The sequence below is a fragment of the Streptomyces flavofungini genome (assembly GCF_030388665.1).
GTDB lineage: Bacteria > Actinomycetota > Actinomycetes > Streptomycetales > Streptomycetaceae > Streptomyces > Streptomyces flavofungini_A.
In genome coordinates, this window is the sequence record NZ_CP128846.1 from 1842304 (window position 1) to 2303676 (window position 461373).

A 461373-nucleotide genomic window follows, 5' to 3' on the forward strand; every position below is an offset into this window, starting at 1 on the left:
GGTACACCACCGTCATCGCCTTCCTCGGCAACCTGGCGGGCGACCCCGAGGTGATGGCCGCGGGCGAGCGGACCCGGGTGGAGTTCGCCGAGTACATGTTCCCGGTCATCGCCGAACGCCGGAAGAACCCGGGGAGCGACCTGCTCTCGGCGCTGTGCGCCGCCGAGGTCGACGGGGTGCGGATGAGCGACGAGGACATCAAGGCGTTCTGCAGCCTGCTGCTCGCCGCGGGCGGCGAGACCACCGACAAGGCCATCGCCGGGATCTTCGCGAACCTGCTCGCGCACCCCGACCAGCTCGCCGCCGTGCGCGCGGACCGCACCCTGGTCGACCGGGCGTTCGCAGAGACCCTGCGCCACTCCCCGCCGGTCCACATGATCATGCGGCAGAGCGCGGTCGACGTCGAGGTGGCCGGGGGCACCATTCCCGCCGGTGCCACCGTGACCTGCCTCATCGGCTCCGCCAACCGGGACGGCGAGCGCTACCGCGACCCGGACCGCTTCGACATCTTCCGGGACGACCTGACGGCCACCACCGCGTTCTCCGCGGCGGCCGACCACCTCGCGTTCGCCCTCGGCCGGCACTTCTGCGTGGGCGCGCTGCTCGCCCGCGCCGAGGTGGAGACGGGTGTCAACCAACTCCTCGACGCCATGCCGGACATGCGGCTCGCCGACGGCTTCGTACCGTCGGAGCAGGGCGTGTTCACGCGGGGCCCGGCCGCCCTGCCCGTGGTGTTCACGCCCGTGCCGCGCTGAGCGCCGCTTCCCCGCGTGCGGCGCGGAGCGTCTCCGCGCCGCCGCCGTCACTGCGCCACGGGCGTGAACTGGACCGGCAGCGCCGTGAGTCCGCGCATCCAGATGGAGGGGCGCCAGGTCAGCTCCGCCGGGTCGACGGCGAGCACCAGGTCCGGCAGCCGCTCCAGGAGCGTCTCGACCGCGGTGCGGGCGATGACGTCGGCGAGCAGCGGCGCCGGGTAGGGGCAGCGGTGTTCGCCGTTGCTGAAGGACAGGTGCGCGGAGTTCTCGGAGCCCACCTGCGCGCCCGGCCAGATCTGCGGGTCGGCGTTGGCGGCGGCGAGGCCGAGGACCAGGCAGTCGCCGGCGCGGATGCGGCGCCCGCCGAGCTGGGTGTCGCGGACCGCCCAGCGGCCGATGAAGTTCTGGGTGGGGGTGTCGAGCCACAGCACCTCGTTGAGCGCCTGGCTGACGCTGAGGCGGCCGCCGGAGACGTTCAGGGCGAAGCGCTCGTCGGTCAGGAGCAGCCGCAGGGCGTTGCAGATCCAGTTCGCGGTGGGCTGCTGGGCGGCGGCGATCACGGAGATCAGGTCCTGGACGATCTCCTCGTCGGAGAGGCCCGCGGGGTGCTCCAGCATGCGCGAGGTGACATCGGCTCCGGGGCTCTGCCGCCGCTCCTTGACCAGGTGGTGGACGCGCTCGCCGACCCGGACGTACGCGGCCACCGGGTCGTCGCCCTCGGCGGCGTCGAGGGACATCCGCAGGTCCTCGACGAGGGCCTCGGTGTCGGCGGCGCCGGGCGGCATGCCGACCATGTGGACGGCGGCGCGCATGGCGAGGGGGTGGGTGTAGGCGCTCATCAGCTCGGCGCTGCCGCGGCCGGAGAAGGACGCGATGAGCTGGTCGGCGATGTAGGCGCACTCACGGCCGAGTTCGAACTGGTCGACGCCTTCCAGGGCCTCGGTGATGACGCCCGCGCGGCGGCGGTGTTCGGCGCCCTCGGTGAAGAGCACGGAGGGCTGGTAGCCCACGAACGGCATCAGGGGCCAGTCGGCGGGGATGTTGTCCCACTGGTTCCAGCGCCGTGAGTCGCGGGCGAACAGCTCGTCGTGCGCGGTGACGTAGGAGACCTCGGAGTAGCCGAGGACGAGCCAGGCGGGCACGCCGCCGTCGAGCAGGACGGGCGCGACGGAGCCGTGCTTGGAGCGCAGGCTGCGGTACAGGTCGAAGGGCGTCTGCTGGTACTCCAGGCCGCTCAGGGGCACCGCGTCGGGGTGGGCGGTGTGGGCGGGGCAGCCGGGCGGCGGGGTGTTCGGCGCGGCCGCGGGTCCACTCGCTTCGGTCATGCTGTCAGTTCCCGTTCCCGTGCCAGGTGGTGGAGGTGGTCGACGAGCGTGATCAGCACGTCCTTGCCGGACGAGCGGACCCGGGCGTCGCAGTCGATGAGGGGGACGTGGTCGGGCAGCGCGAGCGCGGTGCGGATCTCCGCGAGGGAGTGGCGCGCGGCGTCGTCGTCGAAGCGGTTCACGGCGACGACGAAGGGCGTGCCGTGGTGTTCGAGCCGGTCGATGGCGTACCAGGACTCGTCCATCCTGCGGGTGTCCACGAGGACGACCGCGCCGAGCGTCCCGGAGAAGAGCCGGTCCCACAGGAACCAGAAGCGCTTCTGGCCGGGGGCGCCGAACAGGTAGAGCACCAGGCGGTCGTTGAGGCTGATGCGGCCGAAGTCGAAGGCGACGGTGGTGGTGTTCTTGCCACTGGACTCGGGTATCCGGTCGACTCCGGCGCCCGCCTGCGTCATCACCTCCTCGGTGTTGAGGGGGCGGATCTCGCTGACGGAGCGGACGAGGGTGGTCTTGCCGACGCCGAAGCCGCCCACCACGACGATCTTCAGGCCGTTCTCTGCCGTGTCGCGCAGCGGTGTCCGGGACGACGGCAGCTCAGAGGTTGCGGAGCCCATGGAGCACCTCCGTGAGAAGAGCGGAATCGGGCAGCGCGGCGGAGGCCGCCACGCGGGGGTGACGAGGGGTGATGCGGCCGGTCGCCAGCAGGTCCTCCAGGAGGATGCGGACGACGGTGACGGGCAGGGACAGCTCCGCGGCGATCTCGACGACGGCCGTGGGGTGGCGGCACAGTTCGAGGATGCGCGCGTGCTCCGACTGCTGGCCGACGGACGGCTCGCACTCGGCGACGATGAGCGTGACCAGGTCGAAGGAGCTGCCGTCGGAGCGGCTGCGGCCCCCGGTGACCGTGTAGAGCCGGTCGGGGTCGCCCACATCGACGGGCCTGCGCATCACGAGGCGGGGCGCGCGGGGTCCCCGGGGGTGCCGGGGTTCCCGTGCCCTTGGCCGCGGGGCTCGGCCCGCAGGTGCTCGCCTATCTGGGCCACGAGCTGGCTCATCTGGTGGCCCACCACACCGGGGTCGGCGTCCTCGTCGGCGATGACGGCGAGGTGTGCGCCCTGTCCGGCCTCCACGACGAAGAGCAGTCCGCCGTGGAACTCGGTCATGGAGTGCCGTACGCCCCCGGATCCGTCGCCGAACTCCATGGAGGCGCCCTGGGCGAGCGCCTGGATGCCGGAGCAGATCGCGGAGAGCTGGTCGGCCTGGTCGAGACTGAGGCCGGGACTCCAGCAGAGCTTGAGGCCGTCCCGGGACAGCACGAGGGCGTGCCGCGTTCCGGGGGTGCCGTCGAGGAGGGTGTCCAGAAGCCAGTTCAGGCTGTTGTCGGTGGTCTGCATGTCGGTTCGGGGCGATCACCGGGTGCGCGAACGCCCGTGCCTCCCTTTCGGTGCGGGGCGGGGGTGGGGAAGGTGAGAACGGTGGGGTGCTTCGTTGCGGCCCCGTGGGGCGGTGCGGGGCGCCGGGTGCGCCGGGCGGCGCGCCGGGGAGGCGGTCCGGGCGGACCGGTCCCGGCGGCCGCGGGGGCCGGTCACTCGGCCCGCGGCGGCTCGCTCTCGCGGGCGGTGGGTGGTGCGCTCTCCCCCGTGGCCTCCCCGGCGGCCCGCCGGGCGCGGTGGAAGGCGCCGAACCGGGCGCCGAGGTCGCGGGGCGGGCGCGGGGCGTCGGCCGGGTCCCCGGCGTCCGGGCCGGTGTGCCGGTGGGCGTCGGGGGTGCCACGGCCTCCCGGGGTGGTGTCCGGGCCGCTCCGAGAGGCTTCCCGGGCGGCGGAGTCGGCGGCCTGGCGCTGCTGGAGTTCGGCGTGCGCGGCGGCCATGGTGCGGCCGGGGCGCCGCATCGGAAGACCGCCGAGGGTGGCGCCCCTGCCGTCGGTGCCCTCGGCGCTGATCCCCCGGCCGTGGGTGCCGCCCTGGCCGCCCCGGCTCTCGGTGCCGCCCGGGCCGTCGGCGCGGATCCCGCGGCCGTCGGTGCCGCCGCCGAGGCCACCGGCGCCGGACCCTCGGCCGTCGGCGCCGATCCCGCGGCCGTCCGTGCCGTGGCCCGACGCCCACCCGTACGCGTCGGCCCCGTCGGCGGCACGCTCGCGCACGGCGGTGTGCTCGGGTGTGTCGGCCCGCTCGCCGGGGGCGTCGCCGAAGCCCGCGTCGGCGGGGGCCGGCCAGGGTGCGGCGGGGGCTCCGACGGGGCCTTCGGCGGCGGGGCGGGGCGCGGGCACGGCCTGGGCTCCGGCCGCGGCGCCGGTGCCGCCGCCGTCGGCCCCGGCGCCCGGCAGCGCGGACGTGCCCGCGTCGACCGCGGGGGCGCGCTCCGGCTGCGGCTGCTGGGCGATCAGCTGCGGGGGCAGCAGGACGACGACGCCGGTGCCGCCGCGCGCCGAGGGGCGGAAGCTGACGTTGACGCCGTACTTCACGGCGAGCCCGCCGACGACGGCGAGGCCGAGCCGGGTGCCCTGAAGGAGCGCGAGGTCGGTCATCCGCCCGGACACCGCCTCCTCGGCCCGGCGCAGGGCCGCCTCGGACATCCTGAGGCCGCTGTCCTCGATGGTGATGACGATGCCGGTGCGGGACTCCTCCACGTACACGTGGACCTCGTCGGTGGGCGGGGAGAAGTTCGCGGCGTTGTCGGCGAGTTCGGCGAGCAGGTGCATCACGCCCTCGGCGGCGAAGCCGACGACGGCGACCCTGGTGGAGCAGTGCAGCCGCACCCGCTGGTAGGCGGCGATGCGGCCGACGGCGCCGCGCAGGATGGACTCCATCACGATGGGCTTGTTCCAGGCGCGGCTGGAGCGGCCGCCCATGAGCAGGGCGAGGCGGTCGGTCATGAGGCCGAGCTGCGAGGTGCTGTGGTCGAGCCGGAGCAGGTCGCCGAAGACCTCCTCGCCGTGCCGGTCCTGCATGTCGCGCAGGTCGGCGAGCATGCTCACGGACTTGGCCTGGACGCGGCTGAGGGCCTTGGCGCTCGCGGCCTGCGCGGCGGCCGCGCGCCGCTCGCTCAGGGCGAGTTCCCGGATGACGGCCTCGGTCAGGGCGCGCAGCGCGGCGTCGGCGGGCCACTGGGCGCCCGCGAGGGCGCGGTCCACGGAGGCGCCGCCGCGCAGGGTGGCGACCACGCCGGGGAGGGTCTCCTCGGCGAGGAGGCGGACGTCCGCGGTGACGCGGGCCAGGTCGTCGGCGGTGCGGCGCTGGGTCGCGGCGGCGGTGGCGGCGCGCTGCTCGGCGTCGGCCAGGGCGCTCACGCACACGCGCAGCAGTTCGCGCTGGGAGGGCAGGGCGGGCTGCCGGGTCTGCCGCAGCGCCTCGTCCGGGGCGGCGCCCTCGCGCACGAGCCGCGCCACGCCCGGCAGGGTCACCTGCGCCAGACCCATGTCCTCGGCGGTTCGGTTGTCCAACTGGCTTCGTACGGCGAGCAGTTCGCCCTCGGCGTCGGCGGCCCGGGTGCGGAGCCGGTTCGCCGTCGTGAGGCCGACGAGGACGGCGACGGTGAGCAGGATCCAGCCTCCGGCAGCGGCGGCGCCCACCCAGGCGCGGGCCCCGTCCGGAGCGAGGGCGGCGACGGCCGCACCCGCCGCCGCGGCGGCTATGAGGAGACACACGGGCAGCGTGTATGCCGTTCGCCGGCTGCTCGGGGTGCGGTCCGGACGACGATCGGCGGGCTGTGTCATTCCGTGGTCCCTCGGTGTCGGCACGGGTGCGCGGGCTGTCGGCCCGCCCTCGACTGCGTGCCGCCGCGAGGGAAGTCCGCCTGGTGGCGCTGTCTTCCGACGGCACTTGTGGTGGTCATGCTAGTCACAAGATCGCACAGTGGAAGCGGGCATTCAGCTCCGGGGGGCTCGGTCCGGAAGGTTCGTCGCGAAAGGACTCATCGGGGCGGCACGCGTGCTATTCCCCAACGGAACCCGACACCCCAGGCCGGACGGTGACGCACCGTCGGACACGCACATACGTACGGTGCATGGGTCAGCCATCTATCGCGGACAGGGACCTTCCAGCGGCTGAAATCGCACCCCCATGATGGCGATTTCAAGCCAACCTTGTCTCCCGCGCGGCGCGTCCCGTGGCACGAGCGGCCCCGACCCGACTCACCCACGCCCCCGTCCCGACTGCCCCACTCCCCCGTCCCGGCTCATCCCCCGGCGCCGTCGGGCGCGTACTTCTTCCAGGCCGTCGTCCCGATGCGGCCGGTGCTGCCGAGGTCGATGCCCCCGTCCGGCGTGAGGATCCGCGCCGGGGCGCCGGGCGCGGGCACGACCCGCAGATGGGGCGCCTGCACGGCGGGACGCGTGGTGTCGGTGTAGGTGTTGCGCCACACCACGACCGCCGTCGCCGACTCGCCCCGCCGCAGCGCCACCGGGTGCGGCCCGGGGTCGGGCACGCCGGTGGTGATCCGCCCGGTGCCCCGCAGGGTGCGCACGTCGAGGGGCGCCCGGTCGTCGCCGAGCGCGCGCAGGCCGGGGTAGCCGTCGAGCCGGTGGGTGCCGGTGCCGCAGTACGTCAGAGTGATCCGCATCGCGCGCAGGCCCATCGCGGCGTCGACGGGGCCCGGTTCGACGAGGGTGCCGCGCTTCCTGGAGCAGTCCCTGCTCTCCTGCCGGGGCTCGGGCGGCAGCGCGCCGTACCGGGGCGAGCGCTCGGCGCCGGAGGGGAGTTCGTCGGGGGTGACGCCGAAGGAGGGGGCGGGCCCGGTGCGGGACGGGGCGGGCCCGGCCGCGGACGGGGGCTGACCGCCCTGGCCCGCCACGCGGGTCGCGGCATCCTTCGCGCTGTGCGGCGGGTGCGGTCCTGATGCCTTCGACTGCCCGCACCCGGCGACGACTATCGCGAGGGCGCAGAGGGCGCTGGCGTGGCGGGGCGAGAGAAGAGTCACGCCGGGATCATGCCACGCGTCCGGCGCCGCCCCCCGCCCGGCCGGACCACCACCCCGCGCCCCCGCCGCTCGCCCCTGCCCCTGCCCCTGCCCCTGCCCCTGCCCCTGCCCCTGCCCCTGCCCCGACACCACTACGACACCCCCGCACCCCCGCCGTCCGCGCCCACGCCCGCGCCCCCGTCCCCCTCGGCGTCCCCCTCGACCCGGGCCCGCACGAGCCCCGACTCGTAGGCGAACACCACGAGTTGGGCCCGATCACGGGCTCCCAGCTTCGTCATCGCCCGGCTCACATGCGTCTTGGCCGTGAACGGGCTGATGACCATGTGCGCGGCGATCTCCTCGTTGCTGAGGCCGCGGGCCGCGAGGGCCGTCACCTCCCGTTCGCGGCGCGTGAGCCCCTCCAGGCCGGGCGGGGTCGCGCGGTCCGGCGGCCGGGCCACGAACTCCCCTATCAGGCGCCGCGTCACGGCGGGCGAGAGCAGTGCGTCGCCGCGGGCCACGACCTCGATGGCCTGCAACAGGTCGGCGGGCTCGGTGTCCTTGAGCAGGAAGCCGCTGGCCCCCGCGCGCAGCGCGTCGAAGACGTACTCGTCCAGGCCGTAGTTGGTGAGGATGACGACGCGCACGTCCGCGAGGCGCGGGTCGGCGGCGATGCGGCGGGTCGCCTCGATGCCCGTCATGACCGGCATCTGGACGTCGATGAGCGCGACATCGGGCACGAGTTCCCCGACCAGCGCCACGCCCTGGGCCCCGTCGGCGGCCTCGCCCACCACCTCGATCCCGTCCTCGGCGTCCATCAGCGCACGGAACCCGGCCCGCATCAGGGCCTGGTCGTCGACGAGCACGACCCTGACGACCCCGCTCACCCGGTTCACCCCGCCGTCCCCAGCGGCAGCTCGGCCCGCACCGAGAAGCCGCCCTCGTCCCGCGCCCCGGCGCGCAGCGCGCCGCCGAGCGCCTCGACCCGCTCGCGCATCCCGGTGAGCCCGACGCCGGGTTCCACGGGCAGGTCAGGGCGCGCGGCCCCGTCGTCGTCCACACGGACCACCACCTGCCGCTCCCCGTAGTCGAGATGGACGCCGACCGACGCGGGTCCGCCCGCGTGCCGGGCGGCGTTGGTGAGGCACTCCTGGACGATGCGGTACACACCCTGCTCCAAGGCCGTCGGCAGGGTCCGCTCGCGCCCGGTCACCGTCAGCTCGACGGGCAGGCCCGCCGACCGCGCGCGCTCGACGAGCAGGGCGGGGCTGCCGGTGGGCCCGTCCGTGCGCAGCACTTCGAGCGTGGCGCGCAGTTCGCGCATCGCCTCGCCGCTGGCCTCCTGGATGGCGAGCAGCGCGGGCGGCACGTCCTCGCCGCGCTTGCGCGCCAGATGCACGGCCACGCCCGCCTGGAGCTTGACGATGGAGATCTGGTGGGTGAGGGAGTCGTGCAGTTCGCGGGCGATGCGCAGGCGTTCCTCCCCGGCCCGGCGCAGCGCCACCTCCTCCCGGGTGCGCTCCGCCTCCAGGGCGCGCTCCTCGGTCTGGCGCAGATACGCCTGCCAGGTCGTGGCCGCGATGCCGGTGGCGACGGCGCACACGAACCACCCGGTGAGCAGCAGGGTCCGTTCGACGGCGCCGTCGCGGCCCGGGTCGGCGCCGAGGAACGCGGCGAGGAAGGCGAGTCCGGTGCCCGTGGCGAGCAGCCGGTGGCCGCTGTGCGCGGCGGCGTGCACGGCGCCGAGGACGGGGAAGGCGGCCGCGGTGGCCGGTTCGGCGTGCAGCACGAAGGCGGCCATGGCGACCGCGCTGACGACGAGGACGACGCGCGGGGCGCGGCGGTGCTCCGCCAGGGCGAGCGAGCCGACGCACACCAGGGCGTAGTCGACGGCGTCGGCGCCGCCCTCGTACGCCGTGGCGCCCGCCACGACCGCGGCCATGACCACGGCGAACACCGCCGCCATCGCCCTGATCCTGCGCTCGTCGAGGCGGCCGAAGCCACCGGATCCTCCGCGTTCCCCCGTCATGTCCCGCACCTTAGCCGGGGCCCCGGCCCCGGACGTCCCCCGTGCGGACCGCTCCCGCGCTACTCCCCGTGCAGTAGTCGCGCGGCCGACCGGCCCCGGCGCCGTAGGTCCAACTGCCTTCGCCGGTACGACGACCGGGGGGCACCGGCGCGGCCACGATCGACGGCACCAGGAGCGCACAGCGGCACCGCGCAGCCGCACCGCGCGGCGACATCCCTGGACGACCCCCGAGGCGAAGGAGACGCCATGACGACGCACGCCCGCCCCGAAGCCCGCCCCAACGCCCGCCAGGAGGAGCTGTGGAACGGCCCCATCGGCCGGCACTGGGCCGAACAGCAGGACCGCTACGACGCCATGAGCGGCGACCTCAACGGCCGTCTCTTCGCGGCCGCGCGGATCAGCGGCGGGGCCAGGGTCCTCGACATCGGCTGCGGCGCGGGGACCGTGACACGGATCGCGGCGCGGCTCGCCGGGCCGGGCGGGCACGCGGTCGGCGTGGACATCTCCGCGCCGCTCCTGGAGCGCGCGCGGGCCCGCACCGCGGCCGAGGAGGTCACGAACGTCTCGTACGAGCGGGGGGACGCGCAGACGCACCGCTTTCCCGAGGGCGGCTACGACGTGGCGATCAGCAGAGGCGGAGTGATGTTCTTCGCCGACCACGCGGCGGCGTTCCGCAACGTGGCGCGCGCGCTGCGTCCGGGCGGGCGCCTGGTGTTCGTCTGCCCGCAGCCCGCGAGCCCCGACATCGAGGAGTCCCGCACGCTCGGCCTGATCGCGTGCCTGCTCGGCGCCGAAGGGGCCGCTCCCTCCGCCGACCACACCGACGCGCGCGCCGCGATGGCCTCGCTCAGCGACCCCGCGCACATCCGGCGCTCCCTCGCCGCCTACACGGACGTGAGCGTGACGTCGCTGACCGTCGAGACGTACTGGGGCCGTGACCCGGCGGACGCCGTCGACTTCCTCCTGTCGCGCACGCCCGGCCGCGCGGTGCCGAGGGTCACCCGCAAGGCCCTGGAGGACGCGCTCACCCCGTACGCGGGCGGGCGCGGGGTGCGGATGAAGGCGCGGGTGTGGCTGGTGACAGCGACCCGCCCGAGCTGACCCGCCGCCCCGGGCCCCTGCTGGAGCCCCGGGCTCGTCCGCCGCCCCCGGGTCCCTCCTTAGGGGGCCGCGCGGAGGCCCGCATGATCCCCGAACGTCGTCCTCGGCGGTACCGCTTGCGACCTGTCGATCCGGCGGCGGGCAGGCGCCCGTGCACCCGGCCCGACCCCGGCCGGACCCCCGTGCCCCGCTTCCCCACCGCCCGCTCAGCTGCGAAAACAACGTGACATTGTACGCTGGTGATCCGCTCGGCCACGAAGGCACGGGGCGCAGGCACGAAGGGATCACCACCGCCATGGGTCATCTGACGCAGCGCGACCTCATCACCACCCGCGAGCGCCTGCGCGACCAGGTGGCGAACGCGCTGCGCGCGGCCCTGATCTCCGGCGAGCTCAAGCCCGGCGAGGTCTACTCCGCGCCCGCGCTCGCCGAGGACTTCGGGGTCTCGGCGACTCCGGTGCGCGAGGCGATGCTCGACCTGGCCAGGGAGGGCATGGTCGAGCCGGTCCGCAACAAGGGCTTCCGCGTCACCGAGGTCAACGAAGAGGACCTCGACCAGTACACGGAGATCCGCACCCTGATCGAGGTCCCCACGGTCGGCCGCATCACGCGCACCGCCGCCCGCGAGGACCTGGAGGCGCTGCGGGAGGTGGCCGAGGAGATCGTGCGCGCCGCCCGCGTCCACGACCTCATCGGCTATCTGGAGGCGGACCGCCGCTTCCACCTGTCACTGCTCGCCCTCTCGGGCAACGACCGGCTGGTGGAGGCCGTCGGCGATCTGCGCAAGCGCTCCCGCCTGTACGGCCTGACGGGCCTGGACGAGCGCGGCGAACTGCTCCCGTCGGCCGAGGAGCACATCGAACTGCTCGACCTGATGCTGGCCGGTGACGCCAAGGGCGCCGAGAAGTGCATGACGCGCCACCTCGGCCACGTCCGGACCCTGTGGGCGAAGGGGCGCCAGCCCCAGGAGCCGGCCAAGCGCCCCCGCAGGGGCGGCCTCGGCACCGCCCGCTGACCTCGCCGCACCCCGCACCCCGCCGCACCCCGCCGCGCCCAGCGAGCGCCGCCACCGCCGCCTCGCGCTGAACAGCACTCCTTCCGCACCCCGGACATGACGCTGCGTCAATCTCTGCCCATGCCCACAGAGGCCTTCTCTGACCATGTGATGTGTGCAATATTACATGTCACGCATTCTTCGTGGGCATGACAGCTCAAGGGTTTCCGCAGTTCAGCGCCTCACACCCTTTGTCGCCACGGGTCGCGCACCCCCACGGCCGTGCTCGGGCACGGCCGCCGACCGCCCGGAGGGCACTTTGAAACGCACCTCACGACCACAGAAGTCACGCGCACCGAGAACTCCCCTGGCCCGGCTCCTGATATCGGCCCTCGTCATGTGCCTGGGCCTGACCCTGGTCGCCTTCACCGGTCAGGGAGCCGCCGCGGACGCCACGGCCAAGGCGCCCGCGCCACGCCCCGGCACCGCCCCCTCCCCCGCCACCCCCACCTCGACCGAGGACCTGCGGGCCACCGAGGCCGAGCACGCGGCCAAGCCGACCAAGGACCCCTCCAAGCGCCCGCCGACACACACCGTCAAGCAGGCGCCCAAGGCGTACCGCGGCGCCCCCAAGGCGGCCTGCAACGTCTCGGACTTCACGTCGAAGACCGGCAGCGCCCTGGTCAGGCAGATCAAGTCCGCGGAGACCGCCTGCGTCAACACGCTGTTCGGCGTGACCGGTTCGGACTCCCGGGCCCTGTTCCGCGAGGAGCAGATGGTGACGGTGTCCCGCGCGCTGCGCGACACGTCCGTCAACTACCCGGGGAACAACAGCGGTTCGATCACGCAGCTGGTGCTCTACCTGCGCGCGGGCTACTACGTGCAGTGGGGCCAGCCGGACACCGTCGGCCCCTACGGCCCGGCGCTGAAGCGCGCGATCCAGGGCGGCCTCGACGCGTTCTTCGGCTCGGCGCGCGCCTTCGACGTCAGCGCGGCCAACGGCGAGACCCTCGCCGAGACGGTCACCCTGATCGACAGCTCGGGCGAGAACGCCCGCTTCCTGAACGTCGTCAAGCGGCTCCTCAACGACTACGACTCTTCCTACGACGCCCACTGGTGGATGGTCGCGGCGGTCAACAACACCTACACGGTGCTGTTCCGAGGCCACCAGGTGCCGGAGTTCGTGGCCGCCGTGCAGGCCGACCGGAGCGTCCTGACCGGGCTGCGGGACTTCGCCGTCACCCACGACGGCCTGCTCGGCACCGACAAGTCGTACCTCACCGCCAACGCCGGCCGCGAGCTGGGCCGCTTCCTGCGGCACGAGCAGTTCGGCGGTGTGGTGCCGCAGTTGGTCAAGCAGCTCCTCGACCGCAGCCGGATCACCGGCCGCACCGCGCCGCTGTGGGTCGGCCTCGCCGAGATGACGGACGCGTACGACAAGGACAACTGCGCGTACTACAACACCTGCGACCTGCAGAAGCGCGTGCGTGACGCCGTCCTCACCGTCAAGCACACCTGCGCCCCGAGCCTGCGCATCGTCGCCCAGCAGATGACGTCCACCGAGCTGAGCTCGGCCTGCTCCAGCCTGCTCGCCCAGGACTCCTACTTCCACGGCGTGGCCAAGGACAACGGCCCGGTCGCCAACGACAACAACACCACGCTCGAAGTGGTCGCCTTCGACTCCAGCAGCGACTACAAGACGTACGCGGGCCTCGTCTTCGGCATCGACACCGACAACGGCGGCATGTACCTGGAGGGCAATCCGGCCCAGGCGGGCAACCTGCCCCGGTTCATCGCGTACGAGGCGGAGTGGCTGCGCCCCGACTTCCAGATCTGGAACCTCAACCACGAGTACACGCACTACCTCGACGGCCGCTTCAACATGTACGGCGACTTCGCGGAGGGCATGAAGACGCCGACCGTGATGTGGGTGGAGGGCTTCGCCGAGTACATCTCGTACTCCTACCGCGGTGTCACCTACGACGACGCGATCGAGCAGGCGGGCAAGAAGACGTACCGGCTCAGCACCCTCTTCGACACCACCTACGACAACGCCGACTCCACGCGCATCTACAACTGGGGCTATCTGGCGGTCCGTTACCTGATCCAGTCGCACCCCCAGGACGTGACGGCCCTGCTCGGCCACTACCGCAAGGGTGACTGGGCCGCTGCCCGGACTCTGCTCAAGAAGACCATCGGCACCCGCTACGACGCGGACTTCGCCACCTGGCTGGACAAGTGCTCCGCGGGCGACTGCGGAACCCGTCCGGGCACCCGGGGCTGACGCTCCATCAGCCCCCACGGGGCGGCGCGCAGGCGGACGACGGCGTCCGTCTGCGCGCCGGTCTCCTCCGCGCGGCTACGCCCCGAGGGCGGGAATCACCGTCTCGCCGTAGCCGTCGATGACCTTCTCGCGGGCGTCGTGCATCGCGTACACCGCGAACTGGTCGACGCCGAGGTCCCGCAACTGCTCCAGCTTCCGCCGGTGCCGGCCGGCGGTGCCGATGACGCAGAAGCGGTCCACGATCTCGTCGGGCACGAAGGCGGTGTCGGGGTTGCCCGCACGGCCGTGGTGGGCGTAGTCGTACCCCTCGCGGGCCTTGATGTAGTCGGTCAGCGCCTCGGGCACCAGGCCCGAGTGCTCCCCGTACTTCGACACCAGGTCGGCCACGTGGTTGCCGACCATGCCGCCGAACCACCGGCACTCGTCCCGGGCGTGCGCGAGCGCCTCGGGCGAGTCGTCGTCCGTGAGGTAGGCGGGCGCCGCCACACAGATCTTCACCGCCGCCGGATCGCGTCCCGCCGCCTCGGCCGCGGCCCGCACCGCCTTGACCATCCACTCGGTCAGGAACGGGTCGGCGAGCTGGAGGATGAACCCGTCGGCCTTCTGCCCGGCGAGGGCGAGCGCCTTGGGGCCGTACGCGGCCATCCAGACCGGCAGCCGGCCGTCGCGCACCCACGGGATGCGCAGGGTCTGACCGCCGACGTCGGCCTCGCGGCCCTCGGCGAGGTCACGGACGACGTCGATGCACTCGCCGAGGCGGGCCAGGGTGTTGGGCTTGCGGCCCGCGACCCGCATCGCCGAGTCGCCGCGGCCGATGCCGCACACGGTGCGGTTGCCGTACATGTCGTTGAGCGTGGCGAACGTGGAGGCGGTGACCTCCCAGGTCCTGGTGCCCGGGTTGGTCACCATGGGGCCGACCGTCAGGTGTTCGGTGTGCTCCAGGATCCGGCTGTAGATCACGAACGGCTCCTGCCACAGGACCGCCGAGTCGAACGTCCAGCCGTAGCGGAAGCCGCACCCCTCGGCGCGGCGCATCAGGTCGACCACGGCGGACGCGGGCGGGTCGGTCTGCAGGACGAGTCCGAAATCCACGAGGGACCTCCTTGCTGGTTCAGGTGAGTGACCGGCGCGGGCCGCAGCTCAGCCCAGGTACTGGCAGGTGGCGCGCGGGGTGTACAGGCCGTGTCCGGCGCGACCGGTGAACTCCCGCTGGTCGATGACGAGTTCACCGCGCGACAGGACGGTCTCGACGCGGCCGGTGACCTGCCTTCCCTCGTACGCGGAGTAGTCGACGTTCATGTGGTGGGTCTCGGCGGAGATCACCTGGGTCGCGGCGGGGTCGTAGACGACGACGTCGGCGTCCGCGCCGGGGGCGATGGTGCCCTTCTTCGGGTAGAGCCCGAACATGCGGGCCGGCGTCGCGCAGGCGATCTCGATCCAGCGGCGGCGGGTGAGGTGCCCGTCGACAACGGCCTGGTGCAGCAGGTCCATGCGGTTCTCGACGCCGGGAAGGCCGTTGGGGATCTTCGAGAAGTCGCCGCGGCCCAGCTCCTTCTGGCCGGTGAAGCAGAACGGGCAGTGGTCGGTGGAGACCACCTGGAGGTCGTTGGTCCTGAGGCCCCGCCACAGCGCCGCCTGGTGCTCGCGAGGCCGAAGGGGCGTCGAGCAGACGTACTTGGCGCCCTCGAAGTCCGGCTCGGCGAGGTTGTCGGTGGACAGGAACAGATACTGTGGGCAGGTCTCGCCGAAGACGTCGAGCCCCTTGTCCCGCGCGGCCGCCAGCTCCGCGACGGCCTCCTCGGCGGAGACGTGCACGACGTACAGCGGGGCGCCCGCGACCCGGGCGAGCTGGATGGCGCGGTGGGTGGCCTCGGCCTCCAGGAGGACCTTCCTGACCTCGCCGTGGTAGCGGGGGTCGGTCTCGCCGCGCTGGAGAGCCTGCTCCACCAGGACGTCGATGGCGATGCCGTTCTCGGCGTGCATCATGATCAGCCCGCCGTTGGCGGCGGAGCGCTGCATGGCGCGCAGGATCTGCCCGTCGTCGCTGTAGAACACGCCGGGGTAGGCCATGAAGAGCTTGAAGGAGGTGATGCCCTCCTCCACGAGCAGGTCCATCTCCTTCAGCGTCCGGTCGTTGACGTCGGACAGGATCATGTGGAAGGCGTAGTCGATGGCGCACTTGCCGTCGGCCTTCGCGTACCAGGCGTCCAGGCCCTCGCGCAGTGCCCGGCCGACGGTCTGGACGGCGAAGTCGACGATGGTGGTGGTACCGCCCCAGGCGGCCGCGCGGGTGCCGGTCTCGAAGGAGTCCGACGCGAAGGTGCCGCCGAACGGCAGCTCCATGTGGGTGTGCGCGTCGACGCCGCCCGGGATGACGTACTTCTCGCTCGCGTCGATGACGCGGTCCGCGCTCCAGGCCGCTGCGGCCTGCGTGCCGCGCGCGGCGAGCGCCGCGATCCGGCCGTCCTCGATCAGGACGTCGGCGTGCAGCTCCTCGGCGGCGGTGATGACCAGACCGCCGCGGATCAGGGTGCGGGTGCTCATGGTGGTGCGCTCCCTTTCGTACGTACGGGGTACGCGAGTGCGGTGCGCGGACACGGGGCGTGCCCGCGCACGGGGCGGGGCGCTAGACGCTCCGCAGGGCCCGCTCCAGGATCGCGGCGCCCTCCTCGGCCTCGGCGACGGTCAGCGACAGGGGCGGGGCGACGCGCAGCACGCTGGTGCTGTGCCCGCCGCCCTTGCCGATGAGCAGGCCGCCCTCGCGGGCCGCCTCCAGGACGGCCGCGGCCGCCTGCGGGTACGCCTCGTCGGTGCCGGGCCTGACCAGCTCGATGCCGATCATCAGGCCCCGGCCGCGCACCTCACGGACCACGGGGAGCTGGGCGCAGATGGCCCGCAGCCGTTCGATGAGCAGGCCGCCGACCCGGCGCGCGTTGCCCTGGAGGTCGTGTTCCAGGAGGTAGGAGAGGTTGGCGAGGCCCGCGGCCATGGTGACGGGCGAGCCGCCGAAGGTGGAGATGGAGTTGGCGTCCAGGGAGTTCATGATCTCCGCGCGTCCGACGACGCCGCCGATGGACATGCCGTTGCCGATGCCCTTGGCGAACGTGAGCAGGTCCGGCGGCCCGGCGGCGGCGTGCGCCTGCCAGCCCCAGAAGTGGTCGCCGGTGCGGCCCCAGCCGGTCTGCACCTCGTCGGCGATCCACAGGATGCCGTGCTCGGCGAGGACCTCGCGGAAGGCGGCGTAGAGGCCGTCGGGCGGCGAGGTGAAGCCGCCGACGCCCTGCACCGGCTCGGCGATGAGCGCGGCGACGCCGCCGCGGGACTGGCCGAGCATGTCCCGCAGGTCCGCGACGCACGCCGCGGTGAACTCGGCGTCGTCGAGGGCGGCGTAGGGTCCGCGGGAGCGGACTCCTCCGTGGACGTACAGCGTCTGCAACGGCGACAGGCTCGTGGGCGACCAGGACTGGTTGCCGGTGATGCCGACCGTGGTGAAGGAGCGGCCGTGGTAGCTGTTGCGCATCGCCAGGATCTGGTTGGAGCGGCGGTGCGCGGTGGCCAGGAGCAGCGCCGTGTCGTTGGCCTCGGTGCCCGACGTCGTGAAGAACACGCGGGCGTCGGGGATGCCGGACAGGGCCGCGATCCGCTCGGCGAGGTCGACCATCGGGCGGTTCAGGTAGAGCGTGGAGCTGTGGATGATCCGGCCGGCCTGCTCGGCGACGGCCTTGGTGACGTCGGGCAGCGCGTGCGCGGTCATGGTGGTGAGGATGCCGCCGAAGAAGTCGAGGTAGCGCCGTCCGGCGGCGTCCCAGACGTGGCGGCCCTCGCCGTGGGTCAGCTCGATCGGCTCGTCGTAGTAGAGCGCGAGCCAGTCCGGCAGGACGGCCCGGTGCCTGGCGTAGAGGTCCTTCACGGCGTGACCAGCCCTTCGTACGCGTCCGGGCGGCGGTCCCGGTAGAACGCCCACTGTTCGCGGACCTCGTCGATCAGGCCGAAGTCGAGGTCGCGCACGACGAGTTCCTCCGCCTTGTCGCTCGCCGTCTCGCCGACGAACTGCCCGCGCGGGTCGACGAAGTAACTCGTGCCGTAGAAGTCGTTGTCGCCGTACTCCTCCTGGCCGACGCGGTTGATGGCGGCGATGAAGTACTCGTTGGCGACGGCCGCCGCGGGCTGCTCCAGCTGCCACAAGTACGCGGACAGACCGCGGGAGGTGGCCGACGGGTTGTAGACGAGCTGGGCGCCGTTGAGGCCCAACTGGCGCCAGCCCTCCGGGAAGTGGCGGTCGTAGCAGATGTAGACGCCGACGCGGCCGACGGCGGTGTCGAAGACGGGCCAGCCGATGTTGCCCGGCCTGAAGTAGAACTTCTCCCAGAATCCCTTGACTTGGGGGATGTGGTGCTTGCGGTACTTGCCCAGGTAGCTGCCGTCGGCGTCGATCACCGCGGCGGTGTTGTAGTAGAAGCCGGCCTGCTCGACCTCGAAGACCGGCACGACGATCACCATGCCGGTCTCGCGCGCCAGGTCCTGCATGCGGCGCACGGTGGGCCCGTCCGGCACCGGCTCGGCCCAGCGGTAGTGCTCCTTCTCCTGGACCTGGCAGAAGTATGGAGCGTTGAAGACCTCTTGGAAACCGATGACCTTCGCGCCCTGCCGAGCGGCTTCGCGGGCGTGCTCCTCATGCTTGGCGATCATGGATTCGGTGTCGCCTGTCCAGGTCGCCTGGACCAGTGCGGCGCGTACGACATTGGCCATGAGCTGCTCCTTCGACGGGACGTCAGAGAGCCTCTACGCCCGTAGACTTCTTGCGTAGACAGACGAACGTAAGCCCCATCGACGGCCTTGCCAAGACCATCGTCGTAACGCGGCGGAGTCGATCATGTTTCGCACCCGGGCGGGTGACGGACCGGGTGGCTCAGGTCGCGAAGCCCGCGACGCGCAAGGCGTGCACGAGGTCCCAGTGGCGCTCGTCCGACGCCGCCTTCGCGGCCTCCAGGAGCTGCGGGATGAGCCGGGGCGGGTCGGTGTGCGCGCAGGCCGCGACGTCCTCGGCGCTGCGGACCCGGACGAACGCGTCGAGCAGCGCCCGGGCCTCACGGGTGCGCCCCGCGTCGGCGAGCGCGATCAGGGACTCGGCGATCTCCGGGGCGGGCCGGGCCACGCCCTGGCGCAGCAACTTGCGGCAGTCCTCGGCGCGCCCCGCGCCCGCGAGCGCGTCCGCGACGGCCACGAGCCGGTCGGGCGGCAGCGACGCGGCCTCCCACAGCAGCGTCGCCCAGTCGGCGGCGAGGCCCGCGTGGTGCAGCTCCTCCGCGAACAGCGGGAGCCTGACCGCGGGCCACCCCGCCGCCTCGACGAGGACGCCGTGCGCCTCGCCGCTGCGGCCCTCGCCCCGCAGCCGGAGCAGGGCCTGCACGGCGTCGACGGTGACGCGCTCGTGGACGAGGTGCTCGTCCGCGAGGTGCGTGTCGGCGGCGCGCGCCTCGGCCGCCGCGCGGTCGGCGGCGGCCCGGTCCGCGGACCTGGACCGCCTCGGGGCGCGCGGCGCGGCGTCCATGGCCTGGGCGTAGCGCGCGCCGCGGGGCGTCCCGGCGTCGGCGGGCGCGGCGTTTGCCGTGGGGACGGCGACGGGACCCACCCCGTCCGCCTCGTCGGCGTCGAGCCCGCCGAACCCGGCGAAGCGGGCGCCCCGGGGGCGGCGGGGGCCGGCCTGCTGGGGGACGCGCGCGGCGGGGCCGGGCGGGTCGGCCTGGCCGTGCTCGTCCGGGGCGGGGGCGACCTCGTGGGGGCGGCCGTCGGGGCGGGGGTGCTCTTCAGCGGCGGAGGGCGGGGCGGGCAGCGGGGCGCCGGGGTCGTACTCGGCGGGGCCGGGGTCGTACTCGGCGGGGCCGGAGTCGTACTCGGTGGCGCCGGAGTCGTACTCGGCGGGGCGGGGGTCGGATCCGGTGGATTGAGGTCCCCCGAAGTCCACCCACTGCGGTGCGTTCACCCGGTCGAGGCGGTCGAGGCGCGCACGCAGCTCCCCGCAGCGCGCGGCGGCGCGTTCGTGGTCGTCGCGCACCCAGGCCAGGTCCAGGTGGATGCGGTCCACTTCGTCGGCCGTGGGGGCGACGGCGAGGGCGCGCGCGAGTTCCTGCTGCCGTTCCTGGGCGAACCGCTGCTCCTGGAGCATCAGGTCGAGCCGGTCGCTGAGGAGTTCGCGCGCCCCGGGCCGGCCGTCGTGCGCGGCCACCGACGCCGCGTGCAGGGCCCGCGCCCGTGCCGTCTCGGCGTGCGCGACGCCCACCCCGAAGTCGGCCGCGAGGTCGTGGAGCAGCGCCTGCACCACGTCCCAGGGCGGCACCTCGGCGCCCTCCAGGCAGGCCCGCATGCCGTCGGGGTCGCGGGCCAGGAACACCCCGCACCACCCGCCGTCCCGGTCGATCCGGGCCAGAAGGTCGTTCAAGTACTTTGCGAACTCCCGGATCTCGTCCGGGAGTTGTCCCACTGCCATGGTCGGGCACCGCCCCCTGGGAGACTGGAGTCTGCCGGTCCGGAAGATAACACCAGTTGGGTTACGGGACGGCTACACGCGGTTTTCCGAAGGCTTCATTAATTACTTGGACGTGCGGCGACAGACGTGGTTAGTCTGCGCACATGTCCAGTCCCGAGGCCAGCAGACGCTAGCCACCGGCGTTCCGGTGGCTGCTCCACGGACTCCCTGAGTTCCTGAGCCCGCGAGTTCCTCGCTGCCGCGTGGCAGCGACACCGACGCCGTGCCGTTCTCCGGTACGACGCCCCGTGTCGCTCCGCGGCCCCTTCGCCACGGGATCGCCGCAGTGCCGTCGTCACGGACTGCTTCCCCACCTCTTTCCCGCCCGCGCGGCAACCGCGCGGCGTCGGCGCCGCCCTCGGCGTGCCGCGCCGCGCCGTCGAGGGCTGCCCGCGGGCCTCGTCGATCCTCTCAGTGGTTGCGGAGTCTCGCTGTGCCATTCGTCCTCCATCTGCTCGGTCTCGCCGTGTTCGCCCAGGGCACGTCCGAGTTCATGCTGTCCGGCCTGGTGTCGGACATCGCCGCCGACATGGCGGTGTCGGTCCCGGCCGCCGGTGCGCTGACCTCGGCGTTCGCCGTCGGAATGATCGTGGGAGCACCCCTGATGGCGGTGTTGAGCCTGCGCTGGCCGCGCCGCCGCGCGCTCCTCGGCTCCCTGGTCACGTTTCTGCTCGTGCACGTGGTGGGCGCCCTGACCACCAGCTACGGCGTGCTGCTCGCCACCCGCTTCGTCGGCGCGCTGGCGAACGCCGGTTTCCTCGCCGTGGCGCTCACCACCGCGACGAGCCTGGTCGCGCCGGACGCCAAGGGCCGCGCCACCTCGATCCTGCTCGGCGGCACCACGCTCGCCTGCGTGGTGGGCGTGCCGGGCGGCGCGCTCCTCGGCCAACTGTGCGGCTGGCGCGCCGCGTTCTGGGCGGTGGCGCTGATCTCGGTGCCCGCCGTCGTCGCCGTCGCCCGGGCCGTGCCGCCGTCCGAGCCGGGAGCCACGCCCCGCACCGCATCCTCAGCGGCACCCACCGGAGCCCGCACCGCATCCTCCGCGGCACCCACCGGAGCCCGCGCCGAGCTGCGCGCCCTGCGCTCCCCCGGGCTCCTGGTGACACTGCTGCTCGGCGCGCTCGTCAACGGCGCCACGTTCTGCGTCTTCACGTACCTAGAACCGCTGGCCACGCACGTGTCCGGCATCGACGACGCGTGGGTGCCCGGGCTGCTCGCCCTGTTCGGGCTCGGCTCGTCGGTCGGGGTCGCGCTCGGCGGGCGGCTCGCCGACACGCGTCCGCTGCCGCTCCTGACGGGCGGCGCGGTGGCGCTGCTCGCGGGCTGGGTGGTGTTCGCGCTCACGGCGGGCAACCCGGTGGCGGCGGTCGCCCTCGCCTTCACCCAGGGGATGTTGTCGTTCGCGGTCGGCTCCACCCTGATCTCGCAGGCGCTGTACGCGGCGACGGGGGCGCCGACGCTCGCGGGCGGCTTCGCCACGGCGGCCTTCAACTTGGGTGCGGCGGTGGGCCCTTGGGCGGGCGGAAGGGCCATCGCCGCGGGCTTCGGCTACCGCTCCCCCGTGTGGGTCGGCGCCCTGCTCGTGGCGTCGGCGCTCGTGACGGCGGGGGCGGCGCTGCTGGTGCGACCGCGCGGACAAGGCCGGAAGGCCTCCCTGGACGCGTAGGTGTGGATTTAGTTGTGTCGTTGTAATGATTATAGCGACACAACTACTTCTTGGGGGTGTTCGTGACCCGCCTCACCCCGCGCGGACGCTGGTCGGTCCTAGCCGTCTGCTGCCCGAGCCTGTTGATCGTCAGCCTCGACGTCACCGCTCTGAACGTCGCCCTTCCGTCCCTCCAGGAAGACCTGGACAGCCCCCTGACCGGGCTGCAGTGGACGGTCGACGGCTACACCCTCGTCCTGGCGAGCCTGCTGATGTTCTCGGGCTCGCTCGCCGACAGGGTGGGCCGCAGGCGGGTCTTCCGGGTCGGCCTGACGGTCTTCACCACGGCCTCGCTGCTGTGCAGCGCGGCCCCGAGCCTCGGCTGGCTGGTCGCGGCGCGCGTGCTCCAGGCGGTCGGCGGCTCGATGCTCAACCCCGTGGCCCTGTCGATCATCAGCGACGCCTTCCCCGACTCCCGCGAGCGGGCCCGCGCGATCGGCGTGTGGAGCGGCGTCGTCGGGATCAGCATGGCCGCGGGGCCGATCATCGGCGGCGCGCTCGTGGAGGCGGCCGGCTGGCGGGCGATCTTCTGGATCAACGTGCCCATCGGCCTGGCCGCGCTCCTCCTGACCCGGCGGTACGTGCCGGAGTCCCGCGCCGAGCGCCCCCGCCGCGCCGACCCGGTCGGACAGGCCCTGGTCGTCGTCCTGCTCGCCACGGTGACGTACGCGATCATCGAGTCGCCGGTCAGGGGCTGGACGTCACCGCTCGTCGCCGGGTGCGCGGGCGCGGCGCTGTGCGCGCTGCTCGGCTTGCTGCGGTACGAGCCCCGGCGCGCCGACCCCCTCATCGACCTGCGGTTCTTCCGTTCCGTTCCGTTCGCGGGCGCCACCGTCATCGCGGTCGCCGCGTTCTTCGCGCTGGGCGGCTTCCTCTTCCTCAGCTCCCTGTACCTGCAGAACGCACGGGGGCTCGACCCGCTGCACGCCGGTCTGTTCATGCTGCCCATGGCCCTCGCGGCGCTGGTCGCCGCGCCGCTGTCCGGGCGGATCCTCGCGGCCCGGGGCTCCCGCGTGCCCCTGGTGACGGCCGGGACCGCACTGTGCGCGAGCGCCGTCGTGCAGGCGCTGAGCTCTTCGGGACACCTCTCGGCGGTGCCGCTGTTCTGCGCCTACGCGCTGTTCGGCGTCGGCTTCGGGATGGTCACCGCCCCGATCTCCCACACCGCCGTCTCCGCGATGCCGCGCGCGCAGTCCGGCGTGGCCGCCGCGGTGGCCTCGGCCTGCCGCCAGTTCGGCCAGTCGCTCGGCGTGGCGGTCGTCGGCGCGCTCATGGCGGCCGGGGGGCACCCGGGCACGGCGGACTTCCTCCGGGCGAGCCGGACGGCCTGGTGGATCATCGCCGGGTGCGGCGGGGCGATCCTGCTGCTGGGTACGCTCACCTCTGGCCGCTGGGCTCAGTCCACGGCCCGGCTCGCCGCGGAGCGGTTGGCCGCCGAGGAGACCAGAGCGACGGTGAGGACTTGACGGAACGCCCGGGCGACGACACGGACCGGCGGGCGGACGACGCCGGCGCCCCGGTGGACGACGCCACCATGCAGGCGGCCACACGAGCCTGGCAGGGCCTCAACACCCTCCTGATGGACCGCCACAACCGCCGCAAGGAGGTCGCCGACGCGCTCGGCATGAGCTTCAGCCGCATCCGCGCCCTGCGCCGGATCGCCCCCGGCCCGCTCACGCTGCGGGAGTTGGCGCAGCGGCTCGGCGCCGACCCGCCGTACACCACCGTGATCGTCGACGACCTCGTGCGGCGCGGCTTCGCCGAGCGCGTCCCGCACCCGGTCGACCGGCGCGCCAAGCTCGTCCGCCTGACCGCCGAGGGCGAGGCGGCCGCCGCCCGCGCCGCCACGATCCTCTCCGCGCCGCCGGCCGACCTGCTCGCCCTGGACCGCGCGGAGATCGAGGCCCTCGACCGCGTGGTGACGAAACTGCTCGGCTGACCTCGACCGCGCAGCATCGGGACACCGCGGCGCCGCGGCACCCTCAGCCTCGACCGAACCGCGCCCGAGCGACCTCAGGCGGGAATCAGCGCGCAGCTCCGGGCCACGTCGTCCATCGAGAGCTCCAGGGCCACCGCGAGGGCCGCGACGGTGAAGAAGGCGGGTGTCGGCGCCCGCCCGGTCTCGATCTTGCGGAGGGTCTCCGCCGAGATCCCGGCGCACGCGGCCACCTCCGCCATGCTCCGCTCACCGCGCGCCGCGCGCAGCAGGTGACCGAGCCGCTCGCCGCGTTCGCGCTCTTCGGGGGTCAGTGGGGTGCGCACCATGGACTCAGCATACCCCGGACCCCATTCAAATACCGGTATAGTAATTGGCATGGTCGAACTCAAGACAGACACGTCCATCGCGGCGATGCGGGAGGCGGGGCGCGTGGTCGCGCGCGCCCTGACGGCGGTGCGCGAGGCGGCGGCCGTCGGCGTGGTGCTCCGGGACCTGGACGACGTGGCGCACCAGGTCCTGAAGGACGCGGGCGCCACGTCACCGTTCCTGAACTACCACCCGGCGTTCGCTCCGGTCCCCTTCCCCGCCACGCTCATCACGTCGGTGAACGACGCGATCGTGCACGGCATCCCGGACGGCTATCGCCTGCGGGACGGCGACCTGGTCTCCGCGGACTTCGGCGCCAGCCTCGACGGCTGGGTGGGCGATTCGGCCATCAGCTTCATCGTCGGCGCCCCGCGCCCCGAGGACGTGATGCTCATCGGGACCGCCGAGCGGGCCCTGGAGGCGGGCATCGCCGCGGCCGTCGTGGGCAACCGCATCGGCGACATCGCGCACGCGGTCGGCACGGTCTGCCGCGCGGGTGGGTACGGCATCCCGGACGGCTTCGGCGGCCACGGCGTGGGACGGAGCATGCACGAGGACCCCGGGGTGCCGAACGAAGGGCGGCCGGGCCGCGGCATGCCGCTGCGGCACGGCATGGTGCTCGCCATCGAGCCGATGCTGATCGCCGGCGGCACGGACGGCTACCACGCCGCGCCGGACGGCTGGACCCTGCGGACGAACGACGGCAGCCGCGCGGCCCACGTGGAGCACACGGTGGCGATCACGGACGCGGGCCCGCGCATCCTGACGGCCCTGTGAGTACGAAGAGGTCGCTACCGCCCGGGAACCGGAGCGGTACCGACCTCTTCGCACCTCGGACGTCACACGGACGGAACTACCGCCGCGGCTTCACCACCATCGCCGACCCGCCGCCCCTGCGCTCCTTCTCGGCCGCCGCGAGCCACCGCCCGCCCGCGAGCCGCTGCACGCCGGTCGCGGCGCCGATCTCCGGGTTCCGCCGGAAGGCATGGCCGATCGCCTCCAGCTCGCGCCGGGTCTCGCTGTTCCACAGGCCCGGTTCGAGCTCCGTCGTGGCGGCGTTGCGCTGGCTGGCGCGCGGCGCCGCGATGGCGTCGACCAGGGGCAGGCCCCGGTCGAGGAAACCGGTCAGGGTCTGCAGGACGGTCGTGATGATGGTCGCGCCGCCGGGCGAGCCGAGCGCGACGACCGGCCGGTCGTGGCGGTCCAGGACGATGGTCGGCGAGAGCGACGAGCGCGGGCGCTTGCCGGGCCCGGGCAGGTTCGGGTCGTGCACGGCCGGGTTGGCGGGCGCGAAGGAGAAGTCGGTCAGCTCGTTGTTGAGCAGGAAGCCGCGTCCGGGCACGGTGATCCCGCTGCCGCCGGTCTGCTCGATGGTCAGGGTGTACGCGACGACGTTGCCCCACTTGTCGGCCGCCGTCAGATGCGTGGTGTTCTCCCCCTCGTACGTCGTCGGAGCCGCCTTGTCCCCGGCGCGGCAGGGCACGGGGTTGCGCGGGTCGCCGGGCGCGAGCGGGCTCTTGAGGACGGCGTCGTCCTTGATCAGGCAGGCACGGGAGTCCGCGTACTTCTGCGAGAGGAGTTCCTTCTTCGGTACGTCCTCGAAGGCCGGGTCGCCGACCCAGCGCCCCCGGTCGGCGAACGCGATGCGGCTCGCCTCGATGAAGCGGTGCAGATAGCGCGTGCGGGTGGCCTTGGAGAGGTCGGTGCGCTCCAGGATGTTCAGGGCCTCGCCGACGGTGGTGCCGCCGGATGAGGACGGCGCCATGGAGTAGACGCCGAGGCCGCGGTAGGACGTCCTGGTGGGGGTGCGGCGCTTGACCTCGTAGTCGCGCAGGTCCTTCATGGACAGGTCGCCGGGGCGGGCGTTGCGCCCGGATTCCGGGTCCACGGGCGGCTTGTTGACGGTGCGGACCAGGTCACGGCCGAGCCTGCCGCGGTACAGCGTTCCCAGGCCCTTGTCCGCCAGCTCCGCGTACGTCCGCGCGAGGTCGGGGTTCTTGAAGGTCGAGCCGACGACGGGCAGCTTCCCGCCGGGCAGGAAGAGGCGCGCGGTGTCGGGGAAGTCCGCGAACCGCGCCTGGTTCGAGGCGGTCTGGGAGCGGAAGGTCTCATCGACGGTGAAGCCGTGCCGGGCCAGGCGCTCGGCGGGCTTCAGGACCGTGCCCAGCGACTTGCTGCCCCAGGAGTCGAGCGCCTCCTGCCAGGTGGCGGGCGTGCCGGGGGTACCCACGGCCAGACCGCTGGTGACGGCGTCGGCGAACGGCAGCGGCTTGCCGTTCTCCAGGAACAGCTCGGAGTCCGCTGTGCGCGGCGCGGTCTCGCGGCCGTCCAGGGAGCGCACCGTGCGGGACTTCGCGTCGTAGTACACGAAGTATCCGCCGCCGCCGATGCCCGCGGAGTACGGCTCGCTGACGCCGAGGGCCGCGGCCGTGGCGACCGCCGCGTCCACGGCGTTGCCGCCCTTCTTCAGGACCTCGATGCCGGCGGCGGACGCGTCCTGGTCGACGCTCGCGACCGCGCCGCCGTGGCCGACGGCCACGGGGGTCTTCTCCGGGGTGGTGGCACCCGAAGGGCCCGTTCGGGCCGTAGTGACCGATACCGGTCTTGCGCCGGGTTCGGCCGCGGTGGCCGATTCGGCGCTCGTGCCCGGTTGCGCTGAGCGCGAAGGCGAAGGGGGCGCCGCCGCACCGACCGTCACCAATACCCCGCCGACCGCACATAGGGTCAGATTCCGTACGAGACCGCGCCGCATTCGTACCTCCAGTCAACAGCCGTCTGCGCAGCGTAACTTCGGTCTTCCCGCCCCGCCATGGGCTCTTCGAACGAGGCTCCGAATGGCCGCTAGCATGCGCCCCCATGACTCAAGACGTGCGCTATCTCGTCCTCGGCCTGCTCGCGGCCGCGCTCGGTGCCACCTTGGGCTGGCTGCTGCGTTCACAGCTGTGGAAGCGCAGGCTCCGCCGCAAGCAGGCGTTCTTCGGGCTGCCCGCGAACGCCGAGTCGCTGCTCGTGGTCAACCGTGAGGTGAGCGGCCCGGAGCTGCTCGTGACGCGGCACGACGTGTTCTCGCTGCTCGAACTGGCCGCGCTGATCAAGGAGTGCGGCGGGCACGCCCAGATCGTCGCGCACGACGCCGCCCAGCAGGGCTTCGGCGAGCGCACCGAGTTCTGCGTCGGCAACCCGGCGGTCCACCGCCGCATGGCCGCGCACATGCACTCGCTGCTGCCCGGCGTGCGCGTCAACACCGACCCGGAGCCGGGCCCGGACCGGGGCGCCTTCCAGATCGGCTCCGAGCGCTACCGCATGGAGGGCGGCAGGACCGAGTACGTCATCCTGGCCCGCCTGACCGCGGGGCAGGCGCCGGCGGCGCGGCCCGTCTTCCTCTTCTGCGGCCAGCGCGCCATCACCAACCAGGCCGCGACCCGCTATCTGGCCCGCCACCACGAACGCCTCGCCCGCAAGCACGGCAACCACTCCTTCGCGCTGCTCCTGAAGGTCGTGAACTCGCAGGCGTACGGACCGGACGTGGTCGAGCTCGTCGCGGACGTGACCCGCCCCGCCCAGGAGCCCATCCCGGCCCCCGCCCCGGCCCCGCGCAACTCCCACCGCGCCAAGTGACCGGCGCGCCGGCGACGCGCGGACGGGCCCCCGCATGAGCGGCATGTGAGCGCGCCCCCACAGAACGTATGCCGCGAATAACGCCTCTATGACGTAGTCGGCAATTTCCGGGCAACGGGCAACCAGAGCGGACCTCGCGCACTCTCACTCCGGGCAGGCAGTCAACATCCGCACGGAGGTACGTTCCCTTGAGGTCCCGGTCCCTGAGCCCGGCGCAGCGCCGACGCTCCATACGCCCCCGCCACGCCGCCGTCGCGGGCGTCGCGGCCCTGGCGGCCACCCTGTCCGCCTGCTCGGACGGCGGCTCCGGCTCCGACGACGCCGAGGCCGTCAAGCCGAAGGTCTCCGTGAACCTCACCGGCGGCCAGGCCAAGGCGGGCGCCCCCGTGACCGTGAAGCTGGCCACCGAGGACGTCAAGCTGAAGGACGTCGCCGTCGCCGACGCCGAGGGCACGAAGCTCGCGGGCAAGGTCGCCGCCGACGGCCGCAGCTGGACCTCGGCGCGCAACGCCGCGCCCGGCACCAGCTACACCCTGCGGGCCACCACCGACCAGGGCGGTCGGACGACGAGGTCCTTCAAGACGGCCCCGCCCGAGAAGGTCAACAAGGTCACGATCACGCCGGGCAGCAGCCTCAAGACCGTCGGCGTGGCGCAGCCCCTGTCGATCGTCTTCGACAACCCCGTCAGGAACAAGGCCGAGGTGGAGAAGCACCTCAAGGTCAGCACGTCGAACGACACCACCGGGTCCTGGGGCTGGATCAAGAACTACGACGGCAAGGACCGCGTCGACTGGCGCCCGAAGGAGTACTGGAAGTCCGGCACGAAGGTGGAGCTGGACGCCCAGCTCAACGGCGTCGACTCGGGTGCGGACGGCGGCTGGTTCGTGCGGGACTACGACACCGCGGTGACCGTCGGCAGGAACCAGGTCGTCAAGGTGGACCTGGACAGCAAGACGGCGACGCTGACGCGGGACGGCAAGGCCGTCAAGCGGGTTCCGATGTCGGCGGGCACCCCCGGCGGCGAGAAGGCGTCCTGGGGCGGCACGTCGGTCCTGATGGCCAAGGAGGGCACGATCAACATGCGCTCCGAGACCGTCGGCCTCGGTGACGCCTACGACAAGATGGTCGACTACTCGATGCGGCTGACCTGGTCGGGCATGTACGCGCACGCCGCGCCCTGGAACGCCGCGTACTTCGGCAACACCAACCACAGCTCCGGCTGCGTCGGCATGAGCACCTCCGACGCCTCCTGGCTGTACGGCCAGGTCCAGGTCGGCGACCCGTTCGAGGTCACGGGCTCCGGCTCCAAGGGCACGCCGGACCCGGGCAACGGCTACGGCGAGTGGAACCTCTCCTGGGCCGACTGGCAGGCCAAGAGCGCGCTGAAGTCCGCCTCTTGAGGTGACATCCACGTCAACAATCGTTACCCGGGCGTAACTTACCGACGGGTTACCCCGGGTAAAGAACCACGGTTACCGTTCGGTCACTTTGCACTTTCAACAAGTGAGGAGTGACCCGTGCGAGACCCCCACCAGTCCCTGCGGTCCACGACCGCGGGGGCCGTCTCCGCCGCCCTGATCGCGGGCGCCGCCTTCGGGCTTGCGCCCGCGGCCCAGGCCGCACCCGCCGAACGCCCCGCCGCGGCGGCCACCGCGAGCGTGCGCTTCGTCGACATCCCCGGCGACGGCGGCACCGTCCTCAAGGCCAACGTCGTCACGCCCGCGGGCGCGACGGCGGACAGCTCGTACCCCGCGATCGTGCTGCCCACCAGCTGGGCCATGCCGCAGATCGAATACATCGCCCAGGCCAAGAAGCTCGCCGCCGCCGGGTACGTCGTCGTCAGCTACAACTCCCGCGGCTTCTGGCAGTCCGGCGGCGAGATCGAGGTCGGCGGCCCCGAGGACATCGCCGACGCCTCCAAGGTCATCGACTGGACGCTGAGGAACACCCCCACCGACCCCGGCAAGGTCGGCATGGCGGGCGTCAGTTACGGCGCGGGCATCAGCCTCCTCGCCGCTGCCCACGACAAGCGCGTCAAGGCGGTCGGCGCGCTCAGCGGCTGGGGCGATCTGGTCGAGTCCATCTACAGCGGCCGCACCCAGCACGCCCAGGCGGGCGCCCTGCTCGGCGGCGCGGGCCACCTCACCGGACGCCCCAGCGCCGAACTGAAGCGCATCCTCAAGGACTTCCTCGGCTCGAACCTCGACAGCGAGGACGAGATGATCGCGTGGGGCAGCAAGCGCTCCCCCGCGACCTACCTGGACCGCCTCAACAAGAACGGCGCCGCGATCCTCCTCGCCAACGCCTGGGGCGACACCATCTTCCCGCCCAACCAGTACGCGAGCTTCTACGAGAAGCTGACGGGCCCCAAGCGCCTGGAGTTCCGCCCCGGCGACCACGCCACCGCCGAGGCCACCGGCCTGCTCGGCCTGCCCAACGACACCTGGACGACCACCGAGCGCTGGTTCGACCACTACCTCAAGGGCGAGAAGAACGGCATCGACCGGGAGCAGCCGGTCCAGCTCAAGTCGCGGTCCACGGGCGGCTACGAGGGCTACCCGGACTGGAAGTCGGTCGGCGCGACCAGCAAGAAGATCGCCCTCTCGGGCTCCACCACGATCCGCGCGAACGTCGACTCCGGCGCCAACGGCGGCATCGTGATGCTGTCCAACACCCTCGACCAGTTCCTGAAGCTGCCGCCGGTGGCGTCGATGCCGCTGCTGCCGCGCCGGTACGCGGCGGTCTGGCAGTCCGAGCGGGCACCGCGGGAACAGCGGGTGCGCGGCACCGCGAAGCTGCACACGACGGTGACCAGCACCAAGGAGAGCGGAACCCTCGTCGCGTACCTCTACGACGTGGGCCCGCTCGGCCTCGGCAAGCTGGTCAGCAACGCGCCGTACACCTTCCACGGCAAGACCCCGGGCAAGCCGTTCGCCGTCGACCTGGAGCTGTTCTCCACGGCCTACGACGTCCCGGCGGGGCACCGGCTCGCCCTGGTCGTCGACACGGTCGACCCGCTCTATGTCGAGCACAACCCGTCCGGCGCGCAGCTGACCTTCTCCTCGCCCGGAACCGACCCGTCGTACGTGTCGGTCCCCCTGCGCGAGCAGTGATCTCCGGCTGCTGCCGGGCGGGCCTGGCCCTCCAGCTGCTGCTCCCGTCAGGGGCCGGGGGCCCTGGGGGGACCCCCGCCCGGCAGCAGCGTCCCTGGTTCAGCCGGGGCGACATCCACGGCCTCTGTCTTGGGACTGCGCTGCTGACGCTTGGACACCCAGTAGGCGAACCACGAAAGCAGCATGCACATCCCGATGTAGATCGGTGAGATCACCATGACCACGGGGATGAAAGGCAAATCGTAGTCGAGATTCGACGCGATCAGCTTCCCGGCGTGGAGGAACTCCTCATAGGTGATCAGATAGCCGAGTGAGGTGTCCTTCAGGGCCACGACCAACTGGCTGATGATGGCGGGCAACATGGCCCGCACCGCCTGCGGCACCAGGACGTACGACATGACCTGGGTCTTTCTCATCCCCAGCGCGTAGGCTGCCTCCCTCTGGCCGCGCTCGACCGAGTTGACGCCGGAGCGGAACACCTCGGCGAGCACGGAACCGTTGTAGAGCGTGAGCCCGGCGACCAGCGCCGGCAGCGGCTGGACCTTCAGCGCCACGAAGACGAAGAAGATCATCACGAGCACGGGCATGGCCCGGAAGAACTCCACCAGGAGCGTGGCGACCCAGCGCACAGGGCGGTGGTCCGAGAGCCGTCCGGTGGCGAGCAGCCCACCGAGGGCGAGCGAGAGCACGGCGGCGATCGCGAAGGCCTTCAGCGTGTTGCCGAGCCCGCGCAGCAGCAGTTCCTGGATGCCCTTGTACTCGAACGGCGTCCACTTGGTGGCGGTGAACTGGTCGGTGTCGAACAGCAGATACAGGATCCAGCCGACGAGCGCGACGATCACGGCGGTGGAGACGACGCCGTAGACGAGGTGTCTGCGGCGGGTCCGCGGGCCCGGGATGTCGTAGAGCGCGGTGGCTTCGGGAGCGTGGGCGGTGGTGGTCATCGGGCGACTCCCCAGCGCTTCTCGAGGACGTTGAAGACGGCGCTGATGGCGAGGGTGATGATCAGGTAGCCGAGGGCGATCCAGACGAAGGTCCAGATGATGCTGTAGCCGAGTTCGCTGAGGGTCTTGTAGCTGCCGAGCAGTTCGGTGACGCTGAACGCCCCGGCGATGGCGGAGTTCTTGGCGAGCGCGATGAGCGTGGAGCCGACCGGCGGGATGACCGAGCGGAACGCCTGCGGGAGCACCACCGCGGACAGCGTCTGACTGAAGGTCATGCCGAGGCTGCGGGCCGCCTCGCCCTGCCCCTTGGGCACGGTGTTGATGCCCGAGCGCAGCGCCTCGCAGATGAACGCCGAGGTGTAGCAGCCGAGCGCGAGCACCGCGAACACCTTGAAGGGCAGCACGAGTCCGAACCGCGGCAGGCCCAGCAGCACCGCGAAGAACAGCAGCGTCAGCGGCGTGTTCCGCAGGACGGCCACCCACACGGCCCCGAACACCCGGAACGACCCGACGGGGGCGACCCGGAACGAGGCCATCACGAACCCGAGCGCGAGCGCGAGCAGCGAGGCGTACACGGTGAGTTCCACGGTGCCGAGGAAGCCGTCCCCGAACGTGGAGAAGTTGTCTGTCAGTACGTCCACGACGCCTCCTCAGCTCGCCGGGTAGCGGTCGATGGCGGGCGGCTTCGGCGCCGGGACGCCGGAGAGCCCGAGGGTCGCGTCGTACGCCTTCTTCCAGTCGCCGTCCTTCTCCCGGGCGGCGAGGGCGTCGTCGACGGCGAACCGCAGCGTGGTGTCGCCGCGCGGCACCCCGATGCCGTAGGGCTCCTTCGAGAACGGCTTGCCGACCAGCTTGAGTTCGTCGGGCACCTTGGCCGCGTACCCGATGAGGATCGCGTCGTCGGTGGTGACGGCGTCGACCTGATAGGTCAGCAGATTGTCGACACACACGGAGTACGTGTCGTACGCGACGAGCGTCGCCTTCGGGTAGTCCTGCTTGATGCGCTGGTACGGCGTGGAGCCCGCGGCGGAGCACACGCGCTTGCCGTTCAGGTCCTCGGGGCCCTTGATGTCGTCCTCGTCGTGCCGCACGAGCAGGCCCTGCCCGGCCATGTAGTAGGGGCCCGCGAAGCCGACGAGCTTCTTGCGGAGGTCGTTGATGGTGTAGGTGCCGACGTAGTAGTCGATCTGCCCGTTCTGCAGGGCGGTCTCGCGGTTGGCGGAGGCGATCGTCTTGAAGGAGATCCTCGCGGGGTCGAGGCCGAGGGAGGCCGAGACCATCTTGGCGATCTCGATGTCGAAGCCCGAGTACCTGCCGGTCGCCGGGTCCTTCTCGCCGAGGTAGGGCTGGTCCTCCTTGGCGCCCACGACGAAGCGGCCGCGGCTCTTGGCCTTGCGCCAGGTGCCGGACTTCGTCAGCTCGAAGCCCTTGGCCACCTGGTACTTCGGCAGCTCACCGGCCGCGGGGCCCTTGGTCGGGGGGCTGCCCTCCTTGCCGCAGGCGGCGGTGGCCAGGGCGGTGAGGACGAGCGCGGCGAACAGACGTGTCGTACGGAGCATGCTCAGCCCCCCGTCAGTGCTTGAGGATCTTGGAGAGGAAGTCCTTGGCGCGTTCGCTCTCCGGGTGGGTGAAGAAGTCCTCGGGGGCCCGGTCCTCGACGATGCGGCCGTCGGCCATGAAGACCACGCGGTTGGCGGCCGAGCGGGCGAAGCCCATCTCGTGGGTGACGACGACCATGGTCATGCCGTCCCTGGCGAGCTGCTGCATGACTTCGAGGACCTCGTTGATCATCTCCGGGTCGAGGGCCGACGTCGGCTCGTCGAAGAGCATGACCTTGGGGTCCATGGCCAGCGCGCGGGCGATGGCCACGCGCTGCTGCTGGCCGCCGGAGAGCTGCGCCGGGTACTTGTCGGCGTGCGCGCTGAGGCCGACGCGTTCGAGCAGCTCACGGGAGCGCTGGTCCGCCTCGTCCTTCTTGCGGCCCCTGACCTTCACCTGGCCCATGGAGACGTTCTGCAGCACGGTCTTGTGCGCGAAGAGGTTGAACGACTGAAAGACCATGCCCACTTCGGAGCGCAGCCGCGCCAGCTCCTTGCCCTCCTCGGGCAGCGGCTGTCCGTCGAGGCTGATCCGGCCCGACTGAATGGTCTCGAGACGGTTGATCGTCCGGCAGAGCGTTGATTTTCCCGACCCCGAAGGGCCGATGACCACGACCACCTCCCCCTTGCCGACGGTGAGGTCGATGTCCTGGAGGACATGCAGCTCTCCGTAGTACTTGTTCACATCACGCAGCTCGATCAACGGATCGACGGCCATGCCCAGACCTGCCCACTCATCGCGGTGTCGGTCAGCGCAAACTATCCACGCGAAAACGGGACTTACTGGACGACACGCACTTATGGGCATTAACCGTATTTGAGGCTATGTTTCCTGGCGGCTACGTCTCGGACGCCTCCGCGTACACCTGAGACAACTCGGGGGTCCCCTGGACCGCCCAGTCGAGCCCCGCGGCGACCACGTCGATCTCCCGCCCGGACACCAGGCGCACCACCGGGGTGCCCCCCGGAAGGACCTGCCAGACCGCGCCCGGCACGGTCCGCACGATCACCGTGCCCAGATACAGGCCCGCGTCGTTGCCGAGCCAGGGCAGCGTCTCCGCGTCGTCGCGCCAGCGCGGCGGCAGCTGGTCCAGGGCGGCCAGGGACGCCGGGGAGTCATCGAGTTCGAGGCCGGCTCCGCCCGCCTGCGAGCGCAGCAGCTCGCACTCGGCCAGCAGTTCGCCCACACCGACCGGGTCGTCCTCGAAGGCGGCCGCGAGCCGCAGCCCCGGCTCGCCCGGATGCCGCTTGCGCCATTTGTCCAAGAACGGAATGTTCATGACCGGCCTCTCCGTGGGGTGCCCGGGGCGGCCTCCCCGGACGGGCCGGGGCGGCCGGACGGCGGATCTGCGCTTCAAAGGAATGTATCTTGCGGCAGTTGATCACGGAATGAGTGGAATCGACGGAACCAGGAGCGTCAGCGACGGGTGAAGGCCAGGATCGTGGCCAGGTTCATCGGGCGGCGGGTGGAGAGGTAGAGGTAGGGCGCGGTGTGGTGCGGGCCCCGCAGCTCGACGCGCAGCGCCGTGGGGACGTAGGCGCGCAGCAGGAGCAGGGCGTAGGCGTTCGCCTTGTACGTGCGCCACTCGAAGGCCTCGCCCGCGTCGAGGATCTCCGTGCCGCCGAGGTCGTCGATCGGGATGACCCGGTCGCCCACGACGAGCGTGCCGGGCGTCACGACGATGCGGGCCGAGCCGTAGCGGTGGACCAGCGGGCCGAGGACGCCGACGACGAGGAGCACGCCGAACACGGCGGCCACGGGCCCGAACGGCAGCAGCAGCCCGCCGAGGAGACAGCCCGCGAGCACGACGAGGAACCACCACACGGCCGGGACGCTCAGGCGCTCATCGTAAAGGTGCATGCGGCCATCCTGGCACTGGCGTACGGGCCGGGGTGAGGGGGCCGCCCCATGGACGGGGCGCGCGACCCCGGCCCGCGGTCGGGACGTCGGGAGGGGCGCCGCCCGGCCCGGGTGGGCGACCTTGGCCGGATCGTGTGCCGGTGGCCATGCCGCGTTCATTGACGGGCATCTGACTGCTCCTTAGTTTCATCACGCACCATCAGCTTCATCACGCACCGCCGGATTCATCACGCACCGTCTGTCGTCAGCAGCCGCATGAGGCGCCATCAGTTCGTGGTGTGCGCGTCGTGCGCGTCGTGTCCGCCGTGCACCACGTCGTAGGAGGGATCCGTCGTGCGAAGACGCATCTGGGGAGCCGCCGCCGTACTCGCCCTGCTCACGGGTCTCGCGCCGGTGGCCGCCGCCGAGGCGGCGCCGGGGCAGGCGGCGCAGCGCTCGCCCTCGCCGAAGAACTCCCGGCCGCTGCCCCTGGAGCGGCTGTTCGACAACCGGGCCGTCAGTGACGACGCGCGGCCCGGCGGGGCCGACTTCGACGGGGCCGGAGCGTCGTTGTCCGCGCGGGACCTGGCCGCCGCCGGCTGGACCCCCGGCCGGGCGCTCGGCGTCGACGGCGCCCGGGTCACCTGGCCGGACACGGCGGCGGGCGAGCCGGACAACGTACGGGCCGACGGGCAGTCGGTGCGGGTGCGCGGGCGCGGGGACGCGCTCGCGTTCCTGGTCGCGGGCACGGGCGGCAGCGCGACCGGGACGGGCAGCGTGCGCTACCGGGACGGCTCGCGCACCCCCTACCGCCTGACGGCCCCGGACTGGCGCGGCGGCCCCCTCGCCACCAAGTCCGTCGCCCTGCCCCACATCAACACGCCCGGCGGCCAACTCACCGAGCGCGCCCGGCTGTACGTGGTCACGGTGCCGGTCGTCCGAGGGCGCGAGGTGGCCTCCGTGGTCCTGCCCCGCGACCCCGGCGCCGGCACCGACCTGCATGTCTTCGCCGTGTCGGTGCGGGGCGAGACCAAGGGGTGGACGGGCACCTGGGCGGCCTCGACCGCCGGGCAGACGGCGGTGGGGCCCTGGCAGGACCGGACCGTCCGTCTCGTGGTGCACACCAGCGCCGGGGGGCCGCGGGTCCGGATCCGGCTCGACAACACCTTCGCGGCCGCGCCGGTACGGATCGGGAGCGCCACGGTCGCCGTGCGGGCGGCGGGCGCCGGGGCCCGGGGGGAGCCGGTGGCGCTGCGGTTCGGCGGGCGTACCGGTGCCGAGATTCCCGCCGGGGCGCAGGTGTTCAGCGATCCGCTGCGGTTCGCGGTGCCCTCGGACGCGCATCTCCTCGTCAGCTTCCACCTGCCGGGCCCGGTGGCCTCCGCGCCCGTGCACAGCCAGGCCCTCCAGACCTCGTACGTCAGCGGGCCCGGCGACCACACGGCCGACGGCTCCGGCGCCCCGTACACCTCGACGCTGCGGACCTGGCCGCTGCTCACCGGCGTCGACGTCGGCGGCGGGCCCGGGTCCGTGGTGCTGCTCGGCGACTCCATCACCGACGGCGTCGGCTCCACGCCCGACACCGACCGGCGCTGGCCCGACGAGCTGGCCCGGCGCCTTCTCGACCAGGGCCCCGGTTCCGGGGTGCCGCGCTACGGCGTCCTGAACCAGGGCATCTCCGCGAACCGCGTCCTCACCGACCGCTACCCCGGCGACGGCGTGTCCACCGACACCGGTGGCGTCAGCGCCCTGCACCGCCTCGACCGGGACGTCTTCGCCCAGACCTCCGCGCGGACCCTCGTTGTCTTCGAAGGCGTCAACGACGTGCGGGCCGGGGCGGCCGCCTCGGACGTCGTCGCCGGGCTGCGTGAGATCGCCCTGCGGGCGCGGGAGCGGGGGATGCGGGTGGTCGCTGCGACCGTCGTGCCCTGTGAGGGGGAGGCCCGGTGCACTGCCGCGGTGGACGCGGAGCGGGTGAAGGTCAACTCCTACCTGCGGGGCGGCGGCGACTTCGACGCCGTCCTCGACTTCGACGCCGTGCTGCGTGATCCCGCCCGTCCGGCGCGGATGCTGCCCGCCTACGACAGCGGGGACCATCTCCATCCGGGCGATGCGGGGCTCGCTGCGCTGGCCGGGTCGGTGCCGTTGGGGGTGCTGGTGCCGTAGGCCTGCCGGGGGCTCCCCTGCCCCGCCCCTTCCCGAAACCGGGGCTCCGCCCCGGACCCCGGATCGGCGCTGCGCGCCTCGTCCTCAATCGCCGGGCGGGCTGGAAAATCCAGCCCGCCCGGCGATTGAGGAGCGGAGTGCCAGGGCGGAGCCCCAGGAGGGGCGGGCGGGTGGGGAAAAGCCCCTCCGGCGATGGGGGACGAGCGCGCAGCGCGATCGGCAGCGGACCGTCCCGCCCGCACGGGACACCCGACCGGCTGGGTGGGGGAAGGCTCACAGGTCCAGGTCGACCACCACGGGCGCGTGGTCCGACGCGCCCTTGCCCTTGCGTTCCTCGCGGTCGACGTAGGAGTCGGACACCGCCTTGGCGAAGGGCTCGTTGCCGTAGACGAGGTCGATGCGCATGCCGTTGTTCTTGGGGAAGGCGAGCTGGCGGTAGTCCCAGTAGGTGTAGGGGCGGTCGTACTTGAGGGGCCGGGGGACGATGTCCGTGAGGCCGGTCTCGCGGAGCGCGGCGAGCGCGCCCCGTTCGGCGGGGGTGACGTGCGTGGCGCCTTCGAAGAGGGCCGGGTCCCAGACGTCGTCGTCGGTCGGCGCGACGTTGAAGTCACCGAGGACGGCGAAGGGGCGGGGCCCGGCCGCGTCCTCGGCGACGGCGGCCTTGAGGGCCTCGAACCAGGCGAGCTTGTAGACGTAGTGGGCGTGGTCGACCTCGCGGCCGTTGGGCACGTACACCGACCAGACCCGGGCCGGGCCGCAGGTGGCGGAGACGGCGCGGGGCTCCTGCGCGCTGTCGTAGTCGGGACCGCCGGGCAGGCCCGTGGTGACGTCGGCGAGGCCGACGCGGGAGATCAGCGCGACGCCGTTCCACCTACCCGTGGCGTTCACCGCGGACTCGTACCCCAGCTCGCTCAGGGCCTCGGTGGGGAACTGCTCCGCGGTGCACTTGGTCTCCTGGACGCACAGCACGTCCGTGCCCGTCTTCTCCAGCCAGCCCAGGAGCCGGGGGAGACGAGCGGTGATCGAGTTCACGTTCCAGGTCGCAATCCGCATGGGAGACAACCTACCCGCCGCCACTGACACTCCCGGCTCCCCCGCCTCGGCACCGCCCCGGCCGGCCCCGGACCGTCACACCTCGGCGGACTCCCCCGGCGCGAGCCGCGCGTGGTCCGTGCCGCCGAGCCGCCCGATGTGCCCGCCGTAGATCGGCAGCGCCAGGTCGGTGAGGAGGGCGTCGTGGATGTCGTAGGCGCGCCGCGGCTTGACCTCGCGTACGTAGTCGATGACTTCGGAGATCTTGTTCCAGGGGGCCATCACCGGGACCATCAGGGTGTCCACGGGGTGCTCGGGCACCGTGAACGCGTCACCGGGGTGGAAGACGGTGCCGTCGACCAGGTAGCCGACGTTGGTGACGCGGGGCAGGTCGGGGTGGATCACGGCGTGCAGTTCGCCGTGGACCTGGACGTCGAACCCGGCGGCCGTGAACGTGTCGCCGTGGCCGACGGTGTGCACGCGCCCCGGGAAGGCCGCCGCGAGCTGGTCCGCGACGGACGCGAGGGTCCACAGCTCCGTGGCGGGGTCGGCCTCGAGGGCGGCGCGCAGATGCCCCTCGTGGAAGTGGTCGGGGTGCTCGTGCGTGACCAGGAGGGCGTCGGCCCCGGTGGCCGCGTCGTCCTCGCTGAAGCCCCCCGGGTCGATGACGAGGAGGCGGCCGTCCTTCTCCAGGCGCACGCACGCGTGGGACTTCTTGGTGAGCTTGATGGGAGAGGTCGTCATGCCCTCCATCCTGCTCCTCCTCCCGTCCCTCGGGGCCGACCGGGGCGGCCCCGAGGGGTGTCCCGGGAGCGAGGCGGGGCCCGCAGGGGCCCGGAGGGGTGTGCCCGGCGCCTACTCCTGCGGGGTGGTCTCCTCGCGGATCACCGTCTGGGCGACCCGGAACGCGCTGTTGGCCGCCGGGACCCCGCAGTACACCGCGGCCTGCAGCAGCACTTCCTTGATCTCGGCCGGGGTGAGGCCGTTGCGGAGGGCGGCGCGGGTGTGGAACGCCAGCTCGTCCAGGTGGCCGCCCGCGACGAGGGCCGTGAGGGTGACGCAGCTGCGGGTGCGGCGGTCCAGGCCCTGGCGGTTCCAGATCTCGCCCCAGGCGTAGCGGGTGACGAGGTCCTGGAAGTCCGCGGAGAACTCGTCGGCGGCGGCCATGGCCCGGTCGACGTGCGCGTCGCCGAGCACCTCGCGGCGGACCTTCATGCCCTGGGCGTACGCGTCCGGGCGGGCGTCCGTCGCGACGGGCTGCTCGACCGCGGCGATCTCGGCGAGCGGTGCGGCCGGGGGCGGCGCCAGCACGGGCTTGACGGGGGGCGCGGCGATGGCGTGCTGGCCGGTGGCGTGGGCGTCGGGGGCGGCCTGCCAGGCGCTGGTGAAGTGGCGTACGAGCAGATCGGTGACCGCGCCGGGCTGCTCCACGGGGGCCAGGTGGGAGGCGCCGGGCACCACGGCGAGGCGGGCGTCGGGGATGCCCGCGACGAGGGTGCGGGCCTCGCCCTGTCCGGTCACCTGGTCCTCGGAGCCGACCAGGACGAGGGTGGGCACTCCTATGCTGGCGAGCTCCGCGCGGATGTCGAAGGCCGCGAGCGCCTCGCAGGCGGCGATGTAGCAGCCGGGGTCGGTGGTGCGCACCATCTGCACGGCCCAGTCGGTGATGGCGGGCTGGGCGGCGGCGAAGCCGGGGGTGAACCAGCGTTCCGGGGAGCTGCGGGCGATGGGGTCGAGGCCGTTGGTGCGGACGATCACCCCGCGCTGGCGGAACTCGTCGGCGGTGCCGAACCGCGGCGAGGTGGCGATGAGCGCGAGCGAGGCGACGCGGTGCGGGTTGCGCAGCGCCAGTTCGGCGCCGATGGCGCCGCCGAGCGCGCAGCCCGCGAACCCGAAGCGCTGCACGCCGAGCTCGTCGAGCGTGGCGAGCACGCGGCGGGCCAGTTCACCGACGGAGTCCACGGGGTGGGCGGGGGCGCCGCCGTGTCCGGGCATGTCGAAGCGGATGACCCGCCAGTTCTTGCTGAGTTCGGGCACCTGCCGGTCCCACATGTGCCATGTGGTACCCAGTGAGGGACCCAGGACCAGGACCGGGGCGTCTTCTGGCCCGTCAAAGCGGTATTGCAGGGTGTTCTTCGGTGTCTCACTCACCCGCCCGACCCTCTCATCTGTCACGAGATGTCACATCGTCGGGGTGAACCTACCGGGTCTTGGCCCTCTCTCGACGCCAGGTCCGAGCACTGTCGGATCTGGCGTCGAACACGGCTTCCAGGTGACTCGGGTGACCTGGCCGACAACACGTTCACCTCGGTCGGCGGGCTTCAAGGACCCCGGCCTCCTGGAGACTTCGTCGTCGGTGCTGCTGCCACCCGCGCAGGATCACAAGGTCATGGTTCTCGGCGGAGACGGCGTGGGCGAGTCGCCGAAGGCGACTGCCCGTACCGCGATCGTCGATCCCGCATGACGCCCGCCCCGCCTTCGAGGCCGGGCCCGACCTCCCGGAGAAGACCCGTTACTCGAACAGTGCGCTGGTGCCGGACGACGCCGTGTTCACGACCGGTGGCAGCCGCGGCTACCGCGGCCGCGACGCCAGCGACACCGTCCGCTCCCAGATCCACGACCCGGAGAAGAACTGCGCCGCGTACCGCGGACGCCGGACGCATCCGGCACGTGCGTCTCACGCGGCCCGGCTCCGCCACCCACGTCACCGACTTCGACCAGCGGCCCATCGCTCTCCGCGTCGTCCGCCGGGACAAGGATGCCCTGACCGTGAGCGTGCCTGGCGGCAGCTCCCTCATCCCGCCCGGCTGGTACATGGTCTTCGCCACCGACCGGGACGGCATTCCCTCGCGGGCAGCCTGGGTCCACGTACGGTAGGCCTCTGGCCGGGGTGGTTCAGGCTCCGCCCGACGTCGCCTCCAGCCGGAACGAGCGCACCACCGCCACCGTGCATCCGCCGACGAACAGGGCCGAGAGAGCCGCCAGCCGAAGCTCCGCCCCGCGCAGCTCTCCCGGTGTGGCGACGCCCCGCGTGGGCGCCCGCCCCCCGCGGGTCGTACACCACGGGCAGGGTGTCCCCCACCGTGGTCGACTCGGCGCAGCCGCGCCACACTTCAGCGCCCGCCGGAACGGCGTCGATGTCCGTGACCGAACAGACGGAACGCCCGTGTCCGGCCGCCTGAACCGAGGCCACCCGGGCCGGCTCCACACGGCCGCGCTGCTGCAGCGCTACCCCGGCCGCGACATCCGGTGCCGTGAAAGCCAGGCACGCGCCCAGCATCGCGACCAGACCGATCAGCACACGTCCGGCTCGCAGCACCACCAGGTACAGCACCAGGACGGCGACCACCGTCAGGCCGAGTTCGCCGGTCACCAGACCTCGAGGGCCGCCCCACATCCCGGCAAAGGCCGACCCGACGATCACCACTGCTGTGGCGCCCCCGACCGCGAGCCCCTCGGCCAGCAGCCGCCCAGGAATCCCTATGAACTCTGCGGGCCCCCACAGGACGCTCCGCAGGTGCTCGGCGAGACCGGACGCAGCCCAGCGGCGAACCGCCGTGCCCTGACATGTCGCTCGCATACCGAACCCCCTCCCTCATCGGACCCGACGATGTCGCGACCACCTTGCACGCTGCCCCGCCTTGGGCGCGCCGTTCCCGACCGGACGGGACCCGGGCGTCACGCTGCCGGGCCCCGGCAGCCCACCGCTCAGGACACATACGGGCCCTGCCGTGCCGTGACGCGCCCACCACATGTCACACGCACCGCCACGCCACCTGGTCAGCAGTGGCGCGACTTCCTCGACGTCCAGGTCGACGCCGGCCAAGCGCAGGATCTCGACGACATCAGCCATGGAGCGGGCGACCCCGGCGCGCTTGCCGCGGAAGCCTGACCATCGGCCGCTCCCGGCACGCAGGACGTGCGCCACGACGGGAGACGGCGCGGTCCTGTCGCCACCGGGGGCCGCGACCACGCGGTGGCGACGGACGCTGGTTCGCGGCCGTACGGAACAGCGGGCCGTACGTGTCGAGCGGCCATGCCGTCCGACTCTCCCGCCCTTCGACGATGCGGGCAGGAGATCCTGAATGCCGCTGGTCAGCCTGCCGTCGGTGATTCCCCCCAGCCCAGCGGATACGGGTCCGTGCCCGCGCCCCGAGACGGTGCCGGTGGTTCGCCGCCCGCCTGGTTGAAGTCCGTCAGCACGTCGATGAGCGCCATTCGCTGCTGCGGGGCGAGCCGCTCGACGATCGACGCGATCTCCTGGCGGCGCCGCGCGGTGACATCCTCCACCGTGCGGTGCCCTTCGTCGGTGAGCCGCAGCAGGGTCTCGCGGCGGTTGTCGGGATTGGTCTGCCGGGCCGCGAGCCCGGCCGCGATCAGCCGGTCGACCATGCGCATCGCCGTCGACGGGGCCACGCCCAACAGCTCGGCCAGCGCGACGAGTTTGGTCTCCCCCCGCGAAGAGAGCACCACCAGCATGCGGAACTGCGGCAGCGTCACCCGGTCCTCGACCTCGGCGAGGGAACGCGCGGACACCGCTACCAACACCCGCGACGCCGTCAGCACGGCACGGGTCACCGCATCCACATCGTCCATGCGCTCCACCGGAGTCGCTTTCCTGGCCATGGCACTTTTCTCCCCTGTCCGCCCTGCTCACAGCGCAGCGCGCCCTCCGCCTCTCGATGTGCATCGTGCACCGTCACCGTCACCGGTAGCGCAGCAGCAGCATGGCCGCGTCGTCGTGCAAGGGGCCCCTCGCGTGCCGTACCACGTCCTCGCGCAGCGCCTCGATCGCGGCCTCGGCCTCGGGGCTCTTGAGCAGGCCGGCGCGCTCTTCCAGGGGGAAGAACGTGCCGTCCGCGTCGCGGGCCTCGGTCACGCCGTCGGTGTAGAACAGGAGTTGATCGCCCGGGGCGAAGTCGACGCGGTAGGAGCGGGGTGGCTCGCCTCCGTGCGTTCCCAGGCCGAGCGGAAGAGCGTAGGCGGGCGGGCGGAGGAAGTCGACACAGCCGTCGGAGCGTACGAGCATCGGGGCCGGATGCCCGCAGTTCAGCAACACCGCGGCCCGCTCCTCGACCCGCACCTCGGCGAGGACCACGGTCACGAACTTCTCACCGTTCGCCTCCCGGGCCACACTGCGCTCCAGGCGGGCGGCGAGAGCGACCAGGTCCGGCTCGTCGTGCGCCGCCTCACGAAAGGCGCCCAGCACCAGCGCCGCCGTCTCCACCGCGGCAAGTCCCTTGCCCTGCACATCTCCGACGATCACCCGCACACCGTGGGGGGAGGCCACGACCTCGTACAGGTCGCCGCCGATCCGCGCCTCCGCGACCGCTGAGGTGTAGGAGACAGCGACCTGCAGCGGTCCCGCGCTTCGCGGCACCGGGCGCAACAGCACCCGCTGCGCCGCTTCGGCAATCGAGCGCATACTGGCCAGTTCCGCCTCGCGCCGCCCGCGCATCACCGCGGCCGTGACACCCGCAGCGGTCACTCCCACCACGGACGCCATCGCCGTGTAGCCGCGCCGGGTGCCGAAGAGACCGTCGTAGGCACCCAGCCCCACGCACAACAGCAGTGCCACGACTCCGATCAGCGCGGTGCGCCGCCAGGTACCGATCAGCCCGGCGAAGGCAGGCCCGAGCGACACCAGCGGGAGGAACCCCACCTCAGGACCTGCCGTGAGGTCCACAACGGTCACGACGGCCATCATCACGACCGGCAAGCAGGAAAGGACGACGCGCCCCTCCTCCCGCTCTCCAGTGGTCATGATGCTCCCGGCCGTTTCGTCACAAGCTGCGAGCCGCCCTCACCAAGCGACCCTCCCCCACATTTAGACTATGCAAAGATTGCATCCATTAAGAGATACGGCGGGACGCTCGTTACTCAATCGATTCCGACAGACCGACAGCCCCTCCCCCTGCGGCGCCCCCTCCGGACCACAGCACCCCACAGGTATACGAGTCGCCGCCCACCCGCGACCGTGCCGGGGATCGTCACAGCGCGGCGCCTCGGGCCCGCCCCGACCCTCAGCGCACCCGCCCCAACCCTCAGTGCAGCGGCGCGACAACGCCGAACCGGCTGTTGTGTTGTCACCGCGCGGACAAGGCCTCGTGAACCACACGACCGGCCGGACGGGGGCCATCACCCGCGTCCTGGAAGCGACGAGCAGGGCGACAAGGAGCACGACGGCCGCCGCAGTCATCAGTGAGACCCCGCCTCTGCCGCGCCCCTCCTGACCGAGGAACCCCCTGCCGCGCATGGCCGTCGGATGCCCCGCTTCCGCCCTCGCCTTCCCGGACGGACCCGGGCGAAGCAGGATCGGCGCGGCGAAGCGGTCCGGCTGCACGGCGAGAGCGGGGACACTCGCCTGATCATCACGCACGCAGCACGGCACACGCCAAGGCCGCCCCGGCCGACAACCTGCCGGGAGCGGGCAACATCCAGGCCGCCTTCGCGCGCGTCAAGGACCTGTCAGCGCTGCGTAAAGAACGTGTATGGTTCCCCACGGTGTGCCGGGAAGCCTGGTCGGCGTGTTGCGGAAAGTCTTATTGCTGAACGGGGAATTCCGGCCATGGTGCTCATCGTCGTCTTCGGGGTCGCACTGCTGATCGCCGTGTTGTTGTCAGGCCTCGCGGCTCGCACAGTACTCTCCACCTCCTTCCTCTTCCTCGTCGGCGGCGCGCTGGTCAGCGACGGTTTCCTCGGTCTGATCCACATCACGCCGGACAGCGAGATCGTGTCCGTGACGGCAGATCTCGCTCTGTTCGCGGTGCTGTTCACCGACGGCATGCACGTCTCCTTCCCCAAGCTGCGCGCCAACTGGAAGAACCCGGCGCGCGCCCTGGGGCTCGGCATGCCGCTCGCCTTCGTGGGCATGGCGCTGATCACGCATTACCTGGTGGGCCTGGACTGGACGACGTCCTTCCTGGTCGGTGCGGTCCTCGCGCCCACCGACCCGGTGTTCGCCTCGGCCATCGTGGGGCGCAAGGAAGTGCCGTCCAAGCTGCGGCAGTTGCTGAACGTGGAGAGCGGCATCAACGACGGCCTCGCGCTGCCCGTCGTTCTCATCCTCATCGCCGCGGCCGGCCCCACCTCAGGACATGCCGAGTCCTCCCTGGGGAAGATCGGTCTGGAGCTGCTGCTCGGCCTGGTCTTCGGCGTGGTTCTGCCGATGGCCGTCATCGCCCTGGTCCGCTTCCGTCACCTCGGCGCGGAGCCCAAGCTGCAGCCGCTGCTGCCGCTGGCGATCGGTGTGATCCTGTACGCGCTGTGCCACCTCACGCACGCCAACCCCTACCTGGCGGCATTCTCGGCGGGCGCAGTTCTCACTGCCCGCTCGATCGAGGCCAAGGAGTCCTTCGAACCGCTGGGCGAGGCACTGGCCGAACTGGCCAAGTTCGCTGCCCTGCTGGTGTTCGGCGCACTGCTCACTCCGAGCCTCTTCGGCGACCTGTCGTTCGGCGGGTACGTGGCCGTGGTCCTGGCCATCGTGCTGATCCGGCCCGCCTCGCTGCTGCTCTCGTTGATGGGGACCCGCTTCACCCGCCAGGAGAAGCTGGTGGCCGCCTGGTTCGGCCCGAAGGGTTTCGCCTCCGTCGTCTACGGGCTGCTCGTGCTCCAGGCCGGGATCCCCCAGGGCGGGGAGGCGTTCACGCTCATCGCGGTGTGCATCGCCTTCTCGATCGTGGCCCACAGCAGCACCGATGTCCCCATCGCCCGCCTCTTCCACGTCGACGAGCTCACCGACACCGAAGTGCCCGCCGCCCGGACCAGCGACGCCACGAGCGCGGAGGAGCCGAGCCGCGTAGGGCCGTGAGCCCGCCCGTACGCCGACGGGACCGTCCGCGTACCCGGCCGAGCTTCCGGCGAGGCCGTCAAGCCTCCGATCGCGGGCCCCGACGACACGGTCCTGGAAGTCGCCGCGCTGATGGCACAGGTCCGCGGCCCCTTGGTCGCCGTCGTGGTGAAGACCGAGGACAGCAGGCGTCCGCTCGACATCATCACGGCGTCGCGTCTGCTCCACGACCTCCTGGGCGCGTCGGGGAAGTCGGATCCCACGCCCCGATCCTGCAGGCCGAGGAGAGAACGACGAGGCCGCAGGGGAGGATCGTGCCGCGTGCGGTGCTGACCGCGTGTCCCGTCTCCTCGTCGCGGCATCCACCCGAGCCGTCAGGCGCCGCCGTGGTTTTCGAGCCGTCAGGCGCCGCCCTGGTTCCCGAGCCGTCAGGCGCCGCCCTGGTTCCCGAGCCGTCAGGCGCCGCCCTGGTTCCCGAGCCGTCAGGCGCCGCCCTGGTTCCCGAGCCGTCAGGCGCCGCCCTGGTTCCCGAGCCGTCAGGCGCCGCCCTGGTTCCCGAGCCGTCAGGCGCCGCCGTGGTTTTCGAACGGCAGGTGAATACGCTCGATGACCTCCTAGGTGTCTGTGACGACTGTCTTGAGCTTGTCGCGCTGTTCCCCGCTGGCGAGCGCCGTCAACCTGTTCTCGACGTGTGGGGGCAGGTCATTGAGGTTGAGTTCGACTCCGGCGTTGCGCGAATGGTCGATGAAGGTCAGCAGGGCCTTCGCCCCGGACAAGTCGATGTAGCTCACGCCCTCCAGGCTCAGCGACAGGTTCGAGCGGTCACCGGGCAGGGCGGAGAAGACCCGGTCCACGGAGAGGAACGACAGAGGCCCTTCGATGCGGTAGGCATCGGCGTCGTCGCGGATGACCCTGGCTCTGCCCCGGCGTCCCGGTACGGCGTGCACGACGAATGCCAGGAGGACGCCGGCGGCGACCGCCACGGTCAGGTCGAAGAGGACCGTGACGATCATCGTCACGAACATCACGGCGACGTCGCCGCGCGGGGTGACGTGCGCCTTGCTCAGGCCGTCCCAGTCGAACATGCCCACCGCGGTCAGGATCAGGATGCCCGACAGAACGGCGAGGGGTATGTACTGCACGACGGTCCCGAGGCCGACCACGAGGGCGAGGAGGATGACGCTGTGCGCGGCCGCCGACAGGGCGGTGCGGCCGCCGCTTCTGATGTTGACCACGGACCGGACGGTCGCGCCGGCGCTGGCGAGGCCGCCGAGGAGACCGCTGGCGGCGTTGCCGATGCCCTGGCCGATCAGTTCCTTGTTGCTCCGGTGCCGGGTGCCGGTGATGTTGTCCATGACGACCGAGGTCAGCAACGAGTCGATGGAGCCGAGCAGCGCGATGCTGAGCGCGGGCAGCAAGAGGGTGAGGACCAGGGAGCCGCTGAGGTCGGGAACGGTGAGCGAGGGTACGGACTCCGGGATCTTGCCGATGTAGTCGATCGCGCTGTTGAGCGCGACCGGCCCGACGTGTACGTCCCGCAGGGGCCGCTCCGCGACCCGCAGGAGCAGGGTCATGAGGACGAGCGCGATCAGGCTGGCCGGGACCGACTTGATCACGCGCGTCGACAGGAGCATCAGCACTATCGTTCCTGCAACCACCAGGAAACTGCTCCGCGCCTGGTCCAGTTCGCCCAGGATGATGATGAGCGCGATCCCGCCCATGAAGCCCGAGACCACGGGGTGGGGGATGAAGCGGATGAGCGACCCGAGTTTGCACAGGCCGAACAGGACCTGAAACGCACCGGCCATGATGAACGCCAGGAACGCGCCCTCCAGCCCGTGCTCGGATATCACCCCGGTGGCGACGACGGTGATGGGGCCCGTGGGGCCGGTGACCTGGCCGGGCGTACCGCCGAAGACCGCCGCGAAGAATCCGGCGAAGATCGCGCCGTACAGCCCGACGAGTGCGCCTTCCGACGTACCGGTCGCGGTGATGCCGAAGGCTATGGCCAGCGGCAGAGCTACGACGGCGACGGTCAGGCCGGCCAGGACTTCCTTGGTAACGCGCTGGAGCATCGGCCCTCGTTCCGGGTCGGCAGAAAAGGTGAACTCGGCGCACGGTGGGCCGAGTTGCCGACCAGACTTCCCGGCACTCCAGACCGTAAAGATGCCGTATGGATTGAATCAAGGCAAGACCAAGGATCACACTGTGAGATCCGCTTCGCGCTAGGCGCGGTCAGGCTCGGCTCCTCCGGGCGCCGCCATCCCTGCGACCTGCAAAGGCGCCACGGTCAACGGCGCTTCCCACCGGCTACCGGAAACAAGTTCGACGCCGTGGCGCCCCTTTTGCACCCTTGCCGAAGGAGGATCGAGCGGGTTTTGATTCAAAGGAAGGTAAACCAGCACGGAAAGATCAAGCGCCGCGAGGACGCGGCCGTGACCATCTGCCACCGGAAACCGGAAGAGGGCCATGACCGCCATCGATGAACTGCTGCAGCGAAACTCCGACTCGCCGCTGCGGGGTACGCCGACCATCAACACGCCGGTGCCGAGCCTGCACTTGACGATTGTCACCTGCATGGACGCCCGGATCAAAGTGTTCGACGTATTCGGCCTGAAGCACGGTGAAGCACACATCCTGCGCAATGCCGGCGGTGTCGTGACCGACGACACCATCCGCTCCCTCGCCATCAGCCAGCGCAAGCTGCACACCCGCGAGATCATCGTCATGCAGCACACCCAGTGCGGCATGGCGACCTTCACCGAAGACGAGTTCAAGGACGAACTGGAGCACGACACCGGCCTGAGGCCCACCTGGTCGGTGGAGAGCTTCCGGGACGTCGAGGCCAGCGTGCGAACCTCGGTGGCCCGCGTGCGGCATGCCCCGTTCCTCCCGCACACCGACCGGGTCCGCGGATTCGTCTACGACGTGCGCGACGGGTCGCTGTCCGAGGCCGACGCCGCCGCACGCACCGTCTCCGCCTGACCCGCCCCCTGAGGTCTGCCGGGACACGGAAGCCGGCGCCTCTCGCCCGATGCCGTCCGACGTCGTTGTATGCCGTTCCGGGGCCGATGGATGATGGCGCGCGGGAGGTGGGCGGTGACAGCACACGCGCGGGCGACGGCGCGCGACGCGCACGGGATGCCGAACGGGAAGGGCGCCGGCCTGCGGTCGCCGGGCCGGGTGCGGTTCATGGGCGTCCTGCTGATCCTGCTGTCCCTGATACCGGCGGTAGCCTCCTACACGGTGTTCAGCTGGTGGCTGCCCTCCGACGCACAACGCTACCGGGACTACCGGGCGGCCGAGCCGTGCTCCGCCCGGGACAGCGGTCTGGAGCAGACGGAATGCCTGAGCAGCTGGCGCCTCACCGTCGAGAAGACGGTGAACGGGGGGAAGGCCTACAAGGCGACCCTGACGGACCAGGACTCCTGGCGGGGAACCGTGTCCTTCGGAGACCCGGGGCCGCTCCTGGAGCGGCTCAAGTCCGGCGACCAGGTCACCGCCACCGCCTGGCGGCGCGGCATCGTGGCGCTCCGCAAGGACGGCGTACGGCAGGACACCTCCGAGGCGCCCCGTGACGAGGTCCAGATGAACGCCGCTGTCGGCATGATCGCCGCGCTCGTCGCAGCGCAACTCTTCATATTCGGCGCGGTACGTCTGGCCAGGCCACGTGACCACGGGCCCTTCACGTGGAACCCGTACGGCAGGCGGCTGCTCATCACCATCGCAGCGGTCTGTTTCGGGGTGGGACTGTCGGCGGTGTGGACCGGCATGCCGTGGTGGAGCGTGTCCGCCGCCTCGGTATCCATCGTGGTGTGCGCGGCGGTCGTGACGCATCACCGCTTGCATCGCGCGGCGGCTTCGCCGTAGGTACGGCCGAGCTGCCGCCCGTACCGTGCCGTACGCCGCACCGGGCTGTCCGCACCCTCAGCCGGCAGGGCGCGCGCCGCCTCCGGCAGCCGCCTCCTTCCCTCCGGTGGGACGCGATCCGTGCGGGCGCTGCCTGTTCTGCCCGGGTTCCGAGAGGTAACGTGGAGAACAAGTCCCCCTAGGGAGGCTGATGCGATGCCATGGTTGGTGTGGCTGCTCGCCGCCGGGGTGCTCGGTGTGGCGGAGTTCTTCACCCTGACGCTGGTCTTCGGGCTGCTGGCGGGTGCCGCCCTGGTCGCAGCCGTGGTCGCCGGTGTGGGTGTCGGTGTCTTCGGTCAGCTTGTGGTGTTCGCAGCGGCAGCGGCAGCGGGCCTCGTCGTCATTCGCCCCGTCGCGCTGCGGCACATGGCGCAGGGCCCCCTCACGCGCGAGGGCAGCGATGCGCTGATCGGCAAGCAGGCCGAGGTCATGCAGGAGGTCACCGCGACCCACGGCCTGATCAAACTCTCCGGCGAGGAATGGTCCGCACGTTCCCTTGACGAAAGTCACGTGATCCCGGTGGGGGCGCTGGTGGATGTCATGGAGATCGAGGGCGCCACAGCCGTCGTGTACCCACGGGAACTCCTTCCGTGAACGGCTGAACACACAGCAACGGAGGAAGCATGGATCCGGTTGTCATCCCGATTCTCGTGGCGGCGATCGTCGTCGTCTTCCTCGTGGCCTCCACGGTGCGGGTCGTCCCACAGGCGCGCCGCTACAACATCGAGCGGTTCGGCCGGTATCGCCGGACGCTGCAACCGGGTCTGAACTTCGTCCTGCCGGTGGCGGACCGCGTCAACACCAAACTCGACGTGCGCGAGCAGGTCTATTCGTCCGACCCCAAGCCCGTGATCACCGAGGACAACCTCGTGGTCAACATCGACACCGTGCTCTACTACCACATCACCGACCCACGGGCGGCGGCCTACGAGGTCGCCGACTACCTGCAGGCGATCGACCAGCTCACCGTGACCACGCTGCGGAACGTCATCGGCAGCATGGATCTGGAGGGGACCCTCACCTCACGCGAGGAGATCAACACCAGGCTCCGCACCGTGCTCGACGATGCCACCGGCAAGTGGGGCATCCGGGTCAACCGCGTCGAGATCAAGGCCATCGATCCGCCGAACACCATCAAAGAAGCGATGGAGAAGCAGATGCGGGCCGAGCGTGACAAGCGCGCGGCCATCCTGCACGCCGAAGGTGAGCGGCAGGCCAAGATCCTCACCGCGGAGGGCACGAAGCAGAAGGACATCCTGGAGGCACAGGGCACGCAGCAAGCCATGATCCTGCGGGCGGACGGCGAGGCCAAGGCGGTGGAGCGCGTCTTCCAGGCCGTCCATCGCAACAACGCCGACCCGAAGGTCCTTGCCTACAAGTACCTCGAGACGCTCCCGCACCTGGCTCAGAGCGACAACAACACGTTCTGGGTCATCCCGGGAGAGCTGACGGAGGCGGTTCGCACCGTCAGCGGCGCGTTCAGCGATCGGTCAGCGATGGGTCTTCGCACACCCCCACCGTCCGAAGAGCCAACCGTCGCGGGCTCTGATCGCGCCTCGGGCGGAAGCGGGAGTCCGGAGCCCAAGGCGGAATCGACGCTTTCGCTCGACGCCGCCGCGGCTATCGACGAGGCCGCGAAGCAGGCAGCCGCCGCGGTGAACGACGCCAAGGCCGAGGCCGAGGCCGCGAGGACGCCCACCGTGCCGAGCCGAGGTCAGCCGTCCGGCGATTGAGGCAGCCCTCGATCCGGCTACCAGGCAGCCGGGAGAACCGCGCCTCCGGCGTGCTCGACGGTGGCCGCGAGGGCATGACCGTGCCGAACGCGTCTGACGTGATGCTGACGCCGCCGGAGAAGTCCGGGTCCTTGCGGGCCTCGGCCCAGCTGGCGGGGTCGGCGATGACGATGGTCAGCGCGGTCATCGTGCGGATGACGACGGTGTCGATGAACGGCTCCAGCAGGGCGACCAGGCCCTTCTCGCCGGCGGGGGCGGTCTTGACCGCGGAATGGGCGATCGGCGCGGAGCCCAGGCCGGCCTCGTTGGAGAATGCGGCTTGCCTGAACCCGATGATCAGCGCACCGAGGACTCCACCGGCGACGCCCTCGGGGTTGAAGGCGCCCTCGATGATCGTGGCGACCGCGGCCGGGGCCAACCGCTCAGGCGCAGCTCACGGCCGCCGGGCCGGAGGTGCCACGGGCCCGGCGAGCCCCGGTGTTTCGGTCCGGCGTCGGCGGTGAGGATCACCGAATGACCCCGCACCTCGAATCCCCCGCGCCACAGGAACCCCTTCCGCCCGTCCCGCCCGCCCCGCCCGTCGCGCCTGATCCGGGCCTCCCCCACCTCGACGCCGCCACGCTGGCCCGCCTCGTCCCGATGGACGCCGCCGTCGACGCCGTCGAGGACGCGCTCGTGAGCGGCGGGCTCGACCCCGAGGCGGAACCCGCGCGGTCCGTCGTCGGCGTGACGGGCGGTCAGCTGCTGCTGATGCCGTCGTCGACGGCGTCGTACGCGGGCGTGAAGGTGGCGTCCGTGACCCCCGGCAACCCGGAGCGCGGCCTGCCCCGCGTCCAGGGCCTCTACCTCCTGCTCGACGGCGTGACCCACCAGCCCCTCGCCCTGCTCGACGGCATCGCCCTCACCTCGCTGCGGACGCCGGCCGTGTCCGGCGCCGCGATCCGGCGCCTGGCCGCGCCGGAGGTCCGGCGGCTGCTCGTGTTCGGGACCGGGCCGCAGGCGTGGGGGCATGTGGAGGCGGTACGGGCGGTGCGTCCCGGCCTCGCCCATGTCGACGTGGTCGGGCGTGACCAGGGGCGGGTGGCCGCGTTCGTGGAGCGGTGCCGGGCGGCGGGGCTCGCGGCGGCGGCCGCGGTGCCGAAGGACGTCGCCCACGCCGACGTGGTCTGCTGCTGCACCACGGCGCGCGAGCCGCTGTTCGACAGCGCGCTGCTCGCCCCGCACGCGACCGTCGCCGCGGTCGGCTCGCACGAGCCCGACGCCCGCGAGGTCGACGAGCGCCTCCTCGGCCGGGCCACGGTCGTCGCCGAGTCCCGGTCGGTGGCGATGCGCGAGTGCGGCGACATCGTGCAGGCCGTCGCCACCGCCGCGTTCGACCTGCGACGCCTGGGCACCCTGCGCGAGCTGGCCCGCGGCGAGGTGCCCGTCGACGCTGCCCGCCCGCGCCTGTTCAAGTCGGCGGGCATGGCGTGGGAGGACCTGGCGGTGGCGGTGGCGGCGTACGAGAAGTGGCGGGCGTAAGGGGCGCGCCCGCCTCCTGCTCCACCGTCACCGGGTGCCGCACCACCGCGTCGAACAGGTGCCCCTGGGTGGGCGTCATGAGGGCAGCCTTCCGCGGCGGGCGTGCGGGGGTGTGCGCGTGCGCGAAGTGCCGTACGCCGTCGGGGAAGCGAGCGGCGCACGGGACGAGGAGCGACGTACCGAGAAGAACGAGAGAGGATCAACAACAGTCGCGCGACGGCAGTGCGCGGGCCCGGAGGGCTCCGGTGGCATCAGGTGCTGCGGCTGAGGATCATGGCGACATGGTACGAGGCCGTGACGTGCCCCGTCACGGCCTCGGCCCGTTCGTGCGCGGTACGGCTACGGCGTCGTCGTCGACACGACGTACACCATGGGGTGCTTCGGGTCGGAGCGGTTCACGACGATGTCCTGGGTCGGGGTGGGGTTCTTCATCTCGTGGGTGAGGCCCCACCAGGGCCCGGGGCCGGTGAACTCCCAGCCGACGACCCCGCGGTCGCGCTTGCTGATGGTGATGTCGTTCTTCTTCAGCGCGCTGACGCCCTCGCCGGTGCCTGTGGCCCTGAGGAACTTGTCGAGGCCTTCGTTGCTGGTGAGGAACTGGACGTACAGGCGGCTTGTGCGCCAGTTGTTGGTCTCGTAGTAGGCGACCTCGGCGGAGTACGGCGGGATCGGCACGTCGTAGAGACGGCGCTGGACCTTGGAGGGCCAGCCCGCGGTGAGGCCGGTCGCGGAGTACTTCTTCTCCTTGTCGCGGCCGCTGTCGCGGCTCTGGTTCGCGGAGATCAGCAGATACACGGCGGGTACGCCGATGAGCAGCACGATGATCGTCGCGGTGAGCCAGCGGCGGCGGATCATGTGGCCGCGGTTTTCCGGAGGGCGCTGCTCCGCGTCACCCGGCCCGGGCGGGCCCGGCAGGTCCGGGGACGAGGGCTGGCGGGGCACGGTCATCTACTGGGATCCCTGGGCGGTGCGGTCGTTGGAGCGGCGGGCCGCGGCGTAGCGCTCGTACCGCTCGTAGCGCTCGACGCGGCGGCGGTTGGCGCGCCGGAAGCGGCGGGCGACGAGGCGGGCCAGGTCGGCGGCGCCCACCATGCCCGCCTCGGGGCCGAGCTGGGCGCGGGCGATGCGGGCCTCGGGGCGGTAGCCGCGGCCGGTGAGGTGGCGGCGGAAGGCGTCCCTGGCCGGGCCGATGAGCAGGTCGTCGGCCGCGCTGACGCCGCCGCCGACGACGAAGCAGGACGGGTCGAGCGCGGCGGCGAGGTTGGCGATGCCGACGCCGAGCCACTGGCCGATGTCCTGGAGCAGCTCGACGCACATGGCGTCGCCCTCGCGGGCCAGCTCGGTGATGAGGGGCCCGGTGATGTCGGGGACGTTGCCCTTGACGCGCTCGATGATGCCGTACGCCACCGGGGAGTCCGCGGCCGCCAGCTCGCGGGCCTCGCGGACCAGGGCGTTGCCGGAGCTGTACTGCTCCCAGCAGCCGCGGTTGCCGCACGGGCAGCGGTGGCCGCCGGGCACGACCTGCATATGGCCGAACTCGCCCGCGACCCCGAACTTGCCTCGCTTGACCTGGCCGTCCTCCAGGATCGCGCCGCCGATGCCGGTGCCGAGCGTGATCATGACCAGGTGGTCCTCGCCGCGAGCCGCGCCGAAGCGCCACTCGGCCCACGCGGCGGTGTTCGCGTCGTTGTCGACGAGCACGGGGACCGCGAGGCGGCCGGAGATGCGGTCGCGCAGGGGTTCGTTGCGCCAGGACAGGTGCGGGGCGAACAGGACGCGGTTGCGGTCCGCGTCCACCCAGCCCGCGGCGCCGATGCCGACGGCGTGCACGTCGTGCCGGTCGGACAGGTCCAGGACCAGCTCGACGATGGTGTCCTCGACCACCTTCGGGCTCTTGGACTTGTCCGGCGTCTCGGTGCGCAGGGTCTCCAGGATGTTGCCGTCGGCGTCCACGACGCCCGCCATCACCTTGGTGCCGCCGATGTCGATGCCGACGGTGGGGACGCGGGGCGCCGTCAGATGGGATCGGCGCTCACGCGTGCCCACGGTCCGCAGAACGGTGGCTCGGGCGGAGCCGCGGTGCGTGAGGTCGCGGTAGGTGCTCATCGGGCCGATTCTGCCTCACGCTCGCGGGGGCGCGCACAACGGGACCGGGGTGCCGGGGTCACCCCGGTCGGCCCCCGGGAGGTGGGGCGCCCCGCACCTTCGGGGTACGGGCGCCCCGGATCCCTCAGGGGCGCGGGGAACTGCGCGCTCAGCCACGACGAAGCCGCAGACGCGTCTGCTCGGTGCTCGGCAGATGCGTCTGCGGCTTTTCTCGGGCCGGTCGCGCGGTTCCCCGCGCCCCTTGCGGGCCCCGGCTGGGCCTATGGGGCGCCGCCCCCGAGGTCGGGCTCCGGAGCCCGTTCCAGTTCGTGGCGGAGGTCGTCCAGCTCGGAGCCGCCCGCCATCTGGCGGGTCAGTTCGTCGAGGGTGATCTCGGCGCGGGTGTGGCTGCCGGACATGGCACCGCGCTTGAGGAGGACGAAGCGGTTGCCGACCAGGTAGGCGTGGTGCGGGTTGTGGGTGATCAGGACCACACCGAGGCCGGCGTCACGGGCGGCGGCGACGTACTTGAGGACGACGCCGGACTGCTTCACGCCGAGGGCCGCGGTGGGCTCGTCCAGGACGAGCACCTTCGCGCCGAAGTACACGGCGCGGGCGATCGCCACGCACTGGCGCTCACCGCCGGACAGCGTGCCGATCGGCTGGTCCACGTCGCGCAGGTCGATGCCCATGCGCAGCAGCTCCGCGTGCGTCGTCCGGCGCATGAAGTCGACGTCCAGGCGCTTGAACGGCCCCGTGCCCTTCGTCGGCTCGGAGCCGAGGAAGAAGTTCCGCCAGACCGGCATCAGCGGGACGACGGCCAGGTCCTGGTAGACGGTCGCGATGCCGCGGTCCAGGGCCTCGCGGGGGCTGGCGAGCTTGGTCTCCTCGCCCTCGATGGTGAGGGTGCCCGCGTCGTGCTGGTGCAGACCGGCGATGATCTTGATGAGGGTGGACTTGCCCGCGCCGTTGTCGCCGAGCACGCAGGAGATCTCCCCGGCGTGCACTTCGAGGGAGACTCCTTCGAGGGCGCGGATGTTGCCGTAGTACTTGCTGACGGCGTCCAGCTCGACCAGCGGCGTGCGGTCGGCGGGGGCCGTGTCTTGCTTGGATACGGCCTCAGTGGTCATTTCGTCGCCTCCGCGCGCTTGCGGACCCAGGCGTTGAGCAGGGTCGCGAGGAGCAGCATCGCCCCGAGGAAGAACTTGAACCAGTCCGGGTTCCACTCGGCGTAGACGATGCCCTTGCTGGTCATGCCGAAGATCAGGGCGCCGACCGCGGCGCCGACCGCCGAGCCGTAGCCGCCGGTGATCAGGCAGCCGCCGATGACGGCCGCGATGATGTAGATCAGTTCGTTGCCGACGCCCTCGCCGGACTGCACGACGTCGTAGTTGAAGAGCAGGTGCTGGCCGGAGACCCAGGCGCCGAAGGCGACGCCCATGTACAGGCCGATCTTGGTCCTGCCGACGGGCACGCCGACCGCGCGGGCGGCCTGCTCGCCGCCGCCGACCGCGAAGATCCAGTTTCCGGCACGGGTGCGCAGGAGGATCCAGGTGGCGACCGCGACCATCGCGAGCCACCACACGATGGTGATCTTGAAGTCGACGTCGCCGATGGTGATCGTGGAGGCGAACACCTCCTTCGCGGACGAGAAGCCCTCCATGTCGGAGATCGACTTGGTGGAGACGGTCTCGCTGATCAGCTTGGTGAAGCCCAGGTTCGCGCCGGTGAGCATCAGGAACGTACCGAGCGTGATGATGAAGCTCGGCGGGTCCGTGCGGATCAGCATCACGCCGTTGAAGACGCCGATGGCGAGGGTGGCGAGCAGGGACACGCCCACGCCGACCCAGACGTTCGCCGTCATCTGGTAGCTGAACATCGACGAGATCAGCGCGGACGTCGTCACCATGACGCCCGCCGACAGGTCGAACTCACCGCCGATCATGAGCAGCGCCACCGGCACCGCCATGATGCCGATCGTGGACGCCGCGTACAGGACGGTGGCGAGGCTCGACGCGCGCAGGAAGCTGTCGGCGACGATCGCGAAGAACAGGAACACCGCCACGGCGCCCACGACGGAGCCGAGCTCGGGACGGCCCAGGAACTTCTTCAGCGGCGAGGTCTTCAGAAGCCGCTCGTCGGCCGCCTTCTCGGGCCGCTGCGGCGACGGTGCGGGTGCAGGTGCGGTCGCGCTCATCGGGTCCCCCGCTTCGCGTATTCCTCCAGCTCGGCGGCCTGGTCCTTGGTGATGATCTGCGGTCCGGTGAGGACCGGCTTGCCGCCGCCGAGCACATCGGCGTTGTACTTGTAGAGCCACAGCAGGTCCACGGCCTCGTACCCCTGGAGGTAGGGCTGCTGGTCCACGGCGAAGCCCAGGGTGCCGGACTTCAGGCCGCCCGCGACCTTCTCGTTGAGGTCGAAGGTGGCGATCTCGGCCTTGCTGCCCGCGCCGTCCTTGGCCTTCACGGCCGTGTCGGCGAAGGGCGCGCCGAGGGTGACCACGGCGTCGATGTCCTTGTCGGACTGGAGCTTGGCCTCGATGGAGGACTGCACGTCGGGCATGTTGGTGCCCTCGACGTACAGGTTCTGCATGTCGCCGTCGAACGTCTTCTCGGCGCCCTCGCAGCGCTGCTCGTGGCCGACGTTGCCCTGCTCGTGCAGGACGCACAGGGCCTTCTTCCTGCCGCGCTTGTTCAGCTCCTCGCCGACGGCCTCGCCCGCGATCGTCTCGTCCTGGCCGATGTGGGTCAGGGCGCCGAACTTCTTGGACTCCGCCGAGCCCGAGTTCACCGTGATCACCGGGATGCCGGCCTTCGTCGCGCGGGCCACGGCGGCCTTCATCGCGTCCGGCTTGGCCAGCGTGACGATGATGCCGTCGACCTTCTTGTCGATGGCGGCGTCCACGAGCTGTGCCTGCTGCTGCGCCTCGTCGTGGTGCGAGTACAGGAACTTGATGTTGTCCTTCACGGCGGCCTGCTTGGCGCCGCTCTGCACGATGTCCCAGAAGGTGTCGCCGTCGCCCGAGTGCGTGATCATGGCGAACGTCCAGCGCGGCGTGTTCACCGCGGCCCTGCCCTGTGCCTGCTGCGCCTTGCGGGCGTCCTCGGCGCGCTTGCCGCCGGTGCTGCTGCATCCCGCCAGGGACACCCCGAGCACCGCCACAAGCACGGCACCCACCGCACGTACTCCAGTCCGAACCCTTGCCACGACGTCGTGCCCTTCTTGCTGTCCAGTGTCTGCTGCGCCTGCGGTGCGCACGGAGCCGCCCGCGTTTGCGTTCGCGGCGCCGATTTGGTTTGCAGTGCTTGCTGTGTTCCTCGGTGCGGCCGGGCCCGCTGCCCGGACCCGGCCGCCCAAGTATCGGTCACACGGATCAGCCGTGTGGTCATCGGGTACCGCGGGCGGTGTACTTCTCCAGCCTCGGTACGTCCTTCTTGGTCACCACCGCCGGACCGGTCAGGACGGGTTTGCCGCCGCCGAGCACGTTCGCGTTGGTGCGGTACAGCCACAGCTCGTCGATCGCGAGGTAGCCCTGGAGGTAGGGCTGCTGATCGACGGCGAAGCCGACCTCGCCCGCCTTGAGCCGCTTGACCACCTCGGCGTTGAGGTCGAAGGTGTCGATCTCCGCGTCGCTGTCCGCGTCCTGCTTCGCCTTCACGGACACGGCCGCGATCGGCGCGCCCAGGGTGACGACCGCGTCGATGTCCTTGGCGGCCTGGAGCTTGGCGCTCACCGACGACTGGGCGCCGGGCGCGTTGGTGCCGTCGACGTTCAGGTTCGTCACCGTGCCGCCGAAGGTCTTCTTCACACCCGCACAGCGCTGCTCCAGGGAGACGTTGCCCTGTTCGTGGATCACGCACAGGACCTTCTTCCGCCCCCGCCGGTCCAGTTCGTCGCCGACGGCCTCACCCGCCACGGACTCGTCCTGCCCGATGTGGCTCAGCGCGCCGAAGCGGGTGGAGAACTCCCCGCCCGAGTTGATGGTGACGACCGGTATCCCGGCCTCGCGGGCCTTGCCGAGGACGGCCTTCATCGCCTCCGGCTTGGCCAGCGTCACCACGATCCCGTCGACCTTCTTGTCGATCGCGGCCTGGACGAGCTCCGCCTGGCCCTTGCCCTCCTTGTCGTTGGAGTACAGGAACTCGACGTTGTCCTTCTTGGCCGCCTCCTTGGCGCCGTTCTGGACGATGTCCCAGAAGGTGTCGCCCTCACCGGAGTGCGTCACCATCGCGATCTTCAGGCGCGGGGTGCCGGCCGCCTTCCCGCCGCCACCGCCGTTCCCTTCGTCCTCGGAGTCCTTGCCCCCGGAGCCGCTGCACCCTGCCGCGAGTGCGACGACCACTAGGAGCGCTGCTGCCGTGCGGGCTGTACGCATGAGGGGTCCGCCCTTCTCCCGGCCGCGGATCGCGGCTTCGGCCGCGCCGATGCGGCTTGAGGAGTTCTAACGGCGGGAGCGGGCCAACGTCAATGACTTTGTCAGAACATTCTTACGGCCGCACCAGAAGTTGGAACTCGAAGGAGTACCGCGAGGCCCGGTAGATGTGCGAGCCGAACTCGACCGCGCGTCCGGTGTCGTCGAAGGTCGTACGGCGCATCGTGAGCAGCGGCGCGCCCTCGGGCTCGGCCAGCAGGCCGGCCTCCTCGGCCCCGGCGGCACGGGCGCCGACGGACTGGCGGGCGCTGTGCAGCGTGATGCCCGCCGCGCGCATCAGGCGGTAGAGCCCGGTGGCCTCCAGACGCTCCGTGTCGAGCGGGAGCAGCCCGGCCGGGATGTGGTTCCGCAGGTGCGCCATCGGCTCGCCGTGGGCGAGCCGCAGGCGCTCCACCAGGTGGACGTCGCTACCCTCGGCCACCCCGAGGGCGGCGGCGGTCTCGGCGGTCGCGGGCTCGACGACGTTGCGCAGGACCCGGGTCTCGGGCCGCTGTCCGGCGGCCTCCAGGTCGTCGTAGAGGCTGCTGAGCTCCAGCGGGCGCTTGACCTGGCTGTGCACGACCTGGGTACCGACGCCGCGGCGGCGCACCAGGAGGCCCTTGTCGACGAGCGACTGGATGGCCTGGCGGACGGTGGGCCGGGACAGGCCGAGGCGCCCCGCCAGGTCGATCTCGTTGCCGAGGAGGCTGCCGGGCGTCAGGGCGCCGCGCTCGATCGCCGCCTCCAGCTGCTGCGACAGCTGGAAGTACAGCGGGACCGGGCTGCTGCGGTCGACGCCGAGGTGCAGGGCCACCGTGGGGTCCACGGCCGGTTTGGCGGCTTTGGCCGCGGCTGGATCGGTCACGGGGCGAGCGTAGTCCCGCGAGATGATGACGGGAAGTTCGGAAGTTCTGTTGTCAGGACAAAACCTTGGCAAGGGCGGGTGACACGCTGGCTCCCGACCAGCCCTGGAGCATCGCGAGACGGCTGCGGGCCAGCGGGGGGAGCGTGTCCACGAAGGCGGGCGACGCTACCGCCCCGTTCGGCCAGGAGAATCCAGCGCACTGGCAAGCGGCCTACCTGGGTGCCCTCTTTGACCGACACGATGACCCCAGAGCGCTCCCACTCGGCGATCCGGCGCTTGCGGCCCGTGCCCGTTCCCGCTCACCGCCCGGGGGCGGGCCCCCCACCATCAGCGTGCGCAAAAGTGGAGCGATGGACCGGCTGACGATCCATGAGACCTCTTCCGGTGGCAGCCCTGCGTTTCTCACGCTCACGCTTTCGGGGAACTGGACGAACTGGACGTCATGAACGTCGGCCAACTCAGTGATGCCGTGGTGCGCGAGCTGGAGGCGGGCCACCGGCATCTGCTGCTCGACCTGAACGAGATCACGAGCCGGTCCTTCCCGGGCCCCGCTCTTGGCACGAGCGAACCGGCGAGCCGCCACGTATGCAACTCCGCACTGCTGCACCGACGTTGAGGCCGCGGTGATGTTGACTGGATTCGCAACTCATGGGGATAGTGTGCCTGTTCTGTGAACGGGTTGTTCGAAACTCCAGGGAGAGGGCACATGAGAGCACGTACTACGTTCCGAGGCGTCATCGTCGGCACCGCGGCCATGGCCGCGGTGTTCAGCGGGACGACGGCACAAGCGGCGCCCTCCGAGACTGAACCGACCTGCTCTTACCCCTCGGTCTGCTTCATCCACGGCGGAGAAGTCGTCGACGAGTACTACCACGTGTCCGACTGGCAGTACCTGCCGATCCCGCTGCGCGCTCCGCTCCGGGTCGTCAACACACGCCATGAGACGGTCTGGATCGGCGACAGCAAGGGGGGCGCCAGCTGCATTCAGCCCGAGTCGGCCCTCGACGTCCCGTACGGCACCATCGAAGCCGTGCGGATCGACGACTCGGTCGAGTGCGATCTCACCTGACGCGTCCCGGCCCTGCTCATGCTCGCCGGGGCGATCAGGATCACCACCCTGGTCAGCAGGCAACCCCCTCGGGTTGCCCCCAGCCTGGCAGCGAGCCAATGGACGCAGATGCCTCAAGACGCCCCGCTGTCCGAACGTGACTCCCGGCCGCCCTCTTCAGCAGGCGCCTTCGGCTGCGCGGCCGGGCGCCCGGGATCTGGGCAGCGGTTCCGGTAACGACTCCACAACACCTCTCTGCTCTCCACAACTGTCTCTTTCCGCCACTGGTCTCCCCTGCGTCGAGATACGGACCGACAGACACACAAAATCAAGATCAATATCTGGCGAACTCGTTCGCCCGGCGCCACCAGGAGAGACCACTTCATGCCCCACCCGGAGCACAGCATCACCCCGCACAGACGCGGCCGCCCCCACCTCGCCGCCGCCACCACCGTGGCCGCCGCGCTGACCGGCGGACTGCTCATAGCCGCCGCACCGGCGGCGACGGCGGCGCCGAGAGCGGAACTTCCGGCCACGAACGCCGACTTCAACGGCGACGGCTACGCCGACGTGGCCGCGTCCGCGCCCACCGCCTACGTGAACGGCAAGAAGCACGCGGGCACCGTCTCCGTGATCTACGGGAAGGCGACCGGCGTCGGCCGCACCACGACGTACTCCCAGAACAGCCCGGGGGTGCCCGGAACCGCCGAGGCCGGTGACTTCTTCGGGGGCGAGACCGCGTACGGGGACTTCGACCGCGACGGCTACGACGACCTGGTCGTCGGCACGCCGGGCGAGGACGTCGGCGGCGACAAGGACGGCGGCACCGCGCAGATCCTGTGGGGTTCGAAGAGCGGCCTCAAGGGCGGCACCACCGTGAAGGACCCGCGCCCCACGAAGCACGACGCCTTCGGCAGTGCCCTTGAGGCCGGTGACTTCAACGGCGACGGCAGGGACGACCTGGCGCTCGGCACGTACTCGGCGGCGACCATCGACGTCTACCGCGGCGGCCTCTCCTCGGGCGGCACCAGCCGCTACACGGTCAAGCCCCCCATCCACGGCGGCAACGGCGACGGAGTGCGCAACCTGCACTCCGGCGACGCCAACGGCGACGGCGTCGACGACCTGATCGTCAACGGCTACGAGAAGGACACCCCCAACGGCTACAACGCCAACTTCTGGCTGCCGGGCTCCTCGGCGGGCCTCAAGGCCGTCGGCGCCCAGAAGCTGCTGCCCGGCATCATCACGGACCTGGGTGACACCGACAAGGACGGCTACGACGACATCGTCATCGGCAACTACTGGGACGATCACATCACAGGCTCCGCGCGCGGCGGCGCCGTCCACGTGGTGCACGGCGGCGTGAACGGGCCGGACAGCGGCGACCGGCAGAAGTTCACCCAGGACACCCCCGGTGTGCCCGGCGCTGGCGAGAAGGGCGACTCCTTCGGCACCGAGATCGACCTCGGCGACATCAACGGCGACGGCAACCTCGACCTCGTGGTCGGCGCGCCCGGCGAGACCGTGAACGGCCTCACGGACACGGGCGCGGCGACCGTCCTGTACGGCGCGGCGAACGGCTCCGGCATCACCGGCAAGGGCGCGAAGTTCCTCACCCAGAACACGCCGGGCGTGCCGAACTCCGACGAGAAGGCCGACTTCCTCGGCTCTGACGTGCACATCGACGACCTGAACGGCGACGGCCGCGGCGACGTCGTCCTCGGCGCGTCCGGTGAGAACGGCGGCAACGGCGCGGTGTACCCGCTGATCTCCCGCGCCGACGGCTCCCTCAAGGGCTCCTCCGGCGTCTACACCTCCACGGCCGGCATCTCCGCGACGGGCAGCCCGCAGTTCGGCTTCCGCTTCGCCGACTGACCCGCGGCGCGGCTCACGGGGCGCGGCTCACGGGGCGCCCGCTCCGTGAGCCGCGGACGGGAAGACCCCGCAGACAGCCGGGCCCGCTCTGGACGCGCACGGATCCGGCCCGCGACGCCGCGCCTCCTACCGCACCACGACGTTGTCCGCGGCCGAAGTCGACGGGCCGGTGGTGGTGTTGCCGTAGTACGCCCAGCGCCACGCGCCCGTCCTGGACGCCTTCACGGTCGTCCTGAGAGCACCCGAGCCGTTGGCGCGCACCTTCTTCACCGTGGTGTAGGAGGTGGCTCCGCTGGGCTTGAACTGCAGGCTCACCAGGCGGCTTCCGTAGGAGGCGTACTTCTTCGTCTCCCAGTTGGCCCGCCTGACCTTGCCGGTCACGGTGATGGTCCTGCCCTTGGCCACCGGTTCGGGCGCGGCGTTCACGCTCAGGCGGGAGTTGCGCTTGACGTAGGCGGTCAGGCGCTTGTCGTCCGTGTCACCGCCGCCGCCCTTGAAGGACACCTCGGCCGCGACCTTCCAGGCTCCGGCCTCGCTGTTGCGCATGTCCCACACCGTGGGATCGAAGTACATCGTCTCGTTGAAGTCGCAGGCGCGCGAGCTCACCTCGTGGCAGTCGCTCGTCTCGACGGCGTGCCACAGTCGGTCACCCGTAGTGCCGCGGTACAGGAACACCGCCGGCCACTTCCACTTGCGGGTGGTCGTCATCCGGAAGGAGGCGGGCACCGCGACCTCCTTGGACACCCCGATCACGATCGGCTTGCCGCCGTTCACCTGGACGCGGGTGAAGGAGACCCCGCCCTCGGCCGCCCCGGCCGGCACCGCGGCCACGCCCGTGAACACCGCCGCCGCGCCACCGGCCACGACAGCTCTCCAGACCTTCTTGCCCACCTGATCCACGATCTTTCCCTCTGCATGTCTCTGCGTCTCTGTACCGAAAGGACCCGGAGAGCCCTCCTCCGGCGCCTTTCAGACAGCCAGGGTCTCTACGCGGTTGTGCACCCGTAGATCACGATCGGGTATCAGAGGTCGTTCTCATGAGCAAAGTCCAGGTACCGTCCGCCGACCAGCGGCGATGGCGTTCACGGAACGGACTCCCCGATGCGGGAGAGAGCATCCGCACCGTTTGTCACGGTTACGTGCTGTCCTGCGTCTGCGGCTGGGAGCGAGCGGCCGGTGAGTTCTGCTCCCAGCGGGCGTCCAGCGCGGCGGCGAAGTCCTCGGCGCGGGTCAGTTGGACGCGCAGCTTGTCCACCTGACCGGCGGCTGCCTGCCCGTAGGTGCGGACGCGCTTCAGCAGCGTCTCGCGTTCGCTGTCGTCGAGCGCATCGCCGCTGTCCAGGCAATCGGTGGCGTCCAGGTCGTCTTCGGACCGGTCGTCTCCGACATCCCCATGGCCGCACTCGTCGCCGTCATGGTGATGGTGTCCTTCGCGACCTTCGACTGGCACTCCATCGCCCTCAAGACGCTCAAGCGCGTGCCGGCGGGGGAGAGCGCCGTCATGGCCGTCGTGGTCGCCACCCACAACCTCGCCATCGGCGTCGTCGTCGGCACCGTGACAGCCATGGTGATCTTCGCCGAGGTCACCGCCGTCACCGACCCCGACGGCGGCACGGTCGTCTACCAGGTCACCGGTGAGCTGTTCTTCGCCTCCTCCAACGACCTGGTCACACAGTTCGACTACACCAACGACCCGGACAAGGTCGTCATCGACCTGTCCGCCGCCCACATCTGGGACGCCTCCTCCGTCGCCGCCCTCGACGCGATCGAGACCAAGTACGCCCGGCGTGGCAAGGAAGTCGAGATCATCGGCCTGAACCGGCCCAGTGCCCAGATCCACCAGAAGCTCAGCGGCGAACTCACCGGCAGCCACTGACCGCCGGCGCCGCGATCAACGAGCGGGACCCCGGCCAACCGGCCGGGCTGGGCGTCCGGCCCCCCTCCTGGTGTTCACCGCGACGGTGGGCGCCCAGCTGTGAGCCTTCTGCCTGTGCTCGCTGCTCGCTGTCGCCTCCTTCGGCTTCCTCTTCCCCTTGACTCGACGGGCGCCGTCGCCGCGGCGTGAGCGCGTTCGCCGCGGCGGACGGAGGCGGAAGTTCTGTTGTCAGGACAAACTATTGACAGGAGCGCGGGTGCCTCGCGAAGGTGTGCCCATGCGCATCGGACTGATCGGAACGGGACGTATCGGCACCTTCCACTCGGCGGCCCTGGTCGGCCATCCGGGGGTGGACTCGCTCGTCGTCGCGGACGTGGACGCCACGCGGGCGGCGGACCTCGCGGCCCGGGTGGGAGCGGAGGCGGCGCCCTCGGTGGACGCGCTCCTCACGGCGGGGACGACGGGCTCCGGCGCGGACGCCCTGGTGATCACGGCGGCGACCTCGGCGCACGCGGAGCTGATCGGCAGGGCGGCGCGGGCCGGTCTGCCGGTGTTCTGCGAGAAGCCGATCGCCCTCGACCTGCCCGGCACCCTCGCCGCGCTCGCGGAGGTCGAGGCGGCCGGCACGGTGCTCCAGCTCGGCTTCCAGCGGCGCTTCGACGCCGGGTACGCGGCGGCCCGCGAGGCGGTGCGGTCCGGACGGCTCGGGCGGCTGCACACGGTGCGGGCCATGACGTCCGACCCGGCGCCGCCGCCCGCCGCGTACCTGCCGCTCTCCGGCGGCCTGTACCGCGACTGCCTGGTGCACGACTTCGACATCCTGCGGTGGGTGACGGGCCGTGAGGTGGTGGAGGTGTACGCCGTCGGGTCCGACGCGGGACCGGCGATGTTCCGCGAGGCGGGCGACGTCGACACGGCCGCGGTGCTGCTCACCCTCGACGACGGCACGCTGGCCACGGCCACCGCGACGCGCTGCAACGGCGCGGGCTACGACGTCCGCATGGAGCTCGCGGGCGAGGCGGACCAGCTCGCGGTCGGCGTGACCGACCGCACCCCGCTGACCTCGGCGGAGCCGGACGGCCCTGCCGCGCCCGACAAGCCGTGGCCCGGCTTCCTGGAGCGGTTCGCGCCCGCGTACGAGGCGGAGCTCGCCGCGTTCGTGGAGGTCGTGCGCGGCGAGCGGGACAACCCCTGCGACGGCCGTGAGGCGCTGCACGCGCTGCGGATCGCGGAGGCGTGCGAGCGGTCGCGGGCCGAGCGGCGGCCGGTGCGGCTCGCGGAGATCGACGGGGGCTGAGGCCGCCGGGCCCGGCGACGCCCGACGGCGGGCCGGGCCCTCGGGGCGGGCGCTCAGGACGGCGTGGCGCGGACCGTGCCCTGGGCCAGCGCGCACAGCGACTGCGTGCCGTCGTCGGCCACGGCGAACAGGTCGCAGCGGACGACGGCCTGACGGCGGGTCGCCTCCGCCACCGTCGCGCGGGCCACCAGGCGGGCACCGGTCGCGGGGCGTACGTACTGAATGGTGAAGCCGGACGTCAGGACGGCGGCGCCGAGCACGGTCCCGGCCGCGAACGTGATGCTGTTGTCGGCCGCGTACGCGAGCACACCGCCGTGCACGAAGCCGTTCTGCTGGCGCAGTTCGTCACGTACGGGGATCTCCAGCGTGGCCGCGCCGTCCCCGAAGGCGCTGACCTCGGCGCGCACGAGGCGGCTGAAGGGCTGGGCGTCCAGGGTCTTGCGGGCCAGGCGGAGGTCGAGGGCGGCGGCGGGGCCGGGGGCAGTGGAGTCGAGGGCACCGGTGGAGTCGAAGTCTCCTGCTGTGCCGTGTTCTTGGTCGTGTTCCGTCATGAGGCGACTTCTACCATCGCCCGCCCAGGTGACGTCTGCCCCGCATGAGCATGCCCGGCTTCCACTCCCCCGGCGCGCCGTCCAGGGCGAGGTCCGGGCGTCGGCGAGGGCCGCCCTCGCCTCTCGTACCCCACGATCAGGGACAGGTCCGCGCCGTCGTCCCGGTGTGGGATGCGGACGCGGTGGACCGGCCCGCGGGCGCGGAGGTCGGCGTGGACGCTGTGGGGGTCGGTGGTGAATCGGGCGCCGTACGCCGCGAGGTCGACGCTCTCCGCCACGCAGGCCCCCTTCGGTCTCCGTACCCCCTCAACGCACGGGCGGACCGGTCGGGTTCCCCCGGCTCACTCCTCGTTCAGCAGCCCCGCGTCATGGACGAGCAGCGCGATCTGCACGCGGTTGTTGAGGTCGAGCTTGGTCAGGACGCGGGAGACGTGGGCCTTCACGGTGGCCACGCTCAGGTACAGCTCGGCGGCGATGTCCGCGTTGGACGCCCCCTTGCCCACGGCGACGGCGACCTCCCGCTCCCGGTCGCCGAGCACGTCGAGCCGGTCGAGGGCGCGCCGCCGCCGGTCGAGCTCGGGCCCGCCCCCGGCCACCTGGGAGATCAACTGCTGCGTCACGCTGGGCGAGAGCACCGGCTCACCCGCGGCCACCGCCCGTACCGCCGCCACGATCTCGGCGGGCGCGGTGTCCTTCAGGACGAACCCGGCGGCCCCGGCCCGCAGCGCCCGCAGCACCTGTTCGTCGGCGTGGAAGGTGGTGAGCACGACGACCTCGGGGGCGTCGGGCCGCTTGCGCAGGGCCTCGGTGGCGGCGAGCCCGTCCATCGTCGGCATCCGGATGTCCATCAGGACGACGTCGGGCCTGACCTCCGCGACGAGGGCCGCGACCTCGCTGCCGTCGCCCGCCTGCCCCACGATCTCGATGTCGTCGGCGCCGCCGAGCATGAAGGAAAGACCGGCGCGGACCAGCGGGTCGTCGTCGACGAGCAGCAGCCTGATCGGATTCATGCGCCTACCGTAACCAGCATCGCGTGCCCGCTCGGCACGTCCGGGCCCGGTCACGACGGGAGCCTCAGGCGCAGCGGGCCGCAGCCGATGCGCTCCGCCTCCAGGGCGACGTACCGCGGCAGCAGCCTGCGGATGTCCGCGGCCCTGCGCCCGTCGTCCGCCCGGATCAGGAAGGTGACCTCGCCGGTCTGGCAGGAGGCCTGGTAGAGCCCCATGTCCTCGCGCAGGAAGCCGTGCCCGCGGGACTCCTTCTTGGTGTCCCCGACGGCGCTGACCTCGCGGCCGCCGTCGAACGACAGGCCCTTGTAGAGCACCGCGAGCCGAGGGTCCTCGACCGTCATCAGGCGCAGCGAAGGGTGGCCGAAGAGGACGTCCCGGTCGCAGGTGCGCACGGGGGCGTCCTTCGAGGCCGTGGTGACCAGCGGCCGGTAGTAGCGGCTGACCACGTTCTTGCCCGGCGCCGAGAGGCCCTTGACGCCGCAGACCGCGTCCCGCTTCTCCGTCGTGAACCGCGCGGGCTCGGCGAGCCGGTCCGTGGGGTCGCCGATGGGACTGTCGCACCCCCGGTCGGCCATGTGGCCGTTGACGAGCTTGACGACGGCGCGCGCAAGCCGGGCGCGTTCGTCGGTGTCGACGTCGCCGCGGTAGTCCGTCCAGCCCGCCTCCACGTCGACGACGAGCGGGCCGTCGTCCTTGCTGGGCCGCCCGATGCAGCCCTCCGGTATCGCGAGCCACGCGCGCGTGTCCGACACCATGCCGAGCAGACCGCCGCCGAGCGGTGTCATCCGCGCGGACAGGTACTCGTCGGCCCACTTGTCGCGCGCGCCGCCGAACCGGTCGTCGAGCCGGTGCAGTTGCGCGCGCACGCGCTTCCCGCGTGGCGACTTCAGCTCGCACAGGCCGGACGGGCCGTCCGAGGAGATGCTGTCGTAGCTGACGCCCACTTCGGAGGACTCGATGTCCCGCTTGCCGTGGAAGAGGTCCGCGACGTCGTCCTCGTCGAGCGCGCCCCAGCAGGCCCGCTCCTCGTGGAAGGGGCCCGCGTCGGCCTGCCAGGCCACGACGGTCCCGCCGAGCAGCGCGCCCGCGAGCGCCGCGGCGACGGCGGGCGTCCAACGGGCGCGGGCGAGGCGCCGCAGGCGGCGCCAGTGCCACCAGGGGGGCGGGGCGGCGGCGATGGCGGCGGCGACCACGCCGAGGGGCTTGCCCGCCGGGGCGGGGCTCGGGGCGGCGTCGGATTCCGCGACGGTTCCGGAAGTTTTCGGAGGCGATGCGGGGGGTTCGGCGGGCGTCGCAGCGGTTTTCGGAGGCGACGCGGGGGATTCCGCAGGCGTCGCAGCGGCTTTCGGAGGCGACGCGAGGGATTCCGCAGGCGACGCGGGGGTGTCCGCAGGCGTCGCGGGAGGCTCCGCGGAAGTCGAGGCCCCCTCGCCCGCGCCCTGAGCCCGCTCGCCCTGAGCCTGCTCCTCCAGACCCCGCTCGCCCTGAGCCCCCGCGTCCACGGTCCCCTCCCCCTTGTCCACGTCACTCATCGACCGCTCCCCTCCGTGTCGGCGGCCGGCGCGACGGGCGCGCAGCCGAGGCGCCGCGCCACCGCGTTGGTGAACGTGGCGAAGTAGTCGGACGTGGTTTTGGTGGGCGCGCCGAGCAGCAGGAAGGACGTGGGCCTGCCCGCGCAGTCGGCGCGTACGACGCCGTGGTCGGAGGTGAAGGTTCCGGTGCCTCGCCAGCCCTTCTCGGGTGCCCGGGTCCCGGTCGCGCCGTCGAGGAGTGCCGAGATGCGGGGTTCGCGCACCATGACGGCGTCGAAGAGCGGCTGGTCCACGCGCTCCCCGAGCCGCACGGAGCGCCCGATCCGCGCCGAGCAGGACTGCAGGTCGTCGTCGACCGCGCCGACCTGGTAGCGCAGCCGCATCGCGGCCTCCTTGCCGAGGTCGGACTTGATGTCGAGGCCGGGGATGCGGCAGACGGCTCCGTCGGGGAAGCTCTCCTCGCGTTCCGGCAGCGTGGGCACGGGACCGGAGACCCGCAGCGGTTCGCCGTCGGCACAACCGGCGGCCTCCATCCCCTTGTTGGCGGCGGCCACGAGGAGTTCGGCGACGTCCCGGGAGCCGCCGAGCTTGGGGACGGCGGCCAGCACGTCGTCCGGCTCCGCGGCCTCGCGCGCGTCGAGGGTGACGGCGGTGGGCCGCCCGTCGCGGGTGTCGCACCGCTTCGGCAGCACGAGAAGCCCGTGGCTGCCGTCGGCGACGCCGGGCAGCCCGTCGGGCAGGGGCATCGCGCGGTCGCCGAGGTAGCCGCCGAGCCAGGTGACGCGGCGGCCCGCGGACCGGGGCGCGGGACCGTACGTCACCGTGACGGTCGTCTCCTGCCGATCCTTGTCGCCGTTGTACGTGTCGCTGGACGTGACCGACAGACGGCACTCGCCGCGCGGCTCGCGGGACGTCGGCGCGGTCCCCGTGGACGTACGGCTGCGGTCGTCGTCGCCCTCGAAGCCCTCGTCTCCGAGGATGCCGGGCCCGCTGTCCTCCTGCCACGCGCCCCAGCAGTAGCGGTCGCGACCGTCGAAGGGCCAGGTGTCCGTGGCCCAGGTGCCGACGCCGCCCGCGAGCAGCGCGAGCACGAGACCGGTGGCCGCTGCCCCTCGCCGTGTTCTGACGAACCGCCGTACGCGTACCAGCCGTTGGGCCCGGGTATCCACCGGTATGTCCCCCGGCGCGCCGCCGGACGCGCCCCCTGGGCTCTCCCCCGTCACGATCTCCGCCTCTCTCGGTAAGGCGGCTGATCGTACAGAAGGTGTGCGGACGCGAAGTCAGCAGGCCCCTGAGGTCATGCCCATGGCAGCCAGGCCTCGACGGTGAAGCTCCCGTCGCAACCGCTGCCGTGGCTGAGCCTGCCGCCCGCGAGGGAGGCGCGTTCGGTGAGCCCGATGAGGCCCTGCCCCGAACCGGGCACCTGCGGCACCTCGCCGGGCGGCGGCGGATTGCGCACGGACAGGGTGAGGCCCTCGCCGGGCGCGCCCGCGACGACGACGGTGACCTCGGCGCCGGGCGCGTGCTTGCGGGCGTTGGTGAGGCCTTCCTGGGCGATGCGGTAGGCGGTGCGGCCGATCGCGGCGGGCACCGCGTCCGGGTCGGGGACGCGCAGGTCGAGGACGACCTTCATGCCTGCTTCGCGGGACTCGGCGACGAGCGTGTCGAGGGCGGCGAGGGTGGGCTGGGGCCGCCCCGACGCGTCCGCGTCGCCGCCGCGCAGGACGCCGATGACCTGCCGCAGGTCCTGCAGGGCCTCGTGCGCGCTCTCCCGGATGACCCCGGCGGCCCTCGCGACCTCCTCGCGGGGCGCGTCGGGCCGGAACTCCAGGGCGCCCGCGTGCACGCTGAGCAGGGTGAGCCGGTGGGCGAGGACGTCGTGCATCTCGCGGGCGATGGCCTCGCGGGCGAGCTGCTGGGCCTTCTCGGCGCGCAGCGCGGCCTCGTTCTCGGCGCGCCGGGCGCGGTCGCGCAGGGCGAGCAGGAGCTGGCGCCGGGAGCGGACGAGCATGCCCCAGGCGACGGTGGTCGCGGCGAACAGCGAGGTGAGGACGATCGAGAGGACGTAGGGCAGGTCGGGGTCGGGCCGCCACCAGTAGAAGGGCACCATCAGGACCACGGACGCGCCGACGACCCACGCGGAGTACTTCCAGGGCCGGTGCACGGCGAGCGTGAAGTAGGCGACGACGGCCGCGCCGCCCGAGGTGTTCGACAGCACCCCGACGGCGACCATCGCCACCGCGAGCCCCACCGGCCAGCGCCTGCGCAGCCACACGGCGGCGCAGGCGAGCGCGCCGCAGAGATGGTCGAGGGCGGACCAGCCCTCGGAGACGGCGGGGTTGGCCTGCACCTCGCTGCTGATGACGAGGCCGAGGAAGACGGCGAAGAGGAAGCAGACGAAGTCGACCAGCCAGTCACGCACGGTCCGCTTGTACCGCCCGGTCCTGCCGGTGGCCCGGTCGGGATCGAGCTCGGCGGCCACTGCCGAGGGCAGGAACCACTGCCTGCGGGCCACGGGCTCCGCCCCGGTCCCGACGTCCGCCGTGTCCGCGGGCTCCGTACGACTCTTCACACCGCACAAATCTACGCACCGGGCGGTGCCCCACCCCGTCCCGGCAGGTGATCATCGACGAAAGTCGGAGCGCGCGAGACTTTGGGCGCTCGGGGCGGGCGCCGGGGGCGCCTTGCGACGGGTACGGCCTCGCCCCGCGGCCGATGTGCGCGCGGGGCCGCGGGGCGAGGCTGTCGTGCCATGAAGCAACTGCTGGAGTTTCTCGGTGTGATCCTGCTGATCCAGGGCGCGGTGGGCCTGCTGAACGAGCTCACCGGCTGGCTGGGCGGGTGGGGCGCGGTGCAGCACCTGACCTTCGTCGACGGCTACGAGCTGTATCTGAGCATCGCGATGATCGTGCTCGCGTGCGCGCTCTTCGCCGCGGCCGAGAGCCGCAGGTTCGGCTGAGCGGGCGCGCCCCCGGCCCGGCCGGACCTCGCCCGCGCGCGGTCAGCAGCCGTGGTCGACGAGGTCGAACGAACGGTAGTGGTCGGCGGTGTAGTAGTCCTCCTGCTGGGACTCACCGGTGACGATGCGGCGGGCGCCCCGGTTCGGGGAGCCGGGGGTCTTGACGGTGTACTCGTGGTAGTAGCCGTTGTTCTGCTTGGGCAGGATGCCTTCCCTGTTCTGGAAGACGGTGCCGTCCTGCGGGTAGGGGAACGGGCCGCCCCGCTCGATCAGGTCGAGCGTGTCGTGCGCCTGGGACGGCAGGTCGGAGTAGCAGATCTCGCCGACGGCGGCGGCCGAGAACCCGGCGGGCGCGACGGCGGCGACCGGCTGGGGGGCCGCGGCGTTCGCGGTGCCGGTGACGGAGCCGCCGACGAGCAGGGCGGCGGCGAGGGCAGTGACACTGAGGATCCGTGGGGGGATTCGCATGCACCCAGCATGACGCGCGTAGAGGTTGATGTGTCAACGTCAAGTGCATCGAATTTTCCGGAAGTTAACTTCCTCCCCGGGGCTCTCACACCCGCCGCGCGGTCTCAGTAACTCCCGTACTCCGGGCGGCCGTCGCGGTCGTAGCTGCTGATGACGACACCCTTGGACGTCGTCCGCGTGCCGGTGTGCCGGAACGCCGTGGGCAGGGCCCCGTCCGCGAACAGCCGCTTGCCGGTGCCGAGGACCACGGGGAACGTCAGCAGGTGGAGCGTGTCGATCAGTTCGTGCTCCAGGAGGGACTGCGCGAGGCCCGCGCTGCCGTGCGTTTGCAGTTCGCGGCCCGGCCGCTCCTTGAGCGCGGTGACGTCCTTGACCAGGTCCTCGCGGCCGATGATCTCGGTGCCCTGCCAGTCCGCGCCGGTCAGCGTGGTGCTCGCGACGTACTTCGGCAGGGAGTTCAGGCGGGAGGCGATGGGGTCGGCGGGGTCGGTCATCTTCGGCCAGTACGAGGCGAAGATCTCGTACGTCCCGCGCCCGAGCAGGAAGGCGTCCGCCCGGTCGAAGACTTCGGTGACGAACCCGATGAAGTCCTCGTCCCCGTAGGGGAACGACCAGCCGCCGTGCGGGAAGCCGCCGCTGGTGTCCTCCTCCGGGCCGCCCGGAGCCTGGATGACGCCGTCGAGGGTGAGGAACTGGGTGAGCGTGATCTTCATGGTGTGACCTCTCGGGGATGGTCGCGGCGCCCGCGGCGTGGTCTTCCCTGTCTCACCCACTCAGACCGCGGCCCGCGCCGAAAGTCATCGGCGCGCCCGGCGTCGCCGTCCGTTTGCCGCCAGCCGTCGCCCGCCCCCGCGGCTTTGATGGAACCCGTCGAAGAAATTGAACCCTCAAGCACTCTCACTCTCTACGGAAACGGGCAGAAGAATGTCTTCTCTGAACGGCAGGACGGCTCTGGTCACCGGCGGCAGCCGCGGCATCGGCGCGGCGACGGCCCTGCGGCTCGCCCAGGAGGGCGCCGACGTGGCCCTCACCTATGTCCAGGGCGAGGACGCCGCCCGCGAGGTCGTCGCCAAGATCGAGTCGATGGGGCGGCGCGGGTTCGCGATCCGCGCGGACGCGGCCGACGCCGGGGACGCCGCGGGCGCCGTGGAGCGGGCCGCCGACGACCTCGGGGGCCTGGACGTCCTCGTCAACAACGCGGGGGCGGGCGTGCTCAAGCCCCTCGGGGACCTCACCCTCGCCGATGTCGACCGGGTGCTCGCCGTGAACGTGCGCGGTGTCTTCCTCGCCTCCCGGGCCGCGGCCGGGCGGATGCGGCGGGGTGGGCGCATCGTGTCCATCGGCTCCTGCATGGTGCAGCGCGTGCCCGGGGCCGGGGGCACCTTGTACGCCACCAGCAAGGCCGCGCTCGTCGGGCTCACCAAGGCGCTCGCCCGCGAGCTCGGTGAGCACGGCATCACCGTGAACCTCGTCCACCCCGGGCCCATCGACACCGACATGAACCCCGCCGACGGGCCCTACGCCCCGGCGCAGGCCGCCGGGACGGCGCTCGGCCGCTACGGCTCCACCGGGGAGGTCGCGTCCGTCGTGGCCTACCTGGCCGGGGAGGAGGCGTCTTACGTGACGGGGGCGGAGTGGGCGGTGGACGGGGGGCACGCGGCGTAGCCGGCCTCGCGGCGCGCCCCGTTCCCGCCCCTGCTCCGAGACCGGGGGCTGCCGCCCCCTGGACCCCCGCTTGTCGGCGCTCCGCGCCTCGTCCACCATCGCCGGACGGGCTGAAATCAGCCCCTCCGGCGATCGAGGAGCGGGGCCCGGGGCGGAACCGCGGGATCGGGAAGGGGTGGGATGGGGGAAGCCCCCGGCAAGGCCCCGCCTCAGCCCCCGAGCTCCCGATGCCGCGCGGCCAGCGCGTCCGCCCCGGCCGCCGTGGGCGCCCCGTACAGACGGAGCCGCGAGATCCCCCCGTCGGGGAAGATGTCGACGCGGGCGTGCGTGCCGACGGCCGCCACGGGCAGCGCGAAGCGATGGTTCGTGTCGGGCTGGAGCCGCGTACGCGGAAGGACCTCGACCCAGTTCCCGGACTCCCCGTCCCGGACGGAGACGGAGGCCCACCCGGCGGAGTTGCCCTTGAGGTAGGCGGTGTCGATCTCGAGGGCGCGGATCTCGGACTGCGCGGCGAGGCGGTAGCGGATCCAGTCATGGCCCTGGTCGCGCCGCCGCCGCGTCTCCCACCCGTCGTCCATCTTCCGGGACCGCCCGGGCTGGATGGTGTTGGTGGCGGGCGAGTAGAACCGGTCCGAGGCGTCCTCGACCTGGCCGCCGTTCTCCAGGGCGACGACGTCGAAGGTGCCGAGGGCGGCGAGCCAGGCGGGGTCGGCGACGACTTCGCCGTACACGCGCAGGCGGGCGATGCCCCCGTCGGGGTGCTGGTTGACGCGCAGGTGGGTGAAGCGCTGGGGGACGTCGACGGCGAAGCCGTTGGCGGCGTGCCCGCCGACGGGCGTGCGCGGCACGAGAGTCGTCCACTTCACGTCGTCGGCGAGGAGTTCGTCGGGCGTGGGCGAGCCCTCGACATGGGCGCCCTCGACGGACACGGCCTGCGGGTAGTTGCCGCGGAAGTGGGCGGTGTCGATGACGATGCCGTGCACGACGCCGGGCGCGCCGAGCCGGACGAGGGCCCAGTCGTGGTCGTCGGCGGTGGGCCAGGGGTGCTCGGCGGAGACGCCGCGCCGCCGCCGGGTCTCCCAGCCGTCCATGATCTTGCCCTTGTGGCCGAAGTGCTCGGGGTCGAACTCGGCGTCGTTCGGCAGCAGCAGGTTCTCGCGCATGGCGAAGAACTCGTCGTTGGCGGCGATGACACCGGCCCCGAGCTGGCGGTCCGCGAGGTTGGCGTACTGGGTGAAGGGGAAGTCGGCGGTGCGGTAGTCGGCGTAGGGCTCGCCGCCGCCGTAGGGGTTCGCGTCGCCGGTGAAGCGGGGTATCGGTGTCGCCGTCACGGTGATCAGTTCTTCCTTTCCAGAAGGCGGCCCGACGGCGCGCTGAACTCGCCGTCGGACACGATGCGTTGGCCGCGCAGCCAGGTGGACTTCACCACGCCGCTGAGGGTCTTGCCCGCGTAGGCGGTGACCCGGTTGCGGTGCTGGAGGCGCGCGGGGTCCACGGTGAAGGTCTCGTCGGGCGCGAGGACCGTGAAGTCGGCGTCGCGGCCGGCTTCGATGGCGCCCTTGCGGTCCAGGCCGACCAGTTCGGCCGTGCGCGTCGACATCCAGCGCACGACGTCCTCAAGGCCGTACCCGCGCGCCCGGGCCGCCGTCCACACGGCGGGCAGGCTGAGCTGAAGGCCGGAGATGCCGCCCCAGGCGGTGGCGAAGTCGGACGTCTTGAGGTCGGCGGTGGACGGGGAGTGGTCGGTCACGACGCAGTCGATGGTGCCGTCGGCGAGCGCCTGCCACAGCAGGTCCTGGTTGGCGGCCTCGCGGATCGGCGGGCAGCACTTGAACTCGCTGGCGCCGTCGGGGACTTCCTCGGCCGTCAGGGTGAGGTAGTGCGGGCAGGTCTCGACGGTCAGGCGCACCCCCTCGCGCTTGGCGGCCGCGATCATCGGCAGCGCGTCGGAGGACGACAGGTGCAGGATGTGGACGCGGGCGCCGACGCGCTTGGCGACGGCGATGAGCCCCTCGATCGCGGTGTCCTCACTGACGCGCGGGCGGGAGTGCAGGAAGTCCGCGTAGCGCGGGCCCGCCTTGGCGGGGGCCGCGGCCAGCTCGTGCGGGTCCTCGGCGTGCACGATGAGCAGGCCGCCGAAACCGGCGATCTCTCCCATGGACACGGCCAGTTGATCCTGCGTCAGCTCCGGGAACTCGTCGACGCCGGAGGGCGAGAGGAAGCACTTGAAGCCGAAGACACCCGCGTCGTGCAGGGGCCGCAGGTCCTTGACGTTGTCGGGCAGCGCGCCGCCCCAGAAGCCGACGTCGATGTGCGCCTTGGCCGCCGCCACCTCCTTCTTCGCACGGAGGTTCGCGACGGTGGTCGTCGGCGGCAGCGAGTTCAGGGGCATGTCGACGAGGGTGGTGATGCCACCGGCGGCCGCGGCGCGCGTGGCCGTCCAGAAGCCCTCCCACTCGGTGCGGCCCGGGTCGTTGACGTGGACGTGGGTGTCGACGAGGCCGGGCAGCAGCGCGTCGTCGCCGAAGTCCTCCACGCGGGCGCGCGTCGGCACGGCGGCGTCATGGGCGCGCACCGCCACGATCGTGCCGTCCGAGACGACGACGGACGCGGCACGCGTCCCTTCCGGGGTGATGACGCGCGTCGAGCGCAGCACCAGTTCCTCGCCGGACACCGCGGCCCCTCTCTGTTCGTCGGCCTTCCGGCCAGCGGAATTCAACGTTCTGTTGAAGAAGTCTTCGCCTCGGCCCCTGATCCGTCAAGGGCCTATACGTTTCCACAAAGTGGAATTAGAATTCCGCAGACCAGAACGTAGCTATCTACAACGCGCACCGTCAAGGGTGGTCCCCGCGCGCCTCGAAGACCGGACAAACGCCCACTGACCGGCACTGACGTGACGGCCGCACCGGGGCCGTCCAGGAAAGCGCCCGGTAGGCTGCTGCCTTGCCTGCCCTCCCGTAAGGCCCCGAAAGGAACGCGCCGTGCCGACGTCTAGCGCCAGCACCACCGACGCCGCGAAGTCCCCCGCGAGCGGAGGCGTGCAGTCCCTCGAGCGCGCCTTCGACCTGCTCGAGCGCATGGCGGACGCGGGTGGCGAGGTCGGCCTGAGCGAGTTGTCCGCCAGCAGCGGGCTGCCGCTGCCCACCATCCACCGGCTCATGCGCACGCTCGTCGCCTGCGGATACGTCCGTCAGCAGCCCAACCGCAGGTACGCGCTCGGGCCGCGGCTCATCCGCCTCGGCGAGTCCGCGTCCCGGCTGCTGGGGACCTGGGCCCGGCCCTATCTCGCCCGTCTCGTCGAGGAGACCGGCGAGACCGCGAACATGGCGCTGCTCGACGGGGACGAGGTCGTGTACGTCGCGCAGGTGCCGTCCAAGCACTCCATGCGCATGTTCACGGAGGTGGGGCGGCGGGTCCTGCCGCACTCCACCGGGGTCGGCAAGGCACTGCTCGCGCACACGCCCGCGGAGGAGGTGCGCGCGCTCCTCGCCCGTACGGGCATGCCGGCCGCCACCGAGAAGACCATCACGACGCCCGACGGGTTCCTCGACGCCCTCGAAGAGGTGCGTCGCGCGGGGTACGCCGTCGACGACAACGAGCAGGAGATCGGGGTGCGGTGTCTCGCCGTGTCCGTGCCCGACTCCCCCACGGCGGCGGCCATCTCGATCTCCGGTCCCGCGGGGCGGGTCACCGAGGAGGCGACGGGGAAGATCGTCCCCGTCCTGCAGCAGGTCGCGGCGGAGCTCTCCGAAGCGCTGGCGACGTCGGCGCCCACGTCCTGACCCGGAGCCCCGCACGGCCGGGACAGCCCCCGCCGACCTCTCCCACCCACCCGCCCCAACCATCCGTGCGCCCCGAGCAGTCGGCGCCACCTGCCAGGCCGACACCTCTCAGCCCGTCCGGCGCTCGAGGACAAGGCGCGAAGCGCCGACATCGGAGGGCCGGTCCGACGCGGCGCCCGCGGCGGCACCCGGCTGGGGGAACGAAGCACCGCCGCGCAAAACGCACAAGAGCCACCGCATCACCTCGGATGCGGCGGCTCCCCGAACAACTCAACGGCGCCCCTGACGCCCGTGAGCGCACCGGTCAGCGCACTGACCGAGCCGATCGAACTCGCGACGAGCAGCAGCGAACGACGCAGCCTGCGCGCCTCGGGCGCGCCCGTCGCGGCCATGGCGGCAAGGGCCGCTAACTCGTCCTCCGCTATCGCCCGGTCCGGGAACTCACCGGGGTACGCGGCCAGTTCACGGCGCAGCCGGGACACGGCCGCCCGCAACTCCGTCACCCGCGGATCCTCGAAGTCTCCCCTCACGGTTCTCTGCCCAACGCTCCGCAACACAGCTCTCCCCCTCGCACGTCGTTGTGCGCCTGTACGCGCGCGGGCCCGGGCGGACCCGCCGCGGCGGCCGGACACCGAGGGAGCGCGGGCGGGTGGGACCACACCGCGACACAGGCGTCACTTTCAGCCACGCCCCCCGGCCGGAACAGGGTGCCCAGAACCCATGCGGTAAGCAAGAGTCATGACCGAATCACTGTCACCTTCCGCCACCGCCGAGGTCGCCGGCCTGCTCCTCGCGGCGGGCGGCGGACGGCGCCTCGGCGGCTGCCCGAAGGCCCTTCTCGAGCACCGTGGCGAGCTGTTCGTGGAGCGTGCGGCGCGGGCGCTGCGGGACGGCGGCTGCACCCGCGTGCACGTGGTGCTCGGCGCCACCGCCGATGTCGTGCGGGAGCGTGCGACCCTGCCCGGGTGCGTCCTGGTGGACAACCCGGACTGGCGCGAGGGCATGGGGTCCTCGCTGCGGGCGGGCCTCGCCTCGCTGCGCGCGACCGGCGCGGGGGCGGCGCTGGTGTGCCTGGTGGACCAGCCGGGCGTCGGCGCGGCGGCGGTGGCCCGGGTGCGGGCGGTGTACCGCTCCCCGGCGACCCTCGCGGCGGCGGCGTACGCGGGCGAGCGCGGCCACCCCGTGCTGTTCGGCGCCGACCACTGGGACGGCATCGCGGCGAGCGCGACGGGCGACCGGGGCGCCCGCGCCTATCTGAAGGAGCACGCCGGGATCGTCACGGCCGTCGAGTGCGGGGACGTGGCCGAGCCGGCCGACGTCGACACGTTCTCCGACCTGGAGCGCCTGGAGTGAGCCCGCCGTCCGCTTGGAGCCCCCGGGCCGAACTGTTCCACTTGGAGTGACGTGCGTGGCACTCAGCGCCACGTTCTGTCGACGAGAAGAATCTCGACATCAACAATCCATTGAACTTCCACTATGAGGAAACTAGTATCCACTGCTCAGAAGCGCCCGACCCGGTGGACGGCGCCCGCAGCCGTATCTCGGCACCGCGGCACTGAGTGCCGTGGCGACTGGCCCGGCGTCCGCGGCGTACCGAACCGCCCGTGAAGCAAGCTCGCTGAAGGAAGTGACAGCTCATGTCCGCACCAGCGCCGTCCCCGCTGGCCATCGTCGACGCCGAGCCCCTGCCCCGGCAGGAAGAGGTCCTCACCCCCGCGGCCCTCGCCTTCGTGGCCGAGCTGCACCGGAGGTTCACGCCCCGGCGTGATGCGCTCCTCGCCCGCCGCGCGGAGCGCCGCGCCGAGATCGCCCGCACCTCGACCCTGGACTTCCTCCCGGAGACCGCCGCGATCCGCGCGGACGACTCCTGGAAGGTGGCTCCCGCCCCGGCCGCCCTGAACGACCGCCGGGTGGAGATCACCGGCCCCACCGACCGCAAGATGACCATCAACGCGCTCAACTCCGGCGCGAGGGTCTGGCTCGCCGACTTCGAGGACGCCTCCGCTCCCACCTGGGAGAACGTGATCCTCGGCCAGCTGAACATGAGCGACGCCTATGAGCGCCGCATCGACTTCACGGACGAGCGCACCGGCAAGTCGTACTCCCTCAAGGACGCGGACGAACTCGCCACCGTCGTGATGCGCCCGCGCGGCTGGCACCTGAACGAGCGGCACCTCACGGACGCGGACGGCACGCCGGTCCCGGGCGCCCTCGTCGACTTCGGCCTGTACTTCTTCCACAACGCCCAGCGCCTCATCGACCTCGGCAAGGGCCCGTACTTCTACCTCCCGAAGACGGAGTCGCACCTGGAGGCCCGCCTCTGGAACGAGATCTTCGTCTTCGCGCAGGACTACGTCGGCATCCCGCAGGGCACCGTCCGCGCCACCGTCCTCATCGAGACGATCACGGCCGCGTACGAGATGGAGGAGATCCTCTACGAGCTGCGCGACCACGCCTCCGGGCTGAACGCGGGGCGCTGGGACTACCTCTTCTCCATCGTCAAGAACTTCCGTGACGGCGGCCAGAAGTTCGTCCTGCCGGACCGCAACCTGGTCACGATGACGGCCCCGTTCATGCGCGCCTACACCGAACTCCTCGTGCGCACCTGCCACAAGCGCGGCGCGCACGCCATCGGCGGCATGGCGGCCTTCATCCCCTCCCGCAAGGACGCCGAGGTCAACAAGGTCGCCTTCGAGAAGGTCCGCGCCGACAAGGACCGCGAGGCGGGCGACGGCTTCGACGGCTCCTGGGTGGCCCACCCCGACCTGGTCCCGATCGCCCTGGAGTCCTTCGACAAGGTCCTCGGCGACAAGCCGAACCAGAAGGACCGCCTCCGCGAGGACGTCTCCGTGGCCGCGGGCGACCTGATCGCCATCGACTCCCTCGACGCCAAGCCCACCTACGACGGACTGGTCAACGCCGTCCAGGTCGGCATCCGCTACATCGAGGCCTGGCTGCGCGGCCTCGGCGCCGTCGCCATCTTCAACCTCATGGAGGACGCGGCGACCGCCGAGATCTCCCGCTCCCAGATCTGGCAGTGGATCAACGCGGGTGTCGTCTTCGCGGACGGTACGCCCGCGACGGCCGACCTGGCCCGTGAGGTCGCGGCCGCCGAACTGGCCGCGATCCGCGCCGAGATCGGCGAGGAGGCCTTCGCGGCCGGCAAGTGGCAGCAGGCCCACGACCTTCTGCTCCAGGTCTCCCTGGACGCCGACTACGCGGACTTCCTGACGCTGCCCGCGTACGAGCAACTCCGCTGACCCCACGCCCCCGCACGGCACACGACGGCCGCCCCGGTGCCTCTCGGTACCGGGGCGGCCGTCCGCGCGTCCGCTGTCCCGTCGACGGGCAGATCTTCGCCACCGCCCGCTCCCGTGGCATAACATCCCGGCCCAGCACGGCAGTTGACGGGACGTACGGCACGGGTGCGACGGAGGACGGGCATGAACCTGCGCAGACGACTGACGGCCGCGGCGATATCGGCGGTGGTGGTGGCGACGGTGACCGCCACCACCGCCACCGCCGCACCCCGCCAGGACCAGCAGCCCCGCCAGGACCAGCGCCCCGGCCACGAGGCGACCCGCAAGGCCATGGACGCGGTCGTCGCGGGCGGCGCCCCCGGCGTGACCGCGCGGGTCACGGACGCCGACGGCGTCTGGAAGGCCGCGGCGGGTCTCGGCGACATCGAGCGCGGGACGCCGCGCGGCGAGCGGGACCACTACCGCGTCGGCAGCATCACCAAGACCTTCGTGGCCACCGTCGTGCTCCAGTTGGAGGCCGAGGGCAAGCTGGACCTGGACGACACGGTGGGCTCCTGGCTGCCGGGCGTGGTCGAGGGCAACGGCCACGACGGCGACCGCGTCACCATCCGCCGGCTCCTCAACCACTCCAGCGGGATCTACGACGTCAACGCGGACCCGGAGTACGCCCGCAAGATCTTCTCCACGGACTTCCTCCAGCACCGCTACGACACCTGGACCCCGGCGCAGATGATCGCCATGGCGATGCGCCACGCGCCGCACAACCAGCCCGGCGAGGGCGTGCTCTACTCCAAGACCAACTACCTGCTCGCGGGCCTCATCATCGAGAAGGCCACGGGCCGCCCCTACGGCGACGAGATCCGCCGCCGCGTCATCAACCCCCTGCGCCTGCGCGGCACCCGCGTCCCCGGCACCTCACCGACCCTCCCCCGCCCCAGCAGCCGCGCCTACGACTTGCTGTCCGGCGCCCCCGGCGGCACCCTCCACGACACGACGGAGCTGAACCCGTCCTACGCCGGAGCCGCGGGCGAGATGATCTCAAACGGCGCGGACCTGAACCGCTTCTACACCGCCCTCCTGACCGGCAAGCTCCTCCCGAAGCGCCAGCTGGACGCGATGAAGACCACCATCCCGGTCCACCCCGACGTCCCCCGGATCCGCTTCGGCCTGGGCCTCGTCTCCTACCGCCTCTCCTGCGGCGTCACCGTCTGGGGCCACACCGGCAGCGCGCCCGGCTCCTCGTCGGTGGCGGTCACGTCGGCGGACGGCCGCCACACGCTGGCCGCGAACGCGAACGGCGACCGACTGACGTCGACGATGGCGCTGGTGGACGCGGAGTACTGCGGGACCTGACGTTCCGCGAGCGGCCGGGGCGCCGCCCTGACGGGCCTCAGCGCTCCGCGTGCCCGAGGCTCCGCCCCGGCGCCACCACGTCCCGGACCAGGCGCTTCACGGCGGTCGGCTCGGGGAAGCCCTGTTCGCGGCGGTCCCAGACCACCGCGTCGTCGACGCGTACGACGAAGACGCCGCCCGTGCCCGGCTTCAGGGTCAGCTCGGTCAGGTCGGACTCGAAGGTCGTGAGGAGTTCCTGGGCGAGCCAGGCCGCGCGGGGGAGCCAGCGGCACTGGGTGCAGTACTCGATCTGGACGTGGTGGGTCTCGGCGGCGTCGGTCATGGGTACCTCTTCGCGGGGCGCGGGTCGGGCTTGCCGTGCAGGTTCGGGACGCGCTTGAGCCAGGTGGGGCGGGACGCCTCGGTGGCGCGGGCGCGCCGCGCGTCCTCGGCGGCGAGTTCGGCGCGGGAGGGGAAGTCGGAGGGGAGCCAGGCGGCGGAGGCGCGGGCGCGGGCCGTGAGGTAGGTGACGTACGCGTCGCGCAGGGCGTCGGTCGTGGCGAAGCCCGGCTCGTCGGCGAGCCACGCTTCCGGGACGTCGGCCACGATGTCGCGGAGGAGTTCCTCGGTGACGCGCGGCGCGAGCTCCGCGTCGGCGGCCGCGGTGTCCGGGCCGTAGCGGCCCAGGGCGTGCTGGCGGAAGTCGTAGGCCTTCTCGGCGGTGGCGAGGACGGTGGCCGCGTCCCAGCGGTGGTGGAAGACGAGGGCCGCGCCGTGGTCGATGAGCCACAGGCGCGGCTCGCGGGTGGCGAAGGTCGGCCAGACCATGAGGTTCGAGCTGTGCACGGTGCGGTCGACGTTCGCGGTGAGGGCGTCCAGCCACACGACCTTGCCCGCCTCGAGGGGGTCGACGTCCAGGTCGGTGTCGGGGGTGAAGTCGCGGGCCCCCGGCAGGTAGTCCATGCCCAGGTTCAGGCCCGCGCTGGCGCGCAGCAGGTCCCGCACCTCCTGGTGCGGTTCGTCCGCGGCGACGGCCGGGTCGAAGTGGGCGAGGACGAGTTCGGGAACGCGCAGGCCGAGGCGGCGCGCCAGTTCACCCACGACGATCTCGGCGACCAGCGCCTTGCGGCCCTGCGCGGAGCCGGTGAACTTCAGGACGTAGGTCCCGAGGTCGTCGGCCTCGACGATCCCGGGCACGGAGCCGCCGGCCCGCAGGGGTTCCAGATACCGGACAGCCGTCACTTCTCGCAGCACACCAGCCACCCTAACCGGCGGCCGCAAGCCATTTTTGGAGCGGGCGGTCCTTGATCCATAAGATCCTCCGATGATCACTGGAAAGCGGTTCGCGGCGGGCTTCTGCGCCCTGTTCGCGGCCTTGAGCATGGGGCTCGCGCCCACGTCCGCGTTCGCGGACGACGAACCCGACGGCGCGGACGGCGGGTCGGGGCCCGTCCCGAAGGTCGAGCTGCTGCTCGACGCGAGCGGGTCGATGCGGGCCCGCGACATCGACGGCAAGAGCCGCATGGCCGCGGCGAAGCAGGCGTTCAACGAGGTGCTCGACGCCACCCCCGAGGACGTCGAGCTCGGCATCCGCACCCTCGGCGCCAACTACCGCGGCGACGACCGCAAGACGGGCTGCAAGGACACCGAGCAGCTCTACCCGGTGGGCCCGCTGGACCGCAGGGACGCCAAGGCGGCGGTCGCCACGCTCGCGCCCACCGGCTGGACCCCGATCGGCCCGGCCCTCCTGAAGGCCGCCGACGACCTGAAGGGCGGCGAGGGTTCGCGCCGCATCGTCCTCATCAGCGACGGCGAGGACACCTGCCAGCCCCTGGATCCGTGCGAGGTGGCGCGGGACATCGCCGCCAAGGGCATCCACCTCACCATCGACACGCTCGGCCTGGTCCCGAACACCAAGATGCGCGCGCAGCTGAGCTGCATCGCCGAGGCCACCGGCGGTACGTACACCTCCATCCGGCACACCGACGAACTCACCGACCGCGTCGGCCAGTTGGTGGACCGCGCGGCCGACCCCGTGGTCACGCCCGTGGCGGTCGAGGGCGCCGACCGGTGCGCTGCGGCGCCGGAGCTGAGGCCCGGCCTGTACACCGACCGCACGGGGTTCGGCGAGCACCGCTGGTACCGCGTGGACGTCGAGCCGGGGCAGGAGCTGCGCGCCTCGGTGAGCGTGGCGGCCGACCGGGCCGTGGCCGACGACTACGGCGTGCTGATGCGGGCCGTCACCAAGCACGGCCGTGAGATCGTACGCGGCTCGGAGGCGGGCGACGGGCGCACGGACGTGATCTCGACGGGCCTGCGCTACCCGAAGCCGGACCAGGACTCCGACGACTCCGACGAGGCCGATACCGAGGCGGTCTGCCTCCAGGTCTCCCACTCCTACGCGCCCGCCGCCGCCGGCGGTGCGGCGGCCGCCAAGGGCAAGCCGGGTCTGCCCGTGGAGCTGGCCGTGGACATCGTGGACGCGCCGGACGACGCCTCCGACGTGGCGGCCTTCGGGCTCGGCCGCGGCTGGTGGCTGCTGGGCGCGCTGGTCCTGACCGGCTTCGTCGGCGGACTGCTGTGGGGCTGGGTGGCGCGGTGGCGCGTCGCCGTCTGGAGGACGAGCTGATGCGTACGACACGTCTGTTGAAGACCCGCCTGGTGGCGGCCGCGGGCCTCGCCGGTCTGGCCGCGCTCCTCACCGCCGCCCCGGCGCTCGCCGCCTCCGGCGACGACGACAAGGGCAAGGCCGACGCGGGCACGTCCTTCCGCACGGCCACGGAGATCCAGCAGGGCCACCGGGCCACGGCGAGCGCGTCGACCGGCGACTACCTGTACTGGTCCTTCCCCGCGGACGCGGGCCTGCGCCCCACCGTCAAGGCGACGGTCAAGCTCCCCGACGCCGCCCGCAATGCCGACACCCGGTGGCGCGTCGACGTGTACGACGGTCTGAGGCGCCGTCAGCCCTGCATGTACGGCATGCAGTCGCGCCCCGCGGACGCGGCCACGGTCGACCTGACCTGCGTCCTGCGCCCGGTCCGCGCCTGGTCGGACCCCTGGTCCAACGACCCGCTCCCCGGCACGTACTACATCCGCCTGACGGCGACGGGCCTGAGGACGGCCGACCTGGGCGCCCCCGTCACCGCGGAGGTCGAGGCGACCTCGAAGGACATCGGCGGCTCGGCGGCGGTCGACGGCACCCTGGCGAAGCCCTTGGTGCCCGGCGCCTCCGTGGACACCGACGACTCGGACGGCTCCCCCACCCGGGCGGCCCTGTCGACGGCGGAACCGGAGGACGGCTGGGCGTCGGGCTGGTGGACGGACCGCTGGATCTGGACGGGCGCGGGCGGAGTGCTCGCGGCACTGGCGGGAATCGGCGGCTACGCGTTGACGCGCGGCACCGGAAGGCCCCCGTCGGGCGCCTGACGGCACACGAAGCGGCGGAGGCCCGTCCCGCACACCCGGGGGCCTCCGCCGCCTCAGCCCACCCCCCTTGGCCGTCCCAGCCCACCCCGGCGAGATTCTCAGCCCGTCGCGGGGGCACCCCACCTCACCCCGCCCGCAACACCTTCGCCAGCACCCCCTCCCCCACCACCACAGCATCCCCGCTCCGCACCGCGTCCGCCCAGGCCGTCTCCCCGCGCGCCAGCGCGACACACACATCCGCCCCCAGCACGATCCGCGCGTCGGGCTCGGCCTCCCCGCCCCCGTCGGCGTACACGGCCTGCCCCTCGGCCGCGTCCCCGAGCCGCAGCAGGAACTCCCCCTCGTCGAGCCGGACTTGCACGACCCCGTGCCCGCCGAGCGCCTCCAACCGCCCCCGCAGCGGCAAGGCGAACCAGTGCGCGCGCACCGCGTCGGTAGGGGCACGCTCACCGAGGTCGAAGGCCCCCCACTCCCCGAGCGCCTCCAGGACGGGCAGCAACGCCCGCCCGCGCGGGGTGAGTTCGTAGACGTACGCGGAGACGGGAGCGGACATCCGACGCCGCGATGCGATCCCGCCCTGCTCCATGTCCTTGAGCCGTGAGGCGAGCACGTCCGTGCTGACGCCGGGCAGATCGGCGTGCAGGTCGGTGTAGCGCCGGGGCCCGGCGAGGAGTTCACGGACGATCAGCAGGGTCCAGCGGTCGCCGACGGCGTCGAGGGCGCGGGCGGCGGCGCAGTACTGGTCGTAGCTTCGGCGTGAGCGAGGTGGCATGCGTCGCAGTCTAGACAAGTTGTTGGACTTTCCAAGCGCCAGCTTGGTAAAACCAAGTAACGCACGCCACGGGAGGCACAGCACATGGAGTTCCGGCAGTCGAGCAAGCTCAGCGAGGTCTGTTACGAGATCCGGGGCCCGGTCATCGAGCACGCCAACGCCCTGGAGGAGGCGGGCCACAGCGTCCTGCGCCTCAACACCGGCAACCCCGCGCTCTTCGGCTTCGAGGCACCCGAGGAGATCGTCCAGGACATGATCCGGATGCTGCCGGGCGCGCACGGCTACACGGACTCGCGCGGCGTCCTGTCCGCGCGCCGCGCCGTGGTCCAGCGCTACCAGGCGCTCGGCCTCGACGACATCGACGTGGACGACGTCTTCCTCGGCAACGGCGTGTCCGAACTGGTGACGATGGCCGTACAGGCACTCCTGGAGGACGGCGACGAAGTCCTCGTCCCCGCCCCGGACTTCCCGCTGTGGACGGCCGTGACGACCCTCTCCGGGGGCAAGGCCGTGCACTACCTGTGCGACGAGCAGGCGGACTGGTATCCGGACCTCGACGACCTGGCGTCGAAGATCACCGACCGCACCAAGGCCCTGGTGATCATCAACCCGAACAACCCGACGGGCGCGGTCTACCCGCGCGAGATCCTCGAAGGCATGCTCGACCTGGCCCGCCGCCACGGCCTGATGGTCTTCGCCGACGAGATCTACGACCGGATCCTGTACGACGACGCGGTGCACCACAGCGTCGCCTCGCTGGCCCCGGACCTGGTGGTCCTGACCTTCTGCGGCCTGTCGAAGACGTACCGCGTCGCGGGCTTCCGCTCCGGCTGGCTGGTCGTGACGGGCCCCAAGCAGCATGCGCGGAACTACCTGGAGGGCCTGACGATGCTGGCCTCCATGCGCCTGTGCCCCAACGCCCCCGCGCAGTACGCGATCCAGGCCGCGCTCGGCGGCCGCCAGTCGATCCGCGAACTGACCGCGCCGGGCGGCCGCCTGTACGAACAGCGCGACCGGGCCTGGCAGAAGCTGAACGAGATCCCAGGCGTCTCCTGCGTGAAGCCGCGCGGCGCGCTGTACGCCTTCGCGCGCCTGGACCCGAAGGTGCACGCGATCCACGACGACGAGAAGTTCGTCCTGGACCTGCTGCTCCAGGAGAAGATCCAAGTGGTCCAGGGCACCGGCTTCAACTGGCCGCGCCCCGACCACTTCCGCATCCTCACCCTCCCGTACGCTGACGATCTGGACGCGGCGATCAGCCGCATCGGCCGTTTCCTGAGCGGATATCGCCAGTAGCGAGCAGCCCCGGGAGGAGCCCGCCGATGACCCTCTGCACCACCTGCCGCACCCCGTCGCTGACCCAGTTCGCCTCGCCGGACCTGGTCGAGAAGATCGTCTACGAGGGTCACGACGCCACGGACGACCCGGCCTGGCGGGTGTCGGGCGCCGCGACCCTCGAGGACTACGGCCGCTGGTGCAAGCACCTGTGCGGCATCACCTGCCTGCGGATGGCGCTCGGCCCGGACGCGCCGTCGCTGTTCGAGCTGCGCGACGGCGCGGTGAAGTACGGCGGGTACACGGAGGACGCCGAGGGCACGATCCGGGGGCTGATCTACGCGCCGTTCGCCGAGTACGTACGCGACGTGCACGGCGTGGACGCGACCGTGCACCGCCATCTCGCGCTGGACGAGATCCCCGCGCTCCTGGACGCGGGGCGCACGGTGATCGTGTCCGCGCACTTCGAGATCCGCCGGCCGGAGCGGCCCGCGCCGGGGCGGGGCGGGCACCTGGTCCTGATCACGGGGCGCACGGCGGACGGCGCACTGCACTTCCACAACCCCTCGGGCATCGACGCGCGCACCCGCACGGCCGAACTGCCCGTGTCCCAATTCGAGCCCTTCTTCGCAGGCCGGGGCGTATCGCTCGGCCCGCACGCGGACGGGGCGGCCACGCACTGACACGCGCTCATGACAGAACGTCATCTTCCCTGCCAGGATGGCGCGATGATGCATTCAGGCAGGGTCGCCGTCGTCGGCGGCAGCGTCGCGGGCTGCGCCATGGCGCTGGCGGCACACCGTGGCGGGGCGGACGAGATCACGGTGTACGAGCGGGCGGGCGGCCGCCTCGCGGAGCGGGGCGTGGGTCTCGCCGTGCACAACTCCCGGTACGCGGAGCTGGAGTCGGCCGGGTATATGGACGCCGACATGCCCTGGGTGCAGTTGGTCAGACGCCGCTGGTACGTACGGGACGAGCGGGCGTCCGGCCCGCTGGGGCACCCGATCGGCACGATGCCGTTCCCGTTCCGGACCTACAACTGGGGCCCGCTGTGGGGCGAGTTGCGGCGCCGGGTGCCGGAGTCGGTGGAGTTCCGCACCGCCACGTCGGTTGAGGCCGTGCGCACCGGCGCGGTCGGCGCGGAGGTGGACACCGCCGAAGGAACGGAGCGGTTCGACGTCGTGGTCGGCGCGGACGGCTACCGCTCCGTGGTGCGCGCCGCCGCCCACCCGGGTTTGCGCGCCGAGTACGCGGGCTATCTGGCCTGGCGCGGCGCCTACCCCGCCGACCGCCTCGCCGATCCGCACCTGTGGGACGAGGAGGACTGCGTGTACGCGGTCTTCGACGGCGGGCACGTGATCATCTACCGGATCCCGGACGGCGTCGGGGGCCACCGTGTCAACTGGGTCCTGTACACCGCCGCGCCCCCGGGCCTGGACGCCGACCTCGGCTTCACCAGCCCCACGAGCCTGCCGCCCGGCGGCCTCACCGACGCGCTCGGCGCCCGTCTCGCGCACGTCGCCGACGCGCTGCTGCCGCCGTACTGGGGCGCCGTGGTCCGCGCGACCCGCCCCGAGGAGCTGTTCCTCCAGCCCATGTACGACTTCACAGCGCCCCGCTACGCCCTGGACCGGGTGCTCCTCGCGGGCGACGCGGCCACGGTCGCGCGGCCGCACACCGGCGCGGGCGCGGTGAAGGCGCTGCAGGACGCCACGGTCCTGGAGTCCGCCATCGCCACGGCGACGACGTGGCCGGAGGCCCTGGAGTCCTACGACACCGACCGCACCGTGGCGGGCCGCACGATGGTCGACCTGGGGCGGCGGCTCGGCCGGGCCCTGGTCGAGCGGACCCCGCGGTGGCGGGAGCTGGACCAGGCGGGCCTGGAGTCGTGGTGGAAGCAGGCGGACGGGACGGGGGCGTTCGGCGGGCGTGAGCTGCGGCCCCGGTGAGGGCGGGCGGGCCGGAGCATCGAGGCCCGTCGGCGCTGTCCCGCTGCTCCGGCCCTGCCCCGCCCCTGTCACCCGGGACCGCGGTCGCCGGGAACTACGCGCCGTTCCTGAAATGCAGGATGCCCCAGGTGATGTGCCCGTCGCGGCCCGCGGCGACCCAGCGGGCGAGACCGATCTTCATCTGGGTGAGGTAGTCGTGGCTGACCTGCCCGGCCAGTCCTTCCGCCTCCTGGCGCTCGGTCTCCTCCAGCACGCGGGCGTAGTGCGTGATCAGTTGCTCGCGGTGCTCCTCGAATCCGCCCGTCGGGGCGACGAACCCGAGCCGGGCCAGCTCGCGCGCGTAGAAGCCGGGTGAGCCCATGTCGTCGAGGTGGATGCGGTCGAGGATCGGCTGCAGCACCCCGGGCGGACAGGCGTCGTCGGCCATCGGGTCGGTGAAGATCAGCTGTCCGCCGGGCCGCAGGACCCGGGAGATCTCCTCCAGGACACGGACGCGGTTGCCGCTGTGCAGGAAGGCGTCCTGCGACCACACCACGTCGACCTGGTCGTCGGGGTAGGGGATGTCCTCGAAGGACCCGTCGACGACCTCGATGAGGCCGGAGAGGCCACGGGCTCGGTTGAGCTCCTTGTGGCGCTGGTTCTCCACCTCGCTGAGGTTGAGGGCGAGCACGCGGCAGCCGTACGTCGACGCCAGGTACCGCGCGGAGCCGCCGTAGCCGGAGCCCAGGTCGAGGACCACGGACTCCTCGGTGAGGCCGAGTCTGCCGGCCATCCGCTCGACGGTGCGGCGGCTGGCGTCGGCGATGGGCTCGCCGGAGTGGTCGTACAGGCCGATGTGGATGTCCTCGCCGCCCCAGACCCTGGCGTAGAAGGTGTCCGCGTCGGCGGAGTTGTAGTAGCTGCGGGCGACGCCGACCGCGCCGCTGTAGCGCTCGTCCTGCTCGTCGTCCGCGCGGTACTCCTTCTCCGCGACGTGCACGAAGAAGTCGGGCTGCTCGCCCCGGTAGGTGTGCTGGAAGTCGCCGTACGTCTCGATGTTCTGGAACCCGACCTCCGACATGAGCCGCCGGGTGTAGTCCTTGCGCAGCGGGAACATGTTGAGGTGGTAGAAGGAGTCGTCCGGGAAGCTGTACCGCATCCGCACGAGGCCCTCGTCCACGTACTCGGGCTCCACGGAGACGTCTTCGCCGCAGTAGTAGTACTTGTGCTTGCTGGTGTAGCCGTCGTCGAGGATCGCGTCGTAGTTGCGCTGGTCCAGGACGAGGATGCCGTCGTGCTTGAGCATCGCGTAGAACTCGGCGAGCGCCCTGCGGCGGTCGCGCTCCGAGAACAGGTGGGTGAAGGAGTTGCCGAGGCACACGATGGCGTCGTACTCCCCGTGTACGTCGCGATTGAGCCACCGCCAGTCCGCCTGGACGACCCGCATCACATGGCCGTCCTTCATGCCGTTGGCGAAGGCCGCCGACAGCATCTCGGCGCTGCCGTCCGCGCTGACCGTCTCGAACCCGGCGGCCAGCAGCTGCACGGAGTGGAAGCCCGTGCCGGTCGCGACGTCGAGCACGCTCTTCACGCCGCGTTTGCGCAGCAGGTCGATGAAGAAGTCTCCTTCGCTCTGCGCCCTCCTCTCCCAATCTATGAGCGAGTCCCATTTCTCCACGAAGCTGGGTACGTACTCCTCGGTGTAGTGGCCGGTTTCTCGTACTTCGACGGGGTTTTCGCCGAACTTCTGAGCCGGATGCACGATGAATACCCTTCGACTTCAATGGGGGATGGCCTGGGCACATCGCTATCCCAAGGCGGGTACCCCCATGCGTCCGCGCTTCGTATACATACGCTGGGCTGACGATTCGCCGACCAGAACAGGACCCGCAACGCCATGGGTGATCTTCTCCTCGTACGTCACGGCGAGACCGCATGGTCCCTGTCGGGGCAGCACACCAGCTGGTCGGATGTCCCCCTCACCGAGAACGGGCGCGCCCAGGCGCGGTCCGTGGCGCCGCTCCTCGGGAAGTACCGCGTCGACGCGGCCTTCACCAGTCCGCGGGTGCGGGCGCGGGAGACGGCCGAGCTGGCGGGCTTCGCCGAGGCCCGGGTGGATCCCGATCTCTCCGAGTGGGACTACGGCGCGTACGAGGGCGTCACCACCGTCGAGATCCACCGCACCCGGCCCAACTGGTTCCTCTTCACGGACGGGGTCGCCCCCGGGCCCGCCGAGCACCCCGGTGAGACCCCCGAGCAGGTCGGCGAGCGGGCCGACCGCATGCTCGCCAAGGTCGACGCCGCCCTCGCCAACACCGAGGGCAGCGTCGTCCTCTTCGCCCACGGCCACTTCCTCCGCGTCCTCACCGCCCGCCGCCTGGGCCTCCCCCCTGCGGCGGGCGCCCACTTCCAGCTCGCCACCGGCACCGTGAGCCGCCTCAGCTACGAACACGGCCGCCCGGTCCTGGCCACGTGGAACGTCCGGCCGTGAGGGCGGGGCCCACGGGGCCGATGTCAGTGGCACGAGGCACCATCGGGAGCATGGCCAAGCCGACCACAGCCGCACAGCGCCGCGTCATCGCGGCGGCCGACCCGGTGACGGGCCGCCTGACCGGCACGGAGGCCCAGCTCACAGCCCTCGTCCGGCTGCGGCTGGCCTTCCGCCACCCCCGCCCCCCGCACGCGTACTTCCTGACCCCGGCGGGCCACCGCGTCCGGGAGGAGCCGGAGCAGGCCGTCCCGGAGACGGCCCCGGTGGAGCCGGCCCCCGGCGTCTTCGCGGCCCGCACGGGCACGGAGGACGGCACCCACGCCGTGACGGACGGCCCGGCGCGGCAGCGCGAGGTGCGTGCCGCCTGGCTCGGCCTCGTCGAGATGCGCCGCATGACGAACCCGGACGCGGACAGGGACCGACCGTGCGCCTGGGAGCGCGGGCACCTGGTGCAGGCGGCCGCGATAGCCCTGGAGGCGGCGGGCCGCACCCCGGCGACCCCGGACCGTGAGGGGTACCGCGTGACGGCGACCCCCCAGCCGGAAGCGGTGGCGGTGCGCGAACCGACGCCGGAGGGCGTCCGGGCCTGCGCTGAGGCCCTGGAGCGGGCGGGGTGGCAGGTCAGCGAACACAGCGAACGGGCGGCGGGAGCGGGGCGGTATGTCCTGGTGTCGCCCCGGCGGGGATGAGTTTCGGTGGTGGCTGGAATGCCGCAGGTCGAGAGGGTGTTGGTGGTCAACCGGATGACATCCGTCGCAGTCGAAGGGGAAGCCGTGTCACAGCAATCGCCGCCCGAGCCGTTCTCCGTGGGCATCAGCGTCCGCGGGTACGAGACGGACTCGCAGGGGCACCTCAATCAGTCCGTGTACCTGCAGTACGCGGAGCACGCGCGCTGGTCGGCGCTGCGGGCGGCCGGCATCGAGCAGCGCGACCTCATCGGGAAGGGCGTGGGACCCGTCGCCCTGGAGAACACACTGCGCTATCGGAGCGAGCTGCGCGCGGGCGACGAGGTCCAGGTGACCTGCCAGTTCGTATGGGGTGAGCGCAAGACGTTCCGGATCGAGCAGTCCGTCGTCCGGGCGGACGGCCAGGTCGCCGCGACGGTCTCCGCCCTCGGCGGCCTCCTCGACCTGAAGGAGCGCAGGATGGTGGCGGACCCGAAGGAGTACTTCAGGGCGCTGGCGTCGGACCCGCGCGTGCTCGGCCTCTGACCTCGCCGGTCCGGCCGGGCCCGACCGGACCGGCCGACCGGTCCCGCGCGCGGCCGGGCCCCTCGCCGTTCAGCGGAACGGCAGCCGCGCCCACACCGTCTTCCCCGGCGCCCGCTCCCCCACCCCCCACTCCGCCGCCAGCGCCGCCACCAGGACCAGGCCCCGCCCCGACTCGGCCTCCGCGCCCGGCAGTTCGGGGCGCTCCGGCGGGCGGCGCTCCGCGCGCGTGTCCGTGACCTCGACGCGTACGCCGTCCGCCGCGAGCAGCAGCCGCAGCTCGAAGTCCCGCCCCGGTACGCGGCCGTGCGTCGCCGCGTTCGCCGCCAGTTCCGCGGTCACCTGGGCCACCGCGTCGGACAGTTCGCTGTCGTACGGGATGCCCCAGCCGTCGAGGTGGTACCGCGCGAGCCTGCGCGCCAGGCGGGCCCCTCGCGGGGTGGCGCTGATGCGCTGCGTGAACACATGTGCTGGTGTGGGGGTTTGCACCTGGAGTGGCATGGCACCCACCGTGACCTGCACTGTCGTCCGACGGGAGCCCCAGAACTCGTACGCTGCGTAAGTGTACGGGTGCGAAGTGTGGACAGTACGGGTAACTGTCCGTGAGCATGGGCGCGTTGGCGGGGAACGGTACGCAAGCGTCTGGGGAGACCCGTGATGTCGTCAAGCACGCCTGGAACGAACGAGCCCGAGCCGACCGACGGGCTCAAGGCCTTCGGTGCGGCCCTGAAGAGCTTTCGCAAGCGGGCCGGTTACACGCAGGAGGCCCTGGCCCCGGAGATCGGATACTCGACGCACTTCGTGGCGTCGATCGAGCAGGGGCGGCGGTTCCCGCCCCCGAGGTTCGTCGACCAGGCAGAGGCCGCGCTGGACGCCTTCGGGACGTTGCGGCTGGTGGCCAATCAGCTGTCGCGCCAGCGCGGGCTGGCGTCCTGGTTCCGCCAGTGGGCCCAGTTGGAGCAGGAGGCGATCACCCTCTACACGTACGAATGCCGGTTGATTCCGGGGCTGTTGCAGACGCCCGCGTATGCGGAGCGCCTGTTCGCCAACCAGGTGCCCGTGATGAGCGACGAGCAGATCGCGGCCAACATGGCGGCGCGCGCCGAGCGCCAGAAGTTGCTCATGGAGCGGCCGAACACGGCCTACAGCTTCATCCTCGAAGAGCACCTGTTCCTGCGGAACATGGGCGGGGCGGCCATCACGCGGGAGGCCATCGACCACATCCTCAAGCTCGCCGAGCGACGGAACATCGAGTTGCAGGTCATGCCGGTCGCGCGCGAGTCGCACGCCGGGCTGGGCGGGCCCATCAGGCTCCTGGAGACGCCGGACAACCGGTGGTTCGCCTACTCCGAGGGGCAGGAGAGCGGCCAACTCATCTCTGACCCAAAGGTGGTCAGCATGCTCCAGATGCGGTATGCCAGGATGCGCTCACAGGCTCGCTCGTTCGAGGACTCGGTGAGCCTGTTGGAGCGGATGCGAGGAGCATGATGAGCACGCCCGAACTGGCCTGGTTCAAGAGCAGTTACAGCAGCGGGTCCGGCGACGACTGCGTCGAAGTGGCTCTCCGCCCCGACGCCATACACGTACGCGACTCCAAGAACCCCCAAGGCCCCCAACTCGCCCTCGATTCGGCCGCCTGGGCCGACTTCCTCACGTACGCGCGTAGCCGACCCGGAGGCCGTGCGCGCTGAGGATCGGCGGCAGCGGCTGGAAGAACGTCGTACCGCCGGACGCGCAGTTGCCGCTGCCGCCCACGGCGACGCCGAGCGCCGCGTCACCGGCGAAGCCGGGGCCGCCCGAGTCGCCGGGCTCGGCGCAGACGTTGGTGCGGATGAGGCCGTGCACGGTGCCTTCGGGGAAGGTGACCGAGGAGTTCAGGGACTGGATGGTCCCGCAGTGCAGGCCGGTCGTGGGCCCCGTACGGCAGATCTGCTGGCCGACGACGGGCTGCGGGGCGCGATTGATGCGGATGATCTGGCTTCCGGCCCTGATCTCACTGGGGTAGGTCAGCGTGGTGTTGGTGTAGCGCACGAGGGCGTAGCTGCTGCGGGGGAAGACGACGGTCTCGGTCACACCGACCGGGACGGTGAGGCGCGGGTCGGCGTACCACTGGGTGCCGACGGTGCCGCAGTGGCCACCCATGATCCCGTAGAAGCGCGTGCCGTTGCTGACGTTGAAGGCGACCGGGCAGCGGCCGCTCGCGGAGTAGAGGACGTCGCCGCCGCGGACCGCCGTCGCGGTGGGGGCGGCGGGCGCGGCAGTGGCCGAGGGAGCGGCGAGCAGGCCGAGGGCCGCGAGGGTGGCGCACAGCAACTGGGCGATGATCAGCCGGAGTCTCATGGGTTCTCCTGTGGGGGTGGCGATGTGCGCTTGGCCGAGCGTGGGCATTGTTGCGAAGTCCGGCGGGCTCGTCACGGGGCGACACATGCCCCGTTCGTCGATTCCGAAGGCGGGCATACTGGTGCCATGGGCACTGACCCGCTGGGCGGACCTTCCCCGACGAGCACCGGCGCACAGCCCGAAACGAAGCGCGGGCAGAGCACCGCTGGACGACGGCAGGTGGCCGACGACCGCGAAGCCACTGCCGACCAGCGTGAAGCAACCGCCGACCAGCGCGAAACCGCTGCCGACAGGCGGGATGCCATCGCCGACCAGCGCGAAGCCGCCCTGGACGCGTGGCAGAAGAGGCTCACCGCCAAGGAGTTGCGCCTGGACCAACGGCGTCGCACTGCGGGGGAGCCGGCTCCCAGCGCCCGGAAGCGCTCGTACGAGCAGATCGGGCGGGGCCAGAGCCTGCTGGAGACCAGCCAGGAGCGCCTGAGCCGCAGCGAGGCGGCACTGCGTCGCGCGGATGCGGCGGACCAGCGCGAGCAGGACGCCGTCAACCGGGAGGTGGCGGCCGCCACCGAACAGATGGCGGAGCAGAGCCCGGTGCTGCTTGAGGTCCTGTGGGCCCGGACGGACCTGCTGCGGGAGCGGGCCGTAGCGGCGGCCGAGTCGCTGGCCACGGCCGAGGCCGCCCTGGCCCGCGACCACAGACGCTGCGGCCGGGCCCAGGAAGCGGCCGAACACCGCCACCGCGCCACCGAGGCCCGCTCCGCCGCCGCCGCACTGCGCGCCACCACCGCCGAACCGCCCGAGGACGAGGGCGAGGGCTAGCGGGCCCCCGCCCACGAAGCCGCATGCGACGACAGCGCATCCCGGCGTCGACCTGAGGCCGCGCTGACACCGCGCTGACACCGCGCCGTCTCCGCACCGACTCCGCACCGACTCCGCACCGACTCCGCACCGACATCAACCTCCCAGCACCCTTGACTTGTTTTGAAGCACTCGCTTCAGAACGTGCTAGGGTCCACCGGGGTTCTGAAGCGACCGATTCAAAACGAGTCGCGCCCCCGTCGCAACCACCAGCCACAACCAGGGAGGGACCTCCATGCCGCTCGCGGTCTACGTGTTGGCGCTCGGCATCTTCACCCAGGGAACGTCGGAGTTCATGCTGTCGGGACTGCTCCCCGGCATGGCCGATGACCTGGGCGTCTCCATACCCGACGCCGGGCTGCTCATCTCGGCGTTCGCGATCGGCATGGTCGTCGGCGCGCCGCTGCTCGCGGTGGCGACACTGCGCCGGCCGCGCCGCACGGCGCTCGTGCTGCTCCAGGCCGTGTTCATCGCGGGGCACGTCGTGGGCGCGCTCGCGCCGGGGTACGGCGTCCTGTTCGCGACCCGGATCGTCAGCGCGCTCGCGTACGCCGGGTTCTGGGGCGTGGCCGTCGCCACGGCCGTGGCGCTCGTGCCGAGCGAGGCCAAGAGCAAGGCGGTCGGGCTCGTCGCGGGCGGCCTGACGCTCGCGACCATCGTCGGCGTCCCGGCAGGGACCGTCCTCAGCCAGTCCGCGAGCTGGCGCGCCGCCTTCTGGGCGGTGGCCGCGGCGACCGCCGTCAGCCTGGCCGCGACGGTGTTCGCCGTGCCGGGCGGCCGGGGCTCGCGCGAGGCGCCGTCCGTGCGCGCCGAGCTGCGCGGCATGAGGCGGCCGCAGCTGTGGCTGTCGTACGCCGTCACCGGCTTCGCCTTCGGCGCGGTCATCGTCACCTTCTCCTACCTCGCCGCCCTCCTCACCGACGTGAGCGGCCTGAGCGAGGGCTGGGTGCCCGCCGTGCTCGCGCTGTTCGGGGCGGGCGGCATGCTCGGCCTGCTCATCGGCAGCCGCACCGCGCAGGCACACGCCGTCGGCACGCTCGGGTGGGGGCTCGGCGGGCTCGCCGTGATCTCGGCGGCCCTCGCGCTCACCGCCGACACCGCCCTCGCCGTCGTACTCGTCCTGATCTTCCTGCTCGGCCTGGCGGGATACGTCACCAACCCGCCCCTCCAGTCCCGGGTGTTCGCCCTCGCCCCCGACGCGCCCACCCTCGTCGGCGCGACGAACACCGCCGCGTTCAACGTCGGCAACACCCTCGCCCCGATGCTCGGCGGCCTCACCATCGACGCCGGGTACGGGTACACGTCGGTGGCCTGGGTCGGGGCGGGGCTCGCGGTGCTCGGGTGCGCGGGGGCGCTGTGGGCGGGACACCTGGAGCGGGCGACGCAGCGAGCCGCGCGGGGTCCGGCACCGGTGGCCGAATCCCCCGCGCCCGCCGCCCCCGCCGGTTTTGAAAAGGTATTCCAAAACCGGTAGGCTCCCGCCCATGGCCAGGCCACGACAGTTCGACGAGGACCGCGTCATCACCGCCGCCATGGAGACCTTCTGGCGCCACGGGTACGAGGGCACGTCCACCCGCGACCTGTGCGACAGCACGGGCCTCGGCCCGTCCAGCCTCTACAACACCTTCGGCGGCAAGCGCGAGCTGTATCTGCGCGCCCTCGACCGCTACTACGAGACGGTCACCGGCGCGCAGATCGAGCGGCTTCAGGAGCCCGGCACCGCCAAGGACCGGCTGCGCGCGATGATGCTGCATTCCGTCGACAGCGACCTCGACGCCGACGACGGGCGCGGCTGCTTCGCCATCAACGCGGCGATCGAGCTGGCCGGGCTCGACGCGGACGTCAAGCGGGTCGTGCGGCGCAACTTCACGCGCGTGGAGGACGAGGTGCGCGCGGTCGTCGAGGAGGGCCAGCGCGCGGGCGAGATCCCGGCGGACCGCGACGCCCGCGCCCTGGCCCGGCTGGTCCAGAGCACTTACTACGGCCTGCGCGTCCTCGGCCGCGTACAGGACGACCGCGATGTTCTGCTCGCCACCGTCGACAACACCCTGGAGCGGCTGTGACCCACGTGGACGCAGAAGAGGGCGCCGGGTCCCGGTAGCGGGAGCCGCGCCCTCCTCACCGCCATGGAGCAGAACTCGCCGCGCACGTCGGCCATCTGCACCAGCACCGGCACCTGCCCGACGCCACCATCACCGTCACCGCCGCCGCCCCGCGACGCCGGAGCCACCACGGCGGTCCAGGCGTCACCCGAGGGCGAGCCCGTCTACCGCAAGCCCGGCTTCGCCGCACTCGGCCGCTTCACCGCGTACGCAGTTGCGTCGACGGCACGATCTGCTGCGGCTGGTCAGGGCTCGACCACAGCAGCTTCATGTGCGCCTCACCGGTGTTCTCCGCGTAGTCGACGCGGATGCTGTGGCGCTCGCCCGCCGTCAGCGGCACCTGCGCCTTGTCGACCTTCGGCTCGTGCGGGTTCCAGGAGTCGATGACGAGCCTGCCGTCGATCCAGACCCGCACCACGTCGCCGGAGACCGTCGTCAGCGTGTACGTCTCCGTGCGGCGCGGCTCGATCGACCCCGTCCAGCGGACGCTGAAGCGGTCCGACGGGATCGACGCGTGCGGTGAACCACCGAACTTCCAGGCGTGGTTGACCGTGGGGTCGGTGCGGGTGACCTTCGGGGCGCCGGCGAGATCCGCGTTGTCGAAGATCTCCTGCTCGGGGGTGCCGTAGTCGCCGTCGGTGACGCGACGCTTGCCGACCCGGTTGTTGATGACGAGGTCCGGGTTCAGACCGCGCAGGTAGGACTCCAGGCGCTCGCCGTCCCTCGCGGTCCACGGGTTGTGCGGGTCCTCGGTGTCCCACTCCCCGTCGAACCAGAGCAGCGCCGGGTCGTAGGTGTCCACCAGCTCCTTGAGCTGGGCGTACATGCGCTTCTCGTACTTCGGCCTCCAGGTTCGCGTACGCGCCGAAGTGGATGAACATGCCGAAGCGGTCCTGGCGGAACCAGTCGGTGCGATCGGCGGTGAAGGGGTCGTCGGCGGCGTGGTCGGTTCCGGGGCCCCCGTCGGGGCCGGCGCACCCGGACTAATCCCAGGAACATGCTTGGCGTCTCTGGATCTCGCGATCGCGCGTGTGGCAGGCTCCTCCAAGCCCCCTACAAGCCCCGCGCCAGCGCCCCCGCCGTGCCCCAGAAGAAGACCACCCGCCCCGACGCCGCCGGGCCGCAGTCCGTGCAGGGCACCTGCTACCACGTGCGGCGCGGCAGCGGCGGACGCCTGATCGTCCTCACCGTCAACGGCACCTCGATGAACATGACCTCCGGCGGCAACCTCCGGCCCGAGGGTTACGGAACGGGGTCGGGCCGGGCAGGAGTCACCTCGGTACTCGCCGCCCGCCCCGACCCCGGGAGCCCCGTATGCCGCACCCGCCCCGCCGCCGTACCGTCCTGACCGCGTTCGCCGGCACCGCCGGTGCCGCCGTGGCCTGTTCGCCCGCCGCCTCACAGGGCTCGGGCGGCCCGGCACCCGGCACGTCGGTCCGCACGCGCGGCGGGTCCGGGCCCACCGCCGCGGCCACCGCGGCCGCGCGAAGACTGCTCCCCGACCACTGGGAACAGGTCACGTTCAAGACGGTCCCGAGCGACGACGACGTCTTCAGGGTGTCCGGAAAACGCGGTCACATCGTCGTCTCAGGTCCCACCGCCGCCGTCCAACTCACCGGACTGCGGCACTACTTGCAGCACACCGCGCACGCCACGATCACCTGGGCGGGCGACCAGCTCGACCTGCCCGCGACGCTCCCCGCCCCGGGCGCCCCCGTCACCCGGCGCGCCGACGTCCCGCACCGCTTCGTCCTCAACGACACCAACGACGGCTATGTGAACGCCTACGCCGACTGGACCTACTGGGAGCACGAACTCGACGTACTCGCACTGCACGGCTACAACGAAGTCCTCGTGTACGCCGGGGCCGACGCGGTCTATCACCGGATGTTTCAGGAGTTCGGATACGACGACGAGGAGCTGCGGGCCTGGGTGCCGGGGCCCGCGCACCAGCCGTGGTGGCTGTTGCAGAACATGTCGTCGTTCCCGCACCCCGTGTCCCGGCAGTTGCTCGCCAAGCGCGCCCGCCTCGGCCGCCGCATCGCCGACCGGGCCCGCGAGCTGGGCATGACGCCCGTGCTCCCGGGCTACTTCGGCACCGTCCCGCCCGGCTTCGCCGACCGCAACCCGGGAGCGAGGACCGTGCCGCAGGGCGACTGGGTGGGCTTCGCGCGGCCCGACTGGCTGGACCCGCGCACCGACGGGTTCGCGCGCGTGGCCGCCGCGTTCTACCGGGTGCAGGACGAGTTGTTCGGCCCGTCGACGATGTACAAGATGGATCTCCTGCACGAGGGCGGCAAGCCCGGTGACGTGCCGGTCGGCGAGGCCGCGAAGGGCGTCGAGAAGGCGCTGCGGACGGCGCACCGGGACGCGGTCTGGGTGATCCTCGGCTGGCAGCACAATCCGCCGAAGGAGATCACGGACGCCGTCGACAAGTCCCGGATGCTCGTCGTCGACGGGCTCAGCGACCGCTTCCCCACGGTCACCGACCGCGAGTCCGACTGGGGCTCCACGCCGTACGCCTTCGGCTCGATCTGGAACTTCGGCGGGCACACGGTCCTCGGCGCGAACACGCCGGACTGGGCGGACCTCTACGGGAAGTGGCGCACCAAGGACGGCAGCACCCTGCGCGGCATCGCGCTCATGCCCGAGGCGGCCGACAACAACCCGGCGGCGTTCGCCCTCTTCTCCGAACTCCCTTGGCTGGATCGCGACGTGGACCTCAAGGCGTGGTTCGACGCCTGGTCGGTGGCGCGCTACGGAGCGGCCGATCCGCACGCGCGGGCCGCCTGGGACGTGCTGCGCCGCACCGTCTACGGCACCACGCGCGCCGACAAGTGGTCCGAGGGCGCCGACGGCCTGTTCGGCGCGCGGCCCGGTCTCGCGGTGACGTCGGCGGCTTCCTGGTCGCCGAAGGCGCTGCGGTACGAGGCGGCGGAGTTCGAGCCCGCGCTCGGCGAACTGCTGCTCGTGCGCCGGGAGTTGCGGAGGTCGTCCGGGTACCGCCGCGATCTGCTCGACGTCGCCCGGCAGGCCCTGTCCAACCGCAGCCGGGTGCTGCTTGTGCGCATCAAGGACGCCTACGACCAGCGGGACACCGCGCGCTTCGAGGAGCTGACCCGGACCTGGCTCGGCCTGATCGACCTCCTCGACCGGCTGGTCGCCACCGACGCCCGGCATCTGCTCGGCCGGGCGCTCGCCGACGCCCGGGGCTGGGGCGCCGACGCCCGCGAGCGCGACCGGCTGGCCTACGACCAGCTGTCGTTGCTGACCGTGTGGGGCACCCGCGCCGGGGCCGACGCGGGCCTGAGGGACTACGCCAACCGGGAGTGGGCGGGCCTGGTCGGCGGGTTGTACCGGCTGCGCTGGAAGACGTACTTCGACGAGCTGCGTGCCGCGCTCAAGGAGGGCCGCGCGCCCAAGGACATCGACTGGTTCGCCCTGGAGGACCGCTGGACCCGGCAGCCGGGCCGGCTCGCGGTCCGTCCCACCGGGGACACGTACGCGATCGCGAAGCAGGTGCGCGCCGCGCTCGCCGGGTCCGACTGACGGCGGGCCGGGGTCGAGTCGCCGCGCCCGCGGACGGACAGAACACGATTCCGCCGCGGGCGCGACACCCTCACCAGGAACTCGTCAGTGCCTCACCGGGGGACGATCAGGGGCACTCCTTCCACTTCACGCGGTAGATGGTGCTGATGTCTCCGTCGGTGGAGTCCATCGTCATGAAGCTGGTCTTGGTGCGGTCCGAGGTGCCGAGGTCGACGCGCAGCTCGGTGTTGATGTTGAAGTTGCGCTGTTTGCCGCAGGGCGCCCAGACCAGCTGGGTGACCTCGGTCTCGTCGGTGGCCTGCCAGTTGTCGGCGATCGGGCCGTTGAAGGAGTGCGCCTTGCTTCCCGTGTCCGGGGAGCCCTGGAAGTAGTACGACGCCTTCTCGGTGCCCTTGGCACCCCTCTCCAGTGACGCGAAGCCTCGGTAGTCGGCGCTCGCGATCGCGTAGGTGAAGCCGTGGGGGACGTGGACGACCAGGCTGAGCTGGCAGTTCTTCCTGAACGCCGTGGGAGCGGAGTTCCCGCCCGCCTGGGCGAGGTAGTCGCTGTAGGTGACGGTGAAGGCCGTGTTGTCCTCGGAGACGGCGACGGCGGCCGTCCCTCTCGGGCAACCGGAACCGTTCACGGTCGCGACGTCGATCACGATCTTGTCCGGCGGCGGGTCGGAGAAACCCGTCGGATCCTGCGCGGGCAGGCCCGCGCCGATCAGGGCGGCCAGTGCGCCCCCGGCGAGCAGTGCAACGGACATGGTTCTCCCATTCTTGCTTCGGCCCACGGCGGCACGCGCGCAGGGCGCGGTCCGCCGCGAGGTGGGGGATGTAGCGGTACTGGGAGGAACTGACCCAGCCCTCGCACGGGGGCCACGAGCGGCCCGCGGGCGATGAGCGGAGGCTGAGGGTGTTGGGATAGTACGGACCAGCGTGAGCAGCGACTAGGGCGATGTCCGGCCATGTACGGGCGAAGCCGCGCGGCGCGTGGGGTGCGTGAGCGCGACACATCCGATGACTCTTGTTTGACGGGTATACGTCACAAGCGAACTCTGGTAGGAAACCTTCCTAACAGAACAGCGGAACGCTGAACTCCCCCACCTGGAGGACCCGTTGCACGCTCACCGCACCCCCCACGGGCGCACCACGCGACGTGCCGTGATCGGCCTGGTCGGCGCCACCCTTCTCGCCGGTTCGCTGGCCCTGACCCAGACCGCGGGCGCCGCCCCGGCCCCGGCGCCCGCGAGCGGCACCCCCTCGCTCTCCGCCGCCGCCGGGCTCGACGACCCGGCGAAGAAGGAGATCGCGATGAAACTGGTCTCCAGCGCGGAGAACTCCTCGCTCGACTGGAAGGCGCAGTACGGCTACATCGAGGACATCGACGACGGCCGCGGCTACACGGCGGGCATCATCGGATTCTGTTCCGGCACCGGCGACATGCTCGACCTGGTCGAGCTGTACACCCAGCGCAAGCCCGGCAACGTCCTCGCGAAGTACCTGCCCGCGCTGCGCGAGGTCGACGGCAGCGACTCGCACGAGGGCCTGGACCCGAACTTCACCAGGGACTGGAAGAAGGCCGCCCAGGACTCGGCGTTCCGGAAGGCCCAGAACGACGAGCGCGACCGCGTCTACTTCAACCCGGCGGTCAAGCGGGGCAAGGCCGACGGCATCGGCACGCTCGGGCAGTTCGCCTACTACGACGCGATCGTCATGCACGGGGACGGCGGCGACAGCACCAGCTTCAGCAACATACGCAAGCGCGCCCTGACCAAGGCCAAGCCCCCGGCGCAGGGCGGCGACGAGGTGAAGTACCTGCACGCGTTCCTGGACGCCCGCGTCTGGGCGATGAAGCAGGAGGCGGCCCACGAGGACACCAGCCGCGTGGACACCGCCCAGCGCGTGTTCCTCAACAAGAAGAATCTGAACCTGGACCCGCCGCTGGACTGGAAGGTCTACGGCGACTCCTTCCACATCGGCAGGTAGCCGCCACGGGGCGCGGGCGCGGGCGTCCGGGGCACCGGCGGGTGCCCCGGACGCCCGCGCCCGGCTCAGCGCGTCAGTGCACCCCGGCAGCGGAAGGCCCCGCGGGCGCGGAGTGGGTGCGCTGTTCGGCGATCTCCCCGCCGGGTTCCATCGGCGCCGTGACCTCGTCGTCCTCGCCGCCCCTTCCGGTGTGGTTGAACAGCAGGTTCAGGACGACCGCGGCTACGCAGCCGGTGGAGATGCCGGAGTCCAGGATGATCTTCGCGGTCTCCGGGAACGCGTGGTAGAACTCCGGCGCGGAGATGGGGATCAGGCCCACCGCGAGGGAGACGGCGACGATCAGGACGTTGTTGTCCTTCTCCAGGCCCGCCTTGACGAGGGTCTGGATGCCGCTCGCGGCGACCGAGCCGAACAGGACGACGCCCGCGCCGCCGAGCACGGGCCGGGGCACGACCGCGATGAGCGAGGCGGCCATCGGGCACAGGCCCATCAGGACGAGGAAGCCGCCGCCGGTCGCGACGACGTACCGGCTGCGGATCCTCGTCATCGCGACCAGGCCGATGTTCTGCGCGAACGCGCTGCACATGAAGCCGTTGAAGAGCGGGCTCACGGCGGATCCGAGGGTGTCGGCGCGCAGGCCCGCGGCGATGGTCTTCTCGTCGGCGGGGCGGTCCACGATCTCACCGAGGGCGAGCATGTCGGCCGTCGACTCGGTCATGGAGACGACCATGACGACACAGAGCGAGACGATCGCGGCGGCGGCGAACTGCGGGGCGCCGAAGTGGAACGGCGTCGGGAAGCCGACCACGTCCGCGTCGGCGACCGGACCGAAGTCCGTGACGTCGAAGGGGATCGCGACCAGCGTGCCGATGACCAGGCCGAGGAGCACCGCGATCTGCTTCACGAAGCCGCGCGTGAAGCGCCGCAGGAGGAGCACGATCACGAGGGTGATCCCCGCGAGCGAGAGGTACTTGGTCGAGCCGTAGTCGTCGGCCGCCGGGTTCGGTCCCTGCATCCAGCCGAAGGCGACCGGCATCAGCGAGATGCCGATGAGGGTGATGACCGTGCCGGTCACCACGGGCGGGAAGAAGCGGACCATCTTGGAGAAGAACGGCGCCGCGACGAAGCCGAGCAGGCCCGCGACGATCACCGCGCCGAAGATGATCGGCAGCGCGTCGTCCTTGTCCTTGGTGGAGTCCACGACCGCGAGCATGGGCGCGACACCGGCGAAGGTGACCCCGTTGACGAACGGCAGCCGGGCGCCGATGTTCCAGATGCCGAGCGTCTGCAGGAAGGTCGCGAGACCGGCCGTGAACAGACACGCGCCGGTGAGGAAGGTGAGCTCCTTCGCCGAGAGGCCGACGGCGGCGCCCACGATGAGCGGCGGCGCGACGACGCCCGCGTACATGGCGGCGACGTGCTGCAGGCCGGTGGTGGCCATCTTCAGCGCGGGGAGCTTCTCGTCGACGGGGTGCGGAGCGCCTTCGGGGGGCGTGGAGCCTTCGGGGGGCGAGGACCCTTCGGGGTCCCGTGCGCCTTCGGGATGTGGGGTCCCGTCGGACTGTGGGGTGGTGCCTTGCTTGGTGAACCTGGGCTCGGTCGCCACTGCGGCTCCTCCGTTTGTTTTCCTGTGCCGGCTGCGGACCGGCACGCGCTTCTGGGAGGTGGTGCGTGATGCAAGGACTTGCTCGTTATGCGGTTGTGAAGCGCCCAGGCAGTACTGACCGCCCCGGGAACGTGAAGCTTTGGGCCACGTTCCGGGGCGGCACTCGAACAGCCCGCTCGGCTGCTCGAGTCCGGTCGGGGGCCGTCCCCCCCGACCGGAGATCCAGGGGTCAGCTCCCGGCGGCGACGCGCGCCAGTCGCTGCGCCTCGGCCCGCGTGACACGGGCGATGGCGTCCTCGTCGACGTGCAGCAGACGGCCGTTCTCGACGACCGGCCGGCCGCCCACGAGGGAGAGCGTCACCGGCGCTGCCGCGCCGAAGACGATGGCGGTGACCGGGTCGGCGATCGAGGAGTGCCCGATGCCGTCGATCTTCCACAGGACCAGGTCGGCGAGCTTGCCCGCCTCCAGGGAGCCGATCTGGCTCGCCCGGCCGAGGACCTGGGCACCGCCGTACGTCCCCAGGCGCAAGGCCTGACGGGCGTTCAGGGCGGCTTCCTTGTGGGCGCCCAGGCGGTTGATGAGGAGCGCGTTGCGCAGTTCGGTGTGCAGCTCGCCGGACTCGTTGGAGGCGGTGCCGTCCACGCCGAGGCCGACGGGGACGCCCGCGGCGAGCATGTCGGGTACGCGGGCGATGCCGGCGGCGAGGCGGGCGTTGGAGGAGGGGCAGTGGGCGACGCCGGTGCCGGTGCGCGCGAACGCCTCGATGTCGGAGTCGTTCATGTGGACGCAGTGCGCCATCCACACGTCCTCTCCGAGCCAGCCGGTGGACGCGAAGTAGTCGGTCGGGCCGAGGCCGAACAGCTCGTGGCAGAACTTCTCCTCCTCCACCGTCTCGCTGCCGTGGGTGTGCAGGCGCACCCCGAGGCGGCGCGCCAACTCGGCGCCCTGCTTCATGAGTTCGGTGGAGACGGAGAACGGCGAGCAGGGCGCGACGGCCACCTGCGTCATGGCGCCGAAGGAGGCGTCGTGGTGCTTCTTGACCGTCTCCTCGGTGGCGGCGAGCGCGCCGTCCAGGGTCTCGACGGCGAAGTCCGGCGGCAGGCCGCCGTCCTTCTCGCTGCGGTCCATGGAGCCGCGCGCCAGGGTGAAGCGCACGCCCGTCTCGCGGGCCGCCCCGATGATGGCGCCGGACAGGTCGCCGGAGCCCTTGGGGTAGACGTAGTGGTGGTCCATGGCGGTGGTGACGCCGCCGCGCGCCATCATGGCGAGGGAGCCCTGCGCGGCGGCGCGGACCATGTCCTCGTCGATGCGCGCCCACGTCGGATACAGCGCCACCAGCCAGTTGAACAGGTTGTGGTCGGTGGCGAGGCCCCGGGTGATCCACTGGTAGAAGTGGTGGTGCGTGTTCACCAGGCCGGGCGTGACCAGGTGGCCGGTGCCGTCCACGCGGCGCACGACGTTCTCCAGGCCCTCGGGGGCCTTCCCCGCGCCGATCGACTCGATCGTGCGGCCGGCGACGACCACGTACCCCGACGCGTACTCGGTGTCGTCGGCGTCCACGGTCGCGATGGCGCAGTTCTCGATGACGATGCGCTCGAGAGCGCCTTCGGGGGTTGCCGATGCTGCCATGGTGCTTCCTTCTTGGGTGAGTGGCGAGATGCTGGGCACGGCATGACCCTAGGAAGATTTGAGTGCCGCGGCGGCGTTCTGCGCGCTGCCGCGGGTGCCGAGGTGGTGGAAGAACAGGTTGAGCGAGACCGCGGTGAGCGCGCCCGCGCTGATGCCGGAGCCGAGCACGGTCTGCGCCCAGGCGGGGAAGTCGGCGTAGAAGGCGGGCGCGGCGAGCGGGATGATGCCCGCCCCGAGCGACACGGCCACCAGGATGATGTTGGAGCTGTCGTCCAGGCCCGCCTCGGAGAGCGTACGGATGCCGCTGACCGCGATGGAGCCGAAGAGCACGATGCCCGCGCCGCCGAGGACCGGCATGGGGACGAGGCTGACGACCGCGCCGAGCGCCGGGAAGGCGCCGAGCACGATGAGCGCACCGCCCGCGACGGCGACGACATAGCGGCTGCGCACCCGGGTCAGGGAGACGACGCCCACGTTCTGCGCGAAGGCGGAGGTCGGGAAGCCGCCGAAGACCGGACCCACGAGAGTGGCGATGCCGTCGGTGCGCAGGCCGCGGGTGATGGTCCTCCCGTCCGTCCTGCGCTCGCAGATCTCGCCGAGCGCGAGCATCCCGGCGCTGGACTCCGTCATCAGGACCAGCATCACGATGCACAGGGACAGGATCGCGGCGGGCTGGAACTCGGGGGCGCCGAAGGCGAACGGCTCGGGCACGGCGGCGACGGGCGCGGACTCCAGGGCGGCGAAGTCGGCCATCCCGAACGGGATCGCGGCGAGCGTGCCGATGAACAGGCCCATGAGCAGGGCGACTTGCTTGAGGAAGCCGCGGGCGAAGCGCTGGCAGAGCAGGATCACCACGAGCGTGAAGGCGGCGAGCGCGAGGAAGCGCATGTCGCCGAAGTCGGCGGCCTCCTTGTCGCCGCCCTGCGCCCAGGTGACGGGCACGGGCATCAGCGTCACGCCGATGAGCGTGATGACGACGCCGGTGACCAGCGGCGGGAAGAAGCGCAGCAGTCGGCCGAAGAAGGGTCCGACGGCCAGGCAGAACACGCCCGCGACCATCACCGCGCCGTAGATCGCCGGGAGTTGGTGTCCCGTCGCGCTGTTCTCGGCGATGGCGAGGATGGGTGCGATGCCCGCCGAGGACGCGGCGTTCACGAACGGCAGGCGGTTGCCCACGACCCCTTTGACGCCGAGGGTCTGGAGCAGGGTGGCGAGGCCGGCGATGAGCAGGCTCGCCGCGATCAGCCGGGTCTGGGCGGCGGTGTCGAGTCCGACGGCCTGGCCGATGATGAGCGGAGGGGTGACGACGCCCGCGTACATGGCGGCGATGTGCTGGAGCGCGGCGGGGACGAGCCGCGAGGTCTTGAGCTTCTCGTCCACCGGGTGGCACTCGTCCACCGGGGGACAGGGGAGAGTCGACTCCCCTTCAGGTATTGCGGGCTGTGCCATGCCTTTCGTTCCCTCCGGTGTGGCGCGCCCCGGACGTCAGGTTCCGGGGCGCGCGTCCCGCGTCAGAGGTTGGTCATGTCGACCGGGATCCTCGCCTCGGTGCCGTCGCGCAGGATGGTGGCCTCGATGAGGCCGTAGGGGCGGTCGGCGGCGTAGTAGACCGCGCCGTCCTTGGCGTCGTTGTCCAGGCCGCAGAAGGACAGGTCCTGACGGAAGTGGTGCTTGTTGGGCGCGGAGAAGCGGATCTCGTCTATCTCGCCGCGGTTGTTCAGGACCCGGGCACCCATTTGGTAGAGCGTCTGCTGGAGCGAGAGGGAGTAGGTCTCCACGAAGGCCTGCAGGATGTGCTTCTTGGCCTGCTCGTAGGACTTCTCCCAGTTCGGCATGCGCTGCTCGTCATTGGTCCAGTTGTGCCGCCACCACGTCGAGAGGGACGTGGCGAGGATGCGGTCGTAGTCCTCCTTGAGCGTCGTGTACTTGTCCTTGATGTAGCCCCAGAACTCGGAGTTCGTGGAGTTCATCACGGTCAGGTCCTTCAGACCGCTCAGGATCTCGAACTCCGTGCCGTCATAGGTGATCTGGGCGACCCGGATCTCCTGGCCCTTGCGCACGAAGGAGTGCTTGACCTCGTCGGCGCCGATGAACTGCGAGTTGGCGTCGGAGGCGGTGATGCGCTCCCAGGCGTACTCCTCGATGCGGATGCGCGCCCGGTGGATGGAGGGCTGGCTGTCCACGAAGTGCCGCGCGAGGTGGATGCCGTACTGCTCGGCGGACTCGATGCCGTATTCCTTGGCGAACGCGAAGCAGGTGTTCTTCGTGGTGTCCGTGGGCAGGCAGTTGGCGTTCGAGCCGCTGTAGTGGACGTCGTCCAGGTCGCCGGAGAGGGCGACGGAGACGTTGAGGTCCTTGATGTGGTGGGTGTCGCCGTCCCGCGTGATCTTGACGACCCGGTTCTCGGCCTTGCCGTACTGGTTCTGGCCCAGGATCACAGGGCGGGACCGGCGGGAATCGTCTGTCATGTCTGCTAGCTCCCTCGGTAAACGGAGTAGCCGAACGGGTTGAGCAGCAGCGGTACGTGGTAGTGCTCGCCCGGTACGACGGCGAACGTGATCGCCACCTCGGGGAAGAACACACCGCTCGCACCGCTGTCCCGATTCGCGGGGGCGTCCTGCTGCGCCTCGGCTTGCGTTGCTTGCTTGCTCAGGAAGTACGCCTCGACGGCGAAGTCGAGCCGTACGTGGGTGGTGCCCTCCGGCAGGGCCGGCAGGTCCTTGCAGCGCCCGTCCGCGTCGGTGGCCGAGCCGCCGAGCAGGGCCCAGTCCGCGCCGCCGCCGCGGGCGGCGAGCGTGACGGCGACGCCCTCGGCGGGGCGGCCGACGCTGGTGTCCAGGATGTGCGTGGACACGGAGGCCGTGGTGTCGGTGCTCATGCGCTCTCTTCCTCCAGGATGCGGGCCAGCCGGATGCGGTTGATCTTGCCGAGTTCGGTGCGGACGATCTCCCGCTCGCGCTCGGGCGAGTTGCCGATCCGGTCCCGGACCGCGTCCCGCATCTGCTCGCCGGTCCTGCCGGTGGCGCAGATGAGGAAGACGTGGCCGAACTTGTCCTGGTAGGCCAGGTTCAGGTCGAGCATCTCGGCCTTGAGTTCCGCCGACGCCCCGGCCATGCCCGCCTGTTCGCGGGACGAGGTCGGGTCTCCCGGCTTGGGGCGCCCGATGGGGGGGTGCCCCGCCATCGCCTCGGCCAGGTCGTCGGTGGTCAGCTCGGCCATGGCGGCGTCGCTGGCCGCGTAGAGCGCGTCGGCGGTGGTGAAGGGGCGCTGGGCGAGCAGCTTGCTCCCCCAGGCCGAGGAGGCGCAGGCCTCGTGGAGCTCGGCGGTGGCCGCCGGCTCCGGCAGGGCGTTGAACCGGGCCAGGCCCGGTGTCGTACGGGAAGTCACGGGGTGCCTCCGTGGCCATGTGCTGGACGGGCTGCGGAACAGCTAAGACCTTCGACAACATCCCGTCAACAGTTTGTTGAAATCATTTGAACAAAGAAGCCGCCACCCTGCGATCCGGGTGACGGCTCGACCGCGCAGCGTGACGACACGGTCGCCCCGCGCTGGGGAACTACTTGTCCTTCGCGGCGTTTTCCCTGTTCAGGTAGTTGTAGACGGTGAAGCGGCTGACCCCGAGCGCCCCCGCCACGGTTTCCACGCCATGGCGCACGGAGAACGCGCCCCGGGCTTCGAGTATCCGTACGACCTCCTGTTTGGCCTTGCGGTCCAGCTCTGCGAGGGGCATGCCGCGCTTGCGCTCCAGGGCGAGCAGGATGTGGTCGAGGGAGTCGGCGAGCTGCGGCAGGCGCACCGCGAGCACGTCCTCGCCCTCCCAGGACAGGACGACGTCGTCGGGGCCCGCGTCGCCGGGCGGCAGCATCTCGCCGCCCATCGCGTCCACCAGCGGCTTGACCGCGGTCGCGAAGGGGTCGTCCCCGAAGGCGGTCACCGGGCTACCTCCCCCGGCGCGGTCCGCTCGCCCGGCTCCGCGATCACGTTGACCTGGAGCGAGACACGGGTGGCGCCGGCGCCCAGGGACCGGCGCAGCATCGCGTCGACGGCCGTGAGGACCGCGTCGACGTCGCCCTCGGCGGTGTTGCCGAAGGGGCCGACGTCCACGGCGTCCAGGTCGGCGCCCTGGATCACGTCGCGGGCCGCCAGGGCGTGGGGCGGCGCCTCGTCGAGGTCGAAGGGCTCGGTCGTGAACTCCACTCTCAATCGCACGGCGCCAACTTAACGCGGCATCCCGCCCACGAGGCGATCCCGCCCGGCTTCTTCGGTGCGTGCGGCCCGGATTTCCGACGGAGCCCCTTGACAGCCTCCGCAGATCGGATGCAGTCTTCCATCAAGCAGAAATGAACTTCCGCAATACGGAAGGAGCGCGGAAGCCCCATGGGATACTCCGACCAGCGCTTCAATGTGAACCTGTCGATCCTCTTCACCGAGCTCCCGCTCCTGGAGCGCCCCGCGGCCGCCGCGAAGGCCGGTTTCGGCGCGGTCGAGCTGTGGTGGCCCTGGGTCGACGCCCCCACCCCGGAGCAGTCCGAACTCGACGCCCTGAAGAAGGCGATCGAGGACGCGGGCGTGCGCCTTGTGGGCCTGAACTTCTACGCCGGACAGCTTCCGGGCCCCGACCGCGGCGCCCTGTCGATCCCCGGCGAGGAGAGCGACAGGTTCCGCGCGAACCTCGCGGTGGCGGCGGACTTCGCGCAATCGCTCGGCTGCAAGGCCCTCAACGCCCTGTACGGCAACCGCGTCGACGGCGTGGACCCGGCCGTCCAGGACGAACTCGCCCTGGAGAACCTGGTGTTGGCGGCCCGCGAGGCCGACCGCGTCGGCGCGGTCCTGCTGATCGAGGCGCTCAACGCCCCCGAGTCGCCCCGGTGCCCCCTCGTGAGCGCGCCCAAGGCGATCGAGATCGTCGACAAGGTGAACGCCGCGACCGGCCTCGGCAACGCGAAGTTCCTCATGGACCTCTACCACCTGTCCATGAACGGCGAGGACCTGCCGTCGGTCATCGAGCAGTACGCGGCCAAGACGGGCCACGTGCAGATCGCCGACAACCCCGGCCGGGGCGCCCCCGGCACCGGCTCACTCCCCCTCGAAGGCCTCCTCGACCAGCTGCGGAAGGCGGGTTACGAGGGCTGGGTCGGCCTGGAGTACAAGGCCGCCGACGCCGCCGCTTCCTTCGAGTGGCTTCCCGCCGGGGCCCGCGCCGCGCGCTGAGCGCCAACTGATCGACGCAGCACACGTTTCAGAGCCGTAGGAGAAGCACTCATGAGCAGCAACCTCGCTGATTCCCCCCACCCCGCCCGCCCGGCGGTCGCATGGATCGGCCTCGGCATCATGGGCTCCCCCATGTCCGAGAACCTGATCAAGGCGGGTTACTCCGTCACCGGCTTCACCCTGGAGCAGGACAAGCTGGACCGCCTCGCCGCGGCGGGCGGCACCGCCGCCAAGTCGATCGCCGAGGCCGTCGGGAACGCCGACGTCATCGTGACGATGGTGCCCGCGTCCCCGCAGGTCGAGGCCATCGCGTACGGCCCCGACGGCATCCTGGAGAACGCACGGCCCGGCGCCCTGCTCATCGACATGTCGTCGATCACCCCGCAGACCTCGGTGGACCTGGCCAAGGCCGCCCAGGACAAGGGCATCCGGGTCCTGGACGCCCCGGTGTCCGGCGGCGAGGCCGGTGCCATCGAGGCCGTGCTCTCCATCATGGTCGGCGGTGAGCAGGCCGACTTCGACGCGGCCAAGCCGCTGCTCGACGCGCTCGGCAAGACCATCGTGCTGTGCGGCCCGCACGGTTCGGGCCAGACGGTGAAGGCCGCGAACCAGCTGATCGTCGCCGTGAACATCCAGGCGTGCGCCGAGGCCGTGGTCTTCCTGGAGAAGTCGGGCGTGGACCTGTCCGCGGCCCTGGACGTCCTCAACGGCGGCCTCGCCGGTTCGACCGTCCTGACCCGCAAGAAGGACAACTTCCTGAACCGCGACTTCAAGCCGGGCTTCCGCATCGACCTGCACCACAAGGACATGGGCATCGTCACGGACGCCGCCCGCAACGTCGGCGCGGCCCTGCCCGTCGGCGCCGTGGTCGCCCAGCTCGTCGCCAGCCTGCGCGCGCAGGGCGACGGCGGCCTCGACCACTCCGCGCTGCTCCGCTCCGTCGAGCGCCTCTCCGGCACCCAGGCCTGAGCCCGGCCGCCAGGGCCCGTCCGGCAGATCCGCGCGGGCCCCGGGCCTCGGCGCACCCAGACTTCCGGGCCGCGGCGGCGTTGACACCTGTCCTGTCGCGCCCAGACGCCGCCGCGGCCCGGAACCCTCCCCCTTCATCAACTTCAACAAACTGTTGACGCAGCAGCTCAGGGGTCCTTACGCTCCCCATCACGTCAGCAGCCACAGCACGGAAGGCCGACCCACCACCATGTCGCAGCGTGTGCTCACGACCGAGTCCGGCGCTCCTGTCGCCGACAACCAGAACTCCGCCTCCGCCGGCGTCGGCGGCCCGCTGCTCCTCCAGGACCAGCACCTGCTGGAGAAGCTCGCCCGCTTCAACCGCGAGCGGATCCCGGAGCGCGTCGTGCACGCCCGCGGCTCGGGCGCCTACGGCTATTTCGAGGTGACCGACGACGTCACCGCGTACACCTCCGCCGCCTTCCTCGGCGAGGTGGGCAAGCGCACGGAGACCTTCCTGCGCTTCTCCACCGTGGCCGACAGCCTCGGCGGCGCGGACGCCGTCCGTGACCCGCGCGGATTCGCGGTGAAGTTCTACACCGAGGAGGGCAACTACGACCTCGTCGGCAACAACACCCCGGTGTTCTTCATCAAGGACCCGCTGAAGTTCCCCGACTTCATCCACTCGCAGAAGCGCGACCCGTTCACGGGCAAGCAGGAGCCGGACAACGTCTGGGACTTCTGGGCGCACGCCCCCGAGGCCACGCACCAGGTGACCTGGCTGATGGGCGACCGCGGCATCCCCGCCTCGTACCGTCACATGAACGGCTACGGCTCGCACACCTACCAGTGGACGAACGCCCAGGGAGAGGCCTTCTTCGTCAAGTACCACTTCAAGACGAACCAGGGCATCCGCTGCCTCTCCGCCGAGCAGGGCGCCGAGCTCGCGGGCAAGGACCCCAACTCCCACCAGACGGACCTGCTCCAGGCCATCGAGCGGGGCGTGAACCCGTCCTGGACCCTGCACGTGCAGATCATGCCGGCGGCCGACGCGGCGAACTACCGCTTCAACCCGTTCGACCTGACCAAGGTGTGGCCGCACAGCGACTACCCGCTGCGGCGCGTGGGCCGCCTGGTCCTCGACCGCAACCCGGACAACGTCTTCGCCGAGGTCGAGCAGGCCGCCTTCTCGCCGAACAACTTCGTGCCCGGCATCGGCCCCTCCCCCGACAAGATGCTCCAGGGCCGCCTGTTCGCGTACGCCGACGCGCACCGCTACCGCCTCGGCGTCAACCACACCCAGCTCGCCGTGAACGCGCCGAAGGCCGTGCCCGGAGGCGCGGACAACTACGGCCGCGACGGCCTGATGGCCACGAACGCCTATGGCCGCGACCGCAGGAACTACGAGCCGAACTCCTACGACGGCCCCACCGAGACCGGCAAGCCGCTGTCGGCCCCGCTGGCGGTCAACGGCCACACCGGCACGCACGAGGCCCCGGCCCACAGCAAGGACGACGACTTCTTCCAGGCGGGCGAGCTGTACCGGCTGATGTCGGCCGAGGAGAAGTCGCGCCTGGTGGCGAACATCGCGGGCGGTCTCTCGCAGGTCTCCCGCGACGACGTCATCGAGAAGAACCTCGCCCACTTCCACGCCGCCGACGCCGACTACGGCAAGCGCGTCGAGGAAGCGGTCCGCGCCCTGCGCGACGACTGAGGCCGGCTCCCCACCCAAGGCTGCGCGGGGGACTTGACGGGAGGTCGGTCCCCTCGCGCGGAGACCCGCACCGCCGTGGACCCGGATGAGGGGTGGTACCACGGCGGGCGGGACGACGAGGACCGCGGCGGCTCGTGCGAGCCAGTGCGGTGGTGAAGGTCCACCGGCACGCCTTCGACCTGAGAAGGCGCCGCCCGGGGGCTGTCGCCCGCGCCGCCGCGGTCCCGGCACACTCGCGGGGAGCCGCGGCGCACGCTTGCCCCCCCGGCGCCCTGGCGCCCTTGAGGCCCGGCCCGCTTGAGGCCCGGCCCGCTTGAGCCCCGGTCCGCTTGAGCCCCGGTGCCCCTGATACCTGGTGCCCTTGCGCTCACCGGTCCCTCGGCTTCCCACGGCCCCCCTCGGGGCTCTCCCTGATTCCGCCCGGCGGCGCGTATGCATGTTCCGCCAGTCGCACGCCGTCGGGCGGCAGCAATTCCCGGTCCCCGGGGCGCGGAGGCGCTCCGGGGACCTTGGCTTGCCCGGGGCGGCGGTCAGCGGACCTTCTCTCCCGCCGCCAGCTTCGCGACCATCCGTTCCAGGCGCGCGGCCCGGGTGCGCTCCGTCCGCGCCGTCTGCAGCCGCAGGATCACCAGGAACCGGTCCGTCCTGCCGAGCCCTTCGTACGTCCGGGCGGCCCGGGGCTCGGCGGCCAGCGCGGCCGCGAGGTCGTCGGGCACGCTCGCCTCCGCCTGCGCGTCGTACGCGGCGTCCCAGCGGCCGTCCGCCTTCGCCGCCTCGATCTCGGCGAGGCCGCGCGCCCGCACCCGGCCCGCGGCCAGCAGCGCCTCCACCCGGTCGATGTTCCGCTTCGACCAGGTGCCGCGCGGGCGGCGCGGGGTGATCTTCTGCAGGAAGTACGTGTCGTCGTGGCGGCGCCGCTGGCCGTCGATCCACCCGAAGCACAGCTCCAGGTCGATCACCTCGTCGATCGTCACGGACGGGACGCCCGAGGCCTTCTTGGCCAGCTTCAGCCAGATGCCGGGGCTGTCCTCGTGATGCGCGTCCAGCCACTCCTCCAGCGCGCTCCGGTCGGCGAACGTGCGGACCGGAAGCCCGTCCAACGTCTCCATGACAGGACTCCCTCTGTGCGCGCGTACGTGTGTACGCACCTCACGCCACGGTATACGGGCCCCTCCCCCGTGTGGCGGAGACGGTCCGGCGTACGGGGTGACGATCTCCGTTCGCTCGGGCGGAAGAGTAACTGTCATGACGACGACAGCAGTTCACGAGGACGAGATCCGTATCGGCACGGGCCGTGACCAGGGCACGGACACGGGGTGGGGCCTCGCCGCCGACGCCGACGCCGACGCCGGCACCGGCACCGGCACCGGCACGGAGCGTCCCGTTCCCCGGTGGGCCGAGCGCGTCGCCCACGCCATCCCCCTCGTGCTGCTCGCCCAGTGCGTGTGGCGGCTTCCCTTCGCCTTCGGGTTCGACATGGGCACCGGCACCGGGTCCATCGGCAGCCTGTGGATCTCGGTGCCGTACATCTTCGCCCTGAGCCTGCTCACGGAGGCGCTCGCCCTGCTGAGCTTCGGGCTCGTGCGGGGGTGGGGGGAGGTGGTGCCGGGCTGGGTGCCGCTGGTCGGCGGGCGGCGTCTGAACCGCTGGGTGGCGGTGGTGCCCGCGACGCTCGGGGGCCTCGGGGCGACGGCTCTGTTCGGGCCGTTCACGCTGGGGGCGCTTGGACTCGGCGCCTCCTTCAGCGAGTTCGACAGCGGCTTCTGGGAGTTTCTGTTCCGGGCCTGCGTGCTGCCTGTCGGTCTCTGGGGCCCGCTGGTCCTCGCCCTGACGGTCCACTACTTCATCCGCCGCCGCCCGTCGGCCTGACCGCCCGAGCCCTCGCGGCGCGCCCCGGGCATGGGGAGGCCCCGGCCCCGGAGTCGGACTCCGGGACCGGGGCCGCGCCCTGGGAGGGGAACGCCGCGCCGTACTAAGCCTTCAGCGTTCTGATGGAGCTGGGCGCGTGCCACGGCTCCGTGGCGATCTCCTCGAACTCGGTCACATCACTGATGTCCGCCGTACGGCTCATGGAGATGTTGGTGATCCGCTCAAGGATCGCCTCCACGACGACCGGGACCCGGTACTCCTGAGCCAGCTTCTTGGCCTGCTCGAAGGCGGCACCGAGCTCGGCGGGGTCGGTGACCCGGATGGCCTTGCAGCCGAGCCCCTCGGCGACCTTGACGTGGTCGACGCCGTAGACACCGAGCTCAGGGGAGTTGATGTTCTCGAACTCCAGGTTGACCTGGAAGTTGATGTCCAGGCCGATCTGGGCCTGGCGGATCAGGCCCAGGTAGGAGTTGTTGACGAGGACGTGGACGTAGGGGATGCGGTGCTGGGCCCCGACGGCCAGCTCCTCGATCATGAACTGGAAGTCGTAGTCGCCTGAGAGGGCGACGACCTGCGCGTCCGGGTCGGCCGTGGCGACACCGAGCGCGGCCGGGATGGTCCACCCGAGCGGCCCCGCCTGGCCGCAGTTGATCCAGTGCCGCGGCTTGTAGACGTGCAGCATCTGGGCACCGGCGATCTGGGAGAGCCCGATCGTGGAGACGTACCGCGTCTGCGGCCCGAAGGCCTTGTTCATCTCCTCGTACACGCGCTGCGGCTTGATCGGGATGTCGTCGAAGTGCGTACGGCGCAGGAGCGTGGACTTGTGCTCCTGCCCCCGGGCGATCCAGGCGCCCCGGTCGGGCAGCTCGCCCGCGGCCTTCAGCTCCTTGGCGACCTCGACGAAGAGCTCCAGGGCCGCCTTGGCGTCGGACGCGATGCCGTAGTCGGGCGCGAAGATCTTGCCGATCTGGGTCGGTTCGATGTCGACGTGCACGAACGTGCGGCCCTCGCGGTACACGTCCAGCTTGTAGCCGGTGTGGCGGTTGGCCCAGCGGTTGCCGATGCCGAGGACGAAGTCGGACTCCAGGAACGTCGCGTTGCCGTAGCGGTGCGAGGTCTGCAGGCCGACCATGCCCGCGTTCAGCTCGTGGTCGTCGGCGATGGCACCCCAGCCCATCAGGGTGGGGATGACCGGAGTGCCCGTCAGTTCGGCGAACTCGACGAGGAGTTCGGAGGCGTCGGCGTTGATGATGCCGCCGCCCGCGACGATCAGGGGCCGCTCGGAGTTCACGAGCATGCCGATGGCCTTCTCGATCTGGGCGCGGCTCGCGGCCGGCTTGTAGACCGGCAGTGGCTGGTACGTCTCCGGGTCGAACTCGATCTCGGTGAGCTGGACGTCGATGGGCAGGTCGATGAGGACCGGGCCGGGACGGCCGGAGCGCATCAGATGGAAGGCCTGCTGGAAGACGCCGGGGACCTGCGCGGCCTCCAGGACCGTGACGGCCATCTTGGTGACCGGCTTGGCGATGGAGGCGATGTCGACGGCCTGGAAGTCCTCCTTGTGGATCACGCTCGTGGGCGCCTGGCCCGTGATGCACAGGATCGGGATCGAGTCACCGATCGCGGAGTAGAGGCCGGTGATCATGTCGGTGCCCGCGGGGCCCGACGTGCCGATGCAGACACCGATGTTGCCCGGGTGGGTGCGCGTGTACCCCTCGGCCATGTGCGAGGCGCCCTCGACGTGGCGGGCCAGCGTGTGATCGACGCCGCCGCCTTCCTTGAGCGCCTTGTAGAAGGGGTTGATCGCGGCCCCCGGCACACCGAACGCGTGGGTGACGCCCTCGCGCTTGAGGATCTCGACTGCCGCGCGGGCAGCGGTCATACGAGCCATTGAGTTCTCCTGCTTCGGCTGACGAAGCCACGGCCACCGTCGCGCCCCGCGATGAGCCATGCCTTCCGGTGCTGCTTCCGCGCCGTGACCCACCTCGCGGTGACTTCCACATTGCGGAAATTATGTTCTGCTATATGGAAGCAATGTAAGGGGGTGCGCCAGGGCCGTCAAGGGATTCCGGTATCGGCGCAGTGGCGGACCGGGCAGGGGAGAGCCCGCGTCCAGCTCAAAATCGCGTATCGGTGCGGTCACCTTCCGTACGACGATGAGCTCCGTACGACGATGGGGCTCCATACGACGACGGGCTCCGTAGGATGGGGAGCTTCGTACGGCGGGCAGCTTCTTGCGATGGGCAGCTTCGGCAGCGGACGGGCGGCGGAGCGGACGGGCGGCGGTGAGGGCATGGCGAAGGACGGCGTTCTGGTGCGGTGCCCGGTGTGTCGCCACGAACAGGCCTACGCTCCCCCGGCGTTCCCCTGCGTCTGCGGCAAACCCGTCGCACCCCCCGTCCGGCACGGCCCGGCCGTCCCGCTCACCCATCGGACCGGCGCGGACGCCTGGGTGACGGTGCGATGCGCGGCCTGCGGGCGCACGGCGGACTGGCCGCGCCCGGAGCTGGGGTGCGCGTGCGGGACGGTGCTGCGGGTGGCGGTGGAACCGCACGCGGCGGACGAGGGTCCTGTGACGCGCGAGGGCGTCGAGACGGATGAGGGTGCCGCGACCGACGAGGGTGTCGCAACCGACGAGGGCGGTGTGGCCGACGAGGGCAGTGGGGCCGACCAAGCCGCCGCGACCGACGAGGGCACTGCGGCCGACAAGACCGCCGCACCAACCGACGACCACCAGAGCGCCGACAGCGACGCGGGCCACCCCTCCCTCACCCCGTCCCACATCCCCCTGCCGCGGACCGCCCCCACGCCCCGGCCCGCCTTCCGCCCCCTGCCCGTCTGCAGCGCCGGGGACGCGGTGACCACGGCGGCGCTGTATCTGCGCTGGCTCGGCTACGAGGACGTGCGCGAGGCGGGGCCCGAAGAGGAGCGCCCGCCGTCGGGCACGCGGCTCGCGGCGCTCGGTGTGCTCGCCCAGGTCGAGCACACCGTACGGGAGACGTCGCTGCGGGATGTCGAGTGCGCCTGGCTGACCGCCATGGCGCACTCGGCGACGTGCGTGTGCTTCGCGCTGTGCGACTTCACGCCCGCGGCCCGCGACCGCGCCGACGAGTTGGACGTGGCCCTGTTCCGCATCGACCTGTCGGGCACACCGGAGCCCCTGAACGGCGCGGCGGACGAACTGGCGGCGACGGGCGCCTGACCGCCGGGACCGGGACGCACCCGGCACCCGGCGCGCGCCCGCCCCGCGCCCGCGCCCCCACCCGCGACGGACTCAGCCGAACCGCTCCCGCAGCTCCACCTTCCGCACCTTCCCCGACACCGTCATCGGGAAGCTCTCCAGGATCCGCAGCCCCGCCGGGACCTTGTAGTGGGCGAGCCTGCCCGCGCAGAAGCCGCGCAGCTCCTCCAGCGTCAGGGGCTCCTCGGGGTCGCGCAGGATGACGCAGGCCAGCGGCACCTCTCCGTAGCGCTCGTCCGGCACGCCGACCACCTGGACATCGGCGATCTTCGGGTGGGCGTACAGGAACTCCTCGATCTCGCGCGGGTAGATGTTCTCGCCACCGCGGATGATCATGTCCTTGATGCGCCCGACGATCTGGACGTACCCGTCGTCGCGCATCACCGCGAGGTCGCCCGTGTGCATCCAGCGCCCGGAGTCGATGACCTCGGCGGTGCGCTCCGGCTCCCGCCAGTAGCCCAGCATGACGCTGTACCCGCGCGTGCACAGCTCACCGGACCGACCGCGCGGCAGCGTCACCCCGCTCACCGGGTCGACGACCTTCACCTCGATGTGCGGCAGGACCCGGCCGACCGTGCCGGTGCGGCGCTCCAGGTCGTCGTCCATGCGGGTCTGCAGGGAGACGGGCGAGGTCTCGGTCATGCCGTAGCAGATGGAGACCTCCGCCATGTGCATCTCGGCGACGACCCGCTTCATGACCTCGACGGGACACGGCGACCCGGCCATGATGCCGGTGCGCAGCGACGACAGGTCGTACGTGGCGAAGTCGGCGAGGTTGAGCTCGGCGATGAACATCGTCGGCACGCCGTACAGCGAGGTGCAGCGCTCGCGCTCGACCGCGTGCAGGGTGGCCACGGGGTCGAACGACGGCGCCGGGATGACGACGCAGGCGCCGTGCGAGGTGGCGCCCAGGTTCCCCATGACCATGCCGAAGCAATGGTAGAACGGCACGGGCAGGCACACCCGGTCCCGCTCGTCGTAGCCGATCGTGCGCCCCACCCAGTACCCGTTGTTGAGGATGTTGTGGTGGGAGAGCGTGGCCCCCTTCGGGAAGCCCGTGGTGCCCGAGGTGTACTGGATGTTGACCGGGTCGTCGCAGCTCAAATCGGCCTCACGGGCCGCGAGTTCGGCCGGGCCGACGGACCGGCCCGCGGCCAGGAGCGCGTCCCACGACGGGTCGGCGATGTAGTGCGCGGCCCGCAGGTCCGGACACTCGCCCCTGACCTCCTCGACCATCGCCCGGTAGTCGATGGTCTTGTGCTCCCGGGAGGCGACGAGCAGGGAGACGCCCGACTGCTTGAGCACGTAGGCGAGTTCGTGCGCGCGGTACGCCGGGTTGATGGTCACCATGATCGCGCCGACGCGCGCGGTGGCGTACTGCACGAGCACCCACTCGGCGCAGTTGACCGCCCAGATGCCGACCCGGTCGCCCTTGCCGACCCCGGAGCCGATCAGGCCCAGCGCCAACTCCTCGACGGCGGCGCCGAACTCGGCGTACGTCCAGCGCGCGCCTGCCCCGACGTCGACGAGCGCGTCGCGGTCCGGCCAGGCGGCGACGGCACGGGCGAGGTTCTGCCCGATGGTGTCGCCGAGGAGGGGCGTCTTGCTGGTGCCGTGCGCGTACGAAAGCCCCGCGGAGCCGCCCTGCACACCACCCGGGGCACCACCCTGGACACCACCCGGGGCACCGTCCGGTGCGCCGCCCGTGCCCGTCGTGGTCACCGTCGTGCTCACCGGAAGTCCTCCTCGCGGTACTCGGCGCCGGACCCCTTGGCCGTCGCCTCCCGCAGCTCGATGCGGCGGATCTTGCCCGACACGGTCTTGGGCAGCGCGCCGAACTCCAGACGGCGCACCCGCTTGTACGGAGCGAGCACCGACCGGGAGTGCTCGAACAGCAACTTGGCCGTGTCCGGACCTGGTTGATATCCCTCGGCGAGCACCACGTACGCCTTCGGCACGGCCAGGCGGACCGGGTCGGGGGCGGGCACGACGGCCGCCTCGGCCACCGCCTCGTGCTCCAGGAGCGCGCTCTCCAGCTCGAACGGCGAGATCTTGTAGTCGGACGCCTTGAAGACGTCGTCGCTCCTGCCGACGTAGGTCAGACAGCCGTCGGCGCCGCGCGCGCCGATGTCGCCGGTGCGGTAGTAGCCGTCCGCCATGGCCTCGGCGGTGCGCTCCGGGTCGCCGTGGTAGCCCGTCATCAGGCCGACCGGGCGCGCCGACAGGTCGAGGGCGATCTCACCCTCGGCGGCGCCCGGCGCCCCGGTGACCGGGTCGAGCAGTTCGACGGCGAAGCCGGGCGTGGGGCGTCCCATCGAGCCGGGGCGCAGCTCCTGACCGGGGGTGTTGGCGACCTGCACGGCCGTCTCGGTCTGCCCGAAGCCGTCCCGGATGGTCACCCCCCAGTCGCGCCGGACCTGCTCGATGACCTCGGGGTTCAGCGGCTCCCCGGCCGCGACGACCTCGCGCGGCGGCGTCCGCAGCTGGGTGAGGTCGGCCTGGATGAGCATCCGCCACACGGTGGGCGGCGCGCAGAAGCTGGTGACGCCCGCCCGGTCCATCTCCCGCATGAGGCGGCCCGCGTCGAAGCGCGTGTAGTTGTGGATGAAGACGGTCGCCTCCGCGTTCCAGGGCGCGAAGAGGTTCGACCAGGCGTGCTTGGCCCAGCCGGGCGAGGAGATGTTCAGATGCACGTCCCCGGGCTTCAGGCCGATCCAGTACATCGTCGCCAAGTGGCCCACGGGGTACGACACATGGGTGTGCTCGACGAGCTTGGGCCGGGCCGTCGTACCGGAGGTGAAGTACAGCATCAGGGGGTCGTCGGCGCGGGTGACGCCGTCGGGGGTGAAGTCGGCGGGGGCGGTGTCGACGCCGTCGTAGGGGATCCAGTCGCCGGCGTCCGCGGGGGCCTCCCCGGCTGCGGCTCGTCCGGCTCCTCCCGCTTCCCGGGCTCCTCCCGCTTCCGGGACCCCGACCACGATCCGGGTGTACTCCCCCGGCACGTCCGCGAACTTCGCGACGTCCTCGCCCCGCACCACCACGTGCCGGGCCCGGCCGCGCTCGATGCGGTCGCGCAGGTCGGCGGCGCCGAGCAGCGGTGTCGCCGGGATCACCACGGCCCGCAGCTTCATCGCGGCGAGCGCGACCTCCCACAGCTCGGCCTGGTTGCCCAGCATCACCACGACGCGGTCCCCGGCGCGGACGCCCAGCCCGCGCAGCCAGTTGGCGGCCCGCGCGGAGCGCCGCGCGAGGTCCGCGAACGAGCGCCGGGTCTCCTCGCCGTCCTCCTCGACGATGTGCAGCGCCGTGCGGTCGTTGCCGTCGGCGATCACGTCGAACCAGTCGAGGGCCCAGTTGAAGTGGGCGGGCCGGGGCCAGACGAACCCCTCGTACGCGGCCCGGTAGTCCTCCCGGTGGCGCAGCAGGAAGTCCCGCGCCGCACGGAACTCCTCCGTGCCGCCACCCGCTCCGGTCGCCGTCATCCGCACCCCTCGCATTCCGCTCGCATTCCACTTACCGCCGCTCGTCCGTACCATCGTGTAATTCGTGACGCAGGTCTCACTACCCCCGAACGGGGGTGGTGCCCCGCGCGGGCGGTCGACGTCACAGTGGATAGTCAGGGGCCATCCGGAGTCATCAGGTGCACGGGGCCGGAAGCTGAGGGAGCGGGCGCGTGAGTGCTGCGGACGGCGGCGAGGCGGCGGACGTACGGGCCGCGCTGCTGCGACTGCGTCGCGGGACGGGCCTTCCTGTGGCCTTCGGCGGCCTCGTGACCGGCGCGGACGGCACCGCGCGGGTGCGGATCGCCGAACTCAGCGGCACCGCCACACACTCCCTGAACGGCCTCGCGATCCACGTGGGCAACGGCCTCGGCGGCAAGGCGGTCGCCCTGGCCCGCCCCTGCGCCGTCACGGACTACAGCACGTCCCGGCAGATCAGCCACGAGTACGACACCGCCGTCGCCCTGGAGGGCCTGCGGGCGGTGCTCGCGGTGCCGTTGGTGGTACGACGCCGGGTGCGCGGACTGCTGTACGGCGCCCTGCGCACCGCGCAGCCCCTCGGCGACCGCGCGCTCGCAGCGGCCGTGGCGGCGGCCAGGGACCTCGAACAGGCCCTCGTCGTACGGGACGAGGCGGCGGCGATGCTCGCGGCGGCCCGGGAAGCGGCCCGGGAAGCGGTCACGGAAAGGTCCGCGCGGGGGTACGGCTCCGGGGACGCGGCATGGGAGCGCGTACGGGAGGCGCACGGGGCGCTGCGCGCGCTGGCTCCGCGCATCGGTGATCCCGCGCTGCGCGAGGAACTGCTCGCGGTGTGCGGGACGCTGACGGACGCGGCCCCCGGCTCCCCCGGCCCGGCCCCGGACCCCGGCGTCCGGCTCGCCCCGCGCGAACTGGACGTACTGGCCTGCGTGGCCGGGGGCGTCACCAACGCGGCCGCCGCCGAACGCCTGGGCCTGCGCCCGGAGACGGTGAAGGGCTATCTGCGGTCGGCGATGCGGAAGCTCGGCGCGCACACGCGGTGGGAGGCCGTGGTGGCGGCGCGGCGGGCGGGGGTGCTGCCGTAGGCGCCGAGGGCGATGCGCCCGCTGGCCGGATCGCCCCCCTCTGCCCCCTATCCTCCCCCTCCTCCCTGTCCCCCCTGTCCTCGGCACCCTCTGAGCCGATTCCGCTGCCGGATCCGGGCGACACGCGGTTCAATGACGCGTACACGACCGTACGTGACCGTGCAGGACCGGCACGGTCCGCCGCGGGCCGCCCGAGGCGGACGACCAAGGGCACCCGCGCGCCCGCAGGCGCACAGCAAGGAGGATGGGGCCCGCGATGGTGTCCACCGACAGATTCCTGGCCTTCACCGCGATGTCGGCGCTGGTGATCGTGATCCCGGGGCCGAGCGTCCTGTTCGTGGTGGGTCGCGCCCTCGCGCACGGCCGCCGCACCGCCGTGGCGACGGTCATCGGCAACGTGGCGGGCTCGTACCTCATGATCGTGGCGGTCTCCTTCGGCCTCGGCTCGGTCCTGGAGCGCTCGGCGGCGGTGTTCCTCGCGGTGAAGCTCGCGGGCGCCGCGTATCTCGTCTTCCTCGGCGTCCAGGCGTTCCGGCACCGCAAGGCGATGAAGGCGGCGGCGATCGGCGCGGCGGGCGCGAGCGGGCGGCCCGCGCGCGGCGACGTCCGCACCGTCCTCGACGGCGTCCTCGTGGGCCTGACCAACCCCAAGGGCATCGTGTTCGCGGCGGCGGTGCTGCCCCAGTTCGTCGACCACGCGGCGGGCCACGTACCCGCGCAGATGCTGCTGCTCGGCCTGGTCCCGATCAGCATCGGCCTGGTCACGGACACCCTGTGGGGCCTGACGGCGTCGGCGGCGCGCACCTGGTTCGCCCGGTCGGACCGCAGGATGGCGATGATCGGCGGGGCGGGCGGCTGCACGATGATCGGCCTCGGAGTCTCGGTGGCCCTGACGGGCCGAGCGGACTGAGCCTCCCCACGCCCTCCTCCCCTGGCTTCCTCGGGCCGCCCCTGGCCCCCTGATCTCCCCGGTCTCCCCGGTCTCCCCGGTTCATTTCTCCACGACGGCCCCGAACCCGATGTCGTACGAAGGCGCGTCCGCCGCGAGGATCCGGGCCGTCAGCTCCGCCTCCGCCGCGACCTCGACGCGCTGGGCCTTGGTGAGCCGCCCGAACGGCTCGACAGTGATCCGCACGGCGCCGTCCTTGGCCTCCTCCAGGCGCCAGAGCCCGGCGAGATACCCGTCCACCAGGAAGGTGCAGTGGGCCTGGTTGCCCGTCCAGGTGCGGTCCTTGTACGCGAGCGCCACGACGCGGGTGCGGTCGGCGTGGGACAGCAGGAGGTTGTCGTACTCGGGCAGGAAGCGGGGCGGGGCCGGGGTCTCGGGGTCGGGGCGGGGCGCGTCGGGCAGGTCGAACAGCTCGACACCGTGCTCGTCGCGGAAGGTGCGCAGGCCGGGGCGCAGCCGCTCGAAGGCGTCGCGGAGCCGGGTCAGACCGGCCCAGGTCTGCATGTCCTTGACGGAGGCGGGACCGAAGGCGGCGAGGTAACGCAGGACGGTGTCGTCGGGTGCGGGCTCTTTCGCGAGCGGGCGGCCGAGCCAGTGCTCGGCGGTGGTGAGGGCGACCTGTCCGCTGCGGCGCCACAGCCCGCGCGGGGTGACCTGGACGAGCGGAAGGCGGGCGCGGGCGGCGATGCCGAGGGACTGCGGGTCGGCGTCCGGCCAGTGGCGCAGCAGCTCGGCGCGGATCTGAGCGAGGGTGCGGGGCTCCTCCTCGACGTACGCGCGGGTGAGCGCGGCGAGCCGGTCGAGGTCCACGCCGGTCAGACCGCCCCGGAACATCCGCAGTTCACGGTCGATGGCGGCCTGGGTGAGGGGCCGCAGGGTGAGGAGGTCGTCGGCGGTGAGGGTGTGCACGGTGGAGCGCATGGTGACGGCGCGGACCGCGGCGCGCTCCGCCATCAGCCCCGAGAGCTCCATCGGGTCGAACTGAGCGAGGCGGGCGGCGAGGGCGTAATAGGGCGGTTTCACGTTCTGGGCCTGCAGCCCGACGAGGTGGGCGAGCGCCGCGTCGGCGGCCATCGGGGCCCGCTCAAGGAGGAGCTGGCGGGCGAGGGTGGCGCGGTTGAGGGCCTGGCGGGTGAGGAGGGGAGCGGCGCCCTGAGTCTTCGTCATGCTCCGCACGCTAGCGCCGCTTGCGGACAGATACGGTCCTCAAGGAACGCCCCGCCCCCGGTCACCTCCGGTCCAACCGCGCCGCACGCGTGCCACGCGCCCCCGCCGCCCGCCCGGCCCCCGCCCCTGCCGCCTCCGGCCCACCTCGACCACCCCCCTCCCGACGCCCGTCGCCCCCGCGTCATCTGCCGCATATATCCTGCTCCGGGCATGTCCGGGGCAGGACCCTCGCGCGCCGGACCGAAGTCGGACGACCACGGGAAGGGCCACCGGTGACTCCGGAGCGACGACCACACCGCCCGCAGCAGCCGCGCAAGCACGCGTGGCGGCGGGCGTCGTCCCCGTCCGCGCAGGGCGCGCAACCGCCCGCCGACACGTCGAACCCCCACCCGGAACGGGACCCTGCTCCGACAGCGCCGGCCGACCCGAGCGTCGTGGAGGCGGCGCTGTACCGCGACGGCGTCCGCGTCTCCTCCCCCGACTCCCTGGCCGACACCTTCCGCGCACTGCGCGCGCAGCCCGACGGCATGGCGTGGATCGGCCTCGCCCGCCCGACCGAGCAGGAACTCCTCTCCCTGGCGGCCGAGTTCGACCTGCACGAGCTGGCGGTCGAGGACGCGATGGAGGCCCACCAGCGCCCCAAGCTGGAGCGGTACGGCGAGACGCTGTTCGTGGTCCTGCGGGCGGCCCGCTACCTGGACGCCCCCGAGGAGGTCGACTTCGGCGAGCTGCACGTGTTCGTGGGCGCGGACTTCGTGATCACGGTCCGGCACGGCGCGGCCCCCGACCTGTCGGCCGTACGCCGCCGCTTGGAGAAGACCCCGGACCTGCTGCGCCTCGGCCCGGAGGCGGTTCTCTACGCCATCCTGGACGCGGTCGTCGACGGCTACGCCCCCGTCGTGTCCGGCGTCCAGAACGACATCGACGAGATCGAGACGGAGGTCTTCGGCGGCGACCCGACGGTCTCCCGCCGCATCTACGAACTCTCCCGCGAGGTCGTCGAGTTCCAGCGCGCCACCCGCCCCCTGGTGGGCATGTTGCACGCCCTGATGGCGGGCTTCACGAAGTACGGCACGGACGAGGAACTCCAGCGCTACCTCCGCGACGTCGCCGACCACGTCACGCACACCAGCGAACGCGTAGACGGCTTCCGCCAGGCCCTCACCGACATCCTCACCGTCAACGCCACGCTGGTCACCCAACAGCAGAACGCGGAGATGCGGGCCCTGGCGGAGGCGGGCTTCGAACAGAATGAGGAGATCAAGAAGATCTCGTCGTGGGCGGCGATCCTGTTCGCACCGACGCTGGTGGGAACGATCTACGGCATGAACTTCGAGAACATGCCCGAGCTGGGGTGGGGGTTCGGGTACCCGTTCGCGATTCTGCTGATGGCGGTGGTGTGCGTGAGCTTGTACTTCATCTTCAAGCGGCGGGACTGGCTGTGACCGCCGCAACCGGCTGAACGGTCACAAGGAGCCGCGTACACCCGCCCCGCCCTCCTGACGTGTCGCGTCCGACCGCCACCGCGCGTCAGTCGACGTCCAGGAAGCCCCGCGCGAACTCGACGCATAGAGTCGGCGCCATGGCACTGCGACCTGTTCAGGTGAACCTCAAGGCGCTCGACGACTCGAAGGTCGGGCGGTTCTGGGCGGACGCGCTCGGCTGGGGCGTCTCCAGCCAGGCTCACGGGGTGACCGGCGTCGCGCCCGGCGGGGACTTCGTGTGGCCGGACGCGAGTGCCGTCCGCGTCGAGGTCGTGAGCGTGCCGGAGGCGAAGACAGCGACGAAGAACCGGCTCCACATCGATCTCGCCAGCGCCTCGGCGGCCCATCAGGGAGAGTTGGTCGCGCGGCTGAGGGCGCTCGGTGCGACGCCCGTCGACGTGGGCCAGGGCGAGGTGCCGTGGACGGTCCTCGCCGACCCGGAGGGCAATGAGTTCTGCGTCCTGGAGCCCCGGGAGATCTACCGGGACACCGGGCCGATCGCCGCGATCGTGGTCGACTGCGCGGATCCGCGGGACATGGCCCGGTTCTGGGGCGAGGCGATCGACTGGACCGTGCACGAGGTGACCGACGAGCACGCCTCGCTGCGCTCCGCCCAGGGGGTCGGCCCGTATCTGGAATTCCTGCGCTCCGCCGACGGGCACACCGTGCCGGACCGCCTCCGGCTCGACCTGCTGCCGTACTCCGGCGACGACCAGGAGGCGGAGGCCGCCCGGCTGCGGGCCCTCGGCGCCACCGACACCGGCCCCGGCCAGGGCGACGTCCCATGGCGGGGCATGGCCGACCCGGAGGGCCACGAGTTCCGCGTCCTTCGGGCCCGCTGACCGCGACGAGAGGAGCACGGCATGCCAGAAAGCGGGATCGCTGGAGGCCGGGGCGTCGCCATGACCCCGGTGGGCGGCGGCCGGTGGCGCGTGACCCGGCCCTGGCCGCCCGCCCTGCGCCCCTTTCTGCACAGCTACGCCGGGTACTGGGAGGCGACGGTCTCGCCCTTCAGGGTCCGGCTCGTCCCCACGGGCCGCGCCGCCCTGGTGATCAGCCTGGGGGCGCCGTTCGCCCAGGTCCGCCGCCTGCACTCGGCGGGCTCTGCCGAGCACGTGGTGGGCTCTCTGATAGCGGGGCTCGAAGACGGGCCCCGGGTCCTCGACCACCCCGGCGGCCAGGAGGCGATCCGGATCGAGCTGACCCCGCTCGGCGCCTACCGGCTGTTCGCCATGCCGATGCGGGAGTTGACCAACCAGGTGGTCGAGCTCCCCCACGTCCTCGGCCCCCGGTCCGCGGAACTGGTGGAGCGCCTGGCGGCGACCGGCGACTGGGGGGCCAGGTTCGACCTCCTCGACACCGCGTTGCTGGCCCGCCTCGATCGCGGCCCGGACCCCGCGCCCGAGGTGAGCCACGCCTGGCGTCTCCTCTCCCGGTCGGGCGGGGCCATGCCGATCGCCGGCATCACCGCCGAAGTGGGCTGGAGCCACAGCTACTTGGTCCGCCGCTTCACCCAGCAGATAGGCCTGACACCGAAGACAGCCGCCCGCGTGCTGCGCTTCCACCGCGCCGTGGGGCTGCTCGCCCGCGCGCAAGGCGACCTCGATGACGTGGCCGCCACCTGCGGTTTCTACGACCAGGCCCATCTGAACCGCGAGTTCCGCGCCCTCGCCGACGTCACCCCCGGCGCGATGGCCGCCGCACGCCCGGCGGAGGGCGCCGTTCCGCTTTAGCGCCGGTGCCGCGCAGGTCATATTTGTCCAAGCCAGCGCGCCCGTACGTCGCTAAGGTCCCCGACTGTGATCTTCAGGCCGCCGGCCTGGGTCCAGCACTTCGCGTACGTCGAGCACGTCGCGTACGCCGACGCACCGCGCCATCACCTCAGGGGGACCCCGATGCCGAATCCGAACCAGCCCGCGCGCCGCGGGCGCTGGGAGCGCTACAAGGTCACGGGCCCGTTCTCGCCCCAGGACCTGGCCGGTCTGTGGGGAGCGATCGCCGGTGTCGTGCTCCTCGCCGTGCTCCTCGGCTGGGCGCTCGACATGAAGGGCGGTGTGGTGATCGTCGCCGCGATCCCGTTCATTTCGTCCTGGTTCGACTCCAAGCGCGTCCTGTTCCAGTTCGACGCCGCCGGAGTACGCGTCGGCACTGTGCTGCTGCCCTGGAACGACGTCACCCAGTTCGTCGTGGCCACGCCCCCGAACAGCGAGCACGCCCTGATCGGCGTCCGGCTGCGCGAGGGCGCGCGGCTGCCCGCCGGGGCCGAGGTCCCGCCGGCCCACCCGGCCATGCCGGCGCCGACGTACGTGGCCGTCCAGCGGCAGAAGCTCGACCTGGCCAAGATGGTCGCCAAGTCCCGCAAGTACGCACCGAGCCACATCCAGATCGTGGTCACCGAGCCGTCGGGGGAACGGGTCGCCTCCTGAAGCCGAGTACCCGGGCTTCCCACACACCTTTTCCGATACGGGGCCCTGCCCGGACGAGGCGACCTAGGTCGGCTCGTCCGGGTCGTGGGTGATCAGGTCCCCCGGCTGGCACCGCAGGACCTCGCAGATCCGCGACAGGGTCGAGAAGCGGATGGCCTTGGCCCGGCCGTTCTTGAGCACGGACAGGTTCACGACGGTGATGCCGACCTGCGCGGACAGCTCGGTCAGGGTCATGCCCCGCTCGGCCAGGATCCGGTCCAGGTGGATGCGGATCGCGTGGAGTTCCTCCTCGGGCATCAGATGGTCCCTTCGAGGTCCTCTCGCATGCGTACGCCTTCCCGCATGATCTTGCCCATCACGACCGCGGCGAGACCGGCGAGGACCAGTTCGAGGGACCCGGACATCTCGGGCCCGGAACCCGCGACCGGCGCCATGCTCCCGACGAGCCAGGAGCGCGACGAGCCGACCACGAGACTGGCCAGCGGGGCGCCCGCGGTGACGACCCAGCCGAGCGTGGAGAGCCGTCGCGCGACCGTTTCGGTGAACGGCCCCTTGTCCACGACGGCGTCCAGGAGCCGGGAGAAGAGCAGCAGCACGACGGAGCCGAAGAGCAGCCAGGGCAGCTCGCCCCCGAGGTCGGCGGCGCGCTGGCCCACGGAGGGGTCGTCCTGGCAGAGCCGGGTGCCGCTGCCGGTCGCCTCGACGCCCTTCTCGATCGGGAGGGAGTCCGGCGCCACCTCGGTGTTCGCCCAGAAGCCCGTCTTGACGCAGACCGCCCCGTCGTCGGCCATGTGCGTGATCGCCGTGCCGATGAAGACGAGCCCACTCAGCACCGCGAGCAGCAGGGTCACCGAGGCCAGGGTCTTCGTGAGTCGCGTGTTCATCCCATCCCTACCTATCGATTTTCGATATGACCACGGTAGCGGGCCATATCGATAATCGACAAGTCGCGGCTGCGCGCCGCCCGCGATCAGCGCATCCAGCTCCCGGATCGGCCTCCGGCGGGGCTGGTCGCGGGGGCGAGGTGATCGTCCGCGAAGCGCGGCACCTCGTCGTTCTCGTCGCGGTTGCCGTTCTTCTCGTGGATCCACTTGCCTGCGAGGGCCGGTATCCACGCCGAGTACTCGCTCTGGGTGAGGTCCTTGGCCACCTGGGCGCCGCGCCGGTTGAGGTCGCCGGCGGGGAGAGGGAGCGTCGGGTCGATGCGCTCGGCCGGGGCGTCGGCCATCGTGGTGTCCCACACCTGGAGGGCGAAGGTCGTGCAGTTGCGGGCGGGCGTGCCGGCCCAGCCGCCGGTCAGCAGGTACTTCCAGCTCGGCAGGAGCGTGTACTTCTCGTCGGCCCGCTCACGCCGCGCGATCTCGCGGTCGAACGCGGCCTGCTGGGTGGCGCTGAGCGTCTTGCAGCGGGCCGCCCGGGGCGCGTACGCGCCGTCGCGGTCCTGCTTGCGGCTGGGCCGGTCCCACTCGACCAGGGGCTTGCCGGGCGCGTTGATGTCGTAGCCGGTGTAGTTGACGGACATGCCGTCCACCGGGCTGCCGTCGCCGTTGCGGCCGTCGGGGTCCTGCGGCTGGAAGGAGTACGTGTCGTAGCGGGCCGTGCCGCCCCCGGCGAGCCGCCGCTGGAACGCGCCGTCGGAGTTGAAGTGCACCAGCCAGCTGTGGCCGAAGACGTGCTGGCTCACGTTGAGTTCGTACAGGAGCTTGTTCGTCTGCTCGCCGTAGGAAAGCTTGCCGTACTTGCTCTGGAAGTCATCGGACTTCCAGAGCGCGTGGGCGCGGGTGCCCACGTCCCAGACGTAGCCGCCGGTGGTCTTGTCGGTGATCTCTGTGCTGTAGACGCACAGCGTGTTCTCGGCGGGCGCGGCGCCGCGGTCGGCCGCGCGGGGAGTCGGCGCCGACGGCTCCGCGGCGGCGGCCGGGGAGGCGCAGAGCGCTGCGGCCAAGGCGGTCGCGGCGCAGGTCAGGGGGAGGAAATCGCGTAAAGTCACGGCAAAGGTATACATCTGACAGGCCGTTGATGATCATTTCATGATCGATTTCGAGCCAGTGCCGACGGCGCTCCCCCCGCGCCGTGGGTTCAGCTCGCGCGGCGGGTGAGCGCGCGGCGCACCACCTTGGTGAGCACGGCCGGGTGGAACAGCAGCGTGGGCGGCGCGGACATGTTCAGTACGCGGACGAACCTGGCCCATACGTCCGGGTCGGCCACGGCGAGCGCGAAGACGTGCTCGTTGTACCAGTGGGCGAAGCGGGCGGGAAGTGGCTGGTTACCGGGGGCCCACATCAGGTCGGAGCTGCTGGCCATGGTCCACGGGACCTTGATGAGGCGGGCCGCGCCGCGCTGGTAGGCGCGGCTGAGGCCGTCGAGGCCGGGCGGGCCGCCCCGGCGGCGGCGCAGCAGGCGGCCGAGCAGTTCGGCTTCGAGCGCGCCGACGGTGAGGCCCTGTCCGTACACGGGGTTGAACACGCAGACCGCGTCACCGAGCGCGATCAGGCGCTCCGGCCAGCGGGGGTTCTTGTGGTGCAGGCGCCACTCGTTGCCGGGGTTGGTGTAGCGGTGGATCTCGCCCCGCCGGGTGCCGCGCTTGATCTGCTCGGCGAGGCGCGGATTGTCGAGGCTCTGCGCGAAGTCGAGGTAGCCCTCGTCGTCGGTGGGCGGCACGTGCTGGTCGAAGCCGAACAGCGAGCACATCCAGCGGTGGTGCTCCACGGCGAGGACCACCCCGCCGCGCGGCACGCCGGGCGCGAAGGCCATCTGGTACGCGACGTCGAAGTCAGGGCCGTCCTCGCGGTCCTGCCGCGGACGTTCGTAGCACGCGGACGTGTAGGTGATCTTCGCCTTGATGACGGTCTTGGCGGACACCGGCAGCTTCGCGTCCGTGAGCCAGCGGTCGACGGAGGTGGCGCGGCCGGACGCGTCCACGACGAGGTCGGCGGTGACCTCGACGGAGCCCTCGGCGCCCGCCGTGCGGTAGCGCACCCGGTCCAGGCGGCCGGGGGCGCTCCCGGTGACGGTCTCGCAGTGCGTGGCCCCGAGCAGACGCACCGGCGTGAGCGCCGACACCCGCTGGCGCAGGCACCGTTCGAGCTCGTCGCGGGTGAAGGTCTGGATGGACACCCCGACCCGGTGGCGCGGCGCGAAGCCGGTCGGCAGCAGGAAGCTGATCCGCTCGCCGTAGTCGAAGACGGGCGCGCCGAGGTCCGCGAGTTCGGCCCGCAGCCCGGGGAAGAGACCCTCCAGGACCTCGCCGCCCTTCGCGAGCATCGCGTGCGCGTGGTAGCCCTGCGGGATGTGCGGGTGCACGCCCGTGTCCGCCTGCACCGGGTCGCGCTCCAGGACGAGCACGTCGGCGAAGTGGTCGGCGAGGACGCGCGCGGCGACGAGCCCGGCGTACCCACCACCGACGACGACGGCCCGCTCCCAGCGGGGTCCTGCCTGTGGGCTGCGCTTGTTCGTGGCCATGGCCCGTCCCGTCTCTCTCGGCTCAGCGCGACGGGGCTGAGCGCGGCTCGGTGTGTGCGGCTCGGCGTGCGGGGCTCGGTGTGCGGGGCTCGGCGTGTGCGGCTCAACTCGGGTCGCACGCCTCAGAACTGATGACACTTCACCGCGTGCCACGGAGGCGATCAAGACCGCCCGGGGAGCGCACGGGAGCACACGGCGTCGCAGCGCGACCGCCTCCCCGCAGGCACCCGCCGGCACCCCGTCGGCACCCCTGGGGCCGCCCGGCCGTGAGGACGCCCCGCGAGACGCCCTGGACCACTGGCCGCACGGCCTCGACGACCGGCTGGCCCGGACGGCCGCCCGGACGGCCGCCCGGACGGGGCTGTCCGAGCTGGACACCGCCGTCGTCCTCATCGCCCTCGCCCCCGACCTCGACCGCACCTTCGAGCCGCTCTACGGCTATCTGAACGACGACGGGAGCCGCCGCCGCGCCACCGTGGGCCTCGCGCTCGACCTGTGCGGGGTGCACGCGCACCTGGCGGCGGCTCGCGCCCGCTTCCACCCCTCGGCGCCGCTGCGCGCCCACGGCCTGCTGAGTGTCGAGGACGCCGACCGGCCGCTGCTGTCCCGGGCGTTGCGGGTTCCGGACCGGCTCGTCGCGCACCTGTTGGGCGACGACACCCCGGACGCCTCGCTCCTCGGCGGTCTCGTCCCGATGCCGGAGCCGCCGCCCGCCGCCGGGCACGACGAGGACTTCGCCAAGAGGCTCGCCGCCAGGCTCGGCGGAGGGCCCCTCGCCGTCTACCTGCGGGAGCACCGCGAGGGCGAGACCCTCGCGTCCGCCCTGCGCACGGCGGGCGTCGACGCGCTGCGCCACTCCGGCCCCGCGGACCACGTCCCGGACCTGCTGCGCGAGGCACGGCTGAGCGGCCGGGCGGTCGTGGTGTGCGGCCTGCCCGACCGACCGGGCGATGGTCGAGGAGTTGACCGCTGCCACCGACGTGACCGTTCTGCTCGCCGATCCCCGCCCGCGTCCGCACGGCGCCCGGGGACCTGCCGTGGTGGCGCCGGCTGTTCGGGCCCGGCCGGGAGGAGGCGCCCTGGGCCGGTGAGCGGCCCCGGCTGCGCCGTGTGTTCGACCGGGTCGGCACCTGGGTCACCGTCGTCGTGGTCGTGACGCTGCTCATCCTCGGCGTGGTGTTCATCCCCGACGGCTACAACGCGACGCGTGACCACTTCGCCAAGCGCGCCCCGGTCGAGCCGGACCGGATCAAGGCGTCCCGGGCGTACGAGGGTCACCCCGCGAAGCTGGCGTTCGACAAGCTGAACAACACCTGGTGGGGGCCGGGGGTGGCACAGTCGGGCCAGGGCGAGTGGATCGAGGTGGGGTTCGCGCGGCCGACCCGGCTGCTCGACCTCATCATCACGCCGGGTACGTCGACGCGCGCCGACCGGCTCGACAAGTCCGCGCTGCCGCGTCGGGTGAAGGCGACGATCACCAAGCAGGACGGCAGCACGACGACCCGCGATCTGACCCTGGACCCGGGGGCGGGCGGCCGGCGCCGCGCCTTCCGCGTCGGCGAGGTCACCAAGGTCCGCTTCACGATCGAGTCGGCCCACGCCGCGACCGCGAAGAAGCAGGTGGCCATCGCGGAGATCGAGATGTTCGGCCGCTCCGACGGAAGCAGGACCTGATCCGGCGGGAGCCGGGCCCGACGCGGTCGCGGGGTCCCGGGCGCCACCGGGGCCCCGGGCTTCCGCCCACGTCAGCCCCTGCGCGGCCCCTTCTATACACTGCATGTATAGTTCCCGCATGCCTGCTATACACAAGATGCGGAAGCCCGCGATCAGGTTGCGTCCGCGCACCGCCTTTCTCGGGCTCGCCACGCTCGCCGCGAGCGTGGCCCTGTCCGGCTGCACCAAGCTGGACACCGTGTCCCCGAGCACCGTCCGCAAGGACGCGGTGGACGCGAAAGCCGCTGACCAGGGCACGTTCGGCACCGTGGACTGCCGCAAGGCGAAGTGCATCGCGCTGACCTTCGACGCCGGGCCCAGCGAGAACACGCCACGGCTGCTGAAGATCCTCAAGGAGAAGGCCGTGCCCGCGACCTTCTTCACGCTCGGCAAGAACCACATCGTGAAGTACCCCGAGCTGGTCAAGCAGATGGACGCCGAGGGGCACGAGGTCGCGAGCCACACGTGGTCGCACAAGATCCTCACCAAGATCGACCCCGAGGAGGCGCGCGCCGAGCTGGAGCGCCCCAACAAGGCGATCGAGAAGCTCATCGGCAAGAAGCCGACGCTCATGCGCCCGCCGCAGGGCCGCACCAACGACACCGTCAACAAGATCTCCCGCGAGCTCGGGCTCTCCGAGATCCTGTGGACGGTGACGGCCAAGGACTACACGACGAACGACTCCGCCCTCATCGAGAAGCGGGTCCTGGAACAGTCGAGCCGGGACGGAATCATCCTGCTGCACGACATCTACAAGGGGACCGTGCCCGCGGTGCCGGGCATCATCGACGCCCTGAAGGAGCGCGGGTACGTCTTCGTGACCGTGCCGCAGCTGCTCGCGCCGGGCAAGGCGGAGCCGGGGAAGGTGTACCGCTAGTCGGCGGTCACCACTCCACGTACAGGGCCTCCGGTGACCGGTGGATCAGCGTCGGGCGCATCTTCACCGGCGGCCCGTCCGCAGCGAGCCTGAGGCCGGGGAAGCGCCGCGTGAACAGCTCCAGCGTCACCCGCAGCTGCTCGCGGGCGAGCTGGGCGCCGGGGCAGCCGTGCGCGCCCAGGCCGAAGGCGACGTGCCGGGCGACCGGGGTGCGGGTGATGTCGAAGACGTCGGGGCGTTCGTACCGCCCGGCGTCGCGCCCCGCCGAGCCGAAGCCGACCAGGACCTCGGCGCCCGCCGGGAGTTCGGTGCCCGCGAGGGTGACGGCGCGGGTGGTGACGCGGCGGAAGCCCTGGAGCGCGGTGTCGTAGCGGGCCGCCTCCTCGATGGCCGCGGGGATCCGCTCCGGCTCCTCGCAGAGCAGCTTCCACTGCGCGGGGTGGCGCAGCAGGTGCAGCAGGGTCGTGCCGATCAGCGCCGTGGTGGTCAGGTGCCCGGCGAGCAGGAAGTTGTGCAGGTGCGCGACCAGTTCGGCGCGCTGCCCGAGGGTCAGCGCGGGGCCGGCGCCGTCGGCCTCGGGTTCGCTGTCGTCGGGATCGCTGTCGTCGGGGGCGAGCGAGCCGACCATCTCGCTGCACAGATCGTCCCGGGGCGCGGCGTGCCGGTCCTGTACGTAGCCCTCCAGGAGCCGTCGCAGCGCCACCGTGTCGTGGGCCGCCGCGACCTGCTCGTCCTCCGGGAGCGGCCGGAACAGCAGCTGCTCCGAGCTGTGGCCGCCGCGCACGACCACCGGCACGTCCGCCGGGTCGAGGCCGAGGATCCTGCCGATCACCTGCCCCGGCAGCCGTAGCGCGTAAGCCTCCATCACGTCCACGCGCGGCCCGCCCCGCCTGCCGGGTCCCGCCGCGGCGAGGGCGTCGACCAGGGCCGTCGCCCGCTCGATCACGTACGGCAGGACGGCGGCGACCCGGGCCGGGGAGAGGCCGCGCACGATGGGTGCGCGCAGGCGCTGGTGGGCCGGGCCGTCGGCGGTGACGACGACGCGGCGGCGCGGTCCGCCGCCCTGGTCCTGGCCGAGGACGGCGAGGGCCGCGGGCGCGGGGACGGTGTCCGGGCGCACCGCGTTGGCCGAGGAGAACACGTCGGGCCTGCGCAGCACCTCACGGACGTCGGCGTCCCTGGCGACCAGCCAGGCCTGCAGCTCGGGCACGAAGGTGAGCCCTTCGGCACGCCGGGCGCGCGCGTACAGCGGGTAGGGGTCGCGCATCAACTCGTCGAGCCTGGCGTGCTGTTGCCGCTCCATCCTCCTCATGGTGCCCGAGCCGCCGAGGCCCACGGAAGGGCGCGCGCCCGCCCACGGGGACCGTGCGCCGGCGCGGTCCCCCCGCGGTCCCCTTCAGCCCCGCAGGACCCCCGCGTCAAGGGCCGGGGCGATCACGGTGAACGCCTGGTCCGTCAGGCCCGCCGGGTCCTCCTTGCCCTCGCTGCCGCTCCACCGGTGCAGCACCGTGTCGAAGGCGTTCAGCGCCATCCCGGCGGCCAGGCGCGGGTACATCTCGGCCGCGGCGTCGCGGCCTTCCCGGCGGGCCAGCTCCGCCGCCAGGTCGTCGCGCCACTGCGCCTGCCGCTCCAGGAAGCGGGCGAGCAGCGCGGGCGTCCCGAGGATCAGCCGGACCACGCGCAGCGCCCGCTCGGAGTGGTCGGCGCACTCGCCGAGCGGGACCCAGACGGCGTGCCGCAGCGCCTCGGACGGCCGCTCCCCGGCAGGCCGGGCGGCCAGCTCCGCGCACATGCCGGTGCCCATGTCGGCGAGGAACTGGACGACGACGTCCTCCTTGGACGCGAAGTACCGGAAGAACGTCCGCTTGGAGACGCCCGCCGCGCCCACGATCTCGTCGACGGTGACGGCGTCGAACCCCTTCAGGGCGAGCAACTGCAGCGCCGCTTCGGTCAATTCGTCCGCGACGAGCTGACGCTTGCGCTCGGCCAGGCTGATTTCACGGCGAGAACTCACCCCGCCATGCTACATGCGATGCCCCGCATGGCACTTGGTAGCGCATTGACACTCGGTGTCACGCGAGGCAGCATGTGCCGCATGACGCAGCAGAGCCAGCAGCACGCGCAGCGCGGGCAGCAGCAGCCACGGAAGGGCGGCTGGGACGCCGCCTCCATACCGGACCTGACCGGCCGGGTGTACGTCGTCACGGGGGCCAACAGCGGCCTCGGCCTCGCGACCACCCGCGCCCTCGCCCGCCGGGGCGCGCACGTGGTCCTCGCGGTACGGGACGAGGCGAAGGGCCGCCGGGCCGTGGCGGGGATCACCGCCGACCAGCCGGACGCGAGCCTGGAGGTGCGCCGCCTCGACCTGGCCGACCTCGACTCGGTGCGCGCCTTCGCCGCCGGTCTGCACGCGGACCGCACCGGCTCGAACGGCCCCGGCGGCCTGGACGGCCTCATCAACAACGCGGGCGTGATGGCCCCGCCCCGGACGCTCGGCGCGCAGGGCCACGAGCTCCAGTTCGCCGCCAACCACCTGGGCCACTTCGCGCTCACGGGGCTGCTGCTCGACCTGCTGACGGCGACGCCGGACTCCCGTGTGGTCACGGTGACGTCGACCAACCACCGCCAGGGCCGCCTCGCCTTCGACGACCTCTCCGGGGAGCGGACGTACTCCCCGATGGCGTTCTACAACCAGTCCAAGCTGGCCAACGCCGTCTTCGGCCACGAGCTGCACCGCCGCCTGACCGAGGCGTCGAGCCCCGTCCGCAGCGTCCTCGCCCACCCCGGCTACACCGCCACCAACCTCCAGACGGCCGCCCCGACCGGCATGGTCAAGCTCCTGTTCGGCCGCCTCCTCAAGCCCCTGGCCCAGTCCCCCGACCGGGGCGCCCTCCCCCAGCTCTACGCGGCGACGGCACCGGAGGCACAGGGCGGCGACTTCATCGGCCCCGACGGCCCGGCGGAACTGCGCGGCGCCCCCAAGCGGGTACGCCTCTCCCCCGAAGCGACGAACCCCGAGACCGCGACCCGCCTCTGGACCTTGTCGGAGGACCTGACGGGGGTGCACTTCACGTTCCGGGGAAGGGACTTGAGCCCCTCCACCGGCCACTCGACGTCCCGGGAGGAGGATCTGCCCCCGTCCGGCGATCGAGACGAGGGCGATTGAGGCGAACGCGCAGCGCGATGCCTTCTCAGCCCGTCCGGCGTTCGAGGACGAGCGCGCAGCGCGATGAACAGCAACCCCGTCCGGGGGCGCCGACCGGCCCGACCTCAGGCGACCGACCCGATCCGCCCACCCGTCTTCCGCGTTCCGTCATGGTGGATGGGCGTGTGCGCCCCGGTGAGCGAGACCCCGCTCCCGCCCCGCCGCGAGGCGACGATCTCCGCCGCGATGGACAACGCCGTCTCCTCCGGCGTACGCGCCCCGAGGTCGAGCCCGATGGGCGACCGCAGGCGCGCCAACTCCAGCTCGCTGACGCCGACTTCACGCAGCCGGCGGTTGCGGTCCTGATGGGTGCGGCGCGACCCCATGGCGCCCACGTAGGCCACCGGAAGCCGCAGCGCGAGCCGCAGCAGCGGCACGTCGAACTTGGCGTCGTGCGTGAGGACGCACAGGACGGTGCGGCCGTCGACCTCGGTGCGCTCCAGGTACTCGTGGGGCCACTCGACGACGATCTCGTCGGCGTCGGGGAAGCGGACGGACGTGGCGAAGACGGGCCGGGCGTCGCACACGGTGACGTGGTAGCCGAGGAACTTGCCGACGCGGACGAGGGCCGAGGCGAAGTCGATGGCCCCGAAGACGATCATCCGGGGCGGGGGTACGGAGGACTCGACCAGGACGGTCAGGGGCTGCCCGCAGCGGGAGCCGTCCGCGCCGATCCCGACGGTCGCGGTGCGGCCCGCGTCCAGCAGGGCACGCGCCTCGCCCGCCACGGTCCGGTCCAGCTCGGGATGTCCGCCGAGCCCGCCCTCGTACGGGACGGCGACATCCCGGGCGACCTCCTCCGGGGGCCCGTCCCCGTGCGCGGCCCCCGCGGCCCCGGCCCCGGCGTCCGCGCGGACGAGCAGCACCTGGCCCATCAGCTCGGCCGGGCCTTCGGTGACCCGGGCGACCGCGGCCGCATCGCCCCGGGCCGCGGCGGCGAGGGCGGCGGCGTACACCGGCCGCGCGGGCGAGTCCGCGCGGACCGGCGTCACCATGATGTCGATGACTCCGCCGCAGGTCAGGCCTACGGCGAAGGCGTCGTCGTCGCTGTAGCCGAAGCGTTCGACGACGGTGTCGCCGTCGTCGAGCGCCTGCCGGCACAGCTCGTACACCGCGCCCTCCACACAGCCCCCGGAGACCGACCCGATCGCCGTGCCGTCGCTGTCGACGGCGAGGGCGGCGCCGGGCTGCCGGGGCGCGCTGCCGCCGACGGCCACGACGGTGGCGACGGCGAAGTCACGCCCCTGCTCGACCCACCGGTTCAGCTCTTCGGCGATGTCCAGCATGTCGGCCTCCTCAAGGGCTCTGCGGAGCCTCCCCGAGAGACTCCCCATGTGCGTGTGCGGGGCGGGCGGCGCCTCAGTGGACGCCCATCCAGCTTTCGATGGGGCTGAGGGCGAAGTACACGATGAAGATCACGGTCAGGCCCCACATGAAGGCCCCGATCTCGCGTGCCTTGCCCTGAGCGATCTTGATGGCGACCCAGGCGATGACGCCCGCCGCGACACCGGTGGTGATGGTGTACGTGAAGGGCATCAGGACCACGGTCAGGAAGACCGGGATCGCGGTGGCGCGGTCGGCCCAGTCGACGTGCCGGGCGTTCATCATCATCATGGCTCCGATGACGACGAGCGCGGCGGACGCGACCTCCTGCGGGACGATCGCGGTGACGGGCGTGAAGAACAGGCAGGCCGCGAAGAACAGGCCGGTCACGACGGAGGCGAGACCCGTACGCGCGCCCTCGCCGACGCCGGTCGCGGACTCCACGAAGACGGTCTGCCCCGAGCCGCCCGCGACGCCGCCGATCGCGCCGCCCGCGCCGTCGATGAACAGGGCCTTGGACAGGCCGGGCATGCGGCCCTTGTCGTCGGCCAGGTTGGCCTCGGTGCCGACGCCGATGATCGTCGCCATGGCGTCGAAGAAGCCCGCGAGCACCAGAGTGAAGACGATCATGCCGACCGTCATCGCGCCGACCTCGCCCCAGCCGCCGAACTCGACGTCCCCGAAGAGCGAGAAGTCGGGTGTGGAGACCGCGCTGCCGTGCAGTTCGGGGGCGCCGTTGGCCCACTGCTTGGGGTTGATGACGTCCATCGCGTTCAGGGCGACGGCGACGATCGTGCCGGTGATGATGCCGATCAGGATGGCGCCGGGGGTGTTGCGGGCCTGCAGCATGAAGATCAGGAGCAGGGTGCCGGCGAAGAGCAGGACGGGCCAGCCCTGGAGCTCGCCGGCCGGGCCGAGGGTCAGCGGGGTGGCCTTGCCCTGGTGGACGAAGCCGCCCTTGACCAGGCCGATGATGGCGATGAACAGGCCGATGCCCATCGTGATGCCGTGCTTGAGCGCGAGCGGGATCGCGTTCATGATCATCTCGCGGAGCCCGGTGACGACCAGGAGCATGATCACCACGCCGTACATCACACACATGCCCATGGCCTGCGGCCAGGTCATCTCGGGCGCGACCTGCGAGGCGATGACGCCGGACACGGAGAGCCCGGCGGCCAGGGCCAGCGGCACCTTGCCGACGAAGCCCATGAGCAGGGTGGTGACGGCCGCGGCGAAGGCCGTCGCGGTGATGAGGGCCTTCTGCCCCATCGTGTCGCCCGCGGCGTCCTTGCCGGACAGGATCAGCGGGTTGAGCAGGACGATGTACGCCATCGCCATGAAGGTGGTGATGCCGCCGCGCACCTCACGCGCGACCGTCGATCCTCTGCGGGATATGTGAAAGTACCGGTCGAGCCAAGACCGTCCGGCGGGGACGCGTGAGCCGGAGCCCGCGTCCTCCGCGGTGGTCTTCGGCTCCAGTGACTGCTGGGTCATGGTGCCTACTCCCAAGGTTCAAAGGGGCACCCGCATCAGACGCGTCGCTGACGGGTCTGTGACGACTGCGGGATTTGGGATGGTGCGTTGGCTGCACGACCCGGGGGACGGCCCGAGACGAACGAAAGGTCCCCCTGCGAAGGGGAGTTGGACTCCGGGCGGCGCGGGCATCGGAAGTGTGACGTTCCGCGTCCATCAGGGGACGCTCGCGCCGCCCGGAGAACTCACGTGCCGGTGAGGTGCTCCGGACGTACCGGCGTCTTGTTGAGCTCCAGGCCCGTGGCCGCGCGGATCGCCGCGAGGACCGCGGGGGTCGAGGAGAGGGTGGGGGCCTCGCCGATGCCGCGTACGCCGTAGGGCGCGTGCGGGTCGGCGAGCTCCAGGTAGTCGACCGGGATCGTCGGGGTGTCGAGGATGGTCGGGAGCAGGTAGTCCGTGAAGGAGGGGTTCTTCACCTTCGCGGTCTTCGGGTCGACGATGATCTCCTCCATCACCGCGACGCCCAGGCCCTGCGTGGTCCCGCCCTGGATCTGGCCGATGACGGAGAGCGGGTTGACCGCCTTGCCGACGTCCTGGGCGCAGGCCAGCTCGATGACCTTCACGAGGCCCAGCTCGGTGTCGACCTCGACGACCGCGCGGTGCGCGGCGAAGGCGTACTGGACGTGGCCGTTGCCCTGTCCGGTGCGCAGGTCGAAGGCCTGGGTGGGGCGGTGGCGGAACTCCTCCTCCACCTCCACGGCCTCGTCCTCCAGGACGTCCACGAGGCTCGCGAGGGCCTCGCCGCCGTCCGTGACGACCTTGCCGCCCTCCAGGAGGAGTTCGGCGCTCGCCCAGGCCGGGTGGTACGAGCCGAACTTGCGCCGGCCGATCTCCAGGACCTTCTCACGGACGATCTCGCAGGAGTTCTTGATGGCGCCGCCGGTCATGTACGTCTGGCGGCCCGCGGAGGTCGAGCCCGCCGAGCCGACCTGGGTGTCGGCGGGGGCGATGGTGACCTGCTGGACGCCGAGCTCGGTGCGGGCGATCTGCGCGTGGATGGTGACGCCGCCCTGGCCGACCTCGGCCGCCGCGGTGTGGACGGTGGCCACGGCCTCGCCGTTGATGACCTCGATGCGGATCTTCGCGGTCGAGTAGTCGTCGAAGCCCTCGGAGAAGCCGACGTTCTTGATGCCGACGGCGTAGCCGACGCCGCGGACGACGCCCTCGCCATGCGTGGTGTTGGACAGGCCGCCCGGCAGCGCGCGGACGTCGGCGCCCTCGCTGGACTCCCACTGGCGCTCCGGCGGCATGGGGCGGGCCTTGACCCGGCGCAGCAGTTCGGCGACGGGGGCGGGCGAGTCGACCGGCTGCCCGGTCGGCATGATCGTGCCCTGCTCCATCGCGTTCTTCTGCCGGAACTCCACCGGGTCCATGCCCAGCTCCGCCGCCACCTTGTCCATCTGCGCCTCGTAGGCGAAGCACGCCTGGACCGCGCCGAAGCCGCGCATGGCGCCGCAGGGCGGGTTGTTGGTGTAGAGGCCGATCGCCTCGATCTCCACGTCGTCGATGACGTACGGGCCGACCGAGAGGGACGAGGCGTTGCCGACGACCGAGGGGGTCGAGGACATGTAGGCGCCGCCGTCCAGGACGATCTTGCACTTCATGTGCGTGAGCTTGCCGTCCCTGGTGGCGCCGTGCTCGTAGTAGAGCTTCGCGGGGTGCCGGTGGACGTGGCCGAAGAAGGACTCGTAGCGGTTGTAGACCATCTTCACCGGCTTGCCGGTGCGCAGGGCGAGCACGGAGGCGAGGATCTGCATCGAGATGTCCTCGCGGCCGCCGAACGCGCCGCCGACGCCCGCCATCGTCATGCGGACCTTCTCCTCGGGCAGGCCGAGGCAGGGGGCGATCTGCTTGAGGTCCGAGTGCAGCCACTGGGTGGCCACGTACAGGTCGACGCCGCCGTCCTCGGCGGGCACCGCGAGGCCGGACTCCGGGCCGAGGAAGGCCTGGTCCTGCATGCCGAAGGTGTACTCGCCCTTGACGATCACGTCGGCCTTCTTGGCGGCCTCGGCGGCGTCGCCGCGGATGATCGGCTGGCGGTGCACGATGTTCGGGTGCGGGACGTGCCCGGCGTGGTGGTCACCGCGGTTCTCGTGGACCAGGACCGCGTCGGGCGCGGTCGCGGACGCCTCGTCCGTGATGACCGGCAGCTCGCGGTACTCGATCTTGATCTTCGCGGCGGCGCGGCGCGCGGTCTCCGGGTGGTCCGCGGCCACGAGGGCGATCGGCTCGCCGTGGTGGCGGACCTTGCCGTAGGCGAGGACGGGGGTGTCCTGGTACTCCATGCCGTAGTTCTTGGCGGCAGGCAGGTCGTCGGCCGTCAGGACGGCGTAGACGCCCGACATCGCCAGGGCCTCGGAGGTGTCGATGGACACGATCTCGGCGTGGGCGACCGTGGAGCGCAGGGCCTGGCCCCAGAGCATCTCCTCGTGCCACATGTCCGAGGAGTAGGCGAACTCGCCGGTCACCTTCAGGGTGCCGTCGGGGCGCAGCATCGACTCGCCGACGCCGCCCTTCGTCTTCGAGCCCTGGGTGACGTTGGCGGGGATTCCCGTGGTGGTGCCAGCCATGGTCAGACCGCCTCTCCCTGGCGGGCCGCAGCCAGGCGGACCGCGTCGAGGATCTTCTCGTAACCGGTGCAGCGGCAGAGGTTGCCGGACAGCGCCTCGCGGATGTCCGCGTCGGACGGCTGGTCGTTGCGCTCCAGGAGTTCGTCGGCCGCGACGAGCAGACCGGGGGTGCAGAAGCCGCACTGGACGGCGCCCGCGTCGATGAACGCCTGCTGGATCGGGGAGAGTTCGGTGCCCTCGCCCGTCTGGCCGTCCTGGCCCTTGGCCGTCCATTGCTGGGCGTCCTGGAGCGAGGTGCCGCAGGCGCCGGAGGCACAGCCGCCGCCGGGGTGGGCGCTCTGCCGGTGCTTGGCGTAGTCGGCGAGGCCCTCGACGGTGGTGACCTCGCGGCCCTCCACCTGTCCGGCCGCGACCAGGCACGAACACACCGGCACGCCGTCGAGCCGGACGGTGCAGGAACCGCACTCGCCCTGCTCGCAGGCGTTCTTGGAGCCCGGCAGGCCCATGCGCTCGCGCAGCACGTACAGCAGGGACTCGCCCTCCCACACGTCGTCGGCTTCCTGGGGACGGCCGTTGACCGTGAAGTTGACACGCATTACGCGACTCCCTCCGTGCTGCGGCCCGTGCCGCGGTAGGACTCCCACGTCCAGCCGAGCGTGCGGCGGGCCATGATGCCGACGGCGTGGCGGCGGTAGTTCGCGGTGCCGCGGACGTCGTCGATGGGGTTGGCGGCGCCGGAGGCGAGCTCCGCGAACTGCTTGGCGACCGACGGGGTGATGATCTTCTTGCTGTCCCAGAAGCCGCCCTCTTCGAGCGCCGCGTTCAGGAACTCCTCGGCCGCCTTGGCCCGGATCGGGGTCGGGGCGGCGGAGCCGATGCCGGTGCGCACCGTGCGGGTCTCGGGGTGCAGCGCGATGCCGAAGGCGCACACGGCGATGACCATGGCGTTGCGCGTACCCACCTTGGAGTACTGCTGCGGCCCGTCGGCCTTCTTGATGTGCACGGCCCGGATCAGCTCGTCCGGCGCGAGGGCGTTGCGCTTCACGCCGGTGTAGAACTCGTCGATCGGGATCAGACGGGAGCCGCGCACGGACTCCGCCTCGACCTCGCAGTCGGCGGCGAGCAGCGCCGGGTGGGCGTCACCGGCGGGGGACGCGGTGCCGAGGTTGCCGCCGACGCCGCCGCGGTTGCGGATCTGGGGCGAGGCGACCGTGTGCGAGGCGAGCGCGAGGCCGGGAAGCTCCGCGCGCAGGTTCTCCATGATGTCCGTGTACGGGACCGACGCGCCGAGCCGGACGGTGTCCGCACCGACCTCCCACTCCCGCAGCTCACCGATGCGGTTGAGGTCCAGCAGATACTCCGGACGACGGTGGTCGAAGTTGATCTCGACCATGACATCGGTGCCACCCGCAATCGGCACAGCGGTGGGGTGCTCGGCCTTCGCGGCGAGCGCCTCCTCCCAGCTGGCGGGGCGAAGGAAGTCCATGAGTGGCTCTCTCTTCGTGATCGTGCCGTGCGGCCGGGTCCCGTGAGGGATCCGACCGGGGCTTACTAGGCTGACGAGCCGGGGCGATCGTTTTGGCCAAGGTGGCCCTTCGCCTCTCGACTACTCGTTCATGTGCTGTTAACGCGGAGTGGGGCAAGTACACCGCCCGGTGCTCCGATGGGGTCAGTCACCGAAACCATGAAGGAGTTGGCTGGCCAAGGCGCGAGTCTTGTAGATTCATATGAAGAACGGTCCCCGGTAACCTCGCGGATTCCCTCCAGAAACCGCGGCGCCTTCGGGACCCCGCGGGCCCGGGTTCGCCCGGACTCCGGCCGGACATGAAATCGAGACAGATCGGCGGCGACGACACCATGCGGCTGCGCGCACTCCTTGACACCGACGCGCTGGGCCTCAGGCTGCTCGGCGGCGAGGACGAGCTGGACCGCACCGTGCGTGGCGTGATGACCACGGACCTGCGCGACCCCAGCCGCTATCTCGCGGGCGGCGAACTGGTGCTCACCGGTCTCGCCTGGCGCAGGGACGCTTCGGACACCGAGCCTTTTGTCCGTATTCTCGCAGCCGCCGGGGTCGCCGCGCTGGCCGCGGGCGAGGCGGAGCTTGGCTCCGTCCCCGACGACCTGGTGGAGGCGTGCGCCCGCCACCGCCTGCCGCTGTTCGCGGTCAACGAGTCGGTGGCGTTCGCGACGATCACCGAGCACGTCGTACGCCAGGTGTCCGGCGAGCGCGCCGGGGACCTGGCGGCCGTGGTGGACCGCCACCGCCGCCTGATGACCTCGGGCCCCGCGGGCGGCGGCCCCGACGTGGTCCTCGACCTGCTCGGCACCGACCTGGACCTGCGGGCCTGGGTCCTCTCCCCCGCCGGACGGCCCATCGCCGGGGCGGGCACGGCGGGACCTGCCCTGCCCGCGGCCGTGTGCGCGCGGCTCGCCGGGGAGCAGCTTGCCGCCGCGAGGACGGGGCGCAGGGGGCCGCACCGGGTGACGATCGAAGGGGGCGGCGCGGAGCGCCTCGATGAGGGGCGGCGGTCGGGTGGCGGGCCGGGAGTCACGTACTCGCTGTTCCCCATTCGGTCCAGTGGCCGGGGCGCGGTGAGCGCGTCGCGGGACGTGCGCGAGACGGTCCTCTCCGACTGGCTGCTCGCCGTCGAGGCGGACGCGGGCGACTGGCCCGAGGAACGGCTCGATCTGCTCCAGGGCGTCACCCAGCTGATCGCGGTGGAGCGGGACCGCAGGGACGCGGCGCGCACGGTGCGCCGCCGCCTGGCCCAGGAGGTCCTCGAACTGGTCCAGACGGGGGCGGCGCCCGCCGAGATCGCGGCCCGGCTGCGGGTCGCGGCGCCCGTGCTGCTCCCCGGCCTCGGGGCGGCGCCGCACTGGCAGGTCGTGGTGGCGCGGGTGGAGTGGGACCCCGCGGACGGCGCCGACGGCGCGGCGATCGAGGGCGGCCCGGTGGCCCAGTCGCTCCTGGAGGAGATCCTGGTCGACCCGGCGGCGGCCGGGCCCGACCCGTCCGACCGGATCGCGGTGGCCCACACCGGCGACGAGGCCATCGCGCTCGTGCCGCTGCCCGCGCTGTCCGCCGAGGTGGACGGCGCCGAGCCGGGGCTGCTCGCGGACACGCTGCTCGCGGCCGTGCGGGAGCCGCTCTCGGCGGGCCTCGCGGACGACGGGCGGCTCACGATCGGCGTCAGCGCGTCCGTGCACTCGGCGGAGGGGCTGCGGGGCGCCCTCGAGGAGGCCAGGCACGCCCGCAGGGTCGCCGCGGCGCGGCCGGGGCGGGTGTGCGCGGCGGGCCACCAGGAGCTGGCTTCGCACGTGCTGCTGCTGCCGTTCGTGCCCGACGACGTGCGCCGCGCGTTCACCGCGCGGCTGCTCGACCCGCTGCGCGAGTACGACCGCAGGCACCGCGCCGAGCTCATCCCGACCCTGGAGGCGTTCCTCGACTGCGACGGCTCCTGGACGCGCTGCGCGACCCGGCTGCACCTGCACGTCAACACGCTGCGCTACCGGGTCGGGCGTATCGAGCAGTTGACGGGCCGTGACCTTTCCCGACTTGAGGACAAGCTGGACTTCTTCCTGGCCCTGCGCATGAGTTGAGGCCCGCGGGCCTGATCTCAGGGGTGTCTCAGGGGCCGCGGGCGTCTCCCCCGCCCCGCGGTGTCCGCCCGCCCCTCGGCTCTCGTTCCCCCTCGTTTGTGAAATCTTTCACCCATCCCCTTGGCCGAGCGCGCCGATCCGTGCTGAGATTCGCCCACGACTCAACAGCTCGATGGCGCGCTAGGGGAGGGCAACGTGGCGCATACCGCCATGTCTGGTACCGGAACGAACGCTTCGAACGATCCACTCCAGACCGCGGTATGGCGGCTGCGCTCGCGCGGCTGCTGGACCGACGCGGCGGCGCTGCTCGCCACCCGTGAGGGCGCGGACGTCGCCGTCCAGAGAACCTCGCTCCTCATCGAGCGCTGCCTGTTCACCGGCGAGGGATGGGACGAGGCCGAGGACAGCCTGCGGACGGCGGAGGCCGTCGCCGACGATGACAACGCCCGCGGCGCCGCGGCCTGCGAGCGCGGCCAACTCGCCTACGCCGCCACGGTGCTGGGCGTACGGGACCGGGCCGACGAGGCCCGCACCGCGCTCGGCCGGGCCGCCGCGCTGCTCGCCCCCGGCTCCTCCGGACGCCCCCTCCTGGACTTCCGCCGCGGCCTGATCGCCGAGCACATCGCGGACTCCCCGCAGGCCGCCCGCGCCGCCTACCGCCGCGCCCACGCCGGGGCCACCGCCCACGACGACCCGCTCCTGCTCTCCTTCACCTGGCGCCATCTCGCCGGACTCGCCCTGCGCGAGGGCGAGTTGGCCGACGCCCGGCACGGCTTCGCGGAGTCCCTGCGGATCCGCGAGGAGCTCGGCTTCCTCGTCGGCACGGCCCCGGCGCTCGCCGCCCTCGCGGACGCGGAGCCCGAACCGGAGGCGTCCCGGCTGCGCGCCGAGGCGACCCGGCTGTTCCGGCTGCTCGGCGGGGTGCCGTCGTGGCTGGCGGCCCAGCTGACGCCGCCGGCACCGGCTGCCTGAGACGGCCGGGCCTGCCGCCGGGTCAGGCGCCAGGCCCCGGCCAGGTGCTGAGCCCGGTCAGGCGCCAGGCCCGGGCCAGGTGCCGCGCCCCGCTCCGATGCCACCGCTCCGGCAGCTGCCGCCGCCAGGTCAGGCGTCGCCGCCCGTGAAGTGTTCGCGCACCAGGGACTGCACCACCGCGAGGTCGCGGGCGACGAGGGCGTCCAGGAGGGCCATGTGTTCGGCGGCGTCGGCCACGAGGTCGGCGCGGCGGCCCGATACGGGGCCCGTCACCAGCGGCCACTGGGAGCGGCGGTGCAGGTCGTCGGCGACCTGGACGAGCTGCTGGTTGCCGGAGAGGCCGAGCAGGGCGCCGTGGAAGGCCCGGTCCGCCTCGGCGTAGCGGGCGAGGTCGGCGCAGGCCGCGGCGGCCACGGTCGCCTCCGCCAGGGGGCGCAGCCGCGCCCACGCCTCCGCGGGCACGCTGCGGGCGAGCCGCAGCATCACCGGCACCTCGATCAGCGCCCGCACCTCCGCCAGCTCCCCCAGCTCGCGCGCCCCGCGCCGGATGACCCGGAAGCCGCGGTTGGGGACCACCTCCACCGCGCCTTCGAGGGCGAGCTGCTGCATCGCCTCGCGCACGGGCGTGGCCGAGACCCCGAAGCGCTCGCCGAGGGCCGGGGCGGAGTACACCTCGCCCGGCGCCAGCTCGCCGCCGACCAGCGCGGCGCGCAGGGCGTCGAGCACCTGGCCGCGCACGGAGGCGCGCTGCATGGGCTTGCGCGGGGGCGGTACGCCGACGCGGCGGGCGGGGCCCACGGGCGGCGGGCCCGGGATGCCGGGCGCGCCCGGGACGCCAGAGCTGTCAGGGACGCCAGGGGTGTCAGGGACGCCGGGAGCCTCGGGGATGTTCGGGGTGTCCGAGGCGTTCGGGGCGCTCAGGGCCTTCGGGGCGCCGGAAAGGGCCGATATGCCCGGGACGTCGTCGCCCGAGGCGTCGAGGGCGCCGCCAGCCCCGTCGGGACCGCCGTGCGTGTGCTCGCCCCGTGCCGCCGCGTCCGCCTGCCGCGCCCCGGGCTGCTCCGCCTGCTCGGGCACGCGCCCGGCGGCGCGCATGGCGGCCGCATCCGCCGTCCGCGCTCCCGCCCGCTCCACGCTCGCCTCCCGCACTTCCGCGCCCCGCCCGTCCGAAACGTACGAGAAGCACCATAGGCGGACACGACCGCAGTTGAAACCTCGATCATGTTGGGTAAGGTTAGGCTTACCTGCAATCGATTGTGATTCGGTGGTCCCCGCGCATGTCCGTTCCCACCCTGGAAAGCGGCGCTCGACGTACGGAGCGCGCTCAGAGCCCCGTCACCGCCGCCTACGCCCGCCTCACCGAGGTGTTCCCCGGGCTGCGCGTCCAGGAGCTGGCCGAGGACGAACAGCCGCCCCGGGGCGGCGGCTGGGTGGGCGCGGCCGGGCTCGCGGAGGCCGGGGCCGCGTTCGAGGAGTTCCTCGCCTGGGACGACGCGCAGGTCCTCAAGGACTACGGCCAGCAGGCCCGCCCGGACGTCGTCGCCAGCTTCGGTCTGCACCGGTACGCCTGGCCCGCCACCCTGCTGTTCACGGTGCCGTGGTTCCTCCAGCGCCGGGTGCCGAGCTATCCCGTGGAGAACGTCTTCTTCCAGCGCGCCCTCGGCCGGATCGCCGTGCGGCCCGGCGGCTTCGCCTGCCTGCCGGACGACCCGGCGGCCGCGCTGCCCGGCGCCCGCGTCGTGGCGGACGAGGAGGCGCTGCGCGCCGAGCTGCGGGCGGCGGTCGCGGAGCACATGGGGCCGCTGCTGGACGGGTTCGGCCCGCGCATGCGGCGCCGGGGGCGGGCGCTGTGGGCCGTCGCCACGGACGAGATCGTCGAGGGCCTCTGGTACGTGGCCCACCTCCTCGGCGAGGAGCAGCGCGCCACGACCGAGCTGGAGCAGCTGCTCCCCGGCGCCACGAAGCCGTACGTGGGCACGGCCGCGTTCCGCGAACTCACCGGGCCGAACGGCGAGAAGCTGCCCACCCGGGACCGCGCGAGCTGCTGCATGTTCTACACGCTGCGGCCCGCCGACACCTGCGTCACCTGCCCCCGCATGTGCGACGCGGACCGCGTGGCGCGGCTGACGGCCGACGCCGCGAGCTGACGCCCCCCGGCGAACCACCCCTTCGTGCGCGTTTAATCGAACCCCGCTCCAGCGTCTCCCGCATGCGTTCGACGTATGCGGCGCTCGATACGGCCTTCACCACCCCCTTGGCGTCCTCTTGCCGCAAAACCGCCTTGGGCGCCGTGCGGGGTGGGCCACTATGGCGCCCGAACTCGCCCTACGCGACGCAAGGGACGCCAGATGAGACTGACCGACATATCGCTGGACTGGCTGCTGCCCGGCGGGATCCTGTTCCTGGGCATGGCAGTCGCGGTGGCGGTACTCGCGCGGGGCAGGAAGGCCCAGGCGAAGGCGGCCACCAGCGACGACTCGTGGGAGCGCAACGAGGAGCGCCGCAGGCGCAAGGAAGCCGTCTACGGCACCGCCTCCTACGTCCTCCTCTTCTGCTGCGCGGCGGTCGCCGCCGCCCTCTCCTTCCACGGCCTCGTCGGCTTCGGCCGACAGAACCTGAACCTCTCCGGCGGCTGGGAGTACCTGGTCCCCTTCGGCCTCGACGGCGCCGCCATGTTCTGCTCCGTCCTCGCGGTGCGCGAGGCCAGCCACGGTGACGCCGCGCTCGGCTCGCGGCTCCTGGTGTGGACGTTCGCGGGGGCCGCCGCCTGGTTCAACTGGGTGCACGCGCCGCGCGGCATCGGGCACGCGGGTGCCCCGCAGTTCTTCGCCGGGATGTCGCTGTCGGCGGCCGTCCTCTTCGACCGGGCCCTCAAGCAGACCCGCCGGGCCGCCCTGCGCGAGCAGGGTCTCGTGCCGCGGCCACTGCCGCAGATCCGCATCGTGCGGTGGCTGCGGGCGCCCCGGGAGACCTTCGGCGCGTGGTCGCTGATGCTCCTCGAAGGCGTACGCACCCTCGACGAGGCCGTCGAGGAGGTCCGCGAGGACCGGCGCGAGAAGGAGCAGGCGCGCACCCGGCGGCGGGACCAGGAGAAGCTGGAGCGGGCGCAGCTCAAGGCCATCAGCCGGGGGCATCGTGGGTACCACGGGCGCGGGTCCCGGCAGGTGGACGTCCAGGTCGGCTCCTCCGGCGGGTCCGCGGTCGGCGCGGACCCTGCCATAGCGGCGCCGACGCCCTCCCCGCCGCCCCAGGACGAACTTCCCGTACGGCCCCGGCCCTCCCTTCAGGCCGTTCCGAATGAGCCGTCCGCGCCCGTCACCGTCGACCTCACCGCCGAGGACGACACCCAGACGTTGCCTCGGCTCGACTCGCTGGAGCAGAAGCTGAAGGATCTGGAGCAGCAGTTCGGCTGACCCCCGGCCGGTGCCCCCGCGGGGTCAGCCCTGGCCCGCGTCCAGTTCGAACCACACCACCTTGCCCACCCCGTGCGCCCGCACGCCCCACGCGTCGGCGAGGGACTGGACGAGGAGGAGCCCACGCCCGTGGGTGTCCTCCTCGTTCCCGGGCGCCCGGGGCCGGGGCCGACAGCCCACGAAGTCCCGGACCTCGACCCGCAGCCGCCCCGGCCCCACCGAGGCGGTCAGGACCGCGTCCCGGTCGGTGTGCACGAGCGCGTTGGTGACCAGCTCACTGGCCAGCAACTCCGCCGTCTCGGCCCGCCCGGGCCGCCCCCAGTGCCGCAGCAGCTCACGCAGCGCGCCCCGCACCTCGGACACCGCCCGCAGGTCCGCGCGCCCGAGGCGCCGCCGCAACTGCGTCCGGCCACCTCCTGGCGAACCCCCGCCCGTCCCCCCGGACGCACCCCCGGTCGCCGCGTCCGTCCGCTGCGCGGCGGACGTCTCCACGCCGAAGGAGTCGAGGGAGCCGGCCGGCCCGCCGGAGCCGACGGCCCCGGCGGAAGCTGCTCCTCTTAGGTGTCTCATCACGACCCCGCCCACCCGATGACCACGATGACCAAGCCCCCCGACCGGTCTTAGACTCGAACACGCTCACGGGATGCATTCCCGTCCCGCCAAGCCGCACTCATGTCCATTCGTCAATCAAAGAGGCGGATGCGCCGATGGGTTGGGGGGAAGGGAAGCCGAGTACGCCCGATCGTCCCCCGATCGCCCCCGTGAGCGACCGCCCGAAGGAGCCGCTGTGCACGACGACCGACCGCTGGTGGAGGAGCGCCTCGAACGCGCGCTGCGGCAGTTCATCAGGCCCGCCCAGTACGCGGCACGGGTGCCCCTCGCCCTGTCCGTGTGGCACGCGCCGGGCGAGCCGGTGCCCGTGGGCGAGGCGCTCGCGGAGACGTATGAGCCGTTCGAGGCCGGTTCCAACTGGGGAAAGCCCTGGTCGACGAGCTGGTTCCGGTTGGAGGGCGAGGTGCCGCGGGAGTGGGAGGGGCGGCGGGTGGAGGCGGTGATCGACCCCGGGTTCACCGGGGAGGGGCCCGGCTTCCAGGCGGAGGGCCTGGTGTACGACGCCTCGGGGGTGCCCCTGAAGGGCATTCACCCGCGCAACCGTCATGTGCCGGTGGCCACAAGGGCGCGCGGCGGCGAGCCGGTGCGCCTGCTGCTTGAAGCCGCGGCCAACCCGACCGTGCTGCACGACTTCGTACCGACCCCGCTCGGCGACATCCTGACGGCCGGCGATCGGCCCATCTACCGATTCGCGGCTGCCGACCTCGCCGTACTGGACGAGGACGTCTGGCAGCTGATCCTGGACATCGAGGTGCTCGACGAGCTGATGCGGGAGCTGGACGCGGGCAGACCGCGGCGGCACGAGATCCTGCGGGCCCTCGAGGACATGCTCGACGCGCTCGATCTGCACGACGTGGCGGGGACCGCGGCCGCGGGCCGGGACGCCCTCGCCGACGTGCTTTCGCGGCCCGCCGCCGCCAGCGCCCACCGCGTATCGGCTGCCGGGCACGCGCATATCGACTCGGCGTGGCTGTGGCCGCTGCGCGAGACGGTACGCAAGGCGTCCCGTACGTTCGCCAATGTGACGGCGCTCGCGCGTGACTATCCGGAGCTGGTGTTCGCCTGCTCGCAGGCGCAGCAGTACGCATGGGTGAAAGAGCATCAGCCGCACATCTGGGAGCGCATCAAGAAGGCTGTCATGGACGGCAATTGGGCGCCGGTGGGCTCCATGTGGGTGGAGTCGGACGCCAACATGCCGGGCGGTGAGGCGCTGGCGCGGCAGATCGTGCACGGGAAGCGGTTCTTCCAGGAGGAGTTCGGGGTCGACACGGAGGAGATCTGGCTGCCCGACTCCTTCGGATACACCGCCGCCTTCCCGCAGTTGGCGAAACTCGCGGGCGTACGGTGGTTCCTCACGCAGAAGCTGAGCTGGAACCAGTCCAACAAGATGCCGCACCACACCTTCTGGTGGGAGGGCATCGACGGGACGCGGGTCTTCACGCACTTCCCGCCGGTCGACACGTACAACTCCCAGCTGCACGGCACCGAACTCGCCCACGCGGAGCGGAACTTCGCCGACAAGGGCCGGGCGACCCGCTCCCTGGTGCCGTTCGGCTGGGGCGACGGCGGCGGCGGCCCGACCCGCGAGATGCTGGAGCGGGCGCGCCGGCTGCGCTCCCTCGAGGGCTCGCCGCGCGTCGAGATCGAGCGCCCCTCGGCGTTCTTCGCGGCGGCCGAGGAGGAGTACGGCGAGCGCGCGCCGGTGTGGTCGGGGGAGCTGTACCTGGAGCTGCACCGGGCGACGTACACCTCGCAGGCGGCCACCAAGCGCGGCAACCGGCGCAGCGAACACGCGCTGCGCGAGGCCGAGCTGTGGTGTACGGCGGCCGCCGTGAAGGACGCCGGGTACGCCTATCCGTACGATGACCTGGACCGCATCTGGAAGACGGTCCTGCTGCACCAGTTCCACGACATCCTGCCCGGCTCCTCCATCGCCTGGGTGCACCGCGAGGCCCGCGACACCTACGCGCGCGTCCTCGCCGAGCTGGACTCGCTCACCGCCGAGGCGGTGCGCCACCTCGGCGGCGGCGAGGCCTCGGTGCTCAACTCCTCGCCGTACGAACGCAGTGAGGTCGTCGAGCACGAGGGGCGCCTCGTCCACGTGAACGTGGGCGGGTTCGGCGCGCGCGGGCTCGCTCAGGCGGCCGGGCGGGAGCGGGACGCGGGAGCCGTCACCTCGGCGACCCGCACCGGGCAGGAGATCGTGCTCTCCAACGAACACCTGCGGGTCACCATCGACTCCGACGGGCTCCTCGCCTCCGTCCTCGACCGGGCCGCCGACCGGGAGGTCCTCGCGCCCGGCAGCCGCGGCAACCTCCTCCAGCTGCACCCCGATCACCCCACCCACTACGACGCGTGGGACCTCGACAAGCACTACCGCCACCGGCACACCGACCTCACGGCGGCCGAGTCGGTGGAGCTGGTCGAGGACGGGCCGCTGCGCGCGTCCGTGCGGGTCGTGCGCGTCTTCGGCGCCGGGTCACGGATCACGCAGGAGCTGCGGCTCGGCGCGGGCAGCCGCCGCCTCGACGTCGTCACCGAAGTCGAGTGGCGCGAGTCGGAGAAGGTGCTCAAGGCCGCCTTTCCGCTCGACGTGCAGGCCGAAAGGGCCGCCGCCGAGATCCAGTTCGGGCACGTGCAGCGGCCCACGCACGCCAACACCTCCTGGGACGCGGCGCGTTTCGAGATCTGTGCGCATCGGTGGCTGCGGGTGGCCGAGGAGGGGTACGGGGTCGCGGTGCTCAACGACTCCACTTACGGGCACGACGTGACCCGGGTCGCGCACCCCGAGGGGCTCGGGACGACCGTCCGGCTCACTCTCCTGCGGGCACCGCACAGCCCCGACCCCGAGACCGATCTCGGGACCCATCACTTCGGCTACGCGTTGCTGCCCGGGGCGGAGACCGGAGACGCCGTCGCCGAGGGGCTCGCCCTGAACCTGCCCCTGCGTGTCGCCGAAGCGCCCGCCGTGGCGCCCCTGGTGCGGGTCGACCACCCCGGGGTGACCGTCGAGTCGGTCAAGCTCGCCGAGGACCGCAGCGGGGATGTGGTGGTGCGGCTGTACGAGTCCCGGGGCGGGCGGGCCCGTGCCCTGCTCACCACCTCGTTCCCCGTCACCCGCGCCGACGTCACGGACCTCCTGGAGCGTCCCCTCCACCCGGCCGACACCTCCGGCTCCGGCCTCTCCCTCGCGCTGCGCCCCTTCCAGATCCTGACTCTGCGCCTACGCCCGGCGTAGCCCGCGCGGGGCGTCCCTCGCGGGTCAGGGCCGCGGCACGTTGCGCAGGTTGGAGCGGGCCAGTTGGAGCATGCGGCCCACCCCGCCGTCGAGGACGATCTTGCTGGCGGAGAGGGCGAAGCCGGTCACCATCTCCGAGCTGATCTTCGGGGGGATGGAGAGGGCGTTGGGGTCGGTGACGATGTCGACGAGGGCGGGGCCCTTGTGCGAGAAGGCGTCCTTGAGGGCGCCCGCGAGCTGTTTGGGCTTCTCCACGCGGACGCCGTAGGCTCCGGCGGCCCGCGCGACGGCGGCGAAGTCGGGATTGTGATTGCTCGTGCCGTACGAGGGCAGCCCGGCGACCAGCATCTCCAACTCCACCATGCCGAGGGAGGAGTTGTTGAAGAGGACGACCTTCACCGGCAGGTCGTACTGGACGAGGGTGAGGAAGTCGCCCATCAGCATGGAGAACCCGCCGTCGCCCGACATGGAGATCACCTGCCGCTTGCGGTCGGTGAACTGGGCGCCGATCGCCTGCGGAAGGGCGTTGGCCATGGAGCCGTGGCTGAAGGAGCCGATGATGCGGCGCTTGCCGTTGGGAGAGATGTAGCGGGCCGCCCAGACGTTGCACATGCCGGTGTCGACGGTGAAGACGGCGTCGTCGGCGGCGAGGTCGTCGAGGACGGAGGCGACGTACTCGGGGTGGATCGGGATGTGCTTCTCGACCTTGCGGGTGTACGCCTTCACCACGCCTTCGAGCGCGTCCGCGTGCTTCTTCAGCATCTTGTCGAGGAACGTGCGGTTCGACTTCGGCGAGACGCGCGGGGTGAGACAGCGCAGCGTCTCGCGGACGTCGCCCCAGACGGCGAGGTCGAGCCTGGAGCGGCGGCCGAGGCGCTCGGGCCGCACGTCGACCTGGGCGATCTTGACGTCGTCCGGCAGGAAGGCGTTGTACGGGAAGTCCGTCCCGAGCAGGATCAGGAGGTCGCACTCGTGGGTGGCCTCGTACGCGGCGCCGTAGCCGAGCAGTCCGCTCATGCCGACGTCGTACGGGTTGTCGTACTGGATCCACTCCTTGCCGCGCAGCGCGTGTCCCACCGGGGACTTGATCTTCTCGGCGAACGCCATCACCTCGGCGTGCGCGCCCGCCGTGCCGCTGCCGCAGAACAGCGTGACCCGGTCCGCCTCGTCGATCATCGCGGCGAGCTTGTCGATCTCGGTGTCGCCGGGCCGCACGGACGGGCGTGCGGTCACGAGGGCGGTCTCGGCGGCCTTGTCCGGGGCGGGCTCGGAGGCGATGTCGCCGGGCAGCGACACCACGCTGACGCCCGACTGGCCGACGGCGTGCTGGATGGCGGTCTGGAGCAGGCGCGGCATCTGCTTCGGGCTGGAGATCAGTTCGCTGTAGTGACTGCACTCGCGGAACAGCTGGTCCGGGTGGGTCTCCTGGAAGTAGCCGAGGCCGATCTCGGAGGACGGGATGTGGGAGGCGAGGGCCAGGACCGGGGCCATGGAGCGGTGCGCGTCGTAGAGGCCGTTGATGAGGTGCAGGTTGCCGGGGCCGCAGGAGCCCGCGCAGGCGGCGAGGGAGCCGGTGATCTGGGCCTCCGCGCCGGCCGCGAACGCGGCGGTCTCCTCGTGCCGCACCTGGATCCAGTCGATCGCCTTGGTGCGGCGGATCGCGTCGACGACGGGGTTCAGGCTGTCCCCGACGACGCCGTAGAGGCGTTTGACTCCGGCGCGTACGAGGATGTCGACGAACTGTTCGGCGACGTTCTGCTTGGCCATCTCTTCATGCACCCCTTCGCTCTCGTTGGGTCCATGAATTCACAGCGAGAGCGCTCACGCCTCCCAAACGGCGGCAGCGGTGCGATCATCCGCGTATCCCTTCACCCGCACCTGGGTGTCGGCGAGGAACGCGGCGAGTCCCGGCGGGCCGCCCTCGGCCCAGCGACGGGTGAGGTGGCGGGCCAGCTCCGGCTCGCCGCGCAGCGGCTCGGCGAGGCCGCCGCTGCACAACAGCAGCGTGTCACCCGGGCGGGCGACGGAGGCCCGGAAGCGGAACGGGTCGCGGGGCGGGGCGGGCGCGGGCTCGTACGGGCTCGGGGGTGTGGTGATGCCCAGGTCCATGGTGAGCCGGTCGCCGTCGGGCGTCTCGGCGGGCGGTGAGCCGAAGCCGACGACGGGCTCGCCCGCGGTGTCCGCCGTGCGGGGCTCTATGTCCTGCCACTCGCCGCCGCGCAGCCGGAACAGTCCGCCCCCGCCGACACCGAAGAACACCCGGGTGCGGCACTCGGGGTCGGCGGGCAGCAGCAGGCAGCGCAGCGTCGCCGTGTACTCGTCCGGTTCCAGGCCGAGTTCGGCGGCGCGGGCGCGGAGCTTGCCGAGGCTGCGGTCGGTGAGGCGGTGCAGGCCCGACTTGAGGTCGCCGCGCCGTGCGGCGCGGATGTCCTGGGCGAGGCGGCTGTGGCTGCGGCCCACCGCGCGGCCGATCCAGGCGCAGGCGTCGGCGGCGGCCCGGTGCGCGCCCGGCGTCGCGCGGGCGCCGGTGGCCATGGCGACCAGGACGAGGGCGTCCTCGCCGGTGCCGAAGCGGGCGGTGAGCAGCGCGTCCCGGCGCGGCTCGCCCCGGAACCGGGCCGAGTCGCCGCGCACGGACGCGGCCCGCAGGGTGCTCGATCCGTAGCGGGCGCCGTCGAGCACGGTGTCCGCGACCAGTTCGTCCAGGGCGTCCGGGTCGGCCACGGGCAGGCCCGTCGGCTCCGCCTCGTACGTGGGCGGCCCGTCCCCCACGTACGAGGGCGCCCCGACCGGCACCTCGCTGTCCTCCCGCGCCGCCTCGTCGCCCGCTCCGGTCCGGCTCGTCGAACTCCCCTCGCTCGACGCCCGCCCCTCGTCCGTGGAGGCCCCCACCGGCTCGATCTGCCGCCCCGAGGGGAACGTGGCGGGCCCTGGGCCGGCGACGGTGGCCGCCCAGGGGGCGGGGGCGCGGTAGGCGGGAGGGTGCGGGGGGCGGTGCGGACTGTGCGGGCGGTCGAGAGGGGGCTCGGAGGGCGGAGGTACGGGAGGTACGGGAGGTGCGGCGGGCGCGGAGGGTGCGGAGGGTGCGGCGAGTGAAGGTGCGGAGGGTGCGGGGGCTTCCGGCGGGGCTGGAGGGGCGGGCCGGGGGGACTCCGTCGCCGGGGGGTGGGAGGGCTCCGGCGACGGGGGCCGGGGCGGCTCCGGGGCGGCGGGGCGGGGTGGTGCGGGGGCCGTCGGCCGGGGCGGCTGTGGCGGCTGTGGCGGCTGTGGTGGTTCGGGCGTCCGGCTCCGCGGTGGCCGAGGGCCCGGCGTGGTCAACCAGTCGGGGAGGGCCTGGCGTTGGTCGGGGACGGTCCCGCGCGCAGAACCCTCGGCACTCCCGTCCCCGTCTCCGGCGCCCCTGGGATCTCCGGCGTCCTGGGAATCCCCGACATCCCTGGACTCCCCGACGCCCCTGGCCTCTCCGGCGTCCCCGCCGTCCCCGCCGTCCCCGCCGTCCCCGCCGTCAAGGCCCTCGGCCACCGTGTCCGACACCGAGGCGAAGCGGTCGTCCAGAGTGTCGGCTGCCTTGGCCGGACCCGTGTCGTCCTTCGACTCGTCGTACAACTGGCCCCACCAGTCGTCCTCCTGGCCGGAACGGGCCCCGTGACCGGTGTGCCTCTCCCCCTGCTGGCTCATGCCCCTATTGTCCACCGCACAGGGCGTACGAAAACGGTGCATCGAGAAATTCCGACCGGTACGGGCGAGGGCGGGCCGGAGTGGCGCGCGGAGCGTCGGGCGGTCCCACCCCCACGGGAGGACCGCCCGACGCAGGGGGACACCTTGGCAGACCGGTGGGGGCTGCGGGGATGATGTTCGCGGCGGGTTTACGCCGTGGCCGCTTTCCGCCACGACGAACCGAACGCGCCAGGACGATCGGGAGGCCCGGCCTGCCCGGAACGCATCGGGGAGGGACGTCGCCGCATGCTGGCTGCGATAGGTCTGGACGAGACGCACGAGGCGGCGTACCGCGCGCTGGTGTCGGTGGGCGCCGCCGACGTGCCCGACCTGGCGCGCCGGCTCACGCTGGGCGAGCCGGAGACCGAGCGGGCGCTGCGCCGCCTGGAGCGGCACGGCCTGGCCGCGCAGGCCTCGGGCCGGGCGGGCCGCTGGGTGGCGGCGCCGCCCGGCGTCGCCCTCGGCGCGCTGCTCACCCAGCACCGGCACGAGCTGGAGAAGGCCGAGCTGGCGGCGACGCTGCTCGCCGAGGAGTACCGCGCGCGGGCCGCCGAGCCCACCGTCCACGACCTGGTCGAGGTGGTGACCGGCGCGGCCGCCGTCTCCCAGCGCTTCCTCCAGCTCCAGCTCGGCGCGAGCCGCGAGGTGTGCGCGCTGGTGACGGGCAGGCCGGTGGCGGTCACGGGCGTGGAGAACGACGCGGAGGAGCAGGCCGCGAACCGGGGTGTGCGCTACCGCGTGGTCATCGAGCGCGAGGTCCTCGCCGCGCCCACGGGGCTCATGGAGGTCGCGGCGGCGATGCGGCGCGAGGAGCGGATCCGGGTCGCCGACCGCGTGCCGACGAAGCTGGTGGTCGCCGACGGCACCCTCGCGATGGTGCCGCTGACGTCGCGGACGGCGGAGCCCGCCGCGCTCGTGGTGCACGCCAGCGGCCTCCTGGAGTCCCTGACGGGCCTGTTCGAGGCGGTGTGGCGGACGGCGCTCCCGCTGCGCCTCGGCGAGGACGACGCGGTGCGCGAGGCGGGCGCCGAAGGGCCGGACGGCACGGATCTGGAGGTCCTCTCGCTGCTCCTCGCCGGGATGACCGACGCCAGCGTCGCCAAACAGCTCGACCTGGGCCTGCGGACCGTGCAGCGCCGGGTCAAGCGCCTGATGGAGCTGACCGGCGTGACGACCCGGCTCCAGCTCGGCTGGCACGCGTACGAGCGCGGCTGGGTGGCCCGCGAGGCGGCCGCCGGGCCCATCGCCGCGCTCCCGGCCCCGAGGGCCCCCGAGGTCACCGGGACGGCCCCCGGATCAGCCCTCGACGCGAGCCCCCGGGACTGACCCCGACCTGCGGTTTCGTACCCGCTCCTGCACTCTGGGCAGATGGGAGCGTGGGAACTCCTGCTGGTCGGCGTGGTGATGCTGCTCGGCCTGTGCGGAGTGCTTGTGCCCGGCGTGCCGGGGTCCTGGCTCGTATGGGCCGGGACCGCGTGGTGGGCGCTGCAGGACCCGGACGGCCTCGCCTGGGGCGTCCTGGTCGGCGCGACGCTGGTGCTCCTGCTGTCCCAGGCCGTGCGCTGGCAGTTGCCGCCGCGCCGGCTGCGGGAGTCGGGGGCGACCCATCGGATGGCCGCGTACGCGGGCGGGGGCGCCCTGCTCGGCTTCTGCGTGCTGCCGGTGCTCGGCGCGCTGCCGGGGTTCGTCGGCGGGATGTACCTGGCGGAGCGGATACGTCTCGGCGGGCGCGGGGAGGCCGTGACGGCGGTGCGCACGGCGCTGCGGGCCGGGGGATGGAGCGTGTTCGTGGAGCTTTTCGCGTGCCTGCTGATCGTGGGGGCGTGGGCGGGGGCGGAGGTGTGGGGCGGCTGAGGGCCGGTTTCACTGCGGATCTTTCCGCCCGACGGCTCTTTACGCCCGACGGCTCCTTCCGCCCGACGGCTCTTTACATCCGACGGCTCTTTACATCCGACGGCTCTTTACATCCGACGGCTCTTTACATCCGATCTCTCCCTACTCATTGACGTACCCGTACGTCATCTCTAGCTTTCACCGGCAGATACCTCCGATGACTCGGCCAGGAGGCCTGATGCCAAGACCCTCCAGAAGAGCCCTGCTCGCCACCGGACCCGCGATCGGCGGGGCGATGCTCGTCGGCGGCCTCCCCGCACAGGCCGCGCCCGCGACAGAGGCACCGCGGGCCGTACGGCCCGCCGCCGACCCCTGGCGCGCCGTCCTCGACGACGCGGACATGGTCTGGCAGCGGATGCCGAGGACCTGGTACGAGGGCCCGTTCCTGGGCAACGGCTTCCTCGGCTCCGGGATCTACGCGGAGCCGGGCCGCGAGACGGCGGCCGTCCGGTTCAACGTGCAGCACTCCGAGGTGCAGGACCACCGCCCTGAGTTCGGCTCGCTCTTCGGGCTCGCCCGGCTGCCGATCGGCCACTTCACGCTGGAGCCCGTCGGCAGGATCACCGGACTCGACTGGCGGCTGCGGCTGCGCGTCGCCGAGCTGACGGGCACGCTCACCACCGACCGGGGCACGCTCCGCCTGCGCGCGCACGTGCACAGCTCGCGTGCGGTGCTCGCCGTGGAGGTGACGGCGAGCGCGGGCGAGCGCGGCTTCCGCTGGGTGTTCCACCCGGCGGAGGCGATCAGCCCGCGGGCCGCGTTCAAGCCGGTGCCGACCGGCTATGAGGGCAATCCGCCCGCGCGGATGGAGAGCCACGACGGGGTGTCGGCGGCCGTGCAGCCGCTGCTCGCGGGCGGCCAGCACGTCACCGCCTGGCGGGAGCGACGGCGGGGCGACGCGCGGACGTTGTACGTCCATGTCGCGCACTCGCACCCGCAGGCCACGGCCCGCGACCGGGCGGTGCGCGCGGTGCGGGCCGCCGCCCGGCCGCCGTACGACACGTTCGCCGCGCCGCACCGCGCCTGGTGGGACGCGTACTACCGCAAGAGCTTCCTGTCGCTGCCGGACGCGCGCCTGCAGCGCTTCTACTGGATCCAGCTCTACAAGACGGCGGCAGCAGCCCGTCGCGACGCCCCCGTGATGGCGACCTGCGGCCCCTGGCTGGAGCCGACGCCGTGGCCCAACACCTGGTGGAACCTGAACGTACAGCTGGAGTACTGGCTGATCCACGGCGCCAACCACCTCGAACTCGACGCCGTCACACGGGCGTTGAGCGAGTTCCGGGACAACCTCGCCAAGGAGGTCGCGGCGCCCTACCGCGCGGACTCGCTCGGCGTGCCACGCACCACCGACACCCGTCTGGTCAACGGCGCCTCGGTCACGGGCGGGGGCTACGGCGTGGGCATCCCGGGCCAGGACCCGCCGACCCCCGAGGTCGGGAACCTCACCTGGGCGCTGCACAACGTCTGGCTGAGCTACCGCCACACCATGGACACCGCGATCCTGCGCGACGTCCTCTTCCCGCTCCTTCGCGGCGCCGTGAACTACTACCTGCACTTCCTCCAGCCGGGCCCGGACGGCAAGTTGCACCTCCCGGCGACCTTCTCGCCCGAGTACGGCGGCAACAGCCGGGACTGCACCTACGACCTGATGCTCCTCACCTGGGGCTGCCGCACGCTCCTGGAGACGGCCGAACTCCTCGGCGTGGACGACGCGTTGGCGCCGCGCTGGCGCGAGGTCCTGGCGAGGCTCGTCGCGTACCCCACCGACGCGAACGGCTACATGATCGGCGCCGACATCCCCTTCGCGAAGTCGCACCGCCACTACTCCCACCTCCTCGCGGTCTATCCGCTGTACGAGGTGACGGGCCGCACGGCCGCCGAGAGGGCCCTGATCGAGAAGTCCCTCGCGCACTGGGTGGGCTTCGAAGGCGCCCTGCAGGGCTACACGTTCACGGGCGCCGCGTCGATCTCGGCGCTGCTCGGCAAGGGCGAGGACGCGCTCAAGTACCTGGGTCGGCTGATGAGCCGCTTCATCCAGGCGAACACCATGTACAAGGAGTCGGGGCCGGTCATCGAGACCCCGCTGTCGGCCGCGCAGTCACTGCACGACATGGTGTGCCAGTCCTGGGGCGACGTCATCCGCGTCTTCCCCGCGCTGCCCGCCGCGTGGCCGGACCTGGTGGTCCACGACTTCCGCACCCAGGGGGCGTTCCTGCTCAGCGCGGTCCGCGAGCGGGGCGCGACACGGTGGGTGCGCCTGGTCAGCGAGGCGGGCGCGCCGTGCGTCGTGCGGCACGGCATCGCGGGTCCGGTCGAGGTGCGGGACGCGCGGGGGCGGCCGCTGCCCCACGAGGACGCGGGCGGCGGGGCGCTGCGCATCACGCTCGGCAAGGGCGGCTCGGCACTGATCACCGCCCGGGGCGACCGCCCCGACCTGCGGATCAGACCGGTGAAACCGGGTGCGGACGCGCCGAGATGGGGGCTGCCCGCGAGCTGACGGGCCGTGCCCGGGCGGCCGGGGCCAGTCCGGCACGACCGGCGCCTCGCACGGGGTGTCGAACGTCGGCGGGGCACCGTGCCGAACAGCTCCCGCTTCGGCGCGAACGGCAGCTTCTGCGTGAAAATCCACGTGAAGGCCGACCTGGGCAACGGCCAGGTGTGCGGCGAGACCGTACGGCGGGGGCTCCGACGGGGGCGCCTCGGCGGGCGGCTCGGACTCCGGCGGGTCCGGCGATCCAGACGGCTCCGGCACGGCGTGAAGGCCCCCTCTCATCGTGCGGACGCTACGCGCTGAGCAGCCGGGCTCCCTCAGCTCCTTCAGCTCCTTCAGCTCCCTCGACGGCCGCGCTCTCCAGTCCCGTACGCAGATGACGCACCGCGTACGACCTCCAGGGCCGCCACGCGTCGGGCACCGGCTCGCCCGGCGGGGCCACGTCCGGGTCGCCGAGGGCCCGTGTCCTGATGGCCGCGGCCGCCACCTCGTCGACACCCGGCACCGCGCGCAGCTGCCGCTCGGCGTCGTCGCGGTCGGCGCCCGCGTCCAGGCACACCGTGCCGTCGGCGAGTGCGGCCGCGAGCGGGAGCCGTTCGGCGAGGGCGTCCGGCGCGGGGAAGACGTGGGTGAGCGTGCCGCACGGCGACGGCAGGGGCGTGCCGTGCTCGACGACGAGCCGCCGGGCCTGTTCCCTGCTGACGACCGCGCGCACCGCGAACTCCTCCGGGTCGGCCGCGCCCGGCGAGCGCAGGCCGGGGCGGGCCAGGACGAGGGGGGCGAGGCGGGGGTCGGCGGACAGGCGCTCGTCGACGGCGAACGGGTCGGCGTCCAGGTCGAAGAGCCCGCGCAGGCGCTGCACGGCGGTGGTCAGGTCGCGCAGGTCGGTGAGGTGGAGGCGGGCCTCGAGCCAGCCGCAGCGGTGGGCGTCGGAGCCCTTGCGCGCGTCGCGCTCCTCGACGGCGACGATCCCGGAGGCGTACGGCAGCCGGAGCGTGCGCCGGTACGTCCGGGCGCCGCGCACCCCGCTGACGTCCTCCACGCCGGGCAGCGCCTCGTGGGCGAGCAGGTCGAAGACGGCGGCGGCCTGGTAGGGGCCGCGGTGGGCGAGGCGCAGCGGGATCCCGGCGGACGGGGTGCCGCGGCCGCCGCCCCGCTTGGGCGCGGCGGCGCGCAGGCCGGTGGGCGTCAGCTCGTACACGGCCCGGATGGTGTCGTTGAACTGCCGTACGCTCGCGAACCCGGCGGCGAACGCGATCTCCGTGACCGGCAGTTCGGTGGTCTGGAGCAGCACGCGGGCGGTGTGCGCGCGCTGGGCGCGGGCGAGCGCGACCGGGCCCGCGCCGAGCTCGGCGGTGAGCTGGCGCTGGACCTGGCGGGCGCTGTAGCCGAGGCGGAGGGCGAGGCCGCCGACGCCCTCCCGGTCGACGACGCCGTCCCCGATCATCCGCATGGCCCGGCCGACCACGTCCGCGCGGACGTTCCACTCGGCGGAGCCGGGCACGGCGTCGGGGCGGCAGCGGCGGCAGGCTCGGAAGCCGTTGCTCTGCGCGGCGGCGGCCGTCGGGTAGTAGCGGACGTTCTTGCGCTTGGGCGTGACCGCCGGGCAGCTCGGCCGGCAGTAGATGCCGGTCGTCTCGACGGCGAAGAAGAACTCGCCGTCGAAACGGGCGTCGCGGCTGCGGACGGCCTCGTACCTGGTGTCCTGATCGCTCACGCCCTCCAGTGTGTGCCGGACGAGCCGCGGCTGCTAGCGGAAATCGGACACCACACTCACCGACCGCTGCCCCCGGCGGGCGACGGGGCGGACGGCCGACCGGGCCCCGTGAGGGGCGCGGGGGACGACACGACCGGGCCCCGTCAGGGGCGCGGGGAACTGCGCGACCAGCCCCCACCGGCCCGCAGGTAGAGAACACCGCGCCCCGACCGCACCCGCATCCGCATCCGCATCCGCGTCCGCCGACGCTCAGCGCAAGCGCCCCCGCTTGGCCTCCATGGCGGCCTTCCCCTCCGCCCCCCGCCGCTTCCACTCACGGCGCATGTCGGCCCGAACCCGAGCATCGGTCTTGGCGACGATGCGCTGGTTCTCCCGGATCAACTTCCGGTAGCTGTCCAGCCGCCGCTCAGGGAGCGTGCCGTCCTCAAGGGCGGCGAGCACGGCGCAGCCGGGCTCCGCCACGTGCGCGCAGTCCTGGAAGCGGCACCCCTCGGCGAGCTCCTCGATCTCGGCGAAGACCTGGCCGACGCCGGTCCCCGCGTCGTAGAGGCCGACGCCGCGCAGCCCCGGCGTGTCGATGAGGACTCCGCCGCCGGGCAGGACGAGGAGGTTGCGGGTGGTGGTGGTGTGCCGCCCCTTGCCGTCGACGTCGCGGATCGCCTGGACGTCCATGACGTCGGCCCCGGCGAGCGCGTTGGCGAGGGTCGACTTGCCCGCGCCGGACTGCCCGAGGAGCACCGACGTACCGCCGGAGACGACCGCGGCGAGGACGTCGACGCCGTCGCCGTCGGCGGCGCTGACGGGCAGCACCTGCACGCCGGGGGCGATCGTCTCCACGTCCTCGACGAGGTACGACAGGGCGGTGGCGTCGGGCACGAGGTCGGCCTTGGTGAGGACGACGACGGGCTGGGCGCCGGACTCCCAGCCGAGCGCGAGGAACCGCTCGATGCGGCCGAGGTCGAGCTCGGCGGCCAGGGACACGGCGATCACGGCGTGGTCGACGTTGGCCGCGAGGATCTGTCCCTCGGACCGCTTGGACGAGGTGGAGCGCACGAACGAGGTCCGGCGCGGCAGGTAGGCCCGCACGTAGCGGGGGTCGCTGGTGCCGGGCGCGTCGACGGCCGCCCAGTCGCCGGTGCAGATGACCTTCAGGGGGTCGTGCGGGGTGACGTAGGTGGTGTCGGCGCGGATGACGCCTTCCTCGGTGACGACGAGGTCGCAGCTGCCTCGGTCGACGCGGACGACGCGTCCGGGGAGCAGGCCTTGGGCCGCGTACGGGGCGAAGGCTGCGGCCCAGTCCTCGTCCCAGCCGTAGGGCGCGAGGGAGGACACGGACTCGGGGAGTGCCGAGGAGGAGGCGACGGCGGAAGCGGAATCAGCAGCAGAGGAATCCGCAGAAGAGTGAAACGCGGGGAAAGACAAGGGGAACCCTTCACAGGGTGGCCCCGGCCCACGCGCCGGACGGGCGCGGCGAAGGACGGGAGAGTCAGCCGGAGACCACGGAGGTGGTGTGGATGAACGTCTGGATGCGGGCAGCACCGTTCGCAACGACAGCCATTGATCACACCTCCTGGGAACCTGCTCAGCAGACGACGGCGGTCGCGTCTCGCTTCCGCCGAGGAACGCGTTGACTGTAGCTCCCGCCTCCGGCGGGCCGCCACCTATTTGTTCGGCTTTCCTCGGCCGTCCGGTCCGGGCCCGGTCCGCTCCTGCACCCCCCCAAGGGCCACACCACCTCAACAGCGCTCAACTCCCGCTCCACGCACGCCAGTTGAGTCATGGATCCCGACGTGTTCCCACCCTGACACGCCCTCCTGCCGTCGATGTGCCGACGGGCTCCCTCGGGCGGAGCGCTTACGGGGGACGTATGACGACGCCTGAAACGCCTGCCCCACCCCACATGCGCATCGAGATGCCGGACCGCACCGCGACGCGGCGCCCGTGCGCCGGAGGCTCCCTGGACCCCGCCTTCCGCGACGCCGTCCTGCACCGGGTGCACGACGCCCGCAAACGCCGGGTCGCGCCGCCCGCGCACCCGCGGCCGCCTCGCCGTGATCGAGAGCCGGCAGCGGCACCCCCTGGTGGTGCACTCGGGCGCGAGCCCCTTCGTCGGCAGCGGCAGCGGCCTGCGGACCTGGTCGTTCGCGCAGCGTCCGGTCGAGGCCAAACCGCTCGGGCAGATCGTGGTGTACGCCGGCCTCGGCCGGAGCTGAGGCCGGGCCCGCGGCCGCGTTCGGTCCAAACCGCGCCCCAAGAATCCAACAACCTGCCGACGCAAAGAATTGAGACCGCACCTTCCGCGGGTTGTGATGGACCCATGCAACTTCCCCACCACGAGGACGTGTCCCCCGGCACCGGCGGTCTCGCACCCCGCGCGTGGTACGCGGGCTCGGACGCCGCCGTGCTCTCACTGAACGGGAGCTGGCGGTTCCGGCTCTCCCCCGGCGCGTACGGGCTCGACGAGTCGTTCGCCGCCGCCGGCTTCGACGCCGCGGCCTGGGACGAGGTCGTCGTGCCCGGGCACTGGGTCCTCCAGGGCCACGGCGCGCCGATCTACACCAACCAGATGTATCCGTTCCCCGTCGACCCGCCGCGGGTGCCGACGGAGAACCCGACGGGGGACCATCTGCGCGGCTTCGACCTGCCCGCGGGGTGGCCCGCGGACGGGGACGCGGTGCTGCGGTTCGACGGGGTCGAGTCGTGTGCGCGGGTGTGGCTGAACGGCACGCCGCTCGGGGACTTCAAGGGGTCCCGGCTCCCGCACGAGTTCGCGGTGGGGCACCTGCTGCGGCCCGAGGGCAACGTCCTCGCCGTGCGCGTGCACCAGTGGTCGTCGGGGTCCTACCTGGAGGACCAGGACCAGTGGTGGCTGCCCGGCATCTTCCGGGACGTGACGCTCCTGCACCGGCCCGAGGGCGCGGCGCGGGACTTCTTCACGCACGCCTCGTACGACCACGAGGCGGGCACGGGCACGCTGCGGGTCGACTCCGACGTGCCGGGCCGGGTGACGGTGCCGGAGCTCGGCGTGGACGTGGCGACCGGGCAGAGCGTGACCGTGCCGGTCGAGCCGTGGTCGGCGGAGCGGCCCCGGCTCTACGACGCGGAGCTGGCCACGGCGGGCGAGCGGATCCCGCTGCGGGTGGGGTTCCGGACGGTCGCCCTCGTGGACGGGCTGATCACCGTGAACGGGCGGCCGTTGCTGTTCCGGGGCGTGAACCGGCACGAGTTCCACCCGGAGCGGGGCCGCGCCCTCGACCTCGCCACGATGCGCGCGGACGTCCGGCTGATGAAGCAGCACAACATCAACGCCGTCCGCACCTCCCACTACCCGCCGCACCCCGCCTTCCTCGACCTCTGCGACGAGCTCGGCCTGTGGGTGATCGACGAGTGCGACCTGGAGACGCACGGATTCACGATGCTGGGCTGGCGCGGCAACCCCGCCGACGACGACCGCTGGACCCCGGCCCTCCTGGACCGCGCCGCCCGCACCGTCGAGCGCGACAAGAACCACCCCTCGGTGATCGTCTGGTCGCTCGGCAACGAGTGCGGCACGGGCGCGGGCCTCAGCGCGATGGCCGCCTGGATCCGCGACCGCGACCCGGACCGGCTCCTGCACTACGAGGGCGACCCCTCCTGCCGGGACACCGACATGTACTCGCGGATGTACGCCGACCACGCCGAGGTCGAACGCATCGGGCGCGGCGAGGACGAAGGCCCCGAGGCGCGGCGGCACCTGCCGTTCGTCCTGTGCGAGTACGGGCACGCCATGGGCAACGGCCCGGGCGGCCTGCGCGAGTACCAGGACCTGTTCGAGCGGTACGAGCGGCTGCAGGGCGGCTTCGTCTGGGAGTGGATCGACCACGGCCTGAAGCACCCGGAGTTCGGCTACGCCTACGGCGGCGACTTCGGCGAGGAGCTGCACGACGGGAACTTCGTCTGCGACGGCCTGTGCTTCCCCGACCGGACGCCCTCCCCCGGGCTCCTGGACTACAAGCAGGTCATCCAGCCGGTCCGCTTCGCCTACGACCCGGTGTCCGGCACGGTGTCGGTGACCAACCTGTACGACTTCGCGGACCTGGCGGACCTCGCGTTCGAGTGGACGTACCTCGCGGACGGCCCGGCGCACCCGGTGTCGGGCCCGCTGGACGTGCCGCCCGAGTTGGGCCCCGGCGAGAGCGTCGAGCTGAAGCTGCCCGACCCGCCGTCGGCCGCGGGCGGCGCCGAGATCCGGCTGCACGTGTCGGCGACGGTCTGCGAGGAGACCAACTGGACCTCCCTCGACCACGTGGTGGCCCGCGCCGACTTCGCCGTCACCCCGCGCCCGCCCGTGCCCGTCGCCACCGGCCGGCGCCCGCGCCCCCTCGGCTACGACACGGCACTGGGCCCCGGCCGCTTCGACCCCCGCACCGGCGAGCTGCGCGCCCTGGCGGACCTCACCCTGAGCGCGCCCCCGCGCCTGGACGTGTGGCGGGCGCCCACCGACAACGACGACGGCGCGCCCTGGCAGCCCGACACCCGCTACGGCCCGCTCTGGCGCAAGCTGGGCCTGGACCGCATGCAACACCGCATCGACGGCGTCGAGTCGGACGCCGACGGCCTCACCGTCCGCACCCGGATCGCCCCGGCGGCCCGCGACCTGGCGCTGCGCACCGTCTACCGCTGGACGTCCGACGGCACGGCCCTGCGCCTCGCGGTGTCGGTGACGCCGGAGGGCGACTGGCAGGTGCCGCTGCCCCGGCTCGGCGTCCGGCTGGGGCTGCCCGCCGCGCTCGGCCACGCGCACTGGTTCGGCGGCGGCCCCGGGGAGGCGTACCCGGACACCAAGTCGGCGTCCATGGTGAGTCGTTGGTACTCACAGGTCGACCGGATGCAGACGCCGTACGTCCGGCCGCAGGAGAACGGCGCCCGCGCCGACGTCCGCTGGGCCGAGCTGCGCGACGACGTCGACGGGGCCGGGGTGCGGATCGTCGGCGACCCCGAGTTCTGGTTCACGGCCCGGCGCTGGAGCAGCGCGGACCTCGACGCGGCGACCCACCGCACGGACCTGCGTCCGGGTGCCGCGGTGTGGGTGCACCTCGACCACGGGCAGCGCGGCATCGGCTCGCAGTCGTGCGGACCCGGGGTGCTCCCGCAGCACGAACTCCACCCGGAACCAGCGGAGTTCGCCTTCACCTTCACGATGGCCGAGCGAGGGTGATGAGAGCGGACCGGACGGGGCGGCGCGTCCCGCGGCCACCGGGCTCCGGCCCCTTCCCGACCCGGAGAAACGCGGTTGCGGCCGCCTAGACTGGGAAGGACGACGACCCACGCGCCGCCCTGGGGGGAGAGAACATCCCGTGTCACAGCAGCAGCTGGGCCGCAGCCCGGTCCGGCCGGATCCCGAGCCGCCGCCCCCGGGCGATTCGCGCCAGGGCCGGTTCGTGGGCTGGCTCGGCGGCTTCGGCTGCGCCGCCACGGGGTACGCCGTGTTCCAGTCCCTGGTGGGCGTGTTGCCGCAGGAACTGTCCGCGGACGCCGCGCGGTACGGCATCGCGGCCGTCAGCGGCGTCGGCACGGGCCTCGCGGCCTGGCTGGCGGCGGCGCTGCTGCGCGCCCGGTCGGGCACGGACGGCACCGATGGCGCGGATGACGGCGGCGTGGCGGCCGCGCGGCGCGGCCCGGGCGGCGGCACGGCGGCCGGCTCCGCCCACGCCCCCGGTCCCCTCCCGACCCTCGCCGCCGCGACGCACCGCACCCTGCTCGCCGAGCTCGCCGTCCTCGACGACCCCGACCGCGGCCTGCTCAAGGGCTGGCCGCACGCCCTGGACGAGCAGACCCTGCCGGTGCGGCCCACGCCCACCGGCACCGCATACGGACTGCACCTCGTCCTCGAACTCGGCGCGCAGGACGGCAGGTTGAACCCGTCGGAGCTGGTGGAGACGCTGTGGCGGCAGCGACTCGCCGACGGCGGCTGGGCCGCCCGCTCCCAGGGGACGGTGCCGCGGCCCGAGGTGACGGCGCTCGTCCTCGGCGCGCTGGCCCGCGCGGGCGCGGACCCGGCGCGGCTCGCGGACGAGGCGGCGCGCTGCGCGGCCCGCTTCACCGCGGACCTGGAGCCGTCCGGGCTGGCCCGCACGCACGTGGTGACGACGGTGCTCCGGGGCATGCTGCGCGCGGCGCCCGGCTCCCCGGCCATCGCCCGGCTGCGGGACGAGCTGGTCGACCGCACCGTCACCGACCCGGCCCGCGAACACCGCCGCTGCTGGGGCCCGGCCCTGCGCGGGCCCGCGGCGCACACCACCCGGCCCTCGCCCGCGCACACGGCGCAGGCCGTCGTCGCCCTGGACCGCGCGGCCCGCGTCCTCGGCGAGGACGGCAACACCCGGGCCGCGCGCGAGGACGGCATCCGCTGGCTGCTCTCCTGCCCGATGCCCCGGCACGAGGAGTGCGCGGACCTGCGCAACACGCAGGAGGAGGTGCGCCGCCCGCATCCGCAGGACTCCTGGCGCCAGGAGGTGCTCTTCGTGCGGCACTTCACGGCCGCGTGGATGGTGCGGGCCCTCCTGACGCCCGGCGCCTGGGAGATCGCCGTGGCCGAGGACCGCGAGGAGGCGTGGCGGAGGCTGCTCGCGGACGCGGTCGCCGGTGTGCTGCGCCAGCAGGACGACGGCATCTGGAACTGGGACGGGCACGATCTCGGCCGTCCCCTGTGGATGACCTATCAGGGCCTTTCGGCGCTGCGGGCCCATGCCGTATGGATGTATCAGCCGGACCGCTGAACTCCGGTGAACTCCGGCTCCGCATCCCGGCGGGCGGGAATCGCGGAACGCACGGAAGGCGGAGTGACCGCATGGGTGGTCGGCACGTGCTGCGGGCCAGGCGGCTGATCGAGGCAACGCTCGACGGGTCCGAGGGGCTCGGCGAGGAGGAGCTGGCGCGGTCGGCGCGCGCGGTCGTCGCCGAACTGGGCTCCCCGGGACGGCTCTCGGCGCTCGTGACGGAGCTCGCCGCGGGCGTCGGCGACCCCCCGGTGTGCGCGCGGCTCTCGTACCGGCACGTCCTCGGCTTCGACAAGCTGCTGCTCATCGCCGTCGGCACCCGGCACATGCTGCGCGCGCACGTCTGGCATCCAGGCTCGCACCGGGCGGGCCGCGAGGACATCCACAACCACCGTTCCGCGCTCGCCTCGTTCGTGGTGCGTGGCACCCTCGGCATGGAGCTGTACGAGACGGCGGGCGACGGCCCGCTGGCGGCGGCGCGCTACCGCGAGTCGCTGTCGGCGGAGGTCGGCGACTGGCTCCTGGAGCCCGCCGGGCGGGCCAGGCTGCGGCTGACGCAGACCGCCGAGTACGCGGCGGGCAGCGGCTACGCCCTGCCGTCGTACGCGCTGCACCGGGCGTGGTGCGCCTCGCCGGGCGCGGCGGTGACGCTGTTCCTGGAGACGGGCCCGGACCGGCGGCACTGCACGGACGTGTTCACGGGCGGCGTCGGCAACGAGCGGGCGCAGGCGTACGCCAAGGAGCCGCTGGAGGTGGCGGAGTACCTGGCGGAGCTGCGGGCGCTCGCCGAACTGATCGGCGGGAGCGAGGAGTTGACGCGCTCCTAGGAACGCGGGGGCGCAGGACCCAGGGGGTCAGGGGTCAGCGGGCGCGCAGGCGGCTCAGGGCCTGGCCCACGATCTCGCGGTTGTAGTCGTCGATCTCGACCGTGTCCAGCTCGCCGGGGGTGAGCCAGCGGTGGTCCTGGTCGGGGTGGGGCAGCGTCACGTCGAAGCTGAGCGGGCGGACGAGGAAGTTGTCCTGCCAGTTCTTGACCTCGTGCCCTCGGTACTGACTGAGGAAGGAGGACTCGCCGACCTTGCGCACGACGTGGCCGAGCAGTCCGGTCTCCTCCTTCAGCTCGCGCAGCACGCCGTCGCGCGGGCTCTCGCCCGGTTCCAGCTTCCCGCAGGGCACCCCCCACACGCGTGGCAGGAACCGCTCCGTCTCACTGCGACGCACGAGCAGCACACGGCCCCGGTGGGCCACGACGGCTGCCGCAAGATGGTTCTCGCCAGGGATAGCCATGCCACCACCGTAGCGAGGAATCGGGGCCCGGGACAGCCACGGACGCCGTCCGCGCCCCGCCCGTACGCCCCCGGCGCGTCCGATTCCTTCAAGACCCGCACGGAAGGGCTGCCTACGCTTTCCGGCATGAACAGCGAAGACACCGCACGGACCACGCACACCACGGACCCCGCCCCCCGCGTCACGCCCCGCCTGGACATGGTGGGGATCGTCACCTCCGACATGGCGGCGTCCCTCGCCTTCTACCGGAGGCTCGGCCTCGACTTCCCGCCCGGCGCCGAGGACCTGCCGCACGCCGAGGCCACCGTCCCCGGCGGCCCGCGCTTCGCCCTCGACACCGAGGCCACCGTCCGCTCCTTCTCGCCCGGCTGGGAGCCGCCGCAGGGCGGCGGGCGCGTCGGGCTCGCCTTCCACTGCGGTACGCCGGCGGGCGTGGACGCGCTGTACGAGGAGCTGACGGCCGCCGGGTACCGCTCGGAGCTGAAGCCGTTCGACGCGATGTGGGGGCAGCGGTACGCGACGGTGCTCGACCCCGACGGCAACGGCGCCGACCTGTTCGCCCCGCTGCCGCGGTGACCCGGACGGCCACGCGCCTCCCGGCGGCCGTGGCCGCCGTCAGCCCTGTCCCTCGCCGACCCGGCCCAGCAGCTCGGTCAGCCTGAGGCCCGTCAAGTCCTTGACGTCACGGGCGAGATGGGCCTGGTCGGCGAAGCCGGTGGCTGCGGCCGCGTCCGCGTACGGGCGTCCGGCGCGGGCCAGGGCGAGCGCCCGCTGGAGCCGCAGGACACGCGCGAGGGTCTTGGGGCCGTAGCCGAACGCGGGCAGGGAACGGCGGTGCAGCTGCCGGGCGCCGAGGCCCATTTCGGCCGCGGTCTCGGCGACCCCGCGGCCCGCGCTCAGCAAGCGCACCACCTGGGCCAGGAGCGGGTCGGGCGGCGGCGCCTGGGCGGCCCGCTCCCCGGCGACGGCCTCAAGCGCCGCCACCGGGTCCTCGGCCCCGTCCACGCGCGCGGTGAGGCGGCGCACCTCGGCGGCGCCCCACAGGTCCGCCAACTCCACGCGCTGGTCGCGCAGTTCGTGCGCGGGGACGCCGAGGAGCGCGGGGGCCGTGCCGGGCGCGAAGCGGATGCCGACGTACCGGCCCGCCTCCCGGCCCTCGGGCCGATACGCGTGCGTGTCCGGGCCCGCGACGAACAGCCTGCCCTCGGTCCACAGCAGGTCCATGCAGCCGTCGGGCAGGACCGGCGAGACGGCCGGGGCTCCGGCGGTGCCGTCCGGTGCGGTCGCCTTGCTCCACACGACGGCACCGGGCAGCACGGCGGAGGGCCGCTCGGCGTACGCGGGCACCGGGCCCTCGTACCCGCCCCTGCCTCCGCCTCCGCCGACCGTCATGACCCCAGGCTACGACCCGCCCGTGCGGTGTTCCTGCGGGCTGACGCCGTACTCCCGCTTGAAGGCGCTGGACAGCGCGAACGCGCTGCCGTAGCCGACCTTGCGGGCGATCGCGGCGATCGTCAGGTCGGTGTCGCGCAGCAGGTCGGCGGCCAGGGCGAGCCGCCAGCCGGTCAGGTACGTCATCGGCGGCTCGCCGACCAGTTCGCTGAAGCGCCGGGCGAGGGCGGCCCGGGAGACGCCCGCCTTGGCGGCCAGCGAGGCGACCGTCCAGGGGTGCGCCGGGTCGTCCTGGAGGAGGCGGAGGACCGGGCCGACGACGGGGTCGCCCATGGCCACGTACCAGGCGGGGGCCGCCGCCTCCGGGCGGGAGAACCAGGCCCGCAGGGCCGCGATGAGCAGCAGGTCGAGGAGGCGGTCGAGGACGACCTCCTGGCCCGGCTCGTCCTTGTCGATCTCCTCCGCGAGGAACGGCGTGAGGGGGCAGTCCCACACCTCCGTCGGCAGCACGAGCAGCGGCGGCAGCGCGTCGAGGAGGCGGCCGGTGATCTCGCCCCTCATCTGGTACGTCCCGATCAGCATCTGGACGCTGCCGTCGCGCTGGCCCCAGCGGCGCAGGCCGAGCGTCGCGTAGTGGCCCTCGGGGGCTCCGTTCAGAGGTGCGCAGGACTGGCCGGGGCCGATCTCGCCGTAGGGCGGGGTGTCCCGGTCGCCCGTGACCAGGTAGGGGTCGGGCGCGCGGGCGATGGCCACGTCGCCGGGGCGGACCAGCCGGGGCGGCCGGTCGGGGTGCGGGGTGCCGTCCGCGGTCTCCGGGACGATCCAGGCCTCACCGGCCACCATGATCATGACCGACACGGGCGCCTCGTCGGCGATCCGGACCGACCAGGGCGGCTCGAAGCACGCGCGGAGCATGAAGGCGCCGCGGGCGCGGGGGCCCTCCAGCAGACCTGCGAGTACGTCCATGGGGGCAGCGTAGACGCACACACATGCGCGTGAGCCGCTGACGGATGGCTCCCGTGCGGGGCCCGGCAGTTGACTTGCCCCATGACGACGAACGAACAGAACACGACGGCGAACGAGCAGAACACACAGCACACGCAGGGCTCCGGAGCACCGCTGACGGTCCTCGTCACCGGAGCGACCGGGCGGGTCGGGAGCCGGGTCGCCGAGGCGGCGCGGGCCGCGGGCCACGAGGTCCGGGCCGCTTCGCGGTCCGGCGCGGTGCGGTTCGACTGGTACGACGCGTCGACGTGGGCGGACGCCCTGCGGGGCACCGACGCCGCGTTCCTCGCCTACCAGCCCGACGTCGGCGCGCCCGGTGCCGCCGAGGCCGTCGGCGCGTTCGCCCGGCGGGCCGTCGAGCTGGGGGTGCGGCACCTCGTCCTGCTCTCGGCGCGCGGGGAGGACCAGGCCCACGCCACGGAGGACGCCCTCGCGGTGCCCGGGGCGCGGTGGACCGTCGTGCGGGCCAGCTGGTTCGCGCAGAACCTCAGCGAGGGGCCGCTGGCCGATGCCATGCGGGAGAGCGGGGAGCTGGCGTTTCCCGGGGGTGAGGTGCTCGAGCCCTTCATCGACGTGCGGGACGTCGCGGACGTCGTCCTCGCCGTGCTCGCCGCGGGGGCGCGGTACGACGGGCAGGTCCTGGAGGTGAGCGGGGGGCGGCTGCTGTCCTTCCGCGACGCCGTCGCCGAGGTGTCCGCCGCCGCCGGGCGTGAGTTCTCCTACGTGCCCGTGCCCGCCCGCGCATACGGTGCCGCCCTGCGTGAATTCGGCGTCCCCGACGCGGAGGTCGCATTCCTCATCGACCTCTTCGAAACCAACCTCGACGGTCGCAACGCCCACATCTCCCCCGGCGTCCGGGAAATCCTCGGCCGCGCCCCGAGGGAATTCTCCGCCTTCGCCCGGGAAGCCGCGGCTGCGGCTACCTGGAAGTAGCGACGCCGACCGCGGCCGGGGGTGGGCCGGTCCTGCGGCGATCGGCGCAGCTGAAGGTGGCGTCGGCCGGGCTCCGGGAGCGGCTAGTCCGGGTCGGGGTGGTCCCCGTTGCGCTTGGAGTGGTGGGTGCGCAGGCGGGACGACACGTCGTCGGGGGGCAGGAAGCGGGACCAGCGCTCGGGGAACTCCGAGGGCATCTCGGGGTCGTCGGGATCATCGGCGGCCCGCGCGGCCGCGGCGCGGGCGATGAGCTCCGCGGCCTTGGCCTCCCGCGCCCGCTCATTGGCCTCACGCGCGGACGCCGTGGCGACGGACGGCCACACCCGGTCTATGGCGGCGTTGACGGCGGCCCCGACGAGCACGGCGAAGGCCGAGACCCCGATCCACAGGAGCACGGCGACGGGCGCGGCCAACGACCCGTAGATGGTGGGACCTTCCACCGTGCTCGTCAGGTAGATCCGCAGCAGGAAGCTGCCGAGCACCCACATGCCGAGGGCGATGAGCGCCCCGGGCATGTCCTCCACCCAGGGCGACCGCACGGGCACGGACACGTGGTAGAGGGTGGTGAGGAAGATGATGGACAGGAGGGTGACGACGGGCCAGTAGAGGATCTGGACGACCGTCGCCGATCCGGGCACCAGCTTCACCACGGCGTCCGGCCCGGCCACCATCAGCGGCAGCGCGACGGACCCGATGACGAGGGCGACGAGGAAGAGCCCGAAGGCGAGGAGCCGGGTCTTGACGATGCCGCGGGCGCCGTCGAGTCCGTACATGACGGTGATGGTGTCGATGAAGACGTTGACGGCGCGCGAACCGGACCAGAGGGCGAAGAGGAACCCTATGGAGATGACGTCGGGCCGCCCGACCTTCATGACGTCCTCGAGGATCGGCTGCGCGATCTCACGGACCCCCTTGTCGGAGAGGATCGTGCGGGACGCCTCCAGGATGTTGTTCTCGACGCTGGTGATGGTGTCGGCGCCCGTCCACCGGTCCACGTACGCGAGCAGCCCGATGAGGCTCAGGAGCAGCGGCGGCACGGACAGCAGCGTGAAGAACGCCGCTTCCGCCGCGAGCCCGAGGACGCGGTACTCGATGCAGGAGTTGACGGTGTCCTTCAGCAGCAGCCAGGCGGTCCTGCGCTTGGAGACGTTGCGGTAGAGAGCGCGAGCCCGTTTCCAGCGGCCGTGTGGCCGCCCGGGTGTTTCTTTTGCCTGGTGCACCTCCTTACCGTAGCGGCATGGCAGCCACCACCCACACAGTGACCAACCAGGCTCCGCCCCTGGTGGGATACGACGTCTTCACGTCCGACCGCGCTCTGGTGGAGGGGGTCGAACGGCATCTCGACCCGTCGCTCCTGAAGGCGACTCACGAGGAGCTTTCCATGCTCGGCCGCACCGCGGGTTCCGCCCAGGCACAGGAGTGGGGGGTGCTCGCGAATGAGAATCCACCCGTTCTGCGCACCCATGACCGGTATGGGAACCGTGTCGACGAAGTCGCGTTCCACCCCTCCTGGCACCGGCTGCTCGGCAAGGCGGTCGGCGCGGGCCTGACGGCGGCGTGGAACCGCCCCGGCGGGCACGTGCGGCGGGCGGCGGGCTTCCTGGTGTGGACGCAGACGGAGGGCGGGCACGGCTGTCCGGTGTCGATGACGCACGCGGCGGTGCCCGCGCTGCGCGCCGACCCGGCGCTCGCCGCCGAGTGGGAGCCGCGGCTGACGTCCATGGTGTACGACGAGGGGCTGCGTCCGGCCGCGCAGAAGGCGGGCGTGCTCTTCGGGATGGGCATGACGGAGAAGCAGGGCGGAAGTGACGTACGCGCGAACACGACGCGGGCGCGGGCGCTCGCCGAGGACGGCGCCTATGAACTCGTCGGGCACAAGTGGTTCTGTTCCGCGCCGATGTCGGACGGTTTTCTCGTGCTCGCGCAGGCGACCGAGGGACTCACTTGTTTTCTGGTGCCACGGGTCCTCGACGACGGTTCCCGGAACGTATTCAACATTCAGCGCCTGAAGGACAAACTCGGAAACAAGTCGAACGCCTCCAGCGAGGTCGAATTCGACGGGACCTGGGCACGCCGGGTCGGGGACGAGGGGCGCGGGGTGCGCACCATCATCGAGATGGTGGCGGCGACCCGGCTCGACTGTGTCATCGGCTCGGCGGCGCTGATGCGCCAGGCGGTGGCGCAGGCCGTGCACCACGCCACGTACCGGGAGGCGTTCGGCGGCAAGCTCGTCGACAAGCCGCTGATGCGCAACGTCCTCGCCGATCTGGCCGTGGAGTCGGAGGCGGCGACGACGCTGGCGCTGCGGCTCGCGGCCGCGTACGACGACGGGAGCGAGCAGGAGCGGGCGTTCCTGCGGCTCGCGGTGCCGGCCGCGAAGTACTGGGTGACGAAGCGGTGCACACCGCTCGCGGGCGAGGCTCTGGAGTGCCTGGGCGGCAACGGGTACGTCGAGGAGTCGGGGATGCCGCGGCTCCTGCGGGAGGCGCCGCTGAACTCGATCTGGGAGGGCTCGGGCAACGTCCAGGCCCTTGACGTGCTGCGGGCGCTGCAGCGGGAGCCGCAGGCGCTCGCCGCGTTCCTGGAGGAGGTGGGCGCGGCACGCGGGGCCGATCACCGTCTGGACGCCGCGATCAAGGACCTGCTGACCGAGCTCGCGGACCTGAACGGCGTCGAGGCGCGGGCACGGCGGCTGGTGGAGCGGATGGCCCTGGTGCTCCAGGGCTCGCTGCTCGTGCGGTACGCCCCGGCGGAGGTCGCCGACGTGTTCTGCGCGTCCCGGCTCGGCGGGGACTGGGGCGCGGCGTTCGGCACGCTGCCGCACAGCCTGAACCTGGGGGCCGTGGTGGAGCGGGCGGCCGTGGGGATCTGAGGGGGCGCGTGGCCCTGAGAGGGGGGCGCGTGGCTTCGGGAGTGCGTGCGTCGCGGAGCGTGCGCGCGGCCCCGAGCGGGGCGCGCGCCCGACGGGCACTGTCACGGGGGTGGTGCTGCGCCGACACGGCACCACCCCCGGTCTTCAGGCCCCGTCGGGACGGGCGCCGCACGGGGCGGCGCACGGCCAAGTTTCAAACACCGCACGACTGTTCGCCAGAGTTGCAGAGGGTTGCAACTCTGGACGGTGTGCGCGGCCCGGGATCGTACGACCTGGGTGAAGCATGTCCCTCGGCAGGCCGGGAAGGGCACGATGGATGCCGTGCCCCCCTCTGCCGGCCTCTGTCGGCGGGCTCGGGGAGCGGGAGGAACCAGTGATGAACACGCACGCGACGTTCGACCTAGAACAGCTGACGGCCGCCAAGACCGCGCAGGCCGCACAGCTCCTCCGGGAGGTGCGCGACGCCAGGATCGCCGGAGTGCGGCCCCGGATCGGGCCCCGGCCGGAGATAGGGGCATCCTGGGACCGGATGCTGGCGAGCGGTGTCGACCCCGAACACGACGTCCGCTCGGGCGTGTTGAGCACGGACGAGGTGGAGCGGCGGCGGCAGGCCTCGCCGCTCCGGCACGTGCTTCCGGTGCTGCGCGAGGGGCTGCTCTCGGTCGCGGACGTCGCGCAGCACATCATGGTCGTCGCGGACGCCGAGGGGCGGCTGCTGTGGCGTGAGGGCAACAGGTCGGTGCTGCGGATGGCCGACGGGCACGGCTTCGAGGTGGGCGCCGACTGGCGGGAGGGCATCGTCGGCACGAACGGCGTCGGCACGGCGCTGGTGGCCCGGCGTCCCGTGCAGGTCTTCTCCGCCGAGCACTTCGTCCGCACGCACCACCGCTGGACCTGCACGGGCGCGCCGATCAGCGACCCGAGGGACGGGCGGCTGCTCGGCGTCGTCGACATCAGCGGGCCGCTCGACACCATGCACCCGGCGACGCTCGCCCTGGTCCGCTCGGTCGCCAAGCTCGCCGAGGCACGGTTGCGCGAGGCGCATCTGACGGCGCTGGACCGGCTGCGGTCGGTGGCTGCGCCGGTGCTCGCCCGGGTGGACGGGCGGGCCGTCGCGGTGGACAGCCACGGCTGGACGGCGGCGGTCACGGGCATGCCGCCGGTGGACCGGCTCACGCTGCCCAAGTCCCTTGCCGACGGCCGCTCCTGGCTGCCCGCGCTCGGCATGTGCACGGTGGCGCCGCTGCCCGGCGGCTGGCTGCTGCGCCTCGACGACGAGGAGCGGGACGTGGCCGGTCCGGGGGCCGGGACGCGGGTGGTGGTGGATGTGGCGGCGCCGCACCGGTGGACGGTCACCGTCACCGGCAGTGCGGGCTGCTGGACCCATGAGCTGTCCCCCCGGCACGCCGAGTTGCTGTTCCTCCTCGCCACGCACCGCTCGGGGCGGTCCGCGGCGGGCCTCGCCACGGACCTGTTCGGCGACCCGGCCCGCACGGTGACGGTCCGCGCGGAGCTGTCCCGCGTCCGGCGCTATCTGGGCGGCCTGCTCGCCCACCGCCCCTACCGCTTCCAGGAGGACACGGACGTCGAGCTCCTGCTGCCCGACGACGTCTCGCGGCTGCTCCCGCACTCGCTCGCACCGGCGGTGCTGCGTGCGCGGGCGGCGGCGGAGCCTTGACGGGGGCGGGGCCCCGCTGGGCCTGCTTACACGAGTCATGCCGTCCGCGCGTACGCCTCGCACCCGCCGTCGGATCCGCTCTGGCCCGCCGGGTCCGCCCTGGGCCCCTCCGATCCCCCTGGCCCGCCGGACCCGCCTTGGCCCGCCGGATCCGCCTTGGCCCGTCGACGCCGCCCATGATTGCCTGACCGGCATGAACATCCCCGTCACCACCTGGTCCCTCGAACAGACCGACCGCGCCGATCTGCTCCCGGCCGCCGCCCCGGACGGCGACGTACGGATCGTGCGGGCCGAGGTGCCCTCGCCCGAGTTCAGCCGCTTCCTCTACTCCGCCGTCGGGGGCGACATCAACTGGGTGGACCGGCTCTCCCTCAGCTACGCGCAGTGGCAGGAGCATCTGGACCGGCCGGGCGTGGAGACGTGGGTGGCGTACGACAGGGGTACCCCGGCCGGGTACGTGGAGCTGGATCCGCAGGACGACGGTGTCGTCGAGATCGTCTACTTCGGCCTGATCCCCGCGTTCCGGGGGCGGCGGATCGGCGGGCACCTCCTCGCGTACGGGGCGGCCCGCGCGTGGGACCTCGCGGAGCGGTGGCCCGGGCGGGCGCCCACGAAGCGGGTGTGGCTGCACACGTGCAGCCTCGACGGGGAGCACGCGATGGAGAACTACCTGCGGCGCGGCTTCAAGCTCTTCCACACGGAGGTCGCGGAACAGCCCCAGCAGGCCACCCCCGGCCCCTGGCCCGGGTCGCACGGCTGACGTCCGCCGCGTCACAGTCGCCCTCGATCGGGGGCGCCCCCGATCGCGCTCCGCGCCTCGCCCTCAGGCTCCGGACGAATATCCCCGGCGCACCGGCCCGGCAGCCAAGAGCGCACGGACGGGAGAATCAGCCCGTCCGGCGCTCGCGGACGAGGCGCGGAGCGCCGAAAGGCGGGGGAACGGGGGTCCACCTCCCCTAGTCAGTCCAGGATACGGGACGCATACGTCCAGTATACGGACAGAGGTGGACTGCGCCGAAAGGCGCATGCCACGCTTCCGTCATGTCTCGAGCTGGAACCGCCTTGGTGAGTCGACGTCACGTCGACCTCGGCCGCATGTCCAGCGCCATGTGTCCGGCGAGCTGAGAACCCAGCACCGCCGCATTCCCTCTGTCTGACCCCTCCCCGCGCACCGCCGCGCCTTCTGCGCGAGTGTGCAGGTCAGAGCCGCTCTCAGCCTGCTGTGAAGGACATACACCCATGGCCGCCAACCCTGAAGACACCGCGACCGCCGCCCCCCGCGCGCCCCGGCGCAAGGCGAGCCGCCACCGTGGCGAAGGCCAGTGGGCTGTCGGTCACTTCACTCCGCTCAACGGAAACGAGCAGTTCAAGAAGGACGACGACGGTCTCAATGTGCGGACACGCATTGAGACGATCTACTCGAAGCGCGGCTTCGACTCCATCGACCCGAACGACCTGCGCGGCCGGATGCGCTGGTGGGGGCTCTACACCCAGCGCAAGCCCGGGATCAACGGCGGCAAGACCGCGATCCTGGAGCCGGAGGAGCTGGACGACGAGTACTTCATGCTCCGGGTGCGGATCGACGGCGGCCGCCTCACCACCGACCAGCTGCGCGTGATCGGCGAGATCTCGCAGGAGTTCGCACGCGGCACGGCCGACATCACCGACCGGCAGAACATCCAGTACCACTGGATCCGCATCGAGGACATGCCGGAGATCTGGCGCCGCCTGGAGGCCGTGGGCCTGTCCACGACCGAGGCCTGCGGCGACACTCCGCGCGTCATCCTCGGCTCGCCCGTCGCGGGCATCGCCGAGGACGAGATCATCGACGGCACGCCCGCCGTCGACGAGATCCAGCGCCGCATCGTCGGCAACCCGGCCTTCTCGAACCTGCCCCGCAAGTTCAAGTCCGCGATCTCCGGCTCGCCGCTCCTGGACGTGGCGCACGAGATCAACGACATCGCGTTCGTCGGCGTCGTCCACCCCGACCTGGGCCCCGGCTTCGACCTGTGGGTCGGCGGCGGCCTCTCCACCAACCCCAAGATCGGCCAGCGGCTCGGCGCGTGGGTGCCCCTGGAGGACGTGCCGGACGTCTACGAGGGCGTCATCTCGATCTTCCGCGACTACGGCTACCGGCGCCTGCGCACCCGGGCCCGGCTGAAGTTCCTCGTCGCCGACTGGGGTGTGGCGAAGTTCCGCCAGGTCCTCGAGGACGAGTACCTGCTGCGCAAGCTGGCCGACGGCCCCGCCCCCGCCCAGCCGGTGCGGCGCTGGCGCGACCACGTCGGCGTGCACCGGCAGCGGGACGGCAGGTTCTACGTCGGCTTCGCCCCGCGCGTCGGCCGCGTCGACGGCACCGTACTGACGAAGATCGCCGACCTGGCCGCCGCGCACGGCTCGGGCCGTCTGCGCACCACCGTCGAGCAGAAGATGATCGTGCTCGATGTGGCCGAGGAGCAGGTCGAGTCGCTGGTCGAGGGCCTGGAGGCGCTGGACCTCACGGTGCGCCCGTCGTCGTTCCGACGCGGCACGATGGCCTGCACCGGCATCGAGTTCTGCAAGCTCGCGATCGTCGAGACCAAGGCGCGCGGCGCCTCGCTCATCGACGAACTGGAGCGCCGCATCCCGGACTTCGACGTGCCCATCACCATCAACATCAACGGCTGCCCGAACGCCTGCGCCCGCATCCAGGTCGCCGACATCGGCCTCAAGGGCCAGCTCGTCCTGGACGACGACGGCAACCAGGTCGAGGGCTTCCAGGTGCACCTGGGCGGCGCGCTCGGCCTGGAGGCCGGGTTCGGCCGCAAGGTGCGCGGCCTGAAGGTCACGTCGGCCGAGCTGCCGGACTACGTGGAGCGCGTCCTCAAGCGGTTCCAGGCCGAGCGCGAGGACGGCGAGCGGTTCGCGACCTGGGCGGCCCGCGCCTCCGAGGAGGCGCTGTCGTGAGCGAGCGAGCGGCCCCCTTCTACTGCCCCTACTGCGGCGACGAGGACCTGCGGCCCAGCGAGCAGGGTCACGGCGCCTGGGAATGCGCGGCGTGCAACCGAGCCTTCCAGTTGAAGTTCCTCGGGCTGCTGACCCGTGGACTTCAGCGCAACGACCCTGGAGGGGAAGCGATATGACGACAACTCAGGACCCCGACACAGCCACCGCGGCCGAGCTGCGGGCGCTCGCCGAACAGGCCGGGCGCGACCTGGAGGACGCCGCCGCGCTCGACATCCTCCGCTGGGCCGCGGATACCTTCGGCGCCCGGTTCTGTGTGACGTCGTCGATGGAGGACGCGGTGGTCGCCCACCTCGCCGCGCGCGCCAGGCCCGGTGTGGACGTGGTGTTCCTCGACACCGGGTACCACTTCCCCGAGACCATCGGCACCCGCGACGCCGTCGAGGCCGTCATGGACGTCAACGTCATCACGCTCACGCCGGAGCTGACCGTGGCCGAGCAGGACGCCGCGTACGGCCCGCGCCTGCACGACCGCGACCCGGACCGGTGCTGCGCGATGCGCAAGGTCAAGCCCCTCGAAGAGGGCCTGGCCGGGTACACCGCGTGGGCGACGGGGCTGCGCCGCGACGAGTCCCCCACCCGCGCGAACACCCCGGTCGTCGGCTGGGACGAGAAGCGGCAGAAGGTCAAGGTCTCGCCGATCGCCCGCTGGACGCAGGACGACGTGGACGCGTACGTCACCGAGCACGGCGTCCTCACCAATCCGCTGCTCATGGACGGCTACGGCTCCGTCGGCTGCGCGCCGTGCACCCGGCGCCTCCTCGACGGTGAGGACGCCCGCGCGGGGCGCTGGGCGGGGCGCGCCAAGACCGAATGCGGGCTGCACGGATGACGGCCCCTCAGACAGCCGTGGCGGCCCTTCAGACAGCGACGACAGACCCCCGAAGTGTTCAGGAGACCCATGTGACCGGAGCCACCGTCTGGCTCACGGGCCTGCCCAGCGCGGGCAAGACCACCATCGCCCACGAGCTGGCGCGCACCCTGCGCGAGAAGGGCCACCGGGTGGAGGTCCTCGACGGCGACGAGATCCGCGAGTTCCTCTCCGCGGGCCTCGGCTTCAGCCGCGCCGACCGGGACACCAACGTCCAGCGCATCGGCTTCGTCGCCGAACTCCTCGCCCGCAACGGCGTGCTCGCCCTCGTCCCGGTGATCGCGCCGTTCACGGACAGCCGCGAGGCGGTCCGCAAGCGCCACCAGGCGGGCGGCACCGCCTACCTGGAGGTGCACGTGGCCACGCCGGTGGAGGTCTGCTCCGTACGGGACGTGAAGGGCCTGTACGCCAAGCAGGCCGCGGGCGAGATATCGGGGCTCACCGGCGTCGACGACCCCTACGAGGAACCCGAGTCGCCCGATCTGCGCATCGAGTCCCAGGACCAGACCGTGCGGGAATCCGCGGCAGCGGTGTACGCGCTGCTCGACGAAAGGGGTCTCGTGAGCGACGCGGACGCGGCCGCCCGGCCGCGGACAGGCACGATGCCGGCACCTCCGCGCCGCGCGGGCGGAGAAGCGAACAAGAGGGGTACAGCGTGACGACCGCCGCGAGTGTTCATGACGGCACCGGCAACTCCGGTGACGCCGAGGGAAGTCCGGCGAGCGACAGCCCGTACGCGCTGTCGCACCTGGACGCCCTGGAGTCCGAGGCCGTGCACATCTTCCGTGAGGTCGCGGGCGAGTTCGAGCGGCCGGTGATCCTGTTCTCCGGCGGCAAGGACTCCATCGTCATGCTGCATCTGGCGCTGAAGGCCTTCGCCCCGGCGCCGGTTCCCTTCGCGCTCCTGCACGTCGACACCGGGCACAACTTCCCCGAGGTCATCGACTACCGCGACCGGGTGGTGGCCGAGCACGGCCTGCGCCTGCACGTGGCGTCCGTGCAGGACTACATCGACCGCGGTGTGCTGCGCGAGCGCCCCGACGGCACCCGCAACCCGCTGCAGACGCTGCCGCTCACCGAGAAGATCCAGGCCGAGCGGTTCGACGCGGTCTTCGGCGGCGGACGGCGCGACGAGGAGAAGGCGCGCGCCAAGGAGCGGGTCTTCTCGCTGCGCGACGAGTTCTCGCAGTGGGACCCGCGCCGCCAGCGTCCGGAGCTGTGGCAGCTCTACAACGGCCGGCACGCGCCCGGCGAGCACGTCCGGGTGTTCCCGCTGTCCAACTGGACCGAGCTGGACGTGTGGCAGTACATCGCCCGCGAGTCCATCGCGCTGCCGGAGATCTACTTCGCGCACGAGCGGGACGTCTTCAAGCGCTCCGGCATGTGGCTGACCGCGGGCGACTGGGGCGGCCCGAAGGACGGCGAGCACGTCGAGCGGCGCCTGGTGCGCTACCGCACGGTCGGCGACATGTCCTGCACCGGCGCCGTCGACTCCGACGCGACGACGCTCGCGGCCGTGATCAGCGAGATCGCCGCGTCCCGGCTCACCGAGCGCGGCGCGACCCGCGCCGACGACAAGCTCTCCGAGGCCGCGATGGAAGACCGCAAGCGCGAGGGGTACTTCTAGCCATGACCAGCACCATCGACACCGCCGCCGGGGAACTCGCCGGTCTGTCCGCGACCACGCTGCTGCGGTTCGCCACCGCGGGCTCCGTCGACGACGGCAAGTCCACCCTCGTCGGGCGTCTCCTGCACGACTCCAAGTCGGTGCTCGCCGACCAGCTGGAGGCCGTCGAGCACGCCTCGCGCAGCCGCGGCGCCGAGGGCCCCGACCTGGCGCTGCTCACCGACGGCCTGCGGGCCGAGCGGGAGCAGGGCATCACCATCGACGTGGCGTACCGCTACTTCGCCACGCCCCGGCGCCGCTTCATCCTCGCGGACACCCCGGGCCATGTGCAGTACACCCGCAACATGGTCACGGGCGCCTCGACGGCCGACCTCGCGGTGGTCCTCGTCGACGCCCGCAACGGCGTGATCGAGCAGACCCGCAGGCACGCCGCGGTGGCGGCGCTGCTGCGCGTGCCGCACGTGGTGCTCGCCGTGAACAAGATGGACCTGGTCGGGTACGAGGAGACGGTGTTCGCGCGGATCGCGGAGGAGTTCACCGCGTACGCGGGCGAGCTGGGCGTCCCCGAGATCACCGCGATCCCGATCTCGGCGCTCGCCGGGGACAACGTGGTGGAGCCGTCCTCGAACATGGACTGGTACGGCGGCCCGACGGTCCTGGAGCACCTGGAGACCGTGCCCGTCAGCCACGACCTGACGAGCTGCCACGCGCGCCTTCCGGTGCAGTACGTGATCCGGCCGCAGACCGCCGAGCACCCGGACTACCGCGGCTACGCGGGCCAGATCGCCGCCGGCGCCTTCCGGGTCGGCGAGTCGGTCACCGTGCTGCCGTCGGGCCGGACCTCGAAGGTCGCGGGCATCGACCTGCTCGGCAAGCCCGTGGACGTGGCGTGGACCCCGCAGTCGGTGACCGTGCTCCTGGAGGACGACATCGACGTCTCACGGGGTGATCTGATCGTCCCGAGCAGTGATACGCCGTCCACCAGCCAGGACATCGCGGCGACCGTCTGCCACGTCGCCGACACCCCGCTCGTGGTGGGCCAGCGGGTGCTCCTCAAGCACACCACCCGCACGGTCAAGGCGATCGTGAAGCAGATCCCGTCCCGGCTCACCCTGGACGACCTGTCCCAGCACCCGAACCCCGGACAGCTCGTGGCCAACGACATCGGCCGGGTCCTGGTGCGCACCGCCGAACCGCTCGCGCTCGACGCGTACGCCGACTCGCGCCGCACCGGGTCCTTCCTGCTCATCGACCCGGCGGACGGCACCACGCTGGCCGCGGGCATGGCGGGCGAGGCCTTCGCCAAGGCCGAGGACGCCCACGGCGCGCCCGCGGACGACGAGGGCTGGGACTTCTGACCATGACCTCCATCGATGTGTACGCGACGTTCGCCAAGGAGGGCGGACGCGTCGGCAGCGGCGCGCTGGGCAGCGGGCAGGGCGGAGTCGCGCGATGTGCGTGCTGACGTACGCGCACCGCATGCGCGCCCGCACCCGCCGCCGCTCCTTCGCACGCAGACGAAGATCCGCCGAACTGCTCCCGGCCACGCCCTGAGGCTGTGACCGCCGGGCCAACGAGAGGAACACCTCCCGTGCTCGCCTACCGCTCGTCCCGCACCGCCCGCCGCCGCGGCGCACTCGGAGCCGCCGCGCTCCCCCTGCTCGCCCTGACCCTCTCCGCCTGCGGCTACGGCTCGGAGTCCGACTCCGACGACAGCGGCAAGGCCAAGATCGCCGCCAACGCGAAGAAGATCGAGGGCCTGGACACGGTGAAGATCGGGTACTTCCCGAACCTCACGCACGGCACGGCGCTCGTCGGCGACCAGGAAGGCATCCTGCAGCAGGAGCTGGGCGGCACCAAGGCGACGTACGCGCAGTTCAACGCGGGTCCCTCGGCGATCGAGGCGCTGAACTCGAAGTCCGTCGACATCGGCTGGATCGGCCCGTCCCCGGCGATCAACGGCTACGCCAGGTCCCAGGGCAAGAACCTGCGCATCATCGGCGGTTCGGCGTCCGGCGGCGTGAAGCTCGTGGTGAACCCGGACAAGGTGAAGTCCCTCGACGACGTCAAGGGCAAGAAGATCGCCACGCCGCAGCTCGGCAACACCCAGGACGTGGCGTTGCTGAACTGGGTGGAGGAGAAGGGCTGGAAGGTCGACGCCCAGAGCGGCAAGGGCGACGTCTCCGTGGTCCGCACCGACAACAAGATCACCCCGGACGCGTACAAGTCCGGCTCCATCGACGGCGCGTGGGTGCCGGAGCCGACCGCGTCCAAGCTGGTCGCCGAGGGCGGCAAGGTGCTGCTCGACGAGTCCGACCTGTGGCCGGACAAGAAGTTCGTGATCACCAACATCATCGTGTCGCAGGACTTCCTGAAGAAGCACCCGAAGGTCGTCGAGGCGGTCCTGCGGGGCTCGGTGAAGACCAATCGGTTCATCAAGGAGAACCCGCAGAAGGCGAAGGCCGCGGCCAACGCCAAGCTGAAGCAGCTCTCCGGCAAGGCGCTGCCCGACGAGGTCATCGATCCGGCGTGGAAGTCGATCCAGTTCACCGACGATCCGCTGGCCGCGACGCTCGACACCGAGGCCGACCACGCGGTGAAGGCGGGCCTGCTCGACAAGCCCGACCTGAAGGGCATCTACGACCTGAGGCCGCTCGGCAAGGTCCTGAAGGCGGCGGGCGGGCCCGCGGTCGACGACGCCGGACTCGGCGTCCAGTAGGCAGAAGTCCAGAGCCGGTTCAGGGATCCCAGGAGGTGACGACCATGGCCACCACGCTCACCAAGTCCACGTCCGCGCAGTCCGCCGATGCCGCTGTCGGCGAGGTCACGACGCTCGACGTGGCCGCGCGCATCGAGCACGTCTCGAAGTCCTTCGCCACACCGGCGGGGCAGCAACTGGTCCTCGACGACATCACGCTCGACGTCGCGCGCGGCGAGTTCGTCACCCTCCTGGGAGCCTCCGGGTGCGGCAAGTCGACGCTGCTGAACCTCACGGCCGGGCTCGACCGGCCCACGGCGGGCAGCATCGCCACCGACGGGCGGCCCGCCCTGATGTTCCAGGAGCACGCGCTGTTCCCGTGGCTGACCGCGGGCAAGAACATCGAGCTCGCCCTCAGGCTGCGCGGCGTGCCGAAGGCCGAGCGACGGGAGAGGGCCGAGGAACTGCTCTCCCTGGTCCGCCTCGGGGGCGCCCACGGCAAGCGGGTGCACGAGCTGTCCGGCGGCATGCGCCAGCGTGTCGCGCTGGCCCGCGCCCTCGCCCAGGACAGCCAGCTCCTGCTGATGGACGAGCCGTTCGCGGCCCTCGACGCCATCACCAGGGACGTCCTGCACGACGAGCTGATGCGCGTCTGGCGGGAGACCGGCGTCTCGGTCCTGTTCGTCACGCACAACGTCCGCGAGGCGGTGCGGCTCGCCCAGCGCGTCGTGCTGCTCTCGTCGCGGCCCGGCCGGGTGGCGCGGGAGTGGCGGGTCGGCATCGAGCAGCCGCGGCGCATCGAGGACGCGGCCGTCGCGGAACTCTCCGTCGAGATCACCGAACAACTGCGTGGGGAGATCCGCCGACATGGGCAGCACTGACACGACGACGCCCGCGACATCGGGCGGCCCGGGGCAGGCGGAAGGGCCGGCGGACGCGCACGACCTGGCCGGTCTGGAGGCGGGCCTGGACGCCCTGGACACGGTGCAGACGCGGCGCGCCCCGCTGCGCGAGACCCTGGTCCAGAAGGTCCTGCCGCCGATCACCGCCGTCGTCCTCGTCCTCGTGGTGTGGCAGATCCTGGTCTGGGCGAAGGTCACCGACAGCTACAAGCTGCCCGCGCCGTCGGCGGTGTGGGACGAGGTCGAGGCCGCCTGGCGACAGGGCACCCTGCTCGACTACATCTGGACGAGCGTCGAGCGCGGCCTGTTCGGCTTCCTGATGGCCCTCGCCATCGGCACCCCGCTCGGCCTGGTCGTGGCCCGGATCCGCTTCGTGCGGGCGGCCATCGGACCGATCCTGTCCGGCCTGCAGTCGCTGCCGTCGGTGGCGTGGGTGCCGCCCGCCGTGATCTGGCTGGGTCTGAACGACTCCATGATGTACGCGGTGATCCTGCTCGGCGCGGTGCCCTCCATCGCCAACGGCCTGGTCGCGGGCGTCGACCAGATCCCGCCGCTGGTCCTGCGGGCGGGCCGCACCCTCGGCGCCCGAGGCCTGCGCAACGCCTGGCACATCGTGATGCCCGCGGCACTGCCCGGCTACGTGGCGGGCCTGAAGCAGGGGTGGGCGTTCTCCTGGCGCTCCCTGATGGCCGCCGAGATCATCGCGCAATCCCCCGACCTGGGCATCGGCCTCGGCCAGCTCCTCGAAGCGGGCCGCACCAACAGCAGCATGTCCCAGGTCTTCCTCGCCATCCTGCTCATCCTGATCGTCGGCATCGCCATCGACCTGCTCGTCTTCAGTCCCCTCGAGCGGTGGGTGCTGCGCAGCCGCGGCCTGCTGGTGAAGAGCTGATCCCCATGCGCGCTCCGTACCGTCCCGTCCTCCTCGTCGTCGCCCACGGCAGCCGGGATCCCCGGCATGCCGCGAGCGTGCGGGCGCTGCTGCGCACCGTGCGGGGCCTGCGGCCCGGCCTCCGGGTGGAGGTGGGGTTCCTCGACTTCAACACCCCGTCGGTGCCGGCCGTCCTGGACTCGCTCGCCGAGGAAGGGGTGCGGGACGTCGTCGCCCTGCCCCTCCTGCTCACCCGCGCCTTCCACGCGAAGGCCGACATCCCGGCGGTCCTGCGGGAGGCACCGCCGGGCCTGCGGGTGCGGCAGGCGGGGGTGCTCGGTCCTTCGCCGCTGCTGCTCGCCGCCCTTGAGACACGCCTGTACGAGGCGGGGCTCGACCCCGCCGACAAGCCCACGACCGGGGTCGTCCTGGCCTCGGCGGGCTCCACCGACCCGGAGGCGATCGCAGTGATCGCTGACATCGCGCGGGAGTGGCGGCACACCGGTTGGTGCGCCGTGCGGCCTGCGTTCGCCTCCGCGACTCTTCCCCGCACGGAACAGGCGGTGCGCCTGCTGCGGGGGACGCCCGGGGTACGCCGGGTCGCCGTAGCGCCCTACGTCCTCGCCCCGGGCTTCCTGCCCGACCGGATCGCCCGGGGCGCGGCCGAGGCGGACGTCCTCGCGGACGTCCTCGGGGACTCCCCCCTGGTCGCCCGCCTCCTCCTGGACCGCTACGACTCGTGCCGCCGCTTCGCGGCGGACCCCTCCCACCCGGCCACCCGCACGGGGAACATCACGGCACCGCTACGAGCCGCGGGCTGACCACCGGTCCAGGAAGGCGCGCCCCACCAGGGGCGCCGACCGACCCTGGCGCGCCGGTGAGCCGGCAAGGGGCGCGGGGAACCGCGCACCGAGCCCCCACCGGCCCGCAGGCGACCACCAACCCACCCCACCCTGACCTGATCTTGCCCAGGCCCCCGGCCAGAAACCGCTTGCGGGGTTCCCGACCCCCCAATACCGTCTCGCGGATGACGTCCGAGCCCTTCTGCCCCGAACTGCGGTCCGAGCGCCTGCTGCTCTCCGCCTATACCGCGTCCGACGAGTCGGACTTCATAGCGCTGTTCCAGGACGAGACCGTGGGCCGCTGGTTCGGTGAGGGGACGCGCAGCGCGGAGGCGGACCGAGCGCTGTTCGCGCGGCTGTTCAGCATCGTGTACGAGGAGGAGCGCTTCCCCGTGTGGGCGGTGCGGCACGAGGGCCGGTACGCGGGCCACGCGGAGATCAAGCCGTCGCCCGAGCCGTGGCTGGACGGACACGAGATCGTGTACGGCCTCTCCCGGGACAGCTGGGGGCTCGGCCTCGGCACGGAGCTGGCACGCCTGCTCACCGACTACGGCCACCGCACCATGGGCCTGGCCGAGGTGCACGCGACCGTCGACGCCCTGAACACGCCGTCCGTGGCCGTCCTGAAGCGGCTCGGCTACACACAGGGCCGCGAGGTCCGCGAGGACGACGGGAGCACGACGCTCCAGTTCACCTCGCTCGCGGCTCACTGGCCGACGTGACCGCGTCCCCGCGCCGCCCCGCGGGCTACTCCTTCTCCACCAGCCCCACCAACTCCGCCACCGCCATGGACCCCGCCTGCCTGCGCCGGCGCGCGAACTCGTTGGCGAGGCGCCGCAGTACGTCGTTCACGGGGGTCGGGACGCCGTGCAGGCGGCCGAGGAGCACGATCTCGCCGTTGAGGTAGTCGGCCTCGATGGTGCCGGTGCCGCGGCTGAGGCTCTGCCAGGAGGAGCCGCCGCCCCGGGGCGTGCCGGGGAGCGGTTCGAGGGTGACGCGGTCGCCGCGCGCCGCGCGCTGCTCCCGCTCGCCGACCGCCTCGATCCCGGCGGCGGCGAGGACGGCCTCGCCCTCGGCGCGGGCGCGCCGCACCAGGGCGTGGGCGCCCTCGTCGGCGAGGGGCCCGGTGAGGGCCTCGACGGCGTTGGCGAGGTTGCCCAGGAGCTTGCCGTACTTCCATCGCATCACGTCGTCGACCACGGGCGCGACCAGCTTGGCGCTCTCCAGGTCGGCGGCGATCCGGCGGGCCGTGTCGTCCGCGCCCGTCGGGTAGCGGCCGAGGTGGAGCACTCCGGTGGCGGGGGCGCCCGCGGCGGAGACGGTGCCGGGCTCGACGTAGGTGGCGGGCAGGAACACACACATGCCGTACACGTGGCGGAAGCGGCGCAGCGCCATCCGCTCGCTCTCGACGCCGTTCTGCGCGCAGACCAGCGGCAGCGCCTCGGCGGCGGTGGTGCCGCCCGCGACGGGACGGTGGGCCCAGGCGTCGAGGGCGGCCTCGGCGTCCTGGGTCTTCACGGCGAGGACGAGCACGTCGTCGGCGCGCAGTTCGCCGAGGTCGGCGGGGTCCTGGACGACGGGCGGCCGGTGGGTGCGGGTGCCGTCGGGCGTCCTGAGGGTGAGCCCGCGTTCCCGCAGCGCCTCGTGGTGCGCGCCGCGCGCGACCAGGACGACCTCGTGCCCCGCCTCGGCGAGGCGCCCGCCGACGCTGCCGCCGATGGCCCCCGCTCCGATCATGATGTAGCGCATGGCGCGAGCCTCGCACAGCGAACGGGTGAACGGTCAAGATCTTTCCGTATCTTGACCTTGCCCCAGGGACAGACTTCAGGCTCCCGGCATGGACAGCGACTATCTGACCCAGAGCCCGTACACCGACCCCGGCCCGCACCTCGACGCCCTCCTCGGTCCCGCCCCGCTCCCCCGGGACCCGGCCGCGCTCGCCGCCCTCGTGCGGGGCGTCGTCCTGCATCGGGAGGAGGGCGCCAGGTTCGGCCACGCGGTGCCCGAGGAGCGGATGCGCGAGGACGCCGAGTCCCGGTACGCCGCCGAACTCCTGCGGATCCTCGGCGAGCGCGGCGCCACCGCGCTGACCGAACCCCGTGAGCCCGCGGCGCGGTTCGTGGGCACCTGCCGTGACTTCGCGCTGCTGCTGTGCTCGCTGCTCCGGGCCACCGGCACTCCGGCGCGGCTGCGGTGCGGCTACGGCACGTACTTCCAGGCGGGGTTCCACGACAACCACTGGGTGACCGAGTTCTGGGCGGCCGGGCGCGGCTGGGTCCTCGCCGACGCGCAGCTGCTGGTGGACGTCACGCTGGGCCGTGGTCTGTACGACATCGACTTCGACCCCATGGACGTGCCCAGGGAGCAGTTCGTGGTGGGCGGTGAGGCGTGGCGGGCGTGCCGGGAGGGGCGGGCGGATCCGGACACGTTCGGGGTGAGCACCGTCCCGGAGATCAAGGGGCTCGGCCTGGTGCGGTCCGACGTGGTGGCGGACCTGGCGGCGCTCGGCGGTGTGGAGGCGTTGCCGTGGGACGGCTGGGGCGTGATGGAGAAGGGCGAGGAGGAGGTCACGGCCGCGGACCTGGCGCTCCTCGACGAGGTGGCCGCCGTGACCTCGGCCGCCGGGCGGGCCGCGGACGCCCGGCGGCCGGACGCGGTGCGCCGGCTGCTCGCGGACCCCCGCCTCGCCGTCCCGGACCGGGTCGTCTCGCACACCACGTACGGCGGGACGCGGGTCGTCAGTCTGCCGGGGGCGGCTCGGCGGTGAACGGGGTGCCCTGATGGAACCAGAGCAGCCAGCCCTCGTCGGTGCGCCGCCACAGTGAACTGCGGTGCGCCAGACGGCCGTTGGTGTCGGTGTCGAACGTCAGGTGCACCACGCCCTCGGCGATCTGGACGCCCCGCATGCGGGAGGTCGTGGTGGGGCGGCCGCCGGGCTCGGGCCGGGCGGTGAGCACCTTGACGATCGACTCCCGGTCCCAGCGGGCGCCGGACGCGCCGAACTCGGTGAACTCCGGGTGCAGGAGCGCGCCGAACAGCGCGGGCGAGGCGCGCACTTCGGGGTCGAGCAGGCGCAGCTCGTTCTCGATGGCGGCCTCGACGGCGGGCGAGCGGCCGGGCAGATCGGGCAGGCCGGACGTGGCGGACGTGTCAGGCATCGGTCAGCTCCACGAGCTTGGTGACGGTGTTCCAGTTGCGGCTGGTGGCGATGAGCCCCTTGGTGAGCGCCGGGCGCGCCAGGGCCTCGGCGAGCTCGGAGCGGCCGAGGCCGTCGGGGGCGTACAGATACAGGACGCGGTCGCCGAGCCGGAACTCCTCCGGCAGGAAGGCCGCTTGGTCGAGGGCGGTGAACCGGGCGGCGTCGACGGGCGCGGAGAAGTAGGTGGCGTGCAGCTGCCTGCCTTCGAGCGTGTCGGCGGGGAAGGGGCAGCCGTCGGCCACGGCCTTCAGATACGCGGCGTCGCGCACCAGGACGTCCACGTGGAAGCCGAATTCCGCCGCCAGGGCCGCGGTCAGCTCGGCGGCCAGGCTCTCCTCGTCGCCGTGGTCCGCGGTGAAGACGGCGTTGCCGCTCTGCAGGTACGTCCGTACGCCGCCGTGGCCGAGCCCTTCGAGGAGCGCGCGCAGGCGTGCCATGGGCACCTTCCTGCTGCCGCCCACATTGATGCCGCGCAGCAGCGCCGCGTAGATCTTCGTCGCCATGCGCACACGATAAGGCGGCCGCCGTGCCCCGTGGGGGTGGGCACGACGACCGCCGGCTTCTTCCGGGCCGTGACTACTCGACGACCTTCAGGAGCTTGTTGGGGGTGCCCTCGCTGGGGTTGGAGATCTTGTCCGGCGTGGCGCCGTCGGTCAGCGCCTTGGCGACGGCGTCGGGCGTGGCGTCCTTGTGGGCGCCGAGGTAGACGGCGGCGGCGCCGACGACGTGCGGGGTCGCCATCGAGGTGCCGGAGATCGTCTTGGTGGCGTCGTCGCCGGTGTTCCAGGCGGACGTGATGTCCGAGCCCGGGGCGTAGATGTCCACGACGGAGCCGAAGTTGGAGAAGTCCGACTGCTCGTCGTCCTTGGTCGAGGAGGCGACCGTGATGGCCTCCTCGACGCGGGACGGGGAGCCCTGGCCGGCGTCGCTGGACTCGTTGCCCGCGGCCACGCCGTAGGTGACGCCGGCGGCGATGGACTTCTTCACGGCCTCGTCCAGGGCCTCGTCAGCGCCGCCGCCGAGGCTCATGTTGGCGACGGAGGGGCCCTGGTGGTTCTTGGTGACCCAGTCGATGCCCGCGACGACCTGTTCGGTGGTGCCGGAGCCCTGGTCGTCCAGGACGCGGACGGCGACGATCTTCGCCTTCTTGGCGACGCCGTGCGCGTCACCGGCGATGGTGCCCGCGACGTGGGTGCCGTGGCCGTTGCCGTCGTCGGCGTCGTCGTCGTTGTCGATGGCGTCGAAGCCGGAGGTGGCGCGGCCGCCGAAGTCCTTGTGGCTGACGCGGACACCGGTGTCGATGACATACGCGGTGACGCCCTCGCCCGCGGCGTCGGGGTAGGTGTACTTCTTGTCGCCGGCCGTGTCGGCCTGGTCGATGCGGTCCAGGCCCCACGACGGCGGGTTGTCCTGGGTGGCGTCGATCGAGAACTTCTTGTTCTGCACGACCTTGTCGACGGCCGGGTCGGCGGCGAGGCGCTTGGCCTCGGTCTCGGACAGGCTCTTGGCGGCGAATCCGTTGACGGCCGAGGAGTAGTTGCGGCTGAGCTTGCCGCCGTACTCCTGCGCGAGGTCGGACTTGGCTTCCTTGTCCGCCTTCTCGTCGAGCAGCACGATGTAGCTGCCCTCGACGGCGCCCTTGGCGTCGGCGCCGTAGACCTTGCCCTCGGCGGGCGTCGACGCACCTGCGAACGTTCCCGCGAACACGGTGACACCGACCGCGGTGGCGGCGGTGGCTATCGCAGCGGTGAGCTTCATCGTGCGAGCGCGCTTGTGAGTTGCCATGAAGAGGGGTCTCCTCGTGGTGTGCTGTGGGGGGATGTGGGGGGTTTCAAAGCTTTTACGCCGTGCGCAGCCATGGCTGCGGCGCCCTGGGAACTCCGAAAGAACTGAAGATCTTTGGGCGTTGGGACGAAACCTTGTCTGAATGACGGGCGCAGATCAATACCTTCATACGCCTGTGACTTGTTCAACAAGGTTCCGTAATAACAAAAAGGGTTCGCAGTGGCAGATCGGACACGACGGAACGTATACATCCGTCGGCGGGGTTCCGGCGCCCCTGTCGCGGGCGGGTTTCCCGCGTGGGCGCGGCCGTCCGTCCCGAGTGGGTGTAGGTGCCAAGTCCCCGATAGATGTAGGGGGCTTGAGAGGATGTGTCTCCTCCCTCGGTCGGGCGGCGGTTCACCTGCGGGCACGATGAGGCCTCGGGCGTGCCGCCCTAGCGTCGTGAGCACGGGGCGGCAGGGTGCCGCCGCCGCACGACAGGGGGCGGGCGCCATCATGAGCAGCGCAGGGACACCCGTGCGGGGCTTCGCCGCGCGGGCCGGTGGCTGGAGCGCACGGCACCGGTGGGCGGCGGTCGGCATCTGGGTCCTGTTCGTCGTCCTCGCCATGGGCGTCGGTTCGGCCGTGGGCCGGGCCGAGTCGCGGGAGGGTGATCTCAAGGGCGAGACCAGCCAGGCGCAGCGGATCACCGACGACGCGGACGTGGAGGAGCCGACGGGCGAGACGGTGCTCGTGCAGGCCCGCGGCGGCGAAGGACCCAAGGCCACGGACCCGCGCTTCCGCGCCGCCGTCGACGACGTCGTCAAGGCCGTACGGGGCACCGGCGAGGCCTCGGCCGTCACCTCCCCGTACACGTCGGGCACGGTCTCCGAGGACGGCCGCAGCGCGCTCGTCCAGGTGGACCTGCGCGGTGACCCCGACGACTCCGCCGACCGCATCGAGCCGGTCCTCAAAGCGGTCGAGGGTGTGGCGGACCGGCACGAGGACGCGGGGCTGCGGATCGAGCAGATCGGCGGCGCCAGCATGGAGAAGACGTTCGACGACGCCTTCGGCAGCGACTTCGAGCAGGCCGAGTACTCCGCCGTGCCGGTGGCCTTCGGCATCCTCCTGATCGCGTTCGGCGCCCTGGTGGCCGCGCTGCTTCCGGTGCTGCTCGCGATGTCCGCGATCGTGGCGACGATGGGCCTGATGGCCCTGGTGAGCCATGTCCAGCCGATGAGCGACGTGGCGAACTCGGTGATGCTGCTCGTCGGGCTCGCCGTCGGTGTCGACTACTGCCTCTTCTATCTGCGGCGCGAACGCGAGGAGCGGGAGAAGGGCCGGGACGCGCAGACGGCGCTGCGGATCGCGGCGGCGACCAGCGGCCGCGCCGTGGTCGTCTCCGGCATCACGGTCTGCGTGGCGATGGCGGGCATGCTCTTCACCGGCATCACCGACTTCGAGGCGATGGGCCTGGCCTCACTGATGGTCGTCGCGGTGGCGATGGTCGGCTCGGTGACCGTCCTGCCCGCGCTGCTCTCGCTGCTCGGCGAGCGGGTGGAGAAGGGGCGGCTGCCGTTCCTGCGGCGCCGGGCCCGGGCCGGGCGGGCGGACGCGGGCGGGAGCAGGCTGTGGGGCTCCGTGGTCGGCGGGGTGCTGCGGCGGCCGGTGCTGTGGACGGTGGTCGCGGCGGGCGCTCTCGCGGCGATCGCGCTGCCCGCGCTCGGTATGAAGACCCAGGAGCTGACCCTGGACCAGGAGTTCGGTGACTCGCTGCCGATCGTGGCCACGTACGAGCGGGTGAACGAGGCGTTCCCCGGGGGCGCCGAGCCCGCCGAGGTGGTCGTGAAGGCGGCCGACATCGACGCCCCCGCCGTCACCGAGGCCATCGCCGACTTCCGGGAGCGTGCGGTCGGTTCCGGCGCGTCGAAGGGGCCGGTGGAGGTGACCCTGCACAAGAAGGAGAACGTGGCCGTCCTGAGCGTGCCGCTGGTCGGGGGCTCCGACCAGGACGAGGCGGCGAAGAGCCTCACCCTGATCCGCGACGAGGTGCGGCCCGCGACGCTCGGCCGGGTGGACGGCGTCGAGGCGCCCGTGACCGGACAGGTCGCCTCCTCCAAGGACTTCAGCGAACAGATCAGCTCGTCCGTGCCGCCCGTGTTCGCCTTCGTGGTGGTCTTCGCCTTCCTCCTGATGCTCCTCTCCTTCCGCTCCCTCGCCGTCGCGGTCACCTCGATCCTGCTCAACCTGCTGTCGGTGGGGGCGGCCTACGGCATCCTCGTCATGGTCTTCCAGCACGGCTGGGGCGCGTCGCTCGTCGGCGCGGAGGGCGTGGGCGCGATCGTGGCGTGGCTGCCGCTGTTCCTGTTCGTCATCCTGTTCGGCCTGTCGATGGACTACCACGTGTTCGTGGTCTCGCGGATCAGGGAGGCGCGGCTCCAGGGGCGTACGACCCGGGACGCGATCGCGCACGGCGTCGTCACCACCGCGGGCGTGGTCACCAGCGCGGCCGTCATCATGGTGGCGGTGTTCGCGATCTTCGGGACGCTGTCCATGCAGTCGATGAAGCAGATGGGTGTCGGTCTCGCGGCCGCCGTCCTCATCGACGCGACCGTGATCCGCGGGGTGCTCCTGCCCGCCGTGATGGCGCTGCTCGGCGAGCGGAACTGGTATCTGCCGCGCTGGCTGGGGTGGCTGCCCGACCTCACCCACGACGAGTCGGCACCCGCGGGGACCGCCCCGGCCGCGGCGCCGGAGCCGCCCCGTACGCCCACCGCGGCAGGAAGTACTGGGTGACGGGCCCCATCGCGAGGGCGTACAGCACGGTCCCCGCGCCCACGCTCCCGCCGAGCAGCCAGCCCACGGCGAGGACGGCGAGCTCGATCAGGGTGCGCACGAACCGGATGGAGCGCCCGGTGGCCGCGGCCAGGCCGGTCATCAGGCCGTCTCTCGGTCCCGGCCCGAGGCGGGCCCCCACATAGACCGCGACGGAGAGCCCGTTGGCGAGGATCCCCACGACGAGGAGGCCGATCCGGGTCCCGAGGCCCAGGTCCGCGGGCACCAGCCAGAGGCCGAGGTCCGACGCGTACGCCACGACGATCACGTTGGCGCCCGTGCCGAACCTCGGCCGCTGTCCGAGCGGGATCCACAGCAGCAGCACGAGCACGCCGACCACGGCGCTGACGGTGCCGAAGCTGAGCGGGGTGTGGCGCTCGACGCCCTGGTTCAGGACGCTCCAGGGGCTGACGCCGAGCCCGGCCCGGACGAGGACGCCGATGCTGAGTCCGTACAGGGCGAGGCCGAGGAGGAGTTGGGGCAGCCTGCGCCGGGGGCGCTCGGTGAGGGGCAGGTAGGTGAGCGCGGGTGGGGTGGGGGTGCGGGGGTCGGGGCGGTCGGGGTCGGGGTCGGTGTCGCGGCCGGGGTCGCGGCCGGGGTCGCGGCCGGGGTCGCGGCCGGGGTCGCTGTCAGTGCCGCGGCCGGTGTCGCTGTCGGCGGGGTGCCGCATGCCGGGGTGCCTCCACAGGTGTTCGGACGACGCATCGGCGCTCAAGGCCAATGGTGGCGAGTCTGTAGAGTGATTGGCCCGTAAGGCAGGGCCAATCCGGGGAGAGTGGTATGGCGGAGCGGGAGACGCGGGACCGGACCCTGGGCAGCCGCCAACTCGCCGCCCTGCTCCCGGACCCGGCGGGGGCCCGGCCCGCGTACCGGCATCTGGCGCGGGCGATCGGCGCGCTGATCCTCGACGGCCGGATCGCGCTGCACGTCCGGCTCCCCGCCGAACGGGAGCTCGCCACGGCCCTCAACACCAGCAGGGCGACGATCACCGCGGTGTACGACCTGCTGCGCGAAGGCGGCTACGCCCGCAGCAGACGAGGGGCGGGTACGTGGACGGCGTTGCCCGAGGGCCGGGCACCGCACGGCGTCAGCCGGCACCTGCGGCCCCACGACAGCGCCATCGACCTGGCCAGGGCCGCGCCCGCGCTGCCCGAACAGGTCCTCGTCGACGCGCTCGCCGAGGTCACGCCCCGCCTCGCCGAGCACACCCGCATGCCCGGCTACCACCCCTACGGCCTGCCCGAGCTGCGGGCCGCCGTCGCCGAGCGGTTCACACGGCGGGGCCTCGCGACCGTGCCGGACCAGGTCCTCGTGACCTCCGGCGCGCAGCACGCGCTCACCCTCGTCCTCGGGCTGCTGTGCCGCCCGGGCGACCGGGTGCTGGTCGAGAACCCGTCGTACCCGAACGCCCTGGAGGCGATGCGCCGGGCCCGGCTGCGGACGGTGTCGGTGCCGGTGACCGACACCGGCTGGGACGTGGAGATCGTGGAGTCGACGCTGCGTCAGGCGGTGCCCCGACTCGCCTACCTGATCCCGGACTTCCACAATCCGACGGGCTGTCTGCTGCCCGCGGCAGACCGGGCGCGGGTGGTCCGGGCCGCGCACCGCTCCGGGACCTGGCTCGTCGTCGACGAGTGCCTGGCCGAGCTCGCGCTCGACGTGCCCGCGCCCGCGCCGCTCGCCTCGTACGCCGGCCCCGACGCGGGCGGCGAGGTCATCACGGTGGGGTCGATGAGCAAGACGCACTGGGGCGGTCTGCGCATCGGCTGGCTGCGGGCGTCCTCGCGGCTCGTGACCGAGCTGGCCGGGCAGCGCGTCGCCACCGACATGGGCGGCTCGGTCCTTGACCAGCTCCTGGCCCTCGCCCTGCTCGACCGCCCCGGGGAGTTGCTGTCGCTCCGCGTCGAGCAGCTCCGCGAGCAGCGCGCCGCCCTGGCCGCCGCGCTCACCGAGCACGTGCCCCAGTGGACGTGGCGGCTGCCGTCCGGCGGCCTGTCCCTCTGGGTCGACCTGGGCGCGCCGATCGCATCGGCGCTCGCGGAGCGGGCGCTCGATCACGGCGTCCGGATCGAGGGCGGCGGCTGCTTCGCCCCCGACCCGGGCCTGTTCGAGCAGCGCCTGCGCATCCCGTACACCACGACCCCGGACACGCTGCGCGAGGCGGTCCAGCGCATGGCGAGGACGCTCGCCGACGGACTGCCCCGGACCCCGGCCGACCGCAAGCCGCACTGGATCGCCTGACCGTTGCGGTGCGCGCCCCGCTGGGACGCGGGGCGGGGCCCCTGTGCGGCTCCGCCGCGTGGGTGCGACCAGCCACCGACGGCCCGCGGCGTGAGCGCCTCGCCTCCAGCGAGGCGCTCACGCCGCCGTCGTGACCTTGTTCTGCTCGAACGAGTCCAGCGTCCGCGCGAAGTCGCGGGTGGAGAGCAGCAGCTTGTAGATGATGGCGAGTTCGAAGACCAGCAGCAGCGCGCCGGACACGATCGTCGCGGGGATCACCACGTCGAACAGCGGGCCGATGATGAAGACGCCCATCTGGAACTCGATGCCGCTGACCAGGTGCGTACGGATACGGTGGCGCAGCAGGAAGGAGCGCGCCCGCAGGTACGCGGGGAACTTGCCGCGGAACTCCTGGTGCAGGTCGATGACCTGGGCCTTGCGACGCCGACGGCCCGCCGCGGCGGGGTCACCGCCCTCGACGCCGCCCTCGACGCCGTCCTCGGTGCCGCGCTCCGTGCCGTGCTCGGCACCCTGGTCGAAGCCGGCCTCCGCGGGACCCTCGGCGGCCCCGAACTTCCCGGCGGTGAACGGAGCGTCGGCGTACCCGGCCGCCGCGCCCACGCCCTCGGCCGCCTCGGCCCGCTCGTGCCCTTCGGCCTTCGCCCGCTCCAGGTCCTGCTCCACGTCCGCCTCGGGGTTGTCCCGCAGCAGGTCCTCCATGAAGGCGAGCTCGGCGGCGTTCTCGGCCCGCCGGGCGGCCCGGACGCGGGCCTTGATCTGCTTGCGCATGGTGTACCGGATCTTGAATATCTCCAGCGAGTTGATGTACCGGAGCGTGTCGAGGAAGACCACGGCGACCGCGAGCCAGATGTAGGTCTCGTCGTGCGTGCGCGCGTACTGACCGCCCATCAGGGCGACCCCGCACACCATCACCCGGATGCGGTCGAAGACGAAGTCGAGCCAGGCGCCGAAGACGGAACCCTGCCCGGTCAGCCGGGCGACCTTCCCGTCCATGCAGTCGAGCACGAAGCTGAAGTGGTAGATCACCGCGCCGAGCACCAGCCAGCGCCAGTCACCGAACGCGAAGCACACCGACGAGGCGAGCCCCAGCACGAACGCGCCCCAGGTGATCTGGTTGGGCGTGATTCTCGTGTACCGCGCCGTCAGCCGCACGAGCGGCGTGGCGAGCGGGTCCACGAGGATCACGGTCCACCACGCGTCGCGCTTCTTCTGGGTGATGCGGCGCACCTCGGCGAGCGGTGGCACGTCGGGGCGCTCGAACTGTCGTGACATGGGTCAACTTCCTGGCGTTCGAATGAAGTTCATCTCACGCTAGGTAGCCATTCATGGAAGGAACAAGCGCTTACGTACGCAACCTTCGGGCAGGGTTATGGGTCACACAGACGTACCCGGTCCATGGCCAAGCCAGGATGAACCCGCGTTATGCGAGCGTTATCGAATGACCGGGCCGTTATCGAAAGACGTCGCGGAGCGTTACGTCACACCGGGCCGGCACTCCCCACACTCATGCCGAAGTGCCCCCAACTCCCCTTGAAGCACCACCAAAAGGTCATCGCTCCCCACCCGTGTCCTTCACAGCGCCGCCACGCGCGGCCCGCACAATCTCCTCCTCGATCAGATCGGCCGCCATCTTCGTGCCGCCCTCCCCCGCCATGCCCGCGCGCACCTCGTCGAGCCTGCGGGCGACTTCGGGGTCGGCCACGATGTCCAGGACCGCCGCGCGCAGCGTCTCGGCGTCGGCCTCCTCCATGGGCAGGTGCCGGGCGACCCCGAGCCCCTGGAGCATGTCCGCGTTGCCGAACTGGTCGACGGCCTGGGGCACGGCGACCATCGGCGTCCCCGTGGCGAGGCCCTCCTGGCTGCCGCCCGCGCCGGCGTGCGTGATGAAGGCGTCGGCCTCCTTGAGGATCGCCAACTGCGGCACCCAGCGGTGCACTTCGACGTTGGCGGGCACGTCACCGAGGTCGGCGACGTCGACGTGCTTGCCGATCTGGAGCACCATGTGCCAGCCGGGCAGGTCGCCGAAGGCCTCGACGCACGCGCGGTAGAACCCGGGCTGCTTGGTGAACGCCGAGCCGAGCGACACGAGCAGCACCTTCTCCGCGCCCTCGGGGCGCCGCCACTCCCCCTGCGCGGCGCGGTCGCCCTGGCAGGCGCCGACGAAGGTGTGCACGCTCTCGTCGACCCGGTCGGCGTGGGGCTGCAGCGCCTTGGGGATCAGGACGAGCGAGCGCGGCGGGCGGCCGACGAACGGGTCGTGGTGCTGGGTGATCCCGTTCTCCGCCAGCCAGGCCTGGAAGCGCGCGAAGTACGCCCGGCCCCGCTCGGTCTCCCGCAGTGGGGCGTAGAGCGGCTCGCCGACCTCCTCCTCGTACCCCTCCCAGGCCACCAGGTTCGGCGAGAGGGAGATCTCGGGGACGCCCCAGCGGCGGGCGAGCACGCGCGCGGGGTAGGACGTGATGTCGTGCAGGACGATGTCCGGCTCGTCGCCCTCGTACGCCGCGAGGAGCTGCGGCAGCGCGTTGATGGCGTCGTTCAGGAACGGCTCGATGTTGTCGATCAGGGTGTCGCCCCAGGCCTCCGGGTCGGCGTCGGGGCCCGGGAGCGTGGTGGTGTAGAGCACGGGTTCGGCCCCGGTCTCGGCGATCTTCTCCTCGAAGGCGTGCGGGATCGCGTACGTGACGCGGTGGCCGCGGGCGACGAGTTCCCGGATCACTTCGAGGCTCGGGTTCACGTGCCCGTGGGCGGCGATGGAGAACATGGCGATGTGGGCACGCTGCGGTGTGGTCATGCCCCGACCCTAGGCGAGACGATACGTATCGTGCAATCCATTTCTCGCGCCGGGCCGACGCACGGGCCCCGGGTCACTCCCCGGGCACTCCCGCGTTGTACCGCAGCAGATACTCCGCGAAGCGCTCCAGGTCCGGACCGCTCCAGTCCGCGAGCCGCTCCCGGAACGCGACGCGGCGGCTGTCGGTGACCTCCCTGAGCAGCCCCGTGCCGCGCTCGGTCAGATGCAGCACCTGCACGCGATGGTCGTCCGGATCGAGGCGCCGCTCCACCAGACCGGCCTTCTCCAGGGCCCCCACCTGCCTGCTGATCGTCGACTTGTCCAGCGTGTAGTACGCCGCGAGGTCCGTCGCGCGGCAGCCGCCCCGGTCCTCCAGGTGGCTCAGGAGCGTGAAGGACACCAGTGACAGCTCGGGGTGCATCCGGGCGGCACTGGCTCGCGCCCGCCGCGCGAACGCCGTCATCTCGCGCTGGATGATCTCGATCGGCCCGTCCCGGCCCGGCTCGCCCTCGGTCACGGTTTCCGCCTCCTCCGCGAATGGTTGTACAGTACAACATTGAGTGAGAGTTGTATAAGCCAACCATTCGTCGACCCTCTGGAAGCGATCTGCATGACGGCCACCGCCCGCGGCCCCCTGGGCCCCCTCGGTCACGTACTCGTCCATCTCGTGACTCCCCTGCTGATGTGCCTGGGCATGGGCCTCGCCTACATGAGCGCCTTCGTCACCCCCGAACCGCACCGGCTGCCGGTCGCGGTCGTCGGCACCGACGCCCGCGCCCACGACGTCGTCCGGTCCCTCGGCGCCGGGGCGGGCGACGCCCTCGACGTCCGGCCGCTCGCCTCCCGCGCCGGGGCCGTCGAGGAGCTGAAGTCCCTCGACATCTCCGGCGCGTACGTCCCCGGCACCAAGGCCCCCGAGCTCCTGGTCGCCTCCGCGGGCTCCGACATGAGCGCGCTCGCCGCGCAGAAGGCCTTCACCCCGCTCGCCGCGGCCGAGGGCGCTCCCCTGAAGGTCACCGACGTGGCCGCGCCCGTCGACGACGACCCGACCGGCCAGGGCCTCTTCTTCCTCCTGGTCGCGGTGAGCATCGGCTCGTACGCCTCGGTCGCCGCGCTCGGCGCCGCGGGCGCGGGACTGCGGATGCGGACGCGGGCCGCGCTCGCCGCCGGGGTCTCGCTCGCCGTCAGCGTGATCGGGGCGGCGCTCGCGGGTCCGGTGTTCCACCTCGCGCACCACGGCCTCGCCGGGGTGTGGGCGATGGCCTGGCTGTACTCGGCGGGCATCCTCTTCATGGGCCTCGGCCTGCACACGTTCCTGAAGCGCTGGACCACGCTCGCGATGATGGTCCTGTTCGTGATGCTCAACTTCACGTCGTCCGGCGGCCTCTTCCGGCCCGAGCTGCAGAACGGCTTCTACGGCTCGCTGCACTCCTTCTGGAACGGCGCGGGCTTCGTCGAGGGCGTCCGGGGCCAGTTGTACTTCGACGGCCTCGACCTCGGCCGGTCCGTCTGGACGCTGCTCGCGTGGCTGGCGGCGGGGCTCGCGCTCACGGCGGTGGCGGCGCTGCGGGAGCGGCGGCAGCGCGCGGCCGCACCGCGCCCCGCGGCCGGGTCGGCCGGGGAGGCCGACGAGGCCGCGGAGGAGGAGATGGAGGAGTCGGTCGGCGTCTGAGGCGGTACGGGGTACGGAGGCGGTACGGGGTACGGAGGCGGTACGGAGTACGGGGCCACGCCCACGCGTGGCCCCGTGCCCGTGTCCCGCGGTCGTCAGCGCTGGTAGCGCTTGAGGACCAGGTTGCCGTCCTTCACGAGGCGTTCGCGCAGCTCGTCCAGGCCGATCGCGCCGCTGTAGTACTCCTGGAGCGCGGGGGTCGCGATCTTGTCCTTCCACTCGGGGTAGCCGCGCACGGACTGGGCGGGCGCGGGGCGCAGCTGCCCGGCGAGGGCGGTGCCCGTCGCCCAGTCGTCCTTCTTCGTGCGCAGCGCCGGGTCCTTCAGGGCCGCCTTGCCGGTGGGCAGCATCCAGTCGCCGCGCGCGAGCCGCACCATGTTCGCGGGCCGCAGGAAGAAGTCGATGAACGCGGCGGCCTCCTTCTTGTGCGGGCTGTCCTCGGCGACCGAGAGGGTCTGCGGGCTGACGCCCTGCGCGAGCCCGTCCGCTCCGGCGGGTGCGGGCAGGACCCGCCAGTCGAAGCCCTTGGGCGCCTGCTGGGAGATCTGCTGACGGTAGGAGAACCCGAGCGGCACCATGGCGTACTTGCCGCCGAAGAAGCCGGGCAGCGTGTCCGAGCCGCCCATGCCGAGCGTGCTTCCCGACGCGCTGCCGTCGATGTTGACCTGGTCGTGGACGGTGCGCGGCATGACCTCGTCGGCCGCCTCGAAGCGGATCTCGGCCTTGCCGTCGGCGCGCCGGTGGAACAGCTGCCCGCCGGTCGACAGGGACAGGTTGAGCGTCGCCGAGACGGGGTCCTTGAGCGGCCAGGCCACGCCGAACTTGCCGTCGCCGTCGCCGAGTTCCTTGGTCACCGACCGGAACTCCGACCAGCTCCAGGGCTTCTCGGGGGTCGGGATGCGGACGCCGGACTTCTTGAGCCACGTCGCGTTGGCGATCAGGACGCGCGGCTCCTGCAGGAACGGCACTCCGTAGACCTTGCCGCCGAAGGTCGCGGTGTCCCAACTGGCCTCGGGGATGTCCGACTTCAGCCGCTCGGGAAGGAGGTCGCCGAGGTCCGCGAGGTAGCCGCCGTAGGCGAAGTCCGCGAGGTCGTCGGAGGCGTCGTGGATGATGTCCGGTGCCTCACCGCCCTCGAAGGAGGTGAGCAGCTGGTCGTGGATGCTGGTCCAACTGCCCTGCACGTACTCGACCTTGACGTCGGGGTGGGTGGCGTTCCACTTCTTCACCAGCTCCTTGTTGGCTTCCACGGACTCCTGCTGCCAGGCGAGGGACTGGAAGCGCAGCGTGATCCGGCCGTCCGACTCGCCGTCGCCGTCGTCGGAGCACCCGGCGAGCAGCAGGACGAGCGCGGCGGCCACGGCGCCGGACGCGCGTGCGCGTACCCCCATCAGCTCTTCACCGCCCCTGCCAGCATGCCGCCGGTGATCCGTTTCTGGATGATCGCGAAGAGCACGAGCGAGGGGAGCGTCGCGAGGAACGCGGCGGCGGCGAGCGGGCCGAGGTCGGCCGCGCCCTCCGCGCCCAGGAAGTGGGTGAGGACGACCGGCAACGTCTGTTTCTCCGGGGTCTTGAGCAGGACGAGCGCGAAGAAGAACTCGTTCCACGCGGTGATGAACGCGAACAGGGCCGTCGCCACGATGCCCGGCGCCAGCAGCGGCGCGGTCACGGACACCAGGGTGCGCAGCTTGCTCGCGCCGTCGACGGCGGCGGCCTCCTCCAGCTCGGTCGGCACGGCGCGGACGTACCCGACGAGCATCCACAGGGCGAACGGCAGCGCCCACACCACGTACACCATGATCAGACCCGGCAGTGAGTTGATCAGGTGCAGGTTCTTCAGGACCAGGAACAGCGGGATGATCACCAGGACGAACGGGAACGCCTGGCTGACCACGACCCAGCCGGTCGCGGCCCGCGCGAGCAGCGTGCGGTGCCGCGCCATGACGTACGCCATCGGGGTCGCGATGACGACGGCGACGAGCGACGCGCTGAGCGCCGCGATCAGCGAGTTGCCCGCCGCTTCGAGCAGCGGCTGCTCGTCGAAGGCCTGGCGGTAGTTGGCGAGGGTGGGGTCCTTCGGGATCCAGGTGGGGTGCAGGCTGCCCAGTTCGCGCGCCGGTTTGAAGGACGTGGAGATCAGCCACAGGAACGGGAAGGCGAGGAAGACGAGGTACGCGAGGAGCGCGAGGTACTGCCCGGCCCGCGCCGGCCCGCTGGTCCGTCGGGTCACCGCTGATCGCCCCCTCGCAGCCGGCCCACGAGATACACGGCGAGCAGCACCGAGATCAGCGCGACCATCACACAGCCCATCGCCGCCGCGTAGCCGAACTGGCCGTAGCGGAACGCCTCTTCGTACGCGAACAGCATCGGAAGCCGGGTGCGTCCGCCGGGCCCGCCGTTGGTCAGGACGTAGACCAGGGCGAAGGAGTTGAAGTTCCAGATGAAGTTGAGGGCCGTGATGGCGAGCGCGATGGGCTTCAGGGCGGGCCAGGTGACGGTGCGGAAGCGGCGCCAGGCGCCCGCGCCGTCCATCTCGGCGGCCTCGTGGAGTTCGCGCGGCACGTTCTGGAGCCCGGCGAGCAGCGCGACCGTCGTCTGGGGCATGCCCGCCCAGACGCCGACGACGATGACGGCGGGCAGCGCGGTGCCGATGCCCGTCAGCCAGTCACGGCCGTCGCCGAAGCCGAGATCGCTCAGGGTCTCGTTGAGGATTCCCGCATCGGGGTTGTAGACGAGACGCCACATGATGCCGACGACGACCTCCGGCATCGCCCACGGGATGATCGCGAGCGACCGGGCCAGCCAGCGCAGGCGCAGGTTCTGGTTGAGCAGGAGCGCGAGGCCGAGGGCGAGCAGGAACTGCGGCACCGTCACCCCGACGGCCCACAGCAGGCCGATCCGGAACGAGTCCCAGAACAGAGTGTCGTGCAACAGGTCCTGGAAGTTGAGCAGTCCGATCCACTCGGTGGGCTCGGTGCGGCCCGACTGGGAGTCGGTGAAGGCCAGTGCGATGCCGTAGAGCAGCGGGCCGACGCTGAGGACGAGGATCGGGAGCAGCGCGGGCAGGACCAGGAACCAGGCGCCGTGGTCCATCACCCCGGCGCGCGCCGCGCCCCCGCCCTTGCCGCCGTCGTCCCCGGTGCGTCTGCGGCGGCCCCACCACCATCGGCCCCCGCCGGAGCTCCTGCTGCCGGACCGCTCGCTCGCGGTCGCCCATGTCACGGAATCGGCTCCTTTGGGCGGCTGATTGGGTTTTGGCCGCCCGGGCGACCCCCGTCATCGTGCTGATGGGGCCGTGATACGTCAAGCGGCCGCGCACGCCGGAAGTCCGGTCTGGCCTGTGCGAATGCGAGACTTGCGCGGCGGCGGGAGACTTCCGGCCGTGGGCGAGGCACCGGGTGCGGGAGGCATGGGATGGACGAGGCACGGGCACGGGACGTACTGGACTCCGCGGGGCTCGCGGGCGGCCCCGGCGTCCGCGCCGAGCTGCTCTCTCTCGGCGAGAACGCGGTGTTCGCCGTGGGCGACCTCGTGGTGAAGGTCGGCAGGCAGGCACCGGAGCTCCTCGACCGGGCGCGGCGGGAGCTGGCCGTCGCCGAGTGGCTGCGGGCGTCCGGGGTGCCGGCCGTGCGGGCCGCCGAGCCCAAGCCGTGGTTCGTCGGCGGACATCCGCTGACGCTGTGGCACCGGCTGCCCGCGGCCGTGCGCCCCGCTGGGCCCGCCGACCTCGCCGAGCTCCTGCGGCTCGTGCACGCCCTGCCCGCGCCCTCCTTCCGGCTGCCCCGGCGTGAGTTGCTCGGCGGGGTCGAGCGGTGGCTGCGGCTCGCCGGGGACGCGATCGACCCGGAGGACGCCGCGTATCTGCGGGCGCGGCGGGACGGGTTCGCCGCGGCCGCCGTCGCGCTCGTGCCGCGCCTCACGCCCGGGCCCCTGCACGGGGACGCGCTGCCGCGCAACGTCCTCGTCGGGCCCGAGGGGCCCGTCCTCGTGGACCTCGAGACCTTCTCCTCCGACCTGCGCGAGCACGATCTCGTCGTCATGGCCCTCTCCCGGGACCGGTACGGGCTCGGGGACGACGCCTATGACGAGTTCACCCGGGTCTACGGGTGGGACGTGCGGGAGTGGGAGGGCTGCTCCGTGCTGCGCGGGGCGCGGGAGACGGCGAGCTGCGCGTGGGTCGCGCAGCACGCGCCCGCCAATCCGCGGGCGTTGGCCGAATTCCGCCGCCGCGTGGCCTCTCTCCGGGACGCCGACCCGACGGTGCGGTGGCATCCGTTCTGAGGGGGTGCGGGGGCCTGCCGCGGGCTTCCCCCGTCCCGCCCCTTCCCGAAACCGGGGCTCCGCCCCTGGACCCCGGGGGTGGGTGCCCCCTTCGGTGGGACAGTCCTCCCCCGAATCGGCGCTTCGCGCCTCGTCCTCAATCGCCGGACGGGCTAAGGGGTCGAGCCCGCGCGCAGGGCGATGTCCTCGCGCAGCGGCCACGTGCCGTCCACCACAGCGGCAGCGTCCCCCTTGCGGCGCAGGAAGTCCTGGAAGTCGGCCGCCCACTCGGCGTACCACTGCACCTGTCGGCGGTGGAGTTCGGCCACGCCGAGGTCGGCGACCTTGGTGTGGCGGGCGGCGATCGCGTGGGCGAGGCGCGCGGCGGCGAGGGCGTCGGCGGAGGCGTCGTGGGCGGATTCCAGGACGATGCCGTACTCGGTGCAGACCGCTTCGAGGTTGCGCTTGCCGCGGCGGTAGCGGTCGACGGAGCGGTCGATGGTGTACGGATCGACGACGGGCGCGGGCTCCGCGCCGCCGAGCCGGTCCCGCAGGGAGGGGAGCTTGTGCCGCCGCAGCTCGGCGGCGAGCAGGGTCAGGTCGAACGCGGCGTTGTAGGCGACGACGGGGACGCCCGTCTGCCAGTACGACACCAGGACGGCGGCTATCGCGTCGGCGACCTCCGCGCCGGGCCGCCCCTCGGCGGCGGCCTTCTCGTCGGTGATCCCGTGCACGGCCACCGCGTCCCGCGGGATCGGCACGCCCGGGTCCGCGAGCCACTCGCGGCGGCCCAGCTCCTGCCCGGCCCTGACCTCGATCACGGCCCCCGTGACGATGCGCGCCGCCAGCGGGTCCGTGCCCGTCGTCTCCAGGTCGAAGCCGATCAGCAGCTCCTGGTGCCAGCCCATGGCCGCCCCCTTCGTCGTGGTGCTTTCCCCCAGTGGTCCCCACGATCCCATGCGCCACTGACAATCAGATGGCCGGATTCCGTTTGTCCCCGCGGGCCGGTCCCGCCGGGCCCCGCGGGGCCGCCCCGCCCCCGCCCCTCACGACACCGGGCGCGAGTCCGCCCACGCCGTCTCGAACTCCTCCCGGTAGGTCGCGAAGAGCCCGTGCTCGCCGTGGTCGCCCGGCTTCACCACCCTGCCGCCGCCGCGCAGCACCAGCACGGGCACCTCCATGCCGCGGGTGCGGCGGAGGTAGGACTGGACGACCGCGATGCCGTCCGCCCCGTCCCCGTCGACCAGGTAGGCCGTGAAGCGCGGCGTCTCGTCGAAGACCTGGATCTCGAAGGCGCCGGGGTCCCGCAGCCGGGACCGCACCCGCCGCATGTGCAGGATGTTGGTCTCGACGGAGCGACTGAGCTCGCCCCGTTTGAGTCCGAGTTCCCGCTCGCGTCGCTTGACGGCGCTGCTCGCGGGGTTCAGGAACAGCAGCCGCACCCGGCAGCCGGACTCGGCGAGCCGCACGAGACGGCGCCCGGAGAAGTTCTGGACCAGCAGGTTGAGGCCTATCCCGATGGCGTCGACGCGGCGGGCCTCGCCGAACAGGTCCTCGGCGGGGAACTGGCGAAGCAGGCGCACCCGGTCGGTGTGCACCCCGACCACGTCGGCGTACCGGTCGCCGACCAGTTGCTCGACGGCGTCGACGGGCAGGCGCCGCGAGGAGGGGGTGTCGGAGCCCGCGCCGAGGATCTCCAGGAGCCGGGCGGAGGCGCGTTCGGCCTGGGCGAGGACCGTCGGCGACAGGGCGCGGTTGCGGGAGACGACGTTGCGGGTGACCTCCAGTTCGTCCAGGGCGAGTTCGACCTCGCGCCGGTCGTCCAGGTAGGGCTCGAAGCACGGCCAGTGCTGGACCATCAGCTCCCGCAGCTGCGGCAGCGTCAGGAAGCTGAGGACGTTGTCGTCGGCCGGGTCGAGGAGGTAGCCCTTGCGGCGGCTCACCTCCCGGACGGCGACCGCCCGCTGCACCCACTCCTGCCCGGCCGGGCCCGCCGCGGCGACGACCCAGTCGTCGGCGTGGACGGGTTCGTAGACGGGGCGCAGAACAGCGGCCACGACCGCGCGCAGCCGCTGTTCCACGAGATTCAGCCAGATGTAGGCCCGCCCGGCCCGCTGTGCGCGGGTGCGCACCTCGCGCCAGGCGTCGGCGCCCCAGTCGAGCTCGGGGCCGATCTGCGATGCCATGTCCACCGGACGTGCCAAGGACACGGCCGCTGGCGGGACATTGGCGGAGCCCTCCTCGTGACCCTCGTCACCAGGGGGCAGTTCCCGCCCACCCGAGCTCACCCACGCACCGCCTTCCGCTCCCCCCGGACTCTCCCCCAGTCAACGATCAAGGAAGGGTACTCCGGGAGCGGCGGGCGGTGCAGCCGGATGGAGCGGGCACTTTTCTCAATTGCCGACCGGGATCCGTCCGTTGTGGTCGGCGAGGTCCTGCGGGGTGAGCGGGTTCATGGCCGTGACGTCGCGCGGAGCAAGGGCGAAGCCCTGCCAGTGGACCGGCATGGGCTGCTGGTCCTCGTCCCGCGCGATGTGGTGGAAGCCGATGTTGACCCAGGTGATGGGGTGCTTCAGGGTCTCGCCGTTCGACCACTTGTCGACGCTCTTGGGGTAGCCGTTCGGGCAGCCGATGTTGGCGCTCGCGTACTGCTCGCACTTCTTGTACTCGGTGAAGTACACGTCGTGCTTGGTGTAGGGCCGTCCGATGTGCTTGTTGCTGGCCCCGGGGACGATCTCGTACGAACGCGGGTGCTTGTCCTTGTTCTTGCCCGTGGCGCTGACCACGCGCCACCAGCGCATGACCTTGCGGTCGCCGGCGAGTTCCTTGGTGACGGGCGTGCGGGTCGTCTTCGTGGTCGGGCTGCCGCCGCCGGTCGACGGGGTGACCTTGGAGTCGTACTGCTCGACCTTGGCCTTCGGGGAGCCGTCGAGGCCGAAGTTCAGGCGCCAGAAGACGTTGTGCGAGTGGCTCTCGGCCTTGGCCTGGTCGCCCTTGCCGATGGGCCAGCCGCGGCCGTCGCCGCCGTCGAAGTCGTACGGCGAGAGGCTGCCGGTCGCGCCCACGTTGGAGGTGATGGTGCCGTCCGAGGAGAAGCGCCACTCGGTGATGTACTCGTACCAGGAGGCCTTGTTGACGGTGTAGACGAGCAGGTCCTTGCCCTGGCCGGTGTAGACCTTGCCGTTGCCGCCGGTGGACTGGTCGTGGGTGAGGCGGTACGCGTGCCCACGCGCGCGCGTGGTGGTGCACAGGCCCTTGACGTTGCCCCGGTCGGGCACCTTCACGGTCTTGATGGTGCCGCCGGGGCACTCACCGGGCTTGAGTGCCTGCAGGGCCTGGCCGAAGTCGGTGTCGGTGACGTCCTGGAACTCGGCGTCGCCGTCGTCGTAGGGCACGTGGATCTGGGCGAGGCGTGCGCTGGTGAGGACCGGGATGGGCTTGGGCTCGCCCTTGGGCTGGTAGCTGATCTTGTCGAGGATCAGCCCGGAGTAGGTGTTGTAGTGCCAGCACATCCGCCAGGTCGTGCCGCCGTCGACGGTCTGCTCGATCTTGTAGGCGGCGCTGCAGTCGGCAGCGGCGGCGGGCGGGGCCTTGGGGGCGGCGGCGGCCGGTCCCGCGGGGCCCGCGGCGGCGAGGCCGGCCCCGATCAGCGCGGAGACCGCGAGGGCCGTTCCGGCCCTTCTGCGGGCGCGCGAAAGTCTGTTGCCGTGAGAGGCGTCCATACGGAAAGGGCTCCTTCAGGAGGAGAAGTGTCCGGGTGCCCCGCCCCGCCGTCCTGCGGGTGCGGGCGGTGGTCTGGCCGGGCGGCTCAGCCCAGGCGGCCCACGTCGCGCGAGCTGAGGTCCACGACGAAGGCGCGGGTGTCGATCCACGGGCCGCGCTTGACCTTCGCGACGACCTGGAAGCACCGGTGCCTGCCGCACTCGGAGAGCTCCGCGGGGATCTTCAGGTTCGTCTGCTTGCTGAAGACGAAGCCGCTCAGGTCGAGGTCGCCGGGGCCGGTGAGGTCCTTGCCGGTGGCCTTCTTGTAGTCCTGCTTCAGGCCCTTGCCGAGCGGGTCGGCGATCAGCAGCCGGGTGGCCTCGGCCAGCTCGTCCTTGGTGGGCGGCGGCTGCACGTTGTGCGCCGAGTTCGTGGACTCCACCTTGCCGGTCTCCAGATTGACCGTCTTGGTGATCGCCGCGTCCTTCTTGTAGTCGTAGTACACGATCTGCGCGCGGCGCGCGGCGTCGGCGCCCTCGGCGGGGTCGTTCTCGGCGAGGTTCGTGGAGAGCCGCTGCGGCCCGCGGTCGCCCTCCACGTCCCGCGCGCTGGAGCGCAGGCCGTTGCTGTTCAGCGCCGCCTTCTCGGCGCGCTCGGTCTCGGCGTCGGTCAGCGGGTCGCTGCCTATGCCCTTGTCGCCCTCCTCGGGCGCGTCCTCGACGACTCCGTCGGGCGCGATCGCGTCCTGGCGCGCCGAACCCGCCGCCGTGCTGCGGTCCCCCCTGTCACCCGCGCCGGCCCCCTCCGGCAGCGTGACGACGACCATCGCGGCGGTCGCGACGACGGCGAGCGCGCCGCCCGTCACGACCTTCCCCAGATGACGTCTGACTAGTTCGCCCATATCCTCCCCCTTTTCTCCCGTACAGCCCCATTTTTAGGGCATGTCGAGTATGTGGTCAGTCGGTTAGACGGGCTCAACTCCCTTGCGGTTGCCCCACTTTCGAGCAGAGTCTGAGCGAACTCCAGTCATGGGGCGGGGGCGATCGTGGAAGAGTCATAGGCATGCAGGTCTGGCCAGGGCAGGCGTATCCGCTCGGCGCCACGTACGACGGCGCCGGCACCAATTTCGCGGTCTTCTCCGAGGCCGCCGACAGACTGGAGCTGTGTCTCCTGCACGACGACGGCTCGGAGACCGCCGTCGAGCTGCGCGAATCCGACGCCTTCGTGCGCCACGCCTACCTGCCCGGGATCATGCCGGGCCAGCGGTACGGCTTTCGCGCGCACGGTCCGTACGACCCCGCGCGCGGGCTGCGGCTGAACTCGGCGAAGCTGCTCCTCGATCCGTACGCGCACGCCGTGAGCGGCGCCGTCGACTGGGGCGAGGAGGTGTACGGCTACCACTTCGGCTCCCCGGACGAGCGCAACGACCTGGACTCGGCGCCGCACATGATGACGTCCGTGGTGGTCAACCCGTACTTCGACTGGGGCGACGACCGCCCGCCGCGCACGCCGTACAACGAGACCGTCATCTACGAAGCCCACGTCAAGGGCCTCACGATGCTGCACCCCGAGCTGCCCGACGAGCTGCGCGGCACGTACGCCGCCCTCGCGCACCCGGCGGTCATCGAGCATCTGACGGCGCTCGGGGTCACCGCCCTGGAACTGATGCCGGTCCACCAGTTCGTGAACGACCACCGGCTCGTCGACCTCGGCCTGAACAACTACTGGGGCTACAACACCATCGGCTTCTTCGCGCCCCACAACGCCTACGCCTCCTGGGGCGACCGGGGCGAGCAGGTCCTGGAGTTCAAGTCGGCGGTGCGGGCGCTGCACGCGGCGGGGATCGAGGTGATCCTGGACGTGGTGTACAACCACACGGCCGAGGGCAACCACCTGGGCCCGACGCTGTCCTTCCGGGGCCTGGACAACGCCTCGTACTACCGCCTCACCGACGACCGCCGCTACTACATGGACACCACGGGGACCGGCAACTCGCTCCTGATGCGCAACCCCCACGTCCTCCAGCTGATCATGGACTCGCTGCGGCACTGGGTCACCGAGATGCACGTGGACGGCTTCCGCTTCGACCTCGCGGCGACCCTCGCCCGGCAGTTCCACGAGGTGGACCGGCTCTCCTCGTTCTTCGACCTGGTGCAGCAGGACCCCGTGGTCAGCCAGGTGAAGCTGATCGCCGAGCCGTGGGACGTCGGCGAGGGCGGCTACCAGGTGGGCAACTTCCCGCCGCTGTGGACGGAGTGGAACGGCAAGTACCGCGACACGGTGCGGGATCTGTGGCGCGGCGAGCCGCGCACGCTCGCGGAGTTCGCGTCCCGGCTCACCGGCTCCTCCGACCTGTACCAGGACGACGGGCGCCGGCCGCTGGCCTCGATCAACTTCGTCACCTGCCACGACGGGTTCACGCTGCACGACCTGGTCGCGTACAACGACAAGCACAACGAAGCCAACGGCGAGGACAACCAGGACGGCGAGAGCCACAACCGGTCGTGGAACTGCGGCGTCGAGGGCGAGACCGACGACCCGGACGTCCTCGCGCTGCGCGCCCGCCAGCTCCGCAACTTCGTCGCCACCCTGATGCTGTCCCAGGGCGTGCCGATGCTCAGCCACGGCGACGAGTTCGCCCGCACCCAGGGCGGCAACAACAACGCCTACTGCCAGGACAACGAGGTCGCCTGGGTGCGCTGGCCCGACGGCGAAAGCACCCTGCTCGAGTTCACACGCGCGATGACGTGGCTGCGGCGCGACCACGCCGTCCTGCGCAGACGCCGGTTCTTCCACGGCCGGCCCGTCGAGGGCACCCACGACGAGCTGTCCGACATCTCCTGGTTCACGCCCGAGGGCGAGGAGATGACGCAGGACGACTGGGACGCGGCGCAGGCGCGGGCCCTGACGGTGTTCCTCAACGGCAACGCGATCTCCGAGCCCGGAGAGCGCGGCGAACGCATCACCGACGACTCGTTCCTGCTGATGTTCAACGCCTCCGCCGACCCCCTCGACTTCGTGGTGCCGGTGAACCAGGGGGCGCAGTGGCAGGTGGTGGTGGACACCGCGCGTGAGGACGGTGTGCCGCCGGGGACAGGCGAGAAGGTGCGGGCGGGCGAGCGGGTGACGCTGGTCGACCGCAGCCTCGTGGTGCTGCAGCGTCCGGTGTGAGGGGACGCCCCGCCCGGCTCCGGTCGGCCCCGGTCGGCCCCGGTCGGCTCAACGGCCCGGACGGGCGAGCAGCGCCACCCCGAAGGCCACGGCCGCGGCGGCGCTGCCGAGCGCGAAGGCGGCGTCCGCCCCGTGCGTCTCGGCGAGGCGCCCGGCCACGGCGAGCGTGACGGCCTGGCCGCCGACGAAGGCGCTCGCCGCGAACGTCATGCCCTCGGCGAGGCGCGCCTGCGGCACGGCCCGTTCGGTGAGGGCGAAGCCGGTGATGAGGTTCGGGGCGTAGACGGCGCCGAAGACGGTCACGACGGCGTACAGGCCCGGCATGCTGTGGGTCCACACCAGCGGCAGGGCGAGCAGCGCGGCGGCTGCCGTGGCGACGCGCCAGCGGGCGTGCAGCCCGAAGCGGTCCGGCACCGCGGCCATCGCCAGCCCGACGACCGCGCTCATGACGCCCATCGCGGCGTAGACCAGGCCCGCCTGGCCGGCCGCGTCCAACTCCTCGGTGAGCGCGGTGATCCCGGCCCCGCAGGCGCCGAGCAGCACGCCGAGGAAGGCCAGGCCGGTCCGGACGACGTACACCTCGCGCGGCAGCCGCCCGCCCCGCGCCCGTGCGCGCGGGGCGGTCCGCTCCTCGGGCCGCGCCGCCCGCGCGGTCGGGTGCAGGGCGAAGGCCGTGCCGCAGACCGCGACCAGGAGGGCCGCGGCGGCGAACGCGTACGCCGGGTGGCCCGCGAGGGCGGCGAGGCCCACGAGGGCGGGGCCGAGCACGAACGACAGCTCGTCCATCGTCGACTCCAGGGACAGCGCGGTCCCGACGAGCCGCGCGTCCCCGCCCTCGTCGCGCACGAGGCGCACGACGCGGGCCCGGGCGAGCGGCCCGATCCCCGGCACGCTGGCGCCCGCCAGGACGCCCAGGAGGAGCAGCGCGGGGGTGGGCGGCCCCAGGAGCGCGCCGAGCGTGTACGCGGCCACACAGAGGGCGTTGAGCACCGCGAAGGCGAGGACCACGGGCCGTTGCCCCCTCCGGTCCGCGAGCCGCCCGACGAACGGCCCCGCGCCCACCTGCCCGAGCGCCAGCGCACACGCGACGGCGCCCCCGGTCGCGATCGACCCGCTGGTCCGGCTGACCAGCAGGACACTCCCGAACTGGATCACCGCCACGGGCAACCGCCCCAGGAACGACACCACCGGCAGCGCCGCCCCGGTGAGAGCGACCACCTGCCGGTAGGCGTCCAGGGTGCCCCGAGCACCGGCCTTCCGCACGGCGCCGGACGCACGGCCGTCGCGGACACGGCCGTTACGAGCACGGCCACCACAGCCACCCCCGCCGCGCGCAGCACCGTCGCGGCCACCGCCACCCCGCACGCCACCGTCCCGCAGGCCCTCCGCCCGCGCACCCGTGCCCGGCCGCTCGTCGGCTCGCACCCCGGTCGTCCGCACGGCGGCCCCACGCCCCCGGGCATCCCGCGCACCGCCATCGCGCACGCCGCCGCCCCGCACACCAGCCGCACGGACGTCGCCCTCCCGGGCGCCCGCCGCCCGCGCTCCGCCCGTGTCCGGCCCCCTGTACGTCCGCCCCCGGGAGCCATGTGCGTTCTCAGCCATTCGTCGGAAGCTAGTGCCGGGCCGGTTCTGGCGCGCATGCGTCGAAGGCACGAAAGGCGGTGGGAAGGGTACGTAGGTTCGCATGACGCCACAGCGCACCGCCTCCGTGGTTCCGCCGCCGCCGACCGCCACCTATCGGCTCCAGTTGCAGCCGGACTTCCCCTTCGCGGCCGCCGCGCGGGCGGTGCCGTATCTGGCCTCGCTCGGGGTCTCGCATCTGCATCTGTCGCCGGTTCTGGAGGCGGTGCCCGGGTCGACGCACGGGTACGACGTCGTGGACCACGCGCGGGTGCGGGCGGAGCTGGGGGGTGAGGAGGGGCTGCGGGCGCTCGCGGGCACGGCGCGTGCGGCCGGGCTCGGTCTGGTCGTGGACATCGTGCCGAACCACATGGCGGCATCGCCCCGGCACAACCGGGCGCTGTGGGAGGTCCTGCGCGAGGGGCCCGACTCCCCGTACGCGCGCTGGTTCGACATCGACTGGGAGGCGGGCGGCGGCAAGGTGCTGCTGCCCGTGCTCGGGCACCGGCTCGGGCACGAGCTGGAGCACCTGCGCGTCGAGGGCGGCGTCCTGCGCCACCACGACCAGGAGTTCCCGCTGCGCGAGGGCACGCAGGGGCTGCCGCTCACGCGCCTCCTCGACGCGCAGTGGTACCGCCTCGCCTGGTGGCGGCTCGCCCGCACGGAGATCAACTACCGGCGCTTCTTCACCATTTCGGACCTCGTCGCCATCCGCGTGGAGGACCCGGAGGTGTTCGACGCGACGCACGCGACGGTGCTGCGGCTCCTGGACGAGGGCGTCGTGGACGGACTGCGCGTGGACCACCCCGACGGCCTCGCGGACCCCGGGGCGTACCTCCAGCGCCTGCACGAGGCGACCGGCGGGCGCTGGACGGCCGTCGAGAAGATACTGGCCGACGGGGAGCGGCTGCCGGCCGCCTGGCCCGTGGCGGGTACCACCGGCTACGACGCGCTGCGGCACGTCGACGGCGTCCTCACGGACAGGACGGGCGCCGCCGAACTCCTGGCCCAGTACCGCAGGTTCGCGGCGCCGCCCGCCGACCGCGGCGGCGACTGGGCGGCGACGCTGCGGCGCGCCGCGTACAAGGTCGTCACGCGCGAGCTGGCCGCCGAGGTCGACCGCCTCACGCGCGAGGTGGTGGCGCTGGGCGCGGCGGATCCCGCGCTGCGCGACCACGCGCCGTGGGCACTGCGGACGGCGCTGCGGGAACTCCTCGTACGCCTTGAGGTCTACCGTCCGTACGCCACCGGGGGCGCCGATCCCGAGACGGTCCTGACGGCGGACGCGGCGCGGGAGGCCAAGCGGGTGTTCGCCGTCCCCGAGGAGGCCGAGGTCGTGGACGCGGTGCGGGACCTGGTGCTCGGCAGGGCGCCGGGCGACGGGGCGCGCGAGGCCTTCCGCGCGCGGTTCGCGCAGACGGCCGCCGCGCTGCGGGCCAAGTCGCTGGAGGACACGGCGTTCTACCGGCACGCCCCGCTCCTCTCGGCCGCCGAGGTGGGCGGCTCGCCCGCGCGGCCCGCCGTGGACGTGGCCGAGTTCCACGCGTACTGCGCGCGCGTGCAGCGCGACTGGCCGTACTCGGGCACGGTCCTGACGACGCACGACTCCAAGCGCAGCGCGGACGTGCGGGCGGCCGTGAGCGTGCTCGCGCAGGCGCCCGCGCGGTGGGCGGCGCTGCTCGCCGAGGTGACGCGGCGGACGGCGCGTCCGGGCGGCAGGCGGGCGCCCGACCCCCAACTGGCGTGGGCCGCCTGGCAGACGGCGGTGGGGTTCGCGCCGTCCGCCCTGACCGCGCGGGCCGAGGCGGAAGCCGGGCCGTACGGACGAAGGCTGCGGGAAGCCCTGTTGAAACACGTGCGGGAGGCCGGGCTGCACACGAGCTGGACGGAGCCCGACGAGGCGTACGAGGAGGCGGTGGCGGCGTTCCTGGAGGCCGGGCCGTGCGGGCCGCCGCTGCACGCGGTGACCGAGTTCGCCGCGGAGCTGGCGCCGCACGTGCGGGCCAACGTGCTCGGCGCCGCGCTGCTGCACCTGACGATGCCCGGGGTGCCCGACCTGTATCAGGGCACCGAGCGCGACTACCGGGCCCTGGTGGACCCGGACAACCGTCATACCGTGTCGTTCGGCGCGCCCCTCGACGACTCCGCGGGCTCCGTGGGCCCGGCGCTCCGGGCGCCGCGGGGCGAGGAGGGCGCCCGGGACCTGTCCGCCGAGAAGCTGGCCGTGACGGTCGCGGCGCTGCGGCTGCGGGCGCGGCGGCCGGAACTCTTCGGCGGCGCGGGCACGTACGAACCGCTGGCGGCGACGGGCCCCCGCGCCGGGCACTGCCTGGCCCACGCCCGCTCCGGGGGCGTCGTCGCGGCCGTGACGCGGCTGTCGCTGCGGCTCGCCGACGCGGGCGGCTGGGGCGACACGGCGCTGCCGCTCCCGGAGGGCGACTGGGCCGACCTGCTCGTACCGGGGCGGCGGTTCAGCGGGCACGCGCGCGTGGCGGAGCTGTTCGCTCAGCTGCCGGTGGCGCTCCTGGAACGGACGGGCGAAGGCGTGCGGGCGGAGCGGTGACGAGGGGGAGGAGTGGCCTTCTTGCGCGGGCCCTGGGAAGCCCGGGTCCGGAGTGCTTGACACCTGCACCGTCGCGTGGCGTACTGCGGATTGCGTCAGCGGACGCACCGGCGGGGGGTGAGTCAACTGGCGGAGAGCCGCTATCCCACAGTTCCCGAACTCGTGTCGTCCGTTCGGGAGCTTGCGGCCCGCCGTCCCGAGCTGAGCACGCTGCGCCGCGTCGGCACCTCACGCGGCGGCCGTCCCCTGCACCTGCTGTCCGTGGGCCGTGCCCCCCGCGCGGTCCTGGTGGTCGCGGGCGCCCACGCCAACGAGCCCACCGGCGGTTCGACCCTCCTCGCGCTCGCCGAACAGGCGCTGCTCGACCCGGAGTTGCGGCAGGACACCTCCTGGCACTTCCTGCTGTGCGCGGACCCGGACGGCGCGAGCCTGCACCGGACCCCGGCGCCCCGCAGCCTCCTCGACTACCACCGGCACTTCTTCCGCCCCGCGGGCCCGGAGCAGCCCGAGTGGTCGCCCTCGGTGCTCCCGCCGGACCGGTTGCCGCCGGAGACCCGCGCCCTGACCGGTGTCATCGACGAACTGCGGCCCTTTTTGCAGGTGTCCCTGCACTGCACGGACCTCGGCGGCAGCTGGGTGCAGCTGACCCGGGACATCCCGGGGCTCGCCGAGCCGTTCGCGAAGTCGGCGGCCCGCCTCGGCATCCCGGTGGAGACGGGCGCGTCGGACGCGGCCGGGTGGCCGGTGTCGGGCCCCGGCGTGCACGTGCTGCCGGGGCCGGGGTCGGCGGCGGCGTATCCGAGCCTGCCGGAGGACGCCCGGCACACGACCTGGCACCACGCGCACCGCTACGGCGGCACGACCGCGATCGTGGAGGTGCCGATGTGGGCGAGCGACATGGTGGGCGACCTGGCGGCGCACCCGGCGCCGCGGACGGCGCTGCGGTCCTTCGCGTCCCGGCTCCGGCACGACGGGTGGCTGGTCGAGGAGGTGCTGCAGGACGCGCTGCCGCGCCTGCCGCACGCGCACGGTCCGCTCCTGCGGGCCGCCAGGTGGGCGCTCGGCCTGGTGCCGGGGCTCGCCGACGACTGGGGGCGGCTGCCGCCCGCGGGCACGTCGATGGCGTACATCGGGAGCGTCGACGCCTTCGGGCGGCGGCTGCCGCTGCGGGCCGCGGCGATGCTGCGCAGGGTGCTCGTCAGCGCGGGTGACCGGGCGGCGCCGCGCCTGGACCGCCTGGTGACGCAGTGGAGCGAGGCGTTCGCCGAGCGGTTCGGGGCGCGGTGGGTGCCGCTGGAGCACCAGGTGGAGCACCAGGCCCGGACGGCGGTGGAGGCGGCGCGGCACGCGCGCGCGGCACTCGACTGAAGAGCGCGTGGGCGGCGCGGGGGTGCGCGTGGGCGGCGCGGGGGTGCGGGCGACGGAGAGGGTGGTCCCGCTCAGGCCGTCGCGAGGCAGAACGACAGGCTCCCGAAGGACACCTGGTCCCCGGCCTGGACGACGGCGGCGCCGATCACCCGGCGGCCGTTCACCGACGTGCCGTTGGTCGAGCCGAGGTCGCGCAGGACCCACATGCCGCCCTGCGCGGACAGTTCGGCGTGCAGGCGCGAGACCGTGTCGTGGCTGAGCCGCAGGCCGTTCGCCGGGTCGCGGCCGATCCGCAGCGGATACGCGCCGGGCGCGGGCAGCAGCAGCTTCGGCAGCCGCTCGGACTGCCAGGCCCTGCGCAGCTTCACCGTGAACCCGGACACCGCGCCCACGGAGCCGAGCACGAGCTTCGACCAGCGGCTCTCGGTGCGCAGGTCGGCGGTGAGCGCGGCCAGTTCGTCCCGGCGCCGGGCGGCGAGGGCCAGCTCCATGCGCCGTACGAACGTGTCGTGCGAGAGCCGGCCGAGCGCCGCGCCCTCTCTCAGCACCTCCAGGGCCCGCTCCCGCTCGGCGTCGGTGAGCCGCACCGGGTTCGTACCGGACTCGGAGGGCAGCGAGGAAGGCGAGGTCACGTCGGCAATTGTCGGCCAGGCCACGGCGAGTGTCCAGAATGGACCTGGCGGCGGCCGCGGACCCGCGCCATCCACCCCGGGCCCGAGCCGCGCGCGCCCCGCCCCGACCGCACCGGCGGCCCCCGCCGGATCCGGCCAGGAACCGGCCGGGAACCGGACAAGGCCCAACAACCGTACGGGTTACGGCGGCTGGGCTCCGGCGCCCCCTGGGTCAGAATGAGCGAATGGTGGCTGATCTTCCGCAAGTGGCGAACAGTTTCGTGGGGCGTGAAGCCGATCTGGCCCGCGTGGCCGCCGCGCTCACGACGCACCGCGTGACCACCGTCACGGGCATGGCGGGCGTGGGGAAGACCCGCCTGGCGCTGGAGAGCCTGCACCGGATCGACGCGGACCGGCCGGGCGCGCTCGGCGAGACGCACTGGGCCGACCTCGGCGCCCTCCCGCACGAACGGCAGCTGATCGCGACCCTCGCGCACGCCGTGGGGTTCGCCGACCACACCACGGGCGTGGCCCTGGACGCGCTCGTCAGCTGGCTGTCGGGACGCCGCTTCCTGCTCGTCCTCGACTCCTGCGAGCACCTGGTCGCGGCGTGCGCCGAGGTGGTCGGCGAACTCCTCGCGGCCTGCCCCGATCTGCGCATCCTCGCCACCAGCAGACAGCGCCTCGGCTTACCCGGCGAGCGCGTCGTCCAGGTCGCTCCCCTGCCGGCCGACGGCGACGCGCTCGCCCTGTTCCTGGACCGGGCCCTGGTCGTGGCCCCCGCCCTGAGCCTGCGCACCCCGCACCAGAGCGACAGCGCGCGGGAGATCTGCGCGCTGCTCGACGGCGTTCCCCTCGCCCTCGAACTGGCCTCGGCCCAGCTGATGCACACCACGCTCCACGACCTGTGCGAGCGGCTCGGTTCGCGCCGGGCCGGGCTGATGTCGCCGACCTGGCCCGCGCGGCACCGGTCGCTGCGGCTCGCCATCGGCTGGAGCCACGAGCTGTGCGAGCCGCTGGAGCGGCTGCTGTGGGCCCGGCTCTCGGTGTTCCCCGGCTCCTTCGACCGGCGGGCCGCGCGGGGCGTGTGCGCGGGCGGCCCGCTGTCCGCGGCGGCGGTCGACGCGGCGCTCACGGGCCTGACCGGCAAGTCGGTGGTCGGCGTCGAGGAAGGCGGCCGGTACCGGCTGCCGCGGACCGTGCGGGACTACGGCGCGATGTGGTTGGAGGAGCTCCGGGAGAGCGAGGCGACGGCCACCCGCCACGCCGCGTACTTCCTGGCCCACGCCCGGTCCGCGGACGAGGGGTGGGCCGGGCCCGGGCAGTCGTTGTGGTACCGCAGGATCGCGGCGGCGCACGTCGACCTGTGCGCGGCCCTGGACCACCTGTGCGACCACGATCCCCCGGCCGCCGTGGAACTCGCCGCCCTGGTCGGCTTCTTCTGGGTCTGCTGCGGGCATCTGCGGGAGGCGCGCGCGTATCTGGAGCAGGTGCTCGCCCTGCGGCCGGGGTTCAGCAGGGCGGGCGAGCGGGCGCAGTGGGCGCTGGGGATCGTCAAGGCGCTCCAGGGCGACCTCGACGGGGCGGCCGCCATCGGCCACCGGTGCGCGCGCGGCGCCGAGCGCCTCGACGACGCGGAGGCCCGGCTGGCCGCCGCCTATCTCATCGGCCTCGCCGAGCTCCTGCGCGGGGAGCCGGGGCGGGCCAAGGAGGTGGCCGACGAGGCCCTCGCGGTGGCGGGGGCGCCGCCCTTCACGTCCGCGTCCACGCTCCGCTGCCATCTGGTGCGGGTGTTCGCGCTGACCGCGCTCGGCAGGCTCGGCCCGGCGCGGAGCGAGGCCGCGTGGCTGCGGGCGCTGTGCGCGGCGCACGGCGAGCACTGGACGCGCGCGTACGCCGATCAGCAGCTCGCCCTGATCGCGCTGGCGCAGGGGCGGCCCGTGCCCGCGTCCGAGCACGCCCGCGCCATGCTGGCCGGCATGCGGCACCTGGGCGACACGTTCGGCATCGCCCTCGGCATGGACGTCCTCGCCGCCGCCGCTGCCGCCCGCGGCCTCGGCGAGCCCGCCGCCCTCGCCGCCGGGGCCGGGCAGACCTACTGGGCCGCCGTGGGGCACGCGCAGCGCGGCACCCCGGAGCTGGCCGAGATGCGGCGCGCCTGCCGGGCGGAGGCCGTCGCGGCGATCGGCGAGTACGCCTTCCAGCTGGCGTTCCGCCGGGGCGCGGAGGGGGATCCGGACGCCGTGCTCAGGCTCGCGGTGTCGGGGCGCCTGTTGGGGAATGGTTGACCCCACGGACCCAGTGCGCACGGTCCGACAGACCTGACGGGGCCGACGGGGCCGACGGGTATACGCACGTCCATGGGCATGGCCGACCGACGAGAGGACTGCCGGTGAGGTTCGAGGTGTGGGCGCCGCACGCGGAGCGGGTGGAACTGGTCCTGGACGGCGGCACGCGGGCGATGGCGCGTGACGAGGAGCGCCCGGGGTGGTGGGCGGTCGAGGCGGCGGCGAGCGACGGCACGCGCTACGGCTTCTCGCTGGACGGCGGCCCCGCGCTGCCCGACCCCCGCTCGGCGCGCCAGCCCGACGGGCCCGACGGGCTGAGCGCGGTCGTGGACCACGACCGGTACGCATGGCGGACGCCGTGGGCGGGGCGCGGCCTTCGCGCCGCGGTGCTCTACGAGCTGCATGTGGGCACGTACACCCCCGAAGGCACCCTGGACGCGGCGGCGGGGCGCCTGGACCACCTGGCCCACCTCGGCGTCACGCACGTCGAGTTGATGCCGCTGTGCCCCTTCCCGGGGCGGCACGGCTGGGGCTATGAGGGGGTGTCGCTGTGGGCCGTGCACGAGCCCTACGGCGGCCCCGAGGCGCTGAAACGGTTCGTCGACGCGGCGCACGCGCACGGCCTCGGCGTCGTCCTCGACGTGGTGCACAACCACCTGGGGCCGTCGGGCAACCATCTGCCCGCGTTCGGGCCGTACTTCACGGACACCCACCAGACGCCGTGGGGCGCCGCCGTGAACCTGGACGCGCCCGGCTCGGACGAGGTGCGGGCGTATCTGGTGGGCAGCGCCCTCGCCTGGCTGCGGGAGTACCGGATCGACGGGCTCCGCCTGGACGCCGTGCACGCGCTGCGGGACACCCGCGCCCTGCACTTCCTGGAGGAGCTCGCGGCGGCCGTGGACGGCCTCGCGGACGAACTGGGCAGACCGCTCGCCCTGGTCGGCGAGTCCGACCTGAACGACCCGCGCCTGATCACTCCGCGCGCGGGCGGCGGCCTCGGCCTGCACGCGCAGTGGAACGACGACTTCCACCACGCCCTGCACACCGCGCTCACCGGCGAGTCCCAGGGCTACTACGCGGACTTCGCGGCCGCGCCCCTGGCCGCGCTCGCCAGGACGCTGACGCGCGGCTTCTTCCACGACGGCACGTTCTCGACGTTCCGCGGCCGCCACCACGGCCGCGAGGTCGACCGCGCCCGCACCCCCGCGTACCGGCTGCTCGGCTACACGCAGACGCACGACCAGATCGGCAACCGCGCCCAGGGCGACCGGCTCGCGGCCGCCCTGTCCCCCGGACTGCTCGCGTGCGGGGCGGCGCTCGCCCTCACCGGCCCTTTCACGCCGATGCTGTTCATGGGCGAGGAGTGGGCGGCGGGGACGCCCTGGCAGTTCTTCACCGACCACACCGACCCGGACCTCGCGGACGCCGTACGCCGGGGCAGGCGCCGGGAGTTCGCCGCGCACGGCTGGGCCGAGGAGGAGATTCCCGACCCCCAGGACCCGGCGACCCGGGCGCGCTCGTGCCTCGACTGGTCGGAGCCGGAACGCGCACCGCACGCGCGCGTCCTCGCCTGGTACCGCGAGCTGATCGCGCTGCGCCACGCCCGCGCGGACCTCATCGACCCCGATCTGGCGGCGGTGCGGGTCGCGTACGACGAGGCGGCGCGCTGGTTGGTGCTGCGGCGCGGGGACCTGCGGATCGCCGTGAACCTCGCGGGCGAGGCGGCCACGGTCCGGCTGGGCGTGCCGCACGCGCGCGTGCTCGCCGCGTGGGACGCGGTGGCGGGGCCGGGAGCGGACGGGGCGCTGCGGCTGCCGCCGGAGTCGTGCGCGGTGCTGGCCCTCGCGTAGGGCGTGACGGCGTCAAGGGCCCCCGGTGCCGTCGCACGGGACCTTGACCTCAAGAGCACTTCAACTTCTATCCTGCGCCGGGACACGTGAGGAGATCCGATGGAACAGCGGTACCTGGGCGGGACCGGCCTGCGGGTGAGTGAACTGTGCTTCGGCGCCATGATGTTCGGCGGCGGCGAGGGCGGCGCGGACGAGGCGACGGCGCACCGGATGCTGGACGCGTTCACGGCGGCGGGCGGCACGTTCATCGACACGGCTGACGTGTACGGCGGCGGGGTCTCGGAGGAGGTCCTCGGCCGCTGGCTCAAGGGCCGCCGCCGTGACGACCTCGTCATCGCCACCAAGGTGTTCCTGCCGATGGGTGAGGGCCCGAACGCGCGCGGCCTCAGCCGCAAGCACATCCTGTCGGCGGTCGACGCGAGCCTGCGCCGCCTGGGCACCGACCACATCGACCTCTACCAGACGCACGTGTGGGACGCGCGCACGCCGTTGGAGGAGACCCTGTCCACCCTCGACGGCCTGGTGCGGTCCGGGAAGGTCCGCTACCTGGGCACGAGCAACGTCAGCCCGGCCCAGCTGCAGAAGTCTCTCGACCTGTCCCGCGCGCAGGGCTGGGAGCCCTACGTCTGCCTCCAGCCGCGCTACAACCTGCTCGCCCGCGAGGCCGAGTGGGAACTCCTGCCGCTGAGCGCGGCGGAGGGCGTCGGCGTCATTCCCTACAGCCCGCTCCAGGCGGGCTGGCTCTCGGGGAAGTTCCGGCGCGGCATGGCGGCGCCGCCCGCGGGGGCGCGCGGCAGCGGCGCCTGGCAGGAGCGCGCCACCGAGGAGACCTGGCGGGTCGTGGACGCGGTGCTCGCCGTCGCCGAGGAGACCGGCCGCACGCCCGCGCAGGTGGCGCTGCGCTGGCTGCTCCAGCGTCCGGGCGTGACCGCGCCGATCGTGGGCGCCCGCTCGGTGGAGCAGCTGACGGACAACCTGGGCGCGGCGGGCTGGACCCTGACGGCGGCGCAGGACCAGCGGCTCACGGAGGCGAGCGCGCGGCCGCTGCCGTATCCGTACGACCTCCTGGCGCACTTCACGGACGAGCGGCCGCACGGCTGAGCCGGGGCCCGCGGGCGGGCGTCAGTCGACCACGGCCAGCTCCCGCGCGGTGGTGTTGAGGCGGCGGCCGCCGTCCTCCGTGACCGTGACGATGTCCTCGATGCGGACGCCGAAGCGGCCCGGCAGGTAGACGCCGGGCTCCACGGAGAAGCACATGCCCGGGACGAGCGGCTGCCGCTCGCCCTCGATCATGTAGGGCGGTTCGTGCGTGGTGACGCCGATGCCGTGGCCGGTGCGGTGGATGAAGTACTCGCCGTACCCGGCCTCGGTGATCACCGCGCGCGCCACCCGGTCGACGTCCTGGCAGGCGATGCCGGGGCGCACCGCGCGGCAGGCGGCGTCCTGGGCCTCGCGGACCACGTCGTGGACGCGCTGCTCCTCGGCCGAGGGCTCGCCGACGTGCACGGTGCGGGAGGTGTCCGAGCCGTATCCGTGCCGCAGGCCGCCGAAGTCGAGGACGACCATGTCGCCGCGCTCGATGACGCGGTCGCCCGCCTCGTGGTGCGGACTGGCGCCGTTGGGCCCGGAGCCGACGACGGTGAAGTCGACCTGCTCGTGCCCGAACTGCCGCAGCAGGTCCGCGAGATCACGGGCGACGTCGGTCTCCTTGCGGCCCGCGAAGCTCACCTTCTGGATCTCCTCGTACGTGGCGTCGGCGGCGGCCCCGGCCGCGGCGAGCCGCTCCAGCTCGGCGGCGTCCTTGACGGCGCGGAGCATCGGCAGGGCCTCGGTGAGGGCGGTGTAGGAGCTGTCGGGCAACTGCCGCTGCAGGCCGAGGAGATGCATGGCCCAGGCGTTGTCGCTGACGCCGAAGCGGCCGTGCGCGTCGAGCAGCGGCGCGGTCACGCCGTAGGGGTCCGTGCCGTCGGTCCAGTCCCGCAGGGTCAGCGCGGGGGCGCCGGTCGCGCGGGCGGCGTCGGGGGCCTCCAGCTTCGGCACGACGAGGACCGGGTCCCGGCCCGGGGCGATGACGAGCAGGGTGAGGCGTTCGGTGTCGGCGGGCACGCGGTAGCCGGTGAGCCAGACCAGGTCGGGCCCGGGTGCGACGAGGACGCCCGCGAGGCCCGCGTCGGCGGCGGCGCGGGCGGCGCGGTCCATCCGGGCGCGGTAGTCGTCGGCGGTGAACGGCGCGGGCGCGGGCGTGGTCATCGGGCCTCCTGGGCTGGGCGCGGGGTCTCCCCCAGCATCCTGCACGGCCGCCCCCGGCCCCGCGAGTGGGTATCGCGCGGCGGAGCCGGGGGGGCGGGCCGGCGGGTGCGGGGGCCGCGCCGTACCGGCTCAGCCCTCGACCGCGAGCCGCACGCCGAGCAGCACGAGGACCCCGCCGGACACCTGCTCCAGCCTGCGCCGCACCGCGGCCCGCGGAAGGACGGTCTTCAGGCGGCCGACGAACCCCGCGTACAGGCCGTAGCAGCCCACCCGGCGCCGAGGAATGCGACGGGGGTGGTCAGCATGGCGCCCCTCATGAGGCGGCCCCCTCGCCCCATGCCACCGTTTCGCGATTGGCCGTTCCACGACCGGTGTCGCTAATGGTTAGATCCTTCTCAGCCATTAGATCATTCCGGTACGGAGGGGCGTACGACATGCTGGTACTCGCGCAGATCAGTGACCTTCACCTGGACGGGACCGCGCGCGCGACGGAGCGGGCCGAGCGCGTGCTCGACCATCTGCGGGCGCTGCCGGGGCCGTTGGACGCCCTCCTGGTGACCGGCGACATCGCCGACCACGGCGAGGAGTCCGAGTACAAGGAGGCCGCGCGCCTGCTGTTCGCCGACGCGCCCTGGCCGGTCCTGACCTGCCCCGGCAACCACGACGCGCGCGGGCCCTACCGCACGGCGCTGCTCGGCGAGAGCTCGCCCTCGGACGCGCCCGTGAACCGCGCCCACCGCGTGGGCGGCACCGAGATCCTGATGGTCGACTCCAGCCTGCCCGGCAGCGACGAGGGGCAGTTGGACGAGGAGACGTACGCGTGGATCGAGGAGCGGCTCGCCGGGCTCGACGACGGCACGCCGGTCCTGCTGTCCTTCCACCACCACCCGGTCCGGATGCACCACCCACGCCTGGACACCTGGCGGCTGCGCGCGCCGGAGCCCCTCGCGGCCCTGGTGGAGCGGCACCCCGAGATCGTCGGCCTGATCATCGGGCACGCGCACACCCCGGCGGCGACCACCTTCGCGGGGCGACCGCTGATCGTCGGCCCCGGCGTGGTCTCGACGCTGCGACTGCCGTGGGAGGGCGAGGGCTTGGTCGACCTGGACGCCCCGGTCGGGCTCGCCTTCCACGTCCTGGACGACGAGCGGCGGCTGACGACGCACTTCAGGGTCGTCACGTGATCAAGCCCGGCCGCACCGACAACACCTGCCGCGCGCCGCTCGCGTGACGGACCGTCAGCGTGACGTTCCTGCCCGGCCTCGCGCCCGCGACGGCCTTCGCCAGGTCACCGGCCGAGGCGACCCGGCTGCCGCCGAACGCGAGCAGGACGTCACCGCGTACGAGACCGGCGGCGTGCCCGGGGCCCGGCCGGCGCACCGCGACGAGCAGCGCGCCGCCGCCACCGGGGGCGTCGACGGCCTCGACGCCGAGGGCGGGGCGCGGGGACTGTGGCCCGGCGACCGGGGCACCCTTGCCGGAAGAGGTCTCCTTCGGGGACGCGGCCGGGGGCGCCTTCGGGGGAGCTTTCGGGGACGCGGCCGGGGGGCCCTTCGGGGACGCGGCGCGACCCTCACCCGCCCCTGCCCCCGCACCGGCCCCCGCTCCCGAGGCCGCCCCCGGGGCCGCTCCCATCGCCGCGCCCTGCTCGCCCGCCTGGCTCTGCATCTCCGCGAGCTTGCTCATGCCGATGACCGTGGCGCCCACGGTGCCGAGGCCGATGCCCGAGAGCAGCAGGACCGCGGCGCAGAACAGGCCGAACAGGAGTGACAAGAGCCGTCTGCCGCGGCGGCGGGCGCGGTGCGGGCGGTGCGGGCGGCGCCCCTTGAGGGGTGCGCCGGATCGTCCGGCCTTCCGGGCCGCGTCCGACCCGTCGGACAGGCCGGACGCTTCGGATACGTCGGACGCGGTGGTGGTGCCGGGTGTGTCTGATGTGGCGGATGTGACGGATGTACGGCCGGGGTCTGGCTCGTCTCCCGGCAACGGCTTGGGACGCAACGCGGTCTGTTCCATGGCTCGCCTCCGGCCACAGCCCTACCCGGCGTGACCCCGCGCGACGATTCACGAACGGGTGACGTCCAGGCGTGCGGCGAACATCGTGGCGGGACCGTGCGGGGTCCCGGCGTGCACCAGTTCGGTGCGGTGGACGACGCGCGGCTCGGTGAGCGGTACGCCGACGGTGCCGGGCGCGGTGGCGGCCGACTCCGGGAGCAGGGCGAGGCCGTGGCCCGCGGCGACGAGGGCGGTGAGGGTGCGCACGTCGGTGCCTTCGTAGCGCAGGGCCGGGCGGAAGCCGCCGCCCCCGTGGGCCGCCCGCAGCTGGTCCAGGGGCAGGCCCGCACCCGGAGCGTCCAGCCAGCGGGCGTCGGCGAGGTCGCCCAGGCGCAGGCCGGTGCGGCGGGCCAGCGGGTGGCCGGCAGGAAGGAGCACGCGGACGGGTTCCTCGCCGACGCCGCGGACGCCGAGCGGGGCCACGTCGGGCAGCCGCAGCGGGTCGCTGGGCGCGGCCAGGCCGTCGACGAGCCCGAGGGGGGCGGTGCCCGTCGCGACGGCCTCGGGGACGTCCGCGCGCGGCAGGACGCGCAGGGTGACGCCGGTCGACGGGAGCGCCCGGAGCGTGCGGGGTGTCAGGGCCGTCGGCGCGGCCACGAGCGTCAGGTCCTCGTCGACCGCGCCCGCGAGGGCCGTGACGTCGGCGCGGGCCGCGTCGAGCCGCAGCAGAAGCGGACCCGTGTGCTCGAGCAGCCGCTCGCCCGCGCGGGTGGGCGCGACGGGGCGGCGGGTCAGGAGCGGGGTGCCGAGGTCCTGTTCCAGGGCGGCGATGTGCTGGGAGACGGCGGACTGGGTGTAGCCCAGTTCGCGGGCGGCGGCGGAGAACGAGGCCAGGCGGGCGACGACGGCGTACGTGCGCAGGAGGTGCGGGTCCATGGCGGTCAGGATCGCCCAGGCGCATCAGCGTTGCTTATGGAGGGTGCAGATTTCATCGTTGGACGTGAACGGGCGGGGCCGCCCAGGATGAGGTCCATGACCGCAACACCGGCCCCCGTGGCTCGAATCGCCCTGATCGCCGACCGCTCGCTGTCCGTCATCGCCCACACCCGCGTCCCGCTCCTGCTGTCCGCGCTCGCCGCCCGCGACGGGCTGCTCCTCGACGCCTACTGGATCCCGACGACGGACGCCGAGGAACCGGACGCGGTGCGCGGCTTCGACGCGGTGTGGGTCCTTCCGGGCAGTCCGTACCGCAGTGAGGCGGGCGCGCTGGCCGCGATCCGCGCGGCCCGCGAGGGTGGTGTGCCGTTCCTCGGCACGTGCGGCGGCTTCCAGCACGCGCTCCTGGAGTTCGCGCGGAACGCGTGCGGCCTGAGCGACGTGGCGCACGCCGAGAACGAGCCGGACGCCGACGACCTGATGCTCACGCCGCTGGCCTGCTCGCTCGTCGGCCACGAGGGCGTGGTGCGGCTCGCGCCCGGCTCGCTCGCCGAGTCGCTGCTCGGCTCCGACCGCTCCCTGGAGCGCTTCCACTGCGTGTACGGCCCCGACGGCAGCGCCCACCTGCCCACCCTGGAGGCCCACGGCCTGCGCTTCAGCGGCAGGGACGAGCAGGGCCAGGCGCGGGTCGCCGAACTTCCCGGCCATCCATTCTTCCTGGCCTCGCTGTTCCAGCCGGAGCAGTACGGCGACGGCTCGCGTGCGCATCCGTTCGTGCGGGGGCTCGCCAGGGCGGCCGTGGCGCACGCGGCGGGGGCGCGGGGGCTGGAGGGGCGGGTGCCGGAGGGCCGGGTGCCGGAGGGGCAGGAGCCGGCAGCGCAGGGGGCGCGGACCGCCTGAGCCCGCGTCCCCGCCGCGCCCCGGCCACCCCGGTGGCGTGGTCCTCAGTGGCCGCCCCCGTGACCGCCGTCATGGCCGCCGTGCCCGCCGCCGTGGTCGAACTTCAGCGCCTCCTTCGGCATCACGACGAACGGCCGCATCATCCCCATGTCCTCGTGTTCGAGGAGGTGGCAGTGGTACATGAACCGGCCGTACGCCCCGTCGAACTTGCCGATGACACGCAGGAGCTGGCCGCCGGGCACCCGGAACACGTCTTTCCAGCCGCGCTCGTTGGGGGCCAGGGGGACCGGCGTGCCCGGGTCGTGGGTGATCGGGGCGCGGGTGCCGCCGATCGTGACGTCGAAGCCCGAGGCGTCGTACGCGTCGCGGCCGAGGAGTTGGAAGTCGGCCAGGTGGATGTGCATCGGGTGGGTCACGTTCGGATTCACCGCGAGGTTGAGGAAGCTCCACTGTTCGTACGCGCCCTCGCCGATCGTGTAGCCGAGGCCGTCGTTGAACGTCCGGGCGATGCGCCGGTACGTCTTCAGCACGCCGTCGGGGCCGCGCAGTTGGATGATGCCGTCGGTGGGGACCTGGATGGATCCCGGGTCCTTCACCTCCACCATCTCCCACATCTCCGGATGGCCGCCGCCGCCCTTGGTGGCGGGCGGGGTGAGCACGACGAGGCGGTGGCCGTGCGGCACGCCGTGGCCGATGGCCCGGAACGATCCTGACAGGACCTCGGGCAGCCGGAAGGTCTCGGGGGCGCCGCCGCCCCTGCCGACGCGGAACTCCATGACGTGCGGATACGCCACGTCACCCGCGGGGTCGGGCACGCCGGGCGCGGCGTTCGGGCCCTTGTTGACCAGGCGGAGCCGCTTGCCCGCGAGCGTCCGGAAGTCGACGAGCAGGTCGAAGCGCTCGGCGGGCGCGACCGTGAGCGCGGGCAGGGCCGCGTCGAAGTCGACGGGCACGGGCCGGGGCAGCAGGCCGCCGTCGCTGCCGATCTGGTGCAGCACGCCCGGCACCGGCGCGTTGTCCTCGTCGACGAGGACCAGGTCGTACGTCCGGGCGTTCGAGGCGTTGACCAGGCGGAGGCGGTACCAGCCGGGGGCCACGTCCGCGTACGGCCAGATGCGGCCGTTGACCGTGGTGTACGGGCCGGTGAAGGGCAGCGAGACCGGCTTGCCCGTCTCCGCGTTCTTCGGGTCGACGATCGTGGTCTTGTGCAGGAGGCGTCCGGTGAGGCGGCCGTCCTCGTCGGTGTCCAAGTTCCTGTCGGCGATGAGCAGGGGGATCTCCCGCTTGCCGGAGGGGAGTTGGAGGGCGTCCTCCTCGTCGTCCCGGACGAGGTACGTGCCGTAGAGCCCCGCGTACACGTTCCACCGGGTGATGTTCATGGCGTGGTCGTGATACCACCACTGGACCGCCTGGTGGTCGTTCGGGTACTCGGACAGCTGGGCGTCGCCGTACCCCACGGCGTTGTCCGCCCAGCCGTCGTTCCCGCCGCCCGTCTGCGCGCCGTGCACGTGCGTGACCGTCCAGGCGGGCAGTGCCGCCACGTCCTTGTTCGGCTCGACGCCGTCACGGCCCGGGCGGGTGCTCGGCGGCGGGGACGTACGCGGGGCCTCGACGGCCGTCACGGGGAACTCGCTGTCCTTGGGCACGCGGTTCGTCCAGGCGATCCGCACGCGCTCGCCGCGGCGCACCTCGATGGTGGGGCCCGGCACGCACCCTTCGTACCCCCACATGAGCGTGGGCGGCAGTTGCGGGTGCAGCCGCACCCAGCCGGGGCGGACGGCGATCTCCGTCTCCTCCAGGACGTCGCCGCCCGCCGGGCGCAGGACGGGCGGGACCGTCAACGGCGCCATGAACGGCGCGAGTTCGCGGGTTTCCAGCTCGTGCGCGACCGTGTCGCGGTCGATGCCCGCGTGCGCTCCGGTCCGCATGCCGGCCTGAGTGCCGGTCCGCATGCCGGCCTGAGTGCCGGTCCGCATGCCGGTCTGCATGTCAGTCACGTCGGTCAAGGTCGAACACCCCCGTGTCCAGCTGTCTTCAGTGATGCGGCTGACTCGGCTGTTCTTCAGCCTTCACCCCAGAAGACTCACGGCATGCGCCGAAAGTTCCATGAATCCCCCATTCCAGAAATAGGGCGCATGACGGGTGCATGGCAGATGCCTGACGGATGCGCGGTGAGCGCTCGGCGGGGCGCCGAGAGGTGGTGCGTGTGGGGGTCCCGGGCCCGCTGGTGCGGGTGAGAGATCGCTGTTTCCCGGTGCGGGAGCGACCGGCGCCTCTAGGCTGCGGGTCCCGGGGCCCGTTCCGCACCCACCGCCACCCCGACCCCGACCTCGGCCTCGCCCCGCCCCGCCCCCGAGCCCCGGACCGCCCGCCCCGCCGGAAGGAGAACGCGCCCCATGCCCGACGCCCTGCCCCTGCGCGCGGAGGTGCTGCTCGACCAGGACGCCCCGGAAGCCCTCGCCCAGGACCTGGTCGCGGCGCTCGACGACCTCGGCGTCCGCACGGCCCGCGTCCGCCGGGCCGTCGCCCACCGCGGCGTGGGCGACCTCGCCTGGCTCGCCCTCGCCTCCCTGCCGCTCCAGGCCTTCCTCAGCGGCCTGGGCGCGGAGGCGGTGCGGGACGCGTACGCGTCGCTCAAGGGCCTGGTACGGCGCGGGGCGGACCCAGGGGCGGCGGGGGCCGACGGGGCGCCGCGCCCCTTGGTGCTCCAGGACGACCGGAGCGGCCTGAGCGTCGTCCTGGAACCGGATCTGCCCGCCGAGGCGTATGAGCAGTTGCTGGGCCTCGACTTGACGACGTTCCAGGTGGGGCCGCTGCACTACGATCGCCAACTCGGCCGCTGGCGCTCGGAGTTGGACGAGGCCGCAGGCTGACGGACCATCACTGGCTGCTGAACGGGGGCTTGTGGGAGTGGAGCCACGGACGGAGCCGACGCTCGCCGACGCGGAACGGGACGGCGCGGAACGGGATCGCTCGCAGGAGGCCTGCGCGGAGGAGGCCCACGCGGAGGAAGTCCGCGTGGAGGAGCCCCACGCGGAGGCGCGGCCCCATGTCCGGCTGGGACGCGTACGCCTGGCCGCCGGGGATCTCGACGGCGCCCGCACCGAGTTCCAGCTCGCCCACGAGGCCGCGCCCGACGACGCCACTCCCCTGTTCTGGCTCGGCTGCGCCCTGGCCCACGAAGGGCGAATCGACTCCGCCGAGGCCCACTTCACCCGTTCCCTCGCGTGCGCCGCGCCGCACCCGCGCGCCCTCGTCCAGCGCGCCTACACACGCCTCGCGGCGGGGAACGGGGAGGGGGCGCTGGCCGATCTCCGCGCGGCGGAGCGGAGCGGAGTGCTGGACGACGAGGGCAGGTGGGCGGCGGCGGTGCTGTCGGGGGTGCGGGGCGCCGTCGGCTCGGGGCGACGGAACGCGTCCGGCCCGGGGACACACAGCACCCCCGGATCAGAGGCACCCAGCCCCTCCGGCCCAGGGGCGGCACCGAGCGCCCCCGAATCCGCGCCCACCGCGTCCCGCGTCGCCGCGCTGCTCCGCAGAGCCGGGCTCGCCGCGCTCGACGGCGCCGACCCGGACTGGCCGCGCGCCGCCGCCCTGTTCGGCGCGGCGTGGGACATCGAGCCGTACACCGGGCGCTTCGCGGTGCTGTACGGCGTCGCCCTTGCCGTGGGCGGGCGACGGGACGCCGCCGTCGACGTCCTCGCCACCGCCGCCCGGCGCGACCCCTGCGACCACCGCGTCACCCACGCCCTGGCGATCGCCCTCCTCAACTCCCCGACACAGGAACCCTCCGCCGACGTCCCGCACACGACGGACTCCCCCACGACGCCCGCAGCCCCGGCACCCCCGACACCCACCCCGCCCTGCGAGCGCGCCATCGCCGCCTGGGGTGCGCTCCTCTACGACAGCTCCTTCTGGGACCGCGTGCGGCTCGCGGCCGGGCGGCGGTACGGCGCGGAGGTGGGCGCCGACCTCGTGCCCGGCCTGCGGAGCGGGCTGCGTGACCGTGTGGCGCGGCGCCTGCCCGACGAGGGCGTCAGCGGCAGCCGCGTAGCCCCGGACGTGCTCCTCCAGCGCGAGGCCGACGCCGCGCGGATCCTCGACGAGGCCGGCGGGTTCCCCGGGCCCTGGGACACCCCCCTGCGCTGCGGGCCGCTGGCGATCGCCGCGCTCGGCCGGGTCCGGGAGTTCGGCGTCTTCACCGCCACGGGCAGCGGCGCCGCCCCCGAGACGGGCGTCGCGCACCCCGCCCTCGTCCACCCCTTCTCCGAACTCGGCTTCGCCCAGATCCAGTTGACCGCCGGGCTGCCCGGCGACGCCCTCGCCGCCCTCACCGAGCTGCGCTGCCGCGACTGCCGCGCGCGGGCGCGTGCGGCGGGCCCGGCCGCGGCGCCCGTCTGCGAAGCGGACTGCGCCCGCTTCGACGGGCTCAACCCCGGGTACGCCGGGCTCCCCGACCGCCACCGGCGGCTCGCCAAGGACGCCCGGGAGCTGGCCCTGCACGCCCGCGTCACCCTCGGCAGGGACCACCTCACCGCCGACCGCCCCGACTTCGGCGCCGCCGCCGCGTGCTGGCGCCGCGCCCTCGTCCACAGCAGACGGCTGGAGCGCTACCGGCACACGCAGGCAGCCGTCGTCGGCCTCGCGCTCGCCGCTGCCAAGGACGCCTACCGCGCCGGGCACCTGACCCGCGCCGCGAGCACCCTGGAGACCGCGCGCTCCGTCATCGGCGCCAACGAACGACCCCATCTGGACGGCCAGTTGGCCCGCGTACTCGCCGACCGCGGCATCCGCGAGGCCAACCGCGAGGACGCCGACCTGGAGGCGTCCGCGACGGACCTGCGGCGCTCCGTGGCGATCGGCCCGCGGCTGCGGCGCGCGCAGCTCAGCCTCGGTATCGTGCTGCGCGGCCTGGCGCTGCGCCGCTGGGGCTCGGGCAGCCTGTCCGGCGCGCGCACCGCCCTGGAGGAGGCCGTCGGGCAACTGACCGCCGCGCTCACGCACTTCCCCGACGACCCGGAGATCACCGAGGAGCGGGACCGGGCCCGGAGCGAACTCGACTTCGTACGCGAACAGTTCGACGAGAGCTGGAGGTGAGCGGCGGCGATGCTCCAGTACGAGGAACTGCGCATCCGGGTCCGCCCCGTCGGCCCGTCCCACTGCCTCGTGGCCGTCAGCGGTCCCGCGTGCGCGCTCGGCGTGATCGCCGTGGACGGCGCGCCGGCGGCGTTCCGGGCCCGCTGGGACCGGCTCGTCGCCGCCGACCTCGGCCTCGCACCCATGGGCGAGCGGCACACGGCCGAGCAGCTGCGCGACCTCGGCCGTGACGTGTACCGGTTGCTGTTCGGCGGCGACGGCGGCGAGGGGGCCGGGGGCTGCCTGGCCGCCGCCCTCGAACTCGCCCAGCGCCTGCGCCCCCCGCGCGGCCTGCGGCTCCGCTTCGACCTGCCGCCGCACCTGCGGGAACTGCCGCTCGAAGCCCTGTGCGCGCCCGCCGGGATGCCGCAGCAGTCCCTCGCCCTAGGCCCCGGCCACTCCCTGGCCCGCTCACTGCCCGGCGGGCCCCTCGGCCGCCGCCTGCCCGACCCGGCGGACGAGCCCAGCCTGATCCGTCTCGTCGTCGCCTGCGCCTCCCCGGCCGGGTCGGGCCCCGCCCTCCGCGTGGACTCCGAAGTGGCCGCGCTGCGCCAGGAGTTGCCGGAGGTGGCGGTCCGCACCACGGTCGTCGAGCGGGCCACCCGCGAGCGCCTGGAGTCGGCGCTCGGGGCGCACGGCGACCTGCCGACGGCCGTGCTCCTCATCGCCCACGGAACGTACGACGAGGACCTCGGCAAGGGCGTCGTCCAGCTGGAGACGGAGCACGGCGGCGCGGACCCGGTGCCCGCCGATCTGCTCAGCGGCATCCTCCTCAAAGCCCCGAGGCTGCGGCTCGCCGTCCTCAACCTGTGCTCCGGCGCTGACAGTTCGGGCCCCGACGGAGTGCACACCGAGCCGTTCTCGGGGCTCGCGCAGGCGCTCGTCGGCGGCGGCGTGCCCGCTGTCGTCGCCATGCGCGGCCGGGTCAGCGACGTGTCGGCGGGACGCTTCAGCCCCGAGCTCCTGAAGGGGCTCGCGGCGAACCGGACCGTCGACGAGTCGATGGCCGCCGCGCGCCGCCGCATCTCGCACCTGCCGCGGCACACGGCCGTCGAGTGGGCGACGCCCGCGCTGTTCCTGCACGCCGGATACCGGCACGGCTGGCTCTTCAAGGCGCGGGAGGTGCGCGACGACGACGGCGCGGCGCCCGACCCGCTGCGCGAGGGCGCCGACGCCCTGCGCGCCTTCCAGCGGCCCGTGGGGCACGTCGGCGCGGCGACGCTCATCGACGCGGCGCGGTTCGAGCGCGACCGCGGCGAGTGGGCGCAGGTCCTGCGGATCCTGCGGACACCGACGCGGCAGTACGAGGACGAGCAGCGGCAACTGCGGGACGAGGCGGCGTTCGAGCTGGCCTGGCCCGAGCTGGAAGCGCTCTGCGGGGTGCTCGCCGCCGGGCGGGACGGGGCGGACGCGGCGCGGCGCCTCGCCGCGGTCCGCGCCGCCCTGCCGTGCCCGCTGCCCGCCGGGCTCCTCGACCGCGCGGACCGGCTGCGCCACGCCGCCGAGCTGGCCGACCGGGCCCGCGCCGCGGAGGCCGCCGCGGACTGGCCCACCGCCATCGCCCTCTACGAACAGGTCCTCGCCACCACCCCCGACTCCCCCGCCCCCCGCGCCCGCCTCACCGAGGCCCGCACCCGGCTCCGCCTCGCCACGGCCCTGGCGACGGCCGCCCACGCCCACCACGCCACCGCCTGGCCCGAGGCCGCCCACGCCTACGAGGAGGCCCTGGCCCTGCTCCCCGACGACCCCGCCCTCACCGCGCGCGCGGCGTACGCGCGGGGCCGCGTCGCGGAGGGCGCCGGGGACTGGCGGGGGGCGATGGAGGCGTTCGGGGCCTGTACGGGGGCCGGCGGGGGCACCTTGGGCGAGGGGGGCAGCGAGAGGGCCGGGGGTGGTGTCGCGGTCGGGGGCGGCGTGGCCTGCGGGGAGAGGGCGGGTGTCCGGTACGGCATGTCCGCTGAAGTCGGTGCGGCGACCGGGACGGCGGACGCCGGGTGCGGCCCGGCCGCTGAAATCTCTGCTCCGGCCGGGAACGGCTCGGCGCCCGCCGAAGCGGGCGCGCTCACCGACACCGCCGCCCCACCCGCCGAAGCAGTCGCAGTCACCGGGACCGGTCCGATCACCGCCGACCGCGCGCAGCCCCGGAACAACACGACCGCCCCGGCACCGGCTCCACCGACAGGTCCGACCGCCGCACCCGCGCCCCACGGCGATCCCGGCACCGGCCCCGCCCCCGCGAGCCCGCCCCGCGCCGCCCCCGCGGGCACGCCGGAGCACCCGGACATCTCCGACGCCCCCGCCCGGTACGCCTACGCGCGCGGGCGAGCCGCGGCCGACGCGGGTGACTGGGCGACGGCGGCCGCCGCCTTCAGCACGTGCCGCGAGGCGGAGGCCGGTGCCGGGGCGACGGGGCACACCGACGTCACCCTCCGCTGGACCTACGCCCGGGGCCGCCGCTGCCAGGAGCTGGGGGACTGGGGCGGCGCCGTGTCCCACCTCGCCGCTCTCCCGGCCGAGTTCGTCGACGTACAGACCCATCTGCGGTTCTCCCGGGGCATGTTCGCCGACTCCCGGGGCGAGTGGGAGGGCGTCATCGACGGGTTCGGCGGGCTGCCCGACGAGTACGCGGACGGCGAGGTGAAGGTGCGCCGCCTCTACGCCCGGGCCCGCGCCGCCGCCGACGGGCGCGGGGACTGGGCCGCCGCCTCCGGGCTCCTGGCCGACCTGCCCGACTCGGCGCGCGACGGCACCGTCGCACCGCTGCGCCGCAAGGTGGAGGGCCGCCGCGCGGAGGCCGGGGGCGACTGGGCGGCGGCCCGCGCGATCTACGCCCGCGCGTTCACCGGCGGCGGGCCCGGCGGCACTCTGCCGGCGCCGCGCACCCCGTTGCCGCCGCACGTCCCCGAGCCCGCGAGCAGCGCCGCCGCGAACTCCCCGGCCACCGCCGCCCCCGCCCCGAACTCCCCGGCCCTCGCCCTCACCCCCACCGCCCGGGAGTCCCTCCACCTGTACCTCTACGCGCTCTCCCGCACCCACGAGCTGTCGTGCCGGTGGGCCGACGCCCTGCACGTGTACCTCGTGCTGCCCGACGCGTGGGCGGACGTGGCGGCGCGGCGGCGGTACGCGCGGGCCCGGGTGGCCGAGGAGGAGGTCGAGGCGTCGGGCGAGGGGCCGGGGACGGCCGCGCGGTGGCGGATGGTGGCGGCCGCGTACGACCTGCTCGGCGAGGCGAGCGGCGCGGGCAGCTGCGCGGGCGGCCGCGCCGACTCGTGCGCCGCCGGTCACGCGGGCGACACCGCCGGTGCGGGCGAGGGGCGCGACCACGCCGCACGCGCGGAGTACGCCCGCGTCCGTGCCGCCGAGGCCGACGGCGAGTGGGCCGCCGTCGTCGGGGCGGCCGAGGCGCTGGGCGCCTACCGGGACGCGCCCGCCGTCGCCGCGTACGCCCGGGGGCGGCTCGCGGACGCGCACCAGGAGTGGCGGCGGGCCGCCGAGGCCTTCGAGGAGTGCCGGGGGCACGGGGACGCGGACGCCCACCTGGCGTACGCGCGGGGCCGCTCCCTGGAGGCGGAGGGCCGGTGGAGCGAGGCCGTCGAGGAGTACGGGCGGGCGGCGGACCGGCTCGACCGGGCCGATGTGCGCCGGCGCAGGCTGCGGCGCCTCATCGACCTGCTGCCGTGGGCCGACGGCGCGACCCGGGGCCCACTGGCCGCGGACCCGTTCGCGCTGCGCGACGAGACGTACCCCTACCGGGCGCTGCGCGCGGTGGGCGTGCACCCGGGTGTGTCGATGGCCGCGGTGAGCGACGCCTCCTACACGCTCCTGGAGCGCGGCGGCATGACGTGGTCGGAGCGGGTCGCGTGGGACCGGCTGCGGCTGCCGGGCAGACGGCTGCAGGTGGACGCGCTGCTGTACCGGTGGCAGCAGCCGGACGGTCTGCGGGCCGCGCTGGCCACGCTGTCGCCGGACGACGAGCACGCCGGGCCCGGCTTCGTGGACGTGCTGTGCGAGCGCTTCCCCGGCGACGCCCCGCTCCTGCTGCTCCTCGCGCGGGGGCGCGACGCGGCCACCGCCGAGTGGGAGCGGCGGCTCGCGGCCGCGCCGGGCGACATGGCGACGGCGCACGGTCTGGCCGTGGCCCGGCTGTGGCAGGCGCAGGAGCTGGAGCAGAGCGGGGCGTGGGAACACGCCGTGCGGACCTGGGAGTTGGCGCTCTCCTACTGGGCCACGCTCCTGAGCGACGACGTGTACTGGGACGGGTGGCGGGCCGAGCGGGCCGACTGCTACGAGCGCAAGCTGACCCACGAGGACATGACGCGGCTGCGCTGGGAGCTGAGCCGCCATCTGTTCGGCCTGCTCTCGGCGTACGAGCAGCGGCACACCGAGCAGGACCGGCCGGAACAGGCCGCGTGGTACGAGGAGTTGGCGGAGTTCCTGGAGGCGGAGCTGGCGGGCGCGCGGATCCTCAAGGACGTCGGCGGGCTGCCCGGCGTACCGGGGGCGCGCGCCGCCCTCGCCTGCGGGCCGCGCTATCTGCGCCTGCTCGACCTGCAACTGCCCCTCGCCGAGCTCGCCGCGGACCTGGACGCCGCCGCGAAGGACGGCAAGGACCCGGGCGAGTACGCGGTGCGCGAGCTGCGCTGGGCGTTCTCTGGCCTCTCCCGGGCCCTCACGCTGTGCGCGGTGCACAAGTTCGAGCCCGCCCTGCGCGCCCTGCCCGCGTTCCCGACGCTGACGACGCTCCCCGACGACTGCGCGGGCCCCGCCGCCGCGCCCGACCCGCGCCGCCACCTCGATGGGTGCGCGTACTGCCAGGAGTTCCTGCGCCGGGACCCGGCGTACGCCCGACTGCCGCACCGGCACGCCCGGTTGCTGCAGGACGGGGTCGAACTGGCCGTGCGGGTGCGCCTGGAGCTGTCGCGCACGGCGCTCGCCGACGGCGAGTGCGGGCTCGGCCGGGCCCAGGAGCAGTGGGAGCGCCTGGTGCGGGTGGCGCGCCGCGCGGGGATGACGGCGCGGGCCAAGAAGGCGCTGGTGCGGACCGTGCTCGGGCGGGTCGAGGCCCTCCTCGACGAGGACCCGGCGCGCCGTGGTGACGTCCTGGACGAGGCGATCACGCTCGTCGAGGCGGTGCCGCCGGTGCTGCACCCGCTGGAGCGCGAGGTCCGCGACCAGCTCGACGGGCGGCTCTCGTCGCTGTACTCGATGCGGGGCGTGTGGCGCGGCTACACCCGCACCAAGCACGGCATGCGCTCCGACGTGTACGGCGCGGAGGCCGACCTGCGCCGCGCCCTCGCCCTGAACCCGGCGTCCAACCACGCGCGCGACAACCTGGCCCGCGCCCTCGTCTTCACCCTGGACGCCCGCACCGACGAACTCCCGGCCCGGCTATGCCTGTTGCACGAGGCCCTCGGCCTGCTCGACGTGGGCCTCGGCCAGGCCCTCACCCACAACTACCGCGAGACCCTGGGCGAGAGCCTGGAGGAGCTCGACCGGCTCCTCGCCACGGACCTGGGGGTCGTGGGCGTGGGCGAGCTGATGCGCAGCGACGGCGCGGAGCCGCCCCCGGACGAGGACGACCTGGCGTCCTGGGCCGCCGCCCTGACCGACCGCGCGGAGGCCGAACTCGCCCGCGGTGACGTCCGCAGGGCCCTGCACCACCTGATCCGCGCCACCCGCGCCGACGTCATGGACGGCAGGGTCCGGCGGGCCCTGCTCGACGCGGTGAACCGCTGGCTGACCGCGCTGACCACCGAAGGAGGCGGCCCCTCGTGATCAGGGACCCCGACAGCGGCCCCGGCCCCTACGAAGCGCTCGCCGAGGCCGGCGTGACGCCGTGGACCTCGCACGCGGACCTGCGGGACGTGCCGTTCGACCTGCTCGCCCGGCGCCTGATGACGCCGTTCACGCAGGCGGCCTGGGACGAGCTGCGCACCGTACCGGGACGGCTGCTCGTCGATCTGTTCCGCTACGACATGGACCTCGCCGCCGAACTCCCGGGCGCCGTCGCGGAGATGGACCGGCAGCTCGACGAGCCGGGCCCTCGGGGCGGGCCCGGTGCCGGGAATCCGCTGTCCGAGGAGGCGGCCGCCCGTCTCCTCGCCGACCTCGTCCGCTTCGACGTCTGACCGCCCGAGATCCGACTGCCCGAAAGGAGGCGCGCACATGAACCCGATGGACCCGCCGGACCCCCCGCCGGATCACGACGCCCCGTACGGAGCCGCCGCCCTGGCCGCGTACGAGGGTTCCAGGGCGCTGGCCGCCCGGGACGCCGCGCACCGGGCGCACACCGAGCGGCTGCTCCTGGTGTGCGCCGACACGCTGGACGCCTGCGGGCGGCTGCTCGCCGAAGGGCCGGGCGGCGCGGACCCGGCCGCGTACCACCGCAGTCTCCGACTCGTCGTGCGGCAGCTGGAGTCGGCGGTCCGCGACGAGGGCCTGGAGGTGTTCGGGCGCGCCGGGGAGCGCGCGGAGCCTGCCACGCACCACGTCGTGGAGGTGCGCGCCGCTCCACCGGGGGCCGTGGACGACGAGGTCCTTGAGGTCGTGCGGCGCGGGTATCGATACCGGGGTCAGGTGCTGCGCGCCGCCCGGGTCGTGGTCGCGGCGGCCGGGGCCGGGCCCGACAGCACCACGGACGAGGACAGCGGCACCGACGGCGACTGCGGTACCGGCAGTGACAGCGGAACCGGCGGCGGGACAGGCAGGGCACCACAGGAAGGGACCACGCACGGATGAAGGCCATCGGGATCGACCTCGGCACGACGAACAGCGCCGTCGCCGCCCACGACCCGCACCGCGGGGACATCGCGGTGCTCACCAACAGCAAGGGCGACCGCCTCACGCCGTCCGTCGTCGGCCTGGTGCGGCGCGACGGCAAGGAGCAGACGATCGTCGGCGAGGACGCCCTGAACTGGGCGGTGCGCCAGCCCAGGGACACCATCGTGTCGGTGAAGCGCCTGATGGGCCGGGACTTCGCGGACACCTCGGTGGCCGAGGCCCGCGACCGGCTCAGCTACGAGATCGTGCCGGGGCCCGACGACGACCCGCGGGCCCATGTGACGCTCGGGGGCCGCACCCGGACGCCCGCCGAGATCTCCAGCGTCATCCTCGACAAGCTGGTGCGGGACGCGGCGCGCACCCTCGGCGAGCAGGTCACGCACGCGGTGATCACGGTGCCCGCGTACTTCAGGGACGCGCAGCGCGCGGCGACCCGGGAGGCCGCGGAGCGCGCGGGCCTGGTGGTGAAGAAGATCGTCGACGAGCCGACGGCCGCCGCCGTCGCCTTCGGCCTGCACAAGCCGGACGGGGCCCGCAGCCGGGTCCTGGTGTACGACCTGGGCGGCGGCACCTTCGACATCTCCGTCCTGAACACGGTCAAGGACCGGGACGGCAACAGCCAGTTCCAGGTGCTGCGCTCCGCCGGGGACATCTGGCTGGGCGGCGACGACTTCGACCTGGTGATCGTGGAGCGGATCATCGCCTGGATGCGCGCGGAGCGGGGCGTCGACCCGGCGGGCGACAAGGAGTTCCTGTTCCAGGCGAAGAAGGCGGCGGAGGCGGCCAAGCGGGAGCTGAACGAGCTGCCGGAGACGTACATCGTGATCCCGGCCGCGTACCGCGGGCCCGAGGGCATCGTGGACGTCGAGATGGCGCTCACCCGCGACGAGTTCCAGGCGATGATCGCGCCCCTGGTGACCCGCACCATGGACCTCGTCAAGGAGACCCTGTCGGGCTTCGAGCTGGCGCCCGACGACATCTCCGACGTGCTGCTCGTCGGCGGTGGCACCCTGACCCGCCCGGTGTACGAGGCGGTGGAGGCGTTCTTCGGCGCCGACAAGGTGCGCCGCAACATCAACCCGATGGAGTGCGTGGCCTACGGCGCGGGCGTGCTCGCCCAGACCCTGGACGGCGTGGAGTGCCCCGCCCAGAAGTGCGCCCGCACCAACGAGTACGCGGCCGAGACGTGTGTGGACTGCGGGCAGAGCCTGGTCAACGGGCGGCCGGTGGGCTCCACGGGCCTGTTCGAGTCGACGCCCATGGCGATGGGGATCGCCGCCGTGAAGGGCTCCCAGCGGGACGTGTTCGTCCAGATCATCCCGGCGGGCTCCCCCTATCCGCTGCCCGAGCCGCGCCAGCGCACGTTCCACGCGACGGACAGCAGGCTGATCCGAGTGCCGGTGTACGAGGGCGACAGTCATGTGGCGAGCGAGAACCACGAACAGGGCGTGGTGGAGTTCGAGCTGCCGCAGGAGATCGAGATCAACTGCCATGTGGACGTGTCGTTCAACTACTCGGCGGACCGCATCATCACCGTGCGGATCGCCGTGCGCGGCACCGACATGGTCCTGGAGGCGACACCCCGGCGCGAGATGCCCCGCACCCCGCCGCCCGAGACCGAGCGGGAGGTGGACAGCGCGATCCTGCGCGAGGAGCTGGGGCTCGCCGTGCGGGAGGCCCAGCGCTTCCTCAAGCAGTACGGCACCTACATCGAGCAGACGCAGGAGATGAAGGCGCGCCGCGACATCGCGCAGGCGCAGCGGGCGGTGGAGATGGGCGACAGCCGCGAGTACAAACGTCTCACCGAGCTGCTGCTCGACGACATGTACCACCAGTGCGGGCTGGCCAGCCAGTTCCGGCAGGCCGAACTCGCCTCGGACGGCGCCCCGTTGGAGACGGTCAACGCGATCAGTGAGGCCGTCGAGCAGGTGAAGGCGGCCCACCGCCAGGGCAACAGCATCCAGACCGCCGAGCAGGCCAAGAACCTGCGCAGCATGATCGCCGTCGCCTACTCGGAGCGCGCGGTGCCGACCCTGCCCAGCAAGAAGGACTACGGGGGCATCCTCCAGGTCCCCGACGACATGGCCGGCGGATGACGGCAGCAAGGGCCGGTGCGGGCCGCGTCAGCCTCGGCGTGGACTTCGGCGCCACCGGGGTGCGGGCGCTGTTCGCGGGGCCGGGACAGCAGGTGCGCCGCCTCGACCTGCCCGCGGCGGAGCCGTCGTGGCTGCGGTGCGCCCCGGCCGCGGCGGGCGTCCTTCCGGTGACGTTCCCCAGCCTGAAGTCCCTGGTGGGCAGCGGGGGTCCGGTGCCGTGGCGAGGGGAGGCGGCCGACGTGGACACGGTCGTGGTGCGGCTGCTCCGGGGGCTGCGCGAGCGCGTCGAGGAGCAGGCGGACGCCTTCGTCGCGCAGACCGTCGTCAGTGTGCCCGCGTCCTTCCAGTCGGCGCAGCGCCAGGCCCTGCGGGACGCGGCGGACGCGGCCGGGCTCACGCCCGTGCGGCTGATCAGCGACTCGATGGCGGCGGTCATGGGGCACACCACGGACCGCGACAGCGGCACGTTCCTCGTGTACGGCATGGGGTACGAGGGCTTCGAGATCGGCCTGGTACGGGGCGTGCGCGGGCACTGCCGCGCCCTCGGCTACGCCGGTGCGGCCACCTCGGGGGGCCGCGCCTTCGACGAGGCCGCCCTGGAGTCCGCGGTACGGCTCCTTCTGGCGCACCGCGGACCGGCTTCGGTGACGGGCGCCCCGGCAGAGGTGTGGCTCGGCCTGCGCGAGCGGGCCGAGCGGGCCCGCAAGGCGCTGACGGGACCGGCCGCCGAGGACGGGGCCGCGGTAACGGACTTCGCGGCACTCACCCTCGACCTGGGCACCGGGCCCGCCCTGCGCATGGGCATCACCCGGCCGAACCTGGACGCGTTCCTGGAGCCGCACGTGCGCCGCACCGTGCGGCGCGCCCACGCCCTGCTCGACGAGTCCGCGGTGCCGCGCGCGGATGTGGACACCCTGCTCCTGGTCGGCGGCGGCACGCTGATGGAGCAGGTGCGTTCGGGTGTCGCGGGCCTCGGCCGCGGCACCGCCCACGGCCCGCCGGAGCTGCTCGCCCTCGGCGCGCTCAAGCACGCGGTGCGGCTCGCGGGCGGCGGCGCCCCCTCTTCCCGCTCGACGGCCCTGGAGGAGGGCCTCCTCGAACCCGCCGACCCGGCCCGCGACACCCTCGCCGACGCCCCCGCCCTCACCGCGAGCCTCTTCCCCCTCGACGCCCCGCCCGACCCCCTCACCGACGCCTCCGCCGCGCCGCGCCAGGACGTCGCCCACGCAAGGGACCTCGTCCGGCAGGGGCGCAGGCAGGAGGCGGTGGCGCTGCTGCGGGACATCGTGACGGAGGCGCGGGAGCTGCTGGCGGGGCTCGAGGCGGGGCGGGGGACGGGGGTGGCGGGGGACGGGGTTGCGGGCACGGGTGCCGGTGCACATGCCGGTGCCGGGGACAGTGCCAGTGCCAGTGCCAGGACAGGGGACAGGCGTGCGGAGGGCTCGGGCCCGCCGGAACAGCGGACACAGGAGAGGCAACAGACCCAGGAGAGGCGACAGACCCAGGAGGCGCGACAGCCGCAGGAGGAGCAGCAGGAACAGCCGTCACGACAGGAACAACAGTCTCCGCGGGGGCAGCAGCCACCGAAGGAACAGTCGTTGCAGCAGAACGCCGAAGCCCGGGTCGTGCGACAGCGCCCCGGCCGCGGCAGCGAACGCCAACTCGCCCGCGCCAGGCTCCTGCTGGAGCACGGCCGCTACGAGCACGCCGTGCAGGTGTCCCACCAGGCCTGGCAGGAGGCCACCGCGCTCACGGACCGCGCCGACGTCCTGGACGCGATGATCGACGTGCACTGCGCGGCGGCGATGGCCGACATGGCGCCGGACCACTTCGCGGACGCCGAGCGGTGGCTGCGGTGCGCGTACGGGCACGACCCGACGAACGAGCGGGTGCGCGGGCTGCTCGCGCGGCGCACCTTCCGGCACGCGGAGGAACTCCACCGGATCGGTGCGCGGGATGAGGCGATTGAGGCCCTTGGCAAGTGCCTCATGTGGGACCGTGAACACCCCGGAGCCGAGGCGCTTTCGCGCCTGCTCGGCCGCGACGGCAGGAACCGGCGCGGCCGGGGGGACGTCCTCGACTGACGAAGACCGACGAGGCATCCCGGGCGCGGCGCCACGGCGCCCGCGCCACCGGCCCGGGGCCCCCAGGCCGCTCCGAGACAGGGAGTACGCGTTTGACGCCCGCGGAACTGCTGGACAAACAGGATCTCATCAAGCAGCTTCAGGACCTCGCGGGCAGGCCGACGCTCAGCCCGCGAGCCGCCGAACTCCAGGCGCTCGCCGATGACTTGACGCACGCGAAGCGGCTCGACAAGTGGGCCGAGCTGGACCTCGTGCACGCCTACGTCCGCCCCGAGACCGTCACCACGGCCGGCTCGCGCCCCTCGGCGCGCCGCGACGGCGTCCTGGAGGCCGCGCTCGGCGTCCTCGTCTTCATCCCGCTGCTGATCACCTGGTTCGGCCTGCGGGACGCCGTGCGCGCGTACGGGGAACTCGCCGAGGAGAACCGCAAGGAGGCGACGCGGCCTTTCCTGCAGCTGTGGCAGTCCGGGTTCGGCGGGCACCTGTCGACGCTCGGACGCTTCGAGAACGTGGCGCTGACCGCGGTCGTGCTCATCGCCCTGCTCGTGCTGCTCTCGGTCGTGCACGCGCGCGTGCGCTGGCGCGCCGACAAGCAGGAGGCGGAGCAGGAGGCGGAGCGCGAACGGCTGCTCGCACGGCTCGCGTCCGTGCTCACCCGGCTCCAGATGCTGCTCGCACAGCACCGCAGCGCCTCCCCCCAACAGTTCGCGACCGAACTGACCAAGGCCGCACGGCAGATGAACACCCTCGCCGCCAAGGCCGAGAAGAACCACAAGGAGCTGACCGCGACGGCCGGGGCGGTGGCGAGCGCGACGACGTCGCTGCGGGACGCAGCGGTCCGGCTCACCCAGGAAGTGCCGAAGCTGGGCGCGGCGGCGAACCGCATGGAGACCACGCTGCGCGACGTGCAGGCGGCGACGGTCCAGGCGGGCGCCGCGAACACCGCCGCGGCCGACGTCATCGCCGAGCGCGTGAAGGCGGCGGGCACGACGGTGGAGACCTCGCTGCACGCCCTGGTCACCGCCCAGCGTCAGCTCGTGGCCAAGACGGAGTCGGTCGCCCGCGCCACCGAGCAGGCCTCCCAGGCCCTGGTCACGAGCACCGGCCGTACGAGCGACGCGATGGACGGCATACGCGAGGCAACGGAACGCTGGGACGCGGCGGCGGCCCACTGGCAGGACGCGGCGGCCCGGGTGGAGTCGGGCGTGCGGTCGGCGGCCTCCACCATGGGGGCGCCGGTGCACAACGGGTCGGCGCGTCCGGCGGCGGATCCGTACGGCGCGTCGACGCCGGACCTGTACGGGGCGCCGCAGGCGGGCGAGTACGGGTCGTCGCCCGACACGGAGCCGTACGGCACGCCGCTGTCCTCGTACGACGCGTCGACAGGCCCGTACAGCACGCCGACGCCGAGGCCGGGCGGCACGAACGGGACGCCCGTGCCGGGGCCTCGCCCGGCCGAGACGGACCGACCGACAGCAGCGCCCCCGGCGCCGACACCGACACCGACACCGACACCGACACCGACACCGACACCGACACCGACACCGACACCCTACGAAGCCACCAGCCCGCAGGACGCCCCACGCGACACGCCGCACGGCACGGCACCGCACGACACCACCCCCCAGGACACCCCGAGGCCCCCGACCGCACCCGAACCCGGCACCTCGCCCGGCACCTCATCCGCCTCCGCCTCCTCCGCCCTCTCCTCCCCCGACCTCACCTCGGACACCACGTCGGACGTCGCCTCGCACCGCACCCGCGCCCTGCGTCCGCCCACCCGGCGTCCCTCCGCTCCCCCGCCGTCCGGAGGTGACGCGTGAGCCCGTACCGGCGGCGCGGGCGGGGCCGGGGCGCGGGCGGCCGGGTCGCGGGCGTCGTCCTCGCGGGCTGGCTCTTCGCCGACCTGCTGCTCGTACTCGCCCTGGTGTCGATGGCCGACAGGCCCGACCCGCTCGCCGCGCGTCCGAAGCCGTCGAACAGCGCGGACGGGACGAAGCCGCCGAAGCCGAAGCCGAGCCCCACGGGCCCGCGGTCGGTGGAGCGCAAGCCCGAGCAGTTCGAGGTGAAGGGCACGGACAAGGACGCGCTCGTGGCGCAGATCGGCCGGTCCACGAAGAAGTGGCAGGGCCGGACGGCCGCGCTGGTGCTGACCTTCGGCGGCGGGCAGAGCGGCACGACGTACGCCCACCGCGTCAACTCGCTGCTCGGCGAGGGCCGTCCGGAGATGTTCACGCGGAAGACGGCGACGGACGACTTCCACGACCTGAGCAACAGCCCGTCGACCGCCGTGGTCCGGGTGTACTTCTTCACGGCGCCGGGAGGCTGACCGGTGGCGACGAACTGGCGGCCCGGCGTCCGGGGCACCGACGGCACGCCCCCGCCGCTGCCCGTGCTCCCGCAGTTCCCCGGCATGCGCGGATACCGCCAACTGCGCTCCGGCCTTCGCGACTTGGGGTTCCGGCACGCCGCCGAGCTGCTGCGGGAGCCGGGGCGGCAGCAGGCGGCGGGCGGTGTCTTCAACACCCTGCCGACGGCGCAGACGGACGACGGCTTCCGTGTCCTCGACGGCCTGTGGTTCCCCGGCCGCGGCGGGCTGTGGCAGCGCGTGGACGTGCCGTTCGTGCGGCGGGCACGGGAGGCCTGGCAGATGTCGGCGGACCCGCGCGCGCTGACGGCGGCCGCGGTCACGGACGTCCTGGAGACCCTGGCGCGCGACCACCCGATGGGGCTTCGGCGCATCGTCCTGTGGGAGCTGTGCTGCCTGCTGAAGGACGGCGGCGGTAACGGCAAGGGCGGCAGGCCGGGCACGCGCGGAGGCGACGCGGCCACGGCGGGGGCCGGTGCCGGCTCGGCCACGGCGACGACCGCCGACGACGTCGCCGCGCTCGGCGTGCACCGCAGTGAGGCCCGCCTCCTGGCCGCCGCCGTCGACGCCGCCTTCCCCGCCGACGGGGCGGCCCGGCGCGCGGCGGAGGAGATCAACGACGTCTGGCCGGGCACCCGCCTCCGCCGGGCCGAGCACCTCGCGGACCTGCTGCCCGCGGCACCGGACGACCACGTACTCGCCGCGCTGCTCGGCGCGGTGCGGACCCGCTCCACGAAGGTGCGGCTCCTCGCGTACGCGGCCCGCAGGGCGCACGACAGCGGTGACGCGCGGGCGGCGGCCACCACGTGGCTCGGCGCGCTGCGGCAGGCCACGGACGCGCCGGAGCTGCGGGCGGGCCTGCTGCGGACGGCCACCGCCCTCGCCGACGCGCCGTCCGCCCCCGAGGAGTCCGCGGTCCGGGCGTGGCCGCAGGACCGCGGCATCGGCCTGAGCTGGCGGGCGCCGCACGTACCCGGCACGCGCCCCGCCGACCCCGTGACGTACGCCGTCCTGCGCTTCGACGACGACGCCCCGGAGACCACCAGCGAGGTCGCGCGGGTCGAGGTGGCCGCACCGGAAGCCCGGCTGCTGACGGCCCACGACACGGCCGCGCCGCTGGGCCGCGCCCTGCGCTACGCCGTCCTCCCGCTGCGCGGCGACCGCGTCGCCGGGGTGCCGCGCGTCTCCGCGCCGGTCCTCGTCGCGCCGGACGTCACGCAGCTTATGACCAAGCCCGTGCCGGGAGGCGTCCAGGTGCACTGGCGGCCGCACCCGGCGGCCGTCGACATCGAGGTGCTGCGCTACGACCTGCCGGACGTCGGCGCGGGCAGCGGGCCGACGGTGCTGTCCTGCGGGCGCCGGGGACTGGTGGACGACGCGCTGCCCCCGGGGATCTACACGTACCGGGTGAGCTGCGGCTATCCAGGCCCTGGCGGCACCGTCGCCCGGTCGCCCGGGGTGCACGTCATGGCCCGCGTCGAGGCGTGGCCGACCCCCGTGCGGGAGCTGACCGCCGAGCTCGCCGGGGACCGCGTGCGGCTCGCGTGGCGCGCGCCCCGGCGCGGTCGAAGCACCCTCGTGCCCTGGCCGGACGGCCCGATCGCGCCGGGCACGGACATCTCGGAACGCTTCGCCCGCATGTCCGCACCGAGCACACCCGGCGGCGCGACACCCGCCCACGCCACGTCCGCCCACGCCGGGAGCGCGTCGGACCTGCCGGATCCCTGGGCGGCGGAGCCGCGCACGGGTGGTGGCGACGGACGGGACCTGCTGCTCGAAGTGGACCCGCCCGTGGCGGGGCGGCTGCGGATGACGGCGGTGAGCGTGCTCGGCGACCGTGCGGTGGCCGGTCCGAGTGTCGTCATCGAGAGTCCGGCCCCGATCAAGGACTTGACGGTGGTGCGGCTCGGGCGCGGGCGCGCCAACGCGGTGTTCACCTGGCCGGAGCCCGCCGTGCTGGTGCGGGTCGGCTGGCAGGACGGCACGCGCGGCGACTCCCGGCGCGTGCCGCGCAGCACGCACCAGAAGGCGTCCGGGGCGGTCGAGTTGGCCGTGCCGGAGAGCGCCTGCACCGTCACGGTCACCCCGCTGACCCGCCCGGACGCCGTCGCCGTGCCCGCGCCGCCCGCGTACGCCGACCTGCCCGCGGCGCACCTGCCGCCGCCCCCGCCGGAGCCCGCGCCGTGGCGGCGGTGGTGGCGCCGCTGGCTGCGCACCCGCGCCCGCCAGAGCTGAGGTCCCGGCGACCGGAGCTGAGGTCCCGGCGGCACCGCACGTCCCTCGTACCCGCCCCGCGCCCCTCGATGATCCCGGAACTCACCGAAACCCCGGGAGCTCCGGAACGCACCGGCCCTCCAACGCCCCCGACTCCCGCAATTCCCCTACTCCCGCAACTCCCGCAATTCCCCTACTCCCGCAACTCCCGCAACTCCCCTACTCCTTGACCTCCGCCTCCACCCCGCCCCCGAACTCCAGGAGCAGCCCGGACTGCAGCGCGATCGTGCGGCCCGGCCCGACCTCGCGTACCGAACCGTCGTCCTTGCGGACCGTCCACACGTTCTGGGTGCGGTTCGTCAGGCCGTACCGGCCGCGCTGCTTGGGGTGTTCGGTGACCTCGCCGACGACGGCGCGGAAGTCGTGCCGGTCGGGGTCGCCGTCCAGGTGGTGGGCGTACACACGGGCGGAGGGGTCGAGGCGGATGCCGCGGCGGGTGCGCAGGGTGGTGCCGGTGGCGGTGACCAGTTCGAGGCGGGGCGGGAGCTGCAGGGGCCGGCCGCACTTCCAGCAGTCCGGCGGCGCGCCGTCGGGCTGGGTCAGGTTCTGCCGGCCGCACAGGCGGCACTGGGTGATGGCGTCGAGGACCTGGCTGAGGGCGTCGCGCCACTGTGTCTCGCGGACCCGCTTCGCGGGCGCCCTCAGGCCGTCGGTGAACGTCTGCACGAACAGGTCCCGCAGGATCTGCGGCAGCGCCGCCCAGGTGGCGATGACGGTCGGCTGCTCACCGGGGACGGGACGGTTGCGGGTGTCCGAGGGGTCGTACACGAACACCGGGTCGGTGCCGTACAGCTTGCGCTTGGCGGCCTCGCCCATGCAGTGGATGCGCATGGCGAGCGCCCCGTTGAAGGGGTGCTCGTTCATCAGGAGCAGGAACAGCAGCACGGCGAGGGAGTGCAGGTCGGTCTGGGTGCCGGGCTGCGCGCCGCGGTCGCCGCGCACCAGCTCCGGCGCCATGAAGTCCATGGTCCCCGCGACTCCGGCGGTGCCGCCCTCCACGACCGCGTTGTCGTTGTCGCAGACCAGGACGTCGCCGGTGCGCGGGTCGAAGAAGATGTTGCCCCAGTTGATGTCGCGGTAGGCGATGCCCTTGGAGTGCAGCGCGCGGTACGCCTCGACGGTGTGCAGGGCGACCGTCACCAGGGTGCGCATCGTCGCGTCCTTCACGGACGGGTCGCGCCGGAACAGCGCGGGCAGGTCCTGGAAGCGCGCGGGGCGCACGTCCATCAGATAGCCGAAGCCGGGCTCCTTGCCGTCGGGGTCCATGACGATGGACCGCGGCCACAGGAAGCGGTCGTCGTCCCAGCCCTTCTCGATGAGCCCTTCCAGGATGTGGCGCTGGCGGGCGTCGGCGAGCTGCGGGTAGTACCACTTCACGGCGCGGTCGCCGCGCACCGTGGACACCCGGTACACCTCGCCCTGGCCGCCGGATCCGAAGAGCTCCCCGACCGTGACCTGTTCCCCGGACTCGGTCACCAGCTTCCTTCCGGTGGCGAGCATGCCGTTGCTCATGCGGTCCCCGTTCCTTCCGTCGTGCCGTCGTCGTTCGTTGCCGGTGCCGTGCCGTGCGCGTCGGGCACCGCCGTGCCGTGTTCCGTGCCCGCCGCCGCGGTCGCGAAGGCCGCGACGAGCGTCGTGTCGTCCCCCGAGTACTTCGCCGCCCGCGCCAGCCAGTCCTCCAGCTGCCCCTGGACGGCGGCCACGCCCTGTCCTGCGGCGCGTTCGCACACGCCGGTGGCGAAGTCCAGGAAGCCCTGGTGGTCGGCGAAGCTCTTGGAGAGCCCGTCGGTGGAGAGCAGCACGGCCGGCGGCGGGCCGCCGGTGAGGGGCTGCCAGTGGGTGCGGGTCTTGCGCCAGGGTTCCGGCTCGCACAGCGAGTCGGTCTCGTCGCCCATGTCGGGCCCGGTGGACAGCGGTGTGTGCGCTACGCCGCCGTCGTCGACGAGCACGACGTCCCCGTCGCCCAGCTGCCAGCACAGCAGCATGTGCGGGGTCAGGACGGCGCCGAGCAGGGTGCTGCCGTACGCGGCGAGGTCCCAAGTGGCCGCGGGGCCCTCCCGGTCACGGCGGGCGCGGGCCGCGGCCCGCCGGGCGGGCCCCGCGCCGTGCGCGGGCGAGCTGGCGTCGTGCACCAGGGCGCGCTGCCGCCAGCGGTGCCCGACGGCCCGTGGCAGGAGCCGGGCCGCGGCGCGCAGCCCCGGCCAGTTCGCCGCGTCGGCGCCGAGCCGCACGGCCTCGTGCGCGAAGACCTCCGCGCAGGCCGTGAACTCCTGGACGGCCCAGCGCGCGCCCTGGTCGCTGCGGAAGTGCGCGGCGGAGCCGTGGCCGTCGGCGACCGCCAGGACGACGGCGCGGCCGCCCGCCGTGGCCTTGGCGGCGCACCGGTCCTGGCTGTACTTCTTGGCGACGCCCTTGACGGCGCCGCGGAGCAGCTCCCAGTCCGCTGCCCGGTCGAGCGGCGCACGGACCGCGGTCACCAGATCTCGTCTTCGTCGCCGCCCTTGGTCAGCGGCGGGCCCACCGGCGCCGCGGGTTTGGCGTCCTCGACCTTGGGGGTGGAGGCGTCCTTCACGACGGCGGTGGACATCCAGCGGATGGCCGCGGCGAGCTGGCGCGGGTTCTTGGCCTGCAGCGGCTCCAGTTCGGGATTGCCGAGGAACTCCTTCAGCATGCTCTTGTCCGCGTCGTCCCCGATGGCGACGGCGACGCGCACGGCCCGCTTGCCCCAGGGCGTGCTGTCGATGGCGCGCAGGCCCGCCCGCCAGTCGTCGGTGGGCTGGCCGTCGGAGGCGAGGGCGAGCACCGGGGGCAGGGCGCGCTGCGGCATCGGCGGGGTCTCCAGGGCCCCGGCGGCGAGCTTGAAGGCGGCGCCCATGTCGGTGCCGCCGTAGGTGTGCACGTCCTCCCAGGAGAAGCTGTCGACCGGGGTCGGCTCGCCGACGTGCCAGCTCGCGCCGCTGGCGAACGAGATGGCCCGTACGAGCAGCGAGGCGGCGGGGTTGGCGTCGGCGGCCTGCCGCATCTCCGGGATGGCCTCGCGGATGGCGAAGTTCAGCTGCCCGATCTTGCCGTTGACGCTCATGGAGCCCGAGCAGTCGAGCATCCAGATGAAGTGCACGGGGCGGCTCGCCATGGAGCCGCCGGGGAAGTTGTCGGCGGCCTCGCTGGACTCACCGGTGACGCTGGTGCCTTTTGTTCGGCTCACGCTGGTCCTCTCCAGGTGGATCGGGGTGCACGGGGACGGGCCGAGGGGGTCGGTCCGGGTCCTGACGGTCTCTCAGTACGAGGGCACGTAGGGGGTGACGTACGGGGAACGAGACGCGGTTGCGGGACGTGGCGGGCGGATGGGGTGGGCGGATGGGGCAGGCGGATGGGGTGGCCGGTCGGGGCCGTGCGGGCTACCGGGCGTGGAAGCCGTGGCGCCAGGCGTTCCACTCCCGCACCCGTTCCTTGCCCTGGCGGCCGGCGATGACGGTGGCCACCTCGCTGAGGCCCCGCTCGTCGAGGCGGGCCACGACGGGCGCGAGGATCTCGTGGAGGAGTTCCTGGGCGACCTGCCGCCAGTCGAGGGAGACGCCGGGGCGCCGTGTGGGCCGCCACAGGTAGTAGTAGGCGCTGATCTCCTCCGGTTGTCGCGGCAGGTCCCGTTCGAGCTGTTCACGTCTGCGTTCATCGAGCATCAACTGCCGGTACGGGGCCATGAGTTCGGGCCCGGAGGAGATCAGGTAGTCGTACACGGGGGCGCGGGCGAGCTGGGGGGCGTCGGTGCGGACGAGGGCGACCGCGATGAGCTCGCCGACGCCCCGGCGCACGGTGACGGCCAGGGGGGCCGCGTCGACGTGCAGGGCCTGCAACCGGTGGACGCTCTGCCGCAGGGAGAGCCGGCGTTCGGCCAGATCCTGGGCGAGGACCAGGAGTTGGGCGGTGGCGCGCTGGTGCCGCTTCAGGTGGCGTTCGTGGAGCAGGTCGCGGGCGAACGCGACGGTCTCCTGGTCGACCCGGTCGGGCGCCGTGACGACGCCGGTGACGTGCTGGCCGAGGCCCGCCTGGACGAGCAGGGGCACGGTGCAGGTGCGGGCGAGCCAGGGGAGTTCGGCGGGCGCGGGGTCGGTGGTGCGCCAGACGAGCCGCCACACCTGCCGCAGCGTCGCCGCGTCGCTCACCCTGCGCCCCGGCAGGATCTCGGTGAGCTTGCCGAAGAGGTCGGCGCCGCGCAGACCGTCGCCCGGTCCGCCCCAGTGGGCGGCGGCCACGGCGAGGCGCAGCGGCAGCGGCGAGTGGTCGTCGAGATTGCGGCGCAGCCAGTCGCCCTGCGGCGAGGCGGCGAGGTCTCGCAGTAGGTCGAGCCGCCCGATGCCGCCATCGGAGCCGAGCATCTTCAGGACGCGCCGGGTCAGGGGGGCGTAGTCGACGGCGTCGAGGACGTGGACGGCCTGGGCGCGGTCGGTGCCTTCGGGGTTGCGCAGGGCGCGGGCGAGCCGCTTCATCGCCGCGTCGACGCCGCGCCCTCCGGCGGCGGCGACCGCGACCGCGAGCCGCAGCGGTTCCACCCAGGCCTCCGGTGGTTCCCGCAGGGCCCGCCACAGCGCCTCGTCGGCGTCCCCGCCGTACTCGGCCCGCAGCGCCCGCCCGGCGTCGCCGCCGAGGGGCAACTCGTCACAGACGGCGGCCAGTTCGGCGGGCACCTCGCGGGGTCCGGCGGCTGCCAGGCGGTGCCGGGCCAGGGCGAGCGCGAGGGACTCGGCGGCGGCCCGGTCGTGGAGGTGGAGCTCCCGGCAGAGGGCGGTGAGGGGGGCGGCGTCGGCGCCGACCGCCCCCACCAGCACGGCCACCGCTTCCCGCAGCGCGTCGCCGGTCAGTTCGGCGAGGTCGCCGCCGGACAGCAGGCCCGCGTGGAGCAGGGCGGGCACGAGCCGGGTCGGCGAGAAGGCGTCGGAGTCGGGGCAGGGGTGGGCCGCGCCGTCGGGGACATCGGGGTCGGTGGGGTCGGTGGCCGTGCCGGTGGGGGCGGTCGGGGCGCCGGTGGGCCGGGGCAGCGGCACGCCCGCGATCCACAGGCGGGCCGTCCAGGTCGCCCAGAGGTCGGCGGCGGGCGGGCTGCCGGGGCCGTCGAGGCCGTCGTGGACGCGGTACAGGTGGTCGAGCGTGGTGACGTCGAAGCGGTCGAAGTCGGCGTCGGGGCCGATGCCGACGATGTGCTGCGGGGCCCGGCCGGGGTCGGTGGCGCGAGTGGTGAACGTCAGCGAGGGGACGTACGCGGGCGGCAGCGAGGCGCAGGCGAGCGCGATCCAGCGGGCGACGGTGTCCGTGCTCTCCTCGGCCAGGACGAGCTGGCGTCCGGCCGGGTCGTCGAAGAGGCGGCGTACGTCGGCGAGGAAGGGGGCGACGCGGGGCTCGTGGGCGCGGGCGAAGCGGGTCAGCTCGGCGCGGCCGAACGGTCCTTCGGGTCGGGGGAGTTCACCGGAGCCGGTGTCGGCATCCGCGCCCGCGCGCCCGTCGGCGGTGGCATCCGCGCCCGCGTCCCCGTCGGCCTCCGCGGCTGCGTCGGCGTCCGCGCCCGCGTCGGCGCCGGCGCCGAGGGCCGACCCGGCCGCGAGCAGCATGACCGGCCACTCATCGGCGAACATCGCCGCGTCGGCACCGGTGAGGTGGATGGCCCGGACCTCGCCTCCGGCACCGCCGGTGCGGCACAGCAGGCCGGCGCCGTCGGGCAGACGGCTGAAGCTGAACGGCGCACCGAGCCCGAGCCCGTTCGCGCCCCGCCCGCACCCGGCGCCGACGGCGAGCGCCACCCACTCGGCGACTTCCGCGTCGTCCGCCGAGAGCCCGGTCGCATCCGCATCCGCATCCGCTTCCGCGTGCAAGTCCGGGTCCCGGACCGGGTCCGGGTCCGGGACCGGGACCGGGACCGCGCCCGGGTCGAGGCCGAAGCCCAAAACCGCGTCCGAGCCCGCGTCCCCGTCCGAACCCGAGCCCACGTCCACCTCCGAAGCAGCGCCCGAGGCCGGCCCCCGCGCACGCGTCGAAGCGCCCTCCGGCGCGGCGGCCGCGCCCTTGAGGCCGGGCCGGGGTCCGGGTGGGACAGGGACGGGAACCAGCCGGACGGTGCCGGTGACCGGCTCCTCGTCGAGCCGGTAGTTGAGGTGGCGGATGGCCATGCCACATTGTGACCACCAGCGAGCGCCGCCCGCAGGAGTTGAGCCAACTTCCCTCGCGCACCGTGCGTTTCACCCCGTCGCACCCGGCCCGCGGGGCACGACGGCACTCTTGCGCGGCCCGCCGGTCCCGGCCATGGTGACGGTCGTGACCGCCTTCATACTCCCCCATCAGCTGGTCGGCGAAGGACCTCACAAGGTGCTCGCCGTGCACGGCTGGTTCGCGGACCGCTCGGCGTACGCGCCGCTGCTCGCCGACCTCGACACGGACACCTTCCAGTACGCCCTGGTGGACCTGCGGGGGTACGGCGAGGCCAAGGACGCCGTCGGCTCGTACACCACCGCCGAAGCAGCCGCCGACCTCGTCGACCTGGCCGACCGGCTCGGGTGGGAGCGGTTCTCGGTCGTGGGGCACTCGATGGGCGGGAGCGTGGCGCAGCGCGTGGTGGCGCTCGCGCCGCACCGGGTGCGGCGGATCGTGGGCATCTCGCCGGTGCCCGCCTCGGGCCTGCCGCTGCCGCCCGAGCAGGCCGAACTCTTCGCGTCGGCCGCGCACCGGCCGGAGAACCGGCGCGCCATCATCGACATGACCACGGGCGGGGCCCGCCCCGAGGCCTGGCTCGGCCGCATGGTCGCCCGCTCCCTCGCGTGCAGCGACGCCAAGGCGTTCCGGGCCTGGCTCGACTCCTGGACGGGCGACGACTTCCACACGCGCCTCGACGGCTGCCAGGTGCCCGCGCTCGCCGTCACCGGCGCCCTCGACCCGGCCCTCTCGGCGGACCTGATGCGGCAGACCTGGCTGACGTGGTTCGCGCGCGGCGAACTGGTGGACCTGCCGGGCGCCGGGCACTACGCGATGGACGAGGCGCCGCTCGACCTGATCCGCGCGGTGGAGGACTTCCTGCGGGCCGACGACGGCGCGGCGCGGCCCGCTCCCCAGGCTCCCGGCGCATGACCCCACCGCCCGGCCCCGCCGCCGCGCTCCCCGACGTCTTCGACCCGCGGCTGTACGCCGACGGCGTGCCGTACGACCGCTACCGCGTCCTGCGCGAGAACCACCCCGTCGCCCGGCAGGAGGAACCGCCCGTCCTCGGCTGGCCCGCGGGGCCCGGGTTCTGGGCGGTGACGCGGCACGCGGACGTGACGGCGGTCCTGAAGGACGCGGCGACGTACTCCTCGTACCTGGGCGCCACCCAGATCCGTGACCCGGGCCCGGGCGACCTGCCGTTCATCCGCCGGATGATGCTCAATCAGGACCCGCCCGGGCACGGCCGGTTGCGCACCCTGGTGAGCCGCGCCTTCACGCCGCGCCGGATCGCCCGCTTCGAGGACCGGGCGCGGGAGCGGGCCCGTGCGCTCCTGCGGCGTGCGGTGGCCGACGCCCGCGCCGGGGACGGCGGCTGCGACCTGGTCGCCTCGGTCACCGACGACTACGCGCTCCTGAACCTCGCGGACCTGCTGGGCGTCCCGGAGAGCGACCGCGGGCTGCTGCTCCACTGGACGCGGCGGGTCATCGGCTACCAGGACCCGGACGAGGCGGGCGAGCCGGTGCTCGGGCCCGACGGCCGGCCGCTGAACCCCCGGTCACCGGCGATGCTGGCGGACATGTTCGCGTACGCCGGTGAACTCGCCGCGCACAAGCGGCGCCACCCCGACGACGACATCCTCACCGCGCTCGCCACCACGCCCGAACTGGGCGCGGGCGAACTGGAGATGTTCTTCTTCCTGCTCACCGTCGCGGGCAACGACACGGTGCGCGGGGCCGCGCCCGGCGGGGTGCTCGCCCTCGTGCTCCACCCGGACCAGCTGGGCGCGCTGCGGTCGGGGGCGGCCCCGATGCCCGGCGCGGTGGAGGAGCTGCTGCGCTGGCATCCGCCGGTCCTCACCTTCCGGCGGACGGCGGCTCGCGACACCGTTCTCGCCGGGACGCCGATCCGGCGCGGCGACAAGGTCGTGGTCTTCCACGCCTCGGCCAACCGCGACGAGCGGGTGTTCACCGAGCCCGACCGCCTCGACCTGCGGCGCACGCCGAACCCGCACGTGTCGTTCGGCGGCGGCCCGCACGTCTGCCTGGGCGCGCACTTCGCACGGCTGCAACTCGCGCTCTTCTACGAGGAGTTCCTCGCCGCCGTGCCAAACCCGCGCCTGGCCGGGGCGCCGGTCCGCCTGGTCTCGCACTTCATCAACAGCCTCAAGTCGCTGCCCCTGCGGATGGCGGACCGAAGGATGGCGGACTGAAAGGGGAGCCCTCGGGCCCGCCGTACCGCATTCGCCTCGTCGGATACCGTTCGGGAAAGATCATCCCCAGCACGGAAGCGAGCATCCGGCCATGTACGCGGCAGCCGAAGACGACTACCACGACGACGTGTTCCCGGTCGTGCCGGCTCCGCAGGACGGCACCCGCTGGCAGGCGCCCGCCGATCTGGAGGCGCACCTGTACGAGCTGGCCGAGGCCGAGGACGGCTACGCCTATCTGCGGGCGCTCGCCGTCGAGGGCCTGTACCGCCCGGTGCCGCTCACGGACCTCGCCGCGGCGCCGGAAGCGCCGCCCCTGTTCAGCGTGGAGGTCCCCGACGGCCGCCGGGTGGCGCAGGTGTACACGGCCGGCCTGCTGCCGCGCCCGCACCCCGACGTGGTGTACGAGTACGTCACGCTCGGCACCCTGGCGCGCCAGTGGCCCGAGGACATCGACGTCATGGTGGTCAACACCCGGACGCCGTGCGAGCAGTACTACCTGACCACGAAGGAGGAGCGGCAGGTCTGGGCCGACCTGCACGACGAGCACCACCGTCCCGGCCGGATCGACGACCGCGTGGACACCCGCCGCACCGGCGCGCCGGAAGGACCCGTCCTGCACGGCCTGGCCTGCGGCGCCCACCTGTGCTTCGCCAACGGCGCGCCCTGGAACACCCTCGACTGGCACGGCGCGGGCTACACCAACGAGGTGACGCGCCTCGAGGAGTGGTGGGGCGTGCGGGACCGCGAGGAGTGGCGGGGCGTCCAGGAACGCCTCCTGGACCGCGAAGTCAGCCCCTGGTACTGGGACTTCGTCCTCGGCGCCCGCACCGCCGTGCTCGCCGAACAGGGGCCGCCCGTGGACGCGGAGCTGTGGCGCCGCTGCGTCGAGGTGACCCTGCGCAACCGCGTCGTCGAGACCGGCGGCCCCGACGTGCCGCACCGACCCGGCGACGACCCGGAGCTCGACCAGTTCGTGGACGCGCTGCGCGCCCTGGTCGGCAAGGTCCTGCGCTACGAGGCCCGGTTCCGCGCCGACGGCCTGCTCCCGCCGGACGGGCACGTCGCGAGTGTCGCGGCCTGGGATCTCGGCCGCGCCTCCAAGATGGCCCGCTGGGGCCGGGGCGCCCGCTACGCCACCCACAGCGAACTCCTCACCGCCCTCGAACGCGTCGCCCGCGAGTCCCGCGCGGCGTACGCCTCCTGGGAGGAGTTCTCCGCGGGCTACGTCCTGGGCCGCTGCCTCCACTTCGACGAGGAGGAGTTCGGCACGTGGTACACCTCGGTCCTGCGGGCCCACCACGCCCTCACCACGGACCCGGACAGCCCGTGGCAGCAGGTCGCTTTCCTCTGAAGCCCCCTGAAGCCCTCTGAAGTTCCCTGAAGTCCCCTGAAGTTCCTGTGACGCTCGACGCGACCGCCGCCCTCCGGGCGAGCGCGACCCGGGCGCCCACCTCCGGCCGGGGGGGGGCGCGTTTCGGCCGCCTCAGGGCCCCGAGGGCCGCCCCGCGGATATCGCTCGCGCGTACGGAAAGGATGCCCTCAGAACAGCAAAGGGAGCCGGTACGCGAGTGGAGGGGGTGCTCGGTGCGGGGGCAGGAGCAGGGCGGCCAGAACGAGTTGAGCGGGACGGTGCACGGCCCGGCCGTACAGGCGCAGGCCGTGTACGGCGGCATCCACATCCAGCCGCCCGCGCCCAAGGAGGCGCCACGCCCCCGCCCGCCCTGGCAGCTCCCGCCCCCCACCCGCATCACCGACCGCACCACCGAGCTGCGCCTCCTCGAACGCCAGCGCCGCCGCTCCGGCGGCGCGGGCCACCACACGCTGGTGGCGGTCAGCGGCCTCGGCGGCGTCGGCAAGACCGCACTGGCCCTCGCCTGGCTGCACGCCCTGCGAGCGGACTTTCCCGACGGCCAGCTGTACGCCGACCTCGGCGCCCAGTCGCCCGGCGGCCCCACCGACCCGGGCGAGGTCATCGGCCGTTTCCTGCGCGCCCTCGGCGTACCGGCCGCACAGGTCCCGGCCGGGCTCGCCGAACGAGCCGCGCTGTACCGCTCGTTGACGTCGCAGCAGAGGCTCGTGGTGCTCCTGGACGACGCCGCGTCCGCCGCGCAGGTCCGCCCGCTCCTCCCCGGCGGCACCGGCGTGACCGCCGTGACCAGCCGGTGGCGGATGCCCGGCCTGACCGTCGACGGCTGTCACTCCGTACAGCTGGAACCGCTGGGCGTGGAGGAGGCCGTGGAACTGCTCGCCGCCACCCTCGCCGACGGCCGGGTGGACGCCCAGCCCGAACAGGCCCGTGCCCTGGTCGAGTTGTGCGCGGGGCTGCCGCTCGCGGTGCGCGTCGCGGGGGCGCGGCTCGCGGCCCGGCCCCGGCGCGGGATCACCACGATGGTGCGGGCGCTCACCGAGGAGCACGACCGGCTGGAGGGGTTGGCGATCGACGGCGACCACAACGTGCGGGCGGCCCTCGACCTCACGTACCAGGAACTGCCGCCGGAGGCCGCCCGCCTCTACCGGCTCCTCGGCCTGCACCCGGGCACGGAGTTCGGCGACGCCGTGGCCATCGCCGCGCTGGCCCGGCCCGACCCGGCGCCTACCGACCCGGCGCCCACCGGCGCGGGGGCGCCTCCCGCGCCCGCGCGGTCCGCACCGGCGGCCACCTCCCCCGGCGCCGCCCGGACCCGCGCACTGCTCGACCTGCTGCACGAGGCGAACCTGCTCACCGACGCCGAGGAGGACCGCCACCGCTTCCACGACCTGGTCCGGCTGCACGCGGCCGCGAAGGCCGTGCAGGACGAGCCGCCGTGGGAGCGCGCGGCCGCGCTGCGCCGGATCGCCGACCACTACCTCGCCACGGCGACCGCGGCGGAGTGGGCCGTCGACCCGCAGCACCGCACGCTGCCCCGCGACCACGGCCCCGGACCCGTCCTCACGGAGGAGTTCGGCGCGGGCCCGGAGGCCGCCCTCGACTGGCAGGAACGCGAACTGCCCAACCTGATGGCGGTGTTGCGCCTCGCCCGCACCGTCTTCCCCACGGTCACCTGGCAGCTCGCCGACGCCCTGTGGCCCCTCTTCCTGCGCCGCAAGTTCTACGCCGAGTGGCGGGCCGCCCACGACGAGGGTCTCGCCGCGGCCGAGGGCCTCGGCGACACGGCGGCGCAGTGCCGGATGCTGACCTCCGGTGGCGTGGGCGAGCTGGGCATGGGCTGCCACGAGCGGGCCCTCGCCATGTTCGAGCGCGCGGCCCGTCAGTTCCGGGCCGACGGCAACGCCCTCGGGCACGCCCGGACGCTCAACTACCGGGGCCTGGCCCATCAGCGCCTCGGGCGGCTCGACGAGGCGGCCCGGTACTTCACGCGGGCCGCGGAGACCCTGCCGGGCGTCGGCGACGTCCGCGCGGGCGGGCTCGCCCGCCTCAACCTCGCCGACGTGGCCCTCGCCCGGCGCCGCCCCACCGAGGCGGCGCGGCACGCGGCCGTCGCCCAGGCGACGCTGCGGGAGGCGGGCGACACGTACAACGCGGCCCGCGCCTCCGTCCTCCTCGGGCGCGCCCACCTGGCCCGCGACGAACCCGACCTGGCCGAGTCCCACCTGTCCCCCGCCCTCACCGCCCTGCGCGCCATGTCGGCCGCCTACGAGACGGCCCGCACCCTGCACGCCCTGGCGGAACTGGCCGAACACCGCGCCGATCCGACCACGGCCCGCGCCCACTACACCGAGGCCCTCACCCTCTACGGCACGGCGGGCCGCGCCACGTCCCCGGACGCAAGAACGGCCAGGTCCCGCCTGGAGTCCCTGCCGGACCAGTGACCGCCCCCGGCCGGGTCCATGCCGCAGGCCCACACCGTCGTCCCTGTCGCCGTGACCTGTGCCCACCGCAGCGCAACCGTCGACGGTGATCACCCCCCAGGGGACACGGTCACCATCCGGTCGGCTGGGAACGCGTGGGCGGGTGGGAGACATCCGCCGCGGCAGTGGCGGAGAACCACCCACCACCCGCACCGGCGAAGGCATGCGCCAGCGAAGCGATCACCGGCCAGGGCGGCACCCCGCACGGCCCCGCGCGCAGCAGCACCTCGCGCCCGCACGCCCCGACCCGAAGGCGGCACGCCTCACCGTCAGACACGGCCACGACCAACGCACCCGGGTACCGCGAAGCGAGCCACTCCGCCCGCCCCGGCGCAGCCGACTCCTCGTGGAGCACGTCACCGAGCCGCGCCCAACCCTCCGGCGCGGGCAGCGCCACCCGGACGTGCTCGTCCACGAAGCCCGCGCCGCGTCCGGGGCACCGCAGCGTCACCCGGACACGCTCGACGCGCGGCACCACGGCCGCGGGGGCCACGTGGACCGTCAGCGCCATGACGCGACGCTCCCCGGCTCGTCGTACGACAGGACACGAGGCAGCCGGGCGGGCTCCGTGGCGGGGAGGCCGCCGGGCGGACGCAGCCGCAGCTTGCGGTAGAGCAGCGCGCGCATCCTGCGCGCGAACCGCCCGGGCTCGGAGCTGATGCGCGCGGCGACCCGCGCGTGCAGATCCGCGCGGTACGTCGCGACGGCGCGCGCGAGCTGTCGGCGTACCGGCTTGTCGTCGCGCAGCCGCGGCGCGAACGAGCCGAGTTCGGCCATCGGCGACCCGGGGTCGACATCGGCGTCCGGCAGACAGGCGAGCAGCACCGGCCGCCCGGTCATGGCGCCGTACAGCGTCACGGAGCCGTGGTCGCCCACGACGAAGTCGGCGGCGACGAGCGCGCCGACCCAGTCGGCGCGGGGGCTGACGACGCCGAGCCCGTCCCGGCCGAGCCCCGCGAACCAGCTGCGGACCTGCCATTCGCTGTGGGAGTACCACACGTGCGGGTGCAGCAGCACGGCCACCCGGTAGTCCGCGGACGGCAGTTCGGCCAGCAGCCGCTCGATCGGCTCCCGGCCGCAGGAGCCGAGGAGCGACCCCGGGCCCCAGGTGGAGCAGACGAGGACGAGCCGCTGCCCGGCGCCGGTCCGCAGGGCCTGCCGGTACAGCGCCCGCGCGGGCCTGCTCGCGGTGACGCGGTCGTAGCAGGGGTCGCCGACGACCTCGGCGACCGGCACCGCCTCCGGGCACTCGCGGCCGAGCCGCGCCAGCTCCTCGCGGTGGGCGAGGACGATCGCCTCGGGGACCACCGACCCGTCGCGTACGAGCCGCTGCCTGCTCAGCCCGTACACGCCCCGCGCGGCGGCGGCCCCGCCCCGCCGGGCCCGCACGATCTTGTTGTGTCCGGCGCCGTGCGGCAGCACGACCACCGGCGCGTGCAGTTCGTGCAGGCCGCCGTGGCCGGCCGCGAGCGCGAGGTCGAAGACCGTCTGCACGGCCTGGCTCCAGGGCAGCACCAGGGCCCGCAGCTCGTCGAGGAAGTCGGCGACCCCGCCGCTGAACACGTCGGGGGCCGCGGTGAAGAACACCTGCACCCGCCAGTCGCCTTCGAGGAGCCGCACGGCGTCGAGGAGCCGCCGCCCCGACGTCACCGTGTGCACCACGGCGAGCACACGCCGCCGCACGGGGCGGGTGGCCCAGCGCTCCACGTCCGGGCGTACGGGCACGGGCTGCCCGTACGCTTCCAGCATCGTCACACTCATGTCGTGTCCCCCGTCTCTCCGCCGTCCGGCCGGCGGTGTCGCTCGGACGCGCCCAGCGTGCAGGGTGGGACTGGATGGCCGACTTGCAGGAATCCTGCAGTCCGAGTGCCGCTCGCCGAGGGCACAGGCCAGCACTCCGGCTCGCACCGGCGCACACCACCCTCACCCCAACTCCCTTGTTCGCAACGCCTGTTGAGGTTCACCTGGCCGGTCGTGGGAATGTTCCGCCCATGGACACACGTGCGGGAAGGCCGACAGCGGCGGCGCGATGTGCCCGCCGGGCGTGCACCCATCGGGGGTGACGGTGGACTTACGGGCCCTCGGGCCGCTCGAACTCTGGCAGGACGGCCGACGCTGCGAGCTGGGGTCGCCGAAGGAACTCTGCGTGCTCGCGGTCCTGGTGCACGCCCGCGGCGAACCGGTCTCCCTCGACACCCTGATGGACCGCGTGTGGGACGACGATCCGCCCCGCACCGCCCAGGACACCTTGCAGAGCTATCTGTCGCGCCTGCGCTCGCGGCTGACCCGGGCGGCGGGCGAACAGGCCCGCCTGGAGCGGTACGCGCCCCGCCTGTACCGATTACGGGTCGCGCCGGACACCCTCGACCTGCTGCGCTACCGACGGCTGCGCACCGAGGCCGCGGTGGCCGCCCGGCAGGGCGAGCGGGGGCGCGCCGTCGACCTGCTCCGCGCCGCCGAATCGCTGTGGCGCGGCGAGCCGTTGACGGAGTTCACGGGCGCCTGGGCGCGGTCGGCGCGGGCCCGCCTCCTGGAGGACCACCGGCGGGTGCGCGAGGAACGCATCCGTCTCGAACTCGACCTCGGCCGGCACGCCGACCTCATCGGCGAACTGCGTGAGCTGGCCGCGCAGAACCCCCTGGCCCAGCGGGTGATCGCCGCCCTGATGCTGGCCCTGTACCGCTCGGGCCGCGACGACGAGGCCCTCGGCCTGTACCGCGCGACCCGGGCCCGGCTGCGGAGCGGCCAGGGCATCGAGCCCTGCGCCGAACTCCAGGAGCTGCACCTGCGCATCCTGGAACAGGACCGCGTCCTTATGACGACCACGCCGGACCCCCGGGGGCCGTCACCGTCCGCCGTGTCCGCCCCGGCCGCGGAGCCCGCGCGGGCCACTGGTCCTCACGGGGTGGCCTCGCCCGCCGACGCCCCGGAGGAGGGCGGCCGGGAGAGCGGCGCCCCCGGGGAGGACGGCCACGGGAAGGACAACCCCGGCAAGGACGGCCAGGGCCGCGGCGAGGGCCCCCGCTCCAACCTGCCGCGCGACATCCGGGACTTCACCGGGCGCACCAGTGAACTACGCGTCCTGCTGGACCAGTTCACGGCGGCCGGACCCACGGATGCCGCAGCCGCCACGGACCCCGCCGATCCCGCCGATCCCGCCGACGCCGTCCCCTCCCCCCGCACCTCCCTCCCCCTCACCGTCATCCACGGCATGCCCGGCGTCGGCAAGACCGCGTTGGCGCTGCACGCCGCGCACCGCCTGCACACCGCATGCCCGGACGGCCAGTTCTATGTGGACCTGCGCGGATACGGCGCGCTGCCCCCGTACGACCCGGCCGAGGCCTTGGCCGTCCTGCTGCACGCGGCGGGGTTCACCGGCGAGCTGCCCGGCTCGCTCGACGCGCGCGTGACGCGGTGGCGGGAGTGGACGGCGCGGCGGCGCGTCCTCATCGTCCTCGACAACGCCCGCGACGCCGAGCAGGTGCGCCCGCTGCTGCCCGGGGCCGCGTCCTGCCGTGTCCTCGTGACCAGCAGGAACCGGCTGACGGGCCTGGCCGGTGCGACGCCGCTGTACTTGGAGGTGCTGTCCACGGCGGAGGCCGCGACGCTGTTCACGCGCGTCGCCGGAGCGGGCCGGCTGCCCGCCGACGCCTCGGCGCTGACGCGGACCGTGGCCGCGTGCGGCCGCCACCCGCTCGCGCTCCAGCTCCTCGCGAGCCAGTTCCGGCACCGGGACTCCTGGAGTCTGGACCACCTCACGGACCGGCTCGTCCAGGCGGCCGATCCGCTGGAGGAGTTCGACAGCGACGCGGTGGCGTCGGCCTTCTCCCTCTCGTACACCGAACTGCCCCCGCAGGAGGCCAGGTTGCTGCGGCGCCTGGCGCTGCACCCGGGCCCCGACATCACCCTGCGCGCGGCGACGGCGCTCGCCGCGGCGCACCAGGCTCCGGCGCGCGGGGCCGACGAGGCCGTTCCCGACCCGCCCCTGGAGACCGCCCGCACCCGCAAGGTCCTCGATCAGCTCCTCGACCGCAACCTCGTCGAGGAGCCGGTGGCCGACCGCTACCGCCTGCACGACCTCACCCGCGCGTTCGGCCTGCGGATGTGCACCCGCGACGAGCCGCACTCCGCCCGCCGCGCGGCGCTCGCGCGGCTGCTCAACTGCTATCTGACGGGGGCGTACCGCGCGGCCGTCCGCGTCGACCCGCACCGCCGCGTCCTGCCACCGGGTCCACACCTGACCTGCCCGTACGCACCGGACTTCGGCGGGGCGGACGCGGGCGACGACGGCGCGGACGAGGCCGCGGCCTGGCTGAGCGTGGAGCGCGGCAACCTCATCGCCGTGGCCCGCGCCGCGGCCGCCCAGTCGCCGGAGCACGCGGTCCTGTTCCCGCACGTCCTGGCCACGTCGCTGCGGCTGTGGGGTACATGGGACCTGGCGGCGGAGCTGTTCGAGGCGGCGGTGGCCTCGGCCCGGCTGCGCGAGGACCGGGGGGCGCTGGCCCGCACCCTGGTCGAGCACGCCGACGTACTGACGCAGAAGGACCACGCCAAGGCCCTGCACCGGGCGACCGAGGCGCTGTTGCTCTTTCAGGACTTGAACGACGTGCGCGGCCGCGCGGACGCCCTCCTCCAGTCCGGCCGGGCCCACTTCGCCGCGGGCCGCGGCGCCCTGTGCCTGCGGGTGCTGCGGGCGGCGCACACCCTGTACGAGCGCGTCGACGACCCGTGCGGCCGGGCGGACGTCGTCAACATGATGGGGGTGGCCCTGCACGCGGCGGGCCGTCACCGGGAGGCCCTGGAGCAGTTCCGCACGGTGCTGCGCATCCACGAGGACACCGGCTCCCTGTACGGCCAGTTGAGGGCGTTGAACAACGTGGGCGAGGTGTACCGGCTCGACGGCCGCCTCGACGAGGCCCGCGCCCACTTCGAGCGCTCCCTGCGCCTGGCCCACCGCGTCGGGGGCAGGCAGGAGCGCGCGAACCTCCTCTCGAACCTGGGCAGCGTCTGCGAGGCCACCGGCCAGGTGGAGCAGGCCCTCACGTACTTCCGCCGGGCCCTGACCAGTTACCGCGCGGCGGGCGACGCCCGGGGCGAGTCGGACACCCTGATCAGCCTGGGCTCGGCGTACACCGGCGACCGGCGGCCCGGCGAGGCCCTGTGGCACTTCGCGGAGGCGGAGCGCATCGCCCGCAGCATCGGCAGCCCCTTCGACCTGCAGGCCGCGCTCCTCGGCACCGGCACGGCGCTGCGGCTGCTCGGCCGGTACGAGGCGGCACTCGACGCGCTCCGGGAGGCGCTGCGCCTGGCCCGTGAGGTCGGCAGTCCGCTGGCGGCGGCCCGGTCCCTCGACGGCCTCGCCCGCACGGCCCCGCACACGCAGGACGCGCCCTCCGCACGGGGTTTCGCGGAGGACGCGCTGGACTTGTACGAACAGATCGGCTGTGCCGGGCGGGCGCGGGATCTCCGCCTCGCCCTCACGGAGCCCGGGGCGACTAGCCCCGCCAGATCCACATGAAGATGCTCTCCTCGCCCGGCAGCGGGGCGGAGAGGTCGTGCGAGTTCCAGCGTCGTGCAGCAATCACGTGCGACTCCGTGTTCCTTGTTCCTGAGTGAACGGCGCCCCCGAGTTGACGGATACCGTAGCCAAGTAAACAAAGATCCGGAACGCATTGTTCGGGGAAATCTCACGGCGCACGGGAGCGCACTGTCGGCGCACGACCAAAATCCCGTCACACGCCCCTCAGCAGCCCCAGCAGTCCCCTCAACTCGCCCCGTTCCCCCGCTCCCCCGGCGGCAGTTGGTCGGCGTACCCCGCCTCGTCCCACACGAGGCGCTTGAACTGCTCCGGCGTCAGAAGGCCCTGCCACGGCTCCCCTCGGGGGCAGAACACGCACTCGCACCCTCGGCAGTAGTGCGCGGGGTCCCAGAACGCGGCGGCGCGCTCCGCACCGGCCCGCTCCGCGGCCTTCTCACGGCCGTCGCCGCGCACCACGACGATCGTGGCGATGAACAGGAGGACGGCGAGGACGATCCCGCCCCAGACGTACAGCGGCTTCTCGGGGTCCGTCCCCATCCACGCCCAGGCGAGGGAGAGGGCGACGAGCACCATGCCCTCGACGAAGTGCCGCAGTGCGTCGCCGGACTTGCCCGGCCCCTTGGCGAGCCGGGCCGCCAGCTCCTTGCGGGCGGCGCCCCCGCCGCCCACGGCCTCCCGCACCGGGGCGACGTCCGCGCCGCCGCAGCCGGGACACCGCACTCCAACCGGCCCGCGAGCACCCGTGGTCGACATGCCCTCACGCTAGTCGCGGACCACGCCGCCGCTGAGCCGGGATCAGGTCAGCTCTCGTCGGCGGTCAGCCGCAGCGAGATGGAGTTGATGCAGTACCGCTGGTCCGTCGGCGTCGGATAACCCTCGCCCTCGAAGACGTGCCCGAGGTGCGAGCCGCACCGGGCGCAGCGCACCTCGGTGCGGACCATGCCGTGCGAGGTGTCCTGGACCAGCTCGACGGCCTCGGAGTCCCGCGGGTCGTAGAAGCTCGGCCAGCCGCAGTGCGACTCGAACTTCTCGTTCGAGGTGAAGAGGTCGGCGCCGCAGGCCCGGCAGGAGTAGACGCCCTTGGTCTTGGTGTCGGTGTACTCGCCGCGGAACGCGGGCTCCGTGCCGGCCTGCCGGAGGACCTGGTACTCGGCGGGGGTCAGCTCCGCGCGCCACTGCTCGTCGGACTTCTCGACGTCGTACGACATGGGTCGCATCCCCTTCGTGGACATTCCGGCCCGCCGGGGCGGGCTACTTCGACAGCTCGGCCAGGATCAGCGGGCCGAGGTCGGTGACGTCGCCCGCTCCCATGGTGAGAACGAGATCGCCGGGCCGCGCCATTCCCGCGATCACCGCGGGTGCGGCTTCCTTGTCGGCCACGGCCCGCACGTCGGCGCCCGCCGCGCGCGCGGCGTCGATGATGAGGCCGCTGGTCACGCCGGGGATCGGGTCCTCGCGGGCGGGGTAGATGTCCAGGACCACGGAGGCGTCGGCGAGCGCGAGGGCCGCGCCCATCTCGGTGCCGAGCTCCTGGGTGCGGGAGAACAGGTGCGGCTGGAAGAGCACCAGGAGGCGGGCCTCGGCGGCGGCGCCGCGCATGGCCTCCAGGTCGGCGGTCATCTCCGTCGGGTGGTGCGCGTAGGAGTCGACGACCTGCACCCCGGCACTCTCGCCCTTGAGCTGGAGGCGGCGCTTGACGCCCGTGTACGAGGCCAGGGCGGGGGCCAGCTCGGCGGCCGGAATGCCGAGGGCCACGCCCGCGGCGAGGGCGGCGACGGCGTTGTGCGCGTAGTGCCTGCCGGGCACGGAGACGGCGAAGCGCAGCTCGGCGCCGTCGATGACGGCGGTCACGTCGCTCTTGAGGCCCTGCGGTGTCACGCCGGTGATCCGCACGTCGGCGTCGGCGGACTCGCCGTAGGTGACGACCCGCAGATCGGGCTTGCGCTTGACGATGCGCCGGGTCAGCTCCCTGGCGCCCTCGTGGTCCGCCGCGATCACCAGCGTCCCGCCGGGCACGATCCGGTCGGCGAAGGTCTCGAAGGACTCGTAGATCTCGTCCATCGAGGCGTAGTTGGCGTGGTGGTCCAGCTCCACGTTGAGGACGATGGCGACCTCGGGCGCGTACTTGTGGAAGCTGCGGTCGCTCTCGTCGGCCTCCGCCACGAAGATCTCGCCGCTGCCGTGGTCGGCGTTGGAGCCGGGCGCGTCCAGGTCGCCGCCGATCGCGTACGAGGGGTGCAGGCCGAGCGCGGCGAGGCTGACCGCGAGCATCGACGTGGTGGTGGTCTTGCCGTGGGTGCCCGCGACGGCGATCGGGCGCAGGCCGTCCATGAGCGAGGCCAGCGCGTCCGAGCGGTGCACCACCGGGATGCCGCGCTCGGCGGCGCGGGCCAGCTCCGGGTTGTCGGCGCGGATCGCGGAGGAGACGACGACGCAGGTCGCGTCGTCGGCCAGGTGGTCGGCGGCGTGGCCGATGTGCACCCGGACGCCGAGGGCACGCAGGGCCTCGGCGGTGGCGGAGTCCTTGGCGTCGCTGCCCGCGACCTTCGCGCCGCGCTGGGCGAGGATCTTCGCGATGCCCGACATTCCGGCGCCGCCGATGCCGATGAAGTGCGGTCGGTCCATGGCGGTGGGCATCGAGTTCTCTCCGAAGGGTGGGACGGTCACGTGCGCGGGGCCAGCCTACTGGGCTCCGCCGCCCCCGGTTGATCGGCCCGCGGCCTCGTCCTCAAGCCCTGAACGAGCGGGGATGCCGCCACGACGGGCAGGAACCAGCCCGTGCGGCGCTTGAGGACGAGCGCGCGGCGCGATCACCCCGGGCCACGGCCCCGTGCCGGCGTCACGTGCTGTGGGAGAACAGCTTCAGGACCGGTACGCCCACCTTGTGGCGGGCCCGGGAGGCCCAGTCGCGGTGGAAGAACTCCTCGACCAGGTGCGGCTCGGTCAGGACGATGACCTCGTCCGCGCCCTCGTCGTCGACCACCTCCTGGAGCACGTCCAGGGGGTGGGCCTCGACGAGGCGGCCGGTGGCCTCGCTGCCCGCCGCCCGCAGCGCGGCGAGGGACACGTTGAGCGCCCGCTCGGCCGGGGCCACCGCGTCCTCGCCCTCGGGCACCTCGCCCTCGCGGACGGCCTCGTCGAGCTCGCCGAGCGCCACGTCGTCGATGGCCCGCAGCAGGCGGTCCGCCTGGTCGCCACGGGGCTGCAGCAGTACGTGGAAGGTGACCGGCTCGTCGCTGTGCAAGGTGGTGACGAACTCCACGTCGGCGGACGTCAGGGCCTTCTCGATCATCAATACGCTTGTGAACACGGCAGGCGCCCTTCTCCTCCGTGGGCCGGGCTTCCGGCCCCCTGCGGAAACCATCCTGCCCCCGCCTGAGCGGGGGCTGCGAGATTTAGTGTGCCCCGCGAAAGCGAAACGGAACGGAATATTCCGCTGATTGTCAGGAGCCCCGGCGGTATCGGGTGAACAGGAACCCGGACTCCTCCAGAACGGACGCCAGTGCGAATGTCCCGGGCGCCGCGAGGCCGGGCCCCACCGCGATGCGCTGGGCATCCCCCGACGTCAGCATCGGCGACACCGTCAGGCACAGCTCGTCGAGCGCGTCCGCCGCCACGAACTGGCCGAGCAGCCTCGGTCCGCCCTCGGTGAGCTGCCGGGTGAGCCCCCGCTCGCCGAGCTCCCGCACGACCCGGGCGGGGTCGGCCCCGGTGCCCTCGCCCGCGACCACGACGTCCACGCCCGCCTGCCGGGCCGCGGCCATCCGGTCGGCGGCCGCGGCGGCGCCGGTGACCAGCAGGGTGGGGGTGAGCGGGGCGGTGAACAGGGGCAGCGTGAAGTCCAGGTCGAGGCTCGCGGTGACGACGGCGATCGCGGGGGCCGGGCCCTGTCCGGCCGCCTGCCTGCGGGCCGCGAAGGCGTCCCGGGCGCGGGCGGGCCGGTAGCCCTCCTGGCGTACCGTTTCCGCACCCACCACGACCACGTCGGCGAGCCCGCGCAGGGTGCCGAAGATCCGCATGTCGGTGGCGTTGGAGATGGGCTGGGAGCGGCCCTCGTGCTGGGCGGCGCCGTCCAGCGTCGAGACCATGTTGGCGCGCAGCCAGGGGCCGGTCCCGGCGGGGTAGGCGTACGCGTCGGCCAGCTCGTCCAGGGACCACTCGCGGTCCTCGGCGGCCCGGTCCCGGGCGGCCGCCGGGGCGCTCCCGTCCGGGGTCGATTCGACTGTGTGGTCGGTCACAGGGAACAGGCGTCGCATGCCGCGCAGTCTTACACGGGCCCGCGACGGCTCTACAGTGGAGAATCGTGTCAGCAACCTCCCCTGCCGCCGGGCAGAGCCCCATAGCCGAAGCGGGCCCCGTGTCCTTGTGCGCCCGCGAGCCGCAGGTGCCCGCGGACCGTCTCGTCGCCGAGATGGTGCCGCCGCCGCGCTTCGACTCGGTCCGCTTCGATACGTACATCCCGGACCCGGGGCAGCCCAGCCAGAGCGAGGCCGTGCGGGTCCTCCGCTCCTTCGCTGGCGGGCTCGGCGGGGCGCACGCGTCGGGATCGGGCAAGCGGCGCTGGTTCTCCCGGGCCAAGCAGCCGGCTCCCGGCGGGCCCCGTGGCGTCTACCTGGACGGCGGCTACGGCGTCGGCAAGACCCACCTGCTCGCCTCCCTGTGGCACGCCACTCCGGCGGAGCCCGCCCTGAAGGCCTTCGGCACGTTCGTGGAGCTGACCAACCTCGTCGGCGCGCTCGGCTTCCAGCAGACGGTGCGCACGCTCAGCGGCCACCGGCTGCTGTGCATCGACGAGTTCGAGCTGGACGACCCGGGCGACACCGTCCTGGTGTCGTCGCTGCTCGGCAAGCTCGTCGAGGAGGGCGTGGCGCTCGCCGCGACCTCCAACACGCTGCCCGGCAAGCTGGGCGAGGGCCGGTTCGCCGCCGCCGACTTCCTGCGCGAGATCCAGGGCCTCTCGGCCCACTTCAAGGCGCTGCGCATCGACGGCGAGGACTACCGCCACCGGGGGCTGCCCGAGGCCCCGACGCCGTACTCCGACGAGCAGGTCACCAAGGCCGCGTACGCGACCGGGGGCGCGAGCCTCGACGACTTCCCGCACCTGCTCGGCCATCTCGCGCGCGTCCACCCGAGCCGGTACGGCGCCCTCACCGACGGCGTCGCGGCCGTCTGCCTCACGGACGTCACCCCGGTGCCCGACCAGTCCACGGCGCTGCGCCTGGTCGTCCTCGCCGACCGCCTCTACGACCGGGAGGTGCCGGTGCTCGCCTCCGGCGTCCCGTTCGACCGGCTCTTCAGCGAGGAGATGCTGAACGGCGGCTACCGGAAGAAGTACTTCCGGGCGATCTCGCGCCTGACCGCGCTCGCGCGGGACGCCAAGGGGCTCGTGCGGGGCTGACCGGCCGTCCCGGCGACGGCTGATCACCGGCCGTCCCGGCGACGGTCCATCGCGTGGGTGTCCAAACCCTCGTGCGCGGGGCGCCTGCGTGCTACACACGTGCGGGTCATGTTCCTGTCCGCCAGCAGGAGGTTGCCCCATGTCAGACGCCAAGCCGTCCACGACCAGACGTCAAGTGCTCGCCGGCACCGGAGCCCTGGGGGCGTCCATCGCCTTCACCGGCGCCCTGTCGGAGCTGTTCGCGGGCACGGCCACCGCGGCCACCCAGGGCAAGGCCGGGTACGGCCCGCTCGTACCGGACCCCGATGGCCTGCTCGACCTGCCGAAAGGATTCCGCTACCGGGTCCTGTCCCGCGAGGGCGACGAACTGCGCTCGGGCGAGGGCAAGGTCCCCGGCAACCACGACGGGATGGCCGCCTTCCGTGGCCGCCGCGGCGGGGTCCACCTCGTCCGCAACCACGAGAACCGCGTCACCGCGAAGCTCGGCGTCCCGACGGTCAAGGGCCTCACCTACGACCCGATGGCCAAGGGCGGCTGTACGGCGCTCGGGCTCGACCGGCACGGCCGGGTGGTCGACGAGCGCGTGGCCATCGCCGGTACGGCCGTCAACTGCGCGGGCGGCCCGACCCCTTGGGGCACCTGGCTGACCTGCGAGGAGACCGAGGACAAGGCCGGCACGAACGGCTACACCAAGGACCACGGCTTCGTCTTCGAGGTCGACCCGGTGGATCCGCGGCGCACGGGAGCCGTGCCGCTGACCGCCATGGGGCGCTTCCAGCACGAGGCGGTCGCCGTCGACCCGTGGCGCGGTGTCGTCTACGAGACGGAGGACGCCTTCCAGAAGCCGTTCGGCCTGTTCTACCGCTTCCTGCCGGACAAGCCCGAGGGCGGCAGGGGCTCGCTGCGCGCGGGCGGACGGCTCCAGGCGATGCGCGTGCCCGGCGTGCCGGACCTGTCCGCGATCCAGGAGACCGGCGCCACCTTCGACGGCGTCGAATGGGCCGACGTACCCGACCCGCTCGCCGCCCGCACGCCCATCCGCAACCAGGACTTCGGCCCGAAGGGCATCACCCACGCCCAGAAGCTGGAGGGCTGCTACTGGGGCGGGCGCTGCGTGTACTTCGTCTCCAGCTACGCGCGCAGCGCGGAGGGCTCCGCCGGTGACCACTACGGCCAGGTCTGGCGCTACGACCCGGCGCGCCGCCGCCTCACCCTCGTGATCGTCTTCGGCCCCGACACCGACATCCAGCTCCCCGGCGAGTCCCCGGACAACATCTGCCTCGCGCCCAGCGGCGGTCTGATGGTGTGCGAGGACGGCGGCGGCACCCAGCACGTGTACGGCGTGACACGCGGCGGCAAGGTGTACGCGATGGCGCGCAACGCCCAGAACACCGGCACCCCCGAAGAGCCCGAGTGGGGCGAGTTCGCGGGCGTCACGTTCTCCCCCGACCACGACACCATGTACGTGAACTGCTACACGCCCGGCACCACGTTCGCCGTGACGGGCCCCTGGCACCGGTAGCACCGCGGCACAGATAGCGCCGTCGCCTGCCCCGGCGCACGATCGGGCCAGGCGACCGGAAGAGGTGTGGGCTGTGGCCAAGCGCGAAGGGGGTGGCCACAGCCCGCTTCGGGCCAGCGGAGCACACGCAAGTAGTACCATGTAGTACATGGAAACGACTGCGCGCGAGTTCAACCAGAGATCCTCGCAGATCCTTGCCGCCGCCGAGCGCGGCGAGACCATCACCGTCACCAAGAACGGCCGCCCCGTCGCCACCATCGCCCCCTACCGCGAGACGGAAGTCCCGCCCTACCCCACCGGCCCCATCGCAGACAGCATCGACATCCCCGAACTGGACCTAGGCGGCGATCTCAGCAACGACGACATGGAGGAGATCCTGAAAGGCATGGGATCTTGAGCATCGCCATCGCCGACACGAACGCCCTCGTCCGGCTCCTGGACCCGAAGATGACCGGCCACGCCGAACACAAGCGCGCCTTCGCCACCATCGGGCACCTGATCGTCTCCCCGCTCGTCCTCGCTGAACTGGACTACCTGATCAGCGCGCGCTCCGGCGCCAGGCAGGCGCTCACAGCAGCCCGGTTCGTCGAGACCAACGCCGCACGGCGGCGCTTCGAAGTCCCCGACGTCGCCGCCCACCTGAACACCGCGATCGCCGTCGCCGACGGCTGCAAAGACGCGGACGGCGGCAAGGGAATCGGCCTGGCGGACGCCATGAACGTGGCCCTGGCCGCCGCCTACGGCACCGCCGTCATGTTCACGTCCGACCGTCACTTCCGCATGATCCGGCCACTGACCGGGCACGAGGCATTCCACCTCCTGCCCGACGACATGTAGGACGCTCCCCGGCCGTGCGGCCAGACCCCGCCGGCCTACGGGCTCTCCTGCCGTCGACGTGAACTCTGCCTGCAGTTCAGGCCGCCGGGGCGAGCCGCCACAGGGAGGTGACCTCGGCGGCGCGGGCCGTGTGCAGGGGGTCCGTGGTGTCGCTCGCGCGGGGGTGGCGGGGCTTGGCGTCGAGGCGGTCGACGACGCGGAGACCGGCCGCGTCGAAGGCGCCGAGCAGTTCGTCGCGGGTCCGCAGGCCCAGGTGTTCGGCGAGGTCGGAGAGGATCAGCCAGCCCTCGCCGCCCGGCTCCAGGTGGTCGGCGAGCCCGTCGAGGAAGGCGCGCAGCATGGCGCTGTCCGGGTCGTACACGCCTTGTTCCACGGTGGAGGTGGGGCGGGCCGGGAGCCACGGCGGGTTGCAGACGACGAGGGCGGCGCGGCCCGCCGGGTAGAGGTCCCCGCTGTCGGTGACGTCCACGCGGTCGCCGATGCCGAGCCGTTCGACGTTGTCGCGCGCGCAGGCGAGCGCGCGGGGACTGCTGTCGGTGGCGACGATCCGGCCCAGGCCGCGGTGGGCGAGGACGGCGGCGAGCACGCCGGTGCCGGTGCCGAGGTCGAAGGCGACCGCGGGGGCGCCCTGGGCGGCGGCGGGCAGCGGTGCGTCGCCGACGAGATCGACGTACTCGCCCCTGACCGGGGAGAACACGCCGTAGTGCGGGTGGATGCGGGCGTCGAGCGCCGGGATCGGCACGCCCTTGCGGCGCCATTCGTGGGCGCCGATCACACCGAGCAGCTCGCGCAGCGACACGACCGTGCGGTGCCGGGGCGGGCCGTAGGCCTCGGTGCAGGCGGCCCGCACGTCGGGGGCGCGGCGCAGGGCGAGCCCGTGGTCGTCCTCCAGGACGACGAGGAGCATGCCGAGGATCCTGGCCCGGTGGCCGCGGGCCTGCCGGTGCCGGTGGAACGTCTCGGCCGGGGTGGCCCCGGGCTTCGGAGTCCGCCGGTCGAGCCGCCGCCCGAGGGCACGCAGGAGCTGCCGCGCGCCCTGGTAGTCCCCGCGCCACAGCAGCGCGGTGCCCTCGCACACCAGGCGGTAGGCGGCGTCGGCCTTCATCCGGTCGTCGGCGACGATGACGCGCCGGGGGGCGGGGAGGCCGCTCTCGGAGTGCCAGGGGGCGGTGTGGGTGAGGCTGGTGGGGGCCGTGGGGGCGGTGGGAGTGCCGTCGGCGTGGCCGTCGCCGTCACCGGTGTCCGCCGTGCGTCCCCGCCGGGCCTTGGTCGGCCGGATGTCCTCGGTCCAGGTGATGTCGGTGTGGTCGGACATCGACGGCTCGTCAACTCCTCGTGGTCGCGGGTGCGCGGGGCCCGGGGCCGCGGAGCGACCGGGAAGCGTCTGGGGAAGTCAGGGCCTCAGGACGATTCCACAGCGGCCGTCCCCTGGCAAACCCGGACTTCCCACGCGAACGCCGTCCGCCGCCGCGCCCCGCCCGTCTCACTCCGCCCCGGCCCCACCGCAGGTCACGGCCTCGCCCCGGTCCCGCTCCGCCGCACTGCGCAGCACACAGAACTCATTGCCCTCCGGGTCCGCGAAGACGACCCACCCCGTGCCGTCGGGCTCGCGCCGGTCGGCGAGCACGACCGCGCCGATCCCCTTCAGCCGCTCGACCTCCTCGTCGCGCGGGCCGTCCGGCTGGAGGCACACGTGCACGCGGTTCTTCACGGTCCTGGGCTCGGGGACGTTCTCGAAGTACAGATGCAGGCCGGTGGGCAGCGCGATCACGGCGGCGGGGTCGCCCGGCCGGTCCTCCTCGTCCAGCGGATGGCCCACCACCTCGCTCCAGAACCGCGCGAGTCCGTACGCGTCGACGCAGTCGAAGGCGACGTTGTAGAGGGAGGCGGGCATGGGGCACGTCCTTTCCGTACGCTCCCGGGCTGGGCGCGCATTGTCTCCCGCGCCTCCCCTCATCTCCCACGGATTTCCGCCGGGCGTCCCCTCACGCAGTCAGTACGCAGGGCGTACGCAGGCAGTACGGAGGCAGTACGCAGGCCGCGCTCATGCCTCGCGCGGGCGTGAGGCAGGTCGTGCGCAGCCCTGAGGCAGGTCGCGCGCAGGCTCCGGGCAGGCCTCGGGCACGCCCCGCCTACCCGATTAATCCTATTTGCACAGTTATCTTCGCCGCATGATCACTCGTGCACAGCAGCGGGCCGCCCGCACCTCCCTGATCGCCCTCGCTGCGGCGACCCTGACCACCCTCAGCGCCTGCTCCTCGTCCCCCACACCCGCGTCGCACCCCCACCGACCCGCCCCCCACCACAGCTCCCCCGCCGAGAAGGCGGCCCCGCCCACCCTCGCCCCCGGCCCCCAGGGCCTCACCCCGGTCTTCAAGAACGCCCCCCGCGCGCGGCAGGGGGCGCCCACCGTCGCCCTCACCTTCGACGCCGACATGACGGCCGGTCAGGGCCCCCGTGCCCGGGCGGGCGAGCGCTTCGACAATCCGGCCCTGGTCGACACCCTGCGCCGCCTGAAGGTCCCGGCCACGTTCTTCCTGACGGGCCGGTGGGCGCAGGAGTACCCGGCGCAGGCCAGGGCCATCGGCCGCGACCCCCTCTTCGAGGTCGCCAACCACTCGTACAGCCACTACTCCTTCACCCCCGACTGCTACGGCCTGCCCAGCGTCGCCCCGCACCGCATGCGCGCCGACGTGGAGCGCGCCTTCACCGCCTTCCGCGCGGCAGGCGTGGAGCGGCCGGTGCCGTACTTCCGCTTCCCGGGCGGCTGTTACGACCAGCGGGCGCTGCGCGCGCTCGCCCCGGCCGGGGTGACCGCCGTGCAGTGGGACGTGGTGGGCGGCGACGCGTTCGCCACGGACCCCGACGCGGTGGCCCGGCAGGTGCTCGACGGGGTGCGGCCCGGCTCGGTCGTCGTCCTGCACTGCACGCGCAGCGCGGCCCCCGCGACGGAGCGTGCCCTGCGCACGGTCGTCCCGAAGCTGCGCGAGCGCGGGTTCCGCTTCGTCCGGGTCTCGGAGCAGATCGGGGCCGCGCGCACCGCGCGGGAGGTGCGGTCGGCCGCAGCCGACGGGTCGGCGGGGCGTCGCCCGCAGGCCTGACCGCACCCTTCCGGCCCCTCGGCGGCGGCACCGGCGTGACGTGGTGTCCGATGCGATGTGCGCGCGCAGACCCTCCCGCGCAGACCCTCCTCCGCCTCATCGGCCTCGGCTGACGCGGCGCCCGGAAGCTGCCCGGTGGGCCCGAGGCCGTCCGGTGGGCCCGAGGCCGTCGATGGGCGGGCCCGGTCATCCGGCCCGCCGGACGGAACCTAGGCTCGCCTCATGGCGGACGACGACGAGTACTGCGCCCCTGCCCCCACGACCGGCCCCCACCCGGCGGCCGGTCCCCCGTTCGCGGAGTGCGTGCTGTGCCGGGAGCCCACGGAGTACCCGGAGTCCCACCGTGGCATCACGCTGTGCCCGGTCTGCGAGTGGCAGGAGGCTCAGCGGACGGCTTGCTCGGGCTGAGCGCGAGCAGGAGCGGGAGCAGGAACGGCCCGTCCGGGCGAGCGCAGCAACGGTCGGCTGGTGAGGGCTCCGACGGCCGTGCCGAGGACGGCCGTGGCGAGGAACGTGGTGAGGTCGAGCACGGGCTGCCCGCCCTGGACGCCGACGGCGAGGAACGCGGCGTACAGGACGACCGGCGCGAGCCAGCGCTGGGAGCGCAGGAGGAGAGCGGTCTGGTAGCGCAGCAGGGCGATCACCGGCGCAGGTCCTCGTCGTTGAGCAGGTGCTGGTGCTGGTGCTGGTGCTGGTGCTGGTGCTGGTGCCCGGGCTCGGGCCTGGGCTCGGCTGCGGCTCTGCCGCCGGGCCCGGCGGCCGGTACGCGTCGAGCACCCGGTACGTCGCCCCGCCCGTCGCCGTCCGCTGCCGCGCCCCCGACCGCCCCGCCCTCCTTCCTCCGGTTCACCGACACCACGTGCCATGGCGGGTGGGCCGTGAGGAGCGCGCGCAGGGCGAGGTCCGAGTGGGCCGCGGCGACGGCCAGGCGGGTGGTACCGTCCGGGCCGGGGGTGACGGTGCCGTCGGCGCGGGTCACCGTCTCGGGGAGCGGGGGCGGCGTCCCGTGGGGCCCGCGGGCCTCGATGACGACGACGGGACCGCGGGACACCCCCGGTCCGGGTGCCGCCCCGGCCGAACTCCCCTTTCCCGCCACCTGGTTCACGGCGGTCCCCGTGATCGCGTACGTCTCGTCGGCGTGCCCCGCGAGGCGGCGCGGGTCGTGGTCGACGTGGACGCCGGCCCGCACGTCGAGGGCGACGTCCCGGAGCACCCACGGGCCGCGGAGGCCGTAGCGGCGGCCGACGGCGTCGAGGCGCAGCAGGGGGTCGCTGGTCATGCGCCTCATCCTCGCGCACGGCCTCGCGCGGGCCCGGATCCGGGGGTGCGGGCCGCACCGGAGCCGCGATCACCGCCCTGGCAGACTGGACGGGTGACCAGCAACACGCCCCGCCCGGACGACTCCCCGCAATCGCAGGCTTCCCAGGACACCGGGGCCGCCGAGGGTGCCGCCCCCGACAGCCCCTTCCGTGTCGCGCGCACACCGCGCGACGAGGCCCCGCAGTTCGTGCTGCCCCTGGTGGCCCGGATCGAGCGGTCCGCGGCCCCGGCCCGTACGGACGCGCTGGAGACGGCGGCCCGCGCGGTCCTGACGATCCTCAGCGACGAGCGGGCGCTCGGCGAGGGAGAGTGGGCGCGGGCGATGCGGGACTGGCAGGACGCCCGCATCCGCAAGGTGGTGCGCAGGGCGCGCGGCGCGGAGTGGCGGCGGGCCGAGGCGCTGGACGGCATCACGGTGACGGGCAAGTCGGCCGAGGTGCGGGTGTATCCGCCGGTGCCGCTCGACGGCTGGCCCAAGGACCTGGCCCGGCTCCAGGTCTCCGGCACGGACCTGGACGACCCGGAGCCCCCGCGGGACCCCGACCCGGCCACGCCCGTCCTCTGGCTGAACCCCGACATCACCATGTCGGCGGGCAAGGCGATGGCCCAGGCGGGCCACGGCGCCCAGCTGGCCTGGTGGGACCTCTCCGCCGGGGACCGCACGGCCTGGCGCGAGGCCGGCTTCCCCCTGTCCGTCCGCACCGCCCCCGCGGCCCGTTGGCCCGAACTGACCACGAGCGGCCTCCCCGTGGTCCGCGACGCGGGCTTCACGGAGATCGCCCCCGGCTCCTGCACGGTGGTGGCCGACCACCCGGCGCTGCGGCGCGCCTGAGCTCCGCCCCGCCCTACTTCACCTTCCCCCCGAAGATCGCCGCCTCCGTCTCGAAGTCCGGTGTGACCTCGATCTGCAGGTACTTCTGCGACTTGGGCAGTTCGCAGCCCAGCGTCGCCGTGATGGAACGGCCGGGGCGCAGATGGGTCTGGGGCGGGCCGTCCAGGCCGTTCTCGCTGTCGAAGATCTGCTCGCCGTCCTTGGCCTCGTCCCCGTACTGGCACAGGACCGACAGCGCGCTCATGTCGATGACCTTGTCCGTGCCGTTCTTGAGCCTCAGGGTGAACTTGACGTACGGAGTGCGCTCCGGTGAGGCGTACGGGCCCGAGACGCCGCGGGAGAAGCCGGACAGCGACACCTCGTTCTTGTTCTCGTAGACCGCGGTGCCGGTGAGCCCGTGGGTGTCGTCCTTGGAGTCGGTGGCCGCGCCGGGCTCGGACTCGGCGTCGGGCGACGGTTCGGAGTCCGATCCCTCCGAGCCGGCGGGCGCGTCGTCCGCCGTGACGGTCTTGGTGACCGTCACGGCGGGGCGCGGCTTGTCGCCGTCGCCGCAGGCGGTGAGCGCGGTGCCGAGCGCGAGCACCGCGGCCGCGGCGAACAGGGTGCTCCTGACCGCGATGCCGGTGCGCGAGGCGGCTCCGGCGTCACCTCTGGCGTCCGCGCCGCTGTCAGCCGTTTCGACGTTCATGTGCAGTCCCCCCAAGGACGGTGCGTAGACGTCCGATTGTGGAGGATGTGTGAACGGCGGTGGTGGCGTGCGCACGCATCGTGGCCGAGCCGTGACACGGCCGCCCGCGCCTCACCCTTGCAGCGCCCCCTCCACCGGCCACGCCCGCAGCGTCGCGTCCAGCCGGTCGTACGCCTCGTCGAACCACTCGTCGGTGAGCGTGACGGTCGCCGTGACCGTGGTCAGGGACATCGTGTGGTCGGCGATCGTGACGTGGGCGCGCTCGCCGTCCGGGTCGAGTTCGACGAGGAGTTCGGGGGCGCGGCCACCCTCGCGCCAGGCGCTGTCGTCGCCGCCGTCCAGGGCGTCGAGGGTCTCACGCCACTGCGTGAGGTCCTCCGGCGACACCGACGTGGCGAGCGTGCCCCGGACGAAGGCGGTGTCGACGAGGATCTCGCCGACGAGTTCGTCGATTCCGGGGCGTCCCGGAGCGGGACGCTTCCCGGTGATCCTGACGACGACGCTGTTGTCCTCGCCCTCAAGGCGGATCAGGTCGATCGGCTCCGCAGGCGTCATGGCCCCTCCCATTTCCCCGTGTGGTGTCCCCGTGCGGCCCGTTCACGCACGGGCCGTTCCCCGCATGGCCCGTTCCCCGTGCGGCCCGCGTCCTTCCGGACCCTAGTGGACGGCACTGACAACGCCGAGGCCGCGCACCACCCGCCCACACACCCACGGAACGTGACCCCCGTCACAGAACCTTCACGTCGCTGAACATCGCCTCCGCCCCTCCCGTACCTTCCCGTACCACCAAGTGGCCCGGCCCCGGCCGGGATGCGACTCGGGAGGCACTTTGCAGCGCATCAGGCACATGGGGCGTATCAACGGCACGGCCCTGATCATCGCGGCCCTCGTCGTCACCGTGGGGGCCCTCGCCTTCCCGGTATGGTCCTACGCCGACCGCTCGGGCACGGGCGAGGCGAACCTCAACGCCGGGAGCGTGTCGACGCGTTGGGGGCCGCTGTCCGCCACCGACCGGGACTTCCTCGTGAAGGTGCGCCTCGCCGGACTCTGGGAGATACCCGCCGGACAGCAGGCCGTGGAACGCGCGCCGAGCAAGGCCGTCAAGGAGGCGGGCGACCATCTGATCGTCGGCCACACCGACCTCGACCAGCGGGTGCGGGGTGTCGCCTCACAGCTGAGCGTCGAGCTGCCGAACCAGCCCAACGCCCAGCAGCAGGGCTGGCTACGGGAGTTGACCGACGCGAGCGGCGAGGACTACCAGCGCAAGTTCGCCAACCTGCTGCGCGTCTCGCACGGCAAGGTCTTCGCCCTCATCGCCCAGGTCCGGGACACCACCCGCAACTCCCTCGTGCGCCAGCTCGCCTCCGACGCCAACCAGACCGTCCTCGACCACATCACGATGCTCGAGGGCACCGGCTACGTCGACTTCGACGCCATCGCGAACGACACCGCGGGCAAGTCCACCGCGAGCCCCACCGGCCCCCCGCCGCCCGACGGCGACACTCCCCCGCAGCCCGCCCCCGCGAGCCCCACCGGCGACGTCTCCGGCACCTCGCGGCCCTCCCCCGGCCCTCCGGGCACCGTCAACACCGATCGGCCCGAACCTCAAATGTAGCTCTGAAACCCCTGATCAGAAGGTTCACCCCGGTCTGGCGCGGTCATGACTACGGCTACGTGAACGTCCGGGGAGGACCAGCGGCAAGGAGGGGGAACGACGATGACCGCACGGGGGACGACAGCGGTACGGGAGACAGCAGCGGCACAGGAGACAGCGGTAACCGCACGAGGAACGACGACCCAACTGGGGACCGGCATCGGATGGCGACCGGAGATCGCCGACGCCGTCGAGCGCATGCCCGGCATCGACTGGGTCGAGGCCGTCGCCGAGAACGTGTGCCCGGGCCACCTGCCCGACTCGCTGCTGCGGCTGCGCGAGCGCGGCGTGGCCGTCGTGCCGCACGGCGTCTCGCTCGGCCTCGGCGGCGCGGAGCGCCCGGACGAGGCCCGGCTCACCGCGCTCGCGGAGCGCGCGCAGGCACTCGGCTCACCGCTCGTCACCGAGCACATCGCCTTCGTACGGGCCGGTGGCGCCCTCACCGCGTCGCCGCACCTCGAAGCGGGACACCTGCTGCCCGTGCCGCGCACCCGCGACGCGCTCGCCGTGCTGTGCGAGAACGTCCGCATCGCCCAGGACGCGCTGCCCGTACCGCTCGCCGTCGAGAACATCGCCGCCCTCATCTCCTGGCCCGGCGAGGAGATGACGGAGGGGCAGTTCCTGTACGAGCTGGTGGAGCGGACCGGCGTCCGGCTGCTCATCGACGTCGCCAACCTGCACACCAACCACGTCAACCGGGGCGAGGACCCGGCCCGCGCCCTGGACGAGCTGCCGGTGGAGGCCATCGCGTACGTCCACGTGGCGGGCGGCTTCGAGCGGGACGGCGTCTGGCACGACAGCCACGCCCACCCCGTGCCCCGGCCCGTCCTCGACATCCTCGCCGACCTCGCCGCGCGCACCCGGCCGCCGGGGGTGCTCCTGGAGCGGGACGAGAACTTCCCCGAGGGCGACGAGCTGGAGCGGGAGCTGGCGGCGATCCGGGACACGGTGGCGACGGCGACGACCACGTCCACGGCGTCCACGGCGTCGGCGGCGCTCCCGGAGGCGTTTCCGGCGGCGGCCCCAGCTCCGGACCGCGCGCCGGACCCGGCCGCCGGACCCGCGCCCACCACGCCCGCGCCCGAGCCGGCCGCCACCCCCGAAGCCCGCCAGCGCGTCGCCCTCGCCCAGGCCGCCCTGCTCTCCGCCCTCGTCGCCGGCACCCCCGCGCCGGAGGGCTTCGACGGGGCACGCCTGAGGGTGCAGAGCCGGGCGCTGGCCGCCAAGCGGGCCGACGTGGTGGCGAAGGTCGCCCCCGAACTCCCGTGGATCGTCGGCGAGACGTACCGCGCGGACTTCCTCGGCTACGCCCGCACCCGCCCCATGACGGGCGGCTACCGCCAGGACGCGCTGGACTTCGCCGAGCACCTGCTGCTCGCCGGGCGGCCCGAGGACGCGGCGGCGCGGGGCGAGCTGACGGCCTGGTGGCTGGAGCGCTCGGGCCCGAAGCCGCTCGACGGGCGCCCCCTCACCCGCTGGCTGCGCACCCGGGCGGCCCGGATCGCGCTGCGCAAGGCGCGGCGGCGCACCCCCGGCCACGCAGGCGTGGACGCCGACCCCGCCCCGGCGACGTAGCCAACTGCCCCATTTCGTACAGCCGTTGACGTACTCCGTCCGGTATGCGGGACGCCTCCCCCGCGCCGCGCACTAGCGTGCGGTGGCGCGACAGGAGGCGTCATGCGTTCCCGAATCATCAGCGGCACCGGTCTCGTCCTCACGGGGCTCGTGGCCACGCTGGCCGCGCTGGTCTATCCCGTGTGGTCGTACGAGGACCGCTCGGGCACCGGCCTCGACGCGCTCACCTCGCAGACCGTGTCGACCGACTACGGACCGCTGTCCGCGCTCGACCGGGACTTCATCACCAAGGTGCGGCTCGCGGGCCTGTGGGAGCTGCCCGCGGGCCAGCAGGCCGGGGAGCGCGGCACCACCCGGGCCGTGCACGTCGCGGGCAAGCACCTGGTCGAGGGGCACACGTTCCTGGACGCGCGGGTGCGCGAGGTGGCGGCGGCGCTGCGGCTCGAACTGCCCAGCCAGCCCAGCGCCCAGCAGCGGCGCTGGCTCGCGGAGCTGAGCGCGGAGCGCGGCACGGCGTACGACGTGAAGTTCGCGAACATCCTGCGGCGCGCGCACGGCACGGTCTTCTCGCTGGTGGCGGAGGTCCGCGCCACCACCCGCAACTCCCAGGTGCGCGCACTCGCCGACGACGCGAACACCACGGTCCTCGACCACATCAAGGTCCTGGAGGGGACGGGCCTCGTCGACTTCGACGGCCTGGCCCGCGACGCCGCCACGTCCACGACCCCGCCACCGGACCGCTCCCCCGCGCCCCCCGGCCCCCAGGACTCCCCGCCCCCCGCGGCACCGGTGTCCCCGACTCCCACGTACTCCCTGCCCCCCGCCGTCTCACGGCCCGCGCCCGGACTGCGCGACTGAGGCAGGACGGTGGGGCCGGACCGGCGGGACAGCCAGTGCGGCGGGGGCGTCCACATCGTGGAATACCGGTAGCGGCGTCACAGCTCCTTCACATAGAAATCCGGCATGTTCTGGGTCCCGCTGCTGCTCCTCGCCTGTGCTCTCGCCGCGCTGTCCTGCGGCCGACTCTGCGTGGCGGCCGTGCGGGCCGCGGCCAGTGAGCCGCGCGGGGCGCACGAGGGACGGCGTCTGACGCTGTACGAGGCGGCGTTCCTGTCGGGCGGGCCCGGCCGGGTCGTCGACGTGGCACTGCTCTCGATGGCGCGGGGGCGGCGGCTCCTGCTCGCGCACACGGGATGGGCGACCGTGGTGGATCCGGTGCCCGGGGACGACCTGGAGCGGTCGGTGCTCGGGGCGATAGGTCCGGCCGGGCAGTCGCGGATCGCGCCGGTGCGCACGGCCGCGGCGGCCGGTGACGGGGTGCGGGCGCTCGCGGACCGGCTGGTCGCGGCGGGACTCGCGGTGCCGGACGGGATGTGGTCGGGGATCGCGGGCGCGGCGCGGCAGGTGCGGGCGGCCGCGGTCGCCGTCGTGGTCCTCGGGGCGTGCGCGACGCTGCTTCCCGCCGAGGGTCGGGAGGGGGAGCTGCCGGTCGCGGTCTGGTTCGCGCTGCCGTTCTTCCTCACCGTGAGCTGCCTGGCCATCGCCCGCTTCGAGGTGCCGACCACGCGCTGGGCGTCCCCGGCGGGGCGGCGGCTGCTCGGCGCGCTGCCCTCGCGGGACGACCTGACGTCGGTGGCCGTGCGGGGCCTGCGCGCCCTGGAGGACCCGGCGCTGCGCGCCGCGCTCTCCCACCGGGACCCGAACCTCGACGGGTACCGCGACGCCCGGCCGTAGGGCTGCGCGCGGCCGGTTCGAGGGGCCATTGGGGCGCGACTCGCGACGCCCGCGGGCCGGTGCTGGACTTTGCCGCCCTTCGAACTAAGTATCCCTTTTGTTGTGATTTTGCGATTTACGCGATCACTTGGGCCCGCGCCGCGAAAGGGACACAGAACAGCGATGAGAGCACCAGCAACCGCCGCCGCCCGGTACAGAGCCGTCAGAGCCGTCGGCACCATCGGCTCCCTCGCCCTGACCGCCCTCGCCGCGGCCCCCGCGAGCGCCGCCCCCCTCTCCGGCGCCTTGGCCACCCCCTCCTCCGAGACCCTCGGCACCGCCCTCGCCGCCCAGCGCGCCCAGATCGCCGGCATCGACTTCGGCCCCTGCCCGCGGGTGGAGAACCTGCCGCCGTCCGTGGAGTGCGGCACGGTCGCCGTCCCCCTCGACTACGCCCACCCCGACGGCAAGCAGATCCGGCTCACCGTCAGCCGCGTCGAGGCCACCGGGAAGTCGGGCCGGGCCGTGGTGTCGCGGCAGGGCGCGCTCGTCTTCAACCCGGGCGGCCCGGGCGCGTCCGGGATGTACTTCCCGATGGTCGGCCCGATGCCGGAGTGGCGGCGCATCGCGGCGGCGTACGACCTCGTCGGCTACGCCCCGCGCGGGGTGGGCCGCTCCGCGCCGCTGTCCTGCCAGGACCCCGAGCAGTTCACCAAGGCGCCCACCAACTCGCCGACGCACCCCGACGCCTCGTACAAGGCGGAGCGCATCGCGCGGGCGAAGGCCTACGCACGCGGCTGCGCCCGGCACGCGGGCCCGGACCTGCGGCACTACACCACCCTCAACAACGCCCGGGACCTGGACGTCCTCCGCGCCGCGCTCGGCGAGCGGAAGCTGACGTTCATGGGCGCCTCGTACGGCACCTACATCGGCTCCGTCTACGCGACGCTGTTCCCCGGGCACGTGCGCCGCATGGTCTTCGACTCGGCGGTCAACCCGTCCCCGGACCAGATCTGGTACGCCAACAACCTGGACCAGTCCTTCGCCTTCGAGCGACGCTGGGCGGACTTCCGCACCTGGGTCGCCAAGCACCACAAGACGTACCGCCTGGGCACCACGCCCGAGGAGGTGCAGCGCTCCTACGAGACCGTCCGCGCCGAGCTGACGCACAAGCCCGCGGGCGGCAAGGTCGGCTCCTCGCAGCTGCGGGCGGCGTTCCTGCGGGCCGCGTACTACGACGACTACTGGCCGATGCGGGCGACGGCCCTCTCACAGTATCTGAAGGGCAACCCGCAGCCGCTGATCCAGCAGGCCGCGCCGCATCCGGCGGCGGCCGCCGAGGACGAGAACGGCAACGCCGTCTACACGGCCGTCGAGTGCAACGACGCCGCCTGGCCCACCGACTTCCCCACCTGGGACCGCGACAACTCCGCCCTCGCGCGCATCGCCCCGTTCGAGACCTGGGACAACGCCTGGATGAACCTGCCGTGCGCCTACTGGCCCGCGCCGCGCCAGCAGCCCCTGGACGTGCGCACCGCCCCGGGCGCGCTGCCCCCGACCCTGATCCTGGCCGCCGAGCGGGACGCGGCGACGCCGTACGAGGGCGCTCTCGAACTGCACCACCGGCTCGCGGGTTCGGTCCTCGTGACCGAGAAGGACGCGGGCACGCACGGCATCGCGGGCGGCCCGAACGCCTGCGTCAACGGCCACACGGAGGCGTATCTCCTGGAGGGCGAGCTCCCGGTGCGGCGCGCGTCGTGCGCGCCGCACCCGGAACCGAAGCCGCTGTCGACGGGACGGGCGGCGGGTCTTCCCAAGCCGCTCTAGGCGTCAGAGCGCCCCCAGGCGCTCCAGCGGGAACGGCGGCTGGGCCAACGGACGCACCGCCAGCCGCGTCAGCGGCAGGACGTTGTCATCGCCGGCGGTGCGGTTGGCATGCAGTACGCCACAGTGGGTGCAGCGGTGGACGAGGACCCACTCGCCGTCTCCTCGTACGGAGATGGCGAGGGGTTCCATCCTGGCTCCGCAGTCCGCCGCCCGGTCGCCCGGGGTGTCGTCGAGGTGACGGCTCCACAGGCAGTTCGGGCAGTGGTTGCGGTGGTCGGTGCCCGGTGCGGTCATCGACACGTCGAGACCGCACTGCAGGCAGCGGAAGGACTGGGCGCGAGCTTCAGTGCGCGCCCGCCGCGAGGTGTTGCGTGACATGGGAGAGAGAACTCCTGAGCGATGCGGAACGGGGTGAACTCGAGAGATTCCGCAGGGCCCTGGGCATACAACACCGGCTTCCATCAGAGGGGTTCGACTGAAGGGTCGTTCGACCTCTCAGGCAGAGGTTCGACCTCTCGATGAAACCCTCCGCGCGGCGGGCGCGGCAACCGGATTTCGGCTCAGGCGAGGCCCGCCACGAGGTCCGCCACGGACTTGCGGCGGCCGGTGAAGAACGGGACCTCCTCGCGGACGTGCATGCGGGCCTCGGAGGCGCGCAGGTGCCGCATGAGGTCGACGATGCGGTACAGCTCGTCGGCCTCGAAGGCCAGCAGCCACTCGTAGTCGCCGAGGGAGAACGAGGCGACCGTGTTGGCGCGCACGTCGGGGAAGCCGCGGGCCATCTTGCCGTGGTCGGCGAGCATGCGGCGGCGGTCCTCGTCGGGCAGCAGGTACCAGTCGTAGGAGCGCACGAAGGGGTACACCGAGACGTAGTCGCGGGGCGTCTCGTCGGCGAGGAACGCCGGGATGTGCGACTTGTTGAACTCGGCGGGGCGGTGCAGCGCCATGTTCGACCAGACCGGCTCCAGGGCGCGGCCGAGCTTGGTGCGCCGGAAGAGGTTGTACGCCTCCTGGAGCTCGTCGGCGGTCTCCGCGTGCCACCAGATCATGACGTCGGCGTCGGCGCGCAGGCCGGACACGTCGTAGGTGCCGCGGACGGTGATGTCACGGGCCGCGAGCTTGTCGAACAGCTCCTGGACCTCGTCGGCGTACCCGAGGCGGCTCTCGGGCAGGACGTCGCGCAGCTTGAAGACGGACCACAGGGTGTAGCGGATGACCTCGTTGAGGTCCTTGGCCTTCTTGCCGGCGTTCGGGATCTTGGCGGGGGCGTCGTCACTCATGCGGCCATTCTCCCGCGCCGCCGCGCAGGCTCCGCACCGGGTTCGCGGTGAGCTCGCGCACGCCCGCCCGTCGCCCACCACCACCCTCAACCGAAGCGCTGCGCGCTGTCCCTCTTGCCTGCGACATCCCCCGTCTTGCCGCCGACATCCCCCGTCAGCCGGTCCACCGCCGCGTTGGCGCTGGCGATGCAGGCGGGGATGCCCACTCCGTCGTACGCGGCCCCGCAGACCGCGAGGCCCGGCATCCGCCCCACGTGCTCGCGGACGCGGGCCACGCGCGCGTGGTGGCCCACGGGGTACTGCGGCAGGCCGCTGTCCCAGCGGGTGACGGCCGAGGCGACGGGCGCCGCGTCGAGGCCGGTGGCGGCGCGCAGATCCCCCCGCGACACGTCGACCAGCTCGTCGTCCGGGCGGCCCAGGTCCTTCTCGTCGCCGTACCGCCCCACGGACGTGCGCAGCACGAACAGCTCCGGGTCCTGGTCCGCGATCCACCCCCACTTCTGGCTCGCGAACGTCGACGCCTTGATGGTCCGCCCGTCCACGGGCGGCACCAGGAACCCGCTCCCCTCGGGCAGCGCGCCCACGTCGGCCCTGCGGTAGGCGAGGGTGATCAGCGCCATGGAGGCGTACTCGACGGCGCGCAGCTCGGCGGCGGCGCCGGGGACGTCGTGCTCCAGGAGACGGGCGGCGTGCGGGGCGGGCACGGCGAGGACGACGGCGTCGGCCTCCAGGTCCCAGTCGTCGACGTACACCTCCCAGCCGTCCTCGACCCGGCGCAGCCCGTGGACGGCGCTCTTCAGGAGGATCTCGCCGCCCCGCGCCCGCACCGACTCCGCGACGGCGAGCGGCAGTCGGCCGACGCCGCCGTCGATGCCCATGAAGACGGGGCCCTGCTGCTGGTTCCCGGCGGCGCGGGCCTGGAGGTCGCGGACGCCCTCGGTGAGGGAGGTGTGGGTGCGGGCGGCCTCGAAGAGCTGCGGGACGGCGGAGCGCATCGAGATGCGGTACGCGTCCCCGGCGTACACCCCGCCGAGCAGGGGCTCCACCAGGCGGTCCACGACCTCGCGGCCGACCCGGCGGGCGACGTACTCCCCGACCGCGACGTCGTCACCGACCTCGGTGGGCGGCAGTTCGCGGTCCCGCCCGATACGGCGCAGGCCCTCGTCGGAGAGCACCCCGGCGACGGCGGACGCGTCGCCGGGCACGCCCATGACGTGCCCCTTGGGCATGGGCCGCAGCGCGCCGCGGGTCCAGATCGCGGCGCTCGCCGTCGCCGGTGCCTGAAGCCGGTCGCCGAGGCCCACCTCGCGGGCCAGACCGACCGCCTCCGGCCTGCGGGCCAGCATGGACTCGGCGCCGAGGTCGACGTGTACGCCCGCGATCTCGCCCGCGCGCAGCTTCCCGCCGAGCCGGTCGGAGGCCTCGAGGACGGTGACGCGCGCTCCGGCGTCGAGGAGTCGGTGCGCGGCGGCGAGACCCGCGATGCCGCCACCGATGACGACGACGTGGCCGAGGCCGCCCGGGGGGCCGTCGGGGGCGGAGGGGTGCTGGCTCGTCCGTGTGTCCGCTGCGCGCATGCCCCCACTCTCTCAGAGCCCCTCCGCAGTGCTTCCGGGCACCTGAACGCCTCCGGCCCAGTCACCCGCACACCCTCCGGTCCCCGGCACGCTTCCGGACGAGTCCCGTCCGTGACCGCGCCGGAACCTCATCGGGACCACCCGGACCGAACATCGTGACCGGCCCCGGCGTCGTAGGAGCACACTCACCACGATCTCGGGGGTACGTCGATGCACACGTCCAGCACGTCAGGGTCATCCGGTACGGGCGGCGGGCCCGCGCCCGCCGGGGCGCCACCGGCCCCGGGCGCGCCGACGCCCCGCGGCCGGGCGGGGCGCACCGCGCGGCGGGGTCCGCTCACCGGGCTCGCCGCGGTGCTCCTCACCGTGACGCTCGCGCTCGCGGGGTGCGGCGCGGGCGGCGACAGCGACGACAAGAGCAGTGACTCCGGCGGCGACCGGGCCGCGGGGGCGCAGGCCAGCCAGGGGCCCGCCGACGGCGGCGGCGCCCTGACCGACGAGAGCGGGGCGCGGGACGGCGCCAAGGCGGACGGCGAACGCGCCGGGAGCGGGAAGGAGCGCGCGGGCGGCGACGCCCGGAATCCGTCCGGGCCGCTGCGGGCGGCCGACACCCACATCATCCGCACGGCCTCCCTGACCGTACGCGTCAAGGACGTGCCGCGGGCCCTGGAGCGGGCGCGGACGGCGGCCGAGGGCGCGGGCGGTCTGGTCGGCGACGAGTCCACGGACCGCGACCGGCGCGGCCACGACCGCTCCCGCGTCGTGCTCCGCGTCCCCCAGGACCGCTACGAGCAGGTCCTCTCCGACCTCGCGGGCACGGGGAAGCTGATCAGCCGCAACGCCAAGGCCGAGGACGTCACCGAGGAGGTCGTGGACGTCGAGAGCCGGATCAGGACGCAGCGGGCGAGCGTGGCGCGGGTGCGGGCGCTGATGGACAAGGCCACGAAGATCAGCGACATCGTCTCGCTGGAGGGCGAGCTGAGCGGCCGTCAGGCGGACCTGGAGGCCCTGCTCGCGCGGCAGTCCTCGCTGAAGGACCGTACGACGATGGCCACCATCACGCTCACGCTCACCGAGTCGCCCCTGAGCGGCAGGGACAGTGAGGACGACGAGGGCCCGACGTTCGCGGGCGCGCTGTCCGGCGGCTGGGGCGCGTTCGTGACCATGCTGGGCTGGCTGGCGGTCGCCCTGGCGGCGGCCCTGCCGTTCGCGGCGGTCGCGGCGCTGCTGGTGCTGCTGTGGCTGAGGGTGGTGCGGCCGAGGGCGGCGCGGCGGGCGGTGGCGGTGCCCGCGGGGCCGGGCACGGGGGTGGCCGCGGGCTCGGGCGGGACGGCACCTCCCGCCGGGCCGGGAGGCACGGGGGCCTCTGGTGCCGACGGCACGGGCGGCTCCGGCAGCGGCGGCGGCACCGCCGGGACCGGTCCGGGCAGCGGCGGCGCGAGCGGCCCCGAGGCCCCCAAGGCCCCGAAGGCCCCGGGCGGTTCGTGACCGACGCGGGGGCGGTGCAGGGTCCCGGTGCCGTGCCGGGGGCGGCGCCGGGGCCCGAACTGACCCCGCCCCGTAGCGTGTCCGCATGAGTGAACGACTGGTGGTCATCGGAGGGGACGCGGCCGGGATGTCGGCCGCGTCGCAGGCGCGCAGGCTGAAGTCGCCGCAGGAGCTGGAGATCGTCGCGTTCGAGCGGGGCAACTTCACCTCGTTCTCGGCGTGCGGGATCCCCTACTGGGTGGGCGGCGAGGTCGCCGAGCGGGACGACCTGATCGCGCGGACGCCCGCGGAGCACCGGGAACGCGCGATCGACCTGCGGATGCGCACCGAGGTCGTCGAGATCGACGCGCGGGAGCGGCGGGTGTGGTCGCGGGACCTCACCTCGGGCGCCGAGGAGTGGACCGCGTACGACAAGCTCGTGATCGCCACCGGCGCCCGGCCGCTGCGCCCGGACCTGCCCGGCATCGACGCGCCGGGCGTGCACGGCGTGCAGACCCTGGACGACGGCCAGGCGCTGCTCGACGCCCTCACGCGGACGGAGGGCCGCCGTGCCGTCGTGATCGGCGCGGGCTACATCGGCGTCGAGATGGCGGAGGCCCTGCTCCGCCGCGGCTACGAGGTCACAGTGGTCAACCGCGGCCAGGAGCCGATGTCCACGCTCGACCCGGACATGGGCCGCCTGGTGCACGAGGCGATGACCGGCATGGGCATCACGATGGTGAACGACGCCGAGGTCACCAAGATCCTCACCGGGGACGACGGGCGCGCCAGGGCCGTGGCCACCGAGGACCGCGAGTTCCCCGCGGACGTGGTGGTGCTCGGGATCGGCGTACGCCCCGAGACGGCGCTCGCGCGCGCCGCGGGCCTGCCCCTCGGGGAGCACGGCGGGCTGCTCACCGACCCGGCGATGCGGGTGCGCGGGCCGGTCGCGGACGGGACGATCTGGGCGGGCGGCGACTGCGTGGAGGTCCTGGACCTGGTCTCGGGCCGACAGCGGCACATCGCGCTCGGCACGCACGCGAACAAGCACGGGCAGGTCATCGGGGCGAACGTCGGCGGCGGGTACGCCACGTTCCCCGGCGTCGTCGGCACCGCCGTGAGCAAGGTCTGCGACCTGGAGATCGCCCGCACGGGCCTGCGCGAGAAGGACGCAGGGGCGGTGGGCCTGCAGTACGTGACGGTGACCATCGAGTCGACGAGCCGGGCCGGGTACTACCCCGGGGCGGCCCTGATGACGGTGAAGATGCTGGCCGAGCGGCGCACGGGCCGACTGCTCGGCGTCCAGATCGTGGGCCGTGAGGGCGCGGCCAAGCGGGTCGACGTGGCGGCCGTGGCGCTGACGGCGGGCATGACGGTCGAGCAGATGACGGCGCTCGACCTCGGGTACGCGCCGCCGTTCTCACCCGTGTGGGACCCGGTCCTGGTGGCGGCGCGCAAGGCGGTGGCGGCGGTGCGGGCCGGCGGGGCCTGAGGGGCGGCGGGACCGGCCCCGGGGGGTGGCGCGGTCCGCACCCTTGCGGCGGCGGGTCCCGGGGGCACGCCCGGCCGACGCGGCGCGCGATGGGACGCGGGGCCGGATACCCCCCGCCCACCGCTCCCCCGGAACGCGACTCTCTCGCAGGTCAGAACGCGCTTTCCTCCATTCCGACGCGGCATCCGGCAACCCCTGGGGCGTGGCCGATTCCCGTCATTGGTCCGGTCCACTGAAAAAAGCCGAACACACCGGGCGCACGCCCCATACATGCACATGCCACGCACTACGGCTCCGAGGCAGCCCGAACCCCGCTGAGCGGCCACGCGGTCCTCACCATCGGACACCCGGCGACACCACGCCCACCCCTATCGACCCCATCCGCCCCATGTCGCACCTCTCATCAGCTACCCGCTCTTTTCCGCCACTTTTCACAGAATCGGCACGGGCCTCACAGCCGAGCCGCACCATGTGACGCGTCAGAGTGGAACGAACACGCACGGCAACATGCGTTCGATTCACCGTGGGGGGGGAGCCGCCACGGGCCGGACTCCCACCCGTCGGGGGGCGGGTGGGAGTCCGGCAGGCGGATGGGGGGGCTCCCTCCCGGGCCCAGGGGGGCGTCGTACGGCGTCGGGCCCGGGGAGGGACGCACGCGAGCCGCCGCTCCGGCCTCCGCCAGGAGGGGGCCGGGGCAGCGGCTCGCGCTGTGCTCGTCCCTCAGGCGGTACGCGTGTGGACGTACTCCACGAGCCGGGTGAGGGCGTCGGGGTCGGTGCTGGGCAGCACGCCGTGGCCGAGGTTGAAGACGTGGCCCTCGAGACCGGCGGCCGCGGCGAGCACCTCGTCGGCCTTCGCCTCGACGGCCTCGCGGGAGGAGAAGAGGACGGCGGGGTCGATGTTGCCCTGGAGCGCCTTGCCGGGGCCCACCCGCCGGGCGGCCTCGTCCAGCGGCACCCGCCAGTCGACGCCGACCACGTCGGCCCCGGCCTCGCCGAGCAGCCCGAGCAGTTCGCCGGTGCCGACGCCGAAGTGGATGCGCGGCACGCCGTACCCGGCGACGGCGTCGAAGACCTTGGTGGACGCGGGCATCACGGAGCGGCGGTAGTCGGCGGGGGCCAGGGCGCCCACCCAGGAGTCGAAGAGCTGCACGGCGCTGGCGCCGGCCTCGATCTGCACCTTCAGGAAGGCGCCGGTGATCTCCGCGAGCCGGTCGAGCAGGTCGGCCCACAGCTGCGGGTCGCCGTACATCATGGCCTTGGTGTGCTCGTGGTTACGGCTCGGACCGCCCTCGACGAGGTAACTCGCGAGGGTGAAAGGCGCACCGGCGAATCCGATGAGCGGCGTCTCGCCCAGTTCGCGGGTGAGCATCCCGATGGCCTCGGTGACGTACGAGACGTCCTCGGGCGTGAGGTCCCGCAGCCGCGCGAGGTCGGCGCGGGAGCGGATGGGCTGCTCGACGACGGGCCCGACGCCGGGCTTGATGTCGAGGTCGATGCCGATGGCCTTGAGGGGGACGACGATGTCGCTGAAGTAGATCGCCGCGTCCACGCCGTGGCGGCGCACCGGCTGCAGCGTGATCTCCGTGACCAGCTCCGGCATCATGCAGGACTCCAGCATGGCCGTGCCCTCACGGACCTTGCGGTACTCGGGCAGTGAGCGCCCCGCCTGCCGCATGAACCACACCGGCGTGTGCGGCACCGGCTCGCGCCTGCACGCCTTCAGGAATGCGGAGTCGTACGTAGCTGCGTTTCGCCGGCCCGTGGCCTCGTCATTGACACTCACCCGCAAAGTCTCGCACGCGCCCCACGGCACGGGACGCCGGGTCAACCGGACGAAACCCACCCACGCCCGAGCGAACTCACCCCGCCCGGCAACCGACTCAGCCCACCCGGAGACAGACTCAGCCCGTCCGGCGCCGGAGCAAAGACCGCAACCAGGAGGGACCAGCCCGTCCGGCGCTTGAGGACAAGCGAGCGAGCGCGACACCCGAAGACCACCCGGGCCCGGGGCAAGGAGTGAGCAAAGCGCGCCCCGAGAGGGGCGCCTCCCTGCACGGAGGCGCCGTTCCCCTTAATCTTCCCCGCATGGCTGCGGCTCAAGGACAACGGTCGGACGACGCGGGCGAGATGGACGGCGCGCAGGGGGTGGTGGCGGACGCGGGTCCGCCGCCGTTCCGTGCTGCGGTCGACGCCCTGCGCGGGGCACGGCTGCGGCCGCAGATCGAGGTCGAACAGACCCGGTCGCCGAAGCGGCTCGCCCCCTACGCGTACGCGCTGGAGGCGGCCGTCGTGGACGGTGACGAGGACCTGGCGGACGGCAGGCTGGTGCTGCTGCACGACCCGGACGGGCACGACGCCTGGCAGGGGACGTTCCGGCTCGTGACGCTGGTGCGGGCGGAGCTGGAGCCGGAGATGGCGGCGGACCCGCTGCTCCCCGAGGTGTGCTGGACCTGGCTGACGGGGGCGCTCGCCGCCCGGGGCCTGGCGTGCGGGGAGCCCAGCGGGACGGTGACGCGGGCGGGCTCGCACTACTTCGGCGGGCTCGCCGAGCGCCCGCCCGCCTCCCAGATCGAGATCCGCGCGTCCTGGACACCGCGCGAGTCGGCCACCGGGGTGCCGGACACGGCGGCGCACCTGGCGGCGTGGTGCGACCTGCTGTGCCAGATCGCGGGGCTGCCGCCGGTCGCGGCGGCCGACGGCTCGGTGGTGTCGCTGCCGCAGCGCCGGGGGCCCCGCTCCACCTGAGGGCGCGGCACGGCGGTGCCCCCGGCGGTCACGGCGGTGCCCCGGGGGTCGCGGCGATGACCCACCGCGTTGACGTGGCCGGGGATTGAGCGCGGGCGACGGGAACGGCACGCCTGGTGAGAGGGGTTGATCGTCGGATGATCGATCACGTGTCCGAATCGCCCGAATTTGTTACTCACCAAATCGTGATCATCCCCTAAAGGCGGGTGCCATTGGTGCCGAAGAGGTCTGTGACCTTGAAACGTACGGTTCGTCCCGGCTTCATCCCCGAGCCGGTTCCGACCCGCCACCCCAGGAGGCCTGGTGTCCGTTCTCCTCGAGCAGCCCGCAAGCCTGGTCGCCTACCGCCCGAACAAGCCGACCGCCATGGTCGTCGTGGCCGACCCCCGCGTCCGCTCCACCGTGACCCGCCACCTGTGGGCCCTCGGTGTACGTGACGTCATCGAGGCCTCGTCCATCGCGGAGGCTCGTCCCCGCATCGGCAACCCCCGCGACATCTGCGTCGCCGACGTCCACCTTCCCGACGGCTCCGGCCTCACCCTCCTGTCCGAGACCCGCGCCGCGGGCTGGCCCAACGGACTCGCGCTCTCCGCCGCCGACGACATCGGCGCCGTGCGCAACGCCCTCGCGGGCGGCGTCAAGGGCTACGTCGTCACCGGCACCCGAACCAACGTGGGCCTGCCCACCCGTCCCGGCGCCGCCCCCATCGGCTCCGCCGCCGCCCGTATGCACCGGCGCCCGCCGGGCACCCCGAGCCACCCGGGCGGCTACCGCGAACTGTCCGGCCGCGAGGTGGAGGTTCTCCGCCTGGTGGCCGAGGGGCAGTCCAACAAGGCCATCGGCGTCTCGATGGGCCTGTCCGCACTGACCGTCAAGAGCCACCTCGCCCGCATCGCCCGCAAGCTCGGCACCGGCGACCGGGCGGGAATGGTCGCAGTGGCCCTGCGCACGGGAATCATCCACTGACCGATTTACACCCCCCGGCCGCCCGTCGACGTAACGTTCCGTCGACGGGCGCCGTGCGTTCACAGATACCCTTGACAGGTGACCGACGCCCAAGAGACCGCAGCAGACAGTTCACTGCGAACCACCGGAGGCGCTCCTCCGGACGAAGGCGTCACAGGCGTCTCCGTCGAAGGGACTCCCACCCCGCTCCTCGAACCGCGAGACGGCATTCCGCCCGTCGTGGCCGACTCCGCGACGCTCGCGCAGGTCATCGCGGCATTTGCCGCCGGTACGGGACCGGTGGCCGTGGACGCCGAGCGGGCGTCCGGCTACCGCTACGGCCAGCGCGCCTACCTGGTCCAGCTCCGCCGCGAGGGCGCGGGCACCGCGCTGATCGACCCCGTCGCCTGCCCCGACCTGTCCGAGCTCGGCGAGGCGCTCGCCGACACCGAGTGGGTGCTGCACGCCGCCACCCAGGATCTGCCGTGCCTGCGGGAAATAGGCATGGTCCCGGCCGGCATCTTCGACACCGAGCTCGCCGGGCGGCTCGCCGGATTCCCCCGGGTCGGACTCGGCGCCATGGTCGAGAGCGTCCTCGGGTACGTCCTGGAGAAGGGCCACTCCGCCGTCGACTGGTCGACCCGCCCCCTCCCCGAGCCCTGGCTGCGCTACGCCGCGCTGGACGTGGAACTGCTCGTCGACCTGCGTGACGCCCTCGAGAAGGAGCTGGACCGGCAGGGGAAGCTGGAGTGGGCCCGCGAGGAGTTCGACGCCATCGCCTCCGCGCCGCCCGCGCCGCCCCGCAAGGACCCCTGGCGGCGCACGTCGGGGATGCACAAGGTCCGGCGACGGCGGCAGATGGCCGTCGTACGGGAACTGTGGGTGACCCGGGACCGGATCGCGCAGCGGCGTGACGTCTCGCCCGGCAAGGTCCTCAGCGACGGCGCGATCGTCGAGGCGGCGCTGGCCCTGCCCCCGAACGTGCACGCGCTCACGGCGCTGCCCGGGTTCGGGCACCGGATGGGGCGGCGGCAGCTGGAGCAGTGGCAGGCCGGGGTCGACCGTGCCCGGGCCCTGCCGGACGTCGAGCTTCCGCAGCCCGGGCAGGCGGTGGCGGGGCCGCCGCCGCCCCGGTCCTGGGCCGACCGGGATCCGGCCGCCGCCGCGCGCCTCTCCGCGGCCCGGGCGGCCGTCTCCGCGCTCGCCGAGCGCCTGAACATGCCCCAGGAGAACCTGATCACGCCCGACACGGTCCGCCGCGTCTGCTGGGAGCCCCCGTCCGAGCTCACCCACGACGCGGTCGCCGCGGCCCTCACCACCCACGGCGCCCGCCCCTGGCAGATCACCCAGGTGACCCCCGCCCTCACCGCAGCCCTCACCACCCCGGCCCCGTAGCCCGCCCGCACCCACCCGCCCCGCAGTCCCGCACCACCCGAGGCGCCCTCACCCCCGAGGGCGCCTCACTCCTGCCCGGACCGCCCACCCGCCCACCCCATCAACCGGAAGGCGCCCTGCGGGCCGACGTACCGCGGCGACCGCGGCCCAGAGGGCCACCCTCCCCGGGGCGCGGCCGGGACCAGAGTTCGGGGCGGGCGGAGGCAGGCGGCGGACTGCGGCCCGCATGTGACGTGCGCCTCCCCGGACCAGCCCTTGGCCTCGTAGTTACCGACAAGTAGCATGGGTCGAGGAAGCGCGCCGCAGGCGCACCGCACCCTGGAGGAGAGCCATCGTGCCTCGTACCGTCAGGGACGTCGTCTTCGTCGACGGCGTCCGCACCCCGTTCGGCAAGGCGGGCCCCAAGGGCATCTACCACGAGACCCGCGCCGACGACCTCATCGTCAAGGCCATCCGGGAACTGCTGCGCCGCAACCCGGCCCTGGACCCGGCCAAGATCGACGAGGTCGCGGTGGCCGCCACCACGCAGATCGGTGACCAGGGGCTCACGATCGGCCGCACGGCGGGCATCCTCGCGGGGCTCCCGCAGTCCGTTCCGGGCTACTCGATCGACCGCATGTGCGCGGGCGCGCTCACCGCCGTCACCACCACCGCGGGCTCCATCGCCTTCGGCGCGTACGACGCGGTGATCGCCGGCGGTGTCGAGCACATGGGCCGCCACCCCATGGGCGAGGGCGTCGACCCGAACCCCCGGTTCGTGAGCGAGAAGCTGGTCGACGAGTCCGCCCTGTTCATGGGCATGACGGCGGAGAACCTGCACGACCGCTACCCGAGCATCACCAAGCGGCGCGCCGACGAGTACGCCGTGCGCTCGCAGGAGAAGGCCGCCAAGGCGTACGCCAACGGCAAGATCCAGCAGGACCTGGTGCCGATCTCCGTACGCCGCACCAACGAGGAGGCGGGCGAGACCGGTTGGGGCCTGGCCACCCAGGACGAGCCGATGCGCCCCGGCACGACGCTGGAGAACCTGTCCGGCCTGAAGACCCCGTTCCGTACGCACGGCCGCGTCACCGCGGGCAACGCCGCCGGTCTCAACGACGGCGCCACCGCCTCGATCATCGCTTCCGAGGACTTCGCCCGGGAGAACGGCCTCCCCGTCAAGATGCGCCTCGTGTCGTACTCCTTCGCGGGTGTGGAGCCCGAGGTCATGGGCTACGGCCCGATCCCGGCGACCGAGAAGGCTCTCGCCCAGGCGGGCCTGAGCATCTCCGACATCGGCCTCTTCGAGATCAACGAGGCCTTCGCCGTCCAGGTCCTCGCGTTCCTCGAGCACTACGGCATCGCCGACGACGACGCCCGCGTCAACCAGTACGGCGGCGCCATCGCCTTCGGACACCCGCTCGCCTCCTCCGGCGTCCGCCTGATGACGCAGCTGGCGCGGCAGTTCGAGGAGCAGCCCGAGGTCCGCTACGGCCTGACCACCATGTGCGTCGGCTTCGGCATGGGCGCGACGGTCATCTGGGAGAACCCGCACCACAAGGACGCCGGAGGCGACAAGTGAGCACCACCACCACTGAGCTGTTGAAGGGTGCGGCCGAGCTGTTCCCCGACGAGGTCGTGACGCAGGCTCACGTACGTCACCTCGACCTGCCCGCGGGCGCCGGCCGGTTCGCCCTCATCACCCTCGACAACGGCTTCGACCACACCAAGCCGACCACCTTCGGCCCGGGCTCGCTCGCGAACCTGAACGCCGCGATCGACCAGGTGGAGAAGGAAGCCGCCGAGGGCACCATCGTCGGTGTCGGCATCACCGGCAAGCCGTTCATCTTCGCCGTCGGCGCCGACCTCAAGGGCGTCGAGATCCTGAAGCGGCACGAGGACGCGCTGGCCATCGGCAAGGGCGGCCACGACGTCTTCAAGCGGCTCGCCGGCCTCGCGGTCCCGACGTTCGCGTACTACAACGGCGCGGCCATGGGCGGTGGCGTCGAGGTCGGTCTGCACTGCTCGTACCGCACCGTCTCCGAGGCGCTGCCCGCGTTCTCCCTGCCCGAGGTGTTCCTGGGGCTCGTCCCGGGCTGGGGCGGCTGCACGATCCTGCCGAACCTGATCGGCGCGGACCGCGCCGTTTCGGTCATCATCGAGAACTCGCTGAACCAGAACAAGCAGCTCAAGGGCAAGCAGGTCTTCGAACTCGGCATCGCGGACGCCCTGTTCGAGGGCGCGGACTTCCTGGAGCAGTCGCTGGCGTGGACGGCCTCCGTCCTCAACGGCACCGTCAAGGTGGAGCGCCCGGAGATCGACCGCGGCGAGGCCTGGGACGCGGCCGTCGCCCGCGGCCGCGCCATCGCCGACTCCAAGGTGCACGGCGCCGCCCCGGCCGCTTATCGCGCCCTGGAGATCGTCGCGGACGCGAAGGACAGTGACCTGCAGACGGGCTTCGACGCCGAGGACAAGGCGCTCGCCGACCTCATCATGGGCGGCGAACTGCGCAGCGGCATCTACGCGTTCAACCTCGTCCAGAAGCGCGGCAAGCGCCCCGCGGGCGCCCCGGACAAGAACCTGGCGCGCCCGGTCACCAAGGTCGGCGTCGTGGGCGCCGGTCTGATGGCCTCGCAGCTCGCCCTGCTGTTCCTGCGCCGCCTGGAGGTGCCGGTCGTCCTGACCGACATCGACCAGGAGCGCGTCGACAAGGGCGTCTCGTACGTCCACGGGGAGATCGACAAGCTGCTCCTCAAGGGCCGCGTCAACCAGGACAAGGCCAACCGCCTGAAGGCGCTCGTCTCCGGTGTCCTGGACAAGGCGGAGGGCTTCGCCGACGCCGACTTCATCATCGAGGCCGTCTTCGAGGAGATCGGCGTCAAGCAGCAGGTGTTCGCCGAGGTGGAGGCGGTCGCTCCGGCGCACGCGATCCTCGCGACCAACACCTCCTCGCTGTCGGTGACGGAGATGGCCTCCAAGCTGAAGCACCCCGAGCGGGTCGTCGGCTTCCACTTCTTCAACCCGGTCGCGATCCTCCCCCTCCTGGAGATCGTGCGCGGCGAGCAGACCGACGACGCGTCCCTGGCCACGGCCTTCGGCGTCGCCAAGAAGCTGAAGAAGACCGCGGTCCTGGTGAAGGACGCCCCGGCGTTCGTCGTGAACCGCATCCTCACCCGCTTCATGGGCGAGATCCAGAACGTCATCGACGAGGGCACCCCGGTGCCGGTCGCCGAGAAGGCCGTCGAGCCGCTCGGCCTGCCGATGTCGCCGCTGGTCCTCCTGGAGCTGGTCGGCCCGGCCATCGGCCTGCACGTCTCGGAGACGCTGAACCGCGCCTTCCCGGACCGCTTCACCGTGTCGCCGAACCTGAAGGCGGTCGTGGAGGCGGGCAAGCGCGGCTTCTACGTGTACGACAGCGGCAAGCCGGAGCTGGACCCGGAGGTCGCCGCGCTCCTGAAGCAGGGCGACTCCGTCCTGACCGAGGAGCAGGTGCGGGCCCGCGTGCTCGACGCCGTCGCCCAGGAGATCGGGCTCATGCTCGACGAGGGCGTCGTCGCCGAGGCGCAGGACATCGACCTGTGCCTGATCACCGGCGCGGGCTGGCCCTTCCACCTGGGCGGCATCACGCCGTACCTGGACCGTGAGGGTGTCAGCGAGCGGGTGAACGGCAAGCGGTTCCTGGAGCAGGGGCTCGCGAGCGTCCCCGCGTAACGAGGACTCCCCAGTGCCCGGTACGCCGACTGGCGTGCCGGGCACTGTCGTCGTCCGGGCCCTCAAGGCGTCGCGGGCAGCCGGGACTTCGGCGGGACCGGACCAGGAGGCGCGGCCTAGATCGAGGCCGCCTGCTCCCAGGCCTTGAGGGCGAGGCCCGGCTCGTCCTTGCGGTGGGTCAGGCGCAGCGCTCCGGTGCCGGGCACGAAGGTCGCCGCGATCACCCGGCCCGCGGCGTCGGTGGCGAGGGCGACCCGGGCGTCCACCGGCAGGGCGGGGCCCGACTCGGTCCACCAGGCGCCCGCGGACTCCAGCTCGGTCGGGTAGGCGGCGAAGGCGACGCGGCCGCTCTCGGCGCGCTGGGCCAGCAGGGTGCAGTCGTGTCCTTCGAGTTCGCAGCGCACGGCCGAGACCGGGCCGGGGCCCGCGGCCGTGAGGAGGCGTACCGGCTCGTCGTCCGCGGTGCCGCGCCAGGCGCGCAGCTCGCCGTCCGCGTCCGTGAAGAACAGGGTGATGTGCTCGGCGGAGGTGGCGAGGGCGCGCAGGGTGCCGGGGCGGGCCGTGACGCGCAGCGGCTCCTCGTCGAGGGCGGGGACGGCGCCCGGCGAGGCCTGGCGCCAGCGCAGGATGCTGTCCGAGGTGGCCGCGTACGCCGTGACCAGGCCGGACTCGCCCGTCGCGACGGCGAGCGGGCCGCGCACCCCTTGGCCCTTGAGGTCGCGCCAGGGACCCCAGCCGCCCTTCTCCTTCTGGCCGCGCATGCTGACCCCGCCGCCCCGGTTGGGCACGAACACATGGGCGCGGCCCTGGGCGTCGACGGTGACGGCGGGGACGCCGGTGCTCTGCCCCTTCTTGTTGGGGTGGCCGAGGGGGTTCCAGTCGAGGGCGGCGAGGTGCGGCTGGAAGTGGGTGGAGTGCACGAGGCCCGACTCGCCGGAGACCGTGGGCCGCCACGACACCAGGTGGACGTAGGTGTCGGCGCCCTGGGCGACGGCGAGGACGGGATGGACGCGCTGGTCGCCGCCGACGACGCGGGGCGCGGTCCAGGGCTCGCCCGGGTGGCGCTGGGTGCGGCAGACCACGGCGTCGCTCTCGCAGGCGTAGACGGCGAGCCTGCCGTCGCGTGCGCGTATGAGCCAGTCGCCGTTCACGGTCGGTGGGGTGGGGGCTGGGGGCATGCGGCGGTTTCCGTGGCCAGGGACGTCGGGTCACAGCAACTCTAATGGGCGAGGTGGGGGTGGGTGCACCCGGGCGTGCGAGGCTTGGCCGCATGGACAGCCGCATGGACATGGACACCGTGACCCTCGTCGTGGACGCCGCCAATGTCGTGGGCTCCGTGCCGGACGGCTGGTGGCGGGACCGGCGGGGCGCGGCGGAGCGGCTGCGGGACCGTCTGGTGCCGCTCGCCGCGGCGGGCCTGCCCGAACTGCCGGGCCCCCTCGAGGTCGTCCTCGTCGTGGAGGGCCGGGCCCGCGGCGTCGGGTCCGTCCCGGGCGTGCGTGTCGACTCCGCCCCCGCCAGTGGCGACGACCGCATCGTGGAGCTGGTGGCCCAGGTCCCGGGTCCCTGCGTGGTGGTGACCGCGGACCGCGAACTGCGCCGCCGCGTGGGCGAGCTGGGGGCGGAGTGCGTGGGCCCGCGAACGGTCCGGAACTAGCCCGCCACGGCGCTCAGTGCCAGTCCCCGCACCACACCCGCGCGCCCGCGCCGTCGACCGTGCAGACCCTGACCTTCAGGTCCTTGATCTTGACCGCCGGGTCGGTGTGCAGGCTGGTGTGGCGGCCGCTGTCGCTGGCGTCCTCGACCGTGTTGAGGGTGCGCGTCACGGGCTTCCAGGTGGAGCCGTCGAGCCAGGAGTAGCCGGCCTGCAGGACGGCGTCGTTGCCGTCCTTCTTCAGGTCCCACGTGTTTCCGTAGACACCACCCTTGCCGGTCTCCCAGTCCACGCGGAGGACGGCGCGGGCGCCCTGGGTGCCGTCGTACGGGGTGACGAACGAGCGGGATTCGGCGTAGTGGACCTCGCCGTCGGCCCAGTGCTCGGGGGCGGCCGTGGCGGGGGCGGCGAGGGCCGTGGTGGCGAGGGCGGCTCCGGCGAGCGGCAGCAGGACGCGCGCGGGCACCTTGGCGAACTTCATGAACTCCCCCTTCTGCGGCCCGTGTTGGGGGCCGTCGACGATCAGGCGGCCCAGCCAAGCACGGCCTCGCGCGGCTTGTCATCAGCGATAGGGGCTTTCGCTCCTGTCACGGGTGGCGTTCTCGCCAGGTAGGGGGTGAGGAGGGGGCGGCGCTCCCGCGCGGACCTGTCCGGGCGCGCGGGAGCCCGGCGGCTAGAGGCGCTTGGCGCTGCGCAGCGCCTTGGCGTAGTAGCCGTTGCCGTCGAGGCGGGACGTGCCGCCCTTGTCGCCGATGGTGGGGCCGTTGACCTCTTCGCGGCTGGAGATGAATATCTTGTGGCCCTCGGCGTCGTGGCCGAGGAAGATCCCCACGTGGTCGAGGCGCTCCTTGGTGCGGGCGTCGAGCTTGAAGAACACCAGGTCGCCGGGCTGGACCACGTCGATCGTCTTCGGTCGGTCCGCGGCGCCGACGCCCTTGAGCGGGATGACGGGGGCGCCGAGCTTGCCGCGGGCCATGCCGTTGGCGGTGCGGGGCAGACCGTCGCCAGTGGTGTCGTTGGCCATCAGCGGGAACCGGGCGCGGTAGCCGAAGACGGTCCGGATGAAGCCGGAGCAGTCGATGGCGCGGGCCCGCTTGGCCTCGGGCTGGATCGTGGTGCCGTCGCGGAAGGTGTACGGGATGCCGAGGTAGTCGTAGAAGTCGGACTGCTCCAGGCGCAGGTCGTTGCCCTCGCTGCCGTCGGGGTTCAGCGGTCCGAAGCTGGCGTCACCGGCGTAGGCGATGCCCTCGTCGTCCTTCTTGACGGGCGCGCCCTCGACGTACTGGAACGCCATCGCGAAGATGTCGTCCTCCTCGCTGCCGGCGAACTCCTTGAACCAGTCCTTGAACCACTTCTCCTTCTCCGCGCCCTTGCGCCACACCTCGGGCATCAGCCGCACCCAGTTGTTGGTGACGACCTTCGACTTGGTGTTGCTGGGCTCGGCGAAGGTGCGGCTCGGCCCGGAGAGGGTCGCCGTGCGGGCACCGTCGGTGAACGAGGCGAGGACCTTGCCGTCCTCGGTGCGCAGGACGGAGCGGTCAGGGTTGCGCAGCCGCTCCCACTTCTGCTTCCCGTCGGCCTGGCCGGTGCCGTTGGTCAGGTCCGGGGTGTCGGTGACGGACTGCACCTTCGGCGCCTTGTCCTGCTCGTCCTTGCGCAGCTCGACGGTCAGGTAGGTGCTGCCCGCGAGCAGGGCGAGGACGGTGACGGCGTGGACTGCGGGGCGCTTCTTCTTGGGCGGCATGTGTGGCTCCGATAGGTCAGGCGGAGGGCATGAAGCCGAGGAGGATCCCGGCCGTGAGGACGACGTAGGCCATGAGGGTCACCGATCCCGTGGCGAGCAGGGTGGGGCCCTTGGGCTGACGGACCAGCTGGTAGGCGATCAGACCCGGCACGATGAAGCCGAGGGTCTGGTTGCTGTACATCAGCGGGAACTCGATCGAGAGCACGATCATCACGGTGGCCTGGAGCACCACGCCGGTGAGCACGACCGCGGCGAACAGGCGCTTGCCGTAGAGGATCACGAACTTCTGCATCAGCAGGGTGCAGACGTACGTCAGGACGGTGACGCCGACCACCATGGCGGCGCGCTGGAGGTCCTCGACGAGGGTCAGCGCGAGCCAGCCGGGCGTGATCATGCCGCCGGGCGACAGGTTGGTCGTCAGATAGCAGACGAGCGAGAACAGCAGCCCGAGCGCGATGCCGACCGCGGCGATCTCGGGGGTGAGGACGGACGGGATCAACGCTGCTCTCCTGGGCTGTGCCACTGCTGGGTTTCATCCGCGGCGGGCGGGGCGGGCGGGACGCGCGGCTCGAACAGGCCGCGGGGGGCGGGAGGGTGGGACGGGTCCTGCGGGGGCGCGGCGTGCGGCGCCCGGTAGGACTCGTGCGGCGCGTACTGATCGTGCGCGCCCTGGGGCTGGTGCGGGGCGTGCTGGTGGTGCTGGCCGTGGTGCGGGTGCGCGGCCTGCTGGTCGTACTGCGGGTGCTGGCCGTGCTGGCCCTGCTGTCCGTGGTGCGCGTGCGGGGCCTGCTGGTGCTGCTGGCCGTACGCGTCGTACGGGACCGACGTGTCGTACGACGCCTGCTGCGCCGCGTACGGTTCCTGCGCCGCGTACTGTCCCTGGCCCTGCTGGTACGCGCCCTGCCCCGCGTAGGGGTCCTGGGCGGCCCGGCCGTCGTACTGCGGCGGATAGGGCTGCTGGGCGGTGCGCTGCACCGGCACCTGGGGCGCCGGGACCACCTGGAGCGACCCGGTGTTCGTGTACCGCGACTCGTACGCCTCCGGGTAGTGCTGGTAGGGGTCGATGTGCGGCTCGTACAGGTGGTGGCCGCCCGTGGTCTCGGACGCCGAGGCACCGGCCGGGGCGGCCGCGGGCGTCGGGTCCTCGCTCTCGTCGGCGGGCAGTTCGGCGAGGTGCTCCAGGAGCAGTTCGCCCTGGCCGTGGATGTTGCCGATGGCCACGAGCGAGGAGTCGGCGCCGAGCTGCCCGAGCAGCTGGCCCATGAACTCCTCCGGGTCGCGCCGGTCGCCGCCGAGGTCCACCGCGCGCGAACGCCAGTCGGCGGGGATCGCGTCGATGGCGGACTTGGCGGGGTGGCCGATGACGAAGACCTTGTCCGGCTGCAGGTCCGGGATGATCTCGCCCATCTGGCCGTTGCGCTCGACGCGGTCGGGGCGGCAGTTGATGACGACGTTCAGGGGCCGGTGGATGGCGCCGAGGTCGAGCAGCTGGTTGATGTTCATCAGCGTCGACTCGGGGTCGTTGGCCGCGAAGACGTTGGCGAAGCGGAGCTTCTTGCCCTCCTCGGTGACGTACCGCTCGACGGAGAGGACACCGGGGTCCGGCGGCGCGTCGTACATGCCCTGGAGGGCGACCTCGCGGCCGACGCCGAGGAGTTCGGCGACCTTCAGCGCGATCGACACGTTCTCCTTGAAGGTGAACCAGCTGAAGCCGCGCAGCTCCTCGTCGGTGACCGTCTCCGGGTCCGCGTAGATCAGCTCGCAGTTCCGGGCGTCGGCCTCCTCCTTGAGGATGTCGAAGCGGTCCTTCTCGGCGGTCACGCAGATGCCGTTCTCCGGCATGGAGCGGGAGAGCGAGCGGGCCACGTCGTCGAGGGTCGGGCCCATCTCGGCGAGGTGGTCCTCACGGACGTTGCAGAGCACGCCGATGGTGGAGCGGATCAGCTTGGACTGGTTGATCTCCTGGAGCGCGGGCATGACCGCCATGCACTCGATGACCAGCGCGTCCGGGTTGTACGCGGCGGCGCGCCGCACGATGCCGATCTGCTCGACGACGTTGGCGATGCCGAACTTGCGGTAGACCGGCTCCTCGGTGGCGTCCGGGTGGATGAACCGGGCCGCGGTGCCGGTGGTCTTGGCGACCGTGGTCAGGTCGCCGCCGCGCAGGGCGCCCGCGCACAGGCGGGTGATGGAGCTCTTGCCGCGGATGCCGTTGACCAGCACCCGCGACGGTATGTGTTCCAGGTTGGTGAAGTGCCGTCGCTGCTCGATCACGCCCGCGACCAGCAGGACGGCGCAGCACACCACCAGGACGGTGTAGAGGAAGAGCACGGCGGTTCAGTTCCTTCCGGCGAGGCCGGCGCTCGCGCCGTCCCGCTTTCGCTGCGTGCCCGACGGCAGCTGCTGCCTGATCAGTTCGAGGCTGCGCGTGACGGCACCCACCTCGTCGTGGTGGACCGGGTAGAGGACGGTCTTGCGGTCGCCGTCGGCCAGTGCCTCGGCCTGGTCGGCGAGCTTGCGCAGCGGCCGCACCACGATGATGTGCAGCCAGCCGAGGCAGGCCGCGGCCGCCGTGAGGCCGAGCATGCCCGCGAGGACCGTGCGGTTCTGCAGGGTGTACTCGGGGATCTCGAGGTTCGACGCGGGCTGCCAGGTGACCACGGACCAGCCGAGCTGCTCGGCCGCGCCGCCGCCGGCGAACGGGGCGGCGGCCGCGATCTGGATGTCGCCGCCGTCGCGGTACAGCACGCCGCTCGGGCGCGGCTTGCCGCCGACCTTCTGCCCCGTGCCCTCGACGAGCCCGTTGAGGCGGCCGCTGGGCAGCCCCTGGAACTCGCGGTAGCCGTCGTTGCCGCCGAGCACCCGGCGCTTGGCGTCGACCACCCGGACCTCGCCGAGGCCGGGGCGCTTGAGCAGCGAGTTCAGGAACTCGATGCGGAACTCGCCCACCACGGCGGCGCCCTGGCGGCCCGGCACCTCGGCGGTGCCGATGATCACCGGCTCCTTGCCGTCGTCGTCGATCACCCGGACCGGGTCGTCGGACGGCTTCTCGCCGGAGGGGCTGCGCGGGTCGTCGCCCGACTTGGAGAGGACCTTGCCGTCCTTGTCGAGGACGTACAGCGAGCGGTAGCGGGAGTGCTGGTTGCGGGTGCTCTCCAGGACCTTGTCCATGTCCGACGGGTCGGTGCGGGCACCGATGAGGGACGCGAGCGAGGTGAGGTCGGCGTGGCCCTCGTTGAGCGCGCGGCGGACCCGGTCGGAGAGGGTGTCGGTGCGCTCGCGCTGGTCGTTGACCATCTGCTGCGGCACGCGGACGGTGTCCCCGGCGCGGTTGATGAGCAGCAGCAGCGGCGCCGACCAGACGAGCAGCAGCACACCGGCGACGGCGAGCAGGGTCCGGCTGCCGAGCCCCTTGCGCCTGGCCGGGGTCGCCTTGGCGGCCGGTTCGCCGTTGAGCTGGCGGCGCAGCCGTTCCAGGGCGCCGCCGATGCGGGCGGCCTCGCCGTACTTGGGCACGGACACCGGGCGGCTGAGGTCGCCGCGGGTGAGCCTGCGGCTCTCCAGGAACAGCCGGATGAGCGGGCGCTGCACGGTGCGCAGGAGCAGGAAGACCGTCAGGCCGCCGATGACGAGGAGCGCGCCCGCGGCGAACAGGCCGAGGGCGGAGCCCTTGGTGCGCTTGGTGTCCTCGGCGACCGGGACCATGGAGACGACGCTGAGGCCGAGGCGGGTGGCCACGGTGGACTCGCCCGCCTCCGGCGCGGCGAGCGAGGCGTAGCCGGCGATGGACCGCTCACCGAGGTGGCGGTCGCCGACCAGGTGGCCGCTGACGCCGAGATAGCCGCCGGAGCCGGGCTCCTTGGCCAGGATCGGGTGGCTGCGGGACTTCTTCGCGGAGGTCTCGGCGAAGGCCTTGAGCTGCTTCTCGGAGGCCTTGACCTCCTCGCGCTCCTGGTCGGTGCTGACCTGCTCGGGCTCGGGGATGCCGTCGGTGCTCAGGACCTTGCCGTCGTTGCCGACGACGGCGATGGAGCGGAAGTTGCCGAGGCTGATGCCGGGGAAGCGCAGGCTGCTCGATGCGACGAGGAGCTGCTGCGGCTGTCCCTTCCAGGCGAGGACGGCGAAGGTGAGCAGCCGGGTCTCGCCGCTCTCCAGGCGCACCATGCGGGGCGCGAGGCCGTCGTCGTCGGAGAGCTTCGAGCGGTCGATCGCGGCCAGCGGCACGTTCTCGCCGCGGGCGGCGAGGAGCTTGCCCGAGCGGATCTCGACGACGGCGGTGCCCATCCACTTCTGGTACACGCTGCTGATCTTGTCGAGCACGGCGTCGGCCGGCACCGGGTCGGACGCGTTGAACAGGTCCGCGGTCCGGGTGAGGTCGGTGACGCTCTCGTCGATCGAGGCGCGCAGGGCGATGGCGCCGTCCTCGGCGAAGTGCTGCTGGGACGTCTTGACCGCCTCGGGGACGGCTTCCTGGCCGATGCGGCCAAGAGTGAGGGCGGTGACGCCCGCCAGGGCAAGGAGCAGGACCGACAGGGCGGCGATCGGCGGGCGGATGCCTCCGATCAGCGACATGTCGGTCCTTCGGCGGACCTTGTGCCGCCGCTTCGTGGGCGAAGCGGCCAAGGGGGTGCTCCTCTCCTGGAGTGACACACTGAGTGACGCTGATGTGACACGGGGTGTGAATGTCGCGCCGCGGCGCGCGGGCACGCGGGTGCGATCGGAATGTCATGACCCATGACGGGCCCGGATGGATGTACGAACGTAGCGAGATGTGAGCTACATCAAAGATCCACTCCCGGCACCCTTCACAGGGCCACCGGGCCGTTCATCCGGAGTTCTTCGGAATGTCTCAGTCCGGCAGCTTCTCCAGGGGCTCGAGGCCGTCCTTGCCGGCGCCGCGGTTGAGCAGAGTGCCCTGCGTACGCTCGAACGCGAGGCGGTAGCGGGCCCGTTGCTGGGTGGTGAGCTTGTCGCCGTTGCGCAGCGCGGTGACCACGTCGAGCAGCCGGTGGTCCTTGACCGCGTCCTTGGGCAGCGCGGCGCCGTCCTCGTCGGGCTCCGGCGGGATCTCCGTGAAGGTGGGCGCGTACTTGGCCTTGACGTCCCAGTCGTCGCCGTCCTTGCGGAACTCGAACCAGCCGATGACGCCCTCCTCGGTCAGCCCGCTGGGCGCGTCGTGCCGGGCGATCTGGTTGCCGAGTCCGTACGCGATCCAGGTCCCGTCGACCTTCTCCATCGGCTGCACGACGTGCGCGTGGTGGCCGATCACGAGGTTGATCCCGGTCTCCTTGGCGATCCTGCGGCCGAGTTCGACCTGCTGGGCGGCGGCGTTGGGCTGGTGCTCCTTGCCCCAGTGGATGCTCAGGATCACGACCTCGGCGCCCGCGGCGCGGGCCTTCTTCTCGGCGGCGGCGATCCGGTCGAAGTCGGTCAGATTGGCGAGCCAGGGCTTGTCCTTGGGGACCTCACGCCCGTTGAAGCCGAGCGCGAAGGCGATCTGGCCCACCTTGACGCCCTTCACCTTGGTGATGAGCGGTTTGTCTGCCTCTGCCTGGTTCCGTGCCGTTCCGGTGTGCCGCAGGCCCGCCTTGTCGAGGGCGTTCAGGGTGCGCGTGACGCCCTCGGGGCCGTGGTCGAGGCTGTGGTTGGAGACGCTGGAGCACTGGTCGTAGCCGACGGCCTTGACGGCGGTGGTGATCTGCGGCGGGACCACGAAGTCCGGGAAGCCCTGGAACGGCCCGCCCGGTGCGCCGACGACCGGCTCGAAGTGGCAGATGCCGAGGTCGGCCTTGCTGATCACGGGCTTGATGCCGGCCATCATCGGGCCGAAGTCGATGCCCTTCTCACCCTTGCCCGTCGCCTTGCCGTCCTTGCGGGCCTGCTCGGTGAGTTCGGGATGGATGAGGATGTCGCCCGCGGCGGCGACGGTGAAGGCGGGGTCGCCGGCGGCGGAGTCGCCGTCGTCGCCGAAAGGGCCGCAGGCGGTGCCCGCGAGCAGGACGAGCGAGGCGGCGCAGGTCGCTATGAGCCTGCGAGAAGGACGTGTCATCACGAGGCTATCTTTATACAACCATGACTCACCCTCCAATTCGGTCGATAACAAAAGCAAAGCGGCGCAAGGGTCTTGTGGCGCTTGCCATCGTCCTGGCGAGCGTGTTGTGCCTCACACAGTGCTCCTCGGCGTCGGACAGCGAGAAGCCGCGCTCCGGGTGGGCCGAGCGCTCGCCGGACCGGCGCGGGACCGACCGTTCCCCGGAGGGCGAGGAACCGTCGGGGAAGGCGTCCCCCTCGGCCACCCCGTCGTCGCCGCCGTCGCCGCCGTCCCGCGGTCGCGTCCGGGCCGACCTGGAGCGCCGGGTCACCGCGTACGCCTCGGGCTTCTCCGAGGACAGCGGCTACCGCCGCCCCTCGGCCAGGGACCGGCGCACCGTCGCCGCGGGCGTGGCCCTCCTCCTGGACCGGCACCGCTCCCGGGCCGAACGCCGCCTGGCCGACATCGACTTCCGGGTGCGCACGGTCACCGACACCGAGTCCGGGCGGCGCTACGCCGAGGTGTCCGACCTCTCCGAGGACTCCTCGGCGCCGCGCGGCTGGGGCCGCGTCTATGTGGACCTGGACGCCCCGATCCGCTGGTCCGTGCAGGTCCCCCACCCCGTGGCCGACCGTCACACCGAACGGCTCGGCGCCGCTCTTCTGAGCCGCTCCCCCGGTGGCGTCATGGTCATTGCGGGGGCACATCGCAAAGCTGGGCGCGACGACGAGGCGGATGTGGCGCACCGGCGGAAGAGCGTGTTCCACGCCATCTGCGACGAGTTGGCGAAGCGCGGCGTGCCCGGGATCCAGGTGCACGGGATGGCGGACGACTCGGCCCCCAAGTACGACGTGGTCGCCTCCACGGGCAAGGGTCGCGAGGCGGTCTCCGAGGGCCGGGACCTGGCGAACGCGCTGCGCCGGCGCGGCTACGACGTGTGCCGCGCCTGGGCCCGCTCCTGCCCCCTCGAAGGCAGGAAGAACGTCCAGGGCCGCAACGCCACCGCACAGGACACGGAGTTCCTGCACGTCGAGTTCGGCGCCCGGATCCGCGACCGCGAACGGCACCTGCGGGCCGCGGTGTCGGCGATGGCGTCGGTGACGCGGGACTGGCGGCGGATGTAGCCGGTCGCGGTCCGCGGATGTAGCCGGTCGCGGTCGACCGAACGCAACCGGATGTGTCCGGGGCGGGCGGAGGCGACCGGACGACGCGGTCCGGGGGTGCCCCTCGAAGGCCCGAGGGGCACCCCCGAGGGGCACCAAGGGGCACCCGCGCCGACCTCCGGGGCACCCGGGCCGCGCCCCCTGTGCCGAGCCCCCTCGCGGCTCCCCGTACGCACTCCGCCGCCCCGCCCACCGCCACCACCGGCCCCGGGGCCCGTAGCCGGTCGGCGGCTGCCCCCGCCGGGCGCCCCAGGGGCAGGATTTGCAGCGCGACTGTGCCCGGAAGGGCGGTCCGGGACTACTTGCCGTCGCGGCCCGGCGGGCGCAGCACTTCCCCCACCGACGTCTCCTCCTGCCGTCCCAGGCGGCTGTGCGAGCGGCCGTAGAGGAAGTACACGACGACGCCGAGCGCCATCCACCCGGCGAACCGGACCCAGGTCTCGGCGGGCAGGTTGAGCATCAGCCACAGCGAGGCGGCGACGGACAGGATCGGCAGGAAAGGCACCCACGGGGTACGGAAGGAGCGGTGCAGGTCGGGGCGCGTCCTGCGGAGGATGATCACGCTGATCGCGACGATCACGAAGGCGAACAGGGTGCCGATGTTCACCAGCTCGGCGAGTTCGCTCAGCGGCGTGAACCCGGCGACGACCGCGATGATCACACCGAGCAGGATGGTCGGCCGGTGCGGGGTCTTGAAGCGCGGGTGGACGCGGGAGAAGAAGCGCGGCAGCAGGCCGTCGCGGCTCATCGCGAAGAACACCCGGGTCTGGCCGAGGAGCAGGATCATGCAGACGGTGGTGAGGCCGACGGCGGCGCCGAAGCTGATGAAGCCCGCGTACCAGGGGTGTCCGGTGGCCTTGAAGGCGTCGGCGAGCGGGGCGTCCACGGAGAGCTGCGAGTAGTGCTGCATGCCGGTGACGACGATCGACACGGCCACGTAGAGCGTGGTGCAGATCAGCAGGGAGCCGAGGATGCCGCGGGGCATGTCCCGCTGCGGGTTCTTGGTCTCCTCGGCGGCGGTGGCGACGATGTCGAAGCCGATGAAGGCGAAGAAGACGACCGAGGCGGCGGTGAAGATGCCCATCACGCCGAAGTTCGCGGGGGCCCAGCCGAACATCAGCTGGATCAGCGGGGAGTGCAGTCCGCTGCCCGCCTCCACCTCCTGGGCCTTCGGGATGAACGGGTCGTAGTTGTCGGCCTTGATGAAGAAGGCGCCCGCGATGATCACGACCAGGACGACCGCCACCTTGATCGCGACGACGAGGGAGGTGATCCGCGCGGAGAGCTTCATGCCGAGGACGAGGATGCCGGTGAGCACCAGGACCAGGGCGGCGGCCAGGATGTCGAAGCCGAAGCCGTCGGCGCCGTCCCGGCCGCTGAGCGCCTCCGGCAGCTGCCAGCCCGCGTTGTCGAGCAGGGATGCGATGTAGCCGGACCAGCCGACGGCGACCACCGCCGTGCCGAGCGCGAACTCCAGGACGAGGTCCCAGCCGATGATCCAGGCGGGCAGCTCGCCGAGTGAGGCGTACGAGAACGTGTACGCGGAGCCGGCCACCGGGAGGGTGGAGGCGAACTCGGCGTAGCAGAGGGCAGCGAGGGCGCAGACGACGCCCGCCACCACGAAGGCCAGGGCCACGGAGGGCCCGGCGTTGTTCTTGGCGACCGTACCAGTGAGGACGAAGATGCCGGTGCCGATGATGACACCGACGCCGAAGACGGTCAGATCCAGCGCGGACAAGGATTTCTTGAGCGCGTGTTCTGGTTCCTCGGTGTCGAGGATGGACTGCTCGACCTTCTTCGTCCGGAAGAGGGTGCTGCTCACGGCGTACCTCCCACGCTTGTCGTCCTCGACATGATCGAGAGGGCACGTACTGCGTATGCCCCGACGCGGGTGGATTCACGCAAATGGGCCGGTTTCACCACTCTTCACGGTGGTGAAACCGGCCCATCCGGACACAACGGTCGTTTACGTCGGTCCCGTACGGCTGTCGCGCGCGGCAGCCGCGTACGTCAGTCGCGCGCGGGCTCCACGGAGTCCACCGCGGCGCCCGCCCGCTCGAACCGGCCGTCCAGCTTGGCGACCAGACCGGTCACCTGGCGGGCGATGTCCGGAGCGGTGAGGCCGATCTCCGCCATGACCTCCTTGCGGGAGGCGTGGTCGAGGAAGCGCGGCGGGATGCCGAAGTCACGCAGCGGCACGTCCACGCCCGCGTCCCTGAGGGCCTGGGCGATGGCCGAGCCGACGCCGCCCGCGCGGGAGTTGTCCTCGACGGTGACGACGACGCGGTGCTGCTCGGCGAGCGGCGCCATCGCCTCGTCGACCGGCTTGACCCAGCGGGGGTCGACGACGGTGGTGGAGATGCCCTGCTTGTCGAGCAGGTCGGCGATCTCCAGGCACATCGGCGCGAGCGCGCCCACGGAGACGAGGAGCACGTCGGGCCGGTCCGTGCCCGCCTTGCGCAGCACGTCCATGCCGCCGACCTTGCCGACGGCCTGCACCGCGGGGCCGACGGCGCCCTTGGAGTAGCGCACGACGGTCGGCGCGTCGTCGACCTCGACGGCCTCGCGGAGCTGGAGGCGGACCTGGTCGGCGTCGCGGGGCGCGGCGATGCGCAGGGTCGGCACGCACTGGAGGATCGACATGTCCCACATGCCGTTGTGCGAGGCGCCGTCCGTGCCGGTGACGCCCGCGCGGTCCAGGACGAAGGTGACGCCGCACTTGTGCAGGGCCACGTCCATCAGGAGCTGGTCGAAGGCGCGGTTGAGGAAGGTCGCGTACACGGCGAAGACGGGGTGTACGCCGCCGGAGGCGAGGCCCGCGGCGCTGACGGCGGCGTGCTGCTCGGCGATGCCGACGTCGTAGACCCGGTCGGGGAAGGCCTTGGCGAACTTCTGCAGGCCGACGGGCTGGAGCATGGCCGCGGTGATGGCGACGATGTCGTCGCGCTCGTGGCCGAGCTTGACCATCTCCTCGCCGAAGACGGACGTCCAGTCCATGCCGCCCGCGGCGATCGGAAGGCCGGTGTCGGGGTGGATCGGGCCGATGCCGTGGAAGTGGTCGGCCTCGTCCTCCTCCGCGGGCTTGTAGCCGCGGCCCTTCTCCGTGATGCAGTGCACGATGACGGGGCCGTTGAAGCGCTTGGCGCGCTGCAGGGCGGACTCCAGGGCCTCGATGTCGTGGCCGTCGATGGGGCCGACGTACTTCAGGCCGAGGTCCTCGAACATGCCCTGCGGGGCGATGAAGTCCTTCAGGCCCTTCTTGGCGCCGTGCAGCGTCTCGTACAGCGGCTTGCCGACGACCGGTGTGCGCTCCAGGAGGTCCTTGCCGCGGGCCAGGAAGCGTTCGTAGCCGTCGGTGGTGCGCAGGGTGGCGAGGTGGTTGGCGAGACCGCCGATGGTGGGGGCGTAGGAGCGCTCGTTGTCGTTGACGACGATGACGAGCGGGCGGTCCTTGGCGGCCGCGATGTTGTTCAGCGCTTCCCAGGCCATGCCGCCGGTGAGGGCGCCGTCGCCGATGACGGCGACCACGTGGTCGTCCTTGCCGCGCACCTCGTTGGCCTTGGCGAGGCCGTCGGCCCAGCCGAGGACGGTGGAGGCGTGGCTGTTCTCGATGACGTCGTGCTCGGACTCGGCGCGCGAGGGGTAGCCGGACAGGCCGCCCTTGGCGCGCAGCTTGGTGAAGTCCTGGCGTCCGGTGAGCAGCTTGTGGACGTAGGCCTGGTGGCCGGTGTCCCACAGGACCTTGTCCTTCGGCGACTCGAAGACGCGGTGCAGGGCGATGGTCAGCTCGACGACACCGAGGTTGGGGCCGAGGTGACCGCCGGTCTTGGAGACAGCGTCGACGAGGAAGCCGCGGATCTCGTTCGCCAGCTGGTTGAGCTGTTCCGGACCGAGCAGGTCCAGATCGCGCGGTCCCGTGATGCGGGTCAGCAGCGGCACCCGTGCCTCCTTGCAGTAGAGCGTGTAGCGCTGTTCGAGCATTGCCGGGCCTGTCGAGTCTAATGTTCCGCCGCTGACGGCGTAGTCCAGGCCTGGGGTCCGGCGTCACGCGATCGGCTGTAAATCGACTGGTACGACCGGGGGCGGCCCGGGAATCCGGCCCTCGACACAGGAACAGATGTTCCTATTCGGTGGCACACCCGTGCCCGGTACCGGAATGTCCGGTACCGGGCACGGACGCGCGTGATCAAGCGCGGACCTGCGGGATCAGGCGCGACCCGCGGACTTCTGGGTCTTGCGCGAGACCGAGTCGATCACGACGGCGGCGAGCAGGACCGCGCCGGTGATCATGTACTGGATCTCGTTGGGCATGCCCTCCAGGTTCAGGCCCTGCTGGATCGACTGGATCACGAGCATGCCGAGCATGGCCGACCAGATCTTGCCGCGGCCGCCGAAGAGGCTGGTGCCGCCGATGACGGCCGCCGCGATCACCATCATCAGGGTGTTCCCGGCACCGAGGCTCTTGGTCGCACCGCCGGAGAGGCTCGCGATGAAGAGCCCGCCGAAGGCGGCGAGCATGCCGGAGATCGCGAACACGGTGATCCGCACCCGGTCCACGTTGATGCCCGCGCGACGCGCCGCTTCCGCGTTGCCGCCGACCGCGAAGACCTGGCGGCCGAAGGTGGTGCGGCGGGCCACGAAGTCCGCGACGACGAGCACGGCGAGGAAGAGCACCAGGGCGAGCGGCAGGCCGCGGGCGCCCTCCGGCTCGTTCAGGAAGTACGCGGCGACGAACGCGAGGACCGCGAGCAGGCCGGTGCGCAGCAGGATCTCGCTGAGCGGCCGCGAGGGCAGCTCGGCGTTCTTGCGGCGGCGGGCGTCCAGGTACTGGGAGGCCCCGTAGGCGAGCACGGCGATCAGCGCGAGGCCGTACGCGGCGGCCTTGTCGGCGAAGAAGTGCGTGGTCAGGTCCTCGACGACGGAGCCGGTGGGCGTGTTGATGCTGCCCTCCTTGCCCATCAGCCAGATCTGCAGACCGCTCCAGCCGAGGAAGCCCGCCAGGGTGACCACGAAGGCCGGTACGCCGATCTTGGCGAAGAAGAAGCCGTGCAGCGCGCCGATCACCAGGCCGGAGGCGATGGCCACGAACACCGAGATCCAGTCGCCCCACCCGTGGGTCACGCTCATGACCGCCCAGACGGCGGCACCCACACCGGCGACGGAGCCGACGGACAGGTCGATCTCGCCCAGCAGCAGCACGAAGACGATGCCGACCGACATGATGCCGACGCCGGAGGTGAACACCGCGATGTTGGCGAGGCTGGAGGCCGACAGGAACTTGTCGTTCTGGAGCTGGAAGACCAGGGCGATGACGATGAGGCCGACGACGACGGGCAGCGAGCCGAGCTCACCGCCGCGGACCTTGCGGACGAACTCCGTCCAGTACCCGGCGAAGCCCTGCTCGCGCACGAGCAGGCGCGGGTCGACGGCCGCGGCGGGGGTCGCGGACGGCTCGGCGTCCACGGCGGTGCCGGTGGCCGTCTGGACCTTGTCGGTGTCGGGGGTCTTGGCGAGGTCGCTCACTTCGCGCCCTCCTTCGCTGCCGTGGCCGTGCGCGCCCTGCGGCGGGTGACGGCGTTGTCCGTGGCGCCGGTGATGGCGGCGATGACTTCCTCGGGCGAGGTGTCGGCGACCCGGAAGACGCCGTTGTTGCGGCCGAGCCGAAGGACCGCGACCCGGTCGGCGACGGCCTGGACGTCGGCCATGTTGTGGCTGATGAGGATCACGCCGTGGCCGCGCTCGCGCAGCCGCTCCACCAGGTCGAGGACCTGGGCGGTCTGCTCGACGCCGAGGGCGGCGGTGGGCTCGTCGAGGATGACCACCTTGGGGTCGCCGACCAGGGCGCGGGCGATGGCGACGACCTGCCGCTGGCCGCCGGAGAGGGCGGCGACGGGGATGCGGACGCTGGGGATGCGGATGGAGAGCGTGTCCAGGAGCACCCGGGCGCGCTTCTCCATCTTGATCTCGTCCAGGACGCTGGCGCTCTTCAGCTCGCTGCCGAGGAAGAGGTTGGCGACGACGTCGAGGTTGTCGCAGAGGGCGAGGTCCTGGTAGACGGTGGCCACGCCGAGGTGCTGGGCGTCGTGGGGCCGGCCGATGCGGACCTCCCTGCCCTCCCACTCGATGGCGCCCTCGTCGATGGGGTGGACCCCGGAAATGGTCTTGACGAGCGTGGACTTGCCGGCGCCGTTGTCGCCGACGAGGGCGACCACCTCACCGGCGTGGATCTCCAGGTCTACGTCCGTGAGCGCCTGGACGGCGCCGAACCGCTTGGAGACCCCGCGCAACGCCAGCACGGGCGTAGCGGACACGTGAATCATCTCCTTCGCCGCCTTGGAGGGCGGGGATGGTGGTGCGCGCGGGCGGCACGGGCCGCGTGTGCGGGGACACGGGCGCGTGCGGCACGCAGGACAAGGTGCCCGGTGCCCGCCCTCCGGCTGCGGGGCGGGAGGTAGTGGGCGGGCACCGGACCGCTGGGGAAGGTGTCTCGCGGCGCGCGGGCCGCGTCAACACCCATGACCTGACCGGGAGTTACTTGATCCCGGCCTCGTCGCAGGCCTTCTTGAACTGCTTGGTGCAGATCTCGCTGGCCTTGTAGACCTTGTCCTTGACGATGGTGTCCGCCACCTCGTCCTTGGTGATCGCCTGGGCGTCGTACAGCTTGGCGGGGATGCCCTTGTAGTCGCCGCTGAGCGAGTTGACCTTGCGGTCGGTCAGGTCGTCGATCTTCTTGCCCTTGAGCAGGCGCACCGCGATCTCGGCGGTGGTCTCGGCCTCCGGCTTGATCTGCTTGTAGATCGTGAAGGCCTGGTCGCCGCTCAGCAGGCGCTGGACGCCGGCGAGCTCCGCGTCCTGGCCGCCGACGGGGACGTCGATGCCGCGCTGCTTGAGGGCGGTGATGATGCCGCCCGCCATGCCGTCGTTGGCGGAGTAGACGCCGTCGATGCCGTCCTTGCCGAGCTTGTCGATGGCGGCGGACATCTTCCTGTTCGCCTCGTCCGGGGACCAGTCCGGGATGTCCTGCTCGTAGGCGACCTTCTTGACGTTCTTGTCGAGCACCGAGTGGGCGCCCTTCTTGAAGAAGGGGGCGTTCGGGTCGGTCGGGGAGCCGTTGATCATGACGACATTGGCGTCCTTGGCGTCGGAGCCGAGCGCCTTGACGAGCGCGCCGCCCTGGAGGCGGCCGATCTTCTCGTTGTCGTAGCTGACGTAGGCGGACAGCGGACCCTCGGCGAGCCGGTCGTACGCGACGACCTCGACGCCTTCCTTCTTGGCGCGCTCGACCCAGCCCTTGGTGGACTTGTAGTCCACGGCGTCCAGGATGATCACCTTGACACCCTGCGTGATCAGCGCGTCGAACTGCTTCTTCTGGGTCTCGATGTCCTGCGCGGCGTTGTTGTACTTGACCTCGCAGTCGCCGCACAGCGACTTGATCTTCGACTCCATGATGGGGCGGTCGAAGGTCTCGTAGCGGGTGGTCTTGTTCTCCGGCAGGAGCAGGCCGATGGTCTTGCCGTCGCCGCCGCTGCCCTTGTCGTCGCCGTCACCGGCCTCGCCGCACGCGGCCAAGGCCAGCGCCATGGAAACGGTGACGGTGCCTATGCCGACGCGGCGCGTCAATGCGTTCATTTGGGGGTGCCTCCCTGACGTGGCCGCGTCGCTGCGGCCGAGGTGGCTCGAAGTCAACTCGGCCGCCCGACACGCGTCAAGGAGTAAATCCTTAACGAGATGACAACGGTGCCATGCGTTATCTAAGTGAAGGCGGGTGCGGCGGTGGGGAGGGTCTCGTCCAAAAGGGTTGAATCCCCCATCTCGCTGAGCGCGAGGGCGAGCGCCCCCAGGACCTCGGCACGCGAGCCAAGTGCCCCCGGAAGCACGGAGAGTTGACGGGCCGCGCTGGGGATGGCGTAGCGCCCCACGGACTCCCTGATCGGCGCGAGGACCAGCTCCCCGGCCTCGGCGAGGGCACCACCGAGGACGACCCTGCTGGGGTTGAGGAGGTTGCACAGGTTCGCGACACCGCTGCCGATGTGCCGGCCGACGTCGGAGATCACCCGGCGGCAGCCCGGGTCCCCGTCGCGCGCGAGGGCGACCACGCGCTCCATGGTCAGATCGGTGCCGTGGCTGGACTGGAGCAGCGGCAGGACGTACCGGGCGGCGGTGAAGGTCTCCAGGCAGCCGCGGTTGCCGCAGCGGCAGACGGGGCCGGACTCATCCAGGGTGATATGCCCGATTTCTCCCGCTGTGCCGCCGGGCCCGCGGTAGATCCGGCCGCTGATCACCAGACCGGCGCCGACACCGCTCGCGACCTTGATGTACGCGAGGTCCTTGACCCCGCGGCCGCCGCCCCACACCAGCTCGCCGAGCGCGCCCAGGTTGGCGTCGTTGTCGACGTGCACGGGCACCCCGAGGCGCTCCTTGAGCTCCTCGGCGGGCTTGGTGCCCGCCCACCCCGGCAGGATCGCGGTGGAGCCGAGCGTGCCGGACTCCACGTCGATGGGCCCGGGCACGCCGAGGCCGACGCCCGCGACCTTGGCGCGGTCCACGCCCGTCGCCTCGATCAGCTTGCCGACGAGCCGCTCGGCCCGGTCGAAGCCCTGCGCGGCGGAGGCGTCCACGTCCAGCGGCTCGGCCTCCTCGGCGAGCACCTTGTGGGCGAGGTTGCCGAGGGCCACGCGCAGGTGGGTGTGGCCGAAGTCGATGCCGATGACCATGCCCGCGTCGCCGCTGAGGGAGACGCTGCGGGCGCGGCGGCCGCCCGCCGAGGTGGGGGTGACCTCGACGGTGCCGCCGTCCTTCAGCTCCCGGACGATGTTCGACACCGTCGCGGCGGACAGGCCCGTCGTCCTGGCGATCTCCGCCTGCGTGAGCGATCCCGCGAGCCGTACCGCGCGTACGACCCGCTCGAGATTTGCTCGGTGCAGTGACGACTGCGACCCCGGAGTCTCCATCGACTCATCCACTCCCGCCTATGGCGGACGGCGCTGACGCCGCCCGTACAAGTTGTGAACTCCAAGCTCTTCTGAACGGGTTACCGCAGTCAAGTCCTTGACGAAAATCCAGTAGGTCACACGCCGCACACGAAACGCCCCGCGTACGGGGCGTTTCCTGTGTGTGATCGCGTTCGACTACTTGATCGTGGCCGCCGTGAGGCCGGACTGCACCTGCCGCTGGAAGGACAGGTAGACCACGAGGACCGGGATCATGGAGATGGTCATGCCCGCGTACAGGGCGGGCAGGTCGGTCTCGTAGTTGCCCTGGTTCATCAGGCTGACCAGGCCCTGGGCGAGCATGGAGCGGTCCTCGTCGCCGCCGCTCTGCTTCTGCATCAGGGTCAGCGGCAGGATGTACTGGTTCCACTGCCCGAGGACGTTGAAGATCCCGACGCTGATCAGTCCGGGCTTCGCCATCGGGACCATGATCTGGAAGAACACCCGGGTGTGCGAGGCGCCGTCGATCACGGCGGCCTCGTGCACGGCCGTCGGCAGGGTGCGGAAGAACGAGTGCAGGTAGAACACGGTGAACGGCAGCGAGTAGGCGACGTACACCAGGATCAGTCCTTGGTACGTGTTGAGCATGCCGAGCCGGTCGACCATGAAGTACAGCGGTACGAGCGCCAGGAAGACCGGGAACATCGATCCGGCGACGAAGAAGTAGTACACGAACCGGTTGCCCACGAAGTCGTAGCGGGCGAGCACATAGGCCGCCATCGCGCCGAGCAGCATCGTCAGGGGCACCGAGACGATCATGACGATCAGGGTATTGAGCAGATAGTCGCCGACGCCCTTCTCCCAGCCGCGCTGGAAGGCGTCGAAGGTCCACTCGGTGGGCCAGGTCCAGGCGCTGGACTTGATCTGGGAGTCGGTCTTGAAGTTGCCGAGCAGGATCCAGAACAGCGGCAGGACGATCATGACCGCCCACAGCACCAGGAAGCCGTGCGAGAAGGCGTTGAGGGTCCTGCCCTCCATGCCGTCCCTGCCGGGTCCGGAGCCGGAGCCGCGCTGGCTCGGCACCTTGGCCTTGGTGACCGGTGGCTGAGTCGCAGGAGCCGTCATCGCTCGCGCCTCCTTAGAACTCGATGCGGTCACGGCGGCTGAGCCGCAGCGTGACGATGGACACGATCAGGGTGAGCAGCAGCATCACCACACCCATGGCGCAGGCGTACCCGCTCTTGCTGTACGTCTGGAAGTTGCGCATGAGGTACGTCGAGATGACCTCACTGCTGTGGTCGGGACCACCGCCGAAGTCCTGCGACGTGAGCGTGGAGATGAGCAGGAACGCGTCCATGGACAGGATGGCGAGGAAGACCCAGGCCGTCTGGATGGTCTCCCAGAGCAGCGGCAGCGTGACCCGGAAGAAGGTCTGGAACCGCCCGGCGCCGTCCAGCAGCGCCGCCTCGTAGATGTCCTTGGGGATGGACTGCATGGCGGCCGAGAACAGCACCATGTAGAAGCCCGCCCCGGCCCAGATCATCACGAAGACGATGCACCAGAGCACCAGGTCGGGGTCGTTCAGCCACTCCGTGGGGTTGTTCTTGTCGCCGAGGCCGACGGCCTGCAGCGTGCCGTTGATGAGGCCCGAGTCGTCGCCGCGGTAGACCGCCTTGAACAGGATGGCGAGGATCGCGATGGACAGGACCTGCGGGAAGAAGAAGATGACGCGGTAGAAGGCGGAGCCCTTGACGCCGGACACACCGCCGGCTCCGCCGCGCCCGCCGACGTTCACCATGAAGGCGAAGAACAGCGAGAGCAGAATCGTCAGGGTCGGCACCAGGACAAGGAGCAGGGCATTGTGCTGCAGCGCCTTGATGAAGACGTCGTCGTTCGCGAGGTCCTTGTAGTTGTCGAGGCCGACGAAATTGAAGTTCTGGGAGGCGCCGCTCCAGTCGGTGAAGGAGTAACTGATGGTCTGGAGATAGGGCCAGATCACCAGCAATACATAGAGCCCGACGGGGAGAACGAGGAATCCCGCGATGAACGGATACTTTTTCCGATGCATAACACCCTGCTCCTGGCCTTGCCGTGGCCGTGCCGAGGCGGCGCCGCGCCCACGGCCGGGCCGTGGGCGGCACCCGGCCCGGCCGTGTCGCGCGGCCCCGGCCGGCGGCTGACGACTACTTCCGCTTCGTGTCCGGGTTCTTCTCTGCTTCCTTGTCGACCGCCGCCTGGCAGCGCTCGAGCCACTTCTTGGGCGTGATGCGCTTGGCCATCAGCTCACCGGTGGCGTTCTGGATCGAGACGTCCATCTCGCCGTACCACTCCGAGTAGCGGAAGTTGAAGCGCTCGTCGACCGGACAGGCGTCGACGGCGGCGAGCGCGGTCTTGATGCCCGGGCGCAGCTGCACGCTCTTGTCGACGTACTCGGGGCCGATCACGGACAGCGAACTGGCCTCCTTGGCGAAGGCGGTGGCGCCCTCCTTGGAGAGCATGCGGCGCAGGAACTCAAGGCCGCCGGGAACGTTCTTCGCCTTGGACGGCACGATGAAGGGCTCGTCGGCGCCGGTGCGCACGGCGTGCAGCTTCATCTTGGAGTCGGGCAGCAGGGGCAGCGGCAGGAACGTCATCTCGAAGTCGTCCGGCGTCTGCTTGGCCTGCTCGTTCTCCAGCCAGGAGCCCGAGGGGATGAAGACGGCCTTGTACTCGTTCCACTTGGTCTGGGCCTCGGTGTGCTCCAGGGAGTTGGTGCCCGGCATCAGCAGGCCCTTCTCCACGATCTCGTACACCGCCTCGATGGCGCGCTCGGCGGCGGGGTTGCCGACGAAGGCCTTCTTGTCGAGGTTGTCGATCGCCTTCACGGCGTCCATGCCGCCGGTCTTGGCGATCAGGTCCATGATCACGATGTTCATGTAGTACGGGTACTTGCCCTGGTGGGCGAGGCCGCCGATGCCCTTGGACTTGGCGTCCTTCATGATGTCGAGCATCTGGTCCCAGGTCTTGGGCACCTCCCAACCGTGCTTCTTGAACAGCTTGTTGGAGTACCAGAGGCCCCAGGTGGCGTACACGTAGAACAGCGCGTGGAACTTGCCGCCGAAGGTGCCCTGCTCGATGGTGCCGGGCAGCATGATGTCGCGGATCTTCTTGCTCGGGTCGTCGATGGACGGCGCGTCGAGCAGTTGCGTCAGGTCGGTCAGATGACCTTCCTTGTGCAGGGTGTCCAGCTTCATCTTCTTGGAGCCGGAGTCGTCGACGACGTCCGGCGGGTTGCCCTTGTTGAAGCGGGGCTGGAGCTTGCCGGTGACGTCCTGCTCACCGCTGTGCGCGACCGAGCCGCCGTACTTCTTCTCGTACGAGGCCTCCCACGCCTTGGCGTAGTCGTCGCCGTAGCCGCCCTTGAAGATGAAGACGTCGAGGTCGTTGTCCTTGGCCACGCCGAAGGGGTTGTCCTTCGTCTTCTTGACGGTCTTGGCCTTGTCGTTGTCACCGCCGCCGCCGGACGCGCAGGCCGAGAGGAAGCCCATCGTCGGGACGGAGATGATGCCGAGTGCGGCCGCGCGCTTGATCAGGTCACGGCGGCCGACACCGCTCGCCTCGGGCCTGCCGGAGGTTCCAGGGGTGGATCCCATGCTCAAGTCCTCGCCTTCTTCCAGGACTCAGGCGGTGAACCGGATCCTCCCCGGCACCGCGGAGTTGTGAAGCTGGGGTTGTGCGATGGTGCGGGATGTGCGGGATGCGTCCGATGCCGGTGGAACGGCCGCCGTGACCGGTCGGTCCGGGGCGGGCCGGGGGAACTCGGACGCCGACAGGTATAGTCCACTCACGGTCGGCCAAGCAAGATCGAATGCAGGTTTGGACTGCAGGCTTTTCCGAGTTGAGACCTCGCGGAGACCGGCCGCATCTCCGGTTCGGATACACGTATCGCGGCGCCCCTCGGGGGTATTCGGGCACGGCACCGGGAGCCGCTGGAGCACGCGGCGCGGCGACCTCACGCGCGCCATAAAAGTCCGTACCAATGGGGAATCCCGCCGACTATTTCCCAGGCATCCCGACACCGGAACGGTGTGCCGTCATTTACGGGCACTTCGGCGAACTTCGCTCCCAGAAGGGCCGATTCGGGCACCATGACTGGTATGCCGCTGGCAATCGGTCACGGTGGCTGATTCGTCGCGGCGCATGGGGGGGGCTCATGCTGCTGACCGACAACCCGATCCCGGACGCGGACGGGGACCACTTCGGATTCCGGACCCACGCCGCCGTGCTCTGCGCGGCGCTCACCGCCACGGAGGACCTGCCGCTGACCGTCGGGGTCTTCGGACCCTGGGGCATGGGCAAGTCCAGCTTCATGAAGGTCTGCCAGGACCTGCTGGACCAGCACGACATTCCGACCGTGTGGTTCAACCCGTGGAAGTACGACCAGAAGGACGAGATCTGGCACGCCCTGATCCAGAGCGTGCTCACCGAGATCGCCCAGGACCTGGAGGAGCGACGCCTGAAGGGCGACCTGGCCCTGCGCGAGCGGATGGCGGGCGCCCTGGAGACCATCCGGCGGCTCAGCCAGGCCGCCGCCTGGCTCCTCGCCCGCCGCGCCGCGGGCCCGCTGACCGGAGGCGTCCTCACCGCCGACGACGTGAACGCCGCGCAGACCGCGCTCACCGAACCGGGCACGGAGACCTATCTGCACGTCAACCGCTTCGAGCAGGACTTCAAGGAGGTCGTCCACACCTACACCGACGGCGGGCGTCTGGTCCTCTTCATCGACGACCTGGACCGGTGCAGCCCGGACGCGGCGATCACCGTCCTCGACTCCCTCAAGCTGTTCCTCGGCGAAGGCTCCTGCGTGTTCGTGCTCGCCATGGACTACCAGGTCGTCGCGAAGGCGGCCGCCCGGCGGTTCCACCGCGAGGACCCGGACGAGGCCCGGGGCCGGCAGTATCTGGAGAAGCTCATCCACTTCCCGTACCACCTGCCGGGAGTCTCCTTCGAGGCCATCGTCCGGCACCTCCAGGACAAGATCACCGACACCCAGATCGCGGGCTCCCGGGAGCTGTGGGAGCTGGTCGAGGTCGCCTTCGAGGCCAACCCGCGCCGCGTCCGCCGCTTCGTCAACGGCCTGAACCTGACGGCCATGACCCTGCGCATGAACCCCACGGACCCGCCCTCGCGCAGACTGCTCCTGCACGCGGGCACCCTCCTCGCCCTGCACATGAAGCACCCCGACTTCTTCGCGGCGCTCAAGTCCGATCCCGGCGTCTGGCGGCGCTTCGACGACAGCGAGTTCTTCAAGACGGACCTGAGCGGCCAGGACGCGGTGCTCGCCGGCCTGAACCCGGGGGTCCGGCGGCTCCTCGCGAGGGTGTCGTTCCGGCGCGAGGGCTATGAGTTCCCCGAACCGCCGACGCCCACCGAGATCAGGCTCCTGACGCAGGTCCTGACGGTGACCGGCGGCCTGTCGAACGGCTCGGCGGACCCCTCGGCGAGCTCCACGGCCGACGGCACCGCCGGTGAGGGGCCCGGCCATGGCGCATGACACGGAGCACGACGTCCGGTACGCGGTCGGCCTGGACCTCGGCGACGGCGAGAGCTCCCTGTGCTGGCTGGACACGACCTCGCAGGACCCGGCGAAGGTGCACGTCCGCGGCACCGAGGGCACCGCCGTCGTCACCGCCCTGGGGCGCGTGCCCCTGACGCCCGCCGACCCCGCCGACCCCGCGGCCGCCGACGCCGACTTCGGCCACCGGGTCGTCATCGGCGAGGACGCCGTGCTCGCCAGGAACTGCGTGCACTTCAGCGTCAACTTCAAGAACCGGCACCAGCACACCGACCTGCAAGCGGTGCAGTTCGCCCAGGTGTTCCTCGCGGAGTTCTTCGCCAAGCACCCCGAGGTGCGCGAGGACTGCGTGGTGTACGTCGGGCATCCCGCGGGCTGGGACCGCCGCTCCGTGAAGGCCTACCTGCGCCAGCTGCGGGCCATGGACGTGCCGGTGCGCCTGGTCGCCGAGTCCCAGTCGGCCCTGGTGCACGTGCGCGACCGCCGGGCCGAGCGCCCGGGCGGCGGCGGGCTCGACCGGGTCCTCGTCGTCGACGTGGGCTCCTCCACGACCGACTTCACCGTCGTGGAGGACCTGGTCCCGCGGAACCTGCCCGTGGGCGCCGAACTGGGCTGCCGCGAGATCGACGCCGCCGTCGCCCGGATCGTGCGCGCCGAGTTCGAGGGCGCGGACTCCAAGGACGCGGAGAGGTTCACGGAGGAACTGGGGCGGGACGGCGGTCCCCACATGCTGATGCTGGTCTGCCGCCGGGCCAAGGAGGCCCAGTTCACCGGCAAGGACTTCAGGGTGCAGCAGCTGCGGTCCGGCTGCTCCGCCGCGTTCGTCTCCCTGGTCACCCTGAGCGTGGAGCGGCTGCGCTCGGTCGACATCCCCGGGCGCGTCGTCCGGGCCCCCGGCGGCTGGGCCGACCGCTTCGCGGACATGCTGGCGGAGGTGCGCGGACTGCTCGGCGGAGTCGCCCCCGAGCTGGTCGTGCTCACCGGCGGCGGCTCCCGCATGCCCGTCGTCCGCGAGCTGTGCGCCGCCGCGTTCCCGGAGGCCACCGTGGAGAACGCCGCGGAGCCCTCCCTCTCGGTGACCCGGGGGCTCGCCAGCATCGGGCGGCACAGCGTCAACGTCGTCCGCTTCCGCCGCGACATCCAGGCGCTCAAGGACCGCCCCGAGTTCGAGGAGGCGATCCGCGCCGGTCTCGTCGAGGCGTTCGACCAGGCCAAGAACTCCCTCCTGACCCGCCTCCTGGCCCGCGCGGACCGCCTGAACGCGGACGACGAGGGCGACCTCGACGCGCTGATCCGCGAACTCACCGGTCTGGACGAGGTCCTGGCGGAGCTGCGCGTCACGCTGGAGGCCGCGCTCATCCCGCTGGTGCTCGACATCTGCCGTTCGTACGGCATCCGCGACGACCAGTTCACGCTCGACATCGCGCTGCCCGAGATCATCGGCACGGCCATCAGCCGCCGCATCCGCGCCCTGTGGCGGGTCCTTCGCAACTCCCAGGGGGCGCTGCACGTCGCCACGAGGGTGCCGCAGCTGGGCCTGATGCGGCTGCGGAGCGCGCTGCGCGCCGGGGCGACACCGGCGCAGATGGCCGCGCTCGTCGCCGGGATGGCCGTCATCGTCGCTCTGCCGAAGGGCGCCGAACTCGGCGCCCGGCAGCTCATCAAGGCCACCCTCGGCAACGCCGCGCTCGACCCGACCGAGGTGGACCGCCTGGTCACCGACGTCGCCGAGCGGATCAGCGCGCAGATGGACGACCGTGCGCGGGAGGTGGAGCGCTTCCTGCGCTGACGCCCGCAGAGCCCCCGCGAACCCTCTTCAACCCCCTTGACACCACTGCCCACTTACCGCCCTACTGGACCCTGCGCAGCCACTGACAACGTTGTCCGGACAGTTGCTTGGAGGGGACTCAGGGGATGGGACACAGACCTCGGGGACACAGAGCGCGCTGGGCCTTCGCCCCGCTCGCGGGCGCGGCGGGGCATCGGCGCCGATCCACCGCCGCCGTCGGCCTCACCGCGCTCGCGGTGCTCGCCGCCTCGCAGGGCGCCGCCGTGGCGGGTCCGGAGCGGGCGCCGCGGGCGGACAAGGAGTTCAGCTCCTCGTTCGAGAAGGACGACGCCCAGCCCGACTGGCTGAACACGGTCGAGACGGGGCCCGACGGCAAGAAGAAGGCCGGCGGGGTCAACGGCGGCTTCAGCTCCGGGATTCCGGGGAGTGTGAACGACCGCGTCGTGGACGTGCGGGCGAGCGGTGAGAACGCGGGCGCCGGGGAGACCAAGGAGAAGCTGGTCGACGGCGAGCAGTCCACGAAGTGGCTCACCTTCAAGCCCACCGGCTGGGTGGAGTTCGAGCTCGACGCGCCCGCGAAGGTGATCACGTACGCGCTCACCTCCGCCAACGACCACCAGGAGCGCGACCCGAAGGACTGGAAGCTCCAGGGCTCGACGGACGGCAAGGACTGGAAGGACCTCGACACCCGCAAGGGCGAGAAGTTCGCCAGCCCCTTCACCACGAAGAAGTACGACTTCGAGAACACAGCCGCGTACTCCCACTACCGCCTGGACATCACCGCCAACAACGGCGCGAGCGACGCCCTGCAACTCGCCGACGTGCAGCTCTCCGTCGGCGGCAGCGACAACCCGGCCCCGCCCGACGACATGCTGAGCCTCGTCGACCGCGGCCCCGCCGGGTCCCCGACCGCGAAGGCGCGCGCCGGGTTCACCGGCAGGCAGGCGCTGCGGTACGCGGGCACGCACACGGCCGAGCAGCGCGGCTTCTCGTACAACAAGGTCTTCGACGTCGATGTGGACGTGCGCCGCGACACGGAGCTGTCGTACCGCGTCTTCCCGTCCATGGCGGACGGAGACCTGGACTACGACGCCACGAACGTCGCCGTCGACCTGGCCTTCACCGACGGCACCTATCTGAGCGACCTCAAGGCCACCGACCAGCACGGCTTCCCGCTGACCCCGCGTGGTCAGGGCGATTCCAAGGTCCTCTACGTCAACCAGTGGAACGACGTGGTCGGGCGGATCGGCGAGGTCGCGTCCGGCAAGACGGTGGACCGGATCCTGATCGGCTACGACTCCCCCAAGGGCCCCGCGAAGTTCCGGGGCTGGCTGGACGACGTGTCGCTGAAGGAGACCCCGCCCGCGAAGCCCAAGGCGCGCCCCTCCGACTACGCCTCGACGACGCGCGGCACCAACTCCAGCGGCGGCTTCTCGCGCGGCAACACCTTCCCGGCCACAGCCGTCCCGCACGGCTTCAACTTCTGGACGCCGGTGACCAACGCGGGCTCCATAAGCTGGCTCTACGACTACGCGCGCGGCAACAACGACGACAACCTGCCGACCGTGCAGGCGTTCAGCGCGAGCCACGAGCCGAGCCCGTGGATGGGCGACCGGCAGACCTTCCAGGTGATGCCGTCGGTGGCGAAGGACAAGCCCGAGGCCGACCGTGCCAAGCGGGCGCTGCCGTTCCGGCACGAGAAGGAGACGGCGAAGCCGCACTACTACGGCGTGACGTTCGAGAACGGCCTGAAGGCCGAGATGACGCCGACCGACCACGCGGCCATGTTCAAGTTCACCTATCCCGGTGATGACGCGAGCATCGTCTTCGACAACATCGAGAAGACGGGCGACACCAAGCACAATGTCGGCCTGACCCTCGACAAGGAGAAGGGCATCGTCACGGGCTACTCCGACGTGAAGTCGGGCCTGTCGACCGGTGCCACCCGGATGTTCGTGTACGGCACCTTCGACAGCCCGGTCACCGACGGCGGCAAGCTGGAGGGCGGCGGCACCACGGACGCCACCGGCTACTTCCGCTTCAGGGCCGGTGCGGACCGCACGGTCTCGCTGCGCCTCGCCACCTCGCTGATCAGCGTCGACCAGGCGAAGGCCAACCTGGACGCGGAGATCCCGGCGGGCACGTCGTTCGGCCGCGTCAAGGAGCGGGCGCAGGACAAGTGGGACGACATCCTCGGCCGGGTCGAGGTGGAGGGCGCGAGCGAGGGCCAGAAGACGTCCCTGTACTCCAGCCTGTACCGGCTGTATCTGTACCCCAACTCGGGCTTCGAGAAGGTCGGTTCGAAGCACAAGTACGCGTCCCCGTTCTCGCCGCAGACCGGCCCGGACACGCCCACGCACACCGGCGCGAAGATCGTCGAGGGCAAGCCGTACGTGAACAACGGCTTCTGGGACACGTACCGCACGACGTGGCCCGCCTACTCCCTCTTCACCCCGAAGAAGGCGGGCGAGCTGGTCGACGGCTTCGTGCAGCACTACAAGGACGGCGGCTGGACCTCGCGCTGGTCCTCGCCGGGCTACGCGGACCTGATGACCGGCACGTCATCCGACGTGGCGTTCGCCGACGCGTACGTGAAGGGCGTGCGCGGCTTCGACGCCAAGGCGGCGTACGACGCGGCGGTGAAGAACGCGACGGTCGCGCCGGACAAGTCGGGCTACGGCCGCAAGGGCATGACCACCTCGCCGTTCCTCGGCTACACCCCGTCCGAGACGCACGAGGGCCTGTCGTGGGCGCTGGAGGGATACGTCAACGACTACGGCATCGCGAAGATGGGCCGGGCGCTCTACAAGAAGACGGGCGAGAAGCGCTACAAGGAGGAGTCCGCGTACTTCCTCAACCGCGCCCGCGACTACGTGAACCTCTTCGACTCCAAGGCCGGGTTCTTCCAGGGCAAGAACAAGAAGGGCGACTGGCGGGTCCCGTCCGAGAAGTTCGATCCGCGGATCTGGGGCCACGACTACACCGAGACCAACGCGTGGGGCTACGCCTTCACCGCCCCGCAGGACTCGCGCGGCCTCGCCAACCTGTACGGCGGCCGGGGCGGCCTGGCGAAGAAGCTCGACACGTACTTCGCCACGCCGGAGACGGCCTCGCCCGAGTTCGCCGGCTCCTACGGCGGCGTCATCCACGAGATGACGGAGGCCCGTGACGTGCGGATGGGCATGTACGGGCACTCCAACCAGGTCGCGCACCACGCCGCGTACATGTACGACGCGGCCGGGCAGCCCGCGAAGACGCAGGAGAAGGTCCGCGAGGTCATGTCCCGCCTGTACACGGGCAGCGAGATCGGGCAGGGCTACCACGGCGACGAGGACAACGGCGAGCAGTCGGCCTGGTACCTCTTCTCCTCCCTCGGCTTCTACCCGCTCGTCATGGGCAGCGGCGAGTACGCCATCGGCTCCCCGCAGTTCACGAAGATGACCGTGCACATGGACAACGGCAGGGACCTGGTGGTGAAGGCCCCGAAGAACAGCGCCAAGAACGTGTACGTGCAGGGTCTCAAGGTCAACGGCAAGACCTGGAAGTCGACCGCGCTCCCCCACAAGGAGATCGCACGCGGCGGCACCCTGGAGTTCGCCATGGGCCCGAAGCCGTCCGCGTGGGGCACCGGCAAGAACGCCCAGCCGGTCTCCGTCACGGACGACGACAAGGTGCCGTCCCCTCGCAAGGACGTCCTGAAGGTCGAGGGCGAGCTGTTCGACAACTCCTCGTCCACGTACGCGAACGCGGCGTCCGTCGTGCTGCCGGTCCAGGGCCGCACCAAGGCCGTCCAGTACACCCTCACCTCGGCCGACAGGGCCAAGGCCCCGCGCGGCTGGGTCCTCCAGGGCTCCCGCGACGGCGAGAAGTGGAAGACCGTCGACAAGCGCTCCGGCCAGTCCTTCGCCTGGGACAAGCAGACCCGCCCCTTCACGGTGAGCAAGCCCGGCTCGTACGTGAAGTACCGCCTCGTCTTCACGGGCGGCCGGGGCACGCTCTCGGAGGTGGAGCTGCTGCGCTGACCTGAGCGGACTCGGCCCCGACGGCTTTGCGGGGTCGGGTTCCGCGAGGCCCCGCTTGTCGGTGAGCGCCGACACGAGAAGCAGGCCGCGCCCCGATTCGCCGTCTCCCCCTTCGGCGAGTCGGGGCGCGGCCGTCCGCGCTGTGTCCGGAGGCCGCCGGACGCGCTCGTCATCGGTCACGTCGGGGCGCCCGGGTCTTCCTTCAGCTCCAGTACAGGCCTCGTGCGCGGGCCGCGGTGACGGTCACGGGCGCGGTGTCGGCCGGATCCAACGGCCAGTACACGGCCTCGAAGTGCAGGGACTCGGCCGGCTTGATGGAACCGGTGTGCGGGAAGTCGACGAACGTCTTCCCGTCGGTGCCCTGCCGTTCGGTGATCCCGGCCGTCCAGCGACTGCCGTCTGTCCTGCGGTGGTAGAAGCGGCCCTGGAGAGTCGCGCCGACGGGGACGTTCTCCAGGGTGAGCTGGACCAGGGCATCGATGGCGGCGGCGCCTGTGAGCAGGTTCTCAGCCTCGATCGGGACCGTGGTCCACTGCCCGGGTCGCAGGGGCCGGGCAGTCGTGTCGTAGCGTCCGAAGGTGGTGGGCATGTCGGTGTCCTCCTGATCCGGCCACCGGCCCGCGGGCTGCGCCAGACAGGCCGCGAGATCGCGCCGGTAGTCCTTCATGTCGAAGCCGCGCGGGTCGACTTTCCAGTCGGACCACTCCAAGTGCCCGATCGCACTCTTCGCGGTCCAGCCGTAGGCACGGATGACCGCGGCGGCGGCCTTGACCATGGCGATGTACTGCACGCGCGGCCATGGGTCCCGGCCGTCGCCGCGGTTCTCGCACTCGAAGCCGTAGAAGCGGGCGTTGCCGTCTACGGCCCCCGGGCTGCCCTGGTGTTGGCGGGGTGGCGGCGGGTAGTCGCCGTAGTTCTCGGCGATCACGGCCCTGAGGACGGCGAGGTCGCCGCCCCCGGCGTGGTTGGCTCTGCCGTTGCCGGTGAGGTGGACCACGCCGTCCTTGGTGATGCAGCCGAGAGCGAGCGGGCCCGGGAGACCCCTGTAGCCGTCGTAGATGAGGTTCACGACGTCCGTTCCGGGGCCGGTGACGGTGTGGTGGATCATCACACCGTTGACCGGGCTCCAGGCGCCGACGTGATTGCGGTTGTTCGTGCGCCAGGACCGCACTTCGCGCACCGTGCAGCCCTCGGCGCGCAAGGCGGTCAGCAGCCGGCCGGCGGACAGAGGAGGAGCCATTGGTCTCCCTCCCATCGGTGAGGTGGACCCTCTGCTGGGCACAGGGGTTCTTACGGCGTGCGTACGTGACCGGCCGCGAGGCATCTCGGGAACCGCCCGGAGACAGCACGGGACAGCACGGGACAGCACAGTGCGGCTGATGCCTGCTGGAGAGGCGACGGCGCCGAGGGCAACCGTCTCGTACTGCTCCTGGCTGACGCTGTGGTGCCAGGCGAGAGGTACGGGGCGGGGCGGGCAGAGCGGGGTGCGTCAGCCCGGCCTGCGGGGACGCGGCCCCCGGGGCCCGGCTGCTGGATGCGGATGCGGATGCGGATGCTGGACCGTGCCCCAGTCGATCCTGGCCATGTTGTTCCCCTATTTCGTACAGGTGATGCACAGTCAGGGCTGATGGGTGCCGTAGCGTCGCTGTGGTGACCTGACCGGCGTGGCTGACCAGGCGTTTCCGTTTGCGGGAGCAGGTCGCGGACCTGATGGGGGCCTAGGTGTTGGTGTACCTGGTGGTGGCTCCGGAGACGTCGGCTGCCTGGGAGGCGTCCCAGGCAGCCGGGACGGTCAGAGCCTCGCTTCACAGTCCTTCTTCCAGACCCAGCGGCCGTTGCCTTTGTACTGACAGCCGACGTGCATGCCGCGGTCGGCGGGCCACCGGACGTCGCCGACGGGCCGTGGTCGGAGGGCGGCGCGAGGCCGACGTGCGCACCGGTGCGTGGTGGCGGGTGCGGACCTTGTTCCGCCTCAGCGGCCGGGCGACTTGACAGGGCGCCCGCCCAGCAGCGCGAAGATCAGCACCCCCAGAGCCAGGCACACCGCCGCAAGACCCCACAGCACCAGGTGGAACGCCGCGTCGTAGGACCGGGACGCGGTGAGCGTCGCGACCACCGAGCCGTACAAGGCCACCGCCACCGCCTCACTGCCCAGCCGCAGCGTATTGAGGAAGCCCGCGGCCATGCCCGCCTTCGCGGGGTCGACCAGGGCCAGCGCCTGGCCGTCGACGAGGCCGGCGGCGAGCGCCATGCCCGCGCCGGTGACGATCATCGGCAGGGCGACGACGGCGACGGACACATCGGGGCCGAAGAGAGTCAGGGCGGCGTCGCCGACGACGAGGGCGGCGATGCTGGCGTGGATGACGGTGAGCGCGGAGACGCCGCGGGCCACCAACTTGGCGGCGAGCAGCGGGAAGACGAGCATCGGCGCGGTGAGCAGGACCATGATGAGGCCCGCCGCGCCGGTACCGCGCCCGGTCACCTCCGTCAGATAGGTCGGCAGGTACGTGAGCATCGTGACGAAGCCGAACGAACCGGCGACCGGGACCAGGCACAGCGCCATGAAGCGCCGGTCGCGCAGCAGGCCCAGGTCGAGCAGCGGGTGCGCGCGCCGCTTCTCGACGGAGCCGAACACCGCGAGGGCCACGACCGCCCCGGCGAAGAGCCCGAGCACGCCCGCGCTCCCCCAGCCCCACTGGGAACCCTGCACGATGGCGGTGGTGAGCAGCACCATGGCGACGACGAAGACCACGCTGCCGGGCACGTCGATCTTCGCACCGGTGCGGGGCGTCGGCGGCACCGCACGCGCGATCACCGGGACGGCCAGCAGGACGACGACGAGCGCCACCGCGTGCAGCGCGAACACCCAGCGCCAGCTGAAGGTCTGGAGCAGCACCCCGGAGAGCGAGGGCCCGACCGCGATGCCCACGCCCGCCACGGTGCCGAACAGCGCGAAGGCCTTGGCCCGCGCCGGACCCTCGTACACCGTCGACAGGATCGCGGCCCCGCACGAGAAGATCGCCGCGCCGCCGACGCCCGCGAGGGCGCGGGCCGCGTCGAGCAGGAGTACGCCGGAGGCGAGCGCGCTGGCCAGCGAGGCGACGGCGTAGACGGCGGCGCCGGCGGCGAAGGCCCGGACCCGGCCGACGACGTCGGCGACGGAGCCCCAGACGAGGGTGAAGCAGGCGAAGGCGACGTTGAAGGCGTTCACCACCCACTGGAGCGGGGCCGCTCCTGCGTGCGTGTCGGCGCCGATGCCGGGCAGGGCGACCGCCGTCCCCGAGATGGACATCGGGACGACGAAGACGGCGAGGAGGATCGCGGCGAGCGGAAGCAGGGGCGGCTTCGACGGCTCCGTGTCCCGCGCCGGGGGCGCGGACTGCGATGCGGGCTCGGACAGCGTCGATGGTTCGGGCATGACCGGGAGGCCTCCGGAGAGTCGAGAAAGGTTCGATTTGAATCGAACCTGACCCTGACACGCACCAGAGGTACGATGCAAGCCGAACCTCTGGGAGGAGTGCCGCCGTGCCCGACGAAGAAGGCCACCCGCTGCCCGCCGAGATGGACCTGCGCGCGGTCCTGCACGCCCTCGCCGACCCGCTGCGCTTCGGCGTGATCGCCGGGTTCCTGCGCGAGCCCGACGGCACCGAACGCACCTGCGCGTCCTTCCAGTTGCCGGTGTCGAAGTCCACGACGTCGCACCACTTCAAGGTGATGCGCGAGGCGGGCCTGCTCCGCATGGTCGACCACGGCAACAGCCGGACGGCGGTCCTGCGCCGCGAGGAGCTGGACGAACGCTTCCCCGGCCTGCTCGGCCTGGTGGGCGCCGAACCCGCACGGGACTGACCGGACTCTCTCGACAGGGCGGGCCGAGCCTGCCTAAGATCCCCGGCAGCATCGCGTGCCGGTCACCGCCTGGGTGAGGCATGGAGGTGCGGGAGATGCCCACGGAGGCATTCCTTGGCAGTTCAGCTCAATCACACGATCGTCCACGCCCGGGACAACCGGGAATCCGCCGAGTTCTTCGCGGAGCTGCTGGGACTCGAAATCGGCACCGAATGGGGCCCGTTCGTCGCGGTGGACCTCAGCAACGACATCACGCTCGACTTCGCCACCGTCCCCGCGGACACGATCATGCCGCAGCACTACGCGTTCCTCGTCGCCGAGGCCGAGTTCGACGCGGCGTACGAGAAGATCACGGCGCGCGGCCTGGCGCACTGGGCCGACCCGCAGCAGACGCACCCCGGCGAGATCAACCGCAACGACGGCGGCAAAGGCGTCTATTTCACCGACCCGTCGGGCCACTTCATGGAGCTGATCACCGTTCCGTACGGCGGCCGTCCGCAGCAGTAGAGCGTGAGAGAGGGTTGCACCGCCCACGAGTGGAGTGGTGCAACCCTCCGGATCGTCCGTGCCGTTCAGCAACGGCGTTCCGGACGCGATCACCAACCCCGCCGCCGGCACACCACGGCGGCTGGCACCGCCGCTCCGCTCCGTGGTCATGCGCTACCTCTGCCATGATCACCCTGTGGACAGCGTGCGACTGGCACTGTCGATGGCATCACCAGTCCCCCTCGTTCGCCCCCTCCCTCCTCACCGTCGCCACCCCGGCATGTGGAACCCGGTGGACGGACCAACGCCCTCGTCAAGGACGACACCTCCGGCGAGTGGCACCTGGAGAGCGACGACAGGACCAAGGCCGTCAAGCTCACCAGTTCCAAGCGCGGCAACGGCGACGACAACGGCGAGTACTGGCGCATCACCACTCCGGACGGCACCCGCTACTACTTCGGCTACAACCGTCTTCCCGGCCGGGCCAACGGCAAGGCAGAGACCAACTCCACCTGAACGACGCCGGTGTTCGGCAACCACAAGGGCGAGCCCTGCCACGCGGACGCGTACAAGGACTCCTGGTGTCGGCAGGCCTGGCGGTGGAACCTCGACTACGTCGTGGACCCGCACGGCGACGCGATGGCCTACTACTGGAACAAGGAGACCAACCACTACGGCCGCGACGTCAACGGCCTGTCGGCGCTGAAGGCGTACGCCACCGGCAACAAGAACGAGACGTACCGCACCGCCGTCGGGGACGGCTGGCGCTCCACCCGGACCGTGCGCACCTTCGACACCTACGGCCTGCCGACAGCCGAGTCCGACCACGGTGACCTGGCGAAGACCGGCGACGAACAGTGCACCACCACCAGCTACGCCCGCAACACCGAGAAGAACCTCCTCACCCTCGTCAAACAGGCCCGGACGGTCGCGGTCGCCTGCGACAGAACCCCGTCCCTGCCCGCCGACCTGATATCCGTCGAACGCCACTACTACGACGGTGCCACCAGCCTGGACGCCGCTCCCACCAAGGGCGACGTCACCAGGCTCGACGAGCAGGACGCCAAGGGCACCGGATACCTCACCACCGCCACCCACACCTACGACCAGCACGGCCGCGAGCTGACCGACACGGACGCGGACGGCAACACGACCACCGCGGAGTACACGCCGAAGGCCATCGAGGCACCGAAGTCCAAGACCGAGACCAACGCTCTCGGCCACACGAGCACGACGGAGTACGAGGCGGCGCGCGGCGTGGCCACGGCCGCCGTCGACGCCAACGGCAAGCGCACCGACGCCGTCCACGACGGCCTGGGCCGGGTGCTGAAGGTCTGGAACCCCGGCTGGCCCAAGGCCGACCACGCGGGCCAGCCCTCCGCCACGTACGCGTACACGATCTCCCGGACCGCCGCGAACGCGATAGCCACCAAGTCCCTCCAGCACGACGGCTCGTACGCCACCAGCTATCAGCTCTACGACGGCCTGCTGCGAGAGCGCGAGACCCAGGCCCCCGCCATCGGCACCCGCGACCGCGTCGTCACGGAGACCCGGTACGACACGCGCGGCTTCGCCCACAAGTCGTACGCCGCCTACTACGCCGACGGCGCGCCGTCCAAGACCCTGGTCCAGGGCGCGGACAACAAGGTGCCCGCGATGACGGAGAACCTCTACGACGGCCTGGGCCGCGTCACCGACGCCGTCTCGCGCAAGTACGGCGACGAACAGTGGCGTACGAAGACGATGTACGGGGGCGACCGCACCACCGTGATCCCGCCCAAGGGCGGCACCGCCACGACCGTCGTCACCGACGCCCGTGGCCGTACGATCGAGCGCCTGCAGTACACGAACGCCGACCGCACCAAGTCCCAGAAGACCCGCTACGCCTACGGCAAGTTCGACGAGCCGGAGAAGGTCACCGACCCGGCGGGCAACACCTGGACGTACACCTTCGACGCGCGCGGCCAGCAGACCAAGGCCGACGACCCCGACAAGGGCCTCACCCGCACCACGTACGACAAGCTCGGGCAGGCCACGTCGACCACGGACGCCCGCGGCGTCACTCTCACCACCGACTACGACGCCCTGGGCCGCAAGCGGCACCTGAGGAAGGGCGGCACGCCGCTGGCCGAGTGGACCTACGACACGGTCGCCAAGGGGCAGCCGGCTGCCGGCATCCGCTACCTCGACGGCGAGAAGTACACGTCGGAGACCACCGGCTACAACGACGCCTACGAGCCGACGTCCAGCACGGTGACCATCCCCGCCAAGGCGGGCGCCCTGGCGGGCACATACACCTGGGCCTTCGGCTACAACCCGTACACCGGACAGCAGGAGTGGATCAAACACCCCACCGTCGGAAACCTCCGCAGTGAGCGCCAGACGACGATCTACGGCGAGGGAAATCTGCCGCAGAAGACGACGGCGGGGTCCATCACTCTGGTCAACTCCACCGCCCACGACGTCTTCTCCCGCCCGGTACGCACCAACTACGGCGCCCTGGGCGAGCGGGTCTACAAGACCCAGGTCTACGACGAGCACACCGGCCGCATAACCCGCCAGACCACCGACCGCGACAAAGCCCCGCAGCGCATCGACGACACCAAGTACGCCTATGACCCCGCCGGGAACGTCACCGGCATCACCACCGCCAGCGGCCAGGACGAAGCCAAGTCCACCGACACCCAGTGCTTCACCCACGACGCCTTGGGCCAGCTCACCAAGGCCTGGACGGCGAAGAAGGACTGCGCGGCCAAGCCCACCGCGGCCACGGTCGGCGGCCCCGACGCCTACTGGCAGTCCTTCGCCTACGACGTCATGGGCAACCGCACGGAGCAGACCGACCACACCTCCGGCGCCACCACCACCTACACCCAGCCCAAGCCCGGCACTGGCCTGCCGCACGCGGTGAAGGAAGCCACGGTCAAGGGCGGCACCGACGACGGCCACAAGCGCACCTTCGCCTACGACAAGGCAGGCAACACCACCCAACGCACCCTGAGCGGCGACCGCACCCAGAACCTCACCTGGGACGACAAAGGCCACCTCGCCACCCTCACCGAGAACGGCAAGAAGACCGCCTACGCCTACGACGCCGACGGCAACCGCCTGATCACCCGTGACGCGGACGGCACCCAGACCCTCACCCTCCCCGGCAACAACGAACTCAAGATCGCCAAGAACGGCACCAAAGAAAGCATCCGCTACTACACCCACGAAGGCCAGACCGTCGCCGTCCGCACCAGCACCGGCCTCTCCTTCCTCCTGCCCGACCACCAGGGCACCTCCATGGCAGCCATCGCGATGGGCACCCTCGCGATCACCCGCCGCAAGCAACTCCCCTTCGGCGGACTACGATCCGACCAGTCCGAGACGATGCCCGGCACACGTGGCTTCGTCGGCGGCACCAACGACCCCACCGGCCTCATCCACCTCGGCGCCCGCGAATACGACCCGACCCTGGGCCGCTTCCTCTCCGTCGACCCCGTCATCGACCACGACGACCCCGCACAGCTCAACGCCTACTCCTACGCCCACAACAGCCCCCTCACCAAATCCGACCCCGACGGCCTGCGCCCCCTCGGCCCCACCGACCACGGCCCCGCCGGCGACGCCTGGTGGGCCGCCGACCGCGGCATGTACGCCGGATACAAGTACAAAGGCAACGGCAAGTGGGTCTGGAAACAGACCCCGAGAAAAGGCAAGATCTTCCGCCAGCGCTACCGGGCCTACCGCGCCAACCCCTCCCACTACCTCATCGACGACAGCCACGCCCGCGCCCGCCAATCCGCCATCAACCGCGCCAAATGGCAAGCCCAAGCACGAGCCGCCGAAGCAGCGAGGAAGAGAGCCGAAGCCCAACGCCGCAAGAAGGACGGAATCCTCGGCAACATAAAGGAGGGCAACTTCGGTACGGCCTGGAAACAGACCAAGTCCGGGCTCAACGACACGTTCGGCACCTGGGACGGCTGGAAGAACCGAGTACTCCCCGCTGCCGACTTCACCACCTGCCTTATGGTATCGGCCGGAACATGCACTCTGGTCGGCCTGGCCGGTGCATCCATAACCTACGGGGGTGACTGGGCCATCACGGGCAAGTTCGACGGAGGCGGCTATGCCAGAACGCTCGCCTGGACTGTTGGCGGCGGGGCAGTAGCAGGCGGCGCGGCACGCGCCATGGGAGCATCCAGTTGGCGGCAGGCATTCACCGGTAACGCCGTCGAGCGCGCGACAGTCAGGGTTCCCGCTTACCGCACCAAACTCGGGTACGGAACAGGCCCAGGCGGTGGCCGCAAAGGCTGGGCCACACAGCCAGTAGGCGTGGTGGACCGCAGCAGGACGATCCTGAATATGGGTGTCAATTCGCAGCTCTCCTGGGGCTTCTGCGGTGCCGGCGCGGCCAGTGCGGCCGCAGGAAGAGGGTGCTGACAGCATGGCAGGCAACGCTGTCGTGAACGAGCAGGGTCGGCGTGTGCTTCGCCGCAGGTCTTGGCCGGTCCTGTCCTGGGGCAGCGTTGCCATCATCTGGGCGATCTTTCCGCTGGGAGTGCTGTCCTCGTTGACGCATCAGAACCACCGGGACATCTGGGTCGTCGCTGCCGTGTTCTGTGCGGTCACCGCAGTGCTGCGCAGGATCGGCAGCTGCAAGGTCATCCTGCTCTGCGACTCCCTCACGGTGGAGAACCCCCTCGTCACCTACGAGGTCCCGTACGGGACCGTGCGCGCAGTCGAAGCAGCTGCGGCCGGAGGACTGGAGGTCGAAGCACCCCAAGGAGAAATCATCCACCCGTTTTGTTTCGGGGGGTCTCTGGTCGACGCCTACTTCAGGAGCACCACCAGAGCGGCTGCCGAGGTCCAGGACACGGTGAATAGGCGGCGGCATCGCCCTGGTGCGCAGGGAGAGGTGACGCGACGCTTCCGCCGCTGCTGGTCCGACGCGCTCGTTCCGTTGGCCGTGATCTTCGGGACGGTGAGCATGTTCGTCTCGCCATAACCACGTCACATCGCTTCTGGCGGGCACGCAGAGACCCAGGGGAGTGTCACGAATCAGGTCGACGGGCACGATGTGGCCCCCTCGGCGGAGGCGTGCCGGATCACGCAGACCGTCGATGAAGGCCCCGAGGTCACGCTGTATGTGGCGCCTCGACGGCGAGAAGTACACGTCCGAGACCACCGCCTACAACGACGCCTACGAGCCGACCTCCAGCACGGTGACCATCCCCGCCAAGGCGGGCGCCCTGGCGGGCACCTACACCTGGACGTTCGGATACAACCGGTATGCGGGCCAGCAGGAGTGGATCATGAATCCGGCTGTCGGGAACCTGCCGAGCGAACGCCAGACGACGATCTACGGCGAGGGCAACCTGCCGCAGAAGACGGGCGATGTGGGATGGCGTGCTTGCCCGCAACTCAGTGCGTATACGCCCTGCCACGACAACAAGCGGGGTCATTTGGCGGGAAGGGCCTGTGAACTGGAGTGCAACCAGAGGGAACTTGGTCGCCAACAGTAACTTCGCCCTCGGCTACTGTGGCGCTGGAAGCCTGAGCCCCGGAAAGGCCATTGGCTCCTGCTGACGTACGGATGAAACTCGGGTCCGTTGAGGCACACCCTCAACGGACCCGCTCAGACCGAATGTATGGGCGTCAGCCTGATGGAATACGGACGGGTTACCGGTGGGCGGGTACTTCGCCGTCAATCTTTCAGGGTGCTCGCCGTGTTGTCCATGCTTCTATTCGGAGGGGGAGCCGTATTACCGGCTTCCGCCGCACTCTCCAGCGGCGAGGCAGGACCCATGGTGGGGGCAGCGATCTGCCTTGCTGTCGGGGCAATGGCATATCGCACTACGCGCTGCAGAATTCATCTTGCAGACTCCTCACTCACGGTCGTGAATCCGGTTTTCAGTTACGAAATTCCCTATTCCGCGATCCGCAGAATTGAGACTAATCGATCCGGCAGCTTGATCATAGCCCCTAAAGAATATGCAGCGGGCATCGAGGGGGAAGAGTATCTCGTGGTGGGATATGCAGGATCGCCACTCGATCGCATATTTAAGACTTCGGAAAGGGCGCTCCAGGAGGTCAGGAATACACATAAAAGGGGGCAGCATCTGGCAGGAACAGGCGATCCCGTGCGGCGTCGCGTTGCAGCAGACGCTCTCGCTGATTCCATGACGCTAGCGGCCAGTGGCTGCATGCTGGCGGCCCTGATACTGCGTTACTGAGCTTGAAAGCGTGATGCCGTGAGGGCTGATGGCGGCGGCACCAACGACCCCACCGGCCTGATCCACCTCGGCGCCCGCGAATACGACCCCACACTCGGCCGCTTCCTCTCCGTCGACCCCATCAACGACCACGACGACCCCGCACAGCTCAACGCCTACTCCTACGCCCACAACAGCCCCCTCACCAAATCCGACCCCGACGGCCTGCGCCCCCTCGGCCCCACCGACCACGGCCCCGCCGGCGACGCCTGGTGGGCCGCCGACCACGGCATGTACGCCGGATACAAGTACAAAGGCAACGGCCGCTGGATCTGGAAACAAACCCCCAGAAAGGGCAAAGTCTTCCGCAAACGCTACAACGCCTACCGCGCCAACCCCTCCCACTACCTCATCGACGACAGCCACGCCCGCGCCCGAGCCCGCCAATCCGCCATCAACCGCGCCAAATGGCAAGCCCAAGCACGAGCCGACGCAGAACAAAAGCGCGCCGAAGAAGCCCAACGCCGCAAGAAGGACGGCATCTGGGGCAACATCAAGAAGGGCAACCTCCGCGCAGCATGGGACAACACTGGCGGCAAAGTCGTCAGTAAGGCCCACGGGTTCATGCAAGAAAATAGCAAAACCTTGGGCTGGGTCGGCGTCGGCCTAGGCGCGGTTTCTATGTTCACACCGATGGGGTGGATTACTACTGGAGCTATGGTTGGTGGGATCGCACTCGGCGCCGCCACAACAGCTGATGCGTGCGCCTCCAAACAATGGGGAAGCTGCGGAATAGGAGCTGCGATTCTGGGGTTTGCTGGAGGGGCTGTTGCTCTCACAAGAACATCGACCTCGCTACTACGTAGCACTACGAGGGCTGGATTCGGTCAGCAGGTGCTCCGTTTCACCGTAGCGGGCGGGGCTCGGGGCGTAGCCCGGGTTGCTGACGTGAGTTCTGTGGGATTCACAGTGATCGGAACGACTACCGGCGGAAATTTGGGCACATCGAATCACCGAGAGGACTATTAGACCTATATTTCACGGCGGCCCGCCAGCCCGCCTGGCGGGCCCTCTCGGGCACAGTAATCGATAGTTGCAGCGAATGTTACGCACCCCTGCCACCCCTGCCCCCCTTCCCATTCTAATTCCCATCTGGCACCTGTAGCATCCAGGCATGCGCCCTGTATGGATAGCTCTCGATGGTGTGGCCCGCCGGAAGAACTGGTGGTGGACCATTTACCTGACACTCGTCACTGCTGGCGTGGTGACAGCTGTGGCCCTGTCTGCAGGTCACCCCTGGGGATGGGTCGGCTTCGTTTGCGGGTGCTGGCTGATCTCGCTCTCCTACATGATCAACCGGGGGTGCGGACGCACCCTTCTCACATCGGATCGAATGGTCTTCCATACGCTCACCCGCCGAAGGGAAATCCTATGGACTGAGGTTACGCATATCGAGAAGCGGCGCCACCAGACGCGAAGTGGTGAATGGTGGGACTTGCGCGTAACTCGGGATCGAGGTCGACCACTCACCATCCCTGGCGCCTTCACCAGCAAGAGGGATGACAATGAATTCGAAGGAAAACTGGCACTGATTCGCAAATACTGGTCTCAGTCAATCCCAGACTGACCCTGCAGTCGGCTCGGAACTCGGTGGCGCTGCCAGCATTCCACTGCTCTCACTTACTGGCCGAGTCAGTCGCGGATCAACCCCTTACATCCCGGCCCCGCCAAGGGGCAGCCGACCACAGATTCTGCCACTCGGGTTTGCTCATTCCTTCACGACCGCACGTCGGGATCGCGCCTATGAGTGGCTCTCGCCGTTGGGAGGATGTTCAGCACATGACCGATGTCGGTCGGCACCTCTCCGTGGAGGCGCTTGACGAAACGAAGCGGCTGCCCTTGCTTGCCAGATGGCACTTACGAAGGCAACGCTGGCGAAGCGTACACAGAGGTTCTGCTGTACGCCGAGATCCGGGAGCCAGTTCGGAGCCTGACGTACAGGGCAGGCGTCGCGGCCGTCTGGGAAGGTGGCATGGAGCTCAGCTTTCGCAGCCGCGGTGCAAGGAGACCTCAAATTCATTGCCCTTTCTCCAGGTTCTCACGAACTTCATTTCAAAGTGAAACGAATGAAGGCAGGGCGGAGTACGTCGTTTCAGCAGATCGCATATCTGAAAGCAGGCGAGATTTCGGTTGCTTTGTTCGACCCAGTTCAGCCGAACTCCTTCTACCAGCAGAGCCCGGACGTGGACTCCTGGGCAATAGGAATCTTGTAACTGCGGGGCTGGGGTGCGAGATAGGGAGAGTGGTGACGCAATGAGGAAGGAGTCGTGGAGTTCGAGGCCGCATTTCCCAGTACGGCACGAGGCGTTTGAGTTAATGGAGCACGGCTCGCTAGCCCGCCTGGTGGGCCGGCTCCGACATAGGGGTCAATGGCTGCAGCGAATGTCACGCCACCCCTAGCACACCCGCATTGGATATGAGTGCGGGTGGGCCTGTCAAGTTTGGACCTTGAGCATATGGACACCATGAGGCGGCCGCAGGAACGAAGGTCAGTAAGGGGGACAGGCGAACGCGATCGAGTATGGGGCAAGGTGGCGGCTCGACTTGGAATTGCATAGTTCGTTCAACCGGACATAGAGCGGCGTCTTTTAGAGGCCGCTCACTCGATTTCCTGGAGATCACGTGACCGAGGCGGTCGAATCAGCAAATTCAGGCGAAGGATTCTGGATACTCTACTGTGGGGCCGTATTCATTTTCCTCGCAGGTGCCGCCTTCGCGTTCAACGCGAGAAGGATCTCTGAGCGGTTCCATCGCCTCGTCACCAGGCATGTGCCCACTGGTCGGGCCACTCCGCGAACCATGAGGGTAGTCGGTGTCGGGTGGATGGCCGTTGGAATCTTGCTGTTCCTGCCGGAGATCGTCCGAGCAGTGGCTGCTTGACGTGGGGACCACCGCTCGACCGCCGGCTCGGGATCACCGGTCCACTGTCAGCAACCGCAAGGAGCCACTGGATGTGGAGCTCATCGGACCGACAGGGACAGAGGGGGAACTGTGAGGATGCCGTCGTGCGTCGCGTCGGCCGCTGTCGTGTTCGGCGGGACCGAGGAGGCCCTGTGGCGGTACCGGCGCCGGGCGTGGGCGTGGTTCTTGCTCGGGGTCGGGGCGCTGGTGGGCGGGGTGGTCGCTGTCGGGGGCGGCTGGGGTGGCAAGTTGGCCGCGTGGGGTGCCGGTGCCGGGACGGTCGTGCTGGTGGTCGGCGCGGGGAGCCTGGTGCAGGCGCGCCGGATGCGGGTGGTGTTGTCGGCGGGGCCGTGGGTGGCCTGTGCCACCACGGGGGTCCCGGCGGGGCTGGGAGCGCCGCGGGTCGTGCTGCGCGATCCGTGGTCCGGGGTGCTGTGGCCGTTCACGGTGGCCGCGGTGCGGCAGCGGTATGGCCTGGCCGCTCCGGGGCCGGACGGTGTGCTGTGGTGGTGTGGTGATCCGTGGCGGGGCGGGGTGGTGGCGCGGCCCGGCGGTGAGTCTCTGGTGTGGGTACGGCCGACCCGGACCCGCGGCAGGCGGCTCAAGGACGTGCGGAGGGCCGAGGAGGCAGGGCTGCCAGGGCAGTTCGAACCCCGGCAGCCCCAGCCCACGCCGGACGGTGGCCCGCCGACGCTCTCCGCCCGTGTCCAACCGCCCTACCGGCGGCCCGTGTTCCGGTGGATCACGCTGGTCGGCGCCGTCCTGCTCGGGCTCGGCATCGCCGGGGCCGAGGCGGCTGAGGGAGACCCGCAGGTCGACCTGACCGTCCTCAGCGAGGACCGGCAGGGCAACTGCACCGTCACCTGGCGCGACCCGGACAGCGGTGAACGCCGCGAAGGGCCCTACCAGTGCGATCCGGACCGGGACCCGCTGCTGCACGACTGGGAGACCGGCTGGGTCGTGTCGTACGGGCCGTGGAAGGGCGACCTCTACAACTCCGACTGGCAGGGCACCCCCGCGAACACCGTCAACCAGGTGTTCGGCCTTGGCGGCCTGCTCATCCTCGGGGGCTCGGCGGTCGGGGGCGCGATCCGGGTCGGCATCCGGGTCGCCGAACGGCGCGCCGCCCAGGGGCCGGCCCTATGGGGCCCGTCGGAGGCCCGCCCGATGCCGGAGCCTCGCTCCCCCGGGCCCTCGGCCGGACAAGTCCCCGCAGGCGGCAGCACCGCCCCGGCCGAAGCGGATCTGTCGTACGCCGCGTTCTGTGCGGCGGCGCGCCGCAAGGTGGTGTCCCCGGCGCCGAGCGACGGCACACGGCACGAGGCCGACGTGCGCACCGGCCCGTGGTGGCGCGTGCGGACCCTGCTGCGGACGTCGCAGCTCGACGGCGTACTCGCCGGCGTGGCCTGCCTGGTGGGGGCGATACTCCTGGGGTGGCTGGGTCTGGGGCCGTGGCCCGCCCTTCTCGTGCTGGCGCTCTTCGGCGGAGTACAGGCGACGGTGTCGGGCTACCGGGCGGTGGTACGGGGACTTCCTGCCGTACGGGCGGTCGTCCGCGCCGCACGCGCTCCGCTGCCGGTGGTCACGCCGTACGTCCTGCTCCCCGAGCCCGGTGACGCGACGCCGGTCCTGGTCCTCTTCCCGGCCCACGCGCAACCCGACTCCCCGCCCGAGGCGGTGCTCGCGGTGTGCCACCCCGGCCCGGCCGGCAGGCCCTGGGCAGGCCTGCCCGGACCCGTGGGCGAGGCGGACCTGCGCGGCTGGCTGGACGAGGGCCCCACGGTGGTCCCCTGGATCGGCGGGCGGGCACTGTGGCCCCTGCACGAGCTCCGGGACGTCCGCATCGGCGTTCCCGAGGACCGGGAGTACCTCGCCGCCCTCGTCGGCGAGAGCCGCGACGACTGACCACACCGTGGCACCGGAACACCGCCAACACCCTTGCTGGACGGGCCGTTTCCCGGCCGCCCTCCCCTCGACGGACCTCTCCATCGGGAGCCCGCAACGGTTCCCGGCTGAGGCTTCCGGTACAGGGGGGGACGAGAGGCAGGGCCCGCGACGCGACTCCGGCCCGCCCCTCATCACTTCGGGTGACGGTACCGTCGTACATGAGACCACGGCGCGTACCCGCGTCCGCACTCGCACCCATGGGAGCAGTGATGACCACACAGCGGCAGCAGCGGGCCACCGAAGAGACCTGGATGTTCCCGCCTGCCGCCGGCTGGACCTTCGACCAGGTCAAACACTGGAGCTGCCCTTCGACTGGGAACTCGTGGACGGAGTGATCGTGGTTCGTGGGCAGACCAAGGTATGGCGCAACGGAGTGCGGGACGGCATCGCCGACGCTCTGAAGGCGGCTCGCCCGGAGCCGTACTCCGTATACCTGGAACAGTGCGTCATGGTCACGCCCCAGAACGTCGCAAAGCCCGACGTGATCGTGTTTGACCCCAGCGGGCTCGACTTCTTCGAGACCGAGTGCGTACCGGTCGACAAGGTCTCCCTGGCCGTCGAAGTGGTCTCCCCCGGCTCCTGCCAGGACGACCGCGTCCGTAAGCCCGCGCTCTTGCCGAGGCCAAAGTCGCGTGCTACTGGTGCGTGGAACTCGACCGGGACAAGCGCCTCGCGGTGCACGAGTACTGGCAGCACGCCGAGACCCGGACGTACATCCCCGCCCCCATGCACCCCGTGCACCACGACAAGCTGAGCACCGAGCTCCCCTTCCCCGTCGAGATCGATCTCACGGCGCTCCTGGAGTTCTGACCCGGCGACAACACGAGGGCCGCACCCCCCGACGTCGGGGGGTGCGGCCCTCAACCGCTGAGCGCTGAGCGCTGACGCCTGCTTACTTGCGGATCAGCGAACGCAGCACGTACTGCATGATGCCGCCGTTGCGGTAGTAGTCCGCCTCGCCGGGGGTGTCGATGCGGACGACCGCGTCGAACTCCACGCCGGTGTCGGTGGTGACCTTGACCGTGCGCGGGGTGGTGCCGTTGTTCAGCTCCTCGACGCCGGTGAAGGAGAAGGTCTCCTCGCCGGTGAGACCGAGCGAGTCGGCGGACTGACCCTCGGGGAACTGGAGCGGAAGGACGCCCATGCCGATGAGGTTCGAGCGGTGGATGCGCTCGTACGACTCGGTGATGACGGCCTTGACGCCGAGGAGCGCGGTGCCCTTGGCGGCCCAGTCGCGGGACGATCCGGAGCCGTACTCCTTGCCGCCCAGGATGACCAGCGGGGTGCCCTGCTCGATGTAGTTGCGCGAGGCGTCGTAGATGAAGGAGACCGGCGCGTCTTCCTTGGTGAAGTCGCGGGTGAAGCCGCCCTCGGTGCCCGGCGCGAGCTGGTTGCGCAGGCGGATGTTGGCGAACGTGCCGCGGATCATGACCTCGTGGTTGCCGCGGCGCGAGCCGTAGCTGTTGAAGTCGCGGCGGGCGACGCCGTGCTCCGTGAGGTACTGGCCGGCCGGGGTGTCGGCCTTGATGGCGCCGGCCGGGGAGATGTGGTCGGTGGTGACCGAGTCGCCCAGCTTGGCGAGGACGCGGGCGCCGGTGATGTCCTTGACCGGGGCCGGCTCCATCTGCATGCCCTCGAAGTACGGGGGCTTGCGGACGTAGGTGGACTCGGTGTCCCACTCGAAGGTGTTGCCGGTCGGGATCGAGAGCGCCTGCCACTGGGCGTCGCCCGCGAACACGTCGGAGTAGGACTTGTTGAACATGTCCTCGCCGATGGAGTTGGCGACGACGTCGTTGACCTCGGCCTCGGTCGGCCAGATGTCGGCGAGGAAGACGGGCTTGCCGTCCTGGTCCGTGCCGAGCGCGTCCTTGGTGATGTCCACCTTCATCGAACCCGCGATGGCGTACGCGACGACCAGCGGCGGCGACGCCAGGTAGTTCATCTTGACGTCGGGGTTGATGCGGCCCTCGAAGTTCCGGTTGCCGGAGAGGACGGACGTCACGGCCAGGTCGTGGTCGTTGACGGCCTTCGAGACCTCCTCGGGCAGCGGGCCCGAGTTGCCGATGCAGGTGGTGCAGCCGTAGCCGACCAGGTTGAAGCCGACCTTGTCCAGGTACGGGGTGAGGCCCGCCTTGTCGAAGTAGTCGGTGACGACCTTCGAGCCCGGGGCGAGGGTGGTCTTGACCCACGGCTTGCGGGTCAGGCCCTTCTCGACGGCCTTCTTCGCGACGAGCGCGGCGGCGACCATCACGTACGGGTTCGAGGTGTTGGTGCAGGACGTGATCGCGGCGACCGTGACGGCGCCGTGGTCGATCTCGTACGTCGAGCCGTCGGGGGCGGTCACGGTGACCGGGTTCGACGGGACGCCGTTGGTGGTGGCCGGGGCGTCGGAGGCCGGGAAGGACTCCTTGCCCGCCTCGTCGGCGGTGTCGACGTAGTTGCGCACGTCGAGGGCGAACTGCTGCGCGGCGTTCGCGAGGACGATGCGGTCCTGCGGGCGCTTGGGACCGGCGATCGACGGGACGACCGTGGAGAGGTCCAGCTCCAGCTTCTCGGAGAAGTCCGGCTCGGCGGCCGGGTCCAGCCAGAGGCCCTGCTCCTTGGCGTACGCCTCGACGAGCGCGACCTGCTGCTCGGAGCGGCCGGTCAGACGCAGGTAGTTCAGGGTCTCGCCGTCGATCGGGAAGATCGCGGCGGTGGAGCCGAACTCCGGCGACATGTTGCCGATGGTGGCGCGGTTGGCGAGCGACGTGGCGGCGACGCCCTCGCCGTAGAACTCGACGAACTTGCCGACGACGCCGTGCTTGCGCAGCATCTCGGTGATCGTGAGCACCAGGTCCGTGGCGGTGGTGCCCGGCTTCAGCTCGCCGGTCAGCTTGAAGCCGACGACGCGCGGGATGAGCATCGAGACCGGCTGGCCCAGCATCGCGGCCTCGGCCTCGATGCCGCCGACGCCCCAGCCGAGGACGCCGAGGCCGTTGACCATGGTGGTGTGCGAGTCGGTGCCGACGAGGGTGTCGGGGTACGCCTGGCCGTTACGGACCATGACGGTCCTGGCCAGGTGCTCGATGTTCACCTGGTGCACGATGCCGGTGCCCGGCGGGACGACCTTGAACTCGTCGAACGCGGTCTGGCCCCAGCGCAGGAACTGGTAGCGCTCCTTGTTGCGGCCGTACTCCAGCTCCACGTTCTGGCCGAAGGCGTCCTTCGTGCCGAACTTGTCCGCGATGACGGAGTGGTCGATGACCAGCTCGGCCGGGGCCAGCGGGTTGATCTTGGCCGGGTCGCCGCCCAGCTCCTTCACGGCCTCACGCATCGTGGCGAGGTCCACGACGCACGGCACGCCGGTGAAGTCCTGCATGATCACGCGGGCCGGCGTGAACTGGATCTCCTGGCTCGGCTGCGCCTGGGAGTCCCAGGAGCCGAGCGCGCGGATGTGGTCGGCGGTGATGTTCGCGCCGTCCTCGGTACGGAGCAGGTTCTCCAGGAGGACCTTCAGGCTGTAGGGAAGGCGTGCGGAGCCCTCGACCTTGTCCAGCTTGAAGATCTCGTACGACTCGTCGCCCACGCGCAGCGTGGCGCGGGCGTCGAAGCTGTTCGCCGACACGACAGTCTCCTTCATATATGTGCGCAGTCCACCGCATCCTGCCGCTACGACTTCTCGCCAATCCGCTAAGGTAAGGCTAAGTTAGGTAACCCTTACCTTCAGACCGGCGACGCGTGCGGCTGCGGCACGCCTCGGCAGATATCTCGATGTCGAGATAACTCTAATACATGACCCGCCGTGACGACGAGGCGCGCCCCGCTGCACTTGTCACAGCGGCGGTCCGCCCGGCCCCGGTCGACGCCCTCACGGAAGACGTCGACGACCTCACGGCATCCTCGGCCGCCGCCCGCCCCGGGACGAGGTCCGTGCGTGGAGCGCCGCCGGTACGAGCGTCGGGCCGGGTGCCGGCGGGTGGGCGCCCTCGACCAGGGCGACCAGGCGGTCCACGGCAGCGCGGGCCATGAGTTCCGGGTTGAGGCTCACCGTGCTGACGGGCGGCGCGGTGCGCGCGTACCCCGGGTCCTCGCTGGCGCACACCAGGAGCAGGTCATCGGGGACGCGCAGGCCGTGGCGGCGCGCGGCCGCGAGGAGTTGGTGGCCGCCCGGGTCGTAGGCGGCGTACACCGCGTCGGCGCGGTCGGCGCCGGTGAGCAGTCCGTCGAAGGCCCGGCCCGCGGCGTCGGCCGCGTCGAACCGCACGGCGCGCGCGGCGACACCGCGCTCCGCGCACCACTGCTCGTACGTCTGCGTCACCGCGCGCGCGTAGGTCTCGGCGCCGCTGCCCGCCTGCAGGGCCACGCGCCGGGCGCCGGCCGCCGTCAGGTGGTCGAGGACCTCGCGGGTGGTGGCGGTGTGGTCGTTGTCGATCCAGTGGTCGCCCTCGCGCACGTCGCCGGGGACGCCGTCGAAGACGACCGGGATGCCGCGGGCGCGCAGGGCCCGCGCCATCGGGTCGCCCGGCGGGCTGTCGGCGATGAGCATGCCGTCGACGGCGAGCGTGTGCCAGGCCGCGTCGGCGAGCCGGTCGGCGGGCAGCGTCGTGAGCGCGTAGCCGTGCGCGTGCGCGGCGGCGGTGGCCGCGGTGACGGCCCGTGAGAAGTAGGCGATCTCGGCGTAGTTCCAGGGGCCGGGGAACGTGGTGACGGCGATGCCGAGCGTGCGGGTGCGCGGGCCCCTGCGCGGGGCGCCGTAGCCGAGCGCCGTCGCGGTCGCGCGGACCCGCCGCCGGGTCGCGTCGGACAGCCGCCCGGTCCCGTTGAGCGCGTGCGAGACGGTCGCGGTCGACACCTCGGCGGCGCGCGCGACGTCGGCGAGGGTCGGTCCGCTGTCCGGCACGCGGACATCGTACGGACGGAGGGGGTCGGGGACAGGAGGGCGGGGGGCGGGGCGAGAGGGTGTGCGGGCCACGTGCGCGTGGGGCTGCGGAATCCGTCGTTCGGGGTGGGTTCTGGTTAACGGGTTACTCACGGAGCGTGCGGTCACTGCCCCGTCGACGTATGCGCCTTGGAGTGGCCATGTCTGCTGAGTCCGCTGAGTCCGCCGAGTCCGCTGAGTCCGCCGAGCCGATCGCATCACCCGCGCCGCAGGCGCCCGAGGGGCCGGGAGCGCCGGAAGCACCGGAAGTGCCGGAAGTGCCGGAAGTGCCGGAAGCATCGACTTCGCATCTTGCCCGGCGCCGCCTGCTCGCCGCCGCCGGTGCCGTCGGCGCCGCCGGATTCGTCGCCGCGACCGGCACGCCCGCCGCCGCCTCGGCCGGGCACGGCCCCCGCCGCAGTGCCGCCCTCGTCGTGCACAACGCCCGCGTGTTCACCGGCGTGCGCGGCTCCGGGCCCGCGCGGGCGGTCGCCGTCGGGCGGGACGGGCGGATACTCGCCGTCGGGTCGGACGCCGAGGTGCGGCGGTTCGCGGGGCGGGACACTGAGGTCGTCAACGGGCGCGGCGGCAGCCTGCTCAGCGGGATCCACGACGCGCACGCCCACCCGACGGACGCGGCCACGCGCTCGCTGAGGCCCTCGCTCGACGGTGCCGAGCAGACCGTCGAGGAGCTGCGGAAGACCCTCACCGGGTTCCTGAAGGACACCTCCGGCGACGAGCCGGACGGCTGGCTCGTCGTGGAGGACTGGAACCCGGTGGGCCTGCTGCCGCGCGGCACCGCCCCGCACCACTCGATGCTCGACGCCCTGCCCACCCGCCGCCCCCTCGCCCTGCGCGGCGCCGACGGCCACAACATGTGGGTCAACCAGCGCGCCCTGGACATCGCGAAGATCACCGCCACGACACCGGACCCCGTCGGCGGCAAGATCGTCAAGGGGCCCGACGGCAAGCCGACCGGCGTGCTCAAGGACGACGCGCAGCCCCTGGTGTCCCGGCACATCCCCGAGCCCGACGAGGCCGCGCTCGTCGCCGCGGCCGCGAAGGTGTTCGCCGAGGCGGCGGCATCGGGGATCACCACGTTCATGGAGGCGGTGACGGGCGCGGACGAGCTGGCCCTGTACCGGGCGCTCGCCGCCGCGGGCAAGCTGCCGCAGCGGGTCGTGCCCGCGCTCCGGCTCACCTCCGAGCAGGTCAAGGACCCGCGCGCATCGCTTGCGTACGTGAAGAAGCTGCGCGCCGGCTTCGACGCAGTGCGCGGGCTCCGGTTCGGGACCGTCAAGGTGTTCCTCGACGGCGTCATCGAGTATCCGGCGCAGACCGCCGCGCTGCTCGAGCCCTATCTGGACAAGGACGGCAGGCCCACCGATCACCGCGGCGACCTGTATGTGTCGGCCGCCGACCTCGGACGGCTCGCCGCCGCCCTCAACGCCGAGGGCTGGCAGCTGCACGCGCACGCCATCGGCGACCGGGCCGTGCGCACCGCCCTCGACGGGTACGCGTACGCCCTGCGCCGCACCGGCCGCCGTGACGTCCGCAACACCATCGCGCACCTCCAGCTCGTCGACCCGTCCGATCTGCCCCGCTTCGCCGAACTCGGCGTCGTGGCTTGTATGCAGCTGCAATGGGCGACGCGGAACGCCTGGACGGTGGACTCGCTGCTCCCCTACCTCGGCGCGCCCCGGCACCGCTGGCTGTACCCGGCGCGCAGCCTGCAGGCGCACGGCGCGCGGTTGTCGGGTGGCTCCGACTGGCCGGTCGATCCGCTCCAGGTGTGGAACCAGGTCCGCACCGCCGTCGACCGGCGCGGCACGGACGCCGAGGGCGAGGGCGACCTGTACCGCGCGAAGGAGGGCATCAGCCGTACGTCGTCCCTGCTCACGCACACCCTCGGCAGCGCGCGGCAGCTCCGCGTGGAGCGCCTCACCGGGACCGTCGAGTGCGGCAAGCAGGCGGATCTGGTGCTGCTCGACCGCGATGTGACGCGGTGTCCGGTGGCCGAGATCAGCGGCGTCGAGGTGCGCCTCACGCTCGGCGGAGGCACAGTGGTGCACGACGGCGAGTCGCCGTCGGGGCGCGCCGCCGCCGCCCGGGTGACGCGGGCGGCGGGCCGGCCCCGGGTGACCTGCGGCTGCGGCTGAGCGCGGGCGACGAGCCGGGCCCGGTGCGGCCCGGCTCAACTCCCGGGCGCAGGGCGGCCCCCGAGGGCGCGAGCGCGGCCGCGCGCCCCGCTGGGAACCGGTCACTCCACCAATGGCCCACCCCAGCGCGTACGCCATCTCATATCTGAGATAGCCTGCACCTATGGCAGACGACTACCTCGTACGCATCGGCAAGCTCATCCGTGACGCCCGGCAGCACCGTGGCTGGACTCAGGCGCAGTTGGCCGAGGCGCTCAACACCAGCCAGAGCGCTGTCAACCGCATCGAGCGCGGCAACCAGAACATCAGCCTTGAGATGATCGCCCGCATCGGTGAGGCGCTCGACAGTGAGATCGTCTCGCTCGGCTATGCCGGTCCGATGCATCTGCGGGTCGTCGGCGGCCGTCGCCTCTCCGGCTCCATCGACGTCAAGACGAGCAAGAACGCCTGTGTCGCTCTGCTGTGCGCGTCGCTGCTCAACAAGGGCCGCACGGTGCTGCGCCGCGTCGCCCGCATCGAGGAGGTCTACCGCCTCCTGGAAGTCCTCAACTCCATCGGCGTGCGCACGCGTTGGATCAACGACGGCGTCGACCTGGAGATCGTGCCGCCCGCGCAGCTCGACATGGACGCCATCGACGCGGAGGCCGCCCGCCGCACCCGCTCGATCATCATGTTCCTGGGCCCGCTCCTGCACCGCATGGACCACTTCAAGCTGCCCTACGCGGGCGGCTGCGACCTGGGCACCCGCACGATCGAGCCACACATGATCGCGCTGCGCCGCTTCGGCCTGGACATCGCCGCGACCGAGGGGCTCTACCACGCGGAGGTCGCCCGCGACGTCACGCCCGACCGCCCGATCGTCCTGACCGAGCGCGGCGACACGGTGACGGAGAACGCGCTCCTCGCCGCCGCCCGCAGCGCCGGCACCACGGTCATCCGCAACGCCTCCTCCAACTACATGGTCCAGGACCTGTGCTTCTTCCTGGAGGCGCTCGGCGTCAAGGTCGAGGGCATCGGCACCACGACGCTGACCGTGCACGGCGTCCCCACCATCGACGTCGACGTGGACTACTGCCCGTCCGAGGACCCGGTCGAGGCGATGAGCCTGCTGGCCGCCGCCGTCGTGACCGAGTCCGAGCTGACCGTCAAGCGGGTGCCGATCGAGTTCCTGGAGATCGAGCTCGCGGTTCTCGAGGAGATGGGCCTCGACCACGACCGGTCGCCGGAGTACGCGGCGGACAACGGCCGCACCCGCCTCATCGACCTCACGGTGCGCCCCTCCAAGCTGGAGGCGCCCATCGACAAGATCCACCCGATGCCGTTCCCCGGCCTCAACATCGACAACGTCCCCTTCTTCGCGGCCATCGCGGCGGCGGCCCAGGGCCAGACCCTCATCCACGACTGGGTCTACGACAACCGCGCGATCTACCTGACGGACCTCAACCGCCTGGGCGGCCGCCTCCAGCTCCTGGACCCGCACCGCGTCCTGGTCGAGGGCCCGACGCGCTGGCGCGCCGCCGAGATGATGTGCCCGCCCGCGCTGCGGCCCGCCGTGGTGGTGCTGCTCGCGATGATGGCGGCCGAGGGCACGTCGGTGCTGCGCAACGTGTACGTGATCAACCGCGGCTACGAGGACCTGGCGGAGCGGCTGAACTCGGTCGGCGCGCAGATCGAGACGTTCCGGGACATCTGAGGCGTCCGGGGCGGTCGTTACCCGCCCTCGTTGGAGTCCGGGCGGGTCCCGGTGTGAAGGTGTGCCCCATGCCACCTCGCACCGTGACCCGCCTGTTCGCCGTCTGCGCCGCGCTCGCCCTGCTCGCGGGGTGCGGCTCCGGCGGCTCAGATAGTGACGGGTCCGGCGAGTCCGGCCGGGACGCGTCCGCTTCGCGGGCCCCGGACGTCGTGCCGACCGAGAGCCGGCCGCCCGTGCCCGGGCGCGGCTCCGGCGACCCGGACGACATCAACGGCGACGGCCACCGCGACCTGCTCATGAAGGTTTCGGGGCCCGACCCCCGGAGCCGCGGCGGCGGAGCGTCCCACATCGCCGTGGTCTTCGGCACCGGGCGCGGCCTCGACCCGACGGTCCGCAGCGTGTTCTCGTCGCGCCGGCTCGGGCTGCCCGCCGTGCAGGCCCCGGGGACCGGGGTCGTGCTCCCGGAGACCACCGCCGACCTGGACGACGACGGCTTCCCCGACTTCCTCAGCCGCGGCGGCGAGGAGATCCCCGAGGCGGAGCGCGGCCCCACCGGCTCCTCCCACCGCCGGATCGAGTACGTGACGTGGGGCGGCCCGGACGGGCCCCGGCCCACCGCGACGGCGACCCGTCTGCGACTGCCCGCGCAGGACGCGGCGGAGGGCTACGGCGCGATCGTGCGCGGCGACTTCGACGGCGACGGGCGCCACGACCTGGCGGGGCTGCGGCAGGACGGCACGGCCGTGGTGCTGTTGTTCGGCCCGTTCACGCGCGCGGGAGCGGCGGCGCGCACGGAGCGGCGCCCCCTGTCCGAGGACGGCCCGGCGTCCTACGGCAGGCTCCACGCGGACGAGCTGCCCGCCACCGGCAAGCCCCGCACCACCGGCCTGTTCGTGCACTACGGCAACGACGGCGAGCAGTCCGCGGGCGCCTACTTCGCCGCCCGCCCCGGCGGCGGCCTCGCCGCCACCGCTCGCTCGGTGCGCAAGGGGAACGGCCACGCCTTCGGCGACTTCGACGGGGACGGCACCCGTGACCTCGCGGTCGGCGACGACGGCGGACGCAACAACGAGCCGGGCGCCTCGAAGGAGGACGCCGACGTCCACGGCAGTTACGCCGTCTACCCGGGCGGCGACGGAGCCGTGCGCACCCACCTGCCGCCCGAGGGCGCCCGCCAGGGCTCCTACACGGCCGTCGACCCCGACGGCGACGGCCGCGACGCGCTCCTGCGCGGCACTCCCCGCAACCCGGTCCTCATCGACGGCGACCGCCGCGTCGGCCGACTCGTCCGCAGGCCGCCCGCCCGCGTCGACGGCACCCGCATCCCCGTCGGCAGCGGCACGCACCAGGTGCACACCGCCGCCGACTTCGACGGCGACGGCAAGGACGAGGTGGTCCTCTCCTGGACCTCGACGAGGCTCACCGCCGTCAACGGCTCGGAGCCGACGCACTGGTGGATCACGGACGGCGTGGGCGCGAAGGACGACGCGGCGTTCTCCTCGCGGAGGTTCGCGCGGCGGGGGTGAGGCGGGTGGGCGCGGCGGGGCTGCTCCCGAGCCGCCGGGCTCCTCCTCGGAAGGCTCCGGGGAGCAGCGGTTCAGGCAGGCGCCGCGGTGCCGGTGGAGGCGTCCCCCACCGTCTCGGCGACACGGTCGGCCAGGTCCTCCCACGGACGCGGACCGACGACCGGCACGCCGGCGGCCCGCGCCTGCGCGGCGAGCCACCGGCCGTACAGCACGCTGACGCGTGCGCGATGGCGCTGGGGTCCGGCCGCCGGCTCCCGGCGCAGGTAGTTGGCCGTCACCTGTCCCTCGTCGTCCTCGTGGAGAAAGACGGCACGGACCGGGCCATGGGGCGTCGCCGGTCCGGGCAGGACGTAGTCCCCTTCCAGGATCACCGGGGTGTCGGTGCCCACATGGTTGGCCACCACCGCCTCGATCGCCGGCTCCAGCGCCTTGGCGATCGCGATCTGCCGCTCGACCACCGACTCGGGCGTCTGGTCGGCGGCCTCCGGGTGAGTGCGCCAGAAGTGGACCTCCGGCAGGTGCTCGGGCAGCGTCACCGCGAGGAGTGCCTCCACGATGTCGTCGACCTCCACGACGGGGACGTCGTACCGTCGCGCCAATGCCCGTCCGACACCGGTCTTCCCCATCCCCGACGCGCCCCCCACGACGAGCACCCGCCAGTCGGGAGGACTCTTCACCGCATCCGTACCGTCCACGCGGGCAGAGTACTGGAGCCACTCCTTTCACCTGAGCCACATCAGCCGCAGCGGTCCCCGTTCGGGGAACGGTCGCGGTGGCCGTTCCCCGACGGCTGCCCATGAAGGACGAGCTCAGGCCTTGTCCACGAACTCCCTGATCGCGTCGGCCAAGCCGTCCGGGCGGTCGAGGGGGATCAGGGTGCCGCAGCGGTCCAGCTCCACCAGGTGCCCCTGGGGCAGCAGCGTGGCCAGCCTGCGGCCGTGCTCGGGAGGCATCATGCGGTCCTGCTCGCCCCAGACGACCAGGGCGGGGCGGTCGTAAGCCCGCAGGCCGTCGACGGCCGCCATCATGTCCGTCTTGCGGACGGACCGCAGGTAGTCGACGAGGACGCGGCGCGCGCGGGGGTCCTTGCGCAGCGGTTCGATCCAGTGGTCGATCAGGTCGTGCGGTACGGGCCGGTGGGCCATCACCGCGTACCCGGTGCCGGGCAGGCGCCGCAGCGGGCGGACGGCGAGCCCGTGCGCGAGCAGCGCGATGCCGCCGGGCACCTTCGACGCCAGGTCAAGGAGCTTGCCGCCCGCGCCCGGCGGATAGTTGTCGAAGGCCTCGCAGCCCGCGATCACCAGACGGCCCACGCGCTCGGGCCGCTCCGTGACCAGTTGCTGGAGCCGGCCGCCGTCGTTCTCGACGAACACCGTCTCGTCGCCGAGCGCGAGGGCGTCGGCGAACTCGCCGACGAGCAGCGCCATCGTGCGCGGCGTGAGCGCGGCGCCCGGCTTCAGCGGCAGACGATGGCTGCCGTACGGGAGCGTCGGCACCAGGCAGCGGAAGGCGGCGCCGAGCCGGTCGACGACGTGCCGCCACACCGTGCCGTCCTGGGCGGGCCCGTGCACCAGGACGACCGGCACGCCGTCCCCGCCGCTGTCCTCGTACGCGATCGGGCCCACGCCGAGTTCGACCCGCGGCATCAGTCGACCACCGCGATCCCGTCCAGCTCCACCAGGCACTCCTCGTCCCACAGCCGGACCGCGCCGATCACCGCCATCGCGGGGTAGTCGCGGCCCGCCAACTTCTTCCAGATCCGGCCGAGTTCGGGGGCGTGGGCGCGGTAGTCGGCGACGTCGGTGGCGTACACCGTGACGCGGGCGAGGTCGGCCGGGGTGCCGCCGGCCGCGCGCAGGGCGGCCAGGAGGTTGGCGAGGGCGCGCTCGAACTGCTCCGGCAGGCTCCCGCCCGCGGGCTTGCCGTCGGTGTCGAGCGCGGTCTGCCCGGCGAGGAAGACGAGGCGGCCGCCGGTGGCGACGACGGCGTGCGAGAAGCCGGTGGGCGGGGAGAGGTCGGCGGGGTTGAGTCGGTCGAGGCTCATGCGGTGGTGCGCTCCTTCTGGGTCGCGTTCACTGACGTGGCCACTGTCCGCTCGAAGCTATCGCTGCCGCGCGGCCGCCGGGTCGGCGGCCTCCGCCCGCACGGGCTGTCTCCCGTACAACTCCTTGGCGATGACGGCCCGTTGGACCTCGCTCGCGCCCTCGTAGATGCGCGGGGCCCGCACCTCGCGGTACAGGTGTTCCAGGAGGTGGCCCTGGCGCAGGGCGCGGGCGCCGTGCAGCTGGACGGCGGTGTCGACGACGAACTGGGCGGTCTCCGTGGCGAACAGCTTCGCCATCGCCGCGCGCCCCGCGATGTCCGGCTCGTCGCGGTCGTACGCCGCCGCGGCCGCGTACACGAGAAGGCGTGCCGCCTCCGTGCGCGTCGCCATCTCGGCCACCTGGTGGGACACCGCCTGCAGGTCCTTCAGCTTGCCGCCGAAGGCGTCCCGTGCCGCGGTGTGCGCGAGCGTGGCGTCGAGGGCGGCCTGGGCCATGCCGACGGCGAAGGCGCCGACGCTGGGGCGGAAGCGGTTGAGGGTGGTCATGGCGACGCGGAAGCCGCGGTCGCGCTCGCCGAGGGCGTCGTCGGCGCCGACGCGGACGCCGTCGAAGGCGAGGGTACCGATCGGGTGCGGCGAGAGCATCGCGAGGGGGGTGCCGGTCAGGCCCGCGCGGTCGGCGGGCACGAGGAAGGCGGTGACGCCGCGGGCGCCCGCGTCCGGGGTCGTACGGGCGAAGACGGTGTAGAAGTCGGCTTCGGGCGCGTTCGAGATCCAGGACTTCTCGCCGGTCAGGCGCCAGGCGCCGGGGCCGTCGGGCTCGGCGGTCAGGGCCAGGGCGGCCGCGTCGGAGCCCGCGCCGGGCTCGGAGAGGGCGAAGGCGGCGACGGCACGGCCCGCGCGCACGGGCGGCAGCCAGCGCTCGCGCTGCGCCGGGGAGCCGTGGGCGTGCACGGGGTGGGCGCCGAGGCCTTGGAGGGCGAGGGCGGTCTCGGCCTCCGTGCAGACGCGGGCGAGGGACTCGCGCAGCAGGCACAGGTCGAGCGCGCCGGAGTCGAACAGGGCGTCCAGGAGCCCCAGTTCGCCGAGCTCCTGGACCAGGGGGCGGTTCACGCGGCCGGGGTCCCCCTTGTCGGCGAGGGGGAGCAGCCGCTCGGCGGTGAGCTCCCGCAGCCGTTCACACCGGGCGGTCTCTTCCGGATTGAGCGAGAATGCGGTCATCCCGGTCCTCTCCCCTCGCGCGCCGCTCCATCGCGTTTATCGCGCACCGTTGACTGTCGTCACCATCACGATACGCTCGTCTGGCTGGCGCACCACAACGCCCGACCGGCAAAGGGGCGAGGCACCATGGAGACATCCGGCCACGTCGACACTTTCGCGCGGGACCACCTCCCGCCCCGCGAGCAGTGGCCCGCGCTGGTCCACGACCGGCCCGAGCTGCACTATCCGGACCGCCTCAACTGCGGCACGGAACTGCTCGACCGCTCGGCCGAGCGGCACGGCGCCGACCGGCCCGCGTTCCGGACGGCCGACGGCGCCGTCTGGACGTACGGGCGGCTCCGGGAGCAGGTCGACCGGATCGCGCGCGTCCTCACCGACGAGCTGGGCGTGGTCCCCGGCAACCGCGTGCTGCTGCGCGGCGCCACCACGCCGTGGCTCGCCGCGTGCTGGCTGGCGGTGATGAAGGCGGGCGGGGTCGCGGTGACCGTCCTCGCCCAGCAGCGCACCCAGGAGCTGGCCACGATCTGCGAGATCGCGCAGGTCTCGCACGCCCTGTGCGACGTCCGCGCGGTCGACGACCTGACGAAGGCCGGGGTGCCCGGCCTCGCCGTGACGACGTACGGCGGCGAGGGCCCCGACGACCTCGTCGCCCGCGCGGCGGCCCGCCCCCCGGCCGCGTACGCCGCCGTGGACACCGCCGCCGACGACGTGGCCCTGATCGCGTTCACCTCGGGCACCACGGGCCGCCCCAAGGGCTGCATGCACTTCCACCGCGACGTGCTCGCCATCGCGGACACCTTCGCGCGCCACGTCCTCAAGGCCCGCCCCGACGACGTGTTCGCGGGCAGCCCCCCGCTGGGCTTCACGTTCGGCCTCGGCGGCCTGGTGATCTTCCCGCTGCGCGTCGGCGCCTCGTCCCTGCTCCTCGAACAGGCGGGCCCGCGCCAGCTCCTGCCCGCGATCGCGGAACACGGCGTGAGCGTGCTGTTCACGGCGCCGACGGCGTACCGGGCGATGCTGGACGAGCTGCCCGCGCCCGCGTCGGACGAGTCCCCGGAGCAGCCCCCCACCCCTCCCCCGCCCCTCGCCTCCCTGCGCCGCTGCGTGTCCGCGGGCGAGAACCTGCCGGCCGCGACCTGGCAGGCCTGGTACGAACGCACGGGCCTGCGCGTCATCAACGGCATCGGCGCCACGGAACTCCTGCACATCTTCATCTCCGCCGCCGACGAGGCGATCCGCCCCGGCACCACCGGCCTGCCCGTGCCCGGCTGGCAGGCGCGCGTGGTCGACGAGGCGGGCGTGCCCGTGCCGGACGGCGAGCCGGGACTCCTCGCGGTCCGCGGCCCGGTCGGCTGCCGCTATCTGGCCGACCCCCGGCAGCGCGAGTACGTGCGCCACGGCTGGAACATCACCGGCGACACCTACGTCCGCGACAGCGACGGCTACTTCCGGTACGTCGCACGCGCGGACGACATGATCATTTCGGCCGGGTTCAACATCGCGGGCCCGGAGGTCGAGGAGGCGCTGCTTCGCCACCCGGACGTGGTGGAGACCGCGGTCGTGGGCCGCCCCGACGAGCGGCGCGGGCAGGTGGTCGTGGCGTACGTGGTGCTGCGCGCGGGCGCGGTGGCGGACGCGGAGCGGCTGCGGGAGTTCGTGAAGGCGGAGCTGGTGCCCTACAAGTGCCCGCGGGAGCTGGTGTTCCTGGAGACGCTGCCGCGCACGGCCACGGGAAAGCTCCAGCGCTTCCGGCTCCGCGAGCCCGGGGCCGGGGCCGGGGCCGGGGCCTAGAGTGATCACGTGTCCGAGCAGCACACTCCCAGGTCCCTGATCGTCACGTTCTACGGGGCGCACGGCCGGGCCACGCCCGGCCCCGTGGCCGTGGCCGAACTGGTCCGGCTCCTCGCGCCGGTGGGCGTGGACGCGCCGTCCGTGCGGTCGTCGGTGTCCCGCCTGAAGCGGCGGGGGCTGCTGGTGCCCGCGCGTACGGCGGCCGGGGGCGCCGGGTACGCCCTCTCCCCCGACGCCCGTCAGCTCCTGGAGGACGGTGACCGGCGCATCTACCGGCCGTGGGCCGACCGGCAGGACCGCGGTGGCGGCTGGGTGCTCGCCGTGTTCTCCGTCCCCGAGGCCGAGCGCAACAAACGGCACGTGCTGCGCTCACGGCTCGCGGGGCTCGGCTTCGGGAGTGCGGCGCCCGGTGTGTGGATCGCCCCGGCCCACCTCGACGAAGAGGCCCGCCACACCCTCGAACGCCTCCATCTCTCCTCGTACGTCGACCTGTTCCGCGGGGAGCACCTCGGCTTCGCGCCGACCGCTGAGGCGGTGGCGCGGTGGTGGGACCTCACTGCCCTCGCCAAGCAGCACGAGGCCTTTCTGGACCGCCACGAGCCGGTCCTGCGGGCCTGGCGGTCCCGGGCCGACACGCCCCCCGAACAGGCCTACCGCGACCACCTCCTCGCCCTGGACTGCTGGCGTCACCTCCCCTACGCCGATCCCGGGCTGCCCGGGCACCTCCTGCCGGAGGACTGGCCGGGGCGGCGCTCCGCGGAGGTGTTCCGGGCACTGGACGAGCGACTGCGGGAGGCGGGGCGGGAGTTCGCGTCGGGGGCGGGGGCGGGCGCGGGCTGAGCGGGGCCCTGCCGGGGGCTCCCCCATCCCGCCCCGTCCCACCCCTTCCCGAACCTGGGACTCCGCCCCAGACCCCGCTCCTCGAACGCCGGAGGGGCTGAATACTCAGCCGCACATCTTCCAGCCCGCCCGGCGCTTGAGGACGGCCCCTCAACCCCCCAACGACAACCGCGGCTTCGGCGCGTCCGTGCGGCCCGTCTGGGGGCGGCGGCTGCCCGCGCGGTACTGGGCGGGCCAGGTGGCGCCGGGGCCCGTGTAGTTCTGTTCGGCCGCCGCGTGGAGGGTCCAGTGGGGGTCGTAGAGGTGGGGGCGGGCCAGGGCGCAGAGGTCGGTGCGGCCCGCGAGGAGGAGGGAGTTGACGTCGTCCCAGGAGGAGATGGCGCCGACCGCGATGACGGGGACGGAGGTCTCGTTGCGGATGCGGTCGGCGAAGGGCGTCTGGTAGGAGCGGCCGTAGGCGGGGCGTTCGTCGGCGACGACCTGGCCGGTGGAGACGTCGATGGCGTCGGCGCCGTGCGCGGCGAACGCGCGGGCCACGGCGACGGCGTCGTCCGCGGTGTTGCCGCCGTCGGCCCAGTCGGTGGCGGAGATGCGGACGGTCATGGGCCGGTCGGCGGGCCACACGTCGCGTACGGCGTCGAAGACTTCGAGGGGGAAGCGGAGCCGGGCTTCGAGGGAGCCGCCGTAGGCGTCGGTGCGGTGGTTGGTGAGGGGGGAGAGGAAGCTGGAGAGCAGATAGCCGTGGGCGCAGTGGAGTTCGAGGAGGTCGAAGCCACAGGCGGCGGCGCGCCGGGCGGCGGCCACGAACTCGTCCCGGACGGCGGGGAGTTCGGCGGCTGACAGCGCGTGGGGGGTCTGGTTCGCCGGGGTGTACGGGAGGGCCGAGGGGGCGACGAGCGGCCAGTTGCCGTCCGGCAGGGGCTCGTCGATGCCGTCCCACATCAGCTTCGTGGAGCCCTTGCGGCCGGAGTGGCCGAGCTGCACGCCGAGCGCCGTGGCGGGCGCCTGAGTGTGGGCGAAGTCCACGATCCGGGCCCAGGCGGCGGCCTGTTCGTCGGTGTAGAGGCCGGCGCAGCCCGGCGTGATGCGGCCCCGCTCGCTGACGCACACCATCTCGGTCATGACCAGGCCCGCCCCGCCGAGCGCCCGGGCGCCCAGGTGGACCAGGTGGAAGTCGCCGGGCACGCCGTCCTCGGCGGAGTACATGTCCATGGGGGACACGACGACGCGGTTGCGGAGCTCCAGGCCGCGCAGGCGGAAGGGCGTGAACATCGGGGGCGTGCCGGGCGGGCAGCCGAAGTCCCGTTCCACGGCCTCCGTGAAGCCCGCGTCGCGCAGGCGCAGGTTGTCGTGCGTGACGCGGCGGCTGCGGGTGAGCAGGTTGAACGCGAACTGCCGGGGCGGCTGGCCGAGGTAGGTCGGCAGCTCCTCGAACCACTGCAGGCTGGCGCGGGCGGCGCGCTGCGTGGACTCGACGACGGGGCGGCGCTCGGTCTCGTACGCGGCGAGGGCGGTGGGGATGTCGGGCTGCTCCTGGAGGTTCGCGGCGAGGGCGAGGGCGTCCTCGACGGCGAGCTTGGTGCCGGAGCCGATGGAGAAGTGCGCGGTGTGGGCGGCGTCGCCGAGCAGGACGGTGTTGCCGTGCGACCAGTGGGCGTTGACGACGGTCCTGAAGGTGAGCCAGGAGGAGTTGTTGGAGCGCAGGGGGCGGCCGCCGAGCGCGTCGGCAAAGAGCTTGGCGCACCGTTCGACGGACGCGGCCGCGTCGAGCTCGGCGAACCCGGCGGCCTCCCAGACCTCTTCGCGCATCTCGACGATGACGGTGGACGCGCCGGAGGTGGCGGCGGTCGCGGCCTCGTACGGGTAGCCGTGCAGCTGCATCACGCCGTGCTCGGTCTCGGCGATCTCGAAGCGGAACGCGTCGAAGGCGAAGTCGGCGGCGAGCCAGATGTAGCGGCAGCGGTGGCTGGTGAGGGTGGGGCGGAAGACCTCGGGGTGGGCCTCGCGGGTGACGCTGTGCACGCCGTCCGCGGCGATCACCAGGTCGTAGGTGGTGGCGAGGGTGGCGGCGGGCGGGGCCTCGGTACGGAAGCGGAGGTTCACGCCGAGGTCGCGGCAGCGCTCGTGCAGGACGGCGAGCAGCGTCCGGCGCCCGAGCGCGGCGAAGCCGTGGCCGCCGGAGGTGTGGCGGGTGTCGCCGCGCACGATGTCGATGTCGTCCCAGCGGACGAACTCCTTCTGCAGCGCGGCGTACACGAGGGGGTCGGCGTGCTCGATGCCGCCGAGCGTCTCGTCGGACAGCACGACGCCGAAACCGAAGGTGTCGTCCGGCGCGTTCCGCTCCCAGACGGTGACCTCGCGGTCCGGGTCGAGCCGCTTGAGCAGGGCGGCGGCGTAGAGCCCGCCGGGGCCTCCGCCGATGACGGCGATCCGGTGGGCCCCGCCCTCGCCGTCCGGCGGGGCGGGCGCCGCGGCCGGGCCCCTCACCGCCCCTGCCACTTCGGCGCCCGCTTCTCCGTGAACGCCGCGTGGAACTCGGCGTAGTCCTCGCCGTTCATCAGCAGCGCCTGGGTCGCCGCGTCCATCTCGACGGCGGCCGCGAGCGGCATGTCGAGCTCCGCGGTGAGCAGGGCCTTCGTCTGGGCGTACGCCAGGGCGGGGCCTTCGGCCAGGCGGCGGGCCAGGGCCGCGGCGGCCTCCCCCGCCTTGCCCTCGTCGGTCAGCTCGCTGATGAGGCCGATGCGCTCGGCCTCGGGGGCGCGCACCGGCTCGCCCAGCATCAGCAGGCGCGTGGCGTGGCCGAGGCCGACGACGCGCGGCAGCAGATACGCCGCGCCCATGTCGCCGCCGGAGAGCCCCACCTTGGTGAACAGGAACGAGAATCGCGCCGAGGGGTCGGCGACCCGGAAGTCCGCGGCGAGCGCGAGCACCGCGCCCGCGCCCGCGGCCACCCCGTGCACCGCGGCGACCACCGGGAACGGGCATTCCCGCAGGGCCCGCACGACCTGGCCGGTCATGCGGTTGAAGTCGAGCAGCTGCGCGGTGTCCATGGCGAGCGTGGCGCCGATGATCTCGTCCACGTCGCCGCCGGAGCAGAAGCCGCGGCCCTCGCCGCCGAGGACGAGGGCCCGCACGGACCGCTCCCGGGACAGCTCGGCGAGCAGGTCGCGCAGGTCGGCGTAGGCACCGAAGGTGAGGGCGTTCAGCTTCTCGGGGCGGGCGAGCGTGACGGTGGCGACGCCGTCGTCGACGGTGAGGCGCAGATGCCGCCACTCGGGGGTGCGTGCGGTGGAGCCGGTGAAGGGACTCATGACGTGCGGCCTCCTGGGTCGGGGGCGGCGGGGCCGGTGCGCGGGCCTTGGCCGGGGCGGGGTCGGCGCGCCGGGGCGCGGTCTCGCTCCCTCTCGAAGTTATCACTCGTCGGTGACTGTCGTCACGAGTGCGCGATACGCGGGGAGTGCCGGAGACGGTCACGCCGACCGCAGAGGCATAAGTCCCGCCATGTCCTGGCATCAGGCCGCAAACCGGCCGACGGACGCCCCTGTCGCCGCTCGGCTTAGGATTCGTACGGTTGACAGCAGGACCACCCCAGGCTCCTCTGCTCGGGACCACCTGCTCGCCGAACGGACCCGCCTTGCCCGAACCGCACGCCCCCGCCTCCTGGCGCATCGGACTGCCGCACACCACGGCAGCCGTGCCGATCGCGCGCGCCCTGGTCCGCACGGCCCTGATCGACATCGGCTCCACCGCGGACACCGACACCGCGGAACTCCTGACCGCCGAGCTGGTCGCCAACGCCGTGGAGCACGCCCCGGGGCACGACCCGATAGAGCTGGTCATCGAGCTGCTGCCGACCAGCTGCCAGGTCGAGGTGCGCGACTCCAGCCCGATCCCGCCGGGCGACCTGAGCGACCCGTCGCCGGACGACGAGCCCGACCCCTGGCAGGAGCACGGCCGCGGCCTGCTCCTCATCCGCACCCTCAGCTCGTCCTGCGGCCACCGGCCCACGGAGTCCGGCAAGGCCGTGTGGTTCACGCTCCGGGCGCCGGCCGACCACTGACACCCCCGCGGGACCGGCCGACCCTGACACCCCCGCGGGACCGCGACCCCCGAGGCCTCAGGCGAGCGTCGCCACCAGAACCGCCTTGATCGTGTGCATACGGTTCTCCGCCTCGTCGAAGACGACCGAGTGCGCCGACTCGAAGACCTCGTCCGTGACCTCCAGCGAGTCCCGCCCGTGCCGCTCGGCCACCTCGCGCCCGACCTGCGTGGCCAGGTCGTGGAAGGCGGGCAGGCAGTGCAGGAACTTCACGTCGGGGTTGCCGGTGGCGCGCAGCACGTCCATCGTGACCGCGTACGGGCCGAGGGCGGCGATGCGCTCGTCCCAGACCTCGGTGGGCTCCCCCATCGACACCCATACGTCGGTGGCGACGAAGTCGGCGCCCGCGACGCCCTCGGCGACGTCCTCGGTGAGCGCGATCCGCGCTCCGGTGGCCTCGGCGAGCACCCGCGCGCGGGCGACGACGTCCGCCGCGGGCCAGTACGCCCTGGGCGCCACGATCCGCACGTCCATGCCGAGCAGGGCGCCGGTGACCAGGTAGGAGTTGCCCATGTTCAGGCGGGCGTCGCCGAGGTAGGCGAGGGTGATCCGCTCCAGGGGCTTGGCGCAGTGCTCGGTCATCGTCAGGACGTCGGCGAGCATCTGCGTGGGGTGCCAGGCGTCGGTCAGGCCGTTGTAGACGGGCACGCCCGCGTGTGCGGCAAGGGTCTCGACGGTCTCCTGGGCGTCGCCGCGGAACTGGATGGCGTCGTACATGCGGCCGAGGACGCGGGCGGTGTCCTTGACGGACTCCTTCTTGCCGATGTGCGCCCCGGCGGGGTCGATGTAGGTGGTGGCGGCGCCCTGGTCGGCGGCGGCCACCTCGAAGGAGCAGCGGGTCCTCGTGGAGGCCTTCTCGAAGATCAGCGCGATGTTCCTGCCGGTCAGGCGCCGGACCTCGGTCCCGGCCTTCTTGGCGGCCTTCAGCTCCGCCGCCAGGGCGAGCAGACCGCGGAGCTCGTCGGCGGTGAAGTCCAGCTCCTTGAGGAAGTGGCGGCCGGTGAGGTCGGTCGTGGCTGTCGTCGCCATGGAGCGCTCCTGGGGTACGCGTACGTCGAGGCGGGCGGGGACCCTTGAAAGTCTATACGATCTTTCACATTTATATGCAGGCCCCCGCGCCCGCCCCGTCCCGCTCGCTCCAGGGTGCGCCTAGCCGACCGGATCCCGCTCGACGGGACAGCTCATGCAGCGCGGACCGCCCCGGCCCCGCCCCAGCTCGCTGCCGGGGATCTCTATCACCTCGACGCCCTGCTTGCGCAGATACGTGTTCGTGGTCGCGTTCCGCTCGTACGCCACGACGACGCCCGGCTCGACCGCGAGCACGTTGCAGCCGTCGTCCCACTGCTCCCGCTCGGCGGCGTGCACGTCCTGGGTGGCCGTGAGGACCCGGATGCCGCCGAGGCCGAGCGAGGCGGCGATGGCGCGGTGCATGTGCTCCGGCGGGTGGTCGGTGACCTTCAACTCGCGCTCGTCGACGCCCGGTTCGATGGTGTACGAGCGGAGCATGCCAAGGCCCGCGTACTGCGTGAACGTATCGCCGTCGACCATCGTCATGACCGTGTCCAGGTGCATGAAGGCCCGGCGCTTGGGCATGTCCAGGGCCACGATCGAGGTCGCGGAACCGGCGGCGAACAGCTTGTGCGCGAGCATCTCGACGGCCTGCGGCTTGGTGCGCTCGCTCATGCCGATGAGCACGGCGCCGTTGCCGAGGACCAGGACGTCGCCGCCCTCGATGGTGGAGGGGTAGTCGGACTGGCCCTGCGACCAGACGTGGAAGCCCTGGTTGTGGAAGAGCGGGTGGTGCTGGTAGATCGCCTCGAAGTGCACGGTCTCGCGCTGCCGGGCCGGCCAGCGCATCGCGTTGATGGACACGCCGTCGTAGATCCAGGCGGAGGTGTCGCGGGTGAACAGGTGGTTGGGCAGCGGGCCGAGCAGGAAGTCGTCCATGTCCATGCAGTGGAAGCGCACGGACGTCGGCTCCGGGTGCCGTTCCAGGTACTCCCGTTTGGTCATGCCGCCGATCAGGAACTCGGCGAGCTCCGCGGACGGCAGCGACTCGAAGCTGGCCCGCAGGTGGTCGGTGGCGAGCGGGCCGTACTCCTTCTCGTCGAAGACGCGGTCCAGGACGAGCAGCCGCGCGGCCGGCACGTCCAGCGTCTCGGTGAGCAGGTCACCGAAGAGATGGACCGTCACCCCCCGGTCGCGCAGCACGTCGGCGAAGCCGTCGTGCTCCTGTCTTGCCCGCCGCACCCACAGCACGTCGTCGAACAGCAACGCGTCCTTGTTGGTCGGCGTCAGGCGCTTCAGCTCCAGGTCCGGACGGTGCAGGATCACGCTGCGCAAGCGCCCGGCCTCGGAGTCGACATGGAATCCCATGCCCCCATCCTCACCCCACCGGGGCGCGTCACGCGCCCGACGGCGCGTTTTGGGCGTCCCGCCAGGCAGGACACGGAAGCCCAAAACGTGCCATACGTGCGTCAGAGCCGCGGATCCACGGGTTCCGATTCCAGTGCCAGCACCGCGAACACCGCCTCGTGGACCCGCCACAGCGGCTCGCCCTCCGCGAGCCGGTCAAGGGCCTCAAGACCGAGCGCGTACTCCCGGATCGCCAGCGAACGCTTGTGGCCGAGCGTGCGGCCGCGCAGCTTCTCCAGGTTCTCCGGCCGGGTGTACTCCGGGCCGTAGACGATCCGCAGGTACTCCCGGCCCCGGCACTTGATGCCGGGCTGCACCAGGCGGCCCTTGCCGTCGCGCACCAGCGCGCCGACCGGCTTGACGACCATGCCCTCGCCACCGCGCCCGGTCATCTCCAGCCACCAGTCCACGCCCGCGCGCACCGACTCCGGGTCGCCGGTGTCGACGTACAGACGCCGCGTGGTGCGCAGCAGGCCCGTGGTGTCGTGCTCCACCATGCGGTCGATCAGGGCCAGTTGCCGGTCGTGGGGCGTCGCGGCGAGGCTCTTGCCCTGGACGGCGAGGATCTGGAACGGCGCGAGCCGCACCCCGTCCAGGCCGTCGGTCGGCCAGCAGTAGCGGCGGTAGGCGTCGGTGAACGCGGCCGCGTCGGCGGCGCGTTCGCGCTGCTTGCCGAGCAGGCCCCGGACGTCCACGCCGCGGGCGTCGGCCGCCTCGAGGGCGGCGAGCGCGCCGGGGAAGACCGCGCCGGACGCGGCGCCCACGGCGGCGTACTGCGAGCGCAGCAGCCCCGACGCCTTCAGCGACCACGGCATCAGCTCCGCGTCGAGCAGCAGCCAGTCGGTGTCCAGCTCCGCCCAGAGCCCGGCGGCGCCCACGGCGTCCCGCACCCGGCCGAGCACCTGCTCGGTGCGGTCGAAGTCACCGAGGAACGGGCGGCCGGTACGCGTGACGAGGGCGCCCGTCGGCCCTCCCCCACCGCCTGAACCTGCGCCGAACCGCTCGCGCGCCACGTCCGCGTCCCGGCACACCAGGACCACCGCGCGGGAGCCCATGTGCTTCTCCTCGCACACGACGCGGGCGACGCCGTCGGCCGCGTACTGCGCGAACGCGTCCTCCGGGTGCTCCAGATAGCCCGCCCGCCGGGACGTGGCGGAGGGCGCCATCGTCGGCGGCAGGTACGGGAGCAGGCGCGGGTCGACGGCGAAGCGGCTCATCACTTCCAGCGCGGCGGCGGCGTTCTCCTCGCGCACGGTGACGCGGCCCGCGTACCGGGTCTCCACGGCCCGGCGGCCGTGCACGTCGCCGAGGTCGAGGGGGCGGCCGTCGTGGCCGCCGGGCGCGTCGGTGCGCAGCGGCCGCGTGGGCTCGTACCAGACCCGCTCGGCGGGTACGTCGACGAGCTCGCGCTCCGGCCAGCGCAGCGCGGTCAGCTTGCCGCCGAACACCGCGCCGGTGTCCAGGCAGATGGTGTTGTTCAGCCAGGTCGCCGTCGGCACCGGGGTGTGGCCGTAGACCACGGCCGCCTTGCCGCGGTAGTCCTCCGCCCACGGGTAGCGCACGGGCAGGCCGAACTCGTCGGTCTCGCCGGTGGTGTCGCCGTACAGGGCGTGCGAGCGCACCCGGCCCGAGGTGCGGCCGTGGTACTTCTCCGGCAGGCCCGCGTGGCAGACCACCAGCTTGCCGCCGTCGAGGACGTAGTGGCTGACGAGGCCGTCCACGAACTCCCGCACCCGGGCCCGGAAGTCCGGGTCCTTCGCGTCCTCGGCCTCCAACTGCGCGATGGTCTCGGCGAGGCCGTGGGTGTGCTGGACGCCGCGGCCCTTCAGATAGCGGCCGAGCTTGTTCTCGTGGTTGCCCGGCACGCACAGGGCGGTGCCGTCGGCGACCATGCCCATGACGCGGCGGAGCACGCCCGGGCTGTCCGGGCCGCGGTCGACGAGGTCGCCGACGAACACGGCGGTGCGGCCCTCGGGGTGCGCCCCGTCGACGTAACCGAGCCTGTCGAGCAGCGTCTCCAGCTCGCTCGCGCAGCCGTGGATGTCACCGATGATGTCGAAGGGGCCGGTGAGGTGGGTGAGGTCGTTGAAGCGCCGCTCCGTGACGACCTCGGCGCTCTCGACCTCCGCGACGCCCCGCAGGACGTGCACCTTGCGGAAGCCCTCGCGCTCCAGGTGCCTGAGCGAGCGCCGCAGTTCGCGCTGGTGGCGCTGGATGACCCGGCGCGGCATCCCGGCCCGGTCGGGCCGCGCGGCGTTCCGCTCCGCGCAGACCTCCTCGGGCACGTCGAGGACCACGGCGATGGGCAGCACGTCGTGCCGCCGGGCCAGCTCGATCAGCTGCTTGCGGCTGTCGGCCTGCACGCTCGTCGCGTCGACGACGGTACGGCGGCCGGCGGCGAGCCGCTTGCCCGCGATGTAGTACAGGACGTCGAAGGCGTCGCCGCTCGCGCCCTGGTCGTTCTCGTCGTCGGCGACGAGCCCCCGGCAGAAGTCGCTGGACAGCACCTCGGTCGGCTTGAAGTGGCGCCGCGCGAAGGTGGACTTGCCCGCGCCGGACGCGCCGATGAGGACGACGAGGGAGAGGTCGGTGACGGGGAGGCGGCGGCCGGTGGGGGTGGTGGTGCCGGCGCCGGGGGCGCTGGGGGCGGGGGTGCCCGTGCCGGTGCCGGGGGTGTCGATGCCGGTGGTGTCCGTGCCCGTGCCGGTGATGTTGTCGGTCATGCTGCCTTCGCCTCCTTCGCGTTCCGGGTGTTGCGGCCGTCTCGGGTGTTGCGGTCGTTCCGGGTGTCGCGGTCGCTCCGGTCGCTCCGGGCCTGGGTGAACACCGCCATCTGGGTCGGCGGTCCCACCTCGGGGTCGTCGGGGCCGACGGGCACGAACTCGACTTCGTACCCGTGCTGTCGGGCGAGGCGGTCCGCCCACTGGCCGAACTCCGCGCGGGTCCACTCGAAGCGGTGGTCGCCGTGCCGTACGTGACCGGCGGGCAGGGACTCCCAGCGGACGTTGTACTCGACGTTCGGCGTGGTCACGATCACGGTGCGCGGACGCGCCGAGCCGAAGACCGCGTGCTCCAGGGCGGAGAGCCGTTCCGGGTCGACGTGCTCCACGACCTCGCAGAGCACCGCCGCGTCGTACCCCATGAGGCGCTTGTCGGTGTACGCGAGCGAGCCCTGGAGGAGCGTCACGCGCTCCGCCTGGCGCCGGCCCATGCGGTCCAGCTTGAGCCGCCGCGACGCGACGGTCAGCGCGCGCATCGACACGTCGACCCCCACGATCTCCGTGTACCGGGTGTCCTTGAGCAGCGCCTGCATCAACTGGCCCTGGCCGCAGCCGAGATCGAGGACACGGGCGGCGCCCGCCGCGCCGAGGGCGGCGAGGATCGCGTCCCTGCGCTGCTCGGCGAGCGGCGCGGGCCTGTCGTCCGCCTCGGGTCCCTCGTCCGCGGCGACGGCGTTGTCGATGTCGTCGACGGCCGTGTCGTCGGCGTCGGCGAGCCGCGCCAGTTCGAGCCGCTCCATGGCCTCGCGCGTCAGCGACCAGCGCCGTGCCAGATACCGGTTGGTGATCAGCTTCTGCTCGGGGTGGTCGGCGAGCCAGCCCTCCCCGGCGCGCAGCAGCTTGTCGACCTCGTCGGCCGACACCCAGTAGTGCTTGGCGTCGTCGAGCACCGGAAGCAGGACGTACAGGTGCCGCAGCGCCTCGCTGAGGGTCAACCGGCCGTCCGGCACCTCCAGTACGAGCCGTACGTACCGCGAGTCGCCCCACTCCGGGAAGCGCTCGTCGAGCGGCACCGGATCGGCGCTCACCGTCCAGCCCAGCGGCTCGAACAGCGCCCGGACCAGGCGGGCACCGCCGCGCGCGGGCAGCGCGGGCACCTCGGCGCGCAGCGGCAGCGGCTGCGCCGCGCGCTCGGGCAGGTTCTTGCACACGCCGCGCAGGGCGCTGGAGAACACCGAGCTCAGGGCGACGGCGAACAGCGAGGACGCGGCGTACGGACGGTCGTTCACGTACTGCGCGAGGGCCGCGTCGGCGGCTCCTCCCTTTCCTTTGGTGGCACCCCTGACGCGCCGCGCCAGCGCCACCGGGTCCACTTCGAGCAGGAGCGCGGCCGTGCAGCGCTCCGCCGTCGCCTCGGGGTAGAAGACGTGCGCCTGCCCGTAGGACGTGGAGAACGCCTGCGCCTTGCCGGGATGCTTGTGCAGCAGGAACCCGAGGTCGGTCGCGGGGCGTTCCGGAGTGCCGGTGGTGCTGATCGTCAAGAACATGGGTGTGCCTCGATAAGCAATCTGAGCCGTGGTCGTGTACGGGGCCGTCCGGCGCACGGCGCGTCGGCCCGACCGATTCCCGTGTCGGCCGACCGGCCCTGCGCGAAGGGGTGGCGGATCACGCCCCCGCAAGCCGGGCGCGCGTCTCGCGGCGCCGAACCGGCCTGCTCCTCAACCCCCGTATCTGTCATGTGCGCCGCGGCGCGGACCTCTCGCCGCGCACCGCCCTCTTCCCGGCGCACCTGCACAAACGTACAGCGAAGCCATGGGACACACGCGCGAATTTCCGCTCCGCCGCCGTCCGGTGCCGTGCTGCACGGTCCGGCCCGCCGCGGTTCAGCGTGCCGCGCGCAGCTCGGCGTGGAGGTCGGGACCCGTCCATGTGCGCGGCGCGGACTCCGCCTCGTGCACAAGGGCGACCAGGCGCGCGTTCACGGGGGCGCGGCGGCCCTGGGCGGTGGCGAGGTCGACGATCTCGCCCTGGAGGGAGTCGACCTCCGTGGGGCGGCCGCTGCGCAGGTCCTCCCACATCGAGGAGCGGGCGTGGGCGTCGGTCCGCAGGGACGCGGCCGCCACCCGGCGGAAGACGGTGTCGGGAAGCCCGAGGACGAACGGGATGGCGCCGGGCGCGAAGGGCCCGAGGCGGGCGGGCGCGACCCCGGCGGCGCGGTAGGCGGCCAGGGCCTCGCGCTGGCACAGGGCGAGACAGGCCCGGTAGGCGCGCAGGCCGAGCTGGTCGCGCAGCGGCAGGCCGGACAGGGCGTTGACCGCGTTGTTGAGGTTCATCAGGAGCTTGGAGTGCTGCACTGCGGGCATGTCGGTGCGGGCCTCGACGGCCAGGCCCGCCGCGTGGAAGGCGGCGAGGAGCGTGTCGTCGGGCTCGGCCATGAGCCGGCCCGGCATGCCCTGGTGCACGGTGCCCGGCTGGGACCGCATCACGTTGTACGGCACCATCCCGGCGAGGACGGTGTGGCCGGGGAGCGCGGCACGCAGGGCGGCGGGGTTGCGGAGCCCGTTCTGGAAGCTCACCACGGTGGCGCCGGGGGCGAGATGGGCGGCGAGGTCCCTGGCGGCGGCCTCGGTGTCGGCGCTCTTCACGGTGACCAGGACGTGGTCGGCGCCCGCTGCCGCCGCGGGCCCGGTGGCCAGCGTCAGACGGTCGGGGGCGAGGTGCACGGGTGGGCGGGTGGAACTGCTGAGGGTGAGCCCCCGCTCGGCCAGGGTCTCCATGGCGGCGGGGCGGCCGATGAAGGTCACGTCGTACCCGGCGGCGGCGAGGTGGCCGCCGAGGTGACAGCCGACGCTGCCGGCGCCGAGGACGGCGAAGCGGGGCCTGGGCATGGGGGGCTCCTGGGGCATGGGGCCAGCCTGGCCCAGGAACACACGGCCTGACCAGCCCCGGGCTCCCGCCTGCCGCGCCTCGAAGCGCCTCGGTCCGCCCCCGCCCCGGCGTGCCCGAGCCCCGCCGTTAGAATTGGATCTTGAGCACGCTCCGTCGTGTTCGCACACGTACTGTTCGCCCGACAGGGCACCTCGGGGGGAGACTTCCTTGAAGCTCACTGTGTCGCGCCGCGCCGTGACCACGTCCATCGCGGCCGCTTTCCTCGTCGGCGGCCTCGCCACCGCCGCGCCCGCCTCCGCCGCCGGCAGCTACAGCTGCGGCAACTGGAAGATGAAGGTCAACACCTGGTCCGCCTCCTGCAAGGTGAAGAGCGGCCAGGCCCGCGCGGTCACCGACTGCAGCAACGGCAAGACCATCTACGGCAAGTGGGTGGGCCGCGGCCAGTGGCGGTTCGGCGGCGACTGCGGCAAGTACTTCATCGTCGCCCACACCACGCAGGGTCGCGGCTGACGGCACCGAGCAGCGACCCTGCGGCGTCCGGCCGCAGCTGATGCGAGGGCCCGCCGAGTCACCGGCGGGCCCTCGTCGGCTATGACAGTTGCGACTGCACCTGGGCCGAGATCAGCTCGAGGTGGTCCAGGTCGGACAGGTCGAGGCACTGGAGGTAGACGCGGCTCGCGCCGATCTCCGCGTAGCGGCCGATCTTGTCGACGACCTCGGCGGGGGAACCCGCGAGCCCGTTGGCCTTCAACTCCTCCACCTCACGCCCGATCACGGCCGCGCGCCGGGCCACCTCGGCGTCGTCCTTGCCCACGCACGCCACCAGGGCGTTGGAGTACACCAGGTCGTCGGCCTTGCGCCCGGCCTCCTCGGCGGCGGCCCGCACCCGGCCGAACTGCCGCTCGCTGTCCTCCACCGAGGCGAACGGGATGTTGAACTCGTCCGCGTACCGCGCGGCAAGGCGCGGCGTGCGCTTCGCGCCGTGACCGCCGATCAGGACCGGCACCTTGGCCTGCGCGGGCTTGGGCAGCGCGGGCGAGTCGGTCAGGCGGTAGTGCGTTCCCTCGTACGAGAACGTGTCGCCCGGCGCCGTCCCCCACAGCCCGGTGACGATCGCGAGCTGCTCCTCCAGGCGCGCGAACTTCTCCTTCGGGAACGGGATGCCGTACGCCTTGTGCTCCTCCTCGAACCAGCCCGCGCCCAGGCCGAGTTCGACCCGGCCGCCCGACATCTGGTCGACCTGCGCCACCTGGATCGCGAGCACCCCCGGCAGCCGGAACGTGCCCGCCGTCATCAGCGTGCCGAGCCGGATGCGCCTGGTCTCACGGGCGAGCCCGGCCAGCGTGATCCACGCGTCCGTGGGTCCCGGCAGGCCGTCGACCGCGCCCATGCGCAGATAGTGGTCGGAGCGGAAGAACGCGTCGAAGCCCAGGTCCTCGGTCGCCTTGGCGACGGTGAGCAGCGTGTCGTAGGTGGCCCCCTGCTGGGGCTCGGTGAAGATGCGAAGATCCATACCTCCATCCTGCACGGTCGAACGCCCGTCAACCTCCCCTGTCCCACGGGTCCGCCGCCGCCCCGGTCGGGTGAAATCCGTCAACCCGGCGACCGGGGCGGGTCCGCCGCAGTGACCGGTGCGCGCGGGTGATCGTTGGCTCGGCGGAGCCGGACCGCCCGGCACCCGCGCCGGCGGTCGCTGCCGACGCGTCCCCCGCATCAACTGCCTTGCCCGGCCGGGGCGCGCCCCCGGCACCGGCGGGGCGCGGGCCGAGGAGGCCGTCATGTCCCAGGAAGCCGTGCCCGAGCAGGCGCACGATCCGCTCGCGCCGGAGCAGCCCCGCGACGAGGTGGTGCCGGAGCAGGCTCGCGCGCAGGCACCGGCCGGGCAGCAGGGTGCGCCCAAGGGCCTGCTGCAGCAGATGGAGGAGCTCATGGCCGCGCTCAACGCGGATCTGACCCAACTTGACGCCGACCTCCAGCGGCCCCCTGCCGGGGAGGAGCAGGACCGCGTCTGACGGGCGCCGTCGCCGCACCGGACGACCCCGGCCGCCGCGCCCCGCCCGGCGGCCGGGCGCGCACCCGGCGGCCGCCGCCACCGTCGAGGCCCGCCCGTCGGCCGGGGGCCGCCGCCCGCTCCGGTGCCCCGGCCGGCCCGCGCACCGGCCCGAGCCCCCGCCCGCCCTCAGCACGAGGGCGACTTCCCCTCCGGGACCCGGTGGCCCCGGCTCCCCTGGTCCATGGCGGCCCCGTCGGATTCCGCCTTGCGTTCGCGGGTCGCGAGTCTGCGGAGCATTTCGAGGACGCGGTCGCGGGACTCGTCGGCCGCGTCGATGGCTTCCATGCACTGCCAGTACACCCCCTCGTCCTCGGCTCCCATGGCCACCGTGACCAGGGCGATGCCCACTTCGCCGAGGAGGGTGCCGAGGCCGAGGAGGGTGTCGTGGGCGTCGCCTATCCCCGTCAGGCCCGCTGCCCGTATCTCCTGTGTCCCGGACTGGCGGGGCTCCAGGACCGCGCAGCCCCTGCCGCTGAGCTCGCTCAGTCCCAGCGCCTCGCCCCGTAACTCAGGCGGACCCGCGACCGCGAGGCGGCTGCCGATCGCCTGTGCCAGGGCCTGGGACTGCCACACCTCGGCCACGATGGCCGCGGGCTCCTGACTCCGCGCCAGGGCGCACCTGCTCGCCTCGATGAGCCGCATCGCATCCATGCGCTGTCCCCACTTCATCGCGCGCCCACTCACAGCACGTACATCCGAACTCCCCTATCCACTACCCACAGTGAGCGCCTTCAGGACGAAAAGCCAGAGGAAGCCTGAAATCTGTGGACAAAAAATCGACTATGGACAATGCATCCACTCCGGAGAGTGACGACGAGGTGTCTTTGGGGGGCTTTCGGCATGTCCAACGGGCGGTGACGGCCGGGGATCACGGGGCGGGTGGGCCCAGCTCCCCGGCGCACGCGGGCGCTACGGGGCCGGGAAGCGGTGCTCGTTCCGCTCGATCTTCGCCGCGAGCGCCTGCAGCGGGTCGATGCCGAGCACTTCGCAGAACTGGAGGAGATAGGCGAGGACGTCGGCGACCTCGTCCGTGACGCGGTGGGCCGACTCCGGGTCGGCCATGACCCGCGCCGACTCCTCCGGCGTCAGCCACTGGAAGATCTCGACGAGTTCGGAGGCCTCCACGCTGAGCGCGGCGGCCAGGTTCTTGGGCGTGTGGTAGGGCTCCCAGTGCCGCGCGGCCGCGAACTCGGCCAGCCTGCGCTGCAGTCCCGCTACGTCTTGGTCTGTCACGGCTCAAGTCAACTACATCCCGGGCGCCCGCGATCTCGGCACCCGCGCGCGCCGGGCGCCCGGCGCCGCCCCGGCCCGACCCCCGGCACCCGCCGTGGCCCCGTCCCCGGGCCCGCCCGCGGCCCGCCCGAGGTCGACCACCGTCACCCCGTCCGCCGTCGCGGCCCACGTCGCGTCGGCCACGGCGCCGATCAGGCGCAGGTGGCCGCGGGCGCACATGCGCGCCGCGAGGTCGGCGATGGCCCGCTTCTGGCGCTGGTCCAGGCAGCGGTCGAAGCCGTCGGCGAGGACAGTGAGGCTCTGGTAGGCCTCCGGGACCTCCGCCACCGGGTCGACCTCCAGGACGCGCGGCCCGGTGAGCAGCACCAGGGCGAGGGCGAGATAGCGCAGTTCGCCGTCGCCGAGCCGCCCGACGCAGGTGCGCACGCCGTCGCCGCGGTCGAGGAGCGCCCGCAGCGCGCCGTCGCGGGTCTCCTCGGCGAGGACGTCGGCGACCGGCCCCGCGCAGCCCGAGCGCAGCGCCGCCACGAGCTGCGCGTGCCGGTTGCCGCACTCGGAGCGGGTGCGCCACAGGACCTCCGCGAGGTTGTCGCAGCCGCCGAGCAGCCGGCCCGCGCCGACGAGTCCGGGCGGCACCGGCTCCCGCATGCGGCCGGGCCGCGGATCGCAGGTGAACACCGAACGCAGCGCCACGACGACCTGTTCGGCCGCGGCGAGCACCAGGCGCTGGCCGTCGGTCTTGCCCGCGACGCGCAGCGGGAGCAGGGCCGTGCCGAGCCGGTCGTCGGGCAGCGGCGCCCTGGTCACGGGCGCGGCGCCCGCGGTGTGCCAGGCGGCCTGGACGGCGCGGCGGCCGGGGTCGCGCAGCGCGGTCTCCAGGAGCGTGAGCCCGTCGCGCGTCAACCGCTCGCCCGCGATGCGCAGTTCGGGCTCGGCCTGCACGGCCACGTCGAGCCGGACCGGCCCGGCGGGGCCGTCGACCGTGCAGCCGATGCGGAAGCCGCGGCGGGCCTGGCCGTCGGCCCGCGCGCGCTCGGGCACGCAGCGCGTGGGCTCGGGGAAGACGTCGAACAGCTCGACTCCGGCGCCGAGCAGCGCGAGCGCCTCGTACGCCCGCAGCGCGCTCGTCTTGCCGCTGCCGCTCGGGCCCGCGAAGAGCGTGAGCGGGCCGAGCGGGAACGCGGCGCCACGGTGGCCCGCGAAGGCGGAGAGCCGCAGTTCGGTGACGCGTGGCCTGGCGCGGGCCGACGGATCCTGCGCGAGCGCCCCGCGGGAGTGCACAGTCATGAACGGAAGCTACGGGCCGCTGGACAAGCCGAACCGTTTTGCCCAAGCGACCTTCGCACGATCGGGGGATCGGCGGCCGAAGCCCCACGTGGGGCGGCCAGTTGGGCTAGGTGTTCTGTCCCGGGAGGTTGTGGACGGGTGAGCCAGGTCTCGGCTGAGGGATCTTGAAGTGAGATGATCCTGCTCCGTGCACGTGGAGATCTGACGGATGCGCAGTGGTCCTGCCTGGAGCCGCTGTTGCCCCGAGGCAAGAAGCCGGGCCGTCCACCGATACGGACCGGGCGGCAACTGCTCGACGGCATACGGTTCCGTACTCGCACCGGTGTCCCCGACAAGGCGTACGCCTCCCGCGAGAACCGCGCCTGCCCGCGACGACGAGGAATCCGCTGCACCATCCCGGACAACGCCGACCAGGCGGCCCACCGAAAGAAGCGCGGCTCCCGCGGCGGCCGGCCATCCAAGTTCGACGCCGAGGACCACAAGGCGCGGCACGCGGTCGAGTGCGGGATCCATCGCCTCAAGAGGCACCGCACGGTGGCGACGCGCTACGACAAGCTCGCTCTCCGCTACGAGGCGACCGTCCTCGTAGCGGCCATCAACGAGTGGCCGCGACCAGCACACCCTAGGGTGTGCTGGTCGCGGCGCTGCCCCGGTGCGGGCCTGTTCGGGCCTGCATCGGGGCAACGGGCTCAGGAATCCTGCATGAGGAAGGAGCGGAACTTCAGGTTCACGCCGCCCTCACCGCCGCCCAGCTTCAGAACGTGGTACGTGCCCTCGCAGTCGATGTCCTCGAAGACGTAGGTCTTGATGTCCGTGTTGTTCCGGGGAGAGTGCGCGGGCTTGGTCCCCTCGGCTTCCGCTTCCTTGACGTTGAGGCAGTTGCGCTCGTCGAAGTCCGTGTTGCTGAGCTTCTGTCGGTGCTCGGTGCCGTTCGCGTCGGTGTAGGTGTAGTAGAAGTCACCCGCGATGGCCGAGGCGGAGCCAGGGGTGGCGAGGAGGAACGTCAGGGCGCAGGCGGCGGCGAGAGCGATGGCGCGTGGGCGCAACAAGGGGGGTCCTTAGGTGGTGGTGGGACTTGCTCAGGTGTTCCCGAGTTACCCGGCAGAGCCGCTGGTAAGGCCTGTTTCACCTGAACATGTACAGAAGGGGCATGCCGCTTCAATTCGGCCCCCGGCGTGTGCGCTGCGCACACGCCGGGGGTGGGGAGGGCGGCTACAGCGCGGCCACGACGTTGTCGACAGTCACCTCGCCACCCGTGACCGCGTTCTTGACCGTGGCGACGAGCGATTCGGCGGTGGTGCCGACGAGGCCGCCACCGGGGGCGGCGGCGGAGGCGGGGGTGGCGAGGACGCCGAGGAGCGCGGCGGTTCCCAGGATCACGGCAGTGGTGCGACGCATGGCGAAGTGCCTTTCGGAGGAGGGGGACAGACCCGCCCCGAGAAGCGGAGCGAACCGCTCCGCTCAACACCCCAGGCCAGTGAGCGGACACTCACCTTCACTCGGACGAGCAGATAGTCAGCTCAGGCGACTGTGCGACAGGCGCTGAAGATGCCCCAGCGCAGGCGTCCCGCGCGGGTGGCGTCGACTCAACGAATGGGTGAGAACGTCACACCGAAGGTCTCCGGGACCGGGCAGGCGCGATCCCCGGCTCGGGCCAGGCCAGGCCACCCGCGCACCCGGCCGACAAGTTCCGCGCCGACAAGGCGTACGGCTCCCGCGCGGAGGCGACGACGCACGACGAGCTCACCGTCCGCTACGAGGCGACCGTGCTGGTCACGGCCTTCAACGAACGGCTGAGACCAGCACTTTCGACACACGCCCCAGATCACCGCCCGTACCGGCCGTGTACCGGCTAGATGCCGGTCGCCGCCTCCACCAGGCCCTGCACCTCCGTGTCCGCGGGGGACAGCAGGAAGACGTTCTTCTCCACGCGGTGCATCCCGCAGCCGAGCCCGAAGACCACGCCACTGCTGAAGTCGAGGACCCGCTTGGCGACTTCGGTCTCCGCGCCGGACAGGTCGAGCAGGACCGGGGTCTGCGACATCAGGTTCTCGGCGACCTCGCGGGCGTCCGCGAAGATGTTCACACGTGTCACGACGAAGCGTCGGCGCGCCTCCGTCTCGGCGTCGGGCAGCCCGCGGTGCCCCGGCCACGACGGCCATTCGTTGCGGCCGCGCAGCGGTACGACCTGGGCGAGCCCTTCCCACTGTTCGTCGGTGGCTTCGTGGCTGGTCACAGAGCAACCCCGTCCTGACTCGTCCTCAACGTCTGCACCAGGCGATTCTTGCGCAACTCACCCGTTCGGCCCAACTGCGACACGTCCGCATGGCACGTCTCACACCGCCGGGAACCCACCGGCCGCGGCGCGCGACTACGTGGCCGGTGCCGGGCGTCCGCTGCCCGCGCCACCGGATCAGCCACGGGAGCGTCGATGGCAGACGAGCGTTCGTCCCTTTCGGGTACGTCGCCGAGTTCGCGTACGTCAAGCAGTGGACGTACGCCGGGAGCGTCCGGGGTGTGGCGGCCGCCACCCGTGCTCCTGGGGTTTCTCGTCCTGCTCGTCGTCGTCTTCGCCGTCGCGTATCAAGTCGGCTCGTCGGTGGGGCCGGTGGCGCCGGGGATGCGGTCCTCGACGCCGGACGGCGGTTCCGGCGACGGCGAGGAGGGCGGTTCGGGCGGGGGCCACGGCGGCGGGCACGGGGGCCACGGCCGGTGACGCCCGAGCCCACGGCTGCGGCCGCCCCCGAGGCCACCGTCACCACGGACTTGATCGTCGGCGGGATGACCTGTGCCGCCTGTGTGAACCGCGTCGAGAAGAAGCTCGGCAAGCTGGCGGGCGTCACCGCGACCGTGAACCTCGCCACCGGCCGGGCCCGGGTGCGCCACCCCGTCGGCACGGGCACGGACGAGCTCGTCGCCGTCGTCGTACGCGCCGGATACACCGCGGAGCAGCCCCCGCCGCCCGCGCCGCCCACTCCCTCGCCGTCGCAGGCAGCCGAACCCACGGCGGCGGGCGACGACGAGGCGAGGGCCGAGCGGCAGCGGCTGCTGGTCACCGCGCTGCTCTCGCTGCCCGTGCTGGTCCTGTCGATGGTGCCCGCCTGGCAGTTCCGCAACTGGCAGTGGCTGTGCTTCATGCTGACGGCGCCGGTCGCGGTGTGGGGGGCGTGGCCCTTCCACCTGCGTGCGGTGCGCGGCCTGCGGCACGGCGCAGCGACCATGGACACGCTGGTGTCGCTCGGGGTCGCCGCCTCCTTCTCCTGGTCTGCGTACGCCCTGTTCCTCGGCGGGGCGGGCGAGCCGGGGATGCGGATGCCCTTCGAGGTGCTGCCGTCGGCGGGCGGTGGCGCGCACGTGTATCTGGAGGCGGCGGTCGGCGTGCCGCTCTCGGTGCTCGCGGGGCGCTTCCTGGAGGCGCGGGCGCGGCACGGCACCGGAGCGGCGCTGCGGTCGCTCGCGTCGCTCGCCGTGAAGGACGTCGCCGTGCGGGAGCCCGGCGGCGGTGAACGGCGGGTGCCCGCGGCGGAGTTGCGGCTGGGACAGGAGTTCGTCGTACGGCCCGGGGAGCGCGTGGCCACCGACGGTGTGGTGGTGTCCGGGCACTCCGCGCTCGACCTGTCGCTGGTGACCGGTGAGAGTGATCCGGTGGAGGTCGGCCCCGGGCAGGACGTCGTCGGGGCCGCCGTCAACGAGAGCGGGCTGCTCGTGGTGCGGGCCACGGCCGTGGGCTGCGACACCCGACTGGCGCGGATCACCCGGATGGTGACGGAGGCCCAGGCGGGCAAGGCCCGCGCCCAGCGCCTCGCGGACGCAGCGGCGGGTGTCTTCGTCCCCGTCGTCCTGACGCTCGCCGTGACCGTCCTCGGGTTCTGGCTCGGCGCGGGGGCCGACCCGCAGGCTGCCGTCACCGCGTCCGTGGCCGTCCTCGTCGTCGCCTGCCCCTGCGCCCTCGGGCTCGCCACGCCCACCGCGCTGCTCGCCGCCACCGGGCGCGGCGCCCAGCTCGGCGTCCTCGTCAGCGGGCCGCGCGCTCTGGAGACACTGCGCCACGTCGACACGGTCGTCCTCGACAAGACCGGCACGCTCACGACGGGACAGATGACCGTCACCCAGGTCACCGCCGTACCGGACGGCCTGGGCCGGGACGCGGCGCTGCGGCTCGCGGGGGCGGTGGAGCGGGGCTCGGAGCATCCGCTGGGGCGCGCGATCGCGTCGTACGCCCGCCAGGAGTCGGCCGGGCAGGAGCTGCCCGAGGTCGCGGAGTTCCGGGCGCGGCCCGGGTGGGGCGTTCGCGGGGTCGTGGAGGGGCGGGTGGTGGAGGTGTGCTCGCCGGGGGCGGACGGGGGCTTGGCGGGGGTGGAGGCGGAGGGCGTGTCCGCGGGTTCTGGCTCTGCCCGGGGGCCGGCCGGGAGTCACAAGGGGCCCGAGGGCTCCGTCCGGCCTCTCCCGGAGAGCCTCGCCCGTGCTCTCGTCGACGCCGAGGCCGCCGCGCGGACCGTGGTCCTGGTGCGCGTCGACGGTGCCGTCGAGGCCGTCGTGGCCGTGGGGGACGTGCTGCGGGCCGGGAGTTACCGCGCGGTGGACCGGCTGCGGCGGCTCGGCGTGGAACCGGTCCTCGCCACCGGGGACCGAGCGGCGACCGCGCACGCCGTCGCCGCCGAGCTCGGCATCACCGAAGTGCACGCGCGCTGCGCGCCCGAGGACAAGGCGGAGCTGGTCGGGCGGCTGCGGGCGGCGGGGCGCCGGGTCGCGGTGCTCGGCGACGGCGTGAACGACGCCGCCGCGCTCGCCCGCGCCGACCTCGGCATCGCCATGGGCTGCGGCAGCGACGCCGCGATCGGCGCGGCCGACGTGACGCTGGCCACCGGTGACATCGGCGCGGCGGCCGTCGCCGTACGCCTCGCCCGCCGCACCCTGGCCACCATCCGCGCCAACCTGGTCTGGGCGTTCGGCTACAACGCCGTCGCCGTACCGCTCGCCGCCGTCGGCCGCCTCGGCCCCATGACGGCGGCCCTCGCGATGTCCGCCAGCTCCCTGCTCGTGGTCGCGAACAGCCTGCGGCTGCGCACGTGGGAGCCGGTGCCGCGGAGTGCGGCGCGGGAACCCGTGGAGCGGGAGTGGGAGCGGGGGTCTCGGGCCAGGCAGGGAACGCGGAGGGCTCGGGGGACGCAGGGGGCTCGGGGAACGCAGGGGGCTCGGGGGACGTGGGGAAGGGGGCTTCGGTGAGGGGTCGTTCGGGCTTGCGGCTGCGGGCCGCCTCCGGTTCCGGTGCTCCCGGCGACGCGTACGCACGCCTGCGCTCCGTGCTCCCCGGCGTCCTCGCCCCCGTCCTCGCCCCCGTCCTCGCCTGCGCGGTCGCGCTCTGCGGGCTCTCGGCGTGGGTCGCCGCCGGGGCCGCGGGCAGCCCGGCGCGCGTGGCCGTCGACGACGGGCGGGTGTTCCTGCCGTACGGCGGCAAGGAGGAGACCGCCGCGTTCTTCCGGATCACCAACACAGGTGAGTCCGGCGACGAGTTGGTGTCCGTACGCTCGCCAGTCGCCGACGACGTCATGCTCAGCCGGACCGTGGAACGGGCCGGGAACGTGGAGTCGATGCGCATGGTCGACTCGGCGGCCGTGCCCGCGCGGTCCGTGGTCCGGATGACGCCCGAGGGCCTGGACGTGATGCTGCGGCCCGTCGGGGCGCTGCGGCTCGGTGACGAAGTGCCCTTCGTGCTGCGCTTCCGGCACAGCGGGGAGGTGACCGTGCGAGCCGTGGTCGTCCGGCCCGGCAGCTGAGCCGCGGATCCGCTGCCCGCGTGCGGGAACTCCTCGCGCAGTCCGTCCGACTACTGCCCCGGGGCCGTGGCCGGGAGTCGCCGGGACCGGCCCGGGAGGACCAGGGCCGGAGAGGGGCACGGGCAGGCGATGGGTGGTCTCGACCTACGTATGCGGGGTGTGACCTGCGGCCACGGGCGCGTGGTCGCCGTCGACGACGTGCACCTGGAGGTCGCCGCCGGGGAGCGGGTGGCGCTCACCGGCACGAACGGCTCCGGCAAGTCCACGCTGCTGCGGGCCGTCCTCGGCCTGCACCGGCAGACGGCGGGGAGCATCCTCGTCGGCGGGCGCGGTACCGCATCCGCGGCGGACCGGGCGTGGCGGCGGCGGGCCTGTGCCTGGGTGCCCCAGAAGCCCACGGCCGGGCGGTTCCCGCTGCTCGCGGGTGAGTTGCTGGACTCCGGGGGTGCGCCCGAGGACGCCGCGGAGGCGGCTCGTGCGCTCGGCGTGGGCGAGTTGCGGCGCCAGCCCCTGGACACCCTGTCCGGGGGCCAGTTGCAGCGGATGTACCTGGCCCGGGCCATCGGGTGCGTCGCCGCGGGGGCGGGGGTGCTGCTCGCCGACGAGCCCACCGCCGCGCTCGACTTCGCGGGGCAGGAGGAGGCCGCTGCGGCGCTTGTCGCGCTGCCGGTCACGCTGGTCGTCGTCACCCATGACCGGGGGCTTGCCTCGCGGTGCGATCGGGTCCTGGACATGGCGGCGGGGCGGCTGCGGGAGGTGGGGGTGTGAGGCCTTGCCGGGGGCTCCCCGATCCCGCCCCCTCCCGAAACCGGAGGCTCCGCCCCCGGACCCCCGAGACCGGCCTGACCGGCCTGACCGGCCTCGTCCTCAAGCGCCGGACGGGCTGGGGGTTCGGAGGGGGTGAGGTGGCCGTCCCGGGCGGGTGGGACTGTCCCCCGCCGACCCCGGCTCGGCGGCTCGTCCTCGCACGCCGGGCGGGCTGGATTCGTTCGGCCGGTCGTGGCCATGGAGTTCCGGAGGCGCGGCCATGAACGTTCTCGCCACAGCTGACATCGGGCTGATGCTCGAACTCGTGCCCGTGCAGCGTGCCGGGTTCGCGTTGTTGCTCGCCGCCGTCGGACTCCCCGTCGTCGGGGTCGTGATCGTCGGGCTCGACATCATGCCGGTGCGGTTCGCGATGATGCATGTCGCGCTGTTGGGCATCGCGGTGGGCCTGCTGACCGGGCTGGACCCGATGCTGTGCGCCCTGGTGGCGTGCGCGCTCGCGGGCGCCGGGGTCGCGCCGCTGGCCCGGACACCGGCCGGACTCTCCGGGGCGATGGGGCTCCTGATGAGCATGGCCATCGCCGCCGCGCTGCTCGTCCTCTCCGTGTCCGGGGTCAACGCCTCCGGCGCGTTCGCGCTCCTGTGGGGCTCCATCCTGTCCGTGGGCAGCACGGACATCGTCGTGGTCGGCGTGCTCGCCGTCGCGGTCCCCGCGCTGTTCTGGTGGCGGCGCCGCGACCTCGCCCTCCTCCTGTACGACCGTGAACTCGCGCAGTGCTCCGGCGTTCCCGTCGGCCCGCTCACCGTCGTCCTGCTCGTCCTCGTCGCCGTCGCCGTGGCCGGGGCGATCAAGCTGACCGGGGCACTGCTCGTGGACGCGCTCACCCTGCTTCCCGCGCTCGCCGCGCGCCGCCTCGGCAAGCGGCTCACCACCATCGCGCTGTGGGCCGTGGCCATCGGCCTCGCCGTCAACGTCACGGGCTTCCTCATCGCCCTCTGGCTGGACTGGCCGCCAGGGCCCGTCCTCGTCCTGACCGCGGGGGCCGTCGTCCTCGCCGTCCATCTCATCCCCGAACGGAGCATCACCTCATGGCGCGCAACGGCGTCCGCATCCCCCTCTCCCGCACGTCCGCCCTCCTCGCACTGAGCGCCGTCCTCGCGTGCACGGCCGCCGGCTGCGGCGACGACTCGTCCGACGGCGGCTCCGACAGCAAGAAGGACGGGCCCGTCGTGGTCGCCACCACCACCTGGGAAGGCGCCTTCGCCAAGGCCGCGGGCGCCGAGAACGTCACCGTCCTCGTCCCGCCGTCCACCCAGCACGCCCCCGACTACGACCCGAAGCCCTCCGACCTCGCCGCCGTCGCGAAGGCCGACTTCGTCCTGTACGCGCCCTTCGAGCCGTACGCCGGGAAGATCAAGGACGCCGCCGGCTCCAAGGCCGAACTGGTCAAGGTCGACCTCGACAACGACGCCACGAAGGTCCGCGGCGAGGTGAAGCGGCTCGGCGGGCTCTTCGGCACCAAGGCCGCCGCGGCGAGCTGGACCAAGACCTTCGACCGCGAGTACGCCGCGCTCGCCAAGGACCTCAAGGCGTCCTGGCCCGGCGGCGACAGCCCCGCCGTCGTCAGCCAGGTGTTCACCACCTGGTCGGCGCGCATGGCGGGCGCGCGGACCGTCGGCACGTACGGCCCCGAGGCGGTCACCGCCGGTCAGCTCGCCCGGCTCTCCGCGAAGAAGCCCGCGTTCGTCCTCGACAACGCGCACATGTCCACCGGGAAGGTGCTTCCCGACTCCGGCGCCGCCCAGGTGAAGATCGTCAACTACCCGGGCAAGGACCTGGACCTGCTGCCGGTGTACCGGGACGCCGCAGCGGAGTTGAAGAAGGCCATGAAGGCGAAGAAGGCCGAGTAGGCGGAGCAGCAGGTGGAGTGGTTCAAGGAGTAGGAGGCGGGGGCGGTGCCGGGAGAAGATCCCCGGCACCGCCCCCGCCTTCGTCTCCGTCCGGCCTCAGGCCCGTGCCGCCCGCTCCCGCAGCGCCGCGCGGTCCGGCTTGCCCGCCGGGGTCAGGGGCAACTCCGCCACGAGCAGCAGCCGTTCGGGGTGCTTGACCCGGTCGAGGCCGCGCCCGGCGAGATGCCCGACCAGGTCGTCGAGGGTCGTCGCGGGCCCGGCCCCGCGGGACGCCGGAACCACGCAGGCCGCGAGGCGCTCCCCCATCACCGGGTCGGGTACGCCGACGCACACCACGTCACGTACCAGCGGATGCGCGCTCAGCTCCCGTTCGACCTCCGCGGGGCTGATGTTGACGCCGCCGCGGATCACCACGTCCTTGAGGCGGCCGACCACGTGCAGGACACCGTCGGCGTCGAGCAGGCCGAGGTCGCCGGTGCGGACCCAGCCGTCTGGGGTGCGGTAGCGGGCGTCGAGTTCGGGGGCGCCGACGTAGCACAGGGGTGTCATCGGGCCGCGGGCGACGATCTCGCCGACGGCGCCGTCCGGCAGGGGTTCGTGGGTGACGGGGTCGGCTACGCGGATGTCGGCGACGCGCGGGTCGGGGCGGCCCGCGACGATGCCGTGCCGGAACCCGTGGACGTCTCCGTCCCTGCCCCTGCCCCTGCCCCTGTCTCCGGCTCCGGCTCCGGCTCCGGCTCCGGCTCCGGCTCCGGCTCCGGCTCCGGCGGGGCCTTCCTGGCCTTCGGTCCAATCACCCAGTCCGGTATGGCAGTTGACTCCGTCCGCGGAGCCGTAGAGGTTCACCACGGGGCAGCCGAAGGCGTGGCGGGCCTCGGCGGCCGTGGTGGTGTCGAGGGGGGAGCCGCCGAGGACGAGGGCCGTGGGCGCGGGCAGCTTTCCTGCGCCCTCCTGGTCCTGTGCGCGCTCCTGCTCCAGGCGGTCGAGGATCATGCGGGCCATGGTCGGTACGCCAAGGACGTGGGTGGGTTCGTGTTCCCGTACGGCGGCGATGGCGGCCTCGGGGGTGAAGTGGTCGAGCAGGACGAGCGTGCCGCCGTGCCTGGCGAGGGCGACGGAGGTGCCGTTGGACCCGAACGCGGAGGCCAGCGGCACCAGGAAGAGACAGCGCGGGGGTTGTGCCGGGTCCGGCATCAGGGAGGCGAAGAAGTTGCCCCGGCCGCCCGCGAGGGCGTTGTGGGAGTACGCGACCATCTTCGGGTCGGCCTCCGAGCCGGAGGACACCAGGATGCGGGCGGGGCCGTCCGGGTCGGGGCGCGCGGCCACGAACGCGGCCGGGTCGGCGCGCAGCAACTGGGCGAAGGCGACGGCGCCTTCGGGGACGGCGCCGGGGCCGACGGCCATGACGTGCCGCAGGGGCGCGGGGGCCGCGGCGAGGAGGGCCGCCGCCGGGTGGGCGCCGCGGTGCTCGGCGGCGGCGATGACGGCCACCGCGTCGGCGCGCCGCAGCAGGCTCGTGGCCTCGGCGGCGCCTCGGCCCACGGGGAAGGGCAGGGCGACCGCGCCGATCGCCGCGAGGGCGAGGTCGGCGATGACCGCCGCCCGGGCGTTGGGGAGTTGTACGCCGACGACGTCTCCCGCCGCGACGCCCAGCTCTCTGAGCCCGACGGCCAGACATCGGACCTTGCGGTCGAGGGCCGTGTAACAGAGCTTGCCCTTGGCGTCGATGACGGCCGTGCGGTGCGGGTCGCTGATCTGCCGGGCCCGGAACAGGCTGTACAGGTCGAGGTCGGGGCAGGTGCCGTCGACCGCCCAGGCGCGGCGGAGGGAGGCGGGCAGGAGGTCGTTCAGGGGGCGGGGCATGAGGGCTCCTGGGAGAAGGAGGGAGGAAGAGAGTGAGGGAGGGAAGAGGGAAGAGGGAAGAGGGAAGCTGGGGGGGGAAGAGTTGGAGGTTCGGGGCCTCGCGCACGGGTGCGGGCGCGGGTGCGGCCGGGTGCCGGTGACAGGTTCTGGTGCCGATGGCGGTTGCTGGTGCCGGAGACGGGTGCGTGGCCGGGGGCGCGGCAGGTGTCAGGAGAAGGCCCACGGGTCCGGGACGACGGGCGCCCCGTGCGTGTCGCGTCCGATGGACCGCGGGAAGCGCGCGTCGGCGTGCAGGGCCGTGAGGTCGGTGGTGACCGGGGTCGCGGTCAGGCCGTGGGAGCGCAGGAGCGCCAGGGCATCGGGCGTGGGCAGGGCGCCCAGGTCGTACGCCGACGCGGCCGCCGCGCAGGTGTCGGTCGGGGCGAGCCAGCCGTCCGCCGTGCGCAGGGGGCGGCGGAAGCCCGCGGGCGGGCGGGGTTCCGTGCCCTGGGCCGCGCGGCGCAGCGCCGGGGCGGTGAGGGTGTCGGCGGCGCCGAGGAGGGAGGAGTCGACGCGTACGCCCCGGCCGCCGTTGCGCTCGCGCAGGAGCAGCCCGGCGAGGACGGCTTCCGCGCCGAGGAGGCCGCCGAGCACGTCGAGGAGGGTCATCAGGGAGGGCGCGGGCGGCTCGTCGGCCGGGCGTACCGCCGCGCCGACGCCCGTGCGGGCCTGGACCATGAAGTCGGTGCCCATGGGGGCGTCGTCGAGCCGGTCGCCCCAGCCGCTCGTGTACGCGTACACGAGGCCGGGGTTGACGGTGGTGAGGTCGGCGGCGTCCAGGCCGAGCTGGGCGGCCTTGCCGGGGGCCCAGTTGTGCAGGAACACATCGGCGTCGGCGACGAGTTCACGCAGGCGGCGACGTCCGGAGGGGGACTTGATGTCGGCCTCGACGGCGTCCTTGCCCCGGTTCAGGGCCAGCCAGCGGGCCGAGACGCCGCCGCAGGCGGGCGGCATGCCGCGCAGCGGGTCGCCGCCCGGGGGCTCGATCCGGACGACGTCGGCGCCGAGGAGGCGGAGCAGGTGGGCGGCCAGCGGGGCCTGGATGCGGCGGCCCGCCTCCAGGACGGTGATGCCGGTCAAGGGCAGCTCCGGGGTGGGCAGTTGCCGGGCCCGCCGCCCCGGCGCGGCGGCTGCCGGGCCGAGCCGCGCCAGGGACCAGGGCGCGGCGCCGTCGTGCTCGGCCGCCCGCTCCGCGAGGGTGCGCAGGGCGCAGACCTCGGCGCCGGAGGAGGCCGCGGCCTGCCTGACGCGGGCCCAGTCGTGGGAGCGGGCCGTTTCGTGCAGGGCCTCCGGGAAGGGCGCGCAGGCGGTGGCGTACCGGAACTGGAAGGGCCGCCAGCCCGCGCGTATCGCGTCGCCCGGCGCGTCCAGGGCCCTCCAGAACGCGGCCCAGGCGCCGGGGTCGAGGGTCTCCAGCTCGAAGAGGGTGCCGTCGGCGGAGGTGAACGGGGGCCCACCCGGGGCGATGCGGGCCGCCTCGTCCTCGTCGGCGCCGGTGGCGGCGAGGTACTGCGACACGGCGAGCAGGCCCGCGCGGGCCGCGCTGGTCGTGACCCGCGCCGCCGCGCGGGCGTCGCCGCCCCGGGCCTGGGCGAGGAGTTGGGCCAGGAGCCCCTGGACGGCGAGGACGCCCGCGGCGGTCGCGGCGTAGTCGGAGCCGAGCCCGCGAGGGCCGTCGTCCCGGCGCCCGTGCACGGACATGATGCCGGTGGCGGCCTGGACGGTGGCTTCGTCGGGGGTGGGGAGCGCTTCGCGGGGGCGGGGGGCCGCTCCCGGCGAGTCCACGGCGTCGCGCGACGCCGTCGTCCGGGCCTCGGCCCAGTGCACCTGCGCCGTCACCGGCCCGAACCCGTCGCCGGTGAGGACGACACGGGCGTGGGCGGGGGGCTCGCCGCCCGCCTCCGGGGCCCCGCCGTGGGCTGCCCCGACTGCCGCGCCCCCGGTGGCGGCGCCCTCGGCTCCCGTGACCCCGGCGGGCGTCGCGGTCGCGGTGTCCTCCGCCGGACCCGCCGGACCCGTCGACTCCGCGCCGAGCAGGCGCAGATGCTCGGTGACGACCCGCGTCAACTCGATCGGCCCGTCGATCTCGCAGCGCAGCGACTCCAGGGGCAGGGCGGCGGTGCGCACTGTGGCGAGGGGTGGTGATGACGTCATGTCAGTCGTGTCTCCTCTTCCGGCGCGGGGGCAGCCCCCGCCGGGGTCGTTCCGAACGCGGGAACCCGAGGCCGTCGGCACCCGACCAGTTCCTTGGAAGACAGTCGGGCGCCCGGGCCCGCGGGTTCCCGGTGAACCAGAGGAAGCGAGGGCCGCGGTGACAGCGGAAGACGTGCGAGACGTGCGAGACGTGTCAGATATGGCAGATGCGGCAGGTGTGGCAGATGCGATCTCAGGGCCCTGTGCGCGGAGTGGGGCCGAGGCGGGCGCGGTGTCCCCGGACGACGGCGCCGCGCCCCTGTCCGAGCGCGTCGCCGCCTTCGTACGCGAACACGTCGTGCCGTGCGAGGACACCCTGGACGCGGGCGGGCCGCCGGCCGACGCCGTGCTGCGGTCCCTGCGGGAGCGGGCCCGCAGGGCCGGACTGTGGGCGCTGCCGCTGCCCGCCGAACTCGGCGGTCAGGGGCTCGGCCTGGCCCAGTACGCGGCGTTCGCCGAAGCGGAGGGCGCCAGCGACCACGGGCCCGCCGCGCTCGGCTCCGCGCCGCTCCTCGATGTGGCGATGCTGCGCCGCCACGGCACCGCGCGGGTCCGCGAGGCGTATCTCACCCGGCTCGTCTCGGGCGAACTCCGCGCCTGTTACGCGATGACGGAGCCCGACGTGCCCGGCACCGACCCCTTCCTCACCGGCACCCGCGCCGACCTCCTGCCGGACGGCGGCTGGCGCCTGACCGGCCGCAAGTGGTTCACGTCCGGGGCGGCGGGCGCGGACCTCGTCGCCGTCCTCGCCCGCACGGACGGCGCGCCGCCGGACCGCGCCGGCCTGTCGCTGTTCCTCGTGCCCACGGCGTCGCCCGGCTTCCGTGTCGTCCGCGAGCTGCCCGTGCTCGGGGCGGGCGGCCAGTGGGAGATCGAGCTCGACGGCGTACGGGTGCCGGGTGACCACCTCGTCGGGGCGCGCGGCGCCGCTCTCGCCGTCGCGGGCGAGCGGCTCCAGCTCGGCCGTACGCTGCGGTGTCTGCGCTGGCTCGGGCAGGCGCAGCGGGCGTTCGACCTGATGGCCGCGCGTGCCGTCGCCCGGACGGGTTCCCGTGGGGCCCTCGCCTCCCACCAGCTCGTCCAGCGCCACGTCTTCGAGTCGCTCCTCGCGCTGCGGACCACGCGGCCGCTGGTGCACGAGGCGGTGGCGCGGCTCGTCGCCGAGGAGGACGCGCACGTCGAGGTGGGCCTCGCCAAGGTCGCCGCGGCGCGCACGCTGCAGCAGGTCGTGGACGCGGCGGTGCAGGTGCACGGCGCGGCCGGGCTCGGCCCCGACACCGCGCTGCCCGCGCTCCTGCGCTCGGGCCGCGCGGCGCGGATCCTCGACGGCCCTGACGAGCTGCACATCACTTCGGTGGCGCGGCGCGTGCTGAGTGGGTACGGGCCTCTGGCAGGAGGCCGCTGAGGACGGCGGGCTCTGGCCGGGGGCCGGTGGAGCACGGCGGGGTCTGGCCGGGGGCCCGTTGGGCGCGGCGGGCTCTGGCCAGAGGCCCGTGGAGCACGGCGGGCTCTGGCCAGGGGCCCGTGGAGCACGGCGGGCACTGGCCAGAGGCCCGTGGAGCGTGGGTGCGCCCCCGGCCCGCGCTTCACGCTTCGCGTGGATCCACCAGGCCCGTCAGCGCGGCGAGGCCGAGGGCCAGGAAGAAGTCGCCCCAGATCAGCTCGTGTTGGACGGCGGTGCCCGTCGCCGCGTCGTGGCAGCCGTGGAGGAGCATTCCGGGTGGGGGGTCGGTGCCGGCGGCGGGGTCGGGGGCGGTCGCGGAGTCAGTACCGGTGGCCGGGTCGGGGACGGTCGCGGAGTCCGTGCCCGTGGCCGAGTCGGTGGCGGTCGCGGATTCCGTGCCGCTCAGGTGCGCCGTGACCAGGCGGTGCAGGACCGCCTCCGCTCGGCGGGCGCAGGCCTCTTGGCCGGGCAGGGTGGCGAGTTTGAGGAGGGCGACGGCGGTGATGGCAGCGGCGGAGGTGTCGGGCGGGCCGTCGGGGTGGGATGTGTCGGCGGGTGGGATCAGAGGGGCCGCCGGGGGTGGTGTGTGCGTGGGGGCGGCGGGGTGCGCCCCGTCCGCGCGTGCGGCCGGGCGGGCCGTCTCCGCGAGTGGCGCGGCGCCCGCCTCGGCTTCGGCCTCGTCCTCGATCTCCGCCGGTGCGGGCACCGGTGCCCCCAGCGACCCGGCCGTCGCGTGCAGGTGGTCGGGACACCCCGTCGCTCCGCCGGGCCGCGTCAGCGCGTCCGCTGCGGCGAGCAGCAGCCAGGCCCGGCCGCGGCTCCAGCCGGGGGCAGGTTCGGGGAGGGGGTGCCAGCCCGTGGCGGGGTCGTGACGCCAGGCGGGGGCGAGGGGGCCGCCGTCCCCGACGCACAGCTCCAAGTGGCGGCGTAGGTGCGATGCCGCCGCCTCCCTCCCTCGCGGCCCCGCCGAGGCGAGGAGCGGGACGAGCCCCGGCGCCCCGTCGGCGCGGGCGAGGAGGCGGGGGCCGCCGAAGGCCGCGCCCCAGGGGACCAGGCCGAGTTCGGGGTCGAAGGCGGCGAGGCAGGCGCGGGCCGCGCGGGTGCGGAGGGCGGCGGCGGGCTCCGACGCGGTGGCGAGGGCGGTGCCGTACCAGAGGATCAGGCCGCGGGTCGCGGTGTCGGCGTCGGCCCAGTCGGCGAGGCGCGCCGTGCACTCCTCGGCGGCGGCCCGGTCGGCCGGGGCGCCCGTGGACCGCGCCCGCAGCCACAGCAGTCCGGCCCAGAAGCCGCCCGTCCAGGAGCCCCGCCGGGTCGTGGTCCACGTGCCGGTGTCGGGGTCGGCGGACAGCGGGAAGCGGGGGCCGACCTCGGCGAGGGTCACGGCGACCCGGCCGAGCACGGCCTGCAGGGCACTCTCGGCCCACCCGTCGGTCACCCCGCCCGACCCGTCATGCATCCGCTCCCCCGTCACGCGTCCCACTCCCCCGTCCTCTGCATCCGGCCCCCACTCCGCTCCACCCATCCCGCACTTCAACCGCTCCTCCGCACACCGCTCCACGGCCGAGCACACCCCCTCACTCGCCCGATCCCGCCGCGTCCGCCCCACCCACCCTGCACCTCAACCACTCCTCCACACTCCGCTCCACCGCTCGACCGCTTCACCCCCAACGCCCCTCACCCATCCGCACCCCGCCCATCCGCACCCCGCCCCCCCAGGAGCACCCCGGCGCAGCTGAGCCCTCCGCCCCGCCACCGACCCCGTTTCCCGGTCCTCACGCATCCCGCCCCTCCCCCGCGCCCACGCCGCGCCCCCGTTCCCGTACCGCCCACGCCAGTGCCACCGCGCTCGCCGCCGCGAACTCCGCCGTCACCAGGGTCCAGCCCCAGCCGTAGTGGCCGGCGGAGGCCAGGAGGCCGAAGAGGGGCGGGCCGAGGGCGAAGCCCGCGAAGAAGCCCGCCGAGACCAGGGCGGAGTCCTGGCCCGCCCGGCCCGCTGCCGCGCGCTGCATGACCAGGACCATCGACACCGCGTTGGCCGACACCGCGAACGCCCCCACCGCCACCGCGCCCGGCCACACCAGCGCGCCCAGCGCCGCCGCCCCGGCCAGGAGCAGCGCCGCGCCGACCGCGCCCGCCGCGAGCAGGCCCGGCAGCCACTCCGCGCGGCCGGGCGTCGCCGCCTTGGACCAGGCGATACGGCCCACGACCCCGGCCACCCCGAGCACCGCGACCAGCGCCCCGGCAGCGCCGGGCCCCAGGTCGAGGCGGTGCGCCCCGTACAGCGCCAGGTAGGTGTTGACGGAGGCGATGCCGCAGCCCAGCAGGAGCGAGAAGCCCGCGAGCCAGGCGATGGTGCCGCGCGGCACGAGGGACGCCGGGGGCGCGCCGGTCCTGGCGGGCGCGTCCTGCGGCAACGTGCGCAGCGCCCACACCGCCGTCACCACCGCCGCGCCCGCCGCCGTCCACACCGCGCCCCGCCAGCCGAGCCACCCCGCGAGGGCCGCGAGCGGCAGGCCCGCGGCGAACGCGCCCAGTTGGACGCCCGACTGCTTCATGCCGGTCACCGCGCCCCGGCGTGCCGGTTCCACGGTCGCCAGGATCGCCTTGTTCGTCGCCGGGTTCGCGAGCGCCTGCGGCAGCCCGCCGAGCGCCACCGCAGCGAGCAGGAAACCCGCACCGGGCGCCGCCCCGATCAGCGCGAGCGCCACCGCCGAGAGCAGGAGCAGCGCCGCGAGGGCGCGGCGCGGGCCCACCCGGTCCACGATCCGGCCGCCCGCGGGGGACAGCACGGCCGCCGTGCCGAAGCCGATCGTCGTGGTCAGGCCGAGCACCGTGGGCGAGATGTCCAACTCGTCCACCAGGCGCGGGCCGAGCGCTCCCAGGAGGAAGAGCTGGAGCATGGAGAACGCCATCGCGCAGGTGAGGAGGGCGGTGGGAAGCGGACGCGCCGCGAGCGGGCCTGGCGCCGGGGCCTTGGGGGCAGGGGTGCCCGCCTGCGCTTCGGCGCCTTCCGGTCGCGCGTACGAGGGAAGCCGCGGCTCGGCCCCGCGCCCCGACGGCCCCGGGTCGCGCCCGCGCCCCTCCTGCTCCCGCCCGTCCCCGGCCCGCTCCGTCCCCACTCAGCCGCCCCCAGGAAGTCTCGTACAGCCGGACACATCAACTGAGTTCGCGCCGTGTCCCGCCGCGCGCTCCCGGAGTCCGGGCGCGTCGTGGCCCGACGCGCCGCCGCAGGAGTCGGATCCGCCCGCAGCCGGGTTCCCCGGCGTCCTCGTGACCCCGGCCACACCCCAGCGCCGCCCTGGCCGAAATCCGTGCGGCGCCCGGCCTCGGCACGCCTCCCGGCGGAACATTCCGGACCCGCCCGTTGCCGCCGCGAGGCGGATGCAAAGATGAGGCCGCCATGACTGGGGGCCGAAGCTGTCACGCGGTACGGGCTGCGGTGTTCGCGGCCGCCTGTGTGCTGCTCGCGGCCACGGGCCACGCCCTGATGTCGTCGTCGGCGCCGCTGCCCTGGTGGGCACTGCCCGGCGCGGGCGGTGCCACGTTCGCGGGCGCCTGGCTCCTCGCCGGGCGCGAACGCGGCGTCCTCGCCGTCACCTCCGCGTCCGTCGTGGCCCAGGCCGCGCTGCACACCTGGTTCTCGCTGGCACAGGCGATGACCCAGTCCGCGGCGGGCGGCGGCGCCTCGATCGCCCAGCAGTGGGCGCGCCATCTGCTGTGCGGGGCGGGCGGCACGGGGATGCTGCCGGAGGCGGACGCGGTGCGTGCCGTCACCGACGCGGGCCTCGCCGACCGGCTGCACGGGCCGCCGCCGGGGCACACGACCCGGCACTCCATGGGCATGCAGGAGACCGTCGACCCGGGGGCCTCGGGGCTCTCCGGCTCGGGCGGCCCCCACGCCTCCATGGGGCACGGCGTCTCCGGGACGCACGACCCATCGGCTGCCCTGGCGGGTTCCGGCTCGGGCTCCGGTTCCGGCATGACCGATGTGACCGACACGACTGGCATGGCTGACATGACAGGCATGCCGGGGATGTCAGGAATGCCGGGGACGCACTCCGGGCACGACATGGGCGGCATGTCGCCGCTCGGCATGCTCGCCGCGCACCTCCTGGCCGCGCTCCTGTGCGGCCTGTGGCTCGCGTACGGCGAGCGCGCCGCGTTCCGCGTCGGCCGCGCCGTCGCGGGCTGGCTCGTCGCCCCGCTGCGGCTCGCCCTGCGCCTGCCGCAACCCCCGCACCGGCCGAGGCTGCGCCCGCGCCGTGACTTCGGCGCCCGGCGCGCGCGGCGCCTCCTTCTCGTCCACGCCATCACGTCCAGGGGTCCGCCCCTCGGGATCGCTGTCGTCTGACAGCTGGTTTCTCCCGACCCGCCACGGCACCGCACGGCGCTCGCACGGCATCCGCTCGGCACAAGTACGGCTTCACTCGCACACCCGGCTCGGCGCCCCACGGCCCCGCGCCCGCGCCGCCGTACCCGCCGTCGGGCCGCGTACCGCCCTCGCGCGTACCGCCACGTCACGCCGCACCGCGGCACGCGGCGGCACGCACGCCCCGAGCAGGTCGGGCACCGGCCCGCGCCGCTCTCGCGCCGCCGGGTCGAACGACACCTCACCGGCCTCGCCCCGCGCGCGGCCGGATCCCGAAATCCCGGACTCCCAAAGGACTTCAGGCGATGACTCCTGCCCTGACGGCACCCCCTGCCCAGACTGCGAAAGCCGCCACCGCGGCGGCACCGGCTCACACACCGGTCCCGGCACCAGGACCAGCGGTACGGGAATCCGCACCCGCGGCCGCCGCCCGTCCCGGCCCCACCGCGCCCACCCACCCCCGGACCCGCCGCACCGACGCCGCCGACGAACCCGTCACGCGGCTCGCCCTCGCCGCGCGGGACGGCGACCCCGAGGCCGTCGAGCGTTTCGTGCGGGCGCTGCACCGGGACGTCCTGCGCTACGTCGCCCACCTCAGCGCCGACCCGCAGGCCGCCGACGACCTCGCGCAGGACACGTTCCTGCGGGCGCTCGGCAGTCTGCACCGGTTCGAGGGGCGCTCCTCGGCGCGTACCTGGCTGCTCTCGATCGCGCGGCGCACCGTCGTCGACAGCCTGCGGCACGCGGCCGCCCGGCCCCGGCTCTCGGACCGCGACGACTGGCAGGCCGCGGCGGAGCAGGCGCAGCCGCGCGGGCTTCCCGGTTTCGACGACGGCATCGCGCTGGCCGAACTGCTCGACGGCATACCGGCCGAGCGGCGCGAGGCGTTCGTCCTCACCCAGCTCCTCCAGCAGCCGTACGCGGAGGCGGCCGCCGCCATCGGCTGCCCCGTCGGCACGGTCCGCTCCCGGGTGGCCCGGGCGCGGGCCACCCTCATCGAGGCCCTCGCCGCGGCCTGACGGAGGAACCCGGCCGAAGGCCCGACAAGGCCCGACAAGGCCCGACGGAACAGCCGCACCACTGAAGGGGGTCGCTGCCGCGCTCGCGGCGGCGGCCCCCTCCGTCCTGCCACGGCCTCGGGTCGGTGCGGCCCGCCTCCCGCAGGCCGCCTCCCGCAGCCCGCCTCCCGCGGCTCGACAAGGAACCGTTAAATGAATATGACGGAGTTCACTGCCGCACCGGTTCCCGGCTGTGGCACCATGCGCGGAGCCTCGGCAGTCGACTTCCCGGCGAACTCCAGGTGTTCTTCGGCGGCGTACCGGAGTACGCAACGAAGAACAGCCGAAGCGCGGTCCGTTATGAATGTGTCAAAGATTTCCCGACGGCCGCTCATACGGAATTCGAGATTCGCCGAAGAGCGAGTACGAGCGGGTCGCGCGTGTCAAGTTCGGCCCGTCAGGGCCCTTGAGCGCGGGCCCGGCGGCCCCGTACCCGAGGGCCGCCGACCCGGTCCGTCCCGTTGACAGGACAGCCGCGAGGCCACCGGCGGCGGTGGCGTGCGGACCTGTCGTCAACTACCCCCGTAGTCTCCAGTTTCCGGTTCACCGTTTCCCGGCCGGAGGGTATGTTCGAGCTCGGCCAGAAAGCCGGAAATCCAGGAGTGGGCGCGGCAGCAGCCCTCCTTTCCGAGGAGGGAATGGAGAAGGATTCCCGGGGCCGATCCAGGCTTGTGCACAGTGAATTCGAGGTGAAGGGGGGATATGGCCGTGTCCGCGACCGCGCGATCGCTTCATGTCCCGTCTGCCGGCTCCACCGGTTCTTTCGGTTCTCTCGACACCGGCCGCACGCCGGGGTGGCACACCACCGCCCCCGTGCCGCGTCACCCGCGACCGCTCGGCCCACCGGCCGTCCGCGGCGGGGGACCGCAAAGCCGTTGAGCACGCGTCACCGTCCCGCCCCCGCGGCGGGCTCCGTGCGTCCGGGGTTGCCGCGCGGGGCGTCCTGCTGGCGGCCGTGACACCACGACACCGTGACACCGCGACAAACGGAGCGCCGAATTCCGGCTGCCTGACAGCCGCCGACCAGGGGGAGGAAAGACACCCATGACGCAGTGCCCCTATCACCAGCTGGGCCCGCTGCCGGACTTCTTCGAGCCGGGGGAGCCCGGCGCCGACGACGTCACGCAGATGATCACGCCGACCGGCGACAAGATGTGGCTCGTGCGCGACTACGCGCTCAGCCGTCTCGTCCTCGCGGACAAACGGTTCAGCAGGACCGCCGCCGTGGCGCCGGGCGCTCCGACGTTCAACGACGCCCAGCCCGTGGCCGAGTCGATGATGAGCATGGACGGCGCCGAGCACGCCCGTCTGCGCAAGACCGTCATCGGCGCGTTCACCGCCCGCAAGATGGCCGCGATGGCCCCGGGCATCACCGAGCTGACCGACCGCTACCTGGACGCCCTGGAGGCGGCGGGCCCCGGCGCCGACTTCATGGAAGGCCTCGCCAACCCGCTGCCGCTCGACGTGCTGTGCCAGCTTCTCGGCATCCCGCTGACGGACAGCGCGAAGTTCCGCGACTGGGTCGAGGTGCTCTTCGACATCTCGGCCAGCTCCCCGCAGGAGAAGGGCCGCAAGCGCCTCGAACTCAGCGGCTACATGGCCGACCTGCTCGCCGCCAAGCGCCGCGAGCCCGAGAACGACCTGCTCTCCTCGCTGATCCAGGCGCAGGACCGGGGCGAGCTGACCCCGGGCGAACTGATCACCCTCGGCCTGACCCTGCTGATGGCGGGCTACGAGACGACGGTCGGCCAGATCGCCCTGTCCGCGAACGTGCTGCTCTCCGACCCGGCCGGCTACCGCGACCTGGTCGAGCACCCCGAGCGCGTGGACGCGGCGGTCGAGGAGCTGATGCGCCTCACCCCCACCACGCCCTTGAGCTTCTCGCGGGTGGCGACGGAGCCCGTGCGGCTCGGCAGCGTCCAGGTGCAGGCGGGCGACGCCCTGATGGTCTCGCTCCTGAACGGCAACCGCGACGCCAAGGTCTACCCCGAGCCGGACCTCCTTGAGCCCGAGGGCCGCGACGCGGTCCACCTCACGTTCGGCCACGGTCTGCACCGCTGCCTCGGCGCCCCGCTCGGCCGGATCCAGCTGCAGATCGTCTTCCGCCGCCTCGTCGAACGCTTCCCCGGACTGCGCTTCGCCGACGTCCCCGAGCCGGTGGTCTGGAAGGACGGCATGGGCACCCGCGGCCTCTCCCGACTGCTCGTCGCCTGGTAGTACGCCCCCGGTTCCCCTCCGGTCCCGCCCGTCGCCGTCCCCCGTCCCCCGCCCGCCGAGGCCGCCGATGCCGCCGGTCGCGCGCCGCCCGCCCCTGGTGGCAGCTCTCCCTAGAACACCGCTTGACCTTCAGTGAGGAATGGCATGTCTGTTGACAACACCCGCAGCGATGCAGGGCTTGCCGGGGAACCCATAGCCGTCGTCGGGATGTCCTGCCGCTTCCCCGGCGCCCACGACCCCGAGGCGTACTGGCGGCTGCTCGTGACCGGGCAGGACGCCGTCACCGACACGCCCGCCGAACGCGCGGAGCTCGGCCTCGGCATCGAGCACGGCCCGGCCGGCAAGGGTGCCTTCCTCGACGGGATCGACCGCTTCGACCCCGGCTTCTTCAACATCCCGCCGCGCGAGGCGGCGATGATGGACCCGCAGCAGCGGCTCGTGCTCGAACTGGGCTGGGAGGCCCTGGAGCGGGCCGGCGTCGTCCCCGCCGACCTCCAGGGCGGCGACACCGGCATCTTCCTCGGCGCGACCACCGGCGACTACGCCGACCTCGTGCACCGCGCGTCCGACGGCTCGAACGTCACGCACCACTCCTTCACCGGCCTGGACCGCAGCCTCATCGCCAACCGCGTCTCGTACGTGCTCGGCCTGCGCGGCCCGAGCCTGACCGTCGACGCGGGCCAGGCCTCGTCCCTGGTCGCCGTGCACATGGCCTGCCAGTCGCTGCGCAACGGCGAGTCCGACGTCGCCCTCGCGGGCGGTGTCGAACTGCACCTGGCGCCCGAGAAGACCGCCTTGGCCCAGAAGTTCGGCGGCCTCTCCCCCGACGGCCGGTGCTACACCTTCGACGCCCGCGCCAACGGCTACGTACGCGGTGAGGGCGGCGCCGTCGTCGTCCTGAAGACGCTGCGGCGCGCCCTCGCCGACGGCGACCGCGTGCACGCCGTGCTGCGCGGCAGCGCCGTGAACAACGACGGCGGCGGCGCGGGCCTGACCGTGCCGCACGAGGACGCCCAGCGCGACCTGCTGCGCCGCGCCCACGAGCGGGCCGGGACCGTGCCCGCCGAGGTCGGCTACGTCGAACTGCACGGCACCGGCACCCCCGTGGGCGACCCGGTCGAGGCCGCCGCCCTCGGCGCCGTCCTCGGTGCCGCCCGCCCGGCCGGCGACCCGCTGCTCGTCGGCTCGGTGAAGACCAACATCGGGCACCTGGGCGCCGCCGCCGGCATGGCCGGGCTCCTGAAGGTCGTCCTGTCCCTCACGCACGACCGGCTCCCGCCGAGCCTGAACTACGCCTCGCCCAACCCGCGCATCCCCATGGCCGAGCTGAACCTGCGGGTGCAGGACACGGTGGGCGACTGGCCGGGCGAGGGCGAACGGCTCGCCGGTGTCTCGTCGTTCAGCGTCGGCGGGACCAACTGCCATGTGGTGGTGGCGTCGGCGCCGAAGGGCACGGCGGGCACCGCGGGTGCGGCGGGCGCGGAGGGTGCGGCGGGCGTCGGGGGCACAGAGGCCTCGGAAGCCGCTGAGGGCACTGGGGGCGCTGGGGGCGCTGAGGGCGCTGAGGGCGCTGAGGGCGCTGAGGGCGCTGAGGGCGCTGAGGGCGCTGAGGGCGCTGAGGGCGCTGAGGGTACGGAAGCCGCGGTGGCCGCCGTGTCGCCGTCGCTGCGCGGCACCACGCTCCCCTGGCTCGTCTCCGGCCGCAGCGCCGCCGCCGTGCGCGCCCAGGCCGAGCGGCTCCTCGCCCACCTGGAGGGCGGCGCCGCGAGCGCCGCGGACATCGGGCTCTCGCTCGCCACCACGCGTACCGCCTTCAAGCACCGCGCCGTCGTCCTCGGCTCCGGCCGCGAGGAGCTCACCGCCGAGCTGGCCGCGCTCGCCGAGGGTCGCCGCTCGGCCACGCGGATCAGCGGCACGGCCAAGCCGCGCGAGCGCGTCGTGTTCGTCTTCCCCGGCCAGGGCCCGCAGTGGACCGGCATGGCGGGCGACCTGCTCGACTCCTCCGACGTGTTCCGGGCCCGCATCGACGAGTGCGCCGCCGCGCTCGCGCCGCACATCGACTGGGACCTTCAGGCGGTGCTCAGGGACGCGCCCGGCGCGGCCTCGCTGGAGCGCGAGGACGTCGCCCAGCCCGCCCTGTTCGCGGTCATGGTGTCCCTCGCCGCCCTGTGGCAGTCGTTCGGCGTCGAGCCCGACGCCGTCGTCGGGCACAGCAACGGCGAGATCAGCGCGGCCGTGGTGTCGGGCGCCCTGTCCCTGGAGGACGGCGCGCGGGTCGTGGCGCTGTGGAGCAAGGCGATGCTGGCCGTCGTCGGCCAGGGCACGATGCTCTCGGTGCCGCTGCCGGTCGCCGAGGTCACCCCGCGCCTGTCCGCGTGGCAGGACCGCCTCTTCGTCTCCACGGTCAACGGGCCGCGCCTGTTCACGCTGTCCGGTGACGTCGAGGCCATCGAGGCGCTGCAGGCCGAGCTGGTCGCCGAGGGCGTACAGGCCCGGCGCATCCAGATCGACCTGGCGCCGCACTGCGCCTGGATGGAGGTCCTGCGCGAGGAGATCCTCGGCCTCCTGGAGCCGATCCGGCCGCGCACGCCGACGCTGCCGATGTACTCGACCATCACCGGCGAGCTGGTGGACGGCCCGGTCCTCGACGGCACGTACTGGATGAGCAACCTGACCGGCACCGTGAACTTCGAGCGCACGGTGCGCGAACTCGCCCCCGAGACCGACGCGTTCGTCGAGATCACCCCGCACCCGGTGCTCGGCATGGCGCTCCAGCAGATCACGGAGGACGTCGGCTCGGACGCGGCGATCGTGGGCACGCTGCGCCGTGGCGAGAACGGGCAGCGCCGCTTCCTCACCTCGCTCGCGCAGCTCAACGCCAGTGGCGCGCGCGTGGACTGGCGTCCGGCGTTCCCCGCGGACGCCTCGGTCGTGGAGCTGCCGACGTACGCGTTCCAGCGGCGCGGCTACTGGCTGGAGGGCCTTGCGGGCACGGCATCGGCCGCGTCCTCCGGCACCACGGCCCGCGTCGAGGCCGTGCCCGCCGCCGAGGACGAGCCGCAGGCCGCCCCCGTACCGGCGACCGCCGAGGCCGAGCACGCCACCGCGGCCACCGCCGACGCCTCCGACCTCGACGACCTCGCCGACCTCGCCGACCTCGCCGACGAGTCGGGGCTGCGCGGCTTGAGTCCGGAGGAGACCCTGGAGCGCGCGCTCGACCTGGTGCGCGCCGAGGCGGCCCTGGTGCTCGGGCACGACAGCGGCGCCGACGTCGACCCCGAGGGCGCGTTCATCGACCTCGGCTTCGAGTCGGTGACGGCCGTGGAGATGCGCAACCGCCTGGTCGAGGCGACCGGTCTGAAGCTGCCGGCCACGCTGCTCTTCAACCACCCGACGCCCCAGGACCTGGCCGCCCGCATCGCCGAGGAGGTCCTCGGCACGAAGGCCGCGCCGAGGACGAGCGGACGCAAGGCGGCCGCGAAGAGCGGCGCGGCGGACGACCCGATCGTGATCGTCTCCATGGCCTGCCGCTTCCCCGGCGACGTGGCGTCGCCCGAGGACCTGTGGCAGCTCGTCCTCGACGGCCGCGACGCCATCTCGCCGTTCCCCGAGAACCGCGGCTGGCCGCTGGACGCCCTGTTCGACGACGACCCCGACCGCGCGGGCCGCTCCTACGCCCGCGAGGGCGGCTTCCTGCACGACGCGGACCTGTTCGACGCGGAGTTCTTCGGCATCAGCCCGCGCGAGGCCCTCGGCCTCGACCCGCAGCAGCGGCTGATCCTGGAGACGGTGTGGGAGGCCGTCGAGCGAAGCGGAATTGATCCCTCCGAGCTGCGCGGCAGCGGCACCGGCGTGTACGTCGGCGCCATCAAGCAGGACTACGGCCCCCGCCTCGACGCCGCCGACGAGACCGCGAGCGGCTATCTGATCACCGGCAACTTCACCAGCGTGGTCTCCGGCCGCGCCTCGTACACCTTCGGCCTCCAGGGTCCCGCCGTCACCGTCGACACCGCGTGCTCCTCCTCGCTCGTGGCCGTGCACATGGCCGCGCAGGCGCTGCGCAACGGCGAGTGCGACCTCGCGTTCGCGGGCGGTGTCACGGTGATGTCGAGCCCCGGCCTGTTCATGGAGTTCAGCCGCCAGCGCGGACTCTCCCCCGACGGCCGCTGCAAGGCGTTCGCCGACTCCGCCGACGGCACCGGCTGGGCCGAGGGCGCGGGCATGCTGATCCTGGAGCGCCTCTCCGACGCCCGCCGAGGCGGCCACGAGGTCCTCGCCGTCGTCCGCAGCTCCGCGCTCAACCAGGACGGCGCGAGCAACGGCATCGCCGCCCCCAACGGCCCCGCCCAGGAGCGGGTCATCCTGGACGCCCTCGCCAGTGGCGGCCTGACCGTCGCCGACGTCGACGCCGTCGAGGCGCACGGCACCGGCACCAAGCTGGGCGACCCGATCGAGGCCCAGGCGCTGCTCGCCACGTACGGGCAGCGCGAGAGCGCCGTGGAGCCGCTGTACCTGGGCTCGCTGAAGTCCAACGTCGGCCACGCGCAGGCCGCGGCGGGCGTCGGCGGTCTGATCAAGATGGTGATGGCGATGCGCCACGGCGTACTGCCGCGCACGCTGCACGTCGACGCGCCCAGCGGCCACGTCGACTGGACCGCGGGGTCCGTCTCGCTCCTCACCGAGGAGCGCCCCTGGCCCGAGACCGGCCGCGCCCGCCGCGCGGGCGTCTCCTCCTTCGGCATCAGCGGTACGAACGCCCACGTCATCGTGGAGCAGGCGCCCGCCGTCGCACCCGCGCCGCGCGCCGTGGAGCCCGCGCCGGTCCCGGCCACGCCGTGGCTGCTCTCCGGCCGCACCGAGGACGCGCTGCGCGACCAGGCGGCCCGCCTGCGGGACTTCGTCGCCGCGCACCCCGAGCGTGAACTCACCGGCATCGGCCTGTCGTTGATGTCCGCGCGCACCCTGTTCGCGCACACCGCGGCCGTCGTCGCCGAGGACCGCGACGGCTTCCTCCGGGGCCTCGCCGCGCTCGCCGCAGGCGAGTCCGCCGCCGAGGTCCTGCAGGGCCCGCCCGCCGTCCCCACGAAGGCGGTCACCGGCCGCTCCACCAAGGGGAAGACGGCGTTCCTGTTCACCGGCCAGGGCAGCCAGCGCCTCGGCATGGGGCGTGAACTGTACGAGAACTGCCCGGCGTTCGCCGTCGCCCTCGACACGGTGTGCGCACACCTCGACCCGCACCTGCCGCACGCGGTGAAGGACGTGGTGTTCGCCGCCGAGGGCAGCGACGAGGCGGCGCTGCTCGGCCAGACGCTGTACACACAGGCCTCGCTGTTCGCCGTCGAGGTCGCCCTGTTCCGCCTCATGGAGCACAGCGGCCTCTCCCCCGACTACCTCATCGGCCACTCCGTCGGCGAGCTGGCCGCCGCCCACGTCTCGGGCGTGCTCTCGCTCGCGGACGCCTGCGCGCTGGTCGCGGCCCGCGGCCGGCTGATGCAGGCCGCGCCGGGCGGGGGCGCGATGGTCGCCGTCGAGGCCACCGAGGACGAGATCCGCGAGGCCCTGCCCGCGTACGCGGGACGCCTGGACGTCGCCGCGGTCAACGGCCCGCTCGCCGCCGTCGTGACCGGCGACGAGGACGCCGCGCTCGAACTGGCCGCCGCCTTCAAGGAGCGGGGCCGCCGCACCTCGCGCCTGAAGGTCAGCCACGCCTTCCACTCGCACCACATGGACGGCGTCCTCGACGAGTTCCGCGCGGTCGCCGCGGGCCTGACGTACGCCGCCCCGCGCATCCCCGTCGTCTCCAACCTCACCGGCGCCCTCGCCACCCCCGAGGAGCTGGCGTCGCCCGACTACTGGACGAGCCACCTGCGCGGCACCGTCCGCTTCCAGGACGGCGTGCGCGTCCTGCGCGAGGCGGGCGTCACCGCGTACGTGGAGCTCGGCCCGGACGCGGTGCTCGCCGCGATGGTGCGGGGCTGCCTGGGCGAGGAGGAGGCCGAGGCCGCCGCGCCCGTCGCGGTGCTGCGCAAGGGCAGGGCCGAGTCCCTGACCGTCGCCGCCGCGCTCGGCCACGCCGCGCTGCGCGGCGCCGCGCCCGACACCGCGCGCCTCTTCCCCGGCGCCCTGCGCACCGACCTGCCCACGTACGCCTTCCAGCGCGAGCGCTACTGGCTGGACGCGCCCGCCGCCGCGGCCGACGCCACCGGCCTCGGCATCTCCCCCGCCGACCACCCGCTGCTCGGCGGCATGACGAGCCTCGCCGACGGCGACGGCCTGCTGCTCACCGGACGGCTCTCGCTGCGCGGCCACCCGTGGCTCGCCGACCACGTCATCGCCGGTTCCGCGCTGCTCCCGGGCACCGCGATGGTCGAGCTGGCCGTGGCCGCGGGCGACCGCCTCGGCTGCGACCGGGTCCACGAGGTCGTCCTGGAGGAGCCGCTGGTCGTGCCCGAGGACGGGGCGGTCCGCGTCCAGGTGACCGTGGGCGCGGCCGACGGCTCCGGGCAGCGTCCGGTGGCCGTCCACTCCCGCCGGGAGAGCGCGGGCCAGGGCGAGCCGTGGGACGAGGGCGGCTGGACGCGGCACGCGTCGGGCGTCCTCGCGGTGGACGGCGCCGCGCCGACGGACGCCGGGGCGACCTGGCCGCCGAAGGACGCGACACCGATCGACGTCGACGGTGTGTACGACCGCCTGAACGACCTCGGTTACACCTACGGCCCGGCCTTCCAGGGCCTCGTCGCGGCCTGGCAGGCGGGCGAGGACCGGTACGCGGAGGTGGCGCTGCCCGCCGAACTGCACGCCGAGGCCGCCGGGTACGGCGTGCATCCGGCGCTCCTGGACGCGGCCCTGCACGCGCTGCTGCTCGCCGGTCCCGAGGGCGGACTGCGCGACGAGCTGCGGCTTCCGTTCTCCTTCGACGGCGTCACCCTGCACGCCGCGGGCGCCACGGCGCTGCGGGTGCGGCTGACCCCGGCGGGCCGTGACGGCGCCGCCCTGACCGCCGTCACGCCCGGCGGCGAGCCGGTGCTCACCGTCAACTCCGTGGTCCTGCGGGCGCTGCCCGCCGACCGGCTCGCGCAGCGGGCGGCGGCGCACCACGACGGGCTCTACCGCTTCGGCTGGAAGCCGGTGCGGCAGGCTCCGGCCGCCGTGACGGCCGACGCCGTCGCCACGGCGGGCCGTTGGGCCGTGCTCGGCGCCGACCCGCTCGGCCTCGCCGCCGCGCTGACCGCCGCCGGGGTGGCCGCCGACACCTTCGCGGACGCCGCGGCCCTTGCCGCCGCTCTCGGCGCGGGCGCCCCGGACGTGGTCGTCCTGACCCGCCCGGCTCCCGGCGCCGACGGCACCTCCGGGGCCGTCGCCGACGCCGCGCACACCGCGGCCGCCGACGCCCTGGACGCCGTCCGGCGCTGCCTGACCGACGAGCGCCTGGCCCCGAGCCGCCTGCTGCTGCTCACCGAGGGCGCGGTGGCCACGGGCGCCGACGCGGAGGTGCGGGACCTGCCCGGCGCCGCCGCGTGGGGGCTCGTGCGCACCGCGCGCAGCGAACACCCCGGGCGGTTCGCCCTGTTGGACGTGGCGGGCACCGCTGCCGCGACGGACGGCACGGGAGCCGCGGCCTCGACCGGCGCCGCCGGCACCGGGTCCGACGCCGCCTCCGAGGGCACGCCGCCCGCACAGCTCGTCGCCGCCGCCCTGGCCGTCGTGACCGAGGGAGGTGAACTCGCCCTCCGCGAGGGCGAGTTGCACGAGCCCGCCCTGGAGCGCACCCCGGCCGACGCGGCAGCCGCGGACCGGGCGGCCCCCGTCCTCGACCCCGAGGGCACCGTCCTCATCACCGGCGGCACCGGTGCCCTCGGCCGTCTCTTCGCCGAGCACCTGGTCACCCGGCACGGCGTCCGGCGCCTGCTCCTGACGAGCCGCCGCGGCCCGGCCGCCGAGGGCGTCGGTGAACTGACCGCGTTCCTGGAGGGTCTGGGCGCCGAGGTCACCGTCGCCGCCTGCGACGTGGCCGACCGCGCCGCGCTCGCGGAGCTGCTGTCCGGCGTACCGGAAGAGGCCCCGCTGACCGCCGTGATCCACACGGCAGGCGTCCTCGCCGACGCGACCCTGCAGAACCTCACGGACGCCGACCTGGACGCGGTCCTGCGGCCGAAGGCGGACGCCGCCTGGAACCTGCACGAGCTGACCGCCGACGCGCCGCTCGCGGCCTTCGTGCTGTTCTCCTCGATCGCGGGCCTCATCGGCAACGCGGGCCAGGCGAACTACGCGGCGGCCAACGTCTTCCTCGACGCCCTGGCCCGCCACCGCCGCGACCTGGGCCTGCCCGCGACCTCGCTGGCCTGGGGCCTGTGGGGCACCGACGGCATGGCGGGGACGCTGTCCGACGCCGACCTGGCGCGCTGGCGGCGCAGCGGGCTCGCCCCGATCACGGCCGCGCGCGGCGCGGAGATCTTCGACGCGGCCCTCACCACCGCCGACCCGGTGTTCCTCGCGGCCGAACTCGACCTGGCCGCGCTGCGCGACGCGGACGCCGCCCGGTCCGCGCCCGCGCTCCTGCGCGGCCTGGTGCGCACGGCCCGCCGCCGCACGGTGGCCAAGGCCGTGGCGGCCGGTGCGGACGCGTCCACGTGGGCGCGTACGACGGCGGCGCTGCCCGAGGGCGAGCGGCGGCGGGCGGTCACGGACCTGGTCCGCTCGACCGTGGCGGCCGTGCTCGGGCTCGCGGGTCCGGCGGCCGTCGCCGACGCCGTGGCCTTCAAGGACCTCGGCATGGACTCGCTGACGGCCCTCGAACTGCGCGGGCGGCTCGGTGCCGCCTCCGGTGTGGCGCTCTCGACCACGCTGGTCTTCGACCACCCCTCGCCGGGCGCGCTCGTCGACTACCTCCTCGCCCAGGTCGCCGAGGTCGCCGGGGTCGCCGGTGACGAGCGGCCCGACGAGGCCTCCGGCGCGGTCCCGGCGCACGCGACGGCCACGCAGGACGACCCCGTCGTCATCGTCGGCATGGCCTGCCGCTACCCCGGCGACACCCGTTCCCCCGAGGACCTGTGGAACCTGGTGGCGTCCGGCACCGACGCGATCGGCCCGTTCCCGGACAACCGCGGCTGGGACGTGGAGGACCTGTACGACCCGGACCCGGACCGGCACGGCAAGTCCTACACGCGCCACGGCGGATTCCTCTACGACGCCGACCAGTTCGACGCCGAGTTCTTCGGCCTGAGCACCCGCGAGAGCGTCCGTCTGGACCCGCAGCAGCGGCTGCTCCTCGAGACCAGCTGGGAGGCCGTGGAGAGCGCGGGCATCGCCCCGACGTCCCTGCACGGCACCCGCACCGGCGTGTTCAGCGGCGTGATGTACAGCGACTACACCTCGCGTCTGCACACCGCGCCGGACGACGTGGAGGCGAACCGCTTCATCGGCAACTCGCCGAGCGTGGCCTCCGGCCGCGTGTCGTACACCTTCGGCCTGCAGGGCCCCGCGGTCACCGTCGACACGGCCTGCTCCTCGTCGCTGGTGTCACTGCACCTGGCGGCGCAGGCGCTGCGCGGCGGCGAGTGCGACCTGGCGCTCGCGGGCGGTGTCGCGATCATGTCGTCGCCCAGTACGTTCCAGGAGTTCAGCCGCCAGCGCGGGCTCTCCGCGGACGGGCGCTGCAAGTCGTTCTCCGAGTCCGCGGACGGGCTCGGCTGGAGCGAGGGCGTGGGCGTGCTGCTCCTGGAGCGGCTCTCCGACGCGCGCCGAAACGGCCACGAGGTCCTCGCGGTCGTCCGCGGCTCGGCGGTCAACCAGGACGGCGCGAGCAACGGCATCACCGCCCCGCACGGCCCCTCGCAGGAGCGGGTCATCCGGGACGCGCTCGCCTGCGCGGGCCTGGCCGCCGCCGACGTCGACGCCGTCGAGGCGCACGGCACCGGCACCAAGCTGGGCGACCCGATCGAGGCGCGGGCCGTGCTCGCCACCTACGGCCAGGGCCGCGACGCCGACAAGCCGCTGTACCTGGGCTCGCTGAAGTCCAACATCGGCCACGCGCAGGCGGCCTCCGGTGTCGGCGGCGTCATCAAGATGGTCATGGCGATGCGGCACGGCGTGCTGCCCCGCACCCTGCACGTCGACCGGCCGACGACCCACGTCGACTGGGCCTCGGGCGCGGTGTCGCTGCTCACCGAGGAGCGGCCGTGGCCGGAGACCGGCCGCGCCCGCCGCGCCGGCGTGTCCTCGTTCGGCGTCAGCGGTACGAACGCCCACGTCATCCTGGAGCAGCCGACCCCCGACACCGAGGCCGCCGGGGACGCCGCCCCCGCCGACGCCCCCGCGCCCGCCGTGGTGCCGTGGACGGTGTCGGCGAAGACCCCGGCCGCGCTGCGCGCGCAGGCCGAGCGGCTGCGGGCGCACGTCGCCGAGCGGCCCGCCCTCGCGCCGCTCGACGTGGCCGCTTCGCTGGTGCGCGGCCGTGCGGCCCTGGAGCACCGGGCCGTGGTGGTCGGGGGCGACAGGGACGAGCTCCTCGCCGGTCTGGAGGCCGTCGCCCGGGGCGAGCGGTCGCCGCTCGCGGTCGTGGGCAAGGCCCGGCAGGCCGGTGACGCGGTCTTCGTCTTCCCCGGCGAGGACGCGCACTGGGCGGGCGTGGCCCGTGAGCTGATGGAGTCCGAGCCGGTCTTCGCGGACCGGATGCGCGCGTGCGGCGACGCGCTCGCCCCGTACGTCGACTGGGACTTCGCCACCGAACTGGCGGGCAGCTCGGACCGCGTCGACATCACGCAGCCCCTGTCGTGGGCCGTGATGGTGTCCCTCGCGGAGCTGTGGCGCGCGCACGGCGTCGAGCCGGCCGCGGTCGTCGGTCACGGCCACGGCGAGCTGGCGGCCGTCGCCGTCACCGGCGGCCTGTCCCTGGCGGACGCCGCCCGGGTCGTCGCGGTCCGCGCCAAGCTGATCGCCGGGCACCTCGCGGGCCGCGGCGGCGCGGTCGCCGTGGGCCTGCCGCGCGCCGCGGCCGAGGCCCGGATCACCGGCTCCGCGGGCCGGATCGCCGTCGCGGCCGTCAACAGCCCCTCGTCCACGGTGCTCGCGGGTGAGTCCGCGGCCCTGGAGATGCTGCTCGCGGCCTGCGCGACGGAGCGGATCACGGCCCGCCGCGTCGACGGCGGACACGCCGCGCACACGACGGCGGCGGACGCGGCGGCGGCCGAACTGCCCGGTCTGCTCGACGGGATCACCCCGCGCTCCTCGCAGGTGCCGTTCTACTCGACGGTGGACAGCGAGGCCGTGGACACCGCGCGCCTCGACGCCGCGTACTGGGCGCGCGGGCTGCGCTCGCCGGTGGAGTTCCACCGCGCGGTCAGCAGCCTGGTGGGCCTCGGCTACCGCACGTTCGTCGAGGCCGGCGGGCACCCCGTCCTGACGTCGGCGGTCGTGGAGACCGCGCGCCGCGCGGGCGTCCGGGACGCGGCGGCCGTCGGCACGCTGCACCGCGGCGACGGCGGCCTCGGCCGGTTCGCGCTCGCGCTCGGCGAGGCGCACGCGCAGGGCGTCACCGTGGAGTGGGGCGACCTGCTGCGCGGCGGGCGTACGGTGCCGCTGCCCACGTACGCGTACCAGCGCGAGAGCTACTGGCTGACGGCCGCGAGCAACGCGCCCGCGCAGAACTCCACCGGGCACCCGCTGCTGAGCCAGGCCGTCGAACTGGCCGGTGGCCAGGGCTGGTTGTTCACCGGTGAGATCGACCCGGAGGCGCACCACTGGCTGGCCGACCACACGCTGATGGGCCAGCCGCTGCTCCCGGGCGCCGCCGTCGCCGAGCTGGCCCTGTACGCGGGGCGCAAGTCCGGTGCGGAGCGCGTCATCGACATCGCCCTGGAGCGGCCGCTGCTGCTGTCCGAGCCGATGGGCCTGCAGCTGATGGTGGGCCCGGCCGACGCGGACGGCTCGCGGGCGTTCACTCTCTACTCCCGGCCCGAGGCCGCGGCGAAGGACGACTGGAAGCGGCACGCCGCCGGTGTCCTCGGGGTCGCCGAGCCCACCGCCGACCCGGAGGGTTCGGCCGCCCTGGCCCTGTGGCCGCCGGTGAACGCGGTGCCGGTGCCCATCGACGGCCTCTACTCCGAACTCGCCAAGATCGGGTACGCGTACGGGCCCTCCTTCCAGGGGCTGCGGGCGGTCTGGCGCCGGGGCGCCGACGTCTACGCCGAGGTGGAGCTGCCCGCCGAGACCCACGCACGCGGCTTCCAGCTGCACCCGGCCGCGCTCGACTCCGCGCTGCAGACCCTGGTCAGCGGCGCGAGCGGCGAGGGCACCCGGCTCGTCGTGCCGTTCGCCTGGAGCGGCCTGACCCTCTACACGCCCGGCGCGACCGCGCTGCGCGTCCGTATCCGGCAACACGAAAGGGACTCCTGCTCCGTGCACATCGCCGACGAAACCGGCACGCCGGTTCTCGACGCCGAAACCCTCGCGGTGCGCGAGCTTCCGGCGGAGACGCTCGCATCGGCCGCATCGGCCGCATCGGCCGACGGGGCGGCCCTGTTCGCCCTCGACTGGGCCGAACCGCACACGCCAGGGGCGACCCCGGAAGGAACCTGGGCGGTCGTGGGTCACGACCGCTCCCACCTGACGGGCGTGGTCCGGGCCGCGGGGGTGCCGGTGGACGCCTACCCCGACCTGGCCGGACTGCGCCGGGCGCTCGACGACGGGGCAGCGGTGCCGGCCGTCGTCGTCGCCACCGGACCCGGCGGATCCGCCGCACCCAGCGGATCCCCCATCAGCGAGCCCGCCACCAACGGGCCCGCCACGGCCGGTGGGTCCACCGAACCCGGTGGACCCACCGAGGGGCCTGCCGCCGCCACCCGCGCGGCCCTCGCCCTGGCCAAGGACTGGCTCGCCGACTCCCGCCTCGTCGGCTCCCGGCTCGCCGTGGTGACCGAGCGGGCCGTCGCGGTCACCGCCGACGAGAGCGTCGACCTGGCCGGGGCCCCGGTGTGGGGCCTGCTGCGCTCGGCGCAGACGGAGAACCCGGGCCGCTTCACCCTCATCGACACCGACGGGCGCCCCGAGTCCGCGCCCGGCGTGGTCCAGGCCGCGGCCGGAGAGGACCCCCAACTGGCGCTGCGCGCCGGGCGGGTGACGGCGCCGCTGCTGCGCAAGCACGAGCCGCGGTCCGGCAAGGGGCAGGCCGGGCAGGACCAGGCCGCCACCCCGGCCTTCGACGCCACGAGCCACGTCCTGATCACCGGCGGCCTCGGCACCCTGGGCCGCCTGCTCGCCCGGCACCTCGTCACGGAGCACGGCGTGCGCCGACTCCTCCTGACGGGCCGCCGCGGCATGAGCACCCCGGACGCCGAGGAGTTCGTGGCCTCCCTGCGGGCCACCGGCGCCGAGGTGCGGGTCGCGGCCTGCGACACGGCCGACCGGGCCGCGCTCGCCGGGGTCCTGGGCGCGGTGCCGGCCGAGCACCCGCTGACCGGTGTGGTGCACGCGGCCGGGGTCCTCGACGACGCCGTGATCGGCTCCCTCACCCCGGAGCGCCTGGACGCGGTCCTGCGGCCCAAGGTCGCGGGCGCGGCGCTCCTGGACGAGCTGACGCGTGACCTCGACCTGACCGCGTTCGTGCTGTTCTCGTCGTTCGCGGGCACGCTCGGCACCCCGGGCCAGGCCAACTACGCGGCGGCCAACGCCTATCTGGACGGCCTCGCGCAGCGGCGCCGCGCCGAGGGGCGGCCCGCGCTGTCCGTGGCGTGGGGCCTGTGGGCGGACGAGTCCACGATGACGGGCGGCCTCGGCGAGGCCGACCTGCTGCGGCTGCGGCGCTCCGGCATCGGGGCGCTGTCCGCCGAGGACGGGCTCGCCCTGTTCGACGCGGCGCTCGGCGACGGCGCACCGGTCCTCGCGGCCTTCGTGCTCGACCCGCGCGGCCTGGACAAGGCCACCGCGCCCGCGCTCCTGAAGGACCTGGCCCCGCACCGCGCGGCGGCCGTGGCGCCCCCGAAGGACTCGGCGGCGGAGCTGCGCGAGAAGCTGGGCCGTGCGCCCGAGCGCGAGCACCGGCACATCGTGCTTCAGCTCATCCGCGCCGAGGTCGCCGCCGTCCTCGGCCAGGAGCCGGGGCAGGTCTCGGCCGGGCAGCGCTTCCAGGACCTGGGCTTCACCTCGCTGACCGCGGTGGAGCTGCGCAACCGGCTGATCGCCGCGACCGGCATCAAGCTGCCGCCGACCCTGGTCTTCGACCACCCGACCCCCGGTTCGCTCGCCCAGTGGCTGCTCGGCGCGCTCGCTCCCGAGCCCGCCGAGGAGTCCCCCGCGGACGGCGAAGCCGGTCCGCACGACCCGCAGAACGCCTTGATCGGCACTGACTTGTCCGAGAGCGAAAGCCTCCTGGACGACATGAACACCGACGACTTGATCCGCCTGGCTCTAGGCGACAGCGAGTCCTGACACAGCCCCAGCAGGGAACTATGGAGAGAGACACGATGGCGTCCACATCACCCCAGCAAGTCGTCGACGCGTTGCGGGCCGCGCTGAAGGAGAACGAGCGGCTGAAGGCCGCCAACGCCCGCGCCAAGGAGCGCGACGAGGAACCGATAGCGATCGTCGGCATGGGCTGCCGCTTCCCCGGCGGCGTCAGCTCGCCGCAGGACCTGTGGCAGCTGGTCACCGACGAGGTCGACGCGGTCGGCGACTTCCCCACCGACCGCGGCTGGGACCTGGCGAACCTGTTCGACCCGGACCCCGACCACGCCGGCACCTCCTATGTCGAGCAGGGCGGATTCCTCTACGACGCCGCGCAGTTCGACCCCGAGTTCTTCGGCATCTCCCCGCGTGAGGCATACGCGATCGACCCCCAGCAGCGGCTCCTTTTGGAGACCGCCTGGGAGGCCTTCGAGCGCGCGGGCATCGACCCCGCGACGCTGCGCGGCAGCCGCACCGGCGTGTTCGTCGGCACCATGTACGACGACTACGCGGCGCGGCTGTCCCCCGCCCCGGAGGAGTACGAGGCGTACCTGACCATCGGCAGCACCGGCAGCGTCGCCTCCGGCCGCGTGTCGTACACCTTCGGCCTGCAGGGCCCGGCGATCACCGTGGACACCGCGTGCTCGTCGTCCCTGGTGGCGCTGCACCTGGCCGTCACCTCGCTGCGCCGCGGCGAGTGCTCGCTGGCCCTCGCGGGCGGCGCGACGCTGATGGCGACCCCCAACTCCTTCGTGGAGTTCAGCCGCCAGCGCGGCCTGTCGAAGGACGGCCGCTGCAAGTCCTTCGCGGCGTCCGCCGACGGCACCGCCTGGGCGGAGGGCGCGGGCCTGCTGCTCATCGAGCGCCTCTCCGACGCCCGCCGCCTCGGCCACCCCGTCCTCGCGGTGGTGCGCGGCTCGGCCGTCAACCAGGACGGCGCGAGCAACGGCCTGACCGCGCCCAACGGCCCCGCCCAGGAAGCCCTGATCAAGCAGGCGCTGGCGGGCACCGGCCTGAGCGGCGCCGACGTCGACCTCCTGGAGGCGCACGGCACGGGCACCCCGCTCGGCGACCCGCTGGAGGCGGGCGCGCTGCTCGCCACGTACGGCGCGGCCCGCACCGCGGACAACCCGCTGTACCTCGGCTCCCTGAAGTCCAACATCGGGCACGCCCAGGCGGCCGCCGGTGTCGGCGGTCTCATCAAGCTGACGATGGCGCTGCAGCACGGCGTGATGCCCAAGACGCTGCACGTGGACGAGCCCAGCCCGAACGTCGACTGGTCCTCCGGCACCCTGGAGCTGCTCACCGAGGCCAAGCCGTGGCCGCAGGTCGACCGCCCCCGGCGCGCGGCCGTGTCCTCCTTCGGCATCGGCGGCACCAACGCCCACGTCATCCTGGAGCAGGCCCCCGAGCCCGCCGAGCGGCCCGCGGAGGAGCCGGCCGCCAAGCCGCTGCCCGCCGTGCCGCACGTCCTGTCGGCCACCACCGAGGCCGCCCTGCGCGCCCAGGCCGACCGGCTGCACCAGCACCTGACGGCCGAGCCGTCCCTGACCGCCGACGGCCTGGCGTCGCTCGGACTGTCCCTGGCCACCGCGCGCGCCCACCTGGCGCACCGCGCCGTCCTGACGGCCACCGACCGCGAGTCGCTGCTGACCCAACTGCGTGCTCTCGCCGACGACACGGCGGGCGCCGAGGTCGTGCGCGGCAAGGCCGCCGAGGGCCGCACCGCGTTCCTCTTCGCCGGGCAGGGCTCGCAGCGTCCGGGCATGGGCAAGGACCTGTACGAGACGTTCCCCGCGTACGCCGCGGCCTTCGACGCGGTGTGCGCCGTGGTCGACCCGCACCTGGCCAAGCCGCTCGCGGAGGTGGTGTTCGCCGCCGAGGGCACGCCCGAGGCCGAGCTCCTGAACCGCACCGAGTACACCCAGCCCGCGCTGTTCGCCGTCGAGGTGGCGCTGTTCCGGCTGTTCGAGTCCTGGGGCATCCGCCCGGACGCCGTGCTCGGCCACTCGGTCGGCGCGTTCGGCGCCGTGCACGCGGCCGGGGTGCTTTCCCTTCAGGACGCCGCCCAGCTGGCCGTCACGCGCGGCCGGATCATGCAGCAGCTGCCCGCGGGCGGCGCCATGGTGGCGCTGCGCACCTCCGAGGAGGAGGCGGCGGGGCTCCTCGCCGGGTTCGAGGACAAGGTGTCGCTCGCCGCCGTCAACGGCCCCGCAGCGACCGTCCTGTCCGGCGACAAGGAAGCGCTCGCCGCCGCCGTCAAGCCGTTCGAGGAGGCCGGGGGCAAGGCGACCTGGCTGAAGGTCAGCCACGCCTTCCACTCCCCGCTGATGGAGCCGGCGCTCGCCGAGTTCCGCGCGCTCGCCGCGAGCCTGGAGTTCGGCTTCCCGGAGCTGACGGTCGTCTCCGACCTCACCGGGCAGCCCGTGGAGCCCGACGAGCTGGCCGACCCCGACTACTGGGTGCGGCACATGCTGAGCGCGGTCCGCTTCCAGGACGGTGTGCACAGCCTCGCCGCCGACGGCTGCGTCCGGTTCCTGGAGATGGGCCCGTCCGGCGACCTCACCGCGATGGCCGCGGACTGCCTCGCCGAGCAGCGCACCGCCCGCTCCGCGCACGAGCTGATCCCCTCCCTGCGCCGCCGGCACGCGGAGACCGAGACGCTGCTCACCGCGCTCGGCCGCACCCACACCAGCGGCGGCGACGTCGACTGGGCCGCGGTGTTCGCGGGCCAGGGCGCGCACCGCGTGGAGCTGCCGACGTACGCCTTCCAGCACCGCCCGTACTGGCTCGACAAGCGCGTCGTCTCCGGTGACGTGCGCTCGGCCGGTCTGGTCGCGCTCGACCACCCGATGCTGACGGCCGTCGCCGAACTCCCCGAGCTGGACGGCCTGTTGCTGACCGGCCGCCTGTCCCTGGCCACGCACGCGTGGCTGGCGGACCACAAGGTCGGCGACCAGGTCCTGGTGCCGGGCACCGCCCTGCTCGACCTGGCCGCGCGCTCCGCCCGTGAGGCGGGCCACGGCGTCGTGGAGGAGCTGCTCCTGGAGGCGCCGCTGATCGTCACCGAGGACGCCGAGGTGCAGCTGCGGGTGTTCCTCGCCGCCCCGGACGCCACCGGCAGCCGCGAGGTGACGATCCACTCGCGCCGCGAGGGCGACGCCGAACTCGGCGGCTGGCTGCGCAACGCCAGCGGCTCCGTCGCCGAGGCCACCGCCGAGGCGGCCCCCGCCGACCTCACGGTGTGGCCGCCGCAGGGCGCCGATGAACTGCCCGTCGCCCTGGACGACCTGTATGCCGACCTCACCGCGAAGGGCCTGTCGTACGGCCCGGTGTTCCGCGGCGTCAAGGCGATGTACAAGCGCGGCGACGAGGTGTTCGCCGAGGTGGCGCTGCCGGACGGCAAGCAGCCCGGCACGGGCGGCTACGGCCTGCACCCGGCGCTGCTCGACGCGGCCCTGCACCCGTCGGCGGCCGGCGGCCTGACCGACACCTCGGGCGGCAAGACGCTGCTGCCCTACGCCTGGAACAACGCCCGCGCCTTCGGCACGGCCGACGCCGCGCTGCGCGTGCGGCTCGCCCCCGCGGGCCAGAACGCGATCTCCGTGGACGTCGCCGACGCCGCGGGCAAGCCGGTGGCGTCGATCGGCTCGCTGGCGCTGCGCCCGGCCGCGGTGGCGTCCGCGAGCGACCGCGACGGCCTGTACGTGCCGTCGTGGGAGGCCCTTTCGGAGCTGCCCTCGTCCGGTGACACGGACCTGTGGGCCGTCGTCGGCGACTTCGCCGACGAGGCGCTGCACGGTGTCGTGCCGCGCAGCTTCGCCGACCAGGCGGCCCTGTCCAACGCCCTGGACGAGGGCGAGGAGGCCCCCGAGGTCATCCTGCTGCCCGTCGCGGCGGGCGCAGCCGACGAGACGCCGGACCCGGCGGCCGTCCGCGACGCCCTGCGGCACGTCCTGACGACCGCTCAGCTCCTGCTCGCAGACGACCGCCTGTCGACGACGCGCCTGGTCGCGGTCACGCGCGGCGCGGTCGCCGTGGACGCCGAGCAGCCCACGGGACGGCTCGGCCAGCGCGCCGTGTGGGGTCTGCTGCGCTCCGCGGTCGCCGAGCACCCGGGCCGCTTCGCGCTCCTGGACGAGGACGGCACGGCCGGCGCGCGGGCGGCGCTCGCGGGCGCGGTCGCCGCCGACGAGCCGCAGCTCGCGCTGCGCGGCAACACCGGCTACCGCCCGGCCCTGAGCACCACGGCCGCGGGCACCACGCTGCGCCCGCCGCTGAACGAGCCGAACTGGTACCTGGACTACGTCGCCAAGTCGTCGTTCGCGAACCTGTCCTTCGAGCCGTGGCCGGAGGTCGCCGAGCCGCTCAAGGAGGGCCAGATCCGCCTCCGGCTGCGCGCCGCGGGTCTGAACTTCCGTGAGGCGCTGCTCGCGCTCGGCGTCATCCACGCCTCCGTCGACGCCAACGCGTCCGCCAACGGCAGCGGCGGCGAGGGCGCGGGCGTCGTCGTCGAGGTCGGCCCCGGCGTCACGGACCTGAAGCCCGGCGACCGGGTGATGGGCCTCATCAACGGCGTCGGCCCGAACACGGTGACCGACCACCGCCTGGTGTGCCGGATCCCCGACGGCTGGTCGTTCCGGCAGGCCGCCGCGGTCCCGGTGACGTATCTGACCGCGTACTACGGCCTGGTGGACCTCGCCGGGCTCGGCAAGGGCGAGTCGGTGCTCATCCACGCGGGCGCCGGCGGCGTCGGCACCGCGGCCATCCAGATCGCCAAGCACCTGGGCGCCACGGTCTACTCGACGGCGAGCCAGGGCAAGTGGGACGCGCTGCGCGCCGCGGGCGTCGCGGAGGACCACATCGCGTCCTCCCGCACGCTCGACTTCGAGCAGTCCTTCCTCGGCGTCTCCGGCGGCAAGGGCGTCGACGTCGTCCTGAACTCCCTCGCGGGCGAGTTCGCCGACGCGTCGCTGCGCCTGCTTCCGCGCGGCGGCCGGTTCCTGGAGATGGGCAAGACCGACCGGCGCGACCCGGCCGAGGTGGCCGCGCGGCACGAGGGCGTGGACTACCGCGCCTACGACGTGCGCGAGCCCGGACCCGACCGCATCCAGGGCATGCTCCTGGAACTCCTGGAGCTGTTCCAGCAGGGCGCCCTGAAGGCCCCGCCGATCTCCGTGTGGGACATCCGGCGCGCTCCCGAGGCGTTCCGCTACCTGAGCGAGGCCCGGCACATCGGCAAGGTCGTCCTGGCCCTGTCCGACCCGGACGAGCCGTACGACACCACCCGCGCGGCCCTCATCACCGGCGGCCTGGGCTGGCTCGGCCGCCTCGTCGCCAAGCACCTGGTCGCCGAGCACGGCGCGCGCAGCGTGGTCCTGATGGGCCGCGGCGCGCCGAAGGAGGACGCCCGGCGCGACATCGACGAGCTGCGCGCGCAGGGCGTGGACGTGCGCGTGGTGGCGTGCGACGCGGCGGACCGGGACGCGCTCGCCGCGGCCCTGGACTCCCTCGCGGCGGACGGCGTGCACATCGGCAGCGTCCTGCACGCGGCGGGCGTCCTGGACGACGGCATCCTCGCGGACCTCACCCCGGAGAGCCTGGACCGGTCGCTGCGCCCGAAGGTGGACGCGGCCCTGAACCTGCACGAGCTGACCGAGCACCTGGGTCTGGACGCGTTCGTGCTGTTCTCCTCGCTCGCGGGCACCATGGGCTCGCCCGCGCAGGGCGGTTACGCCGCGGGCAACTCCTTCCTCGACGGCCTCGTGGAGTACCGGCGTTCGGTCGGCAAGCCCGGCGTGTCCATCGCGTGGGGCCTGTGGGAGGGCGTCGGCGGCATGGGCTCCGGCCTGACCGAGACCGACATCACCCGCATGAGCCGCATCGGCGTGGCGCCGCTGACGTCGGAGCGGGGCCTGGAGCTGCTCGACGCGGCGGTCCGCAGGGACGCCGCGGTGGCCGTGGCCGCCGCCTGGCACCTGGAGGGGCTGCGCGACCAGCTCGCGAGCGGCGGCACCATCCCGGCGCTGCTCAAGAACCTGGTCCCGGCCGCCGCCCGCAAGGCCGCGGCGTCCACCGCCGACGACGCCCCCGCCCAGAGCGCGGGCACCGGCGACCGGCTCCTGGACACGGTCCTGCAGGAGGTCGCGGCGGTCCTCGGCCACGCCTCCGCCGCGGTCGTCGACCCGCACGGCGCCTTCGACCAGATCGGCTTCGACTCGCTGACGGCGGTGGAGCTGCGCAACCGGCTCGGCGCCACCACCGGCGTGAAGCTGCCCGCCACCTTCATCTACGACTGGCCGACCCCGGCCGAGCTGGTGGAGCACCTGAAGGCGGAACAGGGCTACGTAGAAGGTGCTGCGAGCGCCGGGGACACCGCCGAGGCCGCGAGCCCCGCGGACGCCGCCGGTGACCCGCAGGCGCTGCTCGACGAGATCACCAAGCTGGAGTCGGTGTTCGCCGAGGTCACCGGGGCTCAGCTCGGTGACGCGGTGCGCGACACCGTGACCGACCGTCTGAACGCCCTGCTCACCAAGCTCGGCTCCTGAGGAACGGGACCCACATCATGAGTCGCAACAAATGGATTCGTACGTTCCATGCGAAGCCCGACGCCAAGGCCCGCCTGGTGTGCTTCCCGCACGCCGGCGGTCCCTCGATCGCGTTCACCGCGCTGTCGGCGGCGCTGCCCGCCGACGTCGAGCTGCTCGCCGTGCAGTACCCGGGGCGGCAGGACCGCAGGGCGGAGCCGTTCGCCGAGGACGTGACGGCGCTCGCCACGGGCATCGTGGACGCCCTCGCCGACTTCGACGACCGGCCGCTGTTCCTGCTCGGGCACAGCTTCGGCTCGCTCGTGGCCTTCGAGTCGGCCCGTCTCCTGCAGGAGCGGACCGGCCTGGCCCGCCTGTTCGCGTCGGCGGCGTGGCCGCCCTCGGCGGACTGGCGCGCGCACGCCGACGGAGCGCACTCCGACGAGGAGATCCTCGGCCACATCCGGTGGCTCGGCGGCGTGCCGGACATCATCCTCAACGACCCCGAGATGGTCGCCGAGATGATCCGTCTGATGCGCGGCGACCAGGAGGCCCTCGGCCGCTACCGGTCCAAGGACGGTGCCGCGATCACGGCGCCCCTCACGGTCCTGCTCGCGCGGGACGACCCGAAGAACACGGCCGAGCAGATGGCCGACTGGGAGCGGCACACCACGGGCGAGTACCGCCTGGAGGAGATTCCCGGCGGCCACTTCGCCCTCACCGAGCCCGACCCGGCGGTGGTCCCGCTGCTCACCCGCGTCATCCGTGCTGACCTGGCGCGGGCGGCCGGAGAGGCGGGCGGCGCATGAGCGAGCAGACCCCGCAGGCGGGGACGCCCCGGCCGCCCCGGGCCGAGATGGTCCGGCAGATCTACCTGGCCGGGATCTCCGGGCAGAAGCCGAAGCTGTCCACGGACCTGACGACGCTGGAGGATGCGGCGCGCGTGGTCCTGGAGCCGCACGCGCACGCCTACATAGCGGGCGACGCGGGCACCGGCACGACCGGCCACGTCAACCGCGAGGCGTTCGAGCGCTGGCGGCTGCTGCCGCGGATGTGGAAGGGCGTCAGCGAGCGGGACATGTCGGTGACCCTGTTCGGCCGGCGCCTGGACGCGCCGGTGCTGCTCGCGCCGGTGGCCGCGCAGACGGTGGCGCACCCCGAGGGCGAGCTGGCCTCGGTCCGCGCCGCCGCCGAGGTCGGCCTGCCGTTCGTCCTCTCGTCCTTCTCCTCGCACTCCATGGAGGACGTGGCGAAGGCGGCCGGGAGCGAGCCGCGCTGGTACCAGCTGTACTGGCCGAACGACCCGGAGGTGGCCGAGTCCCTGGTCCGCCGGGTCGCCCCGGCCGGGTACTCGGCGATCGTGGTCACGGTGGACAACCCCACCTTCGGCTACCGGCCCTGCGACATGGACACCGCGTACATCCCGTTCGTGCACGGCCAGGGCATCGCCAACTTCACCAGCGACCCGGCGTTCCAGGCCCAGCTGCCCGCGGGCGGCGGGGCGATGGCGGCCGTCGGGCACTGGGCGAAGATCTCGGGCAACCCGACGCTCACCTGGGACGACCTGCCGCGGCTGCGGTCGTGGACGGACCTGCCCATCCTCATCAAGGGCGTCCAGCACCCGGACGACGCCCGCAAGGCGCTCGCGTCCGGCGCCGACGGCGTCGTGGTCTCCAACCACGGCGGCCGGCAGCTGGACGGCGGTGTGGCCGCGCTCGACGCGCTGCCCGCGGTGCGCGCGGCCCTCGGTCCCGACGTCCCGGTCCTGATGGACTCCGGGGTCCGCACCGGCACGGACGTCGTCAAGGCGCTCGCGCTGGGCGCGGACGCGATCCTGTTCGGCAGGCCGTACCTGTACGGTCTCGCCCTCGACGGGCAGGCTGGCGTGGAGCACGTCCTGCGGTGTCTGCTCGCCGACCTGGACCTGGCGATGACCCTCACCGGGAGCAGGACCCTCGCGGACATCACGCGGGACCTGGTGGTCCCGTCGGGCCCGCTCGCGTAGCTGCGGCCTGGACGACCCGCTGAAGCGGTCCTGAGCGGCGCCGGAAGGCGCGGCTCAGGACCGCTTCGCTGTGTGCGCCGCCCTGTACGCCGCCTCTGTGCGCACCCGGCACAGGAAACCCCGGAGGGGGCGAGGCCTTCCGGCCCCGCCCCCTCCGGGGTCACGTACCGCCCGCTCCCTACTCGCTGTCGAGGTGACGGCTGAGGATCCGGCAGATCTCCGCCGCGGGCCGGGGCAGGTACATCCCCATGTGCGTGGAGTGGATGTCGTGCTCCTCCACCGTTCCGTCGATGTACGCGGCCCACTGCGGGGCGTACGTCTCGTCGGGGTTCAGCGTCGCGTTGAAGAACACGGCGTCGCCGCGGTACTTCGGCTGCGTGTACTCCATCATCATGTCGGTGTGCCGGACGGCGATGGCGGACGCGTTCTTCACGAGCGAGTTCCGCTCACCGCCCTCAGCCCCGTCGGCGGCGTCGCTCTCCGGGCCCGTGTGCGGGATGTACCCGGCGAGCACGTCCTCCACCTCGGCCATCTCCAGGGACGTGTTGTTCCGCGCGAACCACTCCGCGGGCACGCAGTCGAGGAGGCCGAGGAGCGCCACCTCGTGGCCGCGCGCCTGGAGTTCGCCCGCGAGGGCGTGCGCCAGGGTGCCGCCGATGGACAGGCCGACGAGTCGGAAGGGGCCTTCCGGCTGTACGGCGAGGATCTGCTCCAGGTAGTCCGCGACCATCTCGTCGATGGAGCCCGGCAGTTCGGAGCCGTCGAAGCCCCGCGCCTGGATGCCGTACACGGGCCGGTCGCCGAGCTGCGTGGCGAAGCCGAGGTAGACCCAGGACAGGCCGACGCCGGGGTGGATGAACCACAGGGGTCCGCCGTCGCCGTCGGTCTTCATCGGGAGCACCACACCGAACGGGTCGGTGAAGCTGAACGACTCCCTGCCCGAGGTCAGGCAGTCGGCCATGTCCGCGACCGTGGAGTACTGGAACACGACCCGCATCGGTATCTCGACACCGAGGACCGTGCGGATGCGGCTGACGAGCCGGGTCGCGAGCAGCGAGTGGCCGCCGACGGTGAAGAAGTCGTCGTCGATGCCGACCCGCTCCAGGCCGAGGACCTCCGCGAACAGGCCGCAGAGGACTTCCTCCTGCGGAGTGCGCGGGGCGCGGTACTCGACCCCCGTGAACTCGGGCTCGGGCAGCGCCTTGCGGTCCAGCTTGCCGTTCGGGGCCAGCGGAAGGCGCTCCAGGACCACGAACGCCGACGGCACCATGAACTCGGGCAGCTTCCCGGCGACGAACTCCCGCAGCGCCGTGACGTCGAACGTGTCGACGTCCTGCGCCCCGGCCGGGACGACGTACGCCACCAGGCGCTTGTCGGCCGTGCCGGTGCCCCGGGCCACGACCACGCCCTGCGCCACGTCCGGGTGCGCGGTGAGCACCGCCTCGACCTCGCCGGGCTCGATGCGGAAGCCCCGCACCTTGACCTGCGCGTCGTCGCGACCGACGTACTCCAGCTGGCCGTCCGCGTTCCACCGCGCCAGGTCACCGGTGCGGTACATCCGCGCACCCGCAGGGCCGAACGGGTCGGCCACGAACCGGTCGGCGGTCAGCTCGGCGCGCGCGAAGTAGCCGCGGCTGACGGCTCCCGCCACGTACAGCTCGCCGACGACGCCCTCGGGTGCGGGGGCGAGGGTCGGGCCGAGGATGTACGCCCGCATGTTGCCGAGCGGGGTGCCGACGGGCGCGCTGCCCGTGCCGTCCCACTCGTCCTCCGCGGGCAGCGCCCACGTGGTCGCGTAGAACGACTCGGTCTGGCCGTAGGCGTTCACCACCCGGACACCGGGGATGGCCTCGCGCACCCGCGCCACGAGGGCGGCGGGCAGCGCCTCACCGGCGAACACCACGGACTCGGCGCCGATGTCGCCGGTGACCTGGTCGAGGAGTTCGGCGAAGACCGACGGGACCGTGGAGATCACGCCGCCCGTCCAGCCGTTGCGCTCGCCGATGACCAGGACGTCCCTGACCACTTCGAGGGTGCCGCCGGTCGACAGGGTCGTGAAGGTCTCGAAGACCGACACGTCGAAGTTGACCGAGGTGCCCGCGAGCATCCGCGAGCCCGCGCCGCCGACCCGCTCGACGAGGCGCGTGATGCCGTTGACCACGTTGGCGTGCGTGACCATGACGCCCTTCGGCGTGCCGGTCGAACCGGAGGTGTACATCACGTACGCCACGTTGTCCGGCCGCAGGGGCGCCACCCGGTCCTGGTCGCGGACCTCGGTGTCGCCCTGCTTCGGCTCCAGGTCGAGGTCGCCGACGAACAGCCTCGGCACGTCGTTGTCCGGCAGCACGCCGACGGTGTCCGCGTCGGTGAGCAGCAGCCTCGGCCGCGCGTCGGACAGGATGTAATCCAGACGCGAACTCGGGTACTTCGGGTCGATCGGCAGATACGCCGCACCCGCCTTCAGCACACCCAGCAGGCCCACGATCAGGTCCGCCGAGCGCGGCAGCGCCAGGCCCACGACCGTCTCCGGACCCACCTCACGCCGGATCAGCTCCCGCGCCAACAGATCGGCACGCGCGTCCAGTTCACGGTACGTCCACGACGTGTCGCCGAAGACCACCGCGACCGCGTCCGGCGTCCGCGCGACCTGCTCCTCGAACAGCCCCGGCACGGTGAGTCCGGGCGTCTCGGCGGCCGTGTCGTTGTACGTGAGGAGCAGCCGCTCCCGCTCCCCCGGCTCCAGCACGTCGACGTCCTTGACGGGAGTCTCCGGGTCGGCCGCGATCTGCTGGAGCACCCGGCCGAGGCGGCCCGCGATGCCCTTCACCACGTCCTTGTCGTACATGGTGTCCTGGTACTGCAGGCCCATGCGCAGGTGCGGCGAGGCGTCGGCGCCCACGATCAGCGGGTAGTGCGTACCGCTGGACGCGCGCAGGCCCGTCACCGCGATGCCCGCCGTGGCGTTGGCGTCGCTCATGCCCGCGTGGTCGACCGGGAACGACTCGAACACCACGATGGTGTCGAAGAGCGTGCTGAGCCCGGTCGCCTGCTGGATGTCCGACAGGCCGTAGTGGTGGTGGTCCAGGAGTGCGGCCTGGCGGTCCTGGAGGCCGGTGAGGAGCTGGGCCAGGGTCTGGCCGGGCTCGGCGGTCACGCGGACGGGCAGGGTGTTGATGAAGAGGCCGACCATGGTGTCGACGCCGGTGACCGACGGGGGCCGGCCGGAGACGGTGGCGCCGAACGTGACGTCCTGGCGTCCCGTCAACTGGCCGAGTGCGAGGGCCCAGGCGCCCTGGACGAGGGTGTTGAGGGTGATCCCGAGCTCCGAGGCGCGGCGCGACAGGGTGCGGGCGTCCTCCGTCGGCAGCGGCACCTCGACCATGTCCAGGCCGCCCTGCTCCTCCGAGGCACCGGGAGCCAGCATCGTCGGCTCCTCGACCCCGTCCAGCTCGCGCGCCCAGGCGCGGGCGGCCTCGCCCCGGTCCTGCCGGTCGAGCCAGGCGAGGAACTCGCGGTAGCTGCGGACGCGGGGCAGGTCGGCGGGGTCGCCGTGGGAGCCGTAGAGGCGAAGGAGGTCCTGGATGAGCATGGGGAAGGACCAGCCGTCGTACAGCACGTGGTGGGCGCTGAAGACGAGTTCGGAGAGGTTGTCGTCCATCGTGACCAGGCACATCCGCAGCAGGGGCGCGGTGGCCGGGTCGAAGTGGGTGACCTGGTCCTCGGCGAGCAGCTTCTCGAACGCCTCCTCGCGCTCGGCCTGGGGCAGCGTGCTCAGGTCGGCCTCGCTCCAGGGGAGTTCGACGTCGTCCACGATGAGCTGGACCAGCTCGCCCGCGGAGTCGTGCACGAAGGCGGCCCGCAGGTTCGCGTACCGGTCGAGCAGCGCCTGCCCCGCCGCGCGCATGCGGTGCGGGTCGACCTGCCCGGACAGGTGCATCACGAGCTGGATGTGGTACGCGTCGCGGGCTTCGGCCGGGCCCTCGGTGTCACTGGCGCCGAGCATGCTGTGGAACAGCAGGCCCGACTGCATCGTGGTGAGCGGCCAGATGTCCGAGACGCCCGGGTACTTCTTCTCCCAGGCCTCGATGTCGGACTGCTCCACGCCGACCAGCGGCACGTCGGACGGCGTGAGGCCGCCCGCGTCCGGGGTGGCGGCGTGGCGGGTGAGGCCGTCCAGGGCCTCGCACCACAGGTCCGCCAGGCGCTGCACCTCGGCGCGGGACAGGACACCGGTCGGGAAGCCGACGCTCGCGGTGAGCTCGGGGCCCTGTGTGCCGTCCGTGACGTACGCGGCGAAGTCGACCGTGGCGAGGGCGGGCATCTGCGCGTTGAGGTCGGCGATGAGCGCGTCGGTGTCGGGGGCGATGCTCCAGCCCAGGCCGCGCAGTTCCTCGGGCATGTCGTCGGCGGAGAACCGGCCCAGGTAGTTGAACGCGATCTGCCCCGTCGAACGCCCCTCAAGGACACGGGAGGTGTCCGGGTTGAGGTAGCGCAGCAGACCGAAGCCGATGCCCTTGTCCGGCACGGCCAGGAGCTGCTCCTTGACCGCCTTGACCACCGAACCGGCGGCCCGGCCGCCCGCGAACGCCTCGGCCACGTCGTGCCCCGCCACGTCCAGCCGGACCGGGAACATGCTCGTGAACCAGCCCAGCGTGCGCGACACGTCCGCACCCGGAGCGATGTACTCCTCACGGCCGTGGCCCTCCAGCCGGATCAGCGTGGAGGACTCCGCCACGCCCCGCTCCTCGCGCCAGCGCGACACCGCCAGGGCGAGCGCGGCGAGCAGGCCGTCGTTGACACCACCGTGGAACGCGGCCGGAACGGTCGTCAGAAGCGACTCCGTCACCGCCACCGGCAGCTTGACGGACACGGTCTCCACCGTGGCGGTGACGTCCACCGCCGGGTCGAGCGGACGCGAGCCGAGCACCGGGTCGTCGCCGTCCAGCATGCTTTCCCACAGGGGGAGTTCGGCGGTGCGGGTCTCGCTGTGCGCCTCGTCCGTCAGGGCGTGCGACCAGCGGCGCAGCGAGGTCGCCACCGGTGCGAGCTCCGGCGTCCGGCCCGCCTCGACGTGCTCCCAGGCCGCGGCCAGGTCCGGCACCAGGATGCGCCACGACACGCCGTCCACCACCAGGTGGTGCAGCACCACGATCAGCCGACCGGCCGTGTCCGCACCCGCGGTGTCGAACCACACGAACTGCGCCATCACCCCCGCCGCCGGATTCAACCGGCCCGTGGCGGCGTCGAGTTCGGCGGCGGCGAGGCGCTGCCAGGCCTGCGCCGACCAGTCGCCGTCGCACTCCACGCGGTGCACCAGCGACGCCACGTCGACGGTGCCGGGCGCGGTGACCTCAAGGCCGCCCTCGCCCTCGGTGAGGAAGCGCGAACGCAGCACGTCGTGGTGGTCGACGACGGCGCTCAGGGTCGCGAAGAGGCCCGCCTCGTCGATGCCCGCAGGCAGGTCCAGGACCGTCGACATGGAGAACCGGTCGGTGCTCTCGCCGAGTTCGGTCGTCATGTAGCGGGCCACGGGCAGGAGCGGCATCCAGCCGACGCCGCCGCCCTCCAGCTCCGCCAGGACCGCGCCCGCGCCCGCGAGCCGGTTCTCGACGGCCGCGACGGCGAGTTCGGCGACCGTGCGGCACTCGAAGATCTGCCGCGGGGTGATCTCGACGCCCTGCGCCTTGGCGCGGGACACCACCTGGATGGAGCGGATGGAGTCGCCGCCGACGGCGAAGAAGTCGTCGTCGACACCGACCCGGCCGAGGCCGAGCACCTCCGCGTACACCCCGGCGAGGACCTTCTCCTCGGCGGTGCGGGGCGCCCGGTACTCCCCCGCCGTGAACTCCGGCTCGGGCAGGGCCTTGCGGTCCAGCTTGCCGTTGGGGGCCAGCGGCAGGCGGTCGAGGACCACGAACACCGCGGGCACCATGAACTCGGGCAGGCGGCCGGAGGCGAACTTGCGCAGTTCCTCCACCGAGACTCCGGCGGTCAGGTCGAGGTCGGCGTTGACGTCCTCCACCTGCTCACCGGCGGGCACCACATAGCCGACGAGCTGCTTGCTGCCGCGACCGTCCTTGACGACCACGACGGCCTGGGCGACGCCCGGGTGCTCGGTGAGCGCGGCCTCGACCTCGCCGGGCTCGATGCGGATGCCGCGCACCTTGACCTGCGCGTCGTCGCGGCCGACGTACTCCAGCTGGCCGCCCGCGTTCCACCGCGCCAGGTCGCCCGTGCGGTACATCCGCGCACCCGCAGGGCCGAACGGGTCGGCCACGAACCGGTCGGCGGTCAGGTCGGCGCGGCCGAAGTAGCCGCGCGCCACATTGCCCGCGACGTACAGCTCACCCACGACACCCACCGGGACGGGCGCGAGGCCCGAACCGAGGACGTAGGCGCGCATGTTGCCGAGCGGAGCACCGATCGGGGCACTGCTCGCACCGGTCCACTCCTGGTCGGCGGGCAGCGCGAACGTCGTGGCGTAGAACGACTCCGTCTGGCCGTAGGCGTTCACCACCCGGACACCCGGGATGGCCTCGCGGACCCGCTCCACGAGCGAGGCGGGCAGCGCCTCACCGGCGAACACCACGGAGTCGACTTCGAGTTCGCCGTCGACCTGCTCCAGGAGCTCGGCGAAGACCGACGGGACCGTGGAGACGACACCGCCCGTCCAGCCGCCGCGCTCACCGATGACGAGCACGTCGCGGGCCACCTCGACGGTGCCGCCCTGGGTCAGGGTCGTGAAGGTCTCGAAGACCGACACGTCGAAGTTGACCGAGGTCGCGGCGAGCATCCGCGTGGCGGAGTCGATGCCCACGGACGCGGCGAGGCGGGTGATGCCGTTGACCACGTTGTGGTGGGTGATCGCGACACCCTTCGGGGTGCCGGTCGAGCCGGAGGTGTACATCACGTACGCCACGTTGTCCGGCTTGAGCGCGGCCCTTCGATCCTGGTCGCGGACCTCGGTGTCGCCCTGCTTCGGCTCCAGGTCGAGGTCGCCGACGAACAGCCTCGGCACGTCGTTGTCCGGCAGGACCCCGACGGTGTCCGCGTCGGTGAGCAGCAGCCTCGGCCGCGCGTCGGACAGGATGTAATCCAGACGCGAACTCGGGTACTTCGGGTCGATCGGCAGATAGGCGCCGCCCGCCTTCAGCACACCCAGCAGGCCCACGATCAGGTCCGCCGAGCGCGGCAGCGCCAGGCCCACGACCGTCTCCGGACCCACCTCACGCCGGATCAGCTCCCGCGCCAACAGATCGGCACGCGCGTCCAGTTCACGGTACGTCCACGACGTGTCGCCGAAGACCACCGCGACCGCGTCCGGCGTCCGCGCGACCTGCTCCTCGAACAGCCCGGGGATCGTGAGGTCCGGCGTCGGCTGCGCGGTGTCGTTGAAGCCGCGCAGGACGAGGTCCCGCTCGGCGGGCTCGACCAGCTCGACGGCGCCGACGCGCTGCGCGGGGTCGGCCGTGAGGAGGCCCACGACGCGGATGAACCGGTCGGTGATCTCCTGGGCGGTGGCGTGGTCGAACAGGTCGGTGGCGTACTCCAGGTGGCCGACGACGCCGTAGCCGGGGATGTCGGCCATGTTGAAGAACAGGTCGAACTTGGCGCTCTCGTTGCGGATCCGCTCGAACCGCACGTCGAGGCCGGGCAGCGCGAAGTCGTTCCGGTTGAAGTTCTGCCAGGCGAACATCACCTGGAACAGCGGTGAGTACGCCGTGGAGCGCTCCGGGTTCAGGACCTCCACCAGGCGCTCGAACGGCACGTCCTGGTTGTCGTAGGCGGCCAGGGACTTGTCGCGGGCCTGGTCGAGCAGGTCCTCGAAGGTGGGGTTGCCCGACAGGTCGGCGCGGAGCACCCAGGTGTTGACGAAGAATCCGACCAGGTCCGCGAGGAGTTCGTCGGTGCGGTTGGCGATCGGCGCGCCGACCGTGATGTCGTCGCCGCCGCCGAGGCCGTGCAGGAGCACCGTCAGGGCGGACTGGAGCACCATCGAGGCGGTGGCGCCGCGCCTGCGGGCCAGTTCCTCGACGGCGTCCATCACGTCCCGGTCGAGGGAGAACTCGACGGTGGCGCCGCGGTGGCTCGCGGCCGGGGGGCGGGGCCGGTCGGTGGGCAGGCGGAGCGGCTGGGGCACGCCCGCGAGCTCCTCGCGCCAGTAGTCGACCTGCGCGGACTGCACGCTGTCGGGGTCGTCCTCGGCGCCGAGCAGCTCGCGCTGCCACAGCGTGTAGTCCACGTACTGCACGGGCAGTTCGGGCCACTCGGGGGCCGCGCCCGCGAGCCGGGCGGTGTAGGCCGCGGCGAGGTCGCGGGAGAGCGGGCCCATGGACACGCCGTCGCTGACGATGTGGTGGAAGAGCAGAAGCAGGACGAACTCGTCCTCGCCGCAGCGGAACACGGTGGCCCGCGTCGGGACCTCGCCCGCCAGGTCGAAGCTGTATCCGGCGGCCTCGGCCAGGGCGTCGTCGAGGGCGTCGGGGGCGACGTCGACGACGGGCACGTCGATGTGCACGTCGGCGGCGGGCAGCACCTTCTGGAAGGGCACGCCCTCGCTGTCGTCGATGATCAGCGTGCGCAGGCTCTCGTGCCGCGTGACCACGTCGTTGACGGCGGCCTCGAAAGCGGCGGCGTCCAGGGTGCCGGTCAGGCGCAGCGGGAACGGCGTGTTGTACGTCGCCGAGGGGCCCTCGAAGCGGTCGATGAACCACAGGCGGCGCTGCGCGTACGACAGCGGCACGAACTCGGGGCGGGTCTCGGCCCGGCGCAGCTGCGCGCGGACGCTGCCGCCGCCGGTCAGATGCTCGACGAGTTCGGCGACGGTCGGCGAGGCGAAGACGACGCGGATCGGGATCTCGACGTCGAGGATGGTGCGGATGCGGCTGACGAGCCGGGTGGCGAGCAGCGAGTGGCCGCCGACGGTGAAGAAGTTGTCGTCGATGCCGACCCTGTCCAGGCCGAGCACCTCCGCGAACAGGCCGCACAGGGCCTCTTCCTGAGGGGTGCGCGGGGCGCGGTACTCCGCGCCGGTGAACTCGGGCTCGGGCAGCGCCCTGCGGTCCAGCTTGCCGTTCGGGGCCAGCGGAAGGCGCTCCAGGACCACGAACGCCGACGGCACCATGAACTCGGGCAGCTTCCCGGCGACGAACTCCCGCAGCGCCGTGACGTCGAACGTGTCGACGTCCTGCGCCCCGGCCGGGACGACGTACGCCACCAGTCGCTTGTCGGCCGTGCCGGTGCCCCGGGCCACGACCACGCCCTGCGCCACCTGCGGGTGCGCGGTGAGCGCGGCCTCGACCTCGCCGGGCTCGATGCGGAAGCCCCGCACCTTGACCTGCGCGTCGTCGCGACCGACGTACTCCAGCTGGCCGTCCGCGTTCCAGCGGGCCAGGTCGCCCGTGCGGTACATCCGCGCACCCGCAGGGCCGTAGGGGTCGGCCACGAAGCGGTCCGCGGTCAGGTCGGCGCGGCCGAAGTAACCGCGTGCCACATTGCCGGCGATGTACAGCTCGCCCACGACACCCACCGGGACGGGCGCGAGGCCCGAACCGAGGACGTAGGCGCGCATGTTGCCGAGCGGAGCGCCGATGGGGGCGCTGCCCGTGCCGTCCCACTCGTCCTCCGCGGGCAGCGCCCACGTGGTCGCGTAGAACGACTCCGTCTGGCCGTAGGCGTTCACCACCCGGACACCCGGGATGGCCTCGCGGACCCGCTCCACGAGCGAGGCGGGCAGCGCCTCACCGGCGAACACCACGGAGTCCACGGCGAGTTCGCCGGTGACCTGCTCCAGGAGCTCGGCGAAGACCGACGGGACCGTGGAGACGACACCGCCCGTCCAGCCGCCGCGCTCACCGATGACCAGGACGTCGCGGGCGACCTCCAGGGTGCCGCCCTGGGACAGGGTGGTGAAGGCTTCGAAGACCGACACGTCGAAGTTGACCGAGGTGCCCGCGAGGACGCGTGTCGTGGCGTCGATGCCCACGGACGCGGCGAGGCGGGTCACGCCGTTCACCACGTTGTGGTGGGTGATCGCCACACCCTTCGGGGTGCCGGTCGAGCCGGAGGTGTACATCACGTACGCGATGTGGTCCGGCCTGAGCACGGCCCCGCGGTCGGCGTCCGTCAGCGGGGCGTCGGCGGTCGCGGACGTGAGGTCCACGTCGCCGAGGAACAGGCGCGGGATGTCCGCCTCGGGGAGGACGCCGACGGTGTCGGCGTCGGTGAGGAGCAGCTTCGGCGCCGCGCTGGACAGGATGTGGTCCAGACGCGAGCTCGGGTACTTCGGGTCGATCGGCAGATAGGCGCCGCCCGCCTTCAGGACCGCGAGCAGCCCCGTGATCAGGTCGGCGGAGCGCGGCAGGGCCAGGCCCACGACCGTCTCCGGGCCGACCTCGCGGGCGATGAGCTCCCGTGCGAGGCGGTCGGCGCGGGCGTTCAGCTCGGCGTACGTCAGCGAGGTGTCGCCGTGCACGAGCGCGACCGCGTCCGGGGTCGCCGCGACCTGCCGCTCGAACAGGCCGGGGATGGTGAGCGCGGGCGTCTCGGCGGCCGTGGCGTTCAGGCCGCGCAGGACGTGCTCGCGCTCGTCGGCCTCCAGGATGTCGACGTGGCCGGAGGGGATCCGCGGGTCCTCGACGAGCTGGAGCAGGACGCGGTGGAAGCGGGCCGCGACGGCCTCGACGTCCGCGCGCTCGAAGAGGTGGTGCTGGTACTGCAGGCCGAGGCGCAGGTGCGGCTCGGCGTCGGCGGAGACGATCAGCGGGTAGTGGGTGCCGCTGAGCGGGCTGATGCCGGTGACCTCGATGCCCGCCGCCGAGTAGGCGTCGGTGATGCCGACGGAGTCGACGGGGTAGGAGTCGAAGACGACGATCGTGTCGAACAGCGAGGTCAGACCGGCCGCGTTCTGGATGTCGCTGAGACCGAAGTGCTGGTGGTCCAGGAGCGCGCCCTGCCGGTTCTGCAGCGCGGTCAGGACGTCGGCGAGGGACTCGCGCGGCGCGCACTCCACCCGCACCGGCAGGGTGTTGATGAACAGGCCGACCATGTGGTCCACGCCCGGCACGACCGGCGGACGGCCCGAGACGGTGGCGCCGAACACGACGTCCCTGCGGCCGGTCAGCTCCGCGAGGAGCAGGCCCCAGGCGCCCTGCACGACGGTGTTCATGGTGATGCCGAGCTCGGCGGCGCGGCGGGCGAGCTCACGGGCGGACTCGGCGCTCAGCGGCACGTCGACCTGACCGATGCCGCGGGGCTCCGCGCCGGGGCGGGCGCTGGGGGCGAGCAGGGTGGGCTCGTCGACCCCGGCCAGCTCCTCGGCCCACACGCGGGTGTCCTCGGCGCGGTCCTGCTGGTCGAGCCAGACCAGGAAGTCGCGGTAGCCGCGGACCCGGGACAGCTCGGAGGCGTCGCCGTCGGAGCCGTACAGGCGAAGGAGGTCCTGGAGCAGCAGCGGCACGGACCAGCCGTCGAACAGGACGTGGTTGGCGGTGAACACCAGCTCCGCGCGGTCCTCGCCGAGGGTGACCAGGGTCATCCGCAGCATCGGCGGGGTGACGGGGTCGAAGTGCTTGGCGTGGTCGTCGGCGAGGAGCTTCTTCAGGGCGGCGTCGCGCTCGGCGTCGCCGAGGGAGCTGTAGTCGAACTCCAGCCACGGCAGCGGGACCTCGTCGAGGACGAGCTGGACCTGGTTGCCCTCGGTGTCCGTGACGAACGCGGTGCGCAGGCTCGCGTACCGGTCGAGCAGGGCCTGTCCGGCCGCGCGCATGCGGGCGGGCTCGACCTTGCCGGACAGGTGGAAGACGAGCTGCATCTGGTACGCGTCGAAGGAGGCGTCCGAGAGCATCGTGTGGAACAGCAGGCCCGACTGGGCGGCGGTGAGCGGCCAGACGTCGGACACGCTCGGGTAGCGGCGCTCCCACAGCTCGATGTCGGCCTGCGTGGTCGTCACCAGCGGGACGTCGGACGGCGTGAGGCCGCCCGCGCCGGGCTGCGACACGTGCTGGGCGAGGCCTTCGAGGGCCTGGATCCACAGGTCGGCGAGGTCCCGCACGTCGGCGGCGGAGAGCACGCCGACGGGGAAGCCGATGCGGGCGTTGAGCTGCGGGCCCTCCTCGGAGTCCAGGACGAGGGCGTTGACGTCGAACACCGACAGGGCGGGCATGTCCGCGTCCAGGTCGGCGAGGATGTCGGCGGTGCCCTCGGCCTGGCTGAAGCCGAGGCCGCGCAGGTGGTCGGGCATGTCCGTGGACGTGGAGAAGCGGCCGAGGTAGTTGAAGGCGATCTGGCCGGTGGAGTAGCGGCGCAGGATCTCCGCGGTCTCCGGGTTGAGGTAGCGCAGCAGGCCGTAGCCGAGGCCCTTGTCGGGGATGGCGAGTGCCTGCTCCTTGACGGCCTTGACCGTGGCACCGGCGGCGGCGCCGCCCGCGAACGCCTCGTCGACGTCGATGCCGCCGAGGTCGAGGCGCAGCGGGAACATGCTGGTGAACCAGCCCATGGTGCGGGACAGGTCGGCGCCCGGCACCGCGTACTCCTCGCGGCCGTGGCCCTCCAGGCGCAGCAGCACGGTCGACTCGTCGACACCGCGGGCGCGGCGCCAGCGGGTGACGGCGAGGGCGAGGGCGGCGAGCAGGCCGTCGTTGACGCCGCCGCGGAAGGCGGCGGGCAGCGTGGTCAGGAGCTGCTCGGTGACGGGCACCGGCACCTGCACGACGACGTGCTCGACGGTGGCGACGGTGTCGGTGGCCGGGTCGAGGTGGCGGCTGCCGAGCACCGGGTCGGGCCCGGCGACGACGGACTTCCACAGCTCCAGCTCGGCGGTGCGCTCCGGCGTCGCGGCCTCGTCGACCAGGGCGTGCGCCCAGCGGCGCACGGAGGTGGAGACGGGGTCGAGCGCGGGGGTCCTCCCGGCCTTGATCTGCTCCCAGGCGGCGGCGAGGTCGGGAAGCAGGACGCGCCAGGACACGCCGTCGACGGCGAAGTGGTGCAGGACGACGTGCAGGCGGCCGGGCTTGTCGGGGCCCGCGTCGAACCACACGAACCGCACCATGCTGCCGGCGGCGGCGTCCAGGCGGGCGGTGGCGGCGTCGAGTTCGGCGAAGGCGAGGTCGCGCCACGCCTGGTCCCACTGGCCGTCACAGGTGACGCGGTGGACGAGCGAGGCGATGTCCACGGTGCCCGCGGGGGCGACCTCCAGGCCGCCGTCGCCGTCGGTGAGCAGGCGCGAGCGCAGGATGTCGTGGTGGTCGACGACGGCGCCGAGGGTGGCGACGAGGCCGGCCTCGTCGATGCCGACGGGCAGGTCGAGGACCATCGACATGGAGAAGCGGTCGCTGCCGCCGCCCAGTTCCTTCAGGAAGTGCCCGGCGGGAAGCAGTGGCATCCAGCCGACGCCGCCGCCCTCCAGCTCCTCCAGGACGGTGGCCTGTCCCCCGGCCGCCGCGACCTCGGCGAGCTCGGCCACGGTGCGGCACTCGAAGATCTGCCGGGGGCTGACCTCGACGCCCTGGGCGCGGGCCCGCGAGACGACCTGGATGGAGCGGATGGAGTCGCCGCCGACGGCGAAGAAGTCGTCGTCGATGCCGACCCGGTCCAGGCCGAGGACCTCGGCGTAGACGCCGGTGAGGACCTCCTCGGTGGGGGTGCGCGGGGCGCGGTACTGGCCGCCGGTGAACTCCGGCTCGGGCAGGGCCTTGCGGTCCAGCTTGCCGTTCGGGGCGAGCGGGAGGCGGTCCAGCATCAGGAAGACGGACGGGACCATGAACTCGGGCAGGCGCGCGGAGACGAAGCGGCGCAGCTCGCGCGAGGAGACGACCATGGTCAGGTCGACGTCGAGCTCGCCGAGGCTGTCGACGTCGCCGGAGCCCACGCCGTCGTCGGAGCCCACGGGCACGACGTAGCCGACGAGCTGCTTGCTGCCGCGGCTCTGGTGGACGGTCACGACGGCCTGGGCGACGCCCGGGTGGGCGGTGAGCGCGGCCTCGATCTCGCCGGGTTCGATGCGGAAGCCGCGGACCTTGACCTGCGCGTCGCCGCGGCCGACGTACTCCAGGCGGCCGTCGGCGTTCCAGCGGGCGAGGTCGCCGGTGCGGTACATGCGGGACCCGGCCGGGCCGTAGGGGTCGGCGACGAAGCGGTCCGCGGTGAGGTCGGGGCGGCCGTGGTAGCCGCGGCCGACGACGCCCGCGACGTAGAGCTCGCCCGCGACGCCGACGGGGGCGGGCTCCAGGCCGGGGCCGAGGACGTAGGTGCGGACGTTGCCGAGGGGGCTGCCGATGGGGGCGCTGCTGGTGCCGTGCCACTGGTCGGTGTCGGACACGGCGAAGGTGGTGGCGTAGAAGGTCTCGCTCTGGCCGTAGGCGTTGACGACGCGGACGCCGGGGATGACCTCGCGCACGCGCTGCACGAGGGCCGCGGGCAGCGCCTCGCCGGCGAAGACGACGGCGTCGACGTCGATCTTGCCGTCGACCTGGTCGAGGAGTTCGGCGAAGACCGAGGGGACGGTGGAGACGACGCCGCCGGTCCAGCCGCCGCGCTCGCCGATGACGAGGACGTCGCGGACCACTTCGAGGGTGCCCCCGGTGGTCAGCGTGGTGAAGGTCTCGAAGACCGACACGTCGAAGTTGATGGAGGTGCCCGCGAGCACCCGCGAACCGGCCTTGACGCCCACGGCGGACGCGAGGCCCGTGACGTCGTTGACGACGTTGCCGTGGGTGACGGCGACGCCCTTGGGCGTGCCGGTGGAGCCGGAGGTGTACATCACGTACGCGACGTGGTCGGGGCCGAGCGGCGCGGTCCGGTCGGCGTCGGTCAGCTCCGCGTCGGCGGCGGTGACGGCGTCGAGGTCGACGTCGCCGAGGAGGAGCCGGGGCGCGGCGCCGCCCGGGCCCTCGGGGTTCTCGGGCAGCACGCCGACGGTGTCGGCGTCGGTGAGGATCAGGTGCGGCCTGGCGTCGGAGAGGATGAAGTCGAGGCGGGTGCTCGGGTACTTGGGGTCGATCGGCAGGTAGGCGCCGCCCGCCTTGAGGATGCCGAGCATGCCGACGACGAGGTCCGCGGAGCGCGGCAGGCACAGGCCGACCACGCTCTCCGGGCCGACGCCGCGGCCGATGAGGTCACGGGCGAGCCGGTTCGCGCGGGCGTTCAGCTCCGCGTACGTCAGCTCCGTGTCCTCGTGCACGACAGCGACGGCGTCCGGGGTGGCCGCCGCCTGCTTCTCGAAGGCGCCGGGCACGGTGAGCTCGGGCGTGGCCGTCGCGGTGTCGTTGAACTGGCCGAGGACGAGCTCGCGTTCGCCGGGCTGGAGGACGTCGACGCGGGTGACCGGGGCGGCGGGGCTCTCGACGAGCTGGCGCACGACGCGGACGTAGCGCTCGGTGATGGCCTCGGCGGTGCGCCGGTCGAACAGCTCGGTGGCGTACTCCAGGTACACCAGCATCGACTGCTTGGCCGGGTCGTGGAAGTAGTTGAACTCCAGGTCGAACTTGGCCGTCGTGGTCGACAGCATCTCCAGGCGCGTGGTCAGGCCCGGCAGTTCGAGGGCGGTGCCGACCTCGGTCTCCCAGGTGAACATGACCTGGAAGAGCGGGTGGTAGGCGGTGGAGCGCTCGGGGTTGAGGATCTCCACCAGGCGCTCGAACGGCGCGTCCTGGTTGTCGTACGCCGCGAGCGCCTTGTCCTGGACCTGGGCGAGCAGCCGCTCGAACGTCGGGGCGCCGGAGAGGTCGCCGCGCAGCACCCAGGTGTTGACGAAGAAGCCGATGAGGTCGGTGAGGTCGTCGTCGGTGCGGCCCGCGATGGTGGAGCCGAGCGCGATGTCCTCACCGGCGCCGAGGTGCTGGAGGGTGACCATCAGGGCGGCCTGCATGACCATCGGCACGGTCACGTCGCGCTCGCGCGCGAGCCGTTCGACCTTCGCGACCAGGTCGGGGTCGACGTGCAGGCTGACGCCGTCGCCCTGGTGGCTGGCGACGGGCGGGCGCGGGCGGTCGGCGGGCAGTTGCAGCGGCTGCGGGACACCGGCCAGCTCGCCGCGCCAGTACTCGACCTGCGCGGCGAGGACGCTCTCGGGGTCGTTCTCGTCGCCGAGCAGCTCGCGCTGCCACAGCGTGTAGTCCACGTACTGGACCGGGAGTTCCTCCCAGTCCGGCGCGGCGCCGGCGAGCCGGGCGCGGTAGGCGGTGGCGAGGTCGCGGGCCAGCGGGCCCATGGACTCGCCGTCGCTCGCGATGTGGTGGATGAGGAGCACGAGGACGTGCTCCCGCTCACCGGACTTGAGCAGGGTCGGGCGCAGGGGTATCTCGGTGGCGAGGTCGAGGACGTACTCGGCCTCCTTGGCGATGGCGGCTTCGAGTGCCTCGGGGGCCACCTCGACGAGCGGCATCTCCAGGCGGGCGTCGGCGAGCGCGAGGACCTCCTGCGCCGGGACGCCGTCGGCGTTCTCGACGATGAGGGTGCGCAGGCTCTCGTGCCGCTCCACCACGTCGCGTACGGCCGCCTCCAGGGCGGCGGTGTCGAGGTCGCCGCTGAAGCGGAGCAGGAAGGGAAGGTTGTACGTCGCCGAGGGGCCCTCGAAGCGGCTGATGAACCACAACCGTCGCTGCGCGAAAGACAACGGGATCATTTTACTGTCCACTCCTGTTCATCCTGCGCAGCTTGGGTCGGCGCGACGCCGTGGCGTTCTGCACCGTGCGCGATAGTTCGGCGATGCTGTGCGATTCGAAGACCGCCCGGATCGGCACACTGACTCCGAGTGCCTTGCCAATGCGGCTGGTGAGCCGCGTGGCCAACAGGGAGTTCCCGCCCAGGTCGAAGAAGTCGTCGTCGATCCCGACCCGCTCCACGCCGAGGACCTCGGCGAACAGCGTGCAGAGCGTCTCTTCCTTCTCGTTGCGCGGCGCGCGGTAGGCCGCGCCCGCGAACTCCGGCTCGGGCAGGGCCCTGCGGTCCAGCTTTCCGTTCGGGGCCAGCGGGAAGCGGTCGAGGACCACGACCGCGGCGGGCACCATGAACTCGGGCAGGCGGCCCATGACGAAGTCGCGCAGCTCGGTCATGTCGACCGTGCTCCTCGCGCCGTCCGTCTCGGTGGGCACGACATAGCCCACGAGCCGCTTGCCGACGCTCTCGCCGCCGTCGTGGACGACGACCGCGGCCTGTGCGATGGCGGGGAAGTCGGTGAGGGCGGCCTCGACCTCGCCGGGCTCGATGCGGAAGCCCCGCACCTTGACCTGCGCGTCACCCCGGCCGACGTACTCCAGTTGCCCGTCGGCGTTCCAGCGGGCCAGGTCGCCGGTGCGGTACATCCGCGCGCCCGCCGGGCCGTAGGGGTCGGCCACGAACCGCTCGGCGGTCAGGACGGCCCTGCCGTAGTAGCCGCGGCCGATGTTCCCCGCCACGTAGAGCTCGCCGACCACGCCCGCGGGGACCGGGGTGAGGCCGGGGCCGAGGACGTAGGTGCGCATGTTGCCGATGGGCGTGCCGATGGGGGCGCTGGCCGCGCCGGTCCAGGGCTCGTCGGCGGCGAGGGCGAAGGTGGTGGCGTAGAAGCTCTCGCTCTGGCCGTAGGCGTTGACGACCCTCACGCCGGGCATGGCCTCGCGGATGCGGCCCACCAGCGCGGCGGGCAGCGCCTCACCGGCGAACACCAGCGTCTCGACCTTGGTCTTGGGGGCGATCTGGTCGAGCAGTTCGTTGAAGACGGACGGCACGGTGCTGATGGCGCTGCCCGACCAGCTGTCGCGCTCGGCGAGGACGAGGACGTCCCTGACGACCTCGACGGTGCCGCCGGTGCAGAGCGTCGTGAAGGTCTCGAAGACCGACACGTCGAAGTTCACGGAGGTGCCCGCGAGCATCCGGGAGCCGGGGCCGCCCGCGACCCGCCCCGCGAGGCGCGTCACGCCGTTGACGACGTTGGCGTGCGTGATGACGACGCCCTTGGGGGTGCCCGTGGAACCGGACGTGTACATCACGTACGCGATGCCGTCGGGGCGCAGCGGCGCGGGCCGGTCGGCGTCGGTGACGGGCCCGTCCGGCGCGTCGTCGAGGGCCAGCTCGTCGAGGCGCACGTGCGGCACGTCGGAGGCGGGCAGCACCCCGGTCGTCGCCGAGTCGGTGAGCACGAACCGCGGGGCGGCCTCGGTGAGGATCGAACCGAGGCGCGCGCTCGGGTACTTGGGGTCGATCGGCAGGTATCCGGCGCCGGACTTGAGGATGCCGAGCATGCCGACGACGAGGTCCGCGGAGCGCGGCAGGGCGAGACCCACGACCGTCTCGGGGCCCGCGCCCCGCTTGATCAGTTCGCGGGCGAGGCGGTTGGCGCGGGTGTCGAGCTCCGCGTACGTGAGCTGCCGGTCGTCGAAGACGACGGCGACCGCGTCCGGGGTCTTCGCCGCCTGCTCCTCGAAGAAGCCGGGGATCGTCAGCTCGGGCGTCGGCTCGGCGGTGTCGTTGAGCCCGACGAGCAGCCGCTCGCGCTCGGCGGGGTCGAGGACGTCGACGGCGCGGACGGCCTGGTGCGGGTCGGCGGCGACGGTGGCGAGGATCCGGCCGTAGCGCGCGGCGAGGGTGTCCGCCTCGTCCTTGTCGAACACGTCCTGCTGGTACTGGACGTTCAGGCGCGGGTACTCCCCGTCCGGGTAGACGAAGACGGTCACCGGGTAGTGGCTCGCGGTGAACGCGCGGATGCCGGTGATGGTGATGCCGGCGGCCGCGCTGACCTCGCTGATCGCGCCGCGGTCCAGCGGGAAGGACTCGAACCCGACGAGGGTGTCGAACAGGGTCTTGAGTCCGGTGGTCTTGTGGATCTCGGTGAGGCCGTAGTGGTGGTGGTCCAGGAGGGCGGCCTGCCGGTCCTGGAGTCCGGTGAGCAGGTCGGCGAGGGTGTCACCGGGGGCGCACTTGACGCGTACGGGCAGGGTGTTGAGGAACATGCCGACGATGGAGTCGACCCCCGCGAGCGCGGGCGGACGCCCGGCGACCGTGGACGAGAGCACCACGTCCTGACGCCCCGTCAACTGGCCGAGGAGCAGGCCCCAGGCGCCCTGCACCAGGGTGTTCAGGGTGACGCCGAGGTCGGCGGCGCGCCGGGTCAGCTCGGTGGCTTCGGCCGGGGTCAGCGGTACGTCGACCTGCGCGATGCCGGAGCTGTGGCTTCCGGTTTCCGCGCCGGGCGCGAGGAGGGTCGGTTCGTCGACGCCGTCCAGCTCGTGCCGCCAGGCCTCGGCGGAGACCTCGGGGTCCTGCTGGGCCAGCCAGGCGAGGTAGTCGCGGTACGTCCGCGCGGGCGGCAGGCCCGAGGTGTCGCCGCCGGTGCCGTAGAAGCGGAGCACGTCCTGGATGAGCAGGGGCAGCGACCAGCCGTCGAACAGCGCGTGGTGCGCCGTCAGAACCAGCTCGAACCGCTCGGACTCGCGCTTGACGAGGGAGAGCCGCAGCATCGGCGGCTTGGTGATCTCGAAGTGGGCCTTGAGGTCGTCCGCCATGAACGTCTCGAACGCCGCGTCGCGTTCGCCCTCGGGCGTCCCGCTGAGGTCGACCTCCTGCCAGGGCAGCTCGACTCCGTCCACGACGAGCTGGACGAGGTCGCCGGACGCGTCGTTGACGAAGGCGGTGCGCAGGGCGGGGTGGCGGTCGAGCATGGCCTGCCCGGCGGCGCGCATCCGCGCCGGGTCGATCCGGCCGGAGAGCTGGAGGGCGTACTGCACCTGGTAGGCGTCGAACGAGGACTCCGCGTCGTCGGCCATGAGCGTGTGGAAGAGGAGGCCGGACTGGAGGGGGGAGGTGGGCCAGACGTCGGACAGGCCGGGGAACTGCTCCTCCCAGGCCTCGATGTCGCTCTGGGTGGCGTTGACGAGGGGGATGTCGGACGGGGTCAGGCCGCCCGCGCCGGCCTGGGCGGCGTGCCGGGCCAGGCCCTCCAGGGCCGCGCACCACAGATCGGCGAGCTCACGGACCTCCTCCTGCGCGAGCACGCCGGAGGGGGCGGTGAACAGCGCACCCAGCCGCGGGCCTTCGGCGGTGTCCGTGACCGAGGCGTTGATGTCGACCTCGGCGGGGGCGGGCATCGCCTGGTCCTGCGCGGCGTCGAGCTCCGCCAGCTCCTCCACGTCCGTGGCCTGCGTGAAGCCGAGGCCTTGGGTGTGGGCGGGCATGTCGGTGTGGGCGGAGAACCGGCCCAGGTAGTTGAAGCCGACCTGGCCGTGGCCGTGCGCGGCCAGCACCGGGCCGGTCCGCGGGTTGAGGTGGCGCAGCAGGCCGTAGCCGATGCCCTTGTCCGGGATCGCCCGCAGCTGTTCCTTGACCGCCTTCAGGACCCGGGCGGCGGCCGGACCGCCGCCGATGGCCTCGTCCAGGTCGGCGCCGGCCAGGTCAAGACGGACAGGGAAGACGCTGGTGAACCAGCCCACCGTCGCGGACAGATCCGCGCCCGGCGCGGCCGCTTCCTCCCGGCCGTGGCCCTCCAGACGGATCAGCGAGGACGACTCGTGGATGCCACGGGTGCGGCGCCACTTCGCCAGCGCCAGCGCCAGAGCGGCCAGCAGACCGTCGTTGACCTCCCCGCGGAACGCGGCCGGGACGGTCGTCAGCAGCGCCTCGGTGACCGGAGCGGGCAGCTGGACACGCGTCTCGGTCAACGTGGCGATCACGTCCACGGCCGGATCCAGACGCCGCGCGCCCAGGACCGGGTCCGGACCCTCCACCATCCGCTGCCACAACTCCAGCTCGGCGCCGCGCTTCTCACTGAGGGCCTCCTCGGCCAACGCGTGCGCCCAGCGCCGCATCGACGTCGCCACCGGCGCCAGCTGCGGAACACGCCCGGCACGGACCTGCTCCCAGGCCACCGCCAGATCCGGCATCAGGATCCGCCAGGACACCCCGTCCACCACCAGGTGATGCAGCACGACCAGCAACCGCCCCGGAACGTCACTGCCGGCCGGGGCGAACCACACGAACTTCGCGATGACCCCCGCCTTGGGATCCAGCGAAGCCGCCGCCGCCTCCAGCTCGGCCATCAGCACCGCGTGCCAGGCCGCACCGGCCCAGTCACCCTCACACTCCACCCGCCTGACCAGCCCGGCCACGTCCACGGACCCGGCCGGGGCGACCTCCAGCCCGCCCCCGCCGTCCTCCACCAGCCTCGCCCGCAGCAGATCATGCCGGTCGACCACCGCACCCAGCGTCGCCGCCAGCTGCCCCGCCCCGATCCCCGCGGGCAGATCCAGCACCATCGCCTGCAAGAACCGGTCAAAGCCCGGCCCCCACCCACGCAGAAGCCGCGCGACCGGCAACAACGGCATCCACCCGACACCCCCGCCCTCCAGCTCCTCCAGCACCGCCACCGCACCCGAGACCCGGTTGGCCACAGCCACCTCCGCCAGCCGCGCCACGGTCCGGGACTCGAACACCTCCCGCGCACTGACCTCCAGCCCCTCCGCCCGCGCCCGCGAGACCACCTGGATCGACTGGATGCTGTCCCCGCCCACCGCGAAGAAATCATCATCGATCCCGACCCGCTCCAGCCCCAGCACCGCGGCGAACGCACCCGCCAGGACCTCCTCCTCCACCGTGCGCGGCGCACGGTAGGCACTCCCCTTGAACTCCGGCTCCGGCAACGCCTTCTTGTCGACCTTGCCATTCGTCGTCAACGGCAGCCGGTCCAGCACCATCACCGTCGCCGGCACCATGAAATCCGGCAGACGCTGCCCGAGGTAGCTCCGCAGCTCTCCGGTGGAGAAGCCCGAGTCGAAGGTCATGTGGCCGGTGCCGCCGCTCTTGGCGGCCTCTTCCCGCGCGGCCTCCGCGTCACCGGCTCCGGCAGGGACGACATGGCCGACGAGCTGCTTGCCGGTCCCCCGCCCCTCGTGGACGGTCACGACGGCGTGCGCGACGCGCGGGTGCGCGAGCAACGCGGCCTCGATCTCGCGCAGTTCGATGCGCAGGCCGCGGATCTTGACCTGGGTGTCGGCGCGGCCGAGGAAGACGAGCTGGCCGTCGTCGCCCCACCGCACGAGGTCGCCGGTGCGGTACATCCGCTCGCCGGGCCCGCCGAACGGGCAGGCGACGAAGCGCTCACCGGTCATGGCGGGGCGGCCGAGGTAGCCGCGGGCGAGGGGCGCGCCGGCGATGTACAGCTCGCCCGGGGAGCCCTCGGGGACCGGCTTCAGGTCGTCGTCGAGGATGTACGCCTGGGTGTTGGACAAGGGAGCGCCGATCGGCGGGGCCTGGCCGTCGCCGGTCAACGGGGTGCTCAGGGTGACGGCGACGGTGGTCTCCGTGGGGCCGTAGCCGTTGATCATCCGGCGGTCGGCGGCCCAGGTGGCGACGAGTTCCGGCGCGGTGGCCTCACCGGCGACCGCGAGGCTGCGCACGGTGGGCAGCGAGCCGGTCGGCAGGGCGGCGAGGACGGCCGGCGGCATGACCGCGTGGGTCACGGCGTGCCGGTTGATGGTCTCGACGAGCGGGGCGCCCGGGGCGAGGGCGTCCTTGTCGGCCATGACGAGGGTGGCGCCGGAGAGCAGGGACATGCCGAGCTCGCCCACGGACACGTCGAAGCTCGGCGAGCAGAACTGCAGGATCCTGCTGTCCGGCGTGACGTTCATCCGGTCGAGCATGGCGCCGACGAGGTTGGCGATGCCGGTGTGGGTGACGGTGACGCCCTTGGGGCGGCCCGTGGACCCCGAGGTGTAGATGACGTACGCGGCGTTGGCGACGGTCAGCGGGGTGGCGCGCTCGGCGTCGCCGACGTCCCCGGAGTCGTGCGCGGCGACGGCGCCGGTGACCTCCGGGTCGTCGAGGCGGACGACGGGGGCGGGCAGTTCGGGCAGCAGCCCGGCGGTGTCCTCGTCGACGAGGACCAGGACGGCCGCGGAGTCCTCGACCATGTAGGCGATGCGGTCGGCGGGGTAGGCCGGGTCCACCGGCAGATAGGCGCCGCCCGCCTTCATCACGGCGAGCACGGTCACGCACCACTGGGGGGACCGGCGCAGCGCCACGCCGACGACGGTCTCCGCGCCGACACCGCGCTCGATCAGAAAGCGCGCGAGACGGTTCGCGCGCGCGTCGAGGTCGGCAAAGGTCAGTGACTCGTCGCCGAAGACCACTGAGGTCGCATCCGGCGCCGCGATGACTTGCCGCTCGAACAGTTCAGGAATCGTCCCCACCGGTACCGGAACCTCCGTGTCATTGAGCTCGCCCCGCAACGCACCCTGCTCAAAAGAACACAAAGCGACCATCCCCCTCAGTGGTTAGACGTTGGACCTGAAGCCGGGATCATTGATTGATCCGTGCCGCGGAGGCCGAGCGGCAAGCGCGCACGAATGACAGGGCGTTAAAGCCCCATTCATCGACGCAATTGATCGCCCGCATCGCTCATTCGGTTCGGCCGAGCAGCCAGAACCCGCTCGCTGGGCAGCTCTTGTACTCCCGTTGCTCCGACAGGCTCGTACCTCGCGGCTACGGAGTCAACCGCCATCAAGATCACCCTGGTTGCCCAGGCCGGAGCCCCCCGCACACCTTCACGTCGATACGTCAACCCCAGAGTCCCGCCACGGAAGACCTTTAACGAATAACATGCGCACATCTTTGTGCGCGGGCACGGAGCCAGCCGCTCGACGGAAATGCTGAGTGAAATGAAGAAGACCGGACGGCGGTCACTCCGGAACCTCCGGCGGGAAATGCCCCCGCTCCCGCGCAACGAGCCTATGAGCACCCTTCGACAGGAGCAAGGAACAGCCGGTACAGGCGCTTTGCGCCACCGGAGCGCACCCGGCGAAAAGAGTCAACATTCAGTTCGCGGACACACGATGGTTTGCCGTGTCCCGTCGCCGGGACAACACAAGTCGGACATCCGGACGGGGCCGCGCCGGGGCGAACGGCGGCCGGGCGACGACACCGGGAGCCCAAGCGGAACCTTGTATTCCGACCAGCGGTGGAAGCGGTGTGCTTCGAGGAGAGCGGCCCTCGGGCCGGGGTGCCGTACCGCAGGAGTGGCCGCCGGTGGTCAGGAGTTCGCCCGCACCGCGTCCCAGACGGCCGCTGCCAGCGCGCCGAGGCGGGGATCGTCGTAGAGCTGCTCAGGAGTGAGCGTGTCCGGGCCGAACCTCTTCTCCACGCGTTGGAGGAACCTGATCGCGGTGACCGAGGTGCCGCCGACGTGGAAGAAGTCGTCCCCGGCGGTGAAGGAGGCGGGGCCGAGCAGGTCGCGCCAGATATCGGCGAGCGCCGACTGCGCGGCGGCCGGCCCGGAGGGCTCGAAGGGCGCGCGGCGGGTCGAGCCGGCCGCGTCGCGTACGTCGCTCATGGCGTGGACGCCTCCTGGTCGGTGAGGAGCCGGACGAGGGCGCGGCCGTCGACCTTGCCGTTCGGCGTCAGGGGGAAGGTCTCGCAGAGGTGGATCCGCGCCGGGACCATGTAGGAGGGCAGCTTCGTGGCCAGGTGGTCGCGCAGGCTCTCCGGGTTGGTGGCAGGGGCGGCGGGCACGACGAAGGCGACGAGCGACTTGGCGCCGTGGTGCTCGCGGACCGTCACGTGACTGCGTTTCACGGCCGGGCTGGCGTTGAGCTGGTGGGTGATCTCGCCCAGCTCGATGCGGTAGCTGTTGACCTTGACCTGGTCGTCGAGGCGGCCTTCGAAGACCACGTCGCCGCCCGGCAGCAGATGCCCGCGGTCCCCGGTCCGGTAGAGCCGCTCCGGCACCCCGGCGACGACGCGGTGGACGAAGCGGGCGCGGGTGAGTTCCGGCAGGCCCAGGTAGCCCGCCGCCAGGCCGTCACCGGCCAGGCAGATCTCGCCGCTCTCCCCCGGTTCGCACAGCCGTCGCGCGTGGTCGTCGAGGATGTAGAGGCGGGTGTTCTGGATCGGCTTGCCGATGGGCAGCGGGGCGTCGTCGCGCGGTGGTTCGTCGACGGGGAAGTACGTTCCGACGCAGGTGCACTCCGTGGGGCCGTAGAGGTTGACCACGCGGCCGGGACCGTATCGCCGGACGGCCTCGGCCATGTGCCGGTTCGAGTGGGCCTCGCCGCCCGTGGTGATCGTGGCCACGGTGTCCAGCACCTCGGGAGCCTCGTCGACGATCAGGTTGAACAGCGCCGTGGTGAGCAGCGTGATGGTCACACCGCCGCTCTTGACGACCTTGTCGAGTGTGGACAGCCGGATGGGCTCGGCGGGATACAGCACCGAGACCCCGCCGTTGAGCAGAGCCCCCCAGATCTCCCAGGTGGCGATGTCGAACGTGACCGGCGTGATCTGAAGGACGCGGCTGTGCTCGTTCATGGGGCCGTACGTGGCGCCGTGCACCAGGCGGTTGATGCCGCGATGGAGGATCGGTACGCCTTTGGGGCGGCCCATCGAGCCGGAGGTGAAGTTGACGCAGGCGACGCTGTCGGCGCTCGCCCCGCTCGGCCGGTCGGTGTCGTCAGGCGTCAACTCCTGCGTGTCGACGGGCAGTACGCCGGGGCGGACGCCGTCGAGCCGTGGCACGAGCGCGTCCGCCGCGTCGCTGAGCACCCATGCGGCCTCGGTGTCCCGCAGCACGTAACGCAGCCGTTCGTCCGGCCACGCGGTGTCCAGGGGGACGTAGGTCGCACCTGCCTTGAGGACGCCGAGCAGGGCCACCAGCAGCTCCGGGGAGCGGGCCACGCACACGCCGACCGTGGTGCCCGGGCCGACGCGCCGGGTCCGCAGCTCGCGGGCCAGCCCGTTCGCGAGCCGGTTGAGCAGGCGGTAGCTGAGTTCCCGGCTCCCTTGGACGACCGCGGGGGCTTCCGGGCGGAGCGCGGCCCAGTGCTCGAAGCGCTCCGGGATGCCGCTGTGGCGCGGATAGGGGCTCGACGTCCGGTTGATGGCGCGGTGGACGGCCAGGGCCGCGTCGGAGCAGATCAGCTCCTGCGTCGTGGGCCGGTTCGGCTTCTGCATCGCGGGACCACACTTTCAGGTGGCTGGACTGGGTGCGGTGTCCTACGTCCGCTGCGGGCGGGTCGGCGTCGGTGCGGATGGGACGGCGCGGGCGGGTCGGCGTCGGTGCGGGCGGGTCAGCGTCGGTGCAGGCGCATGCGCAGGGAGCGCGGGGCGAGCGCGAGCCGTGGCGCGGCACGCACCCGCGCCTGCGGCAGGGGCTCAAGACGCCACCGGGCGGCCATGGAGGCGAGCGCCAGCGCGGCCTCGGTCCTGGCGTACTCGTCACCGATGCACTTGCGGGCACCGGCACCGAACGGGGTGAAGGCCCGCTCGGCAGCGGGGCAACCGGCGCCGTTCCGCCAGCGGTCGGGGTCGAACCGCTCGGGGTCGGGGTGCAGTGCCGGGTGGTGGTGCAGGACGTACGGGCTGAACACGACGACGGTGCCGGCCGGCAGCCGCTGCCCCGCGAGGTCGGTGTCCACCGCGGTGCGCCGGGTCAGCAGCCAGACCGGCGGGTACAGGCGCAGCGTCTCGGTGATGATCCGGGCGGTCACCTTCAGATGGGGGACGTCGGCGAACTCCGCGACGCGGCCGCCGAGCACGGAATCGACCTCGGCGTGCAACTCCGCCCGCACTTCCGGGTGTTGGCCGAGCAGGTGCCAGGCCCAGGCAAGCGCGGGTGAGACGGTCTCGCTCCCGGCGGAGAAGAAGGTGAGCACCTGGTCGTGGATCTCCGCGTCGGTCAGGCCGCCGGATTCGTCGTCACGGGCGGCCAGCAGCATCGACATCAGATCGCCGTGGTCGACGCCGGCTTTCCGGTAGTCGGTGATGAGTTGACGCGTGTGGCGCTCCAGTCGGCGCCGGGCGCGTTCGAAGCGGCGGTTGCCCGGGGTCGGGAGCCTGTCCAGCCACGCGAAGGGCAGGAGCAGGCGTCGTGCCACACCGTCGAACATGTCGGTGGTGGCCTGCTGGATCTCGGTGAGGACCGTCTCGTCGACGTCGGCGGCGAACAGGGTGCGCGTGGCGACGCCGGTGCTGAACGCGTTCATGGTGGCGACCACGTCGATCACGTG

General features: G+C 72.8%; 345 protein-coding genes and 9 pseudogenes (2 of these 354 cut by a window edge). 175 read left to right on the plus strand and 179 right to left on the minus strand.

Translation table 11 applies throughout. From position 1 onward, the window contains the following. Nucleotides 1-755, plus strand: the 3' portion of a protein-coding gene (locus QUY26_RS07090; protein ID WP_289944264.1) for a cytochrome P450. The gene continues 472 nt to the left of window position 1, outside the view; only the last 755 of its 1227 coding nucleotides appear in the window; the start codon falls outside the window, past its left edge; its stop codon occupies nt 753-755. A gap of 47 nt (nt 756-802) precedes the next feature. Here the strand turns inward: QUY26_RS07090 and QUY26_RS07095 are convergent, their stop codons facing one another. The 8 genes from QUY26_RS07095 to QUY26_RS07130 form a co-directional block, all read right to left on the minus strand. Then, entirely contained in the window at nt 803-2080 is a 1278-nt protein-coding gene (locus QUY26_RS07095) for a cytochrome P450 (RefSeq protein WP_289944265.1), read from the minus strand. Further along, complete coding sequence (locus QUY26_RS07100; RefSeq protein ID WP_289944266.1) at nt 2077-2694, minus strand: GTP-binding protein; 618 nt, start codon at nt 2692-2694, stop codon at nt 2077-2079. Before QUY26_RS07100 ends, QUY26_RS07095 begins: the two co-directional genes overlap by 4 nt. After that, nucleotides 2675-3031, minus strand: a complete 357-nt coding sequence (locus tag QUY26_RS07105; RefSeq protein WP_289944267.1) for a DUF742 domain-containing protein — start codon at nt 3029-3031, stop codon at nt 2675-2677. The genes QUY26_RS07100 and QUY26_RS07105 overlap by 20 nt, the downstream gene beginning before the upstream one ends. Then, entirely contained in the window at nt 3028-3474 is a 447-nt protein-coding gene (locus QUY26_RS07110; protein WP_289944268.1) for a roadblock/LC7 domain-containing protein, read from the minus strand. Before QUY26_RS07110 ends, QUY26_RS07105 begins: the two co-directional genes overlap by 4 nt. A gap of 191 nt (nt 3475-3665) precedes the next feature. After that, a complete protein-coding gene (locus tag QUY26_RS07115) occupies nt 3666-5726 on the minus strand; it encodes a sensor histidine kinase (RefSeq protein WP_354670669.1) in 2061 nt (686 codons plus the stop codon). A 530-nt stretch (nt 5727-6256) separates the two neighbouring features. Further along, nucleotides 6257-6997 carry a DUF4232 domain-containing protein gene (locus QUY26_RS07120; RefSeq protein WP_289944269.1) on the minus strand — a complete coding sequence of 247 codons (741 nt, stop codon included), beginning with the start codon at nt 6995-6997 and terminating at the stop codon, nt 6257-6259. Nucleotides 6998-7128: 131 nt separating this feature from the next. Continuing rightward, the gene (locus QUY26_RS07125; protein WP_289944270.1) at nt 7129-7863 is read right to left on the minus strand and encodes a response regulator; all 735 of its coding nucleotides are present in this window, start codon (nt 7861-7863) and stop codon (nt 7129-7131) included. Between the two features lie 5 nt (nt 7864-7868). Continuing rightward, a complete protein-coding gene (locus QUY26_RS07130; protein ID WP_436840281.1) occupies nt 7869-9005 on the minus strand; it encodes a sensor histidine kinase in 1137 nt (378 codons plus the stop codon). Between the two features lie 246 nt (nt 9006-9251). Between QUY26_RS07130 and QUY26_RS07135 the strand changes: the two genes are divergently transcribed. From QUY26_RS07135 to QUY26_RS07145, 3 genes are all read left to right on the plus strand, one after another. Further along, complete coding sequence (locus QUY26_RS07135) at nt 9252-10106, plus strand: class I SAM-dependent methyltransferase (protein WP_289944271.1); 855 nt, start codon at nt 9252-9254, stop codon at nt 10104-10106. 295 nt (nt 10107-10401) lie between these two features. Continuing rightward, nucleotides 10402-11121, plus strand: a complete 720-nt coding sequence (locus QUY26_RS07140) for a GntR family transcriptional regulator (protein ID WP_289944272.1) — start codon at nt 10402-10404, stop codon at nt 11119-11121. 376 nt (nt 11122-11497) lie between these two features. Then, entirely contained in the window at nt 11498-13384 is a 1887-nt protein-coding gene (locus tag QUY26_RS07145; protein WP_289944273.1) for a collagenase, read from the plus strand. Between the two features lie 75 nt (nt 13385-13459). Here QUY26_RS07145 and QUY26_RS07150 read toward each other — a convergent pair whose 3' ends face one another. The 5 genes from QUY26_RS07150 to QUY26_RS07170 form a co-directional block, all read right to left on the minus strand. Next, nucleotides 13460-14476 carry a TIGR03842 family LLM class F420-dependent oxidoreductase gene (locus QUY26_RS07150; RefSeq protein ID WP_289944275.1) on the minus strand — a complete coding sequence of 339 codons (1017 nt, stop codon included), beginning with the start codon at nt 14474-14476 and terminating at the stop codon, nt 13460-13462. Nucleotides 14477-14524: 48 nt separating this feature from the next. Next, the gene (gene hydA, locus QUY26_RS07155) at nt 14525-15928 is read right to left on the minus strand and encodes a dihydropyrimidinase (RefSeq protein ID WP_289944277.1); all 1404 of its coding nucleotides are present in this window, start codon (nt 15926-15928) and stop codon (nt 14525-14527) included. An 82-nt stretch (nt 15929-16010) separates the two neighbouring features. Further along, nucleotides 16011-17294, minus strand: a complete 1284-nt coding sequence (locus QUY26_RS07160; RefSeq protein ID WP_289944278.1) for an aspartate aminotransferase family protein — start codon at nt 17292-17294, stop codon at nt 16011-16013. Then, nucleotides 17291-18133, minus strand: a complete 843-nt coding sequence (locus QUY26_RS07165; protein WP_289944280.1) for a nitrilase-related carbon-nitrogen hydrolase — start codon at nt 18131-18133, stop codon at nt 17291-17293. Before QUY26_RS07165 ends, QUY26_RS07160 begins: the two co-directional genes overlap by 4 nt. Nucleotides 18134-18293: 160 nt before the next feature. Then, nucleotides 18294-19871 (minus strand): hypothetical protein, encoded by a 1578-nt coding sequence (locus QUY26_RS07170; protein ID WP_289944281.1) that lies wholly within the window; start codon nt 19869-19871, stop codon nt 18294-18296. Nucleotides 19872-20343: 472 nt separating this feature from the next. Between QUY26_RS07170 and QUY26_RS07175 the strand changes: the two genes are divergently transcribed. From QUY26_RS07175 to QUY26_RS07185, 3 genes are all read left to right on the plus strand, one after another. Further along, nucleotides 20344-21576, plus strand: coding sequence for a Cmx/CmrA family chloramphenicol efflux MFS transporter (locus QUY26_RS07175; protein WP_289944282.1), 1233 nt, complete (start codon nt 20344-20346; stop codon nt 21574-21576). A gap of 62 nt (nt 21577-21638) precedes the next feature. Further along, entirely contained in the window at nt 21639-23081 is a 1443-nt protein-coding gene (locus tag QUY26_RS07180) for an MFS transporter (protein WP_289944283.1), read from the plus strand. Further along, the gene (locus tag QUY26_RS07185; protein ID WP_289944284.1) at nt 23078-23554 is read left to right on the plus strand and encodes a MarR family winged helix-turn-helix transcriptional regulator; all 477 of its coding nucleotides are present in this window, start codon (nt 23078-23080) and stop codon (nt 23552-23554) included. Before QUY26_RS07180 ends, QUY26_RS07185 begins: the two co-directional genes overlap by 4 nt. Nucleotides 23555-23628: 74 nt before the next feature. Here the strand turns inward: QUY26_RS07185 and QUY26_RS07190 are convergent, their stop codons facing one another. Further along, nucleotides 23629-23880, minus strand: a complete 252-nt coding sequence (locus tag QUY26_RS07190; protein WP_289944290.1) for a helix-turn-helix domain-containing protein — start codon at nt 23878-23880, stop codon at nt 23629-23631. Nucleotides 23881-23929: 49 nt separating this feature from the next. On the opposite strand from QUY26_RS07190, the gene map reads away from it, so the two are divergent. Beyond that, the gene (gene map / locus QUY26_RS07195; protein WP_289944291.1) at nt 23930-24697 is read left to right on the plus strand and encodes a type I methionyl aminopeptidase; all 768 of its coding nucleotides are present in this window, start codon (nt 23930-23932) and stop codon (nt 24695-24697) included. Between the two features lie 76 nt (nt 24698-24773). Here map and ggt read toward each other — a convergent pair whose 3' ends face one another. Next, a complete protein-coding gene (gene ggt, locus QUY26_RS07200) occupies nt 24774-26672 on the minus strand; it encodes a gamma-glutamyltransferase (protein ID WP_289944292.1) in 1899 nt (632 codons plus the stop codon). Between the two features lie 104 nt (nt 26673-26776). On the opposite strand from ggt, the gene QUY26_RS07205 reads away from it, so the two are divergent. From QUY26_RS07205 to QUY26_RS07215, 3 genes are all read left to right on the plus strand, one after another. Next, a complete protein-coding gene (locus QUY26_RS07205) occupies nt 26777-27538 on the plus strand; it encodes a hypothetical protein (protein WP_289944294.1) in 762 nt (253 codons plus the stop codon). A 188-nt stretch (nt 27539-27726) separates the two neighbouring features. Then, nucleotides 27727-28938: an Ig-like domain-containing protein gene (locus tag QUY26_RS07210; protein ID WP_436840282.1), complete on the plus strand. Its 1212-nt coding sequence runs from the start codon at nt 27727-27729 to the stop codon at nt 28936-28938. A 117-nt stretch (nt 28939-29055) separates the two neighbouring features. Then, a complete protein-coding gene (locus tag QUY26_RS07215; RefSeq protein ID WP_289944295.1) occupies nt 29056-30651 on the plus strand; it encodes a CocE/NonD family hydrolase in 1596 nt (531 codons plus the stop codon). A 47-nt stretch (nt 30652-30698) separates the two neighbouring features. On the opposite strand, the gene QUY26_RS07220 is transcribed toward QUY26_RS07215, so the two are convergent. From QUY26_RS07220 to QUY26_RS07245, 6 genes are all read right to left on the minus strand, one after another. Next, nucleotides 30699-31595 carry an amino acid ABC transporter permease gene (locus tag QUY26_RS07220; protein ID WP_030361851.1) on the minus strand — a complete coding sequence of 299 codons (897 nt, stop codon included), beginning with the start codon at nt 31593-31595 and terminating at the stop codon, nt 30699-30701. Then, on the minus strand, nt 31592-32236 hold the full coding sequence (locus QUY26_RS07225; protein WP_289944296.1) for an amino acid ABC transporter permease: 645 nt from the start codon (nt 32234-32236) through the stop codon (nt 31592-31594). The genes QUY26_RS07220 and QUY26_RS07225 overlap by 4 nt, the downstream gene beginning before the upstream one ends. Before the next feature lie 9 nt (nt 32237-32245). Beyond that, on the minus strand, nt 32246-33154 hold the full coding sequence (locus QUY26_RS07230; RefSeq protein ID WP_289944297.1) for a glutamate ABC transporter substrate-binding protein: 909 nt from the start codon (nt 33152-33154) through the stop codon (nt 32246-32248). A gap of 13 nt (nt 33155-33167) precedes the next feature. Next, nucleotides 33168-33911 carry an amino acid ABC transporter ATP-binding protein gene (locus tag QUY26_RS07235; protein WP_289944298.1) on the minus strand — a complete coding sequence of 248 codons (744 nt, stop codon included), beginning with the start codon at nt 33909-33911 and terminating at the stop codon, nt 33168-33170. Nucleotides 33912-34032: 121 nt separating this feature from the next. Beyond that, nucleotides 34033-34473, minus strand: a complete 441-nt coding sequence (locus tag QUY26_RS07240; RefSeq protein ID WP_289944300.1) for a DUF6278 family protein — start codon at nt 34471-34473, stop codon at nt 34033-34035. 137 nt (nt 34474-34610) lie between these two features. Then, nucleotides 34611-35054, minus strand: a complete 444-nt coding sequence (locus QUY26_RS07245; protein WP_289944301.1) for a DUF3093 family protein — start codon at nt 35052-35054, stop codon at nt 34611-34613. Nucleotides 35055-35387: 333 nt separating this feature from the next. Between QUY26_RS07245 and QUY26_RS07250 the strand changes: the two genes are divergently transcribed. Further along, nucleotides 35388-37199, plus strand: coding sequence for an SGNH/GDSL hydrolase family protein (locus QUY26_RS07250; protein WP_289944303.1), 1812 nt, complete (start codon nt 35388-35390; stop codon nt 37197-37199). Between the two features lie 273 nt (nt 37200-37472). On the opposite strand, the gene QUY26_RS07255 is transcribed toward QUY26_RS07250, so the two are convergent. The 3 genes from QUY26_RS07255 to pcaDC form a co-directional block, all read right to left on the minus strand. After that, complete coding sequence (locus QUY26_RS07255; RefSeq protein WP_289944304.1) at nt 37473-38252, minus strand: exodeoxyribonuclease III; 780 nt, start codon at nt 38250-38252, stop codon at nt 37473-37475. A gap of 75 nt (nt 38253-38327) precedes the next feature. Further along, entirely contained in the window at nt 38328-38960 is a 633-nt protein-coding gene (locus QUY26_RS07260; protein ID WP_289955554.1) for an MBL fold metallo-hydrolase, read from the minus strand. A 126-nt stretch (nt 38961-39086) separates the two neighbouring features. Next, entirely contained in the window at nt 39087-40382 is a 1296-nt protein-coding gene (pcaDC, locus tag QUY26_RS07265; protein ID WP_289944305.1) for a bifunctional 3-oxoadipate enol-lactonase/4-carboxymuconolactone decarboxylase PcaDC, read from the minus strand. Nucleotides 40383-40512: 130 nt separating this feature from the next. Here pcaDC and QUY26_RS07270 point away from each other — a divergent pair, with 130 nt between their 5' ends. Continuing rightward, nucleotides 40513-40695, plus strand: a complete 183-nt coding sequence (locus QUY26_RS07270; protein WP_289944306.1) for a hypothetical protein — start codon at nt 40513-40515, stop codon at nt 40693-40695. Next, nucleotides 40692-41108, plus strand: a complete 417-nt coding sequence (locus QUY26_RS41130; protein WP_436840283.1) for a DUF1929 domain-containing protein — start codon at nt 40692-40694, stop codon at nt 41106-41108. The genes QUY26_RS07270 and QUY26_RS41130 overlap by 4 nt, the downstream gene beginning before the upstream one ends. A 1218-nt stretch (nt 41109-42326) precedes the next feature. On the opposite strand, the gene QUY26_RS07280 is transcribed toward QUY26_RS41130, so the two are convergent. Next, nucleotides 42327-42827 carry a MarR family winged helix-turn-helix transcriptional regulator gene (locus QUY26_RS07280; RefSeq protein WP_289955555.1) on the minus strand — a complete coding sequence of 167 codons (501 nt, stop codon included), beginning with the start codon at nt 42825-42827 and terminating at the stop codon, nt 42327-42329. A 109-nt stretch (nt 42828-42936) separates the two neighbouring features. Then, a complete protein-coding gene (locus QUY26_RS07285; RefSeq protein ID WP_289944310.1) occupies nt 42937-43995 on the minus strand; it encodes a PP2C family protein-serine/threonine phosphatase in 1059 nt (352 codons plus the stop codon). Nucleotides 43996-44799: 804 nt separating this feature from the next. Between QUY26_RS07285 and QUY26_RS07290 the strand changes: the two genes are divergently transcribed. Continuing rightward, nucleotides 44800-46044: a cation:proton antiporter gene (locus QUY26_RS07290; RefSeq protein WP_289944311.1), complete on the plus strand. Its 1245-nt coding sequence runs from the start codon at nt 44800-44802 to the stop codon at nt 46042-46044. A gap of 593 nt (nt 46045-46637) precedes the next feature. Here QUY26_RS07290 and QUY26_RS07295 read toward each other — a convergent pair. Together QUY26_RS07295 and QUY26_RS07300 are read right to left on the minus strand one after the other, a co-directional pair. Next, nucleotides 46638-48098, minus strand: coding sequence for a SulP family inorganic anion transporter (locus QUY26_RS07295; RefSeq protein ID WP_289944312.1), 1461 nt, complete (start codon nt 48096-48098; stop codon nt 46638-46640). Between the two features lie 150 nt (nt 48099-48248). Next, on the minus strand, nt 48249-48503 hold the full coding sequence (locus tag QUY26_RS07300) for a hypothetical protein (protein WP_289944316.1): 255 nt from the start codon (nt 48501-48503) through the stop codon (nt 48249-48251). Here QUY26_RS07300 and QUY26_RS07305 point away from each other — a divergent pair. The 4 genes from QUY26_RS07305 (at nt 48493) to QUY26_RS07320 (ending at nt 51665) form a co-directional block, all read left to right on the plus strand. Then, nucleotides 48493-49008 carry a beta-class carbonic anhydrase gene (locus QUY26_RS07305; RefSeq protein ID WP_289944318.1) on the plus strand — a complete coding sequence of 172 codons (516 nt, stop codon included), beginning with the start codon at nt 48493-48495 and terminating at the stop codon, nt 49006-49008. The genes QUY26_RS07300 and QUY26_RS07305 overlap by 11 nt on opposite strands. 114 nt (nt 49009-49122) lie before the next feature. After that, entirely contained in the window at nt 49123-49893 is a 771-nt protein-coding gene (locus tag QUY26_RS07310; RefSeq protein ID WP_289944320.1) for a hypothetical protein, read from the plus strand. A 195-nt stretch (nt 49894-50088) separates the two neighbouring features. Then, a complete protein-coding gene (locus tag QUY26_RS07315; protein WP_289944322.1) occupies nt 50089-50526 on the plus strand; it encodes an NfeD family protein in 438 nt (145 codons plus the stop codon). A 29-nt stretch (nt 50527-50555) separates the two neighbouring features. Then, the gene (locus QUY26_RS07320; RefSeq protein ID WP_289944324.1) at nt 50556-51665 is read left to right on the plus strand and encodes an SPFH domain-containing protein; all 1110 of its coding nucleotides are present in this window, start codon (nt 50556-50558) and stop codon (nt 51663-51665) included. Nucleotides 51666-51726: 61 nt separating this feature from the next. Here QUY26_RS07320 and QUY26_RS07325 read toward each other — a convergent pair. Further along, nucleotides 51727-52077, minus strand: a pseudogene (locus tag QUY26_RS07325) (alanine:cation symporter family protein); the annotation flags it as partial. Between the two features lie 101 nt (nt 52078-52178). On the opposite strand from QUY26_RS07325, the gene QUY26_RS07330 reads away from it, so the two are divergent. Then, on the plus strand, nt 52179-53186 hold the full coding sequence (locus QUY26_RS07330; RefSeq protein WP_289944325.1) for an ornithine cyclodeaminase family protein: 1008 nt from the start codon (nt 52179-52181) through the stop codon (nt 53184-53186). A gap of 339 nt (nt 53187-53525) precedes the next feature. Here QUY26_RS07330 and QUY26_RS07335 read toward each other — a convergent pair whose 3' ends face one another. The 7 genes from QUY26_RS07335 to QUY26_RS07365 form a co-directional block, all read right to left on the minus strand. Next, complete coding sequence (locus QUY26_RS07335) at nt 53526-54134, minus strand: sugar kinase (protein ID WP_289944326.1); 609 nt, start codon at nt 54132-54134, stop codon at nt 53526-53528. After that, the gene (locus QUY26_RS07340) at nt 54135-55292 is read right to left on the minus strand and encodes an ROK family glucokinase (RefSeq protein WP_289944327.1); all 1158 of its coding nucleotides are present in this window, start codon (nt 55290-55292) and stop codon (nt 54135-54137) included. It lies immediately after the preceding gene. Nucleotides 55293-55552: 260 nt separating this feature from the next. Beyond that, a complete protein-coding gene (locus QUY26_RS07345; RefSeq protein ID WP_289944328.1) occupies nt 55553-56401 on the minus strand; it encodes an ATP-binding cassette domain-containing protein in 849 nt (282 codons plus the stop codon). Further along, the gene (locus QUY26_RS07350) at nt 56398-57468 is read right to left on the minus strand and encodes an ABC transporter permease (RefSeq protein WP_289944329.1); all 1071 of its coding nucleotides are present in this window, start codon (nt 57466-57468) and stop codon (nt 56398-56400) included. Before QUY26_RS07350 ends, QUY26_RS07345 begins: the two co-directional genes overlap by 4 nt. Then, entirely contained in the window at nt 57465-58448 is a 984-nt protein-coding gene (locus QUY26_RS07355) for a sugar ABC transporter substrate-binding protein (RefSeq protein ID WP_436840284.1), read from the minus strand. Before QUY26_RS07355 ends, QUY26_RS07350 begins: the two co-directional genes overlap by 4 nt. 208 nt (nt 58449-58656) lie before the next feature. Next, on the minus strand, nt 58657-59646 hold the full coding sequence (locus QUY26_RS07360) for a sugar ABC transporter substrate-binding protein (protein ID WP_289944330.1): 990 nt from the start codon (nt 59644-59646) through the stop codon (nt 58657-58659). A gap of 112 nt (nt 59647-59758) precedes the next feature. Further along, nucleotides 59759-60496, minus strand: a complete 738-nt coding sequence (locus tag QUY26_RS07365) for a GntR family transcriptional regulator (RefSeq protein ID WP_289955560.1) — start codon at nt 60494-60496, stop codon at nt 59759-59761. 493 nt (nt 60497-60989) lie between these two features. On the opposite strand from QUY26_RS07365, the gene QUY26_RS07370 reads away from it, so the two are divergent. The 3 genes from QUY26_RS07370 to QUY26_RS07380 all read left to right on the plus strand — a co-directional run bounded on the left by QUY26_RS07370 (nt 60990) and on the right by QUY26_RS07380 (nt 63470). Then, nucleotides 60990-61163 (plus strand): hypothetical protein, encoded by a 174-nt coding sequence (locus QUY26_RS07370; RefSeq protein ID WP_289944332.1) that lies wholly within the window; start codon nt 60990-60992, stop codon nt 61161-61163. Between the two features lie 90 nt (nt 61164-61253). Then, nucleotides 61254-61616, plus strand: a complete 363-nt coding sequence (locus QUY26_RS07375) for a hypothetical protein (RefSeq protein ID WP_289944334.1) — start codon at nt 61254-61256, stop codon at nt 61614-61616. A 363-nt stretch (nt 61617-61979) separates the two neighbouring features. After that, nucleotides 61980-63470 (plus strand): FG-GAP and VCBS repeat-containing protein, encoded by a 1491-nt coding sequence (locus tag QUY26_RS07380; protein WP_289944335.1) that lies wholly within the window; start codon nt 61980-61982, stop codon nt 63468-63470. Between the two features lie 126 nt (nt 63471-63596). On the opposite strand, the gene QUY26_RS07385 is transcribed toward QUY26_RS07380, so the two are convergent. Further along, nucleotides 63597-64361, minus strand: coding sequence for a hypothetical protein (locus QUY26_RS07385; protein ID WP_289955561.1), 765 nt, complete (start codon nt 64359-64361; stop codon nt 63597-63599). 469 nt (nt 64362-64830) lie between these two features. Here QUY26_RS07385 and QUY26_RS07395 point away from each other — a divergent pair. Together QUY26_RS07395 and QUY26_RS07400 are read left to right on the plus strand one after the other, a co-directional pair. Beyond that, nucleotides 64831-65346: pseudogene (locus tag QUY26_RS07395) on the plus strand (STAS domain-containing protein); the annotation flags it as partial. Between the two features lie 277 nt (nt 65347-65623). After that, entirely contained in the window at nt 65624-66643 is a 1020-nt protein-coding gene (locus tag QUY26_RS07400; protein WP_289944337.1) for a Gfo/Idh/MocA family protein, read from the plus strand. A 53-nt stretch (nt 66644-66696) separates the two neighbouring features. Here the strand turns inward: QUY26_RS07400 and QUY26_RS07405 are convergent, their stop codons facing one another. The 5 genes from QUY26_RS07405 to QUY26_RS07430 all read right to left on the minus strand — a co-directional run bounded on the left by QUY26_RS07405 (nt 66697) and on the right by QUY26_RS07430 (nt 72308). After that, complete coding sequence (locus QUY26_RS07405; RefSeq protein WP_289944339.1) at nt 66697-67194, minus strand: PaaI family thioesterase; 498 nt, start codon at nt 67192-67194, stop codon at nt 66697-66699. Nucleotides 67195-67535: 341 nt separating this feature from the next. Next, complete coding sequence (locus tag QUY26_RS07415; protein WP_289944341.1) at nt 67536-68204, minus strand: response regulator; 669 nt, start codon at nt 68202-68204, stop codon at nt 67536-67538. A gap of 50 nt (nt 68205-68254) precedes the next feature. Beyond that, complete coding sequence (locus QUY26_RS07420; RefSeq protein WP_289944343.1) at nt 68255-69397, minus strand: hypothetical protein; 1143 nt, start codon at nt 69395-69397, stop codon at nt 68255-68257. A gap of 335 nt (nt 69398-69732) precedes the next feature. Continuing rightward, entirely contained in the window at nt 69733-70905 is a 1173-nt protein-coding gene (locus QUY26_RS07425) for a hypothetical protein (protein ID WP_289944344.1), read from the minus strand. A 128-nt stretch (nt 70906-71033) separates the two neighbouring features. Then, the gene (locus QUY26_RS07430) at nt 71034-72308 is read right to left on the minus strand and encodes a sensor histidine kinase (RefSeq protein ID WP_436840285.1); all 1275 of its coding nucleotides are present in this window, start codon (nt 72306-72308) and stop codon (nt 71034-71036) included. Nucleotides 72309-72488: 180 nt separating this feature from the next. Here QUY26_RS07430 and QUY26_RS07435 point away from each other — a divergent pair, with 180 nt between their 5' ends. Then, the gene (locus QUY26_RS07435; protein WP_289944345.1) at nt 72489-72695 is read left to right on the plus strand and encodes a hypothetical protein; all 207 of its coding nucleotides are present in this window, start codon (nt 72489-72491) and stop codon (nt 72693-72695) included. Nucleotides 72696-72737: 42 nt separating this feature from the next. Here the strand turns inward: QUY26_RS07435 and QUY26_RS07440 are convergent, their stop codons facing one another. Further along, nucleotides 72738-73163, minus strand: coding sequence for a ribonuclease (locus tag QUY26_RS07440; protein ID WP_289944347.1), 426 nt, complete (start codon nt 73161-73163; stop codon nt 72738-72740). Between the two features lie 104 nt (nt 73164-73267). Further along, nucleotides 73268-73876, minus strand: a complete 609-nt coding sequence (locus tag QUY26_RS07445) for a dihydrofolate reductase family protein (protein ID WP_289944349.1) — start codon at nt 73874-73876, stop codon at nt 73268-73270. A 211-nt stretch (nt 73877-74087) separates the two neighbouring features. Here QUY26_RS07445 and QUY26_RS07450 point away from each other — a divergent pair, with 211 nt between their 5' ends. After that, on the plus strand, nt 74088-74828 hold the full coding sequence (locus QUY26_RS07450) for an SDR family NAD(P)-dependent oxidoreductase (protein ID WP_289944351.1): 741 nt from the start codon (nt 74088-74090) through the stop codon (nt 74826-74828). Nucleotides 74829-75037: 209 nt separating this feature from the next. Here QUY26_RS07450 and alc read toward each other — a convergent pair whose 3' ends face one another. Beyond that, the gene (gene alc / locus QUY26_RS07455; RefSeq protein ID WP_289944352.1) at nt 75038-76159 is read right to left on the minus strand and encodes an allantoicase; all 1122 of its coding nucleotides are present in this window, start codon (nt 76157-76159) and stop codon (nt 75038-75040) included. A 5-nt stretch (nt 76160-76164) separates the two neighbouring features. Then, a complete protein-coding gene (allB, locus tag QUY26_RS07460) occupies nt 76165-77502 on the minus strand; it encodes an allantoinase AllB (protein WP_289944354.1) in 1338 nt (445 codons plus the stop codon). Between the two features lie 307 nt (nt 77503-77809). Here allB and QUY26_RS07465 point away from each other — a divergent pair, with 307 nt between their 5' ends. After that, on the plus strand, nt 77810-78610 hold the full coding sequence (locus tag QUY26_RS07465) for an IclR family transcriptional regulator (RefSeq protein ID WP_289944357.1): 801 nt from the start codon (nt 77810-77812) through the stop codon (nt 78608-78610). A gap of 239 nt (nt 78611-78849) precedes the next feature. Here QUY26_RS07465 and QUY26_RS07470 read toward each other — a convergent pair whose 3' ends face one another. Continuing rightward, nucleotides 78850-79167 (minus strand): DUF5955 family protein, encoded by a 318-nt coding sequence (locus QUY26_RS07470; protein ID WP_289944360.1) that lies wholly within the window; start codon nt 79165-79167, stop codon nt 78850-78852. 181 nt (nt 79168-79348) lie between these two features. On the opposite strand from QUY26_RS07470, the gene QUY26_RS07475 reads away from it, so the two are divergent. The 3 genes from QUY26_RS07475 to QUY26_RS07485 all read left to right on the plus strand — a co-directional run bounded on the left by QUY26_RS07475 (nt 79349) and on the right by QUY26_RS07485 (nt 83223). Beyond that, nucleotides 79349-79963 (plus strand): nucleotidyltransferase family protein, encoded by a 615-nt coding sequence (locus QUY26_RS07475; RefSeq protein WP_289944361.1) that lies wholly within the window; start codon nt 79349-79351, stop codon nt 79961-79963. Nucleotides 79964-80247: 284 nt separating this feature from the next. Further along, a complete protein-coding gene (gene aceB, locus QUY26_RS07480) occupies nt 80248-81870 on the plus strand; it encodes a malate synthase A (protein ID WP_289944362.1) in 1623 nt (540 codons plus the stop codon). Nucleotides 81871-82053: 183 nt separating this feature from the next. Beyond that, a complete protein-coding gene (locus QUY26_RS07485; protein WP_289944364.1) occupies nt 82054-83223 on the plus strand; it encodes a serine hydrolase domain-containing protein in 1170 nt (389 codons plus the stop codon). 37 nt (nt 83224-83260) lie between these two features. Here QUY26_RS07485 and QUY26_RS07490 read toward each other — a convergent pair whose 3' ends face one another. Together QUY26_RS07490 and QUY26_RS07495 are read right to left on the minus strand one after the other, a co-directional pair. Next, the gene (locus QUY26_RS07490; RefSeq protein WP_289944366.1) at nt 83261-83545 is read right to left on the minus strand and encodes a SelT/SelW/SelH family protein; all 285 of its coding nucleotides are present in this window, start codon (nt 83543-83545) and stop codon (nt 83261-83263) included. Next, nucleotides 83542-84456 carry a HipA family kinase gene (locus QUY26_RS07495; RefSeq protein ID WP_289944368.1) on the minus strand — a complete coding sequence of 305 codons (915 nt, stop codon included), beginning with the start codon at nt 84454-84456 and terminating at the stop codon, nt 83542-83544. Before QUY26_RS07495 ends, QUY26_RS07490 begins: the two co-directional genes overlap by 4 nt. Before the next feature lie 70 nt (nt 84457-84526). On the opposite strand from QUY26_RS07495, the gene QUY26_RS07500 reads away from it, so the two are divergent. After that, nucleotides 84527-85831 carry a VWA domain-containing protein gene (locus tag QUY26_RS07500; RefSeq protein ID WP_289944370.1) on the plus strand — a complete coding sequence of 435 codons (1305 nt, stop codon included), beginning with the start codon at nt 84527-84529 and terminating at the stop codon, nt 85829-85831. Then, nucleotides 85831-86628 (plus strand): hypothetical protein, encoded by a 798-nt coding sequence (locus tag QUY26_RS07505; RefSeq protein ID WP_289944373.1) that lies wholly within the window; start codon nt 85831-85833, stop codon nt 86626-86628. The genes QUY26_RS07500 and QUY26_RS07505 overlap by 1 nt, the downstream gene beginning before the upstream one ends. Before the next feature lie 124 nt (nt 86629-86752). Here QUY26_RS07505 and QUY26_RS07510 read toward each other — a convergent pair whose 3' ends face one another. Continuing rightward, a complete protein-coding gene (locus QUY26_RS07510; RefSeq protein ID WP_289944375.1) occupies nt 86753-87400 on the minus strand; it encodes a winged helix-turn-helix transcriptional regulator in 648 nt (215 codons plus the stop codon). An 84-nt stretch (nt 87401-87484) separates the two neighbouring features. Here QUY26_RS07510 and QUY26_RS07515 point away from each other — a divergent pair, with 84 nt between their 5' ends. Genes QUY26_RS07515 through QUY26_RS07525 form a run of 3 tightly spaced genes read left to right on the plus strand, consistent with a single transcriptional unit; the run spans nt 87485 to nt 90624 of the window. Continuing rightward, nucleotides 87485-88696, plus strand: a complete 1212-nt coding sequence (locus QUY26_RS07515) for a pyridoxal phosphate-dependent aminotransferase (protein ID WP_289944377.1) — start codon at nt 87485-87487, stop codon at nt 88694-88696. A 26-nt stretch (nt 88697-88722) separates the two neighbouring features. After that, the gene (locus QUY26_RS07520; RefSeq protein ID WP_289944378.1) at nt 88723-89358 is read left to right on the plus strand and encodes a peptidase; all 636 of its coding nucleotides are present in this window, start codon (nt 88723-88725) and stop codon (nt 89356-89358) included. Nucleotides 89359-89406: 48 nt separating this feature from the next. Then, the gene (locus QUY26_RS07525; protein WP_289955564.1) at nt 89407-90624 is read left to right on the plus strand and encodes an FAD-dependent monooxygenase; all 1218 of its coding nucleotides are present in this window, start codon (nt 89407-89409) and stop codon (nt 90622-90624) included. Nucleotides 90625-90718: 94 nt separating this feature from the next. On the opposite strand, the gene QUY26_RS07530 is transcribed toward QUY26_RS07525, so the two are convergent. Next, nucleotides 90719-92365, minus strand: coding sequence for a glycine/sarcosine N-methyltransferase (locus QUY26_RS07530; RefSeq protein WP_289944380.1), 1647 nt, complete (start codon nt 92363-92365; stop codon nt 90719-90721). A gap of 135 nt (nt 92366-92500) precedes the next feature. Between QUY26_RS07530 and QUY26_RS07535 the strand changes: the two genes are divergently transcribed. The 3 genes from QUY26_RS07535 to QUY26_RS07545 are packed head-to-tail and all read left to right on the plus strand — an operon-like array spanning nt 92501 to nt 94305. After that, nucleotides 92501-93094, plus strand: coding sequence for a histidine phosphatase family protein (locus QUY26_RS07535; RefSeq protein ID WP_289944382.1), 594 nt, complete (start codon nt 92501-92503; stop codon nt 93092-93094). 50 nt (nt 93095-93144) lie between these two features. Continuing rightward, on the plus strand, nt 93145-93783 hold the full coding sequence (locus tag QUY26_RS07540) for a hypothetical protein (RefSeq protein ID WP_289944383.1): 639 nt from the start codon (nt 93145-93147) through the stop codon (nt 93781-93783). 54 nt (nt 93784-93837) lie between these two features. After that, complete coding sequence (locus tag QUY26_RS07545; protein WP_289944385.1) at nt 93838-94305, plus strand: acyl-CoA thioesterase; 468 nt, start codon at nt 93838-93840, stop codon at nt 94303-94305. 69 nt (nt 94306-94374) lie between these two features. Here QUY26_RS07545 and QUY26_RS07550 read toward each other — a convergent pair whose 3' ends face one another. Beyond that, entirely contained in the window at nt 94375-94803 is a 429-nt protein-coding gene (locus QUY26_RS07550; RefSeq protein ID WP_289944386.1) for an ATP-binding protein, read from the minus strand. 156 nt (nt 94804-94959) lie between these two features. On the opposite strand from QUY26_RS07550, the gene QUY26_RS07555 reads away from it, so the two are divergent. After that, entirely contained in the window at nt 94960-95790 is an 831-nt protein-coding gene (locus tag QUY26_RS07555; protein WP_289944387.1) for a helix-turn-helix domain-containing protein, read from the plus strand. Then, complete coding sequence (locus QUY26_RS07560; protein ID WP_289944390.1) at nt 95790-95993, plus strand: DUF397 domain-containing protein; 204 nt, start codon at nt 95790-95792, stop codon at nt 95991-95993. Before QUY26_RS07555 ends, QUY26_RS07560 begins: the two co-directional genes overlap by 1 nt. On the opposite strand, the gene QUY26_RS07565 is transcribed toward QUY26_RS07560, so the two are convergent. Next, nucleotides 95953-96642, minus strand: coding sequence for a S1 family peptidase (locus tag QUY26_RS07565; RefSeq protein WP_289944392.1), 690 nt, complete (start codon nt 96640-96642; stop codon nt 95953-95955). The genes QUY26_RS07560 and QUY26_RS07565 overlap by 41 nt on opposite strands. 126 nt (nt 96643-96768) lie before the next feature. Between QUY26_RS07565 and QUY26_RS07570 the strand changes: the two genes are divergently transcribed. From QUY26_RS07570 to QUY26_RS07580, 3 genes are all read left to right on the plus strand, one after another. Then, the gene (locus tag QUY26_RS07570; protein ID WP_289944393.1) at nt 96769-97461 is read left to right on the plus strand and encodes a hypothetical protein; all 693 of its coding nucleotides are present in this window, start codon (nt 96769-96771) and stop codon (nt 97459-97461) included. 274 nt (nt 97462-97735) lie between these two features. After that, complete coding sequence (locus QUY26_RS07575; RefSeq protein ID WP_289944395.1) at nt 97736-98974, plus strand: Cmx/CmrA family chloramphenicol efflux MFS transporter; 1239 nt, start codon at nt 97736-97738, stop codon at nt 98972-98974. A gap of 10 nt (nt 98975-98984) precedes the next feature. Next, nucleotides 98985-99563, plus strand: a complete 579-nt coding sequence (locus tag QUY26_RS07580) for a TetR/AcrR family transcriptional regulator (protein ID WP_289944397.1) — start codon at nt 98985-98987, stop codon at nt 99561-99563. Nucleotides 99564-99801: 238 nt separating this feature from the next. Here QUY26_RS07580 and QUY26_RS07585 read toward each other — a convergent pair whose 3' ends face one another. Then, the gene (locus QUY26_RS07585) at nt 99802-100428 is read right to left on the minus strand and encodes a PA14 domain-containing protein (protein ID WP_436840286.1); all 627 of its coding nucleotides are present in this window, start codon (nt 100426-100428) and stop codon (nt 99802-99804) included. Nucleotides 100429-100683: 255 nt separating this feature from the next. On the opposite strand from QUY26_RS07585, the gene QUY26_RS07590 reads away from it, so the two are divergent. Both QUY26_RS07590 and QUY26_RS07595 read left to right on the plus strand, forming a co-directional pair. After that, nucleotides 100684-100950 carry a hypothetical protein gene (locus tag QUY26_RS07590; protein ID WP_289944398.1) on the plus strand — a complete coding sequence of 89 codons (267 nt, stop codon included), beginning with the start codon at nt 100684-100686 and terminating at the stop codon, nt 100948-100950. Continuing rightward, on the plus strand, nt 100917-103151 hold the full coding sequence (locus tag QUY26_RS07595; RefSeq protein WP_289944400.1) for an alpha-N-acetylglucosaminidase: 2235 nt from the start codon (nt 100917-100919) through the stop codon (nt 103149-103151). The genes QUY26_RS07590 and QUY26_RS07595 overlap by 34 nt, the downstream gene beginning before the upstream one ends. Nucleotides 103152-103257: 106 nt before the next feature. Here the strand turns inward: QUY26_RS07595 and QUY26_RS07600 are convergent, their stop codons facing one another. Next, nucleotides 103258-103899 (minus strand): DUF4360 domain-containing protein, encoded by a 642-nt coding sequence (locus QUY26_RS07600; RefSeq protein ID WP_289944403.1) that lies wholly within the window; start codon nt 103897-103899, stop codon nt 103258-103260. Between the two features lie 352 nt (nt 103900-104251). On the opposite strand from QUY26_RS07600, the gene QUY26_RS07605 reads away from it, so the two are divergent. Continuing rightward, nucleotides 104252-105121 (plus strand): chitosanase, encoded by an 870-nt coding sequence (locus QUY26_RS07605; RefSeq protein WP_436840287.1) that lies wholly within the window; start codon nt 104252-104254, stop codon nt 105119-105121. A gap of 73 nt (nt 105122-105194) precedes the next feature. Here the strand turns inward: QUY26_RS07605 and QUY26_RS07610 are convergent, their stop codons facing one another. From QUY26_RS07610 to QUY26_RS07645, 8 genes are all read right to left on the minus strand, one after another. Then, on the minus strand, nt 105195-106727 hold the full coding sequence (locus QUY26_RS07610; protein ID WP_436840288.1) for a nucleobase:cation symporter-2 family protein: 1533 nt from the start codon (nt 106725-106727) through the stop codon (nt 105195-105197). A gap of 229 nt (nt 106728-106956) precedes the next feature. After that, the gene (locus QUY26_RS07615; RefSeq protein WP_289944405.1) at nt 106957-108357 is read right to left on the minus strand and encodes an 8-oxoguanine deaminase; all 1401 of its coding nucleotides are present in this window, start codon (nt 108355-108357) and stop codon (nt 106957-106959) included. A 48-nt stretch (nt 108358-108405) separates the two neighbouring features. Next, a complete protein-coding gene (locus QUY26_RS07620) occupies nt 108406-109806 on the minus strand; it encodes a nucleobase:cation symporter-2 family protein (RefSeq protein WP_289944408.1) in 1401 nt (466 codons plus the stop codon). Nucleotides 109807-109868: 62 nt separating this feature from the next. Next, nucleotides 109869-110825 carry a factor-independent urate hydroxylase gene (pucL, locus tag QUY26_RS07625; RefSeq protein ID WP_289944410.1) on the minus strand — a complete coding sequence of 319 codons (957 nt, stop codon included), beginning with the start codon at nt 110823-110825 and terminating at the stop codon, nt 109869-109871. Nucleotides 110826-110830: 5 nt separating this feature from the next. After that, nucleotides 110831-111235 (minus strand): hydroxyisourate hydrolase, encoded by a 405-nt coding sequence (uraH, locus tag QUY26_RS07630; RefSeq protein WP_289944411.1) that lies wholly within the window; start codon nt 111233-111235, stop codon nt 110831-110833. Beyond that, a complete protein-coding gene (gene uraD, locus QUY26_RS07635) occupies nt 111232-111744 on the minus strand; it encodes a 2-oxo-4-hydroxy-4-carboxy-5-ureidoimidazoline decarboxylase (protein WP_289944413.1) in 513 nt (170 codons plus the stop codon). The genes uraH and uraD overlap by 4 nt, the downstream gene beginning before the upstream one ends. A gap of 169 nt (nt 111745-111913) precedes the next feature. Next, complete coding sequence (locus QUY26_RS07640; RefSeq protein WP_289944415.1) at nt 111914-112291, minus strand: helix-turn-helix domain-containing protein; 378 nt, start codon at nt 112289-112291, stop codon at nt 111914-111916. Further along, entirely contained in the window at nt 112288-112566 is a 279-nt protein-coding gene (locus QUY26_RS07645) for a hypothetical protein (RefSeq protein WP_078619154.1), read from the minus strand. Before QUY26_RS07645 ends, QUY26_RS07640 begins: the two co-directional genes overlap by 4 nt. 168 nt (nt 112567-112734) lie before the next feature. Between QUY26_RS07645 and QUY26_RS07650 the strand changes: the two genes are divergently transcribed. From QUY26_RS07650 to QUY26_RS07660, 3 genes are all read left to right on the plus strand, one after another. Next, the gene (locus QUY26_RS07650) at nt 112735-113568 is read left to right on the plus strand and encodes a TIM barrel protein (RefSeq protein ID WP_289944421.1); all 834 of its coding nucleotides are present in this window, start codon (nt 112735-112737) and stop codon (nt 113566-113568) included. A 51-nt stretch (nt 113569-113619) separates the two neighbouring features. Then, a complete protein-coding gene (locus QUY26_RS07655) occupies nt 113620-114537 on the plus strand; it encodes a 2-hydroxy-3-oxopropionate reductase (RefSeq protein WP_289944423.1) in 918 nt (305 codons plus the stop codon). Between the two features lie 229 nt (nt 114538-114766). Further along, nucleotides 114767-116230: a catalase gene (locus QUY26_RS07660; RefSeq protein WP_289944424.1), complete on the plus strand. Its 1464-nt coding sequence runs from the start codon at nt 114767-114769 to the stop codon at nt 116228-116230. A gap of 530 nt (nt 116231-116760) precedes the next feature. Here QUY26_RS07660 and QUY26_RS07665 read toward each other — a convergent pair. Beyond that, the gene (locus tag QUY26_RS07665) at nt 116761-117339 is read right to left on the minus strand and encodes a YdeI/OmpD-associated family protein (RefSeq protein ID WP_289944427.1); all 579 of its coding nucleotides are present in this window, start codon (nt 117337-117339) and stop codon (nt 116761-116763) included. A 136-nt stretch (nt 117340-117475) separates the two neighbouring features. Between QUY26_RS07665 and QUY26_RS07670 the strand changes: the two genes are divergently transcribed. Continuing rightward, nucleotides 117476-118099 (plus strand): hypothetical protein, encoded by a 624-nt coding sequence (locus QUY26_RS07670; protein WP_289944429.1) that lies wholly within the window; start codon nt 117476-117478, stop codon nt 118097-118099. Between the two features lie 103 nt (nt 118100-118202). Here the strand turns inward: QUY26_RS07670 and gcl are convergent, their stop codons facing one another. Beyond that, nucleotides 118203-119981, minus strand: a complete 1779-nt coding sequence (gcl, locus tag QUY26_RS07675) for a glyoxylate carboligase (protein ID WP_289955570.1) — start codon at nt 119979-119981, stop codon at nt 118203-118205. Nucleotides 119982-120338: 357 nt separating this feature from the next. Between gcl and QUY26_RS07680 the strand changes: the two genes are divergently transcribed. Further along, nucleotides 120339-121301 (plus strand): hypothetical protein, encoded by a 963-nt coding sequence (locus tag QUY26_RS07680; protein WP_289944431.1) that lies wholly within the window; start codon nt 120339-120341, stop codon nt 121299-121301. 72 nt (nt 121302-121373) lie between these two features. Here the strand turns inward: QUY26_RS07680 and QUY26_RS07685 are convergent, their stop codons facing one another. Together QUY26_RS07685 and QUY26_RS07690 are read right to left on the minus strand one after the other, a co-directional pair. After that, nucleotides 121374-122990 carry an AMP-binding protein gene (locus QUY26_RS07685; RefSeq protein ID WP_289955571.1) on the minus strand — a complete coding sequence of 539 codons (1617 nt, stop codon included), beginning with the start codon at nt 122988-122990 and terminating at the stop codon, nt 121374-121376. A gap of 80 nt (nt 122991-123070) precedes the next feature. Continuing rightward, entirely contained in the window at nt 123071-124822 is a 1752-nt protein-coding gene (locus QUY26_RS07690; protein WP_289944433.1) for an AMP-binding protein, read from the minus strand. A 191-nt stretch (nt 124823-125013) separates the two neighbouring features. On the opposite strand from QUY26_RS07690, the gene QUY26_RS07695 reads away from it, so the two are divergent. Together QUY26_RS07695 and QUY26_RS07700 are read left to right on the plus strand one after the other, a co-directional pair. After that, on the plus strand, nt 125014-125904 hold the full coding sequence (locus tag QUY26_RS07695; RefSeq protein WP_289944434.1) for a helix-turn-helix transcriptional regulator: 891 nt from the start codon (nt 125014-125016) through the stop codon (nt 125902-125904). 256 nt (nt 125905-126160) lie between these two features. Then, on the plus strand, nt 126161-126814 hold the full coding sequence (locus QUY26_RS07700) for a LysE family translocator (RefSeq protein WP_289944436.1): 654 nt from the start codon (nt 126161-126163) through the stop codon (nt 126812-126814). A gap of 81 nt (nt 126815-126895) precedes the next feature. Here QUY26_RS07700 and QUY26_RS07705 read toward each other — a convergent pair whose 3' ends face one another. Further along, nucleotides 126896-128020, minus strand: coding sequence for a winged helix DNA-binding domain-containing protein (locus QUY26_RS07705; protein WP_289944438.1), 1125 nt, complete (start codon nt 128018-128020; stop codon nt 126896-126898). Between the two features lie 272 nt (nt 128021-128292). Here QUY26_RS07705 and QUY26_RS07710 point away from each other — a divergent pair, with 272 nt between their 5' ends. The 4 genes from QUY26_RS07710 (at nt 128293) to QUY26_RS07725 (ending at nt 131930) form a co-directional block, all read left to right on the plus strand. Next, entirely contained in the window at nt 128293-129465 is a 1173-nt protein-coding gene (locus QUY26_RS07710; protein WP_289944440.1) for a magnesium and cobalt transport protein CorA, read from the plus strand. A 137-nt stretch (nt 129466-129602) separates the two neighbouring features. Then, the gene (locus tag QUY26_RS07715; RefSeq protein WP_289944442.1) at nt 129603-130346 is read left to right on the plus strand and encodes a VOC family protein; all 744 of its coding nucleotides are present in this window, start codon (nt 129603-129605) and stop codon (nt 130344-130346) included. A 21-nt stretch (nt 130347-130367) separates the two neighbouring features. Continuing rightward, nucleotides 130368-131237 (plus strand): helix-turn-helix domain-containing protein, encoded by an 870-nt coding sequence (locus QUY26_RS07720; protein WP_289944444.1) that lies wholly within the window; start codon nt 130368-130370, stop codon nt 131235-131237. A gap of 66 nt (nt 131238-131303) precedes the next feature. Further along, entirely contained in the window at nt 131304-131930 is a 627-nt protein-coding gene (locus QUY26_RS07725) for a hypothetical protein (protein WP_289944445.1), read from the plus strand. Nucleotides 131931-131993: 63 nt separating this feature from the next. On the opposite strand, the gene QUY26_RS07730 is transcribed toward QUY26_RS07725, so the two are convergent. From QUY26_RS07730 to QUY26_RS07745, 4 genes are all read right to left on the minus strand, one after another. Further along, nucleotides 131994-132227, minus strand: a complete 234-nt coding sequence (locus tag QUY26_RS07730) for a helix-turn-helix domain-containing protein (RefSeq protein WP_289944447.1) — start codon at nt 132225-132227, stop codon at nt 131994-131996. Next, entirely contained in the window at nt 132227-132814 is a 588-nt protein-coding gene (locus QUY26_RS07735; protein ID WP_289944449.1) for a DUF2975 domain-containing protein, read from the minus strand. Before QUY26_RS07735 ends, QUY26_RS07730 begins: the two co-directional genes overlap by 1 nt. Nucleotides 132815-132900: 86 nt before the next feature. Continuing rightward, nucleotides 132901-133920: a hypothetical protein gene (locus QUY26_RS07740; RefSeq protein WP_289944451.1), complete on the minus strand. Its 1020-nt coding sequence runs from the start codon at nt 133918-133920 to the stop codon at nt 132901-132903. A gap of 89 nt (nt 133921-134009) precedes the next feature. Beyond that, the gene (locus tag QUY26_RS07745) at nt 134010-135392 is read right to left on the minus strand and encodes an NAD(P)/FAD-dependent oxidoreductase (protein ID WP_289944453.1); all 1383 of its coding nucleotides are present in this window, start codon (nt 135390-135392) and stop codon (nt 134010-134012) included. 94 nt (nt 135393-135486) lie between these two features. Here QUY26_RS07745 and QUY26_RS41135 point away from each other — a divergent pair. From QUY26_RS41135 to QUY26_RS07760, 3 genes and pseudogenes are all read left to right on the plus strand, one after another. Further along, nucleotides 135487-136017: pseudogene (locus tag QUY26_RS41135) on the plus strand (ATP-binding protein); the annotation flags it as partial. Nucleotides 136018-136415: 398 nt separating this feature from the next. Further along, nucleotides 136416-137066, plus strand: a pseudogene (locus QUY26_RS07755) (NADase-type glycan-binding domain-containing protein); the annotation flags it as partial. Between the two features lie 136 nt (nt 137067-137202). Next, nucleotides 137203-137982 (plus strand): polysaccharide deacetylase family protein, encoded by a 780-nt coding sequence (locus tag QUY26_RS07760; RefSeq protein ID WP_289955573.1) that lies wholly within the window; start codon nt 137203-137205, stop codon nt 137980-137982. Between the two features lie 7 nt (nt 137983-137989). Here QUY26_RS07760 and QUY26_RS07765 read toward each other — a convergent pair whose 3' ends face one another. Together QUY26_RS07765 and QUY26_RS07770 are read right to left on the minus strand one after the other, a co-directional pair. After that, a complete protein-coding gene (locus tag QUY26_RS07765; RefSeq protein ID WP_289944457.1) occupies nt 137990-139285 on the minus strand; it encodes a cytochrome P450 in 1296 nt (431 codons plus the stop codon). A 93-nt stretch (nt 139286-139378) separates the two neighbouring features. Further along, complete coding sequence (locus QUY26_RS07770; RefSeq protein WP_436840493.1) at nt 139379-139978, minus strand: TetR family transcriptional regulator; 600 nt, start codon at nt 139976-139978, stop codon at nt 139379-139381. 99 nt (nt 139979-140077) lie between these two features. Between QUY26_RS07770 and QUY26_RS07775 the strand changes: the two genes are divergently transcribed. Continuing rightward, nucleotides 140078-141148 (plus strand): oxidoreductase, encoded by a 1071-nt coding sequence (locus QUY26_RS07775; RefSeq protein ID WP_289944460.1) that lies wholly within the window; start codon nt 140078-140080, stop codon nt 141146-141148. Nucleotides 141149-141252: 104 nt separating this feature from the next. On the opposite strand, the gene QUY26_RS07780 is transcribed toward QUY26_RS07775, so the two are convergent. From QUY26_RS07780 to QUY26_RS07800, 5 genes are all read right to left on the minus strand, one after another. Next, entirely contained in the window at nt 141253-142473 is a 1221-nt protein-coding gene (locus tag QUY26_RS07780; protein WP_289944463.1) for an XdhC family protein, read from the minus strand. A 73-nt stretch (nt 142474-142546) separates the two neighbouring features. Then, entirely contained in the window at nt 142547-144004 is a 1458-nt protein-coding gene (locus QUY26_RS07785) for an NCS2 family permease (RefSeq protein ID WP_289944465.1), read from the minus strand. A 224-nt stretch (nt 144005-144228) separates the two neighbouring features. Then, nucleotides 144229-146613: a xanthine dehydrogenase family protein molybdopterin-binding subunit gene (locus tag QUY26_RS07790; RefSeq protein ID WP_289944466.1), complete on the minus strand. Its 2385-nt coding sequence runs from the start codon at nt 146611-146613 to the stop codon at nt 144229-144231. A 2-nt stretch (nt 146614-146615) separates the two neighbouring features. Next, the gene (locus tag QUY26_RS07795) at nt 146616-147209 is read right to left on the minus strand and encodes a (2Fe-2S)-binding protein (RefSeq protein WP_289944469.1); all 594 of its coding nucleotides are present in this window, start codon (nt 147207-147209) and stop codon (nt 146616-146618) included. Beyond that, nucleotides 147209-148099: an FAD binding domain-containing protein gene (locus QUY26_RS07800; RefSeq protein ID WP_289944472.1), complete on the minus strand. Its 891-nt coding sequence runs from the start codon at nt 148097-148099 to the stop codon at nt 147209-147211. The genes QUY26_RS07795 and QUY26_RS07800 overlap by 1 nt, the downstream gene beginning before the upstream one ends. A gap of 371 nt (nt 148100-148470) precedes the next feature. Here QUY26_RS07800 and QUY26_RS07805 point away from each other — a divergent pair, with 371 nt between their 5' ends. Beyond that, the gene (locus QUY26_RS07805; RefSeq protein WP_289955575.1) at nt 148471-150216 is read left to right on the plus strand and encodes a PucR family transcriptional regulator; all 1746 of its coding nucleotides are present in this window, start codon (nt 148471-148473) and stop codon (nt 150214-150216) included. Between the two features lie 195 nt (nt 150217-150411). Next, on the plus strand, nt 150412-151188 hold the full coding sequence (locus QUY26_RS07810; protein ID WP_289944473.1) for a hypothetical protein: 777 nt from the start codon (nt 150412-150414) through the stop codon (nt 151186-151188). Between the two features lie 129 nt (nt 151189-151317). Here the strand turns inward: QUY26_RS07810 and QUY26_RS07815 are convergent, their stop codons facing one another. Further along, the gene (locus QUY26_RS07815; protein ID WP_436840494.1) at nt 151318-152004 is read right to left on the minus strand and encodes a GntR family transcriptional regulator; all 687 of its coding nucleotides are present in this window, start codon (nt 152002-152004) and stop codon (nt 151318-151320) included. Between the two features lie 461 nt (nt 152005-152465). On the opposite strand from QUY26_RS07815, the gene QUY26_RS07820 reads away from it, so the two are divergent. Next, entirely contained in the window at nt 152466-153335 is an 870-nt protein-coding gene (locus QUY26_RS07820; protein ID WP_289944477.1) for a (2Fe-2S)-binding protein, read from the plus strand. A 201-nt stretch (nt 153336-153536) separates the two neighbouring features. After that, nucleotides 153537-154601 (plus strand): DUF2637 domain-containing protein, encoded by a 1065-nt coding sequence (locus QUY26_RS07825; protein WP_289944478.1) that lies wholly within the window; start codon nt 153537-153539, stop codon nt 154599-154601. 24 nt (nt 154602-154625) lie between these two features. Here QUY26_RS07825 and QUY26_RS07830 read toward each other — a convergent pair whose 3' ends face one another. Further along, nucleotides 154626-155171 carry an ATP-binding protein gene (locus QUY26_RS07830; RefSeq protein WP_436840289.1) on the minus strand — a complete coding sequence of 182 codons (546 nt, stop codon included), beginning with the start codon at nt 155169-155171 and terminating at the stop codon, nt 154626-154628. A gap of 217 nt (nt 155172-155388) precedes the next feature. Here QUY26_RS07830 and QUY26_RS07835 point away from each other — a divergent pair, with 217 nt between their 5' ends. Further along, complete coding sequence (locus tag QUY26_RS07835; protein WP_289944480.1) at nt 155389-158451, plus strand: alpha-mannosidase; 3063 nt, start codon at nt 155389-155391, stop codon at nt 158449-158451. A 24-nt stretch (nt 158452-158475) separates the two neighbouring features. Here the strand turns inward: QUY26_RS07835 and QUY26_RS07840 are convergent, their stop codons facing one another. Together QUY26_RS07840 and QUY26_RS41140 are read right to left on the minus strand one after the other, a co-directional pair. Beyond that, on the minus strand, nt 158476-160218 hold the full coding sequence (locus QUY26_RS07840) for a pyruvate dehydrogenase (protein WP_289944482.1): 1743 nt from the start codon (nt 160216-160218) through the stop codon (nt 158476-158478). 54 nt (nt 160219-160272) lie between these two features. Beyond that, entirely contained in the window at nt 160273-161343 is a 1071-nt protein-coding gene (locus QUY26_RS41140; RefSeq protein ID WP_436840290.1) for a protein phosphatase 2C domain-containing protein, read from the minus strand. 1071 nt (nt 161344-162414) lie between these two features. On the opposite strand from QUY26_RS41140, the gene QUY26_RS07850 reads away from it, so the two are divergent. From QUY26_RS07850 to QUY26_RS07860, 3 genes are all read left to right on the plus strand, one after another. Then, nucleotides 162415-163494 (plus strand): helix-turn-helix transcriptional regulator, encoded by a 1080-nt coding sequence (locus QUY26_RS07850; protein ID WP_289944486.1) that lies wholly within the window; start codon nt 162415-162417, stop codon nt 163492-163494. A gap of 42 nt (nt 163495-163536) precedes the next feature. After that, a complete protein-coding gene (locus tag QUY26_RS07855) occupies nt 163537-164022 on the plus strand; it encodes a DUF456 domain-containing protein (RefSeq protein ID WP_289944488.1) in 486 nt (161 codons plus the stop codon). Nucleotides 164023-164239: 217 nt separating this feature from the next. Further along, entirely contained in the window at nt 164240-166561 is a 2322-nt protein-coding gene (locus QUY26_RS07860) for a glycosyl hydrolase family 95 catalytic domain-containing protein (protein ID WP_289944491.1), read from the plus strand. Nucleotides 166562-166847: 286 nt separating this feature from the next. Here the strand turns inward: QUY26_RS07860 and QUY26_RS07865 are convergent, their stop codons facing one another. Together QUY26_RS07865 and rsgA are read right to left on the minus strand one after the other, a co-directional pair. Next, entirely contained in the window at nt 166848-168272 is a 1425-nt protein-coding gene (locus tag QUY26_RS07865) for a DNA-3-methyladenine glycosylase 2 family protein (protein WP_289944493.1), read from the minus strand. Between the two features lie 249 nt (nt 168273-168521). Beyond that, nucleotides 168522-169604 (minus strand): ribosome small subunit-dependent GTPase A, encoded by a 1083-nt coding sequence (gene rsgA / locus QUY26_RS07870; RefSeq protein WP_289944496.1) that lies wholly within the window; start codon nt 169602-169604, stop codon nt 168522-168524. Between the two features lie 719 nt (nt 169605-170323). Here rsgA and QUY26_RS07875 point away from each other — a divergent pair. From QUY26_RS07875 to QUY26_RS07890, 4 genes are all read left to right on the plus strand, one after another. Continuing rightward, on the plus strand, nt 170324-170485 hold the full coding sequence (locus QUY26_RS07875; protein WP_289944497.1) for a hypothetical protein: 162 nt from the start codon (nt 170324-170326) through the stop codon (nt 170483-170485). A gap of 104 nt (nt 170486-170589) precedes the next feature. Next, nucleotides 170590-173469: a glycoside hydrolase family 2 TIM barrel-domain containing protein gene (locus QUY26_RS07880; RefSeq protein WP_289944498.1), complete on the plus strand. Its 2880-nt coding sequence runs from the start codon at nt 170590-170592 to the stop codon at nt 173467-173469. A gap of 139 nt (nt 173470-173608) precedes the next feature. After that, a complete protein-coding gene (locus QUY26_RS07885) occupies nt 173609-175030 on the plus strand; it encodes a hypothetical protein (protein WP_289944499.1) in 1422 nt (473 codons plus the stop codon). Between the two features lie 71 nt (nt 175031-175101). Further along, complete coding sequence (locus QUY26_RS07890; RefSeq protein WP_289944502.1) at nt 175102-175857, plus strand: hypothetical protein; 756 nt, start codon at nt 175102-175104, stop codon at nt 175855-175857. A gap of 34 nt (nt 175858-175891) precedes the next feature. Here QUY26_RS07890 and QUY26_RS07895 read toward each other — a convergent pair whose 3' ends face one another. Next, nucleotides 175892-176317 carry an NUDIX hydrolase gene (locus tag QUY26_RS07895; protein ID WP_289944504.1) on the minus strand — a complete coding sequence of 142 codons (426 nt, stop codon included), beginning with the start codon at nt 176315-176317 and terminating at the stop codon, nt 175892-175894. Between the two features lie 126 nt (nt 176318-176443). Here QUY26_RS07895 and QUY26_RS07900 point away from each other — a divergent pair, with 126 nt between their 5' ends. Further along, nucleotides 176444-176893, plus strand: a complete 450-nt coding sequence (locus QUY26_RS07900) for a VOC family protein (protein ID WP_289944506.1) — start codon at nt 176444-176446, stop codon at nt 176891-176893. Between the two features lie 39 nt (nt 176894-176932). Here the strand turns inward: QUY26_RS07900 and QUY26_RS07905 are convergent, their stop codons facing one another. Then, nucleotides 176933-177709, minus strand: a complete 777-nt coding sequence (locus QUY26_RS07905) for a helix-turn-helix domain-containing protein (RefSeq protein ID WP_289944508.1) — start codon at nt 177707-177709, stop codon at nt 176933-176935. Nucleotides 177710-177718: 9 nt separating this feature from the next. Beyond that, complete coding sequence (locus tag QUY26_RS07910; protein WP_289944510.1) at nt 177719-178675, minus strand: AraC family transcriptional regulator; 957 nt, start codon at nt 178673-178675, stop codon at nt 177719-177721. Nucleotides 178676-178756: 81 nt separating this feature from the next. Here QUY26_RS07910 and QUY26_RS07915 point away from each other — a divergent pair, with 81 nt between their 5' ends. Further along, nucleotides 178757-179647, plus strand: coding sequence for an NmrA family NAD(P)-binding protein (locus QUY26_RS07915; protein ID WP_289944513.1), 891 nt, complete (start codon nt 178757-178759; stop codon nt 179645-179647). An 83-nt stretch (nt 179648-179730) separates the two neighbouring features. On the opposite strand, the gene QUY26_RS07920 is transcribed toward QUY26_RS07915, so the two are convergent. Beyond that, on the minus strand, nt 179731-180867 hold the full coding sequence (locus QUY26_RS07920; RefSeq protein WP_289944515.1) for a YihY/virulence factor BrkB family protein: 1137 nt from the start codon (nt 180865-180867) through the stop codon (nt 179731-179733). Nucleotides 180868-180884: 17 nt separating this feature from the next. Between QUY26_RS07920 and QUY26_RS07925 the strand changes: the two genes are divergently transcribed. The 15 genes and pseudogenes from QUY26_RS07925 (at nt 180885) to QUY26_RS07990 (ending at nt 195733) form a co-directional block, all read left to right on the plus strand. After that, complete coding sequence (locus QUY26_RS07925; protein ID WP_289944517.1) at nt 180885-182519, plus strand: acyl-CoA dehydrogenase family protein; 1635 nt, start codon at nt 180885-180887, stop codon at nt 182517-182519. Nucleotides 182520-182895: 376 nt separating this feature from the next. Beyond that, nucleotides 182896-184197: a GAF domain-containing protein gene (locus tag QUY26_RS07930; RefSeq protein ID WP_289944519.1), complete on the plus strand. Its 1302-nt coding sequence runs from the start codon at nt 182896-182898 to the stop codon at nt 184195-184197. A 193-nt stretch (nt 184198-184390) separates the two neighbouring features. Beyond that, a complete protein-coding gene (locus QUY26_RS07935; RefSeq protein WP_289944522.1) occupies nt 184391-184957 on the plus strand; it encodes a GNAT family N-acetyltransferase in 567 nt (188 codons plus the stop codon). Between the two features lie 281 nt (nt 184958-185238). Continuing rightward, entirely contained in the window at nt 185239-185322 is an 84-nt protein-coding gene (locus tag QUY26_RS40910) for a putative leader peptide (protein WP_318657890.1), read from the plus strand. A 114-nt stretch (nt 185323-185436) separates the two neighbouring features. Then, a complete protein-coding gene (locus QUY26_RS07940) occupies nt 185437-187143 on the plus strand; it encodes a nitrite/sulfite reductase (RefSeq protein WP_289944523.1) in 1707 nt (568 codons plus the stop codon). Beyond that, nucleotides 187140-187319, plus strand: coding sequence for a hypothetical protein (locus QUY26_RS07945; RefSeq protein WP_289944525.1), 180 nt, complete (start codon nt 187140-187142; stop codon nt 187317-187319). The genes QUY26_RS07940 and QUY26_RS07945 overlap by 4 nt, the downstream gene beginning before the upstream one ends. After that, nucleotides 187316-188032 carry a phosphoadenylyl-sulfate reductase gene (locus QUY26_RS07950; RefSeq protein ID WP_289944526.1) on the plus strand — a complete coding sequence of 239 codons (717 nt, stop codon included), beginning with the start codon at nt 187316-187318 and terminating at the stop codon, nt 188030-188032. Before QUY26_RS07945 ends, QUY26_RS07950 begins: the two co-directional genes overlap by 4 nt. Then, nucleotides 188029-188631: pseudogene (gene cysC, locus QUY26_RS07955) on the plus strand (adenylyl-sulfate kinase); the annotation flags it as partial. The gene QUY26_RS07950 and the pseudogene cysC, both read left to right, overlap by 4 nt. Nucleotides 188632-188726: 95 nt before the next feature. Next, nucleotides 188727-189698, plus strand: a complete 972-nt coding sequence (gene cysD / locus QUY26_RS07960) for a sulfate adenylyltransferase subunit CysD (RefSeq protein ID WP_436840291.1) — start codon at nt 188727-188729, stop codon at nt 189696-189698. Nucleotides 189699-189700: 2 nt separating this feature from the next. Then, nucleotides 189701-191056, plus strand: a complete 1356-nt coding sequence (locus QUY26_RS07965; RefSeq protein WP_289944528.1) for a sulfate adenylyltransferase subunit 1 — start codon at nt 189701-189703, stop codon at nt 191054-191056. Nucleotides 191057-191289: 233 nt separating this feature from the next. Next, the gene (locus tag QUY26_RS07970; RefSeq protein WP_289944531.1) at nt 191290-192417 is read left to right on the plus strand and encodes an ABC transporter substrate-binding protein; all 1128 of its coding nucleotides are present in this window, start codon (nt 191290-191292) and stop codon (nt 192415-192417) included. Between the two features lie 44 nt (nt 192418-192461). Next, nucleotides 192462-193277, plus strand: a complete 816-nt coding sequence (locus tag QUY26_RS07975; RefSeq protein ID WP_289944533.1) for an ABC transporter ATP-binding protein — start codon at nt 192462-192464, stop codon at nt 193275-193277. Then, a complete protein-coding gene (locus QUY26_RS07980; protein ID WP_289944535.1) occupies nt 193264-194190 on the plus strand; it encodes an ABC transporter permease in 927 nt (308 codons plus the stop codon). Before QUY26_RS07975 ends, QUY26_RS07980 begins: the two co-directional genes overlap by 14 nt. A 5-nt stretch (nt 194191-194195) precedes the next feature. Beyond that, on the plus strand, nt 194196-194990 hold the full coding sequence (locus QUY26_RS07985) for a sirohydrochlorin chelatase (protein WP_289944536.1): 795 nt from the start codon (nt 194196-194198) through the stop codon (nt 194988-194990). Nucleotides 194991-195196: 206 nt separating this feature from the next. Beyond that, nucleotides 195197-195733 carry a GNAT family N-acetyltransferase gene (locus QUY26_RS07990; RefSeq protein WP_289944538.1) on the plus strand — a complete coding sequence of 179 codons (537 nt, stop codon included), beginning with the start codon at nt 195197-195199 and terminating at the stop codon, nt 195731-195733. 25 nt (nt 195734-195758) lie between these two features. On the opposite strand, the gene QUY26_RS07995 is transcribed toward QUY26_RS07990, so the two are convergent. Further along, complete coding sequence (locus tag QUY26_RS07995; protein ID WP_289944541.1) at nt 195759-196760, minus strand: ketopantoate reductase family protein; 1002 nt, start codon at nt 196758-196760, stop codon at nt 195759-195761. Nucleotides 196761-196848: 88 nt separating this feature from the next. On the opposite strand from QUY26_RS07995, the gene QUY26_RS08000 reads away from it, so the two are divergent. Beyond that, nucleotides 196849-197778, plus strand: a complete 930-nt coding sequence (locus QUY26_RS08000) for a transglutaminase-like domain-containing protein (RefSeq protein ID WP_289944543.1) — start codon at nt 196849-196851, stop codon at nt 197776-197778. Here QUY26_RS08000 and QUY26_RS08005 read toward each other — a convergent pair. The 3 genes from QUY26_RS08005 to QUY26_RS08015 all read right to left on the minus strand — a co-directional run bounded on the left by QUY26_RS08005 (nt 197750) and on the right by QUY26_RS08015 (nt 199995). After that, a complete protein-coding gene (locus tag QUY26_RS08005) occupies nt 197750-198169 on the minus strand; it encodes a nuclear transport factor 2 family protein (protein WP_289944545.1) in 420 nt (139 codons plus the stop codon). The genes QUY26_RS08000 and QUY26_RS08005 overlap by 29 nt on opposite strands. Then, the gene (locus QUY26_RS08010; RefSeq protein ID WP_289944546.1) at nt 198162-198713 is read right to left on the minus strand and encodes a DUF1697 domain-containing protein; all 552 of its coding nucleotides are present in this window, start codon (nt 198711-198713) and stop codon (nt 198162-198164) included. The genes QUY26_RS08005 and QUY26_RS08010 overlap by 8 nt, the downstream gene beginning before the upstream one ends. 73 nt (nt 198714-198786) lie before the next feature. Further along, on the minus strand, nt 198787-199995 hold the full coding sequence (locus QUY26_RS08015) for a S8 family peptidase (RefSeq protein WP_289944548.1): 1209 nt from the start codon (nt 199993-199995) through the stop codon (nt 198787-198789). Nucleotides 199996-200490: 495 nt separating this feature from the next. Here QUY26_RS08015 and QUY26_RS08020 point away from each other — a divergent pair, with 495 nt between their 5' ends. Further along, entirely contained in the window at nt 200491-202770 is a 2280-nt protein-coding gene (locus QUY26_RS08020; protein ID WP_289944550.1) for an MMPL family transporter, read from the plus strand. Here QUY26_RS08020 and QUY26_RS08025 read toward each other — a convergent pair. Next, nucleotides 202679-203479 (minus strand): YczE/YyaS/YitT family protein, encoded by an 801-nt coding sequence (locus QUY26_RS08025; RefSeq protein ID WP_289944552.1) that lies wholly within the window; start codon nt 203477-203479, stop codon nt 202679-202681. The genes QUY26_RS08020 and QUY26_RS08025 overlap by 92 nt on opposite strands. Before the next feature lie 110 nt (nt 203480-203589). Between QUY26_RS08025 and QUY26_RS08030 the strand changes: the two genes are divergently transcribed. Further along, complete coding sequence (locus QUY26_RS08030; protein WP_289944553.1) at nt 203590-205050, plus strand: PLP-dependent aminotransferase family protein; 1461 nt, start codon at nt 203590-203592, stop codon at nt 205048-205050. Nucleotides 205051-205167: 117 nt separating this feature from the next. Here QUY26_RS08030 and QUY26_RS08035 read toward each other — a convergent pair whose 3' ends face one another. From QUY26_RS08035 to QUY26_RS08045, 3 genes are all read right to left on the minus strand, one after another. Beyond that, nucleotides 205168-206322, minus strand: a complete 1155-nt coding sequence (locus QUY26_RS08035; RefSeq protein ID WP_289944554.1) for a CDP-alcohol phosphatidyltransferase family protein — start codon at nt 206320-206322, stop codon at nt 205168-205170. Between the two features lie 277 nt (nt 206323-206599). Beyond that, complete coding sequence (mgt, locus tag QUY26_RS08040) at nt 206600-207841, minus strand: macrolide-inactivating glycosyltransferase (protein ID WP_289944555.1); 1242 nt, start codon at nt 207839-207841, stop codon at nt 206600-206602. A gap of 73 nt (nt 207842-207914) precedes the next feature. Continuing rightward, the gene (locus QUY26_RS08045; RefSeq protein WP_289955579.1) at nt 207915-208304 is read right to left on the minus strand and encodes a MarR family winged helix-turn-helix transcriptional regulator; all 390 of its coding nucleotides are present in this window, start codon (nt 208302-208304) and stop codon (nt 207915-207917) included. Nucleotides 208305-208451: 147 nt separating this feature from the next. On the opposite strand from QUY26_RS08045, the gene QUY26_RS08050 reads away from it, so the two are divergent. Further along, nucleotides 208452-209513, plus strand: coding sequence for a hypothetical protein (locus QUY26_RS08050; protein ID WP_289944557.1), 1062 nt, complete (start codon nt 208452-208454; stop codon nt 209511-209513). A gap of 95 nt (nt 209514-209608) precedes the next feature. On the opposite strand, the gene QUY26_RS08055 is transcribed toward QUY26_RS08050, so the two are convergent. Genes QUY26_RS08055 through QUY26_RS08065 form a run of 3 tightly spaced genes read right to left on the minus strand, consistent with a single transcriptional unit; the run spans nt 209609 to nt 212606 of the window. Then, nucleotides 209609-210904 carry an ABC transporter substrate-binding protein gene (locus QUY26_RS08055; protein ID WP_289944558.1) on the minus strand — a complete coding sequence of 432 codons (1296 nt, stop codon included), beginning with the start codon at nt 210902-210904 and terminating at the stop codon, nt 209609-209611. Beyond that, on the minus strand, nt 210904-211743 hold the full coding sequence (locus tag QUY26_RS08060; RefSeq protein WP_289944560.1) for a carbohydrate ABC transporter permease: 840 nt from the start codon (nt 211741-211743) through the stop codon (nt 210904-210906). The genes QUY26_RS08055 and QUY26_RS08060 overlap by 1 nt, the downstream gene beginning before the upstream one ends. Continuing rightward, nucleotides 211740-212606, minus strand: a complete 867-nt coding sequence (locus QUY26_RS08065) for a carbohydrate ABC transporter permease (protein WP_289955581.1) — start codon at nt 212604-212606, stop codon at nt 211740-211742. The genes QUY26_RS08060 and QUY26_RS08065 overlap by 4 nt, the downstream gene beginning before the upstream one ends. 321 nt (nt 212607-212927) lie before the next feature. On the opposite strand from QUY26_RS08065, the gene QUY26_RS08070 reads away from it, so the two are divergent. Continuing rightward, nucleotides 212928-213794 (plus strand): phosphotransferase enzyme family protein, encoded by an 867-nt coding sequence (locus tag QUY26_RS08070; protein WP_289944562.1) that lies wholly within the window; start codon nt 212928-212930, stop codon nt 213792-213794. Nucleotides 213795-213946: 152 nt separating this feature from the next. Here QUY26_RS08070 and QUY26_RS08075 read toward each other — a convergent pair whose 3' ends face one another. The 4 genes from QUY26_RS08075 to QUY26_RS08090 all read right to left on the minus strand — a co-directional run bounded on the left by QUY26_RS08075 (nt 213947) and on the right by QUY26_RS08090 (nt 218376). After that, the gene (locus QUY26_RS08075; protein WP_289944563.1) at nt 213947-214681 is read right to left on the minus strand and encodes a 3'-5' exonuclease; all 735 of its coding nucleotides are present in this window, start codon (nt 214679-214681) and stop codon (nt 213947-213949) included. Nucleotides 214682-214819: 138 nt separating this feature from the next. Next, nucleotides 214820-216061 carry an SAV2148 family HEPN domain-containing protein gene (locus tag QUY26_RS08080; protein WP_289944564.1) on the minus strand — a complete coding sequence of 414 codons (1242 nt, stop codon included), beginning with the start codon at nt 216059-216061 and terminating at the stop codon, nt 214820-214822. Between the two features lie 105 nt (nt 216062-216166). After that, on the minus strand, nt 216167-217495 hold the full coding sequence (locus QUY26_RS08085; protein ID WP_289944565.1) for a copper amine oxidase: 1329 nt from the start codon (nt 217493-217495) through the stop codon (nt 216167-216169). Nucleotides 217496-217581: 86 nt separating this feature from the next. Further along, complete coding sequence (locus QUY26_RS08090; RefSeq protein ID WP_289944567.1) at nt 217582-218376, minus strand: Tat pathway signal sequence domain protein; 795 nt, start codon at nt 218374-218376, stop codon at nt 217582-217584. Nucleotides 218377-218537: 161 nt separating this feature from the next. Between QUY26_RS08090 and glgX the strand changes: the two genes are divergently transcribed. Next, on the plus strand, nt 218538-220646 hold the full coding sequence (gene glgX / locus QUY26_RS08095) for a glycogen debranching protein GlgX (RefSeq protein ID WP_289944570.1): 2109 nt from the start codon (nt 218538-218540) through the stop codon (nt 220644-220646). A gap of 48 nt (nt 220647-220694) precedes the next feature. On the opposite strand, the gene QUY26_RS08100 is transcribed toward glgX, so the two are convergent. Then, on the minus strand, nt 220695-222251 hold the full coding sequence (locus tag QUY26_RS08100) for an MFS transporter (protein WP_354670671.1): 1557 nt from the start codon (nt 222249-222251) through the stop codon (nt 220695-220697). Nucleotides 222252-222333: 82 nt separating this feature from the next. Here QUY26_RS08100 and treY point away from each other — a divergent pair, with 82 nt between their 5' ends. Then, nucleotides 222334-224832, plus strand: a complete 2499-nt coding sequence (gene treY / locus QUY26_RS08105) for a malto-oligosyltrehalose synthase (RefSeq protein ID WP_289944572.1) — start codon at nt 222334-222336, stop codon at nt 224830-224832. A 117-nt stretch (nt 224833-224949) separates the two neighbouring features. Continuing rightward, complete coding sequence (locus QUY26_RS08110) at nt 224950-226200, plus strand: M14 family zinc carboxypeptidase (RefSeq protein ID WP_289944573.1); 1251 nt, start codon at nt 224950-224952, stop codon at nt 226198-226200. Between the two features lie 71 nt (nt 226201-226271). Here the strand turns inward: QUY26_RS08110 and QUY26_RS08115 are convergent, their stop codons facing one another. Continuing rightward, entirely contained in the window at nt 226272-226832 is a 561-nt protein-coding gene (locus QUY26_RS08115) for a DUF1707 and FHA domain-containing protein (protein ID WP_289944574.1), read from the minus strand. Between the two features lie 245 nt (nt 226833-227077). Here QUY26_RS08115 and QUY26_RS08120 point away from each other — a divergent pair, with 245 nt between their 5' ends. The 3 genes from QUY26_RS08120 (at nt 227078) to QUY26_RS08130 (ending at nt 232050) form a co-directional block, all read left to right on the plus strand. Further along, complete coding sequence (locus QUY26_RS08120) at nt 227078-229099, plus strand: ATP-binding protein (RefSeq protein ID WP_354670672.1); 2022 nt, start codon at nt 227078-227080, stop codon at nt 229097-229099. A 104-nt stretch (nt 229100-229203) separates the two neighbouring features. Further along, on the plus strand, nt 229204-230949 hold the full coding sequence (treZ, locus tag QUY26_RS08125; protein ID WP_289944576.1) for a malto-oligosyltrehalose trehalohydrolase: 1746 nt from the start codon (nt 229204-229206) through the stop codon (nt 230947-230949). Nucleotides 230950-231048: 99 nt separating this feature from the next. After that, on the plus strand, nt 231049-232050 hold the full coding sequence (locus tag QUY26_RS08130; protein WP_289944577.1) for an aldo/keto reductase: 1002 nt from the start codon (nt 231049-231051) through the stop codon (nt 232048-232050). Nucleotides 232051-232071: 21 nt separating this feature from the next. Here the strand turns inward: QUY26_RS08130 and QUY26_RS08135 are convergent, their stop codons facing one another. Together QUY26_RS08135 and QUY26_RS08140 are read right to left on the minus strand one after the other, a co-directional pair. Beyond that, entirely contained in the window at nt 232072-233199 is a 1128-nt protein-coding gene (locus QUY26_RS08135; protein WP_289944578.1) for an aminopeptidase P family protein, read from the minus strand. 129 nt (nt 233200-233328) lie between these two features. After that, a pseudogene (locus tag QUY26_RS08140) lies at nt 233329-233469 on the minus strand (LysE family translocator); the annotation flags it as partial. A 164-nt stretch (nt 233470-233633) separates the two neighbouring features. Here QUY26_RS08140 and QUY26_RS08145 point away from each other — a divergent pair. After that, on the plus strand, nt 233634-234383 hold the full coding sequence (locus QUY26_RS08145; protein ID WP_289944580.1) for a metallophosphoesterase: 750 nt from the start codon (nt 233634-233636) through the stop codon (nt 234381-234383). On the opposite strand, the gene QUY26_RS08150 is transcribed toward QUY26_RS08145, so the two are convergent. After that, complete coding sequence (locus QUY26_RS08150) at nt 234376-234972, minus strand: PDZ domain-containing protein (protein WP_354670673.1); 597 nt, start codon at nt 234970-234972, stop codon at nt 234376-234378. The two genes, QUY26_RS08145 and QUY26_RS08150, sit on opposite strands and share 8 nt — an antisense overlap. Nucleotides 234973-235260: 288 nt before the next feature. After that, nucleotides 235261-236127 (minus strand): LysR family transcriptional regulator, encoded by an 867-nt coding sequence (locus QUY26_RS08155; protein WP_289944581.1) that lies wholly within the window; start codon nt 236125-236127, stop codon nt 235261-235263. A gap of 96 nt (nt 236128-236223) precedes the next feature. Here QUY26_RS08155 and QUY26_RS08160 point away from each other — a divergent pair, with 96 nt between their 5' ends. Then, nucleotides 236224-237027, plus strand: coding sequence for a CTP synthase C-terminal region-related (seleno)protein (locus QUY26_RS08160; protein WP_289944583.1), 804 nt, complete (start codon nt 236224-236226; stop codon nt 237025-237027). Nucleotides 237028-237071: 44 nt separating this feature from the next. On the opposite strand, the gene phsA is transcribed toward QUY26_RS08160, so the two are convergent. Further along, entirely contained in the window at nt 237072-238877 is a 1806-nt protein-coding gene (phsA, locus tag QUY26_RS08165; RefSeq protein ID WP_289955587.1) for an O-aminophenol oxidase PhsA, read from the minus strand. Between the two features lie 546 nt (nt 238878-239423). Here phsA and QUY26_RS08170 point away from each other — a divergent pair. The 10 genes from QUY26_RS08170 to QUY26_RS08215 all read left to right on the plus strand — a co-directional run bounded on the left by QUY26_RS08170 (nt 239424) and on the right by QUY26_RS08215 (nt 257726). Next, nucleotides 239424-239900, plus strand: coding sequence for a hypothetical protein (locus tag QUY26_RS08170; RefSeq protein WP_289944585.1), 477 nt, complete (start codon nt 239424-239426; stop codon nt 239898-239900). Between the two features lie 37 nt (nt 239901-239937). Further along, the gene (locus QUY26_RS08175) at nt 239938-242124 is read left to right on the plus strand and encodes a CHAT domain-containing protein (RefSeq protein ID WP_289944587.1); all 2187 of its coding nucleotides are present in this window, start codon (nt 239938-239940) and stop codon (nt 242122-242124) included. Between the two features lie 9 nt (nt 242125-242133). Further along, nucleotides 242134-247938: a CHAT domain-containing protein gene (locus QUY26_RS08180; RefSeq protein WP_289944590.1), complete on the plus strand. Its 5805-nt coding sequence runs from the start codon at nt 242134-242136 to the stop codon at nt 247936-247938. Beyond that, nucleotides 247935-248291, plus strand: coding sequence for a hypothetical protein (locus QUY26_RS08185; RefSeq protein WP_289944591.1), 357 nt, complete (start codon nt 247935-247937; stop codon nt 248289-248291). Before QUY26_RS08180 ends, QUY26_RS08185 begins: the two co-directional genes overlap by 4 nt. 37 nt (nt 248292-248328) lie before the next feature. Next, complete coding sequence (locus QUY26_RS08190; protein ID WP_289944594.1) at nt 248329-248901, plus strand: nucleotide exchange factor GrpE; 573 nt, start codon at nt 248329-248331, stop codon at nt 248899-248901. Then, a complete protein-coding gene (locus QUY26_RS08195) occupies nt 248898-251039 on the plus strand; it encodes an Hsp70 family protein (RefSeq protein WP_289944596.1) in 2142 nt (713 codons plus the stop codon). The genes QUY26_RS08190 and QUY26_RS08195 overlap by 4 nt, the downstream gene beginning before the upstream one ends. Further along, nucleotides 251036-253123: an Hsp70 family protein gene (locus QUY26_RS08200; protein WP_289944597.1), complete on the plus strand. Its 2088-nt coding sequence runs from the start codon at nt 251036-251038 to the stop codon at nt 253121-253123. Before QUY26_RS08195 ends, QUY26_RS08200 begins: the two co-directional genes overlap by 4 nt. 92 nt (nt 253124-253215) lie before the next feature. After that, on the plus strand, nt 253216-254946 hold the full coding sequence (locus QUY26_RS08205) for a hypothetical protein (RefSeq protein ID WP_289944598.1): 1731 nt from the start codon (nt 253216-253218) through the stop codon (nt 254944-254946). Next, a complete protein-coding gene (locus QUY26_RS08210) occupies nt 254943-255452 on the plus strand; it encodes a hypothetical protein (RefSeq protein ID WP_289944599.1) in 510 nt (169 codons plus the stop codon). The genes QUY26_RS08205 and QUY26_RS08210 overlap by 4 nt, the downstream gene beginning before the upstream one ends. A 3-nt stretch (nt 255453-255455) precedes the next feature. Further along, nucleotides 255456-257726 carry a hypothetical protein gene (locus tag QUY26_RS08215; protein ID WP_289944600.1) on the plus strand — a complete coding sequence of 757 codons (2271 nt, stop codon included), beginning with the start codon at nt 255456-255458 and terminating at the stop codon, nt 257724-257726. A gap of 198 nt (nt 257727-257924) precedes the next feature. On the opposite strand, the gene QUY26_RS08220 is transcribed toward QUY26_RS08215, so the two are convergent. From QUY26_RS08220 to QUY26_RS08235, 4 genes are all read right to left on the minus strand, one after another. Further along, the gene (locus tag QUY26_RS08220; RefSeq protein WP_289944601.1) at nt 257925-259277 is read right to left on the minus strand and encodes a protein kinase domain-containing protein; all 1353 of its coding nucleotides are present in this window, start codon (nt 259275-259277) and stop codon (nt 257925-257927) included. Beyond that, nucleotides 259274-260242: a protein phosphatase 2C domain-containing protein gene (locus QUY26_RS08225; protein WP_289944602.1), complete on the minus strand. Its 969-nt coding sequence runs from the start codon at nt 260240-260242 to the stop codon at nt 259274-259276. The genes QUY26_RS08220 and QUY26_RS08225 overlap by 4 nt, the downstream gene beginning before the upstream one ends. Beyond that, a complete protein-coding gene (locus QUY26_RS08230) occupies nt 260239-260898 on the minus strand; it encodes a vWA domain-containing protein (RefSeq protein ID WP_289955590.1) in 660 nt (219 codons plus the stop codon). Before QUY26_RS08230 ends, QUY26_RS08225 begins: the two co-directional genes overlap by 4 nt. A 265-nt stretch (nt 260899-261163) precedes the next feature. Beyond that, nucleotides 261164-263923 (minus strand): GTPase-associated protein 1-related protein, encoded by a 2760-nt coding sequence (locus QUY26_RS08235; RefSeq protein ID WP_289944604.1) that lies wholly within the window; start codon nt 263921-263923, stop codon nt 261164-261166. A 145-nt stretch (nt 263924-264068) separates the two neighbouring features. Here QUY26_RS08235 and QUY26_RS08240 point away from each other — a divergent pair, with 145 nt between their 5' ends. The 4 genes from QUY26_RS08240 (at nt 264069) to QUY26_RS08255 (ending at nt 269968) form a co-directional block, all read left to right on the plus strand. After that, entirely contained in the window at nt 264069-264875 is an 807-nt protein-coding gene (locus QUY26_RS08240; RefSeq protein WP_289944606.1) for an alpha/beta fold hydrolase, read from the plus strand. Then, on the plus strand, nt 264872-266158 hold the full coding sequence (locus QUY26_RS08245) for a cytochrome P450 (protein ID WP_289944608.1): 1287 nt from the start codon (nt 264872-264874) through the stop codon (nt 266156-266158). The genes QUY26_RS08240 and QUY26_RS08245 overlap by 4 nt, the downstream gene beginning before the upstream one ends. 91 nt (nt 266159-266249) lie before the next feature. Then, a complete protein-coding gene (locus tag QUY26_RS08250; protein ID WP_289944610.1) occupies nt 266250-267509 on the plus strand; it encodes a DUF1266 domain-containing protein in 1260 nt (419 codons plus the stop codon). Between the two features lie 233 nt (nt 267510-267742). Then, nucleotides 267743-269968 (plus strand): tetratricopeptide repeat protein, encoded by a 2226-nt coding sequence (locus QUY26_RS08255; protein WP_289944612.1) that lies wholly within the window; start codon nt 267743-267745, stop codon nt 269966-269968. A gap of 109 nt (nt 269969-270077) precedes the next feature. Here the strand turns inward: QUY26_RS08255 and QUY26_RS08260 are convergent, their stop codons facing one another. Then, nucleotides 270078-270518, minus strand: a complete 441-nt coding sequence (locus QUY26_RS08260) for a hypothetical protein (RefSeq protein WP_289944614.1) — start codon at nt 270516-270518, stop codon at nt 270078-270080. Further along, nucleotides 270509-271768, minus strand: a complete 1260-nt coding sequence (locus QUY26_RS08265) for a hypothetical protein (RefSeq protein ID WP_289944615.1) — start codon at nt 271766-271768, stop codon at nt 270509-270511. Before QUY26_RS08265 ends, QUY26_RS08260 begins: the two co-directional genes overlap by 10 nt. A gap of 298 nt (nt 271769-272066) precedes the next feature. Between QUY26_RS08265 and QUY26_RS08270 the strand changes: the two genes are divergently transcribed. Next, a complete protein-coding gene (locus QUY26_RS08270; protein ID WP_289944617.1) occupies nt 272067-275525 on the plus strand; it encodes an AfsR/SARP family transcriptional regulator in 3459 nt (1152 codons plus the stop codon). A 246-nt stretch (nt 275526-275771) separates the two neighbouring features. On the opposite strand, the gene QUY26_RS08275 is transcribed toward QUY26_RS08270, so the two are convergent. From QUY26_RS08275 to QUY26_RS08295, 5 genes are all read right to left on the minus strand, one after another. Next, entirely contained in the window at nt 275772-276299 is a 528-nt protein-coding gene (locus QUY26_RS08275; RefSeq protein ID WP_289944618.1) for a hypothetical protein, read from the minus strand. A 47-nt stretch (nt 276300-276346) separates the two neighbouring features. After that, a complete protein-coding gene (gene msrB, locus QUY26_RS08280; RefSeq protein WP_289944619.1) occupies nt 276347-276754 on the minus strand; it encodes a peptide-methionine (R)-S-oxide reductase MsrB in 408 nt (135 codons plus the stop codon). Between the two features lie 43 nt (nt 276755-276797). Next, a complete protein-coding gene (gene murC, locus QUY26_RS08285; RefSeq protein WP_289955591.1) occupies nt 276798-278171 on the minus strand; it encodes a UDP-N-acetylmuramate--L-alanine ligase in 1374 nt (457 codons plus the stop codon). A gap of 214 nt (nt 278172-278385) precedes the next feature. After that, a complete protein-coding gene (locus tag QUY26_RS08290; RefSeq protein ID WP_289944620.1) occupies nt 278386-278856 on the minus strand; it encodes an indole-3-glycerol phosphate synthase in 471 nt (156 codons plus the stop codon). Nucleotides 278857-278989: 133 nt separating this feature from the next. Beyond that, the gene (locus QUY26_RS08295; protein WP_289944621.1) at nt 278990-279802 is read right to left on the minus strand and encodes a pyrimidine reductase family protein; all 813 of its coding nucleotides are present in this window, start codon (nt 279800-279802) and stop codon (nt 278990-278992) included. Between the two features lie 47 nt (nt 279803-279849). On the opposite strand from QUY26_RS08295, the gene zapE reads away from it, so the two are divergent. From zapE to QUY26_RS08315, 4 genes are all read left to right on the plus strand, one after another. Then, nucleotides 279850-280944 carry a cell division protein ZapE gene (gene zapE / locus QUY26_RS08300; RefSeq protein ID WP_289944622.1) on the plus strand — a complete coding sequence of 365 codons (1095 nt, stop codon included), beginning with the start codon at nt 279850-279852 and terminating at the stop codon, nt 280942-280944. Between the two features lie 139 nt (nt 280945-281083). Beyond that, nucleotides 281084-282466: an alkaline phosphatase PhoX gene (locus QUY26_RS08305; RefSeq protein ID WP_289944623.1), complete on the plus strand. Its 1383-nt coding sequence runs from the start codon at nt 281084-281086 to the stop codon at nt 282464-282466. A gap of 148 nt (nt 282467-282614) precedes the next feature. Beyond that, the gene (locus QUY26_RS08310; RefSeq protein WP_289944624.1) at nt 282615-282863 is read left to right on the plus strand and encodes a type II toxin-antitoxin system Phd/YefM family antitoxin; all 249 of its coding nucleotides are present in this window, start codon (nt 282615-282617) and stop codon (nt 282861-282863) included. Continuing rightward, complete coding sequence (locus QUY26_RS08315; protein ID WP_354670674.1) at nt 282860-283303, plus strand: PIN domain-containing protein; 444 nt, start codon at nt 282860-282862, stop codon at nt 283301-283303. Before QUY26_RS08310 ends, QUY26_RS08315 begins: the two co-directional genes overlap by 4 nt. A gap of 76 nt (nt 283304-283379) precedes the next feature. Here the strand turns inward: QUY26_RS08315 and QUY26_RS08320 are convergent, their stop codons facing one another. Next, nucleotides 283380-284618 carry a class I SAM-dependent methyltransferase gene (locus QUY26_RS08320; protein ID WP_289944625.1) on the minus strand — a complete coding sequence of 413 codons (1239 nt, stop codon included), beginning with the start codon at nt 284616-284618 and terminating at the stop codon, nt 283380-283382. Nucleotides 284619-284786: 168 nt separating this feature from the next. Then, nucleotides 284787-285197 (minus strand): VOC family protein, encoded by a 411-nt coding sequence (locus QUY26_RS08325; RefSeq protein WP_289944628.1) that lies wholly within the window; start codon nt 285195-285197, stop codon nt 284787-284789. 277 nt (nt 285198-285474) lie between these two features. Between QUY26_RS08325 and QUY26_RS08330 the strand changes: the two genes are divergently transcribed. Next, complete coding sequence (locus tag QUY26_RS08330) at nt 285475-286404, plus strand: polysaccharide deacetylase family protein (RefSeq protein WP_289944631.1); 930 nt, start codon at nt 285475-285477, stop codon at nt 286402-286404. Nucleotides 286405-286626: 222 nt separating this feature from the next. Then, nucleotides 286627-286812: a hypothetical protein gene (locus QUY26_RS08335; protein ID WP_289944632.1), complete on the plus strand. Its 186-nt coding sequence runs from the start codon at nt 286627-286629 to the stop codon at nt 286810-286812. Here QUY26_RS08335 and QUY26_RS08340 read toward each other — a convergent pair. Further along, nucleotides 286788-287048, minus strand: a complete 261-nt coding sequence (locus QUY26_RS08340) for a hypothetical protein (RefSeq protein WP_289944634.1) — start codon at nt 287046-287048, stop codon at nt 286788-286790. The two genes, QUY26_RS08335 and QUY26_RS08340, sit on opposite strands and share 25 nt — an antisense overlap. Next, entirely contained in the window at nt 287045-287683 is a 639-nt protein-coding gene (locus QUY26_RS08345; RefSeq protein ID WP_289944636.1) for a hypothetical protein, read from the minus strand. The genes QUY26_RS08340 and QUY26_RS08345 overlap by 4 nt, the downstream gene beginning before the upstream one ends. 93 nt (nt 287684-287776) lie before the next feature. Here QUY26_RS08345 and QUY26_RS08350 point away from each other — a divergent pair, with 93 nt between their 5' ends. Beyond that, nucleotides 287777-288556 (plus strand): peptidyl-tRNA hydrolase, encoded by a 780-nt coding sequence (locus tag QUY26_RS08350; protein WP_289944637.1) that lies wholly within the window; start codon nt 287777-287779, stop codon nt 288554-288556. A gap of 13 nt (nt 288557-288569) precedes the next feature. On the opposite strand, the gene QUY26_RS08355 is transcribed toward QUY26_RS08350, so the two are convergent. Together QUY26_RS08355 and QUY26_RS08360 are read right to left on the minus strand one after the other, a co-directional pair. After that, nucleotides 288570-289244 carry a hypothetical protein gene (locus QUY26_RS08355; RefSeq protein ID WP_289944638.1) on the minus strand — a complete coding sequence of 225 codons (675 nt, stop codon included), beginning with the start codon at nt 289242-289244 and terminating at the stop codon, nt 288570-288572. A 111-nt stretch (nt 289245-289355) separates the two neighbouring features. Continuing rightward, nucleotides 289356-289799 carry a DUF5959 family protein gene (locus QUY26_RS08360; RefSeq protein ID WP_289944639.1) on the minus strand — a complete coding sequence of 148 codons (444 nt, stop codon included), beginning with the start codon at nt 289797-289799 and terminating at the stop codon, nt 289356-289358. Nucleotides 289800-290091: 292 nt separating this feature from the next. Here QUY26_RS08360 and QUY26_RS08365 point away from each other — a divergent pair, with 292 nt between their 5' ends. The 5 genes from QUY26_RS08365 (at nt 290092) to QUY26_RS08385 (ending at nt 296013) form a co-directional block, all read left to right on the plus strand. Then, complete coding sequence (locus QUY26_RS08365; protein ID WP_289944640.1) at nt 290092-290859, plus strand: DUF4142 domain-containing protein; 768 nt, start codon at nt 290092-290094, stop codon at nt 290857-290859. Between the two features lie 237 nt (nt 290860-291096). Continuing rightward, a complete protein-coding gene (locus tag QUY26_RS08370; protein WP_436840495.1) occupies nt 291097-292473 on the plus strand; it encodes a DUF692 domain-containing protein in 1377 nt (458 codons plus the stop codon). Between the two features lie 102 nt (nt 292474-292575). After that, nucleotides 292576-293331, plus strand: a complete 756-nt coding sequence (locus QUY26_RS08375) for a DUF4142 domain-containing protein (protein WP_289944644.1) — start codon at nt 292576-292578, stop codon at nt 293329-293331. A gap of 105 nt (nt 293332-293436) precedes the next feature. Continuing rightward, a complete protein-coding gene (locus QUY26_RS08380) occupies nt 293437-294207 on the plus strand; it encodes a TIGR04222 domain-containing membrane protein (RefSeq protein ID WP_289944647.1) in 771 nt (256 codons plus the stop codon). Between the two features lie 162 nt (nt 294208-294369). Continuing rightward, complete coding sequence (locus tag QUY26_RS08385) at nt 294370-296013, plus strand: alpha/beta hydrolase (protein WP_289944649.1); 1644 nt, start codon at nt 294370-294372, stop codon at nt 296011-296013. A 3-nt stretch (nt 296014-296016) separates the two neighbouring features. On the opposite strand, the gene QUY26_RS08390 is transcribed toward QUY26_RS08385, so the two are convergent. From QUY26_RS08390 to hemG, 3 genes are all read right to left on the minus strand, one after another. Beyond that, nucleotides 296017-296391 carry an RNHCP domain-containing protein gene (locus QUY26_RS08390; protein ID WP_289944651.1) on the minus strand — a complete coding sequence of 125 codons (375 nt, stop codon included), beginning with the start codon at nt 296389-296391 and terminating at the stop codon, nt 296017-296019. Between the two features lie 182 nt (nt 296392-296573). Continuing rightward, nucleotides 296574-297293 carry a hydrogen peroxide-dependent heme synthase gene (hemQ, locus tag QUY26_RS08395; protein WP_289944653.1) on the minus strand — a complete coding sequence of 240 codons (720 nt, stop codon included), beginning with the start codon at nt 297291-297293 and terminating at the stop codon, nt 296574-296576. Between the two features lie 86 nt (nt 297294-297379). Further along, complete coding sequence (gene hemG, locus QUY26_RS08400; protein WP_289944654.1) at nt 297380-298870, minus strand: protoporphyrinogen oxidase; 1491 nt, start codon at nt 298868-298870, stop codon at nt 297380-297382. A 210-nt stretch (nt 298871-299080) separates the two neighbouring features. Between hemG and QUY26_RS08405 the strand changes: the two genes are divergently transcribed. Together QUY26_RS08405 and QUY26_RS08410 are read left to right on the plus strand one after the other, a co-directional pair. Continuing rightward, on the plus strand, nt 299081-300358 hold the full coding sequence (locus tag QUY26_RS08405) for a DUF4349 domain-containing protein (RefSeq protein ID WP_289944655.1): 1278 nt from the start codon (nt 299081-299083) through the stop codon (nt 300356-300358). Nucleotides 300359-300443: 85 nt separating this feature from the next. Next, nucleotides 300444-301829, plus strand: a complete 1386-nt coding sequence (locus QUY26_RS08410) for an FAD-dependent oxidoreductase (RefSeq protein WP_289944657.1) — start codon at nt 300444-300446, stop codon at nt 301827-301829. Nucleotides 301830-302549: 720 nt separating this feature from the next. On the opposite strand, the gene hemE is transcribed toward QUY26_RS08410, so the two are convergent. Continuing rightward, nucleotides 302550-303614: a uroporphyrinogen decarboxylase gene (gene hemE / locus QUY26_RS08415; RefSeq protein WP_289944660.1), complete on the minus strand. Its 1065-nt coding sequence runs from the start codon at nt 303612-303614 to the stop codon at nt 302550-302552. A 302-nt stretch (nt 303615-303916) separates the two neighbouring features. Between hemE and QUY26_RS08420 the strand changes: the two genes are divergently transcribed. The 5 genes from QUY26_RS08420 (at nt 303917) to QUY26_RS08440 (ending at nt 310606) form a co-directional block, all read left to right on the plus strand. Next, nucleotides 303917-304576, plus strand: coding sequence for a DUF3000 domain-containing protein (locus QUY26_RS08420; RefSeq protein WP_289944662.1), 660 nt, complete (start codon nt 303917-303919; stop codon nt 304574-304576). 303 nt (nt 304577-304879) lie between these two features. Then, complete coding sequence (locus QUY26_RS08425) at nt 304880-305542, plus strand: response regulator transcription factor (protein ID WP_016643199.1); 663 nt, start codon at nt 304880-304882, stop codon at nt 305540-305542. Between the two features lie 78 nt (nt 305543-305620). Continuing rightward, on the plus strand, nt 305621-306916 hold the full coding sequence (locus QUY26_RS08430; RefSeq protein ID WP_289944673.1) for a ribonuclease D: 1296 nt from the start codon (nt 305621-305623) through the stop codon (nt 306914-306916). Between the two features lie 334 nt (nt 306917-307250). Then, complete coding sequence (locus QUY26_RS08435) at nt 307251-308477, plus strand: acetyl-CoA C-acyltransferase (RefSeq protein ID WP_289944674.1); 1227 nt, start codon at nt 307251-307253, stop codon at nt 308475-308477. Next, the gene (locus QUY26_RS08440; protein WP_289944676.1) at nt 308474-310606 is read left to right on the plus strand and encodes a 3-hydroxyacyl-CoA dehydrogenase NAD-binding domain-containing protein; all 2133 of its coding nucleotides are present in this window, start codon (nt 308474-308476) and stop codon (nt 310604-310606) included. Before QUY26_RS08435 ends, QUY26_RS08440 begins: the two co-directional genes overlap by 4 nt. Nucleotides 310607-310722: 116 nt before the next feature. On the opposite strand, the gene QUY26_RS08445 is transcribed toward QUY26_RS08440, so the two are convergent. Then, the gene (locus QUY26_RS08445; protein WP_289955595.1) at nt 310723-311757 is read right to left on the minus strand and encodes a hypothetical protein; all 1035 of its coding nucleotides are present in this window, start codon (nt 311755-311757) and stop codon (nt 310723-310725) included. A 119-nt stretch (nt 311758-311876) separates the two neighbouring features. On the opposite strand from QUY26_RS08445, the gene QUY26_RS08450 reads away from it, so the two are divergent. Further along, entirely contained in the window at nt 311877-312263 is a 387-nt protein-coding gene (locus tag QUY26_RS08450) for an NTP pyrophosphohydrolase (protein WP_289944677.1), read from the plus strand. 13 nt (nt 312264-312276) lie between these two features. Here QUY26_RS08450 and QUY26_RS08455 read toward each other — a convergent pair whose 3' ends face one another. The 6 genes from QUY26_RS08455 to QUY26_RS08480 form a co-directional block, all read right to left on the minus strand. Beyond that, nucleotides 312277-312741 (minus strand): hypothetical protein, encoded by a 465-nt coding sequence (locus QUY26_RS08455; protein ID WP_289944679.1) that lies wholly within the window; start codon nt 312739-312741, stop codon nt 312277-312279. A gap of 192 nt (nt 312742-312933) precedes the next feature. Beyond that, nucleotides 312934-314004, minus strand: a complete 1071-nt coding sequence (locus QUY26_RS08460) for a C40 family peptidase (RefSeq protein ID WP_289944681.1) — start codon at nt 314002-314004, stop codon at nt 312934-312936. Nucleotides 314005-314020: 16 nt separating this feature from the next. Beyond that, complete coding sequence (locus QUY26_RS08465; RefSeq protein ID WP_030357209.1) at nt 314021-314503, minus strand: poly-gamma-glutamate biosynthesis protein PgsC/CapC; 483 nt, start codon at nt 314501-314503, stop codon at nt 314021-314023. After that, a complete protein-coding gene (gene pgsB, locus QUY26_RS08470) occupies nt 314500-316335 on the minus strand; it encodes a poly-gamma-glutamate synthase PgsB (RefSeq protein WP_289944684.1) in 1836 nt (611 codons plus the stop codon). The genes QUY26_RS08465 and pgsB overlap by 4 nt, the downstream gene beginning before the upstream one ends. 6 nt (nt 316336-316341) lie before the next feature. Beyond that, entirely contained in the window at nt 316342-318576 is a 2235-nt protein-coding gene (locus QUY26_RS08475; RefSeq protein ID WP_289944685.1) for a HAMP domain-containing protein, read from the minus strand. 277 nt (nt 318577-318853) lie between these two features. Continuing rightward, complete coding sequence (locus QUY26_RS08480) at nt 318854-320053, minus strand: CapA family protein (RefSeq protein ID WP_289944687.1); 1200 nt, start codon at nt 320051-320053, stop codon at nt 318854-318856. Between the two features lie 77 nt (nt 320054-320130). Here QUY26_RS08480 and QUY26_RS08485 point away from each other — a divergent pair, with 77 nt between their 5' ends. Next, the gene (locus tag QUY26_RS08485; protein WP_289944688.1) at nt 320131-321159 is read left to right on the plus strand and encodes a hypothetical protein; all 1029 of its coding nucleotides are present in this window, start codon (nt 320131-320133) and stop codon (nt 321157-321159) included. 337 nt (nt 321160-321496) lie between these two features. On the opposite strand, the gene QUY26_RS08490 is transcribed toward QUY26_RS08485, so the two are convergent. The 9 genes from QUY26_RS08490 to ngcE form a co-directional block, all read right to left on the minus strand. Next, nucleotides 321497-323020 carry an amino acid permease gene (locus tag QUY26_RS08490; RefSeq protein ID WP_289944690.1) on the minus strand — a complete coding sequence of 508 codons (1524 nt, stop codon included), beginning with the start codon at nt 323018-323020 and terminating at the stop codon, nt 321497-321499. 188 nt (nt 323021-323208) lie between these two features. Beyond that, nucleotides 323209-325137, minus strand: a complete 1929-nt coding sequence (gene dxs, locus QUY26_RS08495; RefSeq protein ID WP_289955596.1) for a 1-deoxy-D-xylulose-5-phosphate synthase — start codon at nt 325135-325137, stop codon at nt 323209-323211. A 267-nt stretch (nt 325138-325404) separates the two neighbouring features. Continuing rightward, nucleotides 325405-326721 carry a sugar ABC transporter permease gene (locus QUY26_RS08500; RefSeq protein ID WP_436840292.1) on the minus strand — a complete coding sequence of 439 codons (1317 nt, stop codon included), beginning with the start codon at nt 326719-326721 and terminating at the stop codon, nt 325405-325407. Continuing rightward, nucleotides 326718-327518: an ATP-binding cassette domain-containing protein gene (locus QUY26_RS08505; protein WP_289944692.1), complete on the minus strand. Its 801-nt coding sequence runs from the start codon at nt 327516-327518 to the stop codon at nt 326718-326720. Before QUY26_RS08505 ends, QUY26_RS08500 begins: the two co-directional genes overlap by 4 nt. A gap of 211 nt (nt 327519-327729) precedes the next feature. Continuing rightward, nucleotides 327730-328827 (minus strand): substrate-binding domain-containing protein, encoded by a 1098-nt coding sequence (locus tag QUY26_RS08510; RefSeq protein WP_289944695.1) that lies wholly within the window; start codon nt 328825-328827, stop codon nt 327730-327732. Between the two features lie 122 nt (nt 328828-328949). Further along, nucleotides 328950-330149, minus strand: a complete 1200-nt coding sequence (locus QUY26_RS08515) for an ROK family transcriptional regulator (RefSeq protein ID WP_289944697.1) — start codon at nt 330147-330149, stop codon at nt 328950-328952. 177 nt (nt 330150-330326) lie between these two features. Continuing rightward, on the minus strand, nt 330327-331253 hold the full coding sequence (locus QUY26_RS08520) for a carbohydrate ABC transporter permease (RefSeq protein WP_289944699.1): 927 nt from the start codon (nt 331251-331253) through the stop codon (nt 330327-330329). 13 nt (nt 331254-331266) lie between these two features. Further along, nucleotides 331267-332196, minus strand: a complete 930-nt coding sequence (locus QUY26_RS08525; RefSeq protein ID WP_289944701.1) for a carbohydrate ABC transporter permease — start codon at nt 332194-332196, stop codon at nt 331267-331269. A gap of 115 nt (nt 332197-332311) precedes the next feature. Next, on the minus strand, nt 332312-333760 hold the full coding sequence (ngcE, locus tag QUY26_RS08530) for an N-acetylglucosamine/diacetylchitobiose ABC transporter substrate-binding protein (protein WP_289944702.1): 1449 nt from the start codon (nt 333758-333760) through the stop codon (nt 332312-332314). A gap of 560 nt (nt 333761-334320) precedes the next feature. Here ngcE and QUY26_RS08535 point away from each other — a divergent pair. The 3 genes from QUY26_RS08535 to QUY26_RS08545 all read left to right on the plus strand — a co-directional run bounded on the left by QUY26_RS08535 (nt 334321) and on the right by QUY26_RS08545 (nt 341493). Then, nucleotides 334321-335661 (plus strand): KAP family P-loop NTPase fold protein, encoded by a 1341-nt coding sequence (locus tag QUY26_RS08535; RefSeq protein ID WP_289944704.1) that lies wholly within the window; start codon nt 334321-334323, stop codon nt 335659-335661. After that, on the plus strand, nt 335651-337471 hold the full coding sequence (locus QUY26_RS08540) for an Hsp70 family protein (protein ID WP_289944706.1): 1821 nt from the start codon (nt 335651-335653) through the stop codon (nt 337469-337471). Before QUY26_RS08535 ends, QUY26_RS08540 begins: the two co-directional genes overlap by 11 nt. A gap of 125 nt (nt 337472-337596) precedes the next feature. Next, nucleotides 337597-341493, plus strand: coding sequence for a GH92 family glycosyl hydrolase (locus QUY26_RS08545; RefSeq protein ID WP_436840293.1), 3897 nt, complete (start codon nt 337597-337599; stop codon nt 341491-341493). A 202-nt stretch (nt 341494-341695) separates the two neighbouring features. On the opposite strand, the gene QUY26_RS08550 is transcribed toward QUY26_RS08545, so the two are convergent. Both QUY26_RS08550 and QUY26_RS08555 read right to left on the minus strand, forming a co-directional pair. Further along, nucleotides 341696-342733, minus strand: coding sequence for a peptidoglycan recognition protein family protein (locus QUY26_RS08550; protein ID WP_289944707.1), 1038 nt, complete (start codon nt 342731-342733; stop codon nt 341696-341698). 732 nt (nt 342734-343465) lie between these two features. After that, a complete protein-coding gene (locus QUY26_RS08555; RefSeq protein ID WP_289944708.1) occupies nt 343466-344911 on the minus strand; it encodes an MFS transporter in 1446 nt (481 codons plus the stop codon). Nucleotides 344912-345018: 107 nt separating this feature from the next. Here QUY26_RS08555 and QUY26_RS08560 point away from each other — a divergent pair, with 107 nt between their 5' ends. From QUY26_RS08560 to QUY26_RS08605, 8 genes and pseudogenes are all read left to right on the plus strand, one after another. Further along, entirely contained in the window at nt 345019-345339 is a 321-nt protein-coding gene (locus tag QUY26_RS08560) for an ArsR/SmtB family transcription factor (protein ID WP_289944709.1), read from the plus strand. A gap of 114 nt (nt 345340-345453) precedes the next feature. After that, a complete protein-coding gene (locus QUY26_RS08565; RefSeq protein ID WP_289944711.1) occupies nt 345454-345846 on the plus strand; it encodes a VOC family protein in 393 nt (130 codons plus the stop codon). Nucleotides 345847-346116: 270 nt separating this feature from the next. Next, nucleotides 346117-350253, plus strand: a pseudogene (locus QUY26_RS08575) (RHS repeat domain-containing protein); the annotation flags it as partial. Nucleotides 350254-350257: 4 nt separating this feature from the next. Beyond that, nucleotides 350258-350818 carry a hypothetical protein gene (locus QUY26_RS08580; protein ID WP_289944716.1) on the plus strand — a complete coding sequence of 187 codons (561 nt, stop codon included), beginning with the start codon at nt 350258-350260 and terminating at the stop codon, nt 350816-350818. A gap of 139 nt (nt 350819-350957) precedes the next feature. After that, nucleotides 350958-351335, plus strand: coding sequence for a hypothetical protein (locus QUY26_RS08585; protein ID WP_289944717.1), 378 nt, complete (start codon nt 350958-350960; stop codon nt 351333-351335). 729 nt (nt 351336-352064) lie between these two features. Next, nucleotides 352065-353054, plus strand: coding sequence for an RHS repeat-associated core domain-containing protein (locus QUY26_RS08590; protein ID WP_289944718.1), 990 nt, complete (start codon nt 352065-352067; stop codon nt 353052-353054). Between the two features lie 2028 nt (nt 353055-355082). Then, nucleotides 355083-356891 carry a hypothetical protein gene (locus QUY26_RS08595; RefSeq protein WP_289944719.1) on the plus strand — a complete coding sequence of 603 codons (1809 nt, stop codon included), beginning with the start codon at nt 355083-355085 and terminating at the stop codon, nt 356889-356891. A 687-nt stretch (nt 356892-357578) separates the two neighbouring features. Continuing rightward, nucleotides 357579-357743, plus strand: a complete 165-nt coding sequence (locus QUY26_RS08605; protein ID WP_289956405.1) for a hypothetical protein — start codon at nt 357579-357581, stop codon at nt 357741-357743. 82 nt (nt 357744-357825) lie between these two features. On the opposite strand, the gene acnA is transcribed toward QUY26_RS08605, so the two are convergent. After that, the gene (gene acnA, locus QUY26_RS08610; RefSeq protein WP_289944721.1) at nt 357826-360540 is read right to left on the minus strand and encodes an aconitate hydratase AcnA; all 2715 of its coding nucleotides are present in this window, start codon (nt 360538-360540) and stop codon (nt 357826-357828) included. Nucleotides 360541-360804: 264 nt separating this feature from the next. Continuing rightward, the gene (locus tag QUY26_RS08615; RefSeq protein WP_289944723.1) at nt 360805-361815 is read right to left on the minus strand and encodes a LacI family DNA-binding transcriptional regulator; all 1011 of its coding nucleotides are present in this window, start codon (nt 361813-361815) and stop codon (nt 360805-360807) included. A 179-nt stretch (nt 361816-361994) separates the two neighbouring features. On the opposite strand from QUY26_RS08615, the gene QUY26_RS08620 reads away from it, so the two are divergent. The 3 genes from QUY26_RS08620 (at nt 361995) to QUY26_RS08630 (ending at nt 367211) form a co-directional block, all read left to right on the plus strand. Beyond that, nucleotides 361995-363992, plus strand: coding sequence for an amidohydrolase (locus tag QUY26_RS08620; protein WP_289944724.1), 1998 nt, complete (start codon nt 361995-361997; stop codon nt 363990-363992). Nucleotides 363993-364155: 163 nt separating this feature from the next. Next, nucleotides 364156-365685 carry a UDP-N-acetylglucosamine 1-carboxyvinyltransferase gene (locus QUY26_RS08625; RefSeq protein ID WP_289944726.1) on the plus strand — a complete coding sequence of 510 codons (1530 nt, stop codon included), beginning with the start codon at nt 364156-364158 and terminating at the stop codon, nt 365683-365685. Nucleotides 365686-365753: 68 nt separating this feature from the next. Then, nucleotides 365754-367211, plus strand: a complete 1458-nt coding sequence (locus QUY26_RS08630) for a hypothetical protein (protein ID WP_289944729.1) — start codon at nt 365754-365756, stop codon at nt 367209-367211. 71 nt (nt 367212-367282) lie between these two features. On the opposite strand, the gene QUY26_RS08635 is transcribed toward QUY26_RS08630, so the two are convergent. From QUY26_RS08635 to QUY26_RS08650, 4 genes are all read right to left on the minus strand, one after another. Continuing rightward, nucleotides 367283-367906 (minus strand): hypothetical protein, encoded by a 624-nt coding sequence (locus QUY26_RS08635; protein ID WP_289944731.1) that lies wholly within the window; start codon nt 367904-367906, stop codon nt 367283-367285. Nucleotides 367907-368020: 114 nt separating this feature from the next. Beyond that, on the minus strand, nt 368021-368857 hold the full coding sequence (locus tag QUY26_RS08640) for an alpha/beta fold hydrolase (RefSeq protein WP_289944733.1): 837 nt from the start codon (nt 368855-368857) through the stop codon (nt 368021-368023). After that, entirely contained in the window at nt 368857-369255 is a 399-nt protein-coding gene (locus tag QUY26_RS08645; RefSeq protein WP_289944734.1) for a RidA family protein, read from the minus strand. Before QUY26_RS08645 ends, QUY26_RS08640 begins: the two co-directional genes overlap by 1 nt. 57 nt (nt 369256-369312) lie before the next feature. Further along, on the minus strand, nt 369313-370476 hold the full coding sequence (locus QUY26_RS08650) for an acyl-CoA dehydrogenase family protein (protein WP_289944736.1): 1164 nt from the start codon (nt 370474-370476) through the stop codon (nt 369313-369315). Nucleotides 370477-370602: 126 nt separating this feature from the next. Here QUY26_RS08650 and QUY26_RS08655 point away from each other — a divergent pair, with 126 nt between their 5' ends. Then, a complete protein-coding gene (locus tag QUY26_RS08655; RefSeq protein ID WP_289944737.1) occupies nt 370603-372267 on the plus strand; it encodes an AMP-binding protein in 1665 nt (554 codons plus the stop codon). Between the two features lie 9 nt (nt 372268-372276). After that, nucleotides 372277-373107, plus strand: a complete 831-nt coding sequence (locus QUY26_RS08660) for a PaaX family transcriptional regulator (RefSeq protein WP_289944738.1) — start codon at nt 372277-372279, stop codon at nt 373105-373107. Between the two features lie 150 nt (nt 373108-373257). Here the strand turns inward: QUY26_RS08660 and QUY26_RS08665 are convergent, their stop codons facing one another. Both QUY26_RS08665 and QUY26_RS08670 read right to left on the minus strand, forming a co-directional pair. Beyond that, entirely contained in the window at nt 373258-375594 is a 2337-nt protein-coding gene (locus QUY26_RS08665) for a bifunctional salicylyl-CoA 5-hydroxylase/oxidoreductase (RefSeq protein WP_289955601.1), read from the minus strand. After that, entirely contained in the window at nt 375591-376418 is an 828-nt protein-coding gene (locus QUY26_RS08670; protein ID WP_289944739.1) for an enoyl-CoA hydratase family protein, read from the minus strand. Before QUY26_RS08670 ends, QUY26_RS08665 begins: the two co-directional genes overlap by 4 nt. Before the next feature lie 323 nt (nt 376419-376741). On the opposite strand from QUY26_RS08670, the gene QUY26_RS08675 reads away from it, so the two are divergent. Beyond that, nucleotides 376742-377167, plus strand: coding sequence for an ATP-binding protein (locus QUY26_RS08675; RefSeq protein ID WP_354670675.1), 426 nt, complete (start codon nt 376742-376744; stop codon nt 377165-377167). Nucleotides 377168-377224: 57 nt separating this feature from the next. On the opposite strand, the gene argF is transcribed toward QUY26_RS08675, so the two are convergent. From argF to QUY26_RS08700, 5 genes are all read right to left on the minus strand, one after another. After that, on the minus strand, nt 377225-378235 hold the full coding sequence (argF, locus tag QUY26_RS08680) for an ornithine carbamoyltransferase (protein WP_289944740.1): 1011 nt from the start codon (nt 378233-378235) through the stop codon (nt 377225-377227). A 120-nt stretch (nt 378236-378355) separates the two neighbouring features. Beyond that, the gene (locus tag QUY26_RS08685; protein WP_289944742.1) at nt 378356-379582 is read right to left on the minus strand and encodes an arginine deiminase; all 1227 of its coding nucleotides are present in this window, start codon (nt 379580-379582) and stop codon (nt 378356-378358) included. Between the two features lie 101 nt (nt 379583-379683). Beyond that, a complete protein-coding gene (locus QUY26_RS08690; RefSeq protein ID WP_289944743.1) occupies nt 379684-382344 on the minus strand; it encodes a polynucleotide kinase-phosphatase in 2661 nt (886 codons plus the stop codon). Beyond that, entirely contained in the window at nt 382341-383888 is a 1548-nt protein-coding gene (locus tag QUY26_RS08695; protein ID WP_289944745.1) for a 3' terminal RNA ribose 2'-O-methyltransferase Hen1, read from the minus strand. Before QUY26_RS08695 ends, QUY26_RS08690 begins: the two co-directional genes overlap by 4 nt. Before the next feature lie 336 nt (nt 383889-384224). Beyond that, a complete protein-coding gene (locus tag QUY26_RS08700) occupies nt 384225-385229 on the minus strand; it encodes a 2-dehydropantoate 2-reductase (RefSeq protein WP_289944747.1) in 1005 nt (334 codons plus the stop codon). Between the two features lie 208 nt (nt 385230-385437). Between QUY26_RS08700 and QUY26_RS08705 the strand changes: the two genes are divergently transcribed. Further along, on the plus strand, nt 385438-385740 hold the full coding sequence (locus tag QUY26_RS08705) for a hypothetical protein (protein WP_229909445.1): 303 nt from the start codon (nt 385438-385440) through the stop codon (nt 385738-385740). 79 nt (nt 385741-385819) lie between these two features. On the opposite strand, the gene QUY26_RS08710 is transcribed toward QUY26_RS08705, so the two are convergent. Further along, on the minus strand, nt 385820-386743 hold the full coding sequence (locus QUY26_RS08710; protein ID WP_289944750.1) for an LLM class F420-dependent oxidoreductase: 924 nt from the start codon (nt 386741-386743) through the stop codon (nt 385820-385822). A 265-nt stretch (nt 386744-387008) separates the two neighbouring features. On the opposite strand from QUY26_RS08710, the gene QUY26_RS08715 reads away from it, so the two are divergent. Then, entirely contained in the window at nt 387009-387242 is a 234-nt protein-coding gene (locus QUY26_RS08715; protein ID WP_289956407.1) for a hypothetical protein, read from the plus strand. A 167-nt stretch (nt 387243-387409) separates the two neighbouring features. Here QUY26_RS08715 and QUY26_RS08720 read toward each other — a convergent pair whose 3' ends face one another. From QUY26_RS08720 to QUY26_RS08730, 3 genes are all read right to left on the minus strand, one after another. After that, nucleotides 387410-387934: a DUF6099 family protein gene (locus tag QUY26_RS08720; protein WP_289944751.1), complete on the minus strand. Its 525-nt coding sequence runs from the start codon at nt 387932-387934 to the stop codon at nt 387410-387412. Between the two features lie 258 nt (nt 387935-388192). After that, on the minus strand, nt 388193-388516 hold the full coding sequence (locus QUY26_RS08725; protein ID WP_289944753.1) for a nucleotide pyrophosphohydrolase: 324 nt from the start codon (nt 388514-388516) through the stop codon (nt 388193-388195). A 12-nt stretch (nt 388517-388528) separates the two neighbouring features. Continuing rightward, nucleotides 388529-389803 (minus strand): ATP-binding protein, encoded by a 1275-nt coding sequence (locus QUY26_RS08730; protein ID WP_289944755.1) that lies wholly within the window; start codon nt 389801-389803, stop codon nt 388529-388531. Nucleotides 389804-389977: 174 nt separating this feature from the next. Between QUY26_RS08730 and QUY26_RS08735 the strand changes: the two genes are divergently transcribed. Beyond that, the gene (locus QUY26_RS08735) at nt 389978-390604 is read left to right on the plus strand and encodes a transposase (RefSeq protein ID WP_289944756.1); all 627 of its coding nucleotides are present in this window, start codon (nt 389978-389980) and stop codon (nt 390602-390604) included. On the opposite strand, the gene QUY26_RS08740 is transcribed toward QUY26_RS08735, so the two are convergent. From QUY26_RS08740 to QUY26_RS08750, 3 genes are all read right to left on the minus strand, one after another. Beyond that, nucleotides 390493-390852 carry a hypothetical protein gene (locus QUY26_RS08740; RefSeq protein ID WP_289944757.1) on the minus strand — a complete coding sequence of 120 codons (360 nt, stop codon included), beginning with the start codon at nt 390850-390852 and terminating at the stop codon, nt 390493-390495. The two genes, QUY26_RS08735 and QUY26_RS08740, sit on opposite strands and share 112 nt — an antisense overlap. 163 nt (nt 390853-391015) lie before the next feature. Further along, nucleotides 391016-391201: a hypothetical protein gene (locus tag QUY26_RS08745; RefSeq protein ID WP_289944759.1), complete on the minus strand. Its 186-nt coding sequence runs from the start codon at nt 391199-391201 to the stop codon at nt 391016-391018. Between the two features lie 454 nt (nt 391202-391655). Beyond that, nucleotides 391656-392039, minus strand: coding sequence for a cell division protein SepF (locus QUY26_RS08750; RefSeq protein WP_289944760.1), 384 nt, complete (start codon nt 392037-392039; stop codon nt 391656-391658). A 195-nt stretch (nt 392040-392234) separates the two neighbouring features. Between QUY26_RS08750 and QUY26_RS08755 the strand changes: the two genes are divergently transcribed. The 6 genes from QUY26_RS08755 to QUY26_RS08780 all read left to right on the plus strand — a co-directional run bounded on the left by QUY26_RS08755 (nt 392235) and on the right by QUY26_RS08780 (nt 398256). After that, nucleotides 392235-392519, plus strand: a complete 285-nt coding sequence (locus QUY26_RS08755; RefSeq protein ID WP_289944761.1) for a hypothetical protein — start codon at nt 392235-392237, stop codon at nt 392517-392519. 65 nt (nt 392520-392584) lie between these two features. Then, the gene (locus QUY26_RS08760; RefSeq protein WP_289955605.1) at nt 392585-395029 is read left to right on the plus strand and encodes a heavy metal translocating P-type ATPase; all 2445 of its coding nucleotides are present in this window, start codon (nt 392585-392587) and stop codon (nt 395027-395029) included. After that, nucleotides 395026-395580: a copper chaperone PCu(A)C gene (locus QUY26_RS08765; protein WP_289944762.1), complete on the plus strand. Its 555-nt coding sequence runs from the start codon at nt 395026-395028 to the stop codon at nt 395578-395580. Before QUY26_RS08760 ends, QUY26_RS08765 begins: the two co-directional genes overlap by 4 nt. A gap of 129 nt (nt 395581-395709) precedes the next feature. Continuing rightward, nucleotides 395710-396348, plus strand: coding sequence for an ABC transporter ATP-binding protein (locus QUY26_RS08770; protein WP_289944763.1), 639 nt, complete (start codon nt 395710-395712; stop codon nt 396346-396348). 259 nt (nt 396349-396607) lie between these two features. Continuing rightward, on the plus strand, nt 396608-397492 hold the full coding sequence (locus QUY26_RS08775) for a metal ABC transporter permease (protein ID WP_289944765.1): 885 nt from the start codon (nt 396608-396610) through the stop codon (nt 397490-397492). Next, a complete protein-coding gene (locus tag QUY26_RS08780; RefSeq protein WP_289944767.1) occupies nt 397435-398256 on the plus strand; it encodes a metal ABC transporter solute-binding protein, Zn/Mn family in 822 nt (273 codons plus the stop codon). Before QUY26_RS08775 ends, QUY26_RS08780 begins: the two co-directional genes overlap by 58 nt. Nucleotides 398257-398352: 96 nt before the next feature. Here QUY26_RS08780 and QUY26_RS08785 read toward each other — a convergent pair whose 3' ends face one another. Both QUY26_RS08785 and QUY26_RS08790 read right to left on the minus strand, forming a co-directional pair. Continuing rightward, nucleotides 398353-400119: a class I adenylate-forming enzyme family protein gene (locus QUY26_RS08785; RefSeq protein WP_289944768.1), complete on the minus strand. Its 1767-nt coding sequence runs from the start codon at nt 400117-400119 to the stop codon at nt 398353-398355. Between the two features lie 207 nt (nt 400120-400326). Then, on the minus strand, nt 400327-402312 hold the full coding sequence (locus QUY26_RS08790) for a CoA transferase (RefSeq protein WP_289944770.1): 1986 nt from the start codon (nt 402310-402312) through the stop codon (nt 400327-400329). 271 nt (nt 402313-402583) lie between these two features. Between QUY26_RS08790 and QUY26_RS08795 the strand changes: the two genes are divergently transcribed. After that, a complete protein-coding gene (locus tag QUY26_RS08795) occupies nt 402584-403756 on the plus strand; it encodes an acyl-CoA dehydrogenase family protein (protein ID WP_289944771.1) in 1173 nt (390 codons plus the stop codon). A gap of 181 nt (nt 403757-403937) precedes the next feature. Here the strand turns inward: QUY26_RS08795 and QUY26_RS08800 are convergent, their stop codons facing one another. Both QUY26_RS08800 and QUY26_RS08805 read right to left on the minus strand, forming a co-directional pair. Then, nucleotides 403938-405275, minus strand: a complete 1338-nt coding sequence (locus QUY26_RS08800) for a sugar ABC transporter permease (RefSeq protein ID WP_436840294.1) — start codon at nt 405273-405275, stop codon at nt 403938-403940. Between the two features lie 292 nt (nt 405276-405567). Beyond that, entirely contained in the window at nt 405568-406695 is a 1128-nt protein-coding gene (locus QUY26_RS08805) for an MFS transporter (protein WP_436840295.1), read from the minus strand. 500 nt (nt 406696-407195) lie between these two features. Between QUY26_RS08805 and QUY26_RS08810 the strand changes: the two genes are divergently transcribed. From QUY26_RS08810 to QUY26_RS08840, 8 genes and pseudogenes are all read left to right on the plus strand, one after another. Next, nucleotides 407196-408146: a hypothetical protein gene (locus tag QUY26_RS08810; RefSeq protein WP_289944772.1), complete on the plus strand. Its 951-nt coding sequence runs from the start codon at nt 407196-407198 to the stop codon at nt 408144-408146. 323 nt (nt 408147-408469) lie between these two features. Further along, nucleotides 408470-409183: a sigma-70 family RNA polymerase sigma factor gene (locus tag QUY26_RS08815; RefSeq protein ID WP_289944773.1), complete on the plus strand. Its 714-nt coding sequence runs from the start codon at nt 408470-408472 to the stop codon at nt 409181-409183. Nucleotides 409184-410266: 1083 nt separating this feature from the next. Continuing rightward, complete coding sequence (locus tag QUY26_RS08820; RefSeq protein WP_289944774.1) at nt 410267-411439, plus strand: cytochrome P450; 1173 nt, start codon at nt 410267-410269, stop codon at nt 411437-411439. Nucleotides 411440-411583: 144 nt separating this feature from the next. Beyond that, entirely contained in the window at nt 411584-425863 is a 14280-nt protein-coding gene (locus QUY26_RS08825) for a type I polyketide synthase (RefSeq protein WP_289944775.1), read from the plus strand. Between the two features lie 71 nt (nt 425864-425934). Beyond that, a pseudogene (locus QUY26_RS08830) lies at nt 425935-431814 on the plus strand (SDR family NAD(P)-dependent oxidoreductase); the annotation flags it as partial. 201 nt (nt 431815-432015) lie between these two features. Next, nucleotides 432016-432426 (plus strand): annotated as a pseudogene (locus QUY26_RS41145) (acyl carrier protein); the annotation flags it as partial. Between the two features lie 17 nt (nt 432427-432443). Next, on the plus strand, nt 432444-433214 hold the full coding sequence (locus QUY26_RS08835) for a thioesterase II family protein (RefSeq protein WP_289944780.1): 771 nt from the start codon (nt 432444-432446) through the stop codon (nt 433212-433214). Continuing rightward, a complete protein-coding gene (locus QUY26_RS08840; RefSeq protein WP_289944781.1) occupies nt 433211-434410 on the plus strand; it encodes an alpha-hydroxy-acid oxidizing protein in 1200 nt (399 codons plus the stop codon). The genes QUY26_RS08835 and QUY26_RS08840 overlap by 4 nt, the downstream gene beginning before the upstream one ends. 178 nt (nt 434411-434588) lie before the next feature. On the opposite strand, the gene QUY26_RS08845 is transcribed toward QUY26_RS08840, so the two are convergent. The 5 genes from QUY26_RS08845 to QUY26_RS08865 all read right to left on the minus strand — a co-directional run. Then, the gene (locus QUY26_RS08845) at nt 434589-451031 is read right to left on the minus strand and encodes an amino acid adenylation domain-containing protein (protein WP_289944782.1); all 16443 of its coding nucleotides are present in this window, start codon (nt 451029-451031) and stop codon (nt 434589-434591) included. A 1-nt stretch (nt 451032) separates the two neighbouring features. After that, a complete protein-coding gene (locus tag QUY26_RS08850) occupies nt 451033-457566 on the minus strand; it encodes a non-ribosomal peptide synthetase (RefSeq protein WP_289944784.1) in 6534 nt (2177 codons plus the stop codon). An 839-nt stretch (nt 457567-458405) separates the two neighbouring features. Continuing rightward, nucleotides 458406-458705, minus strand: a complete 300-nt coding sequence (locus QUY26_RS08855; protein ID WP_289944786.1) for an acyl carrier protein — start codon at nt 458703-458705, stop codon at nt 458406-458408. Further along, nucleotides 458702-460318 carry an amino acid adenylation domain-containing protein gene (locus QUY26_RS08860; RefSeq protein WP_289944787.1) on the minus strand — a complete coding sequence of 539 codons (1617 nt, stop codon included), beginning with the start codon at nt 460316-460318 and terminating at the stop codon, nt 458702-458704. The genes QUY26_RS08855 and QUY26_RS08860 overlap by 4 nt, the downstream gene beginning before the upstream one ends. 116 nt (nt 460319-460434) lie before the next feature. Further along, nucleotides 460435-461373, minus strand: partial view of a cytochrome P450 gene (locus QUY26_RS08865; protein ID WP_289944789.1) — the 3' portion only. It continues 396 nt past the right edge of the window; 939 of the gene's 1335 nt are visible here — the last part of the coding sequence; its start codon lies off the right edge, out of view; the stop codon is at nt 460435-460437.

Excerpts from the sequence above, each read along its gene's own strand:
- QUY26_RS07800 (WP_289944472.1), bottom strand. The coding sequence starts at position 148,099 with ATGGACTTCCTTCGCCCCGCCAGCTGGGAGGAGGCGCTCGCCGCGAAG.
- QUY26_RS08640 (WP_289944733.1), bottom strand. The coding sequence starts at position 368,857 with ATGCCGCGGGTCGAACTCGGCGTGGGCCCGATCGCGTACGAGGACAGC.
- QUY26_RS07350 (WP_289944329.1), bottom strand. The coding sequence starts at position 57,468 with ATGAGCGCGACCGCACCTGCACCCGCACCGTCGCCGCAGCGGCCCGAG.
- QUY26_RS08055 (WP_289944558.1), bottom strand. The coding sequence starts at position 210,904 with ATGGGGGTACGCGCACGCGCGTCCGGCGCCGTGGCCGCCGCGCTCGTC.
- QUY26_RS07525 (WP_289955564.1), top strand. The coding sequence starts at position 89,407 with ATGCATTCAGGCAGGGTCGCCGTCGTCGGCGGCAGCGTCGCGGGCTGC.
- QUY26_RS07980 (WP_289944535.1), top strand. The coding sequence starts at position 193,264 with ATGGGCAGCACTGACACGACGACGCCCGCGACATCGGGCGGCCCGGGG.
- QUY26_RS08420 (WP_289944662.1), top strand. The coding sequence starts at position 303,917 with ATGGCTGCGGCTCAAGGACAACGGTCGGACGACGCGGGCGAGATGGAC.
- QUY26_RS08170 (WP_289944585.1), top strand. The coding sequence starts at position 239,424 with ATGCCCGACGCCCTGCCCCTGCGCGCGGAGGTGCTGCTCGACCAGGAC.
- QUY26_RS08045 (WP_289955579.1), bottom strand. The coding sequence starts at position 208,304 with ATGACGGCGTTCGCGCGGCGGGCGCGAGCCAGTGCCGCCCGGATGCAC.
- QUY26_RS08860 (WP_289944787.1), bottom strand. The coding sequence starts at position 460,318 with ATGCAGAAGCCGAACCGGCCCACGACGCAGGAGCTGATCTGCTCCGAC.
- QUY26_RS08035 (WP_289944554.1), bottom strand. The coding sequence starts at position 206,322 with ATGTCACGACAGTTCGAGCGCCCCGACGTGCCACCGCTCGCCGAGGTG.
- QUY26_RS07805 (WP_289955575.1), top strand. The coding sequence starts at position 148,471 with ATGCGGCTGCGCGCACTCCTTGACACCGACGCGCTGGGCCTCAGGCTG.
- QUY26_RS08245 (WP_289944608.1), top strand. The coding sequence starts at position 264,872 with ATGACCCCACCGCCCGGCCCCGCCGCCGCGCTCCCCGACGTCTTCGAC.
- QUY26_RS08840 (WP_289944781.1), top strand. The coding sequence starts at position 433,211 with ATGAGCGAGCAGACCCCGCAGGCGGGGACGCCCCGGCCGCCCCGGGCC.
- QUY26_RS07860 (WP_289944491.1), top strand. The coding sequence starts at position 164,240 with ATGCCAAGACCCTCCAGAAGAGCCCTGCTCGCCACCGGACCCGCGATC.
- msrB (WP_289944619.1), bottom strand. The coding sequence starts at position 276,754 with ATGTCGTACGACGTCGAGAAGTCCGACGAGCAGTGGCGCGCGGAGCTG.
- QUY26_RS07890 (WP_289944502.1), top strand. The coding sequence starts at position 175,102 with ATGGGTGGTCGGCACGTGCTGCGGGCCAGGCGGCTGATCGAGGCAACG.
- QUY26_RS07295 (WP_289944312.1), bottom strand. The coding sequence starts at position 48,098 with ATGCTCCAGCGCGTTACCAAGGAAGTCCTGGCCGGCCTGACCGTCGCC.
- QUY26_RS08385 (WP_289944649.1), top strand. The coding sequence starts at position 294,370 with ATGAGAGCACCAGCAACCGCCGCCGCCCGGTACAGAGCCGTCAGAGCC.
- QUY26_RS07520 (WP_289944378.1), top strand. The coding sequence starts at position 88,723 with ATGACCCTCTGCACCACCTGCCGCACCCCGTCGCTGACCCAGTTCGCC.
- QUY26_RS07515 (WP_289944377.1), top strand. The coding sequence starts at position 87,485 with ATGGAGTTCCGGCAGTCGAGCAAGCTCAGCGAGGTCTGTTACGAGATC.
- QUY26_RS07490 (WP_289944366.1), bottom strand. The coding sequence starts at position 83,545 with ATGACCGACGCCGCCGAGACCCACCACGTCCAGATCGAGTACTGCACC.
- QUY26_RS08145 (WP_289944580.1), top strand. The coding sequence starts at position 233,634 with ATGCTGGTACTCGCGCAGATCAGTGACCTTCACCTGGACGGGACCGCG.
- QUY26_RS08810 (WP_289944772.1), top strand. The coding sequence starts at position 407,196 with ATGACTGGGGGCCGAAGCTGTCACGCGGTACGGGCTGCGGTGTTCGCG.
- QUY26_RS08825 (WP_289944775.1), top strand. The coding sequence starts at position 411,584 with ATGTCTGTTGACAACACCCGCAGCGATGCAGGGCTTGCCGGGGAACCC.
- QUY26_RS40910 (WP_318657890.1), top strand. The coding sequence starts at position 185,239 with ATGTCTCGAGCTGGAACCGCCTTGGTGAGTCGACGTCACGTCGACCTC.
- QUY26_RS08230 (WP_289955590.1), bottom strand. The coding sequence starts at position 260,898 with ATGGCGAGCCGCCCCGTGCACTTCATCTGGATGCTCGACTGCTCGGGC.
- QUY26_RS08065 (WP_289955581.1), bottom strand. The coding sequence starts at position 212,606 with ATGGACCACGGCGCCTGGTTCCTGGTCCTGCCCGCGCTGCTCCCGATC.
- QUY26_RS08475 (WP_289944685.1), bottom strand. The coding sequence starts at position 318,576 with ATGTCGCTGATCGGAGGCATCCGCCCGCCGATCGCCGCCCTGTCGGTC.
- QUY26_RS08630 (WP_289944729.1), top strand. The coding sequence starts at position 365,754 with ATGCCACCTCGCACCGTGACCCGCCTGTTCGCCGTCTGCGCCGCGCTC.
- QUY26_RS07505 (WP_289944373.1), top strand. The coding sequence starts at position 85,831 with ATGCGTACGACACGTCTGTTGAAGACCCGCCTGGTGGCGGCCGCGGGC.
- QUY26_RS07245 (WP_289944301.1), bottom strand. The coding sequence starts at position 35,054 with ATGCACCTTTACGATGAGCGCCTGAGCGTCCCGGCCGTGTGGTGGTTC.
- QUY26_RS08585 (WP_289944717.1), top strand. The coding sequence starts at position 350,958 with ATGTGGCGCCTCGACGGCGAGAAGTACACGTCCGAGACCACCGCCTAC.
- argF (WP_289944740.1), bottom strand. The coding sequence starts at position 378,235 with ATGGCGACGACAGCCACGACCGACCTCACCGGCCGCCACTTCCTCAAG.
- QUY26_RS08260 (WP_289944614.1), bottom strand. The coding sequence starts at position 270,518 with ATGGCGCTGACGGTCCACGTGGCCCCCGCGGCCGTGGTGCCGCGCGTC.
- QUY26_RS07615 (WP_289944405.1), bottom strand. The coding sequence starts at position 108,357 with ATGGCAGCATCGGCAACCCCCGAAGGCGCTCTCGAGCGCATCGTCATC.
- QUY26_RS08700 (WP_289944747.1), bottom strand. The coding sequence starts at position 385,229 with ATGCCCAGGCCCCGCTTCGCCGTCCTCGGCGCCGGCAGCGTCGGCTGT.
- QUY26_RS08625 (WP_289944726.1), top strand. The coding sequence starts at position 364,156 with ATGGCAGACGACTACCTCGTACGCATCGGCAAGCTCATCCGTGACGCC.
- QUY26_RS41130 (WP_436840283.1), top strand. The coding sequence starts at position 40,692 with ATGACGCCCGCCCCGCCTTCGAGGCCGGGCCCGACCTCCCGGAGAAGA.
- QUY26_RS08735 (WP_289944756.1), top strand. The coding sequence starts at position 389,978 with ATGATCCTGCTCCGTGCACGTGGAGATCTGACGGATGCGCAGTGGTCC.
- QUY26_RS07240 (WP_289944300.1), bottom strand. The coding sequence starts at position 34,473 with ATGAACATTCCGTTCTTGGACAAATGGCGCAAGCGGCATCCGGGCGAG.
- QUY26_RS07990 (WP_289944538.1), top strand. The coding sequence starts at position 195,197 with ATGACGTCCGAGCCCTTCTGCCCCGAACTGCGGTCCGAGCGCCTGCTG.
- QUY26_RS07665 (WP_289944427.1), bottom strand. The coding sequence starts at position 117,339 with ATGGAGACGTTGGACGGGCTTCCGGTCCGCACGTTCGCCGACCGGAGC.
- map (WP_289944291.1), top strand. The coding sequence starts at position 23,930 with ATGGTCGAACTCAAGACAGACACGTCCATCGCGGCGATGCGGGAGGCG.
- QUY26_RS07335 (WP_289944326.1), bottom strand. The coding sequence starts at position 54,134 with ATGACCGTGCCCCGCCAGCCCTCGTCCCCGGACCTGCCGGGCCCGCCC.
- QUY26_RS08025 (WP_289944552.1), bottom strand. The coding sequence starts at position 203,479 with ATGCGGCACCCCGCCGACAGCGACACCGGCCGCGGCACTGACAGCGAC.
- QUY26_RS08790 (WP_289944770.1), bottom strand. The coding sequence starts at position 402,312 with ATGACGTCATCACCACCCCTCGCCACAGTGCGCACCGCCGCCCTGCCC.
- QUY26_RS08005 (WP_289944545.1), bottom strand. The coding sequence starts at position 198,169 with ATGCCTGACACGTCCGCCACGTCCGGCCTGCCCGATCTGCCCGGCCGC.
- QUY26_RS08820 (WP_289944774.1), top strand. The coding sequence starts at position 410,267 with ATGACGCAGTGCCCCTATCACCAGCTGGGCCCGCTGCCGGACTTCTTC.
- QUY26_RS08505 (WP_289944692.1), bottom strand. The coding sequence starts at position 327,518 with ATGATTCACGTGTCCGCTACGCCCGTGCTGGCGTTGCGCGGGGTCTCC.
- QUY26_RS08155 (WP_289944581.1), bottom strand. The coding sequence starts at position 236,127 with ATGGACCCGCACCTCCTGCGCACGTACGCCGTCGTCGCCCGCCTGGCC.
- QUY26_RS08015 (WP_289944548.1), bottom strand. The coding sequence starts at position 199,995 with ATGGCAACTCACAAGCGCGCTCGCACGATGAAGCTCACCGCTGCGATA.
- QUY26_RS08845 (WP_289944782.1), bottom strand. The coding sequence starts at position 451,031 with ATGATCCCGTTGTCTTTCGCGCAGCGACGGTTGTGGTTCATCAGCCGC.
- QUY26_RS07910 (WP_289944510.1), bottom strand. The coding sequence starts at position 178,675 with ATGGACGTACTCGCAGGTCTGCTGGAGGGCCCCCGCGCCCGCGGCGCC.
- QUY26_RS07140 (WP_289944272.1), top strand. The coding sequence starts at position 10,402 with ATGGGTCATCTGACGCAGCGCGACCTCATCACCACCCGCGAGCGCCTG.
- QUY26_RS07190 (WP_289944290.1), bottom strand. The coding sequence starts at position 23,880 with ATGGTGCGCACCCCACTGACCCCCGAAGAGCGCGAACGCGGCGAGCGG.
- QUY26_RS07785 (WP_289944465.1), bottom strand. The coding sequence starts at position 144,004 with ATGACCCAGCAGTCACTGGAGCCGAAGACCACCGCGGAGGACGCGGGC.
- QUY26_RS08325 (WP_289944628.1), bottom strand. The coding sequence starts at position 285,197 with ATGCCCGCCTCCCTCTACAACGTCGCCTTCGACTGCGTCGACGCGTAC.
- QUY26_RS08250 (WP_289944610.1), top strand. The coding sequence starts at position 266,250 with ATGTACGCGGCAGCCGAAGACGACTACCACGACGACGTGTTCCCGGTC.
- QUY26_RS08090 (WP_289944567.1), bottom strand. The coding sequence starts at position 218,376 with ATGGGCGAACTAGTCAGACGTCATCTGGGGAAGGTCGTGACGGGCGGC.
- QUY26_RS07545 (WP_289944385.1), top strand. The coding sequence starts at position 93,838 with ATGACATCCGTCGCAGTCGAAGGGGAAGCCGTGTCACAGCAATCGCCG.
- QUY26_RS08785 (WP_289944768.1), bottom strand. The coding sequence starts at position 400,119 with ATGCCCCGCCCCCTGAACGACCTCCTGCCCGCCTCCCTCCGCCGCGCC.
- QUY26_RS08510 (WP_289944695.1), bottom strand. The coding sequence starts at position 328,827 with ATGAACGCATTGACGCGCCGCGTCGGCATAGGCACCGTCACCGTTTCC.
- QUY26_RS07985 (WP_289944536.1), top strand. The coding sequence starts at position 194,196 with ATGCGCGCTCCGTACCGTCCCGTCCTCCTCGTCGTCGCCCACGGCAGC.
- QUY26_RS07660 (WP_289944424.1), top strand. The coding sequence starts at position 114,767 with ATGTCGCAGCGTGTGCTCACGACCGAGTCCGGCGCTCCTGTCGCCGAC.
- QUY26_RS07475 (WP_289944361.1), top strand. The coding sequence starts at position 79,349 with ATGACCGAATCACTGTCACCTTCCGCCACCGCCGAGGTCGCCGGCCTG.
- pucL (WP_289944410.1), bottom strand. The coding sequence starts at position 110,825 with ATGACAGACGATTCCCGCCGGTCCCGCCCTGTGATCCTGGGCCAGAAC.
- QUY26_RS07095 (WP_289944265.1), bottom strand. The coding sequence starts at position 2,080 with ATGACCGAAGCGAGTGGACCCGCGGCCGCGCCGAACACCCCGCCGCCC.
- QUY26_RS08455 (WP_289944679.1), bottom strand. The coding sequence starts at position 312,741 with ATGAAGTTCGCCAAGGTGCCCGCGCGCGTCCTGCTGCCGCTCGCCGGA.
- glgX (WP_289944570.1), top strand. The coding sequence starts at position 218,538 with ATGCAGGTCTGGCCAGGGCAGGCGTATCCGCTCGGCGCCACGTACGAC.
- QUY26_RS08550 (WP_289944707.1), bottom strand. The coding sequence starts at position 342,733 with ATGGCTCCTCCTCTGTCCGCCGGCCGGCTGCTGACCGCCTTGCGCGCC.
- QUY26_RS08775 (WP_289944765.1), top strand. The coding sequence starts at position 396,608 with ATGAACGTTCTCGCCACAGCTGACATCGGGCTGATGCTCGAACTCGTG.
- QUY26_RS07680 (WP_289944431.1), top strand. The coding sequence starts at position 120,339 with ATGGGCAGCTTCGGCAGCGGACGGGCGGCGGAGCGGACGGGCGGCGGT.
- QUY26_RS07830 (WP_436840289.1), bottom strand. The coding sequence starts at position 155,171 with ATGAGACACCTAAGAGGAGCAGCTTCCGCCGGGGCCGTCGGCTCCGGC.
- QUY26_RS07580 (WP_289944397.1), top strand. The coding sequence starts at position 98,985 with ATGGCCAGGCCACGACAGTTCGACGAGGACCGCGTCATCACCGCCGCC.
- QUY26_RS08310 (WP_289944624.1), top strand. The coding sequence starts at position 282,615 with ATGGAAACGACTGCGCGCGAGTTCAACCAGAGATCCTCGCAGATCCTT.
- QUY26_RS08275 (WP_289944618.1), bottom strand. The coding sequence starts at position 276,299 with ATGTCGACCACGGGTGCTCGCGGGCCGGTTGGAGTGCGGTGTCCCGGC.
- QUY26_RS08370 (WP_436840495.1), top strand. The coding sequence starts at position 291,097 with ATGCCCGGCATCGACTGGGTCGAGGCCGTCGCCGAGAACGTGTGCCCG.
- QUY26_RS07670 (WP_289944429.1), top strand. The coding sequence starts at position 117,476 with ATGACGACGACAGCAGTTCACGAGGACGAGATCCGTATCGGCACGGGC.
- QUY26_RS07510 (WP_289944375.1), bottom strand. The coding sequence starts at position 87,400 with ATGCCACCTCGCTCACGCCGAAGCTACGACCAGTACTGCGCCGCCGCC.
- QUY26_RS07170 (WP_289944281.1), bottom strand. The coding sequence starts at position 19,871 with ATGGCAGTGGGACAACTCCCGGACGAGATCCGGGAGTTCGCAAAGTAC.
- QUY26_RS07235 (WP_289944298.1), bottom strand. The coding sequence starts at position 33,911 with ATGGCCGTCGATCCGTTGATCGAGCTGCGTGATGTGAACAAGTACTAC.
- QUY26_RS07850 (WP_289944486.1), top strand. The coding sequence starts at position 162,415 with ATGCTGGCTGCGATAGGTCTGGACGAGACGCACGAGGCGGCGTACCGC.
- QUY26_RS07930 (WP_289944519.1), top strand. The coding sequence starts at position 182,896 with ATGAACACGCACGCGACGTTCGACCTAGAACAGCTGACGGCCGCCAAG.
- QUY26_RS08595 (WP_289944719.1), top strand. The coding sequence starts at position 355,083 with ATGCCGTCGTGCGTCGCGTCGGCCGCTGTCGTGTTCGGCGGGACCGAG.
- QUY26_RS07165 (WP_289944280.1), bottom strand. The coding sequence starts at position 18,133 with ATGGCCAATGTCGTACGCGCCGCACTGGTCCAGGCGACCTGGACAGGC.
- QUY26_RS08525 (WP_289944701.1), bottom strand. The coding sequence starts at position 332,196 with ATGCATCGGAAAAAGTATCCGTTCATCGCGGGATTCCTCGTTCTCCCC.
- QUY26_RS08720 (WP_289944751.1), bottom strand. The coding sequence starts at position 387,934 with ATGGATGCGATGCGGCTCATCGAGGCGAGCAGGTGCGCCCTGGCGCGG.
- QUY26_RS08710 (WP_289944750.1), bottom strand. The coding sequence starts at position 386,743 with ATGGATCTTCGCATCTTCACCGAGCCCCAGCAGGGGGCCACCTACGAC.
- QUY26_RS08780 (WP_289944767.1), top strand. The coding sequence starts at position 397,435 with ATGGCGCGCAACGGCGTCCGCATCCCCCTCTCCCGCACGTCCGCCCTC.
- QUY26_RS07900 (WP_289944506.1), top strand. The coding sequence starts at position 176,444 with ATGAACAGCGAAGACACCGCACGGACCACGCACACCACGGACCCCGCC.
- QUY26_RS08410 (WP_289944657.1), top strand. The coding sequence starts at position 300,444 with ATGAGTGAACGACTGGTGGTCATCGGAGGGGACGCGGCCGGGATGTCG.
- QUY26_RS08330 (WP_289944631.1), top strand. The coding sequence starts at position 285,475 with ATGATCACTCGTGCACAGCAGCGGGCCGCCCGCACCTCCCTGATCGCC.
- QUY26_RS07415 (WP_289944341.1), bottom strand. The coding sequence starts at position 68,204 with ATGAATCCGATCAGGCTGCTGCTCGTCGACGACGACCCGCTGGTCCGC.
- QUY26_RS07550 (WP_289944386.1), bottom strand. The coding sequence starts at position 94,803 with ATGCCACTCCAGGTGCAAACCCCCACACCAGCACATGTGTTCACGCAG.
- QUY26_RS07840 (WP_289944482.1), bottom strand. The coding sequence starts at position 160,218 with ATGGCCAAGCAGAACGTCGCCGAACAGTTCGTCGACATCCTCGTACGC.
- phsA (WP_289955587.1), bottom strand. The coding sequence starts at position 238,877 with ATGGCGCCGTTGACGGTCCCGCCCGTCCTGCGCCCGGCGGGCGGCGAC.
- QUY26_RS08020 (WP_289944550.1), top strand. The coding sequence starts at position 200,491 with ATGAGCAGCGCAGGGACACCCGTGCGGGGCTTCGCCGCGCGGGCCGGT.
- QUY26_RS07435 (WP_289944345.1), top strand. The coding sequence starts at position 72,489 with ATGAAGCAACTGCTGGAGTTTCTCGGTGTGATCCTGCTGATCCAGGGC.
- QUY26_RS08760 (WP_289955605.1), top strand. The coding sequence starts at position 392,585 with ATGACCTGTGCCGCCTGTGTGAACCGCGTCGAGAAGAAGCTCGGCAAG.
- QUY26_RS07895 (WP_289944504.1), bottom strand. The coding sequence starts at position 176,317 with ATGGCTATCCCTGGCGAGAACCATCTTGCGGCAGCCGTCGTGGCCCAC.
- QUY26_RS07110 (WP_289944268.1), bottom strand. The coding sequence starts at position 3,474 with ATGCAGACCACCGACAACAGCCTGAACTGGCTTCTGGACACCCTCCTC.
- QUY26_RS07950 (WP_289944526.1), top strand. The coding sequence starts at position 187,316 with ATGACGACAACTCAGGACCCCGACACAGCCACCGCGGCCGAGCTGCGG.
- QUY26_RS08715 (WP_289956407.1), top strand. The coding sequence starts at position 387,009 with ATGTCCCAGGAAGCCGTGCCCGAGCAGGCGCACGATCCGCTCGCGCCG.
- QUY26_RS07205 (WP_289944294.1), top strand. The coding sequence starts at position 26,777 with ATGACTCAAGACGTGCGCTATCTCGTCCTCGGCCTGCTCGCGGCCGCG.
- QUY26_RS07380 (WP_289944335.1), top strand. The coding sequence starts at position 61,980 with ATGCCCCACCCGGAGCACAGCATCACCCCGCACAGACGCGGCCGCCCC.
- QUY26_RS07375 (WP_289944334.1), top strand. The coding sequence starts at position 61,254 with ATGAGAGCACGTACTACGTTCCGAGGCGTCATCGTCGGCACCGCGGCC.
- QUY26_RS08345 (WP_289944636.1), bottom strand. The coding sequence starts at position 287,683 with ATGACCAGCGACCCCCTGCTGCGCCTCGACGCCGTCGGCCGCCGCTAC.
- QUY26_RS08540 (WP_289944706.1), top strand. The coding sequence starts at position 335,651 with ATGGCGCATGACACGGAGCACGACGTCCGGTACGCGGTCGGCCTGGAC.
- QUY26_RS08190 (WP_289944594.1), top strand. The coding sequence starts at position 248,329 with ATGAACCCGATGGACCCGCCGGACCCCCCGCCGGATCACGACGCCCCG.
- QUY26_RS08670 (WP_289944739.1), bottom strand. The coding sequence starts at position 376,418 with ATGAGTCCCTTCACCGGCTCCACCGCACGCACCCCCGAGTGGCGGCAT.
- QUY26_RS07820 (WP_289944477.1), top strand. The coding sequence starts at position 152,466 with ATGTCCGTTCCCACCCTGGAAAGCGGCGCTCGACGTACGGAGCGCGCT.
- QUY26_RS07795 (WP_289944469.1), bottom strand. The coding sequence starts at position 147,209 with ATGCGTGTCAACTTCACGGTCAACGGCCGTCCCCAGGAAGCCGACGAC.
- QUY26_RS07440 (WP_289944347.1), bottom strand. The coding sequence starts at position 73,163 with ATGCGAATCCCCCCACGGATCCTCAGTGTCACTGCCCTCGCCGCCGCC.
- QUY26_RS07230 (WP_289944297.1), bottom strand. The coding sequence starts at position 33,154 with ATGCTCCGTACGACACGTCTGTTCGCCGCGCTCGTCCTCACCGCCCTG.
- QUY26_RS07690 (WP_289944433.1), bottom strand. The coding sequence starts at position 124,822 with ATGACGGCGACCGGAGCGGGTGGCGGCACGGAGGAGTTCCGTGCGGCG.
- QUY26_RS08645 (WP_289944734.1), bottom strand. The coding sequence starts at position 369,255 with ATGAGCCTCGACCGACTCAACCCCGCCGACCTCTCCCCGCCCACCGGC.
- QUY26_RS08805 (WP_436840295.1), bottom strand. The coding sequence starts at position 406,695 with ATGCTCCAGCTCTTCCTCCTGGGAGCGCTCGGCCCGCGCCTGGTGGAC.
- QUY26_RS07340 (WP_289944327.1), bottom strand. The coding sequence starts at position 55,292 with ATGAGCACCTACCGCGACCTCACGCACCGCGGCTCCGCCCGAGCCACC.
- ggt (WP_289944292.1), bottom strand. The coding sequence starts at position 26,672 with ATGCGGCGCGGTCTCGTACGGAATCTGACCCTATGTGCGGTCGGCGGG.
- QUY26_RS07965 (WP_289944528.1), top strand. The coding sequence starts at position 189,701 with ATGACCAGCACCATCGACACCGCCGCCGGGGAACTCGCCGGTCTGTCC.
- QUY26_RS08620 (WP_289944724.1), top strand. The coding sequence starts at position 361,995 with ATGTCTGCTGAGTCCGCTGAGTCCGCCGAGTCCGCTGAGTCCGCCGAG.
- QUY26_RS08685 (WP_289944742.1), bottom strand. The coding sequence starts at position 379,582 with ATGGGATTCCATGTCGACTCCGAGGCCGGGCGCTTGCGCAGCGTGATC.
- QUY26_RS07345 (WP_289944328.1), bottom strand. The coding sequence starts at position 56,401 with ATGACCACTGAGGCCGTATCCAAGCAAGACACGGCCCCCGCCGACCGC.
- QUY26_RS07315 (WP_289944322.1), top strand. The coding sequence starts at position 50,089 with ATGCCATGGTTGGTGTGGCTGCTCGCCGCCGGGGTGCTCGGTGTGGCG.
- QUY26_RS07285 (WP_289944310.1), bottom strand. The coding sequence starts at position 43,995 with ATGACCACTGGAGAGCGGGAGGAGGGGCGCGTCGTCCTTTCCTGCTTG.
- QUY26_RS08520 (WP_289944699.1), bottom strand. The coding sequence starts at position 331,253 with ATGACGGCTCCTGCGACTCAGCCACCGGTCACCAAGGCCAAGGTGCCG.
- QUY26_RS07485 (WP_289944364.1), top strand. The coding sequence starts at position 82,054 with ATGAACCTGCGCAGACGACTGACGGCCGCGGCGATATCGGCGGTGGTG.
- QUY26_RS08835 (WP_289944780.1), top strand. The coding sequence starts at position 432,444 with ATGAGTCGCAACAAATGGATTCGTACGTTCCATGCGAAGCCCGACGCC.
- QUY26_RS08555 (WP_289944708.1), bottom strand. The coding sequence starts at position 344,911 with ATGCCCGAACCATCGACGCTGTCCGAGCCCGCATCGCAGTCCGCGCCC.
- QUY26_RS07655 (WP_289944423.1), top strand. The coding sequence starts at position 113,620 with ATGAGCAGCAACCTCGCTGATTCCCCCCACCCCGCCCGCCCGGCGGTC.
- QUY26_RS07400 (WP_289944337.1), top strand. The coding sequence starts at position 65,624 with ATGCGCATCGGACTGATCGGAACGGGACGTATCGGCACCTTCCACTCG.
- QUY26_RS07880 (WP_289944498.1), top strand. The coding sequence starts at position 170,590 with ATGCAACTTCCCCACCACGAGGACGTGTCCCCCGGCACCGGCGGTCTC.
- QUY26_RS07735 (WP_289944449.1), bottom strand. The coding sequence starts at position 132,814 with ATGAACACGCGACTCACGAAGACCCTGGCCTCGGTGACCCTGCTGCTC.
- QUY26_RS07775 (WP_289944460.1), top strand. The coding sequence starts at position 140,078 with ATGACGCAGCAGAGCCAGCAGCACGCGCAGCGCGGGCAGCAGCAGCCA.
- QUY26_RS07220 (WP_030361851.1), bottom strand. The coding sequence starts at position 31,595 with ATGACCACCACCGCCCACGCTCCCGAAGCCACCGCGCTCTACGACATC.
- QUY26_RS07560 (WP_289944390.1), top strand. The coding sequence starts at position 95,790 with ATGAGCACGCCCGAACTGGCCTGGTTCAAGAGCAGTTACAGCAGCGGG.
- QUY26_RS08460 (WP_289944681.1), bottom strand. The coding sequence starts at position 314,004 with ATGCCGCCCAAGAAGAAGCGCCCCGCAGTCCACGCCGTCACCGTCCTC.
- QUY26_RS07280 (WP_289955555.1), bottom strand. The coding sequence starts at position 42,827 with ATGGACGATGTGGATGCGGTGACCCGTGCCGTGCTGACGGCGTCGCGG.
- QUY26_RS07330 (WP_289944325.1), top strand. The coding sequence starts at position 52,179 with ATGACCCCGCACCTCGAATCCCCCGCGCCACAGGAACCCCTTCCGCCC.
- QUY26_RS08365 (WP_289944640.1), top strand. The coding sequence starts at position 290,092 with ATGGGGCGTATCAACGGCACGGCCCTGATCATCGCGGCCCTCGTCGTC.
- QUY26_RS08690 (WP_289944743.1), bottom strand. The coding sequence starts at position 382,344 with ATGACCGACAACATCACCGGCACGGGCACGGACACCACCGGCATCGAC.
- QUY26_RS07925 (WP_289944517.1), top strand. The coding sequence starts at position 180,885 with ATGGCAGCCACCACCCACACAGTGACCAACCAGGCTCCGCCCCTGGTG.
- QUY26_RS07705 (WP_289944438.1), bottom strand. The coding sequence starts at position 128,020 with ATGACGAAGACTCAGGGCGCCGCTCCCCTCCTCACCCGCCAGGCCCTC.
- QUY26_RS07570 (WP_289944393.1), top strand. The coding sequence starts at position 96,769 with ATGGGCACTGACCCGCTGGGCGGACCTTCCCCGACGAGCACCGGCGCA.
- QUY26_RS08380 (WP_289944647.1), top strand. The coding sequence starts at position 293,437 with ATGTTCTGGGTCCCGCTGCTGCTCCTCGCCTGTGCTCTCGCCGCGCTG.
- QUY26_RS07595 (WP_289944400.1), top strand. The coding sequence starts at position 100,917 with ATGCCGCACCCGCCCCGCCGCCGTACCGTCCTGACCGCGTTCGCCGGC.
- QUY26_RS08355 (WP_289944638.1), bottom strand. The coding sequence starts at position 289,244 with ATGAACGTCGAAACGGCTGACAGCGGCGCGGACGCCAGAGGTGACGCC.
- QUY26_RS08545 (WP_436840293.1), top strand. The coding sequence starts at position 337,597 with ATGGGACACAGACCTCGGGGACACAGAGCGCGCTGGGCCTTCGCCCCG.
- QUY26_RS08695 (WP_289944745.1), bottom strand. The coding sequence starts at position 383,888 with ATGTTCTTGACGATCAGCACCACCGGCACTCCGGAACGCCCCGCGACC.
- QUY26_RS08295 (WP_289944621.1), bottom strand. The coding sequence starts at position 279,802 with ATGCGACGCCTGTTCCCTGTGACCGACCACACAGTCGAATCGACCCCG.
- QUY26_RS07305 (WP_289944318.1), top strand. The coding sequence starts at position 48,493 with ATGACCGCCATCGATGAACTGCTGCAGCGAAACTCCGACTCGCCGCTG.
- QUY26_RS07445 (WP_289944349.1), bottom strand. The coding sequence starts at position 73,876 with ATGAAGATCACGCTCACCCAGTTCCTCACCCTCGACGGCGTCATCCAG.
- QUY26_RS07765 (WP_289944457.1), bottom strand. The coding sequence starts at position 139,285 with ATGGAGCGGCAACAGCACGCCAGGCTCGACGAGTTGATGCGCGACCCC.
- QUY26_RS08085 (WP_289944565.1), bottom strand. The coding sequence starts at position 217,495 with ATGGACGCCTCTCACGGCAACAGACTTTCGCGCGCCCGCAGAAGGGCC.
- QUY26_RS08480 (WP_289944687.1), bottom strand. The coding sequence starts at position 320,053 with ATGACACGTCCTTCTCGCAGGCTCATAGCGACCTGCGCCGCCTCGCTC.
- QUY26_RS07100 (WP_289944266.1), bottom strand. The coding sequence starts at position 2,694 with ATGGGCTCCGCAACCTCTGAGCTGCCGTCGTCCCGGACACCGCTGCGC.
- QUY26_RS07360 (WP_289944330.1), bottom strand. The coding sequence starts at position 59,646 with ATGCGTACAGCCCGCACGGCAGCAGCGCTCCTAGTGGTCGTCGCACTC.
- QUY26_RS08235 (WP_289944604.1), bottom strand. The coding sequence starts at position 263,923 with ATGGCCATCCGCCACCTCAACTACCGGCTCGACGAGGAGCCGGTCACC.
- QUY26_RS08135 (WP_289944578.1), bottom strand. The coding sequence starts at position 233,199 with ATGACCACGCCCGCGCCCGCGCCGTTCACCGCCGACGACTACCGCGCC.
- QUY26_RS08745 (WP_289944759.1), bottom strand. The coding sequence starts at position 391,201 with ATGCGTCGCACCACTGCCGTGATCCTGGGAACCGCCGCGCTCCTCGGC.
- gcl (WP_289955570.1), bottom strand. The coding sequence starts at position 119,981 with ATGACCGCTGCCCGCGCGGCAGTCGAGATCCTCAAGCGCGAGGGCGTC.
- QUY26_RS07405 (WP_289944339.1), bottom strand. The coding sequence starts at position 67,194 with ATGACGGAACACGACCAAGAACACGGCACAGCAGGAGACTTCGACTCC.
- QUY26_RS07730 (WP_289944447.1), bottom strand. The coding sequence starts at position 132,227 with ATGCCCGAGGAGGAACTCCACGCGATCCGCATCCACCTGGACCGGATC.
- hydA (WP_289944277.1), bottom strand. The coding sequence starts at position 15,928 with ATGAGCACCCGCACCCTGATCCGCGGCGGTCTGGTCATCACCGCCGCC.
- QUY26_RS08200 (WP_289944597.1), top strand. The coding sequence starts at position 251,036 with ATGACGGCAGCAAGGGCCGGTGCGGGCCGCGTCAGCCTCGGCGTGGAC.
- QUY26_RS08180 (WP_289944590.1), top strand. The coding sequence starts at position 242,134 with ATGCTCCAGTACGAGGAACTGCGCATCCGGGTCCGCCCCGTCGGCCCG.
- QUY26_RS08000 (WP_289944543.1), top strand. The coding sequence starts at position 196,849 with ATGGACAGCGACTATCTGACCCAGAGCCCGTACACCGACCCCGGCCCG.
- QUY26_RS08405 (WP_289944655.1), top strand. The coding sequence starts at position 299,081 with ATGCACACGTCCAGCACGTCAGGGTCATCCGGTACGGGCGGCGGGCCC.
- QUY26_RS07715 (WP_289944442.1), top strand. The coding sequence starts at position 129,603 with ATGGCACTGCGACCTGTTCAGGTGAACCTCAAGGCGCTCGACGACTCG.
- QUY26_RS07290 (WP_289944311.1), top strand. The coding sequence starts at position 44,800 with ATGGTGCTCATCGTCGTCTTCGGGGTCGCACTGCTGATCGCCGTGTTG.
- QUY26_RS07995 (WP_289944541.1), bottom strand. The coding sequence starts at position 196,760 with ATGCGCTACATCATGATCGGAGCGGGGGCCATCGGCGGCAGCGTCGGC.
- aceB (WP_289944362.1), top strand. The coding sequence starts at position 80,248 with ATGTCCGCACCAGCGCCGTCCCCGCTGGCCATCGTCGACGCCGAGCCC.
- QUY26_RS08265 (WP_289944615.1), bottom strand. The coding sequence starts at position 271,768 with ATGAGTGTGACGATGCTGGAAGCGTACGGGCAGCCCGTGCCCGTACGC.
- QUY26_RS07760 (WP_289955573.1), top strand. The coding sequence starts at position 137,203 with ATGCGGAAGCCCGCGATCAGGTTGCGTCCGCGCACCGCCTTTCTCGGG.
- QUY26_RS08755 (WP_289944761.1), top strand. The coding sequence starts at position 392,235 with ATGGCAGACGAGCGTTCGTCCCTTTCGGGTACGTCGCCGAGTTCGCGT.
- QUY26_RS07320 (WP_289944324.1), top strand. The coding sequence starts at position 50,556 with ATGGATCCGGTTGTCATCCCGATTCTCGTGGCGGCGATCGTCGTCGTC.
- QUY26_RS07620 (WP_289944408.1), bottom strand. The coding sequence starts at position 109,806 with ATGGCACAGCCCGCAATACCTGAAGGGGAGTCGACTCTCCCCTGTCCC.
- QUY26_RS08580 (WP_289944716.1), top strand. The coding sequence starts at position 350,258 with ATGGCAGGCAACGCTGTCGTGAACGAGCAGGGTCGGCGTGTGCTTCGC.
- QUY26_RS07975 (WP_289944533.1), top strand. The coding sequence starts at position 192,462 with ATGGCCACCACGCTCACCAAGTCCACGTCCGCGCAGTCCGCCGATGCC.
- QUY26_RS07255 (WP_289944304.1), bottom strand. The coding sequence starts at position 38,252 with ATGCGGATTGCGACCTGGAACGTGAACTCGATCACCGCTCGTCTCCCC.
- QUY26_RS07130 (WP_436840281.1), bottom strand. The coding sequence starts at position 9,005 with ATGACGGGGGAACGCGGAGGATCCGGTGGCTTCGGCCGCCTCGACGAG.
- QUY26_RS07300 (WP_289944316.1), bottom strand. The coding sequence starts at position 48,503 with ATGGCGGTCATGGCCCTCTTCCGGTTTCCGGTGGCAGATGGTCACGGC.
- QUY26_RS08130 (WP_289944577.1), top strand. The coding sequence starts at position 231,049 with ATGGAACAGCGGTACCTGGGCGGGACCGGCCTGCGGGTGAGTGAACTG.
- QUY26_RS08360 (WP_289944639.1), bottom strand. The coding sequence starts at position 289,799 with ATGACGCCTGCGGAGCCGATCGACCTGATCCGCCTTGAGGGCGAGGAC.
- QUY26_RS08305 (WP_289944623.1), top strand. The coding sequence starts at position 281,084 with ATGTCAGACGCCAAGCCGTCCACGACCAGACGTCAAGTGCTCGCCGGC.
- QUY26_RS08070 (WP_289944562.1), top strand. The coding sequence starts at position 212,928 with ATGGACGAGGCACGGGCACGGGACGTACTGGACTCCGCGGGGCTCGCG.
- QUY26_RS08650 (WP_289944736.1), bottom strand. The coding sequence starts at position 370,476 with ATGACCGCATTCTCGCTCAATCCGGAAGAGACCGCCCGGTGTGAACGG.
- hemG (WP_289944654.1), bottom strand. The coding sequence starts at position 298,870 with ATGCGCGCAGCGGACACACGGACGAGCCAGCACCCCTCCGCCCCCGAC.
- QUY26_RS07370 (WP_289944332.1), top strand. The coding sequence starts at position 60,990 with ATGAACGTCGGCCAACTCAGTGATGCCGTGGTGCGCGAGCTGGAGGCG.
- QUY26_RS07540 (WP_289944383.1), top strand. The coding sequence starts at position 93,145 with ATGGCCAAGCCGACCACAGCCGCACAGCGCCGCGTCATCGCGGCGGCC.
- QUY26_RS07915 (WP_289944513.1), top strand. The coding sequence starts at position 178,757 with ATGACGACGAACGAACAGAACACGACGGCGAACGAGCAGAACACACAG.
- QUY26_RS07135 (WP_289944271.1), top strand. The coding sequence starts at position 9,252 with ATGACGACGCACGCCCGCCCCGAAGCCCGCCCCAACGCCCGCCAGGAG.
- hemQ (WP_289944653.1), bottom strand. The coding sequence starts at position 297,293 with ATGAGTGACGACGCCCCCGCCAAGATCCCGAACGCCGGCAAGAAGGCC.
- treY (WP_289944572.1), top strand. The coding sequence starts at position 222,334 with ATGACGCCACAGCGCACCGCCTCCGTGGTTCCGCCGCCGCCGACCGCC.
- QUY26_RS08815 (WP_289944773.1), top strand. The coding sequence starts at position 408,470 with ATGACTCCTGCCCTGACGGCACCCCCTGCCCAGACTGCGAAAGCCGCC.
- QUY26_RS07905 (WP_289944508.1), bottom strand. The coding sequence starts at position 177,709 with ATGACGGTCGGCGGAGGCGGAGGCAGGGGCGGGTACGAGGGCCCGGTG.
- uraH (WP_289944411.1), bottom strand. The coding sequence starts at position 111,235 with ATGAGCACCGACACCACGGCCTCCGTGTCCACGCACATCCTGGACACC.
- QUY26_RS08655 (WP_289944737.1), top strand. The coding sequence starts at position 370,603 with ATGGAGACATCCGGCCACGTCGACACTTTCGCGCGGGACCACCTCCCG.
- QUY26_RS08320 (WP_289944625.1), bottom strand. The coding sequence starts at position 284,618 with ATGTCCGACCACACCGACATCACCTGGACCGAGGACATCCGGCCGACC.
- QUY26_RS07650 (WP_289944421.1), top strand. The coding sequence starts at position 112,735 with ATGGGATACTCCGACCAGCGCTTCAATGTGAACCTGTCGATCCTCTTC.
- QUY26_RS07720 (WP_289944444.1), top strand. The coding sequence starts at position 130,368 with ATGCCAGAAAGCGGGATCGCTGGAGGCCGGGGCGTCGCCATGACCCCG.
- QUY26_RS07500 (WP_289944370.1), top strand. The coding sequence starts at position 84,527 with ATGATCACTGGAAAGCGGTTCGCGGCGGGCTTCTGCGCCCTGTTCGCG.
- QUY26_RS08335 (WP_289944632.1), top strand. The coding sequence starts at position 286,627 with ATGGCGGACGACGACGAGTACTGCGCCCCTGCCCCCACGACCGGCCCC.
- QUY26_RS08100 (WP_354670671.1), bottom strand. The coding sequence starts at position 222,251 with ATGGCTGAGAACGCACATGGCTCCCGGGGGCGGACGTACAGGGGGCCG.
- QUY26_RS07450 (WP_289944351.1), top strand. The coding sequence starts at position 74,088 with ATGTCTTCTCTGAACGGCAGGACGGCTCTGGTCACCGGCGGCAGCCGC.
- ngcE (WP_289944702.1), bottom strand. The coding sequence starts at position 333,760 with ATGGGATCCACCCCTGGAACCTCCGGCAGGCCCGAGGCGAGCGGTGTC.
- QUY26_RS08730 (WP_289944755.1), bottom strand. The coding sequence starts at position 389,803 with ATGACTGTGCACTCCCGCGGGGCGCTCGCGCAGGATCCGTCGGCCCGC.
- QUY26_RS08010 (WP_289944546.1), bottom strand. The coding sequence starts at position 198,713 with ATGGCGACGAAGATCTACGCGGCGCTGCTGCGCGGCATCAATGTGGGC.
- QUY26_RS08160 (WP_289944583.1), top strand. The coding sequence starts at position 236,224 with ATGACCGCAACACCGGCCCCCGTGGCTCGAATCGCCCTGATCGCCGAC.
- murC (WP_289955591.1), bottom strand. The coding sequence starts at position 278,171 with ATGGACCGACCGCACTTCATCGGCATCGGCGGCGCCGGAATGTCGGGC.
- QUY26_RS07585 (WP_436840286.1), bottom strand. The coding sequence starts at position 100,428 with ATGTACGCCCAGCTCAAGGAGCTGGTGGACACCTACGACCCGGCGCTG.
- QUY26_RS07535 (WP_289944382.1), top strand. The coding sequence starts at position 92,501 with ATGGGTGATCTTCTCCTCGTACGTCACGGCGAGACCGCATGGTCCCTG.
- mgt (WP_289944555.1), bottom strand. The coding sequence starts at position 207,841 with ATGACCACACCGCAGCGTGCCCACATCGCCATGTTCTCCATCGCCGCC.
- QUY26_RS08515 (WP_289944697.1), bottom strand. The coding sequence starts at position 330,149 with ATGGAGACTCCGGGGTCGCAGTCGTCACTGCACCGAGCAAATCTCGAG.
- QUY26_RS07780 (WP_289944463.1), bottom strand. The coding sequence starts at position 142,473 with ATGCTGGACATCGCCGAAGAGCTGAACCGGTGGGTCGAGCAGGGGCGT.
- QUY26_RS08770 (WP_289944763.1), top strand. The coding sequence starts at position 395,710 with ATGGGTGGTCTCGACCTACGTATGCGGGGTGTGACCTGCGGCCACGGG.
- QUY26_RS07700 (WP_289944436.1), top strand. The coding sequence starts at position 126,161 with ATGGTGTCCACCGACAGATTCCTGGCCTTCACCGCGATGTCGGCGCTG.
- QUY26_RS08855 (WP_289944786.1), bottom strand. The coding sequence starts at position 458,705 with ATGAGCGACGTACGCGACGCGGCCGGCTCGACCCGCCGCGCGCCCTTC.
- QUY26_RS07565 (WP_289944392.1), bottom strand. The coding sequence starts at position 96,642 with ATGAGACTCCGGCTGATCATCGCCCAGTTGCTGTGCGCCACCCTCGCG.
- QUY26_RS07825 (WP_289944478.1), top strand. The coding sequence starts at position 153,537 with ATGAGACTGACCGACATATCGCTGGACTGGCTGCTGCCCGGCGGGATC.
- QUY26_RS07745 (WP_289944453.1), bottom strand. The coding sequence starts at position 135,392 with ATGGCCACGAACAAGCGCAGCCCACAGGCAGGACCCCGCTGGGAGCGG.
- QUY26_RS07555 (WP_289944387.1), top strand. The coding sequence starts at position 94,960 with ATGTCGTCAAGCACGCCTGGAACGAACGAGCCCGAGCCGACCGACGGG.
- QUY26_RS08195 (WP_289944596.1), top strand. The coding sequence starts at position 248,898 with ATGAAGGCCATCGGGATCGACCTCGGCACGACGAACAGCGCCGTCGCC.
- QUY26_RS07940 (WP_289944523.1), top strand. The coding sequence starts at position 185,437 with ATGGCCGCCAACCCTGAAGACACCGCGACCGCCGCCCCCCGCGCGCCC.
- QUY26_RS07790 (WP_289944466.1), bottom strand. The coding sequence starts at position 146,613 with ATGGCTGGCACCACCACGGGAATCCCCGCCAACGTCACCCAGGGCTCG.
- QUY26_RS08050 (WP_289944557.1), top strand. The coding sequence starts at position 208,452 with ATGACGGCCACCGCCCGCGGCCCCCTGGGCCCCCTCGGTCACGTACTC.
- QUY26_RS07575 (WP_289944395.1), top strand. The coding sequence starts at position 97,736 with ATGCCGCTCGCGGTCTACGTGTTGGCGCTCGGCATCTTCACCCAGGGA.
- QUY26_RS07600 (WP_289944403.1), bottom strand. The coding sequence starts at position 103,899 with ATGTCCGTTGCACTGCTCGCCGGGGGCGCACTGGCCGCCCTGATCGGC.
- QUY26_RS08030 (WP_289944553.1), top strand. The coding sequence starts at position 203,590 with ATGGCGGAGCGGGAGACGCGGGACCGGACCCTGGGCAGCCGCCAACTC.
- QUY26_RS08450 (WP_289944677.1), top strand. The coding sequence starts at position 311,877 with ATGGACAGCCGCATGGACATGGACACCGTGACCCTCGTCGTGGACGCC.
- QUY26_RS08390 (WP_289944651.1), bottom strand. The coding sequence starts at position 296,391 with ATGTCACGCAACACCTCGCGGCGGGCGCGCACTGAAGCTCGCGCCCAG.
- QUY26_RS08075 (WP_289944563.1), bottom strand. The coding sequence starts at position 214,681 with ATGGGCTGGCACCAGGAGCTGCTGATCGGCTTCGACCTGGAGACGACG.
- QUY26_RS08220 (WP_289944601.1), bottom strand. The coding sequence starts at position 259,277 with ATGAGCAACGGCATGCTCGCCACCGGAAGGAAGCTGGTGACCGAGTCC.
- QUY26_RS08535 (WP_289944704.1), top strand. The coding sequence starts at position 334,321 with ATGCTGCTGACCGACAACCCGATCCCGGACGCGGACGGGGACCACTTC.
- QUY26_RS07855 (WP_289944488.1), top strand. The coding sequence starts at position 163,537 with ATGGGAGCGTGGGAACTCCTGCTGGTCGGCGTGGTGATGCTGCTCGGC.
- QUY26_RS08375 (WP_289944644.1), top strand. The coding sequence starts at position 292,576 with ATGCGTTCCCGAATCATCAGCGGCACCGGTCTCGTCCTCACGGGGCTC.
- QUY26_RS07935 (WP_289944522.1), top strand. The coding sequence starts at position 184,391 with ATGAACATCCCCGTCACCACCTGGTCCCTCGAACAGACCGACCGCGCC.
- QUY26_RS07145 (WP_289944273.1), top strand. The coding sequence starts at position 11,498 with ATGTGCCTGGGCCTGACCCTGGTCGCCTTCACCGGTCAGGGAGCCGCC.